This is a genomic window from Cycloclasticus pugetii PS-1 (assembly GCF_000384415.1).
GTDB lineage: Bacteria > Pseudomonadota > Gammaproteobacteria > Methylococcales > Cycloclasticaceae > Cycloclasticus > Cycloclasticus pugetii.
In genome coordinates, this window is record NZ_ARVU01000001.1 from 115344 (window position 1) to 574629 (window position 459286).

General features: G+C 42.4%; 458 protein-coding genes, 6 tRNA genes, 3 rRNA genes and 2 pseudogenes (2 of these 469 only partly in view). 255 read left to right on the plus strand and 214 right to left on the minus strand.

Going from position 1 to position 459286, the window contains the following annotated elements:
• Positions 1-1382, minus strand: the 5' portion of a protein-coding gene (hemN, locus tag CYCPU_RS0100530; protein WP_020161638.1) for an oxygen-independent coproporphyrinogen III oxidase. It extends 4 nt beyond the left edge of the window; 1382 of the gene's 1386 nt are visible here — the first part of the coding sequence; the start codon lies at positions 1380-1382; its stop codon lies off the left edge, out of view.
• A gap of 334 nt (positions 1383-1716) precedes the next feature.
• On the opposite strand from hemN, the gene CYCPU_RS0100535 reads away from it, so the two are divergent.
• The 7 genes from CYCPU_RS0100535 (at position 1717) to CYCPU_RS0100565 (ending at position 8819) form a co-directional block, all read left to right on the plus strand.
• Positions 1717-3108 carry an MBL fold metallo-hydrolase RNA specificity domain-containing protein gene (locus tag CYCPU_RS0100535; protein ID WP_020161639.1) on the plus strand — a complete coding sequence of 464 codons (1392 nt, stop codon included), beginning with the start codon at positions 1717-1719 and terminating at the stop codon, positions 3106-3108.
• Between the two features lie 177 nt (positions 3109-3285).
• Positions 3286-3903, plus strand: a complete 618-nt coding sequence (locus CYCPU_RS0100540; protein WP_020161640.1) for a 2-hydroxychromene-2-carboxylate isomerase — start codon at positions 3286-3288, stop codon at positions 3901-3903.
• On the plus strand, positions 3903-4541 hold the full coding sequence (locus CYCPU_RS0100545; RefSeq protein WP_020161641.1) for a glutathione S-transferase family protein: 639 nt from the start codon (positions 3903-3905) through the stop codon (positions 4539-4541). Before CYCPU_RS0100540 ends, CYCPU_RS0100545 begins: the two co-directional genes overlap by 1 nt.
• 67 nt (positions 4542-4608) lie before the next feature.
• Positions 4609-5751, plus strand: a complete 1143-nt coding sequence (locus tag CYCPU_RS0100550; RefSeq protein ID WP_020161642.1) for an efflux RND transporter periplasmic adaptor subunit — start codon at positions 4609-4611, stop codon at positions 5749-5751.
• Positions 5744-6403, plus strand: coding sequence for an ABC transporter ATP-binding protein (locus tag CYCPU_RS0100555; RefSeq protein WP_015004922.1), 660 nt, complete (start codon positions 5744-5746; stop codon positions 6401-6403). Before CYCPU_RS0100550 ends, CYCPU_RS0100555 begins: the two co-directional genes overlap by 8 nt.
• 2 nt (positions 6404-6405) lie before the next feature.
• Positions 6406-7629, plus strand: coding sequence for an ABC transporter permease (locus CYCPU_RS0100560; RefSeq protein WP_020161643.1), 1224 nt, complete (start codon positions 6406-6408; stop codon positions 7627-7629).
• Positions 7626-8819 (plus strand): ABC transporter permease, encoded by a 1194-nt coding sequence (locus CYCPU_RS0100565; protein ID WP_020161644.1) that lies wholly within the window; start codon positions 7626-7628, stop codon positions 8817-8819. Before CYCPU_RS0100560 ends, CYCPU_RS0100565 begins: the two co-directional genes overlap by 4 nt.
• Here CYCPU_RS0100565 and CYCPU_RS0100570 read toward each other — a convergent pair whose 3' ends face one another.
• From CYCPU_RS0100570 to CYCPU_RS0100690, 24 genes are all read right to left on the minus strand, one after another.
• The gene (locus tag CYCPU_RS0100570) at positions 8820-9995 is read right to left on the minus strand and encodes an MFS transporter (protein WP_020161645.1); all 1176 of its coding nucleotides are present in this window, start codon (positions 9993-9995) and stop codon (positions 8820-8822) included.
• Positions 9992-10918, minus strand: coding sequence for an AEC family transporter (locus CYCPU_RS0100575; RefSeq protein ID WP_016390320.1), 927 nt, complete (start codon positions 10916-10918; stop codon positions 9992-9994). Before CYCPU_RS0100575 ends, CYCPU_RS0100570 begins: the two co-directional genes overlap by 4 nt.
• A gap of 5 nt (positions 10919-10923) precedes the next feature.
• Positions 10924-12504: an MFS transporter gene (locus CYCPU_RS0100580; RefSeq protein ID WP_073024102.1), complete on the minus strand. Its 1581-nt coding sequence runs from the start codon at positions 12502-12504 to the stop codon at positions 10924-10926.
• 79 nt (positions 12505-12583) lie between these two features.
• A complete protein-coding gene (gene arsB / locus CYCPU_RS0100585; protein ID WP_016390322.1) occupies positions 12584-13663 on the minus strand; it encodes an ACR3 family arsenite efflux transporter in 1080 nt (359 codons plus the stop codon).
• Positions 13664-13755: 92 nt separating this feature from the next.
• Complete coding sequence (locus CYCPU_RS0100590) at positions 13756-14106, minus strand: DUF3147 family protein (protein WP_020161647.1); 351 nt, start codon at positions 14104-14106, stop codon at positions 13756-13758.
• A 64-nt stretch (positions 14107-14170) separates the two neighbouring features.
• Positions 14171-14611, minus strand: coding sequence for a YqaA family protein (locus CYCPU_RS0100595; RefSeq protein WP_020161648.1), 441 nt, complete (start codon positions 14609-14611; stop codon positions 14171-14173).
• A gap of 54 nt (positions 14612-14665) precedes the next feature.
• Positions 14666-15346, minus strand: coding sequence for a hypothetical protein (locus tag CYCPU_RS0100600; protein WP_026362534.1), 681 nt, complete (start codon positions 15344-15346; stop codon positions 14666-14668).
• Between the two features lie 76 nt (positions 15347-15422).
• Positions 15423-16082 (minus strand): YoaK family protein, encoded by a 660-nt coding sequence (locus CYCPU_RS0100605; RefSeq protein WP_020161650.1) that lies wholly within the window; start codon positions 16080-16082, stop codon positions 15423-15425.
• 61 nt (positions 16083-16143) lie between these two features.
• Positions 16144-16758 (minus strand): MarC family protein, encoded by a 615-nt coding sequence (locus CYCPU_RS0100610; RefSeq protein ID WP_016390327.1) that lies wholly within the window; start codon positions 16756-16758, stop codon positions 16144-16146.
• 169 nt (positions 16759-16927) lie between these two features.
• Positions 16928-17623 (minus strand): type 1 glutamine amidotransferase, encoded by a 696-nt coding sequence (locus CYCPU_RS0100615; protein ID WP_020161651.1) that lies wholly within the window; start codon positions 17621-17623, stop codon positions 16928-16930.
• A gap of 72 nt (positions 17624-17695) precedes the next feature.
• Positions 17696-18175: a hypothetical protein gene (locus CYCPU_RS0100620; RefSeq protein WP_015004935.1), complete on the minus strand. Its 480-nt coding sequence runs from the start codon at positions 18173-18175 to the stop codon at positions 17696-17698.
• Positions 18176-18411: 236 nt separating this feature from the next.
• On the minus strand, positions 18412-19125 hold the full coding sequence (locus CYCPU_RS0100625; protein WP_020161652.1) for a ZIP family metal transporter: 714 nt from the start codon (positions 19123-19125) through the stop codon (positions 18412-18414).
• 46 nt (positions 19126-19171) lie between these two features.
• A complete protein-coding gene (locus CYCPU_RS0100630; RefSeq protein ID WP_020161653.1) occupies positions 19172-20101 on the minus strand; it encodes a sensor domain-containing diguanylate cyclase in 930 nt (309 codons plus the stop codon).
• Between the two features lie 57 nt (positions 20102-20158).
• Positions 20159-20527 (minus strand): hypothetical protein, encoded by a 369-nt coding sequence (locus CYCPU_RS0100635; protein WP_020161654.1) that lies wholly within the window; start codon positions 20525-20527, stop codon positions 20159-20161.
• Positions 20528-20617: 90 nt separating this feature from the next.
• Positions 20618-20905, minus strand: coding sequence for an encapsulin-associated ferritin-like protein (locus tag CYCPU_RS0100640; RefSeq protein WP_015004937.1), 288 nt, complete (start codon positions 20903-20905; stop codon positions 20618-20620).
• 77 nt (positions 20906-20982) lie between these two features.
• Positions 20983-23139, minus strand: coding sequence for a catalase/peroxidase HPI (katG, locus tag CYCPU_RS0100645; RefSeq protein ID WP_020161655.1), 2157 nt, complete (start codon positions 23137-23139; stop codon positions 20983-20985).
• A 364-nt stretch (positions 23140-23503) separates the two neighbouring features.
• On the minus strand, positions 23504-24214 hold the full coding sequence (locus tag CYCPU_RS0100650; protein ID WP_015004939.1) for an NYN domain-containing protein: 711 nt from the start codon (positions 24212-24214) through the stop codon (positions 23504-23506).
• An 89-nt stretch (positions 24215-24303) separates the two neighbouring features.
• On the minus strand, positions 24304-24612 hold the full coding sequence (locus CYCPU_RS0100655) for a hypothetical protein (RefSeq protein WP_020161656.1): 309 nt from the start codon (positions 24610-24612) through the stop codon (positions 24304-24306).
• Positions 24613-24910: 298 nt separating this feature from the next.
• Positions 24911-25570, minus strand: coding sequence for an NADPH-dependent FMN reductase (locus tag CYCPU_RS0100665; protein ID WP_020161657.1), 660 nt, complete (start codon positions 25568-25570; stop codon positions 24911-24913).
• Positions 25571-25740: 170 nt separating this feature from the next.
• Complete coding sequence (locus CYCPU_RS0100670; RefSeq protein ID WP_020161658.1) at positions 25741-26241, minus strand: hypothetical protein; 501 nt, start codon at positions 26239-26241, stop codon at positions 25741-25743.
• Positions 26242-26577: 336 nt separating this feature from the next.
• Positions 26578-27159, minus strand: coding sequence for a YqaA family protein (locus tag CYCPU_RS0100675; RefSeq protein ID WP_020161659.1), 582 nt, complete (start codon positions 27157-27159; stop codon positions 26578-26580).
• 97 nt (positions 27160-27256) lie between these two features.
• Positions 27257-28120 (minus strand): REP-associated tyrosine transposase, encoded by an 864-nt coding sequence (locus tag CYCPU_RS0100680; RefSeq protein ID WP_020161660.1) that lies wholly within the window; start codon positions 28118-28120, stop codon positions 27257-27259.
• 70 nt (positions 28121-28190) lie between these two features.
• A complete protein-coding gene (locus CYCPU_RS0100685; RefSeq protein WP_020161661.1) occupies positions 28191-28532 on the minus strand; it encodes a hypothetical protein in 342 nt (113 codons plus the stop codon).
• A gap of 75 nt (positions 28533-28607) precedes the next feature.
• Positions 28608-29042 carry a hypothetical protein gene (locus tag CYCPU_RS0100690; RefSeq protein WP_020161662.1) on the minus strand — a complete coding sequence of 145 codons (435 nt, stop codon included), beginning with the start codon at positions 29040-29042 and terminating at the stop codon, positions 28608-28610.
• A 128-nt stretch (positions 29043-29170) separates the two neighbouring features.
• On the opposite strand from CYCPU_RS0100690, the gene CYCPU_RS0100695 reads away from it, so the two are divergent.
• The 5 genes from CYCPU_RS0100695 to CYCPU_RS0100715 are packed head-to-tail and all read left to right on the plus strand — an operon-like array spanning position 29171 to position 32957.
• The gene (locus CYCPU_RS0100695) at positions 29171-30193 is read left to right on the plus strand and encodes an integron integrase (protein WP_020161663.1); all 1023 of its coding nucleotides are present in this window, start codon (positions 29171-29173) and stop codon (positions 30191-30193) included.
• Positions 30186-30995 carry a cobalamin-binding protein gene (locus tag CYCPU_RS0100700; RefSeq protein WP_020161664.1) on the plus strand — a complete coding sequence of 270 codons (810 nt, stop codon included), beginning with the start codon at positions 30186-30188 and terminating at the stop codon, positions 30993-30995. Before CYCPU_RS0100695 ends, CYCPU_RS0100700 begins: the two co-directional genes overlap by 8 nt.
• Positions 30988-31596: a DsbA family protein gene (locus CYCPU_RS0100705; protein ID WP_020161665.1), complete on the plus strand. Its 609-nt coding sequence runs from the start codon at positions 30988-30990 to the stop codon at positions 31594-31596. The genes CYCPU_RS0100700 and CYCPU_RS0100705 overlap by 8 nt, the downstream gene beginning before the upstream one ends.
• Positions 31597-31629: 33 nt before the next feature.
• Positions 31630-32088, plus strand: coding sequence for an NfeD family protein (locus CYCPU_RS0100710; protein WP_232228498.1), 459 nt, complete (start codon positions 31630-31632; stop codon positions 32086-32088).
• A gap of 20 nt (positions 32089-32108) precedes the next feature.
• On the plus strand, positions 32109-32957 hold the full coding sequence (locus CYCPU_RS0100715) for an SPFH domain-containing protein (protein WP_015004956.1): 849 nt from the start codon (positions 32109-32111) through the stop codon (positions 32955-32957).
• A 3-nt stretch (positions 32958-32960) separates the two neighbouring features.
• Here CYCPU_RS0100715 and CYCPU_RS0100720 read toward each other — a convergent pair whose 3' ends face one another.
• The 4 genes from CYCPU_RS0100720 to CYCPU_RS0100735 are packed head-to-tail and all read right to left on the minus strand — an operon-like array spanning position 32961 to position 35204.
• Entirely contained in the window at positions 32961-33425 is a 465-nt protein-coding gene (locus tag CYCPU_RS0100720) for a glycine zipper 2TM domain-containing protein (RefSeq protein ID WP_016390353.1), read from the minus strand.
• 57 nt (positions 33426-33482) lie between these two features.
• Complete coding sequence (locus CYCPU_RS0100725; protein ID WP_020161667.1) at positions 33483-33974, minus strand: LEA/WHy family protein; 492 nt, start codon at positions 33972-33974, stop codon at positions 33483-33485.
• 55 nt (positions 33975-34029) lie between these two features.
• Positions 34030-34680, minus strand: a complete 651-nt coding sequence (locus CYCPU_RS0100730) for a glutathione S-transferase (protein ID WP_020161668.1) — start codon at positions 34678-34680, stop codon at positions 34030-34032.
• A gap of 2 nt (positions 34681-34682) precedes the next feature.
• Entirely contained in the window at positions 34683-35204 is a 522-nt protein-coding gene (locus CYCPU_RS0100735) for an FKBP-type peptidyl-prolyl cis-trans isomerase (RefSeq protein ID WP_016390355.1), read from the minus strand.
• A 32-nt stretch (positions 35205-35236) separates the two neighbouring features.
• Between CYCPU_RS0100735 and CYCPU_RS0100740 the strand changes: the two genes are divergently transcribed.
• Positions 35237-36058 carry a PHP domain-containing protein gene (locus tag CYCPU_RS0100740; RefSeq protein ID WP_020161669.1) on the plus strand — a complete coding sequence of 274 codons (822 nt, stop codon included), beginning with the start codon at positions 35237-35239 and terminating at the stop codon, positions 36056-36058.
• Between the two features lie 4 nt (positions 36059-36062).
• Here CYCPU_RS0100740 and CYCPU_RS0100745 read toward each other — a convergent pair whose 3' ends face one another.
• The 9 genes from CYCPU_RS0100745 to CYCPU_RS11870 form a co-directional block, all read right to left on the minus strand.
• Positions 36063-36719 (minus strand): energy transducer TonB, encoded by a 657-nt coding sequence (locus tag CYCPU_RS0100745; protein ID WP_232228499.1) that lies wholly within the window; start codon positions 36717-36719, stop codon positions 36063-36065.
• Positions 36720-36737: 18 nt separating this feature from the next.
• A complete protein-coding gene (locus tag CYCPU_RS0100750) occupies positions 36738-37421 on the minus strand; it encodes an electron transport complex subunit E (protein WP_015004963.1) in 684 nt (227 codons plus the stop codon).
• Complete coding sequence (rsxG, locus tag CYCPU_RS0100755; RefSeq protein WP_020161671.1) at positions 37414-38055, minus strand: electron transport complex subunit RsxG; 642 nt, start codon at positions 38053-38055, stop codon at positions 37414-37416. Before rsxG ends, CYCPU_RS0100750 begins: the two co-directional genes overlap by 8 nt.
• A gap of 1 nt (position 38056) precedes the next feature.
• On the minus strand, positions 38057-39082 hold the full coding sequence (gene rsxD, locus CYCPU_RS0100760) for an electron transport complex subunit RsxD (protein ID WP_020161672.1): 1026 nt from the start codon (positions 39080-39082) through the stop codon (positions 38057-38059).
• Between the two features lie 3 nt (positions 39083-39085).
• Positions 39086-40612: an electron transport complex subunit RsxC gene (rsxC, locus tag CYCPU_RS0100765; protein ID WP_015004966.1), complete on the minus strand. Its 1527-nt coding sequence runs from the start codon at positions 40610-40612 to the stop codon at positions 39086-39088.
• Positions 40609-41154 carry an electron transport complex subunit RsxB gene (gene rsxB / locus CYCPU_RS0100770; protein WP_015004967.1) on the minus strand — a complete coding sequence of 182 codons (546 nt, stop codon included), beginning with the start codon at positions 41152-41154 and terminating at the stop codon, positions 40609-40611. The genes rsxC and rsxB overlap by 4 nt, the downstream gene beginning before the upstream one ends.
• 3 nt (positions 41155-41157) lie before the next feature.
• The gene (gene rsxA / locus CYCPU_RS0100775) at positions 41158-41739 is read right to left on the minus strand and encodes an electron transport complex subunit RsxA (protein WP_016390360.1); all 582 of its coding nucleotides are present in this window, start codon (positions 41737-41739) and stop codon (positions 41158-41160) included.
• A gap of 166 nt (positions 41740-41905) precedes the next feature.
• A complete protein-coding gene (gene metG, locus CYCPU_RS0100780; RefSeq protein WP_016390361.1) occupies positions 41906-43939 on the minus strand; it encodes a methionine--tRNA ligase in 2034 nt (677 codons plus the stop codon).
• A gap of 182 nt (positions 43940-44121) precedes the next feature.
• Positions 44122-44298, minus strand: coding sequence for a DUF3012 domain-containing protein (locus tag CYCPU_RS11870; protein ID WP_016390362.1), 177 nt, complete (start codon positions 44296-44298; stop codon positions 44122-44124).
• Between the two features lie 230 nt (positions 44299-44528).
• Here CYCPU_RS11870 and apbC point away from each other — a divergent pair, with 230 nt between their 5' ends.
• Both apbC and dcd read left to right on the plus strand, forming a co-directional pair.
• Entirely contained in the window at positions 44529-45614 is a 1086-nt protein-coding gene (apbC, locus tag CYCPU_RS0100790) for an iron-sulfur cluster carrier protein ApbC (protein ID WP_016390363.1), read from the plus strand.
• Positions 45615-45625: 11 nt separating this feature from the next.
• Entirely contained in the window at positions 45626-46192 is a 567-nt protein-coding gene (dcd, locus tag CYCPU_RS0100795; RefSeq protein WP_015004971.1) for a dCTP deaminase, read from the plus strand.
• A gap of 15 nt (positions 46193-46207) precedes the next feature.
• Here dcd and CYCPU_RS0100800 read toward each other — a convergent pair whose 3' ends face one another.
• The 3 genes from CYCPU_RS0100800 to purM are packed head-to-tail and all read right to left on the minus strand — an operon-like array spanning position 46208 to position 48633.
• Positions 46208-46942: a DUF3108 domain-containing protein gene (locus CYCPU_RS0100800; protein ID WP_020161673.1), complete on the minus strand. Its 735-nt coding sequence runs from the start codon at positions 46940-46942 to the stop codon at positions 46208-46210.
• 9 nt (positions 46943-46951) lie between these two features.
• Positions 46952-47590 (minus strand): phosphoribosylglycinamide formyltransferase, encoded by a 639-nt coding sequence (gene purN / locus CYCPU_RS0100805; protein WP_015004973.1) that lies wholly within the window; start codon positions 47588-47590, stop codon positions 46952-46954.
• 5 nt (positions 47591-47595) lie between these two features.
• The gene (gene purM, locus CYCPU_RS0100810; protein WP_016390366.1) at positions 47596-48633 is read right to left on the minus strand and encodes a phosphoribosylformylglycinamidine cyclo-ligase; all 1038 of its coding nucleotides are present in this window, start codon (positions 48631-48633) and stop codon (positions 47596-47598) included.
• Positions 48634-48750: 117 nt separating this feature from the next.
• On the opposite strand from purM, the gene CYCPU_RS0100815 reads away from it, so the two are divergent.
• Genes CYCPU_RS0100815 through CYCPU_RS0100825 form a run of 3 tightly spaced genes read left to right on the plus strand, consistent with a single transcriptional unit; the run spans position 48751 to position 51433 of the window.
• Positions 48751-49827 (plus strand): DUF2066 domain-containing protein, encoded by a 1077-nt coding sequence (locus CYCPU_RS0100815; RefSeq protein WP_033422292.1) that lies wholly within the window; start codon positions 48751-48753, stop codon positions 49825-49827.
• Entirely contained in the window at positions 49828-50382 is a 555-nt protein-coding gene (locus CYCPU_RS0100820; RefSeq protein ID WP_020931848.1) for a CDP-alcohol phosphatidyltransferase family protein, read from the plus strand. It begins immediately after the preceding gene.
• 1 nt (position 50383) lies between these two features.
• On the plus strand, positions 50384-51433 hold the full coding sequence (locus CYCPU_RS0100825) for an AI-2E family transporter (protein WP_016390368.1): 1050 nt from the start codon (positions 50384-50386) through the stop codon (positions 51431-51433).
• 44 nt (positions 51434-51477) lie between these two features.
• Here the strand turns inward: CYCPU_RS0100825 and CYCPU_RS0100830 are convergent, their stop codons facing one another.
• The 7 genes from CYCPU_RS0100830 to arsC form a co-directional block, all read right to left on the minus strand.
• Positions 51478-52050, minus strand: coding sequence for a superoxide dismutase (locus CYCPU_RS0100830; protein ID WP_015004978.1), 573 nt, complete (start codon positions 52048-52050; stop codon positions 51478-51480).
• 169 nt (positions 52051-52219) lie between these two features.
• The gene (locus CYCPU_RS0100835; protein ID WP_016390369.1) at positions 52220-53053 is read right to left on the minus strand and encodes a mechanosensitive ion channel domain-containing protein; all 834 of its coding nucleotides are present in this window, start codon (positions 53051-53053) and stop codon (positions 52220-52222) included.
• A 23-nt stretch (positions 53054-53076) separates the two neighbouring features.
• Positions 53077-53823, minus strand: a complete 747-nt coding sequence (locus CYCPU_RS0100840) for a DUF4197 domain-containing protein (protein WP_015004980.1) — start codon at positions 53821-53823, stop codon at positions 53077-53079.
• 72 nt (positions 53824-53895) lie between these two features.
• Positions 53896-54582 carry a DnaA regulatory inactivator Hda gene (hda, locus tag CYCPU_RS0100845; RefSeq protein WP_020161675.1) on the minus strand — a complete coding sequence of 229 codons (687 nt, stop codon included), beginning with the start codon at positions 54580-54582 and terminating at the stop codon, positions 53896-53898.
• Complete coding sequence (locus tag CYCPU_RS0100850) at positions 54582-54935, minus strand: DUF2069 domain-containing protein (RefSeq protein WP_015004982.1); 354 nt, start codon at positions 54933-54935, stop codon at positions 54582-54584. The genes hda and CYCPU_RS0100850 overlap by 1 nt, the downstream gene beginning before the upstream one ends.
• Entirely contained in the window at positions 54935-55531 is a 597-nt protein-coding gene (wrbA, locus tag CYCPU_RS0100855; protein ID WP_020161676.1) for an NAD(P)H:quinone oxidoreductase, read from the minus strand. The genes CYCPU_RS0100850 and wrbA overlap by 1 nt, the downstream gene beginning before the upstream one ends.
• Complete coding sequence (gene arsC / locus CYCPU_RS0100860; protein WP_015004984.1) at positions 55532-55879, minus strand: arsenate reductase (glutaredoxin); 348 nt, start codon at positions 55877-55879, stop codon at positions 55532-55534.
• A 121-nt stretch (positions 55880-56000) separates the two neighbouring features.
• On the opposite strand from arsC, the gene hldE reads away from it, so the two are divergent.
• The 4 genes from hldE to CYCPU_RS0100880 are packed head-to-tail and all read left to right on the plus strand — an operon-like array spanning position 56001 to position 60853.
• The gene (hldE, locus tag CYCPU_RS0100865) at positions 56001-57434 is read left to right on the plus strand and encodes a bifunctional D-glycero-beta-D-manno-heptose-7-phosphate kinase/D-glycero-beta-D-manno-heptose 1-phosphate adenylyltransferase HldE (RefSeq protein ID WP_015004985.1); all 1434 of its coding nucleotides are present in this window, start codon (positions 56001-56003) and stop codon (positions 57432-57434) included.
• A 6-nt stretch (positions 57435-57440) separates the two neighbouring features.
• The gene (rfaD, locus tag CYCPU_RS0100870) at positions 57441-58400 is read left to right on the plus strand and encodes an ADP-glyceromanno-heptose 6-epimerase (protein ID WP_020161677.1); all 960 of its coding nucleotides are present in this window, start codon (positions 57441-57443) and stop codon (positions 58398-58400) included.
• Between the two features lie 4 nt (positions 58401-58404).
• The gene (waaA, locus tag CYCPU_RS0100875) at positions 58405-59676 is read left to right on the plus strand and encodes a lipid IV(A) 3-deoxy-D-manno-octulosonic acid transferase (protein ID WP_020161678.1); all 1272 of its coding nucleotides are present in this window, start codon (positions 58405-58407) and stop codon (positions 59674-59676) included.
• Positions 59648-60853 carry a YbfB/YjiJ family MFS transporter gene (locus tag CYCPU_RS0100880; protein ID WP_232228506.1) on the plus strand — a complete coding sequence of 402 codons (1206 nt, stop codon included), beginning with the start codon at positions 59648-59650 and terminating at the stop codon, positions 60851-60853. The genes waaA and CYCPU_RS0100880 overlap by 29 nt, the downstream gene beginning before the upstream one ends.
• 47 nt (positions 60854-60900) lie before the next feature.
• Here CYCPU_RS0100880 and CYCPU_RS0100885 read toward each other — a convergent pair whose 3' ends face one another.
• Genes CYCPU_RS0100885 through CYCPU_RS0100900 form a run of 4 tightly spaced genes read right to left on the minus strand, consistent with a single transcriptional unit; the run spans position 60901 to position 63602 of the window.
• Positions 60901-62235: a TolC family outer membrane protein gene (locus CYCPU_RS0100885; protein WP_026362536.1), complete on the minus strand. Its 1335-nt coding sequence runs from the start codon at positions 62233-62235 to the stop codon at positions 60901-60903.
• A gap of 54 nt (positions 62236-62289) precedes the next feature.
• Positions 62290-62742 carry a D-aminoacyl-tRNA deacylase gene (gene dtd / locus CYCPU_RS0100890; RefSeq protein ID WP_020931856.1) on the minus strand — a complete coding sequence of 151 codons (453 nt, stop codon included), beginning with the start codon at positions 62740-62742 and terminating at the stop codon, positions 62290-62292.
• A 7-nt stretch (positions 62743-62749) separates the two neighbouring features.
• Positions 62750-63277 (minus strand): mismatch-specific DNA-glycosylase, encoded by a 528-nt coding sequence (locus tag CYCPU_RS0100895; protein WP_020161680.1) that lies wholly within the window; start codon positions 63275-63277, stop codon positions 62750-62752.
• A 4-nt stretch (positions 63278-63281) separates the two neighbouring features.
• On the minus strand, positions 63282-63602 hold the full coding sequence (locus CYCPU_RS0100900; protein WP_020161681.1) for a rhodanese-like domain-containing protein: 321 nt from the start codon (positions 63600-63602) through the stop codon (positions 63282-63284).
• Positions 63603-63701: 99 nt separating this feature from the next.
• Between CYCPU_RS0100900 and thiC the strand changes: the two genes are divergently transcribed.
• Both thiC and CYCPU_RS0100910 read left to right on the plus strand, forming a co-directional pair.
• The gene (gene thiC, locus CYCPU_RS0100905; RefSeq protein ID WP_016390377.1) at positions 63702-65567 is read left to right on the plus strand and encodes a phosphomethylpyrimidine synthase ThiC; all 1866 of its coding nucleotides are present in this window, start codon (positions 63702-63704) and stop codon (positions 65565-65567) included.
• Between the two features lie 135 nt (positions 65568-65702).
• Positions 65703-66533 carry a sterol desaturase family protein gene (locus tag CYCPU_RS0100910; RefSeq protein ID WP_020161682.1) on the plus strand — a complete coding sequence of 277 codons (831 nt, stop codon included), beginning with the start codon at positions 65703-65705 and terminating at the stop codon, positions 66531-66533.
• Positions 66534-66555: 22 nt separating this feature from the next.
• Here CYCPU_RS0100910 and CYCPU_RS0100915 read toward each other — a convergent pair whose 3' ends face one another.
• Complete coding sequence (locus CYCPU_RS0100915) at positions 66556-67173, minus strand: class I SAM-dependent methyltransferase (protein ID WP_016390379.1); 618 nt, start codon at positions 67171-67173, stop codon at positions 66556-66558.
• Positions 67174-67309: 136 nt separating this feature from the next.
• On the opposite strand from CYCPU_RS0100915, the gene uvrD reads away from it, so the two are divergent.
• A complete protein-coding gene (gene uvrD / locus CYCPU_RS0100920; protein ID WP_020161683.1) occupies positions 67310-69475 on the plus strand; it encodes a DNA helicase II in 2166 nt (721 codons plus the stop codon).
• A gap of 51 nt (positions 69476-69526) precedes the next feature.
• Here the strand turns inward: uvrD and CYCPU_RS0100925 are convergent, their stop codons facing one another.
• Positions 69527-70984, minus strand: a complete 1458-nt coding sequence (locus tag CYCPU_RS0100925; protein WP_015004997.1) for an aldehyde dehydrogenase — start codon at positions 70982-70984, stop codon at positions 69527-69529.
• A gap of 382 nt (positions 70985-71366) precedes the next feature.
• Between CYCPU_RS0100925 and CYCPU_RS0100930 the strand changes: the two genes are divergently transcribed.
• A complete protein-coding gene (locus CYCPU_RS0100930; RefSeq protein ID WP_232228507.1) occupies positions 71367-71642 on the plus strand; it encodes a hypothetical protein in 276 nt (91 codons plus the stop codon).
• Positions 71643-71694: 52 nt separating this feature from the next.
• Here the strand turns inward: CYCPU_RS0100930 and CYCPU_RS0100935 are convergent, their stop codons facing one another.
• Both CYCPU_RS0100935 and CYCPU_RS0100940 read right to left on the minus strand, forming a co-directional pair.
• Positions 71695-72735, minus strand: coding sequence for an aldo/keto reductase (locus tag CYCPU_RS0100935; protein WP_020161684.1), 1041 nt, complete (start codon positions 72733-72735; stop codon positions 71695-71697).
• A gap of 17 nt (positions 72736-72752) precedes the next feature.
• The gene (locus CYCPU_RS0100940; RefSeq protein WP_015005000.1) at positions 72753-73250 is read right to left on the minus strand and encodes a TIGR00645 family protein; all 498 of its coding nucleotides are present in this window, start codon (positions 73248-73250) and stop codon (positions 72753-72755) included.
• A gap of 339 nt (positions 73251-73589) precedes the next feature.
• Here CYCPU_RS0100940 and CYCPU_RS0100945 point away from each other — a divergent pair, with 339 nt between their 5' ends.
• On the plus strand, positions 73590-74678 hold the full coding sequence (locus CYCPU_RS0100945; RefSeq protein WP_020161685.1) for a TRAP transporter substrate-binding protein: 1089 nt from the start codon (positions 73590-73592) through the stop codon (positions 74676-74678).
• A gap of 108 nt (positions 74679-74786) precedes the next feature.
• Positions 74787-75230: a group III truncated hemoglobin gene (locus CYCPU_RS0100950; RefSeq protein WP_015005002.1), complete on the plus strand. Its 444-nt coding sequence runs from the start codon at positions 74787-74789 to the stop codon at positions 75228-75230.
• Between the two features lie 24 nt (positions 75231-75254).
• On the opposite strand, the gene CYCPU_RS0100955 is transcribed toward CYCPU_RS0100950, so the two are convergent.
• The 7 genes from CYCPU_RS0100955 to CYCPU_RS0100990 all read right to left on the minus strand — a co-directional run bounded on the left by CYCPU_RS0100955 (position 75255) and on the right by CYCPU_RS0100990 (position 82255).
• Entirely contained in the window at positions 75255-75812 is a 558-nt protein-coding gene (locus CYCPU_RS0100955; RefSeq protein WP_016390386.1) for an antibiotic biosynthesis monooxygenase, read from the minus strand.
• A gap of 2 nt (positions 75813-75814) precedes the next feature.
• Positions 75815-77950 carry a 5-histidylcysteine sulfoxide synthase gene (gene ovoA, locus CYCPU_RS0100960; protein ID WP_016390387.1) on the minus strand — a complete coding sequence of 712 codons (2136 nt, stop codon included), beginning with the start codon at positions 77948-77950 and terminating at the stop codon, positions 75815-75817.
• Positions 77951-78044: 94 nt separating this feature from the next.
• Positions 78045-79421 carry a TRAP transporter large permease gene (locus CYCPU_RS0100965; RefSeq protein ID WP_020161686.1) on the minus strand — a complete coding sequence of 459 codons (1377 nt, stop codon included), beginning with the start codon at positions 79419-79421 and terminating at the stop codon, positions 78045-78047.
• Positions 79411-79833 carry a TRAP transporter small permease subunit gene (locus tag CYCPU_RS0100970; protein ID WP_015005006.1) on the minus strand — a complete coding sequence of 141 codons (423 nt, stop codon included), beginning with the start codon at positions 79831-79833 and terminating at the stop codon, positions 79411-79413. Before CYCPU_RS0100970 ends, CYCPU_RS0100965 begins: the two co-directional genes overlap by 11 nt.
• A 354-nt stretch (positions 79834-80187) precedes the next feature.
• Complete coding sequence (locus CYCPU_RS0100980) at positions 80188-81132, minus strand: homoserine kinase (RefSeq protein ID WP_015005008.1); 945 nt, start codon at positions 81130-81132, stop codon at positions 80188-80190.
• A 22-nt stretch (positions 81133-81154) separates the two neighbouring features.
• Entirely contained in the window at positions 81155-81496 is a 342-nt protein-coding gene (locus tag CYCPU_RS0100985) for a DUF2782 domain-containing protein (protein WP_015005009.1), read from the minus strand.
• 81 nt (positions 81497-81577) lie between these two features.
• Complete coding sequence (locus tag CYCPU_RS0100990; RefSeq protein WP_015005010.1) at positions 81578-82255, minus strand: LOG family protein; 678 nt, start codon at positions 82253-82255, stop codon at positions 81578-81580.
• Positions 82256-82400: 145 nt separating this feature from the next.
• Between CYCPU_RS0100990 and polA the strand changes: the two genes are divergently transcribed.
• A complete protein-coding gene (gene polA / locus CYCPU_RS11635; RefSeq protein ID WP_020161689.1) occupies positions 82401-85118 on the plus strand; it encodes a DNA polymerase I in 2718 nt (905 codons plus the stop codon).
• A gap of 228 nt (positions 85119-85346) precedes the next feature.
• On the opposite strand, the gene yihA is transcribed toward polA, so the two are convergent.
• Entirely contained in the window at positions 85347-85949 is a 603-nt protein-coding gene (gene yihA, locus CYCPU_RS0101005) for a ribosome biogenesis GTP-binding protein YihA/YsxC (protein ID WP_020161690.1), read from the minus strand.
• A gap of 157 nt (positions 85950-86106) precedes the next feature.
• Between yihA and CYCPU_RS0101010 the strand changes: the two genes are divergently transcribed.
• The 5 genes from CYCPU_RS0101010 to CYCPU_RS0101030 all read left to right on the plus strand — a co-directional run bounded on the left by CYCPU_RS0101010 (position 86107) and on the right by CYCPU_RS0101030 (position 90952).
• Entirely contained in the window at positions 86107-86409 is a 303-nt protein-coding gene (locus tag CYCPU_RS0101010) for a c-type cytochrome (RefSeq protein WP_015005013.1), read from the plus strand.
• Between the two features lie 15 nt (positions 86410-86424).
• On the plus strand, positions 86425-87036 hold the full coding sequence (locus CYCPU_RS0101015; protein WP_015005014.1) for a c-type cytochrome: 612 nt from the start codon (positions 86425-86427) through the stop codon (positions 87034-87036).
• An 88-nt stretch (positions 87037-87124) separates the two neighbouring features.
• The gene (locus CYCPU_RS0101020) at positions 87125-89113 is read left to right on the plus strand and encodes a cytochrome c biogenesis protein ResB (protein ID WP_026362539.1); all 1989 of its coding nucleotides are present in this window, start codon (positions 87125-87127) and stop codon (positions 89111-89113) included.
• A 9-nt stretch (positions 89114-89122) separates the two neighbouring features.
• The gene (gene ccsB / locus CYCPU_RS0101025; RefSeq protein WP_015005016.1) at positions 89123-90298 is read left to right on the plus strand and encodes a c-type cytochrome biogenesis protein CcsB; all 1176 of its coding nucleotides are present in this window, start codon (positions 89123-89125) and stop codon (positions 90296-90298) included.
• 24 nt (positions 90299-90322) lie between these two features.
• Positions 90323-90952, plus strand: a complete 630-nt coding sequence (locus CYCPU_RS0101030) for a thiol:disulfide interchange protein DsbA/DsbL (RefSeq protein ID WP_015005017.1) — start codon at positions 90323-90325, stop codon at positions 90950-90952.
• 17 nt (positions 90953-90969) lie between these two features.
• Here the strand turns inward: CYCPU_RS0101030 and CYCPU_RS0101035 are convergent, their stop codons facing one another.
• Positions 90970-91419: a DUF4124 domain-containing protein gene (locus CYCPU_RS0101035; RefSeq protein WP_015005018.1), complete on the minus strand. Its 450-nt coding sequence runs from the start codon at positions 91417-91419 to the stop codon at positions 90970-90972.
• 178 nt (positions 91420-91597) lie between these two features.
• On the opposite strand from CYCPU_RS0101035, the gene CYCPU_RS0101040 reads away from it, so the two are divergent.
• The 9 genes from CYCPU_RS0101040 (at position 91598) to CYCPU_RS0101080 (ending at position 99471) form a co-directional block, all read left to right on the plus strand.
• Positions 91598-93328, plus strand: a complete 1731-nt coding sequence (locus CYCPU_RS0101040; protein WP_015005019.1) for an acetolactate synthase 3 large subunit — start codon at positions 91598-91600, stop codon at positions 93326-93328.
• Positions 93325-93819: an acetolactate synthase small subunit gene (ilvN, locus tag CYCPU_RS0101045; RefSeq protein ID WP_015005020.1), complete on the plus strand. Its 495-nt coding sequence runs from the start codon at positions 93325-93327 to the stop codon at positions 93817-93819. Before CYCPU_RS0101040 ends, ilvN begins: the two co-directional genes overlap by 4 nt.
• 63 nt (positions 93820-93882) lie before the next feature.
• Entirely contained in the window at positions 93883-94899 is a 1017-nt protein-coding gene (gene ilvC, locus CYCPU_RS0101050; RefSeq protein WP_016390398.1) for a ketol-acid reductoisomerase, read from the plus strand.
• Between the two features lie 110 nt (positions 94900-95009).
• Complete coding sequence (pssA, locus tag CYCPU_RS0101055; RefSeq protein ID WP_015005022.1) at positions 95010-95744, plus strand: CDP-diacylglycerol--serine O-phosphatidyltransferase; 735 nt, start codon at positions 95010-95012, stop codon at positions 95742-95744.
• The gene (locus tag CYCPU_RS0101060) at positions 95741-96409 is read left to right on the plus strand and encodes a uracil-DNA glycosylase (protein ID WP_020933202.1); all 669 of its coding nucleotides are present in this window, start codon (positions 95741-95743) and stop codon (positions 96407-96409) included. The genes pssA and CYCPU_RS0101060 overlap by 4 nt, the downstream gene beginning before the upstream one ends.
• Positions 96409-96909 carry a ribosomal protein S18-alanine N-acetyltransferase gene (gene rimI, locus CYCPU_RS0101065; protein ID WP_020161693.1) on the plus strand — a complete coding sequence of 167 codons (501 nt, stop codon included), beginning with the start codon at positions 96409-96411 and terminating at the stop codon, positions 96907-96909. Before CYCPU_RS0101060 ends, rimI begins: the two co-directional genes overlap by 1 nt.
• A 76-nt stretch (positions 96910-96985) precedes the next feature.
• Positions 96986-98557: a peptide chain release factor 3 gene (locus CYCPU_RS0101070; protein WP_020161694.1), complete on the plus strand. Its 1572-nt coding sequence runs from the start codon at positions 96986-96988 to the stop codon at positions 98555-98557.
• A 23-nt stretch (positions 98558-98580) separates the two neighbouring features.
• Positions 98581-99285, plus strand: a complete 705-nt coding sequence (locus CYCPU_RS0101075; protein ID WP_015005033.1) for an MBL fold metallo-hydrolase — start codon at positions 98581-98583, stop codon at positions 99283-99285.
• The gene (locus tag CYCPU_RS0101080) at positions 99286-99471 is read left to right on the plus strand and encodes a (2Fe-2S)-binding protein (protein WP_020161695.1); all 186 of its coding nucleotides are present in this window, start codon (positions 99286-99288) and stop codon (positions 99469-99471) included.
• A gap of 4 nt (positions 99472-99475) precedes the next feature.
• Here the strand turns inward: CYCPU_RS0101080 and CYCPU_RS0101085 are convergent, their stop codons facing one another.
• The 3 genes from CYCPU_RS0101085 to CYCPU_RS0101095 form a co-directional block, all read right to left on the minus strand.
• Positions 99476-100132: a thiopurine S-methyltransferase gene (locus tag CYCPU_RS0101085; RefSeq protein ID WP_020161696.1), complete on the minus strand. Its 657-nt coding sequence runs from the start codon at positions 100130-100132 to the stop codon at positions 99476-99478.
• An 11-nt stretch (positions 100133-100143) separates the two neighbouring features.
• Positions 100144-101856 carry a proline--tRNA ligase gene (locus CYCPU_RS0101090; RefSeq protein WP_020161697.1) on the minus strand — a complete coding sequence of 571 codons (1713 nt, stop codon included), beginning with the start codon at positions 101854-101856 and terminating at the stop codon, positions 100144-100146.
• Between the two features lie 91 nt (positions 101857-101947).
• Positions 101948-102898 carry a sigma-54 interaction domain-containing protein gene (locus CYCPU_RS0101095; protein ID WP_015005037.1) on the minus strand — a complete coding sequence of 317 codons (951 nt, stop codon included), beginning with the start codon at positions 102896-102898 and terminating at the stop codon, positions 101948-101950.
• A gap of 207 nt (positions 102899-103105) precedes the next feature.
• Here CYCPU_RS0101095 and CYCPU_RS0101100 point away from each other — a divergent pair, with 207 nt between their 5' ends.
• Positions 103106-104464, plus strand: coding sequence for an OprO/OprP family phosphate-selective porin (locus CYCPU_RS0101100; RefSeq protein WP_015005038.1), 1359 nt, complete (start codon positions 103106-103108; stop codon positions 104462-104464).
• 71 nt (positions 104465-104535) lie between these two features.
• Positions 104536-105348, plus strand: a complete 813-nt coding sequence (locus tag CYCPU_RS0101105) for an ABC transporter substrate-binding protein (protein ID WP_015005039.1) — start codon at positions 104536-104538, stop codon at positions 105346-105348.
• A gap of 68 nt (positions 105349-105416) precedes the next feature.
• Here CYCPU_RS0101105 and CYCPU_RS0101110 read toward each other — a convergent pair whose 3' ends face one another.
• Complete coding sequence (locus CYCPU_RS0101110; RefSeq protein WP_015005040.1) at positions 105417-106322, minus strand: bile acid:sodium symporter family protein; 906 nt, start codon at positions 106320-106322, stop codon at positions 105417-105419.
• Between the two features lie 11 nt (positions 106323-106333).
• Positions 106334-109174 (minus strand): excinuclease ABC subunit UvrA, encoded by a 2841-nt coding sequence (uvrA, locus tag CYCPU_RS0101115; RefSeq protein WP_020161698.1) that lies wholly within the window; start codon positions 109172-109174, stop codon positions 106334-106336.
• A 68-nt stretch (positions 109175-109242) separates the two neighbouring features.
• On the opposite strand from uvrA, the gene CYCPU_RS0101120 reads away from it, so the two are divergent.
• Together CYCPU_RS0101120 and ssb are read left to right on the plus strand one after the other, a co-directional pair.
• The gene (locus CYCPU_RS0101120; RefSeq protein ID WP_015005042.1) at positions 109243-110640 is read left to right on the plus strand and encodes an MFS transporter; all 1398 of its coding nucleotides are present in this window, start codon (positions 109243-109245) and stop codon (positions 110638-110640) included.
• Between the two features lie 50 nt (positions 110641-110690).
• Positions 110691-111155, plus strand: a complete 465-nt coding sequence (gene ssb / locus CYCPU_RS0101125; RefSeq protein ID WP_016390434.1) for a single-stranded DNA-binding protein — start codon at positions 110691-110693, stop codon at positions 111153-111155.
• A gap of 191 nt (positions 111156-111346) precedes the next feature.
• Here the strand turns inward: ssb and CYCPU_RS0101130 are convergent, their stop codons facing one another.
• Positions 111347-112150: an SDR family oxidoreductase gene (locus CYCPU_RS0101130; protein ID WP_020161699.1), complete on the minus strand. Its 804-nt coding sequence runs from the start codon at positions 112148-112150 to the stop codon at positions 111347-111349.
• 376 nt (positions 112151-112526) lie between these two features.
• Positions 112527-112943, minus strand: a complete 417-nt coding sequence (locus CYCPU_RS0101135; RefSeq protein WP_016390436.1) for a hypothetical protein — start codon at positions 112941-112943, stop codon at positions 112527-112529.
• Between the two features lie 151 nt (positions 112944-113094).
• Between CYCPU_RS0101135 and CYCPU_RS0101140 the strand changes: the two genes are divergently transcribed.
• Genes CYCPU_RS0101140 through CYCPU_RS0101150 form a run of 3 tightly spaced genes read left to right on the plus strand, consistent with a single transcriptional unit; the run spans position 113095 to position 116211 of the window.
• Entirely contained in the window at positions 113095-113583 is a 489-nt protein-coding gene (locus CYCPU_RS0101140) for a hypothetical protein (RefSeq protein ID WP_015005046.1), read from the plus strand.
• A gap of 10 nt (positions 113584-113593) precedes the next feature.
• Positions 113594-114181, plus strand: coding sequence for a transglycosylase SLT domain-containing protein (locus CYCPU_RS0101145; protein ID WP_016390437.1), 588 nt, complete (start codon positions 113594-113596; stop codon positions 114179-114181).
• Between the two features lie 50 nt (positions 114182-114231).
• Entirely contained in the window at positions 114232-116211 is a 1980-nt protein-coding gene (locus CYCPU_RS0101150) for a LysM peptidoglycan-binding domain-containing protein (RefSeq protein WP_020161700.1), read from the plus strand.
• Between the two features lie 6 nt (positions 116212-116217).
• Here CYCPU_RS0101150 and rnd read toward each other — a convergent pair whose 3' ends face one another.
• Positions 116218-117369: a ribonuclease D gene (gene rnd / locus CYCPU_RS0101155; protein ID WP_020161701.1), complete on the minus strand. Its 1152-nt coding sequence runs from the start codon at positions 117367-117369 to the stop codon at positions 116218-116220.
• A gap of 38 nt (positions 117370-117407) precedes the next feature.
• Here rnd and CYCPU_RS0101160 point away from each other — a divergent pair, with 38 nt between their 5' ends.
• The 4 genes from CYCPU_RS0101160 to CYCPU_RS0101175 all read left to right on the plus strand — a co-directional run bounded on the left by CYCPU_RS0101160 (position 117408) and on the right by CYCPU_RS0101175 (position 119304).
• The gene (locus tag CYCPU_RS0101160; protein ID WP_015005050.1) at positions 117408-117728 is read left to right on the plus strand and encodes a putative signal transducing protein; all 321 of its coding nucleotides are present in this window, start codon (positions 117408-117410) and stop codon (positions 117726-117728) included.
• A 12-nt stretch (positions 117729-117740) separates the two neighbouring features.
• Positions 117741-117926 (plus strand): hypothetical protein, encoded by a 186-nt coding sequence (locus CYCPU_RS0101165; RefSeq protein ID WP_015005051.1) that lies wholly within the window; start codon positions 117741-117743, stop codon positions 117924-117926.
• 215 nt (positions 117927-118141) lie between these two features.
• Complete coding sequence (gene yjgA / locus CYCPU_RS0101170) at positions 118142-118648, plus strand: ribosome biogenesis factor YjgA (protein ID WP_015005052.1); 507 nt, start codon at positions 118142-118144, stop codon at positions 118646-118648.
• Between the two features lie 59 nt (positions 118649-118707).
• Entirely contained in the window at positions 118708-119304 is a 597-nt protein-coding gene (locus CYCPU_RS0101175) for a hypothetical protein (protein WP_015005053.1), read from the plus strand.
• Between the two features lie 26 nt (positions 119305-119330).
• On the opposite strand, the gene CYCPU_RS0101180 is transcribed toward CYCPU_RS0101175, so the two are convergent.
• Together CYCPU_RS0101180 and CYCPU_RS0101185 are read right to left on the minus strand one after the other, a co-directional pair.
• The gene (locus CYCPU_RS0101180) at positions 119331-121109 is read right to left on the minus strand and encodes an SLC13 family permease (protein WP_016390439.1); all 1779 of its coding nucleotides are present in this window, start codon (positions 121107-121109) and stop codon (positions 119331-119333) included.
• Positions 121099-121587: a J domain-containing protein gene (locus CYCPU_RS0101185; protein ID WP_015005055.1), complete on the minus strand. Its 489-nt coding sequence runs from the start codon at positions 121585-121587 to the stop codon at positions 121099-121101. Before CYCPU_RS0101185 ends, CYCPU_RS0101180 begins: the two co-directional genes overlap by 11 nt.
• Before the next feature lie 75 nt (positions 121588-121662).
• On the opposite strand from CYCPU_RS0101185, the gene CYCPU_RS0101190 reads away from it, so the two are divergent.
• Positions 121663-122166: a DUF5063 domain-containing protein gene (locus tag CYCPU_RS0101190; protein WP_015005056.1), complete on the plus strand. Its 504-nt coding sequence runs from the start codon at positions 121663-121665 to the stop codon at positions 122164-122166.
• A 41-nt stretch (positions 122167-122207) separates the two neighbouring features.
• Here CYCPU_RS0101190 and CYCPU_RS0101195 read toward each other — a convergent pair whose 3' ends face one another.
• From CYCPU_RS0101195 to CYCPU_RS0101205, 3 genes are read right to left on the minus strand one after another with little or no spacing between them, the layout of a single operon-like run.
• The gene (locus CYCPU_RS0101195; protein ID WP_016390440.1) at positions 122208-122975 is read right to left on the minus strand and encodes a PepSY-associated TM helix domain-containing protein; all 768 of its coding nucleotides are present in this window, start codon (positions 122973-122975) and stop codon (positions 122208-122210) included.
• A 3-nt stretch (positions 122976-122978) separates the two neighbouring features.
• On the minus strand, positions 122979-123482 hold the full coding sequence (locus CYCPU_RS0101200) for an FMN-binding protein (protein ID WP_015005058.1): 504 nt from the start codon (positions 123480-123482) through the stop codon (positions 122979-122981).
• A 19-nt stretch (positions 123483-123501) separates the two neighbouring features.
• Positions 123502-124746: a porin gene (locus tag CYCPU_RS0101205; RefSeq protein ID WP_015005059.1), complete on the minus strand. Its 1245-nt coding sequence runs from the start codon at positions 124744-124746 to the stop codon at positions 123502-123504.
• Between the two features lie 165 nt (positions 124747-124911).
• On the opposite strand from CYCPU_RS0101205, the gene CYCPU_RS0101210 reads away from it, so the two are divergent.
• The gene (locus tag CYCPU_RS0101210) at positions 124912-125301 is read left to right on the plus strand and encodes a HesB/IscA family protein (RefSeq protein ID WP_015005060.1); all 390 of its coding nucleotides are present in this window, start codon (positions 124912-124914) and stop codon (positions 125299-125301) included.
• A 274-nt stretch (positions 125302-125575) separates the two neighbouring features.
• Here the strand turns inward: CYCPU_RS0101210 and CYCPU_RS0101215 are convergent, their stop codons facing one another.
• Genes CYCPU_RS0101215 through CYCPU_RS0101230 form a run of 4 tightly spaced genes read right to left on the minus strand, consistent with a single transcriptional unit; the run spans position 125576 to position 128137 of the window.
• Positions 125576-125869 (minus strand): oxidative damage protection protein, encoded by a 294-nt coding sequence (locus CYCPU_RS0101215; protein WP_015005061.1) that lies wholly within the window; start codon positions 125867-125869, stop codon positions 125576-125578.
• Positions 125870-125929: 60 nt separating this feature from the next.
• Positions 125930-126352, minus strand: coding sequence for a protoporphyrinogen oxidase HemJ (hemJ, locus tag CYCPU_RS0101220; RefSeq protein ID WP_016390441.1), 423 nt, complete (start codon positions 126350-126352; stop codon positions 125930-125932).
• Complete coding sequence (locus CYCPU_RS0101225; protein WP_020161702.1) at positions 126352-126858, minus strand: TlpA family protein disulfide reductase; 507 nt, start codon at positions 126856-126858, stop codon at positions 126352-126354. Before CYCPU_RS0101225 ends, hemJ begins: the two co-directional genes overlap by 1 nt.
• On the minus strand, positions 126845-128137 hold the full coding sequence (locus CYCPU_RS0101230; protein WP_015005064.1) for a chloride channel protein: 1293 nt from the start codon (positions 128135-128137) through the stop codon (positions 126845-126847). The genes CYCPU_RS0101225 and CYCPU_RS0101230 overlap by 14 nt, the downstream gene beginning before the upstream one ends.
• Before the next feature lie 72 nt (positions 128138-128209).
• Between CYCPU_RS0101230 and argC the strand changes: the two genes are divergently transcribed.
• The 4 genes from argC to erpA all read left to right on the plus strand — a co-directional run bounded on the left by argC (position 128210) and on the right by erpA (position 130896).
• Positions 128210-129241 (plus strand): N-acetyl-gamma-glutamyl-phosphate reductase, encoded by a 1032-nt coding sequence (gene argC, locus CYCPU_RS0101235; protein WP_020161703.1) that lies wholly within the window; start codon positions 128210-128212, stop codon positions 129239-129241.
• Positions 129242-129259: 18 nt separating this feature from the next.
• On the plus strand, positions 129260-129979 hold the full coding sequence (locus CYCPU_RS0101240) for a DUF6776 family protein (RefSeq protein WP_016390444.1): 720 nt from the start codon (positions 129260-129262) through the stop codon (positions 129977-129979).
• 80 nt (positions 129980-130059) lie between these two features.
• On the plus strand, positions 130060-130494 hold the full coding sequence (locus tag CYCPU_RS0101245) for a bactofilin family protein (protein WP_016390445.1): 435 nt from the start codon (positions 130060-130062) through the stop codon (positions 130492-130494).
• A gap of 54 nt (positions 130495-130548) precedes the next feature.
• The gene (gene erpA, locus CYCPU_RS0101250) at positions 130549-130896 is read left to right on the plus strand and encodes an iron-sulfur cluster insertion protein ErpA (RefSeq protein ID WP_015005068.1); all 348 of its coding nucleotides are present in this window, start codon (positions 130549-130551) and stop codon (positions 130894-130896) included.
• A gap of 36 nt (positions 130897-130932) precedes the next feature.
• On the opposite strand, the gene CYCPU_RS0101255 is transcribed toward erpA, so the two are convergent.
• The gene (locus CYCPU_RS0101255; RefSeq protein WP_015005069.1) at positions 130933-132033 is read right to left on the minus strand and encodes an anhydro-N-acetylmuramic acid kinase; all 1101 of its coding nucleotides are present in this window, start codon (positions 132031-132033) and stop codon (positions 130933-130935) included.
• 6 nt (positions 132034-132039) lie between these two features.
• Positions 132040-133458 (minus strand): OapA family protein, encoded by a 1419-nt coding sequence (locus CYCPU_RS0101260; RefSeq protein ID WP_026362542.1) that lies wholly within the window; start codon positions 133456-133458, stop codon positions 132040-132042.
• A 246-nt stretch (positions 133459-133704) separates the two neighbouring features.
• On the opposite strand from CYCPU_RS0101260, the gene tyrS reads away from it, so the two are divergent.
• From tyrS to rrf, 6 genes are all read left to right on the plus strand, one after another.
• On the plus strand, positions 133705-134907 hold the full coding sequence (gene tyrS, locus CYCPU_RS0101265; protein WP_015005071.1) for a tyrosine--tRNA ligase: 1203 nt from the start codon (positions 133705-133707) through the stop codon (positions 134905-134907).
• Positions 134908-135287: 380 nt separating this feature from the next.
• Positions 135288-136825: ribosomal RNA gene (locus CYCPU_RS11640) — 16S ribosomal RNA — on the plus strand.
• Between the two features lie 58 nt (positions 136826-136883).
• A tRNA-Ile gene (locus tag CYCPU_RS0101275) sits at positions 136884-136960 on the plus strand.
• A gap of 17 nt (positions 136961-136977) precedes the next feature.
• Positions 136978-137053, plus strand: a tRNA-Ala gene (locus CYCPU_RS0101280).
• A gap of 208 nt (positions 137054-137261) precedes the next feature.
• A 23S ribosomal RNA gene (locus CYCPU_RS0101285) occupies positions 137262-140151 on the plus strand.
• A gap of 96 nt (positions 140152-140247) precedes the next feature.
• Positions 140248-140362, plus strand: a 5S ribosomal RNA gene (gene rrf / locus CYCPU_RS0101290).
• The 16S, 23S and 5S rRNA genes sit together here with 2 tRNA genes alongside, the layout of an rRNA operon.
• A gap of 464 nt (positions 140363-140826) precedes the next feature.
• On the opposite strand, the gene prpF is transcribed toward rrf, so the two are convergent.
• The 6 genes from prpF to CYCPU_RS0101320 all read right to left on the minus strand — a co-directional run bounded on the left by prpF (position 140827) and on the right by CYCPU_RS0101320 (position 149649).
• Positions 140827-142005 (minus strand): 2-methylaconitate cis-trans isomerase PrpF, encoded by a 1179-nt coding sequence (gene prpF, locus CYCPU_RS0101295; protein WP_020161706.1) that lies wholly within the window; start codon positions 142003-142005, stop codon positions 140827-140829.
• Positions 142006-142018: 13 nt separating this feature from the next.
• Positions 142019-144613: a Fe/S-dependent 2-methylisocitrate dehydratase AcnD gene (gene acnD, locus CYCPU_RS0101300; RefSeq protein ID WP_020933156.1), complete on the minus strand. Its 2595-nt coding sequence runs from the start codon at positions 144611-144613 to the stop codon at positions 142019-142021.
• Between the two features lie 75 nt (positions 144614-144688).
• Positions 144689-145816 (minus strand): bifunctional 2-methylcitrate synthase/citrate synthase, encoded by a 1128-nt coding sequence (gene prpC / locus CYCPU_RS0101305; protein WP_015005074.1) that lies wholly within the window; start codon positions 145814-145816, stop codon positions 144689-144691.
• On the minus strand, positions 145816-146700 hold the full coding sequence (gene prpB / locus CYCPU_RS0101310; protein ID WP_015005075.1) for a methylisocitrate lyase: 885 nt from the start codon (positions 146698-146700) through the stop codon (positions 145816-145818). Before prpB ends, prpC begins: the two co-directional genes overlap by 1 nt.
• 30 nt (positions 146701-146730) lie before the next feature.
• Complete coding sequence (locus tag CYCPU_RS0101315; RefSeq protein ID WP_020161708.1) at positions 146731-148629, minus strand: propionyl-CoA synthetase; 1899 nt, start codon at positions 148627-148629, stop codon at positions 146731-146733.
• A 78-nt stretch (positions 148630-148707) separates the two neighbouring features.
• Entirely contained in the window at positions 148708-149649 is a 942-nt protein-coding gene (locus CYCPU_RS0101320) for an MBL fold metallo-hydrolase (RefSeq protein WP_020161709.1), read from the minus strand.
• 295 nt (positions 149650-149944) lie between these two features.
• On the opposite strand from CYCPU_RS0101320, the gene CYCPU_RS0101325 reads away from it, so the two are divergent.
• The 5 genes from CYCPU_RS0101325 (at position 149945) to CYCPU_RS0101345 (ending at position 155516) form a co-directional block, all read left to right on the plus strand.
• Positions 149945-151714 carry an acyl-CoA dehydrogenase C-terminal domain-containing protein gene (locus CYCPU_RS0101325; protein WP_015005078.1) on the plus strand — a complete coding sequence of 590 codons (1770 nt, stop codon included), beginning with the start codon at positions 149945-149947 and terminating at the stop codon, positions 151712-151714.
• Between the two features lie 110 nt (positions 151715-151824).
• Positions 151825-153450: an acyl-CoA synthetase gene (locus CYCPU_RS0101330; RefSeq protein ID WP_020161711.1), complete on the plus strand. Its 1626-nt coding sequence runs from the start codon at positions 151825-151827 to the stop codon at positions 153448-153450.
• A 109-nt stretch (positions 153451-153559) separates the two neighbouring features.
• Positions 153560-153745: a hypothetical protein gene (locus CYCPU_RS0101335; RefSeq protein WP_020161712.1), complete on the plus strand. Its 186-nt coding sequence runs from the start codon at positions 153560-153562 to the stop codon at positions 153743-153745.
• Between the two features lie 84 nt (positions 153746-153829).
• Entirely contained in the window at positions 153830-154597 is a 768-nt protein-coding gene (locus tag CYCPU_RS0101340; RefSeq protein WP_016391018.1) for an OmpA family protein, read from the plus strand.
• A 163-nt stretch (positions 154598-154760) separates the two neighbouring features.
• A complete protein-coding gene (locus CYCPU_RS0101345) occupies positions 154761-155516 on the plus strand; it encodes an OmpA family protein (protein ID WP_015005082.1) in 756 nt (251 codons plus the stop codon).
• Positions 155517-155826: 310 nt separating this feature from the next.
• On the opposite strand, the gene CYCPU_RS0101350 is transcribed toward CYCPU_RS0101345, so the two are convergent.
• The 5 genes from CYCPU_RS0101350 to CYCPU_RS0101370 are packed head-to-tail and all read right to left on the minus strand — an operon-like array spanning position 155827 to position 160334.
• On the minus strand, positions 155827-156798 hold the full coding sequence (locus tag CYCPU_RS0101350) for a WD40 repeat domain-containing protein (RefSeq protein WP_016391017.1): 972 nt from the start codon (positions 156796-156798) through the stop codon (positions 155827-155829).
• Positions 156799-156817: 19 nt separating this feature from the next.
• Positions 156818-157723: an alpha/beta fold hydrolase gene (locus CYCPU_RS0101355; RefSeq protein ID WP_020161713.1), complete on the minus strand. Its 906-nt coding sequence runs from the start codon at positions 157721-157723 to the stop codon at positions 156818-156820.
• A gap of 4 nt (positions 157724-157727) precedes the next feature.
• Positions 157728-159107 carry a siroheme synthase CysG gene (gene cysG / locus CYCPU_RS0101360; RefSeq protein WP_015005085.1) on the minus strand — a complete coding sequence of 460 codons (1380 nt, stop codon included), beginning with the start codon at positions 159105-159107 and terminating at the stop codon, positions 157728-157730.
• Positions 159108-159110: 3 nt separating this feature from the next.
• A complete protein-coding gene (locus CYCPU_RS0101365) occupies positions 159111-159677 on the minus strand; it encodes a DNA-3-methyladenine glycosylase I (RefSeq protein WP_015005086.1) in 567 nt (188 codons plus the stop codon).
• A gap of 3 nt (positions 159678-159680) precedes the next feature.
• Complete coding sequence (locus tag CYCPU_RS0101370) at positions 159681-160334, minus strand: histidinol-phosphatase (RefSeq protein WP_020161714.1); 654 nt, start codon at positions 160332-160334, stop codon at positions 159681-159683.
• A gap of 194 nt (positions 160335-160528) precedes the next feature.
• Between CYCPU_RS0101370 and CYCPU_RS0101375 the strand changes: the two genes are divergently transcribed.
• On the plus strand, positions 160529-161029 hold the full coding sequence (locus tag CYCPU_RS0101375; protein WP_015005088.1) for an RNA pyrophosphohydrolase: 501 nt from the start codon (positions 160529-160531) through the stop codon (positions 161027-161029).
• Here the strand turns inward: CYCPU_RS0101375 and cpdA are convergent, their stop codons facing one another.
• From cpdA to CYCPU_RS0101410, 7 genes are all read right to left on the minus strand, one after another.
• Entirely contained in the window at positions 161030-161860 is an 831-nt protein-coding gene (gene cpdA, locus CYCPU_RS0101380) for a 3',5'-cyclic-AMP phosphodiesterase (protein WP_269493031.1), read from the minus strand.
• A 76-nt stretch (positions 161861-161936) separates the two neighbouring features.
• Positions 161937-163490: an amino-acid N-acetyltransferase gene (argA, locus tag CYCPU_RS0101385; protein ID WP_016391013.1), complete on the minus strand. Its 1554-nt coding sequence runs from the start codon at positions 163488-163490 to the stop codon at positions 161937-161939.
• Between the two features lie 63 nt (positions 163491-163553).
• Positions 163554-164699 (minus strand): acetylornithine deacetylase, encoded by a 1146-nt coding sequence (gene argE, locus CYCPU_RS0101390; RefSeq protein ID WP_020161716.1) that lies wholly within the window; start codon positions 164697-164699, stop codon positions 163554-163556.
• 59 nt (positions 164700-164758) lie between these two features.
• Positions 164759-166453 carry a dihydroxy-acid dehydratase gene (ilvD, locus tag CYCPU_RS0101395; RefSeq protein ID WP_015005092.1) on the minus strand — a complete coding sequence of 565 codons (1695 nt, stop codon included), beginning with the start codon at positions 166451-166453 and terminating at the stop codon, positions 164759-164761.
• Positions 166454-166478: 25 nt separating this feature from the next.
• Entirely contained in the window at positions 166479-167144 is a 666-nt protein-coding gene (locus CYCPU_RS0101400; protein ID WP_223253196.1) for a TIGR04211 family SH3 domain-containing protein, read from the minus strand.
• 32 nt (positions 167145-167176) lie between these two features.
• On the minus strand, positions 167177-168082 hold the full coding sequence (argF, locus tag CYCPU_RS0101405) for an ornithine carbamoyltransferase (RefSeq protein WP_015005094.1): 906 nt from the start codon (positions 168080-168082) through the stop codon (positions 167177-167179).
• A gap of 26 nt (positions 168083-168108) precedes the next feature.
• Positions 168109-169275: an aspartate aminotransferase family protein gene (locus tag CYCPU_RS0101410; RefSeq protein ID WP_015005095.1), complete on the minus strand. Its 1167-nt coding sequence runs from the start codon at positions 169273-169275 to the stop codon at positions 168109-168111.
• A gap of 115 nt (positions 169276-169390) precedes the next feature.
• Here CYCPU_RS0101410 and CYCPU_RS0101415 point away from each other — a divergent pair, with 115 nt between their 5' ends.
• Positions 169391-170920, plus strand: a complete 1530-nt coding sequence (locus CYCPU_RS0101415; protein ID WP_020161718.1) for a hydantoinase B/oxoprolinase family protein — start codon at positions 169391-169393, stop codon at positions 170918-170920.
• Between the two features lie 56 nt (positions 170921-170976).
• Complete coding sequence (gene grxD, locus CYCPU_RS0101420) at positions 170977-171294, plus strand: Grx4 family monothiol glutaredoxin (RefSeq protein WP_015005097.1); 318 nt, start codon at positions 170977-170979, stop codon at positions 171292-171294.
• Here the strand turns inward: grxD and rnt are convergent.
• Entirely contained in the window at positions 171281-171904 is a 624-nt protein-coding gene (gene rnt, locus CYCPU_RS0101425; RefSeq protein WP_015005098.1) for a ribonuclease T, read from the minus strand. The two genes, grxD and rnt, sit on opposite strands and share 14 nt — an antisense overlap.
• A gap of 140 nt (positions 171905-172044) precedes the next feature.
• Between rnt and CYCPU_RS0101430 the strand changes: the two genes are divergently transcribed.
• Complete coding sequence (locus CYCPU_RS0101430; RefSeq protein ID WP_015005099.1) at positions 172045-172740, plus strand: MlaA family lipoprotein; 696 nt, start codon at positions 172045-172047, stop codon at positions 172738-172740.
• 66 nt (positions 172741-172806) lie between these two features.
• Here the strand turns inward: CYCPU_RS0101430 and pyrC are convergent, their stop codons facing one another.
• Positions 172807-173838: a dihydroorotase gene (pyrC, locus tag CYCPU_RS0101435; protein WP_020161720.1), complete on the minus strand. Its 1032-nt coding sequence runs from the start codon at positions 173836-173838 to the stop codon at positions 172807-172809.
• 151 nt (positions 173839-173989) lie between these two features.
• Between pyrC and CYCPU_RS0101440 the strand changes: the two genes are divergently transcribed.
• From CYCPU_RS0101440 to nadA, 3 genes are all read left to right on the plus strand, one after another.
• Positions 173990-174226, plus strand: coding sequence for an FmdB family zinc ribbon protein (locus tag CYCPU_RS0101440; RefSeq protein WP_015005101.1), 237 nt, complete (start codon positions 173990-173992; stop codon positions 174224-174226).
• An 82-nt stretch (positions 174227-174308) separates the two neighbouring features.
• The gene (gene aspS / locus CYCPU_RS0101445) at positions 174309-176096 is read left to right on the plus strand and encodes an aspartate--tRNA ligase (RefSeq protein ID WP_020161721.1); all 1788 of its coding nucleotides are present in this window, start codon (positions 174309-174311) and stop codon (positions 176094-176096) included.
• Between the two features lie 9 nt (positions 176097-176105).
• The gene (gene nadA, locus CYCPU_RS0101450) at positions 176106-177194 is read left to right on the plus strand and encodes a quinolinate synthase NadA (RefSeq protein ID WP_015005103.1); all 1089 of its coding nucleotides are present in this window, start codon (positions 176106-176108) and stop codon (positions 177192-177194) included.
• A gap of 118 nt (positions 177195-177312) precedes the next feature.
• Here nadA and CYCPU_RS0101455 read toward each other — a convergent pair whose 3' ends face one another.
• From CYCPU_RS0101455 to CYCPU_RS0101470, 4 genes are all read right to left on the minus strand, one after another.
• Positions 177313-179226 (minus strand): tetratricopeptide repeat protein, encoded by a 1914-nt coding sequence (locus tag CYCPU_RS0101455; RefSeq protein WP_020161722.1) that lies wholly within the window; start codon positions 179224-179226, stop codon positions 177313-177315.
• 45 nt (positions 179227-179271) lie between these two features.
• The gene (locus CYCPU_RS0101460) at positions 179272-179775 is read right to left on the minus strand and encodes a pilin (protein WP_020161723.1); all 504 of its coding nucleotides are present in this window, start codon (positions 179773-179775) and stop codon (positions 179272-179274) included.
• A 195-nt stretch (positions 179776-179970) separates the two neighbouring features.
• Entirely contained in the window at positions 179971-181341 is a 1371-nt protein-coding gene (locus CYCPU_RS0101465) for a sigma-54-dependent transcriptional regulator (protein WP_020161724.1), read from the minus strand.
• Positions 181342-181347: 6 nt separating this feature from the next.
• A complete protein-coding gene (locus CYCPU_RS0101470) occupies positions 181348-182979 on the minus strand; it encodes a sensor histidine kinase (protein WP_020161725.1) in 1632 nt (543 codons plus the stop codon).
• 95 nt (positions 182980-183074) lie between these two features.
• On the opposite strand from CYCPU_RS0101470, the gene sucC reads away from it, so the two are divergent.
• From sucC to CYCPU_RS0101485, 3 genes are all read left to right on the plus strand, one after another.
• Positions 183075-184235 (plus strand): ADP-forming succinate--CoA ligase subunit beta, encoded by a 1161-nt coding sequence (sucC, locus tag CYCPU_RS0101475; protein WP_015005108.1) that lies wholly within the window; start codon positions 183075-183077, stop codon positions 184233-184235.
• 14 nt (positions 184236-184249) lie between these two features.
• Complete coding sequence (gene sucD, locus CYCPU_RS0101480; RefSeq protein WP_015005109.1) at positions 184250-185122, plus strand: succinate--CoA ligase subunit alpha; 873 nt, start codon at positions 184250-184252, stop codon at positions 185120-185122.
• Between the two features lie 88 nt (positions 185123-185210).
• The gene (locus CYCPU_RS0101485; protein ID WP_020161726.1) at positions 185211-186833 is read left to right on the plus strand and encodes an NAD+ synthase; all 1623 of its coding nucleotides are present in this window, start codon (positions 185211-185213) and stop codon (positions 186831-186833) included.
• A gap of 24 nt (positions 186834-186857) precedes the next feature.
• Here the strand turns inward: CYCPU_RS0101485 and CYCPU_RS0101490 are convergent, their stop codons facing one another.
• Positions 186858-187712, minus strand: a complete 855-nt coding sequence (locus CYCPU_RS0101490; RefSeq protein WP_332248280.1) for an outer membrane protein assembly factor BamD — start codon at positions 187710-187712, stop codon at positions 186858-186860.
• 38 nt (positions 187713-187750) lie between these two features.
• On the opposite strand from CYCPU_RS0101490, the gene rluD reads away from it, so the two are divergent.
• From rluD to clpB, 4 genes are all read left to right on the plus strand, one after another.
• Positions 187751-188743 (plus strand): 23S rRNA pseudouridine(1911/1915/1917) synthase RluD, encoded by a 993-nt coding sequence (gene rluD, locus CYCPU_RS0101495; RefSeq protein ID WP_015005112.1) that lies wholly within the window; start codon positions 187751-187753, stop codon positions 188741-188743.
• 9 nt (positions 188744-188752) lie between these two features.
• Positions 188753-189487 carry a peptidoglycan editing factor PgeF gene (pgeF, locus tag CYCPU_RS0101500; RefSeq protein ID WP_020161727.1) on the plus strand — a complete coding sequence of 245 codons (735 nt, stop codon included), beginning with the start codon at positions 188753-188755 and terminating at the stop codon, positions 189485-189487.
• A 10-nt stretch (positions 189488-189497) separates the two neighbouring features.
• Positions 189498-190277 carry a ZIP family metal transporter gene (locus CYCPU_RS0101505; RefSeq protein WP_015005114.1) on the plus strand — a complete coding sequence of 260 codons (780 nt, stop codon included), beginning with the start codon at positions 189498-189500 and terminating at the stop codon, positions 190275-190277.
• A 90-nt stretch (positions 190278-190367) separates the two neighbouring features.
• Positions 190368-192947: an ATP-dependent chaperone ClpB gene (gene clpB, locus CYCPU_RS0101510; RefSeq protein WP_020161728.1), complete on the plus strand. Its 2580-nt coding sequence runs from the start codon at positions 190368-190370 to the stop codon at positions 192945-192947.
• A gap of 165 nt (positions 192948-193112) precedes the next feature.
• On the opposite strand, the gene CYCPU_RS0101515 is transcribed toward clpB, so the two are convergent.
• The gene (locus CYCPU_RS0101515) at positions 193113-194900 is read right to left on the minus strand and encodes a GGDEF domain-containing protein (protein ID WP_020161729.1); all 1788 of its coding nucleotides are present in this window, start codon (positions 194898-194900) and stop codon (positions 193113-193115) included.
• 238 nt (positions 194901-195138) lie between these two features.
• On the opposite strand from CYCPU_RS0101515, the gene phoB reads away from it, so the two are divergent.
• The 17 genes from phoB to CYCPU_RS0101600 all read left to right on the plus strand — a co-directional run bounded on the left by phoB (position 195139) and on the right by CYCPU_RS0101600 (position 210160).
• Positions 195139-195834 (plus strand): phosphate regulon transcriptional regulator PhoB, encoded by a 696-nt coding sequence (gene phoB, locus CYCPU_RS0101520; RefSeq protein WP_020161730.1) that lies wholly within the window; start codon positions 195139-195141, stop codon positions 195832-195834.
• Positions 195831-197135, plus strand: a complete 1305-nt coding sequence (gene phoR, locus CYCPU_RS0101525) for a phosphate regulon sensor histidine kinase PhoR (RefSeq protein ID WP_020161731.1) — start codon at positions 195831-195833, stop codon at positions 197133-197135. Before phoB ends, phoR begins: the two co-directional genes overlap by 4 nt.
• Before the next feature lie 113 nt (positions 197136-197248).
• Positions 197249-198247, plus strand: coding sequence for a phosphate ABC transporter substrate-binding protein PstS (gene pstS, locus CYCPU_RS0101530; RefSeq protein ID WP_015005119.1), 999 nt, complete (start codon positions 197249-197251; stop codon positions 198245-198247).
• 80 nt (positions 198248-198327) lie between these two features.
• On the plus strand, positions 198328-199326 hold the full coding sequence (pstC, locus tag CYCPU_RS0101535) for a phosphate ABC transporter permease subunit PstC (protein ID WP_016390995.1): 999 nt from the start codon (positions 198328-198330) through the stop codon (positions 199324-199326).
• Positions 199326-200138, plus strand: coding sequence for a phosphate ABC transporter permease PstA (gene pstA / locus CYCPU_RS11645; RefSeq protein WP_015005121.1), 813 nt, complete (start codon positions 199326-199328; stop codon positions 200136-200138). The genes pstC and pstA overlap by 1 nt, the downstream gene beginning before the upstream one ends.
• Entirely contained in the window at positions 200138-200923 is a 786-nt protein-coding gene (gene pstB, locus CYCPU_RS0101545; protein ID WP_015005122.1) for a phosphate ABC transporter ATP-binding protein PstB, read from the plus strand. Before pstA ends, pstB begins: the two co-directional genes overlap by 1 nt.
• A gap of 9 nt (positions 200924-200932) precedes the next feature.
• Positions 200933-201631, plus strand: coding sequence for a phosphate signaling complex protein PhoU (gene phoU, locus CYCPU_RS0101550; RefSeq protein WP_016390994.1), 699 nt, complete (start codon positions 200933-200935; stop codon positions 201629-201631).
• Between the two features lie 162 nt (positions 201632-201793).
• Entirely contained in the window at positions 201794-202987 is a 1194-nt protein-coding gene (locus tag CYCPU_RS0101555) for a putative porin (RefSeq protein ID WP_020161732.1), read from the plus strand.
• A gap of 124 nt (positions 202988-203111) precedes the next feature.
• Complete coding sequence (locus CYCPU_RS0101560; RefSeq protein ID WP_015005125.1) at positions 203112-203837, plus strand: TIGR00153 family protein; 726 nt, start codon at positions 203112-203114, stop codon at positions 203835-203837.
• Between the two features lie 12 nt (positions 203838-203849).
• Positions 203850-205100, plus strand: coding sequence for an inorganic phosphate transporter (locus CYCPU_RS0101565; RefSeq protein ID WP_015005126.1), 1251 nt, complete (start codon positions 203850-203852; stop codon positions 205098-205100).
• 202 nt (positions 205101-205302) lie between these two features.
• A complete protein-coding gene (gene pomA, locus CYCPU_RS0101570) occupies positions 205303-206076 on the plus strand; it encodes a flagellar motor protein PomA (RefSeq protein ID WP_020161733.1) in 774 nt (257 codons plus the stop codon).
• Between the two features lie 21 nt (positions 206077-206097).
• The gene (locus CYCPU_RS0101575; protein ID WP_020161734.1) at positions 206098-207024 is read left to right on the plus strand and encodes a MotB family protein; all 927 of its coding nucleotides are present in this window, start codon (positions 206098-206100) and stop codon (positions 207022-207024) included.
• A complete protein-coding gene (locus CYCPU_RS0101580; protein WP_016390990.1) occupies positions 207024-207593 on the plus strand; it encodes a PilZ domain-containing protein in 570 nt (189 codons plus the stop codon). The genes CYCPU_RS0101575 and CYCPU_RS0101580 overlap by 1 nt, the downstream gene beginning before the upstream one ends.
• Before the next feature lie 60 nt (positions 207594-207653).
• Positions 207654-208646 carry a bifunctional biotin--[acetyl-CoA-carboxylase] ligase/biotin operon repressor BirA gene (gene birA / locus CYCPU_RS0101585; protein ID WP_020161735.1) on the plus strand — a complete coding sequence of 331 codons (993 nt, stop codon included), beginning with the start codon at positions 207654-207656 and terminating at the stop codon, positions 208644-208646.
• A gap of 3 nt (positions 208647-208649) precedes the next feature.
• Positions 208650-209387 carry a type III pantothenate kinase gene (locus CYCPU_RS0101590; protein WP_020161736.1) on the plus strand — a complete coding sequence of 246 codons (738 nt, stop codon included), beginning with the start codon at positions 208650-208652 and terminating at the stop codon, positions 209385-209387.
• Between the two features lie 62 nt (positions 209388-209449).
• Entirely contained in the window at positions 209450-210040 is a 591-nt protein-coding gene (locus CYCPU_RS0101595; protein WP_232228521.1) for a hypothetical protein, read from the plus strand.
• Positions 210041-210084: 44 nt separating this feature from the next.
• A tRNA-Thr gene (locus CYCPU_RS0101600) sits at positions 210085-210160 on the plus strand.
• Positions 210161-210518: 358 nt separating this feature from the next.
• Here the strand turns inward: CYCPU_RS0101600 and CYCPU_RS0101605 are convergent.
• Both CYCPU_RS0101605 and CYCPU_RS11985 read right to left on the minus strand, forming a co-directional pair.
• Complete coding sequence (locus tag CYCPU_RS0101605) at positions 210519-211508, minus strand: YeiH family protein (RefSeq protein WP_020161738.1); 990 nt, start codon at positions 211506-211508, stop codon at positions 210519-210521.
• Positions 211509-211656: 148 nt separating this feature from the next.
• Positions 211657-211809, minus strand: a complete 153-nt coding sequence (locus CYCPU_RS11985) for an alpha/beta hydrolase (RefSeq protein WP_015005135.1) — start codon at positions 211807-211809, stop codon at positions 211657-211659.
• A gap of 100 nt (positions 211810-211909) precedes the next feature.
• Between CYCPU_RS11985 and CYCPU_RS11650 the strand changes: the two genes are divergently transcribed.
• A complete protein-coding gene (locus CYCPU_RS11650) occupies positions 211910-212185 on the plus strand; it encodes a hypothetical protein (RefSeq protein ID WP_020161739.1) in 276 nt (91 codons plus the stop codon).
• A gap of 121 nt (positions 212186-212306) precedes the next feature.
• Here CYCPU_RS11650 and CYCPU_RS0101615 read toward each other — a convergent pair whose 3' ends face one another.
• On the minus strand, positions 212307-212603 hold the full coding sequence (locus CYCPU_RS0101615) for a putative quinol monooxygenase (RefSeq protein ID WP_232228526.1): 297 nt from the start codon (positions 212601-212603) through the stop codon (positions 212307-212309).
• Positions 212604-212812: 209 nt separating this feature from the next.
• Positions 212813-213700: a LysR family transcriptional regulator gene (locus CYCPU_RS0101620; RefSeq protein ID WP_020161740.1), complete on the minus strand. Its 888-nt coding sequence runs from the start codon at positions 213698-213700 to the stop codon at positions 212813-212815.
• Between the two features lie 117 nt (positions 213701-213817).
• On the opposite strand from CYCPU_RS0101620, the gene CYCPU_RS0101625 reads away from it, so the two are divergent.
• The 4 genes from CYCPU_RS0101625 (at position 213818) to CYCPU_RS0101640 (ending at position 217356) form a co-directional block, all read left to right on the plus strand.
• The gene (locus tag CYCPU_RS0101625) at positions 213818-214549 is read left to right on the plus strand and encodes an OmpP1/FadL family transporter (protein ID WP_020161741.1); all 732 of its coding nucleotides are present in this window, start codon (positions 213818-213820) and stop codon (positions 214547-214549) included.
• 9 nt (positions 214550-214558) lie between these two features.
• Entirely contained in the window at positions 214559-215119 is a 561-nt protein-coding gene (locus CYCPU_RS0101630) for an OmpP1/FadL family transporter (protein WP_198003961.1), read from the plus strand.
• Between the two features lie 63 nt (positions 215120-215182).
• A complete protein-coding gene (locus CYCPU_RS0101635; protein WP_020161743.1) occupies positions 215183-216562 on the plus strand; it encodes a porin in 1380 nt (459 codons plus the stop codon).
• Between the two features lie 20 nt (positions 216563-216582).
• Positions 216583-217356: an alpha/beta fold hydrolase gene (locus tag CYCPU_RS0101640; protein WP_020161744.1), complete on the plus strand. Its 774-nt coding sequence runs from the start codon at positions 216583-216585 to the stop codon at positions 217354-217356.
• Between the two features lie 333 nt (positions 217357-217689).
• On the opposite strand, the gene CYCPU_RS0101645 is transcribed toward CYCPU_RS0101640, so the two are convergent.
• Positions 217690-218538 (minus strand): alpha/beta fold hydrolase, encoded by an 849-nt coding sequence (locus tag CYCPU_RS0101645; protein WP_015005142.1) that lies wholly within the window; start codon positions 218536-218538, stop codon positions 217690-217692.
• Positions 218539-218876: 338 nt separating this feature from the next.
• On the opposite strand from CYCPU_RS0101645, the gene leuC reads away from it, so the two are divergent.
• Genes leuC through CYCPU_RS0101660 form a run of 3 tightly spaced genes read left to right on the plus strand, consistent with a single transcriptional unit; the run spans position 218877 to position 222484 of the window.
• Entirely contained in the window at positions 218877-220307 is a 1431-nt protein-coding gene (leuC, locus tag CYCPU_RS0101650; RefSeq protein WP_015005143.1) for a 3-isopropylmalate dehydratase large subunit, read from the plus strand.
• Positions 220308-220311: 4 nt separating this feature from the next.
• Positions 220312-220926 (plus strand): 3-isopropylmalate dehydratase small subunit, encoded by a 615-nt coding sequence (leuD, locus tag CYCPU_RS0101655; protein ID WP_015005144.1) that lies wholly within the window; start codon positions 220312-220314, stop codon positions 220924-220926.
• A 31-nt stretch (positions 220927-220957) separates the two neighbouring features.
• Positions 220958-222484, plus strand: coding sequence for a hydroxymethylglutaryl-CoA lyase-like TIM-barrel protein (locus CYCPU_RS0101660; protein ID WP_016390976.1), 1527 nt, complete (start codon positions 220958-220960; stop codon positions 222482-222484).
• 69 nt (positions 222485-222553) lie between these two features.
• Here CYCPU_RS0101660 and leuB read toward each other — a convergent pair whose 3' ends face one another.
• Positions 222554-223660: a 3-isopropylmalate dehydrogenase gene (gene leuB / locus CYCPU_RS0101665; protein ID WP_016390975.1), complete on the minus strand. Its 1107-nt coding sequence runs from the start codon at positions 223658-223660 to the stop codon at positions 222554-222556.
• Positions 223661-223805: 145 nt separating this feature from the next.
• Here leuB and ychF point away from each other — a divergent pair, with 145 nt between their 5' ends.
• The 3 genes from ychF to CYCPU_RS0101680 all read left to right on the plus strand — a co-directional run bounded on the left by ychF (position 223806) and on the right by CYCPU_RS0101680 (position 225558).
• Positions 223806-224897: a redox-regulated ATPase YchF gene (gene ychF / locus CYCPU_RS0101670; RefSeq protein WP_016390974.1), complete on the plus strand. Its 1092-nt coding sequence runs from the start codon at positions 223806-223808 to the stop codon at positions 224895-224897.
• A gap of 74 nt (positions 224898-224971) precedes the next feature.
• Positions 224972-225048, plus strand: a tRNA-Met gene (locus CYCPU_RS0101675).
• Positions 225049-225207: 159 nt separating this feature from the next.
• Positions 225208-225558: a hypothetical protein gene (locus CYCPU_RS0101680; RefSeq protein WP_015005148.1), complete on the plus strand. Its 351-nt coding sequence runs from the start codon at positions 225208-225210 to the stop codon at positions 225556-225558.
• Positions 225559-225738: 180 nt separating this feature from the next.
• Here the strand turns inward: CYCPU_RS0101680 and CYCPU_RS0101685 are convergent, their stop codons facing one another.
• The 4 genes from CYCPU_RS0101685 to CYCPU_RS0101700 all read right to left on the minus strand — a co-directional run bounded on the left by CYCPU_RS0101685 (position 225739) and on the right by CYCPU_RS0101700 (position 228354).
• A complete protein-coding gene (locus CYCPU_RS0101685; RefSeq protein ID WP_015005149.1) occupies positions 225739-226080 on the minus strand; it encodes a DUF4405 domain-containing protein in 342 nt (113 codons plus the stop codon).
• Positions 226081-226182: 102 nt separating this feature from the next.
• Positions 226183-227487 carry a DUF2130 domain-containing protein gene (locus CYCPU_RS0101690; RefSeq protein ID WP_020161745.1) on the minus strand — a complete coding sequence of 435 codons (1305 nt, stop codon included), beginning with the start codon at positions 227485-227487 and terminating at the stop codon, positions 226183-226185.
• A gap of 106 nt (positions 227488-227593) precedes the next feature.
• Entirely contained in the window at positions 227594-227989 is a 396-nt protein-coding gene (locus tag CYCPU_RS0101695; protein WP_020161746.1) for a VOC family protein, read from the minus strand.
• A 68-nt stretch (positions 227990-228057) separates the two neighbouring features.
• A complete protein-coding gene (locus CYCPU_RS0101700) occupies positions 228058-228354 on the minus strand; it encodes a 4a-hydroxytetrahydrobiopterin dehydratase (protein WP_015005152.1) in 297 nt (98 codons plus the stop codon).
• 135 nt (positions 228355-228489) lie between these two features.
• Between CYCPU_RS0101700 and CYCPU_RS12200 the strand changes: the two genes are divergently transcribed.
• Complete coding sequence (locus CYCPU_RS12200; RefSeq protein ID WP_020161747.1) at positions 228490-228768, plus strand: hypothetical protein; 279 nt, start codon at positions 228490-228492, stop codon at positions 228766-228768.
• Positions 228769-228868: 100 nt separating this feature from the next.
• Here the strand turns inward: CYCPU_RS12200 and CYCPU_RS0101710 are convergent, their stop codons facing one another.
• The 11 genes from CYCPU_RS0101710 to CYCPU_RS0101760 all read right to left on the minus strand — a co-directional run bounded on the left by CYCPU_RS0101710 (position 228869) and on the right by CYCPU_RS0101760 (position 238558).
• Positions 228869-229501, minus strand: coding sequence for a DUF1294 domain-containing protein (locus CYCPU_RS0101710; RefSeq protein WP_020161748.1), 633 nt, complete (start codon positions 229499-229501; stop codon positions 228869-228871).
• Positions 229502-229525: 24 nt separating this feature from the next.
• Positions 229526-230377 carry a nucleotidyltransferase domain-containing protein gene (locus tag CYCPU_RS0101715; protein WP_020161749.1) on the minus strand — a complete coding sequence of 284 codons (852 nt, stop codon included), beginning with the start codon at positions 230375-230377 and terminating at the stop codon, positions 229526-229528.
• The gene (locus CYCPU_RS11655; RefSeq protein WP_020161750.1) at positions 230378-231190 is read right to left on the minus strand and encodes a potassium channel family protein; all 813 of its coding nucleotides are present in this window, start codon (positions 231188-231190) and stop codon (positions 230378-230380) included. It lies immediately after the preceding gene.
• Between the two features lie 83 nt (positions 231191-231273).
• On the minus strand, positions 231274-231672 hold the full coding sequence (locus CYCPU_RS0101725) for a hypothetical protein (protein ID WP_020161751.1): 399 nt from the start codon (positions 231670-231672) through the stop codon (positions 231274-231276).
• A 309-nt stretch (positions 231673-231981) separates the two neighbouring features.
• Positions 231982-232662 (minus strand): Fe2+-dependent dioxygenase, encoded by a 681-nt coding sequence (locus tag CYCPU_RS0101730; RefSeq protein WP_020161752.1) that lies wholly within the window; start codon positions 232660-232662, stop codon positions 231982-231984.
• Between the two features lie 20 nt (positions 232663-232682).
• Positions 232683-233804: an alpha-hydroxy acid oxidase gene (locus tag CYCPU_RS0101735; RefSeq protein WP_020161753.1), complete on the minus strand. Its 1122-nt coding sequence runs from the start codon at positions 233802-233804 to the stop codon at positions 232683-232685.
• Positions 233805-233898: 94 nt separating this feature from the next.
• Positions 233899-236253: a TonB-dependent receptor gene (locus tag CYCPU_RS0101740; RefSeq protein ID WP_020161754.1), complete on the minus strand. Its 2355-nt coding sequence runs from the start codon at positions 236251-236253 to the stop codon at positions 233899-233901.
• Between the two features lie 10 nt (positions 236254-236263).
• Positions 236264-237088: an energy transducer TonB gene (locus CYCPU_RS0101745; RefSeq protein WP_020161755.1), complete on the minus strand. Its 825-nt coding sequence runs from the start codon at positions 237086-237088 to the stop codon at positions 236264-236266.
• Complete coding sequence (locus CYCPU_RS0101750; protein ID WP_020161756.1) at positions 237089-237502, minus strand: ExbD/TolR family protein; 414 nt, start codon at positions 237500-237502, stop codon at positions 237089-237091. It abuts the gene before it with no gap.
• Entirely contained in the window at positions 237495-237908 is a 414-nt protein-coding gene (locus tag CYCPU_RS0101755) for an ExbD/TolR family protein (protein WP_016390954.1), read from the minus strand. Before CYCPU_RS0101755 ends, CYCPU_RS0101750 begins: the two co-directional genes overlap by 8 nt.
• Positions 237908-238558, minus strand: coding sequence for a MotA/TolQ/ExbB proton channel family protein (locus CYCPU_RS0101760; protein WP_020161757.1), 651 nt, complete (start codon positions 238556-238558; stop codon positions 237908-237910). The genes CYCPU_RS0101755 and CYCPU_RS0101760 overlap by 1 nt, the downstream gene beginning before the upstream one ends.
• Positions 238559-238867: 309 nt before the next feature.
• Here CYCPU_RS0101760 and CYCPU_RS0101765 point away from each other — a divergent pair, with 309 nt between their 5' ends.
• The 3 genes from CYCPU_RS0101765 to CYCPU_RS0101775 are packed head-to-tail and all read left to right on the plus strand — an operon-like array spanning position 238868 to position 241863.
• Positions 238868-240280, plus strand: coding sequence for a cytochrome ubiquinol oxidase subunit I (locus tag CYCPU_RS0101765; protein WP_020161758.1), 1413 nt, complete (start codon positions 238868-238870; stop codon positions 240278-240280).
• On the plus strand, positions 240273-241292 hold the full coding sequence (cydB, locus tag CYCPU_RS0101770; RefSeq protein ID WP_020161759.1) for a cytochrome d ubiquinol oxidase subunit II: 1020 nt from the start codon (positions 240273-240275) through the stop codon (positions 241290-241292). The genes CYCPU_RS0101765 and cydB overlap by 8 nt, the downstream gene beginning before the upstream one ends.
• Positions 241273-241863, plus strand: a complete 591-nt coding sequence (locus CYCPU_RS0101775) for a Tll0287-like domain-containing protein (RefSeq protein WP_020161760.1) — start codon at positions 241273-241275, stop codon at positions 241861-241863. The genes cydB and CYCPU_RS0101775 overlap by 20 nt, the downstream gene beginning before the upstream one ends.
• Before the next feature lie 136 nt (positions 241864-241999).
• Here the strand turns inward: CYCPU_RS0101775 and CYCPU_RS0101785 are convergent, their stop codons facing one another.
• Positions 242000-243217 (minus strand): DUF711 family protein, encoded by a 1218-nt coding sequence (locus CYCPU_RS0101785; protein WP_016390948.1) that lies wholly within the window; start codon positions 243215-243217, stop codon positions 242000-242002.
• A gap of 493 nt (positions 243218-243710) precedes the next feature.
• Between CYCPU_RS0101785 and mraZ the strand changes: the two genes are divergently transcribed.
• From mraZ to lpxC, 17 genes are all read left to right on the plus strand, one after another.
• Positions 243711-244262 (plus strand): division/cell wall cluster transcriptional repressor MraZ, encoded by a 552-nt coding sequence (gene mraZ / locus CYCPU_RS0101790; protein WP_020161761.1) that lies wholly within the window; start codon positions 243711-243713, stop codon positions 244260-244262.
• A complete protein-coding gene (gene rsmH, locus CYCPU_RS0101795; RefSeq protein ID WP_015005169.1) occupies positions 244262-245197 on the plus strand; it encodes a 16S rRNA (cytosine(1402)-N(4))-methyltransferase RsmH in 936 nt (311 codons plus the stop codon). The genes mraZ and rsmH overlap by 1 nt, the downstream gene beginning before the upstream one ends.
• Entirely contained in the window at positions 245197-245475 is a 279-nt protein-coding gene (ftsL, locus tag CYCPU_RS0101800; RefSeq protein WP_015005170.1) for a cell division protein FtsL, read from the plus strand. Before rsmH ends, ftsL begins: the two co-directional genes overlap by 1 nt.
• Entirely contained in the window at positions 245472-247211 is a 1740-nt protein-coding gene (locus tag CYCPU_RS0101805; protein ID WP_015005171.1) for a peptidoglycan D,D-transpeptidase FtsI family protein, read from the plus strand. The genes ftsL and CYCPU_RS0101805 overlap by 4 nt, the downstream gene beginning before the upstream one ends.
• Entirely contained in the window at positions 247208-248761 is a 1554-nt protein-coding gene (locus tag CYCPU_RS0101810; RefSeq protein WP_020161762.1) for a UDP-N-acetylmuramoyl-L-alanyl-D-glutamate--2,6-diaminopimelate ligase, read from the plus strand. Before CYCPU_RS0101805 ends, CYCPU_RS0101810 begins: the two co-directional genes overlap by 4 nt.
• Positions 248749-250149, plus strand: a complete 1401-nt coding sequence (locus tag CYCPU_RS0101815) for a UDP-N-acetylmuramoyl-tripeptide--D-alanyl-D-alanine ligase (RefSeq protein ID WP_020161763.1) — start codon at positions 248749-248751, stop codon at positions 250147-250149. Before CYCPU_RS0101810 ends, CYCPU_RS0101815 begins: the two co-directional genes overlap by 13 nt.
• Entirely contained in the window at positions 250140-251222 is a 1083-nt protein-coding gene (mraY, locus tag CYCPU_RS0101820; protein ID WP_015005174.1) for a phospho-N-acetylmuramoyl-pentapeptide-transferase, read from the plus strand. Before CYCPU_RS0101815 ends, mraY begins: the two co-directional genes overlap by 10 nt.
• A gap of 11 nt (positions 251223-251233) precedes the next feature.
• Positions 251234-252619, plus strand: coding sequence for a UDP-N-acetylmuramoyl-L-alanine--D-glutamate ligase (gene murD, locus CYCPU_RS0101825; RefSeq protein WP_232228533.1), 1386 nt, complete (start codon positions 251234-251236; stop codon positions 252617-252619).
• Positions 252616-253812, plus strand: coding sequence for a putative lipid II flippase FtsW (gene ftsW / locus CYCPU_RS0101830; RefSeq protein WP_020161765.1), 1197 nt, complete (start codon positions 252616-252618; stop codon positions 253810-253812). Before murD ends, ftsW begins: the two co-directional genes overlap by 4 nt.
• On the plus strand, positions 253797-254858 hold the full coding sequence (gene murG / locus CYCPU_RS0101835; protein ID WP_020161766.1) for an undecaprenyldiphospho-muramoylpentapeptide beta-N-acetylglucosaminyltransferase: 1062 nt from the start codon (positions 253797-253799) through the stop codon (positions 254856-254858). Before ftsW ends, murG begins: the two co-directional genes overlap by 16 nt.
• Entirely contained in the window at positions 254855-256309 is a 1455-nt protein-coding gene (gene murC, locus CYCPU_RS0101840; protein ID WP_015005178.1) for a UDP-N-acetylmuramate--L-alanine ligase, read from the plus strand. The genes murG and murC overlap by 4 nt, the downstream gene beginning before the upstream one ends.
• 12 nt (positions 256310-256321) lie before the next feature.
• On the plus strand, positions 256322-257224 hold the full coding sequence (gene murB, locus CYCPU_RS0101845) for a UDP-N-acetylmuramate dehydrogenase (RefSeq protein ID WP_015005179.1): 903 nt from the start codon (positions 256322-256324) through the stop codon (positions 257222-257224).
• On the plus strand, positions 257221-258159 hold the full coding sequence (locus tag CYCPU_RS0101850; RefSeq protein ID WP_020161768.1) for a D-alanine--D-alanine ligase: 939 nt from the start codon (positions 257221-257223) through the stop codon (positions 258157-258159). The genes murB and CYCPU_RS0101850 overlap by 4 nt, the downstream gene beginning before the upstream one ends.
• Entirely contained in the window at positions 258156-258947 is a 792-nt protein-coding gene (locus tag CYCPU_RS0101855) for a cell division protein FtsQ/DivIB (RefSeq protein WP_016390940.1), read from the plus strand. The genes CYCPU_RS0101850 and CYCPU_RS0101855 overlap by 4 nt, the downstream gene beginning before the upstream one ends.
• Positions 258948-258952: 5 nt before the next feature.
• A complete protein-coding gene (gene ftsA / locus CYCPU_RS0101860) occupies positions 258953-260182 on the plus strand; it encodes a cell division protein FtsA (RefSeq protein WP_015005182.1) in 1230 nt (409 codons plus the stop codon).
• 49 nt (positions 260183-260231) lie between these two features.
• Positions 260232-261398 carry a cell division protein FtsZ gene (ftsZ, locus tag CYCPU_RS0101865; RefSeq protein WP_015005183.1) on the plus strand — a complete coding sequence of 389 codons (1167 nt, stop codon included), beginning with the start codon at positions 260232-260234 and terminating at the stop codon, positions 261396-261398.
• 160 nt (positions 261399-261558) lie between these two features.
• Positions 261559-262473, plus strand: coding sequence for a UDP-3-O-acyl-N-acetylglucosamine deacetylase (gene lpxC / locus CYCPU_RS0101870; protein WP_016390939.1), 915 nt, complete (start codon positions 261559-261561; stop codon positions 262471-262473).
• Between the two features lies 1 nt (position 262474).
• Here lpxC and CYCPU_RS0101875 read toward each other — a convergent pair whose 3' ends face one another.
• Positions 262475-262915 carry a DciA family protein gene (locus CYCPU_RS0101875; protein WP_016390938.1) on the minus strand — a complete coding sequence of 147 codons (441 nt, stop codon included), beginning with the start codon at positions 262913-262915 and terminating at the stop codon, positions 262475-262477.
• 27 nt (positions 262916-262942) lie between these two features.
• Here CYCPU_RS0101875 and CYCPU_RS0101880 point away from each other — a divergent pair, with 27 nt between their 5' ends.
• The 4 genes from CYCPU_RS0101880 (at position 262943) to CYCPU_RS0101895 (ending at position 268925) form a co-directional block, all read left to right on the plus strand.
• Complete coding sequence (locus CYCPU_RS0101880; RefSeq protein ID WP_020161769.1) at positions 262943-263854, plus strand: M23 family metallopeptidase; 912 nt, start codon at positions 262943-262945, stop codon at positions 263852-263854.
• Between the two features lie 139 nt (positions 263855-263993).
• Positions 263994-266648, plus strand: coding sequence for a preprotein translocase subunit SecA (secA, locus tag CYCPU_RS0101885; protein ID WP_020161770.1), 2655 nt, complete (start codon positions 263994-263996; stop codon positions 266646-266648).
• A 93-nt stretch (positions 266649-266741) separates the two neighbouring features.
• The gene (gene argJ, locus CYCPU_RS0101890; protein WP_020161771.1) at positions 266742-267962 is read left to right on the plus strand and encodes a bifunctional glutamate N-acetyltransferase/amino-acid acetyltransferase ArgJ; all 1221 of its coding nucleotides are present in this window, start codon (positions 266742-266744) and stop codon (positions 267960-267962) included.
• A gap of 27 nt (positions 267963-267989) precedes the next feature.
• Positions 267990-268925 (plus strand): Nudix family hydrolase, encoded by a 936-nt coding sequence (locus CYCPU_RS0101895; protein ID WP_020161772.1) that lies wholly within the window; start codon positions 267990-267992, stop codon positions 268923-268925.
• A gap of 23 nt (positions 268926-268948) precedes the next feature.
• Here CYCPU_RS0101895 and yacG read toward each other — a convergent pair whose 3' ends face one another.
• The 6 genes from yacG to pilB are packed head-to-tail and all read right to left on the minus strand — an operon-like array spanning position 268949 to position 274399.
• Positions 268949-269137 (minus strand): DNA gyrase inhibitor YacG, encoded by a 189-nt coding sequence (gene yacG, locus CYCPU_RS0101900; RefSeq protein WP_020161773.1) that lies wholly within the window; start codon positions 269135-269137, stop codon positions 268949-268951.
• A gap of 1 nt (position 269138) precedes the next feature.
• Entirely contained in the window at positions 269139-269906 is a 768-nt protein-coding gene (gene zapD / locus CYCPU_RS0101905) for a cell division protein ZapD (protein WP_026362552.1), read from the minus strand.
• A 40-nt stretch (positions 269907-269946) separates the two neighbouring features.
• Positions 269947-270552 (minus strand): dephospho-CoA kinase, encoded by a 606-nt coding sequence (coaE, locus tag CYCPU_RS0101910; RefSeq protein ID WP_020161775.1) that lies wholly within the window; start codon positions 270550-270552, stop codon positions 269947-269949.
• Positions 270553-270558: 6 nt separating this feature from the next.
• Positions 270559-271434 carry a prepilin peptidase gene (locus CYCPU_RS0101915; protein ID WP_020161776.1) on the minus strand — a complete coding sequence of 292 codons (876 nt, stop codon included), beginning with the start codon at positions 271432-271434 and terminating at the stop codon, positions 270559-270561.
• 29 nt (positions 271435-271463) lie between these two features.
• Positions 271464-272684 (minus strand): type II secretion system F family protein, encoded by a 1221-nt coding sequence (locus CYCPU_RS0101920; RefSeq protein WP_020161777.1) that lies wholly within the window; start codon positions 272682-272684, stop codon positions 271464-271466.
• Positions 272685-272689: 5 nt separating this feature from the next.
• Positions 272690-274399 carry a type IV-A pilus assembly ATPase PilB gene (gene pilB / locus CYCPU_RS0101925; protein WP_020161778.1) on the minus strand — a complete coding sequence of 570 codons (1710 nt, stop codon included), beginning with the start codon at positions 274397-274399 and terminating at the stop codon, positions 272690-272692.
• A gap of 295 nt (positions 274400-274694) precedes the next feature.
• On the opposite strand from pilB, the gene CYCPU_RS0101930 reads away from it, so the two are divergent.
• The 10 genes from CYCPU_RS0101930 to CYCPU_RS0101975 all read left to right on the plus strand — a co-directional run bounded on the left by CYCPU_RS0101930 (position 274695) and on the right by CYCPU_RS0101975 (position 285148).
• Positions 274695-275750 (plus strand): Gfo/Idh/MocA family protein, encoded by a 1056-nt coding sequence (locus tag CYCPU_RS0101930; RefSeq protein WP_020161779.1) that lies wholly within the window; start codon positions 274695-274697, stop codon positions 275748-275750.
• 7 nt (positions 275751-275757) lie between these two features.
• On the plus strand, positions 275758-276345 hold the full coding sequence (locus CYCPU_RS0101935) for an acyltransferase (RefSeq protein WP_156815267.1): 588 nt from the start codon (positions 275758-275760) through the stop codon (positions 276343-276345).
• Positions 276342-277448 (plus strand): DegT/DnrJ/EryC1/StrS family aminotransferase, encoded by a 1107-nt coding sequence (locus CYCPU_RS0101940; protein WP_020161781.1) that lies wholly within the window; start codon positions 276342-276344, stop codon positions 277446-277448. Before CYCPU_RS0101935 ends, CYCPU_RS0101940 begins: the two co-directional genes overlap by 4 nt.
• Positions 277449-277457: 9 nt before the next feature.
• The gene (locus CYCPU_RS0101945; protein ID WP_020161782.1) at positions 277458-278567 is read left to right on the plus strand and encodes a phosphoenolpyruvate carboxykinase (ATP); all 1110 of its coding nucleotides are present in this window, start codon (positions 277458-277460) and stop codon (positions 278565-278567) included.
• Positions 278554-279903, plus strand: a complete 1350-nt coding sequence (locus CYCPU_RS0101950; protein WP_020161783.1) for an oligosaccharide flippase family protein — start codon at positions 278554-278556, stop codon at positions 279901-279903. The genes CYCPU_RS0101945 and CYCPU_RS0101950 overlap by 14 nt, the downstream gene beginning before the upstream one ends.
• 9 nt (positions 279904-279912) lie before the next feature.
• Positions 279913-281121 carry a glycosyltransferase gene (locus CYCPU_RS0101955; protein WP_020161784.1) on the plus strand — a complete coding sequence of 403 codons (1209 nt, stop codon included), beginning with the start codon at positions 279913-279915 and terminating at the stop codon, positions 281119-281121.
• Between the two features lie 16 nt (positions 281122-281137).
• Positions 281138-282235 carry a non-hydrolyzing UDP-N-acetylglucosamine 2-epimerase gene (gene wecB / locus CYCPU_RS0101960; RefSeq protein WP_020161785.1) on the plus strand — a complete coding sequence of 366 codons (1098 nt, stop codon included), beginning with the start codon at positions 281138-281140 and terminating at the stop codon, positions 282233-282235.
• A gap of 82 nt (positions 282236-282317) precedes the next feature.
• A complete protein-coding gene (locus CYCPU_RS0101965; RefSeq protein WP_020161786.1) occupies positions 282318-283391 on the plus strand; it encodes a glycosyltransferase in 1074 nt (357 codons plus the stop codon).
• Positions 283392-283399: 8 nt separating this feature from the next.
• The gene (locus CYCPU_RS0101970; protein WP_020161787.1) at positions 283400-284407 is read left to right on the plus strand and encodes a glycosyltransferase family 4 protein; all 1008 of its coding nucleotides are present in this window, start codon (positions 283400-283402) and stop codon (positions 284405-284407) included.
• A 30-nt stretch (positions 284408-284437) separates the two neighbouring features.
• On the plus strand, positions 284438-285148 hold the full coding sequence (locus CYCPU_RS0101975; RefSeq protein ID WP_020161788.1) for a class I SAM-dependent methyltransferase: 711 nt from the start codon (positions 284438-284440) through the stop codon (positions 285146-285148).
• 16 nt (positions 285149-285164) lie between these two features.
• On the opposite strand, the gene CYCPU_RS0101980 is transcribed toward CYCPU_RS0101975, so the two are convergent.
• On the minus strand, positions 285165-286238 hold the full coding sequence (locus CYCPU_RS0101980; RefSeq protein ID WP_020161789.1) for a glycosyltransferase family 4 protein: 1074 nt from the start codon (positions 286236-286238) through the stop codon (positions 285165-285167).
• A 16-nt stretch (positions 286239-286254) separates the two neighbouring features.
• The gene (locus CYCPU_RS0101985) at positions 286255-287136 is read right to left on the minus strand and encodes a glycosyltransferase family 2 protein (protein WP_033422315.1); all 882 of its coding nucleotides are present in this window, start codon (positions 287134-287136) and stop codon (positions 286255-286257) included.
• Between the two features lie 220 nt (positions 287137-287356).
• On the opposite strand from CYCPU_RS0101985, the gene CYCPU_RS0101990 reads away from it, so the two are divergent.
• Entirely contained in the window at positions 287357-287563 is a 207-nt protein-coding gene (locus CYCPU_RS0101990) for a DUF2970 domain-containing protein (RefSeq protein WP_015005207.1), read from the plus strand.
• 40 nt (positions 287564-287603) lie between these two features.
• Here CYCPU_RS0101990 and CYCPU_RS0101995 read toward each other — a convergent pair whose 3' ends face one another.
• The 3 genes from CYCPU_RS0101995 to CYCPU_RS0102005 all read right to left on the minus strand — a co-directional run bounded on the left by CYCPU_RS0101995 (position 287604) and on the right by CYCPU_RS0102005 (position 292908).
• Positions 287604-290369, minus strand: coding sequence for a valine--tRNA ligase (locus CYCPU_RS0101995; protein ID WP_020161791.1), 2766 nt, complete (start codon positions 290367-290369; stop codon positions 287604-287606).
• A 613-nt stretch (positions 290370-290982) separates the two neighbouring features.
• On the minus strand, positions 290983-291405 hold the full coding sequence (locus CYCPU_RS0102000) for a DNA polymerase III subunit chi (protein ID WP_020161792.1): 423 nt from the start codon (positions 291403-291405) through the stop codon (positions 290983-290985).
• Between the two features lie 15 nt (positions 291406-291420).
• Positions 291421-292908, minus strand: coding sequence for a leucyl aminopeptidase (locus tag CYCPU_RS0102005; RefSeq protein ID WP_020161793.1), 1488 nt, complete (start codon positions 292906-292908; stop codon positions 291421-291423).
• Between the two features lie 79 nt (positions 292909-292987).
• On the opposite strand from CYCPU_RS0102005, the gene lptF reads away from it, so the two are divergent.
• Together lptF and lptG are read left to right on the plus strand one after the other, a co-directional pair.
• Positions 292988-294124: an LPS export ABC transporter permease LptF gene (lptF, locus tag CYCPU_RS0102010; protein ID WP_156815268.1), complete on the plus strand. Its 1137-nt coding sequence runs from the start codon at positions 292988-292990 to the stop codon at positions 294122-294124.
• Positions 294121-295185: an LPS export ABC transporter permease LptG gene (gene lptG / locus CYCPU_RS0102015; protein WP_020161795.1), complete on the plus strand. Its 1065-nt coding sequence runs from the start codon at positions 294121-294123 to the stop codon at positions 295183-295185. Before lptF ends, lptG begins: the two co-directional genes overlap by 4 nt.
• Here lptG and CYCPU_RS0102020 read toward each other — a convergent pair.
• The gene (locus CYCPU_RS0102020) at positions 295156-295611 is read right to left on the minus strand and encodes an RDD family protein (RefSeq protein ID WP_020161796.1); all 456 of its coding nucleotides are present in this window, start codon (positions 295609-295611) and stop codon (positions 295156-295158) included. The two genes, lptG and CYCPU_RS0102020, sit on opposite strands and share 30 nt — an antisense overlap.
• 19 nt (positions 295612-295630) lie before the next feature.
• Entirely contained in the window at positions 295631-297127 is a 1497-nt protein-coding gene (locus CYCPU_RS0102025; RefSeq protein ID WP_232228538.1) for a M48 family metalloprotease, read from the minus strand.
• Between the two features lie 38 nt (positions 297128-297165).
• On the opposite strand from CYCPU_RS0102025, the gene tusD reads away from it, so the two are divergent.
• From tusD to CYCPU_RS0102045, 4 genes are read left to right on the plus strand one after another with little or no spacing between them, the layout of a single operon-like run.
• Positions 297166-297558, plus strand: coding sequence for a sulfurtransferase complex subunit TusD (gene tusD / locus CYCPU_RS0102030; RefSeq protein ID WP_020161797.1), 393 nt, complete (start codon positions 297166-297168; stop codon positions 297556-297558).
• A gap of 1 nt (position 297559) precedes the next feature.
• Positions 297560-297916 carry a sulfurtransferase complex subunit TusC gene (gene tusC, locus CYCPU_RS0102035; RefSeq protein WP_232228545.1) on the plus strand — a complete coding sequence of 119 codons (357 nt, stop codon included), beginning with the start codon at positions 297560-297562 and terminating at the stop codon, positions 297914-297916.
• Positions 297916-298206, plus strand: a complete 291-nt coding sequence (gene tusB / locus CYCPU_RS0102040) for a sulfurtransferase complex subunit TusB (RefSeq protein ID WP_015005217.1) — start codon at positions 297916-297918, stop codon at positions 298204-298206. The genes tusC and tusB overlap by 1 nt, the downstream gene beginning before the upstream one ends.
• Positions 298206-298523, plus strand: a complete 318-nt coding sequence (locus CYCPU_RS0102045; RefSeq protein WP_015005218.1) for a TusE/DsrC/DsvC family sulfur relay protein — start codon at positions 298206-298208, stop codon at positions 298521-298523. The genes tusB and CYCPU_RS0102045 overlap by 1 nt, the downstream gene beginning before the upstream one ends.
• Positions 298524-298533: 10 nt before the next feature.
• Here CYCPU_RS0102045 and CYCPU_RS0102050 read toward each other — a convergent pair whose 3' ends face one another.
• Entirely contained in the window at positions 298534-298926 is a 393-nt protein-coding gene (locus tag CYCPU_RS0102050; protein ID WP_015005219.1) for an Hsp15 family ribosome-associated heat shock protein, read from the minus strand.
• Between the two features lie 7 nt (positions 298927-298933).
• Entirely contained in the window at positions 298934-299185 is a 252-nt protein-coding gene (gene grxC, locus CYCPU_RS0102055; RefSeq protein ID WP_020933044.1) for a glutaredoxin 3, read from the minus strand.
• A gap of 155 nt (positions 299186-299340) precedes the next feature.
• Here grxC and CYCPU_RS0102060 point away from each other — a divergent pair, with 155 nt between their 5' ends.
• The 7 genes from CYCPU_RS0102060 (at position 299341) to CYCPU_RS0102090 (ending at position 304815) form a co-directional block, all read left to right on the plus strand.
• Positions 299341-299658 (plus strand): c-type cytochrome, encoded by a 318-nt coding sequence (locus tag CYCPU_RS0102060; protein ID WP_015005221.1) that lies wholly within the window; start codon positions 299341-299343, stop codon positions 299656-299658.
• A 30-nt stretch (positions 299659-299688) separates the two neighbouring features.
• The gene (locus tag CYCPU_RS0102065; RefSeq protein ID WP_015005222.1) at positions 299689-300018 is read left to right on the plus strand and encodes a c-type cytochrome; all 330 of its coding nucleotides are present in this window, start codon (positions 299689-299691) and stop codon (positions 300016-300018) included.
• Between the two features lie 80 nt (positions 300019-300098).
• Positions 300099-300464 (plus strand): toxin-antitoxin system YwqK family antitoxin, encoded by a 366-nt coding sequence (locus CYCPU_RS0102070; protein WP_015005223.1) that lies wholly within the window; start codon positions 300099-300101, stop codon positions 300462-300464.
• 93 nt (positions 300465-300557) lie between these two features.
• Positions 300558-302282: a PHA/PHB synthase family protein gene (locus CYCPU_RS0102075; RefSeq protein ID WP_015005224.1), complete on the plus strand. Its 1725-nt coding sequence runs from the start codon at positions 300558-300560 to the stop codon at positions 302280-302282.
• Between the two features lie 113 nt (positions 302283-302395).
• Positions 302396-302590: a DUF1289 domain-containing protein gene (locus CYCPU_RS0102080; RefSeq protein ID WP_232228546.1), complete on the plus strand. Its 195-nt coding sequence runs from the start codon at positions 302396-302398 to the stop codon at positions 302588-302590.
• 97 nt (positions 302591-302687) lie between these two features.
• On the plus strand, positions 302688-303071 hold the full coding sequence (locus tag CYCPU_RS0102085) for a DUF6394 family protein (RefSeq protein ID WP_015005226.1): 384 nt from the start codon (positions 302688-302690) through the stop codon (positions 303069-303071).
• Between the two features lie 10 nt (positions 303072-303081).
• Complete coding sequence (locus tag CYCPU_RS0102090; RefSeq protein ID WP_033422294.1) at positions 303082-304815, plus strand: potassium channel family protein; 1734 nt, start codon at positions 303082-303084, stop codon at positions 304813-304815.
• Positions 304816-304847: 32 nt separating this feature from the next.
• Here the strand turns inward: CYCPU_RS0102090 and CYCPU_RS0102095 are convergent, their stop codons facing one another.
• Entirely contained in the window at positions 304848-305714 is an 867-nt protein-coding gene (locus tag CYCPU_RS0102095) for an alpha/beta fold hydrolase (RefSeq protein ID WP_232228548.1), read from the minus strand.
• 82 nt (positions 305715-305796) lie between these two features.
• Here CYCPU_RS0102095 and bktB point away from each other — a divergent pair, with 82 nt between their 5' ends.
• Positions 305797-306984 (plus strand): beta-ketothiolase BktB, encoded by a 1188-nt coding sequence (bktB, locus tag CYCPU_RS0102100; RefSeq protein ID WP_015005229.1) that lies wholly within the window; start codon positions 305797-305799, stop codon positions 306982-306984.
• Between the two features lie 64 nt (positions 306985-307048).
• Here bktB and ispH read toward each other — a convergent pair.
• From ispH to CYCPU_RS0102120, 4 genes and pseudogenes are all read right to left on the minus strand, one after another.
• Positions 307049-307986: pseudogene (gene ispH / locus CYCPU_RS11800) on the minus strand (4-hydroxy-3-methylbut-2-enyl diphosphate reductase).
• Positions 307987-308553: a cob(I)yrinic acid a,c-diamide adenosyltransferase gene (locus CYCPU_RS0102110; RefSeq protein WP_016389901.1), complete on the minus strand. Its 567-nt coding sequence runs from the start codon at positions 308551-308553 to the stop codon at positions 307987-307989.
• A 3-nt stretch (positions 308554-308556) separates the two neighbouring features.
• Complete coding sequence (rraA, locus tag CYCPU_RS0102115; RefSeq protein WP_015005232.1) at positions 308557-309036, minus strand: ribonuclease E activity regulator RraA; 480 nt, start codon at positions 309034-309036, stop codon at positions 308557-308559.
• Positions 309037-309303: 267 nt separating this feature from the next.
• A complete protein-coding gene (locus CYCPU_RS0102120) occupies positions 309304-309735 on the minus strand; it encodes a hypothetical protein (RefSeq protein WP_015005233.1) in 432 nt (143 codons plus the stop codon).
• Positions 309736-309819: 84 nt separating this feature from the next.
• Between CYCPU_RS0102120 and CYCPU_RS0102125 the strand changes: the two genes are divergently transcribed.
• A complete protein-coding gene (locus CYCPU_RS0102125; protein ID WP_020161803.1) occupies positions 309820-310581 on the plus strand; it encodes a hypothetical protein in 762 nt (253 codons plus the stop codon).
• 72 nt (positions 310582-310653) lie between these two features.
• A complete protein-coding gene (locus CYCPU_RS0102130; protein WP_020161804.1) occupies positions 310654-311697 on the plus strand; it encodes an MBL fold metallo-hydrolase in 1044 nt (347 codons plus the stop codon).
• A 116-nt stretch (positions 311698-311813) separates the two neighbouring features.
• Here CYCPU_RS0102130 and panD read toward each other — a convergent pair whose 3' ends face one another.
• The 8 genes from panD to CYCPU_RS0102170 form a co-directional block, all read right to left on the minus strand.
• Complete coding sequence (gene panD / locus CYCPU_RS0102135; RefSeq protein WP_015005236.1) at positions 311814-312194, minus strand: aspartate 1-decarboxylase; 381 nt, start codon at positions 312192-312194, stop codon at positions 311814-311816.
• Between the two features lie 123 nt (positions 312195-312317).
• A complete protein-coding gene (locus tag CYCPU_RS0102140) occupies positions 312318-314066 on the minus strand; it encodes a mechanosensitive ion channel family protein (RefSeq protein ID WP_020161805.1) in 1749 nt (582 codons plus the stop codon).
• 12 nt (positions 314067-314078) lie between these two features.
• Positions 314079-314930 (minus strand): pantoate--beta-alanine ligase, encoded by an 852-nt coding sequence (gene panC, locus CYCPU_RS0102145; protein WP_020161806.1) that lies wholly within the window; start codon positions 314928-314930, stop codon positions 314079-314081.
• Positions 314931-314932: 2 nt separating this feature from the next.
• Positions 314933-315745 (minus strand): 3-methyl-2-oxobutanoate hydroxymethyltransferase, encoded by an 813-nt coding sequence (gene panB / locus CYCPU_RS0102150; RefSeq protein WP_015005239.1) that lies wholly within the window; start codon positions 315743-315745, stop codon positions 314933-314935.
• An 18-nt stretch (positions 315746-315763) separates the two neighbouring features.
• A complete protein-coding gene (locus tag CYCPU_RS0102155; RefSeq protein WP_015005240.1) occupies positions 315764-316429 on the minus strand; it encodes a deoxynucleoside kinase in 666 nt (221 codons plus the stop codon).
• A gap of 70 nt (positions 316430-316499) precedes the next feature.
• Positions 316500-317003, minus strand: a complete 504-nt coding sequence (folK, locus tag CYCPU_RS0102160; RefSeq protein ID WP_020161807.1) for a 2-amino-4-hydroxy-6-hydroxymethyldihydropteridine diphosphokinase — start codon at positions 317001-317003, stop codon at positions 316500-316502.
• Position 317004: 1 nt separating this feature from the next.
• Complete coding sequence (gene pcnB / locus CYCPU_RS0102165) at positions 317005-318309, minus strand: polynucleotide adenylyltransferase PcnB (protein WP_020161808.1); 1305 nt, start codon at positions 318307-318309, stop codon at positions 317005-317007.
• 154 nt (positions 318310-318463) lie between these two features.
• Positions 318464-318895: an acyl-CoA thioesterase gene (locus tag CYCPU_RS0102170; RefSeq protein WP_016389892.1), complete on the minus strand. Its 432-nt coding sequence runs from the start codon at positions 318893-318895 to the stop codon at positions 318464-318466.
• 85 nt (positions 318896-318980) lie between these two features.
• On the opposite strand from CYCPU_RS0102170, the gene CYCPU_RS0102175 reads away from it, so the two are divergent.
• Positions 318981-319865 (plus strand): DMT family transporter, encoded by an 885-nt coding sequence (locus CYCPU_RS0102175; RefSeq protein WP_026362555.1) that lies wholly within the window; start codon positions 318981-318983, stop codon positions 319863-319865.
• Positions 319866-319867: 2 nt separating this feature from the next.
• On the opposite strand, the gene CYCPU_RS0102180 is transcribed toward CYCPU_RS0102175, so the two are convergent.
• Entirely contained in the window at positions 319868-320800 is a 933-nt protein-coding gene (locus CYCPU_RS0102180; protein ID WP_020161810.1) for a cation diffusion facilitator family transporter, read from the minus strand.
• A gap of 329 nt (positions 320801-321129) precedes the next feature.
• On the opposite strand from CYCPU_RS0102180, the gene CYCPU_RS0102185 reads away from it, so the two are divergent.
• Together CYCPU_RS0102185 and CYCPU_RS0102190 are read left to right on the plus strand one after the other, a co-directional pair.
• The gene (locus CYCPU_RS0102185) at positions 321130-322200 is read left to right on the plus strand and encodes an AI-2E family transporter (RefSeq protein WP_015005246.1); all 1071 of its coding nucleotides are present in this window, start codon (positions 321130-321132) and stop codon (positions 322198-322200) included.
• 22 nt (positions 322201-322222) lie between these two features.
• Positions 322223-322921 carry a BON domain-containing protein gene (locus tag CYCPU_RS0102190; RefSeq protein ID WP_020161811.1) on the plus strand — a complete coding sequence of 233 codons (699 nt, stop codon included), beginning with the start codon at positions 322223-322225 and terminating at the stop codon, positions 322919-322921.
• On the opposite strand, the gene CYCPU_RS0102195 is transcribed toward CYCPU_RS0102190, so the two are convergent.
• Complete coding sequence (locus tag CYCPU_RS0102195; RefSeq protein WP_016389886.1) at positions 322918-323391, minus strand: peroxiredoxin; 474 nt, start codon at positions 323389-323391, stop codon at positions 322918-322920. The genes CYCPU_RS0102190 and CYCPU_RS0102195 overlap by 4 nt on opposite strands.
• 160 nt (positions 323392-323551) lie before the next feature.
• On the opposite strand from CYCPU_RS0102195, the gene dapA reads away from it, so the two are divergent.
• From dapA to purL, 4 genes are read left to right on the plus strand one after another with little or no spacing between them, the layout of a single operon-like run.
• The gene (gene dapA / locus CYCPU_RS0102200) at positions 323552-324421 is read left to right on the plus strand and encodes a 4-hydroxy-tetrahydrodipicolinate synthase (RefSeq protein ID WP_015005249.1); all 870 of its coding nucleotides are present in this window, start codon (positions 323552-323554) and stop codon (positions 324419-324421) included.
• 35 nt (positions 324422-324456) lie between these two features.
• Entirely contained in the window at positions 324457-325065 is a 609-nt protein-coding gene (gene bamC / locus CYCPU_RS0102205) for an NlpB/DapX family lipoprotein (RefSeq protein WP_020161812.1), read from the plus strand.
• Complete coding sequence (locus CYCPU_RS0102210; protein WP_083923776.1) at positions 325062-325850, plus strand: MBL fold metallo-hydrolase; 789 nt, start codon at positions 325062-325064, stop codon at positions 325848-325850. Before bamC ends, CYCPU_RS0102210 begins: the two co-directional genes overlap by 4 nt.
• On the plus strand, positions 325843-329700 hold the full coding sequence (gene purL / locus CYCPU_RS0102215; protein WP_020161814.1) for a phosphoribosylformylglycinamidine synthase: 3858 nt from the start codon (positions 325843-325845) through the stop codon (positions 329698-329700). The genes CYCPU_RS0102210 and purL overlap by 8 nt, the downstream gene beginning before the upstream one ends.
• Positions 329701-329716: 16 nt before the next feature.
• On the opposite strand, the gene CYCPU_RS0102220 is transcribed toward purL, so the two are convergent.
• The 4 genes from CYCPU_RS0102220 to greB form a co-directional block, all read right to left on the minus strand.
• Positions 329717-329923, minus strand: coding sequence for a hypothetical protein (locus CYCPU_RS0102220; RefSeq protein ID WP_020161815.1), 207 nt, complete (start codon positions 329921-329923; stop codon positions 329717-329719).
• 215 nt (positions 329924-330138) lie between these two features.
• On the minus strand, positions 330139-331122 hold the full coding sequence (locus CYCPU_RS0102230) for a sensor domain-containing diguanylate cyclase (protein ID WP_015005255.1): 984 nt from the start codon (positions 331120-331122) through the stop codon (positions 330139-330141).
• Between the two features lie 69 nt (positions 331123-331191).
• Positions 331192-331674, minus strand: coding sequence for a YchJ family protein (locus CYCPU_RS0102235; protein ID WP_016389880.1), 483 nt, complete (start codon positions 331672-331674; stop codon positions 331192-331194).
• Positions 331667-332161 (minus strand): transcription elongation factor GreB, encoded by a 495-nt coding sequence (greB, locus tag CYCPU_RS0102240; protein WP_015005257.1) that lies wholly within the window; start codon positions 332159-332161, stop codon positions 331667-331669. The genes CYCPU_RS0102235 and greB overlap by 8 nt, the downstream gene beginning before the upstream one ends.
• Positions 332162-332209: 48 nt before the next feature.
• Between greB and CYCPU_RS0102245 the strand changes: the two genes are divergently transcribed.
• The 7 genes from CYCPU_RS0102245 to CYCPU_RS0102275 all read left to right on the plus strand — a co-directional run bounded on the left by CYCPU_RS0102245 (position 332210) and on the right by CYCPU_RS0102275 (position 340893).
• Positions 332210-332686, plus strand: coding sequence for a luciferase domain-containing protein (locus tag CYCPU_RS0102245; RefSeq protein ID WP_015005258.1), 477 nt, complete (start codon positions 332210-332212; stop codon positions 332684-332686).
• Positions 332683-334011, plus strand: coding sequence for an MFS transporter (locus CYCPU_RS0102250; protein WP_015005259.1), 1329 nt, complete (start codon positions 332683-332685; stop codon positions 334009-334011). Before CYCPU_RS0102245 ends, CYCPU_RS0102250 begins: the two co-directional genes overlap by 4 nt.
• A gap of 58 nt (positions 334012-334069) precedes the next feature.
• A complete protein-coding gene (locus CYCPU_RS0102255; protein ID WP_015005260.1) occupies positions 334070-334507 on the plus strand; it encodes an Hsp20/alpha crystallin family protein in 438 nt (145 codons plus the stop codon).
• A 107-nt stretch (positions 334508-334614) separates the two neighbouring features.
• A complete protein-coding gene (gene msrP / locus CYCPU_RS0102260; protein WP_020161817.1) occupies positions 334615-335583 on the plus strand; it encodes a protein-methionine-sulfoxide reductase catalytic subunit MsrP in 969 nt (322 codons plus the stop codon).
• A 16-nt stretch (positions 335584-335599) separates the two neighbouring features.
• A complete protein-coding gene (locus CYCPU_RS0102265; protein WP_015005262.1) occupies positions 335600-336208 on the plus strand; it encodes a protein-methionine-sulfoxide reductase heme-binding subunit MsrQ in 609 nt (202 codons plus the stop codon).
• 474 nt (positions 336209-336682) lie between these two features.
• Complete coding sequence (locus CYCPU_RS0102270; protein WP_020161818.1) at positions 336683-339442, plus strand: HAMP domain-containing histidine kinase; 2760 nt, start codon at positions 336683-336685, stop codon at positions 339440-339442.
• Positions 339443-339828: 386 nt separating this feature from the next.
• On the plus strand, positions 339829-340893 hold the full coding sequence (locus CYCPU_RS0102275) for an HD domain-containing phosphohydrolase (RefSeq protein WP_020161819.1): 1065 nt from the start codon (positions 339829-339831) through the stop codon (positions 340891-340893).
• Between the two features lie 91 nt (positions 340894-340984).
• Here CYCPU_RS0102275 and CYCPU_RS0102280 read toward each other — a convergent pair.
• From CYCPU_RS0102280 to CYCPU_RS0102290, 3 genes are all read right to left on the minus strand, one after another.
• Positions 340985-341060 (minus strand) — tRNA-Thr (locus CYCPU_RS0102280).
• A 48-nt stretch (positions 341061-341108) separates the two neighbouring features.
• Positions 341109-341522 carry a Fur family transcriptional regulator gene (locus CYCPU_RS0102285; protein ID WP_015005265.1) on the minus strand — a complete coding sequence of 138 codons (414 nt, stop codon included), beginning with the start codon at positions 341520-341522 and terminating at the stop codon, positions 341109-341111.
• A 54-nt stretch (positions 341523-341576) separates the two neighbouring features.
• Positions 341577-342659 (minus strand): NAD(P)/FAD-dependent oxidoreductase, encoded by a 1083-nt coding sequence (locus CYCPU_RS0102290; RefSeq protein WP_020161820.1) that lies wholly within the window; start codon positions 342657-342659, stop codon positions 341577-341579.
• Between the two features lie 91 nt (positions 342660-342750).
• Between CYCPU_RS0102290 and pip the strand changes: the two genes are divergently transcribed.
• Entirely contained in the window at positions 342751-343698 is a 948-nt protein-coding gene (gene pip, locus CYCPU_RS0102295; RefSeq protein WP_020161821.1) for a prolyl aminopeptidase, read from the plus strand.
• Positions 343699-343720: 22 nt separating this feature from the next.
• Here pip and CYCPU_RS0102300 read toward each other — a convergent pair whose 3' ends face one another.
• The 8 genes from CYCPU_RS0102300 to CYCPU_RS0102330 form a co-directional block, all read right to left on the minus strand.
• Positions 343721-344830 carry an S-(hydroxymethyl)glutathione dehydrogenase/class III alcohol dehydrogenase gene (locus CYCPU_RS0102300; protein ID WP_015005268.1) on the minus strand — a complete coding sequence of 370 codons (1110 nt, stop codon included), beginning with the start codon at positions 344828-344830 and terminating at the stop codon, positions 343721-343723.
• 20 nt (positions 344831-344850) lie between these two features.
• Complete coding sequence (pqqE, locus tag CYCPU_RS0102305) at positions 344851-345966, minus strand: pyrroloquinoline quinone biosynthesis protein PqqE (protein WP_026362558.1); 1116 nt, start codon at positions 345964-345966, stop codon at positions 344851-344853.
• Positions 345941-346216, minus strand: a complete 276-nt coding sequence (pqqD, locus tag CYCPU_RS0102310; RefSeq protein WP_015005270.1) for a pyrroloquinoline quinone biosynthesis peptide chaperone PqqD — start codon at positions 346214-346216, stop codon at positions 345941-345943. The genes pqqE and pqqD overlap by 26 nt, the downstream gene beginning before the upstream one ends.
• The gene (gene pqqC / locus CYCPU_RS0102315) at positions 346213-346938 is read right to left on the minus strand and encodes a pyrroloquinoline-quinone synthase PqqC (RefSeq protein WP_020161822.1); all 726 of its coding nucleotides are present in this window, start codon (positions 346936-346938) and stop codon (positions 346213-346215) included. The genes pqqD and pqqC overlap by 4 nt, the downstream gene beginning before the upstream one ends.
• A 1-nt stretch (position 346939) precedes the next feature.
• On the minus strand, positions 346940-347848 hold the full coding sequence (gene pqqB, locus CYCPU_RS0102320; RefSeq protein WP_020161823.1) for a pyrroloquinoline quinone biosynthesis protein PqqB: 909 nt from the start codon (positions 347846-347848) through the stop codon (positions 346940-346942).
• Positions 347849-347931: 83 nt separating this feature from the next.
• On the minus strand, positions 347932-348006 hold the full coding sequence (gene pqqA, locus CYCPU_RS11880) for a pyrroloquinoline quinone precursor peptide PqqA (RefSeq protein WP_016389867.1): 75 nt from the start codon (positions 348004-348006) through the stop codon (positions 347932-347934).
• A 311-nt stretch (positions 348007-348317) separates the two neighbouring features.
• Positions 348318-348479, minus strand: coding sequence for a YqaE/Pmp3 family membrane protein (locus CYCPU_RS11885; protein ID WP_015005273.1), 162 nt, complete (start codon positions 348477-348479; stop codon positions 348318-348320).
• 261 nt (positions 348480-348740) lie between these two features.
• Entirely contained in the window at positions 348741-349487 is a 747-nt protein-coding gene (locus CYCPU_RS0102330; RefSeq protein WP_026362559.1) for a HesA/MoeB/ThiF family protein, read from the minus strand.
• Between the two features lie 280 nt (positions 349488-349767).
• Between CYCPU_RS0102330 and groES the strand changes: the two genes are divergently transcribed.
• On the plus strand, positions 349768-350055 hold the full coding sequence (groES, locus tag CYCPU_RS0102335) for a co-chaperone GroES (protein WP_015005275.1): 288 nt from the start codon (positions 349768-349770) through the stop codon (positions 350053-350055).
• Positions 350056-350087: 32 nt separating this feature from the next.
• Positions 350088-351749 carry a chaperonin GroEL gene (gene groL / locus CYCPU_RS0102340; protein WP_015005276.1) on the plus strand — a complete coding sequence of 554 codons (1662 nt, stop codon included), beginning with the start codon at positions 350088-350090 and terminating at the stop codon, positions 351747-351749.
• A 217-nt stretch (positions 351750-351966) separates the two neighbouring features.
• On the opposite strand, the gene CYCPU_RS0102345 is transcribed toward groL, so the two are convergent.
• Positions 351967-353028, minus strand: coding sequence for an alkene reductase (locus CYCPU_RS0102345; protein ID WP_016389865.1), 1062 nt, complete (start codon positions 353026-353028; stop codon positions 351967-351969).
• 354 nt (positions 353029-353382) lie between these two features.
• Between CYCPU_RS0102345 and CYCPU_RS0102350 the strand changes: the two genes are divergently transcribed.
• The 17 genes and pseudogenes from CYCPU_RS0102350 to CYCPU_RS0102425 all read left to right on the plus strand — a co-directional run bounded on the left by CYCPU_RS0102350 (position 353383) and on the right by CYCPU_RS0102425 (position 367516).
• Positions 353383-354129 (plus strand): YebC/PmpR family DNA-binding transcriptional regulator, encoded by a 747-nt coding sequence (locus CYCPU_RS0102350; protein ID WP_020161825.1) that lies wholly within the window; start codon positions 353383-353385, stop codon positions 354127-354129.
• A 10-nt stretch (positions 354130-354139) separates the two neighbouring features.
• Entirely contained in the window at positions 354140-354634 is a 495-nt protein-coding gene (gene ruvC / locus CYCPU_RS0102355) for a crossover junction endodeoxyribonuclease RuvC (RefSeq protein ID WP_020161826.1), read from the plus strand.
• Positions 354631-355230: a Holliday junction branch migration protein RuvA gene (gene ruvA, locus CYCPU_RS0102360; RefSeq protein WP_020161827.1), complete on the plus strand. Its 600-nt coding sequence runs from the start codon at positions 354631-354633 to the stop codon at positions 355228-355230. Before ruvC ends, ruvA begins: the two co-directional genes overlap by 4 nt.
• Before the next feature lie 11 nt (positions 355231-355241).
• Positions 355242-356288, plus strand: coding sequence for a Holliday junction branch migration DNA helicase RuvB (ruvB, locus tag CYCPU_RS0102365; RefSeq protein WP_020161828.1), 1047 nt, complete (start codon positions 355242-355244; stop codon positions 356286-356288).
• 24 nt (positions 356289-356312) lie between these two features.
• On the plus strand, positions 356313-356723 hold the full coding sequence (ybgC, locus tag CYCPU_RS0102370; RefSeq protein WP_033422295.1) for a tol-pal system-associated acyl-CoA thioesterase: 411 nt from the start codon (positions 356313-356315) through the stop codon (positions 356721-356723).
• A complete protein-coding gene (tolQ, locus tag CYCPU_RS0102375; RefSeq protein ID WP_016389860.1) occupies positions 356720-357421 on the plus strand; it encodes a protein TolQ in 702 nt (233 codons plus the stop codon). The genes ybgC and tolQ overlap by 4 nt, the downstream gene beginning before the upstream one ends.
• Positions 357411-357830: a protein TolR gene (tolR, locus tag CYCPU_RS0102380; protein ID WP_232228549.1), complete on the plus strand. Its 420-nt coding sequence runs from the start codon at positions 357411-357413 to the stop codon at positions 357828-357830. The genes tolQ and tolR overlap by 11 nt, the downstream gene beginning before the upstream one ends.
• Positions 357831-357841: 11 nt before the next feature.
• Positions 357842-358708: a cell envelope integrity protein TolA gene (tolA, locus tag CYCPU_RS0102385; protein WP_232228554.1), complete on the plus strand. Its 867-nt coding sequence runs from the start codon at positions 357842-357844 to the stop codon at positions 358706-358708.
• 6 nt (positions 358709-358714) lie between these two features.
• Positions 358715-360013, plus strand: coding sequence for a Tol-Pal system beta propeller repeat protein TolB (tolB, locus tag CYCPU_RS0102390; protein ID WP_015005286.1), 1299 nt, complete (start codon positions 358715-358717; stop codon positions 360011-360013).
• 16 nt (positions 360014-360029) lie between these two features.
• Complete coding sequence (locus CYCPU_RS0102395; RefSeq protein ID WP_020161831.1) at positions 360030-360563, plus strand: peptidoglycan-associated lipoprotein; 534 nt, start codon at positions 360030-360032, stop codon at positions 360561-360563.
• Positions 360560-361354: a tol-pal system protein YbgF gene (ybgF, locus tag CYCPU_RS0102400; RefSeq protein ID WP_020161832.1), complete on the plus strand. Its 795-nt coding sequence runs from the start codon at positions 360560-360562 to the stop codon at positions 361352-361354. The genes CYCPU_RS0102395 and ybgF overlap by 4 nt, the downstream gene beginning before the upstream one ends.
• A 30-nt stretch (positions 361355-361384) precedes the next feature.
• Positions 361385-362032 carry a 7-carboxy-7-deazaguanine synthase QueE gene (gene queE / locus CYCPU_RS0102405; RefSeq protein WP_015005289.1) on the plus strand — a complete coding sequence of 216 codons (648 nt, stop codon included), beginning with the start codon at positions 361385-361387 and terminating at the stop codon, positions 362030-362032.
• Positions 362033-362052: 20 nt separating this feature from the next.
• On the plus strand, positions 362053-362727 hold the full coding sequence (queC, locus tag CYCPU_RS0102410) for a 7-cyano-7-deazaguanine synthase QueC (protein WP_015005290.1): 675 nt from the start codon (positions 362053-362055) through the stop codon (positions 362725-362727).
• 88 nt (positions 362728-362815) lie between these two features.
• A tRNA-Lys gene (locus tag CYCPU_RS0102415) sits at positions 362816-362891 on the plus strand.
• Positions 362892-363440: 549 nt separating this feature from the next.
• On the plus strand, positions 363441-365192 hold the full coding sequence (locus CYCPU_RS0102420) for a PHA/PHB synthase family protein (protein ID WP_015005291.1): 1752 nt from the start codon (positions 363441-363443) through the stop codon (positions 365190-365192).
• 389 nt (positions 365193-365581) lie between these two features.
• Positions 365582-365821: pseudogene (locus CYCPU_RS12185) on the plus strand (Na+/H+ antiporter NhaA); the annotation flags it as partial.
• 12 nt (positions 365822-365833) lie between these two features.
• A complete protein-coding gene (locus CYCPU_RS0102425) occupies positions 365834-367516 on the plus strand; it encodes a monovalent cation:proton antiporter-2 (CPA2) family protein (RefSeq protein ID WP_020161833.1) in 1683 nt (560 codons plus the stop codon).
• A 115-nt stretch (positions 367517-367631) separates the two neighbouring features.
• Here the strand turns inward: CYCPU_RS0102425 and CYCPU_RS0102430 are convergent, their stop codons facing one another.
• The 16 genes from CYCPU_RS0102430 to CYCPU_RS0102505 all read right to left on the minus strand — a co-directional run bounded on the left by CYCPU_RS0102430 (position 367632) and on the right by CYCPU_RS0102505 (position 386267).
• Positions 367632-368594: a sensor domain-containing diguanylate cyclase gene (locus CYCPU_RS0102430; RefSeq protein WP_020161834.1), complete on the minus strand. Its 963-nt coding sequence runs from the start codon at positions 368592-368594 to the stop codon at positions 367632-367634.
• A 49-nt stretch (positions 368595-368643) separates the two neighbouring features.
• Complete coding sequence (locus CYCPU_RS0102435) at positions 368644-371682, minus strand: EAL domain-containing protein (protein WP_020161835.1); 3039 nt, start codon at positions 371680-371682, stop codon at positions 368644-368646.
• A complete protein-coding gene (locus CYCPU_RS0102440) occupies positions 371676-372044 on the minus strand; it encodes a response regulator (protein WP_015005294.1) in 369 nt (122 codons plus the stop codon). The genes CYCPU_RS0102435 and CYCPU_RS0102440 overlap by 7 nt, the downstream gene beginning before the upstream one ends.
• The gene (locus CYCPU_RS0102445; RefSeq protein WP_020161836.1) at positions 372041-373390 is read right to left on the minus strand and encodes an ATP-binding response regulator; all 1350 of its coding nucleotides are present in this window, start codon (positions 373388-373390) and stop codon (positions 372041-372043) included. The genes CYCPU_RS0102440 and CYCPU_RS0102445 overlap by 4 nt, the downstream gene beginning before the upstream one ends.
• Positions 373391-373413: 23 nt before the next feature.
• A complete protein-coding gene (locus tag CYCPU_RS11670) occupies positions 373414-373821 on the minus strand; it encodes a response regulator (RefSeq protein ID WP_051088446.1) in 408 nt (135 codons plus the stop codon).
• Entirely contained in the window at positions 373811-376204 is a 2394-nt protein-coding gene (locus CYCPU_RS0102455) for a response regulator (protein ID WP_020161838.1), read from the minus strand. The genes CYCPU_RS11670 and CYCPU_RS0102455 overlap by 11 nt, the downstream gene beginning before the upstream one ends.
• Positions 376205-376351: 147 nt before the next feature.
• Positions 376352-376702, minus strand: coding sequence for a rhodanese-like domain-containing protein (locus CYCPU_RS0102460; protein ID WP_016389842.1), 351 nt, complete (start codon positions 376700-376702; stop codon positions 376352-376354).
• Between the two features lie 97 nt (positions 376703-376799).
• Positions 376800-378245, minus strand: coding sequence for an aldehyde dehydrogenase family protein (locus CYCPU_RS0102465; RefSeq protein ID WP_015005299.1), 1446 nt, complete (start codon positions 378243-378245; stop codon positions 376800-376802).
• 56 nt (positions 378246-378301) lie between these two features.
• A complete protein-coding gene (locus CYCPU_RS0102470) occupies positions 378302-379747 on the minus strand; it encodes an aldehyde dehydrogenase family protein (protein ID WP_020161839.1) in 1446 nt (481 codons plus the stop codon).
• A gap of 141 nt (positions 379748-379888) precedes the next feature.
• Positions 379889-381325: an FAD-binding oxidoreductase gene (locus CYCPU_RS0102475; protein WP_020161840.1), complete on the minus strand. Its 1437-nt coding sequence runs from the start codon at positions 381323-381325 to the stop codon at positions 379889-379891.
• A 10-nt stretch (positions 381326-381335) separates the two neighbouring features.
• A complete protein-coding gene (locus tag CYCPU_RS0102480; protein ID WP_020161841.1) occupies positions 381336-381569 on the minus strand; it encodes a non-oxidative hydroxyarylic acid decarboxylases subunit D in 234 nt (77 codons plus the stop codon).
• Positions 381566-383047 (minus strand): non-oxidative hydroxyarylic acid decarboxylases subunit C, encoded by a 1482-nt coding sequence (locus CYCPU_RS0102485; RefSeq protein WP_016389838.1) that lies wholly within the window; start codon positions 383045-383047, stop codon positions 381566-381568. Before CYCPU_RS0102485 ends, CYCPU_RS0102480 begins: the two co-directional genes overlap by 4 nt.
• Positions 383047-383490 carry a c-type cytochrome gene (locus CYCPU_RS0102490; RefSeq protein ID WP_020161842.1) on the minus strand — a complete coding sequence of 148 codons (444 nt, stop codon included), beginning with the start codon at positions 383488-383490 and terminating at the stop codon, positions 383047-383049. Before CYCPU_RS0102490 ends, CYCPU_RS0102485 begins: the two co-directional genes overlap by 1 nt.
• The gene (locus CYCPU_RS0102495) at positions 383487-385055 is read right to left on the minus strand and encodes an FAD-binding oxidoreductase (protein ID WP_015005305.1); all 1569 of its coding nucleotides are present in this window, start codon (positions 385053-385055) and stop codon (positions 383487-383489) included. The genes CYCPU_RS0102490 and CYCPU_RS0102495 overlap by 4 nt, the downstream gene beginning before the upstream one ends.
• Before the next feature lie 14 nt (positions 385056-385069).
• Positions 385070-385654 carry a hypothetical protein gene (locus CYCPU_RS0102500; protein ID WP_020161843.1) on the minus strand — a complete coding sequence of 195 codons (585 nt, stop codon included), beginning with the start codon at positions 385652-385654 and terminating at the stop codon, positions 385070-385072.
• 40 nt (positions 385655-385694) lie between these two features.
• Positions 385695-386267 carry a UbiX family flavin prenyltransferase gene (locus CYCPU_RS0102505; protein ID WP_020161844.1) on the minus strand — a complete coding sequence of 191 codons (573 nt, stop codon included), beginning with the start codon at positions 386265-386267 and terminating at the stop codon, positions 385695-385697.
• A gap of 73 nt (positions 386268-386340) precedes the next feature.
• Here CYCPU_RS0102505 and CYCPU_RS0102510 point away from each other — a divergent pair, with 73 nt between their 5' ends.
• On the plus strand, positions 386341-386574 hold the full coding sequence (locus CYCPU_RS0102510; protein ID WP_015005308.1) for a hypothetical protein: 234 nt from the start codon (positions 386341-386343) through the stop codon (positions 386572-386574).
• A 64-nt stretch (positions 386575-386638) separates the two neighbouring features.
• On the opposite strand, the gene CYCPU_RS0102515 is transcribed toward CYCPU_RS0102510, so the two are convergent.
• Positions 386639-387661 carry an AraC family transcriptional regulator gene (locus CYCPU_RS0102515; protein WP_020161845.1) on the minus strand — a complete coding sequence of 341 codons (1023 nt, stop codon included), beginning with the start codon at positions 387659-387661 and terminating at the stop codon, positions 386639-386641.
• A gap of 146 nt (positions 387662-387807) precedes the next feature.
• On the opposite strand from CYCPU_RS0102515, the gene CYCPU_RS0102520 reads away from it, so the two are divergent.
• The 20 genes from CYCPU_RS0102520 to fabB all read left to right on the plus strand — a co-directional run bounded on the left by CYCPU_RS0102520 (position 387808) and on the right by fabB (position 406858).
• Positions 387808-388722, plus strand: coding sequence for a fatty acid desaturase (locus tag CYCPU_RS0102520; protein ID WP_020161846.1), 915 nt, complete (start codon positions 387808-387810; stop codon positions 388720-388722).
• 553 nt (positions 388723-389275) lie between these two features.
• Positions 389276-390637 (plus strand): aromatic ring-hydroxylating oxygenase subunit alpha, encoded by a 1362-nt coding sequence (locus tag CYCPU_RS0102525; protein WP_015005311.1) that lies wholly within the window; start codon positions 389276-389278, stop codon positions 390635-390637.
• A gap of 1 nt (position 390638) precedes the next feature.
• Positions 390639-391130, plus strand: a complete 492-nt coding sequence (locus CYCPU_RS0102530; protein ID WP_015005312.1) for an aromatic-ring-hydroxylating dioxygenase subunit beta — start codon at positions 390639-390641, stop codon at positions 391128-391130.
• Between the two features lie 432 nt (positions 391131-391562).
• Positions 391563-392282, plus strand: coding sequence for an FAD-binding oxidoreductase (locus CYCPU_RS0102535; protein WP_020161847.1), 720 nt, complete (start codon positions 391563-391565; stop codon positions 392280-392282).
• A gap of 12 nt (positions 392283-392294) precedes the next feature.
• Positions 392295-392660, plus strand: coding sequence for a 2Fe-2S iron-sulfur cluster-binding protein (locus CYCPU_RS0102540; RefSeq protein WP_020161848.1), 366 nt, complete (start codon positions 392295-392297; stop codon positions 392658-392660).
• A 146-nt stretch (positions 392661-392806) separates the two neighbouring features.
• Positions 392807-393751, plus strand: a complete 945-nt coding sequence (locus CYCPU_RS0102545) for a catechol 2,3-dioxygenase (RefSeq protein WP_020161849.1) — start codon at positions 392807-392809, stop codon at positions 393749-393751.
• 340 nt (positions 393752-394091) lie between these two features.
• Positions 394092-395012 carry a catechol 2,3-dioxygenase gene (locus tag CYCPU_RS0102555; RefSeq protein WP_016389828.1) on the plus strand — a complete coding sequence of 307 codons (921 nt, stop codon included), beginning with the start codon at positions 394092-394094 and terminating at the stop codon, positions 395010-395012.
• Between the two features lie 4 nt (positions 395013-395016).
• Positions 395017-395448, plus strand: a complete 432-nt coding sequence (locus tag CYCPU_RS0102560; RefSeq protein WP_015005316.1) for a GlcG/HbpS family heme-binding protein — start codon at positions 395017-395019, stop codon at positions 395446-395448.
• A 34-nt stretch (positions 395449-395482) separates the two neighbouring features.
• Positions 395483-396934 carry a 2-hydroxymuconic semialdehyde dehydrogenase gene (locus tag CYCPU_RS0102565; RefSeq protein ID WP_016389827.1) on the plus strand — a complete coding sequence of 484 codons (1452 nt, stop codon included), beginning with the start codon at positions 395483-395485 and terminating at the stop codon, positions 396932-396934.
• A 9-nt stretch (positions 396935-396943) separates the two neighbouring features.
• Positions 396944-397729: a 2-oxopent-4-enoate hydratase gene (dmpE, locus tag CYCPU_RS0102570; protein ID WP_015005318.1), complete on the plus strand. Its 786-nt coding sequence runs from the start codon at positions 396944-396946 to the stop codon at positions 397727-397729.
• A gap of 25 nt (positions 397730-397754) precedes the next feature.
• On the plus strand, positions 397755-398660 hold the full coding sequence (locus tag CYCPU_RS0102575; RefSeq protein ID WP_016389826.1) for an acetaldehyde dehydrogenase (acetylating): 906 nt from the start codon (positions 397755-397757) through the stop codon (positions 398658-398660).
• Between the two features lie 10 nt (positions 398661-398670).
• On the plus strand, positions 398671-399693 hold the full coding sequence (gene dmpG, locus CYCPU_RS0102580; RefSeq protein ID WP_016389825.1) for a 4-hydroxy-2-oxovalerate aldolase: 1023 nt from the start codon (positions 398671-398673) through the stop codon (positions 399691-399693).
• 11 nt (positions 399694-399704) lie between these two features.
• Positions 399705-400496 carry a 2-oxo-3-hexenedioate decarboxylase gene (gene dmpH, locus CYCPU_RS0102585; RefSeq protein WP_015005321.1) on the plus strand — a complete coding sequence of 264 codons (792 nt, stop codon included), beginning with the start codon at positions 399705-399707 and terminating at the stop codon, positions 400494-400496.
• Between the two features lie 13 nt (positions 400497-400509).
• Complete coding sequence (locus CYCPU_RS0102590) at positions 400510-400701, plus strand: 2-hydroxymuconate tautomerase (RefSeq protein ID WP_015005322.1); 192 nt, start codon at positions 400510-400512, stop codon at positions 400699-400701.
• A 159-nt stretch (positions 400702-400860) separates the two neighbouring features.
• Positions 400861-401892, plus strand: coding sequence for an LLM class flavin-dependent oxidoreductase (locus tag CYCPU_RS0102600; RefSeq protein ID WP_016389824.1), 1032 nt, complete (start codon positions 400861-400863; stop codon positions 401890-401892).
• Between the two features lie 9 nt (positions 401893-401901).
• Positions 401902-402732: an alpha/beta fold hydrolase gene (locus CYCPU_RS0102605; RefSeq protein ID WP_020161852.1), complete on the plus strand. Its 831-nt coding sequence runs from the start codon at positions 401902-401904 to the stop codon at positions 402730-402732.
• Between the two features lie 19 nt (positions 402733-402751).
• Positions 402752-403711 (plus strand): ketopantoate reductase family protein, encoded by a 960-nt coding sequence (locus CYCPU_RS0102610; protein ID WP_020161853.1) that lies wholly within the window; start codon positions 402752-402754, stop codon positions 403709-403711.
• Positions 403712-403717: 6 nt separating this feature from the next.
• Positions 403718-405019: a hypothetical protein gene (locus CYCPU_RS0102615; RefSeq protein ID WP_020161854.1), complete on the plus strand. Its 1302-nt coding sequence runs from the start codon at positions 403718-403720 to the stop codon at positions 405017-405019.
• 93 nt (positions 405020-405112) lie between these two features.
• Positions 405113-405628: a 3-hydroxyacyl-[acyl-carrier-protein] dehydratase FabA gene (gene fabA / locus CYCPU_RS0102620; RefSeq protein ID WP_026362564.1), complete on the plus strand. Its 516-nt coding sequence runs from the start codon at positions 405113-405115 to the stop codon at positions 405626-405628.
• Between the two features lie 12 nt (positions 405629-405640).
• Positions 405641-406858: a beta-ketoacyl-ACP synthase I gene (fabB, locus tag CYCPU_RS0102625; RefSeq protein ID WP_020161855.1), complete on the plus strand. Its 1218-nt coding sequence runs from the start codon at positions 405641-405643 to the stop codon at positions 406856-406858.
• Between the two features lie 65 nt (positions 406859-406923).
• Here the strand turns inward: fabB and CYCPU_RS0102630 are convergent, their stop codons facing one another.
• The 3 genes from CYCPU_RS0102630 to CYCPU_RS0102640 form a co-directional block, all read right to left on the minus strand.
• A complete protein-coding gene (locus tag CYCPU_RS0102630; protein ID WP_015005330.1) occupies positions 406924-407526 on the minus strand; it encodes a BamJ family beta-barrel-assembly machinery protein in 603 nt (200 codons plus the stop codon).
• 118 nt (positions 407527-407644) lie between these two features.
• A complete protein-coding gene (locus tag CYCPU_RS0102635) occupies positions 407645-407884 on the minus strand; it encodes a hypothetical protein (RefSeq protein WP_015005331.1) in 240 nt (79 codons plus the stop codon).
• Between the two features lie 96 nt (positions 407885-407980).
• Positions 407981-410248, minus strand: coding sequence for an NADP-dependent malic enzyme (locus tag CYCPU_RS0102640; RefSeq protein ID WP_020161856.1), 2268 nt, complete (start codon positions 410246-410248; stop codon positions 407981-407983).
• 122 nt (positions 410249-410370) lie between these two features.
• Here CYCPU_RS0102640 and CYCPU_RS0102645 point away from each other — a divergent pair, with 122 nt between their 5' ends.
• The 13 genes from CYCPU_RS0102645 to CYCPU_RS0102705 all read left to right on the plus strand — a co-directional run bounded on the left by CYCPU_RS0102645 (position 410371) and on the right by CYCPU_RS0102705 (position 421695).
• On the plus strand, positions 410371-411297 hold the full coding sequence (locus tag CYCPU_RS0102645; RefSeq protein ID WP_016389823.1) for an ABC transporter ATP-binding protein: 927 nt from the start codon (positions 410371-410373) through the stop codon (positions 411295-411297).
• The gene (locus CYCPU_RS0102650; RefSeq protein ID WP_020161857.1) at positions 411290-412063 is read left to right on the plus strand and encodes an ABC transporter permease; all 774 of its coding nucleotides are present in this window, start codon (positions 411290-411292) and stop codon (positions 412061-412063) included. The genes CYCPU_RS0102645 and CYCPU_RS0102650 overlap by 8 nt, the downstream gene beginning before the upstream one ends.
• 166 nt (positions 412064-412229) lie before the next feature.
• Positions 412230-413573 carry a Na(+)-translocating NADH-quinone reductase subunit A gene (locus CYCPU_RS0102655; RefSeq protein WP_020161858.1) on the plus strand — a complete coding sequence of 448 codons (1344 nt, stop codon included), beginning with the start codon at positions 412230-412232 and terminating at the stop codon, positions 413571-413573.
• The gene (locus CYCPU_RS0102660; RefSeq protein ID WP_015005336.1) at positions 413573-414778 is read left to right on the plus strand and encodes an NADH:ubiquinone reductase (Na(+)-transporting) subunit B; all 1206 of its coding nucleotides are present in this window, start codon (positions 413573-413575) and stop codon (positions 414776-414778) included. Before CYCPU_RS0102655 ends, CYCPU_RS0102660 begins: the two co-directional genes overlap by 1 nt.
• Positions 414771-415592, plus strand: a complete 822-nt coding sequence (locus CYCPU_RS0102665; RefSeq protein ID WP_015005337.1) for a Na(+)-translocating NADH-quinone reductase subunit C — start codon at positions 414771-414773, stop codon at positions 415590-415592. Before CYCPU_RS0102660 ends, CYCPU_RS0102665 begins: the two co-directional genes overlap by 8 nt.
• Positions 415593-415594: 2 nt before the next feature.
• Positions 415595-416257, plus strand: coding sequence for an NADH:ubiquinone reductase (Na(+)-transporting) subunit D (locus CYCPU_RS0102670; RefSeq protein ID WP_015005338.1), 663 nt, complete (start codon positions 415595-415597; stop codon positions 416255-416257).
• A complete protein-coding gene (nqrE, locus tag CYCPU_RS0102675) occupies positions 416257-416865 on the plus strand; it encodes an NADH:ubiquinone reductase (Na(+)-transporting) subunit E (protein WP_015005339.1) in 609 nt (202 codons plus the stop codon). The genes CYCPU_RS0102670 and nqrE overlap by 1 nt, the downstream gene beginning before the upstream one ends.
• A gap of 13 nt (positions 416866-416878) precedes the next feature.
• The gene (nqrF, locus tag CYCPU_RS0102680) at positions 416879-418102 is read left to right on the plus strand and encodes an NADH:ubiquinone reductase (Na(+)-transporting) subunit F (protein ID WP_015005340.1); all 1224 of its coding nucleotides are present in this window, start codon (positions 416879-416881) and stop codon (positions 418100-418102) included.
• On the plus strand, positions 418103-419155 hold the full coding sequence (locus tag CYCPU_RS0102685; RefSeq protein ID WP_020161859.1) for an FAD:protein FMN transferase: 1053 nt from the start codon (positions 418103-418105) through the stop codon (positions 419153-419155). It begins immediately after the preceding gene.
• A complete protein-coding gene (gene nqrM, locus CYCPU_RS0102690; protein WP_016389819.1) occupies positions 419152-419349 on the plus strand; it encodes a (Na+)-NQR maturation NqrM in 198 nt (65 codons plus the stop codon). The genes CYCPU_RS0102685 and nqrM overlap by 4 nt, the downstream gene beginning before the upstream one ends.
• 39 nt (positions 419350-419388) lie before the next feature.
• Entirely contained in the window at positions 419389-419790 is a 402-nt protein-coding gene (locus CYCPU_RS0102695; RefSeq protein ID WP_020161860.1) for a CBS domain-containing protein, read from the plus strand.
• Positions 419791-419793: 3 nt separating this feature from the next.
• On the plus strand, positions 419794-421239 hold the full coding sequence (gene sbcB, locus CYCPU_RS0102700; RefSeq protein ID WP_020161861.1) for an exodeoxyribonuclease I: 1446 nt from the start codon (positions 419794-419796) through the stop codon (positions 421237-421239).
• A 171-nt stretch (positions 421240-421410) separates the two neighbouring features.
• Entirely contained in the window at positions 421411-421695 is a 285-nt protein-coding gene (locus CYCPU_RS0102705; RefSeq protein WP_020161862.1) for a hypothetical protein, read from the plus strand.
• 158 nt (positions 421696-421853) lie between these two features.
• On the opposite strand, the gene CYCPU_RS0102710 is transcribed toward CYCPU_RS0102705, so the two are convergent.
• Positions 421854-423599, minus strand: a complete 1746-nt coding sequence (locus CYCPU_RS0102710; protein WP_020161863.1) for an ABC transporter ATP-binding protein — start codon at positions 423597-423599, stop codon at positions 421854-421856.
• Between the two features lie 257 nt (positions 423600-423856).
• Between CYCPU_RS0102710 and CYCPU_RS0102715 the strand changes: the two genes are divergently transcribed.
• The 7 genes from CYCPU_RS0102715 (at position 423857) to trxC (ending at position 428821) form a co-directional block, all read left to right on the plus strand.
• Positions 423857-424375, plus strand: coding sequence for a Z-ring associated ZapG family protein (locus CYCPU_RS0102715; protein WP_020161864.1), 519 nt, complete (start codon positions 423857-423859; stop codon positions 424373-424375).
• Between the two features lie 78 nt (positions 424376-424453).
• Positions 424454-425389, plus strand: a complete 936-nt coding sequence (locus CYCPU_RS0102720; protein WP_016389813.1) for a DMT family transporter — start codon at positions 424454-424456, stop codon at positions 425387-425389.
• 153 nt (positions 425390-425542) lie between these two features.
• Complete coding sequence (fabV, locus tag CYCPU_RS0102725) at positions 425543-426742, plus strand: enoyl-ACP reductase FabV (RefSeq protein ID WP_020161865.1); 1200 nt, start codon at positions 425543-425545, stop codon at positions 426740-426742.
• Positions 426743-426781: 39 nt separating this feature from the next.
• Complete coding sequence (locus CYCPU_RS0102730; protein WP_016389810.1) at positions 426782-427576, plus strand: division plane positioning ATPase MipZ; 795 nt, start codon at positions 426782-426784, stop codon at positions 427574-427576.
• Complete coding sequence (locus CYCPU_RS0102735) at positions 427573-428085, plus strand: SprT family zinc-dependent metalloprotease (protein ID WP_015005351.1); 513 nt, start codon at positions 427573-427575, stop codon at positions 428083-428085. The genes CYCPU_RS0102730 and CYCPU_RS0102735 overlap by 4 nt, the downstream gene beginning before the upstream one ends.
• Positions 428082-428324, plus strand: coding sequence for a GIY-YIG nuclease family protein (locus tag CYCPU_RS0102740; RefSeq protein WP_015005352.1), 243 nt, complete (start codon positions 428082-428084; stop codon positions 428322-428324). Before CYCPU_RS0102735 ends, CYCPU_RS0102740 begins: the two co-directional genes overlap by 4 nt.
• A 59-nt stretch (positions 428325-428383) precedes the next feature.
• Entirely contained in the window at positions 428384-428821 is a 438-nt protein-coding gene (trxC, locus tag CYCPU_RS0102745) for a thioredoxin TrxC (RefSeq protein WP_015005353.1), read from the plus strand.
• A gap of 86 nt (positions 428822-428907) precedes the next feature.
• Here trxC and hslO read toward each other — a convergent pair whose 3' ends face one another.
• Positions 428908-429780 carry an Hsp33 family molecular chaperone HslO gene (gene hslO, locus CYCPU_RS0102750; protein ID WP_026362569.1) on the minus strand — a complete coding sequence of 291 codons (873 nt, stop codon included), beginning with the start codon at positions 429778-429780 and terminating at the stop codon, positions 428908-428910.
• A gap of 119 nt (positions 429781-429899) precedes the next feature.
• Here hslO and msrA point away from each other — a divergent pair, with 119 nt between their 5' ends.
• Positions 429900-430526, plus strand: a complete 627-nt coding sequence (msrA, locus tag CYCPU_RS0102755; protein WP_020161866.1) for a peptide-methionine (S)-S-oxide reductase MsrA — start codon at positions 429900-429902, stop codon at positions 430524-430526.
• Positions 430527-430536: 10 nt separating this feature from the next.
• Here msrA and CYCPU_RS0102760 read toward each other — a convergent pair whose 3' ends face one another.
• The 3 genes from CYCPU_RS0102760 to CYCPU_RS0102770 form a co-directional block, all read right to left on the minus strand.
• Complete coding sequence (locus CYCPU_RS0102760) at positions 430537-431874, minus strand: sensor domain-containing diguanylate cyclase (RefSeq protein ID WP_020161867.1); 1338 nt, start codon at positions 431872-431874, stop codon at positions 430537-430539.
• A 118-nt stretch (positions 431875-431992) separates the two neighbouring features.
• Positions 431993-432688 carry a uracil-DNA glycosylase gene (ung, locus tag CYCPU_RS0102765; RefSeq protein WP_015005357.1) on the minus strand — a complete coding sequence of 232 codons (696 nt, stop codon included), beginning with the start codon at positions 432686-432688 and terminating at the stop codon, positions 431993-431995.
• Between the two features lie 4 nt (positions 432689-432692).
• On the minus strand, positions 432693-433739 hold the full coding sequence (locus CYCPU_RS0102770) for an ADP-ribosylglycohydrolase family protein (protein WP_020161868.1): 1047 nt from the start codon (positions 433737-433739) through the stop codon (positions 432693-432695).
• Between the two features lie 96 nt (positions 433740-433835).
• Between CYCPU_RS0102770 and ttcA the strand changes: the two genes are divergently transcribed.
• Together ttcA and plsB are read left to right on the plus strand one after the other, a co-directional pair.
• Entirely contained in the window at positions 433836-434699 is an 864-nt protein-coding gene (gene ttcA, locus CYCPU_RS0102775; RefSeq protein ID WP_016389804.1) for a tRNA 2-thiocytidine(32) synthetase TtcA, read from the plus strand.
• Positions 434699-437098, plus strand: a complete 2400-nt coding sequence (gene plsB, locus CYCPU_RS0102780; protein ID WP_016389803.1) for a glycerol-3-phosphate 1-O-acyltransferase PlsB — start codon at positions 434699-434701, stop codon at positions 437096-437098. Before ttcA ends, plsB begins: the two co-directional genes overlap by 1 nt.
• A gap of 6 nt (positions 437099-437104) precedes the next feature.
• On the opposite strand, the gene CYCPU_RS0102785 is transcribed toward plsB, so the two are convergent.
• From CYCPU_RS0102785 to CYCPU_RS0102795, 3 genes are read right to left on the minus strand one after another with little or no spacing between them, the layout of a single operon-like run.
• A complete protein-coding gene (locus CYCPU_RS0102785) occupies positions 437105-438295 on the minus strand; it encodes a TraB/GumN family protein (RefSeq protein WP_016389802.1) in 1191 nt (396 codons plus the stop codon).
• 23 nt (positions 438296-438318) lie between these two features.
• A complete protein-coding gene (locus CYCPU_RS0102790; protein WP_020161869.1) occupies positions 438319-439260 on the minus strand; it encodes a DUF1853 family protein in 942 nt (313 codons plus the stop codon).
• Between the two features lie 7 nt (positions 439261-439267).
• Positions 439268-439777, minus strand: coding sequence for a YecA/YgfB family protein (locus CYCPU_RS0102795; protein WP_016389800.1), 510 nt, complete (start codon positions 439775-439777; stop codon positions 439268-439270).
• Positions 439778-440185: 408 nt separating this feature from the next.
• Between CYCPU_RS0102795 and CYCPU_RS0102800 the strand changes: the two genes are divergently transcribed.
• A complete protein-coding gene (locus tag CYCPU_RS0102800; RefSeq protein WP_020161870.1) occupies positions 440186-441517 on the plus strand; it encodes an alanine/glycine:cation symporter family protein in 1332 nt (443 codons plus the stop codon).
• A gap of 8 nt (positions 441518-441525) precedes the next feature.
• On the opposite strand, the gene CYCPU_RS0102805 is transcribed toward CYCPU_RS0102800, so the two are convergent.
• Genes CYCPU_RS0102805 through CYCPU_RS0102815 form a run of 3 tightly spaced genes read right to left on the minus strand, consistent with a single transcriptional unit; the run spans position 441526 to position 442669 of the window.
• On the minus strand, positions 441526-441942 hold the full coding sequence (locus CYCPU_RS0102805) for a DUF1249 domain-containing protein (protein ID WP_015005365.1): 417 nt from the start codon (positions 441940-441942) through the stop codon (positions 441526-441528).
• On the minus strand, positions 441942-442346 hold the full coding sequence (queD, locus tag CYCPU_RS0102810; protein ID WP_026362571.1) for a 6-carboxytetrahydropterin synthase QueD: 405 nt from the start codon (positions 442344-442346) through the stop codon (positions 441942-441944). The genes CYCPU_RS0102805 and queD overlap by 1 nt, the downstream gene beginning before the upstream one ends.
• Before the next feature lie 23 nt (positions 442347-442369).
• Entirely contained in the window at positions 442370-442669 is a 300-nt protein-coding gene (locus CYCPU_RS0102815; RefSeq protein ID WP_020161871.1) for a PilZ domain-containing protein, read from the minus strand.
• Positions 442670-442960: 291 nt separating this feature from the next.
• Here CYCPU_RS0102815 and phbB point away from each other — a divergent pair, with 291 nt between their 5' ends.
• Both phbB and acs read left to right on the plus strand, forming a co-directional pair.
• Entirely contained in the window at positions 442961-443698 is a 738-nt protein-coding gene (gene phbB, locus CYCPU_RS0102820) for an acetoacetyl-CoA reductase (protein ID WP_015005368.1), read from the plus strand.
• Positions 443699-443765: 67 nt separating this feature from the next.
• Positions 443766-445706: an acetate--CoA ligase gene (gene acs, locus CYCPU_RS0102825; protein ID WP_020161872.1), complete on the plus strand. Its 1941-nt coding sequence runs from the start codon at positions 443766-443768 to the stop codon at positions 445704-445706.
• Between the two features lie 73 nt (positions 445707-445779).
• Here acs and CYCPU_RS0102830 read toward each other — a convergent pair whose 3' ends face one another.
• Together CYCPU_RS0102830 and ispB are read right to left on the minus strand one after the other, a co-directional pair.
• Positions 445780-447225, minus strand: a complete 1446-nt coding sequence (locus CYCPU_RS0102830; protein WP_015005370.1) for a glyceraldehyde-3-phosphate dehydrogenase — start codon at positions 447223-447225, stop codon at positions 445780-445782.
• Between the two features lie 130 nt (positions 447226-447355).
• Complete coding sequence (gene ispB, locus CYCPU_RS0102835; protein ID WP_015005371.1) at positions 447356-448360, minus strand: octaprenyl diphosphate synthase; 1005 nt, start codon at positions 448358-448360, stop codon at positions 447356-447358.
• 176 nt (positions 448361-448536) lie between these two features.
• Between ispB and rplU the strand changes: the two genes are divergently transcribed.
• The 4 genes from rplU to proB all read left to right on the plus strand — a co-directional run bounded on the left by rplU (position 448537) and on the right by proB (position 451447).
• Complete coding sequence (rplU, locus tag CYCPU_RS0102840) at positions 448537-448848, plus strand: 50S ribosomal protein L21 (RefSeq protein WP_015005372.1); 312 nt, start codon at positions 448537-448539, stop codon at positions 448846-448848.
• Positions 448849-448867: 19 nt separating this feature from the next.
• Complete coding sequence (rpmA, locus tag CYCPU_RS0102845) at positions 448868-449125, plus strand: 50S ribosomal protein L27 (protein WP_015005373.1); 258 nt, start codon at positions 448868-448870, stop codon at positions 449123-449125.
• A gap of 132 nt (positions 449126-449257) precedes the next feature.
• A complete protein-coding gene (gene cgtA, locus CYCPU_RS0102850; RefSeq protein WP_020161873.1) occupies positions 449258-450313 on the plus strand; it encodes an Obg family GTPase CgtA in 1056 nt (351 codons plus the stop codon).
• Between the two features lie 9 nt (positions 450314-450322).
• Positions 450323-451447, plus strand: a complete 1125-nt coding sequence (gene proB / locus CYCPU_RS0102855; protein WP_016389793.1) for a glutamate 5-kinase — start codon at positions 450323-450325, stop codon at positions 451445-451447.
• A gap of 69 nt (positions 451448-451516) precedes the next feature.
• On the opposite strand, the gene rpsT is transcribed toward proB, so the two are convergent.
• Positions 451517-451786, minus strand: coding sequence for a 30S ribosomal protein S20 (gene rpsT, locus CYCPU_RS0102860; protein ID WP_015005376.1), 270 nt, complete (start codon positions 451784-451786; stop codon positions 451517-451519).
• 392 nt (positions 451787-452178) lie between these two features.
• On the opposite strand from rpsT, the gene murJ reads away from it, so the two are divergent.
• From murJ to lspA, 4 genes are read left to right on the plus strand one after another with little or no spacing between them, the layout of a single operon-like run.
• On the plus strand, positions 452179-453702 hold the full coding sequence (murJ, locus tag CYCPU_RS0102870) for a murein biosynthesis integral membrane protein MurJ (RefSeq protein ID WP_026362572.1): 1524 nt from the start codon (positions 452179-452181) through the stop codon (positions 453700-453702).
• A gap of 3 nt (positions 453703-453705) precedes the next feature.
• A complete protein-coding gene (gene ribF, locus CYCPU_RS0102875; protein ID WP_015005378.1) occupies positions 453706-454644 on the plus strand; it encodes a bifunctional riboflavin kinase/FAD synthetase in 939 nt (312 codons plus the stop codon).
• Between the two features lie 7 nt (positions 454645-454651).
• Entirely contained in the window at positions 454652-457465 is a 2814-nt protein-coding gene (gene ileS / locus CYCPU_RS0102880; RefSeq protein ID WP_020161875.1) for an isoleucine--tRNA ligase, read from the plus strand.
• Positions 457466-457475: 10 nt separating this feature from the next.
• Complete coding sequence (lspA, locus tag CYCPU_RS0102885; RefSeq protein WP_016389788.1) at positions 457476-457949, plus strand: signal peptidase II; 474 nt, start codon at positions 457476-457478, stop codon at positions 457947-457949.
• Here the strand turns inward: lspA and ampD are convergent.
• Positions 457932-458495 (minus strand): 1,6-anhydro-N-acetylmuramyl-L-alanine amidase AmpD, encoded by a 564-nt coding sequence (ampD, locus tag CYCPU_RS0102890; RefSeq protein ID WP_015005381.1) that lies wholly within the window; start codon positions 458493-458495, stop codon positions 457932-457934. The genes lspA and ampD overlap by 18 nt on opposite strands.
• A gap of 171 nt (positions 458496-458666) precedes the next feature.
• Here ampD and CYCPU_RS0102895 point away from each other — a divergent pair, with 171 nt between their 5' ends.
• Positions 458667-459286, plus strand: the beginning of a protein-coding gene (locus tag CYCPU_RS0102895) for a DUF1631 family protein (protein WP_020161876.1). It continues 1597 nt past the right edge of the window; the window shows 620 of its 2217 coding nt (coding positions 1-620); its start codon is at positions 458667-458669; the stop codon falls past the right edge of the window.

Sequence of the window (459286 nt, forward strand, 5' to 3'; positions counted from 1 at the left end):
ATCACGCTCGAAAAAAGGTGTTTAGCTTTTTGTTGGCTATAAAAATCAAATGCCATGCAAATATTTCTAATCAACAACTGCCCAGGGGCTAAGACCTTAATTTCATTAGTATCGTAGCGTATCAACCCATCACGCGAAAATTGATCGAGCTGTGGGTAGGCGTCATCAAAGTAAGTGGCAAAATTAATATTAAGTTCTTCTTCAATAGCCCTAATATCTAGCGTGAAATGGCAAATAAGCTGAGTGATCACAGCACGGCGAATTTTATCGTCGGCATTCAGAGTAATGCCCTGATAAATAGCTAGTTCATTATGCTTCAAGCTGTTTGCATAGTCGTCTATTGTGCGTTGGTTTTGGGAGTAGGAATCTGCAATACGCCCAATAGAAGTAACGCCAAGGCCAATCAGGTCACACTCAGAGCGTGTGGAGTAGCCTTGAAAATTTCGGTAGAGTTTGCCATTGTGTTGGGCAACAGCCAGCTCATCGTCAGGCTTTGCGAAATGATCCATGCCAATGTATACATACCCAGCGCTGGTCAATTGATCAATAGATTGGTGCAGTATTTCTAGTTTTACTTCGGGCGTGGGTAACTCGTCCTTGTTCATTTGGCGTTGAACTTTAAAGCGCTCAGGCATATGTGCATAATTAAAAATAGACAGTCGGTCAGGGTTCGCGCCATGGATGACTTTATCAAGCGTTTGTGAAAAGCTACGAGGCGTTTGATGGGGTAAACCATAAATCAGGTCGAGGCTAATAGAACGAAAATTATTTGCACGGGCGGCATCAACAACCGCCAATGTTTCGGTTTCACTTTGAATGCGATTAACGGCCTTTTGAACAAAGGGGTTGAAATCTTGAACCCCTAAACTGATTCGATTGAAGCCAATCTCTCGTAATAAAGCGATGGTTTTTTCATCGGCTTCACGAGGGTCTATTTCAATGGAAAACTCGCCGTTATTATCATCTGCTAATGTGAAATGTTGGCGTGTAACAGCCATCAGTTCGCGCATTTGTTGATGATTAATAAAAGTGGGCGTGCCACCGCCCCAATGTAGTTGTTCGACGGTGCGTTTAGAATCAAATAAGGCTGCTTGTAGGGCGATTTCTTTGTGTAAATTATTCAAGTAGGGAACAGCATGCTGACGATTTTTGGTAATGATTTTATTGCAGGCACAATAAAAGCAGACCGTGTCACAAAAAGGCAGGTGAAAATATAGAGATAGCGGCCCACCTCGTTGATTGGATAGGTCAACTTGCTGCTGATAACTTTCAGCTGTGAAATTTTCATTAAATTCAACAGCTGTTGGATACGAGGTGTAGCGTGGCCCAGCTTTGTTATAACGCTGAATAAGGTCGAGGTCGAAAGTTACGGTTTGTTCCAAGGCTATAGTGATGTGCAAATGTTCAAGGCACTATAGCACTTCAATATGGGTTGATATGATGAAATGAAGTCAGATCTGATGCGGATCAAGTTAACGTGATATCAATTAAAGTAGGTGCGATTTGCTGATATTTACGCACCCAAGTTTGTGATAAAACAAGGCAATGGGGTTGCTCGATGATGGCGCATGATATAAGCATTCAAGCCTGACTGAGCTCGCCAATCGTTTAGAAAGTTGGTACGTAACGCGGTGTATTTTTAGATGATATGATGAAGTGCATAGGACTTTATTTTTATCGGCGTGCTCAGAAAAATTTGAAGTTAAAGGAGACAAGTTGAATATTACATTCCACGGTGCTGCAAAGGGAGTAACCGGCTCCTGTCATCTTATTGAATGTGCCGGTCAGCGCATTCTCATTGATTGTGGGCTATATCAAGGTAGTCGAGAAATTATTGAAGAAAATGCTGAACCGTTTGGCTTTGACCCTGCTTCGATAGATTTTTTATTACTGACGCATGCTCATTTAGACCATTGCGGGCGAATCCCTCTGTTGGTGAAACGCGGTTTTAAAGGGGTTGTTATCACCACGGCAGCCTCATTGGAGTTGGCTCGGTTGGTTATGCTGGATTCTGCTGGCCTACAAGAAGAAGAGGCACGCTACCAACAACGTAAAGCAAAACGACAGCAAAATAGTGATAAGGACATTGAGCCGCTATATAGTATTTTGGATGCGCTCAATAGTTTAGAGTTTTTTGGCAGACAAGCCATTTACGGGCAATCTGAACAGCTAGCAGCGGGGATACAAGCAACCTTTTTTGAGGCAGGGCATATTCTGGGGTCAGCGTCTATTCTTCTGCAGCTTGAAGAGAAGGGTGCGGTTCGACGAGTGCTCTTTTCAGGTGATCTTGGTTACGGTGGACGGGCTATTTTGAACGCACCAGACAGGCCGCCAAAAGTAGACACGGTTATTATGGAAACAACCTATGGTGATAGGGTGCATAAGCAATTACAACCCTCTATTGAAGAGCTTTATGGGGTGATTAATGAAACGATAGGCCGTGGCGGAAATGTCATCATTCCGACGTTTGCGATGGAAAGAGCGCAAGAAGTGCTCTATTTTTTACGAGAAGGTATTCTTAGTAAAAAGATAAAACATTTTATTAATGTGTTTCTTGATTCACCCATGGCAATTTCTGCAACGCAAATTTTTGCGCGGCATCCTGAATGCTATAACACAGAAGCTCTAAACCTGTTTAATGAAGGCAAAGACCCTTTTGGGTTTCCAGGGCTACATTTTACGCGTGAAACGACCGAGTCAATGGCAATCAATCAGGTGAGTGGTGGTGCTGTTATCATGGCAGGATCGGGTATGTGTACGGGCGGACGTGTGCGGCATCATTTGAAACATAATTTATGGAATCGGCGCAGTAGTATTGTATTTGTTGGTTTTGCAGCTCAGGGAACGTTAGCAAGACGTATTATTGATGGTGCAAAAACAGTAAAAATATTTGGTGAAGAGATGCCTGTTCAAGCCAGTATTCATACGATTGGTGGTTTTTCTGCGCATGCTGACCAAACTGAATTAATCGCATGGCATGCAAAAACAGGGAACCCTAAAACGACGTACCTTGTTCATGGTGAAGAGAAAAGCATGAAAAGCTTTGCTGCAAAAATTCAAGCAACAGATGTGAGAATACCAACGCTGCATGAATCGTTTGAACTATAAAGACGAGCATTAGCGTTTAGGCTAGTGTATGTATGCGATAGCGATGCACTAATAAAACAAGTGGTTAATGTCGTTATATCTGCAATACTGCATGCCTGAGCAGTATTTCTAGGGATGTTAATAGCACATATAGCGGTCTATACTAATAAAAAAAATGTAAGTATGGAGGGGTGAGGGATGAGCGATAACACAGCAAGTAATGAGCAGGCAGCGACCAAGGTTAATGTCTATTTTAATTTTAGAAGTCCATATTGTTATTTAGCGTCTAAAAGTATGTTTTCTGTCGTTGATCAATACCGCGTAAAGTTTTTATGGAAACCTTTTGGCGGATGGGCCGGTCGATCATCGCCTGAGCGAGTAAAGAAGAAAATACATTTAGTACGCCAAGACGTAGCACGTAGTTGCAAGAAAATGGGTATACCATTTTCTCCACCACCGATTGAAACGGACCCAACATTGGCAGGCGCAGTCTCGTTTGCAGCGGAAAAAGAAGGCCTGTTGAAGCCTTATATCATTGAAGTGATGAGGCAAGAGTGGGCAGAAGGCCGTAATATCGGTGAAATAGATACTTTGTTTGAAGTAGCAGAAGTAATAGGCTTATCACATGAATGTGTTGAAGCAGCCAGTAGTGATGAGTCTTATCTCGTTAAAATGGATGAGAATTGGCAAGAAGCACAATCAAAAGGGGTTATTGGTGTGCCATCGTTTACGGTTGACGATCAAATCTTTTGGGGAAATGATCGGATTGATTCGTTGAAAGATCATTTGCATGACCTGAGATTGAGAAACATCTAATGGTAACAACAGAATCGTCAATAACACTTTATCAACGGCCAGATTGCCCCTTTTGTTGGAAGGTACGGTTAGTTGCTTTTGAAACCAAGCTGACCATTAGAGAAATTGTTGTTCAATTAGATAAAAAACACCCTGATGTCGTGTCTTTAAACCCAAATGCGACAGTGCCCGTTTTGGTAGACGGTGATTTGGTGATAACTGAGTCAGCACAGATTATTGAATACCTGCTTGACCAGTGTCCAGAAATACAGCTGATGCCTAGCTCGCCTAAAGCACGTGCGAAGGTCAGACAGCTACATCACTACAGTGATAGCAAATTAGGAAAAGTTCTATTTCCCTATATCAAGCAAAAACGAGATAGCCCAACACACGAAGCCAGTGCCGAGGTTAAGGAATCGACTCGGTTAGCCTGGTTTGATGAGCAGCTCATCTTATCGGAGCAATTGGGTCAGAGTGAGTTTTTTACTGGGCATTTCTCAGTGGCAGAATGCGCCTTAATACCGCGCTTTTGTTTGGCCATCACACATGGCTTAGCAATCGATGAGTCCTTCCAAAACTTACATGATTGGTATGCACGTTGTGCCGCCCGGCCCTCTTTTCTTAAAGCACTGCCTGAGCAATTTCCGGGGCTTGCTTAGGTGCTCTTGTGCGACTTACGTTTCGTCGCTGTTAACATAAGTTTAATGGTTTTCTACGAGGGGTTGTATGACAAACCTTAAGGTTATAACGGGTTTAATTTTATTGCTGTTGCTGATATCGGCATGGTTTTATTTCAGTGCTGAAGAGCCAGTGCCGGTACGCTTAGTGTCCGTTAGTAAAGGGCCAGTAGATTTAACGGTTTCTAATACTCGGGCAGGTACCATTAAAGCTTGTAACCGATCACATTTATCATTACCCACCGGTGGGCAAATTGCAGAGTTGTTTGTTAACGAGGGTGACCACGTTAAGAAAGATCAAGTGCTTATTCGACTATGGAATAAAGATCATCAAGCTCGTTTTGAAGAGGCGATTGCCAGAGTGGAAGCGGCCAAACTCACGGTAATTGAAAGCTGCCGTATGGCGAGCCTTAATAAACGTGAACATAAGCGATTAACAGGGTTAGCGGCTAAAAAACTGGTGTCTGTGGAACGTTTGGATGCTGCCGAGACGAAAGAGACTATCTCAGCGGCAAGTTGCAAGAAGGCCCAGGCTAGTAAGGACAGTGCTATTGCCGGTATGAAATTGCAACAGGCGATGATAGAGAAAACCGAATTAATAGCGCCCTTTTCGGGTGTGATTGCTGAAATTAACGGTGAAGTGGGCGAGTACATTACGCCATCTCCATCAGGTGTGGCAACGCCGCCGGCCATTGATTTAATTGGCGAAGGTTGTTTGTATGTCCAAGCCCCTGTCGATGAAGTGGATGCCTCTTCAATTCAACCGGGTATGCTTGTGCACCTGACATTAGATGCGTTTCGTGGGGAACGGTTTGAGGGAAAGGTTTCGCGAATTGCACCGTATGTAAAAGAGCTTGAAAAACAAGCGCGTACGGTAGATATAGATGTTAATTTAGTAGATAAAGAACATTATCAAAAAATGCTTATCGGCTATAGCGCCGATGTAGATGTGGTTATTGAGCAGCAGAAAAACACCCTTAGGTTACCGACAGAAACGATTATTGATGGCAATAAAGTATTGGTATATCAGGCATCTAATAAACAGTTGGCCTTAACGGAGTTTACCCCGGGCTTGAGTAACTGGCGTTATACAGAAATTAAGGCGGGCTTAACGGATACTGAGCAAGTGCTGATATCGCTTGATGTAGAAGGCGCTGTGGATGGAGCCTTAGTGACCATAGACGATGATTGAATTAGATCATTTAGAAAAAAAGTTTCAAATCGGTGATCAAGTTGTTCATGCTCTGGACGATGTTTCTTTAAAGATTGAACAAGGCGAGTATATAGCTGTGATGGGGCCGTCAGGCTCAGGTAAATCAACCTTAATGAATATTTTAGGCCTGCTTGATAGGGCTAATTCGGGTGATTATATGCTCGATGGTATTAATGTATCGACCTTAGAGGAAGCCGAGCGGACAACGTTAAGAAGTCAAAAAATTGGTTTTGTTTTTCAGTCTTATCATTTAGTACCCCGACTATCGGCACGAGAAAATATTGAGTTGCCGATGATGTTATCGGGCATCCCAGCGCAGCAACGTAAGCAGGCAGTGGATGATATTCTTGATAAATTGCACCTAATGGATCGAGCGCATCATAGCCCGAATCAATTATCAGGTGGGCAACGACAACGTGTTGCGATAGGCCGAGCAATAGTGATGAAGCCGAGCATTTTATTAGCAGATGAACCGACGGGTAATTTGGACTCAACATCTGGAGAGGGTGTGACGCAGTTGCTCGAATCACTAAACGCAGAAGGTATTACTTTAATGGTAGTAACTCATGACGCCACACTGGGTGCACGAGCGAAAAGGCAGTTGAATATGTTAGATGGGCGTATAGTTTAGCGATGTTTTGGTCAGACATTGTGGGGTTTATAACGCATGTCTTAAGTCGACACCGGTTTCGTACGATAACGTTATGGCTTGCCATTGCCATTGGTGTTGTTGCAGTTAACCTGTTAACAGCATTGGGCGAAGGAGCCAAATCATTTGTCCTTAAAGAGTTTAATGTACTCGGCCGTAATACGTTAATTGTTTTACCTGGGAAAAAAGAAACCACCGGTGGTATGCCGCCTCTGACAGGTGAATCACCAAGACCGTTGACATTAAAAGATGCTATATCAGTCTCTCGGCTATCAGGTGTAAAAGCAGTGGCGCCCATAGTGGTCGGTAATATTGAAGCCTCGTATGACGGTAAAATTCGTGAAGTATTAACGATTGGCACGAGCCGAGATTTTTTCCTTATTCGTCAATTAAAGGTATCTCAAGGTCAAATGCTACCGACTTTAGACCTCGATAAAGGCGAAGCAGTGTGCGTTATCGGCAATAAATTACGACAAGAGCTATTTCAAAATAAGCCTGCGCTTGGCGAACGGATACGGCTGGCAGACAGTCGATTTCGAGTAATAGGGGTATTAAACCAAGGCGGTACTAGTTTTGGTTTTGATATGGATGATGTGATTATTATTCCGGTCGCAAATGCACAGTCTGTGTTTAATGTAGAAGGGCTGTTTCGTTTATTTGCAGAGGTGCGGGTTTATCAACAGCTCGATAATATAAAGCAAGCCATTATAGAGCTGTTAAAAGAGCGACATGAAGGTGAAGAAGACGTTACGGTGATTTCTCAAGATGCTATGTTGACCTCGGTTCAAGAAATATTGGATATATTAACAATAGCGGTGGCAGGCATTGCCTCTATCAGCATGTTAGTCGCCGGTATTTTGATTATGAATATGATGATGATAACGGTTTCTCAGCGGGTTAAGGAAATTGGCTTACTCAAAGCATTGGGGGCAACCTCATCAACAGTACGGGTGTTGTTTTTATCTGAGGCTGGGCTGATAGCAGCAGTGGCCTCTATGTCGGGTTTAGCGTTGAGTCAGCTGATTGTTTTACTGGCGAATATATATTTTATAGAGGTCCAATTTCACTCACCTTGGTGGGCGCAAGTGGGTTCTATATTATTGGCGATATTACTGGCGCTTATATTTGCATGGTTGCCAGCCCAGCGAGCATCAATGCTTTCGCCCGTTGAAGCGCTGCAAGGTAAGCAGCAAAAGGAAGTGTCTTGAATTGGGTCGATAGTGGACGCTGGATCTTTAGCTCGGTATTGAGCTATCGGTCGAGAAGTTTATTAACGGCTTTAGGAATGGCCGTTGGCATTGTCTCGGTGACCTTGTTAACGGCTATCGGCGAAGGGGTTCAACAGTATGTGTTAGACAGTTTTTCACAGTTTGGCGCTCGAATTATTGCCATTAACCCTGGTTTAAAAGAAACGCATGGCGCTGGTGGCCTGCTGTCTTCAGTGCGACCGTTAACATTGCGAGATGCACAAGCGCTAAAGCAGTTAACGGGTGTTGAAAAGGTGGTGCCTGTGGTTCAAGGCTCGGGCGTTGTAGAGTTTAATAATCTGCAGCGCAGTGGGGTTATTTTGGGTGTCGGGCCGGATATGAGTGATGCCTGGGACTTTAAAGTGGCTCAAGGGAATTTTTTCTCCGGTAATTTGGAAGATGCGCGCTCGACAGCGGTATTGGGTTACACCATGAAAAAAGAATTGTTTGGGGATTCAAACCCACTCGGCCAGCATATTCGTGTCGGTGGTCAGCGGTTTCGGGTCATTGGCACTATTGAAAAAAAAGGCCAGATGCTTGGGGTCGATATGGACGATACGATCTATATTCCAGCGCAAAATGGTTTGCAGATGTTTAACAGAGAGTCGTTGATGGAAATTGATGTAGTGTTTTCAGCAAATGTAACATTAAAGCGCATTGAAACGCGTATTAAGGATCTTATGATTAAGCGTCACGGGCGAGAAGATGTCACGCTAACCACACAAAATGATATGTTGGAGTCAATGGGCAAAATACTCTCTATTTTAAAATTATCGGTGGGTGGGCTAGGCGCTATTTCATTGCTCGTTGGTGCAGTTGGTATTTTGGCGATTATGACAACAACGGTAAGAGAAAGAACAGCCGAAGTGGGGTTGCTCCGAGCGCTTGGTGCGGATAAAAAAACGATATTAATATTATTCTTGGGTGAGGCTGCCGTGTTAGCGTTAATGGGCGGCCTGTTAGGCTTAGTATTGCTGTTTATGCTAACCGGCTTGTTACAGCTTTTTTTACCGGGCTTACCGATAACGTTTAATTTACTTTTCTTAGGGCTGGCATTAGTGATGTCAGCAGTAATTGGCCTAATAGCCGGTGTTGTCCCAGCTGGGCAAGCGGCAAACTTAAACCCGATTAACGCACTTCATGAAGAGTAATTAATGCGCAGGCTGATGTGTCTTTAAGCGCTGAGTGAAGAGAATAATACTGATCGTTAACAGTATGTAAAAAGGATACAGGTTTTGCCAATGGTGATGATTGCCGATTAAAAACCCGGCCAGTGGAGGGCCAAATAATATCCCTGGGCCTTGGCCAGTAATAACAATGCCTATAACACGGCCTGTATCAATCGGCTTATCGGCTAAACGAGGGCTTTGGGCAAAAATAGCAGTGGGTATCATGCCTAAGAAAAACCCCAGTAAAGCCAATAGTATTAAACCCAATTGGTCTGGATAGCTTGTATGTAGCAGTAGAGTGATTACGATAGTAAGCGCGACGGCGGGGAACGTCAGCATTTTAAACCAAGGGATACCCCGATGAATGAGAAAGCCGCTGACTAAATTTCCAGGGATAATAAAAGCGGGCAAAATAGTCGTAATAAAAAGTGCGTTGCTCAAGCTAACTTGATAGGTTTCAATGAGGTATGTGGGAAGATAGGTGAGCATGCTAAAGAAGGTGCCAGTGAAACAGGTAAAAATGAGCCCCATAATAATAGCCTTATAGACAACGGACCGAGAGAGTTTCTTATGAACGGTGTCAGAGGCGGTACGTGTTGGGTCAACAAGTTTTATTGATAGTATAAGTAAGGGTAGGGCAAGAAAAAACGCCGCGCCCCACAGCCAACGCCAGTTAAAAAACTCTAAAATCACAGGGGCTAATAAAAAGGTTAGCACACTTCCCGCGGGCATCCAAAGTGCCCAAACACCCATTGTTAATCCCATATCGGAAGGTTTCGATAAATGTGAAATTAAAGTTGGTGCAGCAACAGACACAAAGATAACGGCGATGCCTTCAATGATACGGCTTAATATTAATTCGTTAGCAGAATTGATAATGATGCTAAAGCCGGCGGTAATAATAATCAGGCTTAATGCGATTTGTAACACTTTTTTGGGGCCGTACCGATGCGATAAGGCGCCAACAAATATGCCCAGTAGGACACTGGCTAAGGCAGCCGAAGACATAATCCAACCAATTTGGATAACACTCAACGGTAACTCTTTTTTTATCTCTAATAAAGCAGGGCTAGCTTTGGTAACAGTAATGGCCGACGCTATACCGGTTAGGAAGCTTAAGCAAACACCACTCCATTGGGTTTTCGTAACTGTGTTCATATTAATTGTGTTAAATAATCTGAAAGGCTAGGGGCTATTAAAAGGTAAGCCGCTGTGCCTAAGGTTAATGCGGTACAAAAAAGTGCAGAATCCAGTTTAAATCGATCAGCTAAAGCAATACCAACGATAACGGGGGGGGCAGCGGCTGTAATGCTGGTGATAATTAACACCTCACCGCTTAAGCCAACAGGAACCCCACTACTAAACGCGATGGCTGGGCTAACAATCAGCTTAATGAACATAGCTGGTATTGTCAAAAGAACATATTTAAAGCTGCTTATTTTAAAGTTTACGCCCACCATTAAAAGTAACATAGGCACAGTTGCCAGCCCCATCATTTTAAATGCCTGAATAATGCTTTCGTGCGGGATCCATTGAAAATACCGAAGGGTTAACGCTATAACGATTGCCCAAACGGGCGGCATCAGCAGTAATTCACGACCTAAATGACCACCGGCAATGCGCGTTCCAAAGTGCGCTGCAACCAGCACGGCAATTATCCAAACAAAAGGGACGGTAGCGAGCAGGTCATAAATTAATGGAATGCTGGCCATTTCAGCACCAAATAAGGCCTCAACGGCAGGCAAGGAAATCCCCATGCCATTGCCAAAACTAGCCGCTAAAACTAACGCACCGGCTTGAGGGCGGGAAATATACCCAGCACGAAGCAGCCCAGAAAATAGGATTAGGCTTAGACCCAAGCACAGGCTGATGGTGATAATGCCGGTCATGGGTACCTGATAAAGCTCTTCTTTTAGTGGCGTTGTAAGAATGATATATAAAATCAGGGTAGGTGCTAACAGGTTAACCACCAAGGCACTTAGGGTGCTTCTTAGTTGTTGTGTTGTAACACCGCCGGGTTCAAATTTATGCCAAGCCACGCCGGTGGCGAGGATTAAAACCATGGGTATTAAGCTACTCATTGAGGTTATGCTTTTCCTGCAATTTGAATGGAAGTGGCCGGTGCTTTTTCACCAACGTGCATGGCCATAACTTGATCACGAATAGACATTTCCGAATAGGTCATTCGGTCTCGTTGACGCAAGACCTCAAACCAGGACTCAGACATATACACTTCAGAAAAAAGCTGGTGGTCATTCGCATCATGAAATATTTGCCAGAAATACGCGCCATTCCTTTTGCGAATAACCCGTAATTTTTTCATTAGAGAGAGAAACTCATCTGTTTTGTCCTGAGGAATACAGTATTGAATAGACACCAAAACGGGGCCTCTATCACCGGGAACTGAGTCTTCATCAATAGCGATGGGCCATTGAGTTGTGGGAGAGGGGTCTAAGCTATCATTTGCGATGGCAAAACGGCGGCTTAACAATAAAGTGAGTAGTAGTCCAGTGGACGCGATGAATATTGAAATGCTAGAGCCATAATGGTCAGATAAGCTCCCCCATACCAAGCTGCCAAACCCCATGCTGCCGCCAAAGGTAAGCATGACAAGAGAAATGGTGCGTGCACGTACCCAGTTAGGTACGACCATTTGAGCAGATAAAATAAAAGATGAAAAACTAGAAATCCACGCGCAACCCAAAGCAACTAAGGTTAAGCCTAAGGTATACAAATTAGGTTTATAAGCGAGCAGTACCAAGGGTAAAGATAAAATGACGGTGGATAATGAAATAATTTGGTTACGTGTGAGTAAACGATGAAACCGCGGTAATAAGAACGCACCCAAAATTGTTCCCAAGCCCACGACAGCCATTGAAATACCGAAACTTTGAGCGCCCATGTTCATTTCACGAATAACAATAATGGGTAATAAAGCCCAAGAAACACTGGCGAAAAAGAAAAACATCGCACTACGGAATAATACGATACGTAATGAACGGACATTTCGTGTGTAGCGTAAACCAGCTTTAAAAGCACCCATAAATCGTTCAACGGGCAAGGCAGACTGATTATCTGGTTTTTTGGGTTTCCAAATAGCTAAGGCCACAATTAAGCCGGTAAACGAAACTGCGTTAAAGATGAAAACCCCAGTTGGGCCAGATTGAAAAATAATAAAGCCACCAATGGCCGGACCAATGGCGCGGGTAACATTGGTACTTAAGGTGTTTAAAGTAATCGCGTTTGGCAACTGTGCTCTGGGCGCAAAATCGGGCACGCTGGCTGCCCAAGCGGGCCTCATCATCGCATTGCCAGCACCTAAGGCAAAAGTAAATAGCAACAAACTTAAGGGCGTAACGGCATCAAAATAAGTACTGATCGCAAGGCCGCTTGCTGTTAGAAACAGTGCGATATGTAGGGCCAGCAACATTCGACGGTGGTCAATTAAGTCAGCCAACGTGCCGGATGGGTAGGCTAAAAATAAAAATGGTAGGGTGATGGCCGTTTGGATTAAAGCGATATAAAGGTCGGATGTTGGCATGGAAGCCATCAGCCAGGTGGTGCCAATTTCTGTCATCCAGGTGCCAACATTTGAGATGGTCATAGCGATCCACATCATCCTGAAAACAGGCGATTTAAAAGGAGTCGTTAACGAAGATGAGTTCAATGATTAGTTTGAGGCAAGTTTTATTAATAGGCGATTATAACAGGTGTTACTTATCAACTTGTTATTCGGTTATTACCGTTTAACGTTGAAATAAATAAGACGTTCTTTTGCATAAGGCAACTAACATTAACATTAAAGGCACTTCAATTAAAACACCCACAACAGTGGCTAAGGCTGCTCCAGATGAAAGACCAAACAGTATAACTGCGGTAGCAATCGCCACTTCAAAGTGGTTAGAGGCACCAATCAGTGATACCGGTGCCGCATCTTGATAAGAGAGTTTAAACAATCGAGACAAGACAAAATAACCTAACGTAAATATGAATACCGTCTGTACTAATAAGGGGATGGCTATCCATAAAATAGTTAAAGGGTTTGAAACAATAACCTCGCCTTTGAATGAAAACAGCAAAACAAGGGTCATTAACAACGCTAAGATGCTCACCGGTGTCAGCCAATGTAAAAACTTTTCATTAAACCAATCCATGCCCTTATGTTTGATGATTAATTGCCTTGAAAAATAACCACTGATCAATGGCAAGGCGACATAGATAGAAACAGAAAAAAGCATCGTTTCCCAAGGGACTGGCATTGCGTTTACATTCAGTAGTACCGTGCCTAATGGCCCATAAAGGAAAAGCATCATGAGTGAATTGATAGCGACCATCACTAATGTTAAGCCGCCGTTTCCTTTGGCTAAGTGGCTCCACATTAAAACCATGGCAGTACATGGTGCAATTCCCAGTAAAATCGTCCCAGCGATATAACTTCGCCATAACTCCACCTCCTCACCATTTACGAGGACTTCTGTACCCGGTAAAAAATCTCTAAATAAGTAGCCTAAAAAGAAATAGGAAATGGCAAACATCGTGAACGGTTTAATCGCCCAGTTTATAAATAGGGTTAATAAAACGGGTTTTGGTGTTTTTGCAGACTTAAGCACCTGAGCAAAATCTATTTTAACCATGATGGGGTACATCATAAAAAATAAGCACACAGCAATGGGGATGGAGACTTGGTAAATAGAAAAGTCATTAAGTACAGTTGCAACGCCTGGCGCAGCTTTACCTAAGAATATGCCACCGCCAATACAAAGAGCGACCCAGAGACTTAAATAACGTTCAAAAATGGATAGTTTTTTCTCTGTTACATCAGTCACAGTTATCTCCTGATTCATATCGTGAGTCTAATGGCGAGCTAAATGGTGAGGAGTTCGCACGCCGAGCCTAGCTAACAAACCCTTATGGTCATTTATAACTTAACGCCATAATGGTTTAGAGCCACCATCATAAGCCAATAACTGCCAATTGTAAGCGCAATAGAAAGGCTGAGGCTGGTGTAAAAATGTAAGCCATACCTTAACAAAAAGGGGAGGGATATAAATAAAACAAAAGATGGCAAAATAAGCCAAAAAACACTGCTTGACAGTGCGCTGACCTTATCCACATCTTTTGTGTCAATGTATAGCCAAATCATTGCTAGTACCGAAATGAGAGGCATAGATGCCAGTAAAGCGCCCATTAAAGAGCTTCGCTTTGCTAGCTCTGAGACAGCTACAATAAGAACTGTTGTGATAACAATTTTTGTTATGTAGTAGATCACTTAAGGTGCCTTTATTTTGCCTTTATAACACTTGATTGAATCGAGTCTTAAGCATTGTATCAGCTCAAGTTACTTGTAATAACATATAACTAACGGCGATATAACGCAGGAGTTTACCTGCCGTAACCAATATAAGAAACCAGAGTAAGTGAACCCTTAAAACACCGGCAATAACGGTTAACGGGTCGCCAATGATTGGAACCCATGCAAAACATAAGGAAAACAAACCGTATTTAGTAAAACGCTGTTCTGCTCGAATAAAATCAGCTTCCGACATTCGTAACCATTTTTTTATTACAAGCAAGCTAGCCCAGTAGCCTAGGGCATAGTTTGTCAGTGATCCGAGCACATTGCCTATTGTCGCAGTGATAACTAGCGTAGTGGGTGATAAACCGCTCAGTAATAAAGCATTTAAAACAATTTCTGAGCTTAACGGTAAAACTGTGGCGGCTAAAAATGCAGCAATGAAAAGGCCAAGATGTCCGAGTTCTGAAAAATAGTCCATGAGGCTTAACGGTCGAGTTAAGTGACCGCTTTAGTCATGGTAAAGGTTTCTTTGTTAGACATGTTTAACTACCAGCATTTCGCTAGCGCCTTTTTGAAACTCATACGGCACGGCACTAAGAGAAACCTCAAAACCAGATTCTTTTAAAGCAGTCATTACTGGTTTTAAATGTGGTGAAACTTGATTATCGCCTAATGAAAGTAATGGATAAACTCGAACCTCGGTGGCTATACGACAAAGCTCTTTCATCGATAGAAGGTGCTGCGCTCGATCGACATGCCCACTGTATAAAAATAAATAATGCGAACATAAGGCCAGCTCAAACGCATGATCTTTAAAAGGCAACATGGGTAGTGCAGAATTTACATAACGGCCGGATTTTTTACCGTGCTCATAGTCGTTTAAGAATATTTGCATGGCACCCATTCTAATTTTACCCATGGCCTCAACGTTTGCGATGTCTTTCCACACATAATCAATTGTATTGTTGGCAACTTGCTCCATAACCTGCGGGTAAACCGTATCAATTCTTGAGCGTATTTCCTCGGCAGTAAATTGATAGATAGGGTCTACAGACACAACCTGATCATTGGTGCGTGATAATTCGGCATTAAAGCTGGCTGGGCCATCTCCACAGCCAACAATGCTTTTTTTAAGATCAGATTCTGATAACGAAAACATGCCCCTGTATTCGCTTAACGACCTTCCCCATGGGATGACTTCAGAAAGCTGCATTATGATTCCTTTTTTGTATCGAACTTATTTTGGCAGGGTTTGCGTGTAGCAAGAAATAGACAGGTGGTTATTAATATTAATGGTGTTGTTTAGAATATAAACGATAAACCAAAGAAATTAACAGGCAGATACTCGCTGGAAACAATAATGCCATGAAATGGTATTTTAAGAATAGTAATGAGCCTAAGGTACCACCCAATATAAAGCCAATAATGATCGTTAAAAAAAGTTTTGTTTTACGTTTATCCAGTTCGTTACCTTTAACAAGCTCTCCAAGCATAATGCCTAAATCGGTGAAAATTCCTGTTAGGTGGGTGGTTCTAATGATCGCTCCACTATAGGTTGTTGCCAATGCATTTTGTAAACCGCAAGCCATCGAAGCAAAAAAATGGCCATAAAATGAGCCTTTAGTTAGCAGCAATAGGGTTACTAGTAACAAGGCAGATTCTAAAAATAATGCAGTATCGTAATGCTTTCCAAGCTTTAGCGTTGAACCATGTAATAAAAATCCAGCTATCGACGAGCCAAATAGAAATGACAATAAAATACCCAGTAAATGAAGGGTATGTTGAAAGGGCAATGTTAAAAAGCCGGTACCTAATAAGGTAGCGGTACCTGACAAGTGCGAGACTGATTGATGCTCAAAACTAAGTAATCCGACTGCATTAACAAAGCCTGCTACTAGTGCCAGAATGAAGGCACCAACTTCAACCCATTTTGGTAACGTTGAAATCAACCCTCAAAGTCCTGTGTAGTTAGTGGCTCAAACAATGGCATAAGGCAGGCGAGCGAAACTGTCATGACATTGTCTGTACCCAATTTGCGACTCCGATGGCCTCCATAATAAACTCAACCGATAAAGCGGCTAATATCATGCCCATGATTCGTGTTAAAAGAGAGGCGCCGCCGTGGCCAATTATTCTGATGATCCCGCCTGAAAAAAGAAGTAGAAGCAGCGTAATTACCAAAACAACAAGTACCGTTGCTGTAGTCATCATTTGTTCTTGAACGGTGTATATATTATTGTCCGTTATTAGGATAACCGCCAGAATTGCCCCGGGTGAGGCGGTGGCAGGAATCGCCAGCGGAAACACAGATATGTCGTGCATAGGTTCACCTGTTTTTTCGGGCGTGTTATTTGAAAAAACCATCTGTAAACCAAATAAAAATAGAATGACCCCGCCAGAAACCTGAAATGAAATAAGGCTAATTCCCATTGCGCTAAGTAAGACTTGGCCGACCAAAATGGCGCCGACTAAAATTAGCACGGTATAGACAATGGTTTTGTAGGCCGTTTTTATCCGTTCCTTGCTAGAAAGCTTTGCGGTTAGTGCAGCAAAAAGCGCCATTGTGCCTATAGGGTCGATTGTCGCCCAAATAATTAAAAAGTCGTGCAGTAATTTATCTATCATTTGTACTCGGTTTAATTGTCATCATATTTTAAATAGCCGTCGTATCTTTTTGTTTGAGTTGATGTGCTTGAAAGCAATGAATTTAACATGGAAGCACTAGGCGTACTAAATGCAATTTTAGTGGAAATCAAACGGCATAGTGGTGCGGTTAAGTTAAAGCATACAATGGTTAAGCATGGTTTGTGTGTAAATAGTTAAGCATACGGCCCATTAAGCGGTTGATTGAAAGAAACCGTTCTTCAGGTGCGGATAAAATTGTATCCTCCGTTTGAATGTATTTAGCTTCTACAAGCTCATCACCACAGTTATCGACAAGAGCTTGTGCAGATTGAAGCGTAGTTTCTAGGTGAAATTGCAAACCGATGGTCTTAGTGCCAATTTGAAAAGCTTGGTTTTCGCAAGCTTCACTTTTTGCAATGTGAATGGCACCTTTAGGTAGCGTAAAGGTTTCGCCATGCCAGTGGAATGCATTAATGTCATCGGGAAATTGGAAAACGGTGCTTAGCTTTGGTTGTATGGCCTTTACTGGAAACCACCCAATTTCTTTTTTTGGCTGTGGATAAACTTTGGCGCCCATGGCGCTGGCAATAAGTTGTGCGCCTAAACAGATACCAAGAACAGGAAGGTCTGATTTAACGGCTTTTTGTATAAATTGTTGTTCCGCTTCTAACCAAGGGTATTGTTGATGGTCGTTTACACTCATTGGCCCGCCCATCACAATAAGAAAGTCAATATCTGTTAAGTCGGGTAATGCCTCAGAATTATAAAGCTGTGTGCTGGATATGTTGTAACCCGCCTGTTGAAGCCAAGGCGCAATACTGCCCAAACCCTCAAATGGAACGTGCTGTAAGTAATGTGCTCGCATGGTGTTCCTTACCTTTTTATGCCAACGTCTTTAAATAAGGGCGAAAAAAAATACGGCGAAGGGGCGTTGAGCTTATCCATCTGCATGAACAGGTGATGTTCCATTATTTTTGCGAGTTAAGTGTAAGAAAACACCCAGCGAAGCGAGTAATAAAGCAGTGCTTGTAATAATCGCTACGGGGTAATATAAATTACCAGCCAGTTCTAACTGGCTATATTTAATCACCATAATTAACGCCTCTAAAGACAGCGCAATACAAACCGTTCCAATAAATCTTGGAATGGTTCTACGTAAACTTTCAACAGCATCTTCATGTTCTTCTTCGCCGGAATACTCTTTATTAATGACCAAGGCGAGTTCAAAAACAGCTAAAGCGATAATCCCTGTATTAACTCCGCTCAAAAATATTTGCATAATATCTTTGCCTGCAAGAATGCCTTGAATAATTGTTTGCGCGAGCGAAAAAATGATAGCTAAAGCCATCCCAAAAAATATAAAAGTAAAGAGTTTTGCAACAAGAAAACGCATGATATGGCTGATGTCTTTTTTCATTTAAAACTTCCTATGACATTTAACGACCGCGCTTAGTGACTGTGCTATGTTGCTTGGTCAGATTAATTTATTGGTGAGTTGGCCCCCATTTATACCGCAGTGTAGTCACTATTTAAATATTTGTTAGCATTTTAATAATGCTTATATTGCTTTAAACCTAATGGTCAGATTGTGCAAAAAAGGCCCCGTTTAGATAAACACAGCAAGGTGCGATTTTTACAGAGTAACTTCATGGTTTATGTCGTTATTATTAAGCCTAACATACCAAACATAAAGCCCAAAACGGCTCCCATGGGTGGTGCCCAATGTTTTTCTAAAGCCACTTGTGGCGCCAAGTCTTGAAATATTGAATAAAGAATGCCCCCAGAGGCGAAAAGCATAATACCAGCGATAATAACTATTTCGTCAGACAACCAAAGATAACCGCTCACTCCAGCAATCGGGCCAAGCAAGGCCATCACAGCAAAGGTAATGATAATTTTATAAGGCTTATAAATAGCTGTGGCGTTTAATTCGCGATAGGCATTAAAGCCTTCTGGCATATTTTGTAAAGCGATTAAGCCAGCCAGTAACAGGGCGTTGCTACTGCCCGTTGCAAAGGCTGCTCCTAACGCTATGGATTCAGGAATAAAATCAGACAGCATAGCGGCTAATTGACTTGCTGAAGTGTTGGTTTTTTTAAGATAAATATCAAGAAATAAAAAACTGAAGCCACCCATTAGCAAGCAAAGGCAAGCAGACAATGGGGGCAGTACCTCTATACTTTCGGGGACTAAAACAAAAGCAACTGCGGATAATAATGCGCCTGCTCCAAAAGCGATCACACTGTGCCTGAGCTCTTCTTCTAACCATTTGTTTGCAATTTTTTCAAAGCAGGCAATAGCAGCGCCCAAGGCCATCGCTAGCCCAGCGAATAAAGTTGAGGTAATAACAGTCAATAAAGAATCCATTCACCAAAAGAGCGAATCTTTATTGCACTGTTTTCTAAACAGCTGATTATGGACGTGCAATGTGCTTAAAAGAAACTTGGTTTCTACCATTGTTCTTTGCAGAGTAAAGAAGTTCATCCGCTTCTTTAATGAGATCGTTCTCGTTATTTTCCTTGTTTGGGTGCATTGTTGATAATCCTATGCTGGCAGTTAAGATAGGAAGCGTTGGTGCTTTTTTATTAGGAATATTTAAAGAAAGAATCTCATCAAGTAATTTACTAAGCAAAACCTGTGCTTTATCTAAACTAGTGTTTCCATACACTATCGCAAACTCTTCACCACCATACCGAGCACATAGATCACTTGGCCTTGTGGCAAAGCTTTTTAGGACTTGGCCGATTGATTTTAAACAGCTATCGCCGGCCTGATGTCCGTAAGTGTCATTTAGTAATTTAAAATGGTCAAGATCAACGATGGCCAGTGAGATGGGCATCCCAAGGCGGCGGCATCGCTTCCATTCACTATCTAGAAATTCATTAAAGTATCGGCGGTTTGGAATATCCGTTAAGCCATCAATACGCGATAAATTGAGAACCTCTTCTTCGGCCAGTTTTCGTTCGGTAATATTTTGGTGTGAAATGACAAAACAGTGATCACCCTCTACAGTGAAGGGGGTCACGCGCATCATAAACCAGCGTTCTTCATTAGGGCTATGGCATGGGTATTCAAAGTAAAACTCTTTTTTATCGGCTGCTATAACCGATCTAATTCCGCTGGCAGCTTTGACGCCAAAGTCATCGCCCATAGCCGCTGCTTTATCGCATTCGCTTAAATAATTAACGCCGCTCCATCTTTCATCTATCAAACAGGCATTGTTTTGCCCAAATGAGCTCCAACTCTTATTTACAAATAAGATGTCGCCTTGACTATCTATCACCACAATATGTTCTGTAATGGTATCGAGAACAGATTTTAGGAAATCATAGGATTCAATCATCTGTTACCCCTATTTTTTTATAAGATAAAAACCAAACGAGGCGTATCATTCACCTTTTTATACTCTTTGCTCACTACGTTTTCCAAAATAGTGCCCAGTTACTGCCCCAACGAGAGTCCCTGAAAAAGTAAGGATTTCAGAAAAGTGAGGGTTTTTAGTAAGGCCAAAGGAGAAAATAAGAATAAAACAGAAACAGATAATGCTGATTGCTAATAAGGGCGTGGCTCGGTTATTCATTCGATAAGTAAGGGTGTCAGTTTTACCTAGTCCACCACAGGTTCCGCAGGCTAGCCCCATGTAGTTACCACGTTTCAGTTCTTGCTTTTTTACACAGGCAGCGCATGCGTCGCCATTCTCTCCATGGTTGCAAGTTCCTGTTCCTGAGCAGTGTGCGCAGTCATGTAGGTGATACTCTTCATTATTCATGTTCGATCATTCCTTAATCAACACTCTGTTTAAATTAACAGACGGCGCATTTTTGCGCCGTCCAAGTTAAATCATCCAGTTAGGCGTTGCCTATTTATGTGCGATGGGTTTGTCGGTAAATAGGTAGTCTTTTAGTTCTTTGTCCATCCTTGGGTCTTTTCTTCTAATCCATTCAAGAACCATGGCAGCATGCTCTTTCTCTTCATCTCGGTTGTGAGCAAGAATGGCTTTTAATTCTTCATCTTTGCATGCATCAACTCGTTGGTTATACCAATCTACCGCCTCAAGTTCTTCCATAAGGGAGGTGATGGCTCTATGCATATCTCTTGTTTCATCTGTAATTTCACTAATAGGTTCGTGATAGCCTTCATTTGACATATTTTTAATCCTTTTTTATTTCCTTAGTTTATACGGCTCCCCGTTAAGGGGTTTAACGTGGAGCCGCAATATAAATATCACGCTAGATCGAAGCGATCTGCATTCATTACTTTAACCCATGCCTTGATGAAATCAGCAACAAACTTTTTCTGGTTATCATCTTGCGCATACACCTCAGCGTAGGCACGCAGGATTGAGTTAGAACCAAACACTAAATCGACACGTGTTGCTGTCCACTTTACCTCGCCAGACTTACGTTCCTGTATTTCATACAGGTTTTTACCCGCTGGTTTCCAGGTATAACGCATATCCGTTAAATTCACGAAAAAGTCGTTACTAAGGGCGCCGACGCGGTCTGTAAACACACCATGTTGGCTATTGCCGTAGTTGGTGCCCATCACGCGCATGCCGCCTAATAGCACGGTCATTTCTGGTGCGGTAAGCCCCATCAATTGAGTGCGATCGAGCATTAATTCCTCAGCGGAAACAGCATAATCTTGTTTCAACCAATTACGATAACCGTCATGAATAGGTTCAAGGTCGGCAAATGAATCCGCGTCAGTCATTTCCTCTGTGGCGTCACCTCTGCCTGGCGCAAAAGGAACAGAAGCCTCTACACCGGCGGCACTAGCAGCCTGTTCAACACCCACATTACCCGCCAATACGATTAGATCCGCAATGCTTGCACCGGTTTCGCTAGCAATTGGCTCAAGCACAGATAGTACTTTATTAAGTCGTTGAGGCTCGTTACCTTCCCAATTTTTTTGTGAAGCAAGGCGAATCCGCGCACCATTGGCACCGCCACGTTTGTCTGATTGGCGGAAAGTACGCGCACTGTCCCATGCTGTTGCCACCATTTCGCTGATACTTAGGCCGCTATCTGCAATTTTTGCTTTAACAGCCTCAACATCGTAGTTGCTGTTGCCAACAGGAACAGGGTCTTGCCAAATTAAGTCTTCTTGTGGCACTTCAGGGCCGATATAGCGTGCTTTTGGCCCCATGTCACGGTGTGTTAGCTTAAACCAAGCACGAGCAAAGACCTCGGAAAAGTAAGCAGGGTCGTTGTAGAAGCGCTCAGATATTTTGCGATACTCAGGGTCCATTTTCATGGCCATATCGGCATCGGTCATAATAGGGTTTAGTCGAATAGAGGGGTCTTCAACATCAACAGGTTTATCTGCTTCGTCAATGTCAATCGGTTCCCATTGCCATGCACCGGCTGGGCTTTTTTTCAATTCCCAGTCGTATTTTAGAAGCAATGAAAAGTAACCGTTGTCCCACTCAGTTGGCTTGGTTGTCCACGCACCTTCAATACCACTTGTTACCGTGTCACGTCCAATACCACGTGTTGTTTTGTTGTTCCAGCCTAAGCCCTGCTCGTCTACATCAGCCGCTTCAGGTTCCGCGCCCAACAAGGCTGCATCACCGTTACCGTGAGTTTTGCCAACCGTGTGACCACCGGCTGTTAGGGCAACTGTTTCCTCGTCATTCATTGCCATCCGCTCAAAAGTAACACGTACATCGTGTGCAGTTTTTAACGGGTCAGGTTTACCATCGACACCTTCTGGGTTTACATAGATTAAGCCCATCATAACTGCGGCTAATGGGTTTTCTAAATCTCGCTCACCTGAATATCGGCTATTTTCGTTGTCACTAGGAGCAAGCCACTCTTTTTCTGACCCCCAATAGGTATCTTTTTCTGGGTGCCAGATATCTTCACGGCCAAAGGCGAAACCAAAGGTTTTTAGGCCCATCGATTCATAAGCAATAGTGCCAGCGTAAGTGATTAAATCCGCCCAGCTTAATTTGTTACCGTATTTCTTTTTGATGGGCCAAAGCAGACGCCGCGCTTTATCTAAATTAACATTATCTGGCCACGAGTTGATCGGTGCAAAACGTTGATTACCGGTGCCAGCACCACCACGACCGTCAGCTATTCTATATGTACCAGCTGCGTGCCATGACATGCGGATCATCAATCCACCATAATGCCCCCAGTCGGCCGGCCACCACTCTTGGCTATCGGTCATTAACGCTAGCATGTCTTGTTTAAGTGCAGCGAAGTCAAGAGTTTTTACTTCGTGAGCATAATCGAAACTCTCATCTAACGGGTTTGTTTTGCTGTCATGTTGATGCAATATGTCCAGATTAAGGGCATTAGGCCACCATTTCATATTTGATGTGCTGACCTCTGTTGCACCACCGTGCATGACGGGACATTTATTTTCTGACATAAAGTATTCCTCAAGTTATTGGTTAGTCGTTACCACCTTAGGAGGTGGCGTGAACAAGCATCTAATAAATCCATCTATATGTATAGTCGATTGATTATATGATCACGATAGCTTTTATCTATTTGACGCATTAATTAAATAGATTCCTGCATAACCCAATGTCTTGCATAAGCTTTAATTTACAAGATACGGTTTTCTCCCCTTCGTTTTACAAGAATTTTCAGTCATATATTTACCAGCATAGACCTTTAATTATTTTTTCAACAGTAAAGATACTATTTTTTTTGTCATCCTGTGCGCGTTTAGTCATAATTTTGCAGGGCAATAACACAAGGGCGTTATTGTTTTTAGCCGATTGTTATATTTATTTTTTCTTTCGTAGGTCTTTTACTAAATATGAATTGCCCGGCCCTCGTTTGAGTTGAAACAAATCGATGGCTTTAAGAAGGCTGCTGAGGTTTTTATAACCGTAGTTTCTTGAATCGAATGATGTTTTATTAGAAATATGTGCGCCGACGGGGCCAAGGGCCGCCCATCCATTATCTTCTTCAGTGGCCTCAATGGCCTGCCGAAGTAAATTTATTAACTTGGTGTCAGACTTAATAGTCTTTGTTTTTGTTTGTGCGGTATCGTTGTTATCAGGTTTTTGATCTAAAAATAAAAACTTAGAGCACGCGTTAACGAAAGGAGAGGGTGTTTTTCGCTCACCAAATCCTAATACCACTTTGCCTTCTGCTAGGGCACGAGTAACCATTGGTGTAAAGTCGCAATCAGATGATACAAAGCACATAACATCTATATCTTTCGTATACATGACATCCATTGCATCAATAACCAAGGCTATATCAGACGCGTTTTTTCCTTTCGATAAATCATATTGTTGAACTGGCTGAATAGCATATTCATGTAAAAGGTCCTCCCATGCCTTTATAGAGGTTTTTTTCCAGTTACCATATGCTTTTCTTATGGTGACTACGCCGTATTTAGCAACCTCGCTAAGCACATCTTCAAACTTACTAGCGGGCGCATTATCAGCATCTATAAAAAGAGCAATCTTTTGTTTTGAATCATCCATTCTTTTTACCTTGTTAATAGTTTTTAATAGCTAGTACTGCCAATAAAGTTTGTTTGGCTTAGTTAGCGTCGTGTAGCAATCGCTTGTCATTAGCGTGTATGCTCGGGAAACAGTATTGGCCAAGAATCTTGAGAACCGGCAAACAAACTTAGGCTGTTTGCTGAGAGTTTTTCGCATGGTTCTGCAGCAAACTCTTTAGCTACGTGTGCAGACACTGGGGAGAAATAAATGTTCACGTCGCAATGCAGGCGACCTTCCGATTCATGTCGAATAAAGGCAGCCATTTCTTTTGGTTTGCCGGCCTGAGTATACGCTAACAATAGGTGTTGGTTGATTAACTCTAGTTGATCATAGGCCAACATGGCATCACCAAGGTTTTTTTTGAACCAGTTTTTCATAAGGGTCTTGAGGCTAATGTATTGTTGTGCGTTAGGGTTTTAGGGTATACCTTTTCTCTTAAGTTCAGGAGCTTTTGACGTATTGGTAAACTCAATTTTAACGTCGAAAAAATTGGGCCTTTTTAATGCCTGCTTGATAATGGATGAAGGCATTAGCTATGCCAACAAACCTCAAGCAGACGAGGTGGCTCAAATAAAAAAAACTGCATAGCCTTGAAGGTAGTATTTAGCAAACCATTTGTAGTGTTGCTTTAGGTTTTACGGAGAGCGAAGCCAAATACGAATCGAGCCTATCACGTCAAGGAGCGTTTCGCTGTGAAGGTTTTGTTTTGAAATCAGTGATTAAATGATGAGGGTCAATGTAGGCACGTTGTTCCCTTGCGGCTTCGGCCCACCAAACTAATTGTTTGATGGTTCGGTCAAAATAATCGAACCATGAGTCATTATCGACCTCTGCTTGCGCAGCCCCGGTTTTGGTGAAGACTTCTTGTGCTTTAGGTACATGTATCATTGCGGAAACAGGCAAACAGCCCAGTTCTGATAAATACGTACGCATTCCAATGGCTGCACGCATACCACCCCATTGTCCTGCGGAATAGGTAGCGATCGCACTTGGTTTGTAGGCAAACAAAGAGCTGCCAAAGTGATTCAACAGGTTAGCAAGTGCGGGGCTCATAGAATGGTTATATTCAGGGCTAACCATAATAAAGCCATCAGCACTCTCAATTTTTGTCGCTAAATCATTGAGTTCATCAGGGGCCTTGTTTTCTGGGTAAGCAAAATGAGGCTTAAAGATAGTATCAAGCGAATAATCTAAAACATCGATCAACTCTATTTCATGCTTTTCATATCGGCTTTGCAGGCAGGTTAGCACCGCCTTAGCTACTCGAACACCCAAACGCGCAGGCTTCGGAGGCGTGCTATCACGAACTGTGCCTAAAAAAACTAAGAATTTCATATCAACCTCTACTTGATGCTAGCTATGGAGCATAACGCTTGGTTAAACAGGGCGTGCGAAAATCATTTGTGAGATTATTTAACTCAAACATACAAAAGCATAAGCCGCCAGCGCAACGAGCTGACGGCTTATGTGGTTGCTGTTTTAATCGGGTAGGCTGGTTAACTAGCTTAGTATTTACCCATTTCCAACACGGTGGATGCAGTCACTTTGTCGTCTTTAACTGCTTTGATGGTTACGTAGTATTCATTATTCTTGCCTCCAGAACACGGTGGCATATAAGCGCCTGCTTTATCCCAACTTGGGCTGCGATGCGCTTCGATTAATGTAAACTCTTTAGGGATATCGAACGTATGGCCAAGAACAGAGGGGACTTCCACCTGACTTTTTTGTGGATCAATCATGAATTTAATTATTCCATGTCCACCGTTATCCATTACCTCGTAATTACGATCACTGTACTCCAGAACCAACGCGTTAGATTCCGCAGGGATTTCGCTAACAATTAGCTTAGGTGTTGCTGGGTTAATACCGCCAAATTTCTGACATTGTTGTCCTGTAGGCACTGTAACGCCATCCCATGATTTATCAGCAAACTTGGCATCCAGAGCGAATGCGCTAGTGCTGGCTAAAAAAGTGACTGCTAAAGCGTTGAAAAATTTAAATTTCATAATAATGTTTGCTCCTAGTGTTGAGTGTAAAGAGTGCAGAAATATTTTTTTTCTGTCTTCTGCCTTTGTGACGCTAACTGCCGAATTTGATGCACCCACTTAAGATAAATGAAATTGTTGTCGCCCCACTTGGTCATTCGCAGGCGGCGTGTATTGAGGAGCACCATCAGTTAGGTTTATCATAAAAAAAGATGCGTGTCTACCCATCGTAGTTTGCTGTATAGGCAGTGCTGAGTACTTACGATTAGCGACAGATGACGTGCACAACGGCGTCCATTAGTAGGCGTAAGCTGACTTAAAACTTCACTTGGCAAATTTTGGAACAGAACAATTATTTTAAACGTTCGATAACCACCACAGCAGTAAAATTATTAGCGTGATAGCAATAATGGCTTTCGTTCTATAATGCTTTATAAGCGCTTCAGCTTTATCCCCCGCATAATAAACAACGGCGGCTAAACCAACATACCGTAACGATCTGGCTATTACTGTGGCTAGTAAAAATAAAGCCAAGGAATATTGCATCGCTCCTGCAGCGAGCATGGCCACTTGAAACGGAATAGGGGCAACACCAAGGGACATAACAAACCAAAAACCCTGGGTTTGCATATGTTGTTTTACATTATCGAATTGCTGCTGGTTAAAAAAGGTATCAATAATCCATTGTCCGGCCATATCAAAAAGGTAATAGCCTAGTGCGTAGCCAAAACAGGCCCCAATAACACAGCCAATAGTAGCCATCAGTGCAATTTTCCACAGCGAATCTCGTCTGGCCTGCATCAATGGCGCCATAACAGCTTCAAGAGGGATAGGCACAATCGTCGATTCTAAAAACGAGGCAAAGGTAATGCTTTTAAGCATGTGTTGTGAATCGACTAACTTCTGAGTTTTCTGTTCAACTTCTTTACTAAAAGGCATGTAGTCCTTTATGCGATTGTATGGAGACCCTTGGGTTTTTATTAACAAAAAGGCCAAGTTCTATATAACAATAACACTCTAAACCAAGGAAACGGGGTCAGGTCTTGCAATCACGCATCTCCGCTTTTTTAATGGCTCGACTAACCGTTGAATAATGCACATTAAACACATCAGCAATGTCTTTCATTAAATAATCACCACTGACATATGCACTAACGATTCCCTCGTCACGTGAGGAATAATTTTTCATATACCAGTTTAAAGGTTTAGCTTGCGCCCTACGCTGTACTCTTGGAACTTCTCTAAGGTCACCTTCTCCAGCAATGTCTTCAATTCGTGTTAGCGCCTTATCAACAAATGCATCGTCACCTAAAAAAACTTGTCGCTTCAAAGCAGCCCATATTGGCGACAGGCCAACGCCCTCACGGACAAAGTTTTCATAATTAATGACGGCAGTTTTTCTAGAATGACCAAAATGGTTTAATATCCAGTCCGTTTCCAACCAATCTGAACTAGAAACAACACCGATCATCGCCTGATAACTACTCCATTTCCAGTCCGACAAATCTGTTACCATTCCCGCTCTAATTGGGTTTAGTACAACATAACGTGATAATTCAAGTAAGTAAGCATCTTTTTGAACAAGAATAGCCTTAAATCGCCCCTGAAAAACATGACCAACACGCCCATGCCTTCGATTAGACTTTTGGGTAAATACTCCATTCAGTTGGCGCATCCCTTGTGACAAATTCCCCTCAATTGTTTCAATAACAATATGGTAGTGGTTATCCATCAAACACCATGCATGGCATCGCCAATTAAACCGATGACAAACCTGAGAAAAAACCTCTAACCAAATCAACCTATCTTCATCGTCAACGAAAATATCTTCACGTCGATCACCACGAGAGGTCACATGATAAAGCGCACCCGCATATTCAATTCTTATTGGTCTAGCCATAAACAGACCCTATCAACACAAATGCATGATTGCAAGACCTGACCCCCTTATTTTTCTTTTGAGCGTTTTGTTAGCTTTTAATGTTAAGTGAGTCCCTAATTTCTTTTTCATGAAGAATGCCATCATATTTAGAGGCTATGTTTAAAAATTCGACATTTATTCTTTCTTTAAGAGGCCGCAAATTACTGTTTATCTTTACCGCATGGCCACCCCATTCTTTCTGGGTTTTACCTTGGGACTTCAAGTCATCTATAATTTTAGAGTGATAGTCAATTTTTTCTTGGATTAGTGATGCGGAGTGAATAAGAGAGTTTATTTTTCCATTCTTAATTATTTCCTTTTTCTGTAAATGTAAAGCCCAAACCGCTATAGCTAAGGCAATAGTTCCAATTACTACTTCTATATACTCCATATATCCTCTATTTGTGGAAGCTAACGCTTAGGGTAAAGCGCGCGGGCTTTTTCCGCGTCGCCTTTGACCCACTTGTTATACGTATTTCGTAAGGGCATTATTAACATAATTATAAGCCTGATTAACATCCTCTATATTAGCGGAATAATTAATATATTTATAAAGAAATTCTAATGCAAAGTATCTTTTTATTTCTGTATATTGATTAACCATAGGGTGATTTGAGTAACCATAAATGGGTTCTGAAAATTCTGGAAATTGATCTATTGTGATGTCGAAAATCAACCCATCAACTTCAACCCAAAAATGGCTTTCTGATTCTTTATCTTTTCCATGAATCACCTCAACGGATAAATCAGGAAATTTCTCTATTAAAATCCACGCTAACAAGCAAGAGGAGCCTTCACATGAATTATTAGGGAAGCCATAAAAGAAAGGAAGTCCGATTTTTTCCTTTTCTTTTGCAAATAGTGACCTGATAAATTTTGACAGCTTGATGAGATCATCCATGCTCACCGGCTCCTTTACGTATAACTAGTTATTAAGGGGAATAAAAACTCCCTGTAATTTCTTTACTTATAAGGAATATAATTCCCTGTAATGCGATAATCAAGAAAAAACAGGAGGTAATTTACGTTATGTCCAATTTCAATAGCCCTTCAGAGAATAAGTCAATTTTTCGACCACAATCCAAACGTTTAATGGATCAGGTTCGAGAAGTTCTTCGGTATCATCATTATGCCTTGCGTACTGAAGAGTCGTATATCAAATGGATCTTAGCTTTTATCCGTTTTAATAATAAAAGGCACCCTAACGAATTGGGTAAGGCTGACATTGAGGCATTTTTGTCAGATATGGCACTGAATAAGAACTATTCGGCCTCTTCTCAGAATCTTGCAATGAATGCGATTGTTTTTTTGTATAAAAAGGTTCTTGATATGCCTGTGGCGGAGAATATTTCGGCGGCACGATCCAAAAAACCAGTGCGAATTCCTGTTGTTTTGAGTAAAGGTGAGGTGGTTGAGCTTTTAAAACATATGCGGGGAGTGAGGGGTTTGATGGCTCGTTTAATGTATGGTGGCGGCTTAAGGGTATTGGAGGTGTCGCGCTTACGGGTACAAGATATTGATTTTGCTAATGGCTATCTTATGATTAGAGATAGCAAGGGTGGTAATGAGAGAAAAACACCTTTGGCGGCTACGGTTGTAACGGATTTAAAGTTACAGCTAGAAAAAGCCAGGTCATTATTTGAGAAAGATCTTGCAGCGGGTGAAGCGAATGTTTACTTACCGGGTGCGCTGGCTAAAAAATACCCTAAGGCAGCTTCAAGTTGGGAGTGGCAATATGTATTCCCATCTAAGAATTTATCAGTCGACCCGCGAGATGGTGAAATAAGGCGTCATCACCTTAATGAGTCGGGTATTCAAAAATCTATTCGTGAGGCAAAGCAAAAAGCCAATATCAATAAAAGAGTCACGAGTCATACCTTAAGGCATTCGTTTGCGACACATTTGTTGGAAGCCGGTACAAATATTCGCGTGGTGCAAAAATTATTGGGCCATAAAGATGTTAAAACCACTGAAATTTACACCCATGTATTACAAGAAAACATGGATGGGGTGATTAGCCCCTTAGAACGTTTAGAGGGATTGAATGAATAGAAAAAACACCGGCGCACAACGCATTGTGTGCCTAACTGAAGAAACCACCGAAGCCTTGTATTTAATGGGAGAGCAACAGCGCATTGTAGGTATTTCGGGCTTTACTGTGCGCCCCGCGATGGCCCGTAAGGAAAAGCCTAAAGTGTCGGCATTTACCTCGGCTAAAATTGATAAAATTTTGGCCTTAAAGCCGGATTTGGTGCTGGGTTTTTCCGATATGCAGGCGGATATTGCAGCTGAACTTGTTAGGGCTGGTTTGCAGGTGCATGTGTTTAATCAGCGTTCAGTGGGTGAAATTTTTACCATGCTGCATACCTTAGGCGCGTTGATTGGTGAGCCTGAAAAAGCGGCGGTGCTGGTGAACCAATACCAGCAAAATATTAAACAATGTGTTGAGCAAGCCAGTGGCTTTAAGAAAAAACCGAGCATTTATTTTGAAGAATGGGATGACCCATTAATTTCTGGAATTCGATGGGTGTCTGAGCTGGCTGAAATAGCAGGGGGTGTGGATTGTTTCCCCGAGTTATCAAAACAAGGGGGGGGTAAAGATAGAATTATTGCCGACCCTAAGACGGTGATTGACCGCGCGCCGGATATTATTATTGGTTCGTGGTGCGGTAAAAAGTTTCGACCAGAGCGAGTGGCTGAGCGTGAGGGCTGGGATGTTATTCCTGCGGTAAAAACGAATCAACTGTTTGAGATTAAATCGGTGGATATTTTACAACCGGGGCCAGCTGCGCTGACCGATGGCTTGCGTCAGCTACAAACTATTATTAACAACTGGGTGATGCTATATGGATAAGGTGCTGTATTACGTACACGACCCAATGTGTAGTTGGTGTTGGGCATTTAATAAAACATGGGCCGCAATACAGTCTAGTTTGCCCAGCTCTATTGAGGTACGTTATTTATTAGGAGGGCTTGCGCCAGACAGTGACCAGCCAATGGCTACCGACTTGCAAGAGAAAATTAGTGAGGGCTGGTATCGCATTCAGCAGCATGTTCCAGGTACCGAGTTTAATCACGACTTTTGGACTGTTTGTAAGCCACGGCGCTCAACGTATCCATCATGCCGTGCCTTAATTGCTGCAAGAATGCTGGATAGAGCAGCAGAAAAGCCGATGCTATTGGCGATTCAACAGGCGTATTATTTGCACGCTAAAAACCCAGCCGATGACGAGGTGTTAATAGAATGTGCTGGCGAGATAGGGCTTGATCAAAGCGAGTTTTCGGCCTTATTGAATCACTCAAGTACTCAGCAGCAATTATTGATGGAAATAAAATTGGCTAGAAGTATGGGTGCCAGTAGCTTTCCAAGTATCGTGTTACAGCAGGGCGAACAGACCCGGTTGTTACGCTATGACTATAACGACCCACAGGTACTATTAAATCAGTTAAGCTAACACGGTAAAGCCGAATAAATAAAAGGAACAGTGATGATGGAGCTTGAGTTGGTTTATTGGCACTGGTTAGTGCTGGGTATGTTGCTGGTGGGGTTTGAGATTTTTGTGCCCAGTTTTACAGTGCTATGGTTTGGTTTGGGTGCTGTTGTTGTGGCTGCTTTTTTGGTCTTAGTACCCTCGTTAACGCTCGGTTGGCAATTGTTTATTTGGACCATTTTTTCGGTTGTTTTTGCTGCGGGCTGGTTTAAATTTTTGCGCCCCAAAATGATCGATCGTACTAAGGCGGGTATTACGCAAGAAGCGATTGCAGGTGAAACGGGAATGGTGATTAAAGCGCCCAGTGAAGCATCGCGTGGGCATGTGCGTTTTACGACCCCTATTTTGGGTGATGATGAATGGGAGTTTATCTGTGAAGACCCTGTGATAGTCGGCGATAAAGTGATGATTAAAGAAGCCTCGGGTAATACGCTTGTGGTTAACAAAGTAACGTAATTTAAAAAAAGGAGTTAACAATGGAAGGACTTATTGTAGCGGCGGTATTTTTTGGGCTAGTGTTCTTAACGGTTGCGATGGGGGTTAAATTGGTGCCCCAAGGGTCTAAGTTTGTTGTGCAACGCCTTGGTAAGTTTCATAAAACATTAGGGCCGGGGTTAAATTTGGTGGTGCCATACATAGACCAAGTTGCCTATCGTGTTACCACGAAAGACATTGTGTTGGATATTCCCTCCCAAGAGGTGATTACGCAAGATAATGTAGTGATTATTGCTAATGCGGTTGCGTACATTAATATTGTGGCGCCAGAACGTGCTGTGTATGGCGTGGAAGACTATGAGCTAGCCATTAGAACCTTGGTACAAACGTCGCTTAGGTCTATTGTGGGTGAAATGAAGTTGGATGATGCATTAACCTCTAGAGAATTAATTAAAGCACGTTTAAAAGAAGCTATTTCAGATGATATTTCAGACTGGGGGATTACGCTTAAAACCGTTGAAATTCAAGATATTACCCCATCTGGCACAATGCAAAATGCAATGGAAGAGCAAGCGGCTGCAGAAAGGCAACGTCGCGCAACGGTGACTCGGGCAGAAGGTGAAAAAGCCGCTGCCGTTTTGGAAGCGGAAGGTCGTTTAGATGCATCAAGACGAGATGCAGAGGCGCAAGTAGTATTGGCAGAAGCGAGTAAGTTGGCTATTACTAAAGTAGCTGAAGCGATTCAAGATAAGGAATTGCCGGTGATGTATATTCTGGGTGAGAAATATGTCGATGCAATACAAGATATGTCAAATTCAGATAACGCAAAAACCATTTTGCTACCGGCAGATTTGCCGGCAGCAATTAAAGGCATGTTGGGTGGGCGTTAAGGCTTATTGAATAACGCGAACTTTGCCAGAGGCGCTGCGAATCAGTTTGACGTGGTCGCCTTTTCTAAACATAACGTTTTCGTTAACTTCTTGTACAACGGATTGTACTTGGCCGTTATCGAGCTGAATAGTAATTTGCACGCCATTGGCCTTGTTATACATAGCCTCGGCTTTGTTGCCGACAATACCACCGACAACTGCGCCCGCCACGGCTGCGGCAGCACTGCCTCGACCGCTACCAACACTGCTGCCACCAATGCCGCCAATTAAACCACCGGCAATTTTACCGACGGCGTTGCCTTCTGAATCGATGGTGACTGGCTGAAGATCAAGGATGATGCCATTTGTGACGTGTAAGGTTTGATTAGCTTCACTACGGGTGTAGCCTTCGCTGGATGGGCCATATGGGTTGGGGCCAGCACAAGCGATTAATAGTAAAGATAAGGTGATTGGAAGTAGCAGCTTCATGATGTCTCCTTTTTTTAAAGGCTGTTGTAAGTCAGAGTACAAAGATCTCTGGTTGGTTCATTTCTTTAAGAGCGTATTAAGGTTTAAGGTACCTTCTTTTACAAAGGGTAAGCTGTACATAGAGGCAGGAATGTTAACGGTGCCATGGCTGACTTTACCGGTTAAACGAAAGTGTAAATCAGTCTTGTTAGTGCCAGAGAGTGTTTCTAGTTGTCTGATTACGCCCAATGTATTGCTGATCAGAGAGACCGTTAGGTAGGCTTCTTGATAAGGCAATATATTGACCGATTGGCTGCTGACCCCGTGCGCAAATTCTGATCCATTAATTTCTAATTGATAACTAAGCCCTTTAATGAAAAACGGGAAGTCGTTTGTATTTTGAATGCGTAAGGTTAATGCGTATTCTTGCTCTAGCAGTTGTGCGTTAACCAGTTCAATATTATTAAGGCTGATTTGCGGTGGTTGTGCATGATAGGTAATACCGGCGCAACCTGCCAAGGTTAGTAGAGCTATAAATGGAACTAGAAGTTGGTGTGTAAGGAAACGCATGGTTATCTCCGTGGCGGGTTTTAATCTTATGCTAGGCAGAAGCTAAAAGAAAGGGTTAGAACAAAAGAGTATCTTGGCCTTCTTCCCAAGCTGGGTATTTGTTCATAATGCTAGTAAACAGTTCAGAAGAAAGATAGTGTTCAAACCAGCGCTGCAAATACGGGTAAGGGGTTTGCTTGAACCAATCAATGTCTACATGCGCAAACTGGCGAATAAAGGGAAAAATGCCAATGTCTGCAATCGAGGGTTCATCGTCCAGTAGAAAAGAATGCGCTGCTAATCGTTGATCTAAAAGGCTAAGAAAAGCCTCAGCTTGTGTACGATAGTGCTCCGCTGAGAAGTCGGGAAATCGATCAGCATATTTATAGTGATCGAGGTGTTGTTTAAATTCATTATCATTCAGTGATACTAGGCGGTTAGCGTCTAAAACCCGCGCCGAAGAACCCCTTAGGGACTGGCTATCGTTTATTGATGTTGCCCAGTGCACAATTTCCCAGCTTTCATCAATGACTTCACCAGTGGGTAACTGAAGCACAGGCACAGTTCCTTTAGGTGAGATCGCTAACATGGCAGGTGGCTTGTTGCGCAAGACAACTTCACGCAAGATCACCTTAATACCAGCGTGCTTTATTGCTAAGCGGGCTCGCATGGCATAGGGGCAGCGACGAAATGAATATAAAATGGGCGTGTTGGCTGTAGAGGTCACGTTTAGTGGTGGTGGCCGCCTGCGCCATGAGCATGCCCGTGTGAAATTTCTTCTTGTGTGGCGGCTCGAACATCAACAATGTCAATGTCAAAGTGAAGCGTTTGTCCTGCAAGGGGGTGATTGGTGTCTACCTTAGCCATAAATTTACCCACTTTTACGACGTTGACTTGGTGCTGACCTTTTTCAGTTTGCACGGTGGCAATCATGCCTGGACGCCATTTTTTAGCGCCCATTAAATGTTTGACTGGAACGCTTTGAATTGAATTATCTAGACGTTCGCCATAACCATCTTTTGGTTCAACACTGACGCTAAACTTATCGCCTGCTTGTTTGCCTTCAAGTGCTAATTGAACACCACGAATCATGCCGCCATGACCTTGTAAATACGCGATGGGTTCTTGAGCCGAAGAGCGCTCAATAATTTCTTGTTCGTCATTTTTTAAGATGTAGTTAAATCGTACAACGGTGTCTTTAGTAATCTGCATGGTTAAAAGTTTGTGGTCAATAAATAACAATTTTAACATTCAAGTTTGCCTCACGGTGTAAACTTCATGGCATGAAAAAAATTGATCTTCATTCGCATACCCTTATTTCTGATGGGACATTAACCCCCAATGACTTGGTTGAACGGGCGAAAGCAAAGGGTGTTGAGATGTTAGCCATTACTGACCATGATACGGTAGATGCTTATGAGCAATTGTCGCCAGCCAGTTATGACGGCTTGAAGATTATTCCTGGTGTTGAACTGTCAACGCAATGGCGAGGGGTGGGTGTTCATGTTGTCGGTTTGAACTTAAGCCTCGATAGTGCATCGATTAAAGAAGGGGTCGCTCAGCAGGGAAAAGCACGGGCTGATCGAGCACAGATTATTGCCAAACGGTTAACTAAACTGGTTGGCCCCATCGATTTTAATCGGGTTAGTGAAATTGCTAACCATAGCCAGATTGGGCGGCCCCATTTTGCACAGCATCTTGTTGAACTCGGTGTGGTTAAGAATATCTCCACGGCGTTCAAGAAATACTTGGGAGATGGAAAGCCGGGCGATGTAAAACAATGCTGGGCAGAGTTACCGAACATTATCGACTGGATAGTAAAGGCAGGCGGGGTGGCAGTATTAGCGCACCCACTGAAGTATAAAATGACATGGACTAAGCGGTCGGCGTTATTGGATGATTTTATTGCAGCAGGTGGTAGAGGGATGGAAGTTGTCTCTGGCCAGCAAACCAAGCAAGAAACGGACAGATTGGCTAGGCTGTGTGTTGAAAAAGGCTTACTGGCTTCGTGTGGCTCGGATTTTCATCAATCGAGTCAGTGGAGTGATATTGGTGCAATGTCAGCATTTCCAACGGTATGCAAACCGATTTGGCTAGACTGGTAAGCGCTTAGTAACTGTTCAGTCGAAACTCGATTTTTTGCTTATAGGTGGAAAGAGAGTTGAATTTGCTAGCAGGAAATCGCCACGTTTGAATTGTTTTTAAGGCAGATCGGTCAAGGGCAGATGAGCCAGAGCTTTGAATAATAATTGCTCGGGTAACACGCCCATCATTAGCCACTGAAAGATCAAAAATAACCGAACCTTCAACGCCTCTTCGCCTTGCAACGCTTGGGTATTTTGGCTTAGGTTGATAGGTTGGCTGTGGCGACATAAAAAGGGCTGGTTTTTTAACCGGCGATGGCAGGGGAGAAGCGACCTTTTTGGGTGTTACTTTAGGCGTTGCAGCGGGTGCCTTTTTTTTGACCACTTTCTTGGGCTTTGGGCTTACTTTTTTTGCTGTAGCTGCCTTTGTGACAATTTTTTTCGGTGTTACTTTCTTTGGCTTAGGTTCAGGCGGTTTAATGGGGGTTGGCGGAGTGATAGGCGTTGGCACAGCCAAAGAAATACTTATTTTCTTAGTGGCAATGCTGTCAATATCATCGCTTGAAAAAATACCGGTTTGATAGGCAAGAGCCACAACAATGGCATGAGCTACAAACGAAATAAAGACAAATAGCAGCACTGACTTTGGCTTGTAAATAACCGACCCCCATGACTGTGCCACGCTACTCACGAATTATAATCAGGCTTTTTCAGGGTCCATTGATAAAGTGACTGTTTGAGTACTTGGTTTTGCAAGTCGCTTATCAATAACATTTTTTAGCGCAATAAGTAGGCCTAAACCAATAAAGGCTCCCGGCGGTAAAATAGCGAGCAAGAAGCCTTCGTAATCGCGAATGACATAAATGACCATGTCTTTAGCCGCGTCTCCAAACATTAAATGAGCGTTTGCAAATAAAGTTCCAGAGCCAAGAATTTCACGTGCGGCGCCTAGAATAACTAAAGCGGCAGTAAAGCCAAGCCCCATAGCTAAACCATCTACCACGGATGTACCAAGAGGGTTTTTGGATGCAAAGGCCTCTGCGCGGCCAATAATGGAACAATTGGTCACAATCAGTGGAATAAAGATGCCAAGTATGAGGTATAGCTCGTAAAAGAAGGCATTCATGAGCAGCTCAATGGCGGTGACAATGGAGGCAATAATGAGTACAAAAACGGGCAACCTAATTTCGCTACCCACTTGTCGCCGAATAATAGACACAATAGCATTGGATAATACGAGGGTGAGGGTGGTTGCCAGCCCAAGACCTAAACCGTTAATAACGGTATTACTCACTGCCAGCAAGGGGCATAGCCCTAGTAGAGCAACGAAGGCTTGGTTGTTATCCCAAAGACCATTTTTTAAAATTTGTTTGTAACTATCCATTGTTAGTTGCTTGGGTAATGGTTGTTAATGTTTCTTGATTGGCTTGATAATATTGTAAGGTTCTTAACACTGCTTTAACGACGGCTCTAGGTGTAATAGTAGCGCCAGTAAATTGGTCAAAACGACCTCCGTCCTTCTTAACCTGCCATAAACGGCTTACAGGGTTGTTTAATGAACGTCCATTAAAGCCGTAGATCCAATCACTCTTGTTGGTATCAATGGCATCGCCTAGCCCCGGTGTTTCGTGATGTGAGACCACGCGAACACCAATTAGTTCGCCATTCGCTCGAATAGCCACCAATAGTTTGATAGAGCCATTGTAGCCATCCGCTGCAGTCGGTGAAGCAATGATGGCCATCAGTTGGTTGTTTTTGATGGCTTTATAAATAGTGACTTCGTGTTTATTTCCAAAGGCGCTTGGGTCTACGACTTGAAGTGTATCTGTTAGCAGGTCGTTATCATGAAGCGTTTCAGGGACTAGCTCACGTAGGTTTTGTAAAATAAATAAGCGCTCATTATCTGCAATTTTTTCATGTGTTATCGAATAAGTGAGCGAGACAAGCCCAATGCCAATTAGCGAAAACAAGCCGAGCACCCAGCCAGACTTTAGAATTGATGTTTTATTATTAGCCATATTAGTGGTGCCCATAAACGCGTGGAGGCGTGTAATGGTCGATCAGTGGAACGGCCATATTAATAAGGATAACTGCAAAAGCAATGCCTTCGGGGTAACCACCCCATGTGCGAATAATGTAAGTGAGTAAGCCAATTAAAACGCCATAAATAAAGCGGCCCTTTAAGGTCGCGGCTGCGGTAACCGGATCGGTAGCGATAAAGAAAGCACCGAGTATGGCGCCACCGCTAAGCAAGTGAAACAACGGTGATGGTGTCACGCTAGGTTCCAGTAGGTAGAAAGCAACGCTGATGGTGAACAAGCCACTTAACAAACCGACAGGAATATGCCAGCTAATGATTTTTTTAAATACTAATAGAAGGCCGCCCACAAGGTAAGCAATAGACACCCATTGCCAGCCTTCACCTGACAGACTACCAAATATAGATGATGAGCGTATTTCACCGATGGTTTGATTCAGGCTGAGCTGCGTCTTCATTTCATCGAGTGGTGTTGCGGCGGTTATTGCGTCAATTAGTGCTTGTTTAGGTTGTTGATCTAGAATAATGGGCAGTAGATCAGTAAAGCTGCTATCGGCAGGTAGCATTGAATAGGGCAGCATCCAAACGGTCATGCTTTTTGGAAAAGAAACCATCAAGACGGCAAAGGCAACCATCGCTGGATTGAACGGGTTATAACCGAGCCCGCCGTATAAGTGTTTGGCAATAACAATAGCAATAAAAGTACCTATGCACGGAATCCACCATGGTGCGATGGTGGGTAAGGCAAGTGCTAAAAGTACGGCAGTTACTACGGCGCTTAGGTCAGACAGAAAAGGGAGTACAGGCCTGTTACGAAGGTTCAACATGACCGCCTCAGTGATAACGGCGGTGGAAACACAGATAATAATATTGCTTAAAACGCCTAGGCCAAATTGCCAAATCATCGTAATGATGCCCGGCACTAATGCAATAAGAACCCAGAGCATCATTTTCTGAATACTATTTTGCGGTTCAATAAAGGGCGCGTTAGAGGTTAAAAAATGCACAGTTTAGCCCTCGTCTGGTGTTGGGTTTTTCTTGGCTTTTGAGCGACTAACAGCAGCATCAATTTCTTCCTTAGCAGGTTTGTTTTTTAACGCTGCTTTCTTTTTGCGAGAACGTTCTGCGCGTTCTGCTTTCTCACGAGCGATACGTTCTTCTCTTGCTTCAAAGCGTTCACGGGCCACATTTGATAAATGCTTTTCATGTTTTTGTACTTTTAAGGCACTTTTTGCATATCGAAAATGCTGTACCAATGGAATATGGCTGGGGCACGCGACATCGCAACAGCCGCACTCAATACAATCAAATAAATTTAGTTTTTCAGCCTTTTCTAGCTGCTCAGAACGGCTATACCAATACAGCTGTTGTGGGAGTAGCGAAACCGGGCATACGCTGGCGCATAAGCCGCAGCGAATACAGGGCATGGCTTGTTTTTCGGTGACTACTTCTTGTTTGCTGGCAACTAGAATACAGTTGGTTGCTTTGATAATGGGGATATCGTCGTTTAACAACGCAAAGCCCATCATTGGACCGCCCATAATTAAGCGTTCGGCAAATTTTGTGTAGCCATTGCAAATATCAATCAGTGCTTTAATAGGCGTGCCTAATCTAACCTCAAGGTTATGAGGTTTATTAACCCCTTCTCCGGTGACGGTGATAATTCTTGATGTTAGCGGTTTACCTTCAATAACCGCCTGTTGAACGGCGTAAACAGTACCAACATTAATAGATACAATGCCAATGTCCGCAGGAATTTTGCCGCTGGGAACTTCTTTACCCGTTAGGGTTTGAATCAGTTGTTTTTCGCCACCTGTTGGGTAGATAGTTGGAATTTGAACGGCGCTAATAATGCTGTTTTGGTGCTCGGCTATGGTGCGTTGAACGGTCTTAAACGTGTCGGGTACATTGTCTTCAATAGCAAGAATCGCACGCTTTGCGCCGGTCATATGTAGCAGAATTTCAATGCCTTCTACGATGCGATCGGAGCGCTCTTTTAATAGCCGATCATCGCAGGAGATATAAGGTTCACACTCGGCACCGTTTAAAATTAAAGTGTCGATTTGGATAGCTTTGCTTTGCGTGTTAAGTTTGATCGCGGTAGGAAATGCGGCGCCACCTAGGCCAACAATCCCAGCTTCACGAATCAGTTGAACCAGTTTCTCAGCCGATAACTGTTTGAAGTCAGCCTGAGGTGTTGGCGTTACTTCGGTATCGAGGCCATCAGTTTCTATTGTTATAGAGGGCGCAGAAAAACCAGAAGGGTGGGGGATTAGGTGGTCGGCAATGCTTATTACAGTGCCAGAGCTGCTGGCATGAATCGGTGCGCTGATCATGCCTTGCGCTTCAGCTATTTTTTGCCCACGTAGCACAGTGTCGCCAACGTTAACCAGCGGTTTTGCAGCATTACCAATGTGCTGGCCTAAAGGGTAAATTAAGTGCTTTGGTACAGGTGCTATTTCAATGGGTAAGTTGACCGACTCATTTTTATGGTCGGCAAGCGATGGTAGACCACCTTTAAATGACCATAGTTTCATGAGTTTTTCTCTTCAGAAGATTTAGGCTTTTCCCACTCCCAAAGGGACAAGGTTGTTGCCACAGGCTCCATTGTTATGCACTCAACAGGGCAAGGGGATACGCACAATTCACACCCCGTGCATTCTGCTTCGATAACGGTATGCATATGTTTGGGTGCACCTAGAATAGCGTCTACAGGGCAGGCTTGAATACAGAGTTTGCAACCAATACAGGTATTTTCATCAATAACCGCCACTAAGTTTGCTTTTTCAACGCCGTTTTCTTCGTTGAGTGGTTTGGGTTCAACCCCTAATAAGTCTGCAAGGGCGATAATGCCTGCTTCGCCACCGGGTGGGCATTGATTGATGTCAGCATCACCATTGGCAATAGCTTGTGCGTATGGTCGGCAGCCAGGGAAGTTACATTGACCGCATTGAGTCTGTGGTAAGACAGCATCAATTTTATCAACCAGTGGGTCACCTTCTACCTTAAAGCGAATAGCGGCATACCCAAGAAGGATACCAAGTGCGGCGAATAAAATAATGAGTATAAAAAAAGACATGAGTTAGAATTTAATCAAGCCTGAAAAGCCCATAAAGGCAACTGACATTAAGCCCGCAGTGATTAAAGCAATAGCATTACCTTTAAATGGCTCGGGCACGTCAGACACTGTAATGCGTTCTCGAATGGTGGAAAATAATACCAACACCAAAGAAAACCCTAAAGCGGCACCAAAGCCATATAAGCCAGACTCTATAAAATTATGCTCTTCTTGAACGCTTAATAAGGCGACACCTAAGACAGCGCAATTAGTGGTAATAAGCGGCAGATAAATACCTAAAACCTGATGCAGTAAGGGGCTTGTTTTATGGACGATAGCTTCGGTCATTTGCACAACGACAGCAATAACAACAATAAAAGTAATGGTCCGCAAATATTCTAAGCCTAAAGGAGCCAGTAAATAATGATTGGCTAAATAACTGCAAATGGACGCTAGGGTAAGTACAAATGTTGTCGCAAATCCCATACCCATAGCAGTTTCCAGCTTGTTTGAAACACCCATAAAGGGGCACAAGCCGAGAAATTTCACCAACACAAAGTTGTTGACTAGTATGGTGCTGACTAAAATGAGTAGGTATTCAGACATAGGGTAAATAAAGGGTTTTGACTAGTATATAGCCATTAGTTCAAATCGTATGGTTGATTGTTAGCGCCTCATATAACCAGATAGAATGAAAATTGTATTTAATATTCAATTTAAGAATTATAGGGGCTTTTTATTAAATGCTCAACTTTTTGCACCATACTGGTTTTTATTTAATGCGCATTCCGGGTTTTGCGCCATTGTCTGGCGATAAGATCCATAATTCATCACCACCTGGACCTGCGGCTAGAACCATGCCTTCGGATACGCCAAAGCGCATTTTACGTGGTTTAAGATTAGCGACCATAACAGTGAGTCGGCCTTCAAGTTGCTCAGGCGTATAGGCAGATTTTAACCCTGCTAATACTTGCCGGCTTTCATCACCCAAACTTAGTGTTAAACGAAGTAATTTGTCAGCCTCTTCAACGTGCTCGGCTTTTTCAATAAGGGCAACGCGCAAATCAATATTAGCAAAATCGTCAAACTCGATAGTATTGGCTATCTTTTCAATTTTTTTAGTCGCTGGGCTTTTTGCGGCAGTAGGGGTTGAGAGTAAGTTTTCTTTCGATGCTTCAATTAAAGCGCTGAGCTTATCTGCGTCAACACGGGCCATCAAGGGTTTGAATTTATTGATGGTGTGAGCGGTTAGAGGCGATAACCCATCTGGCCAAGCAAACTCGCCGGCGTTGATAAATGTTTCAGCTTTAGCAACCATCGTTGGTACAACGGGTTTTAAGTAACTGGCAATAACATAAAATAAATTAATGCCGACACTGCAAATGTCGTGTAATTCAGCATCGCAATTGTCTTGCTTAGCAATGACCCATGGCTGTTTTTCGTCAATATACTGGTTGGCTTTATCGGCCAAGGCAGAAATGGCGCGCATGGCTTTGCCGTATTCGCGTGACTCGTACAGTTCAGCAATAGTGTGGTTTTCCTCAACAAATGATTGGAATAGCTCAGGCTCGGAGCACGTAGCGGATAATTCATTATTAAACCGTTTTTTAATAAAGCCACTGCAACGGCTCGCAATGTTTACCACTTTATTTACAAGGTCAGTATTGACGCGCTGGCTAAAGTCTTCGAAGTTAAGGTCGATATCTTCAACCCGGTTGCTCAATTTTGCTGCAAAGTAATAGCGTAAATATTCAGGGTTTAAGTGCTCTAAATAAGTGCGAGCTTTGATAAAGGTGCCGCGAGACTTTGACATTTTTTCACCATTAACGGTTAAAAAGCCATGAGAAAATATCGCGGTTGGGGTTCTAAACCCAGCACCTGTTAACATGGCTGGCCAAAATAAGGCATGAAAGTAGACAATGTCTTTGCCGATAAAGTGATAAAGCTCGGTGTTACTGTCTTTACCCCAGTACTCGTCAAAATCAAGCCCATTTTGGTCGCATAAATTCTTAAAGCTGCCCATGTAGCCAACCGGCGCATCAAGCCAAACATAAAAGAATTTGCCTGGTGCGTTAGGGATTTCAAAACCGAAGTAAGGCGCATCCCGAGAGATATCCCAATCTTGCAAGCCCACTTCAAACCATTCGTTTAGTTTGTTAGATACTTGTTCTTGTAGATGACCAGATTGAGTCCAGTCTTTTAACATGGCTTCAAATTCGCCCAGTTTAAAGAAAAAATGCTCTGACTCTTTATCAATGGGCCTTTCACCTGAAACAGCTGAAACAGGGTTAATTAAATCGGTAGGGGAATACGTTGCACTGCAGACTTCACAGTTATCACCGTATTGATCGGCGGCACCACATTTTGGGCATTCGCCTTTGATAAAACGATCAGGAAGAAACATTTCCTTAACCGGGTCATAAGCTTGGGTGATGGTTTTGCTGTGAATATGCTGCTTTTCATGTAAGCGGTTGTAGATCAGTTCGGCAAAGTCGCGTGTTTCGTCTGAATGGGTTGTATAAAAATTATCGAAACCAATATTAAAGTCTTGGAAGTCGGCGTTGTGCTGAGTCCATGTGTCTGCAATTAATTGCTCAGGTGTTATGCCTTCTTGTTGTGCCCTTAACATAATGGGTGTGCCGTGTGCATCATCGGCGCAAACATAATGACAGGTGTGTCCTCGCTGTTTTTGAAAACGCACCCAGATATCAGTTTGGATATATTCAACTAAATGGCCAATATGAATAGGGCCGTTAGCGTAAGGTAAAGCACTGGTAACAAGAATTTTTCTTATTTCGTTTGACATAAATAAAGGTGATAGTGTTGAGCAAGTAAGCCTAACAATAAATGGTGTTGTATAGGCGTTGGTTTATTTGGCTGTATTGTCCCATAAAATAAGCACAATGCCTTCGGCATTGTGCTTATTCTTTACACGGTATGTTTTAAGTTTATGAAAAAAGTTGTCCGGTTTGTGAATTTAAAATGACGTTATTTAAAAACGCAGTTTTTTGCAAAATCAGATGTTTGGTTAGCGGTCCAATCAGCTTTAGATTTTTCTTTCATGTCTGTGCACCAAGCGTCACTTCCAACTTCTGGCGTGCATGCTGTAAGGGTTAATAATGTGATAACAAGGGCGCTAAGGGCGCTTTTTTTAATGATGCTCATGGATGTCCTTAAAAGTATTGATGTTAGACGTGTTGTGAAAACGAGATACGGAGATGCTACTAAAATTAGTCGCGTAGGTGTTAATAATTTTATTAACCCTTGTCGATGATGTGAGGCTGGCTTATAAATGGTTGCTTGGTTTGCGCTTTTAGTCGGTGCCTAAAATTCGCAAAAGTTGCGAATAAACGTATAGAATAGAGTGTTTTATTGCAGGGCTATTTGGAGCACAAATGAGTGAATTGTCAGTAACAGGTATAGAGCAGCACCTAAAAGAATTTATTGACCCGTTAACGGGTAACAGTATCGTGTCTAATAAGGCGTTGAAAAACTTAACACTGGTCAATGGTGAGCTTCGAGTTGAGCTCATATTGGGGTACCCAGCTGCGGGCGTTAAAGAGCAGTTAGAGGCTGAAGTTGCGGCGCATCTTCAGCAGCTCGATGGCATTAACAGTGTTGAGGTAACGATTAGCTGGATCATCAAACCACACGCTGTTCAAAAGGGCGTTAAATTAATGAATGGTGTAAAGAATATGGTGGCTGTGGCTTCTGGAAAAGGAGGGGTCGGCAAATCAACAACATCGGTTAATTTAGCGTTGGCGCTTGTTGCAGAAGGTGCACGTGTCGGCATTCTTGATGCGGATATTTATGGCCCAAGTCAACCGACCATGTTAGGTATTAGTGGTCGCCCTAGTTCGCCAGATGGCCGAACCATACAGCCAATGGAAAGCCACGGTCTGCAAGTGATGTCAGTTGGTTTTTTAGTTGACGAAGATACACCGATGATTTTGCGTGGGCCGATGGTTACGCAAGCCTTAGGTCAATTGTTAAATGATACAAATTGGGATGATCTTGACTATTTAATTATTGATATGCCACCGGGAACCGGCGATATCCATTTAACCTTGGCACAAACTGTTCCTGTAACCGGTTCTGTCGTGGTGACAACACCGCAAGATATCGCCTTGATTGATGCGAAGAAAGGCCTAAAAATGTTTGAAAAAGTGGATATCCCAGTGCTCGGAATCATTGAAAATATGAGTCTGCATATCTGTTCAAACTGCCAACACGAAGAAGCAATTTTCGGGCAAGGCGGTGGCGAGGCGATGGCGCAACAATATGGTGTTGAATTTTTGGGAGCGCTGCCGTTGGATATCTCTATTCGAACCAGCACAGATACTGGAACCCCCACCGTTGCGTTAGACCCGGACAGCCAAATTTCTGTGATTTATAGAAAAATGGCTAGGAAACTGGCCGCATCATTGTCAGTAAAAGCAAAAGACTTTAGTGGCAAAATTCCAAACATTGTTATTAATTAATTAGGTTCGCTATGGGTATTAAATCAGACAGCTGGATTCGCCGTATGGCGAATGAAAAAGGGATGATCGAGCCTTTTGAGTCGCATCAGGTGAGACACTCAGATGAGGGGCGAGTTATTTCTTATGGTACATCGAGTTATGGTTACGATATTCGATGTTCTGATGAGTTTAAAATTTTTACGAATATTAATTCGGCAGTGGTTGACCCTAAAAATTTCGATGAAAATAGTTTTGTTGATATTAAGTCGGATGTTTGCATTATTCCACCTAATTCATTTGCCTTGGCAAGAACGGTTGAATACCTAAGGATCCCACGGGATGTATTGACAATTTGCTTGGGTAAATCAACATATGCGCGTTGCGGCATTATCGTTAATGTCACCCCATTGGAGCCAGAATGGGAAGGGCATGTCACTTTGGAATTTTCGAATACCACACCTTTGCCAGCCAAAATTTATGCTAATGAAGGCGTCGCGCAAATATTGTTTTTAGGTGCCGACGAAATATGTGAAACATCATATGGCGATCGCGGTGGTAAGTATCAAGGACAAACTGGCGTTACATTACCTAAAGCTTAACGAGGCGTTGTGTTGCTAATTGTCAAAATGGGCACTTAGCAGGCGCATTTCAAAAGTCCCATAGGTTTTTTTACGTTGTAAAAGAATGGGGAGGTTATGTAATTCCTTTGCGCACCAATAATAGGTAATCAAGGGTTTATCGTCTTTTTTACGCGCAAGTTTAATGGTCTGGTATTGTTTTCCGGCTACTTTAATTTGCTCGTCGCCTAGTTGAGTAAAGGAATAGGTTTTTAATTTTCCACCATCGGCAATTTGGTAGCTCAACGACTTTTCGGCCGGGTTTTTTAAGTCCTGCATTAGGGCTAATTGTAAAAGCGCTTTATCTAAGACGCCGTTGCTTAGCGTTAGCCTCCAATCGTGCCCTTTTGACGAATTTGTAAGTGTTTTTGTCTGCCAATCAAAGTGCAATTTTATGTTTTTCTTGTCATCGCCAAGAGTTTGTTGGTATTCGTAGGATAAAGGCCTTACTTGCTGTTCAGTGAGCTCAAATCGACTGCTTTCAAGTACGATATCGTCACGTACGAAGGCAAGCAAGCCGCTTGTTTCAGTGGATGAGAGAAGCTGATATTGGCCATTGGCTAACATTTTAACGTTTAATGAAACGTGGCCAATTTCAATATTATTATGGCTTAGTTTGTATTCGGCTTTAAAGGTGGGAAGGGTTTGGTCAGCTGCAAAAGTATGAGTAGATAATAGACTAAAAAAAACGACGATAATAAATAGGCTGGTTTTTTTTAGTAATATATTCATCTGCTTACATTACATGTAATCCATGACGACTGGGCCGCTCATTTTTTTTCCATCCATATAGACTTCGTTGCCTTTTAGTTCAATTCGCCCCTCGGCAAGCCAGCTAATGGCGGTTGGGTAAATAAGGTGTTCCTTCGTTTTAATTCGAAGCTCAAGGCTCTCGGGGCTGTCGTTGGGAAGAACCGGTAAGCGTGCTTGCAAAACCACAGGGCCGCCATCGAGCTCAGTATTAACAAAATGCACGCTGCTACCGTGAAGTGGCTCGCCATCGTCCATAACCCGTTGGTGTGTGTGCATGCCTTTGTATTTTGGCAGCAAAGAGGGGTGAATATTGATGAGTCTGCCGTAATAATGGTTCACAAAGTCATCGCTAAGAATGCGCATGAACCCAGCTAAAACCACTAAATCAGGTTTGTATTCATCAATTTGTTGCTGCAAGTCTTGATCGAAGGCTTCACGTGATGAATAAGTGGTGTGATCTAAAACATGGGTTGGAATATTGGCTTCTTTGGCACGGTTAAGTCCCATAACCCCGGGCTTGTTACTGATAACCGCCGAAATAGTGGCGGGTAGGCCAGTATCTATAATCGATTGGAGCGTTGTGCCAGAGCCCGATAGTAAAACGACAATACGATAGTCGGAGTTCATTATGATTAAAGGTAGTTAACCTTGGGTTCGCCCTCGGCTTGGGCAATATCGCCGATGATGAATGCAGACTCTCCGCTTGACTCAAGTTGAGCGAGAACAGCGTCTACATTGTCTTTTGCGACGCAAAGGACCATGCCGATGCCGCAATTAAAAGTTTTAAGCATTTCCTCATCGCTAATATTGCCTTCTTCTTGAAGCCAATCGAACAACGCGAGCGTTGGCCAGCTACCTAGTTTTACATTGGCTACTGTATTGTCAGGTAAGACGCGGGGCAAGTTCTCGGTGATGCCGCCACCGGTAATATGAGCGATGGCATGAATGGGTTGTTTGCTAATTAAATCAAGTAGGGTCTTAACGTAAATACGCGTTGGTTCGAGTAAAACATCGGTAAGAGGTTTGTTGTCCAATGTTTGATTTAGGTCGTCTTGTAGTTCGATTACTTTGCGAATTAATGAGTAGCCATTTGAATGTGCGCCTGATGAGGCAAGGCCAATTAATATATCGCCAACGGCAACCTCAGTGCCATCAATGATGTTGTCTTTTTCAGCAATACCAACACTAAAGCCTGCTAAGTCGTAATCTTCGCCATGATACATTCCGGGCATTTCGGCGGTTTCACCGCCAACCAGTGCGGCACCGGCTAATTCACAGCCCTTTCCAATGCCTGCAATTACGTCACTGGCCACGTCTACATTTAGTTTGCCTGTTGCGTAATAGTCGAGAAAGAATAAAGGTTCAGCGCCGGTTACGATAATGTCATTGACGCACATGGCAACAAGGTCTATGCCGATCGTGTCATGCTTGTTCAGCATCATAGCCAATTTAAGTTTTGTTCCAACACCATCGGTGCCGGAGACAAGAACGGGTTTTTTATAACGATCGAGTGGTAGCTCAAATAAAGAGCCAAAGCCGCCCAGCCCTGACAGGACGCCTGCGCGCTGGGTTCGCTTAGCAATAGGCTTTATTCGTTCGACGAGTTGTGTGCCGGCATCAATATCAACACCTGCGTCTTTATAGCTTAGGCTATTCTTTGAATCGTTCAAAATAAACTGTATTCGGTTATAAAAAGTTAGATTATATCAGTTGAGTTAATTGTTGGCAGTAATAGGGCTAACTATATTATGCTATAGCTTATTATTAATTAAGGTTTTGTGGGCGTAATGATGCGTTTTTTAGTGAGTATTTTATTGTTACTATTATCTGTGCCGGCATATGCGGTGCAGTTAGAGGGCCTATACACGGCGCAAGTAGCAGTTGATGACCAGTCTCAGTCTGTGCGTAATCAGGCCATTAAACAGGCGCTTCATACAGTAGTACGTAAAGTCTCTGGCCGTCGTAGTACATTGAATAATTCGCCGTTACTGGAAGCCTTATCGAATGTTGGCTCCTATGTAGAGCAGTTCCAGTATAAAAAAAGAGATCAAGATAACGGATATTGGTTGATCGTTAGGTTTCAAAAAGCTGCACTAGATCGAACTTTGCAACAGTTTGATGTGCCTGTTTGGGGCGCTAATAGGCCGGATGTGTTGTTATGGTTAGCAGTGGATGATGGTAATGATCGTTATATACTCAATAGCAGCACAGGCAAAGAATTGGCTGATGCGCTGAAACAAGAGTCGTTAGATGCTGGCTTAGCAGTGACCCTACCTTTGTTAGATTTGGCAGATCAAAGAGCCGTTAGTTTTAACGATATACGGGCAGGTTTTTCAGAGCAGATAGCGCTCGCTTCTCAACGTTATAGTACAAATCAGGTAATCTTTGCTCGGTTGTTAAAAACCAACGGGATATGGCAGCTTAACTGGACCTGGCTAAGTGAAGGTCGGCAATACGATGGGGTGGAAAAATCCTCCGGTGTTAGTACTGTTTTTCAGCCGGTATTTATTGAAATGACAGAAAAGCTAGCAGATATTTATGCCCCGATGGGTATTGTCAGCTTGGAAAAAAAGCTGACAATTGAGCTGATTGGAGTTGATGACCTGCTGGCATTTACTCGCGCTACAGGCTATTTATCATCGCTTGATATGGTAAAAAAATTAAACTGGGAGCAATTACAGGGAAATAAGGTGGTGCTGAACCTAGTTATCACAGGTGATGAGTCGGTATTGATACAGACCATTGCATTGAACGATGTTTTGTCACCGGGTAGTTCTCAAAGACTAGTTGCCCCGGTTAGTGTCGATATCAATAGCTTGCCTGCTCAACCATTGGAAAAAGTTCTTTACTACCGAGTCAACTAAATGAATAGGCGCGATATTCCTAACCTGATCAGTGTCATTAGGATTGTATTAGTTTTACCAATCATCTATTTGTTATGGAACAAGCAGTATCAGATGACCTTGGCGCTTTTTATTATTGCTGGGTTGTCAGATGCATTAGATGGTTTTTTAGCCAAGCGATATGACTGGACGAGCCAGTTGGGGTCTTTTCTAGACCCATTAGCTGATAAGTTGCTATTGGTGTCCTGCTTTTTAGTATGCGTCTTAACAGGCTTAATGCCTGCTTGGCTATTTATTGTGATTTTGTTGCGTGACGTCATTGTGTCTTTTGGCGCTCTAGCGTATCACTTGATGATTGAGACGTTTCAAGGCACGCCACCATTTTCTAGTAAGTTAAATACGACATTTCAGATCGTTTATTTGGTGTTGTTAATAGCCAGCCAAGGCATCGTGCCTATACCGCACAGTTGGATTGAGTTTGCGCTTTATTCGGTTGCTGCAACTACTGTCATTAGTGGTTTGGAGTATGTTTGGAGCTGGGGGTTTAAAGCATGGGAAGCGAAGGTTCGGGAGTAGTATGAAAAACGATAACACTAAGTACTATTTAGTTGCCATTGCCTTTATTGGTCTGGCTTACGTGTTATTGCCCATTTTAATGCCATTTGTTTGTGCGGCATTATTAGCCTACTTAGGTGACCCACTGGCAACGTGGCTGGAAAAACATAAGTGGCAGCGATCATGGGCGGTCAGCTTGGTGTTTGTTGTAATCTTTACTCTTTTGGCAGGCGTGGCCATCGTGCTTGTGCCGCTGATAGAGCAACAGTTTGCTAGTTTGGTTGAAAAAGTACCGGCTATTATCAGTTGGGTAAAAGAAACGGTGCTGCCGTGGCTGCAAGTTCGTTTAAATCACTATGGCTCCGTGAATGTAGATGAAATTCAACAGACTCTGCAAGACAATATTGGCAGTGCTGGTAGTGTCGTGGCAAGCATCTTGAGCTCTGTCAGCTCGTCTGGAATGGCTTTCTTGTCGGCGCTGACTAATCTGCTGTTGATTCCACTCGTCACGTTTTACTTTTTACGCGATTGGAATGCGATATTAGAACGCATTCAACATTCGTTTCCACGTCGGCTAGAAGATAAGTTAACGGGTATTGCGCACGAAGTTGATGCTGTTCTTGGCGCTTTTTTCAAGGGACAACTTTTAGTAATGGCTAGCCAGTCAGTTATTTACTATATTGGATTAAGTCTAGTGGGGCTGGAGTTTTCCTTGTTAATCAGCTTAATTATCGGGCTGGTCAGTTTTGTGCCTTATCTAGGTTTGATTGTGGGGCTTGTATTGGCCTGCGCTACGTCTGTTTTTCAGTTGCATGATGTCAGTGGTGTTTTGCCAATCTTAGTAGTGTTTGCAGTAGCACAAGTTTTAGAAAGCTTCGTGTTAACCCCTGTGTTGGTCGGCGATAAGATCGGTTTGCATCCGGTAACGGTCATATTTTCGGTGATGGTTGGTGGTCAGTTTTTTGGAGTGACCGGGGTCTTATTGGCTTTGCCGGTGGCGGCGGTTTTATTTGTACTATTGAGACACGTCAATGATCAATATAAAAGCAGTGAGTTATACAAGCAAACATAAAAAAAGGCACCGATTCGGTGCCTTTTTATAATTATGTCTCGTGACTATAGGTTTTGTGCAACAAAATCCCAGTTCACTAATGCCCAAAATTTATCCATGTAGGCAGGGCGAGCGTTACGACAGTCGATGTAGTAAGCGTGCTCCCATACGTCACAAGTTAATAATGGTGTTTGGCCAGCGGTTAACGGTGTGCCCGCATTGCTGGTTTGAACGATTTCAAGTTTGCCATCAGCATTTTTAACCAACCAGCACCAGCCAGCGCCAAATAAATTAACAGACTTGTCTGTAAACTCTGCTTTAAATGCGTCAACAGAACCGTATGCTTCATTGATGGCAGCCAATAAATCACCTGTTGGCTCAGTGCTGTTTGGCGTTAAACAGTTCCAATAAAATGTGTGGTTCCAGATTTGTGCTGCATTATTAAAAATAGGGCCAGAAGAGTTTTTGACAATCTCTTCAAGACTTGCGTTCTCAAACTCTGTTCCAGGGATTAAACCATTTAATTTAGTAACATAGGTTGCGTGATGTTTACCGTGGTGAAACTCTAGTGTTTCTTGAGAGATATGAGGTTCCAATGCGTCAATTGCATAAGGAAGAGCGGGTAATTCATGTGCCATGATAATTGCCTTTGTAGTTAAGTGATGCGCTAAGCGCGTTAAAAAGTACGTATATCACAATAGTAAAGTTTATGATATAAATCAATATTAAATGAGACTTACCGTTATTTTTTTGCAAAAAGCAAAAGGGCTGGTAAACCAGCCCTTTTGGTAAGCGTTTTAAATGACGTTACTTGTCGTCGCTTGTATTGTGTACGTGGATGTCTTGTTGTGGGTAAGGAATGCTAATGCCTTCGCTATCAAAGCGTAATTTGATGCTTTCGAGTAAGTCGAAATGCACACCCCAATAATCAGCAGAGTTGACCCAAGGGCGTACGGCGAAGTTTACGCTGCTATCGCCTAATTCGAGTAGGCCAATGGTTGGAGCGGGGTCTTTTAAGATGCGTGTTTCATTTTGCATGAGTTCGTCTAATACGGATTTTGCTTTCTTAATATCATCATCATAACCAATGCCAATAACTAAATCTAAACGTCGTGTTGGCTTGGTTGAGTAGTTAACAATATTTCCGCCCATTAAACTGCCGTTAGGAATGATAATGGTTTTATTATCGCCAGTACGCATCACGGTATTGAAGATATGAACCTCTTCGATGATACCTGAAGCGCCAGCACCTTCAATAAAATCGCCTTTTTTGAAGGGACGAAAAATAATCATTAATACGCCAGCGGCAAAGTTTGCTAATGAGCCTTGAAGGGCTAAACCAATCGCTAGACCAGCAGCACCAATGATGGCAATAAATGAAGTGGTTTGTATGCCCAGTTGCCCCAGTGAGGCAATGATGACGAAAGCCAGTAGAGCGGTATAAATAATGTTAGTAGTGAATGAAATAAGGATCGGGTCTGAGCCGCCTTTTTTCATTGCTTTAATGACGCCGGACTTAATCGACTTAGCAATCATCTTACCAATAATAAATATTGCGAGTGCAGCGATGATTTTAAGCCCGTATACGGTGAGTAGCTCTTGAACTTGAAGAAGGGTTTCTTCGGATAATACGTTTTCCATTTTATACCTCGGTTAGTTTTTGGTTAGGGGGTGAAGACTTTTTTTAGTAAATCGGTTGTTCGGGCTGCAGGGTTTTCACGGATGAGCTTTTCTTGCTCGGCAATTCGTAAAAACATAGCGTCAACCGCTTTTTGTGCAACAAACGTGTCAAGATCCGGTGTTTGTGAGGAAACTAATTGGCCGATCGAGCCTGAGTTAGCGATAAGTTGCTTGTAACTGGCGGTCACACCAGCACTATCTGTTGACTGTTTAACAATGGGTAGGAACTTGTTAAGTAATTGCTCGGAGCTGTGTTGTTTGAAATAGTCAGTTGCAGCGGTATCTGATCCATTGAGAATCTGTGCCGCATCATCAATACTCATGTTTTGAATGGTGTTTGCAAAAATAGTAGCCGCTTCAGGGGCTGCTTGTTCGGCGGCCTTGTTGAGCGTGGCTTGGAAGCTGTCTACTAAACGACCTTGGCCAAGCATTTCCAGTGAAGAGGCAATGGGTTGTAAGCTGCTTGGAATGGGGACCTTTACATCCTCATGGTTCAAGAAACCACCTTCTTGGCTTAAATTGTTAACAGCAACGGTCGTGCCTTTTTTAAGGGCTTCTTTTAGTCCTGCAATAACATCAGTCTGACTTAAATTTGCGGGAAGTTGGCTGGATGTTGGAATGCTGAGCTTGCTGGTATCGATGTCTTTAATAAAATCAAAAAGCCCTGCGTTGACAAGAGGTGTTGTTAATAAAGCGATGATAAACGTCGTTTGTTTTAGCCAATTGTTCATGGAAACGTCTCCTTGTTTTTAAAAACGATATCATATTTCCCCGAACTGAACACAGCCTTAATCAATAATGGCTTATATCGATTTTGATAACGTGGACTTTAAAAAAGGAATGGTCAACTTTCGCTGGGCTGCTAGGCTTGCTTTGTCTAATGTGTTAAGCAAGTTCCAGAGCGTATGCAGATTTCTAGGAAAGTGCGTCATTAAATAGTTAGCGGTTTCACGGTTAAGTTCTAAGCCGAGTTTTTGAGCACGTGCTTGTAAGGCTTGTAGGGTGCTTTCGTCGCTAAGAGGGGCCAAGTTAAGTGGAAGGCCGCTATTTAATCGGCTTTGCAAATCGTTAAGGCTGATCTGAAGATGTTGTGGCGATACCGTGGCGCTTACAATTAAACGCCCAGTTTGCTGTTTAATTTGATTAAACAGGTTAAATAAGGCCTCTTCCCAATCAGTCTTTTCACATAGGATGTCGATATCATCTATACAAATTAGGTCGAGGTTCGCCAAGCCCTCCAGTATTTTTGCCGAGGTGCCCAGTAGCTCTTTTGCTGGCAAATAGCTGGCTGTGCCACCTAGTTGGCTTTGGCGTTGGCAAGCCGATTGTAATAAATGAGACTTACCGGTTCCTATGTCGCCCCAAAGAAAAATAAACGGTTCATCGGCGTCTTTTAGGGACTTAATGACCAGTTGATTCTCAGTGGCAATAAAGCTCTCAAAGTTAAACGCTTCTTTTAACTTGAAAGGCAGAGGCAGTTGGGGGTGCATTAATGTTTGCTAATGTGACGAATATATAGAGAGGCGCTAAAAAATACCGTTAAGCTGATGACAATTTCAAGAAGGCCAAGCAGTCGAGTAGTTGAGCTTGCAAACGCTTCGGTTGTGCCATGTATAAAGTACAGCAGGCTTAAGTAAGCCGCCCAGTTAACGGGCTTTTCTTTACCATGTAGAACACCCCTTAATGGTAATAATAATGGGATAACACAGGTGATAAGCACCAAGGCTACTGGGAAGGTTTGCGGTGGCGCGAGTAGGGTGATCCAAGCGGTTATGAAGCCAATTAAGCAAAGGTAGCTGAGTAGTTGCAACCAGTACGCTGCTTTTTTACCGGGTAAAGTCATTATGAATTAAGTTTTTTTGCGAGTAGGGCGATTCTTTTGCCAAGAGCAAGGCATAAGTCAGATTCGTGTTGATCTAGTTTTCGCGAGTTATCAGGGCCTGCTAGATGACTGGCGCCGTATGGTGTGCCACCAGATTGTGTTTCTAACAATGATGGTTCAGAGTACGGTAGCCCGGCCAGCAACATGCCGTGGTGAAGCAACGGTAGCATCATTGATGTGAGCGTTGTTTCCTGCCCCCCGTGAAGACTACTGGTTGAGGTAAAAACGGCAGCAGGCTTGCCAATCAGCGCGCCAGATAGCCAAAGGTTGCTTGTGCCATCAAGAAAGTATTTTAAGGGTGCAGCCATATTGCCAAATCGAGTCGAGCTACCCAAGATGAGCCCGTGGCAGTTTTTAAGGTCGTCTAAGCTGGCGTATAAAGCACCGTCAGCTGGAATATTGTCTTCAGTTGCTTCACAAACGCTAGAAATGGCTGGCACGGTACGAATTTTAGCTTGTACGCCTTCTATGCTTTCCACGCCCCGAGCAATCACACTGGCCATGTTAGCTGTTGCGCCATGGCGACTATAAAATAGAACCAGGACCTCGGTGTTCATTTATAAAATTTCCAGAACGGTTTCAGGTGGGCGGCCAATTGCTGCTTTGCCATTCGCTAAGACGATAGGCCGTTCAATTAAAATAGGGTTCTCCAGCATTGCTGTGATTAACTGTTCATCGCTAAGGCTGTTGTCCTTTAGGTTTTGTTCTTTATAAATGGCTTCGCCTTTGCGCATTAAGTCGCGTGGCTCCATATTGAGCATGCTTAATATGGATTCTAGTTCGGCTCGGCTAGGTGCTTTCTTCAGGTACTCGATAACGTCTGGTTGAACGCCTTTTTCTTCAAGTAGTTGGAGTGTTTGGCGAGATTTGCTGCAACGTGGGTTATGATAAATTTTAATGCTCAACAGAGTATCCTCATGCGTGTTTTCTTGAATTATAAATTATCTGTTAATTTAGGGCAGGCTTTTTCTGCTTTGTGTGCTGCGTGATATGATGGGCGGTAGATTATTAAATAAGAATTCGAAGATGAAATTACCTGATTTTAGCCAAGCGTCAGTACTGGTTGTTGGAGACTTGATGCTGGATAGAAACTGGCAAGGCGATACCTCGCGTATTTCTCCAGAAGCGCCAGTGCCTGTTGTGCACGTTAAAAATGTAGAAGATCGCCCAGGCGGTGCCGGAAACGTTGCGTTAAATATTGCGGGTTTGGATGCGGCAGTGTCAGTTCTTGGTTATACCGGTGATGATGACGCAGCAAGATCGTTAAAAAGTCAGCTAGAAGAAGCAAAAGTAGTGTGTCAGTTTATGACACTGGCTAATCAGCCAACGATTACCAAATTACGCATTTTAAGTCGTCATCAGCAATTGATTCGTTTGGACTTTGAAGACAGTTTTCATGATTTGCCGGCAGAGGCCTTACTAGAACACTATACAGCGGTACTTGCCTCGCATGATGTGGTGATTTTGTCAGATTATGGCAAAGGAACGCTGGCGTCTGTAACACAACTTATTGCTGCGGCAAAAGCAGCAGGTAAAAAAGTATTAATAGACCCGAAAGGAACAGACTTTAGCAAATACCGAGGGGCCACGTTAATTACCCCAAATTGGAGTGAGTTTCAAGCCGTGGTAGGTGAATGTGAGAGTGATGAGGATGTCGTCATTCGTGGCGCTGCCTTGCTTAATGAGCTAGAGCTGGAGGCGTTATTGGTTACCCGTGGTGACAAAGGCATGACCTTATTGCAGCCGCAACAGCCGCCGATTCATTTACCAACGCAGGCGCAAGAAGTGTTTGATGTGACGGGCGCAGGTGATACGGTTATTTCAACATTAGCAGCATGCTTGGCCGCGGGCTCAAGTTTTTCAGAAGCCACCGTATTGGCTAATCAAGCAGCCGGCTTAGTGGTGGCTAAATTAGGCACGGCATCGATTACTCAGCAAGAGTTGCAGGCGACTTTGCACACCTTAGAAGACATGCCTCGCGGCTATGTTAGTGCAGATGAGTTGTCAGAAGCGATTTCAACAGCGCGCTTGAATGGCGAAAAAATTGTACTAACAAACGGTTGCTTTGATATTTTACACCCAGGACATGTGCGGTATTTGCAGCAAGCAAAGGCGTTGGGTGATCGGTTAATTATTTTAGTGAATGATGATGCCTCGGTGTCTCGCTTAAAGGGCCCTGAGCGGCCGATTAATAATTTAGCAACACGTGCAGAAATGTTGTCCGCATTAGCGTGTGTAGATTGGGTTTGCGCTTTTTCAGAAGATTCACCACGCGAGCATATTTGTCGCATTTTGCCTGATGTGTTGGTGAAAGGTGGCGACTATCAACGAATTGAAGATATTGAAGGACATGATTGTGTTGCCAAGGCAGGTGGTTCTACCTATGTGCTGGATTATGTGGATGGTTGTTCAACGACCAATTTGATTAAAAATATACGCGATACAAGCGATAAAAGGTAAACGAAGATGATAATCGTAACAGGTGGTGCAGGGTTTATTGGCAGCAATATAGTGCAAGGTTTAAACGCTAGAGGTATTAGCGACATCTTAGTCGTTGATGACTTAAAAGACGGCACAAAATTTAAGAACATCGTGGATGGCCGGATTGCCGACTATATGGATAAAGATGATTTCTTAGATAGCGTATTAGGCGGGGACCTCGACGGGGTTAAGATTGAAGCGCTTTTCCATCAAGGCGCCTGCTCATCTACAACTGAGTGGGATGGTCAGTTTATGATGGAAAACAATTATGAATACTCGAAAACCCTTTACCATTTTTGCCAAGAAAATAAGGTGCCGTTTATTTATGCATCCAGTGCCTCGGTTTATGGCGGTGGGCGTGTTTTTAAGGAAGACTTATCCAACGAAGCGCCACTGAATGTGTATGGTTATTCTAAATTCTTGTTTGATCAATATGTCAGAGCACAAGAAGCATTAAGCCCGCAAGAGGCCAGAAGCCAAGTAGTTGGACTGCGTTATTTTAATGTATATGGCCCCCGTGAACAGCATAAAGGAAGCATGGCGAGTGTAGCGTTTCACTTAAATAATCAACTACTTGAAAAAGGTGAAATCAAACTTTTCGCTGGTTGTGATGGTTATGCAGATGGTGAGCAAGTACGTGACTTTGTTTATGTGACGGATGTGGTTGACGTGAATTTATGGTTTTTGGATAACCCAACGGTGTCTGGAATTTATAATTGTGGCACGGGTAAGAGCCAACCTTTTAATGATGTAGCGAAAGGCGTACTGGATTATCACCAAAAAGGCAGCCTAAGTTACATTCCTTTTCCCGACCATTTGATTGGACATTATCAAAGCTTTACAGAGGCAGACTTAACGGCGTTAAGGGCGGCCGGTTGTGATGTTAGATTCAAAACCGTGGCTGAAGGAGTAAAGTGTTACATGGAATGGTTAAACGCCGGTTAGTTTAATGCGACTGGCGTACTCAGTCTTATTGTACTTACTGACCCCGTTTTTTATTTTACGGCTGTTAATCCGTGGGCGCAAAGCACCGGCATACTTAAACCGTTGGGCAGAACGTTTTGGTTGGTATAAAAAAGGTCATCCGCAAGGGGTTATTTGGTTCCATACCGTGTCTGTCGGTGAGGCAGAGGCAGCTTTTGCACTGATTGATAAAATTGCAGCTGCTTATCCAGATAAGCCAATTTTGGTTACTACAACCACACCAACGGGCTCTACGCGAGTGAAGGCATTTTTAGGTTATCGTGTTCATCATGTGTATTTGCCTTACGATTTGCCGGATGCGATGTGGCGCTTTTATCGGTGTTTTAAACCAGCCATAGCGATTATTCTAGAAACAGAAATTTGGCCAAATATGCTTCACCAAGCGCAGAAAAATGCTGTGCCGTCTATTATTGTTAACGCACGACTTTCTGAAAAGTCTGCAAAGGGGTATGCAAAACTAGGTGCTTTTATGGTGCAAACATTGGCGAATATTACGCATGTCTGTGCGCAAACTGAGGCGACCTTAGAGCGATTCGTTGATCTCGGTTTAAATAAAAATAATATCAGTGTGCCAGGTAATATTAAGTTTGATCTAGAAATGTCAGCCCATCTGTTTGAAGAAGCAGAGGTCATCAGGCGAGATTGGTTTCAACAGCGCCCTAGTTGGATAGCTGCCAGTACGCATGAAGGCGAAGATGAAATAGTATTGGATGCTTTTTCTCAAATAAAAAAACAGTTACCGAATAGCTTGTTAGTTTTGGTGCCTCGGCACCCAGAGCGATTTAACACCGTTGCAAAAATGTGTGAAAAACGTGGTTATACCGTGACGCGACGAAGCGAGCAAAAATCATCGCCAGTAAAAACAGACGTGTTTTTACTGGATACCTTGGGTGAATTGAAACTGTACTATGCAACCGTTGATGTTGCATTTATTGGTGGTAGTTTCGTGCCAACTGGTGGGCACAATATGCTTGAGGCGGCGGCACATTCAGTGCCGGTTCTTTTTGGTCCATTTGTACATAACTTCACCGAAATTAGTGAGTGCTTATTAAAAAAAGGCGCTGCGATTCAAGTGATAGGTGCGGACGAACTTGCATTACAAGTGGTTGACTTACTCGAGCACCCTGAGCAACGAGATCAGATGGGAATGAAGGGCCTTCGTTTTGTTGAGCAAAACAAAGGCGCGGTGGATAAAGTGGCAGAGCGTATTGTCAGTATGGTTAATGCGTCTCGTTAGTAGCCGCTTTAAAGTACTTTCATCAGGTATTTTTTGCCTGATCTTAACAATGAGTATCGCGCGTTTTTCCTATACGCCAATGATCCCTATCATGTTTGAACAGGCTGGATTAACCAAGGTGCTAGCGGGTTGGTTGGCGACTATAAATTATCTGGGCTATATGTTGGGTGCGTTAACAGCGACATTAGTTGGAAACCTCGTTGTTAAAGACCGGATTTACCGGCTAGGCTTACTGCTTGCGATTATGACAACAATAATGATGGGGCTGTCTGATAACCCTTGGGTTTGGGGTGTTTCGCGCTTTGTTGCGGGTTTTAGTACGGCCGCCGGGTTGTTAATTGGCGCAGGCCTAATGTTAAATTGGTTGATTAGGCATCACCATCGAAGCGAGATGGGTATTCACTTTTCTGGGATAGGGTTAGGAATAGTACTTGTAGCTTTATTACTTGAATACTCGAAGTCAGTCAGCTGGTCAGCGCAATGGTTGTTGCTCGGTTTTGTTGGGATGGGGTTAGCTATTCCTGCATGGCGATGGTTACCGCCTCCAGCTACAAGCAAGCTAACAGAAAAAGGGCAGCTTCTTGATGATAAACCACCCAGTAAGCGGTTCTTGGGGCTTATGTTGTTGGTGTACTTTTGCGCAGGTTTTGGCTTTGTTATTAGCGCAACGTATATTGTGGCAATAGTCGAGAATCAGCCTGCTTTGAAGGGGCAAGGTGAAATTGCATTTCTTGTATTGGGTGCCTGTGCCGCGCCAGCGTGCATTATCTGGGATTTAATTTCAAGAAAAACGGGTATTTTGAATGCGCTGCTATTTGCATTTTTGATACATGCGGTAGGTATTGTGCTTCCCGCGTTGAGCGATACATTGCTGTTTGCTTTATTAAGTGCTGCTTTGTATGGTTTTACTTTCGTGGGTATCGTAAGCATTGTGTTGACAATGGCGGGCCGATTTTACCCGACAAAGCCGGCAAAGCTGATGGGTATGTTAACGATGAGTTATGGTGTTCCGCAGATTGTAGCGCCCACTATCGCAGGCTATTTAGCAGCCTCAACGGGTGATTATAATGCCTCATTATTTATGGCGAGTGGCTGCGTTTTGTTCGGTTCAGCTGTTATTTGGCTGATCAAAAAATGGGCTATTAAAGACATGGCGTTACTTAATGCAACGCCATGATGCTTATGTAGCTAGTGTTCTTTATTACGGCTAATAATGAGCGGTGTCTAGTGTGCTAGCCAGTTGTTGACTATGCCAAGGTCGGCCTCAGAAAGGGTTCCAGCATTGTTTTTAAGGTTTAAAATATTAAGAATATAGTCTTTTTTCGCAATGCTTAGTTCAAGTTTTGCTCGTGATAAGTTACTTTGCGCATCAAGCACATCAACGATGGTACGGGTCCCTACTTCTAAGCCAACTTCATTTGCGTCTAAAGAGCTTTTGTTTGAAACAATGGCCTGCTCTAAGGCATGGATGCGTTTTAGGTTGGTCGTAACGCCCCTAAATGCGTCACGCGTTTTTCTTAGAGTGGTGCGTTGTAATGATTGTAAGATATCTAACGATTGTTGATGGTTAAACGCTGCTTGCCTTGTTAGTGAGCTGGTTCTTCCGCCCGCAAATAAAGGCACATTTAGTTCTACGCCAATGCTATCGGATTCATTTCTTAAGCCAGTTCCAAAGCTGCCACCGCCGGTTTCAGCATATTGGTGAGAAGCGACTAGATCTACAGTAGGGTAGTGGCCTGCGCGCTGTAGCTCTATTTCTTTTTTAGCAATGTTGACATCGTATTTAGCTACTTCCAGCGATAGGTTTTGCAGGGCAGCAAACTCTTCCCAGCGATTGATATCATTCGGTTCAGGCGCAGATAAGGGGAAACTAGAGGCTAAATGAGCCAGTACTAATTCGTCGGTTTGGATAATCTCTCGAAGTGACTCTTGTGCAGAATACAGGTCATCTTGTGCAGCAATTTGAGTTGCAATAGACAAATCATATCGAGCTTGGGCGTTATGTACGTCAGTGATCGCGATAAGGCCAACTTCAAAGCGAGCTTGTGCTTGCTCAAGCTGACGGGTGAAAGCATTAACATCGTCGTTTGCTAAGTTCAAGGCTACTTCGGCTTGAAGGCTGTTAAGGTAACGTTCGGTTAAACGTAAAATTAGTGCTTGTTGCGCAATTTCATACTCTACTTCGGCTCTAGAAACCTGCTTATTAGCTTGCTTGTAGCGAGTGTAGTTGGCCCAATTAAAAAGAGGCTGTCTTAGGGAAACTGCAAAGCCCTCATCACGGAATTGGTCTGTGCTTTTCCCCGTTCCCGAAAAACTACTTTCACTTTCTTGGCGGACATCATTAGACAGCGCCGATGCGTTAATGCTAGGTAGTAACCCAGCTAAAGCCTGTGGGCTTGCTTCTTTTGAAGATAGCAACTGGTTATAAGCAGCATGAATGTCAGCATCATGTTGAAGAGCACGTTTGTAGGCCGTCATCAAATCGATAGGTTGGGCGATGCTTAAAACAGGGAAAATACAAAGAGCGAGACTTGGAAGAAGTTTTTTCAAAAAAATCATGTTGGTAAAGAGACTAGTAGTAACAGCCAACACTTTAGCATGTTGGGCAGGTTCTTAACCATCTTCATTCCGTGTTTTTAATGTAAATGTGACGGGTCCGTCATTGCATAAAGTAACTTGCATATCGGCAGCAAATTCACCGCATGAAACAGCGGCATATTGTTGTTTTGCATAACGCGTAGTAAATTCGAACAACGGCTTTGATAGTTGAGGTGCTGCAACGCAGCTAAAACTGGGGCGAGCGCCTTTTTTGGTATTGGCCGCTAAGGTGAACTGTGGGATCAGTAATAAACCACCGTTAATATCTTTTAAGCTTAAGTTCATTTTACCGTTTTTATCGGCAAAAATCCGATACGATAAAATACGATCAATCAATTGCTTTGCTTCGGTTTCGCTATCGTTTTCCTTAATGGCGACAAGGGCGACGATGCCTTGGCCAATTTCACCAATGAGGCAATCATTAACGGTAACCTTGGCATAAGTGACGCGTTGAATAACGGTTAGCATGAGCAGGTTATGATAAGTGTTTAAAAAAATCTGCATAGCTGTCGCTAATAACAGCTAGTGAGAAAGCGGCATTTGCAGGGCTAGGATTGGGTGATACGTAAACGGGTTTGGCGTTAATCGTCCAAGATTGCAGGCCCCAGCTGGTGGCAGATTGTTTGCCTTCGCTGTATTGCAGGTATTTTTGACAGGTTAATTTACCGTGGAACCAAATTATGTCGGGCTGTGCATCGTCGATGAGTTGCTGTAGTCGGGAGCTACCGTTACGGTAGTCAAAGGCTTTTAAGTCGCCGCAGCCAGCGGTTGGGCGCTTTACTAGGTCAGTAAATCCAATTCGGTATTTAGTGTGTAGGTATTGGCAGCCTTTAAAACTGGCCTCGATATGTTCATCAAAAAAACCGCACTGATTGAGTGCTTTCCAAAATCGGTTTCTGGGGTTGGCAAAGTAAAACCCTGCCTTAACAGACGGAATAGAAGGGTTTAACCCAACTGACAAAGCGGCTAATGGGGCGCTAAGTAGGTCTGGCAAGGTTTCCATTAGCTTAATAAGTTGGCATAGAATTATCGACCTGAGCGGCCCAAGCATTAACACCGCCGGTCAAGTTAATAACATCGGTAAAGCCGTTTTGGAGCAAAAACTGAGCTACTTGTTGGCTTCTCATTCCATGGTGGCAGATAGTAATAATAGGGCTGTCTTTTGGCAGTTCATCTAGACGATTAGGGATGCTCTGCATTGGTATTAAATGGCTGTTTGATAGATGACAATATTCAAACTCGTTAGGCTCTCTAACATCAAGCAAAAATAAGGAGTGATTAGGTTGCTCAAGCAGTGAGCTTAGTTCAGTAGCAGAAATTTTTTTCATATGGGTAATAAAGCCTTTTTTATTGGAAATTAATTATAGCAGTGTGTGATAAGATGAAGGCTACCCTAATATCAATACACGTGCATCAAAGAGGTCGTTATGAGCGCCATTCCAGAAGAATTCCAGAAGAAAACCGAAGCATTGCAGCAGGCAGCTATAACGCCTTTGCCAAATTCAGAAAAAGTTTATATTAAAGGCTCGCGTGATGATATCAACGTGCCGATGCGTAAAATATCATTAGCGGATACAGCGTCTAGTTTTGGCGCAGAAAAAAACCCAGATGTGTATGTTTATGATTGTTCGGGTGTCTATACAGATCCAGATGCAACGATTGATTTGCGTAAAGGGTTGCCGAATGTGCGTTTACCGTGGATTTTAGATAGGAATGATACTGAGCTGCTAGAAGGGCCCAGCTCAACTTTTGGCCAAGAACGGCAAAACGACCCAGCGTTAGCAAGCTTACGTTTTGAGCATATCCAAGCACCTCGACGAGCGAAAGCGGGCGCAAACGTTAGCCAAATGCATTATGCGAAAAAAGGCATTATCACGCCTGAAATGGAATACATAGCGATTCGTGAAAACATGAAGCGTTCTGAAATTAACGCAGAGCAACACCCCGGCGAATCCTTCGGCGCAAGTATCCCTGAGCAGATCACAGCAGAATTTGTGCGTGACGAAGTTGCACGTGGCAGAGCGATTATTCCAGCGAATATTAACCACCCTGAAGTAGAGCCAATGATTATAGGCCGTAACTTCTTGGTTAAAATTAACGGTAATTTAGGTAATTCAGCGGTGACTTCTTCGATTGAAGAAGAAGTTGATAAGATGGTATGGGGCATTCGATGGGGCGCGGATACCATCATGGACTTATCAACCGGTAAAAATATACATGAAACACGTGAGTGGATTTTGCGTAATTCCCCTGTGCCGATTGGTACGGTGCCGATTTATCAAGCCCTTGAAAAAGTAAACGGTAAAGCAGAAGATTTAACGTGGGAAATTTTCCGCGATACTTTGATTGAACAAGCAGAACAAGGTGTTGATTACTTTACAATCCACGCAGGCGTTTTACTACGTTATGTACCGATGACAGCTAAGCGGACGACCGGCATTGTGTCACGCGGTGGTTCTATTATGGCGAAATGGTGTTTAGCACACCATAAAGAAAACTTTTTATATACGCATTTTGAAGATATCTGCGAAATCATGAAAGCGTATGATGTGTCATTTTCATTGGGCGATGGGTTGCGCCCTGGCTCCTTGGCCGATGCAAACGACGAAGCTCAGTTTGGTGAATTAGAAACGTTAGGTGAACTGACGAAAATAGCTTGGAAGCACGATGTGCAAACAATGATCGAAGGTCCTGGTCACGTTCCTATGCATATGATCAAGGAAAACATGGATAAGCAGCTAGAGTGCTGTGATGAGGCGCCTTTTTATACCCTCGGCCCTTTAACAACCGATATTGCACCGGGCTATGACCATATTACATCGGGCATTGGTGCTGCGATGATTGGCTGGTTTGGTTGTGCGATGCTCTGTTATGTTACGCCTAAAGAGCATCTGGGTTTACCGAATAAAGAAGATGTTCGAGTGGGGATTATTACCTATAAAATTGCTGCACATGCGGCGGATTTAGCCAAAGGTCACCCCGGCGCACAAATACGAGATAATGCCTTATCAAAAGCGCGATTTGAATTTCGTTGGGAAGATCAGTTTAATCTTGGTTTAGACCCGGACAGAGCACGTGAATATCACGACGAAACCTTACCTAAAGACTCTGCCAAAGTTGCCCACTTCTGCTCCATGTGTGGGCCACATTTTTGTTCGATGAAAATTAGCCAAGATGTGCGCGATTATGCAGCGAATAAAGGCATAGATGCTCAAGATGCGTTGGCTGAAGGGATGGCTGAAAAAGCAGGCGAGTTTAAAAGCAAAGGTGCCGAGCTATATAAGAAGGTTTAACATCTTCTCATAATAGCGCAGAGATCCTGAGCAATCAAAATTCGGCTAGCTTTTTGAAGGAGCTAAATGTTTAGGCTGGCGTTGTTATTAGCTGGCCTAACCAGAGTAAGTTGATTAATCGCTTGAGGCTGAGTCATGGCTGAAATGGATCTTGCTGCTAAGCCGGTTCTTGTTGCTCTGGTATTAGCAACGCTGGTAATGCTAGAAATGCTAGCGCCGATGTTTCGATTTTATGATGCTGTCAAACCACGGTTGAGGCATGATGCGGCTAATATTTTATTAGGTGTTTTAAATGCGGCTATAGCGAGTATTTTGTTCACGGGATTGGTGTTGTCAGTCACAACATGGGCAGTGGGCTATTCGTTTGGCCTATTGAATTGGCTGACATTAAGCCCCTACCTTGAGTTATTAATTGGTCTATTGTTATTCGATTGCTGGCAATATTGCTGGCATAGACTCAATCATGCAATTCCCTTTTTATGGCGATTTCATGCTGTCCACCATTCGGATGCGGCAATGGACGCCAGTTCAGCGGTGCGGTTTCATAGCGTAGAGATAATATTTTCAAGCGCTCTGCGTTTATTGGTATTGCCAATCATTGGCTTAAGCGTAGAGCAGTTGCTAATTTATGAGTTGATAGCGTTACCGATTATTTTAATTCATCATAGTAATGTTGCTGTTCCAGCTACGTTGGATAGATTATTGCGTGTCATTATTGTTACGCCTCATGTTCATTGGGTTCACCACTCGCACTTGCAAAACGAAACAGATTCCAATTACGCCAGTGTGTTGTCCATTTGGGATAGGGTTTTTGCTAGCTTTTGTTTGCGAGATGATCCTCAAAAGATACGGTTTGGTTTAGGCGATAGATTTGATCAAACGCGGTGGGATCAATTTATTGGGCAGTTAAAACAACCCTTTAATTCAGCCTTATATGAACAAAGAGAAAGCAGTCTTAAAAAGTAATTTGAATAAGCGCTTGTTTGGCTTAGCGAGGGATTTGTCGGCTAACAATAGCCAGCCAAGGTTGTTGTTCTTGTGGTTTCCCTTCGGGGCGATAGTAGTGCGTTAATATCTCGAACCCGGCTTGCTCCAAAAAAGCTTTACTGTCCTCTAGCTCTTGGTAATGCCCGTAACGCTGACCTTGCCAGCCTTCAGCGTTACCGCGTGGATTAGACGTAAATAAAATGCCATTTGGGCGTAAGCACTGATGCAACTTATTCAATACATTTAAAAGTTGTGAGCTTGGCACATGAAACATTGATGCATTGGCGAAAACTCCATCAAAATGTTCAAAGGGCAACGTCATCGTGGCAAAGGTTTGATTAAGTGTTGGGCAGCCGCTGTACTGTGTGGCCATTTTGCAAAAGGTTGGCGAGCCATCTAGGCCTATTGGAACGTGCCCTAAGGATTTAAAGTGTTTTAAATCTCTGCCGGGACCACAGCCAAAATCAAGGATATTAAGGGTTTTGTCTTTTGGAAGGGCGGCTAAGAAGGCCTTAATGTTTTGCGAAACATCATGATCTTTTGTGCCACTCCAAAAAGCGTCTGCATTATGTTCGTAATGCTTTATGGTTGTGGTTTCTTTAGCGCTGATGTCGTCCATTTGTTTATTCCAAAGTTTTTGCTGTCATTTGTCAGTCGAGGCAACTTAAATAACGAACGGGGCATTGGTTTATGAAAGGTTGTTATTTTTTGTCTGTTTCAATGAAACTGGTGTCGGGTCAGTATAAAATATTCACATGGATATTACACATATATTAGATGGGCTTAACGATGCTCAGCGAGATGCAGTGAGTGGCCCAGAAAAGGCCGCACTTATTTTAGCAGGGGCAGGCAGTGGTAAAACGCGTGTGCTGGTGCATCGAGTTGCCTGGCTGATGCAGGTTGAAGGTGTTTCGCCGTATAGTATTTTGGCGGTAACGTTTACTAATAAAGCGGCAGGTGAAATGCGTGAGCGTGTGCAATCGATGCTAAAAACACCGGTTGGTGGCATGTGGATTGGCACCTTTCATGGGATCGCCCATCGTTTATTAAGAATGCATGCTCAAGAACTGGGCTTACCCGATGCGTTTCAGGTGCTAGATTCAGATGATCAATTTCGGATGATTAAGCGTTTGCTTAAATCAATGAATGTGGATGATTCACGCTGGCCACCTCGCCAAGTCCAATGGTTTATCAATGCACAAAAAGACGAAGGTAAACGAGCGAAACATATTGCGCCGTCGAGTGATCATTTTGAGCAAAAAATGTTAGAGATTTATGCAGAATATGAACAAGTTTGTCAGCGCTCTGGGCTGGTCGATTTTGCTGAATTATTACTTAGAGCACATGAGCTATTACGTGATAACGATGCGGTAAGAGCGCATTATCAGCAGCGTTTTAAACATGTGTTAGTCGATGAGTTTCAAGATACCAATACCATTCAATATGCTTGGTTACGGCTACTCACAGAAGAATCTGAAAACTTATATGTAGTGGGTGATGACGATCAATCTATTTATGGTTGGCGTGGTGCAAAGATTGAGAATATTCATCGTTTTCAAAAAGATTATGCTGAACATAAGGTGGTGCGTTTAGAGCAAAATTACCGTTCCACCAGTACCATCCTAAAAGCAGCCAATGCCATTATTGTTAATAACGATGGGCGGATGGGTAAAGAGTTATGGACCGATGGTGAGGAAGGCGAGTTAATCTCTTTGTATTCGGGCTATAACGATCAGGATGAAGCGCGCTTTGTTGTTGATAGAATTAAAGACTGGGTGACGAATGGGCACAGTCGTGAAGAAGCCGCTATTTTATATCGCTCCAATGCTCAGTCGCGCTTATTTGAAGAGTATCTAATGGCTGCCGGTATTCCTTACCGTGTGTATGGTGGTTATCGTTTCTTCGAACGGTTAGAAATTAAAAATGCATTAGCCTATATGCAACTGGCGACCCATCACGATAATGATGCGGCATTTGAGCGCATTGTTAATACGCCAACACGTGGGCTAGGTACGCGTACGCTAGATATTATTCGTGAGCAAGCTCGTGGGAAAAGCATAAGCCTTTGGCAGGCAGCAAATGAGTTATGTGAGGAAGCGGCGTTAACTGGTCGAGCATTAAATGCATTGACGGGCTTTTTAGCCTTGATTCGTCAACTGGTTGTTGATATGGCATCGATGAGCTTACATGAAAAAGTTGAACAGGTAATTAGCCGTTCTGGTTTGATTGAACATCATAAAAAAGAAAAAGGCGAGAAGGGCGAAGCACGAGTAGAAAACTTAGAAGAGCTTAGCAATGCAGCGCGTCAATTTGCCTATGAGGCTGATGAAGCTGAAGAGTTGAGTGAGTTAGACTCATTCTTAGCCCATGCTGCTTTAGAGGCTGGTGAAGCTCAAGGTGATAAATTTGAAGACTGCGTTCAATTGATGACCCTGCATTCGGCAAAAGGCTTGGAGTTTCCACTGGTCTTTATGGTTGGTATGGAAGAAGGCTTGTTTCCTAGTCAGCGCTCGGTTGATGATGCAGCGAAACTAGAAGAAGAGCGACGGCTAGCCTATGTTGGTATTACACGAGCAAAGGAGAAGTTGTATTTGACCTCTGCAGAATCGCGTCGTTTACATGGGCAAGAAAGCTATCCGATGCCGTCTCGTTTCATTAGGGAAATTCCTGCAGAGTTAATGCAGGAGGTTCGTTTAGGCACTCGTGTAACACGCCCCGTAGTAAGCAATCAACAAGCTAGTTTTAGTGATGAATCAGCCGTTGGTTTTAAAATGGGCGAGCATGTCGTGCATGCAAAATTCGGCGAAGGTGTGGTGCTGAATATTGAAGGCAGTGGTGCGCAGGCGCGAGTGCAGGTTAATTTTTCTCCAGCGGGTAGTAAATGGCTAATGCTTGCCTATGCGAAATTAGATAAAGTTTAGCCTTAAAACGCCCCAGCTTATGTTCAATAAGCTGGGGGAATAGCTATTAATTTAAAATGGGTAGTGCACGTGGTTTGGTGCAACTGTGACCCAGCGTAATTCGGTAAACTCATCAATCACTGCGCGGCCATCGAAGCGTCCATAACCGGTTGCTTTAGTACCGCCGTACGGCGCTTGAGCTTCGCCATTAACAGTTGCGCTGTTAATGTGACAAATGCCCGATTCAATATGTTTTGCCATTTTCATCGCTCTTGGGAAGTCGCGGCTGAAGACAGAGGCCGATAAACCGTATTCCGTATCATTTGCAACAAACAGTGCTTGTTCATCGTCTTTAACGCGAATAATAGAAATAACCGGACCAAAAGACTCCTCGTGATAGGCACGCATGTCAGCAGTAACATTATCTAAAATAGTGGCAGGCATCGATGCGCCCTCTGCTGTTCCGCCAGACACAACGTTGGCGCCTTTGTCTACTGCATCTTTAACAATACTGTTTAAGCGCTCACCGGAGGACGAGTCAATCAGTGGGCCAACAATACACATTTCGTTGCCGGGTTCCGCTGGATTGCCCATGGTCAGTTGTGCGGTAGCGGCAGCAAATTTTTCTATAAATTCATCAGCCACTTTTTCATCTACGATGATACGGCCTGTTGTCATGCAAATTTGACCTTGATATAAGAAGCAACCAAACACAGCCGCTCTAACCGCTTCGTCAATATTGGCATCGTCTAGAATCACTAGCGGAGACTTTCCACCTAACTCAAGCAAACAGCGTTTTAAATGCTTTGCTGCTTGCTGGGCAATAATGCTGCCGACACGAGTAGAGCCTGTGAAGTTAATGCGGCGGATGGCTGGGTGTGCAATCAATGCTTCAGTGATTTGAGGTGCGTCTTCAGAAGCATGTGTGATAACGTTTAAAACACCTGCTGGTAAACCTGCCTCAAACAGCGCTTCGCAAACCAATAGATGCGTTTTTGGGCTGACTTCAGAAGCGCGAAAGACAACCGTATTACCAAATGCAATAGGGTAGGCAATGGCTCTAGCTGCTAACGCTACAGGGCCATTCCAAGGTGCCATACTTAACACAACACCAACGGGTTGGCGGAATGTCATAGACAGAGTGTCAGGCTTATCCGTTGGGATTGTTTCACCCTGTACTTGGGTTGTTAAGCCTGCGGCTTCACGGAATAAACCCGCTGCCATCATTACGTTAAAGCCAGACCATAAGGCGGATGCGCCCACTTCGGCAGCCATGGCTTGAATAATATCATTCGTTTTGCTTTCTAGGATGTCGGCTGCTTTGAGTAATAAAGCGCGACGCTCGGTTGGGCCAGTTTCTGACCAAGTTTTAAAAGCAATAGCAGCGGTTTCAGCTGCTTTGTTTGCATCGTCAATGGTTGCAGCAGCACCTTGAGAAACAACGTTGCCAGTGAGTGAATTTAGGCGTTCAAATGTTGCGCCATTTGAGGCGTCTACGGCCTCATTATTGATGATAAGTTGGGTTTTCATAGTGTTCCGTTGTTATTATATAAGCATTTAATTATGAATGTTTTTTTCAATGACTACAAATGAATTTCGAGAAAAAGATAATTAATCGATATTCATGTGGTTGTATGCTCGCAAAGGCATAGTGCTTATGCAAGAGCAATCTTAAGATTACGCTGACGAATACATGACATAACTAGGGTTTGCCCGTAAACCTAGAGCTAGACCGTTATTTTTGTGTGTTGAACGACGCGCCCAATGCTCAATAGATGGGATTTATGTGGAATATATGATTGAGATCAAGAAATACATGATTGTTAGCACTTTAAGGGTGTTTTTATTGAGAGAAAATTAGAGTTATTTGTCTACATTAGTGGGTATGGAATGAATATAGAAAAAGGAGTTAATGATGCTTACATATGAAGATTGTGTCGAATTGAGTGGTCTCACCAACGAAGAAATAGAGGCTATCGCAGAGCATGAACATGTGCCAAACATTGTAGCGTTAGAGCTAGGGCATTACTTGCTTGAAACTGAAGCTGGCGTTCCAGCAATTAAAGAGATTATCTTAGACGATATCCATGAGGCAGAAGCGTGCGGTAACCTTGTGCAAAGTGCTAAGCTCAAGTTAGTGCTTCAACACTTTGTTAGCCAGCACCCTTATCATGAAGTTGGGCAATAACCCGTTGGTTGGGCACTGGCATAAAAGGTCGTTTTGATACGTCAGATATGGCCTAAAAAGGCATAGGGTATTGTCTTCTAATGGTTTTAATTCCCTCGTTAACTTCATCAGATAGCGTTAGGTCAATAGACGCAATATTGCTTTTTAATTGCTGCATACTGGTAGCGCCAATTAAATTAGAGCTAACAAAAGGTTGCTGATTAACAAAGGCTAACGCCATTTGGCAAACATCAAGCTGATGTTTTTTAGCTAGCGCGATATAGGCTTCAATGGTGGCATCAGTTTGTGCGTTAGCACGATGTTCAACACGCGAATCAATAGCCAAACGGGTGCCTTCAGGCATAGCGCCGTTAAGGTATTTCCCGCTGATTAAACCACGAGTTAAAGGCGACCAAGCGAGTAAGCTGCAATCTTCATGTAGACTAATTTCACTAAGGTCTGGCTCAAAGTGCCTAGCCATTAATGAGTATTCATTTTGAATCGATACCATACGTGGCAACTGATGTTTTTCAGACAACTCTAGCCATTTAGAGGTGCCCCAAGCAGTTTCATTTGATAGACCCACATGGCGAATTTTGCCTGCCTTAATAAGCTCATCCATGGTTTCAAGAACTTCAATGAAGTTGTCTTCAACCGCTTGTTTGTCAAAGTTAGGAGCGTAGTCCCAAATTTGACCAAAGTGGTAAGAACCGCGGTTTGGCCAATGCAGTTGATAAAGGTCGATGTAGTCGGTTTGTAAACGTTTTAAACTGTCTTCAACGGCTAATAGAATATTTTTACGGTCAATAAAGTTGTTGCCCTCACGTACCCACTCCATACCGGGCCCGGCAATTTTTGACGCAAGGATCACCTTGTCGCGATTTTTACGTGAGGCAAACCAGTTACCAATAATAGTTTCAGTTTTGCCGTAGGTGTCAGGTGTTGGTGGAACAGCATACATTTCAGCGGTATCAAAAAAATTGATGCCCTGAGTGAGAGCATAATCCATTTGCTCAAACCCTTCTTCTTGCGTGTTTTGACGGCCCCACGTCATGGTGCCAAGGCCAATTAAACTAACGTTAAGATCGGTTCTACCCAGTTGTCTGTATTGCATAGTGAGGTCCTGTTTTTTTAATGTCTATTCATCTTATCGACCCAAGCCATGCCAATGGCTGATAGGACGAAAGTAATATGCAGAATAACGTACCACATCAGTTTATCGTTGGCGATATGCTCGGCATTCATAAACTTTTGAAGTAAATGGATTGAAGAAATTGCGACGATTGAGGCGGCTACCTTTTGTTTCAACGAGCCAGAATCTAATTTGCCAAGCCAAGACAGCTTTTCGGCACCTTCTTCAATATCAATTCGCGAAACAAAGTTTTCGTAACCACTGAGCATCACCATAATAATTAGCCCACCCACCAAAGACATATCAACTAGCGAAAGAATCACCAGCACCATGTCCGATTCTGTAGTGGATAAAATAATGGGGAAAAAGTGAAAAGCTTCTTGAAAAAATTTGATAGATAATAAAATCAGAGCAAGGCTTAAACCAAGGTAGATAGGGGCGAGTAGCCACCTTGAGGCATAAAGTATTTTTTCTAGGCGTTGTTCAATACGCTGCATAAGATTGAATTGGGATCAGTGATAAAAAAGTTAGTATACATGGATTAAGTCTAGTTTTTAACACTTCTCTCTATGGTGTATTGTCGGTAATATAGATAGCTAGTGGGTTCAATTTTAGGGGGTTAAAAGCGCCATTATTTTGTGTGTTTTTTAGCGAGCAAGGCCTCATTACACTAAAATATCGTACACTGGGCAGATTTGGTGTTTATATTCAAGAAAACGCTTGTTAAATGATAGATGGCAAAACAGGGTGCTATTGTTATTAAGATGAATATCTTGGCAGTTAATCAATAAAAAGCAGTCGCAAGCTGCATTAAAGAGTCAATGGAGAACATATAAATGAAACGTCGTGATGTACTGAAATCATTTGGCAGCGGTATGGTTGCAGCCACGTCACTCGCTGTGGGTGGAAAGGCCTTAGCTGCCAAGCCAGAATTTAAATGGAAAATGGTAACAACATGGCCCAAAAACTTTCCCGTATTAGGCACAAATGCTAATTATTTAGCAAAAACCATAGAGGAAATGTCTGGGGGGCGTATTCGTATCAAAGTATATGGTGCCAACGAACTGGTCCCTGCTTTTGAAGCCTTTGACGCAGTGTCTCGTGGCACTGTAGAAATGGGTCACGGTGCGCCGTATTATTGGAAAGGCAAGAGTGAAACGGCGCAATTCTTTTCCGCCATCCCTTTTGGAATGACAGCACAGGAAGTTAACGGTTGGTTGTATTACGGTGGCGGCCTTGCGTTATGGGAGGAACTGTACGACCGATTTAACCTAGTGCCTATGGCAACGGGTAATACAGGTGTTCAAATGGCCGGCTGGTTTCGTAAAGATATTAACTCTGTGGATGACTTGCAAGGTTTAAAAATGCGTATTCCTGGTCTAGGTGGCGAAGTGTTAAGCCGTGCAGGTGGAACGCCCGTCAGTATGCCAGGCGGTGAAATCTTTACCTCACTGCAATCAGGTGCTATTGATGCAACCGAATGGATTGGGCCTTATAACGACTTGGCCTTTGGTTTGTATAAAGCAGCAAAAAACTATTATTACCCTGGTTGGCATGAGCCTGGCTCAACGCTAGAAACATTTGTTAATAAACAGACCTTTGAGTCGTTACCGAAAGATTTGCAAGCCATTGTAAAACACGCATGTAAAGACGCTAGTATGGACATGATTTCAGAATTTAGCGCAAAAAATAATGCAGCATTAGACACCTTAGTAAATAAGCATCAAGTCAGTGTTAAAGCCCTACCGGATGATGTGCTGAAAAAACTTCACTGGCTATCCAATGAAGTGGTACAGGACATTGTAGATAGAGATGCGTTCTCACAAAAAGTTTATGCCTCGTATAGTAGCTTTCAGCAGCAAGCGATTAAATGGTCGGATGTGTCAGAGTATGCATACATGCGGGCTAGGGGGTTAGGAGCTTAACGTTTCATACATCAACTGAGCTGAAAGAATGAAACTAATTTTAAAAACTTGCGCCGCATTTTTTAATGCACTGTTTGAGTAATGTTTTAACGAAAAAGGCTAATGATTATGAATGATTCGTCTGAAAATAAAGAGTCTGATAAACGAGCAGGGGAGATAAATGCTGATAGGGCTTATCGAGAGTTGCATTTGACGCTTGGTAAAGAAACCATTCAGCAGGTGGTTAGCAGTTTTTATGACCTTATCAAAGTGCATCCAACGCTTGGTGGTTACTTTTCTGAGGTGAAAGATTGGGACGAGCTTAAACAACGAATAGGTCATTTTTGGTGGATTGATTTAGGCGGTAAGCGTTATCGTGAAGATATTTATAACCCCCATGCCGTACACCGCTATTTAAAAATTCCACCAAGCCTGGTTGATGATTGGGTGGCGTTATTCTCGCGTAATTTATATGAGCACTTGCCAAAGAAGTACGCAGACATTTGGCTTGTCCGTGCTACTAAAATGGCAGAGTGGATTCGTACTGATTTGCAGCAACATCAAGAGTCTTAGTGCTCGTTTAGGGCGTTAACCTCCTTAGCGATATAACCAGTTTTTAAGCAAGCGTGTGACTGCTGGCATAACAAGGTAAGTCATCAGTAAGACTTGTCCCACCACCATAATGGCAAGTTTTAGTATAGGCGTTAAGGTTGACAACCAAGGCGCAAATACTTGGTTAATGGTTACTAATAAAGAAAATACCACGACCATTAGCACTAGGGCCATTTTGTGCCGGTTAGGTGCGGCGCTACTGGGCACTTCTGGCAAGGTAAACCAAAATTCTAACCCAGAAACTTTCTTTATTTTTGTACTGCCTTCAATAAGCCCTTTTTCATCAAGTTCATCTAAAAAGCGCTGCCTTTGTTCAGACTCTTCCCATTTTTTTTGGTGTGCATAGGAATTAAAACCAACAATAAGCACATAATCACCGCCTGTTTGTGCAGATGGCTTTAGGATGTGCACACCTTGGTGCCCGGGAAATTTAGTGGCCACCTCAGAAAGCCGGTGTAGCCAGTCTTCATACTGTTGTTCTGCGCCTTTTTTTACCTTGCGTGCAATTGAAACGGTAACGGCGGTATTGTCTGTGTCAGCCATTATTAACTAGTACGTTGCCAAATACTCAGCTGACTAAAGCTGTGCTGAAATTTTCGACTGGTATCGCGAATAACAAAGGGCACATCGGTGGGGTCGTTAACTAATTTAAAATGCTCACCTAAGTGATCTTTTAAGCCTTCTAAGGTGGAATATGGCTCGCCATCCTTACGAATGCCGCCTAACCAGTTTTCTTTAGGCGTGAACTCTTCCAGCCATGTGTATGGTGAAGCAATGGCCAATAGGCCGCCGACGTTAATTCTGTGGCGAATATCATTTAGGAAAACGGCGGGTGTGCGTAAACGGTCAATAAGGTTAATGGCCAGTACTAAGTCATAATTGGTAAATTGTGGTTTTAGGTTGGTAGCATCACCTTGAAAAAACTCAATATTGTCGCGATTGTTGCTAAGGCCAATGTGCTCTAAAGTTTGTTCATGATAGGAGACTATTTCACCTTCTTCGATTAGCTCATAATGAATTTTGCCTTTTTGCTGCATTTGATGAGCAATGCGGATAAAGCGCGCAGAAAAGTCGATGCCAGTGACCGCATCAAAATGTTGTGCCAGTTCAAAAGAAGCCCTGCCAACGGCGCAACCTAAATCAAGTGCGCGAGTGGTGGGTTTATCTTGCAGTTGTTCCAAACATAATTGAACACAATGAGCAGAAAGGTCTTTTACATCAAAGTAAGTCGGGCCGTAATGAAAGTGGCAATACTGAGAGACAGCGGTATCGGTTTCGTACATAGCAGATGGTTTTTCCATAGGTTGTGTTGATTCTACATAGCGGAATCCCGCATGTTGATAAAAGTGGCGCCTAAAGGCATAGCGTGCGTGTTTGGTGGCCTCGTTGCCGGTTGAAATCCAACAGCCGCCTTTAATTAAATTATGTTGTGTGTCAAAGGTGGGGGTGGAAAAATCGTCATATAACGGGTGAACTTCAAAGCCATCAAAGCCACTGATGGGTGTTTCTGTCCATTGCCATGCGTTGCCGATTAAGTCGTGAAATTCGCCAAAGGCAAAGTGATCAACTGGGCAGGCAGATGCCCAATGTTCCAGATTAATGTTGCCGGGTGCTTGTTCCCACTCTGGTTGGTCAGGAATATTGTGAAGCTGGTGTAAGTGTTGCCATTGCTCCTCGGTGGGTAGGCGAATAGGTTTTCCTTTCTTTTCGCTAAGCCAGTTACAAAACGCTTTTGCTTCTAAGTAATTGACCTCTGCTGGCCAGTTCCAAGGCATTTCTTGCTCTTCTAATAAGGTGCGAAGAAGGTAGCGATCATCTTTTTGTATCCAAAAAAGCGGGTGTTCGGGTTTTTTATATTGCACCCAGTTCCAGCCTTCTTCGGTCCAAAATCTTTTTTGGTGATAGCCGTTGTCTTTTATGAAGCTGAGAAACTCAGCATTAGAAACAAGGTACTTACTGGCGGAAAACTCCTCAATATCGACAACTTTTTCACCGTATTCGTTATCCCAGCCATAGGTTTTGTGGTTTTTATCTTTACCAAGTTTAATGCGCCCACTTTCAACATTAAGCAGTTCATTACTAGGGGCTTCTCCTACATGAGGGCAAACATTCCAAGTGCTATGTTGCTGCAAATGTTCAAGCGGCATTTGGCGAATAATAGCGGAAGAGGTTTCAATATGGATACGTTGGTGCTCAATGCCCATAAGAATAGGCCAAAACGGGCTTTCCCAAGTAATCGGAAGCTCGAGCGGTAGGGTGCTTATAAGTGAATCAATCAGTGTTAAGACGGTTTGTCGGTACGTCTGTACCTCGCTAATGATAGGCCAATCGTAATTGGCCTCATTCAAGTCATCCCACGACATTTCATCCACACCGACGGCGAAGATTGATTCAAAGCGCGGGTTAACACGCCGTTGGATCAGCGAGGCAAGGCTGAGTTTATTGATGAAAAAAGTAGCAGTATGGCCGTAATAAAAAACAAGGGGGTGACGGAGAGATTCAGGCCTTAAATAAAAAGCCTCATCATGTTTTAGTGTGCTGTATAACTGTTCTTCTAGCTGAAATGTTTTGTGTAGGTAGTCGCGAATTTCTTCTCTTTTTTGTTCAACGGACCCTGTGTTCAGCAAAACTGTTTTAGTTATTTTTACGTCATGATTAATTTCTTCTGCTACGGATGACATGTTTCCCCTCGTTGGTTACATTCCTTTTAGTCTATTACTGGCTTTGAAAAAAGCAAAGGTATTACACATAAGATTTGTTAATAGGTGATTAAAGTCAATTATTGTAAATGATGCTGGGGAGCCAGGTCGTTAGCGCTGGCCAAACAGCCAATAAGGCTAATAGGACTAGTTGTATTAATATAAATGGTAGAACGCCTCGGTATATTTGACTGGTTTTAATAGCCGCCGGTGCAACACCGCGTAAGTAAAATAATGCAAATCCAAAAGGTGGTGTAAGGAACGAAGTTTGTAGGTTTAACGCAATCATAATGCCCAGCCAAACTGGGTTGATATCCATTGCTAATAAAATAGGCGCAACAATGGGTACGACAACAAAGGTTATTTCAATAAAATCTAACACGAAGCCTAAAAAAAACATAACCAGCATGACCACCAGCATAGCGCCGAATACCCCACCTGGTAAGTCAGACAGTAATTCTTCTATCAGTTCATCTCCGCCAAAACCTCTAAAAACTAACGAAAATAGCGAAGCGCCAATCAATATAAAAAACACCATACTGGTAACCTGAGTGGTGTCCTGTGTTACAGCTTTTAATTGGGCAAGGCTAAGTTGTTTTTTTAAATAAGCGAGAAAAGTTGCGCCTACCGCGCCAACAGAAGCGGCCTCGGTTGGTGTTGCGATGCCGGCAATAATAGAACCCAAGACGGCGATAATTAAAACCAAGGGCGGCATTAGGCCGGTTATTAAGCCTAAATAAAGTGATTTATCGACCTGTTGGCGGGGTAAAGCCGGGCAGCTGGATGGTTTAAAAAAAGCCAGGCCAGCTAAGTATATTAAATACAAAGCCACTAATAAAATACCTGGAATTAGGGCGCCAGCAAACAGGTCACCAACGGAAACAGTGTCTGGCGAAAAAATGCCCATATCGAGTTGAGCTTGCTGATAGGCAGATGAAATAACATCGCCAAGTAGCACTAATACAATGGAAGGGGGGATAATTTGACCCAGTGTGCCAGAGGCACAAATGGTGCCGCAAGCCAGCGCCGGGTCATATTGACGTTTTAGCATGGTCGGTAAAGACAATAACCCCATGGTTACAACGGTGGCCCCGACAATACCGGTGCTTGCAGCCATTAACATACCAACTAATACAACCGAGAAACCTAAACCGCCCGGTAGGGTGCCAAATAGCTTAGACATGTTTTCAAGCAGGCTTTCGGCAATTTTAGCCTTTTCTAGCATCACGCCCATAAATACAAATAAGGGAACGGCAATTAATGTGTCGTTTTCTATAATGCCAAATAATCGATTCGGTAAGGCGGCTAAAAAAGCAGTGTCAAAGGTGCCAAAGTAATCACCGGCAAAGGCAAAAATTAAAGCGGTTCCTGCCAAACTAATGGCAACGGGGTAGCCCATTAGTAAAACAAGAAAGACAACGGCAAACATCCATAAGGCAATACTACCGTCCATGATTAGCCTCGCGTAAGGTGCAAATTGATTTCATGATTTCCGATAAGCCTTGCAAGAACAATAAAAAAGCCATCAGTGGAATTAACGATTTAAGTAAGAAGACACCGTCTAGTCCACCTGCTTCTCTAGAGCCTTCAAAGTAAGCCCACGAAGTAGATACGTAGTCCCAGCTGGCATGTGCGATAAAGATACTTACGGGGAGCAATAAAAACACTGAGCCTAGCAAATTGACGATAGCGCGACCTTTCGGCCCTAGGCGTTGATAGAAAATATCTACACGTACATGACCATTTATTTTAAGTGTATGTGCAATGGCCAACATAAATACTAAGCCATGTAGGTAGGTTATGGACTCTTGTGCGGCGATCGAGCCGATGTTGAAGCCGTAACGTAAGGTTACAATGCCAAACATAACGACAACCATCAAAGCAACGAACCAAGAAACGGTATTAAAAATAACCCTGTTAATAGAGTCTATAAGACAGATCAGCGTATTGAACATGTGGTTTGAGTTTCATAACGAAGAGGCTATATTACAATGTGTTGTCAACTGAATACAGGCTTATGCGTTAAATTAGGTTGGACAATAAAGGATGAGGGTTTAGCGAGGCTTTTGCAGAAGACGGCCAAGCTGGATAAGTTTCTAGCGGGCTTAAAAAAGAAAAAATATGGTCATGTAGAGTTTGCAAAGAAACAAATGAGGGGTGTTAGGCCTTGTTCAAAAAATAAGGCTGCTTGTTTACTTAGCGCAAGGTCGGATTAATAATTATTCTAAACAGTAGTTGTTAGGAAGCTCCCGGCGGGCTAATAAAATTTGTTTCATGGCATCAGGGTCCTTTAGGTGAGTCATTTCGCCTTCTTTTGGAAAGTGCACGTCTCTTAAGCGCGATAACCAAAATCTAAAAGCAGCTGCACGTATTACAATAGGCCAGTGTCTAACTTCGTCTTCTGTCAGCGGTCTAATAGCTTGGTAAGCAGACATAAAGGCTTTAAAGCGAGTGTTGTCTAAGGAGCCATTAGTGTTGATGCACCAGTCATTTACAGCAACGGCTATATCGTAAGTAAAATAGTCATTACAGGCATAATAAAAGTCAATAATGCCGGATAGCTGGTCGCCAGAAAATAAGGCGTTGTCTCTAAACAAATCGGCATGGATAACGCTTTTAGGTAGACCTAATGTGTCATAGGGGGCCTGAAAAGCCAATTCGCTGTTGATAAGTTCAGCGGAATCTTGGTCAACTAATGGTAACAGTAATTCTGCCGCTTGTTGTCGCCAGTGAGCGCCTCGACTATTGTCGCGATAAATGTCTAGTTCTAAGCTGGCTAAGTGTAAATTTGCCATTGCCTGACCAATAACGGCGCATTGGGTCGAATTGGGGCTGTCAACATCAGTGCCGGCTAACTTTTCTACCATGGCTGCCGGTTTACCATTTAAGGTAGATAGGTAATTGCCTGCTTTATTGAGGATCGGTTGTGCACTAGGGACATCCTTGGCTGAGACAAAAGCCATGATCGTTAAAAAGTAGGGTAACTCTTCTGCTTTTAATTCCTCAAACAGCGTTAATACATATTGGCCGCGGGTGGTTGTTACAAAATAGTTGGTGTTTTCAATACCGGAACTAATACCTTGAAAGCTAACAAGGTGGCCCAAATCGTAATGCGTTAAATGAGCGACCAGCTGGGCGCGCTCAACGACCGTATAGACAGACATAACTTAGAAAACCGCTTTGGAACTACCAGCTAAACAGTAACCATTGGGGAATGTTCATGCCTTTTTCTAAGTCTGAACGGCGCGTTTCCAAATTGCCATCACCGTCGGTATCCACCATATAATAAGCCGGTGCGTTTTTAGGTGAAATTTTCACCATGTAAACATTGCCGTTAACACTGTACTCAGTAATCGTTTCTTTCTCTTTACGGGTGATTGTAATGTCAGGTGACATATTCTCACCGCTGACAATTTGTGAAGGCAGTTCGGGCGGCTCAGGGACAACAGTCGGTCTTGCATCTTCTGCCGTAGCGTTTGATAAATACATCAGTAGTAGGGCTAGAATAATGGGTAAGCAGCGGCGCATGATTTTCCTTTGGAATAAAGTGTTTCTCCAATTATGACACTAACTGGTGAGTTTTTACAATTTGGCTTTGTTTTAGCGGTTTTAAAGCTCTAGCAGTATTTCTTCTTCTTCGGCAGAAGGCGCAAATCCACGCTGCTCGTAGAAGTCAAAAATAGCTGTTAGCACCTCATCGGGTGTTTCACAAAGCTGAAATAGATCGAGGTCTTCTTTTTTAAGGGTTCCTGTTGCCACTAAGGTGTTTGAAAACCAATCAATTAGGCCGTTCCAGAATTCTTTATTAACGAGAATAATGGGTATCTTTCGAGTCTTGCCTGTTTGAACCAAGGTTAAAATTTCAGCCAGTTCGTCTAAGGTGCCGTAGCCACCCGGTAAGACAACGTAAGCGGTGGCGTATTTGACAAACATGACTTTACGGGCAAAAAAATGTCTGAAATTTAAGCTGACGTCTTGGTAAGGGTTGGACTGTTGTTCATGTGGTAACAGAATATTAAGCCCTATGCTTGAAGACGGCCCTTTAAAGGCGCCTTTATTGGCAGCTTCCATAATGCCAGGGCCGCCACCGCTAATAACAGAAAAGCCGGCGTTGGATAAGGCAAGGGAAATGGCTTCGGCGCGTTGGTAATCAGGGTGATCTTCATTGAGCCGTGCAGAACCGTAGACACTGACGGCAGGCTTAATGTGTGAGAGCTGTTCAAAACCATCGACGAATTCGGCAATAATTTGAAAAATTTTCCATGCTTCGCGTTTTTGATCGCTCATCTGCTGCTCCTGTTTTTTATAACATGGTAATCGGTTTGCGCAGTATAAGGCTAAATTAAAGGATCGATGTTGCTTGAGTGAAACTTATGTTCTTTGCTTGATACCCTTGGGTATAATCTTGCGTATATAAATATTGGATAGGTTCATGGCTGAAAAAACATTGGTATTGGTAGATGGCTCTTCTTACTTATTTCGTGCCTATCATGCACTGCCATTATTAACAAACTCAAAAGGTGAATACACCAACGCCATTTTAGGCGTAACAAACATGCTTAAAAAACTGGTTGAGACGTACCCAGAGGCATATTTTGGAGTCATATTTGATGCCCCAGGAAAAACGTTTCGTAATGATATGTATCCTGAGTATAAAGCCAACAGGGCGTCAATGCCTGACGAGTTGCGAGAGCAAATTAAGCCATTACATCAGTTAATAAAAGCAATGGGGCTACCTTTAGTTATGGAGCCAGGTGTTGAGGCGGATGATGTGATCGGTACATTGGCTAAGCAGGCCGAAGAGGAAGATCTTAATGTTGTTATTTCAACAGGCGATAAAGACATTGCGCAGCTGGTCACCAATAAAACGTCATTAATTAACACAATGAATAACCAATGGCTGGACGAAGAAGGCGTGAAGGAAAAGTTTGGTGTGCCGCCTGACATGATTATTGATTATTTAGCCTTGATGGGCGATACCTCCGACAATATTCCGGGTGTGCCTAAAGTGGGACCAAAAACGGCTACAAAGTGGCTCAATGCATACGGTTCACTGGATGAAATTATCGCAAGGGCTGATGAAGTAAAAGGCAAAGTAGGTGAGAGTTTGCGTGATCACCTTGATGCGATTCCGTTATCAAAAGAGCTCGTAACGATTAAATGTGATGTACCGTTAGATAAGGCTCCGGCGGATTTAATAAGAACGCAGCCGGATACAGAAACCTTAAAGGAGATGGTAAGCCATTATGAGTTTAATTCATGGTTAAAACAGTTGGGTGGAACAAAGGCGTCGACGGTTGCCAGCGAACAGGTGGATGAGAAACCGTTACCGGCAAAAACTGAATTAACCGTAGAAACGATTCTAGATGAAGCAACATTTAACCAATGGTTGGCAAAGCTGACAGAGGCAGAGTTGTTTGCCTTTGATACCGAAACAACACATTTAGACTATACGAAAGCGTTGGTCGTGGGTGTTTCATTTGCTATTGAAGCAGGTCATGCGGCCTATGTTCCGTTGGCTCATAGCTATCCCGGTGCGCCACAACAACTATCTAGGCAATGGGTGCTGGATCAATTAAAACCCTTGTTGGAGTCAGAAAGTGCTCGTAAGGTCGGTCAAAATCTTAAATATGATGCGAACGTGCTTGCTAATCACGGTATTAGCTTGGCGGGAATTTGTCACGATACTATGCTTCAGTCTTACGTTTTAAATAGCACTGCGTCGCGGCACAATATGGATGCCTTGGCTGAAAAATACTTGGGGCAAGAAACTATTCATTACGAAGATGTGGCGGGTAAAGGCGCAAAACAAATATGTTTTGATCAAGTGTCTATTGAGCTGGCAGCACCTTACGCAGCGGAAGATGCTGATATTACGTTACGTTTGCATCAGCATATTTTTCCTCAGTTAAAGCAAATAGACAGTTTGGCAACGGTCTATGAAACGATAGAAATGCCACTGGTGCCTGTGTTAGCCAGAATGGAGCAAACAGGGGTGTTGGTTGATGAGCAAATGTTAAGCCAGCAAAGTGGCGAATTAACAGCCAGCATTAAAGCCTTGGAAACGCAGGCCCATGAGGCTGCGGGCCAACCATTTAATCTGGGGTCGCCAAAGCAAATTCAAGAGATTCTGTACGATAAATTAGGCTTGCCAGTCTTAAAGAAAACACCCAAGGGTCAACCTTCGACGGCGGAGAGCGTTTTGCAAGATTTAGCCGTTGACTTTCCCTTGCCGCGCTTGATTCTTGAGCACCGTAGTTTGAGTAAGTTACGCTCAACCTATACCGATAAATTACCAAAACAAATTAACCCAGTAACTGGGCGTGTGCATACTTCCTATCACCAAGCGGTTGCGGCAACGGGACGATTATCTTCATCTGATCCGAATTTACAGAATATTCCGGTACGCAGTGAAGAAGGTCGAAGGATTCGCCAAGCATTTATTGCAGAGGAAGGCTTTACTGTCATGGCAGCTGATTATTCACAAATTGAGTTGCGGATTATGGCGCATTTATCGCAAGACACGGGGCTTTTGCAAGCCTTTAAAGAGGGTTTAGATGTGCATAAGGCAACAGCAGCAGAAGTGTTTGGTGTGCCCGTTGATCAAGTTGAGACTCATCAGCGCCGTTCGGCTAAGGCGATTAATTTCGGCTTAATTTATGGCATGTCTGCGTTTGGTTTAGCGAAACAGTTAGATATTGATCGCGGCGCTGCTCAAGGCTATATCAATTTGTATTTTGAAAGGTATCCAGGCGTAAAACAATATATGGACGAAACACGTGAGCTGGCGCGTGAGCAAGGGTATATTGAAACGTTATTCGGTCGACGTTTATACCTGCCTGATATTCTGGCTAAGAATGGACAACGTAGGCAGTATGCTGAAAGAACAGCTATTAATGCGCCCATGCAAGGAACAGCGGCAGATATTATTAAGTTAGCCATGTTATCGGTGGATAATTGGTTGCAAGTTGATAAACCTGCTGTGCGAATGGTGATGCAGGTGCATGATGAATTAGTGTTTGAAGTCGAAAACAGTTATTTAGATCAGGCCGCGAGCATTATTCAACAAAAAATGAGTGGGGCAGCATCTTTGGATGTGCCATTAGTCGTGGATGTTGGTATGGGTAAGAACTGGGATGAAGCGCATTGATCGGTGATATGTTTGCTGTAACTGAACAGAGCTTTGAAGGATAGGCGCGTGTTGAAAAAATACTTAATGTTGAACTTTTTTTAAAACGCGCAGTCTATTCAGTTGTATCTGTAAAGATATACTTGCTCATAAACTTCCCCTCCCCTTGAGCAAGTTTCCGGTTAGCAATAACCGGGTTTTTATAAGGCTCTAGGCTATTTGTATGGTTCTAGAGCTTTTTTTTGCCTGTTATTTTTGTACATTAAGGTGTTCATCCAACCAGTTATGTAGTTGTTCGATGCCTTCTTTTTTTAGCGAAGAAAATAGCTCAACTTGTACATTTCCAGGTGAATCTTTAAGTTGTTTTTGAACGGCAAACAAAGTGTTTTTAGCGTTATTTCGATTAAGTTTGTCGGCCTTGGTTAGGGCTACAAATACGTCCAAATTTAGATGAGTAGCATAGTCAATCATTTGCCTATCGTACTCACCTAAAGAGCGTCGGATATCGACGAGTAAAACCAGACCGTGCAGTGCCTGCCTTTTTTCTAGGTAGCGCTCAAGCTCAGTTTGCCACTGTTGCTGAATTTTAGGCGGGACTTTAGCGAAGCCATAGCCGGGTAAATCAACAAGACAGCGCTGATCATCAAGCTTAAAATAGACAAGTTGTTGAGTTCTGCCGGGCGTTTTGCTGGTTCTGGCGAGGCTTTTTTGGTTGGTCAATGTGTTGATGGCGCTGGATTTTCCAGCATTAGATCTACCAGCAAAGGCCACCTCATATTCAACCCCTTTAGGAGTTGTTTTGAGGTTGGGAGCGTTTAGTAAGTATTCTGCGCGGTGATAAAGAGGGTTCATGTTACAAGCCAAGCGATAAATTTGTTTATTGTACCGGAGCAAGCAATTTGCAGTGGGGATAACAACAAATCACTTAGAAAAATACTAAATTCAATTAAATTTATTGTAAAATTACGCGCTAGTCTAGCGTTAAGCTAAATATATTGGAGAAATAAAGATGAATAAGGTGTTACTGGCGATAGCCGTTTTACTGCTATCAATTACTGGTCAATCATGGGCGGGTGATGCGGCAGCAGGTAAAGCAAAATCAGCGCAATGTGCGGCTTGCCATGGTGTGGCTGGCATTAGTCCTATGGGTATTTACCCTAATTTAGCGGGTCAAAAAGAACAGTACTTGGTAAAGCAAATAAACAACTTTCGTTCAGGTGTGCGCAAAGACCCTTCAATGCAGGCGATGGTTAGCGCTTTAACTGACGATGACGTGGCGAATCTTGCGGCATATTATGCTGGAATTAAATAAATAAGTAGGCTTGGAATGATGATGAAATTGAACATATTATTGGTTTGTTTTTTTACTGCCTTAGTATCAACGAATGCTTTTGCCGTTGGTGATATTGAAGCCGGCAAGGCGAGTGCGGCAGTTTGCGCGGCTTGCCACGGTCAAAATGGCATCAGCTCCAATCCGATGTGGCCAAAGTTAGCGGGGCAGCATGCTTATTATATTGAAAAAGAACTGCACGACTTTCGAAGTAAAAAACGAAATGACCCAACAATGGCGCCAATGGTTGCCGGTTTGACAGATGTTGATATTGAAAATTTAGCGGCTTACTTTGCCAGCGTGCCGTCAACGGTTGAGGCGGCTAGCGCAGATAAAATTAAGCTGGGCGAAAAGATATACCGTGCTGGAAAGGTTGATAATGGTTTACCGGCTTGTATTGCATGTCATGGCCCTAATGGGGCAGGTAGTGCGCCAGCGCGTTTCCCACGTATTGGCGGTCAGCACGCAGCTTATTTATCTAAAGCGCTGAAGGATTTCAAAGCAGAAACACGAAATAACGATCATCAAGCAATGATGCGTGACATTGCTGGTCGGATGAACAATAAAGAAATTGAAGCAGTTTCATCATATATTTCTGGTTTGCACTAAACGAACGTTTTTTCTGCAAAAAGGGGCAGTTTGCTGCCCCTTTTTGCTATTAGCTTAGTGCTTGCGCAAGCGCGACCTAAAATTTCTTATGAAAAATCCACAACCAGCGACAAGTACTTCGTCAGTTAGAACCTCAGCCTTGTTGTTGAAGTTTATGGGGTCGATGAACTTGGCGATAACCCTTTTAGTGGCGCTATCTATAGCGGCCATTATTGGGACGGTTTTACAGCAAAACCAGTCATACACAGACTATATAATAAAATTTGGACCCTTTTGGTTTGATGTGTTTAATCAACTTGGGCTCTATGATGTTTATTCGTCCAGTTGGTTTTTATTTATTTTGCTTTTTCTGGTGCTCTCTACCAGTACTTGTATTTATAAAAACGCGCCAAATATGTTGCGCGAAATGCGTGAATATAGGCAAAATGTCCAACTTAAAACCTTGGAGAATTATTCAAACACCTATAGTTGGACGTTACCTCAACCGATGGCTGATGTGCAGCATGTTACGCAAAAGATATTCTCACATAATGGCTATAGTGCTCGGCTGAAAGAGGGTGAGTCTTATACCTTGATTGCTGGTATGAAAGGAGGGGCTAGCAGACTGGGCTATATTTTAACGCACGTAGCTATTGTGCTTATCTGTATTGGTGGCTTGATAGATGGTAATGCAGTCTTGAAAGCACGAGAAATGTTGGGTCAAATCATACCTGAAACTCAAAACATTGTAGCCAATGAGGTGCCTGAGGTCAGTCGCTTAGGTATTAATAATCAGTCTTTTAGAGGCAGTGTTTCGATACCAGAAGGTCGTCAAACAGATGTCTTGTTTCTTAACTATAAAGACGGTTACTTGGTGCAAGAGCTGCCTTTCACGGTGGAAGTTAAAGATTTTAGAATAGAGCATTATGAAAGCGGTCAGCCGAAATCATTTGAAAGTGATTTGGTGATTTATGACGAGCGCTTGGATCAACCCTTAGAGCAAACTATTTCCGTTAATCATCCGTTAATCTACGATGGGTATTCTATTTATCAGGCCAGTTTTTCTGATGGTGGCTCTAAACTAGAAATGCTTGCTTGGCCACTAAACGGCGAAAGTAATGTAGGTAAAAAGGTGGACACTAAGGTTGGTGCGGAAGTACCAATAAATTTATCTGGTGAGAGGTGGATTCTAGAACCATCTGATTTTCGATTATTTAATATCAATCCATCGGCAGAGGCGGATAAAAAGTTTGAAAATGCAGGCCCTAGCGTACAGTTTAAAATGCGTGACAAAACGGGCGAAGCGAAAGAGTATTTAAACTATATGGTGCCAGTAGAAAAAGAAGGTGCATATTATTATTTAAGTGGGGTGCGTAGTTCACCGGCTGAGGAGTTTAGGTATTTGTATATTCCCGCAGACGATAAAGGCAGTATAAAACGGTTTATGAATTATCTGCATGCGCTTGGTAATGAAGAGTTGTTGCGTAGAATAGTAACAGAGCAAAATTTTGCCGGTTCGACCTTACCGTCTACTGATGCTGCGCAATTAAACGAAGCGATGATTAAATTGGTAGGGCTATTTATTGAAAATGGAATGGATGGCGTGATCGATAATGTTGAGAAAAATGTACCAGCTGATAAACGTGAAGAAGTCACCAAACTTTACGTTAGGGTGCTTCAACAAATGTTGGGCGCAGTATATGTTGATGTATTGTTGAATGAAGGCGTAGATGTCAGCTTAGGTATAGATGAAAAAAAGGCTGAGTTTTTTGATGCTGCCTCGGCTGCAATGAGTGCAATTGGCCGTTATGGCTCACCAGTCTATTTTCAACTTGCTAGCTTTGTCCATTTGCAAGCGAGTGGCTTGCAAATTGCGAAGGCACCAGGGAAGAACTTAGTTTACCCGGGCTGTGCGATGCTGATATTAGGGGTGTTCTTAATGTTTTATGCCCCTCAGCAGCGGTTATGGGCACGACTGGAAGAAAAAGATGGCGGGCTAAGGTTTGTTTTGGCCGGTCATGCGATTAGAAATAAATTAGACTTTTCGAAACAATATAAACAGATCCAAGCACAGTTTGATCGTGTTTTAACAGGTTAAGGTAACGATATGAACAGTACACATGCAGCGTTGCAACAAGAATTAGATCAGCAATCTTTTTGGAAAGGGCTCGGTATAGTTGATTGGGTGTGGGCGATTATGGTGTTGCTTGGCAGCGGATATGCCTATGCGAGCTATGCCTCGTTAATGGATGTATATGAGCAGGTTATTTTATTTTCAACCGGTATCAGTTTAGTTGCCTTAGGTTGGCATTGGAAAGAAATTAGGGGGCTGTCACTGGCAGTTTTTTTACTCAGTATTTTTGGCATTAGTCGCTACACAAACGGGCTGACTGATGTGGAGACGGATTTCTTTTTGCGGTTTTTGGTATCAAGTCAATCAGCTATTATGTGGATGAGCGCACTGTATGTGCTTGCAACGGTTACTTACTTTATTGCGTTTTTTGCACGTTCAGACTTTATAGGGAAAGTTGCCAGCGCGATGACCTGGTCGGCAACAACAATGGGTTTGGTTGGGTTAATGGTTCGTTGGAGAGAGTCATACCTTATCGGCTTAGATGTTGGGCATATCCCAGTGAGCAATTTGTATGAAGTGTTTATTTTATTTTCAATTATTACGGCCTTGTTGTATTTGTTTTACGAGCGTCGTTATCAGACACGCATGTTAGGCGGGTTTGTACTGCTAATTATTAGTGCAGCGGTTGCCTTTTTGCTTTGGTATGCGTTTGATAGAGATGCCGCCGATATTCAACCATTAGTGCCGGCCTTACAGAGCTATTGGATGAAAATTCATGTGCCAGCCAACTTCGTTGGTTACGGTGCGTTTGCCTTAGCTGCTATGGTAGCAACTGCCTATTTAATTCGTGTCAGAGCGGAACGACTTAACTCGAATAGTATTGCAATGGCCTTGCCTGCGTTAGATATTCTTGATGACCTTATGTATAAATCCATCGCTCTAGGGTTTGCATTTTTTACCTTGGCGACCATTTTAGGCGCGTTATGGGCGGCTGAAGCATGGGGTGGTTATTGGTCTTGGGACCCTAAAGAAACTTGGGCCTTAATTGTTTGGTTGAATTATGCAGCTTGGTTACATATGAGGTTAACAAAAGGTTGGCGTGGAAAACCGATGGCTGCATGGGCCATTGTTGGTTTGTTTGTTACCTTGTTTGCCTTTTTGGGTGTCAATATGTTCTTGTCTGGTTTGCATTCATACGGCGAACTTTAGCGTTATCAATTTTAGGAGAGAATAATGAATAAACTATTGGTCTTATTGAGTATTTTTTTTATATCAGCAGGTTCTTCTTTTGCCGCAGACGTTGAGTTTAAAGAAGGTGTTGATTATCAGCTGATTAAACCTGCTCAACCCACAGATGATTCAAGCCGCCTCGAAGTATTGGAAATCTTTTGGTATGGCTGTCCGCATTGTTACCACTTTGAGCCTACATTAGATCCTTGGGTAGCAAGCCTTCCTGCCGACGTAAATTTTGCTCGCTTGCCTGCGGTTTTCAATGAACAGTGGGAGCGACATGCACGAGCCTACTTCGCAGCCGATATCTTAGGCGTATTAGATGAGTCACATGGTGCGTTATTTCATGCTATGCATGCAGAAAAGGCAGTCATTAATACAGTCAATCAACTGGCTAACTTTTATACGAAGTATGGAATAGATGAGGCGTTATTTAAAAAGACCTACCATTCCTTTATTGTAAATACAAAAGTAGCAAGAGCGAAGGATATGGTTGACCGTTATGGCGTAACAGGCGTACCGGCTATAGTGGTTGAAGGTAAATACCTTATCACAGGGTCAATGGCGAAGAGTTACCAGAACATGTTGAAGATTATGGATTACCTGTTGGCTAAGGAAAGAAAAACAAAATAAATTCACAGTGCGGTGATTTAGCGACAGTTCTTGTTGATAAAGTCGTTAAGTTGTTCGCGCTGTTTGTTTTTATCTTCGTCAGTGAAGCGAGAATAGTTCCCTTCAGTGTCTTTGTACAAACGGTTACCGCCGTAATCTAATTCAATAAGGCTCTTTTTGCTGGCCTCGCAGCTTTCCTGGAGGCGCTTGTTTTCCTCAGCCTGTTGTTGCAGTTTGTCACGAGCAGCTTGACGTTCAGCATTAGATTTGGCTATTTCATTGGCACTATCTTGAATTGATTGTTGGTTTTTTTTAGCATCGGCGACAGGTTTTTTCGTGACAGTAATGTTTTGAGTCGAAATGGATTTGTCAGCTGGCGGATGCTGGCTATAGTGAGTGTTACCTTGGTGGTCAACCCACTGGTAAATGGCCGAATAAGCAAATTGAGCAAAAAGTAAGCAAGAACAAAACATCAAAGCGCGATACATAGGGAAGTCCTTATGATTATGTAGGATTAGTGTCTTTTGGTTAAGTATATAGCACTGTGTGACTAATGAAAGAGCTTGACCAAATGCACAAAAGTTAGTATTTTGTCCAGTTCGATTTCATGTTGTAATCGAATTTATTTTAGATCGAATCAAATCAGTTGAATTTTGGAGAATCATTGTGGAGCTAAGTGGCGGTGAAATCGTCATCCAATCCTTAAAAGATGAGGGTGTGGAATACGTGTTTGGGTACCCTGGTGGGTGCGTATTACATATATATGATGCTATTTTTAAGCAAGAAGATGTGAAACACGTGTTGGTCCGCCATGAGCAAGGTGCTACTCATGCGGCCGATGGTTATGCGCGCTCGTCAGGTAAGCCTGGTGTGGTACTTGTAACCTCTGGCCCCGGTGCAACAAATGCAGTAACCGGCATTGCTACAGCCTATATGGACTCAATTCCTCTGGTGGTGATCACTGGGCAAGTGCCTCGAGCAGTTATTGGTACCGATGCTTTTCAAGAAGTTGATACGGTCGGTATTACTCGCCCGTGTGTAAAACATAATTTCTTGGTAAAGGATGTTGCCGATATTGCTGAAACGATGAAAAAGGCGTTTTATTTAGCTATGTCAGGTCGCCCAGGCCCTGTTGTGGTTGATATCCCTAAAGATATAACAGACCCTGATATTAAGGTGCCTTACCAGTATCCTGAAGAAGTAGTCATGCGTTCTTATAAACCAATAATTAGTGGCAATATTGGTCAAACAAGAAAAGCAATTGAACTGATTAAAGCAGCTAAACGCCCTGTAATATACAGTGGTGGTGGCGTTATTTTAGGTGAAGCTAGCGAAGAATTTAGACGGCTTTGTAAAACGTTGAATTTCCCTGTTACTCAGACCTTAATGGGCTTAGGGGCTTTTCCAGGCACAGACCCGCAGTCTATAGGAATGCTGGGTATGCATGGTACTTACGAAGCGAATATGGCAATGCATGATAGTGATTTAATTATTGCTATCGGCGCTCGGTTTGACGATCGGGTAACAGGTAAAATTGCCGAGTTTTGCCCAAATGCCAAAATTATTCATATTGATGTGGATCCGGCCTCTATTTCTAAAACCATTACGGTTGATGTGCCTATTGTTGGACAGGTAAAACCTGTTGTATTAGACATGCTTGCACAAATAGAGAGTTTAGGTGAAACCTTTGATCGTGAGCGTATTGCTGATTGGTGGCGACAAATAGACGAATGGCGTGCAGTAGATTGCATGGCATACGATAAGAACAGCGGCACTATCAAACCACAATATGTTATCGAGCAACTGTATAAGGTAACGAACGGTGAAGCCTTTGTAACATCGGACGTGGGCCAGCACCAAATGTTTGCCGCACAATTTTACCCGTTTGATAAACCTCGTCGTTGGATCAATTCTGGTGGCTTAGGAACAATGGGTTTTGGTTTGCCGGCGGCGATGGGTGTAAAGTTTGCTAACCCAGAGGCTGATGTTGCTTGTGTAACCGGCGAAGGAAGCATACAAATGTGCCTGCAAGAGTTATCGACCATGTTGCAATACGATACTCCCGTGAAAGTGATTAACTTAAACAATGGTTATCTAGGCATGGTGCGTCAGTGGCAAGAGTTCACTTATAAAAGTCGTTATTCACATTCTTACCTTGAAGCATTACCAGACTTTAAAAAGTTAGCAGAAGCGTATGGTCATGTGGGTATTCAAGTGACTAAAAAAGAAGATGTAGAGCCGGCGCTAAGGGAAGCCTTTGCGATGAAAGATCGTACGGTTTTTCTAGACTTTTTAACAGATACAGAAGAAAACGTATATCCAATGATTGAGGCAGGTAAAGCTCATAACGATATGGTAATGGCGCCAAACTCAAAGTATAAAAGGATATTGGCATGAGTCGTCAGCATATTATTTCAGTCTTATTGGAAAATGAAGCCGGTGCTTTGTCGCGTGTTTCAGGCTTGTTTTCTGCTAGAGCTTACAACATTGAGTCCTTAACGGTTGCACCGACTCAAGACCCTACCTTGTCTCGACTAACATTGGTAACCGTTGGCAATGATGAGACAATTGAGCAAATTAAAAAGCAACTGAATAAATTAATTGATGTGGTGAAGTTAATTGATTTATCAGAGTCCTTTTCATTAGAACGCGAGCTAGTTTTGCTGAAGGTGAAAAAGAATGATGCCATGTTGCAAAAAATTGACAGTTTAGGCGCCGATTCATCAGCCCGTATTACCGATGAAACGGATGGCTATTTGATTGTTGAATTATCAGGCGAAAAAGCTTGGTTGGATGATTTCTTGTCTTCATTGGAAAATGAAGTTATTGATGTTGTTCGGACCGGTGTCATCGGTTTGTCTCGTGGTGAGAGATCGTTAACGCTGTAACAAGTTAAGTGCGGCGTCTTGCGCAGGCAGGACGGTTAAATTTTAATAAAATTAAGGAAAAAGATGAATATTTACTACGATAAAGACGCGGACCTTTCAATCATTAAAGGAATGACAGTAGCTGTTATTGGTTATGGTTCACAAGGCCATGCGCATGCAAATAACCTAAAAGATTCTGGCGTTAATGTTGTTGTTGGTTTAAGAGCTAGCTCAAGTTCAGTGGCTAAAGCACAAGAAGCTGGCCTAGCGGTTAAAGAAGTGGCTGAAGCGGTAGCATCTGCTGACTTAGTAATGATTTTGACTCCGGACGAATTTCAATCTCAGTTATATAAAGAAGAAATTGAGCCAAATATTAAGCAAGGTGCTGCATTAGCATTTGCACACGGTTTTGCTATTCATTATAACCAAGTGGTACCACGTGCTGACTTAGATGTGATTATGATTGCACCTAAAGCGCCTGGACATACCGTACGTAACGAATTTAAAAACGGTGGTGGTATTCCCGATTTGATTGCTGTTTTCCAAGATGCATCTGGCAAAGCTAAAAATATCGCCTTGTCATACGCATCAGCAATTGGCGGCGGTCGTACAGGTATTATCGAAACAACCTTTAAAGATGAAACAGAAACTGACCTATTCGGTGAGCAAGCTGTTTTATGTGGTGGTACGGTTGAACTTGTTAAAATGGGTTTTGAAACATTGGTTGAAGCCGGCTATGCACCAGAAATGGCGTACTTTGAATGTTTGCATGAGTTAAAACTGATTGTGGATTTAATGTACGAAGGTGGCATTGCTAACATGAACTACTCGATCTCAAACAATGCTGAGTATGGTGAGTATGTAACCGGTAAGAAAGTGATCAATGACGAATCTCGTGAAGCAATGCGTGAAACGTTAAGAAACATTCAAAATGGTGAGTATGCTAAACAGTTTATTGTTGAAGGGGCGACTAACTACCCATCAATGACAGCAAACCGCAGAAATAATGCGGCACACCAAATTGAGCAAGTTGGCGGAAAATTACGTGAAATGATGCCATGGATTACTGCCAATGCTTTAGTTGATAAAACTAAAAACTAGGTCGTTTTTTAAAGACTACAAAAGCGGCCGTTTTAACGGCCGCTTTTTTTTGTCATCATATAGATGATGCTAGGCTATACTAAAAATACAACCAACGGAGTTAGTACTTGATGAAACAAACACCCCCTCCATCCAAAGGGCTGTATTTACTGCCAAACTTATTTACAACCAGCGCCTTGTTTGCTGGCTTTTATGCGATTACAGGCGCAGTTAATGGCCATTTTGAAATAGCTGTTATTGCTATTTTTATTGCCATGGTGCTGGATGGCCTTGATGGCCGTGTTGCACGCATGACCAATACTCAAAGCGAGTTTGGTGCACAATACGATAGCTTGGCTGACTTGGTTTCATTTGGTGTGGCACCTGCAGCAGTTGCTTATTCGTGGGGGCTGTCGTCCTTAGGCAAGTTTGGTTGGATGGTAGCCTTTGTATATGCAACGTGTGGTGCATTACGTTTAGCACGCTTTAATGTTCAGCATAACATTGCTGATAAACGCTACTTTCAAGGGTTAGCCAGCCCAGCTGCCGCTGCCCTAGTGGCCGGCTATGTGTGGTTAATGGAAGACTACCAATTAACAGGCACCGCGGCGACGGCAGGCTTACTAACAGTCACCTTATGTGCGGGTTTATTAATGGTTAGTAACATTCGTTACCATAGTTTCAAAGAGCTTAATTTTACGGGCAAGGTGCCTTTTGTCGTTGCCGTGATTGTTATGCTGGTTTTAGCCTTAATCTATGCTGCGCCTCCGTTAATATTATTTATTATGTGTTTAGTGTATGCCTTATCTGGACTAGTACTAACGATGCGCTTATTGCGCCGAACACAACGCGATAAAACTGAATGACAACATCCAATAGGCAGCTAGCCTACTTGGATCTGATGGGCGTTCAAGTTTGGCAAGAGAGGAGCAGGCAAGAACAGGTAATCGCCGAAGAAGTCAGTGACGACGTTACAGCAAACACCCTTCAAGAGCTTTACGAAATAGCGTCAAACTGCCAACGTTGTGAGGCTTCAGCTGTTAGGAACCAGCTAGTGTTTAGCGATGGCCCAATGCACGCCGACTGGCTCATCGTTGGTGACTTTCCAACACAACAAGATGATAGAGAAGGGCGGCCATTAACTGGTGACGTGGCTCACTTATTATCAGAAATGTTATTGGCGGTCGGGGTTAAAAAATCGACAGTTCATTTAACAAACAGTGTTAAGTGTCGTTCAGCTAATGTTGAAGCGGAAAAGGTCGAGTTATTATCGTGCCGAGCTTACTTGATTCGTCAAATAGAATTGGTAAAACCACAGCTTGTCTTTGTATTGGGTGAAAAGGCAGCACAAAGCTTACTAAAATCAAACGAATCGTTAAGCCACCTAACAGGAACAGTGCATAAGGTTGATGATGTGCCCACACCAATAGTGGTCAGTTGTCACCCACGCGATTTATTAAAAACACCTTCAGCCAAAAGGCAAGCTTGGGACGATATACAACTGGCAAGAACGCTGGTTAGCAAGGCTTGATGTTAACTAAATTAAAATCGTTGCTGAGTTTAACTGGCCCTCAAGTGGATTATTTACGCCCATTAAAAACAAACGATATTCCCAAAGTTCTGACAATTGAGCGGCAAATGTATAGCTACCCTTGGAGTGAAGGTATCTTCAAAGACTGTTTAAAAATTGGCTATTCAAATTGGGCCTTTATTAAAGACGGTCAGTTCGTAGGCTATGTTATTTTATCAGTCGCAGTTGGCGAAGCGCATATCTTAAATATATGCTTGGACCCTGCCTACCAAGGCAAAGGATTAGGTCGACAATTTCTAAAAGAAGTGCTGATTATCGCGAAGAAAAAAAATGCAAACAGTGTTTTCTTGGAAGTAAGACCCTCCAATACAGCAGCCGTTCAACTCTATAAAACCGCCGGTTTTAAAAAAATTGGCAAACGTAAAAATTATTACCCAGCAGCCGATGGTAAAGAAGATGCTTTGGTCTTATCGTTGGATTTAACATCAGATTCTGCGTAAAAAGCTCCTTTGGCATTATTAGCTAACAATCGCTTGCCGTATAATGCCAAATCATTATTTTAAGTAGTTAATCAGCATGTCTAGCGAATTTAAAAAACGGCGAACGTTTGCCATTATCTCCCACCCCGATGCGGGTAAAACAACGCTGACCGAAAAACTGTTGTTGTTCGGGGGCGCGATTCAGGTTGCGGGGTCAGTTAAAGGGCGAAAAGCTTCACGACACGCAACATCTGACTGGATGGAAATGGAGCAAGAGCGGGGTATTTCGATTACTACCTCGGTGATGCAATTCGAACATAATGAAAAATTATTGAACCTGCTCGATACCCCTGGGCATGAGGATTTTTCTGAAGATACCTATCGAACATTAACAGCGGTTGATTCTGCGTTGATGGTCATCGATTGTGCGAAAGGGGTGGAAGCCAGAACCATTAAATTAATGGAAGTGTGTCGTTTGCGTGATACGCCGATTATTAGTTTTATTAATAAGTTGGACAGGGAAGGCAGGGATCCTTTAGAGCTTATTGATGAAGTTGAGTCGGTGTTGAAAATTCAATGTGCGCCAATGACATGGCCAATAGGCATGGGTAAGCGCTTTAAAGGCGTTTACCATATCTATAAGGATGAGGTACATGTGTTTAGCCCAACGCATGGCGGTAAAATTGCCACTGGCGAAATATTTAAAGGGCTAGATAATCCTGGGCTCAAGGAGTTGATGGGCCATGAGTTTGAAGATTTTTTTGAGGAGTTAGAGCTTGTTCGAGAAGCCAGTACGCCTTTCGATATAGACGCTTATTTAGCGGGTAAACAAACACCGGTGTTTTTTGGCTCGGCGGTGAATAATTTTGGTGTGGGTGAATTGCTTGACGCGTTTGCAGAATATGCGCCAGCTCCTCAACCACGACAAGCCGTTGAACGTGAAGTGCTGCCAGAAGAAGATAAGTTTTCGGGTTTTGTATTTAAGGTTCAAGCCAATATGGATCCAGCGCATCGTGATCGAATAGCCTTTATGCGTATTTGTTCCGGTGAGTATTCACAGGGTATGAAAATAAACCATGTGCGTATTAAGAAGAATATTCAGGTTGGTAATGCCATTACGTTTCAGGCGGATAGCCGGAAAAACGTAGAACAGGCTTTTGCAGGTGACATCATTGGGCTGCATAATCATGGCACCATTCAAGTGGGTGATACGTTTACACAAGGTGAGGCTTTAAAATTTGGTGGTATTCCTTATTTTGCCCCAGAGCTTTTTCGTAAAGCTGTCTTAAAAGACCCGCTACGTATGAAGGCTTTACAAAAAGGCCTGACGCAATTAACCGAAGAAGGTGCGACGCAGTTATTTAAACCGCTACGGAATAATGACTTAATTTTAGGTGCAGTGGGTGTGCTTCAGTTTGAAGTAACGGCGCAACGGCTTAAAAGTGAGTATAACGTAGAGTGTGTGTATGATAATGCACCTATTACAACGGCTCGTTGGGTGAGCTGTGATGACCCGAAAAAATTTGAAGAGTTTAAGAAGAAAGCGCACGATAGTTTGGCAGAAGATGGCGGTGGCTATTTGGTATATTTAGCGAAAAGCCGAGTTAACCTATCGTTAACACAAGAGCGCTGGCCAGAGATAACCTTTAGTGCGACACGCGAGCTGTAAAACATAAATGATAGGAGTGAGTGATGACTGAAAAAAACTATTCAATAGAAGCATTAGAACTAGGCCCTGCAGAAAACTTTATTTATCTGATTCACGATCACAAAACTAACCGAGCAGCGGTGGTAGATCCTGCTTGGGATGTGCCTAAGGTAATAGAGTTGGCTAAGCAAAAAGGAGTCGAGATTACCGATATCCTGCTAACGCATAGTCACCATGACCATATTAACGGTATTGGTGATGTGCTGGATAAGTACGATGCACAGGTACATTTGTTAAAGCAAGAAGCTGACTTTTGGGGTGATCACCCAGCCTCGCCAAGCATTCATTATGGTGGTGATGAAATTATGTTGGGTGATAGTAGTATTAAAGTGTTGCATACGCCGGGGCATACGCCCGGTTCAGCGTGTTATCAAATAGGCGATGATTTGTTAACGGGCGATACGATGTTTGTTTTTGGTTGTGGACGGTGTGATTTCACAGGCGGCGACCCAGAAGTAATGTATAAAACCTTGAATAAAATTCGTACGGAATTACCAAGTTCTACGACGATTCTGCCGGGGCACAATTATGCGGTTAAAAAGACATCAACCATCGCAGAGCAAATAAAAGGTAACCCGTTTTTGCATCAGCATAGCCTGCAAGATTTTGTGCAATACCGAATGAATACGCCAAAACGCAAGAGCCCTTATGAGGCAGAGCCAGAATCGGGCTGTGGGCACGATCACTAAGTGGCGTATGAATTTAAAGATGATGATGTGATTTGCAGTTGCACGGGCGTCACCAAAAAGCACTTTTTAACAAGGATAAAGGCCGACAATATCGAGACACTTGAGCAGGCAAGGGAAAAAACACACGTTAATGTTGCCTGCGGCATGTGTGTTTATATTGTGGAAAAACTGCTCGATGTAGACTAAAAGGTTATTTTTCTGTGAGCAAAAAAACGTGTTCAAGCATGCGCGATACGCCTTTGGCCTTGAAGCGTTTTGATTGCTCTAAAATATCCTCAGACACTAAGCACTGAATCTCATAACGCGCAGAGAAATGTTGCTGTACTTCGTCAGGTGTTACCGAAAAGGGAGGGCCGCTCATTTCATGTTGGGGGTAGTCAACAGTAACGAGTAGGCGCTGCGTTTTATTAGGTAAAAGTTCATTTAGTTTTTCGACATAGCGGGCGCGCATATCCGCTGGAAAAGCAATCAAGGACGCACGATCGTAAACAAGCTGGTAAGCAGCTACGTCGTCGGCTGTTAGTTCGAATAAATCGCCGCAAATAATGGTGAGATTTTCATAACGATACGTTAAAAAGCGATCACCCTGGGTAATACTAGGCGTGAGATTGTTTTCCTTGAAAAAGTCCTCCACGGCTTTTTTGCTTAACTCAATGCCCAATACTTTTTCGGCGTGTTCTGCTAACCAGATAAGGTCTTTGCTTTTGCCGCACAAAGGCACAAAAACAGCGGCGTTTGCTTTTGGTTTGAGTGCAGCAAAGTGCTCGATAAGATACGGGTTAACGTCATTTAAGTGAAAACCAATTTCACTTTTTGCCCAACGTTCATGCCAAAAGTTAGTGTCCATAATGTTTAAGTTTATTGTTTTGTGACTGTTTTTAGGTGCGCGATTATTTGATCTAAGGGTATATCTTGGTTGTCGCTGTCTGTTCTAGCACGATATTCAACCATGCCATTGTCTAAGCCTTTATCGCCCAGCACGATGCGATGAGGAATGCCAATAAGCTCCATATCTGAGAACATAAAGCCGGGGCGTACTTTTCTATCATCAAATAAAACATCAAAACCGGCTTCTTTTAGCTCTAGGTATAGTTTTTCAGTCGCTGCTTTTAAGCGTTCAGACTTATGCATATTCATCGGTAATAAAGCGACTTGAAAAGGGGCTAATGCAGCGGGCCAAATAATACCTTTATCATCATGATTTTGTTCAATAGCGGCAGCAATGACGCGGGTAATGCCAATACCATAACAACCCATGGTCATCACTTGGTTTTTGCCGTTTTCGTTTAGCACAGAAGCATTCATCGCTTCGCTGTATTTAGTGCCTAATTGAAAAATATGGCCAACCTCAATGCCGCGAGCAATAGTCAGGGTGCCTTGTCCATCAGGGCTAGCATCCCCTTCCACGACTTGACGAATATCTTCAATACGAGCGGGTTCTGCTAAATCGCGGCCCCAGTTTACCCCTGTGTAGTGCATGTCATTTTCGTTAGCGCCACAAATGAAATTTGCCATAGTCGCTGCGCTACGATCAACAATCATAGGGACGTCTAAATCAATGGGGCCGATATAGCCTGCATCACAGCCAGCAGCTTGTAAAATCTCAGCATCGCTAGCCATCGTTAGGGGTGATGCTACGCCGTCTAACTTTTCGGCTTTAATATCGTTCAGTGAGTGGTGGCCGCATAATAAAAGCGCCACTACAGTATCGTCATCTCCTTTTACCAGTAAGGTTTTTAAGCACTGCGCGCTGCTCACGTTTAAGAAGCTGCTGATTTCTTCAATGCTGCGTTGGCCTGGGGTAGGTACTTTTTCTAACTGTTCAGTGGCCTCGGCGCGCGGCTCTGTGGGTGCTAATGCCTCGGCTTTTTCTACATTAGCGGCGTATTGGCTTTCAGTAGAAAAGGCAATCGCGTCTTCACCAGAATCAGCCAGTACATGAAACTCATGCGAGGCGTTGCCACCAATAGAGCCGGTGTCTGCCAATACAGGGCGGAAATTTAGGCCAAGGCGTGTAAAAATATTATGGTAGGCCTGAAACATGCGGTCATAGGTTTCTTGCAAAGACTCGTCATCCATATGAAACGAATAGGCATCTTTCATAATAAATTCGCGTGAACGCATAATGCCAAAACGAGGCCGAATCTCATCACGAAATTTAGTTTGTATTTGGTAGTAATTAATCGGTAATTGCTTGTAACTCTTTATTTCGTTACGGGCCAGTTCGGTAATAATTTCTTCATGTGTTGGGCCTAAGCAAAACTCACGGCCATGTCGGTCATTTAAGCGAGCTAGTTCAGGGCCGTATTGTTCCCAACGCCCCGATTCTTGCCACAGTTCAGATGGCTGTACAACTGGCATTAAGACTTCTAACGCACCAGCATTGTTCATTTCTTCGCGAACAATATGCTGTGCTTTTTGCAGAATGCGAACACCAAGGGGGAGCCAATTGTATAAACCAGCTGCTAGCTTGCGAACAAGCCCCGCGCGAATCATTAATTGATGACTGACGATTTCGGCATCTGAAGGGGTTTCTTTAACGGTATTGAGTGGGAATTGGCTAGTACGCATAGTTATTTTCTTCGGTTAATGAGGTTCACATGAAGCGAGACATTTTACGCTGAAAAAGGACCACTACCTAGTGGCGATAGAAAAGATATTGTTAGGCAGCTTTTTGATCCCAGCGTTTAAGTTTTCTATCAAGCGTGCGGCGAGAGATGCCCAGGCTTTTTGCGGCTTGAGATTTGTTGCCTTTACTCTCATTAATGACTTTAAGAATATGCTCTTTTTCAAGTGATTTTAAGCAGTACTTGTTTGTAGTCGCTGAGTCAGTGTCAGCCACCGGTAATGTTTCATGTAATGGGATGCTTAGCAGTAACGAGCGTTCAATATGGTTGCGTAGTTCACGAATATTACCGGGCCAGTCATAAGCTTGTAAGGCATTGATTGACTCAGTTGAAATGTGAGGGCTGGTTAATTCGTGTTCCTCACACAATTGGCAAACAAAGGTGCTAGTGAGCGCTTCAATATCATCTGGGCGGTCACGCAGTGGCGGTGCAGTAAAAGGAACGACACTTAAACGGTAATATAAGTCAGCCCTAAATAAGCCTTGCTTAACCAGGTCTTTAAGGCGTTTATTTGTGGCGGCAACGATACGGACAGAGGTGTCATATTCTTTGTCGGAGCCAACGGGGCGAATGGTTTTTTCTTCTAAAAGGTGTAAAAGCTTGGGTTGCGAATCTAGCGGCAGCTCGCCAATTTCATCTAAAAATAATGTGCCATTTTGTGCAGTGGCGACTAGCCCTTTTCGTGCGTCTTTGGCACCTGTAAAGGCGCCTTTTGCGTGACCAAATAGTTCGGTTTCTAATAAGTGTTGACTAAAGGTTGCGCAGTTAATAGATACAAAGGGACCTTTGCGTTGGCTAAGGTCATGAATTTTTCTAGCTAATAGGCTTTTACCAGTACCCGTTTCGCCGTCCAATAAAATAGGTGTGTTTTTAGTGGCGACACGATCAATGTCGTCCAACAGTTTAACGACAAGTGGGTTATTACCAAAAAATGAGTGGCGGTCACGAATGGCTTTACGAAGTGCCGATGATTTGTGGGTAGTCATAGAAAATAGCGTCGTGAGACATTCTGTCAAAAGTCTCTTTATATTGAGACAAAGTGTCGCATAAGTCTAGTGCGTTGTTATGCTTGTTTCAGTGATAATTTTTAAAGTTAGTTATTAATCAATGAGTTGATGGTATGCCAAACCCGCTGGCATTAGTTTTGCTGTATGCCAGCGGGTATTTTGATAATCAATAATAAGGAAAAATCAATGAAAATAAATAAATTAGCGTTAGCTGCCGCTGTTTTTATGGGGGGCTCGGTATCGGCTCATGCAGGCTCTGAACTGACAACGCTACTTATGTTGCTGCATGAAAATGGCACGATATCAGATGCGCAATACCAACGCGTATTAGCTGAGGCAAAAGCAACAGAGCAAAAAACGATCGCGCAAACTGAAGACATTCAAGAAAGGCTCGATAAGGCAACCAATGTTGAAGTAAATGTTAATAAAGGTGGCTTGGCTGTTAAATCTCGTGATGGTAACTTCACCACGCAAATTGGTGGCCGCATGCAGTTAGATTCTGCCTGGTATGGAGAAGATGATTCGGCAGCGGGTAGCACGCTGGGCGATGGTACAAAAGTACGTCGAGCAAGGTTATATATTAAAGGCACGGTAAATAAAGATTGGTTCTATAAGTTTGAGTATGACTTTGCGGGTACAGGTGATACACGAAAAGGGATTACGGATATTTGGGTTGGTTACAATGGGTTTGACTTTGAAGGGCTAAGCGTTAAGGCCGGCCATTTTAGAGACCCATTTATGTTGCAAGATCAAATCAGCGACAATAATACGCAGTTTACCGAAAGAGCTTCAATTGATGCCTTTACGGCGAGTAGACATATTGGCGTTATGGGTAGCATTGATCGTAAACATTGGACAACAGCGCTCGGTGTGTTTGGTGATAAAGCCAATACAAATGGTGGCTCAGACGATGAGGGATGGGGGTTAGGCGGGCGCTCTACGTGGATGCCAGTTAATGAAAAAGGCTCGTTGGTTCATTTAGGTTTGGCCGCAAATTACCGCAGCACACGAGGAGGCGAGGTTCAGTTCAAACAACAGCCTGAAACTAACATCTCAGGAGTGGACTTTGTGGATACAGGTAAGTTGCTAGATGTAGATAGCTATCTAACATTAGGTGCCGAAGTAGCTCTTGTTAAAAATAGGTTTTCTGGCCAAGCCGAATATATTCGTACTCAGCTTGAACGCGATACAACTAGTGACCTAACATTTGATGGCTGGTATGCACAAACAGGCTGGTTCCTTACACAAGATACACGCCCATATACGCATAAAGGTGCAAAATTCAAAGCAGTTAAGCCTAATAGCCCGTTTGGTAATGGTGGTATAGGTGCATGGGAGTTAGCGTTACGATATAGCACCATTGATTTAATGGATGGCGCTATAAACGGTGGTGAAATGGACAACGTGACTTTGGGCCTTAATTGGTTCCCAGTAGCGGGCTTACGTTTTTCTGCTAACTATATTAAAGTGCTAGAGGTAGAAGGTGGGGCGCACGATAATGAAGAAGCAGATATTATGCAGCTTCGTGGCCAATGGGCGTTTTAACGCGGTAGGCCATCAAAGGGGCGCATTTGTCGCCCCTTGTTTTTTATAACGGGATAAGTAACGGGTAAATAATGAAAAAAATTGTAAAAATACTTTGGCTGATGGGTGTTGGCGCGCTGATGATGTTTGCGTCAAACAGTTCGGCATTGGATGTTCTTAGAATGTCGACCACAACCAGCACAGAAAACTCGGGGCTTTTAGCGGTGCTAAACCCTGTCTTTGAAACCCAGCACAATGTTAAGCTTGAAGTGATTGCTGTAGGCACTGGTAAAGCATTGGCAATGGGGGCGCAAGGTGATGTTGATGTTGTGTTTGCTCATGCACCAGCGGCAGAATTGAACTACGTCAAGTCGGGTGATTTCATTGATCGCTCGGCGGTCATGCATAATGACTTTGTTATAGTAGGCCCGACCAGTGACCCTGCAAATATAGCAGCCTCTAAAACAATTGAAGAGGCCTTGCGTAGTATTGCTGAAATAGAAGCTAGCTTTATTTCCAGAGGTGATGACTCGGGCACACATAAGAAAGAAAAACTGTTGTGGAAGAAAGCCGGTGTTGCGCCCAGTGGGGACTGGTATGTCGATGTCGGCCAAGGCATGGGCGCGGTGCTTAATATAGCGAATGAAAAACTAGCTTACGCTTTAACAGACCGGGGTACGCAAATTGCTTTTGCCGATAAGATCTCCCTCAAGGTGTTGTTTGAAGGTGATGTTAATTTATTCAACCCATACCATGTGATGGCGGTTAATCCAAAAAAACACCCGGGCTCAAGGTATGACTTAGCGATTAAATATATTCAGTTTGTTACGAGTAAAAGAGGCCAAGAGATTATTGCAGATTTTCGTAAAGGTGGGCAGCAGCTATTTTATCCAGATGCTGAGTAAGTAACGACGACCATTAAAATCTCGATAAACGCCCTTTATAAAAATAGAGGGCGTTTTTTTATGCCTGATTACTTAGCGCGAGACCAATAAGAGGCAAGTAGGGATCCAGTTAAATTATGCCATAAGGAAAACAGCGCGCCGGGCAGTGCCGCAAGCGGAGCAAAGTATTTAACTGCCAGCGCCGCTGCAAGACCGGAGTTTTGCATACCAACTTCAATGGCTAGGGTTTTGCAGGTTTGTCGATCCATACCAAGTGCTCGGGGTAGCCAGTAGCCGGTGAAGAGGCCCAGTACGTTATGCAGAGCAACAGCGCCCACTAATAACAGCCCAATAGAGCCTAAACGAGGTTGGTTGAGTGCAACGATAATGGCGATAATAAGCACGATAGCAAAAACAGATATCAATGGGAAAACCTGCTTGGTTGAGCTTAAAAAACGACCAAAAAGTTGGTTGACTATGATGCCAGCTGTGACCGGTAAAATAATAATCTTTACAATATCCATAAGCATTTTCATGGCCGGTACATCAACCTGTTTACCAAGGTAGAGCAGGCTTAAGGCAGGCATTGCAATCACCGCCAGTAGGGTTGAAAAAGTGGTGATCGTGATCGATAGGGCAACATTTCCTTTTGCTAAGTAACAAATAACATTGGAGGCGGTGCCGCCTGGGCTTGCGCCGACCAGTATCATGCCGCTGGCAAGCGCTAAGGGTAATTGCAACCAAGTGGATATACCCCAAGCAAAAAAAGGCATGCAGAGAAACTGCAATAATAAGCCGAAGATAATAGGCTTAGGCGATTTAAGAATACGTAAAAAATCATGTGCTCTTAAGCTAATACCCATGCCAAACATTACCAAACCTAATAAGAAAAAGAGACTAGGTTTAAGGGGTATAAATAAGCTAGGGATTGCGTAGGCGACAATTGATAAAAGTATTGCCCAAACGGGGAAAAGCTTAGTGGCTTTGTTAATCAAGGTAATTCCTTCTAAGCCGATAGGCTATCGTTAGTCTTGTTTAGGAAATCTTTTAGGTAGTACCCTGTATGAGACTCATTACATTGAGTGACCGCTTCAGGTGTGCCTTGTGCAATCACTTGTCCGCCACCATCTCCCCCTTCAGGGCCGATATCAATGATCCAATCGGCTGTTTTTATAACATCTAGATTGTGTTCGATAACCACAAGGGTATTGCCGTGATCACGAAGCGTATGCAAAACGCTAAGTAACTGCTGTATATCAGCAAAGTGCAAACCGGTAGTCGGTTCGTCAAGAATGTAGAGAGTTTTTCCGGTATCACGTTTTGATAGTTCACGTGATAGTTTGACGCGTTGAGCCTCACCACCCGATAAAGTGACAGCGTTTTGCCCCAAGGTAATATAGCCAAGCCCGACATCCATCAACGTGCGGAGTTTTTTTGATACAACTGGAATCGCATCAAAAAAGCCACAAGCATCTTCAACTGTCATTGAGAGCACTTCGTGGATTGTTTTACCTTTGTAGCGAATTTCCAAGGTTTCTCGACCGTATCGCTGGCCTTTACAGCTCTCGCAATTGACGTAAACATCCGCAAGAAAGTGCATTTCTACTTTAATAACGCCATCGCCTTTGCAGGTCTCGCAGCGCCCACCTTTTACGTTAAAGCTAAATCGTCCAGGCGTATAGCCGCGTGACCGCGCCTCTGGGGTTGCTGCAAACAGTTCACGAATGGGGGTGAAGAGCCCAGTGTAGGTAGCCGGGTTTGAACGTGGTGTTCGCCCTATAGGGCTTTGATCGATATCAACGACCTTATCAATATGTTCTAGGCCATCAACACCGTCATTAGCGGCGATAGGTAAGGATGATTTATTCAGTACTTTTGCAACCGTTGGGTACAAGGTTTCGTTAATAAGCGTTGACTTACCCGAACCAGATACGCCAGTAACACAGGTAAATAAACCGATGGGAATATCAACACTGATGTTTTTTAGGTTATTAGCGCGTGCATTATTAATGCGCAGTGTTTTACTGGCATCCACGGGGTGACGTTGTTGGGGCACAGCGATATATTGCGCGCCTGATAAATATTGCCCGGTGATGGAAAGAGGGTCGTTGATGATTTCCTCAGGCGTGCCTTGAGCGATAACGTTACCACCATGAATACCTGCTTTAGGACCAATATCAACCACATGATCAGCTGCCAAAACGGCGTCTTCATCATGTTCAACTACAATCACGGTATTGCCTATATCACGCAAGTGAAATAGGGTGTTAATGAGACGTTGATTATCACGCTGGTGCAAACCAATGGATGGTTCGTCTAATACATACATAACGCCAACAAGCCCAGCACCAATTTGACTGGCTAGGCGTATTCGTTGGGCTTCACCACCCGATAAGGTGTCTGCGCTTCGGTCTAATGATAAGTAATCTAAACCGACATTAATTAAGAAATCGAGACGCGCCTTAATTTCTTTGACGATTTTTTTAGCAATTTCGCCACGGTGTCCAGCCAATTCTAAAGAGGAAAATAAGGCGCTAGATTGGCGAATAGACAGGTTTGTGATTGAAGGTAAAGTGTGGGTGTCTACAAAAACATGGCGAGCGGCTTTATTTAAACGTTGGCCTTGGCAGTCTGGGCAAGCCTTGCTTGATAAGTATTTGGCCAGTTCATCGCGTACGGTGTTTGAATCGGTTTCACGATAGCGTCGCTCCATACTATGAATGACCCCTTCGAAAGGGTGTGTGCGTTTAATGGATTCGCCTCGGCTGTTCAACGTTGTAAAGTTGATAGGCTCATCGCCACTGCCAAATAAAATGGCATGTTGGGTTTCTTCTGGGTATGAATTAAAGGGCTCTTCTGGATCAAATTGGTAATGCTTGGCTAGCGACATAACCATTTGATAGTAATACATATTGCGCTTGTCCCAGCCACGGATGGCGCCACCGGCAAGGCTAATATCAGGGCTATGTAACACTTGTTGAGCATCAATATATTGCGTAATACCTAAACCATCACAGCTTGAACAAGCCCCCTTTGGACTGTTAAAGGAAAAAGAGCGAGGCTCTAATTCACTAATGCTGTAGCCACAAGTTGGGCAGGCAAAACGCGATGAAAATAAAATTTCTTCATCGTCATCCATGCTGCTGATGACGGCGATACCTTCGGTGAGCTTTAACGCCGTTTCAAAAGACTCTGCCAATCTAACGGACAAATCATCGCGAATTTTAAAGCGGTCAATGATGACCTCAATGGTGTGCTTTTTCTTAAGCTCTAAAGGTGGGGCATCGTCTAATTCAACAATTTCACCATCAATTCTTGCGCGAATAAAACCTTGGTTACGTAGATCATTTAAGGTATTAAAGTGCTCACCCTTACGTTCCTGTACCACCGGTGCTAGTAGCATCCAGCGCTTTTCTGGGTCTAAGGCGAGTACAGCATCGACCATTTGCGTGGTGGTTTGCGCTTCTAGTGATGTACCGTGATCGGGACATTGTGGAATACCTGTTCTAGCGAACAATAAGCGCAGGTAATCGTAAATTTCTGTAATGGTGCCGACTGTTGAACGTGGGTTGTGGGAGGTAGATTTTTGTTCAATAGAAATAGCTGGCGATAAGCCTTCAATATGGTCGACATCAGGTTTTTCCATTACCGATAAAAATTGTCGAGCATAAGCGGATAGCGATTCGACGTAACGACGCTGTCCCTCTGCATAAATCGTGTCAAAGGCTAAAGAAGACTTGCCAGAACCAGATAAACCTGTGATAACAATCAGCTTGTCTCGGGGCAGGTCGAGATCAATATCTTTTAAGTTGTGGGTTCTTGCGCCACGAATTTGAATGGTGTCCATTTACGTATCTAATTAAATTACCAAACCTGTTAATATACCCGTCTTTTTAAAGGCTAGGCAAAGTAATTATGGCTGATTCTTCAAGCCAACCATCAGTAATGAGTGAACAAGAGAAAAGAGCAAGCTTAGGATTGGCGGGCATTTTTTCAATGCGCATGCTCGGCTTGTTTATGATTTTACCTGTAATGTCCTTGTATACCGAGCACCTTAATGGAATAACACCGGTGCTACTGGGCTTGTCGATTAGTATTTATGGTTTAACGCAGGCGTTATTGCAAATTCCTTTTGGCTTGATGTCTGACCGCTTTGGGCGTAAAAAAATTATTACGATTGGCTTATTATTGTTTGTAGCTGGTAGCGTTGTCGCTGCCTTATCAACAACGATATACGGCATTATTCTTGGCCGGGCTTTGCAGGGGAGTGGCGCTGTTGCTGCGGCAATTATGGCGTTGGCGGCCGATTTAACGTTGGAGCAAAATCGGACAAAAATAATGGCAACGATAGGCATCAGCATTGGTATCTCATTTGGTATTGCGATGGTACTGGGTCCATTGTTAGCATCGGTTGTTGGCTTGCAGGGTATTTTCTGGTTTACAGCGATTTTGGCCACGGTGGGTATATTTATCCTGCATAACGTTGTGCCAGACGCGAAAAAATTATCGGTGCATAAAGATGCAGAGCCTATTCCTGCTTTGATGGGTAAGGTGTTAAAAGATACGCAGCTATTACGTCTTGATTTTGGTATTTTTTGCTTACATTTAGTGATGACCGCTATGTTTGTTGTGCTTCCACTGGTTTTACGAGGGAAGCTGGGCATCGCTGCGGATCACCACTGGATGGTTTACTTGCCTGTGTTGGGGTTATCGGTAGTGGCAATGCTACCCTTTATTATCCTCGCAGAAAAAAAGCGTAAGATGAAAGTCGTTTTCGTTAGCGCTGTAGCGGCCTTGTCATTGGCTAGCCTCGGGTTGTATTTGTTCAGTGGTCATCTTTGGGGCATGCTGGGTTCTTTATTTGTATTTTTCACAGCATTTAATTTGTTAGAGGCGAGTTTGCCGTCATTGATTTCTAAAATAGCGTTTGCTGGCGGAAAAGGAACCGCGATGGGCGTTTATTCCAGCTCGCAATTTTTTGGCGCTTTTTGTGGTGGTTTAATGGGCGGGCTAGTCTGGAATAATTATGGTTTAGCCTCCGTGTTTTTAGCCTGTGGCGGTATTTTATTTATTTGGTTTATAGTGGCGCTAAGCATGAAGGCCCCACGTCATATGAGTAGTTTGTTGAAACATGTGGAGATCGAAACGAGCGAGCAGGCACGGCAAATAACTGATAAGCTATTAGCGGTAAAAGGGGTGCTAGATGTTGGTATTTCAGTTGATGATTCAACGGCTTATTTAAAGGTCGATAATGAATTATTAGATGAGCTGGCACTAGAAGCAATCATCCCAACTAATCAAGCAACAGGCTGAGATTAAACTTTAAACCCGCCCCATTGAGGGCAAGAATAACGGAGCACAACATGGCAAGCAGAGGCGTAAATAAAGTAATTTTGGTGGGTAACTTGGGTAAAGACCCTGAGATTCGTTATATGCCGAGTGGTGGTGCGGTAGCCAATGTTACCGTGGCAACATCAGAATCATGGAAAGATAAAAATACAGGTGAACAAAAAGAACAAACAGAGTGGCATAGAGTAGTGTTTTTTAATCGTTTAGCTGAGGTGGTTGGTGAGTACCTTAAGAAGGGCTCAAAAATTTATGTAGAAGGTGCTTTGCAAACACGTAAATGGCAAGATCAAAGCGGACAAGACCGTTACACTACAGAAATTAAAGCCAGCACAATGCAAATGTTGGACAGCCGAGGCGGTGGTTCGGCTGAATTTTCGCCAGCAGGTTCAGCGCCGGCCTCGAAACCGAGTAATTTTGCATCAGCACCGGCACAACCTACAGCACCGATGGATGATTTTGATGATGACATTCCATTTTAGAGACCATCGAAGACTGCTTTGTACATAATAAATAAAAAAGCCCATAGTTAATGGGCTTTTTTATTGGCTGTTGTAAACAGCGGATTCGTTACTACAACATATACAATGGTTTTATGTTGTAGGTTTAAGGCTTATCTGTTGTTACCGTGCTTTAGGTGAAAAATACCTAAAGCTAAGGGGAGCTGGAAAACTTAGCCTTTGTCTTTATCCGCTTGGGGTAAACAATCCATAATGGCTTGATGTTGCCCAGCAAGTGCCTTATCAATTAATCCAGGGAATAACCCATTCAAGCGGCCAAATAAGCGTTCTTGCCAACCCACAAAATGCCTAGCCTTACTGCTTTGTAGAAAGTCGGCAAACTCTGTTGCTACTTTTTCAGGTGTATCTATATTTGCCTTGATAGCCACATTAAGCGCTTGGGTGTTCTCGTCGTTGAACGGTGTATCAGTTCCGCGTGGTGCGAAATAGCGCACATCAACCGTGCCACCGTGAAGTTCTCGTCGGAGGGCTTCGGTAAAACCTTTTAGGCCGTATTTGCTGGCGCTGTATACAGTAAAGCCTGCAAAGGCCAAACTAGCAAAAGCAGAGCCGATATTAACAATTTGCGCAGACGGTTTAGCTTTTAATAACGGCAATAGCTGCTGTGTTAATAAAATAGTGCTGGTTAAGTTAATATGAATAACAGAAGAAATTTTTTCTTCGCTCATGGTTTCAAAGCCTGTAAATGCACTGATACCAGCATTATTAATCAGTATGTCAATACCACCTGCTCGTTGCTCACAATGTTCTTTAATGACCTGCCGGCCTTCAGAAGATGAAATATCAGCCGCCAAGACATCGTGTTGGCCTGATAGATTTTGTTTGACGGTTTCAAGCTTATCTTGATTTCGGCCTACTAAAATAAGTTGTGCGCCTAATTCTGATAATTCTTTGGCGACTGCTGCACCAATACCACTGCCAGCACCGGTTAATAAAATGACTTTATTGTTGTACACTTAGTTCTCCTTTTGTTCGGTTTTTAACGCAACGAAAAGATAATAAAAATTATTACGCCGTGAATAAGTATACCTTGATTTTTAAGGTGTGGTTGAACTGAGCAAGTCAAAATAGATAGACTTTGGAAGTAAGATGTTTGAGTGTTTTAAGTTGCTTTGTGCTATTTCGGAAATTAGCAATTATCGTGTGATAGAGGTTTGCCGCTGATGCCAAAAACTCAGTAAGCGTAGACAGGGGGAAGTGTTAATTAAAAAGTGGAGTATTTGCTTGTTGTCTTTTATTTTCATAACAATAAAAAAGCCCCTATTAAGGGGCTTTTTTAATTAGCTAGGCCGATATTAAGCCAGCTAATTTAGCTTTTCCAAGAAGGTTTGCTTATTCTTCAGCTGCGGCATCCGTCTTAGTTGCTTCATTTGCTTGAGACATTGCATCATTTGCCATTTCTTTAGCAGCGTCTACAGCATCAGTTGTTGTTTCTTTAACAGCATCAAGCATATCAGCGCCTGCTTCTTTCGTTGCATCCATTGCGTTTTCGGCGCCTTCAGTTACATCAGTAGCTACTTCTTTTGCACTTTCCATTGCGCTAGATGTGGTCTCTTTAGTTGCATCAATGGCTGAGTCAGCGGCCTCTGATGTAGCATCTGCCGCATCTTTTGCCATATCACCTGCAGACTCAACGGCACTACTAGCGGCATCTTTTGCGCTGGAGGCGGCTTTTTCGGCTTCTTCACAACCGGTTAAGAATAAAAGGCTTGAAATCAGTGCGGCGATCAGTAAAGTTGAGTGTTTCATTGTTGTTCCTTCAGTTTGTTGAGGTAGTTAATGTCGTTCGACTAGATTATATAGTAACCAGTCAGTCATAATAAAGCTAGCAAGTGAGACAAACAGAGCGAAAAGCTTGTGTTTAAGAGCAGCAATAATTTAAAGGCGTTGAGTAAAGTATATGAATAAGAAACAGCCAGAGTGGCTAAGTCCAGAAGAGTATCAAATGATTGTCGGCCCCTCATTGAAGGTGGCGGCAGAGTTGGCAGCTAGTAGAGGAGATCCAACGCTTTTTAAAGACTTACCTTGTATGCTGGGTTTAATGCATTTGGTCAACCAGTTAAAAAATTACTATATAGATGAATGGGCTGTGTTGAGCGGGGTGTCGAGTGAAACGTCCTTGCAAAAGGCCCCAGAAGCTGCTTGTATGATGGTGTTAACAGAAGGCAATGTTGCAAAGGCTGAATTGAATATGATGATCAGCTCGCTTAATAGGGCGTACCAACAAGTGCTAGATGCGCAAATAATGGAGCAGGCAGATATGGATATAAAGCGGGCTTGGGAAGCGATAAAAACCAGTCAGCATGAGCAGTTTTTGGCCTTATTGGAACAAGCAGCAAAGAAATTTGTTATCGCACTAGATAGCTGGGAAAAAGTGAGGCGTGGTTAAACCGTTCCTAATGCTACTGCTGCCACTGGTACTGTTTGGTTGTGCCTCTACACCACCTAAGAACCAAGCAAACCTGTGTGCTATTTTCTATGAAAAAGATGATTGGTACCCGGCAACCTTAGCGGCACAAAAAAAATGGGGCACACCAATAGCTGTGCAAATGGCGATTATTCATCAAGAGTCTCGCTTTCAATCGAATGTTAAGCCTCCAAGAGATTGGTTTTTGGGTGTTGTTCCTTTACCTCGTTCATCCAGTGCGTATGGTTATGGTCAGGCGCAGGATTCAACTTGGGAGTGGTATATGAAGTCGACAGATAGTTACGGTGCAGACCGTGACGACTTTGCCGATGTCGCCGATTTTATTGGCTGGTACACCAATGTGTCGCAACGAAAGTTGGGGATATCAAAATGGGATGCCGAAAAACAATACCTTGCTTACCATGAAGGTCACGGCGGATACAGTCGTGGCACATATTTAGCAAAGGGGTGGTTGCGACGTGTTGCGAAAAAAGTGGGTGCTCAGGCGAAACGTTATTCAGCACAGTTAAAAGGCTGTGAGTCGACATTAGATTCTGGTTGGTCAATATGGCCGTTTTAAACATATCGAAAAGCCAAAGGGTGCGTCGCCTACTCATAGTCGTATGTCTTATGGCGGCGATACTATCTAATACATCATTGGCAAGAGACCAAGAGGCATTTCCATTGCCGCATGTGCTAAAGCCAGATGTTAATTTTTGGTTAAAAGTTTACACAGAAGTGACGACTGATGAAGGCTTTATACATGATAATCAGCGGTTGAATATCATTTATGAACGCTTATCTTTTACACCGGGCACAAGCTATAAAGAACGTCAACAATCCATTAAACAAAAGAAAAAGTACTACCAAGACATTTTACTCTACCTTGCGGCTAACCCAAGTAAACGACTAGATCAGGCGCGATATAGGCATATTAAAGCCTTGTGGCCAACAGGTACTACCGGCGAAGAGTTTAAAGAAGCGGCAAACCGGTTACGCTTTCAACTCGGGCAAGCAGATCGGTTTAAGCAGGGGTTGGTGAGGGCAGGGCGTTGGCAGCCGTATATTAAGGAAGAATTTCAAAAGCTTGATTTGCCGGATGAGTTGGCCGCTTTGCCGCATGTTGAGTCATCATTTCGTTCTGATGCTAGATCGCATGCTGGAGCTGCTGGTTTGTGGCAATTTACGCGTTCGACGGGGCGTCGGTTTATGCGTATTGATCACGTCGTTGATGAACGATTAGACCCCTTTCTGGCAACAAGGGCAGCGGGCTTGTTGTTAAAAGATAACCATAAAATTACGGGAACCTGGCCGCTAGCATTAACCGCTTATAACCACGGCGCTGCGGGTATGAGGCGCGCAGTGTCAGCGACGGGGGGAACTGATATTGCCAAAATAGTGCGTGAATATAAGGGCCGTACGTTTGGGTTTGCCTCACGAAATTTTTATAATGCGTTTGTCGCTGCACACGATATTGACCAGCAACCGTCAAAATATTTTGGGCAAGTGCAACGAGACCCCCCGATGGTGATTCAAGAGGTTAAGTTGCCATCCTATTACTCGGCGCAAGGCTTAATGACGGCATTTGGGATTAACAATAATATTTTTAAATCGTTGAACCCAGCGTTACAACCGACCGTTTGGTCAAACAATAAATATATTCCAAAGGGCTACAAGCTTCGGGTGCCGGTAGAGACGGGTGCTGCGTCGATTAAAGGGTTAATGGCCAGAATTCCTCCTGACGAGCAATCAATGAAACAAAAACCTGATGTTTCATATCGGGTGAAACGAGGTGATTCGCTCTCTAAAATTGCTGAACGCTTTAAGGTAAAAACCAGTCAGTTAGTGGCGATAAATGGGCTAAAGAGTCAACATAAGATTCGTGTTGGTCAGCTACTAAAGTTACCTAATATAGCGAAAAACCAATTAAAGGGCGCACACCCAGTAGCGCAGGATGCTATTTTTTATACCGTCAGAAAGGGTGATCGTTTATCAGCTATTGCAAGTAGGGTAGGCGTGTCTGAGGCGAATATTGTGTCTTTAAATAAATTAAAAAATAAGCATTATTTATATGTAGGACAAAAACTGCGGATACGAGCAAACCCAGATGTATTGTCAGTCGCTGCGAGTGCAAAGGCCCTTAACCCTAAAAACCATGTAGAAGAAAACAGTTTAAAAGCGGACCCGAGTAATTATCGAGTGGCCGATGATGGGTCTGTCGAAGTTCAAAGTAATGAGACGCTTGGGCATTTTTCCGAATGGTTGTCGTTAAAAACGACGGTCTTGAGAAAGCTTAATAAGATGAGTGCTCAATCTCGGCTAAGGATGGGCGATCGACTTAAGCTTGATTTCTCGCATGTAGACAGGCGTCAATTAGAAAGCAAGCGCTTGGCTTTTCATAAAAAAATACAGGATGACTTTTTTAAGCGGTTTAGCGTTGTTGAAACAGAAACATTACGGCTCAAAAACGGCAGTTCTGTTTGGTTATTAGCGCAACAACAAAATGTGCCGTTATGGTTGTTAAGGCAATACAATACGAAAGTCGACCTTAATCGTGTTAGTACTGGGACACGGTTAACCATTCCTAAGGTTAAGAAAAAGCCAAAATAGTAGACCTTATGTTGAAGGTGAAATAACGAGTTCACCTGAAGTGACACTAAAGTTGTTATCGCCTTCCAGCGTAGCAAGGAGATCTTGGCCAACCATCTCATTGCGCCAATCACTCAATAACTCAAGATCGCGTTGACCATGGATCAACTGTAATAATTCTTTACGATTGGTGAGAGACGTGGCGTTGACGTTCGCGGCGGCGGCTTTCAATCTTACTTGAGCCATTAATAGATCGGCTAAGGCTTCTTGTTTTTCAGTGACTTTCTTAGGTTTTTGTTGAGCCGCAGTAGAGGCTGGTTTTTTGTCAATGGCATTGGCAATAATGTCGATAATTGCGCGCCCAAATTTATCGGTGAATTTGTCTGAAATGCCGCGAATAGACGATAGAGTGTGGAGATTGGTTGGCTTGAGTTTGGCCACCTCTATTAAAATATCATCTTTAATTATCCAGCCACGAGGGATGTCTTTTTGTTGTGCAAGGTCTTCACGCCATTCGGCTAATTTTTGTAACGCAGATAAGGCGCCACCTTTTAAACGTTTGGCTGCTCGGATCCTTTTCCATGCAAGTTCTGGTGGGTTGGAATACAGTGAAGGTTTGCATAAATCGGCAAAGGCTGGCGCCAACCAATTAAGTCGGTCTTTTTCCTTTAGTTGGTTTTCTAATAATGGGTAAAGCTTGGCTAGATAAATCACATCGTCAGCTGCATAGGTGATTTGTTCTTCGCTTAACGGTCTACGTAGCCAGTCTGTACGTGAATGAGCTTTGCTTAATTGCACACCCAAAATATCATCCACTAATCGTGCATAGCCGGCTTGTTCTGGGTGGCCTAAAATGGGCGCGGCAATTTGAGTATCAAAAACAGGCGCTAATGGCTTGCCGCGTAAATCGTAGAAAATTTCTTGATCTTGACGTGCGGCATGGAAGACTTTGAGTATATTTTGGCTGTATAAAATATCCAATAAGGGCTTGATGTCACAGGCTATTGGGTCGATGATAGCGACTATATCGGCAGTGGCAATTTGAATTAACGCCAGTATTGAACGGTAGGTTTTTTCCCGTTGAAACTCAGTATCTATCGCCAACCAAGGTTCGTTTTTTATCGTGTTACAAAACTCAGAAAGCTGTTCATTGGTGTCGATATAGTGAGGTTTCGTCATAACAGTAAAGCGTGTAAAAAGAAGAGGCAGTGTAAACGATGATTAAAGTTTTTACAGCGCAAAATTTTATCGAGGTTGCTTTTTGGAGAAACTACCTCGAACAACACGGGATTGCCTGCCAAATCAAAAATGAGTTTTTAGGGGCCGCTGCCGGAGAGTTACCACCGACAGAGTGTTGGCCAGAGCTTTGGATAAATGATGAACGTGACGAACAATTAGCGCAAAAGTATTTGGCCAGTGATCCACTGGGTGAGCAAGATTTACCTGCATGGAGATGTTCGTTTTGTGGAGAAGAAAGTGACGGACAGTTTTCACATTGTTGGAATTGTGAGAAAGAAAAACCTATCGAGACAAATTAAGGCGGTTAAAAGATGAATATGGCATTGTGGGAGCAATTAGCGTTGGGCGCGGTAGCGTTATTGGTTATTTTTTGGTTTAGACCGGGTATTAAAGCGGCGCTTAAACAAAGTGAAGAGGCGGAAAAGGACTGGGCTGGTATTTTGTTACCCATAGCGGCTGTTATTTTATTTGTTATTTTTTTAGTGCTGACCAGCTAAGGGTGAAAATGTTCGATGTTTGATCGAGTAGTTAGCCGTTATTAGGTCTGTTAAGGGACATGCAGATGGCTTTGTATATAACAAGGCATAAGTAGATGCCTCAAATAAGAATAGGTTTTTATGCTTGGCTTGAACACAATAAAACCGAGTGTATTAAACCAATACACGGTTAATTTGTTAGCATGTCGTTATTATTAGATCAGGTTATATAGTTAATGAATCAAGAAGAAGCAAGAGCAGCAGAACTCATCAGTAAAACTCAAATTAAACGAGAAGCGGATGATTTGGTGGCGCTAGGGAAAAGGATTGCGGATTTGTCGCAAGATCAATTCGATGGCATGCCATTAACGGATGACTTAAGACAAGCCATTGTTGTGGCCAGAAAATTATCTAAAGGCGGGGCGATAAAACGGCAATTTAAGTATATTGGAAAATTGTTACGCAGTACCGATGTTGAAGGGATTAACCAAGCCATTGAACGACAGCTCGATAAAGACAGAGCGGCGACAGCTCGCTTACATATGATGGAGCAATGGCGAGATAAGTTAGTCGAGCAAGGAGATGCAGCGTTGAGCGAATTCTTAGTGAATTACCCACAGGCGGATCGCCAACACATTAGGCAGCTTCAACGAAAAGCGAATCAAGAATTGGAAAAACAAAAGCCGCCAGCTGCTGCACGGAAAATATTTCAGTATATAAAGGAACTGTCGGTTAATGATTAAGAAGCTGTTCAGTTAAGTTCGCTTATAGTGTCCAGATGTTTATAAATAAGGAGAGGGTTATGTTAACTAAAAGATCAACAATGGGTGTTTTGGTGTTGCTTTTTTTATTCTCGATTACAGCCGTGCATGCGGCTAAACCAGAGGGCGAGTTTGTAGGCAAGGCCGAACACAGTGAATCCTTTTGGGAGCGCTGGTTTGGTCGCTCTGAGAAGCTGGATAAAAAGGAGCTCGACGACACGCTAGGCAGTAAAAAAGAAAAACAGAAGCAAAATAAAGATAAAGAAAAAACGAAACATTATTTTACTGAGTCAGAACGTTCTTATATAAAAGATTATTATCGCCGTGATGGTGATGATAAAGCCGATAAAAAGTATAAAAAAAATAAGGACAAACAGGTACCTTATGGTTTGCAAAAGAAATTAGATCGTGGTGGTCAGTTGCCTCCAGGTTGGGAGGCAAAAGTAGCCCGCGGAGAAGTGTTGGATAGCGATATTTTACGATACTCAGAACGTATCCCGCATGAGTTGGCCAGACGACTGCCTACGATACGTGATGGTGAAGAAGTCCGTCGAGTAGGTAATAAAGTGGTACGGGTTTTAGAAGGAAACGGTACAGTTATTGACGTGATTGATCTAGCAGACGTTCTGCTTCGTTAATAAATATTTCTAGTGTCTGGTCGTTATTACAACGGCCAGACGATTAGAATAAGGGGGACAGAGATCAGCGTGATAATAATTTCCAAGGGTAGTCCCATTCGCCAATAATCCCCAAATTGATAACCGCCGGGCCCCATTACAAGTGTATTGGATTGATGCCCAATAGGTGTTAAAAAAGCGCAAGAGGCACCAATGGCAACGGCCATTAGAAAGGGGTCTATATTCACGCCAAGTTGATTTGCAATGCCAACAGAAATAGGGGCCATTACTAGCGCAGTGGCAGCATTGTTGATAATATCGGATAAAAACATTGTGGTTACTAGAATCAGCGTTAAAACCATGTAGATGGGTAACCCTTCAGTGATACTAACGATGCTACTGGCAACCAGCTCGGTAGCGCCTGTGCTTTCTAAGGCGCGACCAACCGGAATCATGCCACCAAGTAAAATAATAATTGGCCAATCGACATCGCGATAAACGTCTTTGCCAGGCAAAAACCCCATGATGGAATATACAAGAATGGCTAAGATAAAGGCTCCTGCCATTGGCAAAATATTGATTGCACCGAGAATAATCGCGCCAATAAAAATTGCCAAAGCTATCAAAACCCGGCGGTGTTGCCCAATTTGAATGCCACGTTCGGCGAGCGGTAATAGATTGAGCCCTGTGAGCATGTCGTTAATTAAACCTTTTTGGTATTGTAGCAATAGGACGTCACCGGCCTGAAAGGTATTGTTGCGTAGGCGTTTGCGAACCACAGATCCTTCTTGAGCAAGGCCGATAACAGCAACTGAATTAGCGGTTCGGCGACGTAAATAAGAAACATCTCGGCCAACCAGCGGAGAAGTGGCGGTAATAACACACTCGGTTAATGCGAGGTCGCCCTCGGTTAAATTATTAAATGTTTTTCCAGTGGCTGTTTGAAATTCTAAGTGTGAATCAGCAAATTTGCTCTGCAAGGTTAACGGGTCGCCTCGAAGGATTAAGATATCGTTTTCTTTAAGCTTATAATTTGGGTTTGTATTAAGTGCAAAATAGTGACCACGAGCAACGCCAACAATGCCAATATCGTTAATTTGAAGGTCTTCAACTTCATTAACAGCAAGGCCAATTAAGGGGCTTTCTGGCATCACCTTCGCTTCGGTTAAGTAACTACTGACTTCAAATAGCTTTTCGGGCTGATTTTCTTCAAATCGTTTTTTTGGTATTAACCGCCAGCCAATTAAGGTAATAAAGGTGACGCCAATGACAGCGATAACGGAGCCAATCGGTGAGAAGTCAAACATACTAAAAGCGGTTCCAGTAATGTCAGCACGATAATTTGCAATGATAATATTGGGTGGCGTACCAATCATCGTGCTCATGCCGCCTAAAATACTACCAAACGCCAAGGGCATTAAAACCATCGCGGGTGATCGGCCGTGCTCTTTAGCGGTGGCAATGGCAACTGGTAGTAATAAAGCAAGCGCGCCAACATTATTCATAAAGGCAGAAAAAAAGGTGACAAGAGCCGTTAATAAGGCAATATGAATGATGGCGTTACCAGTGTGGGGTAATAAGTAGGAGGCCACAACATCAACAACGCCGGCATTCTTGAGTGCTTGGCTGATAATCAACACAGCGGCAACGGTAATAACAGCTGTGTGCCCAAAGCCTGCAAACGCCTCATTAGGGGTAACAAGGCCAAATAATAGAACAGCAGTCATGGCTGTTAACGCAACAATGTCATATCGCCATCGTCCCCAAGCGAATAAAGCAAGGGTTACCGTTAAGATGGCGAATATTATGCTTTGATCATGGTTCATATTCTTTTAAAAGTAAGTTTTTGGCTTGGTTGATTTGACTCGCTAAGGTTTCGGAACCGCCTTTGTCGGGGTGTACTTTCTGCATGAGTCGTTTATGTGCTGCAATAATGTCTTTTCTTGAAGCGCCGGGCTTTAAGCCCAGCATAGTGAGGGCTTGTTGTTGATTCATTGCTTGCGCTGAAGGCGGTGGGGTGTTGCCCTGAGCTTTGCTTTTGGTGGATTTTATTATTTTAGCCATACCAAGCAGGCGTAAAATATTGGGCAGCTGCTTTGCAATAAGTGGAATGGCGGAGCCAATAAAGGCAAAGATAATATTTAGTTTGCCGGTGACAGCAAGAAAGATAAGCCCGAGACCTAACAACAACCAAAGTGATTTTCGAATAGTGGCAGCAACGGTTTCAGCGGGGGTGTTGAGGAACCATCGGACGAGATAGATGGCACCTAAAGCAACGGCAATAACTAAGAGCAGGCGAATCATACGAGCGGTAAATTTATTTGTAGCATTATTTTATTAATTCACGGTATTTCTTCTAATTTTGTCTAAGCTTACTGTGTGCGAAACGAAAATAGAAATAAAATCTCAAAACAAATCCAAGAACTGCCGGAGGATGCAAGACGGTTTTGTTTTCTAATTGAAAATATAGATGAGTTTGAGGCGCAAAACTGGCTGACTCAAATTAGTTTGGTTTTGCCAAGAATTCACGCCGTTATGGAAGTAATCGATCATGCAAATAATAGGGCGGAATGCTTTTTTGCATTATCTGATATTGATGAGCGCTTCGAGCTTTTCTGCCACCTTAAAAAATCATTAGGCGAGAAAGACGGTTATGAAGTAGGTGAGGAGTTAATCCATAACGAACTGTATGGAAGCCTGTCTGAAGACTTGGCCGACCTTTACTTCGAAATTAAACGGGGCTTAGATATTATTAATTGCGGCCAAGAGAACTTATCTGTTGCTTTGAACCTATGGCGTGATGGGTTCTTTCTTCATTGGGGGCAGCATTTGATCGATGCTGAGCGACATTTGTATCATTTACGCGTCCACCATCAAATATAAAGCTGTTGGATGGGTTAGTTGTAGTAAGTGCTTGCTTACTTTTAGTCACGTTGGCGGTGTTTTAGAGATTGTCGTATCCAAATAATAACCCCGGTAAAAGCTAAAAATATAAGAATAACTGCGATTAAATCAAACAATAAAACCCCGTAGGCTCCAAAAAAACGGCCACTATGTATGTCTAGCATAAAGGTTTCCAGTGAAATAATGTTTGATTTATAGCGTTGGTTGATGGCCTTAAGTGCAGTCTTTGATAAAGGTTCTTGGCTGGCCCAGTGTAGCTGTTCGTCAACGGTAGTTTTTTGAAAACTCAATGCCTCAGTGAGTCGATAAATTTGATCGTTTGCAAGCAAGTGTATTTGCTGATCACTAGTAGACCCTATGCGATTAATATTAGCGGGGACTCCGTTGAGAGTGCCCAATGTTTCAACGAGCTGGTTGTCTGCGTCAATCAGCAGTACCGTATTGGTTAATGCAATAAGTAAAAAATCATTAAATTCAATGGCACCAGCTAACATGCTGTCTATTGCCATAGCCTCATTCGAATTGATGAATAATAAATCATCGGCCTGTGTGACGGTATATTGCTTTGTTTTGAATTGTCGGGTCCAAGTAGGCGCTTGGATGTTGTAATTGTCTAATAGAAAATTAGAGCTAAGGTGTTTTTTTTTTAGCGCCAAATCATCGGTGTGGTTTAACGCAATACCGCTGAGGCTAATAAAGATGACAAACACAGCAGCTAAGAGCCCCGTGTAGCGATGCCAAAGGTATAAGGAACTAAATTTTTTTCGGCGATACCTTTTGTTGCCCATGATTTAAAGTTGTTGTTCGAGGTAAAGGGCTATTCTAGCGACTTTTTTTAGGGCTCGTACGGATAAAGTGGCACCAGAGATGCCATCGATATGTTTATCAAGTTGTTGATCTTGGTTGATGCCAACATTATCGAATTGGCGAGTAAAGAACGTGTGTTTAACTTCCCAGCCTCGTGATTCTCTAAAGGTTAATACTTTGAGTTGTTGTATTTTTCCACTCTCAATGACGACGCCGATAGTAATGGGTTTTTCTTTGCCAACTTCGTCAAGTATCCACGCTGTTTTTTCGCCATCTTGCCAATATTTTACGCGGATAAACGAAGGCTTATGTTGCAAAAACTGAGTGATGACTTCTTTCTTATCTTTCGTTAGCCAAACCGATGATAAAGGGGGGGTGTTGCCTTCAAACACTTGATTGAGGAAAGCCTCAGGGGTCTGATAGACCCCTTTGGCGATGGCTGCTTGAAAGAAAAAAGCAGCGGCAAATAATAAGGCAATCCTTTTCATGGGTTTTTAAGTAGACCGATTAAAACTGATAGCCGATGCCGAGGTTAAGTCCATTTTGCTCTTTACCATCATCATTATTTTGGTATTGATAGTCGGCTTTAATGACAACATCTTCATGTGGCCAGTAGTTTATACCAACGTCCCATTGTTCCTTTTCAGTATCTTTAGCGGTGCCAGAGTTGCTACCTGCATAATTATCCCATTGGTTGAATCGAGCAAATATACCAAATTTTTCAGATAAACGGAGAGATGGCTCAACGTAGAAACCTTCTTGTTTGTCAGCGCCGACTGCTTCAACAGCGTAACCATCAATATCCCAAGCAGCATATAGAGCCTTGACAGTGAAGGGGCCAGTAGACCAAATAGCATGGGTTTCAATTAAGTTACCGCTTTCTAGGCCTGCTACTAAGCCTTGACCCATGTTTTGTTGGTGTTGAGCTGATACTGCAAGTTCAAGACCTGGGATGCCAGTGTACTTAATACGTGCGGTAGCAGCCGGATCATTCGCTTTTGCTTTGCTAACTTTTTGACGACCGCTGCGGATACTGAAACCATTATCAACATTAAGGCCAGAATGGATATAAGCGTCATAGCTAAAGCCTGCGCCTAGTTCACCATGAGCACCTGCACCTGCTGCCCACCAAGTTGCTGGGATAATGTTTTTTTCGATGGGGTTACGTTCTGTGCCGTAAAAAGTAGGTGGCTCATGAGTTTCGTTGATAATACCGACAGGTAGTAAAAATAAACCGGCACGTGCGGTGTGGTTATCATTGAGGTCGAAGTCTATATACGCTTGTTCTAGTTCAACTTCACCGTCTTTGCCGTCTCCTGAAAGGCTATGTTCAAGCTCTAATTCTGAGAAAAAACGAATATCATCGGTAAACTCATGGCCAAAAAATAGAACAAAACGGTGGAAGTCAATTTCATCTTTATCACTAGCACCACCTTTGCCTGAAAGGTTGTTGTAATGTAATTCACCATAACCGCCAATGCTGGTTTTGTCTGCCCAATCAGCTAGTTTTTGGATACCACTGGCACTGTCAGCAATAGATTCTGTCGCGATAACAGCAGCTTCTACCTTGTCGTTGGTTGTGGCAACAGCATCTCGCAATTGGGAGTTTTCTTGTTCTAATTGTTTATTTTTTGCTTCCAGTGCATCGAGCCTCTTAGCAAGGTCTTCAAGCGTTAATGCCGATGCCTGTGGGGCAGCAAGAACCCCCAACAAAAGCGCTAAGCTACCTGACTTTTTAATACTGTTTTTCATGATAATCTTTTCTCTTAGAAAGTTAAAAATTAGGGTGAGAGGGAATCTTAATACGAATCATTCTCATTAGCAACCAAATAATTGTCTGCTTTAATAATTAACAGGCGGTTTGATGTCATTTCTCGTATAATGATGGGGTATAAATATATTTATAAGGAGTTAACGATGGGTGCAGCAGGTTCATTTAATTCAGTTTTATCGGCAGCGGATATCAATATTAGCGAGGCAGCTGGTGAAAAGCTTTCCGAGTTATTCGCAGAGGTGGGTGATGAAATGGATGCCATTCGTATTTTCGTATCAGGTGGTGGTTGTAGTGGCATGTCATATGGCATGACATTTTCTGATGAAAAAACACCTTATGATAGCGTATTAGATTCGGGTGATTATAAGGTGTATGTGGATTCAGTGGCCTTGAATTATATGCGTGGCGTTGAGATTGATTTTATTGATAAAGGCATGGGCGAAGCGAGTTTTGTTTTCAACAATGTGTTTGCGGCAACAGGCGGTTCAGGCGGCTGTGGTTCATGCGGCTCTTCTAGTGGCGGTTGCAGCTAAAAAACAGTCGGTCGTTTAAAGCTTAGAGGTGCCGCTTAGTTTTTAACGTTGTATCTGTTTTTTTATAAAGCGGCGCTGATTCTTAATTAAAAAACCTAAAGCTAGGCTTTAGGTTTTTTTTTATGTTGGCTTCGAACTCGCTGCAACTTGTACGTTGGGCGGCTGGTTTTTACTGAGGGGTATCAAGGCTATAGGTTGTTTAATGCAGCCTATAGAAAGTTAGATAACGATTTAAAAAATAGCCATTTCTCAGTCTCGGGGTTAAGAGTGAATCTTATGAGTTTTTAGGCGGTGTCGTAGCCTCATGAAAACCAGCTGGAACATGCCCCATTTCACCTTCATTGAAGAAAAAGCCTTTCATGTGTTTCTCAATCACTTGAATGCTTTCCACATCCGCGGTACTTAAACCATTTTCATTGATAATCATTGATAAGCGCTCGAGCCATAATGCCCAGCCTTCTTTGGATACGTTTGCCAGAATGCGTTCACCTAGCTCACCTGGATGGGGAGCACTGTCTAAGGCTTCGGATTCGGTTTTAAGGACGACACATTGAACGGTGTTAGTCATAAATAGGCTCTGGAGTTAATTTGAAAAAGATTATACAAGGCTTAATACGGAAGTGCAGGTCTAAAAAGGTTTAACTGTCGCCAAAATTACAATGCCAACCAAAAATAACACGGGTAATTCATTCATCCAACGAAAGTACACGTGGCCATGTTTATTACGATCGTGCTTAAAATCAAGTAGCCACTTGCCACAATAAACATGGTAAATACACAGTAATGCAATTAATGTTAATTTTACATGCAGCCAACCTGATTGGCCAAACGCAGCCCAGGCATAGTCTGTCAGCATTAAGATGCCAAAAAGCAGGGTAAGGACCAGCCCCGGTGTCATGATGCCAAAGTATAATTTTCGTTCCATCAGTTTGAAACGCTTGTTGCTGGTCTCATCATCGCTCATGGCGTGATAGACAAATAAGCGAGGCAGGTAGAATAGGCCAGCAAACCAGGTGACCATGAATATCATATGTAGCGCTTTGTACCACATTAGCTTTTAGCCAATAATTTATCGAGCTGTTTTCGCATCTTTTCCTCATCGAACAGCCCAAGCTTGTGTAAGGCGATAGTTGAATCGGGTGCGACTAAAAAGGTAGTCGGTGTTAAACGAACATTACCAAAAGCTTTCGCGACATCGCCTTTCGGGTCTAAAGCAATAGTGTATGGAAGAGACTTCGCCTGTGTCATCGCGATAACATGCTCTGGGCGATCATGCTTCATAGCAATAGCGATAATAGACACACCTTTATCAGCATAATCTGCATGGATCGCTTTTAAATGAGGTATTTCTTTAATACAGCTAGGGCAATCGGTGGCCCAAAACGTGATTAAAGCAGGTTTGCCATTGAGTGAGGTGGTGGCAATTTCTTCTCCGTTTATGGTGCTTATTGAAATGTCAGGAACCTGATTGATGGCGCCGCTATTGAAATACACCAAACCGGCAAAACCAATCAGTAAGATGGCTAATATAAATTGGAAGGATTTATTTTTGTTCATTGGGTTTTGCACTAAGGTAGTTTTGAGTTAACCCTTGATATAAAGCTATAGGGCAAATTAGTTTAGATGTTCCGTTGGCAATAAAGGCTGTAGCCATCATTGGCAATAATAAATCATGTGAGTTAGTCATCTCCATAATAATGACAAAGGATGTTAACGGTGCTTGTAACATGCCTGAAAAATAACCTGTCATGCCTAAAAGAATGACAACTGAGACAGGGGCAATTGGCAGCCACTCAGCTAGGTTGGCTCCAATGCCTGCGCCAACCGAAAGGGATGGTACAAAAATACCAGCAGGAATGCCAATAAAAAAGGTGGCTATACTGGCGAGCATTCGCATCAAAGGGTATTCAGATGACATGCTTTGAGCATTGAATAGATAGTTTTTAGTTTCTTGGTAGCCCGTCCCTGCAGTTGCACCCTCAGACAGGTAGTTAAGAATAGAAATAATGATGCCGCAAATAAAGGCAATTTTAAGGGGTGATAAGTAGTTTATAGATTTTAAAAAAGGCCCGCCTTTAAGAAGGATTAAACTAAAAAGGCCGCCCATAAACCCAGTAGCAATACCGCAGACAGGAATGATGAGCCAAGCTTTTCCCCAAGGAAAGGATGTTGGATAGTTGTCCAAAAACACATATTGCCCATGGAGAATTAAGGCCGTAGCACCGGCAAAAATAACGGCAGTGATAATGAGCCCACTGGTTTTCTCCTCAAGTGAGCGCCCCATTTCTTCGATGGCAAATACAATGCCAGCCAATGGGACACTAAAAAGTGCTGCAAAACCGGCGGAGCTGCCAGCTAAAATGAGTCCGCGTTCTAAATAATGAGGTCCAAAGTTAGCAAACCGCCCAAAGTAAGTCATCAAGGCGGCGCCAATGTGTATAGCTGGCCCACCTAAACCAACAGAAGCGCCGGCAAAAATACCGCCAATACTAAGGAATAGTTTACCAACAAGGATTCGAAAGCTAAGTAGTGGTTTGTTAAGGCCGGCTTCTGAAGGTTCAAGCGCTGCTTTAACTTGCGGGACACCGCTACGTTCTGAGCCAGGAAAAAAAGTAAAGGTGACCCAAGCAAGAAAAGTAAGGAGGATAGGTGTAAATAAAAAGCTGTAGATCAAGTATTTTTGATGCAGCTCTCTAAATAATGTGCTGACCAATTCACTTCCGAAAGTTAAAGCGACCGATGACAAGCCTACAAAAATAGCGCCTAACCAGAAAACAAGGTGAGTTTTCCAAGCAGAGAAAAGCGTAAAAATTTGCTGAACGTTGGGGTTTGCCATTCGACTAAGTATATCAGACGATGCTAGTGTAAAATGTGCTGATAATAAGGATTAATATAAAGAGGCAGAAGTGTGATAAAAGCAGGTATTGTAGGTGGAACGGGTTATACCGGTGTGGAGTTGCTCCGGTTGCTAGCGATACATCCACAGGTGGATGTTCAGGTAGTAACATCGCGGGCCGAAAAGGGTTTGCGTGTTGATGCTGTGTACCCAAATTTACGCGGGTTTAATGATTTATGCTTTGTTGCCCCGGTTGTTGAAAATTTAACAGCATGCGATGTTGTGTTTTTTGCAACACCTAATGCGACAGCTATGACGATGGCGAAAGAGTTATTGGCTGCTGATGTCAAACTAATAGATTTATCAGCTGATTTTAGGTTGAAAGATGTTGCGGTTTGGGAAAAGTGGTATGGCGCTAAACATGCTTGCCCAAAACTACTTGAGCAGGCAGTGTATGGCTTGCCTGAAACAAATCGAGAGTTGATTAAACGTGCAGATTTGGTAGCTAACCCTGGCTGCTATCCAACGGCTACGCAGTTAGGTTTTTTACCGCTTCTTAAGGCAAATGTTATTGAAAGCTCAATGTTGATTGCCGATGCGAAATCAGGCGTGAGTGGAGCTGGTCGTTCTGCCAGTGTTGTCGGTTTAATGAGTGAAAGTGGTGAAAGTTTTAAAGCATACGGTGTTCCGGGGCACCGACATTTACCTGAAATTTCTCAAGAATTGAGTCATCTGTCTGCATCACCGGTTTCGCTAACATTTACACCTCATTTAGTGCCAATGATTCGAGGGATACATGCCACGTTGTATGCGCCGCTAAAAGAAACGGGGATTAACTTGCAAGATTTGTTTGAGACGTTTTATGCTGATGAGCCCTTTGTCGATGTATTACCTAGTGGTGCGCATCCGGATACAGGTGATGTCCGTGGCACAAACCGTTGTCAAATCGCTGTACATCAGCCTCAAGGTGGGCAGGTTGTTACCGTATTGTCGGTGATTGATAATTTAGTGAAAGGGGCTTCAGGGCAAGCTGTTCATAATATGAACATTATGTTTGGCTTGGATGAAAAAACGGGCCTAGATCAAGTAGGTTTATACCCCTAAATAGTATAGGTGCTTTTAATGGTTCGTCACCAATGTCCACACCCTTATCATCAAACGCAGCGCAGGCGGTTAATCGAAAAAACGGCGTTGTTTATTGTTATTGTGCTGCTGGCATTGTTTTTTGTTTTAGGGCGACTATCGGTTAAAGATGTTAAACAATATCAAGCCGATAATGCTCGATTAAAAGAATCTGTTGTTAAGTTAACGAAGGCAAACAAAGCTCTTGTGAAACGGCTCGACTTTATTGAAAGCTCGAAGGTAATCGATGCGCAGTCTCAAAAAGATGCAAGAAAATCATTGGTTAAGCTGCACGAAGAATTAAGCGATACAAAGGAGCAGTTGGCTTTTTATCAGCGGGTTGTGGCACCAGAAACGTTAATTAAGGGGCTATATATTGATAGTTTTGATATCAGGCCGCTCGATGAAAAAGGTGGTTATGACTATGAACTAGTGTTGGCCCAAGGCACGAGCCAGAAACAAGTGATTAAAGGCCAATATACGTTTTCAATAGTAGGTGACTGGCAGGGGGAAGAAAAGGAGTTCCTGCTAGAGGATTTGTCTATAGAAGGATTGAAGTCTGGTAATTTTTCTTTTAGGTATTATGAGTTGCTAACAGGTGAAATTAAGTTACCGATTGGATTTATACCTAAGACAGTAAGCATGATTATTAACCGCTCGAAAAAAGGCTCCAAGCCAATGCAAGAGCAGTGGCTTTGGCAAGAGGTCGTTAGTGGCTAAAGGTTGAGAATTAGGAGCTAACGCCTATCTGGGATAGACTAGTATGCTAAATTAAAGAAATAAAGTTAGAGGTTGAAAGAATGTTTTCTTCAAATACAAAAAAATTGAAAGAGATTAATACCACTAATGTATCCACTATTATTGGGGAGGGTACGGTTGTTCAAGGAGATATTGTTTACACTGGTGGGCTGCATATTGATGGTCGCGTTGTCGGAAATGTATCGGCGGAAAACGGTTCAACTGCAACGCTTACGTTGAGTAAGCTGGGTGCTATACATGGGAATGTTAATGTTCCTATAGTCGTTCTTGATGGAGAGGTTCAAGGTGATGTGATAGCGTCCGAAAGGGTGCAAATGATTGCTAATTCTCGAGTGACAGGCAATGTTCAATATAACTTAATTGAAATGGAAGTAGGGGCAGAGGTGAATGGTCAACTCGTGCGCCAGCAAGATGCGGCTTCCAATATAACAGCTATCGGTTTGCAAGAAGAACCTGTGCAAGACGAACTTTCTTAATTGAAAGTGTACTAACCGTATAGTGAATAAATTTTAAATAAAGAGGCTCTAAATATGACAACATTTGTTGCAGAAGCGGATATTAATTTCACAGACAGTGCGGCACAAAAAGTGGCTGAGCTGATTAAAGAAGAAGGTAACCCCGAGTTGAAACTTCGGGTATATATTTCTGGTGGTGGTTGCTCGGGTTTTCAATACGGTTTCACCTTTGATGAAACCATGGCTGAAGATGACTTTGGCATAGAAAAAGATGGTGTCGTTGTAGTGATAGACCCAATGAGTTACCAGTACCTTGAAAAAGCAGAAGTTGATTATAAAGAAGACCTACAAGGTTCGCAGTTTGTTATTCGTAACCCAAATGCAACAACAACTTGTGGTTGTGGCTCATCATTTGCAGCATAGAAACCTGTTGCTTTATTAGTTACTAAGTTATTCAGTTTAAGCGGGGTAAATAGAGCCCAAAATAACGGCTTTATCGGCCCCGGTAACCGATGGCAGGTTACCAGTTTTTCCCTCAAGCGCCCGTTTAGCAAGCCATGCAAAGGCACTGGCCTCTACCCAATCAGGGTGAAGGCCGTGAGCCTCCGTTGAATCAATAGGTAGCTCAATTAAATGGCGAAGCCTTGTCATTAAATAGTCATTATGTACGCCGCCGCCGCAAACTAAGACGTTATCAACGCCTGGGAGTTGCGTTAGGCTTTTTGCAATGCACTGGGCCGTTAATTCGCATAAGGACGTCAGCGTGTCGATCGTACTGCCGGGGTGTCGCTCTAAGTGTGAAGCCAGCCAGTTAAGGTTGAAATATTCAGGCCCTGTGCTTTTAGGGTAAGGTCTTGCGAAGTATGGGTCGTCCATCATGCTGTTGAGGAGGGGGGTATTAATACGTCCAGCTTTGGATAACTGTCCGCAATGGTCATAGGGTCTTTCAAAGTGCTGCTGACACCATTGGTTCATTAGTGTGTTTCCAGGGCCGCAATCAAATCCAATAATAATGTTAGTTTGGTCTTTATTAAGATAGCTGACGTTCGAAATACCACCAATATTGATAATCGCTTGATTATCGTGCGCTGATTGAAAAATAGCTTGGTGAAAAGTAGGCACTAACGGAGCGCCCTGACCACCTGCTGCAATATCGCGTCGTCTAAAGTCTGCCACAACAGTAATTCCAGTTTCTTCAGCAATACGGTTGGCATCACCAATTTGCAGAGTAAAAGGCGGGGTGCTATTAGGGCTATGGTGTATCGTCTGCCCGTGTGAGCCAATAGCAACGATGTCGTGAGGGCTTAGGCTTGTATTGTGTAGCGTGTCTTGCACGCATTGAGCGTAGAATTTGCCAAGCTGGGCATCTAATGTCCCGAGTGCCTCATAAGAGATGTGAGTTTGCCCGCAGGCGGCTGTTATATCGGCTAATAATACAGCTGGGTATGGCTTATAGTAACTTGAGAAAAGACTTGGCTTGTCATTGCTAAAATCAACAATAGCAATGTCGACACCATCTAAACTGGTGCCTGACATGATGCCGATATACAGTTGTTTCACGCTGTTTTATTTAAGTGCTAACTGAGTCTTTTTTGCGAGCGCTAATTGCGCTAAAAGAGGAGATGTCTGATTTTTGAATTCAGCCAGCAAGTTTTTATTGATTGGTTCAGCCGCGGGGAATTTAGTAGTTAAAGGATTCCGGTGAACGCCATTAACTCTAAGCTCATAATGCAGGTGTGGTCCGGTTACTAACCCTGACATTCCAACATAACCGACGATTTGCCCTTGTTTGATGTGTGAGCCTTTTTTGTAACGACCATATTTAGACATATGTGCATAAAGTGAGCTGTATTTTTGTCCATGTTGAACGATTACGACGCGGCCATAACCGCCCTTTATACCACGGAAGATGATTTTGCCGTCCCCAGTAGAACGGATAGGTGTGCCTGTGGAGGCCGCGTAGTCAACACCCTTATGTGCGCGAATCCTATTTAAAACGGGGTGTTTTCTACGCAAATTGAAATGTGAGCTAACTCTTGCAAAATCGATAGGGTTGCGCAAAAAGGTTTTACGCATGCTCTTTCCGTCAGGAGAAAAATATTCAGTATTGCCGTCTTTATCAGTAAAGCGAACAGCTTGATATTTGTTACCGCGGTTTATAAATTCAGCAGCTAAGATAGGGCCATTCTCAATACGCTTCCCATTGATGGATTTGGATTCATATAGCAGGCTGAATGAATCTCCTTGTCTTAAGCCTTGAGTGAAATCAATGTCCCAGCCGAAAATATTAGCAAGCTCCATGATTGTTTTATCAGACACCCCAACTTGTTTGGCATCATAAAAAAGTGAGTTATTGATATCTGCGGATGCTACAGCGTGAGAAACTTCCACTGGTTTTTCAATAACCGTTGCAGCAAAGTCATTATCAATGGTTTCAATGCGAAGGGTTTTTATTTGGTCGAGGTCGTATTCCAAAGAAACGCACTCGCCATCTGCATTTTGTGCGAAACGTAGTGTTTGCCCCGGTCGAATCTTTTTTAAAGCCTGTGTTTGTTCGCCAAGCTGAATAATATTATGTAGCGTGGTGGCTGAGTAATTCAGGTGGTTAAATATTTTAGCCAAACTGTCGCCGGGCTTAATGGTGTACTCTTTCCATGAGATTTTTTCTGAAGAGCCTGTAATTTTGGCAGTGTTTGTTGGAGCAGTTAACGGCGCGGTTTTATGCTTAACAATTGATAAAGTAGGCGCAGAAAAATCGTCTGATGATCTCTCTGGTAAATCAATAGAGACTACATGTTGATTGTTAGTTGGCTTGGTAGATAAGCTGGCCTGATTGGAATCAGTAGCATTTTTGAAATAAAGCGCAATGCCCAGCATAACTATTGTAGTCAGCAGCATGGTGATAAGACGTGCTTTTTTGCTGTTATAGCGACGAGGGCTTATCGGTGTTTTAAAATCACGATTTATTAAGCTAGATTTCATCATAAAAAGGTTAGTGTTAAGGGTTATGTAAAAACAAAAAAAAGCTATAAAAAGCGTAAGCTTAGACATTGTATAGCAAGTAAAGTGAAAAGTATAAAGCCCAATTGTGACACGAGTAACCCTTTCATTGAAAGTAATGAAATTGTGACCGGAAAGAACGTCCTACAGAGTCAGTCTGGGTGAGAAAAAGTTGATTTATATTTGATATGCAGTATCTTGCGCCTTTTATACTATATATAGGGAAGATGTGTGAGTGAAGCTATAAAATTGCAATTAGCGCAGCTAAAGCGCGGATCTGATGAAATATTGGTAGAGTCAGATTTTGATAAAAAAGTAGCCTCGGGCAAAAAGTTAAGAATAAAAGCTGGTTTTGACCCTACGGCCCCAGACCTGCATTTGGGCCACACGGTACTTATTAATAAGCTAAAACAGTTTCAAGATGCTGGGCATCATATATTGTTTCTTATTGGCGATTTTACTGGCATGATTGGCGACCCAACGGGGAAGTCAGCAACGCGGCCGCCGTTGACCAAAGAAGAAGTCATACAAAATGCGGCTTCCTATACCGAGCAAGTTTTCAAGATTCTAGATCCTGACAAAACCGAGGTAGTGTTTAACTCAACATGGATGTCAGAATTTAATGCAGTAGATTTAATTCAATTAGCAGCCAAGCATACTGTCGCGAGAATGCTAGAGCGAGATGATTTTAATAAACGCTATACCGGTGGTAAGCCTATTGCTATACACGAATTTATATACCCATTAATACAAGGGTATGACTCAGTAGCATTAAAATCGGATGTTGAACTCGGTGGAACAGACCAAAAATTTAACTTATTAGTGGGTCGCCAGCTGCAAGAAACATATGGTCAATCGCCACAAGTGGTGATGACAATGCCAATCTTAGAAGGATTGGACGGCGTACAAAAGATGTCAAAATCACTGGGTAACTATATAGGCATCAATGAGGCGCCGAACGATATGTTCGGCAAGATCATGTCCATTTCTGACAGTTTGATGTGGCGTTATTTCGAATTGCTTAGTTTTAGGGAGATGGATGAAATTAATGAATGGAAAGCCCAGTGCGAAGCGGGTAAAGAAAATCCAAAAAACATAAAAGTTAAATTGGCGTTAGAAATAGTTGAGCGTTTTAACGATGAATCATTAGCAAAAAGCGCACAACAAGAGTTTGAATCTCGATTTAAACATGGCCAGCTTCCAGAAGACATAGAAAGGATAACTATAACAAGTGCAGGAGAGCTATTATTGGCTAATGTTATGAAGGATGCAGGGCTAACAAAAAGCACATCGGAGTCCTACCGCATGATAAAGCAGGGGGCAGTAAGAGTTAACGAGCAGAAGATTAATGATAAAGGTACGATGCTTGGGTTGGGAGAGGAGCACTTAGTGCAGGTAGGGAAAAGGAAATTCGCAAAGATAACAATAGCTTAGTAAATAAAGTTGAAATAAGCGTTGACCAATGAAATTAGGTCCCTATAATACGCAGCTCTTCTAGCAAAGCAGCCGAATCATTAAGCTGAAAAGCAAAGAAGAACAGTAAAAAGATCCAGATATTTATTAACGAAAAAAGTTAACAAATAATTTGCAAAACGAAAGCAAATGGATATAATAGCTGGCCCGGTTCAGACCAAGTTTGAATCAGCTCTTTAAAAATTTATCAAGTAATTTGTGTGGACACTTGTGTTGATTGTTTAAGTTATTTAAAAAATAATCAATATAGGTTGAACACACTTAAGTTTTAAAATTTAAGTAATACGTTTAATTCTATATTGAGCAAGATCTAGACCTCCTTTTAAGAGGTCGAAAAATATAAACTGAAGAGTTTGATCATGGCTCAGATTGAACGCTGGCGGCATGCCTAACACATGCAAGTCGAACGGAAACGATGCTAGCTTGCTAGCAGGCGTCGAGTGGCGGACGGGTGAGTAATGCATAGGAATCTACCTAATAGTGGGGGACAACCTGGTGAAAACCAGGCTAATACCGCATAATCCCTACGGGGCAAAGCAGGGGACCTTCGGGCCTTGCGCTAATAGATGAGCCTATGTCGGATTAGCTAGTTGGTGAGGTAATGGCTCACCAAGGCAACGATCCGTAGCTGGTTTGAGAGGATGATCAGCCACACTGGGACTGAGACACGGCCCAGACTCCTACGGGAGGCAGCAGTGGGGAATATTGCACAATGGAGGAAACTCTGATGCAGCAATGCCGCGTGTGTGAAGAAGGCCTTAGGGTTGTAAAGCACTTTCAGTAGGGAGGAAAAGTTTAAGGTTAATAACCTTAGGCCCTGACGTTACCTACAGAAGAAGCACCGGCTAACTCCGTGCCAGCAGCCGCGGTAATACGGAGGGTGCAAGCGTTAATCGGAATTACTGGGCGTAAAGCGCGCGTAGGCGGTTAAACAAGTCAGATGTGAAAGCCCCGGGCTCAACCTGGGAACTGCATTTGAAACTGTTTAGCTAGAGTGTGGTAGAGGAGAGTGGAATTTCAGGTGTAGCGGTGAAATGCGTAGATATCTGAAGGAACACCAGTGGCGAAGGCGGCTCTCTGGACCAACACTGACGCTGAGGTGCGAAAGCGTGGGTAGCAAACGGGATTAGATACCCCGGTAGTCCACGCCGTAAACGATGTCAACTAACTGTTGGGCGGGTTTCCGCTTAGTGGTGCAGCTAACGCAATAAGTTGACCGCCTGGGGAGTACGGCCGCAAGGCTAAAACTCAAATGAATTGACGGGGGCCCGCACAAGCGGTGGAGCATGTGGTTTAATTCGATGCAACGCGAAGAACCTTACCTACCCTTGACATACAGAGAACTTTCTAGAGATAGATTGGTGCCTTCGGGAACTCTGATACAGGTGCTGCATGGCTGTCGTCAGCTCGTGTCGTGAGATGTTGGGTTAAGTCCCGTAACGAGCGCAACCCTTATCCTTAGTTGCTACCATTTAGTTGGGCACTCTAAGGAGACTGCCGGTGATAAACCGGAGGAAGGTGGGGACGACGTCAAGTCATCATGGCCCTTATGGGTAGGGCTACACACGTGCTACAATGGCCGGTACAGAGGGCCGCAAACTCGCGAGAGTAAGCTAATCCCTTAAAGCCGGTCCTAGTCCGGATTGCAGTCTGCAACTCGACTGCATGAAGCTGGAATCGCTAGTAATCGCGGATCAGAATGCCGCGGTGAATTCGTTCCCGGGCCTTGTACACACCGCCCGTCACACCATGGGAGTGGGTTGCAAAAGAAGTGGGTAGGCTAACCTTCGGGAGGCCGCTCACCACTTTGTGATTCATGACTGGGGTGAAGTCGTAACAAGGTAGCCCTAGGGGAACCTGGGGCTGGATCACCTCCTTTCTATAACATGAACGTTGCATAAGTGTTCACACAAATTACTTGATATACACCCGAGCTAGGGTCTGTAGCTCAGTTGGTTAGAGCGCACCCCTGATAAGGGTGAGGTCGGTGGTTCAAATCCACCCAGACCCACCACGCTCATAATACTATTTGGGGCCATAGCTCAGCTGGGAGAGCACCTGCTTTGCAAGCAGGGGGTCGACGGTTCGATCCCGTCTGGCTCCACCAATTCAATAAGCCTTCAAAGAGGGTTTATTGAATTGGCATTAGTGTTGATAGCTCTTTAACAATTTAGAAAGTTGTACATGTATTTTTTAGCCCCTAGTTGGCTAGAAAATATATAAGAAGTATAAAACGTGATATCGCATGTTTTATACTGCTTAAGTAATTCATAATGAACGTTATTTACAGATATATAGCCTTTTTGGGGTTATATGGTCAAGTGAATAAGTGCATACGGTGGATGCCTAGGCGACAAGAGGCGATGAAGGACGTTGTAGCTTGCGATAAGCTTCGGGGAGGTAGCAAACAACCTTTGATCCGAAGATTTCCGAATGGGGAAACCCGGCCATTTTTAATGGTCACCTTATACTGAATACATAGGTATAAGGAGCGAACCTGGGGAACTGAAACATCTAAGTACCCAGAGGAAAAGAAATCAACCGAGATTCCCTTAGTAGCGGCGAGCGAACGGGGACCAGCCCTTAAGCTCTATTTGTGTTAGTGGAACATACTGGAAAGTTTGGCCATAGTGGGTGATAGCCCCGTACACGAAAATGCATTTAGAGTGAAATCGAGTAGATCGGGACACGTGATATCCTGATTGAACATGGGGGGACCATCCTCCAAGGCTAAATACTACTTGTCGACCGATAGTGAACCAGTACCGTGAGGGAAAGGCGAAAAGAACCCCTGTTAGGGGAGTGAAATAGATCCTGAAACCGTATGCATACAAGCAGTGGGAGCACCTTCGTGGTGTGACTGCGTACCTTTTGTATAATGGGTCAGCGACTTACTTTCAGTGGCAAGCTTAACCGTTAGGGGAGGCGTAGGGAAACCGAGTCTTAATAGGGCGTCATAGTCGCTGGGAGTAGACCCGAAACCGGGCGATCTATCCATGGCCAGGGTGAAGGTGAGGTAAAACTTACTGGAGGCCCGAACCCACTTATGTTGAAAAATGAGGGGATGAGCTGTGGATCGGAGTGAAAGGCTAAACAAGCCCGGAGATAGCTGGTTCTCCTCGAAATCTATTTAGGTAGAGCCTCGCATATCACTGTTGGGGGTAGAGCACTGTTACGGCTAGGGGGTCATCCCGACTTACCAACCCGTTGCAAACTCCGAATACCAACAAGTGCAATTGCGGGAGACACACGGCGGGTGATAAGGTCCGTTGTGGAAAGGGAAACAGCCCAGACCGTCAGCTAAGGTCCCAAAATGATACTCAGTGGAAAACGATGTGAAAAGGCACAGACAGCCAGGAGGTTGGCTTAGAAGCAGCCATCCTTTAAAGAAAGCGTAATAGCTCACTGGTCAAGTCGGTTTGCGCGGAAGATTTATCGGGGCTTAAGTATCATACCGAAGCTACGGATGCGTGTTTACACGCATGGTAGAGGAGCGTTCTGTACGCCTGTGAAGGTGAATCGAGAGGTTTGCTGGAGGTATCAGAAGTGCGAATGCTGACATGAGTAACGATAATGGGGGTGAAAAACCCCCACGCCGAAAACCCAAGGTTTCCTGCGCAATGCTAATCAGCGCAGGGTTAGTCGGAACCTAAGGCGAGGCCGAAAGGCGTAGTCGATGGACAACAGGTTAATATTCCTGTACCGCGTATAACTGCGATGGGGAGACGGAGAAGGCTAGATCAGCATACTGTTGGATATGTATGTTTAAGCATGTAGGGCGAGTTCTTAGGTAAATCCGGGAACTCATTAAACCTGAGATGTGATGTCGAGGACTCTACGGAGTCCGGAGTGATTGATGCCATGCTTCCAAGAAAATCCTCTAAGCTTCAGGTTATAGGCGTCCGTACCCCAAACCGACACAGGTGGGTGGGATGAGAATTCTAAGGCGCTTGAGAGAACTCTGGTGAAGGAACTAGGCAAAATGGTACCGTAACTTCGGGAGAAGGTACGCCCTCTAGGTGACGCGACTTGCTCGTTGAGCTCAAGAGGGTTGCAATAAAATGGTGGCTGCGACTGTTTACTAAAAACATAGCACTCTGCAAACTCGTAAGAGGAAGTATAGGGTGTGACGCCTGCCCGGTGCCGGAAGGTTAATTGATGGGGTTATCTTCGGAGAAGCTCTTGATCGAAGCCCCGGTAAACGGCGGCCGTAACTATAACGGTCCTAAGGTAGCGAAATTCCTTGTCGGGTAAGTTCCGACCTGCACGAATGGCGTAACGACGGCCACACTGTCTCCACCAGAGACTCAGTGAAATTGAAATAGCTGTTAAGATGCAGTTTACCCGCGGCTAGACGGAAAGACCCCGTGAACCTTTACTATAGCTTTGCACTGAACTTTGAACCTATTTGTGTAGGATAGGTGGGAGACTTTGAAGCAGGAACGCCAGTTCTTGTGGAGTCATCCTTGAAATACCACCCTGGTATGTTTGGAGTTCTAACCCAGGTCCGTTATCCGGATCGGGGACAGTGTATGGTGGGTAGTTTGACTGGGGCGGTCTCCTCCCAAAGAGTAACGGAGGAGCACGAAGGTACCCTAAGGACGGTCGGAAATCGTCCGCTTAGTGCAATGGCATAAGGGTGCTTGACTGCGAGATAGACACATCGAGCAGGTACGAAAGTAGGTCATAGTGATCCGGTGGTTCTGTATGGAAGGGCCATCGCTCAACGGATAAAAGGTACTCCGGGGATAACAGGCTGATACCGCCCAAGAGTTCATATCGACGGCGGTGTTTGGCACCTCGATGTCGGCTCATCACATCCTGGGGCTGTAGCCGGTCCCAAGGGTATGGCTGTTCGCCATTTAAAGTGGTACGCGAGCTGGGTTTAGAACGTCGTGAGACAGTTCGGTCCCTATCTGCCGTGGGCGTTTGAGAATTGAGGAAAGCTGCTTCTAGTACGAGAGGACCGAAGTGGACGAACCTCTGGTGTTCCGGTTGTCACGCCAGTGGCATTGCCGGGTAGCTACGTTCGGACGGGATAAGCGCTGAAAGCATCTAAGCGCGAAGCCTCTTCCAAGATTAATTCTCACTGATTCTTTAAGAATCCTGAAGGGCCCTTGAAGACTACAAGGTTGATAGGCATGGTGTGGAAGCGCAGTAATGTGTGAAGCTAACATGTACTAATTGCCCGTGAGGCTTGACCATATAACACCCAAAAGGGTTGTTATTTAAATAACTAACATTATGAATTGATGTACAACTTTCTAAATTATTGCAGAGAATATCTCTGATGCCGATTTGCCTGGTGGCAATAGCGAGCGTGTACCACCCGATCCCATTCCGACCTCGGAAGTGAAACCGCTTAGCGCCGATGATAGTGTGGCAGTAGCCATGTGAAAGTAGGGAACTGCCAGGCTTTTACACAAAAACCCGCCTCTTGGCGGGTTTTTTTTGCTCTATGGTTTTTGCTTTTTTTAGGGTGTAAATCTATACGTTGGCTCTAAAGATGTAGCTACTTATCAGTTTTGTACGTCAATATGCGGCACCCTAGTTAGCTAATGATGGATGAGTTAGCATTTGTGGTTTGGTGCCTTGTTTATTTGTTTGTTGGGCTTCTGTCGGACGCTATAGCTCTAACGAATACTGTTACAACGATACCTATTTTTAGCATTAGTACCGATAAGATTTGTATGTTTCAATTTTGTTTTGTTTGATTTCTGATCGTTAGTTTATAGAGTTGCTATTGACAGAAATACAGGCATAAAAAAAGCGGATAATTTATATCCGCTTTTTTTATAAACCGTATGTTATTAGTTACTTTGATTTAAACAATTGAGTGTTCAAAGCACTCCCTTTTTAGAGGTTACTATTTTGTTGTGGTTAAAAACAATCGCCAGGTATGCTAACGGTGCCTTCCATTAATACTCGTGCACTTCGGCTCATGGTTACTTTATTGACGCTCCACTGTCCATTGATATTACTTACTTCTGCACCAACCTTCAATGTACCTGATGGGTGCCCAAAGGTAACAATGTTTTTTTCACCACCTCCTGCTGCAAGGTTGACTAATGTTCCGGGTATGGCAGATGCAGTGCCAATGGCAACCGCTGCTGTCCCCATCATCGCATGATGAAGTTTACCCATTGATAATGCACGTACATTTAGGTCTATACTTTGAGCATCAATATTTTTCCCACTTGAAGATACATAGGATTCTGGTTCGGAGACAAAGGCTACCTTTGGTGTGTGTTGGCGGGCAGCCGCTTCTGAAATATCGTTAATCAGGCCCATTTTAATAGCGCCGTACGCTCGTATCGTTTCAAAGCGCTCTAAGGCGTCAGCATTACTATTAATAGCTTCTTGTAACTCAGTGCCTGTATAACCTATATCTTTAGCATTTAAGAATACCGTTGGTATTCCCGCATTAATCATGCTGGCTTTGAAAGTGCCTATGCCAGGTACACTAAGGTCATCAACTACATTGCCTGTTGGAAACATTGCTTCTGAAGGATCGACAGGGCTGACAAAATCAACTTTAACTTCAGCAGCTGGGAAAGTGACCCCATCGAGTTCAAAGTTACCTGTTTCTTGTACTTGACCGTTTGTTATGGGGATATGTGCGATGATCGTCTTGTTGATATTTTTTTGCCAAATTCGTACTACAGCTATGCCATTATCTGGCACACGTTTTTTATCAACGAGGCCACATGTGATTGCAAATGAACCTACTGCTGCAGTTAAATTACCGCAGTTACCGCTCCAATCGACAAAAGGTTTATCAATAGCGACCTGTCCAAATAAATAATCGACGTCATGATCGGCTTGATCACTTTTGGCCAAAATAACTGTTTTGCTGGTGCTGGATGTTGCACCTCCCATTCCATCCGTTTGTTTGCCGTATGGGTCTGGGCTACCTATGACGCGTAATAATATGTTATCACGTGCCTCGCCGGCTACTTGGGCCTCTTTGGGCAGGTCAGTTAAGTTAAAGAACACACCTTTGCTTGTGCCGCCACGCATGTAGGTGGCGGGAATTTTTATTTGTGGCACGTATGTCATTCTAAATCCTGTATTAAGCAGCTGATGATGACTCTAAGAAGTCTTGGGCAAAGCGTTGTAATACACCGCCGGCTTCATAGACGAGAACTTCATCTGCGGTGTCTAGGCGACATGTTACGGGGACATCAATGGTCTCGCCGTTTTTACGTGTAATTGTCAATGTAAGGGTGGCACGTGGTGTTATATCGCCTGTTACCGTATATGTTTCTGTACCGTCTATGTTGTAAGTATGACGATTTTCACCGGCTTTAAATTCAACTGGTAATACACCCATGCCAACTAAGTTAGTACGGTGAATACGTTCAAAGCCTTCGGCTACGATTACTTCAACACCAGCAAGCCTTACGCCTTTTGCCGCCCAGTCACGTGATGATCCTTGGCCGTAATCGGCGCCCGCTATAATAATAAGTGGTTGTTTACGGTCCATGTATGTTTCGATTGCTTCCCACATGCGGCTGATGGTTCCTTCTGGCTCAATTCTAGCTAGCGAACCTTGTTTGACTTCGCCGTTTTCTTTAACCATTTCATTTAATAGTTTTGGGTTTGCAAATGTCGCACGCTGGGCCGTTAAATGGTCACCACGGTGTGTTGCATATGAATTGAAATCAACTTCAGGTAGGCCCATTTTATGCAGGTATGCGCCAGCAGCGCTATCTAACATAATCGCATTAGAGGGTGACAAGTGATCGGTTGTGATGTTATCACCTAGTACAGCTAGTGGACGTAAATTTTTAAGCGTACGTTCACCGGCTAAAGCACCTTCCCAATAAGGAGGGCGACGAATATACGTTGTTTGTGGACGCCAATCATATAGGGGGCTGACTTGTTCTTGTTGAATATCTGATTCAGGGAACATCGGGATGTAAATTTCGCGGAATTGTTCGGGCTTAACATACTGCTTAACAATTTCGTCAATCTCTTCATCGCTGGGCCAGATATCTTTTAAGGTGACTGGATTGCCTTCTTGATCATTACCTAGGATGTCTTTTTCAATATCAAAACGAATAGTACCTGCAATCGCATAAGCAACAACTAATGGTGGTGACGCCAAGAAAGCTTGTTTTGCATATGGGTGAATTCGTCCATCGAAGTTGCGGTTGCCAGATAATACAGCAGTGGTATATAGGTCTCGCTCAACCACTTCTTTCTGAATAACGGGATCCAGTGCGCCGCTCATCCCATTACAGGTTGTGCAAGCAAAGCCGACGATACCAAAACCCATTTCTTCGAGTTCAGGTAATAGGTTTGCTTCTTCTAAGTAAAGCTGTGCTACTTTTGAACCTGGTGCGAAGGATGATTTTACCCACGGTTTGCGGGTTAGGCCTAGTTCGTTAGCTTTCTTAGCGACAAGGCCAGCAGCAATAACATTACGTGGATTACTAGTGTTAGTACAGCTAGTGATGGCGGCAATGATAACTGCACCGTCGGGCATTAAGCCTTCTTCGTTTTCTACGGTGCCTGAAATACCACGTTCAGCTAATTCTGATGTTGGTACACGGCGGTGAGGGTTTGATGGGCCAGCAATATTACGTACGACGGTTGATAAGTCGAATGTTAATACGCGTTCGTATTCAGCTGTTTTAAGATCATCGGCCCATAGGCCTGTTTCTTTTGCGTAGTTTTCTACCAATTTAACTTGTTCGGCATCTCTGCCGGTTAGTTTTAGATATTCGATGGTTTGCTCATCAATAAAAAATAAGCCTGCGGACGCACCAAATTCAGGTGTCATATTTGAAATGGTGGCACGGTCACCGAGTGTTAACTCGGCAGCGCCTTCGCCAAAGAACTCAAGGTAGGAAGAGACAACTTTAGCATTACGCAGGAATTCGGTAATAGCCAGTACGATATCAGTGGCTGTAATACCAGGTTGTCGTTTGCCAGTGAGTTCAACACCAATGATATTAGGTAAGCGCATGTATGACGGGCGACCCAACATGACTGTTTCTGCTTCTAGGCCACCAACGCCAATTGCAATAACTCCTAAGGCATCAACATGTGGTGTATGGCTATCTGTTCCGACGAGTGTATCAGGGAATGCAACGCCGTCACGAGCATGTATAACCGGAGACATTTTTTCTAAGTTGATTTGATGCATGATGCCATTACCAGGCTGAATCACATCTACGTTTTTAAAGGCTTTTTTAGTCCAATTAATGAAGTGAAAGCGATCATCATTACGACGGTCTTCAATTTCACGGTTCTTTTCAAAAGCGTCTTTTTCAAAACCAGCATGTTCTACGGCCAGCGAGTGATCCACGATCAATTGTGTAGGGACAACTGGGTTTACTTTAGACGGGTCGCCACCTTTTTCTGCAATAGCATCACGTAAGCCAGCTAGGTCGACAAGTGCTGTTTGACCAAGAATGTCATGACATACAACACGTGCTGGGTACCATGGAAAGTCTAGGTCTTGTTTGCGTTCTATTAATTGTTTGAGAGAGTCAGTTAATGAAGCTGGATCACAGCGTCGAACTAAGTTTTCTGCGTGTACGCGAGAGGTGTACGGTAGCTTTGCATAAGCGCCTGGTTCTATTGCGTCAACAGCGGCACGTGTGTCGTAATAGTCTAAGTCAGTGCCTGGTAGTTTTTTGCGGTAATCTGTATTCATTTTTTTACTCATATATATTTAGATAAAAAAGCCAGCCGTGAAATGCAGGCTGGCTTATATGTTATCACGCTGTGTTTAGTCGCGATCTTCTATCGGTGGTACTGGACGTGGGTCTGGGCCTACGTAGTCCGCATTCGGTCTAATAATGCGGTTGTTTGAGCGTTGTTCCATAATATGCGCCGTCCAACCAGTGACCCGAGACATAACAAAGATCGGGGTAAATAACTTGGTTGGGATACCCATGAAATGATAAGCAGAAGCATGGAAGAAATCAGCATTACAGAATAATTTCTTTTCACGCCACATGACTTCTTCACAGCGTACAGACACTGGGTAAAGTGTTGTGTCGCCAACATCAGCTGCTAACTTTTCAGACCATTTTTTAATGACAGCGTTACGCGGATCACTGACCGTATAGACAGCGTGTCCAAAGCCCATGATCTTTTCTTTGCGTTTTAGCATTTCCATCATTTTTTCTTCAGCTTCATCAGGTGATTTCCAATCTTGAATCATCTCCATTGCAGCTTCATTAGCGCCGCCGTGTAAGGGGCCACGTAATGTGCCAATTGCGCCGGTCACACATGAGTGGATGTCTGATAATGTAGAAGCACAAACACGTGCAGCAAATGTAGAGGCGTTGAACTCATGCTCTGCGTAAAGAATAAGAGAGGCGCTCATAACAGCAGTATGTACGTCGTTTGGTTTTTCGCCACGTAACATGTGTAAAAAGTGTCCGCCAACAGAATCATCATCGGTTGCTGTTTCAATGCGAACACCTTCATGACTGAATTTGTACCAGTAGCAAATGATGGATGGGAAGACAGCAACCATACGATCGATTTTATCTGTTTGTTCAGAGAAATCTTTCTCTTCTTCAAGGTTTCCCAGCATAGAGCAACCTGTGCGAATTACATCCATTGGATGAGCATCTGCAGGAATATTTTCCAGAACCGTTTTTAATGCGTCTGGTAAGCCTCGTAGAGACTTAATTTTAGCAATGTACTGATCTAGCTCTGCTTGGTTTGGTAGTTTGTTGTAAGCTAATAAATAGGCTACCTCTTCAAATTTTGCGTTTTCCGCAAGTTCGGTCATGTCATAACCGCGATAAGTTAAACCTGTGCCGGATTTACCAACGGTACATAAGGCGGTTTCGCCTGCTGATTGTCCGCGAAGCCCAGCTCCGCCTACTTTCTTTTCAGCCATTATTTTTTCTCCTTTGAAAATAGAGCATCTAATTTTTGTTCATATTCGTGGTAGCCCAATACATCGTATAGTTCCATACGTGTTTGCATGGTATCGATAACATTAACTTGAGTACCTTCTTTGCGAATGGTTTCGTAGACGTTCAATGCTGCATTGCTCATTGCACGAAATGCTGACAATGGGTAGAGCACCATGCTCGCACCAGCTTCGCCAAGTTCTGTGGTAGTGAAGTAGGGTGTTTTGCCGAACTCTGTAATATTTGCTAAAACAGGTACGTCTACTGCGGCAGTAAAGGCGCGGTAATCGTCTAGTTCGTAAACAGCTTCTGCAAAAATCATGTCCGCGCCAGCTTCAACGTAGGCACATGCACGGTCGATAGCAGCTTGTTGGCCTTCGCTGTTATAGGCATCTGTACGTGCCATTAAGACAAAGTCAGGGTCTGTTTTTGCGTCAGCAGCGGCTTTAACGCGATCGACCATTTCTTCTTTGGTGACAAGTTCTTTGTTTGGGCGATGTCCGCAACGTTTTGCAGCCACCTGGTCTTCAATATGAACCGCAGCAACACCGGCACGTTCAAATTCTTTGATAGTACGTGCAATGCTAAACGCGCTGCCCCAGCCTGTGTCGATATCAACCAATAAAGGGACGTCAGTTGCTGCCGTAATTCGGCTGGCATCTGTTAGAACGTCATTTAAGGTGGTAACACCAAGGTCTGGAAGTCCAAATGATGTGTTGGCAACACCGCCACCTGAAAGATAAATAGCTTTATAGCCTGTCTTTTCGGCCAATAAAGCGGCATAAGCATTGATGGTGCCCATTATTTGTAATGGTTTTTCCTGTGCCATGGCTTCACGGAAGCGTCGGCCTGCTGATTGAATGGTCATCTAAAATAAATCTCCTTAACTAAGTGTTATTTAAACGCTTTTTGGATAACCAAGCGTTTTAAGGTTGTCGGCAATTTCGCCTAAAGATGCGGGGTCGTCAATGGTGGCTGGTACCTTATGTTCTTGGCCATCGGCCATGCTTCGCATAGTGCCGCGTAATATTTTACCAGAGCGTGTTTTTGGTAATCGTTTAACGATTGTAGCCATTTTAAATGCTGCGACAGGACCAATTTTTTCACGAATTAAGGCAATTAGTTCTTCTTTAACCTCTTCTTCGTTACGGTTGGCACCTGATTGTAAAACAGCAAAACCCATTGGCGATTGTCCTTTGATGTTATCAGCGACACCAATGACGGCGCATTCAGCCACGTCTGGGTGCGATGCAAGGACTTCTTCCATTGCGCCGGTTGATAAACGATGCCCTGCTACGTTTATGACATCATCGGTACGGCCCATGATGTAGACATAACCATCTTCATCTTGATAGCCAGCATCGCCTGTTTCGTAATAGCCCGGGAAGGTTTCCAAATATGAGCTAAAGAATCGCTCTTCATTTTGCCATAGTGTTGGAAAGGTGCCTGGCGGTAGTGGTAGTTTAATGGCAATGGCGCCCATTTCAGCGTTTGCAACAGCTTGCCCCGATTCATCTAAGAACTGGACATCATAGCCGGGGACGGGTTTGGTTGGTGATCCTGCTTTAACGGGAAATGCTTCAAGGCCTAAACAATTTGCAGCAATAGCCCAGCCTGTTTCTGTTTGCCACCAGTGGTCAATAACAGGGACGTGAATTTTATTTTCTGCCCACGTTAGTGTATCTGGGTCGCAACGTTCGCCAGCAAGAAATAAAGCCCGCATACATGAGATATCGTACTTTTTAAGGTAATCGCACTGAGGGTCTTCTTTTCTAATAGCCCGTAATGCAGTAGGGGCGGTAAATAATGACGCTACTTTGTATTCAGAAATAACACGCCAAAAAGCCCCCGGGTCAGGCGTGCCGATGGGTTTGCCTTCAAACATAACCGTGGTAGAGCCATTTAATAAAGGCCCATAACAAATATAAGAATGACCAACTACCCAACCAATATCTGAGGCTGCCCAGAAGACTTCGCCGGGTTTGATGTTATAAAGGTGCTCCATGGTCCACATCATGGCGACTGCGTGGCCTCCATTGTCGCGAACGACACCTTTCGGCTGGCCAGTGGTGCCAGAGGTGTAAAGAATATAAAGTGGGTCAGTTGCTTCTACCGAAACACAATCGACAGGTGATGCACTATTAATAGCGCTGGCCCAATCAATATCTCGGCCTTCTTTCATAGAGGCAGTTGCTTGCGGGCGTTGTAAAATAACCGTGTTAGCAGGCTTGTGCTCGGATACGTTAATCGCTTCATCGAGCAACGGCTTATATTCAATAATGCGACTGCCTTCAATGCCACAAGATGTTGATAAAATAACGCTGGGTTTTGCGTCGTTAATACGCGTGGCGAGCTCGTTTGCGGCAAAGCCGCCAAACACAACGGAGTGAACTGCGCCGATCCTAGCGCAGGCTAGCATTGACATCACACCTTCTGGAATCATCGGCATGTAGATCAGCACTCGGTCTCCTTTTGTGACACCAAGGTTGGTTAAAACGCCGGCTAACCTTGATACTTCATCAAGAAGCTCTTGGTAACTGTAAGTTTTTTTAGTGTTTGTAACGGGGCTGTCGTAAATTAGAGCGGCTTGTTTTGCAAGACCATTTGAGACATGGCGATCGAGAGCGTTGTAGCAGGTGTTTAACTTGGCGCCGGCAAACCATCGATAATAAGGGGCTTTTGAGTCATCCAGTACGCGATCCCATTTTTGGTCCCAATCAATCGTCTTCGCAGCGGTTGCCCAAAAAGCTTCGGGCTGTTCAAGGGATTGCCTATATTGATCTAAATACTGCCCCATCTTTTTCTCCAAGAAGTGAATGCTAGTGACTATTTTTTTATTTGTTACGTTTTATAGTTTGAACAGCCGGTCATAATACTATTTTGAGGTGTTTTTTTCAACCCAAACCCTTAAGCCTTGGATGATTAGACTTATATCTAACATTAGAATTTTAAACAGGTTTTCTTGGCTGATTTGGCAGCCTGTCGCACGAATTTCTTCCACAAAATAGTTTTTTATTTTATCACCCAAGTCCTTGTCAGATGTTGTCTGCAAGGCAAGGTCGGCAAATATTTTTATGCGTTGACGAAGTGATTCTGCGAGTGGGTTTAAATTATCTACCATGCAAAAGTGCGTAAGGTAGGCACGATCACACTGGGTGTTCATAAGTTTATCAATAGATTCTAGCCAGTCAGCAGGGTCAAAATCTACCGGTGAAGATGGCGGGAATATAAACGGTTGACCGCTAACAGTCAGTTCTGGATAGGCGACACCAAAGGTATCTCCAGTAAACATGCCGTTGCTGGTTTTGTCGATAATACACACGTGGTGCTTTGCGTGGCCTGGTGTATCAATAAATTCAAGTAGCCTATTTTGAAAGTTTAACCTAAGCCCATCATTAGCTTCTGTGACGCGTTGTTGATCGATTGGGACCAAATTGCCGTATTGTTTTTTGAATTCTGCCTCACCATATACAGACGAAGCGCTTGCTTGGAGCCTGCTTGGGTCGATCATGTGTCGAGCGCCTCGTGGGTGAATAATAAGTTGAGCATTAGGGCATTGTTGCATGAGGCTGCCGGCACCACCTGCATGATCTAGGTGAACATGTGTGGGGATAATGAAATCAACATTATCAACAGGAATGTTTTTGATTTTAAGAAGTTCTAGTAATAGAGGGGTTGTGAAATTGGTGCCAGTATCAATAAACGCAGCATGATTTTTTTGCTCAATGAGGTAGCAACTGGCTAAACCAGGCCGAATATATTGCGTGTCGATGCAGCTAATGCCATGCCCTAACGATTTATAGGTTGGTTTTTCCATGTGTTTGCCTGTTGGGTTTGTTTTTAGTTAAGTAAGGGCTGATATTTCAAACTAAAGACTACTGTATTGGAGCGTGTAAGCAAACTTTTTATATGAGGCTAGTGCCGAGAAAATACTAATGTTAAACGGTAGTTTGAACTGTTGGATTAAGACGTTACGGCAGGGGGGGTATGTTTTGTAACAGTAAATATAGTGAGTTTATGTAAAAAGGCGAGGCCTTATTTCCCATGCTTAGAGGGAGTATAAAGTTTGATATACTGAATCTATAATTTTAATGAAAAATAAAGGAGCGAGCGTGGCAACGTATAAATCCCCAGTGCAAGATATGGAGTTTGTTTTAAATGAAATTATCAATGTTGGTTCTTTAACCGAGATTGAAAAGTTTGAAGATGCAACGGAAGACATCATTACGGGTGTACTTGATGAGGCCGCTAAGCAAATTGATAATACTATTGGCGTTCTAAACGAGTCTGGTGATGCCGAGGGTGCTTCGTTAAACAACGGTGAGGTAACCACCCCTGAGGGATTTAAAGAAGCCTATGCATCTTATGCAGAAAGTGGCTGGATTGGGCTAGATAAAGACATTGAGTTCGATGGCCAAGGGCTACCTTATGTTCTAGCGACAGCGGTTACCGATATGCTATCAGGAGCGAACGCTGCATTTTCTTTGTACCCAGGCCTAAGCAATGGGGCGTATGAGGCATTAAAAGCGCACGGAACACAAGCGCAAAAAGAAACCTATATGAGCCATTTAAGCCTCGGTGATTGGAGTGGCACAATGTGTCTGACAGAGCCCGGTGCTGGTAGTGACCTTGGACAAGTGCGAACAAAAGCTGTGCCACAAGAAGATGGCAGTTATTTGATTGAAGGTAATAAAATTTTTATTACAGCAGGCGAGCATGATCTAACCGACAATATTATTCACTTGGTATTAGCAAGAACACCCGGTGCACCGGAAGGTATTCGTGGTATCAGTATGTTTGTTGTGCCTAAATTTTTGATTAATGAGGATGGCTCATTAGGTGAGCGGAACGCAGCAGAGTGCGCCAATATTGAAGAGAAAATGGGTATTCATGGCTCCAGCACTTGTGTGATGAATTTTACTGATGCAAAAGGTTATTTAGTGGGTGAGCTCAATAAAGGCATTCAAAATATGTTTGTGATGATGAATGCAGCTCGCTTAATGGTCGGTTTGCAGGGACTTGGCGTTGCTGAGCGTGCAACACAAAATGCGATAACGTATGCAAAAGAACGTAAACAAGGGCGTCCACTGACCCGTAAGGCCGAGTCTTCATTTGATAGTGATACTATTATTGTTCACCCGGATGTGCGCCGTATGTTGTTCACTATGAAAGCATTAACAGAAGGCTGCAGAATGATGGCGTACGACACCGCTAAACATGTTGATTTATCCGAAAACCACCCTGATGAGGCAGTACGAAATGCTTCAAAGGCTCGGGTAGATTTGATGACGCCGGTGTGTAAGGCGTTTATTACTGACGTGGGTGTGGAAGTGTCAGGCCTAGGTGTGCAAGTGTATGGTGGTCATGGTTATATCAAAGAACATGGTATGGAGCAGAATATGCGTGACAGTAAGATATTCTGTATTTATGAAGGGACGAATGGAATTCAAGCGATGGACTTGGTTGGCCGCAAGCTTTCAATGAATGATGGGCAGTTACCGATTGATTTTTTTGCTGAGGTAAAAAGCGAGCTCGCCTCGGCGAGTGCTGAGATGGCATTTGTTACGCAGCCATTAACATCTGCCCTAAGTGCCTTAGAAGAAGTGACGGCTTGGTTGATTAAATCGAAAGAAGAGGATCTAAATGATTCCGCGGCAGCGGCGGTAGATTATCTACAGATGTTTGGCTTAGTTTCATTAGGGTATTATTGGCTACGAGCCGCTAAGGTTGCCAGTGGAAAAGAAGGCGTGTTCTATCAAGGCAAGTTAGCGACAGCTAATTTCTTTGCAACAAAGCTTTTGCCGCGTGTTCATGGTTTGGCTCCTGTGGTTATGTCGGGAAGCCGCTGTGTTATGGAGCCAAGTGAAGAGTTGATCGTTTAGCTTTAAACGATTTAAATTAAAAAGATAAGGCCCAGCTGTCTTCACGGGCTTTGTTTTTTCGGAGACAGTTCATAGGTTATTATTTATAAATAAAAAAACAGGTTTCTTGTATGAATCTTTTTGATATGTCATTGGATAAAAATCCAGCCAATTATGTCTCACTTTCGCCACTTACTTTTTTAAAGAGGGCGGCAGATGTTTATCCAAATAAAATAGCATGTATCCATGGTGAGCAGAAAATAACTTGGGCTGAGACGTATCTTCGTTGCGTTAAGTTAGCCTCGGCGCTTGCGAGCAGAGGGGTGAAAAAAGGAGATACCGTTTCAGCGATGTTGCCAAATATTCCAGCGATGTTTGAATTACACTTTGCTGTGCCAATGTTGGGCGCAGTATTACACTCAATTAATACACGTTTAGATGTTAAATCAGTTGCTTTTCAGTTGGACCATGCTGAAAGCAAAGCGGTCTTTATTGATGCTGAGTTTGCTGATGTTATGGCGACGGCAGTAAAGGAAGCCGAGGTATCCCCGCTAGTAATTGATGTGGAGGATGCAACATTTGGCTCAAGGCAGGCCATTGGCGAGGTTGAATATGAAATGCTCGTTGCTGAAGGTAATGAGACATTTCAATGGAGTTTGCCAGAAGATGAGTGGCAGTCGATTACATTGAACTATACCTCTGGAACCACGGGTAATCCAAAGGGAGTTGTTTATCATCATCGCGGGGCTTACCTAAACGCACTTAATAATATAGTGACCTGGGATATGGGCAATCACCCTATTTATCTTTGGACGCTTCCAATGTTTCATTGTAATGGCTGGTGTTTCCCTTGGAGTCTTGCTGCTTCTGCGGGCACAAATGTTTGTTTGCGTAGTGTGTTACCGAAGACGATTTTTAAGCTTATTAAGTCTGAAAAAATAGATCATTTTTGTGGTGCACCGACGGTTCTCACCATGCTGATCAATACGCCAGAGAAGCATCAACAAGGCATTGAGCACGAAGTGAAAGTTATGACGGCTGGCGCAGCGCCGCCGGCAGCGGTTATTCAGAAAATGGAAGAAATGAGTTTTAGTGTGACACATGTTTATGGATTAACTGAAACTTATGGCCCTTGTACAGTATGTGCTTGGCATGATGAATGGGATGAGTTGCCGTCTGATGAACAAGCAGCGCTTCGAGCTCGACAAGGGGTTAGGAGCGCAATGCTGGAAGATTTAATGGTGGCGGATCCAGAAACACTCGAACCGATGCCTAAAGATGGCGTGAGTATGGGCGAGGTATTTATGCGTGGGAATAATGTGATGAAGGGATATTTAAAAAACCCGTCAGCATCTGACGAAGCATTTAAAGGCGGTTGGTTTCACTCGGGGGATTTAGCTGTGTGGCATGAAGATGGCTATATAGACATCAAAGACCGATCAAAAGACATCATCATTTCAGGTGGTGAAAACATATCCACATTAGAAGTTGAATCTGTTTTGTACCGTCATCCAGCTATTTTAGAGGCAGCTGTTGTTGCTAAATATGATGATGTATGGGGTGAGAAGCCATGTGCTTTTGTGACCTTGAAAGAAGGTGAAAACGCCACAGAAAAAGAAATCATATCGTTTTGTAGGAAAAACTTGGCGCATTATAAAGCGCCGAAATATGTTGTATTTGGTGGCTTGCCAAAAACATCGACTGGGAAAATTCAGAAATTCACATTAAGAGAACAGGCAAACGAGATAAAGCACTAATTCGCTGCCATGTTTGGAGTAATGATCAATACCAGAGAGCCCTTTAGTCTTTGGGTGCTCAAGTAAGGTTGGTATGAAAATAACCTCGAGCGGCCAATAAATTACAACCATGGCGACAATAATACCATTTAAGAAGAAAACGCTGTCTGAAAAGCATAAAGGGGGGACGCTATGTCGAAATGGCCATCATGCATGGGCGATCGATAAAGACCAGCAATTTGATGTTAAACAAGGTAAATTGGTGACTTTATACCGTTGTCGGCGGTGTAAGGTAAGTAAACAAAAGCTGATTTAACGCAGTTCTATGCTCGTTTTTTTGTGCGGTATCTGGAAAATGGGCTACAATGACTGTGAAGTATTTACTAATATGGAGTAAGAAATGAAGATATTCAAAAACTTAGCGGCTGTTTTGGTCGTCGCATTATTTGTATCGGGCTGTGCCTCAGTTAAGACTGACAAGTGGCAAAATTGTGCTATGGCAGGTGCTGCAATTGGTGGCGCAGCAGGCGGTTTTGGCGATGATCATGATAGGTCTGATTTAATCGTTAGTGCGATTGGTGGTGCTGTCATTGGTGGGACTATTTGTGCATTAATGGCAGAAGAAGAAGTCGCGGCTCCGGCTCCAGAAAAAGACACTGATGGTGATGGTGTTGTGGATAGCTTGGACCAATGCCCTAATACGCCAGCGGGTGCAAAAGTAGACAGCAAAGGTTGTGCATTAGATAGTGATGGTGATGGTGTTCCTGATTATAAAGATGAATGTCCAGATTCAGCTCCAGGTGCTGTAGTTAATGAGCTTGGTTGCGCTATACCTCTAGTGCTTAAAGGTGTTAACTTCCATTTTGATTCAGCTGTGTTGACGGACGAAGCAAAGCAGGTTTTAGTGCAAGTTGCTGATAACTATAAAGCATATCATTCACATGTGGCTTTGCTAATTGGTGGTCATACTGATTCTAAAGGACCAGCAGAATATAACTTAAGCTTGTCTCAACGTCGTGCTGAAGCAGTTCGTGCGTTTTTGATTGCTGAAGGTTGCGATGAAAGTAAATTAACAGCAGCAGGTTATGGGGAAGAAAAACCATTTGCTGATAATGCAACAAAAGAAGGGCGTGCACTTAACCGCCGAGTTGAGTTAACAGTAAAGTAAAACAACTTTAAGGTTGTGATAAAAACGGGGCTTTTGCCCCGTTTTTTGTGCATAAGAATAAGTCATAGAGTAGAGTGCAGAGTTGGGATGTTGATCTTTGCTTCGTTTAGGTTAGAATCAACGTCTAGGGATAAATTAATTGTAAAATTAAATGGAGAGAATAATGAGAATTTACAAAAAACTGACAGCATTATTTGCATCAGTAGTGTTAGTCAGTGGCTGTGCAACTGTTGAAACAGAAAGTTGGCAGAATTGTGCCATAGGCGGAGCATTATTAGGCGGTGCGGCTGGCGCATTTGTTGAAGGTGCGACAGAGGTAGGCATTGGGGCCGTAGTGGGTGGTTCCTTAGGTAGTTTAATTTGTGGGGACGAGGCTGAAGCCGTACCAGATGCCGAGCCTGACACAGACGCTGATGGCGTCGTTGACAGTCGTGATGAATGCGTGGGTACGCCAGCAGGGGCAGCTGTTGATAGTAAAGGTTGTAGCACAGATAGTGATAATGATGGGGTTGCTGACTATAAAGATAAGTGCCCCAACTCTGCACCTGGTGCGAAAGTAAATGCATTAGGTTGTGTGGATGCTTTAGTTTTGGAAGGCGTTAACTTTCATACGGCCTCGGCTGAGTTGACTGATTCTGCGAAAGCTATTTTACTACCCATAGCAATGGCTCATCGTAAGCATTATGCGGATGTAAACTTGTTGATAGCTGGTCATACTGACTCACAAGGTACAGATGCGTATAACCAGGGTTTATCTGAAAGGCGTGCAGCATCAGTTCGTGCTTTTATGATTACACATGGTTGTGATGAAAACATGCTCTCAACAATCGGATATGGTGAAAGCAAGCCTGTTGCAGATAATGCTACCTCTGAAGGGCGTGCTAAGAATCGTCGTGTGGAGATGAGCGAAAAGAAATAGTTACTTAATAAATGAAAAAACGGGGCTTTTGCCCCGTTTTTTTTTGTAAAAAATAAACCAATTAGTAAGGCTAGGCGTAATCTTAAAACTCAAAAGTGGCGTTACTGCCAATGAGCTTTATGCCAACGAAGTTAGGTTTATGTGCTTTTCTATGAGCTTGTCTTTGACAGACTGGGCAAGATTAGTACTAGCAGATACACCAAATGAGTTTATTCTGGCGGGAGTCGCTGATATTTTTATTATTTTTTCCGCTTAGGGTTGGGATTGCTTGGCTAATAAAGAACAGCGAGCTGTATGGTCGACAGAAAAATTATTTATTCGTTATTTTCCATTTTTGTGCGATGCCGCTGGACGTTTCGCTATATATATATTGTCCATCAGATGAGAAAGCCAAGGCAATAATAGCGGCGGCCTCATTGCCCCATATAACGTCTTTTTTTGGCATCCATGTGTTAAGCAGGCTGCCTGTTTTAACATCCCATAAGTCAATTCGTTGATTGGGCCTACCTGTAAGTAGGTGCTGGGAGTCGGTTGAGAACTGGCTAGCGGAAACAGTCATATACCTCATAGGAAGCTGGCTTAGTTTATCGCCAGTTTCAGTATCCCATAGTTTGGTTTTTCCTAGGGATGCATTACTCATCGCATAACGACCATCATCAGATAAAGCGACATTAAATATTTTAAAGTTTTGGCGCCATTGTTGGGTCAACTCTCCAGTTTTAAGGTCCCAGAGCTTTGCGTATTGATCATTAGCTCCTGTAATAGCGTAACGTCCGTTGTGTGATAGAGCGACAGTATTAACAAAACCATTGTGCTTGAAGCTGTAAATGATTTTTCCATAATAAAGATCGAAGTAATAGGCTTTGTTCGATTCCATGCCGATAAGAGCATGTTGACCATTGCTTGAAATAGCGATATCTGTAATATTAGGAAAGTCCCAATAGCCAATAATTTTGCCACTTTTGACTTCCCATAAAGCAAGGGAGTTACTCTCAGCGGTAATGGCAAACTTATTATTAGCAGATATTGCAGTGGCGATAATGCCTTTATTGTTATCGGTGTGTTGCCAGCGGTGTAGTACGGTGTTGGTAGCTACTTCAATGAGTTGTGCTACACCATTTGTTATAGAGACAAGGGCTAGTGAACCGTCTTTAGATAGGCTTGCATTGAGTAAGCCCGCTTTATCATGCACCCATTGTTGCTCGACATCGGTCTGATATTGACACGCTTGGAGTAAAAAAATAAGGCTAATAAGATAAATGTTTTTTAAAAAAGGACTCATCTTAATAAGGGGCGTCGGGTTATTTGAAAATACGTTTTAGTTTTAGTTTTAATTTTAATTGAGCGAACAAGCTGAGTGGTTTTTTGAAGGACTCCTCCGTTATCGGCTCAATCTTGTGACCTTCCATAAAGGCTGTTAGTACCTTATTAAAAGCCTTTGGTTGTTCTAATTGTGGGCTATGACCAACGCCATGAAAGGTATGAAATCGGCAATTATCAATATGCTGTTGCATATTTTTTAGTGGTTGTAGGGGGATAACGCTATCTAAGTCACCATGCATAATTAAAACAGGGAATTTAAAGTGCTTTAGTAAATGTGTGCCATTCCATTTTTTTAACGTGGACAAAAAACCATTAAATGCTTTTATATCCATTTTAAGAGCATCTTCAACGATCAGGTTGAGATAGAATTTATTGTAGTTGAGCCTCGGCATGGCTTTTTTAAAGCTGGTCATTAACAGCTTTCGTTTTAAACCAATAGTGCCTAGGAAGTGAAAGATATGTTCGGGTGAAAAAAAAGAGCCCTGGTTGGAAATATTTTTTAATGATGCCATGCCTTCAGCAGGGGCAGGAGCAACCAAGGTTAAGGTAATAATTCGATCAGCATTAGTGCCTGCTAACTGTTGGGCGACAGCACCGCCTAATGAATGACCAACAAGGTGAAATTTATCTAGCTTTAGTTGGTCGGCAAACTGCAGAATGTCTTCGCTGAGCGTTTCTATATCGTAGCCACTGCTAGTGACTTCACTGTCACCACAACCCCTGAAATCGGGTGCGTACCCTTGGAAGCCATTAGGCAACTGTTGTAAAAAAGGTTGCCAATAATGCCAACTGCCAAAATTGCCATGTAGCAGGATAATGGGTATATCGCCGTTTGATTGGTGCTCGTAATGGACGTTAAGGTGTTCAAGTTGAATAAAAGGCATAGTGTTAGTGAACCCAGTTCAATTTATTGTGTAAGGAAACAACGGAGCCAATAATAATTAAAGTAGGTGGTTTTGGTTTAAGCTGGTCCACTTTATCGGCGATATGTAATAAATCAGAAATGATGACGCGGTGATCTGCTGTTGTGCCTTTTTGAATGAGGGCGACAGGGGTGCTGCCTGATAATTGTCGTTCAATAAGTTTTTCACTAATTTGCCGAAGTCCAATTAGCCCCATATAAATCACAATAGTTTGGTTGGGTTTGGCCAGTTGGTCCCAGTCTAAATTGACCGTATTGTCTTTTAAATGCCCCGTGACGAACATGCATGATTGCGCGTGATCTCGATGAGTGAGTGGGATGCCTGAGTAACTGGCGCACCCAGATGCAGCTGTGATACCGGGAACCACTTCAAAAGCGATGCCTTCATCGATAAGCGTTTCAATTTCTTCACCACCGCGACCGAACATAAACGGGTCGCCACCCTTTAGTCGTACAACACGGTTGCCTTCTTTGGCCATTTTTATTAATAAGGCGTTTATGCCTTCTTGCGGCACACTATGTTTGCTGCGTTGTTTACCGACGTATATACGCTCAGCATCGCGACGGGATAAGTTTAGGACTTCGTTAGATACAAGACGGTCGTAGATAATGATATCTGCCAATTGAAGTAACCTTAACGCCTTTAATGTCAATAATTCAGGGTCGCCTGGGCCTCCGCCTACAAGATAAACCTTGCCGTTGGTAGCGACATCAGGTGCTTTATGTAGAGCCTGCAGCAAGCCTTTTTTAGCCTCTTCATGCTGCCCTTGGTAACTGAGTTCGGCGACAGGGCCATTGAAAATAGTTTCCCAGAAAATGCGTCGTTGCTTGATGTTGGAGAAATGATCTTTCACAGCCTGACGGCATTCGGCAGCAAGGCTTGCTAATTTCCCTAAAGATTGTGGGAGCAGCGTTTCAAGCTTTGCACGCATTAAGCGAGACAAGACAGGTGCAACACCGCCACTTGAGATGGCGATGGTCATCGGAGAGCGGTCAACAATGGCAGGAAAAATGAAGCTACATAATTGAGGTTGATCTACAACGTTAACGGGAATGTTGTTTGCCCATGCTTCAGAGGAGACTTGAGCATTAGTTTGTTCGTCATTGACGGCGCAGATAACTAGATGAAAGTCGAGGGTGTCAGTTGGTTTAAAAGCTCGGTTAATATGGTGTATTTGCTGATCAGTAGCCAACTGAGATAATTCGTCTGATAGCGTTGGAGCAATAACAGTGACATTAGCGCGAGCCTCTAATAACAGGCGAGCTTTTCGAGTAGCCACTGAGCCCCCGCCAACTAGTAGACAGTTTTGTTTATCAAGTTTATGAAAAAGCGGAAGGTAATCCATGGTCTATTTTAACTCTGAATGTCGAAAACAGGTAGTTAGGTGATCATTAACAAGGCCAGTAGCCTGCATGAGCGAGTAACAAATGGTTGGGCCAACAAAACTAAAGCCCCTTTTTTTTAAATCACGACTTAGTCGACTGGACATGTCTGTTTCGTTCGGCACTTGTTCGGGTCGCTCCCATTGGTTGATAAGTGGCTGATGGTTTACATACTGCCATAAGTAATTAGAAAAGCTACCAAACTCTTTTTGTGTCTTTATAAAAGCAATAGCATTTTTGACGCTGGCTTTTATTTTAAGTTTATTACGTATGAGTCGTTCGTCTTGTAATAGGTGATTTACTTTTTTGTCGCTATACTTCGCGACGATAGCTGGGTCAAAATGATCATACAGCTCACGGTAAGCTTCACGTCGTTGTAGCACTGTTGACCAACTAAGGCCTGCTTGAGCGCCTTCAAGAATCAGGTATTCAAATAATTTGTGTTCGTCTGTTAAGGGTACGCCCCATTCTTGGTCGTGATACAGAATATCGAGTGGTTTTTGGGCCCAAGGGCAACGTGTCTTATCACCCATGGGTTATCGCAAGGTAATAATTGGCCAATCGTTTTTAATGGCGTGATGCTTCAGTTGTTCATCTGGGTCAACAGCCACGGGGTGGGTGACTTTTTCCAATAGGGGAATGTCATTATGTGAATCACTGTAAAAAGTGCTATTACTGAGGTCGGCCTGATTATCAGCAAGCCATTGTGTTAACCGGGATACTTTCCCATCTTGATAGCAAGGAGTGTCAACATATTCTCCAGTATATCGACCATCAACGAACTCGGGCTCTGTTGCCAATACTGTTGGGATGCCGAAAAGCTTCACAATAGGTTCGGTAACAAAACGATTGGTGGCGGTAATTACCATTAAGGTATCGCCTTTATTACGATGTTCTTCAACTAGGTCCTGTGCTGAGGTTAGTATCAAAGGGCGAATTTTTTCATCAATAAACTGCTCGCGCCACTGATGCAGCTTTTCAACGGGGTGATCGGCAAGAAATGATAATGCAAAACTCAGATACTCACCGATATCCAGCTTACCTTGACAGTAATCGTTGTAGAACTGGGTGTTTGCTTTTGCGTAATCATCGCCATCGACGAGTTTTTTCTCAACAAGAAACTCGCCCCAAAGGTGGTCACTGTCGTCACTAATTAAGGTATTGTCGAGGTCAAAGATGGCAAGGCTCATGGGCGTATTATGTTTACAAGTAGGTTATGAGGGCTACATCAATGTTGCTAGAGGCGCTAGCCCCCATTAATGTGATTTAACTGTAAGTCTGACATAAATATTGGTGATTCCCAATCATTTTGTTATGGATGGTCGCACTGTGTCTAAACGTGGCTATAATAATCAATATTAAATTTTAGTTTAACAAATGAATCATGATTGATGACGATGGCTACCGACATAATGTTGGCATCATTTTATGTAGCCAACACAATAAATTGTTTTGGGCACGGCGTGCGAATCAAAGTGGTTGGCAATTTCCTCAAGGCGGCATGAATGAGGGTGAAACTCATGAAGAGGCGATGTATCGTGAGTTGTATGAAGAGATTGGTTTAAAACCCGAGCATGTTGAAGTTGTTGGAAAAACAAGAGAGTGGGTCTATTACGACTTACCTAAACGTTATGTTCGTAGGGATCGTTCACCAGTGTGTAGAGGTCAAAAGCAGATTTGGTTTATGTTACGGTTGGTGGGTGAAGAAAAACATATTACATTTGATAAAACGGAGACACCAGAATTTGATAGCTGGCGCTGGGCTGATTATTGGGAGCCGGCTTTCGATGTTGTGTATTTCAAGCGTAATGTGTATTTAAGTGCATTAACCGAAATGTGGTCTTTTTTATTCCCGGGGATTACGCCTAATATTTTTAAAAAATAACTAATACCCAGCAGAGTTTTGATCGAGGTTATTGGGGGTAGTTGCTAGTCTGATAACATCCGTGTGTATCCCGCCACTGGTTGTTAAGCTCAGCCAACGATAACCAGGTGCTATATTGTCTATAGCAAACTCTTGGCTAAAAGGCTTAAATTGGAAGCAGGTCGATGGTGTGGAGTAGACGGGACTACCCGCAATGGTACTGCTGAACGATTGGTGGACGTGCCCATGAATAATGCCTTGCACGCTTGGGTTGTTCTCGATTAAATAAAGAAGAGGCGCTGGGTTTGCAACGCACATACTATCTAGCCATTGGCTGCCGACAGGCTTTAATTGATGATGCAAACAGATGAGCACATGCTTAGCGGGATGAGCATCGATTTCTTGCTGGAGGTTGGCTACCTCCTGCTCGTCTAGAGTCCCGCCTTCTTCACCAGGTGTTTCAGAGTTGAGAAATGCAAAGAGCCATTGTTTATGATGTAAAAAAGGCTGGTACATCACGGGTGGTGTTGAAAACAGGCTGGTTAAGGTGCTGGAGGTGTCATGATTGCCAGGAAGCACGTAACACGGGATGCCGAGCTTTTTTAAATGCTCAATCAGGCGTTGGTAAGACTGAATGGAGCCGTCTTGGCTTAGGTCGCCAGTGAGAAAGATAAGGTCGGGTGGCCAGCTTTGTTGTTGTGCTAGGCTTAAAATGGACAGAAAGCTCTCTTCAGTGTTAACTCCTACCAATTGATCATCAACAGACGCCATCAGGTGCATATCAGTCAGTTGGAGAACTTTTATGCTCGAAGGTTCGCAATGAGCAGATGAGAAAACGTTAGCTTTTTTCAAGAATCTTTTGGAACAATTTAAAGTTTCTCTAAGTATAGCCGCTGATTTTAAAATTGCGCTGAGAAAGAATAGATCCTTAAGCGATTTTTTTAATCATCACCATTGAGCGGCGAGTTTGGTTGTAACGGAGGCGTTTCTCGGCCGGTAAATCATTCAGGGTGGCGGGAGAAAACCCTTTTTCTGCGAACCAATGGCTGCTTTGTGTTGTGAGAACAAACAAGTGGGTTAACCCATGGCTGCGAGCTTTATTCTCTATCATGCTCAATAAATATTCGCCCCGTTCCCCAGTGCGGTAATCGGGGTGAACAGCTACGCAAGCTAACTCGCCCATCAGCTCATCGGGGTATTCGTAAAGGGCTGCGCAAGTTGTTATTAAGCCATCTTGTTCAATCACATGAAATTTATTAATATCCATTTCAATGGCTTCACTAGGGCGGTAGGCAAGAAGGCCTTTTTCTTCTAAGGGCCGAATAAGTTCGATAATACCATGGAGGTCATTAATGGTAGCGGGGCGTGCGTCTTCAAAGGGCTGAATGCTGATCAGTGTGCCTGAGCCTTGCCGAGTAAACAGTTCTAATTGCAGCCCACCATTAATATTTCGGTCAATTAGGTGAATTCGCTTTACACCTAACTGGCTGGCGCGAATGGCTTCTTGCAAGTGCAAGTAAGCATCGTCTTGTTGATTGTCAGAGGACGTTAATAGGGCTTGTGCTTGCTCGGTAGTTAATTGGCGAATGAGTTTGTTTTTCTTGGTGAGAATCTCCGCTCGCTCGGTCATTATGATGAGTTTATCAGCTTTTATTTCGGTCGCTATTTCGGTTGCTATTTCTTCACTACGTAAATTAAAGACCTCACCGGCGGGTGAATACGCCAAGGGTGAAATAAGAACAATTTGGCCTGCATCCAGCGTTTTAGAAATGGTTTCGTTATTAACGCGGCGCACAGCCCCTGTAAACTGGTAGTCAACCCCATTAATAATACCGAGTGGTTTTGCAACGATAAAATTCCCAGAAGCAATATTAATGGTCGAGCCAGAAGAGGCGAGATTGGCTAGACGAGTTGATAGCTTAGCTTCAATATTAGTATGTGTTGTTCCTGCGGCCTCTTTTGCTAATTCAAGGGTTAGCTTATCTGTGACTCTAAGGTGTTGAAAAACACGGCTAGGGTGCTGGTGTTCATGTAGTTTCTTCTCTAGCTGGGTGCGGATACCGTGAACTAGGATAAGACGAATACCTAAGCTATGAAGTAACGCAATATCCTCCATTAATGTTGAGAATAATGTGTCATCGATAGCATCACCGCTAAAGTTTATGACAAATGTTTTCCCCCGATGGGCATGAATATAAGGGGCCGTATTCCTAAACCAATTAATAAATTGATGAGGGGCTATCGGCTCACCTTTGCCAAACCGAGGGAGGGGATTATGTTTACCTTGCTCGAGGGATATATTCAGTTCGTTGGCTGCGTCGATAATGCTCTTCATGGCAGAAGAGGGCACTCGCCCATCGGTACCATGCTTGCTTTTTGGGTAAGTCCAACGGTAAATAGTGGCGGGGTCTTTATTAATGGCCTTAGCTAGCTGCTTTACGCCTCCAAACTGCCGAATAATAAAATTTGCATCATCTTCCATGCGGGAATATTATATTTTTATTGCATTAATTGCAAAAAATATTAATTTTTTGCAATTAAAAGCCTATTTTATGCAAATATTAGAGATTATTTTTTGCATAAAGTTGCAATAAGGCGTTATTTGATCCGCAGGAATGTATTCATTAGCTTGGTGAGCCTGGTCAATGTTCCCTGGTCCGACGACGAGGGTCTCAAGGCCAAGTCTATTAAGAAAAGGTGCTTCTGTGCCAAAGGCAACTGCTTCGGCTTTTTTGCCAGTCAGAGACTCGACCATTTGAGTCAGTTTTGCATTAGCGGCTGTTTCAAAGGCCGGTACGCCAGCAAAAATAGGGCGATGAGCTAGCGTCAGTTTACTGTCGATAGAAAGTATGTTGTTGAGACGTTTTTGCAGGTCGGCCCTTAACGTGTCGATATCCATGCCAGGTAGTGGTCTGATATCTATTTGAGTTTCGCAGTGCGAGCAAATTCTGTTGGGGTTGTCGCCACCATGTATAGATCCGATATTCATCGTTGGTGAGGTTATAGCAAAACTTGGGTTTTGGTGTTTGCGTTGTAAGTCATCACGCCATTTTAATAACTCGTTGATGACTTTATGCATCCCTTCGGTGGCGCTAGCGCCTAAATTAGGGTTGCTAGAGTGGCCAGCTTGCCCGGTAACAACAAGAGACTCCATCATCACACCTTTATGCATGCGAATGGGTGTTAATCCAGTGGGTTCGCCAATAATGGCATACTTAGCATGATGGAACTGTTTTTTGGTGAGTGCTTGAGCCCCAGTCATTGCACTTTCTTCGTCTGCAGTGGCCAGTATTGTCAGTGGTCGTTTGAAATCCTTAGGATTAAAGCGTGAAGCAACATCGATGGCCAGCGCGAAAAAAGACTTCATGTCAGTACTGCCTAAGCCATAGAAATGGTTGTTTTTTTCGGTAAGTTTAAAGGGGTCTTGTTGCCAATGATGTTCATCATAAGGCACTGTATCGGTATGCCCGGAAAGGACCAAGCCATCTGCGCCTTTGTGGCTAGGGCCGATGGTGGCGATGAGATTGGCTTTTCCGGGGTGGTTTGAAAGCGGTTCAACTGAGACAGTGAAGCCAAGGTTTTCTAACCAATCGGCCAGTAAGTGAATAACTGGAAGGTTGCTCTGGTCGAGCGACTGATTAGTGCTGCTGACTGATGGCGTGCCAATTAAGGCACGCATCATGTCAAGCATATTAAGTGGTGTGATCAAGGCTTATGAGTACAAGCCAAAAAGGAGTGGGATCATCCTAATTAGCTGGTTTTATCAGTCACAGCGCCTTCTGAAGCTGAACTGACCAATTTTGCATATTTGGAAAGAACGCCACGTGTGTAACGCGGTTTAGGTTGTTTCCAATTTGCAAGACGTTGTTGAATGACTTCATCGTCTAGGTGCAGACGTAACTCATTTTTTACGCTATCAATCGTAATCGTGTCGCCATCTTCAACAATAGCGATAGCCCCACCTTGAAACGCCTCGGGAGTGATATGGCCCACAACAAAACCATGTGTTCCACCAGAAAAACGGCCATCAGTGATAAAGGCAACTTTATCGCCCAGTCCTCTGCCCATAATGGCTGATGTTGGCGCTAACATTTCTCTCATGCCAGGGCCGCCTTTAGGCCCTTCGTAGCGAATAACCAAAACATCACCTTCCTTGATGGATCCACTAAGGATGCTGGCCATCGAATCTTCTTCAGAGTCGAAGACGCGAGCGGTTCCTGTAAAACCAAGACCTTCTTTGCCGGTAATTTTAGCGACAGCGCCTTCGGAGGCAAGGTTACCGTGAAGGACAACGAGGTGACTGTCTTTCTTGATGGCATTGTCTAGCGAATGAATAACATCTTGATCATCTGGGTAAGGCGCAACATCAGCTAAGTTTTCAGCTAGCGTTTTACCGGTAACGGTTAAACAATCACCATGCAATAAACCAGCATCTAAGAGTATTTTCATTAATGGTTGAATGCCACCAATTTCAATTAGTTCACCCATGGAATATTTTCCACTGGGTTTTAAGTCGGCGACCATTGGCACGCGTTTACCGATTTCGGTAAAGTCGTTTAATTTAAGGTCAACGTTGGCGCTATGTGCCATTGCTAATAGGTGAAGAACAGCATTGGTTGATCCGCCTAGGGCAATCACAACGGTAATAGCGTTTTCAAAGGCTTTACGGGTCATGATATCGCGAGGCTTGATGTCGAGCTCTAGTAATTTTAAAACAGCTTTACCGGCATCTTCACAATCTTTTTTCTTGTCCGTTGAAATAGCTGCTTGAGCAGAACTGTTCGGCAAGCTCATGCCCATCGCTTCAATAGCAGAGGCCATGGTGTTTGCGGTGTACATGCCTCCGCATGAGCCAGCACCAGGAATCGCTTTTGATTCGATGGCGTGCAATTCGTCGTCATCAATCAGGTTATTTGCACGAGCGCCTACGGCCTCAAAAACTGAGATGACATCTAATTTACGTTGTTTATGGCAGCCCGATAAAATAGTACCGCCGTAAACAAAAATAGCTGGGCGATTTAGACGCGCTAATGCAATCATGCAACCGGGCATGTTTTTATCACAACCACCAATAGCAACAACACCATCAAAACCTTGACAGCCAACTACAGTTTCAATCGAATCGGCGATCACTTCACGAGACGTCAGCGAGTACTTCATGCCTTCGGTGCCCATTGAAATGCCATCAGAAATGGTGATGGTGTTAAAAATAACCCCTTTGCCACCGGCTGCATTAACGCCTTTGGCTGCGTCATCGGCTAGGCCATTAATGTGCATATTACACGGGGTCACCATTGCCCATGTGGAGGCGACGCCGACTTGTGGTTTTTTGAAATCTTCATCATTAAAGCCAACCGCATGAAGCATTGCACGACTCGGTGCGCGTTCCATACCATCCACTACTTGGGAGGAAAATTTTCTGCTATCGTTCTTTTTGTCTGACATATTGTGCTCGTATAAGTTGGGTTAATTAGAATGAAGATTGCCAAGATGATTTTTTACGCCAACTAACTTTTGGAAGTATAAAACCAAGGATAATACCAAGTAGTAAGACGCCGGAGCCGACTAGGAACCAATCTAACGCGTCACTATTTATCAGCATATCATTTTCTCTTTTCAGGCTTTCTAGTTCGCGTTCAATCGTTACGACGCGTTGTTGAAGCTGGTTCCGTTCTTCAAGAATTTGCACGGCATTACTGGAGGTTTCCTTTAATTGTGCTAATTCACGTGATAATGCAGTGTTGATTTCTTTTAACTCAGAGGTTTCGGTATCTAGGCTGCCTTTTTCTGAGCTCAGCTGAGTCAATTGTTGGCTGGTATCGCTGAACTTGGTTTTAAGCGCTGCCAGCTCGGCTTCAGCCTTGGCTAAACGAGATTTGGCTGAAGGGGTTTTGTTTAATAACCGTGATAAAACCCAGCCTTCGCGCGAGTTACCTAGTTTGATTTTTGAATAACCGGATGGTCGGTCAGTCTCGATCACGTTGACCATTTTGCCGCTTTTTAGTGTGGCGATAATACGGTGCTTAGAGCTTTTGCCAGAGCGAACCATGATTTCGAGCTCATCTGAGACATAAGCGGGTTGCGCCATGATGGCAGTACTTGTTAAAAGAGTGAGTATCAATAGTATTTTTTTCACAAAACGACCTTTATATGTAAGGATTGGATTCATTATTCCATTAAAAATTCTAGTAGTGCTTTTTGAGCATGCAAGCGATTTTCAGCTTCGTCCCAAACAACACTTTGTTTTCCGTCAAGCACTTCTGGGCTAACCTCTTCGCCACGGTGAGCAGGTAAACAATGCATAAATAAAGCATCAGGCTTGGCAACAGACATCAGTGCTGAATTAACTTGATACTCTTTGAAGGCTTGCTCGCGTACTTTTTGCTCTTCTTCTTGCCCCATGCTGGCCCAAACATCGGTGACAACAAGGTCAGCGTCACGGGCGGCTAGTTTAGCATCTTGAAAAAGTTCTACATGACTAGCCGTGGCGGAAAGTAAGGCTTGCTCTGGTTCGTAACCGACCGGGCAGGCAATAGTGAGTTGGAAGTCGAGTAATTTTGCCGCATTCATATATGATTGGCACATATTGTTTCCATCACCAACCCAGCACACACGTTTCCCTTTGATATCGCCACGTAATTCAAACCAGGTTTGTAAATCGGCCAATAACTGACAAGGGTGGAAACGATCGGTTAAGCCATTGATCACAGGCACTTTGGAGTTGCTTGCAAATGTAGTCACGGTTTCGTGGTTGTTGGTACGTAACATGATACCGTCTACCATGCGGGAAATTACACGCGCAGAATCTGCAATGGGTTCGCCTCGTCCTAGTTGCGTGTCGCGAGGGGACAAAAATAATGCGCTACCACCGAACTGCGTCATGCCGGTTTCAAATGAGATGCGAGTGCGGGTTGATGATTTTTCAAAAATCATCGCGAGAACTTTATTCTTTAAGGGCTCATGAATAATGCCATCAACACGCATTTTTTTTAATTCGATAGCGCGCTGGATGATTGAGCGTAACTCGTCGGCGCTTAAATCGTTCAGGGTAATAAAATGACGTGGTTTCACCATAATAGATACTTTACAGAAAGAATGGGTTAGTGGGCAATAATCAAGTCGCTAACCAATGTGGTTATTTGTGCGGCTTCATCATCGCTAATAGTGAGCGGCGGCAGTAATCGCACCGTATTGCCGGCGGCTACATTAATGAGTAACTTCTTTTCAAGCGCTTTATTGACCAAGTCCAAACAGGGGGTTGATAGCTCAATGCCAATCATTAGCCCTTTTTGCCTAATCTCTACAACGTGCTCGCAGTGTTTTAGGTTTAACTTAAATGCTTCAGCCATTTGAGTGCCTAGCTGGGTGGCGCGGCTGGCGAGTTGATCACGTTCTACAATTTCAATAACTTTTAAAGCAGCAGCGCAGGCGAGTGGGTTGCCACCAAATGTTGAGCCATGGCTGCCAGCAGTGAGCAAGCCGGTGGCTTTTTTAGACGTCAGGCACGCACCAATAGGTACGCCATTTCCTAAGGCCTTGGCCATTGTAACAACGTCGGCTTGGATGCCATTTTGTTGGCTGGCTAAGAAGCTGCCGGTGCGGCCAACACCAGTTTGCACTTCATCCAGCATAAGTAGCCAGTCATTCTTTTCGCACAAGTCACTTAATTTATTAAGGTAGTCTGCGCTAGGAATGTTAACCCCACTTTCACCTTGGATGGGTTCAACAAGCACAGCGACGATATTGGGCAACTGTTTTGAAAGCGTGTCGAGAGCGTTGATGTCGTTGTATGGGGCATGATAAAAGCCCTCTGGAAGCGGCGAGAAGCCCTCTTTTATTGCCAAATTACCAGTTGCTGTTAGGGTCGCTAATGTACGGCCGTGAAAGCTTTTATCCATAGTAACGATAATAGGGTTTTGGATATTTTTGCTGTGAGCAAAGCGACGGGCTATTTTAATAGCGGCTTCATTAGCTTCTGCACCTGAATTAGCAAAAAAAACATCATTCATGCCAGTGAGCTCGCAAAGCTTGTCAGCCAGTTTTTCTTGTTTATCAATATAATAAAGGTTCGAGGTGTGCATTAGCGTATGGGCTTGATCACTGATGGCACTAGCGACTTCTGGGTGAGCATGACCTAAACCACAAACAGCAATGCCTGATAGAGCATCAAGGTATTTATTGCCGTTTTCGTCCCACAGCCAAGCTCCTTCGCCTTTGAGAAAGCGAACCGGCATTGAAGCGTAAGTTGGCATAATATGGTGGTGCATAACGAACCTTATCAAGTTGTATTATGGTACAAAAACAAAGGCAGCCAAATCTGGCTGCCTATTTTGTTGATCTATCATTATAATTCTCTATATGAAAATCAGCAACTAATCAACTATGGATGCCATTGAGTTAAGTATCTTTTCAAGTCGAATTGAGTCTATTTGCGATGAAATGGGGGCCGTTTTACAGAGGGCAGCCTTTTCGCCAAACATAAAAGATCGTTTGGATTTTTCATGCGCTATTTTTGATGCGCAAGGTCAATTGTGTGCGCAAGCTGCCCATATTCCCGTTCATTTAGGCAGTATGGCGTACGCAATGCAAGATATTGTTGAGCAGGTAGATTGGCAACCTGGCGATATGCTGGCGCTTAATGACCCTTACTTAGGTGGAACGCATTTGCCTGACGTGACGCTGGTATGCCCTGTATATATGAATGGGAAGCGAGTTGGTTTTGTTGCTAATCGTGCACATCATGCCGATATAGGTGCCGAGACGCCAGGTTCTATGCCATTGGCAACGCATTTAGATGAAGAGGGGCTGGTTATTTCACCGACAAAGATCATGCGAGGTAACCAAGTATCTGCGGAGTTTGAACAAATAAAGCAGGCATTACGTCATACGATTGAATCCACTGGAGACTTTAATGCGCAAATCAGTGCAAACCAGCGAGGGGCGCAAAGATTATTGTCTGTTGTGGAGGACATGGGTGCTGAGAAATATGAGCGGGCATTAACACACCTTAATGAGTATGGTGATCGTTTGATGTTGCAATTATTACGGCGTATTCCAGTCGGAGTTTATCATTTTGAGGATGTCATGGATGATGATGGTCTAGGTGCTAAAGATATCAAGATCAAACTCAGTTTAACAATCAATAACAGCGAGGTTATTGCTAACTTTGCGGGTACAGCCAGCCAGGTGACAGGTAATATCAATTGTCCTTTATCAGTAGTGGCGGCGGCTGTTTACTACGTCTTCAGATGCTTAATGCCAGTTAATACTCCGGCGTGCTTTGGTGTTTATCGTCGAATTAAAATAATAGCGGAACACGGTTCGTTGATTAATGCGATAAAGCCTGCTGCCGTGGCAGCTGGGAATGTGGAAACCAGCACGCGATTGGTGGATGTGGTGATCGGCGCGTTAGCGCAGGCTGTTCCAGAAGAGCTTCCGGCCGCTAGCCACGGCAGCATGAATAATGTGGCAATGGGCGCTAAAACTGAGGGTGTTAGTTGGAATTACTATGAAACGATTGGTGGTGGAATGGGCGGGGGCGCCCTGTTTGATGGTTTGTCAGCGGTGCAAACACACATGACCAATACCCTAAACACGCCTATTGAGTCTTTAGAGATGCATTACCCTCTTAGGGTTAAGCGTTATCAGGTCCGCAGTGGGTCGGGTGGAGAAGGAAAAACTAAAGGTGGCGATGGGTTGATTAGAGAAATAGAGTTCTTGAAACCGGCGCATATTACTTTGTTAACAGAACGAAGGAGGCATAAACCATGGGGGGTATTAGGTGGGCAGGCAGGAAAGTGTGGTGAAAACTGGCTAAATGAAACGCGTTTAGCCGCAAAAGTTAGCGTGGATGTTAGTGTGGGTGACTGCTTGGCAATTAAAACACCGGGCGGTGGAGGCTATGGAGTTTAGACTTATTCTAAATATTCAGGGTATAATTCAAGAAATTGTTTTTAAAAGGTGTCGATATGTCTGTAAATGAACGAATAGAAGATCAACTAAAAAATCACGCCGTTTTATTGTATATGAAAGGCACGCCGTATTTTCCGCAGTGTGGCTTTTCGAGTAAGGCGGTGCAAATTTTACAAGCATGTGAAGTCGAATTTGCTTACGTTAATATTTTTGATGATGACGAAATACGCGAAGGCCTGAAAGAATATTCAAGCTGGCCAACATTCCCTCAGCTTTATGTGAACGGCGAATTAGTCGGAGGTGCTGATATTATGATTGAAATGTTTGAAAGCGGAGAGCTGAAAACTATGCTGGATAAAATTAAGGCTGCTTAGCAAAGGCATCCCATTGATTAACGATCTTACAAAATAAAATAGCGGTTTGCTCGGCGTCATATAGCGCCGAGTGGGCTTGCTCACTATCCCAGTCCATGCCAGCGGCTTTGGCGGCCTTAGCTAATACCGTTTGGCCGTATGCGAGCCCACCTAAAGTAGCCGTATCAAATGTGCTAAAAGGGTGAAAAGGATTTCGTTTGATTTGTGTGCGTTCTACCGCGGCATTCATAAAACCAATATCAAAAGCAGGGTTGTGCCCAACCAAAATAGCACGGGTGCATTGTTGTGCTTTTACAGCTGCCCTTACGGGGGCAAATAACTTCCTAAGAGCTTCTTTTTCATCAATTGCTAGGCGGAAAGGGTGATACGGGTCAATACCGTTGAACTTTAATGCAGCAGGGTCAAGGTTAGCGCCTTCAAAGGGGATGATGTGCTCACGATGAGATGATTCAATAATAAGCTGCCCCGATTCGTCCATAGCGGGAATGACAACTGCCATTTCAAGCAAAGCATCTGTTGTGGCATTAAACCCGGCGGTTTCAAGGTCAACGATGACTGGTAGATAACTACGAAAACGATTGGCCATCGTGTTTACATCAGAATTTAGCATTTTCTCTAGACTAACAATTTAGGAATATTTCGCTATAATAAGTCAAGCAGCCTTTGGCGGCTTTATAAAGTTGCATTAAAAATTACTAAGAGAGAGTTCTCATGAGATTATCGGTGTGTTTTAGAAAAGGAATTGTGTGTATGTTTGTTGCCATGGCGGCTTTATTGTCCGGCTGTGCATCGCTAACCTCACAAGAAGAAAATGACCCTTTAGAGTTTGTGAATAGGGGGGTGTACAAGTTTAATCAAAAAGCAGATGAATATGTTCTTGAGCCTGTTGCAAAAGGTTACCAGTATGTAACACCTGATATTGTCGACCAAAGCATTACGAACTTCTTTAGTAATTTAGATGACGTGGTGGTATTTGTTAATGACATTCTACAGCTTAAGTTTAATCAAGCCTTGTCGGATGGTGGTCGTGTGCTCGTTAACACAACGGTGGGTGTGCTTGGTTTTGTTGATATGGCTACTGACATGGGGATGCCAAAAAACAATGAAGATTTTGGGCAAACATTAGGGGCTTACGGCGTAGGCACAGGGCCATATGTTGTGCTGCCTATTTTAGGGTCAAGTACGTTGCGTGACACGCTAGGTATTTATGCAGATACGTTTGTTGACCCTATTCAGCAAATTGATGACTCTGATGCAAGGTGGGCGACGATGGTGCTCAAAGGTGTAGATACCCGCGCTGATTTGATTAGAGCAAAGAAAATTGCAGACCAAGCTGCGTTAGACCCATATGAGTTTGAAAGGAGTGCGCACTTCCAGCGTCGTAATTATTTAATTTACGATGGAAATCCTCCGTTGGATGATGAAGATATTTTCGATGACGAATAATTAGAGTACACAAAAAAGCCCCGTTTAAACGGGGCTTTTTTTATTGCTTTAGCTGCAGCCTAAAGGTTATTTCATTTTCCACTGTAAAGGGGTTTCCTGACGAAAAGGCGTTAACGATTGTGTGCCAAAAGAATAGCTAGGCGGTGCTTGCCAGCTTTCTTTGCTGAGTGTCAACGTCTGTTTGTTTCTTGGTAAGCGATAAAAATCGGGCCCATAAAAACTACTGAACCCCTCCAGCTTATTTAGAGCGCCTTCTTTCTCAAAGGCCTCTGCATAAAGCTCAATAGCGGCATAAGCAGTAAAGCAACCTGCGCAGCCGCACTGGTTTTCTTTAGCCGTTGTTGCGTGGGGGGCGCTGTCGGTGCCTAAAAAGAATTTCGGGTTGCCACTGGTGGCCGCTTTAATCAATGCTTGCCTATGTGTTTCACGTTTTAAGATGGGTAGGCAGTAATTGTGTGGACGGATGCCGCCCGCTAATAAGTCGTTACGGTTGAAAAGGAGGTGTTGTGGTGTCAACGTGGCGGCGGTGTAGTTGTTTTCAAGTACAAAATCAACGGACTGCTGCGTTGTGGCATGTTCTAAAACAATGCGTAGCTCAGGAAATGTCTTTCTGATAGAGGTAAGGTATTTATCGATAAAGGCTTTTTCCCGGTCAAAAATATCAATATCTGTATCGGTGACCTCTGCATGGACCAATAACGGGAGATCATGTTTTTGCATTTCTTCTAACACAGGAAAGAGTGCGGATACATCTGCGACACCGTTAGATGAGTTAGTGGTGGCGCCTGCGGGGTATAGTTTTGCTGCAAAAATATAGTCACTTTGGCTGGCCTGTTTGATGTCTTCGATCGAGGTGTCGTTGGTGAGGTAGATCGTCATCAATGGTTGAAAGCTGCTTTTTTCTGGTAAAGCGTCTAAAATTCGTTGTCGATAAGCACTGGCTCGTTCAGCATTAACAATAGGTTGTGCCAAATTAGGCATCACAATGGCACGTTGAAACTGCCGGGCACTAAAAGCAACCGTTGTGTTGAGGGCGGGGCCGTCGCGTAAATGTAAATGCCAATCGTCTGGTTTAGTAATGGTCAGTTGAGTCGTCATATTTGTATCAATCGCATGATGAAGCTATAAAAGTGCGTTTATTTTACATACATTGCTTGCTATAGACCTCGTAAATCATTGAAAATACCCAGTTGTGTTTAGTGCAAGCGTATAACAAGAACAACCGATCAGTATTTGGAGTGAAAGAAATATGCCTATATATGAATACCAATGCGATGCATGTAAGCATCGTTGTGAAGCATTGCGTAAAATAAGTGATGCGCCATTAACAAAGTGCCCTGAATGTGGGGAAGATGCATTGAGCAAGCTTATGTCAGCCTCAGGCTTTCGTTTAAAAGGCGACGGCTGGTATGAAACAGACTTTAAAAGTGGAAAAAAGAAGAATTTAGCAGAAGGCTCATCAAAAAAGTCGAGCGAGACTAAATAATTACAGGCCTTTTCTGAAAAAGGTATATCTAGCGTGATAACTGTCAGGCTACTCAAAAAAACATAACGGTAAGGAAATAAAGATGATGCGTAGTCATTATTGTGGTGACATTAACGAAAACCACTTAGGGCAGGAAGTTGAGATTTGTGGTTGGGTACATAGACGGCGCGACCATGGTGGCGTCATTTTTATCGATTTACGTGACCGTGAAGGTATTGTACAAGTGGTGTTTGATCCAGATCGCGCTGATTCTTTCGCCACTGCCGAAACCGTGCGTGGTGAGTATGTATTAAAACTAAAAGGCCGTGTTCGCCCGCGACCAGAAGGTACTATTAACCCTAAAATGAAAACCGGTAAGGTTGAGTTATTAGGGTTAGAGCTAGAAATTCTTAATCGTTCAGAAACCACGCCAATTCAAGTTGATGGCGATATTGAAGTGAACGAAGAAACGCGTTTACGTTACCGTTATATAGATTTGCGTCGCCCAGAAATGCTAGAAAAAATTCGCTTGCGACGCGATGTAACGCTTAATTTACGTCGCTTTTTAGAAGACGAGGGTTTCTACGAAATTGAAACGCCTTTCTTAACAAAGGCAACGCCGGAAGGTGCGCGTGATTACTTGGTGCCGAGCCGTACGCATGAGAATAGTTTTTTTGCCCTGCCTCAATCGCCACAGTTGTTTAAACAGCTGCTTATGATTGCTGGTATGGATCGCTACTATCAAGTTGTACGTTGCTTTCGTGATGAAGACCTTAGAGCGGATCGTCAGCCAGAATTTACCCAGCTAGATATCGAAACTTCTTTTATGGATGAAGGAGAGATAATGGGTTTAATGGAAGGCATGGTTAGGCGTTTATTTAACGAGGTTATCAATGTGAAATTGCCAGAGCAATTTCCGCAGATGACGTACGAAAAAGCTATGGATGTGTATGGCACTGACCGTCCTGACTTGCGTAACCCATTGGTGTTAACTGATGTAGCTGATTTGATGGCAGCGGTTGAATTTAAAGTATTTTCTGGCCCGGCAAATAGTGATGATGGCCGTGTTGCGGCACTTCGTGTGCCAGGTGCGAGTAGCCTGAGTCGTAAGGATATCGATGGTTACACTAAATTTGTTAGCATTTATGGCGCAAAGGGTTTGGCGTATATCAAAGTTAATGATCGTGCGGCTGGTATTGAAGGGCTGCAATCGCCTATTTTAAAATTCCTGCCTGATGATGTAGTTGAAAACATCATGGACAGAACTGGCGCACAAACAGGGGACATTGTTTTCTTTGGAGCCGATAAAACTAAGATTGTTAATGAAGCATTGGGCGCTTTACGTGACAAAATTGGTCAAGATCAGGGTCTATTGGAAGGTGATTGGAAACCTGTTTGGGTGGTTGATTTCCCAATGTTCGACTGGGATGAAAAATCAAGTCGTTGGAATGCTATTCATCACCCATTTACTGCACCTTCTTGTGATGCTGATGAACTTAAAGCGAATACAGGTAAGGCCTTATCTAGAGCGTACGATTTAGTGCTTAACGGTACTGAAGTAGGTGGTGGCTCCATCCGTATTCATAAAACCGATATGCAGCAAGTGGTATTTGATTTGCTAGGAATGGACGCAGTGGAATCACAAGAAAAGTTTGGCTTCCTGTTGGATGCCTTAAAGTATGGGTGCCCTCCACATGGCGGTATGGCGTTTGGTTTAGATCGCTTGGTGATGCTGATGTCAGGTGCATCGACTATTCGTGACGTAATGGCGTTCCCTAAAACACAAACAGCTGCATGCCCGTTGACATCTGCACCGGCGACGGTTAGTGATGCTCAGTTAAAGGAGCTTGGTATTCGTTTAAGAAAACCCCCTGTGGTTGAAGAAAAATAAGGATCTGTGATGGCACTTGCTATACAAAATTATTCATTATTGAGCGACGAAGAATGTGATCAACGCATTCAAGCAGCTAAAGAAAAACTGGGTGAGCGATGTGTCATTTTAGGCCACCATTATCAGCGTAATGAGGTGTTTAAACACGCCGATGTAAGTGGTGACTCACTTAAGCTGTCTAAGTATGCAGCAGAGTCTAAAGCAGAATATATTGTGTTTTGTGGCGTACATTTTATGGCGGAGGTGTCAGATATACTGTCACGCCCAGAACAAATAACAGTGTTACCAGATCTAGCAGCTGGCTGCTCTATGGCAGATATGGCAAACCGTGCCAATGTAGAGCGTAGTTGGAAAGAATTAAATACTCTGATCAATGCAGATGAGCAAGTAACGCCCGTTACTTACATTAATTCAGCCGCGGACTTAAAGGCCTTTTGTGGGCAGCATGAGGGCATTGTTTGTACATCATCCAACGCGCAGCAAGTATTAGAGTGGTGTTTTGAAAAGCGTGAAAAAATATTATTTTTCCCCGATGAGCACTTGGGTAGAAATACCGGTTATCGCATGGGGATCCCACTTGAAGAAATGGTTGTCTGGGATTTTAATCAACCGATGGGTGGCTTAACAAAAGAACAAATTGAAAATGCAAAGATGATTCTTTGGAAAGGGTTTTGTTCTGTGCATCAAATGTTTCAAGACAACCAGATTGATGACTTTAAAAAGAAAAACCCGAATGCAATTGTTGTGGCGCACCCAGAAGCTAATTTTGAAGTGTGTGAGAAAGCCGATTATGTCGGCTCAACCGAAGCTATTTTAAAAACGGTTCGTGAAGGTAAAGCGAATACGCAATGGTTGATTGCAACAGAGCTGAACCTAGTCAATCGTCTTAAGGAAGAAGTGAAAGACCAAGGCAAGCAAGTTCATTTTATGTCTCCAACCGTTGCGATGTGTTCAACCATGTTTAGAACAGACCCTCAGCACTTAGCATGGGTGTTGGAAAATTTAGCTGAAGGGACTGTAGTTAATCAAATACAAGTCAATGATGATGACAAGCAAATGGCTAAAAAAGCACTAGAGAATATGTTATCGCTTTTTTAGAGGGTCACTATCTTTAGTATGTATGGCCTGCGAGAGAGGGCTGCCTACTAAAACATAAACCTAGTATAGTTTTCTAGCTATTAAAAAGAAGCGTCAGTCTTGTGAGGTGGACGAAAAATCAAGTTGGCTGCTCTCTTGATTTTGCTTTCTTTATCTTATTGAGTATATCCTTAATTTGTTTTAACTCAGTATCTCTGCGAAGGTGAGTTTTTTCGTTAGCAATGTCAATCCAGCCAATAACTTGCTCCGCATGTTCGAGTTGGTTTAGGCGAATTAAAATATCTGCCATTTCAAATAAAGGGTGTAGAAAGTTAGGGCTAATATCGTAGGCTTGCTGAAAGGTGTTGAGAGCGCCTAATATGTCCCCGCTAGCGCGTTGGGCCTTACCTTTCATGTAATAGTAAACAGCGTGCGTGGGTGCTTTTTTTATCACGACGTTTATCCATTCGAGATAATTTTTACGCAAAGGTGCACAAACCTCCTTTTTTAAACACCCGGCTATTTGGTCTAAGGCTAATTGTGTGGACGGGGTGAGCCTGTTGTGTTCAAGCCGTCTTAATGTTTCAACTTGTAAGGCGTTTGGTATTTTCTGATCGTGAATGGCTAAAATATTTTGATAATGCAGTGCGTAAGCGGATTCATTTGGCTCGAGAGTCATTGCTTTTTTTATGGCTTCAGTGGCAATTTCTATGTCGCCAGCCTGGTGCGCCGCATTACTGAGCAAAGCCTGTATAGCTGGTGAGTTTGGATGATGTTCTGCTTCATAATACGCCAATGACTGATAATTTCCCCATTGTTTTGAACGAAGCCAGGTGGTGCTGCCTAAGATAAGGGCAACAAAAACAATGCTTATAATAACTTTCTTGGTTTCTAGTTTGGCCAAAGGAATGAGGGAAAAAACAGCAATGATGATGCCTATAGACGGTAAATTGTTGCGGTGTTCATGAGCGATTTCTAAAGGAAAAAATGTGGACTCTAATAAATGCCCAATGAAAAACCATCCAATGCCTAAGGCAAATAATGGGTTCTTTTTTCGATAATAAAAAGCAGTTAGCAGTAGGCTCAATATGAAAATGATCGATGTGAGTGTCGTCCATGGTGATAATAATGACGTTGAAAGTGTAATGTCATCATGAAATAAACCAAAGCCATTAATGCGAGGAATGAGTATCAGTGAAAGATAAAAACACAGAACACGTGACTCAGTTAAAACGCGCTCTAACATAGTAAAAGGGCGGTTGTTAAAGCCACCAGAAGCATAATCAATAGCCCACCAAATAGTGGCGATAAATAAGCTGCCAATAACGACTAAACCCAAGTTTTGTTGTTGTTTCGTTAGTCGATTAATCACCGACCAAGGTTTCTCTTTTAAATAGAGAAGCAGTTCAATTAATATAATTATCAAGGGGATTAAAACAGCATTCTCTTTGCTAAATAGTGCGAGAAGCAAGCTCGTCAAGCTAGCAAAAAATAAGCACCCTATGCGCCAAGTATAGCCTTGAGATAACCAACGGTTACGAGCACAAAGGTAGAGAGTAATACAGCCTAGACTAAATAAGGTGCTCAGTGATGTCATGCGTTGTACGACATAGAGCACGCTGGTTAAGTTTATGGGGTGCAGCGCCCATAAGAGGCTAAGGCCACTGGCAAACAAAAAGGCTGTGTTTGTGTTAGGTGTGGTGTTGATTCGCTTAAATAGCTGAAAGCACAGAAGATAAACCAATAGCGCATTAAGGCAGTGGATGATGATATTAGTTAGCTTAAATGCGGATGCAACGTATCCGCCGGCAAAATAATAATTAAGAGCAAAACTTAGAACGGCAACCGGTCGTTTTAGTGGGCCAGCAGAGCCTGATAAGCTACTGTTATATAGACTATAAAAGGATAGATTGTCTATCCTAAGTAAAGAGTTGGAAATGATGTTTGATGTGTCGTCAAATAAGAAGGGGCTATTTAAGCCGGATAAATAAACTATATTGACAGTAAAAATTACAAGGCAAGCAAATAAAATGAAATATAGGGTTGTTTTCATAATAAAAAAGGCGGCTAGCTAGCCGCCTTTTTTTATTTGGGTGTCTTAAGTTTTTGGTCTATATTTTGCTGGGACAGCGTCACAGCTTCCATCGTCAGCTTCAACTTCCCACCGCAAGTTTCCTCCAGTGTTGTTGGGTCTAGTAGGGCTATAGACAAAACATCCTCCATCAGCCCCTTCGCTAGCGCTTGCTAAACCGCCTAGTTTATTGGTGCCAGTTCTTAGTTGCACGACTAAAATAGGGCCGGTTCCAAAGCTAATGTCTGACACGTATTCGCCAGCGACTGACGTAAGCCCTAATGATGCGCCACCAAGGTTTGCTTCTTCAATTCCGCTTAGCGTTCCGTTTTCGCTCCAATAAATTTCAACGGCTGTTTTAAATGCGCCTGTCAAAGAAGCGCCTTCACCTACGCGTGATTTAATAGTGTAGTCTTGGTAAGCAGGAATAGCCAATGCGGCCAAAATACCGATAATGGCAACCACGATCATGAGCTCGATCAGGGTGAAGCCCTTTTGAGCGCTATGTTTTATTGTTTGTAGATTTTTCATGTTGATATCCTTATTAATATGTCATAAATTTATATTGCAAAAAGTATAAAGCATTTTGTGTGCCGCTTATCTGTATTTATTAAATTATGCTAATAACCTATTGATTTTGTTTGTTTAAAATAGTTTTTTAATTTTTCGTCTACATCTTTCTAAAGTGTTTTATGTCATAAAGTGACGCTGAGGGTCAATTAGTGCTTAAGTGTCTAAACCTAGTTTTTTTAGTCGGTATCGTAAGGCACGAAAGGTAATACCTAGGTCTTTTGCAGCGGCTGTTTTGTTCCAGCGTGTTTTTTCTAATGCATTGACGATGGCTTCTTTTTCCAATGTGCCAAGGTAATCTTCCAGTGGCGCGTCTGATGATTCGCCACTTGCATTGGGCGATGACGCTGGGGTAGTGATTGAGTTAGGTATGTTATGCGGGGTTTCGGGCAGCTGTAAATCTGCCTGGTGAATAAGCCCATTTTCACATAGGGTAAATGCACGTTCGAGTATATTTTCTAGTTCGCGTACATTGCCAGGGAAGGGGTACTTTGTTAGGGCTTTTAGCGCATTTTCACTAAGGCTTATAGTAGTATTTCCATGTTCGGTATTTAATTTTTGTAAAATATGGGTGGCGAGCTGCTGGATGTCTTCCTTGCGTTCGCGTAGGGCTGGCAAAGGGAGTTCGATGACATTAATCCGGTAATATAAATCTTGTCGAAAGCTCCCTTTTTCAACAAGTTCGCTTAAGTTTTTATGAGTGGCACACAAAACCCTAGTGTCGATCACGGTTTCAGTGTCACTGCCGATGGGACGGATGGACTTTTCTTGTATGGCCCGTAATAGTTTAACTTGCATGTGTAGAGGGAGGTCGGCGATCTCATCTAAAAATAAAGTGCCACCATGAGCAAGTTGGAATAGCCCCTTTTTATCAGCGATAGCGCCGGTAAAACTGCCTTTTTTATGGCCAAAAAACTCACTTTCCATCAGTTCATGGGGGATGGCGCCGCAGTTAATGGGGACAAAAGCTTGATTGGCCCGAGGGCCTTTTTCATGAATTAGCTTGGCAACTAATTCTTTACCGGTGCCTGATTCACCACTGATATAAATGGGTGCTTGGCTGCGAGCAAGCTTTGCAATTTTGGCGCGTACGTTAGCCATCATCACAGAGTCTCCCAATAATTGATCGCGACTTCGTCGATCAACAGGTTCGTCAGTATCGTTTATCTTTATGGCGGAACTGACAAGGTTTTTTAAGCTTTTTAAGTCAACCGGTTTGGAAACAAAATCAAAGGCACCTAGCTTGAGGGCTTTGATAGCAACTTCCATACTGCCAAAAGCGGTAATAACAGCGGTGGGTGTGCTGGGGTAGTGTGTTTGTACATGCTTAACCAGCTCTAAGCCGTTACCATCTGGTAATTGCAGGTCGGTTAGGCAAATATCAAAAGAGTGGGTCTTTAACAGCAGCTTAGCTTCGCTAAGGTCGTGTGCTGGTTTGCTGGCGATGCCCATGCGTGACAGGGTGATTTCCAGTAACTCTAAAATGTCTGGTTCATCGTCGACAATAAGGGCGAGTGTTTGCGGCATTATCTGTTAAGAATGTTTAAATAAAAGGGTGAAGCAACTACCACCATTGGGGTTGGCTTGGTAACTTAATTTAGCATGGTTAAGTTCGGCTAGTTGACTGGAGATGTAAAGCCCAAGCCCTGTTCCTGAAGGGGATGTTGTGAAAAAGGGCTCAAAAATTTGTTCTGCTGTGGTTTCGTCCATGCCTTTACCTGCATCAGTGATTGAGATGTAAACCTGTTGATTGATAGGACTTATGCCTATCTGCATATAAATTATTTGTTGTTTGTCGACAAGTTGGCCATATTTTAGAGCGTTGCTACAAAGGTTGTCGATAATTTGTTTTAAATGGTTATTGTCAAATTGAATGGTTTTAACGTTCTGAGCAATGTTGATTTGTATGGGAGAGGTTTGCAAACCAAACTGTTCCATAAACTCTTTATCAAAATCGGCAATCCACTTGTCGAGTTTGATAGTTTCAATGTGGCTATCTTCTTGTCGTGAAAGTTGGAGTATGCTTTTTACAATACTGTTCACCCTATTGGTATGGTTATGGATAATATCGAGTAGTCGTAGGTCTTCTTTTTTAATAGAGGTGGATTCGGATAATAACTCGCCGGCATGGCTAATAGCACCGAGAGGGTTTCTAATTTCGTGCGCAATGCTCGCGGTAAGTCGACCCAGCGAAGCGAGTTTTTCTTGTTGCACCTGTAGCTCAATGGTTGAAAGATCATCCAAAAAAATGATGTAGGCGTTGTCAGCAAGGTTGTGTAATTGGCTGAAGCGCAGCTTAGTTCGAGGTGAGTGGGCGCTTGCGGCAATATCGGCACTGCTTTGGTTAGGGTCTCTTAACCAGCGAGTAAATAATTGCCAACACTCAGGCGATATGTCTGACAAGGCTGCGCCAATACTAATGGGGTGCTCAATGAGAGTCTTGGCAGCATCATTAGCAAGGCGTACTTTATTGTGGTGGTCAACAACGATGATGCCAGATTGAAGGTGTTTAATAATGTAATCATTTAAATGAATAAGTTCATCAATTTCTCGGCTTTGTAACTGGGCTATTTGCTCTGATTTTTCAACGCGCTTTGCAAGTACTAACGCAAGGATTGAAATAGTGAAAAAAGAGGCGCTTAGCACGCCGCCATAGGTATAAGCGGTTTTTGCAAAAATACCGGTGAGGTCAGCATACAATTGCTCGCCAAGCACAGCGAAAGTGGCCATCGCAGCAAAAACTAAGGTGCATTGCCCGCCAGCCAATAAACCGCCAGCGGCAACGCTGACGGCGAGCAGAACCCCTAAGCCACTAGTAATGCCGCCACTAGCATGCATCAGAGAGGTTAAGAAGATAATGTCGGCAATAATTTTAAACTGTACCTGTCGCGTGTATGCAATATACGGTTTGCGAATAAAGACAGTGCTAAATAGGGTGAGTGCAAAATAAGTCAGGCTAACTGCTTGAAAGAGCCCCGGGTTGCTTTGGCCAAAAATCGAAGGCCCAGTGTGACTGGCAAATAAAGTAAAAAATGCACTAGACAATACTAATTGGTAGGCATGGAACACTTTAAGCGTTCGCCAGGCTTGTTCAGCAGGCAGGTAAAAACCGCTCCCAAATGGACATGTTTTGACGAATTCGCTTTGTTTCGGTGCAGAATGCATGGCGTAAATTTAAGTGTCTGGCTGAATTAAATTGTGAAATCTATTAGAATGGACTGGTTAAGTGACTAACAAAAATTAATCATAGAGGAATTTGAATGAATTTACATGAATACCAAGCAAAACAGGTGTTTGCTGAGTTTGGTGTACCCGTACCAGTTGGTAAGCCAGCACGTTCAGTTAAAGAAGCTGTCAATGTTGCAAAAGAGTTAGGCGGTGAGTGTTGGGTAGTAAAAGCCCAAGTTCACGCAGGTGGTCGTGGTAAAGCGGGTGGCGTTAAATTGTGTAAAGGGATAGACGAGGTAGAAGCGTTTAGCAAAAAACTATTGGGCTCTCGCTTGGTGACGCCGCAAACCGATGAAGAAGGTTTGCCTATCGAAATGCTTATTGTCGAGGAAGTTAAGCCTATCGATCGCGAGCTTTATATTAGCGCTGTGGTTGATCGTGGCACTAAACGAATTATGTTTATGGCGTCTGAAGCAGGCGGTATGGATATTGAAGAAGTGGCGGAAGAAACACCAGAGAAAATTTTATTAGCAGCCGTTGATCCTGTTGCTGGCTTACAGCCGTATCAAGCGCGCGATATAGCTTTTAAAATGGGGCTTAAAGGCAAACAAGTTGGGCAGCTGTTTAAAGTCATGTCTGGCATTTTAGCCGTTTTTTGGGCAAAAGATGCGAGCCAAGTTGAAATCAATCCACTGATTGTTAATGGTGATGGTGACTTAGTCGCACTAGATGCAAAAGTTAATTTAGATGATAACGCCGCTTATCGTAACGCCGATATGGTTGCCATGCGTGATCCGTCGCAAGAAGATGAAAAAGAGCATGCAGCACAACAACATGAGTTGAACTATATTACGTTGAACGGCAGCATTGGTTGCATGGTGAATGGTGCAGGTTTAGCGATGGCGACTATGGACTTAGTTAAATTGGAAGGTGGTTTCCCCGCTAACTTCTTAGATGTAGGTGGTGGCGCAACAGCTGAACGTGTGGCTGAAGCGTTTAAACTTATTTTGTCTGATGACAAAGTAAAAGTAGTGTTAGTGAATATTTTTGGCGGCATCGTTCGTTGTAACTTAATTGCTGAAGGTATTATTGAAGCGGTTAAAGAGGTAGGTGTTAGCGTACCGGTAGTGGTTCGTTTAGAAGGCACTAATGCCGATCAAGGGCGTCAGCTATTGAAAGATTCTGGTTTAGATATTATTGCCGCTGATGATTTAACCTTGGCTGCTAAAGCCGCTGTTAAAGCAGCATCTTAATTTAGGGGTATACGATGAGTATTTTAATTAATAAAGACACAAAAGTAATTTGCCAAGGTTTTACAGGTAAACAGGGGACATTCCACTCCGAGCAAGCAATTGCCTATGGAACAAAAGTTGTCGGTGGGGTTACGCCGGGTCGTGGTGGCGAAAAACATTTAGATTTACCTGTTTTTAACACCGTTGCTGATGCGGTTAAGGAAACCGGTGCAACTGCAACCATGATTTACGTGCCACCTCCGTTCGCTGCGGATGCTATTTTAGAAGCTGCAGCTGCAGGTATTGAAGTGATCGTGTGTATCACGGAAGGTATTCCTGTATTGGATATGTTGAAAGTGAAGGCATCGCTTGAGCAATATGAAAACGTAGTGCTAATTGGCCCTAACTGCCCAGGTGTTATTACTCCAGGTGAGTGTAAGATTGGCATTATGCCTGGCTTTATTCATCAAGCCGGTAGTATCGGTGTGGTGTCACGTTCAGGTACGCTTACTTATGAAGCCGTTCATCAAACAACCTCTGCTGGCTTAGGTCAAAGTACTTGTGTAGGTATTGGTGGTGACCCGATTCATGGGATGAACTTTATTGACGTTATTTCACGTTTCGAAGCCGATGAGAATACCAAGGGTATTATCATGGTGGGTGAAATTGGCGGAACGGCGGAAGAAGAAGCTGCAGAATACATCAAAAACAATGTAACGAAGCCAGTTGTTGGTTATATTGCTGGTGTTACAGCGCCTCCGGGTAAACGCATGGGCCATGCTGGTGCGATTGTTTCTGGTGGTCAAGGTACCGCTGAAGCGAAGTTTGCGGCTTTAGAAGAAGCGGGTGTTCACATTGTGAAATCACCCACTGAGATGGGCGCAAAAATGAAGGAAATTTTAGGCTAACTGAGCGTTAAAATTTAAAGTAGTGCAAAAAGGGCTGTAAACTATACAGCCCTTTTTTATGCTAGTAAGAAACTAGGAATAAGCTGTTATGAAATTAGCCTTAGTACAATTTAACCCTATTGTTGGCGATTTAGTGGGCAATGCCAATCGTATCCTTGAATTTTGCCAGCAAGCGGTGAGCGAGCAGGCCCGTGCAATCGTTTTTCCTGAGTTAGCGATAACCGGTTATCCACCAGAAGACTTGCTGCTTCGAAATGACTTTCTTAACGGTGTTGAAAAACAGCTTGAACGGATATCGTCAGAGTGTCCTTTATTAACCATTGTTATTGGCTACCCAGAAAAAGGCGAAGGCGTATTATTTAACAGTGTTGCTGTTTTGCAAGCCGGTGAGTTAGTGGCCAATTACCGAAAGCAGCAATTGCCGAATTATGGTGTGTTTGACGAAAAACGTTATTTTCAGGCAGGGGCACAAGCATGTACATTTAAGTTAGGCTCAGAGGTAATTGGGCTTAGTGTGTGCGAGGACATCTGGTCATCAAGCGTCTGTGATCAGTTACGCCAGTCTGATGCAACGCTTATTCTTAATTTGAATGCGTCGCCTTTTGAGATTAATAAAGCTGAAAAACGTGAACGTACAGTATGTTCACGAGTGAAGGAAACCGGTTTGCCTATTATTTATCTGAACCAAGTGGGTGGGCAGGATGAGTTGGTGTTTGACGGTTCGTCTTTTGTAATGAATGCAGCAGGCAAGGTTGTGCAGCGCTCAGCAGCTTTTGTTGAGTCAATAAACTATATTGATTTGGACTCATTACGCAACTCAACTTTGGAGGCGAAGCAAGATGCGCAATTGCCTGAACTGGAATCCATTTATCAAGCGCTGGTTTTGGGTGTGCGTGATTACGTAACAAAAAATGGCTTTAAAGGAGCGGTATTGGGTCTGTCTGGCGGTATAGATTCTGCTTTAGTATTGGCTGTTGCGGCTGATGCATTAGGTGGTGATAGTGTCGAAGTGGTCCTCATGCCATCAAAATATACGGCCGATATGAGCAATGAAGATGCGATTAAACAAGCAGAAGCCTTGGGCGTTAAGCATCAAACTATTTCTATTGAACCTGCGGTCAACGCTTTTTCAGCAATGTTAGAACCTGCGTTTGAAGGCCTAAATGCTGACGTGACTGAAGAAAATATTCAGGCACGTAGCCGTGGTGTCGTGTTAATGGCGATTTCAAACAAGAAGCGAAAAATTCTGCTTACAACAGGCAATAAAAGCGAGATGAGTGTTGGTTATGCAACGCTTTACGGTGATATGGCCGGTGGTTTTGCGCCGATAAAGGATGTGCCCAAAATGATGGTATATGCCTTGGCTAAATATCGAAATGAACAATCGCCAGTAATTCCTGACAGAGTGATTGAGCGGCCACCCTCAGCTGAGTTGGCGCCGGATCAAAAAGATGAAGATAGCCTGCCACCTTACCCCGTGTTGGATGATATTCTTGAACGTTATGTTGAACGTGACCAGTCGAGGCGAGAGATATTGGATGCAGGTTATGAACCAGCAATTGTTGATAGAGTACTTCGGCTGGTAGAGCAAAACGAATATAAGCGGCGCCAAGCGCCGCCGGGCGTTAAAATCACCTCACGTGCATTTGGTCGCGAGCGCCGATTCCCAATGACCTCGGGCTTTAATAAGGTGCTTTTTTCTGACGATTAACGCACCTTCGGTTCAGTAGCCAGCTTATTTGTCTAACTCTAAAAACTCCCAGATTTTTTCAGAGGTTGTTTTTTCGTGCGCGTACTTAGGGTTTTCTAAAGGTGGAGTGCCGTTTGGATAGTTCAGGTCGTAAACACGTTGGGCATCAGCGGCTAGGTCGTTCATATTAATGTGCTGGTAGGCGTCGACCATTAATAATAAAGCACGAGGTACGGCTGTGGTGTTTTGGTATTGTTCAATGATATTTTTAGCGCGATTAATGGCGGCAACATAGGCTTTGCGCTTCATATAATAATTGGCGACATTTAATTCATGTAACGCTAGGTTTGATTTAAGTGCAATGATACGTTGCTTTGAATCTGCAACATATTGGCTATTGGGGAAGCGCCTAATCAATGTTGCAAAATCATCTAGCGACTCAATGGCTGCGCCAGGGTCACGTTGAGATTTATCAGTGGGTAAGTAGCGCTCTAGAAAACCGATACCTCGATTAAAATTAATTAGGCCTTTAAGGTAGTACAGGTAATCCACGTTTTTATGGCGAGGGTGAATGCGAATGAAACGGTTAGCTGTTGCAATCGCCGACTCTGGTTCGTCATTTTTGTAATAAGCGAAGGCTAAGTCAATTTGTGCTTGTTGGGCATATTGGCCAAAGGGGTAGCGAGACTCAAGCCCTTCATATAGCTCAATGGCGTTAATGTAGTTTTCATCATCCAAAGATTTTTTGGCTTCGTCATAAAAGTCCGCTGCGGACCAATTGGCCGTCTTATCGGGAGTATCTATAGGGGTAACAAGATCCATAGTGGAGCATGCGGACAAGGAGGCCAGCATAAGAATAAGGAAAGCTTTTTTAATCGATGGACGATTCATTAGAGTCATGAGTGAAATAACAAGTTATAAGGAGCTAAACGGTTATAATGCCGGAGCACATCAATTATTACAATCCTATTGGCTTGAAAACTGAACAACAAATAGAATTAATCGTCCCACCTGAAATGGCAGGGCTTCGGCTCGATCAGGCATTAGCTGAGTTATGCCCAGAGTATTCTCGCAGTCGCTTGAAAAGCTGGGTGAACAGCGGCAATATACTGATCGATAATAAAACACTGCGCCCTCGAGACAAGGTTAATGGTGGGGAGGCGGTTATTATTACGCCCATTGCCGATACGTCATTAAATATCAAAGCGGAACCGATCGCGCTTAATATTGTTTATGAGGATGAATCGATGCTGGTGGTAAATAAACCGGCCGGTTTAGTCGTGCATCCTGCAGCGGGTAACTGGGATGGCACATTACAAAATGCTCTATTACATCATGACCCTGCGCTAGAGGGCTTGCCACGAGCGGGCTTGGTGCATCGAATTGATAAAGAAACCAGCGGGTTGCTAATGGTAGCGCGCACCTTAACGGCACATAAGCTATTGGTCGACCAGTTGCAGGCACGTGCTTTTGAGCGTGAATACTTAACTGTGGTGAGGGGGTATATGACGGCCGGTGGCACAGTGGACGCACCTTTAGCGCGACACCCGACTGATCGTAAAAAGTATGCGGTTAGAGAGGGGGGCAAAGAGGCCATCACTCACTATCGAGTTGCGCAACGTTTTGCAAAACATACCTTATTAAAAGTGAATCTTGAAACAGGACGTACTCACCAAATTCGAGTTCATATGAGTCATATAAACCACGCTATCGTTGGTGACCAAGTATATGGTGGACGTTTTAAACCCTTGGCTAATGCAAGTGAACTATTGAGTGATACTTTACGTGGGTTTAAGCGCCAAGCATTACATGCTGCCAGGTTAGGGGTGGTTCATCCGGTCACTGGTGAGCCGATTTCTTGGGAATGCGAGATGCCTGCGGATATGGCCCATTTGGTTGAAGTATTGGCGAAAGAAACCCCGGTTAAATAGACAGTACACATGCGCTTTATTGAACCGAGTTGGCCAGCGCCAAAAAATGTCAGAGCGTTAACAACGTGTCGTTCTGGCGGCGTTAGCCAAACACCTTATTCAACATTTAATCTAGCCACTCATGTGGGTGATGATGCGCAAGCGGTGATTGATAATCGAGCCTTGTTAAGTGACGAGCTTAACTTGCAAGCTAAGCCTGTCTGGTTATCACAAGTGCATGGCACAACTATCGTCGAGTTGGATCAACTCCAAAAGGGACCTTGTATAGAAGCAGATGGTTCAATTTGTAGGAGTGATGCGTTTGTTTGCACGGTGATGACAGCGGATTGCCTGCCAGTCTTATTGTGTACGGAAGATGGCTTAGCCGTTGCAGCAGTACATGCTGGGTGGCGAGGCTTATTGGCCGGCATCATAGAGCAGGCAGTTGCGCAACTTGCACCAACAGAAAAAATAATGGCTTGGTTAGGTCCAGCCATTGGGCCGGCTTGTTTTGAAGTGGGTAGCGAGGTTAAAAACGCTTTCGTTAACAAAAGCTTGGTGATGCAGCAGGGGTTTAGGCAGCTGAATGCTGATCATCATCTTGCTGACTTATATGCTTTGGCAAGAATGAGCTTATTGCAATGTGGTGTAAAAAGAATTTATGGTGGTGAATATTGTACGTATAATCAGCCCGATAAATTTTTTTCATACCGGCGTGAGCCGACAACGGGCCGAATGGCTTCGTTAATTTGGCTTCAATATTAACTTATTACCCATGACTGTATTTACTTGGATTATTTTGTTTACCATTCTTGGCGGAATGCTAAGTGTGTTAGGTGCGTCGCTGGTTCTTTTTTTACCTAAAAAGATAATCACTAGAATGTTGCCATTTAGTGTGAGTTTTGCAACGGGTGCATTGTTGAGTGTTTCTTTTGTCGGCTTAATTCCACACGCCTTAGAAGAAGTGGGGCATGAAAATTTTCACACCCTATCGATTACCATTTTGGGCGGCCTGATGTTTTTTTTCGCGTTGGAAAAAATGGTGTTGTGGCGGCATTGTCACCATGATGATTGTGAAACGCACGTGGATGTTCATGCGCACGGTCATCAGTCAGCCGGCAGTTTGATTCTTGTAGGTGATAGTGTTCACAATTTTGTTGATGGGGTGTTGATTGCAGCGGCCTTTTTGACAGATATTCATTTAGGTGTTGTGACGGCATTAGCGGTAACGACTCATGAGATTCCACAAGAAATAGGTGATTTTGCTATTTTGCTACAAAGTGGCTTTACCCGTAAAAAAGCTATTTTGTACAATGTTATTTCTAGCTTCGCAACGCTAATAGGTGGCTTGCTAGCCTATTTCTGGCTAGCAGATTTTGAACACCTTTTACCATATGTTTTAGCGTTTGCTGCGGCTAGCTTTATCTATATCGCAGTGGCAGATTTGATTCCAACGCTGCATAAACGAATTAACCTAGCAGCAGGCGTAGAGCAAATTTTACTGATGCTGTTTGGTATTGGTTTAATTGGTTGGTTACACAGCTTTATTCACTAAAGCTAAAGCTGGCACTATTGGGCTGGCTTGAAAACACTCATTTCATCCCCCATTAATTAGTTATCAAATTAAATTAATGAGGGTTGAAATATGCGAATGGATAAACTCACCAGTCAGTTTCAAGTTGCGCTTTCTGACGCACAAAGTTTAGCACTGGGTAAGGATCATCAGTTTATAGAACCGGCACACGTCTTGGTCGCTATGCTTGACCAGCAAGGTGCTAGCGTGCGTCATTTACTACAACTGGCAGGCGTCAATGTAAATCAACTACGCTCATCTTTAGGCGAAACAATTGATCGGATAGCAACGGTTGAAGGTGCAGCTGGTGACGTGCAAATGTCTAATGATTTAGGGCGTTTGCTTAATATTACCGATCAGTTGGCACAAAAACGTCAGGATGCCTACATTTCAAGTGAGTTATTTGTTTTAGCGGCACTTGAAGACAAAGGGCCAGCAGGCAAAGCGCTACAACAAGCGGGAGCGACTAAAAGTGTTTTAGAAAAAGCGATAGATGATATACGCGGTGGTGAAGCGGTGAATGATCAAAATGCAGAAGAGAACCGCCAGGCGCTGGAAAAATACAGTATTGACCTGACAGAACGTGCAGAGCAAGGAAAATTGGATCCTGTGATTGGCCGTGACGAAGAAATTCGACGCACTATTCAAGTGTTGCAACGTCGGACAAAAAATAACCCTGTGCTGATAGGTGAGCCAGGAGTAGGTAAAACCGCTATTGTAGAAGGGCTTGCGCAACGTATTGTTAATGGCGAGGTGCCTGAAAATTTGAAATCTAAGCGTTTGTTGTCGCTAGATATGGCCGCCCTTATCGCGGGTGCAAAATTCCGTGGTGAATTTGAAGAGCGCCTAAAAGCAGTGCTTAACGATGTGTCAAAACAAGAAGGGCAAGTGATCTTGTTTATCGATGAGTTGCATACGATGGTTGGTGCCGGGAAAGGTGACGGTGCGATGGATGCCGGAAATATGCTTAAACCAGCGTTAGCACGCGGTGATTTACATTGTGTAGGAGCGACAACCTTAGATGAATACCGTCAATATATTGAAAAAGATGCCGCATTAGAGCGACGGTTTCAAAAAGTATTGGTTGATGAGCCCAGTGTAGAAGATACCATCGCTATTTTGCGAGGTTTAAAAGAACGATACGAAGTACACCATAGCGTAGATATAACCGACCCAGCTATTGTTTCAGCGGCGGTATTGTCTCACCGTTATATAACTGATCGACAATTACCTGATAAGGCGATTGACCTAATTGATGAGTCAGCGAGTCGTATTCGTATGGAAATGGACTCCAAGCCTGAATCAATGGACCGGTTAGAGCGGCGTTTAATTCAGTTGAAAATTGAACGCGAAGCGTTAAAAAAAGAAACCGATGATGCATCTATAAAACGATTACAGTTACTTGAAACTGAAATTGACCAGTTGGATAAAGAGTATGCTGATTTGGAAGAAGTCTGGAAGTCTGAGAAGGCTGCTATGCAAGGCAGTGCCCAGCATAAAGAAGAGCTCGAAAAGGTAAAACTTGAAATGGAAACGGCTCGGCGTGCCGGTGATTTAACACGTATGTCAGAGTTGCAATATGGCGAAATTCCACGATTAGAAAAAGCAATTCAAGAGGCTGAGGAAGGCAGTGGTGAACAGGACTTTACCTTACTGAGAAATAAAGTCACCGAAGAAGAAATTGCTGAGGTTGTGTCTAAGTGGACGGGTATTCCCGTTTCCAAAATGCTTGAAGGCGAGCGTGAAAAACTATTGCAAATGGAAGCTGGTTTAAGTGATCGCGTTATTGGTCAAGAAGAAGCAGTTAAAGCAGTCAGCGATGCAATTCGTCGTTCACGAGCAGGCCTGTCAGACCCTAATCGCCCTAATGGTTCGTTTTTATTTTTAGGCCCAACAGGGGTTGGTAAAACAGAGTTATGCAAGGCATTAGCTGAGTTTTTATTTGATACTGAAGAAGCAATCGTACGAATTGATATGTCTGAATTTATGGAAAAACATTCGGTTGCAAGATTAATTGGTGCGCCTCCAGGGTATGTAGGCTATGAAGAAGGGGGCTATTTAACCGAAGCGGTTCGACGTAAACCCTACAGTGTTATCTTGATGGACGAAGTTGAAAAAGCACATGCGGATGTCTTTAATATTTTGTTACAAGTCTTGGATGATGGCCGTTTAACAGACGGGCAAGGCCGCACGGTTGATTTTCGAAATACAGTCATCGTGATGACTTCGAACTTAGGCTCAGATCGTATCCAAGAGCTAGCGGGTGAGGCTAATTATAATGAGATGAAAAGTGCGGTGATGGAAGTGGTCGGGCAGCACTTTAGACCGGAATTTATTAACCGTATTGATGAGTCTGTGGTGTTTCACCCCTTGGGTCGCACACAAATTCGTGCTATTACCACTCTTCAAGTAGATATTTTACGTCAGCGTTTACAAGATAGGGACATAGAGTTGGTTGTTTCAGAAGCTGCGTTGGATAAATTAGGTGAAGCCGGTTTTGACCCTGTTTATGGTGCTAGACCCTTAAAACGTGCGATACAACAACGCTTAGAAAATGAACTGGCACAAGATTTATTGGCGGGTAAGTTTGTGCCTGGTGATGTGGTTGATATAGATGTGCAAGACGATGCTTTGGTGTTTAAGAAACGCTAAGAGGTTTTGAGATGTCGTTTAGTGGTGGTTTAAAAGGCCACTAAATCATAGTCTAACTGGCGGCACCTGTTTGATCGGTGTTCGTCAGTTGGTCAACAGTTTCAAGATTGGGTGTTTTTGTCGGCAAGCATAATGTGGCTACCTGCCATAGAACATTTTCATGATTTAGGCGGACATGTTGCTTAATTGTTTTGAAGGCTTGATTTGATAAAGGCTATTGCCGAGTATCTTTTTAGCTGCAGATTTTGCGTTGCTAGCAATAGAGACGAGATCATTTTCTGACCTAAAAAAGCCGAAATCATGCGGCCTTAATGCTCCAATAGAGATTGATAAAAGTGGATAAAATACCGGCTCAGAATTTCTATCTAACGCAGAGATTCCTCCGTTAAGAAGGTGTTCTTGAGAGTAGAACTCTGACGTTAGGGCGCTAAAGTTATTTAAAGTGGTGTTGCATCGATGGTGCCAGTCGCTGCTTTGAAAAATGATGATGAAGTCATCGCCGCCAACATGCCCTACAAAATCAATGTCTGTATCTGCAGATTCTGCTAGCAACTTTGCGGTTTTTCGGAGTACTTTATCGCCCTCGCCAAACCCATAGGTATCGTTATACGGCTTAAAATTATCTAGGTCAAAATAACAAATAACGATATCTTGTTGAGTTTCAATGGAGTGATTAATTCGTTGGCTGATAGGAACATTGCCAGGTAGGTTGCTAAGAGGGTTCATGTGGCGAGCAAAGGTGATTTGCATCTCGGTTATTTCTTTCAATAAATGAAGCAGTTTACCCATGCCTTTGTAGCGGTTAGATGAGGTAATAAGAAAATCATCATGTTGTGCGAGGTTGTTTTGACTGGTGATCAATTGGCTAATTTTATTGAGTGATAAAGTAATATCTACCTTTAGCGCCTTAACGTCTAAAAAAGATAAAGCATTTTTTTTACTGTTTAATTCTTTTCCATAGCGGCTAGCATAAATAGTTAAAAACTCAGTACGCCAGATAACGCCTGCAACAGTAGCGTCGTCATTTAGGACTGGAAGCGCTGTTAGCTCAGGAGATGATTGAAAGCGTTCACCAATGTCGTAAAACTTAGTATGGGTATAAATAGGTTTGACATAAAAAAGTAGCTTTGCAGCGGTATTATCTGAACGCTCTATATTAAATTTAGGTTTGAAGTTATTTTTTCTGCTTGAAAATAGCGAGCAATCCAATAACTCAGTTGGTTTGGAATTGGGGCGGGCAAAGTAAAAACCTTGTGCATAATCGATAGCCATCGCATTAGCCTGTAGGTACTCACCGCGTAGTTCGATACCTTCACCTATTACTTTACAGTCAACACCTTTTGCAATATCTACAATAGACTGTACAAATTTTTGCTTGTTGATATCGTTATGAATGTCATTTAAAAAGTGACGGTCAATTTTTACGAAGTCGGGTTTAATTTCAGACCAGGTTCTTAAGCCTGAATAGCCTGCACCTAAATCGTCGATGGCGATGGAAAATCCCATGTCTTGATAGTATTTGGTTGCACTTGCCATTAGGTCATAATCTTCAATAGGGTATTGCTCAGTCAGTTCAATAACCACTTGGCTAGCATCTAAATTAGAGTCTTTTATATACTTTAATGTGTGGCCATGCTGATAATCTTTTTGTAAGAGAATTTCAGGAATGGTGTTAATAAATAATCGGGCATTTAAATTAAGTTCGCCAAACCGTTGAATGCTTACTTTTCGACAAAGTAAATCTAATTCGGCAAGCCGATCATATTTAGCCGCAGCGTTAAAAAGGTTGATGGGAGAGTGTAACGGACCATCAGAGGGGCCACGAATTAAGCCTTCGTAACCATAAATTTTATTGTCTTTCATCGAAATGATTGGCTGAAAGAGCGGAGTCAGTGAGTCTGTTGCTAATATATCTAAAAGCGATTGATAGTGTAGTTTTTCATCATGTGTCATAGGTGGGGAGTATCAATCAATAATATGACAGTTGTATGACGTTCATATAACGGGGCATTAAAAAAAGTTTACTGGTTGAGAGACCGCAGGCGCCTTAAGGTGGTTCAGTGCGTTACTGTTATTTTTAATAATTAGAGACAGGGTTTTCTCCGAAGCAAGTTAGAAGTAGTTTGTAAATTGTCACCGTGTTGTCATAAATATTAGGTATTCTGTAAACACTTACTTAAATGGCTTTTTTATGGAAACAATGAATGTATTGATGGTTGAAGACGATGAGGATATTGGCGAAATGCTACAACTTTCTCTTCAAACGAATAATATTGAAGTAACGTGGTGTAAAGATGTAATGAGAGCGCAAGAGTCTTTGCGAGATACGACGCCCGATATTATCTTGTTAGATTGGATGTTACCCGGAATTAGTGGGCCAGATTGGATCAAGTTTTTAAAGAATCAAGAAGAAAATAAACGTATCCCGATTATCCTGTTGACGGCACGCAGCGCGGAAGAAGATAAAGTATCGGGCTTGGAAACAGGCGCAGACGATTATGTAACCAAGCCTTTTTCTGTGCAAGAGCTCATTGCCAGAATGAAAGCGGTCTTACGACGAACCAGTACAGAAAATGAAACAGGGGTGATATCAATTGGCCCATTGTTTATTGACCCATCGAGTCATCGAGTCACTATCAATGAGGTGGACCTGATGATGAGCCCGACAGAGTATAAATTGCTGTCTTTCTTTGCTACAAACCCCAATAAAGTTTTCTCTCGCAATCAGCTGCTTGATAATGTATGGGGCGATAATGTCTACGTAGAAGATCGTACCGTTGATGTGCACATTAGGCGTTTAAGACGGATATTAGATGCTCAGGGTTGTGCAGACCTAGTTCAAACGGTAAGAGGGTTTGGTTATAAATTGGTGAACTTAAGCGCGTGAATATAAATCATAACTATGAGCGAAACACCTTTCTGTTGTGGTTTTTAACAGTCGGTGTTTTGGGTGTGTTAGTCGGTTACCCCGTCGAGGTGTCGGCACTTTTTTTATTGGCTTACATTGTCTTTCAATATCGTCGGTTACAACGTTTATATAGGTGGTCTAAGAAGTCTGGTGATCATGACCTGCCGTTTGAAGATGGCTTGTTTGGTCAAATTTCGGAAGACATCTATCAATCTAAGATGCAGGGGCTGGCACAAAAAGACAGTGTTAAATACCAACTAGAACGGTTTAAAAAGTTAATTTCTGTTTTTCCGGATGGTGTGGTTATTCTTTCATTGTCTAATGAGATTAAGTGGTTCAATAAGCAAGCCTCCCGGCTACTTATTTTAAAAAAAGAAGATACCGGGCAACTGATTAATCATTTAGTAAGGCATCCTCGGTTTACGCACTTTCTTAAAAATCTCAAGAGCGATGACGCCATTGTGATCGAGGCGCCTGTAATAGACACCAGCTGGTCGGCAGAAAAGATTGAAATAAGGGTATTGCCATATGGTGACGATGAACGTTTGTTGTTGATACGAGATGTCACTAAGGTTGAGCGCACGAATCAAGTGCGAAAAGACTTTGTGTCGAATGCATCGCATGAGTTAAGAACGCCGCTAACGGTCATGAAGGGCTATGTGGAAATGTTGTTGGCTTCAACCGCTGAGGATAATGTGCAAGTGGGTGCTTCGCTACGTAAAGTTGATCAGCAAGTGATTAAAATGCAAACCATGATCGAAGAGCTATTAGCGCTAAGTCGGCTAGAAGAGGGTAAAGTCGAGGCAGCCAATAGCTTGGTTAATGTGCGCAGTGTATGTGAACAAATTAAGTCCGAATTTCAGTCAGCGGCAAATGAGCATCAGCAATCATTGGTGTTTGATGTTCCATCGAGTCTTAATTTAAAGGGCAGTAAAGGTTCCTTATTAACCGTGTTGAGAAACTTGGTTGGTAATGCCATTAATTACTCTGATGAAAATGGTGAGATTCGTGTCGGCTGGGCAATCAATGAGCAAGGTCAGGGGCAACTTTTTGTTAAAGATACAGGTCAAGGAATAGGCGCCAGACACTTATCTCGATTAACAGAGCGTTTCTACCGGGTAGCTGAAAATAATATAAAAAATAAAACTGGGACAGGCCTAGGGTTAGCCATTGTAAAACATGAGTTAGAAAGGCATGAGGCGCATCTGGTTATCGATAGTCAAGAAGGGGAAGGCAGTTGTTTTCAGTGTGTATTTCCCGCTGAAAGAATAGACCCATAAGGCTGTCATCAAACTGTCACATTGCGTTCATTATAATGCCACATACCAAACCTAAAATGATGCACAGAGTAGAGCAAACGCTTTGCCAAATATTCAACTAAATTGGAAAAAATATGAAAATGAAAAAGATAGTGGCACTAGGACTGCTTAGCCTAACGATTGGGACAGCGGCTCACGCAGCTAAAATTGAAGGCACGGGCTCAAGTTTTGCCTACCCTGCGTATACAACGTGGAGTAAAGTTTATTACGGTGAAACAAAAAACCAAGTCAATTACACACCAACAGGCAGTGGTTCGGGTATTAAAGAAGTTAGTGCTCGTCACGTTGATTTTGGTGGCTCAGACAAGCCTTTAAAATCAAGTTCTTTAGCAAAAGCAAGTTTGATTCAATTCCCAACAGCTATTGGTGCGGTGACTTTTGCATATAATGTTGAGGGCGTCAGCGGTATGAAACTAAGCGAAGCCGCTATTTCTGGCATTATGTTAGGCAAAATTACAAAGTGGAATGATCCTATCATAGCGGCTGATAATTCAGGTATTGCTTTACCAAATGAAGATATTTTGTTTGTTCACCGTAGTGATAAATCAGGTACAACCTTTGCCTTTACCTACTACTTGAGCAAAATGAACCAAGAATGGCGCGAAACAATGGGTGCTAAGAAAGTAGTGTCATGGCCGACTAAAAACCGGATTGCTGGCAAAGGTAACTTTGGAGTTGCAACGGCGATTAAAAATAACGGGTTTTCTATCGGTTATGTGGATTACGCGGATGCTAAAAAGAATGGTTTAGATATGGCTATTATTGAAAATCGCGAAGGTATATTTGTTAAGCCAGAGCCAGCAACATTCGAAGCTGCGGCAGTGTATGCAGACTTAGATCCTAAAAAGGACTTTTATGCCAATATTGCATACCCACCAAAAGGCTATCCAGTCGTGACAGCAACGTTTGCATTAGTTCCTCAAAATGGTGAAAATGCAAAAGAAGTGATCAAGTTCTTTGATTATGCATTAACCAAAAAGAACAAGCTCATTGAGTCGGTCGGTTACGTTTCCCTTCCAGATGCAGTGATTAAAAAAATCCAAGGCTACTGGGTGGAAAAAGGCTTAAAATAAGCGCAATCTTTAACACAAGTTAACTTAAAAGCCTTCTCAAGAGGTTGTTGAGAAGGTTTTTGTTTGTCCCAGAGGGCGTAATGGAATTATTTTTTAGAAAAATTGCTCAATTAAGCGCTAGCTTAGTTTTTGTTATCTTAGCGGCTACAACGCTGGTTCTTTATTTATCAGCGAAACCGGCGATAGAAGAGTTTGGGGTTAAGTTTTTGTTTGAATCTCGTTGGGGCGAAGAAGAAAAGCTTGAGTTGTCGCCTGCCCAATTAGCCGAGTTAGAGTCATTAAAGGCGGACAAAGAGCAACCTTTAGAAGATGACTTTATTGAAGATGAAGAGGATTTTATCTTCGACGATGAAGATTTTATTACCGATGACGATATGGACTCTGAAGACAAGACCTCGAGAGAGGTTTATGGTGCATTAGTCCCTATTGTTGGTACGGTTTTCTCAACGCTTATCGCAATGTTGTTTTCAGTGCCTATAGCAATGGGCATTGCTGTTTTTCTATCTGAAATCGCGCCTGCTGCAATCGCCAAGCCTGTTGGCATAGCGATTGAGTTGTTGGCTTCTATCCCCAGTATCATTTATGGCATGTGGGGGCTGTTCTACTTTGGCCCATTCATCGCGGCTCTGTTTGGTGGAAATACAGTGTCATTGTTGGTTGCGGGGCTGGTACTTGGAATTATGGTTATACCTTTTATGGCGGCTTTAAGTCGAGATGCGATAACGACCGTGCCTGATATGCTGAAAGAATCAGCGTATGCGATGGGGGCGACTAAATTAGAGGTCATAAAAGATGTTGTTTTTCCTTATGCGCGGTCGGGCATTATAGGCTCCATAATATTGTCATTTGGCCGAGCGTTGGGCGAAACGATGGCAGTAGCCTTTGTTATTGGGGGCGTGTATCAATTTGCCAAAAAAGTAACCGACCCGACTAACTCAATCCCAGTGGTGTTGGCAAATAGCTTTGCAGAATCAAGTGGGTTGAGCTTATCTGTCTTATTTTATTTGGCGCTTATATTATTTGTCCTAAGCTTTATTGTGATAGCGAGCGCTAAATTTTACTTCTTGAGGAAAAAATAATGCGTTTAATGATGAATCGCGTGTTTATTGTCTTCTCCAGCTTGGCCGCAGTAGTAGGGTTACTTTTTTTAGGCTGGATTTTGTTCACCTTGTGCTCAAAAGGTTTGCAAGGACTCAGCTGGGATGTGTTTACAAAAGACCTGATTGAGGGAGGGTTACGTAATGTAATCGTCGGCCAAATAATGATGTCTGGTATAGCGACACTGATCGGTATTCCAGTGGGTATTCTCGCGGGTATTTACTTGCAAGAGTATGGCGGTAATTCAAAAAGTACAGAGTTTTTACGTGACCTCAGCGATGTCATGATGTCGGCACCTTCGATTGTTGTGGGTACATTTGTTTATGCAATTGTTGTTGTGCCTACGGGGCATACCAGTGGTTGGGCCGGTGTTTTAGCGCTGTTTATCTTAATGGTACCTATTATTGTTAGGACAACAGACGATATGTTAAACCTTGTGCCGACAGAACTTCGCGAAGCAGGTATCGCCATTGGCGCATCTAAGTACCATGTGACGATGAACATTGTCGTGCGTTATGCCAAGGCCGGTATTTTAACGGGTATTTTGTTAGCCTTTGCTCGGGTAGTGGGGGAAACGGCGCCTTTGATTTATACCAGTGGTTCGAGTGAATTTTGGTCAACAGACTTAACGAGCACATTCCCGTCGTTAACAGTGTCTATCTATAACCTTGCAACAATGCCAGACGATAAAATGATTCAGTTAGGCTGGACAGGGGCCTTTTTGTTAACGGCAATGGTATTAATAATTAATTTGCTTGGCCGTTATGCTAGCAATAAAAAGAGAGCAAACTAATGAAGAATATGATGGAAGTTAAAGACTTAACGTTTACTTATAGTGGTGCAAGTGAACCATCGCTAAAAGCTATTTCGTTGCCCATTGAAAAGAATAAAGTAACCGCGTTAATCGGCCCTAGCGGCTGTGGCAAATCGACTTTGCTACGTGGTATGAACCGTATTCATGATTTATACCCTGGTCATCGCTATGACGGTGTTATTAACCTTTTGAATGGAGATAGCAAAACGTACACAAATATTTTAGACCTGAAAAAAGAAGCAGAATTAATTCGGTTACGCCAACGAGTCGGTATGATTTTTCAAAAACCAACACCGTTTCCAATGACGATTTTTGAGAATATTGCTTATGGTTTAAGACTTTCTGGCGTTAAAAAACGCGCCGAGCTTCAAGAGGTGGTGGAGCAGTCTTTACGTGATGCGGCCTTATGGGATGAGGCGAAAAACCGATTGGGCCATGATGCACGTGGTCTGAGTGGTGGGCAGCAGCAACGCTTATGTATTGCACGGGCGATTGCATTAAAACCAGAGGTTATTTTGTTTGATGAGCCCACCAGTGCGTTAGACCCTATTTCAACCTTAGCGATTGAGGAAATGATTTCTGTTCTTCGTGAGCAATATAGTATCTGCATCGTGACACATAATATGCAGCAGGCGGCGCGCATTTCAGATTACACAGGGTTTATGTATTTGGGTGAAATGATTGAGTACGATGAAACAAAAACCATTTTTATGAAACCATCACAAAAGCAAACTGAAGACTACATTAGTGGTCGATTTGGCTAAGGGGGCAATATGACTACAGGGGAACATATTTCACATAAGTTCGATGAAGACGTTGAAGAGGTGACGACCAGTGTGCTGAACATGGGTGGTTTAGTGGTTCAGCAAATTGAAAAGTCGGTTAAGGCGCTATTGGCGGGCGATAAAGAAATGGCGGAAGAGGTCATCGAGGATGACTTGAAGGTGAACACGTTTGATGTTGACATTGATGAAATGTGCAACAGTATTATCGTAATGAGGCAGCCTACGGCAACGGACTTGCGTTTGATAATGGCTATTATCAAAACAACCAGTGATCTAGAAAGAATGGGCGATGAGGCAAAGCGTATTGCTAGGCAAGCGATTGATATTTCTAAACGGGGCGCCTTCCCTGAACAGTTTGATAGCATCGAGCAGATGTCGACCCGTGTGATAGGCATGCTGAACAAGGCATTAGACGCGTTCGCACGTCGAGATGTTGATGAGTCGTTTAATGTCATTCAAGTCGATAAAAAAGTGGATAAGGATTATGAAAATTTGGTCCGCCAACAAATCACTTATATGATGGAAGATCCGAGAAAAATTCCGGTAGCAATTGATCTATTATGGTCATCACGAGCTCTAGAGCGCATTGGTGATCGTGCTTGTAATATTTGTGAATACGTTATTTACCTTGTTAAAGGCAAAGATGTTAGGCACGTTGAAGTAAAAGAGTTAGAAAAACACTTGTAAACTAAATGATTGTCTACGTTTTAAAAGCCCGCCTTATGGCGGGCTTTTTGTTGTGAAAAGGCAAAAAACAACAATTGTCATCTGGCTGTCACACCATTGTCATTTAGCCCCTTTAATATGCGCCCGAGTTAAAGATATTTATTAAAAAACAAGGGATTAAAAATGAAACAAACTAAATTATCTGTGGCGATTAAAGCGACATTATTGGGCGCTTCAATTGTATTGGCACCGGCTTCATTTGCGGTGGATAAGGAATTATTAGACATCTTAAAAGCTAATGGTGCTATTACAGAAGATCAGTATACAGAGCTGTCTATGTCAAACATGATGAATAAGCAAAACAAACCTTCAGACGAAATGCTTAAGAAAATGGCATGGGCAGGTAAGCTTAAAGTGAAGGGTGATTTACGATTACGCCAAGAGTTTCGTAATGATACAAATGGTTCTTCAAAGCGTGAAGACCGTCAGCGCTATCGCGCGCGTATAGCCGTAGAAGGTCAAGTGACTGATACAGTAACCGCAGGTGTCAGAATGGCCTCTAATGGTGGCGCAACCTCCACGAATGAGACATTAGGTGATGGCTTTGAAAATGATACGGTTTACTTTGATAGGGCGTATATTAATTGGACGCCTTTTAGTGGCTTAGATTTGATGGGTGGTAAGATCAAACAACCATGGGAACAGGTATCTGGTGGCCTTGTATGGGATGGTGATGTGAACCCAGAAGGTGGTGCAGCTCGTTACACAGCTAAATTGGCGGGTGCAGAAATTATAGGGTCAGTTGGTCACTTTGTCTTAGATGATATTGATGGCTATAGCTTTGACGAAGATCAAACGATGCGCTATGGACAATTGACTGCTAAATTTAATGTGGCAGGTGCTAAAGCGATGTTAGGTGGAAGTATTTATGATTACGATGCAAACAAAGCAGGTGCCTTTACAAGTGGCGGCGGTAATGATTCAACAAAATATAGTCTGCAAGAAATATTTGGTTCACTTAATATTAATGCTGGTTTGCCTCTAACAGTTTATGGCCAGTATGTTGTAAATGGTGATGCAGATGGCTTAAACGATGGTGAAGACACCGCATGGTTGTTAGGTGTTGAAACTAAAATGGGTCGCTGGAAAGCCAGTTATGATTATCGTGAAACAGAGTTAAACGCTGTAAACGGCGCTTTTAATGATTCTGACTTCGCGGGTGGACGTACCGACTCTGAAGGTAATCGCTGGAAGTTATCGTACAAGATTGATAAAAATTTCAGTGTTGGAACAACCTATATAGACTCTGAAGTTGGCCAATTAAACGGTGATTTAGATTCAGATATATGGCAAATTGACCTAAAAGCTAAATTCTAGCGTTATGCTTTGATCAGCAGTGCCTTAATGGCATTTGCGCAATAGTTTTATAAGCCCAGGCATTCATGTCTGGGCTTTTTTTTGTGATGTGGAAACAATAGTTTTGGCAATACTGGTCAGATTAATGCAAAATGCCGACATTCTTTCTAAATTAAATATTAATAAAAATATGGCTTCTAAAAACTATATTACCGGCCTGTTTGGTACTTCTCCAGTGGCGCCAATACAGGAACATATGGCACTTGTTGACGAATGTGTTTCTAAATTAGTCGATTTGTTTGAATTCATGAGCAAAGGGGATACAGAATCGGTAGAAAAAGTGTATCACCAAATTGCTGAGTTAGAGCAAGACGCCGATGATAAGAAGCACTTTCTTCGTGAGCATTTGCCGACTGGCTTATTTATGCCTATTGCACGTCAAGACTTGTTGGATGCATTGCGTGTGCAAGACTTATTAGCAAACCGTGCCAGAGATATAGCCGGTATTGTTGTTGGTCGCCAACTTAAGTTTCCAGAGCAAGCAAGTAAACGCGCTATTGAGCTGGTGAGAGCGACAGTCGAAACGTGTCATCAAGCATTGAAAGTGGTCAATGAGCTAGATGAGTTGGTAGAAACGGGTTTTAGAGGCCACGCGGTGCATGTGGTTGAGGATATGTTGACCGAGTTAGATAATTTGGAGTCGGCTACGGATCGGATTCAGGTTGATTTGCGTGCTGATTTGTTTGCGGTCGAAAAAGAGTTATATGCGGTAGATGTGATGTTTATGTATCGGATTATAGAATCTATTGCCGATATTGCCGATGATGCTGAGCGTGTCGGTCGTCGCTTTCAATTGATGTTGGCTAAATAAGGGGAAGGGACAATGGATTACGGAACTACTTATTTGGTATTAGCGATTGTTTTCGGCCTATTTATGGCGTGGGGCATTGGTGCGAATGATGTGGCGAATGCGATGGCAACATCGGTTGGCTCTAAAGCGATTACTATTAAACAGGCTGTTATTATTGCAGCCATTTTTGAATTTTCAGGGGCTATTTTAGCGGGTGGGCAGGTTACCTCTACGATTCGAAAAGGAATTGTCGATGTTAGCGATTTGGGTGCAACCCCCGAGATTTTGATTTTTGGTATGCTCGCAGCGCTACTGGCAGCGGGAACTTGGTTACTGGTTGCTTCATTTAAAGGCTGGCCAGTTTCAACAACGCATTCGATTGTTGGCTCTATTGTCGGCTTTGCGATTGTAGGTATGAGTATGGATGCGGTGTACTGGGGCAAGCTCGGTACAATCGTGATGAGCTGGGTCACCTCTCCATTATTGGCGGGCGCTATTTCATATATGTTATTTAGGTCTGTTCAAACGATTATTCTAGATACAGAAAAACCGTTCGAAAACGCTAAGCGTTATGTTCCTTATTATGTCTTTTTGGTTGGCTTTATGCTCACATTGGTCACCATTATGAAAGGCTTAAAACATGTGGGACTAGATTTATCCATGACAGACTCGATTGCGGTAGCACTGGGTTTTGGTGTGCTAACAACGATATTAGGTAAGTATTTAGTGAGTCGTGTAAAGTTTGATGCGAGCGCGGACCGTGATTTCCATTATGCAAACGTCGAAAAAATATTCGGCTCCTTGATGGTTATTACCGCTTGTGCAATGGCCTTTGCACATGGCTCAAATGATGTGGCAAATGCTATCGGCCCATTAGCGGCAATTAATAGTATTATTGATACCGGTGAGTTATCACAGAAATCGGCCTTACCAATGTGGATACTCTTAGTCGGAGGTGTTGGTATTGTATTGGGTCTGGCAATGTATGGCCGTAAGGTTATTGAAACAGTTGGCTCGAAGATTACCGAATTAACACCAAGCCGTGGGTTTTGTTGTACTATCTCAGCGGCTTCAACAGTTGTGTTAGCCTCAGGTATGGGTTTGCCTATCTCAACAACACACACAATGGTGGGGGCGGTTTTAGGTGTTGGTATGGCGCGCGGTATTTCGTCACTTAATATGAGTGTCGTTCGTGGTATTTTTATGTCTTGGATTATTACCTTGCCGGTTGGCGGCGTGCTGGCAATTGTTTTCTTCTTCATACTCAAAGGGATTTTTGCTTAGGAGCTTGCTTTCTTTATGAAGGAGAAAAGTTTTAGCAGATAGGGCAAACAGGCACGGATGAATAGATAATAAGCGTGTTTTTGCGTAGAGCACGCTTGTTTTATGGGAGAGCTTCGCCATAAACGTATTTTATCTGCTAAAGTTTCATTGTTACCTTGCCGATTATTGACGGTATAAATGAGAATTAAATAAGGGAAGAGTTTTGGATTTAGCGACGTTAATAGGTTTTGTGGGTGGTTTGGGCATTATTATTGCCGCCATTGCAACAGGCGGAGATATCATGATGTTTGTTGATGTGCCGTCTGTTTTGATCGTAGTAGTTGGCACCTTCATGGTGACTTTGATGCAGTTGTCGATCTCGGAATTTTTGAGTTCGTTTAAAGTGGCTATTAAAGCCTTCATGAATAAAAATGATAACCCTGTTGATCTCATCAAGCAGGCAGTGGAGCTGTCTGATGTGGCCCGTAAAAATGGACTGTTGGCGTTAGAAGATCAAGAGGTGGATAACGAATTCCTCAAACGAGGCTTGAGTCTTTGTGTAGATGGTCATGACGCAGCGATGGTGCAAAAGTTATTAAGTCGAGATATGGACTTAGCGATTGGTCGCCATGAAGTTGGTCAGAATATGTGGAAGGCGGTCGGTGATATGGCGCCAGCGATGGGGATGATTGGAACCTTGGTTGGCTTGGTGCAAATGCTCGCAAACATGTCTGATCCAGCGGCAATTGGTCCGGCAATGGCCGTGGCCTTACTAACCACTTTGTATGGTGCGGTTATCGCTAATGCGTTTGCATTGCCGATGTCGGCTAAATTGGCGGGTATTAGCCATAATGAGCGACTCAATAAAGTATTAATTTTAGAAACCATTCAAAGTATTCAAGAAGGTATGAACCCACGTGTTTTAGAAACGTTGCTCAAAACGTATTTACCTGAAAGTCAACGATCGTCAGTGGGTGAGCCTGAAGAGGTCGAATAATAATGCAGACAGTGATTCAACATGAGTGATGATAATTGTCCAAAATGTGAAGAAGGGCTTCCAGCATGGATGGGGACCTTTGCCGACTTAATGTCATTATTGATGTGCTTTTTCGTATTGTTATTATCAATGGCAACTATGGATGCAAACCGTTTTAAGAAAATGGCAGACTCTTTAAATGATGCGTTTGGGGTGCAAAGACAGGTGGTTGCTTATGAAATAGTTAAAGGGACCAGTGTGGTTGCACAGCACTTTAGCCCGGCGGCGGGTGACCCAACCATTTTAGATGAGGTGCGGCAGCAAACAACCGACTCGGAAAGAGAGTTTTTAGGCAAAGACTCAGAGTCTGACTCAGACACAACGAAAAAAGAGGATGCTAAAAAACAAGAAGAGGTTGAGGCAAAAGCGAAAATCGTGACGGAGTATGTTGAAGCCACTGAGCAAAAAATTAAGGATGCTAAAAATTTAGCCGAAGAAATTAGAGAGTTTATGGTCGAAGAAATTGACCAAAATATGGTGAGTGTGGAAACCGACCTTGACCGGGTAGTTATTAGAATTCATGAAAATGGTTCGTTCTCCTCAGGTAGTGCGGAATTTAATCCAGAGTTTTTACCCATAATGGATAAAATTACAGCGGTTGTTAATGGTAGTGTTGGTACAGTGACTGTTGCAGGGCATACGGATAATATTCCCATTAAGGCGGGCTTGTATCGGTCTAATTGGGAACTGTCTGCGGCACGTGCCGTAACTGTCGCGCAAACACTGCTAACCGATGGAACGGTGGATGAAAAAAGACTGATCATTGAAGGTCATGCAGATACAGTGCCGCTATCTGATAACGAGACCCCTGAGGGTAGAGCGCTAAATAGGCGTGTCGAAATTATTTTAATTCAAGGTGAAATGCCCCAAGATTTAAGTAACCCCATACTAGACGTGGTGAAACAATAATGAGCCAAGATGCCGGACAAGAGCGTAGACGTTTTTTTAGAATAGACGATGAAGTGGCGATAAGTTATCGCGTTATTTCTAACGACGAAATGACTAAAGCCGATGGTCTTAAAAGGAATGAGGTTGAGCCAGCCTCTCTAGCCAATGAGTTGGAGAAAATGAATGAAGTGTCTCGGATACATTTTCGCCATGTAGAAAAAGAGTCGCCTGAAGTGGCGCGTTACTTTTCTTTTATAGAAGCTAAAATTAATTTATTAGCGCATCATATAATAATGGGTACCGATGAGCTGTTTGTAAAAACGATTCAGCCGGTTAATATCAGTGCCTCGGGTGTTTCATTTGCGGTAAGTAATGCGCTGAATATAGGGGATATTGTTGAGATAAAGTTTATTTTAACGCCCTCTCTAGCCAGCATAAAAACTTTCTCAAAGGTCGTTTCTTGTGAGCAAGATAGCGATCAGTTCAAGGTTGCTGTTGAGTATAGCCAGCTGGGCGATGAAGATAGGGATTTGTTAATTCGTCATATCGTTAAAAAGCAGATGAATGATATACGTGAGCAAAGCGACTAACGTAGACTATATTTTTTAAATCTATCTTCAGTAAATTGCACGAAGCTGTAACCCTTTTTAATGGAACTACTTGAAATTCATAAAGCGATAATAAAACGCATGGCAGATGGTCAGTTTTTTTCTGGGCAGCAGCTAGCCGATGAGTTAAATGTTAGTCGTGCTTCCATTTGGAATTACCTCAAAACACTCGAAACAGCAGGCTTTGACTTCCATGCTGTAAAAGGAAAAGGCACGCGCTTAAAATTAGCAATAGAGTTGTTGGATAAACAACGTATTCTTACCTGCTTATCTAGTGAACACAGAGCCTTGTTGAAGCAGCTCGATGTATTAGATGTGTGCGCATCGACTAACCAAGCCATCGTTGAGAAACACCAACTAACGCCTTTACCCAATGGGTCAGTTTGTATGGCTGAAATGCAGACAATGGGCCGAGGACGATTAGGCAGATCATGGGTGTCTCCATATGGGCAAAACCTATACATTTCTTTTTTGTGGAACTTTAAGGGCGGGATATCGGCCTTATCGGGGCTGAGTTTGGCGTGCGGGGTTGCTGTTTGTCGTGCGCTCAAAAGCCTCGGTTTAAATGGTCATGGCCTGAAATGGCCAAATGATATTCTATGGGAAGGTAAAAAACTGGGTGGAATTTTAGTAGAAATTCAAGGGGAAAGCCAAGGTGGTTATACTGCCATTGTCGGCATCGGGCTCAATTATCAAATGAATGAATTGTCGTCTGGCGAAATTGGCCAGCCTTGGGTTGATGTGTGTCATGCGTATGGCGAGAAAATGGGGCGAAATAAATTGGCTGCCCATGTGCTGGCTGAGGTTTTAAGTATACTGCATGGCTACGAAGAGACTGGTTTATTGCCACATGTTGAGCAATGGAATAACTACGATTGTTATCGAGATAAAAAGGTTCGAATTTTATCTGGTGAGCAATACGAGGAAGGCGTTGCGAGTGGTATCTCAAAGACAGGAGAGCTCTTATTGTTAACCCCCGATGGCCGAACGAAAAAAATCATGTCAGGTGAGGTTAGCCTGAGGTTAAGCGAGTAATTAATGTCTGAACTTTATATAGACCGTGGTAATACAGCGCTTAAATGGCAGTTGGTTGAAAGAGGGCGTTTGTTAAATCAAGGCGTGTTTAGTAACGAAATTACGTTGAGGGAAGGTTTTTCAACGTTAAAAGAGAGTCGCCTCGCAAATATTTATGTGTCTAGTGTGGCTGCTGAAGCATTTTGTCGTGACTTGCAGGTTTGGGCTAAAGAACGTCTCTACCCTGCGCCTACGTTTGTAGAAAGTACCCGTAAAGCTTGTGGGGTTGTTAATGCCTATCAAGATGCCGCGCAATTAGGTGTGGACCGTTGGTTAGCAATGATTGCGGCACACCATAAATATACCGGTATGCTATGTGTTGTAGATACAGGGACCGCACTGACCATGGACTTTCTATTAGAGAGCGGCCAACATTTGGGTGGTTTTATAGTTCCAGGCGCTGAATTAATGAGAAAAAGCCTGTTAAGCAACACACATAAAATCAACATAGGTGATACGCTGAATTCTAGTCAGCTTGGAACAAATACAAGTGAAGCGGTTACGTATGGTGTTGAACAGATGTTGGTGCTGTTTGTACGAGAAAAAGTTGTTGATGTAGGGGAAAAGCATCAGCAACCGATAACAACTATTTTAACGGGTGGCCATGCAACTGTTTTAGCGGAAGGCTTATGGCAGGACGTTCGATTGGAAAAAGACCTTGTGTTACAGGGTTTACAGCTAGTGACTAAATCATACCAGTGAAACGTTTATTATTATTGTTGGTTTTTTTAAATGTAGTTTACTTTTTCTGGGGAACCACCGTGGTGGAAACCAAACGGCTGGAGCAACACCAAGCACCCTTGTATAAAGAAAGTGAGCTTGAAACGCTGGTGTTGGTTGGAGACGAAGAAGTGGCTGCGATGCTTGAAAAACAAGTTTTGTTGGAGAGCAAAGCGAAACAGCCTATCAGTGAATGTTATGTGGCCGGTGATTTTGCTGATGAGGGCGAAGCGAAGAAATTATCACAAACATTAAGTAATCACTTAAGTACTGTGTCGGTTATGCCCTCAAAAGTGCTCGAGGAGTTTTGGGTTGTCTACCCTTCTCGTAGTGATGGGGAGCGTCCATTGCATAATGTTGAGACATTAAAAGCTATCGGAGTCGATGATTTGTGGTTAGTGCCCAGCGGTCCAAATAAAGGCATTATTTCATTAGGCTTGTTTGCAACGGCAGACAGTGCTGAAAAGAGACTGAAGGCCTTGTCGGAAAAATCGATTGAAGCCGAACTTATTAGGCGCAAAAAGTATCGTTATGGCGTAAAGTTTATAACAAGTGATGGTCTATCACCGATACTGGACAATTTAGATGGCTTTAAAGTAGGCGAAAACATTAGTATTCGTAAAATTGCATGTTAATCATTGCCCGACGTTTTTATTTGGATTAGAATACCGCCCCTAACGCTGGTGTAGCTCAGTCGGTAGAGCAGCTGATTTGTAATCAGCCGGTCGGTGGTTCGAATCCTCTCACCAGCTCCATTTTAGGTATTAAAGCCCCTTATATTTAAGGGGCTTTTTTATTGCTCGACGATTCTACCGACTTTATGCCGCTGCCAAGACCAGGCGGGCGGCCAATACTATCAAGCGATTGCAGTGGGGTATCAGCATGCCTTGTTTGAATAATCAGGTGATATTCGTAAATACTTAAGTTGCTGATTAGAATTTTGAGAAATGCCGTCAGAAAAGCCTAAGCTATCTACTCGGTAGAGTCTTTAAAAAAATACTTTCTTAGCGGTCAAGAGGCACCTAAGATCTGAACGATAGTAATTAGCAGGCCATCTTTTTCGACCTTAAAGGACTGAATTAATTGAATTTTAAAGGCTAATATAGGGCTTCATTATTTAAAGAAAATAAGGATTAAACTAGAGCTCATTATTATCTGAAACACAAAAATAACACTTGCTATAAGCAATGCTTTTTTGCCATTTTTAATAATTCCATCAAAGGCAATTTTTAACCCAATGCCTGACATGGCGACAATAAGGGCGTAGTGGCTCATTGTGCTGACTAGCTCAACTTGTTCTTGTTTCAGTAAGCCAAAGGTTTGGATAACTGAGAAACCAAAAAAACCAACGACAAAGAGCGGGATTCTATAGGCGACTTTGAGGTCTTCATTCGTTTTCATGTTTACTCGAGAAAACATGAAGATCAGAATCAGGATTACTGGGGCAAGTAACAAAATTCTGACCATTTTAACGATGGTTGCCGCTTCCCCCGTTGCTTGACTTACTGAAAACCCGGCAGCTAAAACTTGCCCTACAGCTTGTAATGTGTTGCCGATCAATACACCTGCATTAAGCTCAGATAAATTTAATAGGTAGTGACTAATAAAGGGTAGGAGAAAAATGCCAAGGGTGCCTAAAAAATTCACAATGGCAATGGAGAGGCCAACTTGCTCTTCATTCGCACCGACTATATCCTTGGTCGCTGCAACTGCAGAACTGCCACAAATGCCATTCCCTAAACCAAGCAATAACGCACAGCGTTTATCAAACCCAAACCATTTTGCAAATATCAGCGATGAAAAAATAGTAACGCCCATCGTAAACACGATCATTAAAATGGTCGCATAGCCTAATTCACTTAGAATTGAAAAATTTAGCTGAACACCTAAAAGGGCAATAGCAATGGAGAGTAAATATTTCTCGCTATAGTTAATACCAGATTTGAATTGATCATTAATACGTAAACTGTTGCCGACAATAAGGCCAAGTATAATGGCTAAGGTAACAGCACCTACCGGAACATAGGCGGCTAACAATATTGCTAAGAAACCCATTCCGCAGCAAAGAGCAACGCCCGGTATAACATAAATAATTTTTTTCATGAGTCTTAATATCGTTGATTAGATTAAGTCATATTGACTAGGTGTTTTGTTGCAGTTAACCCATGCAAATAATCGTAACATGACGGTGCATTAAGCCTGTCTAATAGTTAAAACTTGGTCGAGGTAATCCGACAGGTCAGTGGTTTATTTATACAGCTAAACGTTTAAGGAAGTCTGTGCTTCGCTTGGGAACTAGATCAGGCTGTTCAACATGTGGAACATGCCCGCAGTTTTCTATCATAACGGCTTCAAATTCACCAAAAGCCGTACTTCTAACCGCATGCGCTTGAAGTGTTGGCATTCCAGCTCAGCTTGGTTTCTCCGATGTAAGAAACCATTTAAGCACACAAAAATTATTGGATTTATTGGAAACCGATGTTTTTATGTGGCACGGATAGAGTGTGCTTTACCTTGAGGGGAAGTGGGTTAAAGCAACGCCTGCTTTTAATATCGAAATGTGTACACGGTTTGGTGTTAAGCCATTGGAGTTCAATGGCGTAGATGATTCATTTATGCACGAATTTAATGAACAAGATAAAAAGCATATGGAATATCTTACCGATTATGGTTTTTTTGCTGACTTACCACATGAGCGCATCATCACGTCATTAAAATCAAGCTACCCTAAGTTCTTTGCGCTTGTTGAAAATAATAAGTCTATAAAAGATAGCTTCTAGGGTGTCGGAAAATTAAATAGCGTATTTTTCGACTAAGGAAAGATTGCTACTACTTCGATGCGTCTTTCTTGCAAAAAGTATGGGGCTACTAAGCAGCCCCATACGGTGTATTAATAAGGACTTATATTGTTGTCGGTGTAAGGTATTTAGTCGTTGGTGGTGCGGTTAATAACGTACCTAGTTTTTCTAAATCTCCGCGCTCTGAGCGCCAAGCCATATAACTTTTGTGGTCTTCGCGCGAGTCCCATTTTTCTAACACCACAATATTTAAAGGGTCATCATCATTGCTTGTAACGACAATCTCTTGGCAACCTTTAAAAGCGCGTGTATCCGGTAATATAGCTTCGAATGTATTTAATAGTGTTTCACGGTTTTCTGTACTAACTTGTAAATTCAATATTACATTTATAGACATCATTATTTCCTCTTTTAGTTTTCATTATTTTTTGGTTTTAATAACCAAAAATTAAAATCGCCTAGTATCACCTATCATGGGAAAAGTGATTCTAGACTTGTAAAGTGGCCTAAATATCCGGTCGCTCAGGCGTGTTTATACCACTTTATAAATCAATTCAATATCGTATCCTTGGTGTGAGATATTGCTAACCATGCATTTCATTTTTATTGTCAGTCCAATTTTAAATTTTTCTTAATAAAGTCATTAAATAACTGTATTTTTAACTGCTTATATTGCTTCTCTTGATACACTAAATAAATACCTGCAGACCCTAAGTCATAATTAGGCAGCAACTCAACCAAGCGTCCTTCTCGTAAATCTTCAGCCACTATAAAGTGAGACAAGACAGATGCGCCCGCACCTTGTAACAGTAAAGCTTTAACAGCGCCTGCATTGTTAGTTTTTATAATGGCACCGACCGACACGGTTTCTTGTTGCTTTTTTTGGGTAAATGTCCATTTAGTCGGGTTAGGCAATAAGGAAAAAATGACGCAGGCATGTTTTTCAAGGTCTTTGGGTGTAACTATTGGCCCGTATTGCTTCAAATAGCTAGGACTTGCGGCTAATACCAGGCGTGAATCAGCCACTTTTGTTGCGACAAGGTCAGAGTTTTGTAACCAGCCCACGCGAACACACACGTCTATATTTTCTTCAACCATGTCGATCACTTGGTCTTGTAGCATTAGTTCAATGTTTAATTTGGGGTATAAACGCATAAACTCGACAATTAACGGCGTAATATATTGAATCCCTAAGCTATTAGTTGTGGCAATTTTTAATGAGCCAACGGGCTGGTTTTGCAGCACACTGATTTCATTTTGCATGTACTGCGTCTCTTCTACGATTTTCTTGCAGCTTTGAAAGTAGATTCGCCCAACCTCAGTTAGGTTTAGTTGACGAGTTGTTCGATTTAACAACCTTGCACCAACTTGTTTTTCCAAGAGGGTGACGTGTCGACTAACCGCCGATTTTGCCATTTTCAACACTTTAGCGGCCTCAGTAAAGCTGCCCAAGTCAACGACATGGTAGAAAATCATCATTCGATTGAGGTTTTCCATAAGATAATTGTTCTTAAAAAGAGAATAGTCTAGTATATTATCTCCTGCATTATTTCATTATATGAAATTAATGGTGTGGTAACAATTCAATTAACCCAGCACTCCTAGGGGAATGTTATGACATACAAAGCTAAGATTTCAGTAGGGGTTCTTTTGCTCTCCTTTAGCCATTTTGCATCTGCAATCAATGGCTATTTCGCGATTGCTTACGGTGCCAAAATGACGGGCATGGCCGGAGCCGCGATTGCCTTTCCTGAAGACACTTTAACAGGTGCTGTTAACCCTGCCGGCATGTCTCAAGTAGAAGGTTTAGATATTGGCGCTCGTTTTCTCTATTTACCCCGTGACGCCGAATTTGATTGCCGGGGTATCGGGGCTTGTGATGAGCTAGTACGGGATGATAGTCAGCGCGATTATTGGATTGTTCCGAACTTTGGCTGGAATAAACGATTAAATGATAAAAGCACACTGGGTGTTACTGTTTACGGTAATGGTGGGATTAATACGGCATATAGAAAACGCTTGTTTACAGAAACAGCCGAACGTGTTTTAGGGGCTCCAAGCATAACGACAGACGGGCATCTAGGGGTGGATTTTGCGCAACTTATTATCGCCACCACCTACACGTATGAAATGTCTCCAAATAACTATATTGGGGTATCTCCTTTATTTGGTATTCAGAAATTTAGTGCGCAAGGTTTAGACTTCTTTCAAGGCGTATCGTCAGACGCAGGCAGTCTAACGAACAGAGGGGACGAGGTGTCCTACGGACTGGGTATTAAATTAGGGTGGTTTTATAAATCTAACGATACTTACCAGTTTGGCGCCTACTATGCACCAAAAATGTAAATGACTAAGATGAAAAAATATTCTGGTCTGCTTGCTAACAATGGTGAGTTTGATATTCCTTCAAATTACGGTGTGGGCTTGGCCATTAATTTTTCAAAACAACTGTCTATTGCTTTTGATGTGACACGCATTAACTACAAAGACATTGAGGCGTTGTCAAACCCTGTGCCCACGGCTTCGGAGCTGAACCCTATGATCGGTTTCTCCGCAGATAGGCTACTCGGTGCAAAAAACAGCGTTGGGTTTGGTTGGAAAAGTATTACGGCGTATTCATTAGGTGTTCGTTACATTTTTGATGACAAAATAACGCTTCGGGCTGGTGCAAACGTGGGTGAAGAACAGATTCCTAGACGATCTGGGTTACTAAACCCCATTACCCCCGCCATGCCAGCTAAACATTTAACGGCTGGGTTTAGCTATAAAAACAGTGAGCATTCAGAATGGTCATTGGCTGTTATGCACGCCTTTCGTAATGAATTAACCGCTGAGAACACAGCATTTTTAGGGACGGATGTTAAGTTTGGCATTGCTGAGACGACCTTAGATATTAGCTACAGTTACAGTTACTAAAAGTCGTGTAACATACTACCTCGGTTTGGATAAACCGATCACTCATAATAAGAAAAACTATAAATGATTATGTTAAAAAAATTATCAATCCCTTTGCTGGCGCTTGTTAGCCTTCCTGCTTTAGCTGATTCTTCTCATGCCTATGCAAATGCGGTTCTTGAAGCCCTTCAAAAAAAAGGCTTACTAAGCGAACATGATGTGGCGGACATTAAGCAACATGCTCAACAAGCCGAATTGCAAGCGAGTAAACCCTCCGTGGCTAAAAAAACCAGTGTTAAGTCGGCTGTTAATAATTTAGTCGTAGCGACTAAAAAAAATGTTAACAAGGCGAGTCCTAATATTAAATTTTGGGGGTTAGCGCAGCCACGCTACACCTTTGTCCCCTCTAAAAATGGCCGTCAAGGAACAAATAGTTTTACATTAAGACGAGCGCGTCTAGGTTTTACGGGTTTTGCAAGTGACAATGTGGCTTTTCGCTTCCAGTATGATGCATCTAACGAAGTGGTAGGCTTATCAAACGCGCAAAAACTACTGGATGCTTGGGTGAGTTTGAAGCACTTTGATGACAGTCTTGGTAGTATCACAGTGGGGCAGCAATTTGCACTCGGTTATACAAGGCGACCACATAAATCGGCTAGCGTGGAACGCAAATTTACCGAGGTGTTATCACCCGGGGCTGTCGGTCGAGCGCGTGGGTTAACAATTAGAAAAGGCAATATGGGGCTGCCTGAAACTAACTCAAAGGGGTATTTTGGTAACCGTGTACATTATGCGCTTGGCTTATTTAATAGCCCTGACTTATCGCTAAATAATGATAATAACGATTTGTTGTTTTCAGCCGCCTTTGCGCTCCGCCCAAATGGTATTTCCCCCAGTGATGATGAATATCAATTTAAAGACAGGCCGTTAGCGTACAGCGTTGGTGCTGCCTACAGTACATCATTAGATTCTGTCACGTTGGATACAAAATTTCAGCCTAACGGGGTTGAGTTAGATAATGAGTGGCTTAGCGTATTTGCAGACGTTCAAGCGCACCATTGGTGGCTATGGGCGTCATGGGCAGAATTTAAATCTGATGCCACAGGTGGTTTAGCAGTTAATACACAAGGTGATAATACAAATGCGCTGAGTTCTAGTGCTTTAACTTTAGGCCTTAGCCGTGCCTATTTGCTGAACTCTGAAGACATGGGCTGGGCATGGGCATTACAGTATCAGCATGTCGATAATGAGCACCCCTCTAGAACAGCTTTCTTTAGACCGTTAACAGGGAAATCGACTGATGAAATAGCTCGCGGTATGAACCAAGGTAGTGTTTACCAAGCTATATTCACTTGGCAGTTTGATGAAAACTTAAGGCTTATTAATGAGCTGGCGTACTATGACCCCACAGACGGTAAATTTAATTATCCATCGTTTATTAGTCAATTACAGCTTTCCTTCTAATTCAATAAAACGTGTAGCCTATGAAACAAGAACACTATATTCAAGCAGCTAACCGACGCCTTCGTGTGCAACAAATAGGTCATATACAGGCTAACGCACCTACATTAGTTTTTTTGCATGGTGGTATAGACTCTATTGAAATGTGGCGTGATTTCCCCGAACAAGTGCATCAAGCTACTGGTTTATGCGTTATTGTTTATGAACGCTGGGGGCACGGGCAGTCTGAGCCGCTAACTGAGTTTCGAGAGTATGACACGCGTGCAGAGGAGGCGGGTGAGCCGTTGCTTGATCTTTTTAAGCACTTTGGCTTAACTGACGTCATTCTAGTGGGGCATAGTTATGGCGGTGTTATATCTCTTGTTGCGGCAAGCCTGCATACAGAGGTTGTATGTGCTGTCGTATCGATTGTTCCGCAAATGCTTATTCATGATCAATGTTTAGCCGGTGCACAAGAAGCTAAGGAAGCGTTTGAAAATGGCGACCTTCGAAAAAAGCTCTTTAAATTCCATGGCGAAGGGCTCGATATTTTGTTCTATGATTGGATAAATAGAGTGAATAGTGAGGCTTACCAAGCTGAGGATTGCACGCAGTATTTGCAACAAATAAGCTGTCCGGTCTTGCAGGTTTTTGGCAAAGAGGATGGTTTTGGGTATTTGCCAAACCTTGATCTGTCAAAAAAACATATACCCAGCCAGCTATCAGTCAAGGTTGTGCCCGATGCAGGGCATTATGTTCACTTAGATGCTAAAGAAACCGTCGTTAATGAGGTAAAAGAGTTTTGTCTAACACTGTAATGCCAAAGTGAGTGTGGTGCGCCTTAGCGCTTTATATTAAAAAGCCAGGGACGTTTTTTATCTATAAGAGTAACAAGGTTTATCCCTAGTTCTGCGGGGCAATTATCAGCGTCTGTCTATTGCCCAACTGTACTTGAGTTGCGAAAACGCTCATCGCTACTAGCAAAAGGCAGATCGGTTTGTTGTGTTGTCTGACCTGTCGAGTGGGGAATAGTCCTGCTTTATCCGATCGGTTTTCTTCTAGCGTATAGCATTGAACAGCACTAGCCTAATGCAGGTTTCAAGCTGGCGGTTGATCGCCTGCATTATGACTAGCGGTTCAATATTTCTGCTTTAGCGAGCTAAAAAATCTAATGTTAATGAGTTGAATTTTTCTGCATGTTCCCACTGCGCCCAATGGCCGCACTTGCTAAGGATGTGCAAGTCTGCATTAGGAATACCCCATAAAAATTTAAGTCCATGATCAAGAGGGCAGAATCGGTCATCACGACCCCAAATGATAAATGTTTCAGCTGCTATTTTGCCGAGGTTGGGTGTAAAGTCGCTGACAATAATATTAGAACTGGCAAAGCTTTTCATAAAGTTTTCAAGGTGCTCAGGCTTTCTCATCATATTCTCAAAGCGGCCTTCAATTAGTTCGTCGCTCATTAATGAAGGATCGTAAACAAAAACTTCAATCATTCGTTTTAACGCTTCAAGGGATGGGTTTTGGTATAAAGCGACCAATAATTTAATACCCTCTAATGGCATTGGTGAGAACATGCTTTGGCCACCACCACCAGCACCCATCAATACCATTTTGTCTAGGCGCTCTGGAAACTCAAGAGAAAAGCTAAGTGCGCTGGCACCGCCCATTGAGTTGCCAATTAAGTGTGCTTTTTCAATACCTAACTCATCCATCAGGCCTTTAATAGCACGTGCGTTTAGTACATCGCGTGCTAGGTCTGTAATAACAGCGTCAGATTTATTAAAACCAGGGCAATCTAATAAAATAGTGCGATACTTTTCTGCAAAAGCATCAATATTTCGAGAAAAGTTACTCCAGCCTGCTGCACCAGGTCCACCACCGTGAAGCATGATGACGGTTTCGTCTCCACTGCCTGCTTCGTTATAGTGTAGGTTCATGTCGAGATTTTTAATGTGGATGTTTTTGCTGGTGTTTTGTTCTGTAAGAGTCGTCATGTATTTGCCTATAGTTTTTATTATGTTTGATTAAAGAAGGTCTTAACGTGTAAAGAATTAACTCAATGGAATTCTTGTTGTTACATTCAATTAGATTTTACTGATGTAAGTAAGTGGTGACTAGAAAAAGTTGATAGGTTTGGTTGCCTATATGGTTTTATGGTAATAAAAAAGTGGCCCGAAGAGTATCTAAGTGCATTAAGTGGGGCTTGAAAACAAGGTATTTAGGTAAAAGTTTGTGCTATCTGCTTAATCCAATTGCAAAAAACCACTAAATTAGCGAAAATACACGGTTCATTTGGCGTGCTGCCTCTCATTTTCTTCTCGTTGTCGAATAGATGCTTGAAGAACTAGCCTTGGAAAGAATTATGAAAAAAACGATGTATGAAAAAATTTGGGAAAGCCACTTTGTTCACCAAGAACCAGGTCAGGCTCCTTTGTTATATGTAGACAGGCACTTAATGCACGAGGTTACTAGCCCTCAAGCATTTGAAGGCCTTCGCATGGCAAATAGGCCAGTGCGTAACCCACATAGCATTTTGGCGACAATGGATCATTGTGTGCCGACTAAAGATCGTGATCTTCCTATTGCTGACCCAATTGCTAAAAAGCAAATTGAAACGATGGCAGAGAACTGTGAAGAAAATGGCCTAAATTTGTACGATATGGAAAGCCCAGATAATGGTGTGATTCATGTTGTTGTGCCAGAGCATGGTTTTGTTCATCCTGGAATGGTCGTAGTGTGTGGTGATAGCCATACAGCAACGCATGGTGCGTTTGGCGCATTGGCGTTTGGTATTGGCACATCAGAAGTAGAACATGTGATGGCGACGCAAACCTTGCCACAGCAAAAATCTAAAACCATGTTGGTTCAAGTGGACGGTAAGTTGTCTAAACACTGTACTGCAAAAGATATTGCCTTAGCGATTATTGGCGTAACAGGCACAGCGGGTGGTACCGGTTACGTCATAGAATATGCCGGTGAAGCGATTGAAGCGCTAACGATGGAAGGCCGTATGACTGTTTGTAATATGGCTATTGAAGCAGGCGCCCGTGCAGGCATGGTGGCGCCGGATCAAAAAACATTTGATTTCTTAGAAGGTAAAGAGTTTGCACCTAAGGGAGAGCAGTGGGAGCAAGCATTAACGTATTGGAAATCACTGGTAACTGATGAAGGTGCAGAATATGACAAAGTTATCACCCTTAATGCATCAGATATCTCTCCTCAAGTTACTTGGGGTACATCGCCTGAACAAGTTATTGGCGTAAACGGTGCAGTACCGACGCCTGAAAGCTTTGATGATAAGGGCAAGCGTTTAGCCTGCGAAAGTGCACTTAAATATATGGGATTGGCAGCAGAAACCAAAATGACCGATATCAACATTGATTACGTGTTTATTGGTTCATGTACTAATGGCCGTATCGAAGATTTTCGTGATGCCGCTGAAATGGCAAAAGGCACAACCGTGGCAGAGGGCGTAACAGCGATAGCCGTGCCAGGGTCTTTCCACGTGAAAGTACAAGCTGAAAAAGAAGGCATTGATAAAATATTTAAAGAGGCAGGTTGGGAATGGCGCGAGCCAGGCTGTTCAATGTGTTTGGCTATGAATGGCGATGAGCTTAAAGACGGCCAACGTTGTGCGTCAACATCAAATCGTAACTTTGAAGGGCGTCAAGGCAAAGGTGGACGTACTCACCTTGTGTCACCCGCAATGGCAGCGGCCGCAGCGGCCGCCGGTCACTTTGTCGATATCAGTAAATTAGGTTAAGGCTATGGAAAAATATACAAAACACGAAAGCGTTGCGGCATTAATGAACCGTAATAATGTTGATACCGATCAAATTATTCCAAAGCAGTTTCTAAAAAAAGTAGAGCGTAGCGGATTTGGCGTACATCTATTTCATGATTGGCGTTATTTGAATGATGGTGTAACACCTAACCCAGAATTTGAGCTCAATAAGCCTGAGTTTGAAGGGGCAAAGATACTAGTAACAGGCGATAACTTTGGTTGTGGTTCGTCACGTGAACATGCGCCATGGGCGATTGCAGATTATGGTTTTAATACCATTATCTCAACAAGCTATGCTGATATTTTTTACAATAACTGTTTTAAAAACGGCATCTTAGCGATTGTTGTGCAGCCTGATCAATTGGATGCGTTAATGGCAGAAATTAGCGCAAACGAAGGGGTTAGTTTTACTGTAGATTTAGAAAATCAAACCGTTACAACACCGGGTGGCAATGGGTTCTCGTTTGAGATTGATCCGTTTCGTAAAGAAAACATGTTAAGTGGCTTGGATGATATTGGGCTAACACTTAAGCATGTAGATAAAATCAGCGCCTTTGAAGAACAGCATAAGCAGCGTCTTCCTTGGCTTTGGGCGTAAAAGCTAATAAGCGGTTAAGTTAAGCGGAAAAATGAGCTCTCGGTATATTCAAATTATGGACACCACCTTGCGTGATGGTGAGCAAACGCAGGGGGTGTCCTTTTCGCCTGCTGAAAAAGTAAGCATTGCGAAGGCGTTATTAGAGTCGCTGCGGGTAGACCGCATCGAAGTTGCGTCTGCTGGTGTGTCCGAGGGCGAGCAAGAAGCAGTTCGTAATATTAATGAGTGGGCGCAAGCTGAAGGCTTTGATGGAAAAGTAGAAGTCTTGGGTTTTGCCGACCATAAGCGTAGTGTCGATTGGATTGTTAATGCCAATGGTAAGGTGATCAACCTTCTTACGAAGGGTAGCGAAAAGCATTGCCGAGAACAGTTAGGTAAAACCTTAGACGAGCACGTTGAACAAGTGCTTAATACGGTTAATTATGCCTTGCAGCAAGGCTTAAAAGTTAATGTGTACCTAGAAGACTGGTCAAACGGCTATGCAGACAGTCCGGAGTATGTGTTTGCATTTATGGAGGCCATAAAAGATGCAGGTATTGATCACTTTATGTTGCCTGACACGCTAGGTGTTATGTCACCTGATGAGGTGCGAACAGCGTTAACAGATATGTGTACACGATTTCCTGACGTGCAATTCGATTTTCACCCGCACAATGATTACGGCCTAGGCACAGCTAATATTATGGCCGCCGTAGAAGCAGGTGTAAGCGCCATACATTGCACAGTAAATTGCTTGGGTGAACGTGCAGGCAATGCATCTGTGTCAGAAGTTTCCGTTGTTTTGCGCGATAAAATGGGCATGGAGCTGTCCATTGATGAAAGTAACATCGTGCGTTTAAGCAATATGGTTGAAAACTTTTCAGGCAAGTGGGTAGCGGCTAATGCGCCTATTATTGGTGATGATGTGTTTACACAAACCGCCGGTATTCATGCTGATGGCGATAAGAAAGGCGGTTTGTATGAAAGTAAGCTAAGCCCTGAGCGCTTTTCTAGAATACGCAGCTATGCCTTAGGTAAAATGAGCGGTAAAGCATCACTCAGTAAGAACCTTGAGCGTTTGGGTATTGAGCTGTCGGAAGAAAACCAAAAGAAAGTGCTTGAACGTATTGTTCGTTTGGGGGATTCAAAACAGACGATTACCACTGAAGACCTTCCTTTTATTATTGCCGATGTATTAGAGAGTGAAAGCTACAAGCATATCCGTTTGCTCGACTGTTCTATTACCAGTCGTTTAGATCAATCGTCTATTGCCGATATCGCTGTGAATATAAAAGGTGCTGAATATCAATCAAGTGGCACAGGCAATGGTGGTTTTGATGCTTTTATTGATGCCATTAATAAGCTATTGGTTGAATACGATGCGGTATTGCCAGAGCTAGAAGATTACGAAGTAAGAATACCTAAGGGCGGGCATACTAACGCACTAACAGAGTGTGTTATTACGTGGGCGAATGAACGAAAAATGCGTAAAACAAGGGGTGTACATTCTAACCAAGTGTTTGCCTCGATTCTTGCGGCGCTTCGAATGATTAATATTCAGTTGCACGAAAAATCGTAAACGATTAATAATCGAGCAATAAAAAAGGCTTACATCTGTAAGCCTTTTTTATTGGGTGTTAAATAAGATTTAAACCGTTGGCATAGCCTTAAGTTTTTCAACCACCTTGTCACCGAATGCATCTGTGCTAATCATCTTAACGCCACTACCTGGCTTAGATAAGTCTGCCGTTGAGAAACCATCAGCAAAAACGCCTTGCATGGCAGCCCAAACATTTTTCGCTTCTTCAACCATGCCAAAGCTATATTCAAGCATCATAGCAACAGAGCCAATCATGGAATACGGGTTGGCAATGTTTTTACCAGCAATATCCGGCGCAGAACCATGAGAAGGTTCGTAGTAAGCTTTCTCGTCTCCTAGGCAAGCAGAAGGCATTAGGCCTAATGAACCAAGAATACCGCCGCCTTGATCACTTAAAATGTCGCCAAACATGTTTTCCATTACCATCACATCAAACTGCGTTGGGTTTAAGCAAAGCAAAGTTGCGGCAGCATCAACTAAAATATTGATGACCTTAACATCTGGGTACTCTGTAGCAACTTCTTCCATCACCTCATTCCATAAAACGGATGATTTAAGAACATTACTTTTATGTATATTGTGAAGTACTTTTTTACGACCACTGGCTAATTTGAATGCGTGGTGCATAATTTGGCGAATTTGGTTTTCGTCGTACTCCAACGTTTCTTTAACATAACGTAAACCGTCATCATTAACGCCAACTTCCTTGTTACCAAAATATAAGCCGCCGACCAGTTCGCGAACCATGATGAGGTCAATGCCATCACCAATAATTTCAGGTTTTAGCGGAGAAAAGTGAGCCAAACTTTGTGGAAGAGAAACGGGGCGGTAATTGGCGTAAGTTTTGTAGCGACGACGCATAGGTAACAATGCACCACGTTCAGGCTGTTTGTCGATAGGAATTTTTTTTGATTCTTCGTGGCTTAAACCGATAGGGCCTTTAATAATGGCATCGGCTTGATCGCAAATGTCTTTGGTTTCTTGTGGGAAAGCATCACCTTTTTCAAAATATCCACAAGCACCAAATAAAGCGGGCATTAATTCAAATGTTACATCATTGCGTTCTTCAACGAGTTTTAAAACCTTAACGGCTTCTTGCATAATTTCTGGGCCAATACCGTCACCCGCCATAATGGCAATTTTGTAATTTTTCATGAGTTTACCTGTCGATTTAATAAATATAAGAGAGGGATTTTACGCGACTAGAGGCGTGTGTGCCATTATCACTTAGATTGTTTTTCAGTCTGTAGGCGCTTAACGTATAATAGCGGCCTGTATAGAACTTCAAAGAGATGACCTTATGGCTTTAAATTGTGGAATTGTTGGCTTACCAAATGTTGGTAAATCAACACTTTTTAATGCGTTGACGAAAGCAACCATTGCAGCAGAAAACTATCCATTTTGTACGATTGAGCCAAACACGGGTATCGTACCTGTGCCTGATTTGCGCTTGGATAAACTGGCACAAATCGTCAAGCCAGAGCGCGTAATACCGACAACATTCGAGTTTGTGGATATTGCTGGGCTAGTGGCTGGTGCCTCTAAAGGGGAAGGTTTGGGGAATCAGTTTTTAGCTAATATTCGTGAATCAGATGCTATAGCACATGTAGTGCGTTGTTTTGAAGACGATGACGTGATTCATGTGGCAGGAAAAATTGATCCTTTAGCCGATATTGAAGTGATTCAAACTGAATTAGCCTTAGCAGATATGGCATCGTTAGACAAAGCGTTGACCAAAGCAACCAAGGCATCGAAGTCTGGCAACAAAGATGAATTAAAACGTAAGGCCTTAATTGAGCAAGCGCTGGCGCATTTGGATTCAGATATTACTTTAAGAACATTAGGCTTAAGTGAAGACGAGTTAAAGTCATTTTCAGACCTGCAATTGCTGACATTAAAACCCATGCTATATATTGCCAACGTACAAGAAGATGGGTTTGTGAATAATCCACATTTGGATGCTGTGACAGCATTAGCGCAAAAACAAGGCGCCGAAATTGTTGCCGTTTGTGCAGCCATGGAAGCTGAAATTATTCAGTTAGATGAAGATGAGCGTGCAGAATTTTTAGAAGAGATGGGTCTAGAAGAGCCTGGGCTTAACCGAGTGATCAGAGCGGGTTATCACTTGCTGGGCTTGCAAACATACTTCACTGCCGGAGTAAAAGAAGTAAGAGCTTGGACCATTAAACAAGGTGCAACTGCGCCACAAGCTGCGGGTGTTATTCATACCGATTTTGAAAAAGGCTTTATCCGTGCAGAAATTACCGCCTACGAAGATTTTGTTCAATACAATGGCGAGCAGGGCGCAAAAGAGGCGGGTAAATTGGGTGTTCAAGGTAAAGATTACATTATGCAAGACGGAGATGTAACGCACTTTAGGTTTAATGTGTAAAACTTCGCAGGTATCTGCCTGTTTGGCTTGACAAAATAAGCCGAAACTACGAAAATTCACAGCCTTCAAAGTATGGTCATGTAGCTCAGCTGGTTAGAGCACGGCATTCATAATGCCGGGGTCGGTGGTTCAAGTCCACCCATGACCACCATTTCAAGTTTTGCCTTCAAAAATTACGCAACTTTTACTACGCGACTCTTAAAAAGAGCTGTTGGTTTTGTTTGCTTATCATTAACAGCATTATTTGGTTTTCAATGTTATTTGCGTACTATAGTTACTAAACGACGGCACGCAAAAAAAGGAATCAGTGATGAAAGAAGGGATCAACTACACCGCGTTATGTTTCACGATAGCGATAGCTATTTTCTTAGGCAATGGTCTGCTTTTTTTAGCAGAAAAAGCGTGGAAGACTTATGAGTTAAGAGTGGCTGCTCAACTGATGGAAGAGTCAACTGCAAGAATGAAGGTTGAATCTGCTAAGCGAATGGAAGAATTGCAAACCCAAAATCGCGAAAGAAAAAGAATCGCAGTTATTGAATCAGCTAATCAAAAGAACGTTCAAAGAATTAAGCGGGAAACCTGTGATTTTTGGGCGGCAGAATATAGCAAATCCAGAACATCGTACAATAAAGCCATGATGGACTCGGCTTGTGGTCGCTAAATACAGCGTCAGCAACCTACCATAAGACTTTGTCACCTATTTTGGTAACCTAAACTTCCGCTGCTAGCATTGCCGTGTGCGAAAAAAGCGCGAGCTGTGAGTTATTCAGCTCACGCTTTTAGATTTTTGCAGGGTCTTTTTCATTACTGTGTTAGCGCAGCGACCTGTGTGGCTACTTAATCACTCGTGTGACTCAGCTTCGGCGGCCAACTCGTCCATAGGTATTGCGATTTCTGGTGGTACTTCGTTATAAATAACTACGCCATATAACCCGATTAATAAAATAATCATTAGGCCGCCAAACACGGCTACTGATTTATTTTTGATGTAATGGAGGATCGATTTAAAATTGAAACTTAGGTGCGCTAGAACCGCTAGTATCATGATTAGGCCAAACAGTTTATGCACTGGATGCATTTGAATCGTGAAAGATGGCTTCTCTATAACAAACATCAAAAGCCCCGAGGTGGACATGGCGATAAACGAGACAAAAAGGGCTACGGCGACAATTTTCCTGAACATATTAACTCTCCAATTTTTAGTGTGTGACTGAGCACGTTTGAACTGAGTTGACCATACTACAGCGTGCATCTAAACGAAACGATATAATGCGGGCCATGTTGGTTAATCCTTCCTAAGCGCTTCAAACTTAGCGGCCATTGTGGGGTTCTTTTTCGTTAACTTTTTAACGGTTAGGTCATCTGCTTTGTTATTCGCTAAGCGCAGGTTATTTTCTGAGCCAAGAAGGGCATCCTTAGTTTTCTGCAGGTGGTCGATTGTTTTATCAATTTCGGTAATGGCGGTTTTAAACTTTTTAGATGCTAAATCGTAATTTCGCGCAAAGCCTGTTTTAAATGCATCAAGTTCTTCTTCAAAATGAGTAATATCAATATTTTGGGCTTTTACAATGGCCAGTTCTTGTTTGTATTTCAGTGAATTTTGAGCCGCATTGCGTAGCAACGTTATTATTGGAATAAAGAACTGTGGCCGAATCACGTACATTTTTTTGTAGCGATGTGAGACATCAACAATGCCCGAGTTATACAGTTCACTATCGGGTTCTAAAAGCGACACAAGAACAGCGTACTCACAGTTTTTTTCATGTCTGTCTTTATCGAGTTCTTTGAGAAAATCTTCGTTCTTTTTCTTAGTTGCCGTTTCGTCACTTTCATTCTTCATCTCAAACATGATGGAGACAGTCTCAATGTCATTTTCATCTTTATCGCGGAAAATGTAGTCACCTTTGCTGCCAGTGCGAGCATCATTGTCTTTTTCAAAATAAGATTTTGGGAAAGCAGTCGGTCGGATACGGTTAAACTCTGTTTCACAATGTTGTTCAAGCGTTTCGCCAACCATTTTGGTAGACAGGCGTGCTTTCATGTCTTTAAGGCGTTCAATCGTGTCCTCAAGGTCATTAATACGTGTTTCGTATTTATCCTTTAAGGATATTTCTGACATGGTTTTTTCACTTTCTTTCGCGTTAAGTACGGCTTTAAGGTGTTGAATCTCTTTGTCTTTCTCCGCAGATGTTTTTTGTAGCTGATTGGAGTGATTTGCCGCTGCCAGCTCAGACGCGGCTTTTTTTTCTAGCTCGGCTTGCCTTAATTTATTGGCTAAATCATCGCGTTCTTTTTCTACTGCTTTAACCGCCTCAGAAACAGCCAGCTGCTTTGACGTATCACCCGCCTCTAACCTTGCTTTCAGGTCTTGTATTTCTGCATCTTTGGCAGCTGAATTTTTTTGCGCATCGTTCGTTGCTTGTTGTTTAGCCAGCTCGACGGCATTAATTTTTTCTTTTTCAGCAATGTCTAAGCGCTCATTTAGCTGCTGTGTAAATTCGCTATCACGAACCTGCTTCACGATATCCGCGTACCCAGCTTCATCAATCTTGAATGCTTTTTTACATTCAGGGCAATGTATATCTTGCATGGTATTTCTTCCTTTGTTGGTGTGTTTTGTTGGTCGCTACTGTATTGTTCTGTCGCATTTGAAGCTGGTTTTAGCCCAGCTGATAATTGTTCAAAATAGCGATTTACTAACGGTTTGGCGGTTGATGAAACTCAATAACATTTTTATCAGGGTCTCTAATAAAAAAGAACTGTGCGCCTTCAAACTCAACCTCTTCAGTAATGGTAATACCCAGTGCTTTTATAGTCTTTCGTGCAGATTCGATATTCGTTACCTGTAAGGCTACATGAGTGTAACCCGTATTTTTTGCGGCAATATCCATCAGTACATTTTCTGTGCAATCAGAATCTGCGTTGAGAATAAAGTTTATATTAATACCAGATGGGTGCTCCATAATGGCAACAGGTTCCGGCCCGATAGGGCCAGCGATAAATTCAAACCCCAGTTGCTGGTAGAACTGTCTAGAGGCATTCAGGTTTTTAACTCGTAACCCAATATGATTAATTCGGGTAATTTCTTTCACCGTGTATTTTCCCTATTTATTTAGGTTTTTGTTTACCGCCTGCTTCAAGAACAATTTGGAGTGTTTTTTTATAGATTAGTGAGTAGTTTATTCATCTTTCCCGCTAGCTCAAAATCCAGTTCGCTTAAACCGCCCACATCATGGGTCGTTAGGCTGATATTAACTTTGTTATAAACGTTAAACCATTCAGGGTGGTGGTTCATCGCTTCAGCTGTTATTGCGGCAGAGGCCATAAAACCAAAAGCCAGTGCGAAATTAGGAAACGTACACTCTCGGTAAAGTTTGCCTTCTTTTAAACCCCAGCCTTTTATTTCGCCATTTTTCAAACGAGATTCGGCTTCCGTTAATGAGATTAGTTTTTTCATGGTAATCACTACGCCTCTTAAGTTATCAATCGGTTTTGGTTAGTGGGGAATGGATGCCTATTTTTCGGTGTTAAAAAATAAGCAGCACATCAATGCTTCCAACATATTGAAACCTAAGCTTTTTATCCCGCGATTATGTTGTGCCTTGTTGTGCTGTTTGGTGTAACAAAAATTAAAATGATTTATGCGTTTTTACCGCAACACTTCTTATATTTACGGCCATTACCGCAAATGCAAGGGTCATTACGGCCAATTTTTGGTGTTGCTCTGGTTATTGGTGTTTGTGGTGGCGGGCAGCAACTGGTGTCATTGCAGCTAGACTCTTTTGGCGCTACAGATGGGGTTGATAAATTATGGCTACTTTCATTCATATGGGTTATTCACTCTTTGTTGAAATTAAACTACGGACTGTAATTATAAACCTATAGCCAGCCTATACGGCGTGCGCCTATTTTGAAATGCTTGAGCGCTTTATTTTCTATATTTCTCTAGAATATTTTGCTTTGCTTGCACATTAGCCATTAAATAGTGGGTAAATTACATTGTTGATGACGTTTATTCCTTTCTCCGTGTGGATCCAAAACAAACCACTTAAATTCAAAATAATAGTGACCCAATAAACACGTTTAAACTCTTTTTTGCTCGACTTGTGGCGCAATTTCTTTTGAGCAAAAAAAGCACCCGGCCAGCCTCCAATTAGTGAAAGCAGATGCAGCGTGTTTTCTTTTATTCTCCAACGATTGTTTTGAGCTGCAGATTTATCAATTGCATATGTGGCAAAAGTAATAAGGCTCATGACAATATATATGCCGGTGATAATTAGGGGTAGCTTGCCAAAATAAGTTGAGGTTAATAGCACAGCGCAAAAAAGCGCTATAAAGATCTCACCCAAGTGACTGCCTTTTTTTGCTTGGCTTCTTTTTTTTAAGTGTCTAGCATCACGAGCAAATTGAATATTTTCAGCTTTATAACGGTTATTATTGTCCTGAACTAATTCATACACAATAATTTCGCCATTAACAGGCCGACGTGAGCGAGGTTTAAAGGCTTTAATATGCACGAAAGCGCGCTTTCCTCCACCATTTGGCTCGACAAAACCAAAACCCTTCTCATCATTCCAGTTTAAAACTTTACCTTGAAATTTCATGTTCTTGCTTTAATTTGGCTAACGTTACGCCTCAGTGTCGTGCGTCTTTGTCGCGCCCGCTGGAGGTGCTTGTTGGGCCGTTTTTATTCGGTCTTTCAGCTCATCAACCAATACTCTTCTATTGTAATTATGATCTTTAAGCATTTTTCTAAACCCATCATCGGGTATTTCGTCGTTGATTATTGCTCGTTCTACAATCCGCTCATCCCAGTAATTGTAGCTCCATTTACCATGCCAATCGGTCAGACCTCCAATCTGGAAACTCAAGTTTTGTCCAATGATATTATTAACTAACTCGAACACGCTATCTATACTCCCTGATAAACTAACTTCGTCAGAGTATTCTTCTCTCCGATACATATATTTTCCACTTCTGATTTGTAGCATAATATCCACTTCTCGATTACTCATGCCGAAAGCCAAGGCGGCATCGGTATAGCCGAAGCAATATGAGGACCGCATGGCGTTTTCACAGTACAAAATGTTTCGTAAAGCCACATATATTACGTCATAGAACCAAAATTTTCCTTCGCTTGAGCAAGGCAGCCACTCAATAGACTTTGCAAACATTTTGGTTTCTTTAAGAGTCTTTTTCAAGGATATTACGCTTGGCCTATAGCCTCGTATTAAGTCGATTAGCTTTTCTTCGCCTTCGACAATCACTCCATCAGTATCTAGATGCGTTATAAAAAGCGCCCCCTTGTCTTTCATTCGGCCAATTGCATCAATAGATAAAAAGGTAATCTGTTGATAGCGTTCCTTTATCAGCTTAATCGGCGTTTGGTTTTCATCGTGCAAACAAACAAAATCGTGATCACTATTGGGATTCGCATCACCTCTTGCTTGGGACCCACACCTTAGCACTAAATATGACATCTATTTAACCAAGCGCTTAACAATGACTGCTGTCACGATTGACCCCCAAATGACTGATAAAAACAGAAAGGCCGTTGTAATAATCAAGGCAGGGGTATTTTTTGCGGGTGTGATTTCTCCATATCCGACTGTTGTGAAAGAAACGACAGAAAAATATATTGACTCAAGTAATCCGGCATTAGCATTCATGCTGGTTTGAGAAACCATCAGGAATGCAAAAAGGGAAATCAAGGCACTTGTAACCACGATTACGTTCCAAATACCGTAGCCATACCCCAAAGCAATGTCGTAAATTAATCCCGATAAATACTTGAATGGGTGCTTCTTTTTGCCGAATAGATAATCGTACCTTCGGTAAAATTGAAAACGCTTATCGGCTATCATCGCAAAGCCTTCTTGATGCATCTTTTTAGAATTCTGAAATAAGGCTTGAAACCACCAGGCATTAACATTCGCCCATTTTTTATGCCATTCGGATTTATACGCAAAGGAGGATGGGTCTATATATGTACCTTCAATCTCTGCCTTATAGAAGACACACTCTTTAAACTTGCATTGATGAAACTCACAGTTAATTATTCTTGCGCCATTGAACTGACATTCACTAAAGGTGCAGTCTAAAAAAATAATATCTTTTATCTCTTTTGCAGAAAATAGGCATCGATCAAAACAGACCTTATATATGCGTTGCTTCGGTCCTTCGACCTCTTTTTTAAATACGATATAGTGCAACTCAATTTTCGAATCTTTTGCGATGTCTAGAATATCGACTTTCTTAGTTATCTTTTTGTTAATTTTCGGCAACCCAGTCACGGTGATTAGATCCTTGTAATTTATTCAGCTTAACGTTTATATAAGACTCGTGCGCCTTTTGCGCGTCGTGCTTGATATTTTTGTTAAGTATTAAAATATGCAGCAATTGAAAAACTTAACGCAATAATTGACAAAAAAAGGGGAATGGTAAAGCGTAAATAAGACTGTTCATGTTCTGCCAATACTGCTGATAGTAGAGGGAATTGTACGACATGGCGATCAGAACCTATTTGTTTCGCAAATAAAGCAATCAGAGTCCCATCCTCTTGTTTGTACCCATGTTTTTGGTTTAGGTGATAGTAAAGACGGCCAAAGACAATTTCTGGGTCTAAATTTAAATTTCTCGCAATCAACTCGCAGTCAATCGGCACATATATTTTTGTATCACGAGATGGTTTCTCTTTGTCAAAGTTACAAAAATCTGAATAGTATATTTTGTACACCTCTTTGAGAATAACTCTGTCTGTTACATTCTTAGTCATACCTCTTCCTTGTTACTTAACACTGTTAATAAGCGGAAGCAAAGTTCTACGTATCAAGTAGACATAAGTGGCTAATACTTCCATGTATTTTTATATTAGCAGCTAAACGTAAATAGGTTGTTAGCTAGTAATATAGCGAGTTGTTTTAGCTGAATATAACACAACTATTTTTATCGCCTAAGGCTACGTAGTTTTTAGGCCGTTGAATGAAGATCAGTTGGGGTTTATTTAGCTTGCGTACTAAGCATTTAATTTTAAATGATGAAGTATTTATACAAGTACAGGTGACCGTTTTGTCGCTAATGAAGGCTAGCTGCTTGCCCATAGGCGGATAAGGTTGTGATAGATGCCGGTTAAGTGGCGTACTTCGTTGTCGTCGGCTCCTCTTTCTATGGTTAGTGTTTGAATGCTTTGGTCGAGGGTGTACAGCATTTCTCGCTGCTGATTGTCGCGTACCATGCTTTCTAACCAAAAAAAGGAACAGACTCTCGCTCCTTTAGTAACCTTTAGAACCTGATGTAAGCTAGTTGATGGGTATAAAATTAAATCTCCAGCGGCTAGTTTTACTTGTTGAGCGCCATAAGTTGTTTCAATAACCAGTTCACCCCCGTCGTACTCTTTGGGATCAGATAGGAATAAGGTGCAAGAAAGGTCTGTGCGCATTATTTGGTGGTCGGGCAGGTGCATAATGGCGTTATCAACATGGGGCCCATAATGGTCGGCATTGTTATAACGATTAAATTTGGGTGGGAAGATTTTTTTGGGTAACGCGGCGGATAAAAACTGCGGGTGTCGCCCTAAGACTTTTAAAATATGGTTGCCTAATTCAATAGCAAGGTCTGACTGATCTTGAATTTGCTGGTTAACCTTAACTTGTTTTGCTTGACCTCCGGCGGTTATTTTGCCATCTTCCCAGGTTGTTTTATCTAGGGCTGTGCGAAACTGTTCAACGGTTTTTTTATCTAGTACATTATTGATTGGAAGTAGCATAAAACTGTATGTTGTAAACGTTATTGAGGCTGGGTAAAGGTGCACTCTGTATTAATTTCTTGCAGGGTTGAGCAGCCAGTTAAGGCCATTGTTACTTCTAGTTCTTCTCTTAACAAGCGCAACATATGGGCAACCCCTAAGGCCCCAGCAACCGCTAAGGCATACATTTGTGGGCGACCAATCAGTACGGCATTTGCGCCGTATGCAATGGCTTTAAAAATATCTGCTCCACGGCGCACACCACTGTCTAGCAAAATAGGAAACTCTGCGCCAACACGGTGGCGAATAGAGGGTAGGGCGGTGATGCTGGCGGGGACACCATCAAGCGCTCTGCCGCCATGATTAGAAACAACAAGCCCTGCAAATCCCATTTCTTTTACACGGGCTGCATCAGCCGGGTGCAAAATACCTTTGATAATAATGGGTAGGTCGGTTTGTTGTTGTAACCACTGTAAGTCTTGCCAAGTAGGTGCATCTTTCATTATGCCTTGGAAAATAATACTTTGTGTGCGGTTTAATTGTCGTTGCGTAGGGGAGGGTTTGCCCTCAAGGTTTGCTTCACGGACCTCTTGCGGCAACGTGAAATTTGCCCGTTGTGCGCGGTTTCTTAAGCCATTGATCGGCACATCAAGGGTAACAACAAGGGCGCTATAGCCGGCTTTTTCTGCTCGCTTAATTAGCGAGAGGGTGAACGCTTTAGTGTCTTGAAAATACAGTTGAAACCACTTTCTATAATGCGTTGTGTTGGCAATTTGCTCTAGTGTGGTAGATGAAAGCGTGCTGGCTATAAAACCGGCTTCCATTGCCTCGGCAGCAGCTGCGCTGGCAAGTTCTCCATCTGGGTGAGCTAATTGTTGATGAGCAACCGGCGCTAAGAAAATAGGGTGGCGATACTGCTCGCCAAATAGCGTTAATTCGGTTGAACCTTTAGATACATCTTGTAACACTCGACTGTAAAGGCCGATATCGTCAAACGCTTTTTGATTGTTTTTTAAGGTAATTTCGTTAGCCGACCCACCGGCAATATATTCAAAATGTGGGTGAGATATAAAGTGCTTTGCTAGCTTTTCATAATCATTAACGGCTGCAATATCAGGCGGTATTTGTGTCAGTTTTTCTTGTCGGGTTGGTTTTTCTTTCATGGGGCGCCTAGCCGTTGGTAGTCAAAATATAATACTTGGGGCCTAAGTTGCCTTAGGCCCCAGTAACCAAATTATTACGCTTTAATTGTTATGTCTAAAACTCATACGCTAAGGTGAGTTGGGCATTACGAGCATCGCCAATATAGGTAAAGCCACCATTTCGATAACCGGCTAAATAGTAGTCTTCGTCTGTAATATTGCTTACGTTCAAGCTCGCTTTAAGTTTTTTGTTAATGTCATAACTGGCAAAAATGTCATACACAGTATAGCTCGGTATTTCATAATCATCAGCTGGGCTATCGGGTTGCCCAACAAACATATTGCTGGAATACGTTGCAATACTACCAAAGGCAAACTTAGGTGTTGCTTGGTAACGCAACTGCAAGTAAACGCTATCATCTGCAAAGTTACTCAAGGGCTTGTTCTTATAATCGACAAGGTCGCCGCCTCGGCCTATGGCCGAAGATTTTAAAATTTCAGACTCCATCATTGTTGCGCCAAACTGCACACTTAATGCTTTGGTAATATTACCTACGGCTGAAACTTCAATGCCTTCCACTTGGTTTTTACCCGTGTTTAAGGTGCCTATAGATGAGTATGCGTCGCCAACACTTTCCATTACATCATCTTTTACAGTTCGGAAAATAGCGGCAGTTAACAAGAGCTTGTTATTTAAAACGTTCCATTTTGTGCCCAGTTCAACACTTTTTGTTTTTTCTGGTTTGCTGTTTTCAACTTGCAGGTTGTCACTTCCGCAAAGCCCGCCATAACCACAATTACCGCCTAGATCAGATTCGCCACCGTTAATATTGCTAGAGGTACTATAGGTTAGGTAAACATTGCCTTGCTTATTGATATTGTAAACAGTGCCAATATGTCCATTCCACAGGGTATCGGAATAAGAGAATTTAGTTGGAACAGTCGCGCCATAGCTCAGTACCGAGTTATCGTAATCAAAGCGGTCGGCTCGTATACCTAAAAACAGCGACCAATGATCATTAAAAGTAATGGTATCCATTGCCGATAATGATATGGTTTTTATGGAGTAATCGGAGTCTTTAGCTGCTTTGTTGATGTCACGCTCCAGTAAGCCATTAAGGTTATTGATCTCTTTGCCATTACCGTCCAAGATGCAATAATTTGGAGAACCGCCTCCTTGGCTTGCGACGATACAATTGGTTGCGCCATTATTAGTAACGTTATAAGTTCCATTAATGACGCCAATATCAGAGTATTCCGCACCAAAAACAAATTGATGCTTATTGCCCGCCAGTTCCCTATCCACAAACAGGTTAAATTGGTTTGCAAAATAGGTGACATCTTGCCAACCTTGGTGCGCTCTGCTTTCAATAGTAATGGTGGCTGCGCCCGGGGCAACGGGGTCACTAATATCCCTGGTTGCGCCAAAAGCGCCTGTTGTTACATAACCATTTTCGGTCGTGCCGTAACGGGTTGAGTTTTCTATTCTTAAGGCATCGTTAATTTCATAATTAAGACGGAAGGTTCCCACGTTAACGGTTGATTCTAGAAAGTCTTCGTCTTGTACGTACGATGGAATGTTATTGGCCACTTTAGAGTCGGTAATGTGGTAACTACCTAGGTCGGGTGAGTCTTCTGCATTTAAGTAGTAATAATCAGCCGTCAGTTTTAATTTATCAGTGGCCTGGTGGCTACCGGATAAGGCAAGACCTGTGCGCTCTTGGTCTGCAGGGTCGCGATCTGGAACATCTTTTTCGCTATATAATAGGTTAAGCCTTACTGCCGTATCATCATTAATTTTATGGTTGCTATCTAAGGTCAGCTCTCCAAAATTGTCTGTCCCTAAACCAGCTGATATTTTATTGAAGTCGTACTCTGTGCTGGCCTGTTTGGTTACCCCATTAATGGCGCCGCCTGTTGAGCCTCGGCCTGCAAAGGTGGAGCTGGGTCCTTTGGTAATTTCAACTTGTTCTAAGGCAAAGCTTTCACGAGTTGTCATTCCTGGGTCACGTAAACCATCCACAAAAACATCACTACGCGCTTCATGTCCTCGAATAATATAACGGTCACCAAAGGCATTGCCATTTTCACCAGTTCCTAAGGTAATACCGGGCTGGGCAGCTAAAATATCCCGTAAACCTGTTTTCCCCGAGTCTTGAATGGCTGTTTGTGTAATCACGCTGATTGTTTGAGGCGTATCGGCCAACTCTTTTACATGCCGACTATCGGCTGAAATTTTTGCTTTATACGGTGCAGATTTTTCTGTGTAAGGGTTGGTATCAATTGTTCGCTCTTCAATTTGTAATGCATCTAAAACAATAGCATCGCTTTCTTGTGCAATGGCGTTGTTTGCTGTGGCACCTAGCAGTACCGTTTGTACACAAATTGCTAGCGCTGTTTTGCGAGATGGAAATGCCGTTTTATTTCGCACTTTGAGTTTGGCCGATCTACTGCTTGCGGGGGCTGTCATTATTTGCTCCTTAATAAGTTGAGTTGGTAATAAGTGAATATTCAAGGGGAATGATCAGGGTTAATTGATCACGTGGTATTGAATTTGGGATGGCGGGCATTGGGCTTGCCTTGTCTAGGATGTCTAGGGCTGCTTTATCCAGTAAGGGGTAACCAGAGCTTTTGTGAACACTAGCGGATAACAGCTGACCTTTTTTATTTATAGTGAATTTCAGCGTGACGACGCCTTCTTGTTTTTTCTTTTTTAAGGCGGCAGGGTAATTTTTATATTGGTTTAGCCAAGCGATTAAGCTTGAGAAATAATCCTTTTTACCTAAGCGGTTCCCTGAGTTTGCTTCTGCCCCTTTTCCGCTTGCACGAACCAGTGCTTCAGACTTTGATTGCTCCTTGCTATTGCTGGTTTGTTCTTCTGGTACTTCTGGTTTTTCTGTTACTTCAGGGTCTTCTGGTTCTGCTGTCTGTTTCAGCTGGGCTGGCTTTTTTTGTTCAGAGTGCTGTACTAATACGGCATCCTTTGTTGGTTTTTTTGTGGTTACGGCAGCCACAGTAGGCGCCGGTTTTTTAACCGGCTTATTGGTTTTTTTTGGTGCTTTAGTGACCGGTTTGCTTATAACTTTTTTTTCTGGCTTAGTTTTTTTCTCGAGTTTTTGCTTTTTTTCCTTTTCAACTTGATCTATATAAGAGCCTTGCATGCCCAAGCCAATTTGAATGCCGTTTTCGCCTAAATCGCTAGCTCCACTTGGTTTTGGGGCAGGGCTTAACATATAGCCAGTTGCCGCCGCTAGATGCAGGGCAATGGAAACAAAAAAGGCTAAAGACCATTCTGAAATACGCATTTATTTGGCCGAAGAAGCTTGCGCATAAAGGGTTATTTTAAAAATACCTTTTTTGCGCAAAATGCTAAGTGTTTTATCAAGGTCAACGGCTTGAACACGTCTATCAGCTTCAAGCGCTAACAGCGTATTGGCCTCTATGAGAGAGTCTAAATCTAGGTCTAGCTTTTCAAGAGAGGTTTTAACGCCATTAAGGTAAAGCTCATTTTTATCAGTGAGCTGTAGAGTCACCGTTTTCTCGACAGCTTGAGCACCGTTTTCTGAAACAGGCAATTCAATACCTTGGTCTTGGATATCCCGCATATGCCCTGCAATCATAAAAAACACGAGCAGTAGAAAAACAATATTGATCATAGGGATCATATTGCTATCACCCTGTTGGCTACTTTTAGCTGATATTAGGCGCTGGTTAACCATTTTTATTTGCCGTTTGCTTAAGTGACTGACCGAGGGATAATGTCTGGAAGCCCAGTCTATTGAGTCGCTCCATTGCCGAAACTATTGATTGAACCTGTGTTTTGGCGTTAGGTAAGATGACCGTTGGTTTGTGAATATTGAGTGATTCTAAGAGGGTAGAATCTGTTAGCTTGAACGTTGATTCTTTACCAAGTAATGTCAGTGAACCATCTTCATGCAGCTCAATTAATTGAGGCTTTTCCAACGTAGTCTCGTGACTTGCTACGGGCGACTGCAAATCAAAACCATTATTTTTGCTAAAGGATGAAGTCAACATAAAGAAAAACAATAAAATGAAAACCACATCAACTAGCGCTGTCAAACTGACCTGTTTCTTTGGCCGCGGGTTAATTAATAAGGGGTTCATTAAGCTTGGGCCACTTCACGTAAAGGTTTAACCGATTTTCTTTCGGCTTGGATTGTAAAAACCCTATCCAAATCATCCTGAATGAGTATCGCCTGAACTTCAATTTTGCGCTCAAACCAGCTATGAATAATTGAAGTTGGAATAGCAACGGCAACACCCATTGCGGTGGTCATTAGAGCCATCCAGATGCCGCCAGAAAGGATGGCTGGGTTAACTTGGCTTCCCGCCGCTTCCATTGCTTTAAATGCTTCAACCATGCCTAAAACAGTGCCTAGCAGCCCTAATAAGGGAGCCAGTGAGGCAATGACCTCTAGAATTCGTAGGTACTTAGCAAGGTCGGCTAGTGCAAAGCGAGCCTTTCTTAAAATTTCGTTTTTTGCTTCTTCTGTAGACAGGACGCCGCTATCTAATAATTGAAGTGCTTGGGCGATCAGTGTTGACCTTAAATGACGCTGGCCATTAACCAGCACAATCGCTTGGGCAACTTTATTTTGCTTAAAGTTTGAAAACGCTTCTCCAATAGAAGATTTTGAAGTATCCCTCAATTGCCAAAACTGCCAAATTTTTAACAGGGTGACCGTTAGCGAGACAACAGAAAAGACAATAAGTAACCAAACAACGGGACCGCTAGTTATTAATAAATGAGACATGAAAACACCTTAACCATAATGAATTTAAGTAATGAGAATGTTAATGATAATCATTCTCATTACTTATTGTCAATAAGTCTGACAACTAAATGCTTAAATTTGAACGAGCTGATCTATAGCAGCCTTGTTGCTATATGAAAGGTGATACGATAAGGCCGCAAACGTAAACGCTCATAACAATGAGGTAGCCGCATAAAGTTTTTAATGGCAGTAGAATGGGAACGACGTTGAAAAGCTTGGGGGTATTCTATAAATGTTGTTCAGCGTTTATTGCAACTGGTGACCGTGGAAAAATAGAGGATAAATATTATGTTAGCACTTGAGCTTGACCCTGTATTACTGGCGCGTATTCAATTCGCCTTCACGATTAGTTTTCACATTGTTTTTCCGGCATTCACGATTGGCTTAGCAAGTTGGCTTGCTGTTGTTGAGGGGCTGTATCTGAAAACAGGCAAAAATGTTTATAGAGAAATCTACAAAATGTGGATTAAGATTTTTGCGGTGTGCTTTGGGATGGGTGTTGTCTCGGGTGTTGTGATGTCCTATCAGTTTGGTACTAACTGGTCTGTTTTTTCCGATAAAGTTGGCAATGTTATTGGGCCGCTTCTAGGCTACGAAGTGCTAACAGCGTTCTTTTTGGAAGCATCTTTTCTTGGCATTATGCTTTTTGGTTGGGGCCGTGTGAGCAAGAAAATGCATTTTGTTTCCACCTTAATTGTAGCTTTTGGCACGCTTGTTTCCGCGTTTTGGATTTTGTCAGCTAATAGTTGGATGCAAACCCCTCAGGGTTTTGAAGTAAGGGCCGATGGTTTGCTGTATGCCACAAATTGGATGGAAGTTATTTTTAACCCATCTTTCCCTGTGCGTTTTCTTCATATGGTAACAGCAGCCTATCTGACAACCGCTTTTGTTGTAGGCGGGGTTGGAGCCTATTATTTATGGCGAAAAATCCATGTTGAACACGCTAAAGTGATGTTTTCTATGGCGATGCTGATGGCGGTTTTTGTTGCGCCAACCCAGTTGTTTATAGGCCATGCACATGGTGAAAACACAATGGAATATCAACCTATCAAGGTGGCTGCGATGGAGGGAAACTGGGAGCGTGGCAGCAATAAACCGCTGTACCTTTTTGGCATACCGAATGAAGAAACCGAAAGTACAGATTATGGTATTACTATTCCTAACGGCGCTAGTTTGATCCTAACAGGTTCTGCAGAGGGGGTTGTGCCTGGGTTGAAAGAGGTCGCAAAAGAAGATCGCCCTCCGGTGGCTATTGTGTTTTGGTCTTTCCGCGTTATGGTTGGCTTGGGTGTGGCAATGATACTAACGGGTATTTTGGCTGCCATTTTATATTTCAGAAAACGCTTGTTTGATGTTAAGTCCTTTCAATTATGGTGCATGGCAATGATGCCAAGCGGGTTTATAGCATTGTTAGCTGGTTGGTTTGTAACGGAGGTTGGGCGCCAACCCTTTACCGTATATGGTGTTGTGAGAACGGCGGAGAGTATTTCTCCAGTTATCGCAGAACAACTGGCCTTGAGCTTAGGTATTTTTGTTGTGGCTTATACGCTGATTTTTGGCACGGGTAGTTATTATATTTTGAAATTAATTGGCAAGGGGCCCAACCAAGATAAGTCGGGTAATGGCTATTATGAACACGGGCAAGAGGCGGTTGCACCTAATCTAGCCAGCAACATTGGAAAGGAGGGTAAAAATGTTTGATTTATCACCATGGCTAGACCTACCTTTAATATGGGGCGCTTTAATCGCAACAGCTGTTTTTATATATGTCTTGTTGGATGGCTTTGATTTGGGCTGTGGCATATTATTTCCATTTGCGCCTAGCGATAAATGCCGTAGCAAAATAATGAATTCGATCGCGCCGTTTTGGGATGGTAACGAAACGTGGCTTGTTCTTGGTGGCGGCGGTCTTTTTGCGGCTTTTCCAGTTGCGTATGCGATAGTGATGCCGGCACTTTATTTACCCGTTATTTTAATGCTGATAGGGCTCATTTTTCGTGGTGTCGCCTTTGAATTTCGTTTTAAAACGGAGGGAAGAGACCGCAAACTATGGGATGTGTCTTTCCACGTTGGCTCGTTATTGGCTGCGTTTATGCAGGGCGTAATTTTGGGTAATTTTGTACAAGGCTTTGAGGTTGTTGAGCGAAGTTTTGCCGGTGGTCCGCTTGACTGGGCTAATGGGTTTGCAGTAGTAACAGGTATTTCGCTAGTGTTTGGCTATGCGCTGATTGGCGCAACATGGCTCATATGGAAATGTGAGGATGATACCCAGCGCTGGGCACGTGCTGTGGCGCGGTATGTTATCGGCTTTGTAGCATTGGCAATGGGCTTAGTGAGTTTGTGTATGCCATTTATTGACGAACGCATTCTGACGTTGTGGTTTTCTATGCCCAATATGTTTTTTCTGGCACCGGTTCCTATTATTACGTTTTGCGCTTTTGTTTTACTTTGGAAAGACTTACATAGCGAGCGCGAGATTCGTCCGTTTTTGCTCACCATCTTCATATTTTTACTCGGTTATGTGGGGCTAGGTATCAGCTTGTTTCCATGGATTGTTCCGTTTAGTTTTACCCTTTGGGATGCGGCCGCTGCCTCAACATCGCAATCATTCTTATTAGTTGGAACCGCGGTGTTTTTGCCCATTATTTTAGTGTATACAGGATATAGTTATTACATATTTAGGGGTAAAGCTGATGATAAAGCCATGTATTAAAAGCGGGCTAATTGTTGCGTGTTTATTGTGTTATGCAGTCAGTTTTGCACAAGAGCCTGTCTTTTCTTATGTTGAGGAAGCAAGAGGCATTACCCAGCAATTTCAACAAACATTAAAGCAGGAATTACAGGCGGCGATTAAAACAGGTGGTTTAAAAAAAGCCGTCGATGTGTGTAGTCTTCGCGCACCTGAAATTGCAGAAAAAATGGCAGACGAAACAGGCTGGGCAATAGGGCGTACCTCGTTAAAAACACGTCATCAAAACAACAAGCCCACAGCGCAAGAAAAGGCGGTTTTAGACGAGTTTGTAAGCAGGAAAAGTGCGGGTGAAGACCTTGCCGAAATGGAATGGTGGCAACAGCAGGGCACAAGCATAATGTATATGAAGGCAATTCCAATGCAGGGCTTGTGTTTAAGTTGCCATGGCATAACGGTAGAGACCTCACTTAAAAATCATATCAAGGAGCTCTACCCTCGCGATACCGCGATGGGCTTTAAAATAGGTGAGATTCGCGGAGCATTTAGCTTGCAAAAATATATAGAGTTAGCTAATGGACAAATTATTAAGTAAATATTTATCGCCTAAACAAAAACAATGGGCATGGTTTGTGATTCTTTGGTGCTTTGGTTTGTTCTGTGTCATGAGTATGGGCGCGGTGATCAAATTTATTATGAACATTTAGTGTTATTTCATAACTTCAACATGTTTATAGGTCAAAAATACGTGTTGAAGAAAAGTAATCAAAGTTGAACTGAGTCAATTCACCTGCTTGTTGCCCAGGCACGGGTAATAAACGGACGGTTAAAGGTTTATTTAAGGACAGAGACAACATCGCTGTGTCTCGCATTAACCCCTCAATTTTTTTCTGAGGTGTATTGCCACTAACAGGGATGACATCCAAGCCGGTACCGCCAACAGCTGCGCAAGCCAATAGCGTTGCGATATTAAAATTCTCACTGATAGCGTTTTGTGCGAGCACTGCATCTTCTAGTGGCAAAAGCATGACCGCACAGTAGCCGGCGCGATTAAAGTTAGCGGCATCCAAGCTTTGTTTGATTAAACCAATGGCTGCCATTGTGCCGGGGCCACCAAAAGGTTCGTTTGTGAGCAGTTCCACAATACGACCAAAAGAACGAGGAATGCTTGGATAGGGTGATGGCGTCATATCAATGCCGCGGTAGGTTATATTAGTGAGCGCGGCAGCTTCGGTTCCCAGCTGATCAAGCGTTGCTCCGAGGTGGTTAAACGTGGCTGTTAAGGACGGCTCTGCTAACCAGCGCTGTTCAGTATTATCAAAGGTTTCTAATAAGTCGACAAGGATATCTGCGGATTCGATAGCCATTGAAAAGGCGGTTGAGCTGTTTCCATCGTGCCAAGCGGCAGGAAAAAACGGGCTAAATGCTGGCATATTGGCGACCATGCAATAGCGTAAATTACCAAAACCGTCTTCTTTGATGGTTGAGTTATCCACCACGACTTGCGCTGCAGGTGGCAGGCAGTCTGTTTTGAGTCCATTTGCCTGATCGGCCAATTGTACGGAGGTAAATACCCAATCAGTTGCCTCAATGATGGCAGGGATTCCAGCCATAAGTTGTTTGATTAAGCTGTTTTCAGTGCTTGCCTCGTCAGTGCTTAAGCTTGCTCCAAGTGTCCCTAGGGCTACATGTTTAAAGCCTGCTTGATTGGCAACTTGTTCGTACTGGCTGGCAAACAAGGCTAAATGCTCAGCGCTGGCGCCTTCGGGGAAAATTTTTTCGAGTGGTTGGCTGGCTAGGCGTAAACTTTGCACGGCAAAACCTGCGTCAGTAAATAACTTTTTAACCTGCAAGGCTTGTTTGCCGAGAGGTGCAATTTGTTGCTCCATCTGTTGTTTGTCGGTATTGATTGGCAGTTCAGTGAAAAAGGTAAGGGCGCGAATTTCCATCTGGTCTCCTGAGTAAAGCGTTGTGCAGCGATTAAATGTGTATTGGGAATCTTAATAGGTTGATAGTTAATATATCAGAACCGGTGAGTGCCAGTGCATAGCTAAAAAGAAACCCCTTCAGATGGTTTAGCAAATTTGTGTGTTTGCTGGCTGTTTTTAAGAGCGATGTGCTTGCAACGTGATGGTATCAATGGGTTTTAAAATGAAGGGGCTTTTTTTGTGAATGAGAACATGCGTTTTTGAAATTAAAACCAAACAATAATGTCATTATTATTCAATAGGTTACGTTTTTATGGCACTGCTTGCCGATCATCTGCTTGTTCCGCAATATTTCTTTATCAGAAGGGTTTAACAAAAGAATTTCTAGTATTTTCTTTAATAAAGCGATGCAAGCCAATGATTTTTATTGCCTTTATTGTTTATTTAAATGTGTTTTCCAATGGCCTCTATAAACCCTAGCTAAGTGTTTGTTCGTAAAGAAAGTATTTATGGAATGGGAAACTTGACAGAGTGGTATTTTCATCCTTATAGTGCAAAAAAGTGGGGTAAAGTGGTAGAAAAGGGAATAAATCAAATAAGGGGGCCGGTTTTGTTTAGAGGGGTTAATAACGTGACGTTGGATGCAAAGGGGCGATTGTCTATCCCTACGCGTTATCGTGCGCAGTTGAAAACCTCTTGTGATGGGCAAATGATGATGACGGTTGATCGTGAACATAGTCTCTTATTATATCCCTTGCCGGTTTGGGAGGATATAGAACGAAAATTGATTAAATTGCCTACCCTAAATAAGCAAGCCAGACGTTTGCAGCGTTTATTAATTGGGCACGCAACCGAATGCGAATTGGATGGGCAGGGCCGAGTGCTTGTGTCGCCACCCCTACGAGAATTTGCTGGACTGGATAAGAAAACAGTCATGATAGGACAGGGAAACAAGTTCGAAATTTGGAATGAGCAGACATGGGTCACTAAGCGTGACATATGGTTTGAAGAGGAGAGTGCAGAAGACGGTGAGCTTTCACCTGAACTGGGAACCTTGTCGCTTTGATGTCTACTGGTGAATTACATAAGCCGGTTTTATTGGACGAAGCGATAGAGGGGCTGATACGACAAACTGATGGGGTTTATATCGATGGAACCTTTGGTCGTGGTGGTCATAGCGGGTCAATATTGCAGGTCTTGTCGCCTCAGGGGCGCTTATTGGCCATTGATAAGGATATGGATGCTGTGAACTCCCCCCAAGCACAAGCCTTATTAAAAGACGAACGATTTGAATTAGCGCACAGTAGTTTTGCACAGATGGAGCAATTGGCACAAGAACGGCATTGGGATGGCGCGGTTGATGGTATTTTGCTAGACCTTGGTGTGTCGTCCCCTCAGTTAGATGTTGCAGAACGTGGCTTTAGTTTCATGAAAGATGGACCTTTAGATATGAGAATGGATTCAACGCAGGGCGAGTCAGCAGCGCAATGGCTTTCTCATGTTGAAGAAGGCGAGCTGGTCAAAGTGCTAAGGGTGTATGGTGAGGAAAAGTTTGCTCGTAAAATTGCAGCAGAAATTGTTCTTCAGCGCAAGGAAACGGCGATTGAAACAACGGCTCAATTAGCGGCATTAATTGCAAATGTTGTGAAAAGGCGAGAACCCGGCAAACATCCTGCAACAAGAAGCTTTCAAGCCATTCGAATTAAAATTAACAAAGAACTCGATGACCTTGAGCAGGCCTTGGCAAGCTCATTGAGTATGTTGAAACAAGGCGGCCGCTTAGCCGTTATTAGCTTTCATTCGTTAGAAGACAGAATTGTGAAACGGTTTATACGTGAGCAGTCGCGTGGAGAGATCGTTCCTCGCCATCTTCCAATGCCGTTAGATGCTAAAAAGCCGGTGTTAAAAGTGGTGGGTAAGGCAATTAAAGCGTCTGCGAATGAAGTAGCGGGTAATGTCCGAAGTCGCAGCGCTGTATTACGTATTGCAGAGAAATTGTAATGGCAGATCAAAGTCTAGCAGGTATTACAGTGATTTTATTGGTGTTGGTGATGGTGTCGGCATTGGCCGTTGTGTACGTGAAATATGATGCGCGTTTAATGTTTAATCAGCTACAAAAAGAATTACGAGAACAGGATAGGTTGGGCGTTGAATGGAATCGTTTGCAGTTAGAGCAAAACACTTGGTCATCAAATAACCGAATAGAAAAACTAGCTCGTACAAAGTTAAATTTACAGGCGCCTACGTCGGCACAAATTGTTTACGTAAAAGTTAAATGAAGTATTCACATCAACAATCTAATAACACTGTGCAGAAGGTTATTGTGCCTGAGTTGGCGGGGCGTCGCCGATTTATTCTGGCGTGTTTTATGTTGATGATGTGCGTGCTGATTTATCGGGCAATTGATTTACAAGTATTAAATAATAGTTATTTGCAAAAGCGCGGAGAAGCGGTTCATTTGCGTGACATCAAATTACCTGCTTATCGTGGAAAAATTACAGATGTAGGTGGGCACGCGTTGGCCATTAGTGCACCAGTGAGTTCTGTTTGGGTGAACCCGCAAGAGTTGGAGCTGGGCACTAAAAAGAAAGAGTTTGCAAAGCTGCTTGGTTTGAAGGTTAGCGCACTTGATAAGAAGCTTAAAAAAGTAGCCTCGAGGCGGTTTGTGTATTTGCGTCGCCATATGGATCCACAGGTGACGGCAATGATTGATCAGTTGCAATTACCAGGGGTGTATTTACAAAAGGAATATAGGCGCTATTACCCTGATGGCGAGGTGGCAGCACATCTTGTTGGCTTTACAAATATTGATGATGAAGGGCAAGAGGGCCTTGAATTAGCCTGGGATGAATCATTAAAAGGGTCAGCAGGTGCCGAGCGTGTGCTTCGTGATGGCAAACGCAGAATGGTAAAGCATGTTGATAACATACGTGCGCCTATTCCCGGTCAAGATATTCGGCTAACGATAGACCGGCGTTTGCAATATTTAGCATACCGAGAGTTAAAGGCGGCCGTCGCGCAGCAAAAGGCCACGTCTGGTTCATTAGTGTTGCTGAATGCTGAAACTGGCCAGTTGTTAGCAGTGGCAAACCAGCCTGCCTTTAATCCAAACGATCGTTCTAAGATTAAAGCGAGTCATGTTCGTAACAGAGCCTTTGTTGATTTGTTCGAACCCGGTTCAACAATGAAGCCCTTTACCGTTGCGGCAGGCATGGAATCGGGTGTCTTTGATGCTTCTACCGTGATTGATACCAACCCCGGTTATATGCGAGTGGGACGTAGTCAAGTGCGGGATCACCGTAATTACGGTGAAATAGATTTAGCAACGCTACTACTTAAGTCAAGTAATGTGGCGTCAGCAAAAATTGCTTTGGGCATTCCTGGCGAAAAGTTATGGGGTATGTTGAATAGTTTAGGGTTTGGTCAGTCAGCAGGCCTTGGGTTTCCGGGAGAAGCTCGTGGCAAACTAGTTGGCTATGAGCAGTGGCGGCCGATTGAAACGGCGACCTTGTCATTTGGTTATGGTTTGTCTACCTCGGCATTGCAATTAGCACGTGCTTATTCGGTTATTGCGAATGAAGGTGTTTTAGAGCCGATTTCGTTAGTGGTTGATGAAGCGGCTGCTGAAAGTGTACGGGTGATGAGTCCAACAGTTGCTAACAGTGTGCGCAATATGATGCGCGGTGTGGTTACCAAAGCGGGTACAGCGCCCAGAGCAAAGGTGTACGGTTACTCGGTTGCCGGTAAAACAGGCACTGTAAAAAAAGCGATCGCCGGTGGCTACGCAGAAGATAAATACTTAGGTGTATTTGCAGGCATGGCGCCAGCTAGCGACCCAAAATTAGTAATGGTTGTGGTGATAGATGAGCCAAAAGCAGGCGATTACTATGGTGGTTTAGTGGCCGCACCAGTATTTTCCAGAGTGATGTCTGGGGCGTTACGCTTAATGAATATTGCACCGGACAACCTCGATAAGGCAACCGTGTTTGCATCACTTGAAAGAGGTATTCAATGATGCCAGCTAAGCAAAATTCTTCGTTGCTGCCTTTGCAAACCGTGTTGGACGGCTTGTTGGAGGTTGACTCAGACATACGTATTGCAAATTTGAGTGTAGATGCGCGCAATATTCAAAAAGATGACGTATTTATAGCAGTCGCTGGTTCACAACAGCATGGCCTTATGTACGCAGAACAAGCGATACAAGCTGGCGCAGTTGCGATTATTTATGACCCTGAAGCAGGGGGTGAATTTTTAGCCGAGAAAGTAAAAAAAGCACATAGCATTTCCCTCTTTAAGCTTGCCAACCTTGGTGAGCATATCAGCATCATGGCTGCGCGTTTATATCAATTTCCATCGAAGGAGTTATCTGTGGTCGGGATTACTGGCACCAATGGTAAAACCTCGGTGAGCCACTTTATTGCTCAGGCATTAAATGTACAGACAAATTCATCCGCTATCATCGGTACCTTAGGCTGGGGACAGGTTGATGATTTAAAGAAAACGATCAATACCACTCCAGATGCAGTGAGTGTTCAGCGGCAACTGGCGACTTTACGCGACGAAGGCATTGCAACCGTTGCGATGGAAGTTTCTTCGCATGGTTTAGATCAAGGGCGGGTTAAGGCGGTTGCGTTTAAGGGCGCTGTGTTCACAAATTTAACACATGACCATTTGGATTATCATCAAACCCTTGAGGCTTATGGTGATGCTAAATTAACCTTATTCAAATGTCCTTCATTAAGCTTTGTTGTTCTAAATCGGGATGATGCCTTTAGTGAGCGGATTAAAAACGCACTGTCATCAAGCGTTAAAGTGTATTCATTCTCAAGGTCGAGCTGCTATTCAACAGTTGAAAATTGTTTGTTTATCTCTAATGAACGATTGCTAGCAACGGGCTTATCATTCGAGTTGTCTTTTAATGGGTGTACTGTTCAAGTTCACTCTGAACTGTTTGGTGCTTTCAATATTGATAACCTTGTTGCAAGCACTGCTGTGTTAATAGCAATGGGTGATGAATTGAGTGTCGCCGTTGCTAAGGTTGAAAAGGTGAAGGCCGTTGAAGGGCGTATGCAACGGGTTTTAGTTGAAGGGGCTGAGCCCGAAGTGGTGGTTGATTATGCGCACACACCAGATGCCTTAAGGCTTGCTTTGCAAAGCTTGCGTCAGCACTGCAAAGGAACCTTAAGATTGGTTTTTGGCTGTGGCGGTAATCGGGATGAAGCAAAGCGTCCACTAATGGGGGCCATAGCGGATGAGTTAGCCGATAGTATTGTTATTACAAATGACAACCCACGTTTTGAATCAGCTGAAGCGATCGCTGAGCAGATTAAAGCAGGCATTAGTCATGTGGCTAAGCTGACCGTTACGCTTGATCGTGGGCAGGCAATACAGCAAACCATTGCAAGTGCCGCTAAAAACGACATTATTTTAGTGGCCGGTAAAGGGCACGAAGAATACCAACAGATACAGAATGAAAAAATAGCTTTTAGCGATGTTGCACAGGTAAAAGATGCATTAAATGCAAGCGTGTTGAGCGAAGAGGGAGGTCACGGATGCAAACCATGAGCCTTCAGCAAGCAGCGGTTATCACTAAAGGGCACCTTGTGGGTGAAAACGTGAGCTTTAATGCCATTAGTACAGACACAAGAAAGATCCAACAGGGTGATCTTTTTGTTGCCTTACAAGGTGAAAATTTTGACGCAAATGATTTTGTAGAACAGGCCAATAAGAACGGTGCAGTGGCGGCGATTGTTAGTGCTGAGATAAGTGTTGATATGCCATATGTGAGAGTAGATGACACTTTATTAGCTTTAACGCAGATCGCAAAAGAACAACGTAAGGCGCTGGATATCCCCTTGGTCGCTATTACGGGCAGTAATGGCAAAACCAGTGTAAAAGAAATGTTAGCAAGCATTTTAAGCGGTTCGAATAAAGTGCTAGCAACAGAAGGTAATCTGAATAATCAAATAGGCGTGCCGCTTACTTTATTAAGGCTAACCGACGAATATGATGTTGCAGTGATTGAAATGGGCGCAAGTCATTCAGGTGATATTGCGCATCTATGTGATATTGCAGCACCAACCGTGGCGATTTTAAATAATGTTGGCTCAGCGCACTTAGAGGGGTTTGGCAGTATTCAGGGTGTTGCCAACGCGAAAGGTGAAATTGTTTCAGGAGTTAGTGAAACAGGGACGGCGATTCTTAATCAAGAAGAGCCTTGGTTAGACCAATGGCTGGCGTTACTTGGAAATAGACGTGTTATTCGTTTCGGCTGGTCTGATAATGCTGATGTGTGGGCAGATATTGAATCGGTACAAACGGGTATTTTTAACGGTCAATTTAAAACGACTTTTATTCTGCATTATCAGCAAGAACAGGTCGAAATTCAGCTAAACCTTATCGGTACGCATAATGTTCTAAATGCACTTGCGGCGGCCAGTGCAGCCATCAGTTTAGGCGAGTCGCTCACTGATATTAAAGAAGGGTTAGAGCGACTGATGGTGGTAAAAGGTCGGATGCAATCATTAAAAGGCGTTAATAACAGTGTTGTTATTAATGATTGCTACAACGCAAACCCTAAATCATTTGAAGCAGCCATGGCCTGTTTAAAAAATATACAGCAACCTGTGTGGTTAGTGCTGGGTGATTTTGCAGAGCTTGGGACTGAGAGTATGCAGATTCATCGGCAGTTAGGTGCAGACATTGAAACCAGTCATGTAGAGCGTTTTTATGCTGTCGGCGAGCAGATGAAAGTGGCGGTGAATGAGTTTAATAAGCACAGTAAGTCGCCAAATCGGCAGGCGGTTCACTTTTCTACTAAAGACGCGTTGGCAGTGCACTTAGAGCATGAGCTGAGTGCGGATACAGTGATTTTGCTAAAAGGCTCTCGTTCACAGGGTTTAGAAACTATTGTTGAAAAAATAACACTTAAAGAGGACAGCGTATGTTGTTAATGATTGCAGACTGGCTGTCTGAATACCACAGTGGTTTTAGAGTGTTTCACTATCTGACGATGCGTTCGATTTTAGGCACGTTAACGGCGTTGTTTATCGCCTTTCTTGTTGGGCCAACCATGATTCGTAGGTTGACGTTTCATAAGATAGGTCAGGCGGTACGTGATGATGGTCCGGAAACACATTTTAAAAAAGCGGGCACGCCAACAATGGGCGGGACGTTAATTTTAGTGGCCGTTGGTTTGAGTACCTTGTTGTGGGCTGATCTTTCCAATCGATATGTTTGGGTCGTGTTGCTGGTTACCCTGTTAACAGGGGTAATAGGCTTTATTGATGATTATAAAAAAGTAGCCTTGCAAGACCCCAAAGGCTTGTCGGCGGGTAAAAAATATTTAGGTCAGTCAGTGATTGCCTTATCGGCGGCGTTATTTTTGTATTACACAGCGGTATCGCCCATTGAAACGACACTGTTCGTACCATTTTTTAAAGATGTAAGCCTTCAACTAGGCTGGTTCTTTGTTCCGTTGACTTATTTTGTGATCGTTGGCACCAGTAATGCGGTTAATTTAACCGATGGTTTGGATGGCCTAGCGATCATGCCGACAGTCTTAGTCGCAGGTGCGTTGGGTATTTTTGCGTATTTATCTGGGAATGCACAATTTGCTCAATATTTGGCGATTCCTAGCTTACAAGGAACGGGTGAGCTGGTTGTGTTTTGTGGGGCGATAGTGGGTGCAGGTATGGGTTTCCTATGGTTTAACGCTTACCCCGCAATGGTTTTTATGGGAGATGTGGGTGCGCTGGCGTTAGGGGCTGCCTTGGGGGTTTTAGCAGTCTTAGTACGCCAAGAATTGGTGTTAATCATCATGGGCGGTGTGTTTGTGATGGAAACGGTTTCGGTCATCTTGCAAGTGGCCTCGTTTAAATTAACCGGTAAGCGCATTTTTAGAATGGCGCCTATTCATCATCATTTCGAGTTAAAAGGCTGGCCAGAGCCAAGAATTATTGTTCGTTTTTGGATTATCACCGTTATTTTGGTGTTAATCGGGTTGTCTACGTTAAAACTAAGATAATGGAAGCACTGATGCAAAATGATTTTCACTATCAACGTTTAGGTTTAGCCCGTTTGGGCTTGGATCAAGATGGCGTGCGTGTACTTGTTGTGGGTCTGGGCGTGACCGGTTTATCGGTGATTAGATTCCTGCAACAAAATCATATTGAAGTGGCTGTGGTTGATAGCCGTGAAACTCCGCCTGGTTTAGATGTGGTTGAAGAATCATTTCGAGATATTGCTGTGTTTACTGGCGGTTTTGATCATGATTTTTTTGAAGCAGCGACGCATATTATTGTGAGTCCTGGGGTGACGTTGGAGGAGCAAGAAATTCAAGCAGCATCAGAACGTGGTGTGCCTGTGTTTGGTGATATAGACCTTTTCGCGGTGTGTGTAGATGCGCCTGTTGTAGGTATTACTGGTTCAAATGGAAAAAGTACCGTGACAACCTTATTGGGCCAGATGGCTGAAAAAGCTCAATGGGATGTTCGAGTCGGTGGAAACCTAGGGACACCGGCTTTAGATTTGTTAACCGAGAAAACGGCCGACTTGTATGTTTTAGAACTATCTAGTTTTCAGCTTGAAAGAACCTCTCAGCTTAAAGCTGATGTGGCGGCGCTGCTGAACATTAGTGATGACCATATGGATCGTTATCGCAGCGTGGTGGCTTATTGTGATGCGAAACAACGAATCTTTTTTGGTGAGGGCGTGGCGGTTTTTAACCGTCAAGACGAGATGGTTAACGCATTGGTATTACCATCGGAACGTCAAGGTGTTTCATTTGGCTTGGATCAGCCTAATGGTGATCATTATGGTCTGCTATCGGTGGACGGCGCAGAATGGTTGTCAAAAGGTAGTGAGCCTATTTTGCAAGTTGCTGAGTTAAAAATTAAAGGCACACATAATATTCAAAATGCTCTAGCTGCGATGGCGATGGCCGATGCGCTAAAGATTCCAGTAGCGGCTCAACAAATAGCATTAAGAGAGTTTTCAGGCCTTAGTCATCGAACGCAATGGGTGACTGAGTTAAAGGGTGTTACATGGATAAATGATTCTAAAGCCACCAACCCAGGAGCCTGTTTAGCGGCGCTAAATGGTTTGCCTGCTCCGATTATTCTAATTGCTGGCGGTGATGGAAAAGGCGCTGACTTTAGTTTGTTAAAGCAGAGTATTCAGTCAAATGTTTCATTGGTCATATTGCTTGGGCGTGATGCTAAAAGGTTTCAGCAAGAAGCGGTTGGGTCAATACCTTGTGAATTGGTTGCTAATATCGAAAAAGCGGTTCAACTAGCCGCTGAGCATGCAGTATCTGGAGACACAGTATTATTGTCGCCTGCTTGTGCATCGCTGGACCAATTTGCAAGTTATCAGCAACGTGGTGAGCATTTTATGGCGGCTGTGGAGGCGTTAGAACGATGAGTGCTGCGATGTTAAGCGTAGGAGAGTCTTCACGAGTGGCAAGACGCGGCCGTTACTATTTAGATGGCTGGATGTTATTTGCGGCGATGAGTTTGCTTTGCATTGGTTATGTGATGGTGGTGTCGGCTTCATTACACATTGGCGAAAGAGTGTTCGACAATATTTGGCATTACCCTGCACGTCAGGCGGCACATATTGTTGTGGGTTTGATCTTGGCGTTTGTCATGGCCAATGTTCCATTATCGGCATGGGAGCAAAGTGGGCCTAACCTAATTTTGGTAGCGATCGCCCTACTGGTCTTGGTGTTTATTCCGGGTATCGGCGTGAAGGTAAATGGTAGTTACCGCTGGATTAATTTGGGCGTAGCTCGGCTTCAAGTCTCAGAAATTGTAAAGCTTGTTTGTATTGTTTATATGGCAGGTTTTTTAACGCGTCATGTTCATGTTGTCCGCGAGTCTATCAAAGGGGTAATACGCCCTATGCTACCGCTAGGTGTGGTGTTCGGTTTGTTGTTGGCTGAGCCTGATTTTGGTGCAACGTTTGTTATTGGCTTTAGTGTGATGTGCATGATGTTTTTAGGGGGTGCACGCCTTATAGAGTTTTTGACCCTTGTGTTGATGGGGGTTGTATTAGGTGTACTGGCGATTGCTTCTTCAACTTACAGAATGGAACGAGTGACAGCTTTCATGGATCCTTGGGCAGATCACTTAGGTTCGGGGTTTCAGCTGGTTCAATCGCTTATTGCAATGGGACGTGGTGAATGGTTTGGGGTAGGGCTAGGTAGTAGTATCCAAAAGTTGTTTTATTTACCAGAAGCGCATACCGATTTTATTTTTGCGGTTCTCAGTGAAGAATTGGGTTTTATAGGGTCTAGTGTGGTGATTTTGTTATTTGGTTTATTGCTATGGCGTGCTTTTCAAATAGGTAAGGCCGCAGAGCGATTAAACCTAAGATTTTATTCATTATTAGCTTACGGTTTAGGTGTCTGGATTGGCCTGCAATCGTTTGTAAATATTGCTGTAAATATGGGTGTGTTACCGACGAAAGGGTTAACCTTGCCTTTAATGAGCTATGGTGGCAGTAGCATGATTGTAATGTGCATGGTCGTGGGTTTGTTGTGCCGTATTTACCATGAAACACAACAACAGTACATGTCTCAATTGAAAGGGGGCGCGGCATGGCATTACGCATAATGATTATGGCGGGTGGCACAGGTGGGCACGTCTTTCCAGCCTTGGCTGTGGCAGATTACTTACAGAATGCTGGACACATGGTTAGCTGGTTAGGCACCAAAAAGGGCATTGAAGCAACAGTAGTGCCGGAAGCCGGTATTGAAATTGACTGGTTAAGCGTATCCGGTTTGCGAGGCAAAGGTCTGCTGAGCTTATTGCTAGCGCCAATAATGTTGTTAAAAGCCTGCTATCAGGCCGCTAACATCATTCGTCGTCGTCAACCCGATGTGATATTAGGGCTGGGTGGTTTTGCCTCAGGCCCTGGTGGTTTGATGGCTTGGTTACACAAAACGCCGCTGGTTATACATGAACAAAACCGGGTGCCAGGTACAACAAATCGTTTGTTAAAAAAGTTGGCTAAGCGGGTATTAGAAGCCTTTCCAAATAGTTTTGATGAACAGACAGGCGCTATCTTTACAGGTAACCCAGTTAGAAAAGAGTTGTTAGGCAGCTCGGTGGGTGAGCTAAAGAAAAACACAAATATTTTAGTCGTTGGTGGTAGCTTGGGTGCATCGGTATTGAATGAGGTGGTGCCTGAGGCATTACAAAGCCTACAGGCTAGTTTAAGCGTTAACGTTATTCATCAGGCAGGCAAAGCGACCATACAGATTGCCAGAGAAAAATATGGTGAGGCGGGTGTTGCAGCAGATATTCGAGAGTTTATTGCGGATATGAAGCAAGTATATCAATGGGCTGATATTGTGATTTGTAGGGCAGGAGCAATGACCATTTCTGAGTTAGCAATAATGGGCTTACCTTCCATTCTTGTACCACTGCCGCATGCCATAGATGATCATCAAACTAAAAATGCAGCCTACTTAGCAGATGCAGAGGCGGCTGTGTTGATGCCGCAGTCGACACTGACATCACAGAACCTGTCAGAAACATTAAAGGCCTTGCTTACTAATGAAAATCAATTATCAGATATGCGTAAAAAAGCACGGTCGTTAGCAAAACCAGAGGCAACAGAATTAGTTGCTAATGCTTGTTTGGAGGTGGCTTTATGATGCCCAATACGCATAAACATTATTCAGCGCACTTAGGTTTTGGCAAACTTAAGCGTATTCATTTTATCGGCATTGGTGGTGCGGGAATGAGTGGCATAGCCGAAGTGTTGATCAACCTTGGCTATGAGGTATCAGGGTCAGATATTCGTAATAGTAAAGTAACTGAGCGATTAGCGAACCAAGGTGCGACCATTTACATCGGGCACATGGCCGAGAATGTAGACGATTGCGATGTAGTGGTAACCTCAACAGCGGTTCAAAAAGACAATGCAGAAGTTGTTGCTGCGAAAGAGCAACGTGTGCCGGTTATTCCGCGCGCTGAAATGCTTGCGGAATTGATGCGGTTTAGGTTTGGTATTGCAATTGCCGGTACGCATGGAAAAACCACAACAACTAGTCTATTGGCAGTGCTGATGACAGAGGGGCAACTGGACCCTACCTTTGTGATTGGTGGTTTGTTAAACAGTGCAGGGTCAAATGCAAAACTGGGTGAAAGCCATTACTTGGTTGCAGAAGCAGATGAAAGTGATGCGTCATTTTTACACCTTCAACCCATGATTGCAGTGGTCACCAATATTGATGAAGACCATATGAGTACATACGGTGGCGATTTTCAGCAAGTGAAAGATGCCTTTCAGTCGTTTTTACATCAATTGCCATTTTATGGTTTAGCGGTGATGTGTGTTGATGATGAGAATATACGCGAATTGGCGCCATCGATTGGCAAACCTATTTTGAGTTATGGCATTGATCAAGCGGCAGATTTTCAGGCGTTGAATGTAAAACAAGAAGGCTTTCGAACACATTTTAATTTAAAGCGTTTGGGTAATAAGGGGCAGTTACCGTTAACCTTGAATATGCCGGGTAAACATAATGTTTTAAATGCTCTGGCGGCAATTGCAGTGGCCAGTGAGTTGGGCGTATCTGATGAGGCGATTGCATCTGGCCTGAATCACTTTAAGGGTGTTGGACGACGCTTCCAAGTGAATGGCGAAATAAAGCGAGAAGGTGGTTCAGCTTTATTGGTTGATGACTATGGGCATCACCCTCGTGAAGTTATCGCCACCATTAAAGCTGTGCGTGAAGGCTGGTCAGACAAGCGCTTGGTTTTGGTTTTTCAACCACACCGTTACTCTAGAACACACGATATGTTTGAAGATTTTGTCGATGTGTTAAATGAGGTGGATGTATTGGTATTACTTGACGTGTTTGCTGCTGGTGAAAAACCAATTGCTGGTTCTGATGGGGCAGCCTTGAGTAAGGCCATTCGGCAACGAGGAAAAATTATTCCTGTATTCGTCAAGGATATTCAGCAACTCCCCGATGTTTTAGATGGCGTTTTATTAGCCAATGACATTGTGGTGACTTCTGGGGCCGGAGATATTGGTGCCGCATCTGCAAAGTTAGAAAAACAGTTAAATACTCTAAGCGACCTTGGGCAAACGACCTAGGGGCTTATGCATATGATGATGAAAAATACTCACCAATTAACAGGATGCTTGATGGAGAAGGAGCCCTTGGCTCGTTATACATCATGGCGTGTGGGTGGTATTGCAGATCGGTTATATAAACCAGCAGGTATAGAGGACGCACAACAATATTTGAAGTCGCTACCAGCTGGCGAGCCAGTACTTTGGTTGGGTTTGGGTAGTAATGTATTAATTCGTGATGGTGGCGTGCGCGGCTCAGTCATTTATACACGAGGTTGTTTAAAACAGATGGAACAATTGGCTGACGGAATGCTTAAAGTTGAAGCAGGTGTGCCGTGTGCTTTGGTGGCTAAACTAGCTGCAGAAAAAGGCTTGTCTGGGGCGGAGTTTTTAGCCGGTATTCCCGGCACAATGGGTGGTGCGTTAGCTATGAATGCTGGTGCATTTGGTGGTGAAACATGGGCGTTAGTTAGTAAGGTTGTTTTGTTGAATCGGCACGGGGATTTAATAGTACGCGATGCGGATGATTTTGACGTGGGCTATCGCTCAGTATCACTGGCTGATGATGAGTGGTTTGTAGCGTGTTATTTAGATATTCCTCAAGGTGGCAATAAAGAAAGTCGTGAAAAAATACGTCAGTTATTGGCTAAACGTTCACAAACACAACCTACAAATGTTCCTAGCGGTGGATCTGTTTTCAAAAACCCTGAAGGAGACCATGCGGCGCATTTAGTTGAAATAACAGGCTTGAAAGGTTATCGAATTGGCGGTGCGCAAGTATCAGAGAAACATTCGAACTTTATATTAAATACAGGTCATGCCACGGCTAAGGACATTGAACGTCTCATTGAATATGTCAAAGGTCAGGTGCATAAAAATCAGGGTGTTTTGCTTGAAACAGAAGTTCGTATTATCGGTGAGGAAAAGGCGCAATGAGCACTATTCAATCCGCTAAATCTTTTGGCAAGGTTGCTGTGGCAATGGGTGGGCATGCTGCTGAGCGTGACATTTCATTATTAAGTGGTGAGGCCGTTTTGTCGGCCCTTAAATCACAGGGGGTTGATGCGATTAAGTTTGATACGGCAGCCTCTGACATCATGGAGTTAAAAGAAAAAGGTATAGACCGTGTTTTTAATATTATGCACGGGCGTGGTGGAGAAGATGGCCAATTGCAAGGTGCTTTAGAACTAATTGGCATTCCCTACACAGGGAGTGGTGTATTGGGGTCTGCATTGGGCATGGATAAGTTAAGAACAAAAAACTGTTGGCTGGGTGCTGGGCTTCCAACACCAAAATGGATGGTGCTAGAAAAAGAATCCGATATAGATGCATGCGTAGTTGCGCTAGGTTTTCCAGTCATGGTTAAACCAGCGCTAGAAGGCTCTAGTTTGGGGATGGCAAAAGCAAATACCATAGAGCAGCTTCGTGAAGCGTATAAAAAAGCAATGAAATTTACCTGTGATGTTATGGCAGAGCAGTGGGTTGAAGGAGCAGAGTACACCGTGGCTGTACTAGCAGATAAAGCGTTGCCAGTGATTAGATTGGAAACCCCTAATGAGTTTTATGATTACGAAGCGAAATATCAGGCAGAAACAACTCAATACCATTGCCCCTGTGGGCTAACTGCTGAACAAGAACAAGCCTTACAACACTTATCGATTAAAGCCTTTAAGTTGTTGGCTGCTGAAGGTTGGGGGCGCGTTGATTTAATGTTAGATGCACAAGGTAAGCCGCAGTTATTAGAAATAAATACGGTACCTGGAATGACCGACCACAGCTTAGTCCCAATGGCCGCAAAACAGGCAGGTATTGATTTTAATACATTAGTTTGGCAGATATTGGAAACCAGCTTTGCGAAGGAGGGGGCATGAAGAGTGTGATGATTGATTTGCTTCAGCAAAATGAAGTGTTGGTTAAAAAGAGCGTTCTTTCTCTAATAGTAGCGATTGTTGTATGGCAGTTCGTTAGCTGGTTAATGCAACCAAGCACGATGCCCATTAAACAGGTGCGTATCGGTGGTGAATTAAATTATGTGACAGCTGAGGATATTTCAACATCGTTATCAGCATTAGTTGATACCGGGTATTTCGCGATGAATAGCAGTGAAATTGTTAAACACGCGACGGCCTTACCCTGGGTGAATAAAGCAACAATTAGGCGTGTGTGGCCAGATACTATTGTGTTGACCTTGGTGGAACAAAAGCCTGCTGCGATTTGGAATAAAACGGCCTTGCTGAATACACAGGGCGAGGTATTTAAACCGGTATTTGATAAAAGCTTAGAAACATTGCCAAGTTTATCAGGCGTGGAGACGAGTAGTCAGGCGATACTTGAAGAATATAGAAAAGTTAATAACGCAATAAAAAGCACGGGTATTCAAGTCAGCAAATTGAGTTTAGCAGAGCACGGTAGTTGGTCGGCAGTAATGAGCAATGGCATAAAAGTAAGTGTGGGTCATCAGTCGCCTGAACAGGCAATTGGTAAATCATTAAGGTTATTGGCATCGCTGGAAGGCAGTTTGATAGATCAGCTTGCGAAGGTGGATTTGCGTTACCCAAATGGGGTGTCCGTACAGTGGAAAGACGGTTATAAATTTGCTGACCGGGTTGAGCAAATAGCCGCATTAAAATTGAAAAAGGATCAGCCAGTTAAAGGCTAAGAACAATGAAGAAAAACAGTGATAAGAATTTAATTGTTGGTTTAGATATAGGTACATCTAAAGTGGCGGCCATTGTGGGGGAAATAACCCCAGATGGAACGATTGATGTCATCGGTATCGGAACCAATAGTTCGCGAGGTTTGAAAAAAGGCGTGGTGGTTAACCTCGAGTCTACAGTGCATTCAATTCAACGCGCTGTAGAAGAGGCTGAGTTGATGGCGGGGTGTCAAATTCACTCAGTATTTGTGGGGATAGCAGGCAGTCACATCAGTAGCTTGAACTCCAGTGGCGTGGTGGGTATTAAAGAAAGCGAAGTGATTCCATCAGACATAGAGAGAGTGATTGATGCGGCAAGGGCAGTGGTTATTCCTGCGGATCAAAAGATTCTTCACATCATGCCACAAGAATTCATTATCGATGGACAAGAGGGCATTAAAGAGCCTGTTGGAATGGCGGGCATCAGGCTGGAAGCAAAAGTACATATTGTGACCGGCGCAGTGAGTGCAGCGCAGAATATTATTAAATGTGTAAGGCGTTGTGGTTTAGAAGTAGGCGATATCATTTTAGAGCAGCTGGCATCGAGCAGTTCGGTGCTCACGGATGATGAAAAAGAACTGGGCGTTTGTTTGGTTGATATTGGTGGTGGCACGACGGATATTGCAGTTTTTTGTGATGGCTTTATTCGCCACACCGCGGTTATTCCAATTGCCGGAGACCAAGTTACTAATGATATCGCTGTTGCATTACGGACGCCTACCCAGCATGCCGATGAAATTAAGTTGAAATATGCATGTGCGCTGACTCAATTAGTTCAAGAGGACGAAATGATTGATGTGCCAAGCATAGGCGATCGGCCGGCACGAAAAATTTCACGTGGAAATTTGGCTGAAATTATTGAGCCTCGCTATGAGGAATTAATGATGCTTGTACAGGCTGAGCTGAGGCGCTCGGGCTACGAGGACATTGTTGCCGCAGGGATTGTGCTAACGGGCGGCAGTGCAAAGGTAGAGGGATTGGTTGAATTGGCAGAAGAGGTATTCCACATGCCCGTTCGCCTGGGTTATCCGCAGTATGTGTCTGGTTTAAGCGAGGTGGTTCGTAATCCGATATATGCAACCAGTGTTGGGTTGTTGTTGTTTGGGCAGCAAAATAGTGTGGCAAGTGGTGGAGAGGTGAAAAATGGTTTTGAAGCTATGTGGGAAAAGATGAAGAGCTGGTTTCAAGGTAATTTTTAACGATAAATAGAGACTTTAGTATTTAGATTAACAAGATAGGGGAATTGATATGTTTGAATTAATGGATGCACATACACAAAATGCAGTAATTAAAGTCATTGGTGTTGGCGGTGGCGGTGGCAATGCCGTGAATCACATGGTTAATAGTGCAATAGATGGTGTGGAATTTATTTGCGCCAACACAGATGCGCAAGCTCTAAAAGACACACCAGCTAAAACGGTATTGCAGTTAGGTAATAATAGTACAAAAGGCTTGGGTGCAGGCGCGAACCCTGAAGTGGGCCGTCAAGCAGCGATTGAAGATAGAGAGCGAATTCAAGAAGTAATCGTCGGTTCTGATATGGTCTTTATCACAGCAGGAATGGGTGGTGGAACAGGGACAGGTGCTGCGCCAATAGTGGCCGAAATAGCAAAAGAAATGGGTATCTTAACAGTAGCTGTAGTGACTAAGCCTTTCCCATTTGAAGGCAAAAAAAGAATGTTATTGGCAGAACAAGGGATAGAGGAATTAGCACTTCACGTTGATTCATTAATTACTATTCCGAATGAAAAGTTATTGCACGTACTGGGCAAAGAAATGAGTCTGCTAAATGCCTTTAAAGCGGCGAATGATGTTTTGCTAGGCGCTGTACAAGGGATTGCAGAATTAATAACCTGCCCTGGCTTGATTAATGTCGACTTTGCTGACGTTAGAACTGTTATGTCAGAAATGGGTGATGCGATGATGGGAACAGGTAATGCAAAAGGAGAATCTAGAGCACGCGAAGCTGCAGAAGCGGCCATTCACAGCCCCTTGTTAGAAGATATCAATGTACAAGGCGCTCGCGGTATTTTAGTGAATATCACGGCTGGATTAGATATGTCTATAGGTGAATTTGAAGAGGTCGGTCAAGCGATTAGAGATTTTGCATCGGATGATGCGAATGTCGTTGTCGGTACGGTTATTGATCCTGATTTGTCAGACGAAATGCGAGTAACTGTTGTTGCAACTGGTTTAGGTGGCAAGGCAAAAGTGGCTGAAGAACCAACGCCGATTGTTCAAGTGAAAAGAGAAGCCATTAAAACGGCTGACCTGAAGGAAGAGGATTTTGATATTCCAACAATCATGCGTGATGGAAAAGCGGAAATGGCGGATCAAAAAACCAGTGGTATAGATAATACCTTAGACCCTGCTTATTTGGATATACCTGCGTTTTTAAGAAGGCAAGCCGATTAGTTGAGACCGTGAACCGCCCTTGGATATTGAAATGTGTTGAGGGCGGTAAAATAACTGAGTACGTGGCAATGCATGGCTTATTGTTAAATTGCAAAATGTGTTAATATCCCGCAATAATGACAATAAAAATAAATTGAATTTATCTGCTTGGGAGTTTTAAATGATTAAACAACGAACGCTGAAAAACGTGATTCGTGCTACGGGTGTTGGTTTACACAGTGGCGAAAAGGTTTATTTAACGTTGCGCCCTGCAGGCGTCAATGCCGGTATTGTTTTTCGCAGAATAGATTTTGACGAAGCAGTCGTTATTCCAGCAAAAGCAGAAAATGTAGGTGACACACAATTATCAACCACCTTGATACAAGGTGACGTACGAGTCTCTACTGTTGAACACTTGTTGTCGGCCATCGCTGGATTGGGTATTGATAATATTTACATTGATTTAAGTGCTGCTGAGGTGCCGATCATGGATGGCAGTGCAGGCCCGTTTGTCTTTTTACTACAATCGGCTGGTATAGAAGAACAAAACGCAGCGAAACGCTATATTCGTATCAAAAAAGAAGTCCGAGTAGAGGATGGCGATAAGTGGGCGAGCTTTGTCCCTTTTGAAGGCTTTAAGGTCGGGTTTAGTATTGAGTTTGATCACCCAGTATTTAAATCGCGTACACAAGAGGCGATTATTGATTTTTCTTCAACTTCATTCGTTAAAGAGATAAGCCGTGCACGTACCTTTGGTTTTATGAAGGATATTGAAATGTTACGTCAACGCAACTTAGCGTTGGGTGGAAGCATGGATAATGCCATTGTCGTCGATGATTTTAGAGTCTTAAACGAAGATGGCCTGCGTTATGAAGATGAATTTGTGAAACACAAAATTTTGGACGCTATTGGTGACCTATACTTACTAGGGCATAGCTTGATTGGTGAGTTTCATGGCCATAAATCGGGGCACGAGCTTAATAATAAGTTATTAAGAGAGTTGTTGGTTCAAGAGGATGCTTGGGAAGAAGTAACGTTTGAAGAAGATGACCAATTCCCTATTTCATATATAGAGCCATTACCTGCGGGTGTTTAAACTAAGATAGCTTGTTTTTTTGTAGTGTCTTGATGAGTTTATTCATGGAATGGGTTAACGAGTCTGCCTGTTCTGAATCGTTGGCTTCTGTAAGACACTTCAATGTATGACTGGATGGCGATTTAGGCAAAAGCGGTGTTTTTGCTGTGTGCTTAGATAGCACTTTAACCTTTAAAGTACGAACCCGTTCACCAAAGTAATTTGATAAGGCGTTTAGAATAGGTTGGCGTAGATACAGTAGTTTTGAAGCCCAGACAGAAGAGTCGGTGAATAAGATTACCGTGTTTTTACTGGCGGTGACATGCAAACAATGAGCTGCCAAATCTTCAGTTATTGATCGTTGAACAAGACGCAGAAGTGTTTTTTGTTGATGTAAGCTTTGCTGAATATGCTGTAAACCATTCAAGGATGACTTGTTGTTTTTGAAAGGTTGTTTAAACATATGTTGTTAAGATAAAAAATAAATAATATGCAAATTATACTGTTAACAAAAGGTAAAAAGAAAACCATCAACTTTTCTGCGATCCAGCAAAAAGTTATCTATGGGTTACTTGGTAGCTTTATTCTATTACTAGCAGTTTATTGGTATATGCCATCGGTGACCGAAGTTAGGTTAACCGAACAATCAGGGAAGGTATCTCAAGAGTTATTAACCCAGCGAATAGAGCTGGAAAGAGTGCGCGAGAAAACTCAAAATACGCTGGATAACCTTGCCTTACGAGTTGGGCAAATGCAAGCACAATTGACGAGGCTGAATGCGGTTGGTGAACACCTTGTTAAGAAGGCTAATTTAACGGCGTCAGAATTTAATTTTGACGAATTACCAGCTATCGGCAGTGCAGATTTGCCGGACTCAGCAGAAAGTTTTACAGAAAACCAATTGCTGCATGATATTCAAGTACTCGATAAACAGTTATCTTTACGCGAAAAACAATTAACGTTATTGGGTGTTTTTTCGGCAAATAAAGAGTTGTCTAAAGAGGTTCGCCCAGCAGGGTTACCAGTCGCAAAAGGATGGTTGTCATCGTATTACGGTTACCGAGCAGATCCATTTACTGGCAAGAAAAAATTCCACCATGGTGTCGATATTGCAGGCAAGACAGGGACCAGTGTTTTAGCCGCTGCATCTGGCTTGGTGACCTACGCGGGGAAAAAAGGCGGTTATGGTTATTTAATTGAAATTGACCATGGCTCAGGGTACGTCACCCGCTATGGGCATAATAAGGAAATAGTGGTCAAATTAGGCGATGTCGTTAAACAAAATGATGTTATCGCTAAAATGGGGTCAACGGGTCATTCTACCGGGCCACATGTTCACTTTGAAGTAATGCGCAACGGTAAGAAGGTGAATCCTCGTAAATACCTGTATTCTTCAAGCTAAGGCAGTACTTACTCCTACGTCCTTTTACATTCTGATTTAAAGCGTTATGAATAGGGCTTGAATGGGCCTAAAAAGCAGGTTTCAGTGAACCATATGCGGTATCATTTGGTTTTTCGTTTCACACTAAAGTTTATTTGTAATGATTTCAAATATCGTAAAGAAAGTTTTTGGTAGTCGTAATGATCGGTTGGTAAAAGCAAAACAAAAAACCGTTAAAAAAATTAATGAGATTGAAGCATCAATCAGTGCCTTAAGTGACACTGAGTTGAAAGCGAAAACGGATGAATTTCGTGCTCGACTTGAACAAGGTGAAACACTCGACGCATTAATCGTTGAAGCGTTTGCAGTGGTTAGAGAAGCTGGTGTTCGCGCCTTAGGCATGCGTCATTTTGATGTGCAGCTAATTGGCGGGATGGTGCTTCATGATGGACGCATCGCCGAAATGAAAACCGGTGAAGGTAAAACACTGGTTGCCACGTTATCAGCCTATTTGAATGCATTGCCCGGTAAGGGCGTTCATATGGTGACAGTGAATGATTACTTGGCTGAACGTGATTCACAATGGATGGGGCAGTTGTTCGCCTTCTTAGGCATGACAACGGGTGTGATCGTCAATTCGATGAGCCCTGAACAGCGACGCGAAGCCTATGCAGCAGATATTACATACGGCACTAATAATGAGTTTGGCTTTGATTACCTTCGAGACAATATGGCATTTGGTGTCGAAGACAAGGTTCAACGTGAGCTGCATTACGCGATCGTTGATGAGGTTGATTCAATCTTAATTGATGAAGCAAGAACACCACTGATTATTTCAGGCCCAACAGATGATAAAAGTGATTTATATATCAAGCTTAACGAGTTGGTAAAAGACCTTACAGAAGAGGTTGAGTCGCAAGAGGGTGGTGAGTACACCGTTGATGAGAAGTCGAAACAAGTCTTTTTGACAGAGTTAGGCCATGAAAAAATTGAAGAACTACTGACCAGTAGCGGCCTATTAAGTGAAAATGAAAGCCTATACGATGCCACTAATATTGGGTTGATGCATCATGTATATGCTGCATTACGAGCCAGTGCGCTGTATCACAAAGATGTCGATTACATTATTCAAAATGGTCAAGTGGTTATTGTTGATGAGTTTACTGGAAGAACAATGCCGGGCCGGCGCTGGGGCGAGGGGCTTCATCAAGCAGTAGAGGCAAAAGAAGGCGTTAAAATTCAAAGTGAAAACCAAACGATGGCGTCTATTACATTCCAAAATTATTTTAGGATGTATGACAAATTATCGGGAATGACCGGTACTGCAGACACCGAAGCATTTGAGTTTCAACAAATTTATGGTTTGGAAGTTATTGTTATTCCAACACACCGTGGGATGGCGCGTGAAGACGCCGGGGATCTTATTTATTTAACAGCGAAAGAAAAATACGAAGCGGTTATTGAGGATATCGAAGATTGCTACCAACGAAAGCAGCCAGTATTAGTGGGTACAACCTCTATTGAAGTTTCTGAATATATATCGTCCAGCCTAACCAAGAAGAAGGTGCCTCATGAGGTGCTTAATGCTAAACAGCATGAACGTGAAGCACAAATTATTGCCAATGCCGGTGCTTTAGGGGCGGTCACTATTGCGACTAATATGGCCGGACGAGGGACCGATATTGTTTTGGGTGGCAAGAGCGAAGACGAGTCATCTGAAGTATGGCAAAAAAAGCATCAGGCAGTACTAGATGCCGGTGGTCTCCGTGTAATTGGTACAGAAAGGCATGAGTCGCGCCGGATAGATAATCAGCTAAGGGGCCGGTCAGGGCGTCAAGGTGACCCTGGTGCAAGTCGTTTTTACTTATCGTTAGAAGACAGCTTAATGCGAATTTTTGCCTCAGAACGTGTATCTGGTTTGATGCAAAAACTGGGTTTAGAAAAAGGTGAGTCGATTGAGCACCCTTGGGTGAGTAAAGCGATTGAAAATGCTCAACGTAAAGTAGAAGGGCATAACTTCGATATTCGTAAGCAACTTCTTCAATACGATGATGTGGCGAATGATCAACGTCGAGTGATTTATGATCAACGTAATGAAATTATGGAGGCATCAGATATTGCCGATACTATTGTTTCTATACGTGAAGATGTCGTTAACCAATTAATTGATGTGTATATTCCAGCACAATCAATCGAAGAGCAATGGGATATTGCAGGCTTACAGGCTGCTCTTGAGGATGAGTTCTCCTGCAAGCTTAATATTCAAGAGCTATTAGATACAGATGATAGCTTGCATGAAGACAGTCTGCGCGAGCTAATCCTAAAAACAATCAGCGATGACTATGCAAAAAAAGAAATATTAGCAGGTGCAGAGGTGCTTCGGCACTTTGAAAAATCGGTGATGCTGCAAACATTAGATTCGTTGTGGAGGGATCACTTAGGTGCGATGGAACATTTAAGACAGGGTATTCATCTACGTGGTTATGCACAAAAAGATCCGAAACAGGAATATAGACGCGAGGCCTTTGAGCTCTTCACATCGCTATTAGATACATTAAAAAGAGATGTTGTTCAGTTGGTAACAAAGGTCCAAGTTCGTGCAGAAGAAGATGTTCAAGCCGTTGATGAGCAACGTCGTATTCATCAAACCATGGAATACAAGCATGATGATGCAAATGCCTTAGGTGAAGAAAAGAACGATGAGCAAGCCGACAAGGCACAGCCTTTTAAACGTTCGGATAAAAAAATTGGCCGGAATGACCCTTGCCCATGCGGTTCTGGCAAGAAATTTAAACAGTGCCACGGCAAGCTGTGAGGCTACGTTAAGCGCTCGTTTGAGTAAGGTGGCTTTTTATAGTCTAAGGGCTACTTAACTTTATATCTATAACTGTTTATTAGGAGCTTAATCATGCCTGTAGGCGGAACTGTCCCTTTAGAATTAAAAGCAATATCAGGTGTTCGCATTGGCACCGCATCAGCGGGTATTTCACAAACTGTACGTGACGACCTAACGCTATTTGAACTGACTGCGCAAACACAGGTTGCGGCTGTTTTTACAAAAAATAAATTTTGTGCAGCGCCCGTTACAGTGGCTAAAAAACATTTAGCCGAAGACTCTCCACGTTATCTACTGATTAATTCAGGCAATGCAAATGCTGGTTTGGGCGGCGCAGGTTTGTTGACAGCGCAAACATGCTGTGCAGAACTTGCAAGCAAGGTGAATGCTAAAGAAACACAGGTATTACCGTTTTCAACAGGAGTGATTGGTGAACCGTTACCAGTAGACAAGCTTGTAGGTGGTTTGCAAACGGCAGTAGATACCTTAAGCGAACAGCATTGGCAAAAAGCGGCTGTAGCCATTATGACAACCGATACCTGTGAAAAAGGCTGCTCTCGTACATTGCAGTTGGATGGCACAGAGGTCACCATAACGGGCATTGCAAAAGGCTCAGGCATGATAAGGCCAGATATGGCGACGATGCTATCTTATGTTGCGACTGACATGCCGATTGGCAGAAAAATCCTCGAGGTTATGCTGAAGGAGGCTGTGGATGTCTCTTTTAACAGTATTTCGGTAGATGGTGATACGTCAACAAACGATGCTGTCGTATTAATGGCAACCGCAGCGGCTGATATAGAGCCGATTGAGACGCAAAGTGATAAACGGTACCCAGTGTTTTTAGCAGCATTAAAACAGCTGTGTAGTTATTTGGCCGAAGCAATTGTAAGAGATGGAGAGGGCGCTACAAAACTAATAAACGTTCAGGTTGAACAAGCTTATACAGCAAGTGATGCAAAGGAAGTGGCTTATACGGTTGCGCATTCACCATTAGTGAAAACCGCCTTTTTTGCCTCAGACCCTAATTGGGGGAGGATTCTAGCCGCCGTAGGTAGAGCGAACATAGCAACAATAAATGTTGATGCGGTTTCAATTTACTTAAATGATATTTGTATTGTTAAGGCCGGTAAGCGTTCAGCTGACTATACTGAAGAGCAGGGCCAAAAGGTTATGAATCAAGAAGAAATTTGTGTTCGTATTTGTCTGGCTCAAGGAGACTGTTCATCCCGTGTATTAACTTGCGATTTATCTTACGATTACGTCAAAATAAATGCTGAGTACCGCTCATAAAGTATTAGACATAGTATTGATATACAGATGTTAAAGGTAGCGGTCGGGGTTATAAAAAATCAATACAATGAGGTGCTGATTAGTAAGCGCTCTAAGAAGGCGCATCAAGGTGGCTTGTGGGAATTTCCGGGTGGTAAAGTCGAAGAAGGCGAAAAGACTGAAGACGCGTTAAAAAGGGAGCTACTAGAAGAGTTAAATATAGAGGTGTTAACGGCAGTTCCCTTTATACAGGTGAAGCACGATTATAACGATATAGGTGTGTTGCTTGAGGTGTACCTGGTTGAAAGCTTTCAAGGCAAGGCATGTGGAATGGAAGGTCAACCGATTAAATGGCTTGCGATCGATTCGTTAGACAAAAGCTCATTTCCTGCAGCAAACAAGGCGATCATCGATGCGTTGAATTTACCTCGGTATTATCCAATTGTTGATGAGTCTATAGGCGCAGAAGAAGAGATGTTAAGCCATTTAAAGACCTTAATATCAGGCGGGTATACGATGATTCAATGGCGAGCAAAGTCGCTTAATAAGAGTGGCTTTAAACACTTAGCTGAGCAAGCGATGGCTCTTTGTAAACGTAACAATGTTCGTTTATTTATTAATAGCAGTATGACTGATGCATTAGAGATGAATGCTGAGGCGATACACTTAAGTGTTAACGAGGTGCTAGCTATGAAAAATAAAGCCAGTTCACTGGAAGGTGTTTTGCTGGCCGCCTCTTGCCATAATGAACAAGAACTAAAAGCAGCAAAGGAACTGGGAGTATTATTTGCCGTGTTATCACCTGTATGTGCAACACAAACGCATATAGGCATGAAGCCTTTAGGCTGGCCGCAGTTTAAGTCGTTAAGTGAGGCTGTGCCGCTACCTGTTTTTGCTCTAGGGGGTGTAGGGCCAGAAACGTTAGATAAAGCGCTGTCAAATGGTGCTTATGGTGTGGCTGGTATAAGAGCATTTGGCAGGTAACAGTCAATGCCCGTGGGCAAAGCTTAATGTTCGAACAGTTGGTCGTCCTCAGCTGGGTGTGCTTTTTCTCCAGCAATTGCATGTTTTTCTGAAGCCCATTCCCCTAAATCAATTAATTTACAGCGCTCACTGCAAAAAGGTTTAAAGGTTGAGGCTTCATTCCAAGGCACGGCTTTGCGGCAAGTAGGGCAGTTAACGGTTTGTGTTTTCATTTTAGAGTTGGCAGATACTTAATGTAAAACGAATGTCTTCATCTATTTGACTGGGTCTTTCTGTTTCAAGGGGCAACATAAAGCGGACTGTAAAGCGGTGCTTACCACCACTGATTTCAGCAAAATACTCAGAGGAAAGGTTTAAAGAAACCCGAAGTAAATGAACCGGATGGTTAGTATCCAAGCTTTGTTGGTAATAGCCAGCACGTGCAATTTTTTCGGTCGGCATGGCGCTATAGCGAATAAATTGCAGTAATAGCGAGATAGATTGCCGAATTGGTGTGAGATGAGCGGTCCAGTGTTGTATCTGCTCGCGACGAACGCTTAATGGCTTATTAAGCCAAAAATGGTAAGCTGGCAGGTCAAAATCGCAGGTACCACCAGGGATACTGTTGCGCTGTGATAAGCACTTTAATAAGTCAACTTGCCCTAAGACCTGATCAATTCTTCCGCTAGATGTTAAAAGCTGGCGGTTTAATGAATTGAGTTGGTCAATGCTTTGCTCTAGTTTTTCGCGGTCTACTTTTGGGTTTTTAGCAAAAATGACAAGGCACTTTGTGTGTCGTTCAATTTCTTTTGTAATTTCATTTCTTAGATCTGTTCTGCTTGAGATGGTAAGAATATCAAGTAAACAACTCAGCTCTGCTCTGTTTTGCCATTCTCCGTCATGTTGAGAAAAATGTAACATTTGCTCGAATAAATCCTCTAGCCGCAAAAAGGTGCGGATACGTTCACTAAGAGGTAGTTCGTAAGTGATCTGTTCAGACACAAGTAATAGATAAATCCTAAAACGTTTATTTTGCAGGATATTATTTGGTTTTTCCAGCGCTCATTTCTAAGTAGACGTTATGTAGCTGCTCTACTTTTTTTTCTAGACTATTTAATGACCCAACATTGGTGATAATATCATCAGCCTGACTGAGGCGGAATGCGCGGGTACATTGAGCGTTCATAATTGAGTTAATCATAGAATCACTCAGTTGATCGCGTGCTTTAACGCGTTTAATTTGAGTGGCTTCTGGGCAATCAATGACCAAGATGCGGTCAATGTTTGCTTGGTGCTTGGTTTCTAGTAGAAGAGGAATACTTAAAATACCATAAGGATAGTCAAAGCTAGCCAAGGTTTGGTACATGGTTTTGTAAATAATGGGATGGAGTATGGATTCTAAGGTTTCTTTTTTGCTGGGGTTGTTAAAAATTAAATCACGTAAGTAGTCCCTATTTAGTGCACCACTCGGTAAAAGAATGGAATTCCCAAAGGCTTGTTGCAGCTGGAGGAGGGCGGGTTGTCCTGATTGTACAATGGTGTGGGAGATAATATCTGCATCCACCACGGGGACGTTTCTTTTTTCGAACAATTGGGTGACAGTCGATTTGCCACAGCCAATACCCCCCGTTAAACCAATGGTTAACATACGATGTTATAAGCCGACAAACTGGAGGTAAGTTAGGTTAATTTTTTCGCCCCAGATCAACGCAATAAACGCGGCAATAGATAAATAGGGGCCAAATGGTATGGGTATGTTCTTATCTCGTCCGTGAATAATGATGAGTGTTATTCCAATGATTGCACCAGCTAAAGCAGATAACATAATGACCAGAGGTAACATTTTCCAGCCCAATAAAGCGCCAATAGCGGCAAGTAGCTTAAAGTCACCGTAGCCCATCCCTTCTTTACCGGTGATTAATTTAAATAACCAAAAAACTGACCAAAGACTAAGGTAACCGGCAAGTGCGCCGATGAGTGCGGTTTTAGGTGTGATGAAAATTTCAAATAGGCTGATGGATAACGCAAACCATAAAAGTGGAAGGGTGATAGAGTCGGGCAATAGTTGAGTGTCAAGGTCTATCAATGTTAGGCAGATTAACGCCCAGGTAAATAATAAAGCGACGCACATTTGTAACGACACGCCAAACTGTACGGCAATGAGAAGCGACAAAAGAGCAGTGATTAACTCGACGGCGGGGTATCTCATTGAGATAGCTTGTTGGCAGTTTTTACATCGCCCTTGTAGAAATAAGTAACTCAAAACGGGAATGTTTTCGAGTGCGCTAATAGGGTGTTGGCAAGAAGGGCAGCGTGAACGCGGTTGCGATAAATTAAAGGCCGCTGGTGAAGGATTATTTGTATCTTCTTGCTCAAGAAAGGCGAGGCATTCTTGGCGCCAAGCATTTTGTAACATGATGGGTAGCCGATAGGCGACAACATTAAGAAAGCTACCAACCAGAAGCCCTAGTAAGCAAACGGTTAAATAGAATAAAAAGGGGTTTTGTTCAAGCGCTTGGATAATGCTCATGTAAGACGGTTAAGCCGTTAGGTGTATTATTAAAAAACAGACCCTAACATAAAGATAGGCAGGTACATGGCAACAATTAAACCACCCACTAAGATACCGAGAATAGCCATAATTAAGGGTTCAATAAGGCTAGATAAGGAATCCACAGCGTTGTCGACCTCTTCTTCATAAAAATCAGCCACTTTACCAAGCATGCTTTCGACCGAGCCTGCTTCTTCGCCAATAGCGACCATTTGCACAACCATATGAGGGAAAAGGCCTACATTTTTCATGGCTTGTTGTAATTGGATGCCGGTCGCCACTTGTTCTCTCATTTGTAAAACGGCTTCGGAGTAAACAATGTTTCCGGTTGCCCCTGAAACAGACTCTAGTGCTTCTACTAAGGGTACGCCAGCAGCAGACATGGTGGACAACGTTCTAGCATAACGAGCAATGGCTGCTTTGTTCATGATGTCGCCAATAATTGGCATTTTCAGTATCATTCTATCGAGCAGGTGGTTAAATTTACGTGAACGTTTTTTAACTTGCATTAGAACAAATACAACACCGCCCATTATGCCAAAGACAGCCCACCACCACTCTTGCATAAAACGAGACAGTTCGACGACCATTTGTGTAAACGCCGGTAAATCTGCACCAAAGCCGCTAAATAAGCTTTCAAACTGAGGCACCACAAAAATCAATAAGATTGCGGTAACAATAACGGCCACTACTAATACTGAAATAGGATAGGTAAGGGCTTTTTTGATTTTAGCTTTTAAGCTTTCTGTTTTTTCTTTATATTCAGCAATTTTGACAAGTAAATCTTCGAGAATACCGGCATGTTCGCCAGCTTCTACTAAATTACAAAATAGCTCATCGAATTGAAACGGGTATTTTCCTAAACTTTCAGCGAGTGTTGACCCGCCCTCAATGTCTGATTTAATGTTGGCAAGCATATCTTGCATGGCAGGCTTTTCGTGCCCTTTGCCAATAATATCAAAAGATTGTACTAATGGAATGCCGGACGCCATCATGGTTGCTAATTGACGGCTGAAAACCGCGATATCTTTAGGAACAATTGGTTTTTGACCCATGCTACCAAAAAGTGCTTGAGGCTTTTTCTTAACCTTAATAGGGCGAATCCCTTGACGCCTCAGTTCTGCTTTAACAAGGGCATCACTTCGGGCATTTATTTCCCCTTTGCTGCGGTTGCCTTTATTGTCGGTTCCTTCCCAAATATAGGTAATTTTTGATGCACTAGATGCCATAATGTTTAATCTTTAGTGATTCGGTTTATTTCTTCTATGCTGGTAATACCAGCGATGACCTTTTTAAAGCCAGACTCCCTGAGTGTTAAAACGCCCTCTTGTGCAGCTTGTTCTTCAAGTTCAGTTGTTAAACCACCTTTAATGATAAGGTTTTCCATGGCTTCAGAAACAGGCATCACCTGGAAAATGCCAATACGGCCCTTATAGCCGTTAGTGCAATGATCACAGCCTACAGCCTTGTAAGTTGTTAATCCTTCAGCTTCTTCAGGGCTAAAGCCTTCTTTGATTAATAACTCTGTTGGTAATGTCTCTTCTTTTTTACATTTATCGCATAGTTTTCTTGCTAAACGTTGCGCCATAATTAATAACACAGATGCTGCAATATTGTAGGGTGGAACGCCCATTTGGTTTAAACGGTTTAAGGTTTGTGGGGCATCGTTTGTGTGTAATGTAGATAGAACAAGGTGACCGGTTTGTGCGGCTTTAACAGAAATTTCAGCGGTTTCAAGGTCTCGAATCTCACCGACCATGATTATATCTGGATCTTGGCGTAAAAAAGCTCGAAGCGCTTCAGCAAAGGTTAAGCCAGTTTTTGGGTTTACGTTGACTTGGTTAATACCCGATACAGTAATTTCAACCGGGTCTTCAGCTGTTGAAATGTTGATGTTTGGGTCGTTTAATAAGTTAAGCGCGGTATAAAGGCTAACGGTCTTACCACTACCGGTAGGTCCTGTCACCAAAATCATACCGTATGGCTTTTTGATAGCGGTTAGAAAAGCTTCCTTTTGAGTTTCGTCAAACCCAAGTTGCTCAATACCGACTTGTGCGCTGGTTGGGTCTAAAATACGCAGCACGATTTTTTCACCATATAGAGTAGGGCAAGTATTAACACGGAAGTCGATGGCCCTTTTTTTCGATAAAGCCATTTTAATACGACCGTCCTGTGGAATACGGCGTTCTGAAATATTCATCCGCGACATCACCTTAATTCGTGATATCAGTTTGTTTGAGATATTAACTGGTGGTGAAGCAATTTCTTTTAAAATACCATCTTGCCGAGTTCGGATTCTAAAACTTTTCTCATACGGTTCAAAATGAATGTCTGATGCACCTTTTTTAATGGCATCCAATAAGATTTTATTAACAAATCGCACAACGGGTGCGTCATCAATTTCACTGTCAAGATCGTCAACCGGTTCTGCATCGGGGTCATCGAAATTGATATTTTCAAGGTCGTCATCCAATAAGTCACTCATGGATGTATCTTCATCATCCATGGCGGTGTCAATAACACGTGCTAACTTATCCTCTTCAACAAGAATGGCTTCGGTGCTCATCCTTGTTTGGAACTTTATTTCATCAAGCGCTTGAAGGTTAGTCGGGTCAGATACGGCAACAAACAGCTTATTGCCACGTTTAAATATCGGTAATGCATGGTGTTTACGAACTAATTTTTCGTCAACAATACCTTTGGGAATAACGTCCTTGCTCAGTGCTGTAATATCAAATAATGGAACGCCAAACTCTTCAGAAGCAGAAAGAGCAATAATTTGACTATCTAAAACTTTTTTCTCTACAAGAAAGCTAACAAAAGGTCTTTTCTTTTTATAAGCCTCCTCAGAATATTTGAGTGCAACGTCTTCAGTAATTAGACCGTCTAAGACCAATCGTCTTGCTAAGCCACCTAAATAAAATTTTTCGCCGGATACAGCCATGTTAAATCGATTAATTTCCTATAGTTAGTACATAATAAACGATACTTTAACTAATATTAGTAGAAAATAAGGTTTAATGCAGTAAATTACAGTGTAATTATAAAAAAACTGGTCACTCTCGGTTTGAGAGTGGCTAATGATTGAATTTCTGAAGGTGTAATATAGTTTCATAAACCGATAGGGCTATGGTCTATATTTGGAAACATTGTGGTTAGGGTTTTAACGTTGAGTGTTTATAGTAGTTCTTTCACACCTACTCATATATTTTTAAAATAAATTATGGAAACACAAGTAAATGCATAGTTATACAAAGGTTAACGGGAGGAAAATTCGAATAGCTATTATTGGTTGTGGTCGAATTTCAAAAAATCACTTAACTGCTATTGAAAAGCATTCTTCTGAGATGGAGTTGGTAGCGTTATGTGATACTAATAGTGAAATACTTGAGCAATACATTTCAATATATAAGGTGTGTGGGTATAGCAAAATGGCTGAGTTATTAGAGGTTGAGCAAGTAGATGTTGTTGCTCTTTGTACACCAAGTGGCCTACATGCAGAACAAGCAAAAATAGCAGCTAAATACGGAGTAAATGTAATAACCGAAAAGCCGATGGCAACGCGTTGGCAAGACGGTGTGAGCATGGTAAAGGCTTGTGATCAGGCAGGCGTATATTTATTTGTTGTAAAACAGAACCGTCGGAACTCTACTTTACAGTTGTTGAAGCGAGCCATTGAAGAAAAACGTTTTGGTAAAATCCATATGGTTCATATCAATGTATTTTGGACAAGGCCACAGTCATATTATGACCAAGCAAAATGGCGTGGTACTTGGGAATTTGATGGAGGCGCCTTTATGAACCAGGCCAGTCATTACGTTGACCTTTTTGATTGGTTAATTGGCCCTATCGATAAGGTTCAAGCCATGATGAGCACAACGCGTGATATTGAAGTAGAAGATACCGGTGTGATGAATGTTCGTTGGCGAAGCGGTGCGTTAGGTTCAATGAGTGTCACTATGCTGACATACCCTAAAAACATGGAAGGTTCCATCACTATATTGGGTGAGAAAGGTAGCGTTCGTATTGGTGGAGTGGCTGTGAATGAGATACAACATTGGGAGTTTGATGAGCCTAAAGAGTATGATCAACAAGTAAAAGAGGCTAATTATGACACATCCTCTGTGTATGGTTTTGGCCACCCGCTGTATTACAAAAATGTGGTTGATGTATTACGGGGCATAGAAGAACCAGAGACAGATGGTAGAGAAGGGCTAAAATCGCTTGAGGTGTTGATAGCTGCTTATCTGTCAGCACGGGATGGAAAAACAATCTCGCTACCCTTGGAGTATTAATACATATATGGATATTACAATACACGAAACAGCTATTATCGATACAGGTGCGCAAATAGGTAAAGGCTCACGCATTTGGCACTGGGTACATGTGTGTGGCGGTGCGAAAATTGGAGAAAATGTATCACTTGGGCAAAATGTTTTCGTAGGCAATAAAGTGATTATTGGTAACCATTGTAAGGTTCAAAATAATGTTTCTATTTACGATAATGTCACCTTGGAAGCAGGTGTTTTTTGTGGGCCGAGTATGGTATTTACCAACGTATATAACCCCCGTTCGTTGGTTGAAAGAAAAAATGAGTATTTGGACACACTTGTAAAAAAAGGCGCAACCTTAGGTGCTAATTGCACCATAGTATGTGGTGTAACGATTGGGCAATTCGCCTTTATAGGGGCAGGTTCAGTCATTACCAAAGATATAAAATCTTACGCACTGATGGTAGGCAACCCCGCAAAGCAAATTGGTTGGATGAGCGAATACGGCGAAAGGCTTGATTTACCTCTACATGGTGAAGCTAAAACAACGTGCCCTCATACACAAACGGAGTATCAATTAAATGCCAATAGGGTTAGCGTGGTTAAGGTTGTCGAATGAAAATTGACTTTGCAAACCTTCAGCACCAATACCAGCTGTATAAAAAAGAAATTGATGCGAATATCCAAAAAGTACTTGATAATTCAAATTATATTATGGGTGAAGAGGTGCAACGGCTTGAACGGGAATTAGAGCAATTCACCCAAGCGCAGCATGCTATCACCTGTTCAAGTGGTACAGATGCTTTATTGTTAGCGCTAATGGCAATAGACATACAACCTGATGATGAAGTCATAACAACATCATTCAGTTTTATTGCAACAGCAGAAACAATAGCCTTGATGAAAGCCAAACCTATTTTTGTAGATATAGAGGAAAGCACCTTTAATATTGATGCCAGTAAAATCGAAGAGGCTATTACATCTAAAACAAAAGCGGTTATGCCGGTAAGTCTTTATGGGCAACCAGCCGATATGGACGAAATTAATGCCATCGCAAAAAAACATAATTTAAAGGTTATTATTGATGGAGCGCAGTCATTTGGTGCAACATATAAAGAGCAAGCAGAAGCTCATCATTGCGATATATATACCACTAGTTTTTTCCCCTCTAAACCGCTCGGTTGTTATGGTGATGGGGGCGCGGTTTTCACCAATAATGATGAATACGCCGAAAAAATAAAAATGCTGCGAGTACATGGCCAAAGTGAACGCTATCATCATAAATACATTGGTTTAGGTGCGCGGTTAGATACAATTCAGGCAGCGGTTTTATTGGCCAAGTTGCCCCATTATGCGGATGAAATAAAAGCTCGGCAGGCAGTGGCGCAGAAATATAGTAATAACTTAGAAAGTATCGTGGCGACGCCAAGTGTAAAAGAAGATCGTACTAGTGTTTGGGCGCAATATACCGTACGTGTAAAAAATCGTGAGGAACTACAAAATAAACTAAAAAATGAAGGTGTTCCAACGGCCGTTCACTATCCCCTGCCGCTTCACTTGCAAGCGTGTTTTCAATATCTTAATTTGGAGCGAAATAAGTACCCAGTTGCTGATGAAGTATCAGAAGAAGTTGTTAGCATGCCGATGAATTCATTTATTCAAAATGATGAGGTCATGTACGCTATAAGTAGCGCAATATTGCATGTTAATTTAAGTAGCTGAGGGGGCTAGTTGAAAAAATTCATTTTTGGAAGGTGTTATAAATTTTCTTGTCATGAAGACGTTGAAGACATGTTGGTAGAGACTGTAGGCCTTTATCAAGACATAGATGACGAGCCAGAGGTTTATGTAACGATAAAGATTAATCAAGACTTCGAAGAGAGCTTACTTACTAGAAACCCTGCTATACATGCTAGAACAAATCACGGGATGGTTACTTCATTTGGCAAGCATGTAGTGAATTGGCTTTTTGACGATGATGGATTTTTACACATAGACTTATATTATAACGAACCTAAAGGTTATATAAGCCTAATCAATAAGCTAATATCGATAGAGTACTCTTCAAGAATGGAAAGTTTTTTACAAGTACTATATGAGTTAGTGTTAGTACCTTCGGTGTATTTTTTTAGTGAGAAATCTATGCCGGTTCACGCCGCATCACTTAAAGTTGGGAGCAGGTGTGTTTTGCTTGCAGGCACTGGTGGTGTAGGAAAGTCATCAGCAATGTTAGCGTTAAAAGAAATAGAGGGCGCTGCTTTCATTAGTGATGATATCGTTACGGTTTCAAAAAACAGGAAGGCTTTTGGTAATATGGCTTGGCCAAAAATTTATGGTTATAACTGTGTTGGTAATGATGTCAAAAAAGAACTCCTATCAGGCCGCTCATGGCTGGACAGAATTCAATTTAACTGTCTTAATTACATGAATCCAAGCCGGGTAAGAAGAAAAATATCACCACTTAGGCTTTTCAATGAAGTTTCCACTAGTGGAGCTGAAATTACTGATGTTTTGTATTTATTTCGTGAGAATGTCCATGAGGTGAAAGTTTCAAAAATGCAGTTAGATGAGACAATACTATTAACAATTGAGGTTTTGTTGGCGGAGTATGGAATTTTTCATAATCATCTTTATTGGGAGAAGTATAACTCGATTGCAAGGGGGCTAAGTCCAGTTTTAGATTTAGAAGTGGTTAAAAAAAACTGGGTAGAGGTTCTTTCTCGAGCGTTTAGTGAGGCGCGTATTTTTAAAATATCAATACCATTGGATTATGACCATAAACAGTATATGAAGGAAATAGAAAAGTTATTTTCCAGTGCTTCTTTTTATGAAGAAAAATGAAAAAATGCGTGCTACTCAACAATCTGGGGTATTTTTTAATATAAAAAAAACTTTAAAACGACATGTGTTAAGTATATTGGTTCAGGCCGTAACAATAATAGTTGTCGCTAAGTTTTATGGGCCTGAAGGCAATGGTATATATGCTTTGGTTTTATTGCTTCCTCTTACTTTAGCGGGTTTTTTGAGTCTAGGCTTTGAGTCATCGAATGTTTACTTCCTTAGTCGTAAGCAATTTAATATCAATACCGCCTTTTATTCCAATGTTTTGTTTGGGTTTATTGTTTCAGTTTCTGGGTTAGGTTTGGGAAGTATGGCTCTTGCGGGCAACACTGAACTTTTTTTCCCAAAAATAAATTCCAGTCTACTCTGGGTGTCGTTGATTTCATTTCCAGCAATTTTAATGCAAAAGTTATTAGCTAGTATTTTGCAAGGACTACAAAAATTTGATCAGTTCAATATAGCTCTTTTAGCTTATCCATGTTGTTTGTTTTTGTTTATTATAGTCATAGTTCTTTTTAAGCTTGATAATATTGCTTATTTGATTGCAGCAAGTTCATTTAGTGCTTACATGTCATTGGCTGTAACTTTTTTTTTAGTAAGAGCTAAATTGATTAGTGAAAAACCAGTGAATGTTCGGAAATATATTTTAAGAGCTATCAATTATGGTTATAAGGTACATGCTTCAAATATACTTAGTCATATAAATTATAAAGCTGATTTGTTTCTACTTAATATCTTGATGAACCCCTTATCTGCAGGTGTTTATGTGGTTGCAGTTCAAATTAGCGAAAGGTTATGGTTGGTTTCACAGGCAATCTCAACAGTTCTTTTTCCTAAATTGTCATCGATGTCTGGTGATGAATTTGGTAGAAAAGAAGTAACTGCAGTTTTATTTAGGATTGTGTTTTATATTACGATGATAGGCAGTGTTGTTTTATCGATATCATCCTGGGTGATAGTAGAACTACTTTTTGGAGTTGAATACATTGGCGCAGTTATTCCACTTTTGGTTTTACAGCCAGGGGTGGTTGCGTTAGCAGTTTCAAGATTAATTGCTAACGATACTGCGGCAAGAGGAAGACCGGAGTTGAATGCATACTCTTCAGTTATCGTTGTTGTAGTGAATGTCATAGCGAATATTTTACTAATACCGGTATTTGGTCTAACTGGTGCGGCTCTAGCAACTTCATTAGCATATGTGGCGAACTTGATTTTTCGATTGGCCGTATACAAAATGTTAACTAACTGTGAACTTCGGGTTTTTTGGGTGCCCCAGATGCAAGACTTAATACATCTGAGGTATTTGTTTGGCCCTCAGCCACGAAGTAGCTCTTAAATTTGCTAGATGTCTAAATTATTCTTTCTTACAAGCACCTTTCCTTTTTTACCAGGAGAGCAGTTTATTGAAACTGAAATAAATTACTTAGCTGGTATTGGTTATGAAGTGATTTTGATGCCCTTAAAAAAAGGGCACAAAATAAGAAACTTTCCTAGCAACATTAAGCTAGATTTAAGGTTAGTATGCAGTAGTGAGTTTTCTCTTGTTAAGTTCATTAAGTTATTAGCCTCAAAGTATTTATACTCTGAAGTTTTTTTAAAGCCTAGTACTCTATTTTCAAGAAATAAATTATTAAAGACGCTGCGCTATATTTATGTTGGTGAGAATATTGCTCGGGAATTGGCAAGTTGTTTCGATAACTTGAATAACTCAAAGGTTCTTATTTATAGTTATTGGGCCAATGAAAGTGCTTTTTCTGGGGCTATTCTTAAAAAAAGATTTCCGAGTATTAGAGCTGTAACTAGGTGTCATAGATTCGATTTGTATAGGGAGCGAAACAAAGGTGGTTTTATGCCGTTGGGCATGAGCTTTTTAAAGGAGCTTGATGCCATTTTTCCTTGCTCTTCAGATGGAGCCAAGTACGTTGTTAAAGAATATAATGTGCCGCCTAATAAAGTTATTACTGCACGGCTAGGAACTTTAGATTACGGTCATGGAAAAGGCTTTAATGAAGCTGGGAAGTTTCATATAGTGTCTTGTTCGTATTTGGTACCAGTTAAAAGAGTTCATTTAATTATAGAGGCTTTAATGTTTTTACAAGGTAGTATGAATCTCACATGGACTCATATTGGTGGGGGGAGGCTTGAAAATGATTTGCAAAAGATGGCGCGAAGTAAGCTTGATAAAGTCGAAGTGAAATGGATGGGTGAAATATCTAATCATGAAGTAGTAAATTTTTTTAAGGATGAGAAGGTTGACTGCTTTATCAATGTGAGTTCAAGTGAAGGCATCCCTGTGTCGATCATGGAGGCAACTTCTTTTGGTATTCCTACCGTAGCTTTAAATGTCGGGGGGGTAGGGGAAATAGTTAACGAGAGAAATGGGATGCTATTAGGACAAGTTGCTACACCACGTGAGATTGCAGTAGCAATAACGAGTATTGACAATAAAAACTCTGTTCAATTTCGAAGGCAAGTGAAGGAGGTTTGGGATGAACGATATAATGCAGATAAAAACTATGTTCAATTTCAAGCTATGTTAGCGACGTTTCTTTAAATAGTGGTGTCAAGCGTTGAATGTAATCAAAGTTATAACAATCATAGGGGCAAGGCCCCAATTTATAAAAGCATCTGTAGTATCTCGTGCGTTTAAGCACTGCTGCGAAGATATTGTGGAAGTTCTTGTTCATACCGGCCAACACTACGATGACAATATGTCGAAGGTATTCTTTGATGAGCTAGGTATCTCCAAGCCCGATTACAATTTAGGTGTGGGTGGTGATTCACATGGCCAAAATACAGGCCGTATGATAGAGAAAATCGAAGACTTATTACTGGTTGAAAAGCCGGATTGGGTGTTGGTGTACGGTGATACTGACAGTACATTAGCAGGCGCATTGGCAGCGGTTAAGTTGCATATACCTGTAGTACATATAGAAGCTGGGCTACGATCATTTAATCGGAGTATGCCCGAAGAGGTTAACCGAGTTTTAACAGATCATATCGCAACCTTATTGTTTGCTCCAACTGAGCTTGCGGTGAGTAATCTAGTAAATGAGGGCAATGAGGGCATTGAACGCTCCAAAATTCACCTAGTAGGTGATGTTATGTATGACGCTGCCTTATATTTTTATAAAAAGGCTGAGCAGAAAAGTAAAATTTTAGAGACATTGAAGCTAAGTTCAAAAGAATATGTTTTGGCTACAATACACCGCCAAGAAAACACGGATGATAAGCACCGACTGTCATCTATTATTAATGGTTTGTCGCAATCTTCAGTGCCTGTTATTTTGCCCTTACACCCCAGAACAAAAAAACAATTAAACTTATTTGGTATTAATATTGGAACGCCTATTCAGGTGGTTGAGTCAGTGGGTTATTTGGATATGATAATGCTGGAAAAGAACGCTAGAGCAATAGCAACTGATAGTGGAGGAGTCCAGAAGGAAGCTTATTTTTATCAAGTGTCTTGTGTAACCTTAAGAGAAGAAACCGAATGGGTTGAGTTGGTTGAACAGGGGGTTAACCATTTAGCAGGTTATGATGAGAATATTATTACAAAATCAATGACAGCTAAGTTTCCTCATACATGTAAGAAAGATCTATATGGTGATGGGAGCGCAGCGCACAGAATTGTAAATGAAATCTTATTTACTTATTTAGTGGGTTGAGTTTGCATTGTACTCATCGAAATAGTTAGCGGCTTATTTATGTGTAACTTGGTTTACAGAGTCCATTAAAAGGAGTGGTTCCTTGCATATAATTTATGTTGTGGACGCAGACTTAAGTTCATCGCTTGGGGTGGCTAAGAAAATAGCTTCTCAAATTGAATTATGGAGAAACTATGGGAATACGGTTGAATGCTTCTGTATTAGTGAGAATTGTTATTCAGCCAATATAAAACGAGTAGAGTTTTCAAGGCTAAAAGCAAGGTTTATACCAATGGTGCTAAAGCGATATCTTAACCGAGTTCTCGCGTACAAAAAGATACAGGACTATATTGAAAATACAAAACCAGATTTACTTTATGTTAGGCAAAGCATTTGGGTTCCTCAGTTTGGTAGAATGTTATTGAAGGTACCGAGCGTTATAGAGCTTAATACGAATGACCTTCTAGAAAAGCGTACCTTGGGTTTTCTTTCATGGCTTTATTGCAAGCTAACCCGAGAGTTGCTAATAAGGGCATCGTCAGCTTTTGTTGCTGTTTCGAATGAGATTGCTGAGCCCTATGTTAAATATGGGAAGCCCATTATTACTGTTTCTAATGGGTTTAAAGTATTAGCGACTGAGAATAATCCAATAGACAAAAGAAAACGGGTTCAATTTATTTTTGTGGGCTCACCTAGTCAGTCATGGCAAGGGACTGATAAAGTATTGCGGCTTGCATTGATGTTTCCAGAATTTGATTTTCATGTAGTTGGTGAGGTATTGGATGGGGTATTGGAAAATGTCTTTTATCATGGGTTTAAAACAGGAGATGCACTTTCTGACTTATATTCCAAGATGAACATTGGGATTGGTACTTTAGCGTTACATAGAAAAGGTATGAAAGAGGCTTCACCACTAAAAGTGCGTGAATACTTAGCATATGGGTTACCTGTGATACTAGGTTATAAGGATACTGATGTTGATGGAAAAGATTTCGTGTTAAATATTGGGAATTACGAATTAAATGTTAATGAGAATAAACAGCAAATAACTGACTTTGTTAATGAGTGGTCTGATAGGCGAGTAGATCAAGAACAAGTTATACAGCTCATTGATTGGGAAATGAAAGAGCAGCGAAGATTGAAGTTCTTCGAAAGTATAATCAAAAGTGCACTCTAGGTATTTAAATGATTAAAATACTAAGCCCAATTGCTAGAGGTAATGGTGCGTATATAGTTCATAAAAACATAGAAGACCACGTAAGTGGTTATAAAGTCTTATCATATAGCCCTTGGATTACTTTGTTTCCACCAAGTGTATTTCCAATAGGGCGAAACTTAAAAAACAACATTATTCATACAAGCCCTGACTATGCCTGTTTTAATAAAAAAAAAGGTGTTCCTCTAATTTTGACATTCCATAACTATGTGTTGGATAAGTATATGCGCCCTTATAGTAGTTTTTCTCAGAATATTCACTATCAAGCAAATTTAAAATGGTTTACAAAAAGGTCGGTCAGATATGCGGATGAAATAACAGCAGTAAGTAAATTTACGGCGTTATTGGTCCAGCAAGAATTAGGGATAGAAAAGAATATTAGAGTTATCTACAACGGGGTTGATGAGCGTAAATTTAGACCGGTTAAAGGGGCTCAACATAGGAGCGAAAGCATTAAAGTGCTTTTTAGCGGGAATTTAACGACTAGGAAAGGCGCCCAGTGGTTGTTGCCGATTCTTGAAAGGCTTAATCCAAATGTTGAAATAATGTATACATCTGGTTTACGTGGCTTGGGTGCATTATCGAATCACCCCCGTTTTGTAAATGTAGGAAAGGTTCCTTATGAAGGTATGCCGCATTTATATCAATCAGCAGATCTATTGTTATTTCCGACTGTAAGGGAGGGGCTTCCCCTGGCAGTACTAGAGGCAATGTCATGCGGGCTTCCAGTTGTTGCGACAAATTGTTCATCATTACCCGAACTAATAGACGAAGGGAAAGGTGGGTTTTTATGTAGTTTAGGTGATACCGATGAATTTGCCGAAAAAATTAATTTATTGGCTGAAACTGAGGATTTACGTAAGGAAATGGGTGGGTACAACCGAGTTAAAATTGAAAGGAGTTTTACTCAAGGTCAGATGGTTTTAAAGTATCAGCAATTATTTGATGAAGTAGCTCAAAGAAGCCACTCTTTATAGTTAATGATTGGGAATATTTAGGAATTTGTTTTGGATAGAAATAAAGAAGAGCAAAATATCAAAGAATTCTATGATAGCGTTTATTATAAGGAGATAACTCACAGTGTTAAAGTATCCTCTTACCAGTTACGTCTTGCAAAAAAGCTAGGCGTTGTTGCAAATGATAATGTGCTTGATGTCGCTTGTGGCACAGGTGAATTTTTACGTGCTTGTGGTGTCCTTGGAGCCAAAGTTAGTGGAGTAGACTTATCTGATAAGGCCATTAATTCTTGTAAGGCTGTTTTACCTTATGGTGAATTTCACTCTTGTTCGGCGGAAAGGTTGCCGTTTGAAAATGATAGTTTTGATGTGGTTACTTGCCTAGGTTCACTTGAGCACTTTATTAACCCAGTTGAATCTTTAAAAGAGATGGTTCGTGTTGCGAAACCAACGGCAAAGTTTGTCATTTTAGTTCCGAATAAAGACTTTCTAACCCGTAAATTGAGGTTGTATAGTGGTACGTATCAAGTAGATGCTAAAGAGGAGGTTAGGACGCTTGATGAATGGAATGATTTGTTTATTTCAGCGGGAATTGTTGTTAATCATCGTTGGAAAGATTTACATGTGGTTTCGTTTTCTTGGATTTTGTTAAATGGTTGGAGGTCCATGTTGCCTCGCCTTTTTCAAGCATTAGCCTTATGTGTATGGCCTTTAAAATGGCAGTACCAAGTTTTTCACTTAGCATCTATTAAAAAGTTTTAGAGTAGAATTAAGCTGCTTAACGAGAAGGGTTTGTATTAATAAGGTTTTCTTTGTAACGCATAGCAATTCGTGACCACTCAAAATTCTCAAGGCAGTGTTTGGCGACACGATTACTAATTATTTGTTGGTCTTTTTTTAGTAACGCTTTTTTTTCTAAAATAAGGCTTCTAAATGCATCTGCGTTTAAGGGCTCAACTAACCAGCCATTTTTGTTTTCTTGTATTGCGTCTTGAATACCTTCCAAATTGGATGATATGGACGGTAAGCCGCAAAGGCCGGCCTCTAATTGAGTGATGCCAAAGCCTTCAACATCGTTTTTTATTGGGATGTTTGCTTGTATAAATAAATCGCTGTGGGTGAATAGGGTTTCTTTTAATTGATTATCGACTTCTCCCAATAAATAGACATTGTTGTCTAAGTGTAATTTTTTTATTAAGGAGCTGATCTTATCTTTATTAGGCCCATCACCAGCAATGAGGTAAATGATGTCTTTTGGCAAGTGAACCATGACGTTCTTTATAAACCAGTGAGCGCCTTTTCTTTCTACTAAGCGGCCTAATGAAAGTAATGTAAATTTATTGTCTAAATTTATTTGTAGGCGCTGTTGTAGTTTTCTTTTTGATAGCGGAATGATGGCAGACTTTTCTACACCATTAGGGATGACTGAAATTTTTTCGGCTGGAATACCCGCACTTATAGCGATATCTTTTGTGGAATGGCTGACAGCGATAAAGAAATCAATTTTCCTGAAAAAAAAGCAGATCCAAATTTTTTGATAAACAGGGTTATCCCAAGTAATATCTAGCCCATGTAAAATGCAACTGACGGGCTTATTAGAAAACAACTTAATGAACCAGCCCACAATAGCTGCAACACCATCTCCGAGTAAAACTTGATCTGCTTTTCTTATTTTAATTAAACCGGTAATGATGGCCCACGGTATAAAGAAAGGGAGTGCCTTTTTGCCAAACCGATTAATAATCGTTCGGCATGTTATCAAGTTAGAGAGGTGGCGAGCTAAGGCTTCGTTTTGATTCTCAATGCCACCTATGGTTGGTGGGTGAGCCCTAGATATAAATAGAAGGTTCATTGTGTTCAGAGAAAAGTTACCGATGGCCTTCTTTTTCAGAGTTTCTATAATGTAACGATGATATTTGCTCAGACAATATTCCCATTAAAAAAATAAATACGGAAGCGACGTACAAAAATAAACTGCCATTGCTGAATGTGCCTGAAGATAGATAGCTGTCAATATGATTGATGACCCCGCATAGGAAACAAAAAGCACTAGTGGGTAAAAATAAACGCATGGGTGAGAAAAGTGCGCCAATTTTTAAGATAATAATAAAGAAGCGTAAGCCATCTTTTAGTAGCTTTATTTTGCTTTTGCCTTCACGCTTTCCTGCTTTAATAGGAATATAGGCGACCGGTAAGGCTGAACGGAAGAATGCCATGGTCGAGGTGGTGGGGTATGAGAAGCCATTAGGTAAAAGGTATAAAAACTTTCTGAAATGGTTTGCTCGAACCGCTCTAAAGCCCGACGTGAGGTCTTCTATTTTATGGCCGGTCATAAAAGAAGCCAGTTTATTAAAGACGGCGTTACCTAACAGCCTTTTGGTTGATGCATGAGAGCCTGATTGCCGAGCACCAATAACCATGTCATAACCTTCGGCCAATTTAGATAATAACCGTTGGATATCGTCTGGGTTATGTTGTCCATCAGCATCCATAAAAACAATAATGTCTCCGGAGGCATTTCGTGCGCCCGTTTTAATGGCTGCCCCGTTACCTAACGGGTGGGGGTGGGAGATAACTTTTACGCCATGTTGTTCGCAGATGGCTTTAGAGGCATCTGTTGAGCCATCATCAATAACTAAAATTTCAGCCGTTGGTTGTGCTGATTTTAATTGGGGTAGCAAGGCTTCAAGGTTTTCTGCCTCATTTAAACAGGGCATTACAATGCTGAGAGTAGGTGTGTTTTTTACCATGTTTAAACCGTTAAAATTAATTATAAGTTTAATTGTCTCATATTTTTTATTAGGACGTGCTTTGTCTAAATAGGCAGAAGATTTATGCTTGCTTAGCAAGAGTTCTATTTGACGCTAATTTAATGCCCCTATTCTGGTTTCTTTAATCGTAAGGACTTTAGCAATAAGGTATTAGGGGGTGTTAAAATGTGTTTAATTTATTTGACCTTAGGAGTATTAAATGAAGCAAGATGATGGATTAGCACCTTCTTTTTGGCAAATGGTAGGCAGTACAATGTTGTCATTTTTGGGGGTTTCTAAAGAGTCACGAAGAAGGCGAGATTTTCAATATGGAAACCCTAAGGTGTTTATTGTGACTGGGTTTATCTTGGCCTTGTTGTTTATTTTTGCTGTGTTAGGCGTTGTTAAAATGGTATTGCCTAGCTAAACCGATGAAGAATGACCGGCCTAGCTAGTTAATAAGACAGTTATAGGGTGGCGATCTTCTCTTTTTGATCGTTTAAATTGCTAAGTTTTGAGGTAATATCGAGCTGTTTTGCTCTTTCTTTTTCTATAACGGCAGCGGGTGCTTTGTCGATAAAAGAAGCGTTTGATAATTTACCGCTGATGCGTGATGCCTCTTTTTCAAGCTTTTCAATTTCTTTATTTAAGCGTTCTAGCTCGGCATTTTTATCAATTAGCCCAGCCATTGGTATTAGCACTTGCATATCACCGACTAGAGCAATAGCAGATTGTGGTGCTTCATCTGCTGCGTTTAATGTGGTGATGGATTCTATACGTGCTAGTTTTTCCAATAATAAACGATTATCTGTAAGACGCTGTTGGTCTTGTTCTGAACAGTGGTTTAACAGTACCGGTAATGGCTTACTAGGGGGGATATTCATTTCGCCGCGAATTTGACGAATGCCCATAACGAAATCCATTACCCATTGCATATCACTTTCAGCAGCGGCAGATATTTTACTGTCATCGGGCTTTGGGTAGGCCTGTAGCATAATGGTATCGCCCGTTTTGCCTGCCAGTGGTGCTATTTGCTGCCAAATTTCTTCGGTAATAAATGGCATCAGCGGGTGTAGTAAGCGCAGCACAGTTTCTAGCACACGAATTAAGGTTTGGCGAGTTCCCCGTTTTTGTTCGGCTGAACTATTGTCATCAAGCAAAATTGGTTTTGATAACTCTAAGTACCAATCACAGTATTCATTCCAAAGGAACTCATACAGCGATTGCGCGGCTAAGTCGAAGCGGTATTTTTCGATAGAGGCAATAACGTTGGCTTCGGTTTTTTGTAAACGAGATTTGATCCATTGATCTGGCAAGCTGTAAATACAAGGTTCGTTGGTTAAACCCGTGTCTTCGCCTTCGGTATTCATTAGCACGTAGCGAGTAGCATTCCACAATTTGTTGCAGAAATTACGGTTGCCTTCAATTCGGTTTAAATCGAATCGAATGTCGCGCCCAGTCGAGGCCAGTGAGGCAAAGGTAAAACGTAGTGCATCGGTGCCAAAAGAAGGGATGCCATCGGGGAAGTGCTTACGGGTATCTTTCTCGATTTTAGCAGCCATTTTTGGTTGCATAAGGCCTTTTGTACGCTTTTCAAGTAAGTCATCTAGCGTAATGCCGTCGATTAAATCAATCGGGTCCAGTACGTTACCTTTGGATTTGGACATTTTTTGCCCTTCCGCATCGCGCACTAAGCCGTGAATGTATATTTCTTTAAATGGCACATCGTCCATAAACTTCAAGCCCATCATAATCATTCTGGCGACCCAGAAGAAGATGATGTCGAAACCGGTAACGAGTACACTGGTGGGGTAAAAAGTATCAAGCTCAGGTGTTTTATCGGGCCAGCCAAGGGTAGAGAATGGCCATAATGCGGATGAGAACCAAGTGTCTAATACATCTTCATCTTGTGATAATACAAGGCTATCGGCTAGGTTGTTTTTTTCACGGACTTCGGCTTCATTGCGGCCAACATATATGTTGCCACTCTCATCGTACCAAGCGGGAATTCTATGGCCCCACCAAATTTGACGAGAAATGCACCAGTCCTGAATATCGTTCATCCAGTTGTAATAGGTTTTATCCCAGTTTTCAGGTACAAATTTAATTTTGCCGCTTTTAACCGCTTCAATAGCAGGTTTTGCCAGCGGTTTGGCCTTAACAAACCATTGGTCTGTTAACAAAGGTTCAATGATCACCCCTGACCGATCGCCACGAGGCACCATGAGTTTATGGTCATCAATTTTAGCTAATAAGCCTAAATCATCCAAATCTTGTACGATTTGTTTACGTGCTGCCACGCGATCCAAGCCACGGTATTTTTCTGGCATCTCATCATTGATGCTGGCGTCAACGGTGAAGATGTTGATTAACGGCATATTGTGGCGTTGACCCACCTCATAATCGTTAAAATCGTGAGCAGGGGTTATTTTTACACAGCCAGTGCCAAATTCTGGGTCTACATAATCATCGGCAATAACTGGGATTTCACGTTTACATAAAGGCAACGCGATCATTTTGCCAATAAGGTGTTGGTAGCGTTCGTCAGATGGGTGAACGGCGACACAAACATCGCCTAGCATGGTTTCTGGGCGGGTCGTTGCAACCACAAGTTCACCGCTACCATCGGCTAATGGATAGCGCATATGCCACATATGGCCTTGTTCTTCTTGCGAAATAACTTCAAGGTCGGATACCGCAGTGTGTAATTTAGGGTCCCAGTTAACCAGGCGTTTACCGCGATAAATGAGCCCTTCTTCATGTAGTTTTACAAACACTTCGTTAACCGCTTTAGACAGCCCTTCGTCCATGGTGAAACGCTCGCGCGACCAATCTAGGGAGGTGCCCATGCGGCGTAATTGCTTAGTGATGGTGTTGCCAGATAATTCTTTCCAATCCCAAATGCGCTCAACAAATTCTTCGCGGCCTAAGTCGTGGCGAGTTTTACCTTCTGCGTTTAATTGGCGTTCAACCACCATTTGGGTCGCAATACCGGCATGATCACTACCGGCTTGCCATAGGGTGTTGTGTCCTTGCATACGATGGTAACGCGTTAGTGAATCCATGATCGTGTCTTGGAAAGCATGCCCCATGTGTAAGCTACCGGTAACATTGGGCGGCGGTATCATAATGCAATAGGCGCTATCGCCTCCTTTGGGTTCGAAGTAACCTTGTTCTTCCCATTGGCGATACCAGCGAGATTCTATGTCATGCGGGGCGTATGTCTTATCCATCGTGTGTGTTCGGTGTTGATTTTTAAAGGCGGTATTATAACTTTGTTGGAGAGGGTGGGGTTGTTGGTAAGCAAGTTTTTAGCTTAATGATATTTTACAAGAAGAAGGTTTGTTAGTTTTCCTTAATACGTAATGTTTATAGTTTTTCGCTGTCGCGAGGACGTTCATTTCTTTTGTTCACCCAAAAGTAACGAACCAAAGAAAAGGGTGCCCTAATATCAGTAAATTAACAGTTTTCGGGCTCGCAGGTAAACTCGCTACGCTCAGAGAACCTGCTTACTTATCCGAAAACAGCTAATTTACTTGCGAGATAAAGGGACGGTAAATCTAGAGCCATATCTGAACCGGTCTTGATTTTAATATCCCCTTTTGCTCTCACTGAAAAACTAAGCATTAAAATAGAGCGTTCTAATGTGGCTGTTTGAGCCTGTTTTGTAGGCGAGTTCCACAGTAGCTATTTTAGTGATTGGTTTTGAAGGAACCCTTCAGGGTGAAAGCATTTGGGTGGCATTTTTCTGGTTATTCTTTTGTTGTTACTGACAAAAGAGTAACTCGGCCTTTAGGGCGAAACTTTAACTAGAAATGAACACTCTAGCGACAGCGATAATAAGAATCAAATTTTATGCGTCTGCAGTCGATACCCTCTGCTCTTATAAAACTTAAACCGCTCCCGTCCTGCTTGTTTAATTGATTCATTTTGATTAACAAGCTCAGCAAATCGTTCAAACCGAGCAAAACAATCGGGTGTTTTCTCAGTAAGGTTAATTAGCACGTCGTGAATATCTAACGGGTCACCAGTGTGGTTAATGTACACTGGGTGGTTGGCGCACTTTGTTGGGTCCATAGTATGTGGTACAAAACTGGTGGGCGAGAAGGACCAAAGCAAGTCATCCACTGTCTTGGATTGTTGTTCTGAATCGGTATGAATATACACGCGATGACCCTGTTTGCTAGCTTTTTGAGCTAGCCGACAGGCAAAAAGGTGCTGTGCATCAGGGGTGTCATCTGGCAGTACATAAAAGTCGATTCTGGTCATTTTGTAATGGCTTGTTTAACAGCGATCCAATATAAATTGGCTTAGCATGTGAACAGGGCGACCAGTTGCGCCTTTATCCGTACCCGATTTCCAGGCAGTGCCGGCAATGTCTAAATGAGCCCATTTATAATCTTCGGTAAAGTGTGACAAGAAGCAGGCTGCGGTAATAGTGCCACCAGCAGGGCCACCAATATTAGCGAGATCGGCGAAGTTACTTTTTAGCTGGGGTTTGTATTCATCCCACAGTGGTAATTGCCATGCTTTGTCATTGGCTTTAATGCCAGCGTCTAGCAATTCGTTAGCCAATTTATCGTTATTGCCTAGTAAGCCGGTGGCATGTTTTCCTAACGCGACTACACAAGCGCCAGTTAAGGTAGCAATATCAATGACTACTTCAGGTTTAAATTTAGCAGAGTAGGTGAGTGCGTCACATAAAATTAAACGTCCTTCTGCATCAGTGTTTAAAATTTCAATGGTTAGACCGGCCATGCTGGTAACGATATCACCAGGTTTGTTGGCATCACCATCGGGCAGGTTTTCTGATGATGGAACAACGCCAACTACATTGATGGGTAAATTTAATTCGGCGCACATTTGAATCACGCCGAAGACACTTGCACCACCGCACATATCGTATTTCATTTCATCCATACCGGATGAGGGTTTTATGGAAATTCCACCGGCATCAAAAGTGAGGCCCTTACCAACCAGAACGATGGGTTTTTGAGAACTTGGGCCACCTTTATGTTCCATAGTAATGAGCTTCGCCGGTTGGCGAGAACCCCTAGAAACAGATAATAATGAGCCCATTCCTAGTGCTTCCATTTTGGCTTCATCTAAAATGGTTATTTTAAGCGATGCGTGTTGTTTGCCAAGTTCTTTTGCTGTCTCAGCTAAGTAGCTTGGGGTGCAAATATTACCGGGTAAATTGGCTAATTTTTTTGCGCTGTCAATGCCATTAGCGATACTCGAGGCGGTGTCTGCAGCACTGTTGATCATTTTTGCAGTGTAATCATCGGTATGCCATAGTTGGCATTTTTCTAATATGTTGGCATCGGGCGCGGAGGTTGTGAGCGTATCGGTGTATTGGTAAAGTGCTTCACGAGACTTCAATACTAACTGACGAACTTTCCAGTTGATATCTTTACCGCTAACTTCAACAGCTAATAATGTAGAGCAAACAGCCTTAATCGGTAAGTTTTTAAGCGAGTTGATGCTTTCGCTGATGGCCTTTGTGTAATCTTCCGCTGAGGTGTTGCCTTGCTCGCCAAAACCGACAAGAAGCACACGCTTTATTTTGCTGCTGGCAGGCATTTGAAGTAACAGTGTATTGCCCGCTTTGCCAGAAGCGTCACCTTGTTTTAAAACGGCAGCTATTTGTCCATCATGGGCTTGGTCGAAGTGGGTGGTTATTTCAAGCTGTTTACCTTTACTGAAAACGGGCAAAAGAAGGCAAGGAGTTGAAAGTTTATCGATTGACCCTGTTTTTGAAACGAATTGCATGCGGATACCTCTGAATGATAAGTAATGTTTTTGTTTGGCTTTTCCGTTAGGATACGACACCATAACTCTATGGATTTATGTGCCTAACTATAAGCCAAATACACTGTTGATGTCTGCGTTTAAATTAAAAATTATTGATCGATTGCTAGTGACTCAAATTAGCAAAATGATGTTAGGGGTCATGACGGTGTTGACGGTTATCTTATTGAGTCAGCGATTGGTTCGTTTGTTTTCTAAGGTTACAGCCGGTGAGTTGTCCGCTGATGTTGTGTTGTCATTAGTTGGCTTTAACCTGTTGCTATTGATGATTAAAATTCTACCGGTGGCTTTGTTGTTGTCGATATTACTGGTGTTAGGCCGGATGTATCGAGACCATGAAATGACGGCACTGTTCTCGTCAGGTATAGGCTTAACTCAGATCTATCGTGGAATATTTATTTTTGTTGTCCCTTTATTCGCTTTAACGATATACCTCTCATTAGTAACAGCCCCAACATTAATGCAAGCGATTGAGCGAGTGAAGACAAGCGATCAAGCTAACTTAGATATTCGCGGCATTACGGATGGGCGCTTTAATGAATACAGTCGTGGCGACTTGGTTTTTTATGTTGAAAAAATAACCAGCGACGACAAGATGTTGAACGTATTTATACAAAATCGTCAGCATGGCAAGTTGGGGATTACCTCATCGAAAAGTGGCGAAATAAAGGTGGACCCTGTCACAGGCGATCGTTTTATTATTCTAAAAGACGGTAACCGTTATGAAGGCGTGCCGGGCCAAGCAGATTATAAAATTACCAAATTTAAGGAATACGGTGTTGTAGTGGCGGAAAAGTCGTCAGCACAGGTGTCATTTGGTACCAAAGAAACCTCTACTATTCAGTTGATGGCGATGAAGTCGCCTAGAGCAATCAGTGAACTGCAAAAGCGTTGGTCTGTGCCGTTGGCCTTAATAACATTTGCCTTATTAGCAGTACCCATTAGCCGTGTATCGCCACGTGCAGGAATGTATGGGAATTTATTAACGGCTTTGCTGATCTATATTGTGTTTGAAAACTTCATGAGTTTATCGCACTCGTGGTTAGTAAAAGGGGTAACGGCACCTTGGTTTGGCATATGGTGGGTGCATCTACTGCTAATAGGTGTTACAGCAATTATGGTGGTTAATATGCACGGTGTTAGCTATGTTAAAAAGAAAGTGATGTTTAAAAGATGAAGGTCGTTAATAAATACATAGCCGTAGAAATGTTAAAAAGCACGGCGGTGGCGGTGCTTTTTTTGTTATCACTGGTATTGGTCATTACGTTTGCCGATGAGCTAGACGATATGGGCAAAGGTCAATATGGTTTAGTTGAGATTTTTAAGTACTTGGCATTAATTGCACCGCGTAATTTTTATGAATTACTGCCTTCGGCGGCTCTGTTGGGCGCTTTGATTACCTTAGGTGGAATGGCCAATAATTATGAATTAACCGCTATGCGAGCGGCAGGGATTAGTCGTTGGCAAATTATTTTTTCTGCATTGCGTGTCGGCATGATATTGATGGTAGTTTCTTTACTGGTTAGCGAAGGGGTGGCACCGGTATCTGAACAAGCGGCTCAAATGCTAAAGTTTACGGCTAAAAATGAACAAGTAGCGTTGAGAACGAAATATGGCTTTTGGACGCGAGATGGTGATACGTATTTAAATATCCGTGAAATTTTAAACTCAGCTGAACTCAAAGACGTCAGTATTTATGAAATGACGGATATGAACGAGCTAAAGTATGCAACGCATGCAAAGACCGCTAGTTTTATTGATAATAAGTGGGAGTTAAGCGGCGTTGAGCAAACCACCATTAATGATGCCGGTGTAAAAGTTGCCTTGTCTGATTCGGCAAAATTAGACTCGTTATTAGACCCTGGTTTGCTTGATGTTATTGTTGTTAAACCAGAGCGTTTATCTATCATGGGCTTAGCCAGTTATATCAACTTTTTAGACAATAACGGGCAAGATGCTACGCATTTTATTGTTGCGATGACCAGTAAATTAATTCGGCCTTTTGTAATTCTGGTTATGCTCTTGATTGCCATCCCGATGGTGTTAGGGGTAAAGCGAGCAGGTAGTACTGGCACGCGAATTTTAATCGGTGCGTTAATTGGAATAGGGTTTAATTTGGTTGATAGACTGTTTGGAAATATTGGGGTGTTGTACGGTTTAAACCCAGTTATCGCTGCATCGCTGCCGTTTTTCTTGGCATTATGTATATCAGCCTTCACCATCCGGCGAATGGGCTGAAGGCTCCTTTTCTACCCAAATTAAACGACTATTTGAGGCGATGTCATGCCAGCTCAGCCGATCTTTATTGACGAGTATCCACAAAACACCAAGGCCAAGAACCCCCCAAGACAGAATGGCCATTGTGAAACGTATCAAGGCTTGTCGCCAGCTAATATTTTGGCCTTTGTTATTAGCTATTTTTAACTTCCAGGCGAGCAACCCCAGCGTTTGACCACTTTTAGTCCAAAACCAGCCATAAAATAAGAAGCTGACCGACAAGAGGTACAGCGAATATAGCCATGAGTTTGGTTGAAATAAATGACTATCTTGAAAGGGAAGCAATACTAATGTCGCTAAAAATAAGATGGCAATCAGTAATAGCGCATCATAAATGATGATCGCTAACCGTCTTAGCAGACCAGGTGGCTTTGTTAAATCAGGCATGGGGTGTTATATAGATTGGTTACAGTAGTTTGGGTGCCCTAAGTTCGGCTTGAAGTTGATTAATACGGTTTTCAATTTGGCTGCTTAAGTAAAAATTATTATTAGCGGCTCGTAAGGCTTGTTCAAGCTGGATAATAGCGTCTTTGGTTAACCCAAGCGAGTAAAAGTACTCAGCCTTATATTGGAAACCTCGTACTGGGTTGTTAACCTGGCCGTAAGCGATGGAAAGGAGGTCGTACACATTGGGTGTCGGTTCGTAATTTTGTAGGTCCTCATTGAGGTTCGTTAAGGCCTGTTGCGGTTTACCATTGTGTAATAGAACCATGGCATATAATAAATTAACCGCGCGGCTTTGAGGGAATCGTTGTTTGCCCTGATCAAGTAACGCCAAGGATTGCTGCGGCTTATTGTCACGGTATTCATTCAGAGCGAGGGCCGTTAAATAATGGAGTTGGGTGGGGTTTTGCTCTGTCAGCGTAGAGAGAATGTCGCGTGCTTTTTCAAATTGCCTATCCTTCATTAAGGCGAGTGCAAGGCCATAACGAGCCGCCTCTTTAATTTTTGTAATGCCTTGTGATGATTCATCCTTTAAGGCGTTTATTAACTCGCCGGTTAAGTTTTGTGGGTGTTTGTTAACGCGAATTTTCATTCGAATTAAACGAAAATCTTGGGAGTCCTCAACTTGTTTATAAGGGAATTTTTCCGCACGTGCAGCGGTGTCCGAGATACGCGAAGCGGGCGCTGGGTGAGTGAGCAGAATTTCAGGAATTTTTTGACCGTATTGGGTGGTCGCCGTTTGAAGTCGACCAAAGAAAATCGGCATGCTTCTAGGGTCAAAGCCAGCAGCGGCAAGGTTTTGTACACCTACTCGGTCGGCTTCAGCTTCATGACTTCGCGTAAAATTAATTTGTTGTTGCACTTGCCCAGCTTGTACCGCCAAAACAGCGGCTGGGCCAACACCTGGAACAGTTACGCCTAAAACGACGGCGGCAAGCATAGCCGCTGCGCTGGGCATCGACATTTGACTGGCTGATTCAATAGCGCGCTGTAAATGCTGTTGGGTAACGTGGCCAATTTCATGAGCAACGACTGACGCTAATTCGCTTTCAGATTCAGCCGCTAAAATAAGTCCAGTGTTTAGTCCGATATTAGCATCGGGGCCTGCAAACGCATTGATTCGATCATCTTGCACGACAAAGAAATTAAATTGTCGGTCAGGTTGTTCGCTGAATTTTGCGACCCTGTCACCAAGTTGTTGTGCGTAGTCATTGATTTCTTGGTCGTTACTGAGTGGAACCCTTAGTCGAATGCTCCTAAGGAATGCTTTACCAAGTTTCTTTTCAAGTTCACCTGAAATGATGATATTTGATGTATTACCAATGTCGGGTAATTTAATTCGGTCATTAGCTTGGCTATTTTTAGACCAAACAAAGGCGCTACTCGCAATAATGCATGTAAAACTTGAGGCGATTAGTACGGTAAGAAAACGACGCATGATATTATGATATTTGTTCATAAGCCGTTTTAGTGTAATTGAGTTTAAATGCAAGTTAAATGAAAATCTCTATTCAGATCAATGCAAGTCCCTACCAATATCAAGCAGCGGATACGGCGTGGCACTTTATTGAAGCGGCGATTGCCAGTGGGCATGACATATACCGGGTGTTTTTTTACCATGATGGCATTTTTAATGCCTGCCGTGATTCACGCCCACCGGGTGATGAAAGGGATATTGTAAAAAGGTGGACGGCCTTACAAGCAGAAAAAGGTGTGGATTTAGTAGTGTGCGTTTCATCAGCGCAGCGAAGAGGGTTGCTTGAAAAAACTGTCGCTCACAAAGTATCGGGTTACGAAAATGCCTTGGCGGATGGGTTTCGAATTGCAGGGTTAGGTTTGTTAATGGAGTCGGTTATTGAGTCGGACCGTCATGTTACTTTTGGGGCTTGAAGTGAAAACGCTATTTTTTATTTTTAATAAAGGGTTTCATGGAAATGTGCGAGGTCATGAGTTTTTAGATATGGCATTAATGGCGGCGGCTTTTGACCAAAAGGTTGTTATCTTGTTTGAAGGTGAAGCTGTGAATGCCTTAGTTAAAAACCAGCAGCCTGAAAATATTGCCTTAAAAAACATGACACCTATATTAAAGGCCTTGCCGTTATATGATATTAATGACGTGTTTGTTGAAAAAGAGTCAATGGATCAATGGGGCTTAGTGAAGGAACAGCTGACCATTGAAACTACGTTGGTTTCTCGCCATGAGGTGGTTGAACAACTTAATGCAGCACACCATGTATTCAGTATCTGATGTTATATATTGTTAATAAAAGAACCGAGGCCCTAGACAGTTGCATTGAAAGAGTGATGTCAAATGATGTTGTCTTATTAATTGAAGAAGCTGTTTTAGCTACGGTCATTACAAAGCCACCGTCCATTTTATCTAAACCTATCGATCAGGTTCAGATCTATGCGTTAAGCCCTGATATGAAAGCGAGAGGCATTGATGTTAACCGCTGCTATGAGCATATTCGGTATGTTGATTATGCAGGCTTTGTTGAGTTAGTAGAAAATAATAATCCTGTTAGGTCTTGCTGTTGATGTTAGTGCAGTTAAAACGCGATGAATATGGCTTTTTGCAGAATAGAAGCGACTGGAGCGAGGCCGTGGCTGAGGCAATGGCGAAAGAAGATGAGCTATTACTGACGCCATTGCATTGGGAAATTATTCATTTTGCGCAAGCATACTACGATGAATTTAATCACCAACCTAATGCGCGATTATTTGGCCAAGCGATCAAGAAGAGATTGGGCGCTGAAAAAGGGTCGTCTATTTATTTATATAAATTATTTCCAAACGGACCATTAAAATACGCCAATAAATATGCGGGGTTACCTATTCCACCTTCATGCATATAAAGACGCTGTATTAATCCGTTTGTTTAAATCGGTGAATTTGCCGTCGCTGTTTTTTATTAGGCCTTTCAGAGCGGGGCATAGAGGCGTTCATGTCTTTATTGAGTGCTTTCAGCGCTTGACGTTGTTGAAGGCTTTCATCGCTTTCTTTGTACAAAAGGACGGCTTCTTTGGCGGGGCGACGTTGAGGGTTTAAGCCGACAATCTTAACCGTCCATTGATAACCAGCCTTATGGATTTGCAGGCTATCATCAATGCGAACTTCTTTACTGGGTTTGCTTCGTTGACCATTGAGGTGGATTTTTCCACCTGAAATCGCTTCGGTGGCGAGCCGTCGTGTCTTAAAAAAACGAGCAGCCCATAACCAAGTATCTAAACGCTGTTTTGTTAGAACGTTTTCAGTCACTAGATAATTAAGCGAGTAACTCGTCTAGTTTTCCGCGACTTTCTAAATCGTAAATTTCTGTGCAATCACCAACGTGTTTGTCACCATTAAAAATTTGCGGAACGGTAGAGCGCTGACTTTTTTGTATCATCTCAGCTCTTTTGTTTGGGTCATTCGCAATGGAAATTTCAGTAAATGGAATGTTTTTATTATTTAACAAACGTTTAGCCTGAGTGCAATAAGGACATAAAGAAGAAGTGTATATAGTGATCTTGGACATAGGAGGTCGATAGCGTTAAATTAATTTCAGTTAATTTTAACAGATTTGGAAGGGAAATCTGTTGGATTAACGGGTTTATGCTAGCGCTATGGGCCTGTTTTCAGTAGAATCACGGGATGTTGAAGAATTAATAAAATCATAGAGAGAAAGAGTCAATGAAGCGATTATTAGTAAGTTTATTGGTGTTGGGAATGGCGTTTTCTGTAACGGCAAACGCAGCGGGTGATGTTGCCGCTGGAACAATTAAAGGGCAAACCTGCCTTGGTTGTCACGGTGTGGAAAATTACAACAATGCGTATCCAACCTATCATGTGCCAAGATTGGGTGGTCAGCATGCTGGCTATCTGGTAACTGCCATGAAAGCCTATAAAAACGGTACACGCACTCATGCCACCATGCATGGTAATGTGGCTGATTTATCAGAGCAAGATATGCAAGATATTGCGGCATATTTTGAGCAAGACGGAAAATAAACGTTAATATTAAAGATCACGAGGAAGAAAATGAAACAATTAAATAAGATGATTTTTACCGTATTGCTTACTGTGGTATCTGTCAGTGCTATAGCAGCGGGTGATATTCAAGCAGGCAAAGAAAAGTCAACAGCCTGTGCAGCATGCCACGGTGTAAGTGGGGTGAGTGCTAGCCCGATGTTTCCTACTATTGCTGGGCAACATGCAGATTATATGGTCCATACGTTAAAAGGATATCAATCGGGGCTACGTAATGACCCTATTATGCGAGCTTCAGTTGCAGCGCTGACTGAAGAGGATATCGTTGATTTAGCAGCTTATTTTGCCAGTCAAGAAGGCTTGAAAACACTGAAAAAATAAAACTTAAATTAAAAATTAGTAGATACAAAAAACGCGCATTCTTGCGCGTTTTTTGTATCTATAAAATATAAGGATGGATAATGAGTCAAGACGTTAGCGTGAAACTTAAGCACAATAATGATGGGAAGCTCATAGAGGAATGTGAATACCTCGGTGAGGTTATGCATGGAAAGCGAACAATTTGGCACCCCTCTGGCGTGAAAATTTCTGAAACAGATTTTATTCAAGGTGTTATGCAAGGCCATCATACATCATGGTATTTAACAGGGCATATTGCACTAACAGCAACTGTTGCACAGGGTAATTATCATGGCCTCTTTACTGCGTATTGGCCAAACGGCGAAATGCGTGAACAAGGTCATTTTGATAAGGGGGAGCGAACGGGTGTGTTTAAATCTTGGTCTGATAATGGTGAACTATTAGCTGAAAAAAACTATGATCAATAAAATTCCGTTGTAGCCATTTTCTGGTAAAGGGCGAAAAAAAAGCATACAATGATGCAACGCAATAAAATGATTAATTAAATTGGAGGCGGGCAAATGGATGATAAATCCCCACAAGAAATATTTGAGAAAATGGCGGAAAAAGGCCATAACATGTTTAAAGATTTTTCAGCGGCGGAATCAAAAGAAATGTTGTCTCAGTTTGGTAATGCATGGAATACAATTGTTACACGTGCCATGGAGAGTCCTGAAGAGTGGGTGAAAACGATGTCTGGTTTTTACCAAGATCAATTTAACCTCTGGATTAATATGTTTAATCCAGCAAGTCAATCTACAGTTCATCCAGAGCGCGGCGACCGTCGTTTCTCAGGTGATGAATGGGAAGAAAGCCCCGTTCATAATTACTTGAAGCAGTCCTATTTATTATCGAGCCGTTGGCTAACAGGCTTGGTTGAAAACTCAACGCTGGATGAGAAAACTAAGCAAAAGTGCGATTTTTACACGCGCCAATTTATTGATGCGATGTCGCCATCTAATTTTGCCTTAACGAACCCAGAAGTGTTGAAAGAAACCATAGAGTCTAATGGTCAGAATTTGGTTGCAGGGCTTGAAAACCTAATGTCTGATATAGATAAAGGGCGTATCAGCATGACCGATGAGTCAAAGTTTACATTAGGTGAAAACTTGGCGACTACACCCGGCTCGGTGGTGTTTGAAAACAAGCTGATTCAATTGGTTCACTTTAAGCCGATGACTGAGAAAGTGAATGAGCGTCCTATTTTAATTATTCCGCCATGCATTAATAAATATTATATTCTTGATTTGTCTGAACATAATTCATATGTTCGTTACTGTTTAGAACAAGGCAATGATGTTTATATTATCTCTTGGAGAAACCCAGATGAGTCCTTGGGTGATGTTACTTGGGATGAATATATTTCTGTTGGGACAATACCTGCTATTGATGCAGTGAAAGAAATTTCTGGTGCGAAGAAAATCAATGCGGTTTCTTGGTGTATAGGTGGCACGATGTTAGCGACAACAATGTCTGTGTTGGCTTCAAAACGCAAAAAGCCAATAGCAACAGCAACATTTTTTACAACCTTATTAGATTTTTCTGACCCGGGCGAATTGGGTGTATTTATCGATGAGTCACAGGTTCAACAACATGAACACAAATTAAAAGAAGGCGGTGTCATGCCGGGTAAGCAACTAGCATCAACCTTTGCAATGCTACGTGCGAATGACCTTGTATGGAGTTATGTTGTTAATAACTACCTAAAAGGTAAAACGCCACCTCCATTCGATATTTTATTTTGGAATGGTGATTCAACTAATATGACATCTGCGATGTACACATGGTATTTGCGCAATATGTATTTAGAAAATAATTTGGCAAAACCGGGTGGTGTTGAACTTTGTGGTGTTAAGGTTGATTTAGGGAAGATTGATTGTCCTGTGTATTTCTTGTCGGCTATTGAAGATCATATTGCTCCGTGGAAAACTACGTTTATTGGTACAGAGTTGGTTAAATCTGAGTCGATAGAATTTGTTTTGGCGGCAAGTGGTCATGTGGCGGGTGTTATTAACCCTGCGAGTAAAAACAAACGTCATTTCTGGAAAGACGGTGAGCTGGGTAAAGGGCCTGAGCATTGGTTAGAGTCAGCGGAGGAAGTGCCAGGAAGCTGGTGGCCACATTGGGATGCGTGGTTGAAAGCTAATGGTAATAAAACAGTAGATGCCCCCTCTCAATTAGGGACAGATAAATACCCAGAGTTAGAACCTGCACCGGGGTCATTTGTTATGGCGAAAGCCAGTTAGCGTTAAGTTTTATTGAAGCTTCACCTGACAACTTAGCTTAGCTATGTGATTATAGAAGCCACCGTTTATACGGTGGCTTTTTCATGTGTAAAAAAGAAACGATTGGAGTGGTTATGAAATCCCCTTGTGTCAGGCAGTGTACGTTAAATGAAAACGACATGTGTCTTGGCTGTGGGCGAATGCTTGGTGAAATCACATCATGGGTATCTTTTTCGGAGCAAAAACGTACTGAGGTTATGACGCAGTGTCAGAATCGTTTGCAGGCATTAAAAACATGGAAGCCGAGTTTAGTCGACCAAAAGAAGTGAGGTGGCTAGTAAATGAATTAACCCTCAATAGGCCCTTGATTACCTAAACCTTAGGGGTAAACTAATTGACTTATATAATATAGATTGGAGGGTTTGCATGAATGCCGAAAAAGTTGTTTTCAGTTTCTTTATTGTTTTAGCACTGACACTGAATTTTGGTTTTTTTCTGGGTAAGTTGGGCAACCCAACAGACCATAATATCTATGTGCTATTCGCTACAATTTTCGTTAACCTTGTTGCGATGGGCTTGAAACTGGGAGATCGTTCGCAAGTGGGTGCTGTTTTATTGTCGACAAGTATAGTCGCTAATTTACAATTACTTGCAGGGGCCTTCGTGTGGGGTTATGTAACACAAATTTCAGAGACTGGATTGACGGCAGACAATACCTCAGTGATTGTTTCATTATCAGGTGGTGCATTGGTTGCTAACATTGTTTCTGTGGTGATGTTAGTGTCAGAAACACTTATGTCACGACGTTAAAAGTACGACTATGTCAGGCTCATCACTGGGTAGAGTATCGTTCATCGTGCTGCGCCATATGCGCACACCGATTATTATTTTTATATCTGTGTATGCTTTGTGCATTTTAGGGATGGTGTTAGTGCCCGGTCTGCCGGACGCAAATGGCCAAACGACGTATATGTCATTTTTCCATGCGTATTATTTCCTTGCGTATACCGCTACAACAACAGGGTTTGGGGAATTACCTAGGCCCTTTAGTGATGCACAAAGAATATGGGCAATTTGCTGCTTATATATTAGTGTTATTACTTGGCTGTATACGGTTGGGAAAATAATTTCTTTATTAAAGAATCCCTATCTATATTCGGCTTTTGCTGAAGAGAAGTTTATACGAGCGGTTAGAAAAAAAAGCAGAGATTATTATTTGGTGTGTGGCTTTGGAGATACAGGCAGTCTCTTATTGCGTGGTTTGACCAATGCAGGCTTTTCCGCGGTTGTTTTAGAGTTGGACAATGAACGTATTAAAGCGCTCGATTTGCGTAACTATAAATCCAAGGTATTGGGGCTTTGCGCAGACGCAACGGTACCGCGCTATTTGCTAGATGCTGGTATTGAAAGGGATAAGTGTATCGGTGTCTTAATTTTGTCCAATGATGAAGAAGCTAATTTAAAAGTAGCTGTGTCGGCGAGAATATTAAGGCCTGATATTAAAATTATTTGTCGTTCAACCTCCGCAGAAAATGAGAGTGAAATTTTAGCCATTGGTGGGGACACGCATGTTGTTGATCCATTTCGTGTTTTTGCAAGTTACCTCAGCTTAATCATTTATAACCCCACCGTACATACATTGAATGAATGGATGTCAGGAGAGCCAGGGGCAACATTGGATCGCAATATTTGCCCACTGAAAGCAGGTCGGTGGATTTTGTGTGGGCATGGTCGGATGGGGCAAATTGTTTATAAGAAACTCTGTGAAAAAGGGATTGATCTGACGGTAGTCGAACCACTGGTTGAAAATGTTGAGGAGATTGCCGATCACGCTGTCTTAGGAAGAGCAAACTTAGAAAACTTAAATAAAGCAGGGTTGAAGGGCTGTGTGGGTTTAGTCGCCGGTACAGACAACGATACGTTCAACTTAAGCATGGTACATCAAGCGAATAGGGAAAACCCATCGCTGTTTTCTATCGTCAGGCAAAACAGACATGTTAACGAAGTGCTGTTTAAAAAAGCAGATGTAGACTATATTTTGCAACCCAGTTTAGTCATCGCTCGAATGGTTTTATTTATGCTGATGGCGCCATTATTGAAATCCTTTTTTGCACACCTTAGGTTATTGTATGAGAATGACCCCTCAAAACTTGCAGATATAACCAATAGACTCGCAATAGAGGTAGGCGGCAATTTTCCAGCCATCAGGACGTATATTCTTGATAAGAAAACAGCCCCTGCGGTGTGTGCCAAGCTATCAAATAATGGCGAGGTTAGTTTAGGTGATATTTACAAAAAACCATCGAACAGAGAAAATGCGTTAAAAATGGTTCCGTTGGTTCTTCGTCGGGGGAAGGTGATTAAAGTATTACCTGCCAATGATTTGCAGTTAAGAGTGAATGATGAAATATTATTTTGTATGCAGCCAAAAGAAAAAATATTTCTAGAGTCTAACTTGTCCAATAGATATACCCTAGAGTACTTGTTAACAGGGAAAGATCCAGCGCGAGGTTATTTGTTTAAATGGCTGGAAAGAAAAAACATAGTGAGTTAAACGTGTTTATAGTATAAAGATAGTAGCCCTGCTCAAACGATAAAGCTGTTTGGTTCGGCTTTATCAAGCCATTGTTCAATTGAATGAATATCAGCATCATTCATGAGTGCTGGAGAGTGGGCTGTATTCGGTATTTCTAAAAACTCAGCGTTAGGGTGTTGTTCAAGCATTTGTTCAGTTGTTGAGCGTGCTAACAGGTCAGAGTTTTCGCCGCGAATAATCAAGGCTCGCTGCTGAATATTATTCCATATAGGCCATAAATCGATATCCTCAATGGGCTGATGGTTAAAGGCGAGAGAAATATCGGGGTCATAATTAAGCGTTATTTGCCCATTATCTAATTTCTTTTGCCCATAACGTAACAAATGCTTCCATTGTTCATCGCTTAGGTCTCCAAAGCCAGCGTAGGTGGTTCGCATATAGTTCTCAAGCTCTTGGGCTGTATCATAATAAGGTAGTTTGCCAACATAGTTAGCGATACGAATTAAGGCGGCCTTAGGGATAAACGGGCCAACATCATTGAGGATTAACGATTTAATGGGTGAGTTTTCCAACGAGGCGAGCATCATGCCTAATAGGCCACCCATTGAGGTGCCTAGCCAATCAATTTTGTTGGCACCTGTTCGAGCAATAATCATTAAAGCATCTACGATATATTGTTTGTAATCATAGGCTGATTTATCGTTTAACCAATCACTTTCACCACGGCCGGGTAAATCAAAACAGATGACTCTACGTTCAGTAGATAGTTTATTAGCCAGTGCATCAAAATCATGCTTGTTACGTGTTAAACCATGCGAACAAACAAGAATATTAGGGTTATCTTTGTTACCCCAATCGGTGTAAGCAAGGTGGTGTAAGCCTTCAGTGGAACAGCTAGTAAGGTATTGAGTTTTCATGTTATTTGATGATTTATTGTTGCGATGCATCTATAATCGAACTGTTGTTTTATAAAGCATAACCTAAAATTTGGAGAGAAGCATGAGTGAAGTAAGAGAGGTTGTCGTACTAAGCGCTGTCAGAACTGCGATTGGTGATTTTGGTGGAAGTTTAAAAACCGTAGAGCCGAGCACCTTAGCGGCCATTACGCTCAAGGAAAGTGTTGCCAGATCAGGTATTGAACCTGCAGAGGTTGGTATGGTGGTGATGGGTACGGTTGTTCCTGAAGAAGAGAGGGCGCCTTATACTGCTCGTATTGCACAAATTGAAGCGGGTATTCCTTGTGAAACATCTTGTGTTGCGGTCAACAGGCTCTGTGGCAGTGGTATGCAAGCTATTGTGGATGCTGCGCAAGGGATTATGCTAGGTGATTATGACGTTGCCATTGGTGCCGGTGTTGAATCAATGAGTAACTCCTTGTACGCCTTACCTGGCGCTCGTTGGGGGCAAAAAATGGGTGCTGGTCAAATGATTGATTTAATGATCTCCGCATTAACTGATCCATTTGGAACAGGTCATATGGGGATGACGGCTGAAAACTTAGCAGATAAATACAATATTTCTCGAGAAGACCAAGACGCATTAGCCGTAACGAGTCATCAAAATGCAGCGCGTGCACAAGCAGAAGGTCGTTTTGATAGTCAAATTGTTCCAGTAGAAATTAAAACGCGTAAGGGTGTGACGGTCTTTGATAAAGACGAGCATGTTCGTCCTGATATCAGCGTTGAGAAGTTATCTGGTATGCGCCCAGCCTTTAAGAAAGACGGTAGCATCACAGCGGGTAATGCATCGGGCATTAACGATGCGTCGTCTGCAATGGTATTGATGGCTAAAGAGGCAGCAGAAGCGCGTGGTTTAAAACCGATGGCAAAATTAGTGGCTTACTCCCATGCTGGTGTTGAACCAGAAATTATGGGGATTGGCCCTGTACCTGCTGTTGAGAAAATTTTAGCGGCAACAGGTTTGACGATTGGCGATATTGATGTGTTTGAGGTGAATGAAGCGTTTGCTGCCCAGGCGTTAAGCGTTTGTCGAGAACTTGACCTTCCAATGGATAAGGTGAATGTTAACGGAAGTGGGATTTCATTAGGTCACCCAATCGGGGCATCTGCAAATATTATTGTTGTAAAAGCACTGCATGAATTAGAGCGTGTTCAAGGCAAATACGCATTGGCTACTTTGTGTATTGGTGGTGGGCAAGGTATTGCGACTCTTTGGGAACGCATGTAGTTTAATAGCGTTAGACATAAAAAAACGGGCTCTAAGCCCGTTTTTTTATGCTCTAAAAAGAACATTATTTTTGTAGAGCTTTAGGTAAGGAAAATGTTACTTTTTCTTGAATACCAGGGGTTTCAAGAGCTGTTTCACCACCCCAGCATTTAAGTTGATCGATGACTCGTTGAACGAGTTCTTCAGGTGCGGAGGCTCCCGCTGTTACGCCGATACTGTGTACGCCTTCTAGCCAACGCTTATCAATATCCCTGAGCCATCAATCAGGTAAGCAGGCTTGCCAAGTTTTTCAGCAATTTCGCGAAGCCTGTTTGAGTTTGAACTATTCGGTGAGCCAACGACTAATACTAAATCTGATTTTTCGGCGAGTTCTTTGACCGCATCTTGGCGGTTTTGTGTGGCATAACAAATATCGCTTTTTTTAGGACCAGTAATATGTGGGAATTTATCACGTAAAGCATCAATAATTGAACTGGTATCATCCATTGAAAGGGTTGTCTGTGTCACATAGGAAAGCCCTTTATTTGCTGGTATTTCTAATGACTCTACATCCTCAGGGGATTCTACGAGGATAATTCGAACATCTGGGTTTTGTTGTTCATAGCGTCCCATTGTGCCTTCTACTTCTGGATGGCCTTTGTGTCCAATGAGGATAACGCAACGGCCTTTTTTTGCATTACTAACAACTTCCATATGGACTTTAGTTACCAAGGGGCAGGTCGCATCAAAAACATTTAATTGACGGCGTTTTGCTTCGTCTTCTACTGCTTTAGAGACGCCGTGAGCGCTAAAGATAACAGTTGAGTCATCGGGGACTTCGTTAAGCTCTTCAACAAAAATGGCGCCTCTTTTCTTTAAATTCTCTACCACAAAACGGTTATGTACGACTTCGTGTCGAACGTATATGGGTGAACCGAGTAATTCAAGTGAGCGCTCGACGATCTCAATGGCACGGTCAACACCGGCGCAGAAACCACGAGGATTAGCTAAAAATATTTGCATTTACTGCTTACCTTTTTCTGGTTGGCGATTTTTATCCCAGAGGATTTCTGATTGGCCGTCTTGGCGGGCCAGTACTCGGCATAAAACGAATAATAAATCGGATAGTCTGTTGAGGTATTTTATAACGGGTGGATTGATTTTTTCTTCTCGCATTAGGCGCACAACAATTCGCTCAGATCGCCTGCATACGGTTCTTGCAATATGGCAGCTTGCTGCTGCGAGATTACCACCGGGTAAAATAAACTCTTTTAAGGCGGGTAGTGTTGCATTATGTTCGTCTAGAACTTTTTCGAGCAAATCCGTGTGGCTGTCGTTGATAGCGCTATAGCCTGGCACGCATAATTCGCTGCCTAGGTCAAAAAGATCGTGTTGTATGTCCAGCAGTTGATCGGCTATCTTTTTTTCTATGCCGAAGGCAATCACTAGGCCAATTTGACTGTTCAATTCGTCAACAGTGCCATATGCCTCAACACGTAGTGAGTCTTTATCTACCCGAGTACCATCGCCTAAGCCAGTGGTGCCAGCATCACCAGTTCGGGTGTAAATTTTAGAAAGCCGATGTCCCATAAATTAAAGTAGAGCCTTTTTTGAAAGAATAATGCCATCCTCGTCTGCATAAAGGTAGTGGCCAGGGTTAAAAGTGACGCCAGCAAAGGTGACAGGAATGTTTTTATCTCCCCAGCCCTTTTTAATACTTTTTAGAGGGTTGGTTTGTAATGCACGTACTCCAATAGGCATTTTATTTATATCAACGGAATCTCGAATGCAGCCATAGATAATGACACCACTCCAGCCATTTTGGTGCCCCATTTCAGCAAGCATGTCGCCAAGCAAAGCGCAACGTAAAGAACCCCCACCATCTACGACTAAAACATCGCCGTTTACTTTTTGGGATAGCATTTCACGAACGAATACATTGTCTTCGAAGATTTTTACCGTTTGAATAGTGCCATTAAAGGTTTTATGACCACCAAAAGACTGAAACATGGGGGTCGCAATCTGCAGGTTATCTGAATAGTCATCACATAGGTCTGCTGTTTTAAAAGTCATGATTTTTAACTCGTAGAGTATACTTTTAAGCATTATAAACCAGTTCTTTTTATCAGCAGAGATACTTTGTATCGAGTGTGATAAATATGAGGGGCTCTTTTTGGAGAAAGCACATGAAAGCTAAATGATTAGGTTATGATATTTGACTAAGAGTGTTTTTTATACGAATGGGTATAGCAATGCAGTTAACAATAGATTCGTTAAGCGTAAAAGAAAGGAAAACACAGAAATTGAAAGGGGGGTATTTTGTCGCGTTGAACAGACAGGCTAATGCCTATGTTGTACCCAATTACTAGACCGACGGTCTGAATGTGAACGTCGATCTGATACTTCTTCAAACCTAATACTGCCACGGCGGTCATTAGTTCTGCGGCGCTGATAAACGGGCCTTCTTTTTTCGACTAAACCCACATGTTTACAATGGCATATTTTTTTTGAGCAGTCGTCTAACGGCAAGGCGGGAACGCTATTGATAGGGAAGTGCTTTTTACGAAGGGCTAGAACAGAGGTGCAGCAATTTTTTTCATCGCGGGGTTCAATATAAAAACCCCAGTATTTTTTTGAATCAATCATTGATTGAATTCGCTGTTGTTGACGTTCTGTCGAGGTGTTTGCTTTTGAAGAGGTGTGTGGTGTTTTCTTTTTGTAGTAAACGAGTGCTAACACCACTAATGTAAGAAGAATGAAAGCTAATAACATAGGCGAAGCCCCGTTAACTAAAGAGGTACAATTATATGATCTTTAATGGAGAGTGCAAATTTTTAAAATACTTTGCATAGTAATATGAAATTAATCAGGATTATATTGTTATTACTGATCCTTTTTTTTGTCGCTTTTTATAGCAAATTGCAACGTCTTGATACCATGGCTTGGATTAAACCATTAGAGGTATCTATTTACCCTATTAATGCTGGCGGGGACGTATTAACAGGTCAATATATTAATGCCTTAACGGCTCAAGACTTTCTCAGTCTAAATCAGTTTTTCAAGGTGCAATGGGCGACATATAGGGAATTTGATGCGGACCCTATCGTTATCACACTAAAGCCAGAAATCATGCAGCAACCACCCTTTCCACCAACAGATGGTAATATATTAAAGGTGATTTTCTGGAGTCTACGCTTACGGTTTTGGTCATACCAACAGGCTGTCGATAGTCATAGAAACACAGTGAATATTTTTGTGCGTTATCATCCAGTCAATGCTAATCAGCCGTTAGCACATTCGTTGGGTTTGCAAAAAGGTTTGATTGGCGTGGTCAATGCGTATGCTTCAGCTGAGTATGATGAGCAGAATAATTTGGTTATTGCACATGAGTTATTGCATACAGTGGGCGCGTCGGATAAATATAGTTTAACAACGGGGCAGCCGAGTTACCCAAGTGGTTTTGCATCACCTAATCTGCGCTATCGTCAGTCAAAGGCCGAGATAATGGCGGGTAAGATTCCAATCAATGAAGACGAGTCAATTATGCCAGAGTCGTTAAAACAATCTGTGATAGGTGTAGAAACAGCGAGAGAGATAGGGTGGATTAACGCTAATTGATGAGATAAATCATGGATTGATATAAGCCATTAATATAAGGTAATAGACAATTAGAATAAAAGGGGTTGTATTATGTTTTTTCAAGAATTAAATAATATCAACTGTAAGACATATTTAATAGCGGACTTAGATGCTGGGCAGGCCGCTATCATTGACCCGGTTGATAGCTATATAGATCGCTACCTTGCGATATTAGCCTATCACCGCCTTACATTAAAATTTGTCGCAGATACGCATACGCATGCCGACCATCGTTCAGCCTGTACAGCCCTTAGGCGATTAACGAACTGCCTTGTGATGATGCATGAGCTATCACCACAACCAACAGTAGATAAGCGCTATATTGATGGTGATGAGTTAACGGTTGGTAATATACATATTAAAGTGCTGCATACCCCCGGGCATACTCCAGATAGCGTTAGTTTCTATGTTAATGATGACAGGGTTTTAACGGGCGATGTTATTTTGATCCAAGGCACAGGGCGGTCAGATTTTGCTGGTGGAAATGCTGGTGATCAATATGACTCTATTACGGATAAAATTTTTACTCTGCCTGATAAAACCTTGTTATTCCCTGCGCATGATTACCGTGGCAATACAGAAACAACGGTTGGTTTAGAGAAGGCATCAAATCCGCGAATAGCGGGGAAAACGCGCGAGGAATATATCGAGATTATGGATAATTTGAACCTGCCACTTCCTGAAAAAATTCAAGAAGTTTTACAGATCAACCAAAGCGAGGTCGATGATGACCTTATTAAATTTCCAATGATTGCAGAGTTAAATCAAGTATTACAAATGGAACCCGCCGCGGTAAAAAATCGACTCGAAGAAACAGCCGATAACTGCGTAATTATTGATGTAAGAGAGGACTCTGAGTTCACTGGTGAGCTTGGGCATATAGCCGGTAGTCGTTTAATTCCAATGCGCTCATTACCTAAAGTAATAGAAGACTTGGAGCCACTTAAAAAGAAAGAAGTTATCCTAGTGTGTCGGTCAGGCGCTAGAAGTACGACTGCAGCCGCCATTTTAAAAGGGCTGGGGTTTCATAATGTTAAGAATATGAAAGGTGGCATGCTGGCGTGGAATAAGCTTGCGTTTCCAGTTGAGCGATAACCGTTAAAGAACCTATTAAAAAGCAAATTGGTCGCTTATAGGCTTAAGTACAAGTTGTTTATTAGGCATAAAAAAACCCGGTGAACTCTCACCGGGTTTTGATTAATATGTTTGAACTATGCTGCCTGCACAGGAATGGCGTTTTTTGTTTCTTTAACGCCATTATTATCGTCAAGGTATACCAGGCAAGGTTTAAAGGTAGCCAGTTCTGCTTCGCTGTATTCTGAATAAGCGCAAATAATTAAAATATCGCCTTCTGTTGCGCGACGTGCAGCCGCACCATTAACAGAAATAATACCGCTGTTATCTTCTGCTCTAATAGCATATGTAGTGAAGCGTTCGCCATTATTAACATTATAAATGTCAATTTGTTGGTACTCACGAATACCTGAAAGATCGAGTAGGCTTCCATCAATAGCACAGGATCCTTCATAATGAAGTTCGCTGTGAGTTACAGTAGCTCTATGTAACTTTGTTTGTAACATCGTAGAACGCATAAAAATAAGCTAGATTGACTAAATAGGAGGGGAATTATGCCTCATATGTCGTTTTTCATCAACAATAATGTGCATATGCAATAATTCTTTATAAATCATAGGGCTATAAAATTCAAATATTCGTTAGAACTTTACTGGCGGGGGTTTATTGTCTGGGTCTATCGATTGAGAAACAATGTCTTTTGCAGAGCGTTTGAATTGTTCTGACAGTGTATTTATAGAAGAGTCAGAAGGGACTGTCGTGCTTTCTTTGCTATTGTCAGCTACATCGTTTGGCGTTAATAAATGTAAGGTTTGTGTTGGGAATGCAATGTCAACATGCTGTGCTTTTGCCAGACGTAATATATCTAATAGAAAACGTTGACGCTCTCGTAATTCGGTACTCCAATCAGGCGTTTCCCAAAAGACATAAACAAGAACATCTAGCGAAGAGGCGCCCAGTGAATTGAGGTAAACATGAAAATAATCTTTTCTCATGTATGGGTGCAGTCTAATAATTTCTCTTACACCCTCGCAGAAGGCTTCAATTTTATCGGGAGGTGTATCGTACGTTAAGGCTACGTTACAGCTAAGTCGGCGATAGCGGCGCTGCCCCATATTGTCGACCTTTGCATTGATAAAAATAGCATTAGGCAACGTAATAAGGGAATCATAAAAGGTGCGTATTTTGGTGCTTCGTAACCCCACTTCTTCGACACTGCCCTCGATATCGTTAACGATGATCCAATCGCCATTATGGAAGGTTTGATCGAGAATAACCGTGATCGAGCCGAATAAGTTTTGTACGACGTCTTTTGCAGCCAGAGCAAATGCTAAACCGCCAAGGCCTAAACTAGCCAGTAGGCTTGAAACGTTCAAATTTAAATTAGAAGCAATAAAGGTAATGCCTATGACAGTGACGAAAACTTTTAATGTTTTTCTAATAAGAGGAACAAGAACATCATCTACTTTATTGTCAGTTTTGCTGGCTTGGTAATGTAAATAGAGAGTGACGAAATCAACCAGTCTATAAGCACCCCAAACACCCGCAATGCCTGCGAGAACTTTAACGGCAACCAATAAAATAACCATTGCCTGTTCTGGCAGTGCAAGGAGGTTTAAACCAGCCCACCAAATAGCAGCCATGGCGAGCATCGCCAACGGCCTAAGCATATCTTCAGGTGCTTCTTTGAAGGCCGGCGTCTTAGTTTTTCTGCGGAAATTTAACACCATTAATTGCAGTGAGAAAGCGGCAACTTTGTCAGCGATAACGCCGAGCGCGATAGACAATAAAACCCCTAACCATTTCCAATTTTCAAGCAAGAAAGAGCGCGTTTTAAGGGTGTCGGGTAATTGCCGACGAAATTGAATATGCCAAGGAATAAACTGTGCGTTTTGATCCTCAACTTTTAGGGTTTTTTTAGACGCTAGTTGGTCAATAATGTTGGGGAGCGATGAAAGCGTTTCTTGGCTAAACAACCAACGATCATTGTATGACTTAACAATACTGATAGTGTCATTTTTGTATTGAGCAAAGACGTAGGGAGCGCCTGATTTATTATCTGGAATGTTCTCAAGCTTTACGATGCGGGTTTTATCAATGGCTTCAAGTAACATCCATGCTAGGTCACGGCCTTTTTCATCTCGAACCAGTGGGTTGATAGCTGATAAATCTAGTGTGCTGATGGCCTTATTAATTTTTTCTGGCTGACCACGTTTAATATCATTCATGCTGTGCAAGAATGTTGAAAAAGTATCCCTTGGCGAACTAAGGCCTAAGGCTTCTGCGCTGACCACCTGATGGTCATTGTCATTCTCTGTAGAGTCAGCGTTTTCTGCAAAGCAAAGGCTGGTGTTGAGAAGAAGTATAAGGGTCAGTAACGTATATTTCATGGTTAATAATGCTTATGAGCGGTTAACGTATATGTTGTCGATTAGCCTTGTTGAACCCAGAAAAGCCGCTGCAAGAATAATAATTTCTTTATCGTTTTCAGTGGCGGGCCTAAGTTCGCTGCGCTGATAAATTTGTAGGTAGTCGGGTTTAAAACCAGCTTCGATTAAGTCTGTTATGGCATGACTTTCTAGGCTATTTAAATCATGGTTTCCTTCAATAATTTCTTGTTTAATGGTCTGTAAAAGTTGATGAAGACGAGGGGCTATTCGTCGCTCTTTTTCAGATAAGTAACCATTACGAGAACTCATGGCTAATCCATCAGGTTCTCTAACGATTGGTTTTCCGATAATCTTGATGGGGATATTTAAGTCATTTACCATACGACGAATAACGGCCAATTGCTGATAATCTTTCTCACCAAATATAGCAATGTCAGCACGGGTAATGTTAAACAATTTGGACACAATGGTGGTCACCCCATCAAAATGCCCGGGTCGTGAAGCGCCACATAAAACTTGGGTCATATTGGGAACGTGTACGTGGGTTGTTTGATCGCCTCCTAACGGGTACATTTCATCAATGTTGGGTGCAAAAAGAATGCTTGTATTGAGCGCATCAAGCTTGTCGCAGTCATCTTGAAAGGTACGCGGGTAGCTATCTAAGTCTTCGTTGGCACCAAATTGTGTAGGGTTAACGAATAAGGTTACCACAACGATATCAGCGTGTTGTTGAGCAGTTTTAACCAACGCAAGGTGCCCTTCGTGTAAGTTCCCCATGGTGGGTACGACAGCAATTTTTTTATTTGCTTGCCGGTGTTTATGGAGGGCGTTTTGTAATTCTTTAATGGTTGCTACAACAAGCATAGTTAAAACGAGTGTTCTTCTGCAGGGAATGTTTTATTTTTTACAGCTTCAACATAGGCGTTAACGGCGGCTGAAACATTACCTGCCTCAAGCATAAAATCCTTACTAAAGTTGGGGCGTTTACCAGCAGTAATATCCAACATATCATAGCTGACCAAGACTTGCCCGTCGCACTCAACACCTGCGCCAATACCGATAATAGGGATACTAACAGAGGCGGTAATTCTTTTAGCTAAGGATGAAGGAATGCACTCAACAACAATTGCACTGGCACCGGCTTGTTCAAGACACTTAGCGTCTTCAATCATTATGTTTGCCTGTGTGTCATCCTTACCTTGGACGCGATACCCGCCTAATTGGTTGACCGACTGTGGTAATAACCCAAGGTGTCCGCAGACGGGAATGCCCTGATCGACAATATGTTGCACACTGTCGAGAATTTTTTGGCCACCTTCAAGCTTAACCATATTGGCGTAGCCTTGCTGCATTAAAATAGCTGCATTATCAACCGCTGTATGAGGATCGGGGTAACTCATAAACGGTAGGTCAGTGACCAACAGAGCGCGTTCTAAGCCGCGTGAAACGATTTTTGAGTGATAAGCCATTTCTTCTACTGTAACAGGAACGGTGCTTGACTGGCCCTGGACAACCATGCCGAGTGAGTCGCCAACCAGTACCATTTCAACGCCCGCTTTATCAAGAATATGCGCAAAACTGGCATCATAAGCGGTAAGGCTGACAATTTTTTCGCCACGTTTTTTCATGGTGAGTAAGTCGGTATTGGTGATTTTTTTATGGCTTGAATGTTGGCTCATGTCGATCTCAAAAAGGGGTTATAAAATGGGTAAGGGGTTTAAATAGTGGCGACCTGCGCGTGTAGAGCAGATGTGTTTTAGCAGTTGCTCGTAGTCCTCATCGTTATCAACAGGGTTGATGTCGCTTGCGTTGACGATAAGTAAGGGCCCTGAATCATAATGATGGAAAAATTCAGTGTAAGCATTGGAGAGTTTTTGTAGGTACTCTCCGCTGATATTCTTTTCGTGCTTAATGCCGCGTTTTCTTATTCTAGATTGTAAAGTATTAACGGGGGCTTGTAAGTAGACGACCAAGTCGGCTTTTGTTGTTTGTATGGCAAGTGATTGATACATTTGATCATATAATTTGTACTCTTCATCCGTTAGGGTGAGCTTCGCAAATAAACGATCTTTTTCGAGCATAAAATCAGCCACAACACCTGTTGAGAAAAGCTCATTTTGGCTTAATTCGTTCCATTGTTTTGCTCGTTCCGTTAAAAAATGCAGTTGAACGGGTAATGCGGATTGGTTGGTGTGCGTATAGAAATGTTCTAAAAAGGGGTTTTCATCGGCTTTTTCCAGCGCGAGGTCGCACGAAAAACTTGCTGCAAGTTTTTTCGCTAAGCTGCTTTTGCCGACGCCAATAGGGCCTTCAACAGCAATGAACTTGGGTGGGTGAGCGGTTTCTAAAGTGTGATTATCCAAGGTTTAATGCTTTCTATGAGTGAGGAGAGAACTTTGCACGATACGACGATATGTTTCAAGCCATCATCGGTTAAATTTTGGCTGAATCGAGACGTGTGGGTGCGCTGTCATTCAACTTGTCTATTAAGGTTTGAACAGGGCCTAAGGTAGGGATGTTGAGATCTTTGTTGAGTTCAATTAATGGGTATAAAACAAAAGCTCTAGAAGCGATCCCAGGGTGAGGGAGTGTCAGTTCTGGGTCTTGAGAAACCAGTGCATCATAAAGCAATATATCTAAATCTAATGTTCTTGCGCCCCAACGCCCCGAGTCCCGTGTTCTACCGTGTTGATTTTCGATGGCTTGTAATGAAGTTAATAGCTCATAGGGCGTAAGCGAGGTACTGATTTTAGCCACAGCATTAGTGTAGTCAGGCTGATCTTGAGGCCCCATCGGAGGCGTTTGGTACAAGCTGGAGACCAACTCAAGCGAGCAGTTTTTTAGTTGCTTAAGGCGCTCAATAGCAGTTAGTACTTGTTGCGTAGGGTTTGATAAATTGCTACCCAATCCAATATAGGCGGAAACAGAGTGTTGCACGTTAAAGCTCAGTGTTGTTTGGTTTAGGGGGCTTCTTGCGTGATTTTCTTTTATGTTTGAACTGATTGGGCCGTGTCATTAGCTTTTGTTCAGTAGGGTCTAGTGTTTGGATATGAGTCCACCAATCGGCAATTTTTTCATCCACCTCTCCGTACTGCGCCCTTAATAGCATAAAATCATAAGCCGCACGAAAGCGCGGATGTTCTAAAAAGCGCAAACATCGCACGCCAATTTGCTTATGAAAGCGTGGTTGCAAAGCCCAAACCTCACGCATGGGTGTGGTCATCCGCTTTGGGATAGCTAGTCGGCTAACCTGGTGTGCAATGACTTCATTGGCTGCTGCATGAATGGCCTGCGTATCACTACTGAATGATGACCTGTTTTGTTCAATAAGCCGGCGGACAGGTTCCCAGAGCAAGGTGGCCAATAAAAAATAAGGGGTGACGTGTTGCTGATTCTTTAAGCGGGTTTCTGTGTTGCTCATGGCTTGTTTAAGAAGTCCAAGTGGTTTATCAGAAGTAGCTTTTTTAAGACATAAGTCGGTCTGCGGGAAAAGCGCTTCAAACAGACCATATTGACGGAGTGCGTCGAAAATTTGATTTGCGTCTGTATTGAGGAAAAGTTTGAGTGTTTCATCATACAAACGAGCAGAAGGAATATCTTTTAGCAACGGTGCCATTTCTAGCATAGGTGCGGCGGTGTCGTTTTCTATTTGAAAGTTTAACTTTGCTTGAAACCGAACAGCGCGAAGGAGCCTTACCGGGTCTTCTTTAAAGCGGGTGATAGGGTCGCCCATTAGCCGTAAGACTCTATTTTGATGGTCTTTAATGCCGCCAACGTAATCAATAACGGTCTTTTTCTTAGGGTCTAAATACAGCGCGTTAACGGTAAAATCACGGCGCCAAGCATCTTCTTCTAAGGTTCCATAAACATTATCACGCAATAGGCGGCCATCTCGATGAGCATGGCTGTCATTTTTATCGTGTTTAACGTGAGGCCCGCGAAAAGTCGCTACTTCAATAATATGGCGACCAAAATGAATATGTGCGAGCCGAAAACGGCGGCCAATTAATCGGCAGTTTTTGAATAGCGCTTGGACTTCTTCAGGTTCGGCATTGGTGGAAACATCGAAGTCTTTAGGGTGTAGTCCTAATAATAAGTCGCGAACACAACCGCCAACTAAATAAGCTTCAAAGCCTGCTTTAACCAAGCGGTCAGTAATTGAAACAGCGTGGCGGTCAAGTTTATCGGCAGATAAACCGAGTTCGTGTAATGTGTAAGTGGTTGGTTTATGTTGAGTTAACAAATTAGTTTTTAATGTAGTCAGTAGTCAATGATTAGGTTCTTGATGAACAATTGTATTGTAACGTATATTAGCAATAGGGTTGTTTTGCGTTATTTTTGCCATTTCTAAGCGTTTTGGACGTGCTAAAGAATGCCTGTATAACGGGTATGTGTTTTTATAAGTCCGGGTCGATGAGCTGTTTAAACTCCTTAGGCATGGCGCTTATTTTTTTCTTATGGTAATCCATAAACAGTAAGCCTGTCTTCGCAGTGGCAATAATGGTTTCCCCGTTATTCTTACTGACTTGATAGAGCATATTGAAGCCGCAACGGCTTGGGTCTTCTATGGCAATGTCGATGTTTAGCTGGTCAGGGTGAAAAGCTTCAGCTTGGTAGCAGATAGATAAGTCGGCCATGATGATGCCCAAGCCAGCAATGTTTGACTCTTGCATACCAACGTGAATAAAAAATTGGGCGCGAGCTTCATGCAACATTGAAATGAGTTTGTCATGTGCTAGATGCTGGCCATAATTAATATCGCCGATGCGCACAGGTAACGTACAACTGAATAAGGTGTGTTCTGGGTACGTGATAGATAATCTGGTCATGTCGCCCTCAATATTGATTGGTGATTCACATTATAGAGGAGCATTATGTAATGCTATATTGTATTTTTATAAATGGGCCAAGAATGTGAATAAATTATTATCTTCTGCATGGGTTTTATTGATCTTAATAGTGATTATTTGGGGGGTAAATTGGCCGATTATAAAAATTGGTTTAAGGTCGATAGATCCCCTTTGGTTCGCGGCTGCACGATTGGGTATAGCGCTGGTTACTATTTCGGTTTTACTTTTATTCTTGGGACGTTTAAAGCGGCCGCATCGGCAGGATATTCCTATTGTTTTAGGTGTCGGGGTGATGCAGTTTGCTGTCTTTGTAACCTTAATAAATATGGGCTTAACTGAGGTGAATGCTGGAAGGGCCGCGTTACTGGCTTATACCACGCCATTGTGGGTGACGCCTGGCGCCTATTTTGTTTTAAAAGAACCGGTCTCGCGAATAAAGTTGGTCGGGGCAGCTGTTGGAATTTGCGGTCTATTAATTCTGTTTAACCCCTTAGGTTTTGATTGGAATGATGCCTCGGTGGTTAAGGGCAATATATTATTGCTAGTGGCGGCGATGGTTTGGGCAATATCTATTTTGCATATTAGACAACATAAATGGAAAGGCAGTGTGCTGGAGTTAACGCCCTGGCAAATTATGGTGGCTTTACTGATCGTGGTGCCCTACGCTTGGTTTTCTAATACACAAGCTGTTGTTTGGAGTGCTGAGCTGGTGCTTATTTTGTTATATAACGGCATGCTGGCGACGGCGCTGGCTCAATGGGCATCCATAAGGGCAACGCAAATTTTACCGGCGATGACTGTTTCGCTAGGTTTGCTAATGGTGCCATTAATGGGGATATTATCGTCAACCATATGGCTTGGTGAGCCGTTTACCATGACTTTAGGGCTAGGAGCGGCGCTTATTGTCGGGGGGTTGCTGTTGCAAATTAATTTTAGGAAGCAGCGATAAACTTAACGCTGCGGGGTTTTGGTTACTGATGAGCTGATGGTGTGTGCTTCAATAAACACGCGTTTAACAGGCGGATATTTTTGTTTGATTTGCAAATCCATGTTGGCAATGGTTTGTTCTAGTTGTCCAGTTGATAGGTCGTCTTTAAAGTTGACGTTTAGCGTCGCTATAATGAAGTCTGGCCCCATATGCATGGTGAGTAATTCATGAATCGACTCAACAGTGTCATAATGACTAACAATACGTCGAATATCACTGACTAACTCTGGATTAGCACTTTCACCGATCAATAAACTTTTAGTTTCGTAAGCAAGCCAAATGGCAGTTCCTGCTAGAATTAAGCCAATAATGACAGAGGCGATACCATCGAATAATGGGTTGCCAGTGTAATAAGAGGCGGCTATGCCTAGAAAGGCAATCAACAGGCCGAGCATGGCAGCAGAGTCTTCAAATAATACAACAAACATAGACGGGTCTTTGCCACGCTGTACGGCTTCAAGGTATCCCCATTTGCCCTTGCTGCGAGTGAATTCATTTAAGGCAAAAAACCATGCGACACCTTCAAAAACGAAGGCTAGGCCTAAGACCCAAAAGCTTAGCGTTGGGTCGCCCATTGGTGTGGGGGCAATAATATGGTGAATACCTTCATATATAGAAACACCCGCGCCAACCGCAAAAATAAGGATGGCGACGACAAAGCTCCAAAAATATATTTCTTTGCCGTAACCGAAAGGGAATTGTTTGTCAGCAGGTTGTTTGGCCTTTTTTAAACCGTGTAACAGTAGCACTTGGTTGCCCGTGTCGACCAGCGAATGAATACCTTCAGAGAGCATAGCAGAGCTGCCCGAGTAGAAAGCAGCAATAAATTTAGTAATGGAGATGAGGCTGTTGCCAATGAGCGCCGCGTAGATAACTTTCTTAGAAGATGAGGACATGGGCCAAATAAGGTGATAATAATGCAGCAAGTGTCACCATATTTTGTTTGCTTGTAAAGCCTTATGCAATTTGCAAGGACAGCAATAAAAGCGCTATTGGGTATAAGGAGAATAAAACAGAAAGAAAACTGCGTAAATAATCGTAACGGCGCTATCTTCTAGCATTTATGTGCTGCTGGCGATGAGATGGCTAAAAACAGGTTATGATATAAGGGGTCGGCATCAGTCGGTAGTCAACGAATAAATCCATTTGGGTATGTTGATCAATTGTGTGGGGTGATCAGTAGGATGTCTGGGGTTGTTGGGTGTAACTAAATTTTTGATGCGATATGGAAAATATAAAACAGTGGTTTAATCGAGTGCTGACAAATCCCGAAGCTTTGGCTTTGTTAGGAACTTTATTATTTGGGTTGTTAGCCATCCTCTGGGTGGGTGAATTGTTATCACCAGTGTTGGCCAGTATAGTGATAGCTTACCTACTGGAAGGGGTTGTTGCTAAATTCCAATTTTTGGGCTTGTCCAGAAAGTTAGCGGTTATCAGTTCGTTTAGCTTATTTATGGCGCTGTTGTCTTATATGATATTTGGGCTGATTCCTTTGTTATCCATACAAACAGTTCAATTGGCTCAACAGTTACCCAATATGTTAAATCAGGGGGTTCACTTATTTACGGCCTTGCCTGAAAAGTACCCAAACTTTATTACCGAAGCTCAGGTTAAATTAATTTTTGATCAAGTCAGTACAGAAGCGGTTAAATATGGGCAAAATTTATTGTCGTTTTCAGCCGCCTCGGTCCTAAATGTTGTGGCGTTAATTGTTTATCTGCTTTTAGTGCCGATGATGGTGTTCTTTTTCTTAATGGACAAGGCAGAAATTTCACAATGGTTTGCCAGCTTTTTGCCCACCAATCGACGTTTAACAATAGAAGTTTGGTCAACAGTGAATGAGCAAATTGCTAATTATGTTAGAGGCAAGGTTTGGGAAATTTTAATTGTTTGGGCGGTCTGTTTTATCGCGTTTAATTTAGTGGGCTTGCACTATGCAATGCTTCTAAGCTTTTTAGTCGGGTTATCTGTATTGGTGCCGTATGTCGGTGCTACCGTTGTGACGATCCCTGTGGTGCTAGTTGCGTATGTTCAATGGAAATGGGGAAATGAATTTATTTACCTGACAAGTATTTTTCTAATTATTCAAGCGCTAGACGGCTATGTTCTTGTGCCGCTGTTATTCTCCGAGGTTGTTAACCTTCACCCTGTTGCCATTATTGTGGCCATTTTATTTTTTGGTGGAATATGGGGCTTTTGGGGCGTTTTCTTTGCAATTCCGTTGGCTACATTAGTTCAAGCAGTTTTAGTGGCGTGGCCCACTCGTTATAATGTGCTTGATAGCCCAATCAAATAATTTAATTTTAAAAAGGATCCTCATGAAATTGCTCCAACTTGCTTTTTGCACATCATTATTTGCTGCCACAACGGTGCATGCATTTGAATTATCAGATATTTCTGACCGTCTTTTTGAAGATAATGCGACAGGAATAGAGGGTCAATTAAAGGATGCTGCGTTTGAATTTAAAGTAGATTCGGCATTATTACGTAATAAAACTTTGCGTCAAGGAGCGCATATTGTTGTGTCACGTAATCGAAATTCGGTATTAATTGCCGGTCAAGCAGCGACAGAAGAAATAAAAAATAAGGTGTTGAGCGTGGTGTTGTCCGAGGCACATTTACAATGGACACAAGGCGATGTTAACCATGTGGAACCTTCGAATGCCCAAGTATGTGGCGAGAAAGCATCTAAAATGGCCGCGAACGATCGTCGTCGTTTTAATTTAAAAACGGCACAAGAGTGTAGTACGGTGAATCGTTTCTATAATGAGGTGAGGGTGTCCACGCCAATTAGCGAAGTGGCTCGAAGTGACGATGATCTACTTCGCGCCAGCATTGTTAATAAGCTTTTGCATGCATCGATTATTGATAAAGCAGAAACAATTAAAGTGGTGGTGTCCGACGGCTATGTATACCTATTGGGTGACCAGTTAAGCCAATCAACCGCGCAGCAAGCAACGCGGTTTGTGAATGACATGGCTGGAGTAGAAAAAGTCGTTCCGTTGTTTCGGTTTTAAGTATTTAAAGCCTTTACAGCGTCTAAGACCTCGGTGACATGTTCTTTGACTTTAACTTTACGCCACTCGTGAGTGAGTACGCCGTCGGCATTAATGATGAACGTGCTGCGTTCGATACCCATGTGCTCTTTGCCGTATAATTTTTTTAGCTTAATTACGTCAAATAATTTGCATAAAGACTCATCAGGGTCGCTGATCAACTCGAATGGAAAGTTGTGTTTTGTTTTAAAGCCGGTATGAACGCGGACGGAATCGCGTGAAACACCAAAAATTTCGGTGTTGGCCGCTTGAAATTCTTCGTAGTGATCACGAAAATCTTGCCCTTCTTGTGTGCAGCCAGGTGTGTTGTCTTTAGGGTAAAAATAAATGACGATGTTTTTACCTGCCAAGCTGCTCAGCGTTAATGATTCGTCAGCTGTTGTGGTGCAAGAAAATTCAGGAACGGTTTGATTAAGTGTTACGGTGTCCATGATTAATAACCTTATAAAAATTTATTGAAATTGGAAGTATTTTAGCAGACTGTTTTTTAGTTGTAGCATTGATGTATGTATAATATCCTGCTGATCGAGACTATCTTAAAGAAAGGTCTTTAAGATAGTCGTTAAATTTCCGTTTAAATTGGATTCAACTATGTTTCAAGGCAGTATTGTTGCACTCGTCACCCCCATGCATGCAGATGGGTCGCTTGACGAAGAGAGTTTAAATAAATTGGTTGAATTTCACATCGAACAGGGTAGCGATGCCCTTGTGGCGATGGGTACAACCGGTGAATCAGCGACCTTGAATGAAAAAGAGCATTGTCACTTTATTCGTCAGGTAGTCCGTATTGCAGCCGGTCGTATTCCTGTTATTGCTGGCACCGGTGCAAATTCAACAACCGAAGCGATCGACTTGACACGTTGCGCCGCGCAGGCAGGGGCGGACGCCTGTTTATTAGTAACGCCTTATTATAATAAGCCAACACAAGAGGGCTTGGTGTTGCATTTTAAAGCGATTGCAGAAGCGGTAGATATTCCACAAATTTTATATAATGTACCGGGCAGAACTGCCTGTGATATGTTGCCTGAAACGGTGGCTAAATTAAAAAATATCCCCAATATAATAGGGGTTAAGGACGCTACGGGTGACATGGCCATTGGGCAAGCATTAATTGATTTAAGTGATGAAAATTTTGCAGTTTATTCTGGCGACGATGCGACCTCATGTGAGTTAATTTTAATGGGCGCAAAGGGCTCTATTACAGTTACAGGTAATGTCGCACCAGCAAAAAACCACCAAATGTGTATGAAAGCATTAGCTGGTGATGCCGAGGCTGCAAAAGCAATAGATGCCACGCTTCAACCCTTACATCGTGATTTATTTGTTCAGTCGAGCCCGATCCCAGTGAAGTGGGCTGTGAGTGAAATGGGCCTTATCAAAAAAGGTATCCGTTTGCCGATGACTTGGTTAAGTCCAGAATGTGAAGAGGTTGTTAAAAAAGCGATGCTGGCTGCTCAATAAACGTATTAAAAATTAAAATAATGAAGATAAACGTAATGGTTAAATTGATTTTAATAGCAATGTTAATGGCTGTTTTAAGTGCATGCGGCATGATGCCTTCAGTCGATGAAGTGTTTGTTGATCAACGAGAAGCGTATAAGCGAGCGCACGAACTGCCTTCGCTTGAAGTGCCGCCTGACTTATCGGGCAGCGTGATTAAGGATGAATATGATGGTGGTGTAAACAATAATGATGTTAGTCCCTCAGCGTATAGCAATGTTGTTCAAACAACGCCGCTAAACGAGAGTCAACCCAGCGCTGAATTAATACAAGATGGGGTGGATAGTCATTTACTTGTGCGCGATAGTTTACGAAATGCTTGGCGTAAAACGATCTCTGCGTTAGAAGAGAAAAACTACGACATAGAAGACAAGAATCGCCAAACGAGTTTGGTTTATTTGAATATTGCAAAAAATAGTGGTTCGAGCAGTATGTTGTCTAGTCTTTCTTTTTGGAAGAAAGCAGAGACTGATGTGTATGTGGTTGAGTTACAACGAGCCGAAAATGGCATCACAGTGCGTGTTTTAGATGAAGAAAGAAATCGTATTGATAACGCTACCTCTCAAACACTATTGACTGATTTATTAGCCCAGTTAGCACCGTGAGGTTTGCCTCCCTAGGCAGCGGCAGCCGAGGGAATTCAACGCTCGTCCAGTTTGACGAGACCTTGTTGATGATTGATAACGGGTTTTCTATCAAGGAAACTGATAAACGGATGCAACGCTTAGGCGTTGCTGGTAGTGATGTTAGCGCTATTCTTGTAACGCATGAACACGGCGATCACGTGGGCGGTGTTGCTCGATACGCTCGTCGTTACAATATCCCTGTTTGGGCCAGTTATGGCACCGCGGCGATGATGAAAAATATTGACTCAGTACAGTGCTTTAATAGTCATAAACCCTTTGAATTAGGGAATGTTTCAGTCGAACCTATTTTAGTGCCGCACGATGCACGCGAGCCGACACAATTTGTTTTTAAATCGAATCATTTGAAACTCGGTGTTATGACCGATACGGGGTCGATAACCCAGCATATGGTTGATGTGTTGAATGACTGCGACGCCTTGATACTTGAATGTAATTATGACCGGGAGATGCTGTTGAATGGTGTCTACCCAGAGTCGCTTAAACAGCGGGTGATGGGTGATTGGGGGCATTTGGATAATCAACAAGCGGTTGAATTATTACAGCACCTGAATACAGCGACATTACAACATTTAGTACTGGCTCACGTCAGTGAAAAGAACAATAGCCATGATCTCGTTTTAGATAGCGTGAGCAAGGCGATACAATGCGACCGAGCTTGGTTAGAAGTGATTGATCAAGAGATGGGTATGGCTTGGCGCAACCTAACAACAAACATTAAAAGTAACGAGACTCTACATGCTTGAACTTATTGGCAGCACAGCACTATCTGCTTTTCGTAAACAACGACTCTTAACAAAAATCAGACAATCTGTTCCACACATCACTGATATTAGTGCGGAATTTATTCATTTTGTTGATATTGAACAGACACTATCGAATAGTGAGCTAGAAACGTTAACGCGTGTTTTAACATACGGACCCAAGAGTGACGGGGTTGAACACGTGGGTGAACGTTTATTGGTTGTGCCACGCGCGAATACGTTATCACCATGGTCTAGTAAGGCCACCGATATTGCACAACATTGTGGATTGGATCAAGTCAAGAGACTTGAGCGAGGTGTTGCGTATTATGTGCAAGGTGACCTTAACGAGCAGCAACTCGCTCAAGTCGCTGAGCAACTTCATGACAGGATGACAGAGCGGGTTTTAAAACAAGGGGAGCGGGCAGATGATATGTTTGCTCATGCAGAACCCGGCACCTTGGCATCGGTTGATATCTTGTCAGAAGGTAAGCAGGCCTTAGTAGCGGCTAACAAAACAATGGGGTTGGCTTTATCAAGCGATGAAATTGATTATTTGGTTGACAATTTCACGGCCCTAGGTCGAAACCCTAATGACATTGAATTGATGATGTTTGCTCAGGCAAACTCGGAGCACTGTCGACATAAAATTTTCAATGCAGATTGGACGATAGATGGTGATGAACAAGAAGAAACCTTGTTCGGTATGATAAAAAATACGGCCAAGCACAGCCCAAAAGGCATTATTTCTAAATACAGCGACAATGCTGCGGTAGCAGAGGGTAGTGACGCAGATGTGATGATTCGTGACCCTGAAAGTCGTTCATATCAGTTTGTTGAAGAGCATGTGCCGTATCTCATGAAAGTAGAAACGCATAATCACCCAACAGCCATTTCGCCTTACCCTGGTGCGGCAACAGGTTCTGGCGGTGAAATTCGTGACGAAGGGGCGACTGGGCGAGGCTCACGCACTAAAGCGGGTCTAACGGGTTTTACCGTATCACACCTAAATATTCCTGAGTTTTCACAACCATGGGAGCAAAGCATTGGCAAGTCAGAGAGGATTGCTTCAGCGCTTGAAATTATGTTGGAAGGCCCACTCGGCGGGGCGGCGTTTAATAATGAATTTGGGCGTCCAAATTTAACCGGTTATTTCCGTACCTTTGAACAAAATGTACCAAATGAAAACAGCCTAAAAGCGCGTGGTTATCACAAACCAATTATGCTTGCAGGTGGTGTTGGTTCAGTCCGTCCGATGCATGCTTTAAAGCAAAAAATAGAACCGGGCTCACCGATTATAGTATTGGGTGGTCCATCGATGTTGATTGGTTTGGGAGGCGGTGCGGCGTCATCACAAACCTCCAGCGAAGGTTCTGAGGCCTTAGACTTTGCATCCGTGCAACGAGAAAACCCAGAAATGCAGCGCCGTTGCCAAGAGGTGATAGAAGCGTGTAATGCGATGGGCGAAAAAACCCCCATTATTTCTATTCATGATGTAGGTGCAGGTGGTTTATCTAACGCGGTACCAGAAATCATTCATGATTGTGATTTGGGTGGTCGCTTTGAATTGCGTGATATCTTATGTGCAGATAGCAGTTTATCGCCGATGCAAATTTGGTGTAATGAATCGCAAGAACGTTATGTTATTGCGCTAAAGGCAGATCGGTTAGAAGAATTTAAAGCATTATGTGCACGAGAACGTTGTTTGTACGCGCACATTGGTGAAGCAACTCAAGAAGAGCAATTAGTTCTTAATGATCGCTTGTTTAATAACCGACCAATTGATTTGCCGATGTCATTATTATTTGGCAAACCGCCCAAAATGGAACGCTCGGTTGAGCATATTCAATGTAATGTGCCGGCTTATGATGCAAGCACAATTGACCTAAAAACGGCGGCATATCAAGTTTTACGCTTTCCGGCGGTTGCTGATAAATCATTCCTTATTCATATTGGAGACCGTTCAGTAACGGGGCTGGTTGCACGTGATCAAATGGTCGGGCCGTGGCAAATTCCAGTGGCTGATGTGGCGGTCACAACGAGTGGATTTAATCATTACACGGGCGAAGCTATGGCGTTAGGCGAACGAACTCCGTTGGCCGTTATCGATGGGCCTGCATCGGGGCGCATGGCCATTGGTGAAGCCTTAACTAACCTTGCAGCCTCAAATATTCGTGGTTTAGATGAAGTTTGTTTGTCAGCCAATTGGATGGCTGCTTGTGGTGAAGCAGGTGAAGATGCAGCATTATTTGATACGGTAAAAAGCGTTGGTATGGAACTGTGCCCAGCCTTGGGTTTAGCCATTCCAGTGGGTAAAGATTCAATGTCGATGAAAATGGCATGGAAAGAAGATGCGGCAGAAAAAGTCGTCAGCTCACCACTATCGTTAATTATTACGGCTTTTTCACCAGTAAACGATGTACGTAAAACACTGACCCCTGAGTTAAAAACAGATATTGATAACAGTTTAATTTTGATTGATTTGGGTGCAGGTAAAAACCGTATGGGTGGCTCGGTGTTAGCGCAAACCCAGCAGATGATGGGTGAATCGGTGCCCGATTTAGATGATGCTAAAGCATTTAAAGCCTTCTTCAATACGGTTCAGCAACTTAATGAAAAGGGTCAGCTGATGGCCTACCATGATCGTTCGGATGGTGGTGTATGGGCAACCTTATGTGAAATGACATTTGCTGGTCGCTGTGGGGCTATTATTGATATTGAAGGCGATCTACTTAGCAGCCTGTTTAATGAAGAGCTTGGCGCTGTTATTCAAGTATCCAAAACAGATGAAGCTTCAGTAATAGACGCCTTTAATAAACAAGGATTGGCAGATTGCGTCAGTGTTATTGGTACGGCGTATACATTTCAACGTATCATTGTTACGCAAAACGGGGAGACCGTTTTTGAAGAGTCGCGGGCGAAGTTGCAACAGGCATGGTCAGAAACATCCTATAAACTTCAGGCATTAAGGGATAACCCAAGCTGTGCTCAACAAGAGTTTGAGCGAATTGCCAATAATGCGGATAAGGGCTTATTTAGTGAATTAAGTTTTGATCCAAGAGAAAACATCGTTGCCGAGTTAACAGCAACTAAGGCTCGACCAAAAGTGGCTATACTACGAGAACAAGGCGTGAATGGTCATGTTGAAATGGCGGCTGCCTTTGATAAAGCTGGTTTTGAATCTGTTGATGTTCACATGAGTGAATTGATTTTGGGTCAACGTGACCTTGCAGAGTTTGTAGGGTTGGCAGCGTGTGGTGGGTTTTCTTATGGTGATGTTTTAGGTGCTGGGGAAGGCTGGGCTAAATCTATTTTATTTAACGAGCATGCACGTCAAACCTTCAGTGACTTCTTTAACCGTAGCGATACGTTTGGCTTAGGTGTGTGTAATGGCTGTCAAATGTTGTCGAATTTGCGTGAATTGATTCCCGGTGCGCAAGCATGGCCACATTTTGTTAGAAATGAGTCTGAGCAATTTGAAGCGCGAGTAGCGATGGTAGAAATTCAACCATCACCTTCTGTTTTATTATCGGGTATGGAAGGTTCACAAATGCCTGTAGCCGTGGCGCATGGTGAAGGTCGGGTAGAATATACTAAGGCTGATGAGCAAGGCCATGTGGCGTTGCGTTATATTGATCATGATGGTGACGTGACAGAGCAGTTCCCCTTTAACCCAAATGGGTCAGTGCAAGGCATTACCGGGCTAACAACAGATGATGGCCGTTTTACAATTATGATGCCGCATCCAGAACGTTGCTTTAGAACCGTACAAAATAGCTGGTCACCAGAAGAGTGGGGTGAGGATGGCGCGTGGTTAAGAATGTTTAGAAATGCGAGAAAGTGGGTAGGGTAAAAACCGCTTTAAACGCTCATAATTCATTGATTCGCCGTTGATGTTCTTCTGTAGTTATTTCACCTTCAGCTAGCCGCTTGTCGAGTGATTTAATCATCACATCACGTGGGGCGGGGCTTTTTTTGCCTTTCTTGCTGGCCCATTGAATAGCTAAAAATATACCGCCAATGGCGCTACCCCAAAAGGCCAGCATAGCCCATAAGCCAAAGTCGTCAGTATTCATTGTTAGTCAGTTTCATTATTAATGGCTTTAGGGGCGAGTGATAGTTAGCTGATAAAAGGGCTAAGCGTTTGATGCTCAGAGAATGCTGTATAACATAACGTTTAATTGCGGTTTCAGTTTTAAAGTTTTCTTTTGTTTGCGCTGTTTCAACATAGCGTAAGGAGTATAAAACGATGTGTTTAATCATAGCGACGTAGAGTAATGAAGTGAGTTGCTTATTTGGCAATAACAACTTGATTTTTACCATTTTCTTTAGCTTGATACATAGCCTTGTCTGCTCGTTTAATAAAACTGTTAGCGCCCTCTTTTGTTAGGTAGGTAGCAACGCCTGCACTTACCGTGATGTTAACGGTTTTGCCTTCGTCAGTTACAAAGTTTTTCTGTGCTAGCTGGGTGCGAATTTTTTTAACGGCAATCGCTGCTTTATTTGCAATAACAAAGGGGAATAAAATAACAAACTCCTCACCACCATAACGAAAGGCTACATCGACGTGACGAATGTTTTCTTTGATGATGTCTGCAAAGCCTGTTAGCACAGTATTGCCAAACTGGTGACCATAGGTATCATTAACCTGTTTGAAGTCGTCTAAATCTAACATGCAGATGGATAAAACCTGTCGATACCTATCGCAACGACTGACCTCGCTGTTAAATTCTGAAAAGAAATGTCGTGCGTTATACAGTTGAGTTAAATCGTCCAGCGTGCTGAGTTCTCGGTATTTTTGTTGGTTATCGAAAAGTCTTTTTTCACTGTGTTTTTGCTCACTAATATTAATCAGTGTTTCAACGGCTCCAATAATATCGTGGTTGGCATTTAATATGGGCGCCGCAGAAAAAAGTAACCATTCACCGGAGCCTATGGTTGGAAAAAAATCTTCAGCTTCAAAAGCATTGTCTAACACGTTAGACCGATGATATTTATTGGTATAGAAACGCTCAACGGACTCATCCTTTGCGCCTTCAATAATAAGGTCTGACAATGTTGGCCGAGGGTTTGGGTAAAACGGTTTCCATTGTTTTTTAGTGCCAATCATATCGACAGCTAGAAAGCCGGTGGCTTTCTCAAGTGCTTTATTCCAGTGTGTTATTTCGTGCTGGGTGTTAATGGCAAAAGTGGGAATAGTAATACTATCGAGCAGATGGAACGTAAATAAGTTCTCATGGCTCGTTGTTAAGCCTTTGTCAGGATGAGTACTCATTATTCATGGTAGTAAACATATATGCTGATTATGCGCTGATTGACTGAAGAATCAAGAGAAATGAATTTTTTATAATGCGTGACAGTGTTTAAATTTTTTGCCACTTTGACACCAACATAGATCATTTCTTTTTAGCTTAAGGTTGGTGCGGTAAATGTTGGGCTCTCCATCAAGGTAATACCACTGGTCTTGTTCTCTAATAAATCGTGACTTTTCGCGTAACTCAAAAAATTCATTGTTTTCGTTAAAAAAAGCAGAAAATTCAACTTGGCCCGTTTGGTGTTGCTTATCACCGTGTTTTACTTGATGGATGATTAACTTAATCCAATGGCTTGTTTCTTGGCTGTTTTGTAAGCTTGTTAATTCATTGGCTTCGCGTTGGCTTGGATGATGCGTATTGACTAAATATGGGTGTTCGTTGAAATAGAAAGCAGTAAACCTTGAACGCATCAATTGTTCAGCTGTTTCAGGCATTAATGATGCGGTTATAAAAAGAGCGCAGCACTGTGAGTACAATCGACCCGAACCGCAAGGGCATAAAGAATTATTCATAATCGATGCTAGTAATCATGTAGGTTATTTTGCCAGCAGGTGTGGTAACGGTCACTTCATCATCGAGTTGTTTCTTGAATAAAGCCTTGGCAACTGGGGAGTCCATACTGATGTAGTGGGGTTGGTGATCCAGTTCGTCTGGGCCTACAATGCGATAAGTTTTTTCTTCGCCATCAAGGTCTTCTAGGGTAACAATACTGGAAAAAAATACGCTGTCTAAGTTGCTTGGTTTTTCATGAATAACGTTAAGAATGGGCAGGCGTTTTTGTAAATATCGGATACGTCGGTCGATTTCACGCAGTTCTTTTTTGCGGTAAATATATTCAGCATTTTCAGAGCGATCACCCTCGGCGGCTGCGGCTGATAAAGCTGCGACAACGCTGCGACGCTTTAGCCACAAATCCTTTTCTTCGGCTTGTAAGCGTTCAAAGCCTTTTTTGGTAATATAGGCAGATTTCGGTGGTGAAGGAGGTCGATAACGACTCATATATTAGTGTAAGCTAGTTAGTTTTTGAATTAGATTATAAGGCAAAATATGTTGCAGATATCAACCCGTGAGGGCGAACGCCCTGAAACGACTAATACTAATCCGCATGAGCAATTAACGCAAAACCCAAGTGTTGAATGCCATCAATTATTTAAAGAGAAATTATTTCATTTTGATAAGGTGAGTCGTCGTCCGAGTATTATTTCTGTGCCCGGTGCTGAAGCGCTATGGCTAGAAGAAGGTGAGCCATGTAATTGTACGAATGGGTTTATGATCGAGCGAGAATTTGCACATATTCATCCGGCGTATGATGGTAGTCTACATATGGCGCTATCCGAAGAAGATTTTAAAACAGTGATTGATAAACAATGGGGTGAACGACACCCATTAGCAGGTAAGGGGCCTATTCCAGAAACCATAGCGCTCGTTTATGCGCCAAGAGATATAGAAGAAATAGATACCGTCATGAAGATCGTAAATGCGTCATTGAAGAACGCTAAAACAACAAAGGGGACAGCATTATGAATCAAAAACCATTAGATATGAGCGCTATTATCGAAGAAAACCCGCTAGGTAAATTTCAGCAATTAGTGATGCTTTTTTGTGCCTTGATCATTATTTTTGATGGTTTTGACGTGTTAGCCATCGCGTTTGCTGCGCCAGACCTTAGTAAGGCGTTAGAGATAGCTAACAGCGACTTGGGTTATGTCTTTGCGGCAGGGTTGTTCGGTATGATGTTGGGGGCATTAATATTAGGCCCGGTTGGCGATAAGTTTGGCCGTCGTAATGCGGTTATTTCCAGCGTTTGTATGTTTGGTTTGTGTACCTTGTTGACGGGTTTTATAGAAACCTATAACGAACTTGTATTGTTGCGTTTCCTCACCGGTCTTGGACTTGGTGGTGCTTTGCCAAATGCTATGGCATTGATGACTGAATATGTATCAACACGGTATAGAAACATTGCCATAGCAGTGATATTTCTGGGCATGCCGATTGGTGGTATAAGCGGCGGAATAATTGCTTCAGAAATTATTCCGGCTTATGGTTGGGCGTCATTGTTCTACGTAGGTGGAGTTTTGCCCCTGCTATTGGTTCCCGTGTTAATTCTATATTTACCTGAGTCACCTCGGTTTTTAGTGGAGCATGATAACGATAATGATAAGTTGCTTTGTAAGATTGCCCAAAAAATAGAGAGTAGGCGAGAGGTTCCATCTAACAGCGTGTTTTATCATCACCCAGTGGAAAAGCACTTTCCTGTTAAGGCGTTATTTATGGAAAGAAGGCAGGCAGACACCTTGTTAATATGGGTGGTCTTTTTCTTTAATTTACTGGTGGCTTATTTCCTATATAGCTGGATTCCAACGCTACTGGTTGAGGCGGGCTATCAGCTAAGTGAAGCTACAAAAACAGTCATTGTTTTAAATATTGGCGGTGCCATCTCGCCTTTTATTTTAGCTAAATTTATATCTTACTGGGGCTCTAAGAGGGTCTTGGTGGTTTGTTTTGTATTGGCTGGGTTCAGTATGATGGCTGTAGGCCAATTTGGTTCATCGATTAATATGGTGATGATTTTGTCCTTCTTTGCTGGCTTTTTTGTTGTGGGTGGGCAGGTCAGTTTGAATGCACTGAGCAGCTATATGTACCCAACACATATTCGTTCTACTGGGGTAGGTTGGGCCTTAGGCATTGGACGGATCGGGTCTATTGTCGGTCCGTTATTAGCGGGTGCTTTAGTCGCCGCATCGTTTGGTTTAGATGTGAACTTTATTGTGTTTGGTTCGTTCTGTTTTGTCACGGCAACAGCACTTTTCTTTATTAAAAACCACGAAAAAGTGCAAGATAAGTCTTGAAAAAATGTTCATGCCTCCCTATTTAAATACTGTAAACAACTTAAATAGGAGAATTGATATGGCAATTGCAAGATATGAACCATGGAACCTTTTAGGGCGTTATGGAAACGATTTAAGTCGCAGGTTTTCAGATGATGAAGACAGTGTTTCTTCAACATCAACTTGGACACCAGCAGTGGATATTAAAGAAGAAGATGATCGCTTTGTTCTTCACGCTGATGTGCCGGGTGTAGACCCACACGAGATTGATGTGACAATGGAGGATGGCATTTTAACCGTACGAGGTGAACGTTCTAGTGAATCAAAAGAAGAGAAAGATGGCTATAAACGTGTAGAGCGTTTCAATGGTACTTTTTATCGACGTTTTGTATTACCCGATACAACCGATGAAAATAAAGTGAGCGCAAATTATGAAAAAGGTGTTCTTGAATTAATAATTCCAAAGAAGCCGGCGGTATTGCCAAAACGTATAAAGGTTAATGATAAAGATAATTAAATGACATAGTCTTATGTTAACAACGGGGCCTTGGCCCCGTTTTTTTGTCTGAAAGGTTTTACGGTACGATAGGGTCTATAGTGTTGAGGTATAAGAAAAGGACTCTCATGGGTATTAAAAAATTGACATCTCTTACCGATAATGATGTTACTCCGAAGGCTGATTTTGATAAAAGTCGTGCACTCATATCCGCTTCTCGACGACAATTTCTAACGCGTAGTTCAGGATTTATGGTAGCGGGTGCTTTAGCGCCTGATGCCTTATGGGCTGGTAATAAAATTGAAAATTATGTGACTAGCCAGTTTTCATTGAAAGAAAAACTAACACCTTATGAATATGTGACCGGCTACAATAATTTTTATGAATTTGGGACAGCAAAGAGCGACCCAGCATTAAGAGCACATCTATTGAAAACAAAACCTTGGAGCTTAACAATTGAAGGCGAGGTGGCTAAACCAGGAGTTTACAATTTAGAAGATATTCTTAAGCAGCAACAACTCGAAGAGCGTATTTATCGCCTACGATGTGTAGAGGCATGGTCAATGGTGGTGCCATGGATTGGCTTTTCATTAGCTGAATTGATTAGGCAGATGGAACCCACGTCAAAAGCGAAATATGTTGAATTTACAACGCTGTATGATCCTAAGCAAATGCCAGGGCAAAAAAGCCGTATTCTAAAATGGCCATATGTAGAAGGGTTACGAATGGACGAAGCAATGAACCCGCTTTCACTGATGGCCACCGGTTTGTATGGTGAAGAAATGCCCAATCAAAACGGTGCACCGTTGCGCTTAATAGTGCCTTGGAAATATGGTTTTAAGAGTATTAAATCGATCGTCAAAATTAAATTTACAGAACAGATGCCCAAAACATCATGGAATGAATCAGCAAAAAATGAATATGGCTTTTACGCTAATGTTAACCCGGATGTTCCTCATCCAAGATGGAGTCAACGTAGAGAAAGGGTGATTGGCGCGTCATTGTTTACGCCCAAGCGTGATACCGAACTATTCAATGGTTATGGTGAGCACGTGGCTTATTTGTATAAAGGGATGAACCTTCGCCAGTTTTTTTAAAAAAACTATAATTAAAATGCTAAGAAAGAAAGCTTCAAAACAGCAGATAAGGCTATTAAAAACGATAGTTTTTAATACCTGCTTAATTCCATTTTTATTGATTATATGGGATGGGTTTAATGATTTATTAGGCGCTGATCCAATCAAGACCTTGCATGTTAGAACAGGAGATTGGGCGTTAAGGTTTTTATTAATTACCTTGCTAATGTCACCACTACAACGGGCATTTAACGTTTCTTTGCCAATACGTTTTCGACGAATGTTTGGTTTATTTGCGTTCTTTTATGCCAGTTTGCACCTGGCTGTTTGGCTGGTTTTAGATCAATCATTAAGGGTTGAGCATATGCTAGAGGATATACCAGAAAGCCCGTACATTATGCTGGGCTTGTTGGCCTACTTAATGCTAATACCACTTGCGATAACCTCCACCAAAGGCATGATGCGTCGGTTGGGTAAGCGCTGGGTTGAGTTACATAGAAGCCTTTATTTGATAGCGGTAATGGGTGTTGTACATTTCTTTTGGTTAACAAAACTAGATGATACAGAACCATTTATTTACGCTGTCTTGTTAGCAGTCTTATTATTATTTCGTTACTTAACGAATAAAAAAATTAATAAGCTTTAAGCGGCAATAGCTTCGTAGAGATTACTGACTTTAGCATTAAGGTGCTTGGGTACTTTGTGGTATTAAAAACGTCGTTTATTTATTTTAGGCACTTTAATTTGTATAGAAGGTTGCAATATTTGTGGGCATAACGCTTTATGCTTGGGTAATAAAAAGACATGTATTGATACGGTTTTCTGTCTATGATTTATCTGGAGGCGCCTCGATAATCAGTTTACGTAGAGCTAGATTAGCGTTATCTTGAAAATGGCCAATTCATCTAATCAAGTCGCTGGCGAGTATTCAAATTCATGGTTAAACAATAAATTTAAACGGTGTAATAAAACTAAAATATTTTTTTGATTAATTAGTATTCAAAATTCAGCATCGTTCAAGAAGGGGTCTCAAATTAAAAAAAAGAACTTGAAAAAACCAATCATCAAGTCGCTGAGCTTTAGTCTTAATGCGAAAGTCATGTTTAGTGTGGCGGCTTTGATGAGCCTTTCCTTGTTATTAATGGGGGGGAGTATTTATTTTAGTAGTATGCATTTAGCGGAAAAACAAGCCCTTGGTTTATTGTTGGAGCAACAAGAGGACTATTCAGATGAAATTACAAGCGTATTAAAAAATTCGAAATCAAATTTATTAACGTTTGCCGAAATACCTGCCGTTGAAGCTACTTTAAGAACAAATCAAGACGGTGGTATTGAACCTGTATCAACGGAAGGAGCAAAGGTTTGCGCGAGTGGGTTAAATCAAGTGGTTCGGGCTTTTCTTGCGAATTATCCTAATTACCTTAGTCTTGCGTTGTTAAATGCTGAAGGGAAGGTGTTGGCGGGTGCGCTGCACTTAGCGGCTGATCAAGAAGTTATGAGGTTAGCTGATAAGGCTGTTTATTATTCAGATATTAAGCATCAACAGGCCGATGGCTTGCCTATATTAACGGTATCAACACCTATTTATATCAATGGGCAAGTGGAGGGTGTCGCCGTGGCAGAAATTTCAGCTTTGCCGTTGCTTAATTCTGCGATTGAAAAAAGAAAGGGAATTGATACTTATATTATTGATAATAAAGGTAAGTTTTGGGTTGGGCCTAATGAAATTACTGATTTTAGTGCTTACTTTTTAGCCAATGAACGACAACAAAACGAGTATGTTCTCATCAACGATAAAAGGAACAGTGTCTTAGCTGTCCACAAAATTTTATTTGATGAACAAAATCCTCAACGCTATTGGGGGGTCATTCATGAATTGCCTAAAAGTGTTGTTTTTAAGCATCTAGATCAAGCACGCGACTCGATGATTATTACCGGCTTAATGATTGTATTGCTGGCCGTTTTTTTTGCATCAATGCTTGTATCAAGAATTATTATTAATCCTATTGTTCGATTGGTAGAGGGCTGTCGTGCCGTAGGCGATAGGAACTTTTCAGTTCGGCTTGATGAAACAAGTGTTGATGATGAGTTTAAGGAATTATTTCAGGCATTTAATGAATATACCGAGCAGTCTGAGGTAATACTAAAAGAAATGAAGAAACAGGCCGATTCCAGCGCCAAGTCGTTAGAAAATGTTGTTGTTCATATGGAAGACGCGTTAATAATGATGGATGAGTTTGGAACGATTAAGTCTTGTAACCCAGCGGTGATTGATTTGTTTGGCTATGACGAAAAGGAGATGGTCGGTAACAATATCAATCTGTTGATACCAGAGCTGTTTAAGGAAGAGCATGAGAAATCTGATGCTGATTATAAGGGCACAGGCGCGTCAAAAGGAATAGAACATAATGGGGAAGTGGTTGGCCGACGAAAAAGTGGTTCAGTTTTCCCGATGGGCTTATCTATAAACGAGTATAGGGTTAATGAAGAACAGCATTTTATAGGTATCTTTCGTGACATAACGGTTAGGAAAGCGATGGAGCTGGAAATTCAGCAGACCGATGAACGTTTAAAGAAGCAATATAATAGCTATTTATCACTCAGTGATTTTGTTAGAAGGGCTTCGACCAATTTTGAGGAAGCATGTAATAAAATTTTACAAGAGTGTGCTGAAGTACTTCAGGCAGATTGGGTGGGGCTTTGGTTATTTAATAATAAGAGGGATGCGCTGTTATGTCAGAATTATTACAGCGGCAGAGAAAAATCGTATTTTACATTACCCTCATTGTTGGTGTCAGAGCATGAATATTATTTTTCTGAACTCTTAATGGAAGGCGGGTTGCTGTCTAATGAGACAACACCCTTATTATCTCATTTTCCTGAGCAAGCTCATTCTCCAGTATCTACCCTCCAGCTCCCTGTTACAAAATATAAAAGCATCGCAGGGGTGTTTAATGTTGTGAACCAAGATGAAGCACGAGTATTAAGGTCTGATGAAGCGCAATATGTTAAGTCACTATCAATGTTAGTGGAGGTCTTGCTTGAAGAAGAGAGTAGAAGGCGTGTTCAAGAGCAATTAAAAGAGACAAATAAAGAACTAGCATTGGCGAGTCAGATGAAATCGCAATTTTTGTCAAATATGAGCCATGAGCTAAGAACACCTTTGAATGCTATTATCGGTTTTTCAGAGCTCTTAAAAGGTGGTGTGCTTGGCCCATTAACGGAGGAACAGAGCCAATATTCAAAAGAAATATTTGATAGTGGTTCGCACCTATTGGACTTAATAAACGGTATTTTAGATTTATCAAAAATAGAAGCTGGGAAAGAGCAATTGGCATTAGATGAAGTCTCTATTCAGTCATTATTGCAGAGCACTGTTTATATGCTCAGGGATAAAGCGAATGCGCGTGGTATTAGTATTACAGAGGAAGTAGAGGAAAAAGTGACGGTTTGTTTGTTGGACGAGCGGAAAACAAAGCAAATTGTAATTAATCTTTTGTCCAATGCCGTTAAGTTTACTCCAAAAGGTGGCTCCATTGTTATATCGGCAACAATAGATAAGGTGCTTCATCCTGATTTTAGATTAGACGATAGCGAGTTGGCTCAGTGCGAAACTCCTTATTTAAAGTTATCTGTTAGTGATACAGGAATTGGTATATCTGAAGAGAATATTGGTAAGTTATTTCGCCGGTTCGAACAGATTGATGGCTCCTTAGCAAGGGAGTTTGAGGGAACGGGGCTAGGACTAAGTTTGGTCAAAGCAATGACTGAGCTTCATGGTGGTTTTGTCACGGTTGTATCAACACTTGGCGAAGGTTCTACCTTTAGCGTTTATTTACCATACAAAAAAGTAGACTTAGAGACTGATTATTTAGTTTAGATTGTCGGTTATTTGTTGATGTTACTGAACTTAGTTAACGCGTTTTTGAGTGATGGACGTATTGATAAAAATTGATTTGCAAGAGCTATTTAGCAATTGAGAGCTACTTCACACATATGACCACCCGCATTAAAAAAGCTTAGTTGTAACAGATAATATGGTTAGCATGCCTTTAGTAATAGTTTTTAATTACTAAAGGTGGGTGGTTGAAGAGAGGTAACCACGCTGAGGTTTAAATCGCTTAACAATCATCATCTTTATTTTAACTACAAACACTATGGGGCGGAGCTAGCGGCTGCTTGTAATGGTTCCATGATAAAACTAATAAGCCCTAAAGTGTTTATAGAAAAGATTGATGAGCTGTTAAAAATGATTCGTGAGACGTGATGATTGATACAAAAGGTTCCAAAATACTCATCGTAGATGATGAAAAAAGAAACAGGGTGTTACTCAGGAAACTGATGGAAGAAGAAGGGTATCAGATTGAAGAAGCCTCTAGTGGCAGCTTGGCGTTAGCGCAAACCAGTATGTTTTCGCCAGATTTGGTTTTATTAGATGCCATGATGCCAGAAATGGATGGTTTCGAAGTTGCGACGCAACTTAAAAGTAATGATAAAACAGAGGGTATTCCGGTGATTATGGTCACCGCTCTTGATGATCAGGCCTCTCGTGAGAAAGGGCTTTCAAGAGGGATTGAAGAGTTTATTACCAAGCCAATTAAAGCCAATGAAATTCAAATTAGAGTTCGCAATCTGCTAAGGCTGAAAATTGCGAATGATATTTTGAAGAACCATAATCATCTTCTGGACGAGAAAGTAAAAGCACGCACTCAACGGCTAAAGGCGTCATTTGAAGAGAGCATATTTTTATTAATGCGTGCCTCAGAATATAGAGATGATGAAACCGGTGCGCATGTTAAACGCATTAGTCACTATTGTAGGCGTTTAGCGGAAATGCTTGGAATGAATAAAATTTTTTGTGACACCTTGTTTTTAGCCAGTTCGATGCATGATATTGGAAAAATAGGTATACCCGATAGTGTTCTTTTAAAACCGGGCGGGTTTGAGCCTGGTGAATGGGAAATAATGAAAAGTCATACCACCATTGGCGCTGAGATTTTGAAAACAAGTGAGCATAGTTCGAGCTATATCAAAATGGGTAAAAAAGTGGCCTTATGTCATCATGAGAAGTGGGATGGAAGTGGTTACCCAAATGGTTTAAAAGGTAAGGAGATTCCACTGTCTGCTCGTATTATGGGCCTGTGTGATGTATATGATGCGTTACGAAGTGAACGGCCTTATAAAAAGGCGTTTGATCATAAAAAAGCGGTAGGTATTATAGAACATGGCGATGAGAAAATTAAGTCAGGCCATTTCGATCCGACAGTTAAAGAAAAATTTGTGGCTAATCACGAAGTATTTAATGAAATATTCGAAACCTATAAAAGCTAAGACGAAAGCGGTTTACTTTATATTGCTGGGCCAAGGCCTAGTATTTTTGAATATTCCCTAATGGGCAGATTACTTTAAAAAGTCATTAAAATGGAGCCAATGAGCGGATTCGAACCGCTGACCTACTCATTACGAATGAGCCGCTCTACCACCTGAGCTACATCGGCTTTATGGGCGAGAAAGTATAGGGAATTGTTGAAGGTGAGACAAGACGTTTACTGGTTGTTAACTTTAATAATAACTTCAACAGAGTGAAAATCAGTACCTTTGGGTAATGCGGGAAGGTTTTGAATGGTGATCTCGCCATCGTTAACATCAGTGAGTGTGTTGGTGTCTGTATTGTAGAAATGGTGATGGTGTTTGGTATTAGTATCGTAGAAGACTTTGTTAGGGTCAATAATCACCTCACGTAATAAGCCTTTATTAGCAAACAAGCCGAGGGTGTTGTAAACGGTTGCTTTTGAAACGGGTTGTTGCCCTTGATTAATGGTTGATAAAATTTGGTCGGCGCTCACGTGCTGTTGTTTCTTAAACAGAAAATTAGCGATTTTAATGCGTTGTTGAGTGGGCGTAATGCCATGCGCATTAAGTAAGTATTTAACGTGTTGTTCGCCTGTTTTTTCAGCCATTATCATCACCTTGATCTCTTGGTCTCAGTATAGCACAAGGTTTTTAGTGGGTAGTTAACGCTGTAATTGGTAGGGTGTTGGGTCTATTTTACAGCGTCTATTTAACAAAATATCGCTCATTAATTCGGCACTTGCCGGTGCTGTAACAATACCATTTCGATAATGCCCAGCATTGAGACTTAGGTTGCTGAGAGGGGCGACTCTACAAATATAAGGGATGCTGTTGGGTGAAGCAGGTCGAAGCCCAGCCCAGTGTGCATCAGGTTCAATGCTTGCTAAGGCGGGGTATAACTGTTGGGAAAAATGCTTAAGTTCGTCGAAAGCGGCCTGTGTGGTACTGGCATCGAATTGAGTGTATTCGCGTGTGCTGCCAACGACAATTCGCTTATCTTTCCTAGGAATAATATAACGGTTGCCATCCATGACCATGCATAGGTTGGTGATATCTGTTGGTGGGAAACAGATCATTTGACCTTTAACAGGCTTGATATCTGGTTGCGGGCAAAGCTTGGGTACTAATTGTGTACTCCAAGCGCCTCCACAAAGGATGTATTCATTAGCGCTAAGAGTAGTTTTTCCAATCTCGGCACCTGTAACGGCATAATCAGTATGCTGTAATTTTGTTACTTCTTGGTCGTTATAAAATGAGACACCGTTAAGCGTTAAATACTGGGTTAACGCAGCTGACAGTTTGTGGGGCCGGATGGTGGCAACGTCTGGCCGGTAAATGGCAGATTCTGTAAAGGGCGCTAAGTGCTCGAATTGGCTGTTGAGCTCTTCGACAGATAACACTTCAACGGGTGAATTATTTTGTTCGCACCATTGGATAGCCTGAGGCAGTTCATTATCCTCAAGTACTAACATGCCAGATAATAACCATTCTGGATCTATTCCTGTTTGATCACGAAGCTCGATGGAAAGTTGCTGATAGACCGACTGGCTAAGTGAGCTGATTGCATTAACAGGTTCGGAATATAACCAAGGCCGCATCGGGGATAAAATGCCACCGGCTGCCCAAGTAGCTTGTTGGCCGCGACTGTTTTTATCAACCACCGCAACCTTTGCCCCCGCTTGCTGTAGTTCCTTAGCTGTTAATAAACCAAGTAGGCCGCCGCCAATAATAAGAAAATCGAACATAATGAAGTGGGGTTTTAAAAAGCCGTAGTATAGCGTAGTCTAACTTGATATTTGCTGAGCCTGATCAGCTTTTAAGTGATGAAAACGAAGGATGTTAATATTGAAAACGTTGTACCCTGAGATTGAACCCTTTGCCCATGAATGGCTTGATATGGGGGATGGGCATGAAGTGTATCTTGAGCAAGTAGGTAACCCTAAAGGGGTGCCGGTTATTTTTTTGCACGGTGGGCCAGGTTCAAGTTGTAAGGCGCATCATCGCTGCTTTTTTAACCCTAATAAATACCATATTATTTTGATGGATCAGCGCGGTGCTGGCCGTTCGAGACCCTTGGGGCGGTTGAAAAACAATACAACGAATCATTTATTACAAGATATGGAGTTGATTCGTAAAAAACTGGCCATTGAAAAATGGTTGCTGTTTGGTGGCTCTTGGGGCGCAACATTAAGCTTGTTGTATGCCCAACAATATGCAAATAATGTATTGGGGTTGGTTTTACGAGGTACATTTTTAGCACGTTCTAAAGATGCAGATTGGTTTCTTAAAGAGGGTGTGAACAGGTTATACCCTGAAGCGTGGCAGCGTTTTACGGGCCATATTTCAAGCAATGAACGTAAAGATGTGTTGAAGGCATATTATCATCGTTTAAGTATTGATGATGAGCAGGTCCTTCAAGAAACAACCCGTGAGTGGGATGCATGGGGTGGTGCTGTGGTGTTAGGTGATGATTTTAAGGCAGAAGCGTTGGATGGAGCGGTGCCTGAAAAAGCCATCGCGCAAGCACGTATCGAAACGCACTACGCGATGAATAACTACTATATTCGAGAAAATCAAATTTTGGATAATGCTATTCGCATACAAGAGATACCCTGCACTATTATCCACGGCCAAAAAGATTTTATGTGTCCGATTGAGTCGTCATTTTCGTTGGCGCAAGCACTTCCTCTTGCACAGTTTATCCGTCTGCCAAATTCAACGCATTTAGCGCATGGTGATGAAATGATTGATGCGTTGGTGTCGGCGACTGATCAATTTGTATGATCCTGTCAGACAAAACTGCGTATTAATAGATAATCACCGAGCGAATACTTTTTCCTTGGTGCATTAAATCAAAGGCACGGTTAATGTCGTTTAAGGGCATGGTATAGGTGACCATTTCATCTATTTTAATTTCCCCGCGAAGGTATTTTTCAACATAATCGGGTAGTTCGCTGCGACCTTTAACGCCTCCAAAAGCCGTACCGCGCCAAACCCTGCCTGTGACCAGCTGGAATGGGCGAGTGGATATTTCTTGTCCTGCACCCGCTACGCCAACAATAACAGACTCACCCCAGCCTTTATGGCAACACTCTAGCGCAGAGCGCATGGTGTTAACATTGCCGATACATTCAAATGAGTAATCAACACCGCCATCGGTCATGTCGACAAGAACATCTTGAATAGGCTGATCAAAATGCTTCGGGTTAATACAATCTGTTGCACCGAGTTGTTTGGCAAATTCGAACTTATCTTCATTGATATCAATAGCGATAATCCGTTCAGCATTCGCAATAACAGCACCTTGAATAGCACTTAGACCAATACCACCTAAGCCAAAAATAGCGACAGTACTACCCGGTTCTACTTTGGCGGTGTTGAGCACAGCGCCGATACCCGTAGTGACACCGCAACCTAATAAACAAACCTTGTCTAACGGCGCTGCTTTGTTTATTTTAGCGAGTGATATTTCTGGTAAAACCGTGTATTCGGCAAAAGAGGAGGTGCCCATGTAATGGTATATTGCTTGTCCATTTTTGGAAAAGCGAGAGGTGCCATCAGGCATTAATCCTTTGCCCTGAGTGACTCGAATGGCTTGGCACAAATTGGTTTTGCCCGATAAGCAAAATTTGCATTGCCCACATTCTGGTGTGTACAACGGAATAACGTGGTCACCTACTTGTACTGAGGTGACGCCTGGGCCAATTTCTTCAACGATGGCACCAGCCTCATGGCCTAATACGGCAGGGAAAATGCCCTCAGGGTCATCGCCGGATAAGGTAAACGCATCGGTATGACAAACACCCGCGGCGACGTTTCGAATTAACACTTCTCCATGTTTTGGTCCGTCTAAGTTAATGTCTTCTATGGATAATGGTTGACCTGCTTTCCAGGCAACAGCAGCGGTTACTTTCATGGGTGTTCCTTGGGTTGGGGTTAGTGATTAAATTGTTTAGAGTTTTTGCTGTTTCTAAATAATAGTGGCTGCTCAGTTAGTTGAGTAGCTTGTTTAATAGCATCGGTTACTAGGTAGTGTTGTGTTGATAAGTCACAAACAGGGTCTGCGTTTGTTGCATCACCGGTTAATAAAAAGGCTTGGCAATGACAGCCGCCAAAGTCTTTATCTTTTTCAGAACAACTTCTACACGGTTCTTTCATCCAGTCATCGCCACGAAAGTAGTTGAAGGCTACAGAGTGATTCCAAATGTCACTTATTGAGAAGTCTTTAACATTTGGGCAATCAAAGTTAGGCAGTTGACGAGCAGAATGACAAGGTAATGCCGCACCATCTGGCGCAATGGTTAAAAAGGTGGTTCCCCAGCCGTTCATGCAAGCTTTTGGGCGGTTTTCGTAGTAATCAGGTATGACGTAATAAATTTTCATCTTGCCTTGTTGAGAGCGTTGGTATTCGTTAGCAATTTTTTCAGCGTCTTGAAGTTGTTCTTGCGTTGGCATTAGTTGATCGCGGTTGTGATGCGCCCAACCATAATACTGTGTGTTTGCTAGTTCTACAAAGTCGGCGCCTAAGTCAATCGCCATCTCTAGAATATCCCTCATTTGATGAATGTTTTCGCGGTGTAATACAACGCATAACACCATTGGGTAACCATGTTTCTTAACTAATTTAGCCACGGATTTTTTATCGTCGAAGCTTTCTGTGCCAGCAATAAAGTCATTTAATTCTTTTGAGCTGGCTTGAATGCTGATTTGAATGTGGTCTAAACCAGCGTCTTTTAACTCGATAATTTTAGCCTCATCCATCTTGTAGCCGGAGGTGATGAGGTTGGTGTAATAACCGAGTTGGTGTGAATAGTTAACCAGTTCTGCTAGGTCTTTCCTAACCAGCGGCTCGCCGCCTGAAAAGCCCAGCTGTACGGCACCCATTTCGCGAGACTGCTTCAGCACACGTTTCCATTCATTGGTCGATAATTCAGCTGAGAAATTTTTGTAGTCCAAGGGGTTAGAACAGTATGGACACTGTAATGGGCAAGCGTAAGTTAGCTCTGCAAGCAACCAGCGAGGTGGGCTAGGTGTTTTGGGTAATCCAGCCATTATTGAGCGCGGTAGTTAAGAAATGGGTAATATCGTTTTTAATACCCGTTGTTGAAAATTTTACTTCAAGTACTGAAACAATATCGTCAAGTGTGTGCTGGCCATCGCAGAGGCTTAAAATTTCAGCAGAGCTTTGGTTTAACTCAATAAGCCCTTCAGGGTAGAGCAACACAAACATATTTTGTGCTTCTTCCCATTGCAAGCGGTAGCTTGTTAACAACTGAAAGGGCTCAGTGAGTTGCAGGCTCATGATTCAACAGTAAAGTAAGGTGGCATTTCATGAACATAAGCCAAGTGCATTGCATCAGCCATGGTCCATAGAATATCCAGTTTGAATTTTAAAATACGAATCATTTTTTCTTGTTGTTCACGGGTTTTATACCAGCTTAGGGTGATGCGTAGGCCATGCTCAACATCACGGCGGGCTTCGCTTAAACGTTTTTGAAAGTAGCTCAGCCCTTTTGGGTCAATCCAAGGGTAATGCGCTGGCCAATTATCTAACCGTTGTTGGTGAATTTTTGGTGCAAATAATTCTGTTAATGAAGAGCTAGCAGCCTCGTGCCAATCGGCTCTACGTGCAAAATTAACATAGGCATCAACAGCAAAGCGAACGCCCGGTAAAACATGTTCTTCAGACAAGACTTCTTCACGTGTTAAACCTACTGCTTCCGCCAATTGCAACCAGGCTTCAATGCCACCAGCTTCACCAGGCGCGCCATCGTGATCAATAATTCGTTGAACCCACTGCGCGCGGGTATCACGGTCTGGGCAGTTTGCCATAATTGCCGCGTCCTTTAATGGAATGTTAACTTGGTAATAGAATCGGTTAGCTACCCAGCCACGAATTTGCTCTTTAGATAACGCACCTTCGTGCATCATCACATGGTAAGGGTGGTTGATATGGTAAAAACGCTCCATATCGCGAATGCGTGTTTCAAATTCTTGCAGTGACCAAGGTGCTTTTTCTGTCATATTATAGTTCGATATTCATAGTGTCATACGACACCTCAATGCCGTGTTGGGTCAGTATATCGCGTTCCTCAGACTCTTCATTCAAAATAGGGTTAGTGTTGTTGATATGAATTAAAATTTTGCGCGGCTTTTCAAGGGTATCTAGAAACTCAATCATGCCACCTTTGCCAAATTGCGGTAAGTGCCCAATTTTTCTAGCCAATAAGGGTCTACCAACGGAAGCAAGTTCATCATCTGACCAGAAAGTACCATCAACCAATACACAATCAGCGTCCTTCATTGCTTGTTCAACGTGTGCTTCTATTTTACCTAATCCAGGTGCATAGAAGGTTGTTTTGCCGGTGGAGATTTGCCGAATAATCATACCGATATTATCTCCCTCGTGTGGGTCATTACGATGGGGTGAATAAGGCGGCGCTTTGCTTTTTAACGGCAAGGCGGTGAACTCTAAATCTTGAATATTGGGAATTATAAACGCATCACCATTTAATGGAATGATGTGCTCTTCAACACCACAAAAGTGTTCCAAAATGTTAAAAATTGGAAAACCGGTTGTTAGGTCTTGCCTTACCATCTCGGTACAATAAATGGTTAATGGGTCGCCTTCGCGTAAAATCAATAACCCTGTAGCGTGATCAATTTGAGAATCAAACATCACAATGGCTTCAATACCGGTGCCACGTACTTTATTTTTTGGGTGTATTTCAGGAAAGCTCTCTAATTGAGCGCGAACGTCAGGCGACGCGTTAAATAAAGCCCAGTGTTCACCGTCAGATGAAACGGCAATGGAGGATTGGTTTCGTGCAGTGGCTTTAATCGTGCCTGCTCGAAGTGCCTTACAATTGGGGCAGCTACAATTCCATTGTGGAAAACCACCACCGGCACCTGAGCCTAAAATACGAATTTGCATATTAAATAATGGACCTTAATGAGTGCTGATAAATAAAAAAGGGGCTCCTATTGGAACCCCTTGTGTATCTGTAAATTTGTTATTTATCGGTTGTAAATGTACATCGTTACTTCAAAACCGAAACGTAAGTCTTTGTATGTTGGCGTTTCCCACTTCATGTTGGATCTCCTGCGGTTATATTTTTTTAATATTTATTATAATTAATGGTGCGCTGAATGAATCTAAGTATAAGTTTTCTGCGGCTGAATGCAAGTGCTTGTATTTCCTTGCTGTAAAGCATTACCGCGATTGTGTTTATCACTTAAAACGCTTGCCAGCTGCTCAAGCGTTATGAGGTAGCTGGGCACTACGCTGATTGCTCACTAGAATCGGCGAGTAAAGATGCTTTTATCGCGCTAGCTCATGATTTAGGGCAGGGGCATAGAGCTGCGCCTTACTTTTTTGCTAGTTGTTAGACGCGGGTATTAGCCTATTTTGTTACAAGCCATAAAGCATGAGCAACACCAGGAATATAAAATACTAAACACAGCAGGATATTGATAATAAGGTCTTTGCCGGCCCCCTTTTTAAGAAATACAGCGATGGGGGGAAGGAATATAGCCAAAATTATTTGTACGATTTTGTTATCCATTTTATAACCTCAATTTAAAAATTTAGTTAACTTAACGGCCCAACCTTATCTATTTTAAGTGTCTAACAACCATTGTCGCTCAGTGGACAATCGTTAGTCGTATTAAGCCGCTTTATCCATATAGTATGTGTACGGTTTAAATAATAAAGCAATTTGAGTCGATGTGATAGGCGTGCCGTTGTTTTATGCGTCTTAGGCTATAAAAGGGCTAATGAAATGTCATTGGTTATGTTAATGTTTTTAATAAGCAATAGATTAGCTTTAAGAATTTGAGCAGGTAGGGCAATTTGGATTGCGAGGTAGTTGCATGCTCTGCCACTGCATTGATAGCGCATCAAGCAATAAAACGCGGCCTTGTAAGGATTGGCCGGCACCTGTGAGTACTTTAAGGGTTTCAAGCGCTTGTGTACTACCGATGATGCCAGTAATGGGTGCGATGACGCCATTTTCTGAACAGTTTTGAGCAACCGATCCGTCACGTGGGTAGAGGCAGTTATAGCATGGGCAGGTTGCATCGCGGGCATCAAAGACGGAAATTTGCCCCTCAAACCGAATTGCCGCGCCAGAGACTAAGGGCGTTTTAGCGGCAACACAGGCATCGTTAATGGCAAAGCGGGTTTCAAAATTGTCACAGCAATCGACAACAATATCAGCGAATTCAACTTGTGCTAATAACTCATCGCCTTCTAACTTTTTATTGATGGCGGTGATTTCAATCATGGGGTTGATTTGCTGAAAGGACTGTTTTGCTGATTCAACCTTTGGTTGACCAATGTGCTTAGTAGTGTGGGCGATTTGGCGTTGTAAATTAGATAGGTCTACTTCGTCAAAGTCACTAATGACCATGTGACCGATGCCAGCGGCAGCAAGGTAAAGTCCAACTGGGCTACCGAGACCGCCCATGCCGATGATAAGGACCCGTGCATCCAATAAAGCTTGTTGTCCTTCAATATCAATTGAAGGCAGCATGATTTGTCGGCTGTATCTAAGAAGTTGTTCGTCATTCATGGTCAGCTGTATAGGTTATTGTTGCCAATAATTATGGTAACTGAGTTTTATGATTATTAACCATAAGTTTCGTAGAAGATAAGCAAAAGACGCTTATTTGTTGGTTCAGCAGGTAGGCTGAGGCGACAGTAGTTAAGCATTTTTATGCTGCAGTCTTCAAACTTTTAAAAAAGCCATAAAATTTTTCATATTATGGGGTTGATTTAGTTGAACATCACCCCATATCTATGGGGCTAGCCATAATGGCTATATCAATATTAAACAATAGGAGATTCAATAAATGAACTTACGTCCATTAGGTGATCGCGTCATTATTAAACGCGTTGAAGAAGAAGCGGTTAGTGCAGGCGGTATCGTGCTTCCAGATTCGGCAAAAGAAAAACCAAGTCAAGGCAACATTGTTGCTGTGGGTAATGGTGCTATCAATAGTAAAGGTGATGTTCAGCCGATGTCTGTAAAGGTTGGCGATAACGTGATGTTTGGCAAATATTCCGGTACTGAAGTTGAAGTAGGCGGTGAAGAATTATTGGTGATGAGCGAAGGCGACATCATTGCAGTTGTTGAATAATTTAAAGTTTATTTAGAGAAAGGAAAAGAAACATGGCAAAGCAAGTTAAATTTGGTGATGATGCACGCAGCCTAATGGTTGAAGGTGTAAACACACTAGCAAAAGCAGTTAAAGTAACATTAGGACCTAAAGGCCGTAATGTTGTGTTAGACAAAGGCTTCGGCGGCCCAACTATCACTAAAGATGGTGTGTCGGTTGCAAAAGAAATCGAATTAAAAGACAAGTTCCAAAACATGGGCGCGCAAATGGTAAAAGATGTTGCCGCTAAAACATCTGATGTTGCCGGTGATGGAACAACAACTGCAACAGTGTTGGCTCAAGCTATTCTTACTGAAGGCTTGAAATCTGTCGCAGCGGGTATGAACCCAATGGATTTAAAGCGTGGTATTGATAAGGCGGTTGTTGCTGCAGTTAATGCAATTAAAGACTTATCAGTGCCTTGTGCTGATACCAAAGCAATTGCTCAAGTAGGTACAATTTCTGCTAACTCTGATGAATCCGTCGGTAAAATCATTGCTGAAGCAATGGACAAAGTGGGTAAAGAAGGCGTTATTACTGTCGAAGAAGGGTCTGGTTTAGAAAACGAATTAGACGTCGTTGAAGGTATGGAATTTGATCGTGGTTACTTGTCACCTTACTTCATCAACAATCAAGAAAGCATGAGTGTTGATATGGAAGACCCTTTCATTTTATTACACGATAAAAAAATCTCAAATATCCGTGATTTGCTTCCAACTCTAGAGGCCGTTGCAAAAGCAGGTCGTCCATTATTAATTATCGCAGAAGACATTGAAGGCGAAGCATTAGCAACCTTAGTTGTTAATAATATGCGCGGTATCGTAAAAGTAGCGGCTGTTAAAGCACCTGGCTTTGGCGATCGTCGTAAAGCAATGTTAGAAGACATTGCGATTTTAACAGGCGGTACTGTTATTGCTGAAGAAGTTGGTTTAACACTTGAAAAAGCAACGTTAGAAGACTTGGGTTCTGCAAAACGTGTAACGATTACTAAAGACAGTACAGTTGTTGTTGACGGTGCAGGTCAAGCGGCAGACATTGAAGCACGTGTAGCACAAATTCGCTCACAAGCTGAAGAAGCAAGTTCTGATTATGACAAAGAAAAACTTCAAGAGCGTATGGCTAAACTAGCTGGTGGTGTTGCTGTTATTAAAGTAGGCGCAACAACAGAAGTTGAAATGAAAGAGAAAAAAGCGCGTGTAGAAGACGCATTACATTCAACACGTGCTGCGGTTGAAGAAGGTGTTGTACCGGGTGGTGGTACTGCATTAATTCGTGTTTTAGAGGCTGCAAGCAAAGCTGAAGGTCTGAACCATGATCAAGATATCGGTATTAAAATTGCGTTACGCGCAATGGAAGCACCATTACGTCAAATTGTAACCAATGCTGGTGAAGAAGCATCCGTTGTACTTCAAGCGGTTAAGCAAGGCACTGGAAACGAAGGATACAATGCGGCCACTGGTGAATATGGCGACATGATTGAAATGGGAATTCTTGACCCTGCAAAAGTAACGAGAACAGCGCTTCAAAATGCTGCGTCTATTGCGGGCTTGATGATTACGACAGAAGCTATGATTACCGATGAGCCTGAAGAAGCCGGTGCTGGCGCAGGTGCAATGCCAGATATGGGCGGCATGGGCGGTATGGGTGGAATGGGTGGAATGGGCGGCATGATGTAAATCATCCGCATATTTCGCTAATACTGGTTCGTAGCGTTTTAAAAAGCCTGAAAGTGGTTCACTTTCAGGCTTTTTTTATGCTTAAGCGGTTAAAAAAGTGCTGTGAGTAGACGTAGAAGCCTTTAGAGCCTAGGTCTAAAGCTTTTTAAAATTGTCTGGCTCTTCCCTGCTTTAAATTTTTCTTGATTCTTCCCTTTACCGAAAACAAGCCTGTGTTTTAGCTTACCTGTGAAACCAACGGATAATCGGTATAACCTTTGCTGCTTGAGGCATAAAAGGTTGTTGGGTCAGGTGTGTTGAGAGGGGCGTTGTTTCGAAACCTTTCTACCAGATCCGGGTTCGCAATATAGAGTTGGCCAAAGGCGACTGCATCTGCTTGATTTGAGTTTAATACAGCACTGGCGCTTTCTTTTGTGAACCCTTGGTTGGCAATGTAAACGCCGCCAAAAGCTTTTTTTAATGTAGGGCCGAACCAATCATCACTGTAGGCCTCGCGCGAGCAGATAAAGGCAATTTTTCGTTTACCCAGCTCTTTTGCAACATAGCTAAAGGTGCCTAGTAAGTTGGAATCGCCCATGTCGTGTGCATCCCCTTTTGGAGCCAAGTGCATCCCCACTTTGTCTGCACCCCAGACGGAAATAACAGCATCGGTCACGTCCAACATAAATCGAGCACGATTTTCTATACTGCCACCGTATATATCTGTTCTATGGTTGGTGCTGTCCTGAAGAAACTGGTCCAGTAAGTAACCATTCGCACCATGAATTTCTACGCCATCAAAGCCTGCCTTTTTAGCGTTTTCAGCCCCAGTGCGAAACTGCTCTACGATGTCTTGGATCTCATTTAGTTCCAACGCATGTGGTGTGACAAAAGGTTTTTCTGGGCGAATTAAACTAACGTGGCCTTTGGGTTGAATGGCGCTAGGGGCCAGTGGTAATTGACCATCGAGGAACATCGGGTCAGAGATTCGCCCAACATGCCATAATTGCATAATGATTCTTCCGCCTGCTGAATGTACCGAGTCGGTAACCTTTTTCCAAGCTTCAACCTGTTCATCGGACCAAATGCCGGGTGTGTCTGCGTAGCCAACGCCCATGGGTGAGACGGCTGTCGCTTCGCTGATAATTAAACCAGCTGAGCTGCGTTGTACATAATACTCAATCATCAATTCGTTAGGAATACGGCTGCTTCCTGAACGTGAGCGGGTAAGGGGGGACATGATAATACGGTTTGGTAGCTCAAGCGCACCAACCTTTATGGGGTCAAATAAATCAGCCATCTGTTTCTCCTGATAAGGTGAGTAATCGGTTTTAAAAGATTTTAGCATTGTTCAAAGCGATTAAATAAAACTTACAGCACGCTTTGCTAGCTTGTTTGTTAGCATTAATGCTGTTTTTGAGGGCTACCAAGGTTGATTTAACAGTCGGTTATTTAAATCGACAAGGCGTTATTTTCAATGAAAAAATGAGGAGCGGCAATTTCTTGTAGAAAGCAGTTCTCAAAGATATCAGGCTTTCGTTGATTCAGGCCATACTGCTTTATAGGTCAAGCTAATAGAGAGTGGTTTCGCTTAAGCAAAACCCAAGGGAGTGATACACTTCGCTTGTTGAATATTACTTGGAGAGGTAGATGTATGGCGGGTCATAGTAAGTGGGCGAATATTCGTTTTCGTAAAGGCGCACAAGATGCGAAACGAGGCAAATTATTTACTAAGCTTATTCGTGAAATCACCGTTGCAACCAAAGCAGCAGGCCCTGACCCAGATAATAACCCTCGATTAAGAGCCGCTGTAGACAAAGGCCTATCTAATAATATGAAGCGGGACACCATCGAGACGGCGATTAAAAAAGGCAGTGGTACAACTGATTCAGAGAATTTCGATGAGATCCGTTATGAAGGGTATGGTCCTGCAGGAATAGCGATTATCGTCGATTGTTTAACCGATAATAAGAATAGAACGGTTGCTGAAGTGCGTCACGCCTTTAGTAAAGCAGGTGGTAACTTAGGGACCAGTGGATCGGTTGATTACATGTTTCAAAAACTTGGCGTGATTAGCTTGTCGAGTCAGTTAGATGAAGATCGTTTGATGGATGCCGCTATAGAGGCGGGTGCGGATGACGTTATTACACATGATGACGGATCGTTTGAGGTGTTGACGCCAGCAGAAGATTTTATGATGGTGCGTGATGCCTTGGTTGAATCGGGTTTTCCGTATGAGCATGCCGAGGTAACGTTGCGGGCAGATAATTTATCGCCGGTGAATGAAAAAGATGCCGAAAAGGTATTGCGATTGTTAGATGTGTTGGAGGATTTGGACGATGTGCAAAACGTTTATTCAAATGCAGATTATCCAGATGAAATAATGAACAGCGCTGAGTAAGTATAGTTAGATGCGAATACTAGGTATTGATCCGGGCTCTAGAACCACAGGTTATGGTGTTATAGAGGTGTCTGGGCGAGAAGTTAAATACGTCGATAGTGGGTGTATACGAACCGGTGGTGGTGCACTACCTGACAGGTTAAAAAAAATATACCTTGGTGTTCGTGAAATAATGCAGCATTATCAACCCCAAGAAATGGCGGTAGAGCAAGTTTTTATGGGGCGTAATGCCGATTCGGCGTTGAAGTTAGGGCAAGCTAGAGCCTCAGCAATTTGTGCGGTATTTGATCATGATATTAAAGTGTTTGAATACGCAGCACGTCAGATCAAACAAGCACTGGTTGGTAGAGGCAGTGCCGATAAAACACAGGTTCAACACATGGTTAAAATTTTATTAAAGCTACAAGGCGACCCGCAAATGGATGCCAGTGATGCGTTAGCAGTGGCGTTGTGTCATTTCCATACGGATCAAACAAATCAAGCAACTTCGAAGGTGTTTGCATGATTGGTTTTTTACGTGGCACGGTAGACGAAAAGCAAGCGCCACATGTTGTGATAGATGTAAATGGGGTGGGTTACGATGTTGAAACACCTATGTCGAGCTTCTTTAACCTACCAGCATTAGGCGAGACAGTATCTCTCCGGACTCATCTTGTCGTTCGAGAGGATGCCCATGTATTGTATGGTTTTTTAACGGAGCAAGAACGGGCGTTATTTAGAAGCCTGATTAAAGTAAATGGAGTGGGCCCTAAAGTTGCCTTGGGTATTTTATCAGGCGTGAGCGTTAGTGATTTTTGTTTGTGGGTGAGTGATAGCAATGTAGCCGCTCTAGTGCGTTTACCCGGTATAGGCAAAAAAACGGCGGAACGATTAGTGATTGATATGCGTGATCGTTTGCCAGAGGAAACAGTTACGACCACGCCACCACCGTTGGGCGTGTTGATGCAAAAAACATCAGCTGTTGAAGAAGCGATTAGCGCTTTAGTGGCGTTAGGCTATAAACCGCAAGATGCTGAAAAGCGTGCACGAGCCGTAGCCAGTGATGATGCTAGCAGTGAACAAATTATTCGTTCTGCCTTACAATCAGCCGCAAAGAAATAAAAGTAACCGACATGATAGAAAGCGATCGACTCATTAGTTCTGACAACTTGCTGGATGATGAAGCAATAGACCGAGCTATTAGACCTAAAACCTTAACGGATTATATTGGTCAGCCGGCAATCCGTGAGCAGATGGAAATTTTCATGTCAGCTGCTAGGTCACGTTCAGAAGCGCTAGACCATGTACTGATTTTTGGCCCACCGGGCTTAGGTAAAACCACCTTGTCACACATCATCGCCAATGAAATGGGGGTGAACTTACGTCAAACATCTGGCCCTGTGTTGGAAAAGGCCGGTGATTTGGCTGCGCTACTAACTAATCTTGAAGAAGGCGATGTATTATTTATTGATGAAATTCATCGCCTAAGCCCTGTGGTAGAAGAAATCTTGTACCCAGCGATGGAAGATTATCAGCTAGATATTATGATAGGTGAAGGTCCAGCAGCGCGTTCAATTAAGCTGGATTTGCCTCAGTTTACTCTAGTGGGAGCGACTACTAGAGCTGGATTGTTAACCTCACCATTACGTGATCGGTTTGGTATTACGCAGCGTTTAGAGTTTTATAATGATGCCGATTTATCACACATTGTTCAGCGTTCAATGGATATATTGGCCTTGCGGTCAGACGCTGAGGGGGCTAGAGAAATTGCCGTAAGATCACGAGGAACACCGCGCATTGCAAACCGCCTGTTAAGACGTGTTAGGGACTATGCGGATGTCAAAGGTGATGGTGTGATTACGGCGGATATAGCAAATAAAGCGTTGTCGATGTTAGAGGTGGATAAAAGCGGATTTGATAAATTAGATCGCCGCTTATTAAATACCTTAGTGGATACGTTTGATGGTGGTCCAGTGGGTGTAGATAGTTTGGCCGCTGCATTAAGTGAAGAACGAGGCACGGTTGAAGATGTGTTAGAGCCCTACCTTATTCAAAAAGGTTATATTATGCGAACGCCTCGTGGTCGAATGGCAACACGTCATGCCTATGAACACTTGGGCTTAAAGGCACCGAATAAATTGAACATAGATGCAGACGATACAGTGTCTGAGGCAGAGTAGGGTCAGCTGATCCAATAGCAATATATGATGCACGATAATCATCAATGGCCAATACGTATTTATTACGAAGATACGGATATGCAAGGGATTGTGTATTACGCTAATTACTTGAAATACTTGGAACGAGCACGGACGGAGTTTTTGCGTAGCAATGGCTTTGAACAAGATGTATTGATAAGCGAACAAAATGTCGCATTTGCAGTAAGGGCGGTTCAAATGGATTACTTGAAGCCAGCAAAGTTTAATGATAATTTGCTGGTGCTTACACAAATAGCAACATTAAAACGTGCCTCATTAGTTTTTCAGCAAGCAATTGTGCGGGCAGACAATAACCGTGAAATAATAAACAAAGCCGTTATAAAGGTGGCTTGCCTTGATGCGCAAAGTATGAAAGTCAAAGCCATTCCACAACAAATGATTGAGCAATTAACATGACAAATGATTTATCCATCGTTCACCTGATAACACAAGCGGGGCCCATCGTAAAACTGGTGATGTTGATGTTAGTTGTGGCCTCCGTTATTTCGTGGACCTTTATTTTTGCAAAATACAAAGAATTTCAATCTGCATTTAAGGTAACTAATACATTTGAAAAGCGGTTTTGGTCTGGGATTGATCTTAATGAATTATCGCGCCAAATAGGTTCGGCTCACCATAGCCGATGTGGTATGGAGAGCATTTTTCATATGGGCTTTCAAGAGTATAAGCGTCTGAAAGAACAATCTGGCATGGAGCCGATGCATGTTGTTGAAGGTGCACGCCGTGCAATGCAGGCTCAGTACACACGAGAAATGGATGTGCTAGATAACCATCTACCTTTTTTAGCGACAGTCGGCTCAACAAGTCCATACGTTGGTTTGTTTGGTACGGTATGGGGCATTATGAGCTCATTTCAAGCATTAGGTAATATGAAGCAAGCAACATTGGCCTTAGTGGCACCAGGTATTTCAGAAGCGCTGGTGGCGACGGCAATGGGTTTGTTTGCGGCCATTCCAGCGGTTGTTGCATATAATCGGTTTTCAAACAATGCTGACCGCTTGGCCACACGTTACGAAACATTTATGGACGATTTTACAACCGTGTTGCAACGCCAGGCACATGTCAGCATGAATGAGAAAAGCAGTGGCTCGTAGCACAAAACGTCGGCCGATGGCTGAAATTAATGTGGTGCCTTATATCGACGTTATGTTGGTATTACTGATTATTTTTATGATTACCGCGCCACTTATTCAACAAGGTGTAGAAATTGATTTGCCGCAAGCCGATGCTGAGCAGGTTGACGATGATAATATTCAACCATTAGTCGTAACAGTAGATCAGCAAGGGCAATATTATTTAGACGTAGGTGAAAAGACGGATGAGCCAATTTCAACAGACACCTTACAAATTAAAGTAGCAGCTGTCTTACGTAATAAACCTAAAACGCCGGTGATGATACGGGGTGATAAAGGCGTGCTATATGGTGAAGTGGTACGAGCAATGACTAGCTTGCAAGCTGCAGGAGTACCAAGCATTGGTCTGCTAACGGACCCAAATCAATAACAACAATAACGATGATGGATTTATTTAAAAAATATCCAGTTGCGGTCATATTGTCTGTTGTTTTTCATTTGCTGCTAGTGGCATTCTTTATGTTTAGTGCTGACATTTTTAGTGAGAAAAAAATTAATCCAAAACCAACAGTTAATGTTGTAAAAGCAACCGTTATTGATGAGTCTAAGATTAAAGCCGAGGCGGAAAAGCTTAAAAATATAGAAAACAAAAAGCGTCTACAAGAGCAGGCACGTTTAAATGAGATTAAAAAGAAAAGGTTAGCGGAAGAAAAAAGAATAGCTGATTTGAAAAAACAGCAAGAACTACAAAAACAGAAGCTCGCTAAACAAAAAGCCGACGAAGCCGCCAGACAAGCGAAGTTGAAAGAGAAAAATCTATTAGCAAAGAAAAAAGCTGAAGCCGCAGAAAAAAAGAAACGGGCGGATGAAAAAAAGAAGAGAGAGCGTCTGGCTCGTGAAAAAGCCGAAAAATTAAAAGCAGCAAAAGAGAAAGCAGCAAAAGAGAAAGCAGCAAAAGAGCAGGCTCAAAGAGAGCAAGCATTGCGCGAGTTGGCAGCTCAAGAAGAGCAGGAGATTAGAGCGCAAGAAGCCGTTGCGAGCTATACTGATTTGATTAGGCAGAAAGTAGAACGAAACTGGATTCAACCGCCTGGAGATATTACCGGCTTAGATTGCGTGGTTCGTGTTCGCTTAATTCCAGGTGGGGATGTGATTGATGCGCAGGTGATAAAATCCAGTGGTAACGCACTTTTTGATCGTTCGGTTGAGCGAGCAACAAGAAAAGCCGCGCCTTTACCATTGCCCAATGACCCTAAGATGTTCAATTTTTTTAGAACGCTTGAGTTTTACTTTAGGCCAGGAGATTAATAAAGAATGCAAAAAATGATTAAAACGGTTTTATTTTTAAGTGCTTTTGTAACTTTTTCGGCGATGAGCGAAGCCTTAAGAATTGAAATAACGCAAGGTGTTTCATCTGCCCAGCCGATTGTGATTGTGCCTTTTTCAAGTGAACAAGTCATCGGAGGTTTGCCGGTTGATATTGCTCAGATAGTTAGTGATGATTTAGCGCGCAGCGGTCGATTTAAACCCCTGCCCCGGACAGATATGTTGAATAAACCATCATCAGCAGAGCAGGTTAATTTTCGTAATTGGCAATCGCTGGGGCAAGACAATTTAGTAATTGGTAGGGTGACACCCACCGCAAATGGCATGTTGACGGTGCAGTTTCAGCTATTTGACGTATATAAAGGCGAGCAATTAACGGGGTTTAGTATTCCTGCTAACACAGCTAATTTACGTGGTGTCGCGCACCGTATCAGTGATTTGATTTACGAAAATTTAACTGGTCAACAAGGTGCCTTTAGTACACGCATGGCATATGTCACATCAATGATGGGGGCTAATGGAAAGCAGGAGTATAAAATTCAAGTCGCGGATGCAGACGGATACGGTGCAAAGACCATTGTTACTTCAACTGAACCGTTAATGTCGCCTTCTTGGTCACCAAGAGGAGATAAAATTTCTTATGTGTCGTATGAAGGACGGCGGTCCTCTATTTATACGCAAACATTACGAACCGGTCAGCGTGAAAAACTGCGCTCGTTCAAAGGGATTAATGGCGCCCCTTCTTGGTCGCCAGACGGCAGCCAATTAGCGTTAACTCTTTCGAAAGATGGCAGCGCTGATATTTATATTTATAATGTGATTACTCGCTCATTTCGTCGTTTAACCAGAAGTTATGCAATTGATACTGAGCCTGATTGGTCACCTGATGGGCGGCACATTATTTTTACCTCTGACCGAGGTGGGAAGCCGCAAATTTATCGCATATCGGCTAGTGGTGGCCAAGCCGCTCGCGTAACATTCGAGGGGTCGTATAATGCCAGAGCCAGTTATTCGCCAGATGGAAAATATATCGTCATGGTACATCGGGTTAATGGCCAGTACCGCATAGCAACGCTGGATTTAAAATCAGGTTTTACCAATATTCTTACTAATGGAAGCTTAGATGAATCACCCAGTTATGCGCCTAATGGTAGTATGATTCTATATTCAACGAATGATGGCTTGAAATCGATATTGGCTGCGGTATCATCTGACGGTAAAGTACGACAAAAACTTCGCCTGCAAGAGGGTGAAGTTAGAGAGCCAGCCTGGTCACCTTTTAAATAGTAAATTGAGGAATAAAATGAAAATGTATAAAAATGTAGTAATGGGTCTTTTGCTTTCAACAGCGTTGGCAGGATGTAGCATGTTTGGTGGCGATGATGTTGCTACGGGAACTAGCGATGGAGTTAATGGTGTATCAACTGGCGGTGCAAGTACTTCGGGCGTAAGTGATGGAAGTAGCTTTTCAGGCCATCCGCTTGATAACCCAGCAAGTCCTTTGTCAACAAAGGTTATTTATTTCGCATTCGATAGCAGTGCAGTAGAACCACAATATGAAGCTGTTTTGGCCGCTCATGGTGCTTATTTAGCAGCTAATGTAGGCGTGTCAGTGATTGTTGAAGGGCATGCTGATGAGCGTGGTACACGCGAATACAATGTTGCGCTTAGTGAAAAACGTGCAAAAACAGTACAAAACTTATTGTCACTCCAAGGTGCTGGCGAAAGCCAAACAGAAGCAGTAGCACTTGGAGAAGAAAAACCAGTTGCTATCGGGCATGATGAATCGGCTTGGCGTTTAAATCGTCGCGTTGAACTTATTTACCCAGCGCATTGATCAGTAAAAAAATATTAGGGCAGTTTGCTGCTCTTCTAGTTGTCAGTGGGGCTGCTTCGGCAGCCCTACCGCCAGTTGTTGATGGAAGTGGTCGCGTAATAGCATCTCCTGCACAGCAAGCATCAGCTTCAAGTATGCTGGGAATGTATAACCGATTGGAACAATTGCAACGTGAAGTTCAGCAAATGCGTGGTCAGATTGAAGAACAAAATTACCTGATCGAAACATTAAAGAAGCGTCAGCGTGATTTATATTTGGATATAGATGGTCGAATCGCACAATTAGAATCGGGTAATTCATCAGCCTCAATCACTGCATCATCGGGTTCGCTAGCACAGGCAGTAAATAGTGGTATATCGGCTCAAAGCAGCCCTTCAGCACCTTCGCAAACGAAAGTAAGCAGTGGGCAAGATAAGGTTGCATACGACGAAGCGTTTTCAAGTTTGAAATCAGGCGATTATCAGCAATCAATTGCTGATTTTTCTCAGTTTGTTACCACGTTTCCAACCAGTGTTTATATACCCAATGCTTTGTATTGGTTGGGTGAAGCTAGCTACGTTAGCCGAAACTTTAAGCGCGCACTAGACGAGTTTACTAAAGTTGTTTCGCAATACCCAGCTCACTCAAAAGCTAAAGACGCGATGTTAAAAATAGGCTTTATTCAATATGAGAATAAACAGTGGCAGCAAGCCCGTGAAACACTAGGAAAGGTCATCGCTTCTTATCCTGATACAACGGTTTCAAGCCTTGCACAGAAAAGACTTGAACGTATGCGTCAAGAAAAGCATTAAACAACTTCTTAATTTCTAGTTTTAATCGCTATGCCCAAAGATACTCTTCGGATTACTGAAATTTTCTACTCACTTCAAGGCGAAGGGAAAACAGTAGGCCTGCCGACAACCTTTATTCGTTTAACAGGTTGTCCCTTACGGTGTGGCTATTGTGATACAGAGTATGCTTTTTATGGTGGGGAAACGCGGAGTATTGATGAGATTGTGCAACAAGTGAATGAATTGGGTGCGCACTATATTAATGTTACTGGTGGCGAACCGTTGGCTCAGAAAAGGGTACATGAGCTGATGAAAACGCTGTGCGATGCTGGTTATCATGTTTCGCTGGAAACTAGCGGTGCCTTAGATGTGTCCGGCGTTGATCCGCGGGTTATTAAAGTGTTAGATGTGAAAACACCGGCATCTGGTGAAATGGCTAAAAATCGCCATGAAAATTACGATTGTTTAACAAAACAAGATCAAGTGAAATATGTCATTTGTGATAGAGACGATTTTCAATGGTCGAAACAACACCTGCAAGAATATGCCTTAAGTGATAAATGTGAGGTACTGTTTTCACCGGTGCAGGGTGAGCTGAAAGCAAGCGACCTTGCTAACTGGGTATTAACTGATAAATTACCAGTCAGATTTCAAATTCAATTACATAAATACCTATGGGGCGATGAGCCCGGTAAGTAGACAGTTATATACGGTTCAGAATGTTAAAAAAAGCAGTTATATTAGTGTCAGGAGGTCTTGATTCGGCTACTGTATTGGCTATTGCCAAGTCGCAAGGCTATGAGTGTTATGCGCTTAGTTTTGACTATGGGCAACGCCATGACTCAGAATTAGAAGCGGCTAGTCGACTCGCCAAAATTTATGATGTGCAAGAGCATAAAATCATTGAATTAGGGATGGGAGAGTTTGGTGGTTCTGCGTTAACAGACGACGAAATAAACGTTCCAACCGAAAAAGCAACGGGAATTCCCGTCACTTACGTGCCAGCTAGAAACACTGTATTTTTGTCAATCGCACTAGGGTGGGCCGAAGTTCTTTCGGCATGGGATATTTTTATAGGTGTTAATGCGGTGGATTATTCAGGTTACCCCGATTGTCGACAGGAGTTTATTAACGCATTTGAAAACTTAGCCAATTTAGCGACTAAGGCAGGTGTGGAAGAAGGTGGCTTTAAAATACATACACCGCTCATTAACCTTAGCAAAGCACAAATAATCCAAAAGGGTGAAGCCTTAAACGTTGATTACAGTGAAACAGTCTCATGTTATCAGGCTAATACTAAAGGTGAAGCATGCGGAGAATGTGAGTCTTGCCGCTTACGTCAACAAGGCTTTGAAAAAGCAAAAGTACAAGACCCGACACGATATCAGCACTAAATATTAATATTAGTCTTAAAAGTAACATTTAAACACTACATTCGACTTGCCTTTTTGCGTCAATCCGGTATCATTCTCGCCTCTTGGAGGGTCGTTAGCTCAGCTGGTAGAGCACCGCACTTTTAATGCGATGGTCGCGCGTTCGAATCGCGCACGACCCACCATCCTAATCAAAAAAAGCCGACATAATCGTCGGTTTTTTTGTGCCCGTAGGTTGGGTATGCTGCTTAAACTCAACACGCCAACCAGACACATTGTGATCCAGTACTCTTTGACTGGATCTCCAGCATTTTAGATTTGATGCGCGGCTTTGTACGAGACCAAAATATTACTGTTTACCGATTACCGATAGTACAACGAGGTAGTTCGATAGCACTTTATCTTGGGCTGTTTCTTTTTTTGCTACCGCTGTTATTTTATCTGGGTTTGTAACACTTATATCGAATAGGCCAGATGCTGTGCAGTATTTAACTTAGCTTGATCCTTTGCGTTATTTTTAATTATGATCAGATCTGTTTTTATGAAAGGAGTAGAACTTGCATTGTTATGGACAAAGTATTGGCCAATGCTGGTTATCGCCTTACTTTCACTGATTACAGCACGGTGGTTAGTTAAATATCAAATGTATTAAGTAGACCTTATTAAATCGTTATATTCTCTTTACATTAGTGTGGAAATGGATATTTAATTGATTATAAAGGCAAGGAGTCATTATGGAACATAGAGACCCTAGTAAAAGTGTTAACACGTTAGACCGTATTATTCACGCTGCTGAAGGAAAAATAACGGCGGGGATTTCACCAACATCAATGATGTTAGCTTATATCGATTGGGCTATACATTTGGCTAATTCGCCTGGGAAACAAGGCGAGCTGATTAAAAAAGCGATGAAAAAAAATAGCCGCTTTTTGAGTTATGTTGTTAAGTGTTTGACTCACCTTGGAAATGATGTGGACAACCAGCGTTGTATAGAACCGTTGCCACAAGATAAGCGCTTTGAATCAGATGCATGGAAGAGATTACCGTTTTCACTTTATGCTCAGTCATTTTTATTGACTCAGCAGTGGTGGCACAACGCGATAACGGGTGTTAATGGTGTTTCTAAGCATCATGAGAATGTTGTTTCGTTTACGACACGCCAGTTGCTGGATGTGATCTCTCCCTCAAATTTTTTGCTGACAAACCCGGATTTATTAAAGGTCACCGAACAAGAAGGGGGGCAAAACTTAGTAAGGGGAATGCAAAACCTCTTGGAAGATTGGGGACGAAGTAGCAGGGGTGAAGGCCCTGTCGGTATTGAAGCATTCAAAATAGGGGAAAACCTAGCCACAACGCCAGGGAAGGTTGTGTATAGCAATCACTTGATTGAATTGATTCAATATAGCCCGACGACTGACAAGGTTTATGCGGAGCCGATTCTTTTTGTGCCAGCTTGGATTATGAAGTACTACATCATGGATTTATCTGAACATAATTCAATGGTTAAGTTCTTGGTCGATAATGGGTATACGGTTTTTATGATTTCTTGGAAGAACCCAACAGAGGAAGATCGTGATTTAACACTAGAAAATTATATAGACTTGGGTGTAGGGCATGCATTAGAGCAAGTTTCATCAGTGATACCGAATAAAAAAATTCATACAGTTGGTTATTGTTTAGGAGGGACCTTATTAACATTGGTTGCCGCAGCATTGGCTAAAGAAGATAACAGTATCATTGGTTCAATTACGTTATTTGCTGCACAGACTGATTTCTCTGAGGCTGGAGAGTTAATGCTTTTTATTGACCACAGTCAGGTTGCTTACTTAGAGGATATGATGTGGGAACAAGGTTACCTAGATACAAAACAGATGAAGGGAGCATTCCAGTTATTGCGCTCCAATGATTTAATCTGGTCAAGGGTATTACATGATTATTTGTTGGGGCAACGCGCACCAATGAATGACTTAATGGCTTGGAATAGCGATGCAACAAGAATGCCTTACAAAATGCACTCTGAGTATCTTGAACAGCTTTTCATGAATAATGATTTTTCAGAACATCGTTACAAGGTCCATGGTAAACCTGTTTCTTTAGGGGATATTGATTGTCCGCTCTTTGTTGTAGGAGCGGAGAAGGACCATGTGGCACCATGGAAATCAGTATACAAAATCAAACACTTAACGCGTACAGAAGTGACCTTTTTACTGACTAGTGGTGGACATAATGCAGGGATCATTAGTCAGCCTGGTCACCCAAACCGTCATTACCGTGTTTCATTAAAGAAAAAAAGTGATAAGTACCTTTCACCTGATAAATGGTTGGAGTCAACAGGTGTTAAAGAAGGTTCATGGTGGTTGGAATGGGAGCGCTGGTTGGTCAGTAAAAATGAGGCGGAAAAGGTCGCACCACCAAAAATGGGTATAAAGGGTAGCGTGGCTAAAAGCTTGATAGATGCTCCAGGACATTATGTTTTAGAACATTAAGTGTTTGATCAGATCAAATAAAAATACTCACTAGGCTTGAAGAGAACTTAAGGTCAAACAAAGATTGTTATGTAGATGGGCTGGCTATTAACACGGAGGTGTTGGAAGCAGAACTTGCGGATACTAAGTGTATATCATCATTTAAGTGAAGCTAAAACAATATTAAAAGCCGATGTTAGTAAAGTTAATGTAGCTTTATATACGATAACTGCCAAAGAGGTGGTTTCGAGGTTATTGGCGCGGTTGGTGGGGTGGTTTTTCTCATCTTACATTTATTTGCATTTTTTAATGCGGGTGATATATCTCTAAACCAAAGGCTGGCTCAGTAACTGTTGGCATCATGCTGGGTTTGTTTTTAGGTAAGCAATTAGTTTTTTTTTGGTTTTAGTTGGTTAGCCATTAAGTTAAAATTAAAGGCACTATCTAGTGGAAGTAATTGGATGCAATTATATGGAGTCTCTATTCTGACTGGTATAGGTTTCATGATGAGCTTGTTTATTGTCTCTCTAACCTCCACCGATGCCAGCTTGTTTCAATATACTGATAAACTAGCTATCTTGTTGGGTTCCTTTGCATCGGGAGTTTTTGGTTACTGGATCCTTAATTGTTGCAGAAAACAGTCTACTTAGAAGGGTAGAGATATGTCATCGGGTTATCTTGAAGATTTAATTATTCTACTGGTGGCTGCCGTAGCGGTGGTGCCGATATGCCAAACGTTAAAACTGGGTGCTGTTCCTGGCTTTTTGATTGCAGGTTTAGCTGTTGGTCCATCCGGCCTAGGGCTCATTCATAATCTATCTGAAATCCGTCACTTTGCTGAAATAGGCATAGCCTTTCTTTTATTTGTGATTGGGATTGAGCTTAAGCCGTCGCGACTCTGGCAGATGAAACGAATGGTTTTTGGTTTAGGTACGCTCCAAGTGCTGATAACAGGCTTGGTCCTTGTTGCAGTGAGTTACTATGTTTTTGAAGTTCCATTACAAGCAGCAGCTATTATTGGTCCGGCATTAGCGCTGTCATCAACAGCTTTTGTTTTGCAACTTTTAAGTGAACAACGTTTGTTGAAATCAACATACGGTAGAACATCATTTTCGATTCTCCTTCTTCAGGATTTGGCCGTTGTGCCGTTACTGGCATTGGTCAGTCTTTTAGGCGTGTCAGAAATAAGTATGGGGGATGATATTGGTTTAGCGCTGGCAGAGTCTGTATTTACTCTGTTGATGGTGATTTTATTTGGGCGCTATTTTTTACACCCTGTTCTTCATCGGATTGCGTTAACAAAAATTCCAGAAGTGTTTACGGCGTCAGCTATATTGGTTGTTCTTGGTGTGTCGTTGATTGCCGAGAAGGTTGGCTTATCAATGGCGATGGGCGCGTTTATAGTTGGTATGCTGATGTCTGATTCCTCCTATAAACATCAGGTTATTTCTGAAATTAAACCGTTTAGAGGGCTGCTATTGGGGTTGTTTTTTATGACAATGGGGATGTCATTAAACCTTGGTTTGCTGATTGATCAGCCGTTGCTTTCAATGGGGCTAGTTGCGTTATTGATTGGTATTAAAATACTGATTTTATTCCCATTAACTTATATGTTTGGTTTAAGTAAGGGGAAAAGCTTAGCGGTTTCATTGGTTTTGGCTCAAAGTGGTGAATTTGCATTGGTGCTGTTTTCCTTATCACTAGACTCAGGCATTTTAGCGCCGGCCCTTCATCAACAACTGTTATTAGTGATCTTAATTAGTTTATTAGTCACGCCAATATTGGCCGAATGTGCAAGAAAGGTGGTGACGAAGAAGAAATTGATAGGAATAAACCCTTCCGAAGTGCCTAAATCATCGCCAATAATACTAGCGGGTTTTGGTCGTGTTGGGCATCGGATAGGAGATATTCTAAAGTTAGCGGGAAAGCCCTTTGTTGCTATTGATATCGACCCTAATATTGTTCGAAAATCTCAAGCGAATAACCTTCCGGTCTATTATGGAGATGTTTGTAATAAAGGATTGCTTGATTCAGTTGGTGTCGGAGATTCGCGCATAGTCATTGTGACGGTTAATGATATGGAAACATCAAAATTAATTGTTGGGTCTTTACGGCAAACTTACCCAGATTTAGCGATTTACGTTAGGGGCGGCAATTCATTAGAGTGTACCCAGTTATTAGAAGTAGGGGCCTCAGCAGCTGTATCAGACACCATAGAAGCGAGCATTGAATTGGCTGGGATGGGGTTAACTTCATTAAAGGTAGCGGAAAAAGAAAAGAAAAGTATTCTGACCAACTACGCTAAACATTATTATGAGCAAATAAAACTAGCGAAGAAATACTAGCTAGGTTTGTTTAGATTGAACAGCGCTATCAATCACCTAAAATAAAACTTTTGTGAGAATAAAAAAGTTTTATTTTCAGTAGCGGTACTTCTATGGTTTATTTTTTTTAGTTTAGTTATTTACGGGACGTATTTTTTTGTTGGTACATTAATGAGTCGGCTTGGTTTAATAAAGACTCTATTGATGGGGTTTGTTCTAGATTAATGGGGATTATACCTTCACTGAATTCAATGTTATAACCACGATTGGCTGTTTTATTGTATAGCCTTAGAGCACGACGAAAACGGGCCATTGTTTTTTCGGCAGGTTGAGCGAAGGTGTCAGTTAATAAAATAGCGAATTCATCACCTCCTATCCGTGCAAACACGTCAGACTTCCTGAATGATTTTTTCATTAATTCAGCAAAGGCAATTAGCGCAGTGTCTCCTTCAGCATGTCCAAATGTATCATTAATGGGTTTAAAACTATTGAGGTCTAGAAAAGCAATCGAAACAGGAATATTTTGGCGGGTGCATATTGTTAGACTATGTTCAGCTAATTTAATAAAGCCTCTTCGGTTAGATATTTTTGTGAGTTCATCAAGCGTTGCTAGTTCGATAGCCATCAGTTCGCGTGATGCAAGGTCAGCAAGATCATTCAAGATATCTAAGTCTTCTTGACTAATATCTCTGGGCTCTTGATCAATAATACATAACGTGCCCAACATACTGCCGTCTAAGTGCCTTAGTGGGCAACCAGCATAGAAACGAATGAACGGGTCATTTAGCACGAGTGGGTTATCTGCAAAACGTGGGTCAACCAGTGTGTCAGGGACGATGAAAATGTCATTACCCAAAATAGTATGCCCACAAAACGAAATATCTCGGGGTGTTTCACAGACACTAAGGCCAACACAAGATTTGAACCATTGACGGTTTTCATCTACAAGGCTGACCAGAGCAATGGGAACATTAAACATGCGTTTAGCTAGGCGTGTTAAACGGTCAAACCGCTCTTCTGGCGGGGTGTCTAAGACATTGAGTGAATGAAGTGCTTTGAGACGGCTTTGCTCATTATCCGGAATGATTGGTTTTTCCATTAAACCCTCTTTAGTTTAAGGTATCTTTATAGAGTATAGGTGTTAGTGTCTACTTTACTAGACCATTTTGTAGGATTTGTTCAAACTTTTTAACGGGCACAGGTTTAGAGTAAAGGTAGCCTTGACCATAGTCACAGCCCATTTCACTTAATAAGTCTTGTTGTGCTAATGTTTCAATACCTTCTGCGACAACTTCTATACCGAGGGCGTGAGCCATAACAATAATGGCATTACATAACTCACGTTTGTCACTGTTTTCAACAATTTCTTGGGTAAAGGATTTGTCTATTTTTAAGAAGTCAAAGCCAAATTTATTTAAATAGGACAGTGATGAGTAACCGGTTCCAAAGTCATCTAGGGACAGTTTTACGCCGTTATGCTGCATTTGTTTAAATTGCAACATTATGTTTGGGTCTTCTTGGAGTAATAGACTTTCGGTGATTTCAACGACTAAGCCAGGTTCTGGGTAGTTTGATGCTCGACTTAAGGTGTCCATCCAATCGGCGTGTTGACTGAGTGATTTAAACTGCACAGGCGATTTGTTAATACTCACTTGGAAGTCAGCTTGAAAATGTTGACGCCAATGCTTTAGTTGGGCTAACGCCTGTTGAAACACCCAATCGCCAATATCTATGATTAGGCCAGACTCTTCTGCAATAGGGATAAACTGTAGCGGACTAATAATGTCTCTTTGTGGGTGATTCCAGCGTAATAAGGCTTCTGCTTTTATAACAGTGTTAGTTTTTAGCGAGATAATGGGCTGATAATAGAGCTCTAACTGATTTGACGGTAATGCAGTACGTAGGTCATTTAAAATAGAGGCCCGATAATTTGCATTTTCTTGCATGGTTTTGGTGAAGTAACAAAAACGACCTTTCCCCTGAGCTTTTGCGTAATACATTGCTTGGTCTGCATGCCTTAATAAATCAACGATGCTGTCTCCATCATCAGGGTAAAAGGCAATGCCTATGCTAGCGGACACATAAGCAATTTCTGTATCGAGCTTAAACGGCCGGCTTAATGATTCAATAATAGCATTAGCGACGCGCTCTACACTGTGCGGGTTGTTTAAGTCCGTCATAACGATGGTAAACTCATCGCCGCCTAGTCTAGCGAGCAAGTCGGTTTCGCGGACACACTCAGAAATACGTTTTGCCGCGTCAATCAATAATAAATCACCGAGATCATGTCCTAATGAGTCATTAACTTCTTTAAAATGATCTAAATCTGCAAAAAGCACGGCAAACGGAATTTTAGTTCGATGATATTTGGTTATTTCTTCACTAATGCGTGTTTTTAACAGGTTGCGGTTTGGCAATTTTGTTAGGCTGTCATGATTGGCCTGTTTAATAAGCAGCTCATCCATTTTTTTCTTTTCGGTAATGTCTGAAAATAATGCCGCACGCTGAAGTACCTCGCCGTTATCATCGTAAATAGTTGTTATCGTTAGCCATTCTGTGTAATGTTCGCCATTTTTCCGTTTATGCCAGACTTCCCCTTGCCATTGGCCAGTATCAGCCAATGATTTCCACATCTTGTCGTAAAATTTTTCATCGTGCCGACCTGATCTTAAAATATGAGGGGTTTTACCAATTACTTCTTCAACAGAGTATCCCGTCACGGTAGTAAAAGAGGGGTTAGCGGTAATAATTTTATAGTCTTTATCAATTAACAACATGGCCTCAACAGAATGTTGGAAAATGGCATTGGCTAGGTTTAGTTGCTTATTAGCTTCGTATCGTTGAATAGCGATTTCAATTAATTTGACATAAAAAGAAAATAACTCAATATTTTGAGTCGTCATAGGCATTGCTTTGTCGCGAAAATGTATAGCAATAACGCAAGTGTCGTCTGATGATGAGAGGTCGATGGGTTCTAACCAGCAGGCATTAAACCCTGTTTCGGACATTATTTTATAGTCAGTTGGCTGCTCGCTACTGGTGGGAATATGCTCTATGACTTTCCGGCCTTGCTGTATTGCTTGCTTATATAAGCAGTTGCTGGACTCTGTAAAGCTTTGGCTAATAGCTTGTTGGTAACTATCGGGCATTGAAGGGGCCGCTATTAGAGATAATTGGTTCTTAGGGTCGGCTAATAATATGCTACAGCGAGTGTTTGGGATTTCATGTTCTAACCCAGTGGCAATTTGCTCCATGACGGTAGACAGATTGTGAGAGTCCAATAATTGTCTAAGTACTTCTTTGTGTAGCTTTTCTTGCTGCTCATTTCGTTTACGTAGGCTTATGTCATGAACGGTAGCCTGGATTAGTAACTGGTTATCAATAACCATTGAGCTGAGCTCGACGGATGCAGGAAATAGCTCGCCATTGAGCTTTTTTAAACGCCATTCGAAAGACTGCTTTTGTTGTTGAAGAGCTAAGTTAATATAACGTTCAGCGGTTAAGATTGTATCTGAACCGTCTAGTTGAGTGCTGGCAGACCATTCGGTTATCTTGGTGCCAATAAACTGGTCTCGGTGACGACAGCCAAAGAGCTTTAAAGAAGTTGTGTTGCAATCTATGAGCGTTTTATCATCACAAATGATGATGGCGGATTGAGACGTATCAAACAAGGTTTTGTATTTAATTTCAGACGCTTTAAGGTCTATGGCCTGAATTGCAAGCTTGGTTGAGAGGCTTTGGTTGTATTGCTTCGTTAAATTGGTTTCATTTGTGCGCGAGACAGCGGGTTCTATTTGAATTTTTTTATCAACGGGTGAGACTATATTTTTAATTTGAATGATAAATTGCTCAGGGTCTGTTGGTTTGGCGATGAATAAATCGGCGCCAACTTCTTTTGCTAAAGCTTCATCAACATCTTCAGTAAAGGTTGCTGAATAAAAAACAAAAGGAATCTTTTGATAGCGTTCATCAGACTTAGTAGACAGGCAAAAGCGGTACCCGTCCATTTCTGGCATTAAGATATCGCTGATAATCAGGTCAAAATTTTGTTTAGCCAATTTATCCATCGCATCTTGACCATTTTCTGCGCCAACGGTTTGGTAGCCATGCCCTTTTAAAAGGGTCATCAGCATCAACCGATCATCTTCGATATCTTCTGCAATTAAAATGGTGTTTATAGCTAACATGACGCTAATGCTTGGTGGATTTGATCGATGATAGTGTCTGGGTTAATGGGTTTTTCGATATAACCAGAACACCCTGCTTTGAGGGCTTTATCCTTATCGCCATCTAGAGCATAAGACGTTAATGCAACGACGGGAATGTGGCGATGGGGTGTGGATTGTTTAATTTGTTGTGTCGCTTCTAAGCCACTCATATCAGGTAGCTGTATATCCATTAAGATTAAGTCAGGTTGCTCATCCAGCGCTTTGTTAACCGCCTGTGTACCATTAACAGCTTCAATGGTTAGAAAGGCATTGTTTTTTAGGATGTAGGTAATAAGGTAACGGTTATCAGGGTTATCATCGACAATTAAAATAGTTTTCATTTGCTGGCTCCTCCAATGGGTAATGTTAAAGAGAAGTTGCTACCTTTATTAGGTTCGCTGGTCATGGTTATTTGTCCACCAAGTTTGTTAGCTAATCGTTGTGAAAGATAAAGCCCTAAGCCAGTGCCTTTACCTCGTGGATTGTTGGCTTGAGTTGGGTTGAGTTTGCTAAACGGTAAAAAAAGTTTGTTGGCATCATCGTCGCTGATTCCGATGCCAGTGTCAGAGAAAGTCACGGTAAAAAACGATTCTCTTTGAGTGAGTGAGATGGCGATTTCTCCCTCATTGGAGAATTTAATGGCGTTATCCAGTAGGTTAATTAGGATTTGTTTAATACGGCGCTTATCACTAAAACAAGAAAAGCTTTCAGGTAGGTTTGATCGAATAGTTAACTGCTTGTCTAAACAGGCTTTTGAGAGTATTTGGATAACGTCTTTTATTAACTCGATTAGATCAAAATTATGGTTAGTAATTGACACAACACCTGACTCTATTTTACTGACATCTATCACATCATTAATCAGGGTTAATAAGTGAGACGCGCTCTTTTTGACAATGCCGAGTTGTTTAGCTTGTTCATCGGTGATCTCGCCGCTCATGCCTTGCAACATAATGCCGGTGAAACCAATGATTGAGTTTAAGGGGGTTCTTAGCTCATGACTCATAGAGGCAATGAACATGCTTTTTATTTGGTCCATTTCCAGTAGTTTTTGATTGGCGCTGAGCAGGTCTTTGGTTCGTGATGCAACACGGCGTTCTAAATCAGCGTTCAGTAATTCAATATGCTGTTTAAGTTGTAATTGCTTGGCCATTTCTTCTTCTAAATCGGTGTTTTTTTGTTCGAGTTCAAGCAGTTTATCTTCTAGTTTATGGACTAATCGGCTGCTGTATTGCCGTAAATACTGCTGTTCAGATTCTATCAGCGGGCTTTTAGCATCGGGTGTGATGTTGTTCTTTTCAACTTTAAACGGTTTGGCTAACTCTTCTTTGATGATGTTTAATAAGTCTTGTGTTTTTTGAGGTTTGATGAGAAAGCGATTTGCGCCAAGTTTTAATCCAAACTCTTTATCTTTTTCATCGGTATACGTGGCCGTATAGAAAATGAAGGGGATGGAGCAAAAACGATCATTTTGCTGAACTTGTCTGCAAAACTCGTAACCGTCCATAATGGGCATTAAAATATCGCTGATAATTAAATCAATATGGTTAGACGTAGTGAGTTGTGCTAAGGCATCTTCACCATTCACAGCGCTGAGGACCTTATACCCCTCTCGTTGTAAAATGCGTGACAATAACTCCAAGTTTTCTGAAAGATCATCGACGACTAGAATAGTTTGCATGGTCATACTCTTAAGCCTTATGGCTGAGTTTAATCACAACTTTTTTCAGCGTTTTTTGATTGATACATGGCATGTAAAAGCTCTATTTTTTCAATCAGTTGGTCTAGGTTAATGGGTTTGGGTTCATAGTGGTCGCAACCCGCATTAATGGCTTTTTCTTGATCTGATGTCATAGCATGAGAGGTGACGGCGATAATAGGCGTATGCTTGCCTAGCGGCTTTTCATGTTTACGAATGGTTTTAGTTGCCTGCCAACCATCAATGATCGGTAAATTCATATCCATTAAAATGACATCAGGCGATACTGACAGGGCTAACTCAACTCCTTGTTGACCATCTTCAGCAAGGATCATGTGGTAGCCTTTTCTATATAAGCGTCTACTCAACATATCACGGTTCATTTCATTATCCTCCACCAGTAGAATTTTAAGTGTCATAGGCTTTTAGAGCACTAGTTTGGATGCGGTTAATAATTTGTAGAATGACATCATCGGTATTCATGAGCAGTGATGTTTTGGTAATGATTTGTTGAGTCGAGGTCTTTAAGAGGTCTTTTTCAACGGGGGATAGGTCTTTGGCTGTCATAACGATGATGGGAATTTCTTTGGTATTGGGTAGTTGGTGTAGTTTTTCTAAGAATGTAAAGCCATCCATTTCAGGCATCATCAGGTCTAGCAGAATCAAGTCGGGGAAGTGGTTTCTTATTTTATTAACGCCTTCTTTACCGTTGAGTGCTTTTGTTATGGTGCAACCAAAATTTTCGAGGGCTTGTTCCAGTTTAGCTATGGTGCTTACTTCATCTTCGATAATTAATATCTCAGGCATTTTGTTGTTGCTAATAGCTTTACTGACGACACGTAATAAATTGTTTTTATTAACAGGTTTGTTAAGGTAGTCAATTGCGCCCAATTCAAAAGCTTTTTTCTTTTCATCTAAAAAGGTGCTCATGACAACAGGGATATGTGCGGTACGCTGATCAGATTTTAAAATTTGTAAAACTGTCCAGCCGTTCATTTCGGGCATCATGATGTCTAATATGATGACTGAGGGGGCGTGCTCACGGGCTTTTTTAACACCAGCTTTGCCATCTTGAGCGGTAATGATCTTAAATGGCATTTTATTAAGGTGTCGGCTCAATAATGTGTGTACTTGGGGGTCATCATCAATGATTAAGATGGAGCCTTTAGGGCTACTTTCAGGCGAAGTGTTTTCTTTTGGTTGTTCTGCTAAATAGGTTTTTATTTTAACGAGGGTTGATATATCAATGGGTAACGTTACCGTAAATGTTGATCCGCTCCCTTTGGCGCTATTGACCTTAATTTCACCACCCATTAGTTGGCAGATTTCCTCGCTTATCGGTAGACCTAGCCCAGTACCACCATATTGTCGAGTCGTACCACTATCTGCTTGAACAAAGGGGATGAAAACTTTATCTAATTGGCCGGGTGTCATACCAATACCGGTATCTTCTACGCTAAAAATGAGTTGTGAGTTTTCCTTTTGTACAGACAATGTTACTTGCCCCTGTTCTGTGAATTTGCTTGCGTTTGACAATAAATTAAGGAGAACTTGGCATACCTTTACAGTGTCAGTAATGCAATCACCAAGATCGTCTGGGCATATAACATTGAAGGTGTTTCCATTTTCTTCAATTTGCTTTTGTGCGACTGTCACGACCTGATTAATAAGTCTTGAAATAGCAATTTTTTCTGGCATCAATTCAACGCGGCCAGCTTCAATTTTAGCTAAATCGAGCACATCGTTGATTAGGCTCAATAGGTGATTGCCTGCCGTGTGAATTTTTTCTAAGTCTGCTACTTGTTGTGTAAGACCAACGTCTTGAGCATCTTCAGTTAATAATTCGCTATAACCAATAATAGCGTTTAACGGTGTTCGTAGTTCATGTGACATATTGGCAAGAAATTCAGACTTCATTTGGTTAGCTACCTCTGCGGACTGTTTCGCTAATAAGAGTTCTTTCTCGATCGCTTGACGCTCGGTAATGTCACGCATAATACCGGTATAAAAATGCCGGTCAGCAACAACAGTTTCGCTGACAGAGAGGTCCATTGGGAAGGTGCTGCCATCTTTACGAAGGCCTGTTACTTCACGGCCGGTGCCGATATGCTCATTGTGATATAGCTCAGGTATTAATATAGTGATGTTTTTGCCAATGACTTCTTCTGGCTGGTATTGGAAAATACGTGTGGCGGCGGCATTGAAGCTTTCAAGTGTGCCTTTGGAGTCTAAGGTGATAATGCCATCTACCACGGTGTTTAAAATGGCATTTAAACGTGCTTCACTTTCTCGAATAATAGTGCTGGCCGCCATGGCTTCGTTATGAGCCAGTTCATCTTGCACCCAGTTTGCTAAATCGTTTAGCACTTTTTTTTCAGTGGATGAGAGTTTTTTGGGTTGTGAATCAATCAAGCATAATGTGCCGATAGCATAACCACTATTTGTTTGGAGGGGAGTGCCTGCATAAAACCGAATATTAGGTGCTGCAGTGACTAAAGGGTTGTCTTTAAATCGTGGATCTAAGAGGGTGTCTTGAACTTCAAATACATCGGATTGTAAAATAGTGTGGCCGCAGAAAGAAATTTCTCGGGATGTTTCACACACAGAAAGGCCTTGTTTGGATTTAAACCACTGGCGATCTTCATCCACTAAGCTAATTAACGCAATGGGCACGTTAAAAAACTGCTGAGCAATGTTTGTTATGCGGTCAAAGCGCTCTTCATCAGGCGTGTCAAGAATGTTGAGCTTTTTTAGAGCCTCAAGACGTTGAGTTTCATTGCTGGGTTGTTTGGGAGCATCCATCCATGAGTCCTATTCAGCATACCTATGAATTAACTGTAACTCGATAGTATTATTTTGTACATATATTTCCCCCTCACTTTTAAGATGTTTGAAATAAAATAAAGTCTTCAAATTAGGTTGATTAGTGTTTTATTTGTGTTGCCCTAGTTAGTCAAAAACTTTTTTGATATCGGTAAATTTTTCGGTAATGGCATGGACATTACGATAGCCCATTTCATGTAGTCTGGCTGCGGCTAAAGATGCACGGCCACCACCTGCGCAATGGATAAGAATCAGAGTATCAGGGTCGGTGCAATGGTTTTGTACTTTCATTTCTAATAGGCCGCGAGGAATGTTGATGGCCTGTTCAAGCTTTGATTCGGTGGTCTCATGTGGTTCTCGAACATCCAAAATAATCAGGTTATTTGACTGCCCGGCAAGTTCTTTAGCTGCAACGGCATCAAGGCAATTGCATATTTTTTGGGCTTCTTTAATAAAATCACTGGCGGGTTTGATCATGAGATTATCCTTTTGAGTAGAAGTTTAATAATAAATTTTTGACACAAAAAAAGCAGCCGGGAAGGGCTGCTTTTTAATGTTACTTAAACATAAATTCTTAGTGTCCAGCGCTTGCGTCAGGGAGTTGAATGGTAATCCATTTCCACTCCGTTAGTGCATCAACGTCGACCTCGATTCCTTCTCTGCCAAAGCCACTGTCGCCTGTACCGCCAAAAGGTACGTGAGGTTCGTCATACAAAGTAGGGGCGTTGATATGAACCATGCCAGAGTCAATGTTCTCGGCAAAATCTAAGGCTTTATTTAAGTCGTTAGTAATAATAGCCGAGCTGAGTCCATAGGGCGTATCATTTGCCATCTCGAGAGCGGCCTCATAATCTTTAACCGAATAGACCGAGGTTACAGGACCAAAAGTTTCTTCGTAGCAAACATCCATCTCTTCTGTGATCCCGGTTAGGATCGTTGGCTCACATTTATTACCCTGCCAGTTACCGCCGGTTTCGATGGTAGCACCTTTTTCTACTGCATTGTCTATATGACGGCGTACTCGGTCACGCTGGCGTTGAGAGATAATAGGGCCAAGGATGGTGGACATTTCACGTAAGTCGCCCATAGACAGTTGGCTTGCCGCTTGTTTATAGGCTGCGATGAATTGATCATAAATACCTTCTTCAACAATGATTCTGCTGGAGGCCATACAGGCTTGGCCTTGGTATAAAAACATACCAAAAATAGCCGTTTTGACTGCTAATCCAAGGTCAGCATCTGCCAAGATAACGAGTGGGCTTTTTCCGCCAAGCTCAAGCACGGCGTGTTTCATTTGTTTACCGCAAATTTCACCAATATGTTTACCTACTCGGCTAGAACCAGTAAACATCACTGTTTTAACCAGTGGGTGGCTGTTTAAGGTATCACCTACGTCAACACCAAAGCCAGAGACAACATTAACAGAACCCGCAGGGAAGCCGGCTTCATGCAGTAGTTGAGCAAAACGGAAAGACAGTGTTGGTGCTTCTTCTGAGGACAGTAGTACAACGGTGTTGCCCGTTGCCAAAGGTGAGGCGACTAACTTTGCTGCTTTAATCAACGGTACGTTAAACGGTGTGATGGCAGCAACAACGCCTAAAGGTTTACGTACGCTCATGCTGAGCCGGCCCGGTGTGTCAGATGGCATGGTTTGCCCAGTAACACGGCGAGCAACGCCTGCAGCAGCACGTAAATGAGTAATAGCATAGGCAATTTCAAAATTGGCTTTGTTTATTGGTGAGCCGATTTCGTCAATTAGAATGTCCGTAAACTCAGCACGATCTCTTTCCATTAAATCAGCTGCTTTACATAGCATTGCTTCGATATCTTTTGCTAATGTTTTGCTATAAGTTTGAAAGCAACGATGTGCTGCTTCTACTGCTTTGTTAATATCTGCATCATTTGACTCAGCAGCTTGGCAGTAGAGAGAATCGTCTAACGGGTTGAGAACGTCAAAATATTTTCCACTGTCGGGTTGGGTGTGTTCACCGTTTATCCATAGATCATGTTTGGTAGTCATGTTTGTCCTTTAATATTAAAGTCTTTAAGTTAATGTTTTAATTGAAAAGCTTGCTATTAGTGGGCTTGATCGTAGCCAGGCATTTGAATCGTAATCCATTTCCATTGTGTTAACGCATCAATATCAACATCAACACCTTCACGACCGAAGCCACTGTCGCCAATACCGCCAAAAGGTACATGTGGTTCATCGTAAACACTTGGCGCATTGATATGTATCATGCCTGTTTCTACTTCATGTGCTAACGATAGCGCTTTGTTAAGGTCGTTGGTGTGAATAGCACCGCTGAGTCCATAATGTGTATCATTTGCGAGTGCTAACGCCTCTTCAGCGTTTTCAACAGAGTAAATGGAAGTCACCGGGCCAAACGTTTCTTGGCGACAGACAATCATGTCCTCGGTGACATTGGTAAGAATAGTCGGCTGACAACGGTTGCCTTCCCACTCACCACCGGTAACGAGAGTCGCCCCTTTTGATACGGCATCTTCAATATGTGTGCGTACTCGGTTGCGTTGGCGTGGTGAAATAATGGGCCCTAAGATGGTCGACATCTCATGTAAGTCTCCCATTGATAACTGCTTGGCCGCAGCGCTATACATTTCAACAAATTGCTCGTACACAGCTGCTTCTACAATAATACGGCTGGATGCAATACATGCTTGGCCTTGATAAAAGAACATACCGATAATGGCATTTTGTACCGCTAATCCAAGGTCGGCATCAGCTAAAACGATATAGGGGCTTTTACCACCGAGTTCTAGAACACAGGGTTTCATGTTACGGCCACAAATTTCGCTGATGTGTTTACCGACTACACTGGAACCGGTGAACATAACGGCTTTTACTAGAGGGTGGTCGGTCAAAAAGTCACCAACATCCACACCGAAACCAGACACGACATTTAAGCTGCCTGCAGGAAAGCCTGCTTCTTCTATCAGTTTGGCAAAACGGAAAGAGACCGCAGGTGCTTCTTCGGAGGTTAATAATACGACAGTATTACCAGTCGCTAACGGTGAGGCAACTAATTTTGCAGCTTTTAATAAGGGAACATTAAACGGAGTAATGGCAGCAACAACGCCCAATGGCTTACGCACACTCATGCTTAAACGACCCGGTGTGTCGGATGGCATGGTTTGACCTGTAATACGACGTGCGCTACCAGCAGCAGCGCGGAGCTGGCCAATTGTTTGAGTGACCTCAAATTGTGCTTTGTTGATTGGAGAGCCGACTTCATCAATTAGGATTTCAAGGAATTCTTCACGGTCTCTTTCGAGCAGGTCAGCGGCTTTTGTAAGCATTGCTTCACGGTCTTTAGCTAAGCATTTTCGATAGCTGGAAAAGCAAGCATGAGCAGCATCTACTGCTTTGTTGATATCTGTTTGATTAGACTCGGCGGCTTTGCAATAAAGGCTGTCATCTAGCGGGTTAAGGACATCAAAATATTTTCCAGAAGCTGGTTTTGTGTGCTCTCCATTAATCCAAAGGTCATAGGTTTTAATCATAATAAGTATCTACTGTTAGTAAGGTTTGAAGAATAAGTTAATTAAAATAACTCGGCGTATTGTTACAACTCAATTATGCTGAGTCGTGCATTAAACAAAATGCTTAGTGACACGACTCAGCAATAATAATATGGAGCAGTTTTAACCAAAAACAGACTGCGGATCGAGTGCTTTTTTAACACGGTTTTTAAGTGTTTTGAGTCCATCTAGACTGACGGCATCAACGGCTTCTTGCATGTCCGCATCCACTAGGCAAGTAGGGTATCCTTGAGCTGAAAAGTCGTCAATAAGCTGCTTAGTGAGTTGACGTGCTTGTGCTAGTTTTTCAGCATCACCTGTAGGGTAGAGCACTTGAAGCTGCGTCATCATGGTACGCCATGTCAGCGCAAACTGACCGATGATGTTAAGCTCCGCTGGGTTGTTAACGCTTTGTAGCAGCGTTTGCATCTTAACTGCATCGTCACCATCAATTGGGCTAGCAAAATGTACATTGATGGATGAGTAGCCTGATAAGTTTGGATTAATTGTATTGAATTTTCCATCCATCTTCATTTCACGCTGAGCCCAGATAGGGTTATTGGCAGTTTCCTCAGGCATTAAAAATTTAGCCCCTTCAATTTGGCTGAAGGCGCCATTAATAGCTTGCCATAAGAAATCAACGTTGGCTGGCATGTTATACAAAGCACCGTACATATTCCAAGCACCCAATTGGTGTTTTGTCGCCGCTTCATCGTTGTTACCAATGTCTTCCAGCGCTTCAGTAGAGAATTGCGAGGCGTCAGACTTTGCGGAAGCGACAGTTACCGTATTTGGAACCAGCATATTAATTTTCATGTCGCGCATAATCTCAACGGCTTGATTCATGGCTGCTTCGTTTGGCAGTTGAATGGCAAACGGTCTATAAGCTGGTGCCTTGGGCATTAGCCAGATACCTACTTTGGTAATAATGCCTAAGCTTGATTGGGTAAAGGTGCCGTCAATATAGGGACCAAAACCATATTTAAATAATTGCCACGAGTCGCTGTTTGGCATCGCCCCCATACCTGTACGTATTAAACGACCATTCGCAAGCATCACTTCCATACCACATTGCATCATGAGGTGGTCACCATACGGCGTGTAGCCATAACTTCTATTGCTGATCCCACCTGAAACCGATTGAGTTGAGTTTTTATCAAAATCAACGATAAAAGGAATGTTATTGGTTTCTAAGTATTCATTGAGTTGAGCATAGCTAACGCCAGGCTCGATCAGTGCATAAGCAGCTTGAGTGTTAACTTCGATAATACTATTAAGCTTTTTAAGATCAATAACTACGATGGCACCTTTTGCGGGAATAGGCGCGGTGTTTATTTCTCCAGGGCTTAATAGATTGAACAAGGAATAGCTTTCATCTGTGGAAGAGACCAGTAGATTTTTTAATTCATCTAGATTGCTAGGCGTTACCACGGCGATGAATTCACGCTCACCATTATTGATGCGGTCTGTTAGAAATTGATATTCTGTAGGTTGATCTGAAGCGCTAATGACGTTGTCAGCACCTAATAAGCCGTTAAGGTTTTCTATAATATTTTTCATGCTGATAAACCTATTTATATTGAGCCGGAGGCATAATTATTGGATATGGTTTTTCAGGATCAACCCTGAAAAATGCTTCCCGTTCCTCGTAATCTATGGAAGTAGCAGGCTCACTATCTCGCCATGTAAACTCACAGGCGCTACAATGAAAGATTGTCCAAACGAGTTCACCTTGAGCATTGTGACCTTTATGTTCAACTCGGATTTTTTCTTCGGCGGCTTGGCAGCGTGGGCATAAACTCATGATTGACCTCCATTTTGTAATGATTGAATAACCTTAGCTAATTCATCAATATTTGCCCCCGATGGTGGGGTAACAATTTTTGAGTCGGAACCCAATTTATCGGGTGGCATAAAGCTTGTTGCATCAATAATTAAGCGATGACCTTTGCCCGCAACTTCTGCTGCCGGATCAATCGGAATCAATGGCATATTGGGGATAACAATCGTGTCATCAGCCCGGGTACGTGTTGATAAGGCCCACATCACTTCGTTTAGGTCGAAAGGATCAACATCATCATCAACCATGATTAAGTTTTTAAGGTACATGGTGCCATGTGGCGTGCCAAGTGCTCGCATGGCCACTGATTTTGCGAAGCCAGCAAACCGATTCTTAACCGATATTACGCCGGTAAGGCCATGCTGATACAAGGCGTTAACAGCAACAACTTCAGGAAAGTCTTTTTTAAGTTGTGCGTAGATTGGTGCTGATGTGTTTAGGCCAATTAAGGTGTCGTGCTCTGTCCAGCCGCGACCAATGTAAATATTTTCAAAAATAGGGTCGTTGCGGTGTGAAATAGCCGTTACTTTAAAGCGAGGTATTTTTCTAACGCCACTATAACTGCCAGGGAACTCACCAAAAGGCCCTTCAAAGCTACGCACACCATTCATTAGTTCTGCTTCGATAACCATTTCTGAATCAGCCAAAATATCCATGCCGTTGCCTGATTTTGTTAGTCGTAGCGGACTACCCATCATTTGAGATGCATAGGCAAACTCAGACTCTTCATAACCAACAGGTGTTGCTGCAAACATACACATAGCTGGGTGGTTGCCGAGCATGACGGATATTTTTAATGGTACATTTTCTTGTTCAGCAGCGACAATGTGACGACCCATATCATGTGCAGGAACTGACAGCAGGGTAAACTCGCCCGGTGCTTGCACTTGAATACGGTAAATCCCGACGTTTTGCTTACCAAAGTTTTCGGGGTCTCGTGGGTCACGGCTGACAACATTAGCCTTGCCGATATAAAAGCCACCGTCATATTCATTAATACGATAAAGCGGTAATAAATCATAAAGGTTGAAGTTGTCAGTCAGGCGATTTTCGTTGACTGGAGCAGCTTCTGGTTCAATAAAATCGAGTAGTGGTTTATCGTCACCCCAACGAGAAATAATGTCGTAAAACAATTCTTTTATAGTGGTGCCTTTAGGGTGCCCCAACAATAGTGCTAGATTGGTGAAACTACCATGTACGCCTAGGACGAGTTTTTTGCCTGGGTAGCCAGCGATATTATTAAATATAACAGCTGGGCCATTCATTGAATCACGACCAGCAGCAACAGCTATATTGCGAATATCTGGTTCAGGCATGACTTCATCAGTCCAAGTAATACATTGGCCATTTTCTTCTAAAAATTCTAGAAAATCACGTAAGCTGCCAATACGTTCGCCAACAGCTTTGGCTTCAGCGGATAACGGTTTTTTGTCGGTACTCATTATTTGCTTTCCTTATTTGCGTGTGCTTTAGCACTGTCAACGATATATGCTGCTAAGTTATCTAGTTCCTTATCATTAATGTCTGTTGGGCGGAAAGGAGGCATCTCTAGCAGCCCGTCTCTAACAATATATTTAATATAGTCAGGAACTAAGTCTGTACGTTCTCTAATAACGGCTAGATCCTTGCCACGAACTAGAGCAAGTTGTTTGGTGGCCGCATACGCATTACCAGAATCGTGACAACCAGCGCAGTGTAGGTCAAAAATTACCTTTCCTGAGCGGTTGCTAGGCTCATAGTTTGAAGTAGGCTCTGCCACAGTTTCAGGAATTACGGCAGTTTCTTTTTGAGTGCTTGGTTCTGGGTTTGTTGCAGAATCTGTTGTTTGTTGATCGCAAGCAGTCAAAAACAGAAGACTTGTAATAATTAAAAAATATTTACTCATGACTCACCCCTTAAATTTTTTGGCCAAATCCCCTGTTTTCCTGGAGAAAGGATTCCATTTGGGTCTAATTCATCTTTTAGGGCGTGATGGGTGTCCCAAAGTGCGTTATCGTTCCATGAAAATGTGCCAGCGATTTGGTCCATAAAGGATAAGTGAGTACGGTATTCGCCGTATCCTAAGGCGGCTGCCTCATCAACTAAAATGGCGAATAGATCGTGAGCGCGCTTTTTCTCTTCTGGGCTCATGCGGTTAAACATCAGCATAAAGATATGGTGTTGATCTCGCCAGCCAATTAAGAATTCGCCAATGTAGTCAAAGCCGTATTCGTGTGCACGTTTTTCAATCATCTTGTATTGATTCATAGATGATTTGCCATCAGCGGCTGAAATAGGCGAGAAGTTAATATGACCACCGCCACCAACCCAATTCAGTAGGCTGAACTCAGTCATATTAGGAACACCTTTCATTAGTTTGACGCGGTAATCCCAACCGGGGTCACCTTTTCTGGTGTCGTCATAATGAAATTTTGCGCCTGGAATACTACCAAATGTATCTCTGATAACATCCATATTGTTTTTCATCATAGGGCCTGGGCCGTATACAGCACCGTAGTAATTCCAGATACCCAAATCGAGGTCCTTAGCCATTTTTTTACGATGACTGTCTGGCATTGGGCCTTTGCCCGTATAGTATTGACTACGGCTAACAGACATGGCTGCTTCCCATAGTAAATCAACAGTCATTGGTGCATTATGAATGACTTGATTAACCCGAAGTGGTAACGAGAGGTCGGTTACTGTTTCAAGGTCATGCTCATTTTCCAGAGTAATCATAAAAGGTGTATAGCCCGGAGGTTCTGGCATTAACCAGATGCCCATACGAGTAATGACACCAAAGTTTGATTGGGTGAATAATCCATCAATCGCAGCGCCTTGACCGTACTTGTAGAGGCCGCCTGTTTTACTGTTTGCAGTAGTATCCATGCCGGTTTCAACGACAGTACCATCAGCAAGCACGACTTGCATACCACATTGCATTAATAGATGATCGCCATAAGGTGTGTAGCCAGCGCCGTGCTCAGAGGTGTTACCGACAATTCCGCCCCAGGCGGGTGCGGCACAATCAATCCAAAGCTTTGAGCCTTTTTCTTGAAGGTAGTTATATAAGTCATAATAGCTCACACCAGGCTCAACGATTGCGTAACCATGTTTCTCGTTAACCTCAAGAATTCTATTCATGAGCTTTAAATCCAGAACAATATAGCCGGGCTTACGAGGAGCGGGGCCACCGTAGGCAAAGTTTTTACCGGTGGAAATTGTCCAAACAGGTATTTTGTAATTATTAACGATGGCAAGAATTTTTTGGATTTGCTCAACATTATGAGGTGCAACAGCAGCGGATGGAGCAAAGTCAGCATCATTGGTGGTGTTATAAGGGTCTCGATAGCTGCGAAGTTCTTTTATGTCATCCAAGTAAACATATTCTTTGCCGACGACTTTTTCGATCTCGGCAATCGCCGCATTAAGCTGGCCTAAAGTGATGCCTTGTGGGAGTGGTTTAGTCATGGTTGTTCCAATTGTTATTTGTTTTTATTTGGGCTTAAAGACCAAGAGACTAAGAAGTCATGTTGATCGGTATTGGCTAGGCTGATCTGTGTTTTTTGCGTCACGAGCTGGGCATTCCCTCTCGGTAAAACTCGCATATGATTTGCAAGCCATTGCGGCCATTGTTCTTTTGCGTTTTTTAGTGATGAGGTAATCAGTTCAGCAGAGTCTTTCGAACTAGAGACTTCATGCGTCAACATGTTTCCGGAATAATGATGTGTGGCTGAATATTGGGTGTAAAAACCAAAGTCCTTTGCGATTTGTTCAAGGGCAAAAAAATCGGAATCTCTGGTTAAGCCTGAAATTTGGCCCATAGGGGACTCTTTGCAAAACTCTCTAAGCAGGTCAAAGTGTTGGCCAATATCTAAATCGATATTAGACTTGCGCTCGGCAACATTGGAGATAAAATGTTTTGAGTGAGCTGAGTGCTCATCTGCAAAGACCAGTAATGGGATTTCTTCAGAGCCGGTTAAAACCTGTTGAAGCGCTTGAGATGGCGTGGCTAATAAGGCGACATTAGTGGCCAGTGCGGATTTAATAAAAGTGCGTCTGCTTAACATAAGCTCCTCTTCGATTGTAATTATTAAAGGTGGATGATTATTATTTTGAAAGACCTTGCCACCGGGCTACATAATCTACATTAGAAATGTCTAATGTGTCTAGTATTCTTCCAACTGAATGATTAACTATGTCGTCGATAGACTTTGGCTGAATATAAAAGGCCGGTACGGGCGGTGCAATGATGGCGCCCATCTCGGAGAGGGTCGTCATATTTCTTAAGTGAACAAGGTTTAAGGGTGTTTCACGAACTATTAAAATAAGTTTTCGGCGTTCTTTTAGTATCACGTCTGCAGCTCTAGAGACTAGATTATCAGCTATACCATTGGCAATGGAGCCGAGTGTTTTCATAGAGCATGGCGCAATAACCATACCGTCGGTGATAAATGAGCCGCTTGAAATTGATGCGCCAATATCTTTTGGGTGATGCGTTACGTCGGCCAGCGACATAAGTTCTTGTTTATCCATATTTAATTCATATTGAGCAGTTAGTGCACCCGCATTGGAAAGAATCAAATGTGTTTCAACGTCATCGACAGTTTGCAGAATTTCAAGTAAACGGGTACCGTAAATAGACCCGGTAGCCCCAGTTATAGCGATAATTATTTTTCTCATGGAATCTTATTGTTGTTAGATTAAATGACTCTATCGCCTAACAAAAGCAGCGTCAATATTAAGTGAGAATAAAATGAGCCAAAAACCTCTTCCGTTAGATATTCAAAAAAAAATTGTTATTGATTTTCTTAAACAGTGTAATGATTACAGTGAATTGATGCTTAACAAGTATCAACAGCAATTGTCAGATCAAGATTTAAAGGATTCTGCCAGTCAAAAAATCCATGATTGGAACACCTATAAAGATTTTAATGAGTACGCTATTAATGAGCTTGATGGTGATGAATTAGACGATTGGTTTAAATAAACCCAAATGAAATGATTCGCTGGAGTCTATGCTAAGTTGATCGCTCAATTTATTTAATGCGCGTTTAATGTTTTTTCAAAATCTCGGTTTGTTGTTCGCGATATTCTTGGGGGCTGATGCCAAACCATCTTTTAAAGCTACGCCTAAAATTAGCTGGATCGCTGTAGCCAAAAATAACAGATAACGTGTCTATGGTTATTGTGCTTCTGCGTAAATAACTGCTGGCCTGAAATGCATATACATCGTCTTTTATTTTTTGGAAAGACGTGTGTTGATTTTTAAGTCGCCTGATGAGTGTTCGAGGTGTTATGCCGAAGTGCATAGCAGTGTGTTTAAGTGTAGGTGAGTGACTTAAGTTTGCGGATAAATAATCGTATATTTCAGTGCTGATATTTACATTACGCTGCAATTGATGGTGTGCCTCTTGGCATTGCTCTAACGCAATTTGGTACATGTGTTTGTCAGCATTGGGGTTGGGGGTGTCTTTCCAAGATAGTGGAAGACGAATTTCGAGGTGACCAGAATTAAAGTGAATAGGGCAATGAAAGTATTTCCGGTAACTGTCTACATAACTGGGTGTGAAGCTATTCATGTATAGACTAGCCTCTGTCATCGGCCTTCCGAGTATGAACTCAATGATATGTTGCAGTAACATTAGCATGGCCTCGATGAAAATTGTGTGGGCGGCTTTAAGGTTGTCAGTCAGCGTTAAGCGGATGATATATTGATCACCTTGGGTAAGGGTTGTATATAAGATGAAGGGCGTTCGTACTTGGCTATATCGCTGAAAAATATTGATGGCGTCTGATAATGTCGGGCTATTGATAGCTGCCCAACCAACAGACCCGTGAGTTGAGGGGTGCAGTATTGAGCCCAGTAATAAGCCAATGGCTGGGTTGTTACTTAGTTTCCGTGTGTTAAGGATAACGCTAATGAATTGATCTAATGAGATATAATCATCTTCTTGTAATGAGTGAACGCTTAGTTCGGTGCCTTCTAAAATCTGCTCAGCTGTAATGCCTTTGTTAGACAATTCTCGGATAGCTATTTGTATGTAGCTAACAGGGAGTATAATTGATTGGGACATAAGTTCCTTTGAGCGATGGTTGAAAGGTATTGTCATAAAATGACATGGTTATGTCAAATAATGACACTTATCTATTAGATTAAGTCTTGTTCTAATTGGTGATTATAAAAACATAAATAGTCAGTTAATTTAATTCAGGAGAGATTATGAGTACAAAAAACCCAGCAACGAGTGAAGAATATTTCGAATCTCTTAGGGTTGCACCCAGTTTAGCCATTCCGACGACCCTTATTTTTATACTGTCTCTGTCTGGCATTATTGCTGTTTGGTATTATGCCTTAAACGGAATTTTGCCCTTATGGTCAGGGGCTATCATCAATGGGCTTTTAAGTTATTGGATGTTTAGCATTATTCATGATGCGTCGCACCATTCTTTATCGAGCAATAAATTCCTTAATGAAGCTATCGGTTCAGTTGGTTTGTTTTTCTTATTCCCTTATGCGCCAATGGTTGCACTTAGATGGGTACATAATAAGCACCACATCCACGCCAATGGGCCAATGGACCCCGATGTTTACGAGCATGAGGCCAAATGGTGGCAAGTGCCTTTTAAATGGTCTTGTTTTGACGGGTACTACATCTATTATTTCTTTAAGTATGGAATGAGAGTTGTAAAAAGACATGCTAAAGCACTTATTGTTTTTTATACGCTACTAATAACAGGTTTCGTCATTGCTTTATACTTTGGTTTGGGACTTGAGTTGCTTATGTTGTGGTTCATTCCTAGCCGGATTGCTTTATTTATGATTGCAGTAGTTTTTGTTATTTTGCCGCATGCGCCTAATAAAGTGGGTCAGGAAGAAGATAAATATATGGCAACGACGATGCGAATGGGTTGGGAGTGGTTATTGACACCGCTGTTGGTTTATCAGAACTACCATTTAATTCATCACTTATATCCAGAAATACCTTTTTATAAGATGCATAAGGCTTGGTATTTAAAATATGATGAAATTAATGCGCATAATGTTAGTTTTCAAACAGCATTTGGCGTAGCTCCTGCTAACCTTGAATCACATCTTAATTTCGATCATTCAAAGCATACTGTTGAGCCTGCTTGATTGCATAGATTGATTGTTCAATAAAAAAGCACTCCTAGGAGTGCTTTTTTATTGTCTGTTATAAAGGGGCGAAAATGTTATTGGGGTTTATAAGGCGTTTTAGTAACTGTTATTAAGAGTCAGTTTGAGAATGTCGAAATGATATTTATTGGTTTGTTAAGTGCTTTTTGAATAATTTAGGGGTATAAAACAAACGAGGTTTGGAGAGATGATGAGTGTTGATAATAATATGACTCGTTAAGAGTGTTTTTCATTTCTCGGAAAACACCGGTATTGGTTGGTTTAACAACAGTTACGTTATTGGCAATTATGGTCGATGATAGTAGTGGTTTGGTAACTGGTTGCTAGCTAATAGCGTGTTAATGATCATAAATAAGCAGCTTTATTAAATTAGCTTTTTATGGAAGTTTTTGAATTTTTATCAAGTAAATGATGTAAGTCATGGCTGGAAAAGTTTATATTGATATAGTTCAATTACTCAAACGACAGAGTTAGTTGAGAATAAGATTAATGATGCAGCCGAGTTAACAGGCTGATAAAAGGAGAATAAAGAATGGGTAAACAAAATAAAATCGATTTTGGGAGCTATTTGATCGAGGATAAAGAGCAGGGTATTTACCGTGCTGATAGAAGGGTCTTCACTGACGAAGAAATTTTTGACATGGAAATGAAAACCATTTTTGAAAAAAACTGGGTTTATCTTTGCCATGAAAGCCAAATTAAAAACCCCAATGATTTCTTTACAACATATATGGGGCGTCAACCCGTTATTATTACGCGTGATAAAGACGGTGAAATCCATGGCTTTATTAATGCCTGTTCACACAGGGGTGCGCAACTGGTAAACACTGCATGTGGTAATAAGCGTAAAATGGTTTGCCCATTTCATATGTGGACGTACGACATGAAAGGGAAATTACTGGATTGTGGTGAGCATAAAAACAGTGTCGGCTATAGTGAGAGCTTCGATAAAGATAATTTAGGCCTTCAAACAATAGGTGATATTGAAAGCTACAGAGGTTTTGTTTTTGGTGTGCTGGATGACAATGCATGTAGTTTAAAAGAGTTCTTAGGCGAGGCGACGCACTCGATAGATCTACTTGTAGATCAGGCTGAGGGAGGCCTAGAGGTGTTACCGGGTATAACAACCTATACCTATAATGGAAATTGGAAATTACAGGCGGAAAATGGTGTGGATGGTTATCATTTAGAAGCTATTCATGGCAATTATGTAATGACATTAGCCAATCGTAAAAAAATCCAAGCAGAGAATGACGCAGTGAAAGCAGCAGATGTGGGCGCGATGTCGACAGGATCTACTGGGGAGCTACCGGGTGGTTATTATCACTTTGGGAATGGTCATGTGATGTTATGGGGAAAATTCCCTAGTGCCCAAGATCGTCCACTTTATGTTGGTGGGCAGATGCCAGCGCTACGAGAAAAATTTGGAGAGGCGCGAGCAGAATTTATGGCGGGTTTTTTACGTAATACCTGCATCTATCCAAACGTATTCTTAATGGATCAAATGAGTACGCAGATTCGCCATTTCCGCCCTATTTCTGTTGATAAAACAGAAGTAACAACCTATTGTGTTGCACCGGTTGGGGAGTCAGATGAAGCCCGTGAGCGCCGTATTCGGCAGTATGAGGATTTCTTTAATGCAACAGGCATGGCAACACCGGATGATTTAACAGCATTCAATAACAGCCAGATAGGCTTTATGGGTGAAAAACAACGTTGGAGTGATATGTGTCGTGGGGCAATGAATACGGTTGAAGGGCCAGAAAAAGTTGCTAAAACTGTTGGAATTAACCCTGTTGAGTCAGGTACTAACCTTGAAGATGAAGGTATTATGGTTGCGCAGCATAAGCGGTGGGCCGAGATGATGGCTGAAGGCCAAGCGGAGGAAAGTTAAGATGGATTCAGTATTAAAAGAACAAGCCATAGATGTAATTATTAATGAGGCTGCCGCTCTAGACCATAAGCAGTGGGATGATTGGATTAATTTATATACAAAAGATGCTACCTATTGGATGCCATCATGGATTGATGAATATACTCAAACGAGTAACCCTAAGCGTGAAATTTCATTGATTTATTATGGTAATCGCTCAGGTCTTGAGGATAGGGTGTATAGAATCAGAACAGAATTGGCTTATTCTGCAAGTCCATTACCTAGAACGTGTCATATGAACAGCAACTTTAGAGTGTCTGAAAATGATGAAGGTGAGATTGTTGTTCATTCGTCTTGGGTGACACACAGTTATCATTCTAAAGTGAGTCGTAATGCTTTTGGTGTTCAAGAGCACCGTTTACGTAAAGTGGATGGTGAGTTGAAAATCTGCTATAGAAAAATCACGTTACACAATGATGTTGTTGATACTGTATTAGATGTTTATAGTGTTTAGTATATAAAGTAAAAGTACTATATAAAGCAAAAAGCCCTAGCAGCCTTGTCGCTAGGGCTTTTTTATTTGCCCTACAGTCGACTTTGTAAAGGTAATGTATATAAGCTTTTTTAATATAGGGTCTTGAATGTTCTTTTATAGGGTTAGGATTTGCTTCAATAAATAAAGTTGTATTTTACTAATTTTGTATAATATAAAAGAGATTGGATTTTCTATTGTGCAAGGAATTCGTTTCGCAAGATAAACTGACTAAGGTTGCGGTGACGAGTATGAAGTGCATTGTTTAACTAAGGGAGACTAGTTATGGCTATATGTTTAGTGAGTTCAATAGAAAAATTAAAAAAGTGAGCAGTGCGCTCATGATATAAAAAGTATCGGGCTTGGTTGTTGTTACCATGTTATGTGCTTTAATTATTAAAAAGAGAGTTTTGGATGGAAGTAACGCATAAGGGGCAAGTCGTTTATTCTGGCTTTGTCAGCAAGGGTATTATTTTACTTAGAATTGAACTGCTTGAGCCTAAGTCGCTCGAATTTAAAGCCGGTCAATATTTGGCGGTCTTATTACCAAATTTGGATAAGGCGTCATATTATTCAATTGCCTCTTCACCGAATAAAAAAGGTGAGGTGGAGCTGTTAGTGAAAGAAGATAAGTTGGGAACAGGTGCGGCTTATTTATATTCACTAAAAGCCGGTGATGTTGTTCAATTACACATGCCAATGGGTGACGCTTATTTACGGGAAGACAGTAAGCGGAATTTGATCTTTGTGGCGGGGGCATCTGGTGCAAGTTATATTCGTTCGATGATTCATTATTTGGATGAGACCGGTCAATTAGCTAATCGTGAAGTGCGTTATTTTTTAGGTTGTCGTGAAGAGAGTGAGTTACTAGAGTCTGATTTTATGCAGGCTTTAGCAGAGAAATATAGCGGCTTCCATTATCACCCGGCTTTATCGCACCAAGAAGATTGGGAGGGGCATACGGGCTTAATTACAGAAGTTGTTGATCGACTAACGCCTAATGATCTGTCTGAGTGGCAAGTCTATAGTGCTGGTTCACCTGCAATGGTGAAAGCAGTGGCAGACGAACTGATTGCAAATAAGAATTTGAAGCCATCAGCATTCTTTTCAGACTTATATACTCCAGAAGTTTAACGACTTGTATTAATGCTAATGACTGATGCAGTGCGTGATGAAGCTCAAAATTTTGTTATCACAATAGAAAACACAGGGGAAAGCTTTAAGTGCCAATCAGATCGACATCTTTTATCTGCAATGTCGAGAATGGGTAAAAAAGGTATCCCGTCGGGTTGTCAGGGAGGGGGTTGTGGTGTTTGTAAAATACAAATAAATTCTGGATTGTATGACACTAAAAAAATGAGCAGGGCGCATGTATCTGCCGATGAGGAAGCATCTGGCTGTGTCTTGGCGTGTAGAGTGTTCCCCCGCAGCGACCTGAGTTTGAGCGTTATTGGTAAGTTACAAAAAAACATTGTAAAGAAAAGTACTAAAACACCCTGGTCCACATCTTAATGACCTAAAACCGCAATAAATAACCTTGTATTGAAAAGCCCTTATAGATAAGGGCTTTTCTGATTTAAATCAATGCAATATGAGGTATATCTTGCCACCATCAGGTCGGTAATTATTTGCGATTTAAATCAAGAAGAGGAGATATTATGGGTGTCATGAGAATAAGCCATATCAATATCCGTGTTTTGGATATGGAGGCGTCTGTAAAACATTACGTAAATGTAATTGGTATGAAAGTAGTACATACAGATACGGCAGGCAATGTTTATTTGAAATGTTGGGATGAGTGGGATAAATATTCCGTGATTTTGACTGAGGCTGATATAGCAGGAGTGATAAACCTGGGCTATAAAGTAGAAAGCAATGCGGATTTGGATGAGTTTAAAAGGCGCATTACTCAGTACGGTGTTGTGGTAGAGGATATTGCGGAAGGGGGGCTGCCATTTGTTGGCCGCGTATTAAAATTTAATATACCTAGTGGGCATGAAATGTATCTATATGCCGAGAAAGAATATGTTGGTACTGAGGTAGGTGCGGTTAACCCAGAACCCTGGCCGGATGGTTTGCAAGGAGCCGGCGTACATTGGCTAGATCACGCCTTGCTAATGAGTGAGTTCGACCTTGGTAACGGGGTTAATAAGGTTGAAGAAAATACGAGATTCATGATCGATGTTTTAGATTTTTATCTGGTAGAGCAAATCTTGGTTGGGCCTGAAGGCAATGAGCAATTGGCAACATGGTTATCGGTTAGTAATACACCGCATGATATTGCCTTTGTTGGTGGGCCTATTAATGGTTTACATCATCTCGCCTTCTATATGGATAGTTGGGATGATGTGTTAAAGGCCGCCGATGTTATGGGTAAGAATAAAGTGAAAATTGATGTGACACCACAACGGCATGGGGTAACAAGAGGCTACACAATTTATTTCTTTGACCCATCAGGAAATAGAAACGAAACCTTCGGAGGCTTAGGCTACTTGGCGCAACGCGATAGACCAGTGACGACTTGGACCGAAGACCAGATCGGCAGTGGTATTTTCTACCATACGGGTGTTTTGAATGAAACCTTCACAACAGTATATACATAAGCAAAAACGATATGTGAATTGTTGATTTGTTATACATCTAAAAAAGCCACGTAAGGTACTTGCGTGGCTTTTTTAGCCAATTGAATCAACGAAATGGCCTTAAACTGAGGGGCTAAAAAGTCATCATTTAAATAAAGCATAATTAATAATGATCAACTTTGAATGACAGGGGGTAAAGGATGTTGTGAGGCAATATGGTATTAGAAGCTTTCCAACAATATGGTATTATGTGTGATTGGGCTTTTACAAAAAATTGTATCGCGGTAAAGTGTGTTGATCGCATTAAATAGTTATAGTGCAACGTAATTTCAAAAAATTAATAGAGATAGGAGAGCTAACCATGGCAATGACAGGTATTTTACGTCCAGGACATACCCAACTAAGAGTGTTGGATATGGAAGAATCACTAAACCATTATTGTGAAAATATTGGTCTGATAGAAACTGACCGAGATGATCAGGGTCGTGTCTATCTTAAATGTTGGGATGAGCAAGATAAGTTTTCGCTAGTATTGGAGCCTTCAGATCGCTCAGGTATGGACCACATGGCGTTTAAAGTCGCAACAGAGCAAGATTTGTGGCGTTATGAGTCTAATGTTAAAAACTTTGGTATTGAAACAAAAAGAATTCCTGCTGGCGAATTAAAGGGCTGTGGTGAACGGGTTCGCTTTGTCGCGCCTGCTGGTCATACCTTTGATTTATATGCTGAAAAAGAACAAGTGGGTAACGGTCTTCCAACCACTAACCCTGCTCCTTGGCCAAGAGGTTTGAAAGGAATGGAGCCCATTCGTTTTGATCATTGTTTATTGTATGGTAATAATTTTGAAGAAAACTTTAAATTTTTTACCGAAGCATTAGATTTCCAATTAACTGAGCAAATAGTTGATGGTGAAACTCAACTGGCAGCATTTTTAACGTGTAGCACTAAGGCGCATGATGTTGCCTTTATCCGTTCTGAAAAATCAGGTCAATTACACCATGCTTCATTTTTACTAAGTTCTTGGGAAGGCGTATTAAAAGCAGGTGATATTATTTCGATGGAAGATATTCCATTGGAAACTGGCCCAACACGACATGGTTTAACTCGAGGACAAACGATCTATTTCTTTGATCCATCGGGTAACCGTAACGAAGTATTCGCTGAAGATAGCTACGTGTATCCCGATAGCCCTGTCTTAACATGGACAGCAGATAATATTGGTCAGGCTATTTTCTATCACTCTCGTCAATTGGTTGAGAGTTTTATGGGCGTTACGTCTTAGTGTTATGTCTAGCAGTATTGTAACTAAAAATATTTCCACCGAAGCAGCTTTTACTGCGGTGCAAGCTGCAGTCGAAAAAGCAAAAGAAATTGGCATTAACATTTGTGTGTCGGTTGTGGATCGCGGGGCGTCAGAAATGGCATTTTTGCGTATGAATAAGTCGTTTCTACCCTCCATGACAATTGCTAAGGATAAAGCGTACACAGCTGCAGGCTTTGGGTTTCCTACAATGCAGTGGGGTGAAGTGCTTCAAGGTAAGACCCAGTTGCAAGCGGGCATAGCTGGGCGACCGAATGTAGTGACTTTTGGTGGCGGTTTGCCAATTTTTGAAGGTGAAGACGTTATAGGTGCGATTGGTGTCTCAGGTGGTTCAGAAGAAGAAGATATTCTTTGCGCGCAAGCTGGCGTAGATGCGATTGATTATGTCTTGGTTTAATTACATTATTATTTAGTAAAGGTTCTAAAAAAATATGAGAGAAATAAAAGGGTTTATTAATGGTGAGTTTGTTGGTTCTGGTGGTTTTGGTGAAATATATTCACCAGCAACAGGAGAACTGGTCTGCCAATATCACAAAACTAGCATAGAGCAAGTTGGCGAAGCAGTAGATGCTGCCCGCATAGCACTAAAAGGGCCTTGGGCTGGTTACTCTATCCAAGATCGTGTGGATATTTTATATAAAATTGCCGACGGTATTAATGCGCGTTTTGATGAATTTTTAGAGGCTGAGTGTTTAGATACGGGTAAGCCTTATTCCTTAGCGAGTCATATTGATATTCCCCGAGGCGCTGCTAATTTTAAAATTTTTGCAGATACGATTAAAAATGTTGGGGATGAAGCTTTTCACATGCCGACACCAGACGGTACAGGCGCGCTAAACTATACAGTTCATAAGCCTAAAGGTGTGATTGGTGTTATTGGTCCTTGGAACTTACCTTTGTTATTGATGACATGGAAAATTGCTCCCGCGTTAGCATGTGGTAATACAGTCATTGTAAAGCCTTCTGAAGAAACACAATTAACATCCACTTTATTGGGTGAGGTAATGAACGAGGCAGGGGTGCCAAAAGGCGTTTATAACGTTATTCTGGGCAAAGGTCGTGAAGTGGGTGAAGCCTTGATTACGAACCCAGGCCTAGATGCGATTACTTTCACAGGCTCAACAGCAACGGGTGAGCGTATTGCGGCTGCGGCTTCGGTAGGTGTTCGCGATTCATCGCTAGAACTCGGTGGAAAAAATGCGGGCATTGTTTTTGCTGACTGTGACATGGATAAAGCGATTGAAGGAACATTACGCTCGGCATTTGCTAACTGTGGGCAGGTTTGCCTCGGAACAGAGCGAGTATATGTTGAACGACCAATTTTTGACGAGTTTGTACAACGTTTAAAAGAAGGCGCTGAAGCGCTTAAATTAGGTCGACCTGAAGACCCCGAAACCAATATGGGGCCATTAATTAGTAAATCACACCGTGAAAAAGTATTGAGCTACTATCAAGCGGCAGTGGATGAAGGCGCAACAGTCGTAACAGGTGGTGGTATTCCTGACATGCCTGAAGACTTAGCTGGTGGTTATTGGATAGAACCAACTATCTGGACAGGGTTGCCAGAAACAGCTAAGGTTGTGCAAGAAGAAATCTTCGGCCCGTGTACACACATCACACCATTTGATACAGAAGCAGAAGCCATCGAGTTAGCAAACGATACTCCTTATGGTCTAGCTTCATCTGTTTGGACAGAAAATGTTACTCGCGCACACCGAGTTGCCGCTCAAATGGAAACGGGTATTTGCTGGGTTAATAGCTGGTTCCTAAGAGATTTACGTACACCTTTCGGTGGTGCAAAGCAATCTGGAACAGGCCGTGAAGGTGGCCATTATTCATTGGAGTTCTATTCAGAGCTGACCAATATTTGTGTAAAACTATAAGGAATAAAAATGGATCAAGATAAAATAATTCAATACGGCGATGAGCTGTATGAGGCGCTTATTACGCAACAAACAATTGCGCCGATTACCGAGCGTTCACCAGAGGTGACGATTGAAGATGCCTATAAAATTCAACATCAAATGATTCAACGTCGTCTTGACGCGGGTGAAAAAGTTGTCGGTAAAAAAGTAGGTTGTACCAGCAAAGTTGTGATGGATATGCTTGGTGTAAACCAGCCTGATTTTGGTTACCTATTAAGTGACATGGTGATGTCAGAAGGACAGGATATTCCTATCTCTGAAAAAATGATTCAGCCGAAAGCAGAAGGCGAGATAGCGTTCGTTCTAAAAAAAGACTTGTGTGGGCCAGGCTTAACCAATGCGGATATTTTGGCGGCGACAGAAGCAGTAATGCCTTGTTTCGAAATTGTTGACTCACGAATCACGGATTGGAAAATTAAAATTCAAGATACAGTAGCTGATAATGCATCATGTGGTTATCTTGTATTAGGTGGAACGGCCGTTGACCCACGCAAAGTAGATTTAAGCGTATGTGGTTTAACACTCGAAAAAAATGGCGAATTAATGCACACAGGTGCAGGAGCAGCAGCACTTGGTTCACCTGTTAATGCAATGACTTGGTTAGCTAATACGATGGGTGCCTTAGGCGTAACATTAAAAGCCGGTGAAGTTATTTTATCAGGCGCATTATGCATGATGGTTGATGCTAAAGCAGGCGATTCTATGCGAGTTAGTGTAGGCGGCATTGGTTCAGCATCTGTTCGCTTTGTTTAAGCGTAAAATTTTAGGAGATTAGTAAATGGCAATAAATTGCGCAATGATTGGTTCCGGTAATATCGGCACCGACCTAATGGCTAAGCTACAACGTAGTCCAAATTTAAACCCGCTGTGGATGGTAGGTATTGATCCTGACTCAGAGGGTTTATTAAAAGCTCGAGAAGCAGGCCTAAAAACCACGCATGAAGGTGTAGATGGCTTAATTCCACATATTGAAGAAGATAATATACAAATTGCATTTGATGCAACGTCTGCATATGTACACGGGGAAAATAACCGTAAATTGCAAGAAAAAGGCGTGTTAGTGATTGATTTAACGCCGGCAGCTATTGGCCCATTTTGTGTTCCACCTGTTAACTTGAAAGAGCATGTGGGTGAGCAAGAAATGAACGTTAATATGGTGACCTGTGGTGGCCAAGCAACGATACCGATGGTGGCTGCTGTGAGCCAAGTTCAGGCAGTAGAGTACGGTGAAATTGTTGCAACAGTTGCATCAAAATCAGCAGGCCCGGGCACACGGAAAAATATTGATGAATTCACAAGGACGACAGCCCGAGCCGTTGAAGAAATTGGTGGTGCTAAGAAAGGCAAAGCGATTATTATTTTAAACCCTGCAGAGCCACCTTTAATTATGAGGGATACTGTTCATTGCTTAACTGAAGAAGAACCAGATCAAAAAGCAATTACAGAATCAGTTCACGCAATGATTAAAGAAGTGCAAAAATATGTACCAGGCTATAAGTTAAAAAATGGACCAATTTTTGATGGACATAGAGTTAGTATATTTCTAGAGGTTGAAGGGCTAGGAGATTACCTTCCAAAGTATGCCGGTAATTTGGATATTATGACGGCTGCTGGGACAAGAACAGCAGAAATGTTTGCCGAAGAGATTGAAAACGGCACACTGACATTAACCAAATTAGCTTAGGGGGTTGGTGATGAATTTAAAAGGTAAAAAAATTAAGTTACACGATAATGCGTTACGTGATGGTATGCACTCAGTCAGCCATCAGTTCTCATTAGACGATATGGTTAGGATGGCTGTTGCGTTGGATGAAGCTGGAATGCCATTAATCGAAGTAACACATGGAGATGGCTTAGGCGGCTCTTCAGTAAACTACGGGTTTGGAAAACATTCGAACCGTGAATATCTTGAAGCAGTTGTACCAAAAATGAAGAATGCCAAAATATCAGCATTGTTACTGCCTGGTTTAGGTACGGTCGATGATCTTGCGATGGCAGCTGACTGTGGTATTTCAACAATCCGTGTGGCCACACACTGTACAGAAGCTGATGTTTCTGAGCAGCACATCCAAAAAGGACGTGAATATGGCTTAGATACGGTTGGTTTTTTGATGATGGCGCATATGACATCACCTGAGGCATTGTTAGAGCAAGCTAAAAAAATGGTTGATTACGGTGCAAATTGCATTTATGCAACCGACTCAGCGGGTTACCTGTTGCCAGATGATGTAACCGATCGAATTGCCGCATTAAGAGCGGAATTTAGCGATGATATCGAAATCGGTTTTCATGGTCATCACAACATGGCAATGGGTATTTCAAACTCACTAGCGGCAATTGAAGCAGGGGCTACTCGTATTGATGGTTCTGTTGCAGGCTTTGGAGCAGGTGCAGGTAATACACCACTTGAAGTGATGGTCGCGGTTTGTAATCGAATGGGCATTGAAACTGGTGTTGATGTCGATAAGCTTATGGACGTCGCTGAAGATATTGCACTTCCGTTAATGCCAACACCAACACGTATTGACAGAGACTCTTTAACGTTAGGCTATGCAGGCGTCTATTCATCATTTTTGCTTCATGCAAAAAGAGCAGAGAAAAACCATGGCGTGCCAGCACGAGAAATCTTAATGGCATTAGGTGAAATGGGTGCAGTAGGCGGTCAAGAAGACATGATCGAAGATGTTGCCTTAGAGATTAAAAAGAAATCAGCGTAAGAGGAACTATTATGGCTTTAGATAAAGCAACAATTGAACAGTTAGCAGAGCACCTAGAAAATGCTGAGCTTAACTGCACAGAAGTAACAAAAATAACAAATGATTATCCAGAAATCACCTGGGATGAAGCACTCGATGTACAGTGGGAGATTCGTCGTCGAAAAGAAGCACGAGGTAACAAGATTGTTGGTCTAAAAATGGGCTTAACATCGATGGCAAAAATGCGCCAGATGGGAGTAGAAACACCCTGTTATGGTTTTTTGGCTGATTATTTTAGTATTCCTGATGGCGGTGAAGTTAAGATCTCTGAGTTAATTCACCCAAAAGTAGAAGCAGAAGTTGCGTTTGTAACAAAAAAAGAATTAAGTGGACCAGGCTGCCACATTGGTGATGTTTTGTCAGCAACAGATTTTATTGTTCCAGCTGTGGAAATTATTGACTCACGTTATAAAGACTTTAAATTTGACCTTAAGAGTGTGATTGCTGATAACTCTTCTTCATCACGCTTTGTAACAGGGGGTCGTATGCTACCGGTTGAAGATTTGGATCTTAAAACAATCGGTGTGGTCATGGAGATCAATGGTGAAGTAGTAGAGTTAGGCGCTGGTGCAGCTATTCTAGGTCACCCTGCAGCAAGTGTTGCAATGCTGGCTAATTTGTTGGCGGAACGTGGAGAGGTTATTCCTGCTGGTACGTTTATTATGGCTGGGGCTATTACTCCTGCTATTGCAGTTAAAGCAGGTGATAATGTTTCAGTGCGCTATCAAGATCTAGGCACTGTGACAATGCGATTTGTTGATTAACGGGAGAAAGTAAATGCCAATAGCACATATTCATATGATGGAAGGTCGAACTGATGAGCAAAAAGCTGCAGTTATTGAAAAGGTAACCGATGCGCTTTGTGAAGCAGTCGATGCGCCACGTCAAAACGTTCGCGTATTAATTCAAGAAGTACCTAATACACAGTTTGGAATTGGTGGTAAAACTGCAAAATCGTTAGGTCGTTAAGCGACGACACGTTTTAAGTTATCGGTTTTATTGAAAACACTTAAAAGCCCTAGCAATGAAAGTTGTTTAGGGCTTTTTTGTATTTTTTGATAACTGTCATCGACGAGAGAATACAAATCCATTTAATATAAATGCCTTTTTTAAATTTCCCCTTAAATAATGAAAAACATAAAACTAAGCGTTCTTGATCAATCTCCTGTCCATGATAATCAGCCAGAATCTAGCGGATTATTTTCTACCATTGAATTAGCAAAAGCATGCGATGAGGTAGGTTATCACCGGTATTGGGTCGCAGAGCACCATGCAACCCCGGGTTATGCAAGCCCTTGTCCTGAAATGATGGTGAATAATGTCGCTCATGCTACAAAACGCATTAGAGTGGGCAGTGGTGGAGTCATGTTGCCGCATTACAGTGCGTTTAAGGTGGCTGAAACATTTAAAATGTTGGAGGCATTTCATCCGGGCCGTATTGATTTAGGAGTAGGGCGTGCGCCAGGTGGACACCCAATTTCATCGGCTGCTATTTCAGCGCCAAGGCAAACGGTTCCCTCCGAATACTACCCTAGTCAAACGCAAGATTTGATAGGGTATTTAAGTAACAATCTGCCTGAGGATCATCCTTATAGTCAAGCCGTTGTGGTACCAACCGATGTGGGCGCACCACCAGTTTGGATGTTAGGTTCGAGTGATGGCAGTGCTGAGATGGCGGGTGTGTTAGGCGCAGGTTTTGTGTTGGCGCTATTTATTGGAACACATGATAGACCCCCAGAGATTATACAACGCTATCGCAAGGCATTTAAACAAGGTGGTAGTCTAGACAAAGCAGAAGCAATTATTGCAGTCGCGTCTATTTGTGCAGACTCTAAAGAAGAGGCGGAGCTCATCGCAAGTAGCCATACATATTGGAAAGTTCAGGCCTTTCGTCATGGCAAGATTGACAGCTTTTTCTCGCCTGAAGAGGTGATGGATAAAAAGAAACAGTTATCCCTCTCTGATCAAGCGTACTACGATGAAACATTAGCAACAATGGTTACCGGCACACCTGAGCAATGTCAGTCACGTTTAGAGCAAATTGCAGAGTTATACGATGTTGAAGAATTAATGATTGTTAATGTGACTCATTCCTTTAAACCTCGTATAGCCTCCTATAAAATGTTGGCTCAACAATTCGGTTTATTAAATAACATCTAGGAGATAATCATGAGTTCCAATCCAGAAATTGCCAACAGCATTCAAACGGGTGCCTTTAAAACTAATTACCACGATGAAGGTGAAGGGTATCCAGTATTTATGATTCATGGATCTGGACCTGGTGTAACGGCTTGGGCTAATTGGCGTTTAGTTATTCCTGTATTGGCTGAGCACTATCGTGTGATTGCCCCTGATATGGCGGGTTTTGGTTTTACCGAACGTTTAGAAAACTATGAATATACAATGGATAATTGGGTTCAACATGCTGTTGATCTAATGGATGCATTGGGTATTGAGAAAGCACATCTAGTTGGTAATTCATTTGGCGGCGGCTTAGCGATAGCGCTTGCAATTAAGCACCCTGAACGAGTTAATCGTCTTGTTTTAATGGGCGCGGCCGGCGTTGAATTTGAATTAACAGCAGGCTTGGATGAGGTTTGGGGTTATGAGCCATCAGTGGCAAATATGCGTAAAATGATGGATTTATTTGCTTATGATCGAAGCTTAGTGACCGATGAGTTAGCTGAACTTCGTTATAAGGCAAGTATCCAGCCAGGGTTCCAAGAGTCATTTAGTAAAATGTTCCCTGCACCTCGTCAACGTTGGGTTGAGGCGCTTGCTAGTGACCCTGAAGATATTAAGAAGATTCAACACGAAACATTGATGGTTCATGGTCGTGAAGATGTTGTGGTTCCACCTATTACATCAAAGACCTTTTTTGAATTATTGCCAAACTCGCAACTGCATATGTTTGGAAAATGTGGACATTGGACTCAAATAGAACAAAATGCACGGTTTAACAAGTTGGTATTAGATTTCTTTGCAGAAGCGGATCAATAAACTTAGGTAAGAAAATTAAGTGAACTTTGCAATTATAGGTGCTGGCGGTATAGGTTGTTACTATGCCGCCAGGCTAATTCAGGCTGGTGAGAGTGTTACGTTGGTCGCTCGAGGCGCTCACCTACAGGCTATGCAAGGGCAGGGTCTAGAAGTTAAACACGCCGAGTTAGTGTTTAACCAACAGGTTAGTGCCGTTAGTCTTGATAAATGGTTTGAAACAACACGACCAGAACAGCTTGATGTTATTGTTGTGTGCTTGAAAAGTATGCAAACAGCGGGCTTTGCGCGTCAACTTGATGCTTGGTTAAAGAAGCATCCAAAAAGTGAATTGCCCTATGTTTTATCTTTGCAAAATGGTGTCGATAATGAACAGCAGCTTAGTTCAGTATTGCCAGCTGGTTTGGTTTTGGGTGGTATTGCTCGCCGGATAGGTGCGCATATTGTTAAACCAGGTGTGGTTGAGTCAATTGGCCCTGCGCAGGTCATTTTAGGTTTGTGGCCCAATCATCAAAAAATCAGTGCTAAAACCGAGCAAAGAATAAACGAGATAGCTCGTTGCTTTAACTCTGCAGAAATTCCAACAGAGGTCTCTAAAGATATTAATAAAGAACTATGGCGTAAGTTAATTATTAATAATGGTCTTAACCCAATATGTACCTTGTTAGAAAAAGAGACCGGGCAGGTAACACCTGATGTACGTCTATTACCACTCATACGTGGTGCAATGGAAGAATCAGTACTGGCAGCAAAAGCTAACGGGGTTGAGTTATCTCAAGAAGATCTCGAAGATATGCTTGAATTGATTTCAACGTTTGATTCTATAAAGCCTTCCATGCTGGTTGACCGTGAAAAGGGTCGCCCGTTAGAAATTGAAGAGATTTGTGGCGTTGTCATTAAAGGCTGTGAAAGGATGGGAAAAGATGCGCCATATAACCGAACTATCGCCACGTTATTACGCCTTGCTGTAGAAACTTCTTAGACTGTAATGTCTTATCTTATAAAGGCTGCAGGGCCGTTATTAATACTTAGTTTTGTGTTAACAGTTTTTAATGCTTGGGTTCCAAATAATATTGAAGGACTTCAGGGCGTGTTTACATGGCTTGCCGGCATTATTTTATTTTTTGATTTGGCGGGTAAGCAAAAAAAGATCATCCTGACCATTGCGACTTTTGCCATCATGAGCTGGTTGGTGGCATGGAAAACTGGTGAAATAGCTCATATTGATAAAGCATTTTCAGCAAATCAGTTAATGATTGTAATGCTGATTGGGGTGCAGTTTTTACAATTAGTGGCCTTGCCCGTTGATAAGAAAGCAAAGGCTTTACCGACAGGCGTCAAAGCCTTTGTTAGAACTTACCTAGGTGTTCACTTCTTTGGCTCGGTCATCAATCTATCAGCTGTATTATTGGTGGCAGATAGAATGGTAAAAGAGGCGCAGCTATCAATGAATCAACTGAAGTTGTTGACGAGAGCGTTTACATCGGGCGCCCATTGGTCGCCATTTTTTGCTGCTTTTGCAGCAGCGTTAGTTTTTACGCCCGAAGCTTCGCTGCCCATTGTGATGGGCGTTGGTTTTGGATTGGCCGTGCTTGCATTTTTGATTACATTTTTCGAAGCTAAGGCAAATAAACAGGAGAGTATCAAAGAGTTTATTGGTTACCCAGTACGGTTTGAAGCATTGTGGCTGCCACTTGGCTTGGTTATATTAGTAGCATTGGCTCATTATGCTTTTCCTGCGGTTAGTGTGCTTATATTAATAGCAATGTGCTCCTTACTATTAAGCTTGGTGGTTTTGCTGTTAAGGCAGGGGTTAAGCAAAGGGGGTATGGGTTTCATTCATTATGGGGTGTACAGGCTTCCGCAAATGAAAAATGAGCTGCTTCTATTTCTTATTGCAGGTGTGTTTGGCTCAGGATTGGCGGCAGCCCTTGATGGCTTGTCGATAGCTATTCCGTTTCAGCACTTCGATGGTTTTGTGGCATCCGTTATTTTGCTATGGATGTTTGTATTAGCTATTTTGGGCGTTCATCCGGTTATCAGTATCGCTGTTATTGGGCATTGGATTATAAGTATTGAGCCAAATCAAACGTTACTGGCGATTACGTTTTTAATGGCTTGGGCGATTGGGGTGTCGGCAAGCCCAATATCTGGAATTAATCTTGCGCTACATGGGCGCTACGGTGCGTCAGGGCAGCAAATTTTCAAATGGAATATAGCGTATGCGTCAAAGTTATATTTATTTGATTGCGTAATTTTAATGGCGGCTGGTTACTTACTTGGTGTTTAAGATGCTCGCTCAATTGCTTGATAACAAGTATCATATAACATTGTAAATCCATCATGGGCCATAACACTTTAAGGAAGCAGTATTTTGACAGAGATTAAGAAACAGAATTCATTTAATAAAGAAGAATTATTGAGCTGTGGAAGAGGGGAGCTATTTGGCCCTGGGAATGCACAGCTTCCTATGCCAAATATGTTAATGGTCGATAGAGTTATATCCATTACAGAAGATGGCGGTTCAAATGGTAAAGGGCAAATTATTGCGGAGTTAGATATTACTCCCGACCTGTGGTTTTTTGAATGCCACTTTCCGGGTGACCCCGTCATGCCTGGTTGCCTTGGTTTAGATGCAATGTGGCAATTAGTTGGCTTTTATTTAGGCTGGAAAGGTGGCTTAGGACGAGGCCGAGCGTTAGGAGTGGGTGAGTTAAAATTCACGGGGCAAGTACTACCAACGGCCAAGAAAGTGACTTATAAAATTGATTTAAAACGAGTTATTATGCGTAAATTAGTGATGGGTATTGCTGATGCGGTGATGGAAGTGGACGGAAAAGTAATTTATGAAGCAAAGGATTTGCGTGTAGGGTTATTTACTTCAACTGAAAATTTCTAAAAAGGGTTAAATATGAGACGGGTTGTTATTACAGGCATGGGTATTGTTTCATCACTAGGTAGTGATGTAGATACTGTTGCAGATTCGCTTAAAACTGGGAAATCAGGTATTAGCTATAGGGAAGCGTACAAAGAAAAAGGTTTTCGAAGCCATGTAGCTGGTGTGCCAGATATAAATCTAGACGAATTAATAGACCGTAAGGCTCGACGCTTTATGGGAGACGCTGCTGCTTACGCCTATGTGTCAATGCAGCAAGCGATTGATGATGCAGGTTTGACAGAAGAGGAAGTATCAAACCCTAAAACTGGGCTTATCATGGGCTCTGGTGGAGCGTCTACAAAGAATGTTGATGAAGCTATTAACTTATTGAATACGAAAGGTATTCGTCGGGTTGGGCCTTATATGGTACCAAGAACGATGAGCAGCACAGTATCAGCAGGACTGTCTACACCCTACAAGATTAAAGGCGTTAACTATTCGATAACTTCTGCTTGCGCGACCAGTTCACATTGTATTGGTAATGCTATGGAGCTTATTCAATTAGGTAAACAAGATCGTGTTTTTGCTGGTGGTGGTGAAGAGGAGCATTGGTCATTAACAATGATGTTTGATGCGATGGGCGCATTATCAACAAAAAGAAATGATACTCCCGACACTGCTTCACGAGCCTATGATGCAGACCGTGATGGTTTTGTAATAGCTGGTGGTGGTGGTGTAGTAGTGGTAGAAGCCCTGGATGTTGCATTGGCTAGAGGTGCGAAAATATATGCTGAATTAGTTGGTTACGGCGCTACTTCAGATGGTTACGATATGGTGGCTCCGTCGGGTGAGGGTGCAACGCGTTGTATGCAAATGGCCTTAGAGAATGTCGATACACCTGTCGATTATATTAATGCGCATGGCACCAGTACACCGGTAGGTGACATGGCTGAGCTTAAAGCAGTAAAAGCCGCTTTTGGTGATAAGGTACCACCGATCAGTTCTACGAAGTCATTATCGGGTCATTCTTTAGGGGCAGCGGGTGTGCAAGAGGCCATCTACTGCTTATTGATGATGAAGGATAACTTTATAACAGCCTCAGCAAATATTGACCAATTAGATGAGGCAGCTGAAACGGCTAATATTGTTATGGAAACTCAGACAGGTGTTGAGTTGAATACAGTAATGTCAAATAGCTTTGGTTTTGGTGGAACAAATGCGACCCTAGTGCTAAAGCGTTACGAAGACTAACATTAAGGTTATAGAAGCAAAAAAAACCGGTCAATGACCGGTTTTTTTTGCTTTGAAACTTAGTGTTATTTAATCGCTAACAATTCCATTTCAAAAATCAGTGTTTCATTTGGTCCAATCGCACCACCTGCACCTTGTTCACCGTAAGCCAACTCAGAAGGAATAAAAACTTTCCATTTTGTGCCAACTTCCATCAGTTGTAGTGCTTCTTGCCAACCCGGGATAACGCCATTTACTGGAAATGTAGCTGGCTCGCCACGCTTAATAGAGCTGTCAAACACAGTGCCATTGATAAGGGTGCCTTCATAATGCACTTCAACAGTATCTGTTGCTTGAGGTTTTTCGCCTGTGCCTTGATTGATAACAATGTATTGCAGGCCGCTTTCTAGAACTTGTACCCCTTCAGTTGCAAGGTTGTCTTTTAAGAACTGAATGCTTTTATCAGCGTTGTTGTTTTTTGCTTCGTTAGCTTTTTCCTGCATTTCTTTTTGGAATGCTTCAATAACTGCTTGCATTTCTGCAGGGTTTAAAAGGCTAGGGTCGCCATTTAAGCTGTGTGTAAGACCTAAAACGAGGGATTCGGTTTCAACATCTAGTTTATCTTGACGGATACCGCCACCAATTTGTTGGCCCATTGTGTAGCTAAGCTTTTGCTTTTCTGTTTCCAAAATACAGTCCTATTAAGTAAAGTTAAACGACCATTCTACAATAAATAGACGCAAAACTATAGCTGATGGGAATTCACCTTAATTAATGCTGAGCTTTAGTTGTGTTTTGAAGGGGGGGTTAGGCTCTAATATCTATTATGCTGCCAATAACATCGCCAGCTGTTTGTGCGACTCGGGTTGATACTTGAACTTGCTGTTGTGCTTGTTGTAACGCGAGGAGCTCTTTGGCTGTCTCTTGACTAGATTGCTCGCCGCTTAACTGCTCATTACTGGCCAGTTTCTGGCTTGCATTGCTTGCCTGATTAAGACCGTTGTTAATGCCTAAGAGAGCGTTTTGGTTGATAGAGCTAACGTTCATATCAGTATTTTAGAGTAATTTACGCAATAATTATAGTTAACAAACCAACACCCGTAATGTGAAAGAAATCACATTACGGGTGTTTTATCGCTTAAATTAGCTAACCTCACCTTGTTCTGCAGAGCATAAAGCGGTCATGTTCAGGATTCGCCTGACAGAGGCAAAAGGCTTTAGAACGTGTACGGGTTTTTCTAAGCCCAATAAAATAGGACCAATGGTTACCCCGTCACTTAAGATGCGAACCATGTTAAATGAAATGTTGGCGGCGTCTAAATTAGGGAAGATAAATAAATTAGCTTCACCGTTAAGTTTGGAGTCGTTTATCACGCCTTTTCTTAAATTTTCAAGCAACGCAGCATCGGCTTGAATTTCGCCTTCAACTTCAAGTTGAGGATGTTTTTCATGAAGAATGCTAACAGCGCTGGACATTTTTTTTGCATCATCATCATTAGCGCTGCCAAAATTAGAATGTGATAGTAAGGCGGCTTTAGGGGTGATGCCAAATCGTTTAACATGGTTAGCAGACTGCAATGTCATGGCAACTAGCTCATCAGTAGTTGGGTTGTTGTTTACCATTGTGTCGCAAAAGAAGAAAACGCCTTTTTGTAATGAAATGGCGCTCAGTGCCGCTACATTTTTTACCCCGTCTGCTTTATCTAAAATATCGGTAATATGACCAAGGTGTCGGTGATAATTGCCAACCATGCCACAAATCATAGCGTCAGCTTTGCCAAGCTTGACAAGTAAGGAGGCTAAGACGGTTGTTTTTGTCCGCACATAATTTTGCGCTAAGGTTAATGAAACACCTTTTCGCCCTTTTGCTTTATGGTATTCGGCAACACATTCGCGAAAGTAAGGGTTGTTGTCTGGTTCAATAATTTCAACTTGATCTAGTATTGATGTTTCAAGGCCTAATCGATCAATTTGTTCAAGAATGACCTTTTTACGACCTACAAGAATGGGCGAGGCTAACTGCGAGTTAACGATCTCTTGTACGGCGCGAAGTACTCTTCCATTTTCCCCTTCGGCATAAACGACACGCTTTGGTGTGAGTTTGGCTTGCTCGAAAATAGGCTTCATGACCATACCTGAACGATAAACATAGCGTTCAAGCGAGGCTCTGTAATGATTAAAGTCTTTAATTGGTTTGGTAGCAACACCACTTTCCATAGCGGCTTTGGCAACAGCTAATGGTATTTCAATAATAAGATTAGGATCGAAAGGACGAGGAATTAAGTATTCGGGTCCAAAAACAGGGGTCTTTCCAACATAACTATCACTGTCGTCATTTACTGCTTTTTGTGCCAACTTGGATAGTGCGCGGATACACGCGAGTTTCATTTCTTCGTTAATGGTAGTTGCGCCAACATCAAGTGCGCCCCTAAAGATATAAGGGAAACACAGCACATTATTCACTTGATTTGGATAGTCAGAGCGACCAGTTGCAATAATAGCGTCATCCCTTACTTCTTTAATCTCTTCGGGTAGTATTTCGGGTGTGGGGTTAGCAAGTGCGAAGATGATAGGTGATTTGGCCATTTGTTTGACCATGTCTTTAGTCATCATGCCGGCACGTGATACGCCTAGGAAAATATCTGCTCCGACAGTGGCTTCGGCTAAGGTTCTGATGTCAGTTTTAGTCGCGTAGCGTTGTTTGCGATCATCCATTCCTTCAGTTCTGCCGTCATGGATAATCCCTTTACTGTCGCTGACGAGAATGTTTTCTCGTTTGAGGCCCATTTCAACAAGCATATCTAGGCATGCAATACCGGCCGCACCTGCTCCAGATGCAACTAGTCGAACCGTTGAAATGTCTTTATTGGCTACTTTTAAGCCGTTAAGGATAGCAGCGGCTGTGATAATGGCGGTGCCATGTTGGTCATCGTGGAAAACAGGGATGTCAATTTTTTCACGAAGCTTTTTTTCGATGAAGAAACATTCGGGTGCTTTAATATCTTCAAGGTTAATGCCGCCAAAGGTGGGTGCTAGGCTGGCCACAATATCAACAAATTTATCGGGGTCTTTTTCATTGATTTCAATGTCAAAGACATCTACGCCGCCAAACTTCTTAAACAGGACGCCTTTGCCTTCCATAACTGGTTTTGAGGCCAGTGGGCCTATATCCCCTAAGCCAAGGACGGCAGTACCATTGGTAATTACCGCCACTAGGTTGCTTCGTGCCGTATAAAGTGCGGCAGAAGAGGGGTCTTTGGCTATTTCTAAACAGGGTTCTGCCACGCCGGGGCTGTAAGCCAAAGCAAGGTCGGTTTGGTTACTCAGTGCTTTAGTCGGTGTAACTTCAATCTTTCCAGGCTTCGGATGTTGGTGATAATACAGCGCGTTCTTTATAGGCTTGTCAGACATAATTTAAGTAATAGTTTGGTTGATGTCGAAATGATAGTGTCATTATACGTTAAACTAGGCGGTTAATTGCTAACTTGGCTTACGAGTTAGATGTTTTATTTTTACAAATACAAGTTTTAAATATGAATGCACTTGAAATAAATCAGCTATACAAGCGTTACGATAACGACTTTCTTGCGGTTAAAGGTATAAATTTAGAGGTCAAGCAGGGAGATTTTTTTGCACTATTAGGTGCAAATGGCGCAGGCAAGTCCACCACAATAGGCATTGTGGCCTCGTTGGTTAATAAGACATCAGGTACTGTTAAAGTCTACGGGCATGATTTGGATACTGACCCGGAAGGGGTGAAGCGCTGTCTTGGTTTAGTGCCACAAGAGTTTAATTTTAATCAGTTTGAAAATGTCTTTGATATCGTTGTGTCTCAGGCCGGCTATTACGGTATTCCTCGAAAAAAAGCGCTGGAAAGAGCTGAGATTTGTCTAAAACAGCTAGAGCTTTGGGATAAGCGTAATGAAGCAGCAAGAGAGCTGTCAGGCGGTATGAAACGGCGGTTGATGATTGCGCGAGCATTGGTGCATGAGCCGAAATTACTAATACTCGACGAACCTACAGCTGGTGTTGATATTGAAATACGTCGGTCAATGTGGCGCTTTTTTAAGGAAATAAATGCTGCTGGAACGACGATAATTCTAACCACCCATTATCTAGAGGAAGCAGAAAGCCTGTGTAAGCATATTGCCATTATCAATAAAGGTAATGTGATTGAGAATATGGATATGAAGGGTTTGCTGGAAAAAGCAGATGAAGAGGTTTTTGTATTGAGCCTTGAGCGACCGGAAAAAGAGCTGCCAGTAATAACGGGTTGTAGAATAGAGCGTTTGGATGAAACGACATGGCAGGTTAGCGTGCGCAAGGAGTCGGGAATACACGCCTTATTTGATGAGTTAACTCAATTGGGTATAAAAGTATCGGGTATTCGTAATGAATCAAACAGGCTAGAACAGCTGTTTCTTAAGTTATTAGTAAAGAAGGGTAAGGATAATGTTTAATAAAGAATACTGTGTTGCGCTAGAAACAATAACGTATAAGGAAGTTAGACGTTTTCTACGTATTTGGGTGCAAACTTTATTGCCATCGGTGATTACTACAACGCTTTATTTTCTTATTTTTGGTACTTTAATTGGCTCAAGAATTGGGACAATGAATGGCTATGATTATATGGACTTTATTGTCCCTGGGCTTATTTTAATGGCGGTTATTAGTAATGCCTATTCAAATGTAGTTTCCTCTTTCTACAGTTCAAAATTCCAGCATAATATTGAAGAAATGTTGGTTGCACCTATTCCCGGTTGGATTATTTTGACAGGGTATATTTCTGGTGGGGTGCTGAGAGGGCTGATCGTGGGGGTTTTGGTGACGATTGTGTCCTTGTTTTTTACAGACTTAAATATTGCACACCCGGTGATGATGGTGGTTGTGTTCTTGTTAACAGGGGTGTTGTTTTCAGCGGCGGGCTTTATTAATGCAGCCTATGCAAAAAGCTTTGATGATATTTCAATTGTGCCAACGTTTGTTTTGACGCCTTTGATATATTTGGGAGGGGTGTTTTATTCGATTGACTTATTGCCAGCGTTTTGGCAAAACGTATCATTACTCAATCCAGTACTTTACATGATCGATGTATTTCGGTTTAGTATATTAGGCGAGTCTGATATACCGCTGTTATACGGCTTTATCGTTATTGCGACATTTATTGTTTTTATGTTGGGGGTCAGTTTAAGGCTACTTTCTAAGGGAATTGGTATAAGGAATTAGTTAACGAGATTGAATGATGCGGTGCGATAGGATAGAATTCGAAAAGTTTTATAAGTAATTTTTCTAGAAGTATTGACGGCAGGTCAGCGGGTTATAGTCGCTACTCGACATTAAACGTGCAGTCTGCTTAAACAAACAAACTTAAATCAATTAAGAAGCCTAATCAATGAACTACTTTAAGATCAAAGAAGGCTTGGACCTGCCAATTAAAGGCGCGCCAAGTCAAGTTATTTCAGAGGGTAATCAGGTTTCCAGTGTTGCCGTTTTTGGCGAAGACTACATAGATATGAAGCCTACCATGCTGGTTAAAGAAGGTGATCGTGTCAAGCTGGGGCAGATTTTATTTACCGATAAAAAAACCGAAGGTGTTAGTTTTACTTCGCCTGGTTGCGGGGTTGTCAAAAGCATTAACCGAGGTGCGAAACGTGTGTTACGCACGGTTGTTATTGAATTAGACGGTGACGATCAGGTTGAGTTTACCAAATACTCGTCTGAAAAATTAGCGAGCCTTGATGCGGTAGATGTTGTTAAGAACCTAACAGAATCAGGTTTATGGACAGCTTTTAGAACGCGTCCATTCAGTAAAGTACCTGCGCCAGCTACTCGACCTGTAGCGATTCATGTATCCGTTATGGATACTAATCCATTAGCGGCAGATCCAAGTGTTGTTATTGCCGAAGATGCAGATGCATTTAAAGATGGTTTAACAGTGGTCTCTCGCCTGACAGAAGGAAAGGTGTATGTGAGTAAGGCTGTCGACGCAGACATAGCAGTTCCCGACGTGGTCGAAGTCGCTGAGTTTTCTGGACCACATCCAGCAGGTCTTTCTGGTACACATATACATTTTATTGACCCTGTTCATTCGAAAAAAATTGCGTGGACCATTGGCTATCAAGATGTGATTGCCATTGGTAAATTATTTACATCGGGTCTTTTAAACGTTGAACGGGTCATTTCGTTAGCCGGCCCCAAAGTTCTTAAGCCGCGTCTTATTAAAACTAGACTGGGTGCAAATACAGAAGAGTTGGTTAGAAAAGAAATTGAGACGGGTAATGTGCGAATTATTTCGGGCTCTGTTTTGTCAGGTAGAAAAGCGAATAACTGGGCATCTTATTTAGGTCGTTACCATGTTCAGTTGTCAGTACTTCAAGAAGGAAGAGAGCGTCAGCTGCTAGGGTGGCTAAACCCGGCAGGCGAGAAATTCTCTTTTACAAATGCTCTGCTATCTAGTTTTAACCGTAAGAAAAAAATGGCAATGGATACATCAGCACACGGTAGCCCACGTGCCATGGTTCCTATTGGGGTATATGAAGGCGTGATGCCGTTGGATATTTTGCCAACACAATTACTTCGAGCCTTAGTTGTTATGGATGTTGATGCAGCTGAATCACTCGGCGCATTAGAACTAGACGAAGAAGATTTAGCGTTATGCTCATTTGTAGATTCAGGAAAGCATGATTTTGGTAAGGCGCTACGCGCTAATTTGGCACACATTGAGAAGGAGGGTTAATGTCTCGTTTAAGGAATTATTTAGATTCAATACACCCTAAGTTCGCTAAAGGCGGATCACTAGAGAAGTATTATGCGATTTATGAAATGGTGGATACCTTTTTATATACGCCTAAAGATGTAACCGCAGGCACAACGCATGTAAGAGATGCTATTGATTTAAAGCGTATCATGACGTATGTATTCATCGCGGCGTTACCTTGTGTGTTGATGGCAATGTGGAATACCGGCCATATGGCGAACATGGCGATGGCTGAGTTAAACATGACATCGTTAGATTCATGGCGTGGGTTTGTAACAAATGCGGTCGGCTATAACCCAGACAGTCTTGTGGCAAACATGGTACATGGTGCCATGTACTATATACCCATTTATGTTGTTACCGTATTAGTAGGCGGTATTTGGGAAGTCTTATTTGCAATTGTGCGTGGGCATGAGGTTAACGAAGGGTTTTTCGTTACATCAATGCTGTTTTCGCTGATTTTGCCGGCCACAATTCCTCTTTGGCAGGTAGCTATTGGTATTTCATTTGGTGTTGTTGTTGGTAAGGAAGTGTTTGGTGGTACAGGTAAAAACTTCTTGAACCCCGCGTTAACAGCACGTGCGTTTTTGTTTTTTGCTTATCCAGCTCAAATGTCAGGTGATGCTATTTGGACGGCTGTTGATGGGTTTAGCGGTGCGACGGCTTTAGGCATGGCTGCTGCGGGTGGTATTACAGCAGTAACGACCTCAGGAATTACTTGGATGGATGCGTTCTTAGGAACGGTGCAAGGCTCAATGGGTGAAACCTCAACACTTGCGTGTTTAATTGGGGCGAGCTTTTTGTTATATACCCGAATTGCTTCGTATCGCATTATGTTAGGCGTCTTAGCTGGCATGATAGTCACCAGTACTATGCTTAATTTAATTGGTAGTGACACAAACCCTATGTTTGCAACACCTTGGTACTGGCATGCTGTATTAGGTGGTTTTGCATTTGGTGCCATCTATATGGCAACGGACCCTGTGAGTGCGGCGATGACAAACACGGGTCGATGGGTGTATGGTCTATTAATTGGTCTGATGGTGGTTTTAATTCGTGTGGTAAACCCTGCTTTCCCAGAGGGAATGATGTTGGCCATATTGTTTGCCAATATGTTTGCACCATTGATTGATTATTTTGTTGTTCAGTCAAACATCAAAAGAAGGGAGAAAAGAAATGCCTAATGAAAATGAAGCGAAGCCAGTGGGCAAAATGAACTTCCTCGCGTTATCAAACGATAGTACGCTTAAAACGTTCATCATGGCGACTTTAGTGTGCCTAGTATGTGCAGTTTTTGTGTCGATTTCAGCTGTTGCACTTAAACCACTACAAGAACTTAATAAAGAGCTAGATAAGAAGAAAAATATTCTTCAAGTAGCGGGTTTGTATGAGCAAGGCGATGATATCGAAGCGGCTTTTTCAAAAATTGATATTAAGCTTGTTGATTTATCAACGGGTGAGTATGTCACCGATATGGATCCGGCAACATACGATGTAAGACGAGCAGCTAAAGACCCAAACTTGAATGTAACAATACCTAAGTCAGATGACCTTGCTAATATCAGGATGCGTCCGAAATATATGCCGGTTTATCAAGTGAAAGAAGGTGATGCTGTGAAGCAGCTAATTCTTCCAATCAATGGTTATGGTTTATGGTCAACCTTGTACGGTTTCCTTGCGGTAGAAAATGATGGCCAGACCATTGTTGGTTTAAGCTACTACGAACACGCAGAAACCCCTGGTTTAGGTGGGGAAGTAGATAACCCAAAATGGAAAAAAATATGGGATGGAAAGAAAATCTACGGACCAGAGGGTGATGTTGCAATTAAAGTCATTAAGGGAACGGTTGTTCCGAGTGCACCTAAAGCGGAATATCAAGTTGATGGTTTAGCGGGAGCAACATTAACAAGTCGTGGTGTGAGTAATATGCTGAAATATTGGATGGGCGCTGAAGGGTATCAACAATACCTGAATAAAGTTCAAGAGAATGGAGCGTAACGATGAATAAAGAAACTCAAAAAATTATATTAGACCCATTAGTTGATAATAACCCTATCGGCTTACAGGTTTTAGGGGTTTGTTCAGCGCTAGCTGTAACAACAAACCTGGGGACGGCACTCGTTATGTCATTAGCCCTGACATCAGTGACAGCGTTTTCGAATCTATCAATTAGTATGATTCGTAATCATGTTCCTAGTGCAATCCGTATTATTGTTCAAATGACGATTATTGCATCGCTGGTTATTGTTGTTGACCAAGTGTTGAAAGCCTATGTTTATGATTTAAGTAAGCAGCTGTCTGTATTTGTTGGGTTGATTATTACTAACTGTATTGTGATGGGACGTGCAGAAGCATTTGCAATGAAAAACCCACCAGGACTTAGTTTTTTAGATGGTATAGGAAATGGTCTGGGGTATTCGCTTGTTCTAATGTTTGTAGGTACATTTCGTGAGCTCTTGGGCTCAGGAAAATTGTTTGGTATAGAAATCCTATCAACTGTAAATGATGGGGGTTGGTACGTACCTAATGGTTTAATGTTATTACCACCGAGTGCATTTTTTATCATAGGTTTAATGATCTGGGGTGTTCGTTCATTACGTCCTGCACAAGTTGAAAAGGCGGAATTTAAAATCAAAGAAGTTAACGGAACGGAGGTTGCGTAATGGAAGCTTATATAAGTTTATTTGTTAAAGCGGTTTTCGTAGAAAACTTAGCGTTATCTTTCTTCCTTGGGATGTGTACGTTCTTAGCTGTTTCTAAGAAGGTTTCTACCGCCATGGGTTTAGGTGTTGCCGTGATTTTGGTGCAAACGTTAACAATGCCACTGAATAACATTTTATACCAAGGTTTACTTAAAGAAGGTGCGCTTGAGTGGTTAGGGCTACCAGAAGTTGATTTAAACTTTTTAGGATTAATTGTTTATATTGGCGTTATTGCGGCGGTCGTTCAAATTCTTGAAATGGCGATGGATAAGTTTGCACCAGCACTCTATAACGCACTGGGTGTGTTTTTGCCGTTAATTACCGTGAACTGTGCGATTCTAGGTGGTTCATTGTTTATGGTAGAGCGAGATTATAATTTAGGCGAAAGTTTAGTCTTTGGCTTTGGCAGTGGCTTAGGCTGGGCACTAGCGATTACAGCCATTGCAGGAATAAGAGAAAAGCTAAAATATTCAGATGTACCTGATGGCTTACGTGGATTAGGGATTACCTTTATCACAGCAGGCTTAATGGCGATGGGCTTTATGGCATTCTCTGGTATTCAACTGTAATTAGGAACTCAGTATGTTAGAAATTGGTTTAGGTATAACGTTTTTTACCGGTATTGTCTTAATCCTGGTGATGATTATTTTGGCGGCAAAGTCAAAATTAGTAGCGCATGGTAATGTCAAAATATTAATTAACGGTGAAAAAGAAGTAGAGGCACCTGTGGGTGGCAAATTGCTAGGCGCATTAGCAGATGCTCAATTATTCGTTCCTTCAGCGTGTGGAGGCGGGGGCACTTGTGGCCAATGTAAGGTGCGTGTTCAAGAAGGTGGTGGCTCAATGTTACCAACCGAAGGTGCTCACATTAATAAAGGTCAGCAACGTGATGGTGAACGCTTATCGTGTCAGTTAACGGTTAAACATGACATGAAAATTACAGTGCCAGAAGAAGTGTTTGGTGTTAAGAAGTGGAAATGTAAAGTTAAATCAAACCATAACGTAGCGACATTCATTAAAGAACTGGTTCTTGAATTGCCTGAAGGTGAAGATGTTGGCTTCCGTGCGGGTGGTTATATTCAAATTGAATGTCCACCGCATGTTGTAGATTATAAAGACTTTGACGTTGAAGAAGAATATAGAGCTGATTGGGATCACTTTAATATTTGGCGTTATAAATCTGAAGTTGATGAAGAAGTATTAAGAGCATATTCAATGGCTAATTATCCTGAAGAAGAAGGGATAATAATGTTAAATGTTCGTATCGCTTCACCAGCACCTAATGCGCCAGAAGGCACCCCACCTGGGAAAATGTCTTCTTATATCTTTAACCTTAAACCGGGCGATGAAGTTACGATATCTGGCCCTTATGGTGAGTTTTTCGCCAAAGAGACAAAGTCTGAAATGGTCTTCATAGGTGGTGGTGCAGGTATGGCGCCGATGAGGTCACATATTTTTGATCAACTACGTCGGATTAAAACAGATCGAAAAATATCATTCTGGTATGGTTCTCGAAGCCTAAAAGAAATGTTCTATGTGGAAGATTTCGATATGCTCGCGAAAGAAAACGATAATTTTGAGTGGCACGTTGCTTTATCAGATCCACAGCCTGAAGATAATTGGGATGGTTTGACAGGTTTTATTCATGAAGTTTTATTTGAAGAATACTTAAAAAATCATCCAGCACCTGAAGATTGTGAGTTTTACATGTGTGGGCCACCAATGATGAACGCAGCGGTGATTAAAATGCTTCAAGACCTTGGTGTTGAAGATGAAAATATCATGCTCGATGACTTTGGTGGATAATTGAGTTTACTTAAGCACCCCGCTAAAAATGTAATATTTTTAGCGGGTTTTTTAATATTTCTCAGCTTACTTAATGGTTGCGATTCGCAGCATAAATCAGCGTTTACATTAAGTGGCGAAACGATGGGTACGACCTATCACATAACTATTGCAGCAGATCAATTAAATGAAACACAAGAGTCATTAAAAAAAGCAATAGACTCACGCTTAGTTGAAATTAATCAGTCATTCTCAACGTATATTGGTTCCTCGGAAGTGTCTGTCTTTAACGACTCTAAGGGCCAGCAGTGGCACAAAAAATCTAAAGAGTTTATAAATGTTTTAGCACACGCTCAACAGATAAGTGATATTACTGAGGGTGCATATGATATTACTGTCGGACCTTTAGTGAACCTATGGGGTTTTGGCCCGACATTTAATGTCGATGAGATACCAACTGAAGTTCAGATCAAGGAAGTCCTAGCTAGTGTGGGCTATCAAAATATTGCTTATAACCTAGACACGCTTGAGATTAAAAAGTTAAACGATAAGGTGTATATCGACTTTTCGTCTATTGCTAAAGGCTATGCTGTCGATGAAATTGCAGAACTTATTGAGTCAAGAGGCTATAGCAACTATATGGTCGAGATTGGCGGAGAAATGCGATTACGCGGTAAAAACGCACAAAATACCTTATGGCGTATAGCAATTGAAAAGCCAGACTCAAAAAATCGTTCAATCCATCGCGTACTTAAGGTAAGCGATACGGCTATTGCTACCTCAGGTGATTATAGGAATTTTTTCGAGAAAGATGGTGTTCGTTTTTCTCACACTATTAATCCCACAAATGGCCAACCCGTTCAGCATAAATTGGCCTCAGTTACTGTGCTGGCAGAAAATAGTATGAAAGCAGATGCTTGGGCAACAGCTTTTATGGTATTGGGTCATAAAAAGGGGTACGATTTGGCTGTGTACAATAGATTAGCTGTATTATTTCTGGTGAAGGATGGTGATAGCATTAGAGAAATAGCAACACCAGAATTTACCTTAATGACCCAGGGGTTATCATCATGAATATATTTTTAGTAACGTTTTTAGTTTTCATGCTAGTAGTGATATTCATGTCTGTTGGTGTGATCTTTAGCAATCGCAAAATCAAAGGCAGTTGTGGTGGTCTTAATAACATTGATGGGCTAGAAGGTGATTGCGCTCTTTGTAGTAAAAAAACCTGTGATAAAAAGAAAAAGATGGAAAAGTTAAACGCTTAGTCATTCTTACAATAAGTTTATAGGATATAAGGGGAGTAGATGTTTAAGTCAGTATTAATAAAAGACTACATGGCCACTAATTTAACGACCTTCACGCCAGGACTGGAAATTTCCCAGGCGATTAAGTATTTAAATACGCATAAAATATCTGGCGCACCGGTGGTGGATGAGCGTGGCACACTGGTAGGAATGTTGTCCGAAAAGGACTGTCTTCAAGTGGCATTACAGTCAACCTACTATGAAGACTGGGTGGGTGGTGTCGTGTCAGAGTATATGACTGAAGAATTAGAGACAGTGCCAGATACGGCCAGTATTGTAGACGTTGCTGAGAAATTTTTAAAATCATCATTTAAACGTTATCCAGTACTCGATGAAGACGGCGAATTGGTTGGTCAAATTAGCCGGAGTGATGTACTTAGAGCACTGGATAAACTTTGGTAAGCTTTGTCTGAAACATACTACTGGTACGATTACGAAACAACGGGCATTGATCCTGCTAGAGATCGTGTGGTCCAGTTTGCGGGTATACGTACGGATTTAAACTTTAATCCAGTTGCAAACCCCGATGTTTTTTATTGCAAATTGCATGATGATATCTTGCCTCACCCAGAAGCGTGCCTAATTACTGGAATTACACCACAACATGCAATCAGAGAAGGTCTATTAGAAAGCGAATTTATTAAGCGAGTGCACCGCGAGTTTAGTACGCCTCAAACATGTGTCGTTGGATACAACAGTATTCGATTTGATGATGAATTTACAAGGCACCTTTTATATAGAAATTTTTTCGATCCTTATGCCCGTGAATGGAAGTCTGGCAACTCACGTTGGGATTTAATAGACCTAGTTCGATTGACACATGCTCTTAGACCAGATGGAATTAATTGGCCACAACGTGAAGATGGCGCGGCTAGTTTTAAATTAGAAGAGCTGACTAAAGCGAATGGTATCTTGCATGAGGCCGCACATGATGCCTTATCAGATGTATATGCCACTATTGAATTAGCAAAGCTTATTAAGCAACAACAACCTAGAATTTATAGTTGGGGCTTATCACTGCGAAATAAAAAAAAAGCCGCGGAAAACCTGGACCTGATACACAATACCGCTGTTATACATGTGTCGAGTAAATACCCTGCCGCACAAGATTGTTTAGCAGTTGTTGTCCCCATTGCTGCTCACCCAGTGAATAAAAATGGAGTGCTGGTTTTTGATCTATCTGCTGACCCAACAGAGCTTATTGACTTAACAGCTGAAGAAATCCACCAGCGATTATACACACCTACGGCTGAATTAAATGAAGGACAGAAGCGCCTGCCTCTTAAGACCGTTCATATTAATAAATCACCAATGTTGGCACCTTTAAGTACCCTGACTACAGAGGTCAAAAATAAATTAAATATTGATTTACTGCGGTGCGAAGAAAATAGGCAAAAAATACTCGGTGCGGGTATTGAAAAAAAACTGGCAGAAGTTTTCTCTATTAATACATTCGAAAGCGCTACAGACCCTGATTTAATGCTATATAGTGGCGGTTTTTTTAGCCCTATAGATGTGCAAAATATGACGCAAATACGTGCTTGTCCAATAGATAAATTGGCAGAGTTATCGTTGCCATTTGAGGATGAGCGTTTAGAAGAAATGTTGTTTCGTTATAGAGCAAGAAATTACCCGGAAACTCTTAACGAGGTGGAAAAAACGCAATGGCAAGCATATCGCCACAATTGTTTTATTAAAGAACATAATGATGGACGTTTAACCTTAAAAGCATATTTTGAAAGGCTTGATGAGTTAGTGGTTGACGGTGATTGGAGTGAAGAACAGCAAGTGCTACTAGAAGAATTAATTGATTACGGTGAGGCAGTTGCCGACAGTTTGGTATCAGACTAAATTTTTATTCATTGGCTTTAATCGCTAACAAACGTGGCCGGACTGCAAACAACTTGAAGGTATCATGAAAAAAGATTAAAGGTGTTGGTAGAATGTCTCCGATAAACCTTATTCCAAGCGTTAAATCATAATTGGTTTAGCGTTAACGATTAACAAAGCGCAGGAAATAGCATGGCAGAAACAGTAGAAGAGCTAACCGTTAGTTATACAGATGGCGGTATTGAAACAGTAAAAGAACTTGATAAAGTCGTTCTTTCAAAGGGTGCATGGGCGACCGTTATATACAAGCATCAAGACTGGAATCGTACAAAAGAAGAGTATGGCCCTGATAAATATACCATTCGTCGTTATCAAAAGCGTAATGGTGAGTACCAGCAGAAATCAAAGTTCAATATATCGAGCGCTGCCCAAGCGGAAGGTATTATCGCGGCATTACAAGGTTGGATAAAAAAATAAGCAAGTCCTGTTAGTAGCAAGGGGACTTGAAAGCTTGTTAATAATCAAAGCCAGATAAACACCATTGAGTGCTTATCTGGCTTTTTTGTTATATCACACTGTATTGTTTTTCATGTTTAAAGAAAAATAGGACGAGCAAATACTTAGTGAGAGTTAGTTTAATGCTGCTTTTCACCGTAAAGCTTAGCGTATAAGCCCTGTTGTTCAATAAGTTTGTTGTGATGGCCTTGTTCGCTAATAATGCCGTCTTCAAAAACATACACATGTTGGGCCTGTTTTATGGCACTTAAGCGATGGGCAATAATGATTGTGGTGCGGTCCTTTAAGAAAGACCGCATTGATTTATGTAATTGAAACTCAGTTTCGCTATCCAGCGCTGAGGTTGCTTCATCCAGAATAACGACCTTAGGTTGGCTAAGGATCATTCGAGCAATGGCTAGCCGCTGACGCTGTCCACCGGATAAACGTACGCCTTGTTGACCGATCAATGTGTCCAGTTGCTGAGGTAATTGTTGTATGGTTTGTTGGAGTTGTGCAATAGACAGTGCGTGCCACAGCTCATTATCATTTAAAGAACGCCCCATTGTTAAGTTGTCACGTATAGAAGCATTAAATAATACGGGGTGCTGAAGTACGGTTGATACATTGTCACGAATGGTATCAAAACCTATCTGAGTGACCGGAATATTATCAAAATAAATCATCCCGTCACTGATAGGGTATAAACCAAGTAGAGCCTGCACTAATGTAGATTTGCCGCCACCGCTAGCGCCAACCAAAGCAATTTGATCGCCTGACTTAATATCCAGTGTGATGCCATTGAGAATGTTTTTGTGACGACCATACGAAAAATGAATGTTTTTCATTTGAATAGACACAGAGTGTTTATTTTTAAAGGGGTTAACTGTATGTGGATAACGAGGCTCATCTTTTAAAGTAATGAGGGAGTTTATCCGCTCGAGGGCGGCGTTTGCGGAGAAGAAACTTAATTGAACGTGCAGTATTTCTTGGACTGGACCCATCATAAACCACAGGTAGCCAAAAACGGCGAGCATCTGGCCAATACTTAGGTCGGCGTAGACGACCATGAACATTGCAAGAGCTCGAAAGATATCAAAACCGAATAAAAACACCATAAAACCCAGTCGGTTTGCAGTGTCACTCTTCCAAGAATAACTACTGGCGCGAGTTCTAATAGTGTTGGCTTTACCAATCAATAGGGTTGTGTAATGTTTGCTTCGGTTATGAGCGCGAATTTCTCTTATCGCATTTAAGGTTTCAATAAGGGATTGTTGGAAGTCTTCAAAAGCCAAGTTTTCGTTAGCTTTTAAATGTTTAACCCGTTTGGCAAAAATGGTGGTGAAATAGATGACCGCAGGGTTGAGAAAAAGAATAAAGAGGGCAAGCTGCCAGTGCATCCAAAGCAGAACAATCGAGGTTCCAAGAACAGTAAGAATGGCCACTAACAGCTTACTTGTTGTACTGCCAATAAACTGGTCAACGGTTTCAATGTCAGTAATAAAATGACTGCTAATGGTTCCACTACCAACGGTTTCAAACTCGGTCATTGAGATAAAAGGTAAACGTTGTAATAAATGCCGACGAATTTGAAAAGTGATTTCTTTAGCGGTCAGAGTAAATAGACGGCTTTGTAAAACGTTAAAAAAAAGTGAGATAGCCCTTAATAAAAGTGTTAATACCAATAAGGCGAGAATATATAAGATAGGCCCGTGCCAAACAGTAGGTGTTATTTGTTGGATTGTTTGTACGGCAACACCGGGCTGTTTAAGTAAAACCTCATCGACTAATAATGGCATTAGAAGGGGCACAGGAACACTCGCTAAAACAGCGATCATGGCCATAATATTTGCTTTTATTAAAGAGGCTCGATGCTTTTTTGCCATGCTCAGCAAAGTTTGCCATCGGTAAGTATTATGGAAATGAAAATCTTCGTTTAGGTTAGTCAAAGTGAGCCTTATATCAAAGTATTTAACGGTTAAATGAATATTCTAATGGATAGGCCAATTGATGTTGAGCCAATTGCTTAGTCGTTAAATAAGCGCTTAAGTTATTAGCCCACCTATAGGCGTTGTGAGATAGAATAAAAATTGTAATGAAGGTCTTTTAAGTGAAGTGGAATATTTGCCAGGAGTTAAGTTAAATGAGTATTGAGTTATTGTTGGGCGTTGTAATAGGTGCAGTTTTTGGTTTTTTCTTATCCTTGCTATTTAAAAAAGGAAAAGATGGCAGTTCAAAAATTAAAGCGCTAGAAGCTGAACACGAAGCATATCGCAAACAAGTCGATAATCATTTTGTTAATACAGCTGTCTTGTTTAAAGGCTTAACAGACCAATATCGAGATGTTTATCGACATATAGCGAACGGAGCAGGTGAGTTATGTTCTGATGAAGCAAAAGCACTTCAGGTCGATCTAGAAGAAACAGCTTTGCTTGCTATCCCAAATGAAGAGCTTGAAGTAGCACAGGAAGAAGGGCCGGTTATATCAAAAACAACGACAAAAAAAGAAGAGCCTCTTGAAAAAGACAGCGAGAAAGTAACTGAGATGGATGCACCTGAAAGTAACCCAACAGATGAGGATGATATTCCGCTGGCTAGCGAGGTGGAAATGTCTGCTGACATTGTTGAAGAAATTAAAAATCAGGCCAATAAAAAAAGCTAATGATGCCTGTCTTGTTGGTGCTGTAGCTCACCTAGATGTTAATCGGTTGTTAAGGGTGAAAGAAAAAGGTTATTTGCTTTGTCCAATGCTATAAAAGCCGACATTTTGTTGGTGCTGGTAACAATATTAGCGGCTATCAGTTGGATTTTTTCAAAAGAGGCCGTTTTGTTAATGCCTCCTCTTTTATTTATATGTTCGCGCTTTTTATTAGCTGGTTTGTTATTGCTGATAGTGGGTTTTAACCAATTGAGTGTCTTAAGTTGGAATCAGTACCGACAAGCTATTATCGTCGGGTTTATCTTTGCTTTAGGAATGTGTTTTTGGGTAATGGGGCTTCATTCAGGTGTTAGTTTGAGCGTAGCGAGCTTTATCACAAGTTCGGCGGTTATTTTTTCACCTATTATTTCAAAAATATTTTTTGCTGAGAAGGTGCCTTCTACTACATGGTATGCAATCCCCTTTGCCTTAGTGGGCCTAGCTTTCTTGTCCCTATCTGGAGAATTTGAGATACAAAAAGGGCAATTACTCTTTATTGTATCGGCGCTTTTTGTGGCCCTGTTTTTTGTATTGAATTCTCGAGCAGCTAATCATCGTGAAATAGTTGTATTAGGTGAGGTCACCCGGGTTAGTAAAAGAGTCCCAGCATTGCCATTAACAGCGATAGCCTTGGTAACTGTTGGTGTGTTAGTGGGTATGCTGTCCTTTATCACGGAGGGTTGGCTAGAGGCGGCAGAAGGGTTTTCAAGCACTTTGCTGGCTTGGGTATTGGCAAGCGCATTTATTGGCACGGCGCTACGTTTTTTTATGCAGACCCATGCGCAAAGCCTGTCAAGCAACAGTCATGGCGTGGTTATCATGATTGTGGAACCAATTTGGACAGCGCTTATGGCGGCCGCTTGGTTTGGAGAAAGCCTATCAGAAAAAGAGTTGATCGGTTGTGTATTAGTTTTTATCTCCATCATTATTATTCGTTGGACATTGATACAGAGATTGTTGAAACGTGCGTCAGCGTGAATAAGCTAGGTTCTGTTTCTGCTAAGCCGTTCTTTAGTCGTAGAAGGAATATAAAGTAGCTGATAGCAATATGAAGATGATTCATTGAGAGCTATAAAATATTACGTTATCCCTTTAAAATAACGGCTTTATTTTAATTAAATGGACAAGGGTATGATCATTAAACCAAAAACTCGTGGCTTTATCTGTACAACAGCACACCCTGTTGGTTGCGCTGAGAATGTCAACGCGCAAATTAAGCTGACACAACAACAAGGTCCGGTCAAAGATGGGCCTAAAAAAGTGCTGGTTATCGGGTCTTCAAGTGGTTATGGTCTGGCTTCTAGAATTACGGCAGCTTTTGGCTCGGGTGCTGCAACTATCGGTGTTTTTTTTGAAAAACCCGGTAGTGAGAAAAAGCCCGGCTCTGCAGGCTGGTATAACACGGCTGCATTTGATGCTGAAGCAAAAAAAGCAGGTTTGTATGCGAAGCATATTAATGGCGATGCTTTTTCAAATGAAGCGAAGCAAAAAACCATTGAGCTGATTAAAGAAGATTTAGGTGAGATAGACTTAGTTGTTTATTCACTGGCTTCTCCTGTCCGTAAAGTTCCGGGTGCCGACCAGCTGACGCGGTCATGCTTAAAACCCATTGGTGAAACATATCGGTCAACCGCGATTGATACAAATAAAGATACTATCATTGAGGCAGAAGTTGAGCCTGCAACTGAGCAAGAAATCAAAGACACTGTGACTGTCATGGGTGGGGAAGACTGGGAGCTGTGGATGGATGCGCTGAGTCAAGCTGGCGTGCTAGCAAAAGGCTGTCAGTCGGTTGCTTATAGCTATATTGGAACTGCCATTACGTGGCCCATTTATTGGGACGGAGCATTAGGTAAAGCCAAAATGGATTTGGACCGTGCAGCAAAAGCAATTGATGCGAAACTTAAACAGCTTAATGGTAGTGCGCATGTCGCCGTATTGAAATCGGTGGTAACGCAAGCCAGTTCTGCTATTCCAGTGATGCCGTTGTATATTTCAATGGTGTTTAAGGTGATGAAGGAAGCAGGTATTCATGAAGGTTGTATCGAACAAATAAACCGCCTTTTTAGAACGCAACTGTTTAATGCCGGATCAGAAAAGAATTTAGATGATGCTAATCGCTTACGTTTAGATGATTGGGAGCTACGTGACGACATTCAACAACAATGTGTTGATATTTGGCCAACGGTAACAACAGAAAATTTATTTGAATTAACAGATTATGCGAGTTACAAAAAAGAATTTCTTAATCTATTTGGTTTTGAATTAGCAGCAGTTAATTACGATGAAGATGTAAATCCGCTAGTAGAGTTTGAATTAGAAACACTCTAGTTATTGTCTTACAGGATGCTTTGATTAGGCAAAAATTTTATGGATAAAAAAGACGCGCACATCATTGTAGTCGGTAATGAAAAAGGGGGGACAGGTAAGTCCACCCTTGCCATGCACATCATTGTTGGTTTACTCGATAAGACTAAAAAAGTAGCGGTTATCGATTTAGATGCACGGCAAAAAAGTGTAGCGAGATATTTGCAAAACAGGCAAACGTTTATGGCAAATGGTGGAACCAAAGTTGCTATGCCAGCGTTTAAAGTAGTTGGTCAATCGACGGCTAGTTTAGTTAAAGACAGGGAAGTCGAAGATCAACAGAGTTTGCAAGAGGGGCTGGATGAATTCAAACGTGATGTCGATTTTATTGTTATTGATTGCCCAGGAAATGACACCTACTTGTCACGTTTGGCGCATGCCTTGGCAGACACCTTAGTTACGCCTTTGAATGATAGCTTTATAGACTTGGATTTATTGGGTGAGGTATCGGCGGATTCTTTTCAAGTTAAAAAACTTAGTTTTTATACGGAAATGGTTTGGGATAGCCGAAAGTTTCGCTCAGCGAGTGGTAAACCGCCGATGGATTGGGTGGTGGTTCGAACGAGACTGGCATCGCTAGATTCAAGAAATAACAAACGTGTACACAGTGCCTTGGAATCATTACAAAAGCGAATTATGTTTCGTTATGTGCCCGGCTTATATGAACGCGTTATTTATAAGGAACTGTTTCCAAATGGTCTGACGGTATTGGATCTCGAAAAGGTTAATAGTTTATCTCATGTCGCGGCAAGGCAAGAGGTTCGTTCGTTAGTTGATAGTCTTAACGTGGTGGAATGATCGCTCAGCTGACTGCAGAACAGGAGCAGCTGGTTATTGATGAAACCGCTCGATATATACAATTGGCGAACAGCTTATTGAGTACGGATTATCAAGTTATTCCAGTTAAATTTGATCTGACCGGTCACACGATTGGCATGTATAAAAGATCTCGTGAGCAAATATTAATCCGTTATAACGCGCTTATATTTTCAAAATATTTCAAACAAAATCTTCAGCAAACTGTGCCACATGAGGTTGCGCACTATATTATTGATAAACAGTTTAGTAAGAAAAAAGTGTTACCACATGGGCCAGAGTGGCGAGCTATGATGCAACAGTTTGGCGCTAAAGCGAGCCGAACAGCGCAATATGATTTGAGTGATATCCCTAAGCGACGATATTCAACAGTCCCTTATCGCTGCGATTGCCAAACGCATCAATTAGGTGTTCGTCGGCATAATAAAGTTGTTCAGCGCAAAACTAACTATTTTTGTCGCCAGTGTGGCGAGCTTCTTAAGGCTGTATGAGCTGGTTTGTCTACATTATTGAAGCCAGCGATAGTAGCTTGTATACAGGAATAACAACGGATTTAGACCGTCGTTTTCAGCAGCATGCGACGGGGCAAGGTGCGAAATATTTTAAAGGTCGCCGACCTGTTAAATTTGTCTATAGCGAGAAGGTGGATAATAGAAGCAGGGCTAGTATTCGAGAGGCAAGCATTAAAAAATTAACGAGGCTGCAAAAGCTGCAGTTAATCAAGCCTTGAATGATGCTGAGTTTGGCCCCATATTTTATTCTATTAAAAACTTTATTAACGCTTAGCCTATGACTGATTCAATAAAAGTAGTTTGCACATCCTGTGATGTGGTCAATAAGCTGCCGAGTGATAAATTAACTGCTGGTGGGCGTTGTGGTCAGTGTAAGAAAAAGTTATTTGCTGGCAAATATGTCACCCTAAAAGCTTCCAATGCGCAACGCCATTTTGAACAAAATGATCTTCCAGTTGTAATAGATTGCTGGGCAGGGTGGTGTGGTCCATGTCGGTCTTTTGCGCCGACATTTGATCAGGCAATAAAAAAGCTAGAACCCAAAGCGAGATTTGCTAAGTTGGATACAGAGCATGAGCAACGGTTAGCCGCTCGTTTTAATATTCGAAGTATTCCGACCTTATTAGTGATGAAAAATGGAAAAGAGCTTGCTAGGCAAGCAGGCGTCATGAATTTATCACAATTTGAGCAGTGGCTGAAACCTTATATTTCTTAGCGCGAGACTGGTAATTTATAGGGCGATTGAGCTCTTTTAGGGGGTCTTTGTTTGCTGTATTAGTTTAGCTCAGGTGAGTGCCAATGTTAATGGAGCACCGTTGGGCCACTGGTTTTGCCGGTGGAAAATAGCTGTTCGATATCAATGGCGTCAAAATGATAATGCTGATTGCAAAAATCACAGTGTGTGTCGACAGCACCTTTTTCTTCAAGTAATGAGACTAATTCTGCATGCCCGACTGTTAATAAGCCCGCTTCAATCTTTTCTCTAGAGCAACTGCATTTAAACTGTATCGCTTGTGGCTCGTAAAGTGTGACGCTTTCTTCGTGGAAAAGGCGGTGAATAATGTCCTCAGCTGTTAACTCAAGCAACTCATTGCTTGTGATGGTGTCTGCTAACATTTCTACGCGCTCCCAATCAGCTTGTTCGCCGTTATGTGCGGGTAACTCTTGTAGCAAAAAGCCAACGGCTTTGTCGCCATTTACGGCAAACCATAGGCGTGTTTTAAGCTGCTCAGATTGCTTAAAGTAAGACTCTAGTGCATCGGATAGGGCGTTGCCTTCCAAATTAACAATTCCCTGATAAGGTTTGCCCATAGTTGGTTTAAGCGTAAGAACTAGTCGAGCATCAGCAAATAAGTCTGTCAGGTTTCCGGGCTTCACATCGCCATCCCAATGGGCTAAGCCGCGCACGTTTTGACGGTCACTTGCTTGAGCCACCAGCATGCTAATCGGTCCGTTCCCTTGAATCTGCAGAATTAATGAACCATCAAATTTCAATGTAGCAGATAAGAGCAGCGAGGCGGCAAGCGCTTGCCCTAATTGTTCAGCGACACTGGTAGGGTAGTTGTGTAAGGCTAATGCAGCTTGAAAACTGGCATCTAACGAGACAATTTCACCCCGTACGCCTAGTTCTTTAAAAAGAAATCGAAAGAGTTGGTCTTTATTTTCGTTTGACATAGTAGAGCTGCTCGCCTGTGCTGTTTTATCTAAAAATAGAGCCAACATTATATGACGGAATGCCCAATAACGGCGGCCAAGGCGTTATTTTCTTTATTGTATGAGGTAAGATATAAAACATGTTTGATAAAAAACTTATATTGCCTACAAAAGATCAAGCCTTGCCGGGTCGTACCGAATCGATGCCTGTGCCAAGGGAGCATTTTGTTTATTCTGGTCATGTTTTGGTCCCGCCTTTCCCTGATGGCCATAAAACAGCCTTGTTTGGTTTAGGCTGCTTTTGGGGCGCAGAACGTAAATTCTGGCAATTGGAGGGGGTATATTCAACAGCAGTCGGTTATGCAGGGGGCTACACCGCTAACCCAACATATGAAGAAGTATGTTCTGGGCAAACCGGCCATAATGAAGTTGTGTTAGTTGTGTATGACCCAACAGTTATTTCCTATGACAGTTTGCTAAAGGTATTTTGGCAGTCGCATGATCCGACGCAGGGGATGCGTCAAGGAAACGATAGAGGGACGCAATACCGCTCAGGTATTTATTATGCGACAAACGCAGAAGCGACATTGGCCAAGCAATCTAAAGAGTTATTTGAGCAGAAACTTAAAGCTGCTGGGTTAGGTGATATTACAACGGAAATTTTGCCAGAGCCTAGCTTTTATTATGCTGAGCATTATCATCAACAATATTTAGCGAAGAACCCGAGTGGTTACTGTGGCTTAGGTGGAACAGGCGTTACATTTTAAAATACACGCCTTAATAAATTCGATTTCTGCCTTGTTCCTTTGCTTTGTATAAAGATTCGTCCGCCATTTTAATAAGGGTGTCGACTGTTTGCCCTGTGCTGGGAATGCAAGTGCCTATGCCGATGCTAATGGTGACATAATCAGCGGCAGTGTTACCAGAATGCTCCCAATGTAAATCAAAAACGGCTTTGCGAACACGTTCGGCTATGACTTGAGCACCATTTTTGTCAGTGTTGGGCAAAATGATGGTGAATTCTTCACCGCCATAACGAGCAGATAGGTCAGAAGGGCGAAAACATTGGCCAGAAATAACCGAAGCGACGGCTTTTAAACAATCGTCTCCTGTTTGGTGACCATAGATATCATTAAATTGCTTGAAGCAGTCAATGTCTATAAACAATAGTGATATAGGTGTTTGATTTCGTTCTGCTAAATTCCAATCACCTTGAAGCCTTTGATCAAATGATCGTCTATTGGCGAGCCCTGTTAGTCCATCATATTGAGCAAGGCGTTCGAGCTTTTCTTGTGCTAATTTTGCTTCTGTCATATTTCGAAGTGATTCAACGACAGCGACTAAATCACCAGCCTCGTTGTATATTGGCGCTGCATCAATTGCTAGATAAAAATGCCCAGGGACTTTGGGTATCTGACACCAATTTTCAACTCTAAGCCGGTGTTCGTTAACCGCATCGTCGATTTGTAGAGAATAAAGCTCCGCGATTTTATCTGTATCATTCTTTAATAATAAGTCGGCTAAGCAATCTCGTTTTTCATCATAAAAAGCCTGCCAATGATTCTTTGTGCCGATCATGTTTTCAGCCTTACAATTAGTGAGTTGTTCGCAGGCTCTATTCCAAATTAAAACCTCTCCATCTGCATCTAAGGCAAAAGTAGGGGTGACATGATCTTGCATGAGTCGATTAAGGTTTTCTTGCGCAAGCTTTTGTTCGGTGATGTCTCTGATGGTCTCAACAACAGCAATCAGTTTGCCTTTTTCATTATAGATAGCGCCAGCATCAACGGCTAAATAGAAGTGGCCAGGAACATTAGGTATTTGACACCAATTTTGAGCATGGACGCCGAAGTGGTTGTTGTCTGAGTGATAAGAGTATAGGGCTTTGAGTTTATCGACGTTACCGTTGACCAGCAAGTCAGCTAAACAGTCTCTTTTATGATCATAAAAAGCTTGCCAATGGCGGTTAGTGCCGAGCACTTGGTCGGCTTTAACATTGGTTAAGCGTTCACAGGCTTTATTCCATATCAGCACTTTGCCATTAGCGTCGAGTACAAACGCGGGGGTTACCAATTGACTCATCAGTGGTTCAAGTAGCTGATCTTTGTTTAACATTTTTAATGCCTTATTGTTTTTATTGAAAGTTAGAGAAGCATTAGCATTTTAAAAAATAAATACGCTTTTATAAATGCTAGCAGATAATGTTTTTTTGTTGATGGTTTGTGGGTTGGTATTAACTAACAGGTGCCGCTAGTTTTGGCAATTCCCAATGAATAGGGGGGATATTATGTTGTTGCAGGTAATGGTTGGTTTGACTAAAGTGCCGACAACCTAAAAAACCACGGTGGGCTGATAATGGTGACGGGTGTGGGGCTTTTAAAACAAGGTGCTGCTGCTCATCGATGAAAGCCCCTTTTTTTTGTGCGTAATTGCCCCAAAGTAGAAACACAACGTGTTCGTTTTGTTCAGCAACCGTATGAATGATTTTGTCTGTAAATGTTTCCCAGCCTTTTCCTTGGTGAGCGTTAGGCTTGTCGTACTCAACGGTGAGGACACTATTTAGTAATAAAACACCTTGTTTTGCCCAGCTCTCTAAACAGCCATGTAAGGCATAAGGAATACCTAAGTCGGCGTGTAATTCCTTATAAATATTTAACAGTGATGGTGGTATTTTGACATCTGGCTGAACCGAAAAGCACAGACCGTGTGCTTGGTGCGGCTGATGATAGGGGTCTTGGCCCAAGATAACAACTTTTACGTCGTTTAAAGGGCAGGCCTCCAATGCGTGAAACCAGTTGGCAGAATGAGGGTAGATAGTTTTGCCATCGTTTTTTTCTATGCGCAGAAACTCCTTAAGGACTAGCATATACGGTTGGTTTAGCTCGTCATCTAAAAAAGGTTTCCAGCTGGGTGCATTAGTAAGTGCCATCGGTTTAGTGTATTAGGGCCGCTAATTTTTCTGCTCTATTAAGCAATTTGTCTGAGTCTTCCAGCCCATCAATAAAGCGTTTTGGAATATTTTGAATGCCTACCTGTGCCCCAACAAGTGCACCGGTTAACATGGCTCGCGCCATATTTTGCCCACCACCGTTTATGGCGTGTAAGACGGCACTTTCAAAATCATCTGAATAACGCGCAGCTAAGTAATAACAGGCTGGGAATTGATGGTAAACAGCACATGGCATACCATAGACAATAGAGACTTTCCATGCAGGTTGAATTAGGTTTTCGTGCGCAGCGCGAGCAATACTCGATGGGGTTAGTAAAGCATCTGGCGATGCAAACGTGCCAGCCCCCGACGGTTTGCTCCCCGGTATGCTCATTGCGTGAAAGGGAAGCTGGTGATCGGCAACTAATTGCATTAATTTACTAGATAAATCTTCATCTAGTGGGTGCCCTTGGACTAACATACCAAGGACAGCAGAATAAGCAACGGTCATGGCATTAATGGTTTCGTCACACTGGGTGAGCAGTGTATTGCTTGATACGTTACGAGCTAATTCTTGTGGTTTTGTTGCATAACGTACCGCTAAGGCCAAGACCCTTTCAGCGGCTTCAGTGTTATCGGTGAAGCCAGCTACTTCACCCCAAGGCTTATTATGTTGCGTGCGCAATACCCAAGCTTCACGGATGGATTGGCTAGTAAAACCACCGGGGCCGACATTGGCGGTTCCATCAAGTTGCGGAAACAATTCAGTATCTAGGCGTCGACAAAAATCTTCTTCGTTGTACTCTCCATCAGTGAGTATAGAGTCAATCTGCATATTTAAGATCAGCCCCGACTGTGATTGCTGGCCAGCTTTCATGCCGGCGTGATAACGGTCTGGTTGAGGATCTGTGTAGTCGTTTATCCAGTCGCCATAGAGTCGATATTGCTCATTAAGATCATAAAACCAATGCGGACCTAGACCTAAGGCATCGCCGATATATGCGCCCATAATGGCACCCATCGCACGATCTTGAAGATTAATAGTAGACATATATAAGACCTGTTGTTGTTTTTTATTGTTATAGCACTTTGCAAGCAGACATGCATCTACTTAAAGCGTGTGGATATTCTCTGTTAAAATGCGCAAATGAGCACACTAGATAAAACTAAAACACGCTATAACAAACTTCAAAAACGTTTGAGACGCGAAATGGGGCAAGCGATTGCCGATTATAATATGGTGGAAGACGGTGACCGGATTATGGTCTGTTTGTCCGGCGGTAAAGACTCTTATACGATGCTGGATATTCTGCTTAATTTGCGTAATAGTGCACCCATTAATTTTGAAATATTGGCAGTTAATCTTGATCAAAAACAACCCGGTTTCCCCGAGCATGTTTTGCCTGAGTATTTACAATCGATAGGCGTGCCATACCATGTGATTGAACAAGATACGTATAGCGTTGTAACCCGTGTTATTCCCGAAGGTAAAACGACTTGTGGCTTATGTTCAAGAATGCGTAGAGGGGCCTTGTATGCGTACGCGGAAGATAATGGTTTTAATAAAATTGCCTTGGGACATCACCGTGATGACATTATTGAAACGTTTTTTCTGAATATGTTTTATGGTGGTCAATTAAAGGCAATGCCCGCAAAACTTAAAAGTGATAATGCTAAGCATATTGTTATTCGCCCCTTAGCTTACTCAAGAGAGAAGGATATCGCTGAGTTTGCCGAGCTTAAGGGCTACCCGATTATTCCGTGTAACTTATGTGGTTCACAAGAAAATTTACAGCGCGTACAAATGAAGAATATGTTGACTCAATGGGATAAAGATTTTCCTGGTAGAGTGGAAACTATTTTCAATAGTATGAAAAATATAAAGCCTTCACAACTGTTGGATAGGCAGTTGTTTGACTTTGAAACCTTGTCGCAAACCACAGAAGCTAAAGTAACAAATGAGTTTCAACCGGTTATTTTTCCAGCCATGTCAGCAAGTAAACAATCGTGATGGGTCCTTTTTTGCTGCGTTGGTTGTTATCTTTTTGGGTTAAAGCAACAGTATTGCCGAAAGGTGAAAAATGGCTGGCATCACTTAAAAATCAAAAGGTTTGTTATGTCACCTTCAGTGATGCTTGTTCAAAACAAATTGTGCTGGAACAAACTTGTAAGAATCTGGGCCTGCCGCTGCCTTCCAATGGCATAGAAGTAGAGTCAGCGGTCGAGTCTGAGGCGCTATTTTCATTAGAAAGCCTAAAAGAACGTAAAGCAGATCCTGCACCAGCACGCTTGGCTAGATTAATCGATGCAGCACAATCCTCCAATGACGATATTTTAATCGTTCCGGTTTCCATTTTTTGGGGCCGTGGTCCTCGAAAATCAGATGGTTTTTGGAGCAGTTTATTTACCGATGAGGGGGTTAAATCTAATCTTCTTTCACGAGCGCTTTCAATATTATTCAATGGGCGTACTACGCTATTACGGTTTGGCGACCCGGTTTCGTTAAAGCAGCTTAATGCGGGGAAACCAAGTGTACCCTATACCACTAGAAAACTAACACGTGTGTTGCGGGTGCACTTTGCTAGAACGCGTCTAATCACGATTGGCCCTGACCAACTATCACCCAAGAAAATAGCGGAAGATTTACTGAAAACCCAAATTGTTCAGCAAGCTATACAGCGGGAAATAAAGCGCAAGAAGTTATCGAAAAATGAGGCAGAAAAACAAGCGAAAGCCTATGCCATTGAAATTGCTGCGGTGATTAATATTCGGGCGGCTATGGTGCTTGAAAAGGTACTAGGTTGGCTGTGGAATAAACTGTACGATGGTATTGTTTTGCACCATTTTGCCCGTGTTGAGCGATTGTCACGTAAACATCAGATCATTTACGTACCAAGCCATCAAAGTCATATGGATTATTTGGTCTTATCTTATACCTTGTATACCCGTGGTTTGGCCGTACCACATGTCGCGGCAGGTATTAACTTGAATATACCAATTGCTGGGCCATGGATTAGGCGTTGTGGTGCTTTTTTCTTGCGTAGAACGTTCAAAGGAAATGTTTTATATGGCTCGGTATTTGAGGCGTATATGGGGTATTTAGCTAATCGTGGTACGGCGGTTGAGTATTTTGTCGAAGGGGGACGCAGCCGAACGGGGCGTAAACTCAAAGCAAAACCAGGCTTGTTAGCGATGAGTGTTCGAAGTTACCTTAGAGATCATAAACGGTCGGTTGTCTTTATTCCGGTTAATTTTGCGTATGAAAAACTGGTTGAAGGTGAAACATATGTTAATGAATTAAGCGGCAAGCCGAAAAAGTCTGAATCAGTTATGGGGGTATTACGTTCATTTAAAGCCTTAAAAGATCACTTTGGCCAAGTACATGTAAATTTTGGTTCGCCTATTTATTTAGATAAATTAATTGAAGCGGAACGGCCGCAGTGGCGTCGAGAGGATTGTGCTGATAATAAAGAACTGGTTAATGCAGTTGTCAGTAAATTAGGTACACAGATTATGTCTGGTATTAATGAAGCAACGCATGTTAATTGCGTAGGCTTATTGGCGATGGCCTTGTTAAACACGCCAGAGCAGTCGATGAGTGAAGCAGACTTAATGACACAATTGGACTTATACTTGGCTTTACTTGACGCAGCGCCCTATTCAAAAGACGTCACACGTATTGAATTAAACGCCAAAGAAATTATTGCCTATGGTGAAGAGTTTGGCATTGTTAAAAGAGGTGTTGGCGAGTCAGGTGAACGCTTGTATGTAGAAGGTAGCGATGCTGTTTTGATGACATATTTTAGAAACAATATCGTGCACTTATTTGTTCTACCTTCCTTTGTTGCTTGTTGCTTCTTAAGCCATCAGTCGTTAAAAAAGAAACAAGTTGTTCATTGGTTTAGGTTGGTGTATCCCTTCTTGAAAGATGAGCTTTCTATGCATTGGACTAATAGACAAATTACGTACACAGCAAATAAGGTGATTGCTTGTTTGGTTGACCAAGGCTTAATCAACCAATCGGCGGACACATTTTCGGTGAATAAAAGTCATCACCAAACAATCGGCTTTTTATCACGTGGGGTGCTATTGAGTTTGGAGCGTTTCTATTTAACGGTGTTATTGTTGAAGAAGAATGGGGTAGGCCACTTTACGCGTTTTGAGCTTGAAAAAAACTGTGGCGAAACAGCACAAAGGCTTTCTGAACTTAATGGCCTAAATTCCCCAGAGTTTTTCGATAAAGTGTTATTTAAAGGCTTTATTGAAATGCTTTATAACCAAGGTATTATTTGGCTGAACGATAACGGAAAGTTAATGTACGGTGAGGTGCTTGATTCAATTGTTGACGATGCCGGTTTGGTAATGAGTCAGCAAGTGCGTAAAAATGTTCACGGTTTAGTCGAAGCATAATTTAACTTAACTGAGTTGCTCGAAAATTCTGAACCCCGCAATATAGGTGCCCGCTGCAGAGCCAATGGTGCTGAATAAAAACACTAGCAGGGTACGAGAAACACGGTTTTTCCACCAACCACGAATAGTCACTGTATCTGACTTTAGCGTAGAGAAATCTCCAACACGAGGTTTTCTTAGCCAGGCTTCGGTGGCAGCCGTTACCATGCCAGCCCCAACGGTCGGATTAAGTGATGTGAGTGGCGCCGCCAAAAAAGCGGTGATAATAGTGATAGGGTGTGCACCCGCTAATATGACTCCAAGGGCAGACAAGCCACCATTAATAACAACCCATTCGATAACTAGTTGCCAACCAAGCTCGGGTGCTCGATTAAAGCCGATACTAAAACCAATAAAAATTAAAGCAACAATCAGCCAAGGAATCAACTTAGGCCAGCGGCTAGCAGCAGGAATACTTTCAAGCTCTTCAATGCTTTTGGTGTTTTGGAGTTGAGACTCAAGGTAGCCTTTGATGCCCTTTAAATGCCCAGCACCAATAACGGCGAGAATAGTTTTATATTGACCAGAATGGGCATCATTGAATAAACGATGGGCCATGTACTGGTCACGTTCATTAACCAGTGGCATATAAATTTCGTTTGATGATTCGGCAAATTGTGAAAAGGTTGCCTCTAAAACATCCCCTTCTTTCAATTTTTCTATGTCTTCCTCGCTGACTTTTTCTGAAAACATAAGGCTTGCAAAGAGACCAGAAAATAGCTCCATGCGTTTCCACCAAGGGACATTTCGATAGACGCGTTTTAAGGTGATGCCAACGTCACGATCAATTAGTAAAACAGGTTTGTGTGATTGTTGTGCCAGTTCAGCGGCCATTTTCATTTCAGCACCTGGTTCAATACCCATTTCATCAGCCATTTTTTGCTGAAAAGCACCTAATGCCAAGCTGGCAGCGACCATTGCAGCTTTACCACTTTTGATCACATTAAATAAATCCATCTGAGCCAGGTTGTCAGGGTCAATCAACGCATTGTAGCGACTAGGGCAAAGCTCTATCGCAACAGCCTCATAATGGTCTGATGAAAGTAGGCTGTGTACTGCGTCAGCACTGGCTTTAGATACATGAGCGGTGCCGAGCAACGTGACTTCACAGCCGTTAATATTAATTGTTTCTATCGGTTGGTCTGAGAGGTTATTCAAAGAAAGTCTCTGTTGATTTAAAGTTAATAAGAATTTGTATTATCGTTGAAATTGGATTCTTTCGCCCAGTCTTTTGCGACTAAAAAAATACGTTTAATTTCATGCCCTTTTGATGTCTCGGGTAAAAAACCAGCCAAGCATAATGGTGATGCTTGTGAGCGATCTAAAAAATACTGAGCAATGCTGTCCGTGTCGAGGTAGCTATTATCAGGGCAGTACAATTGAGAGGCCATCCATTGGTCTTTCTTTAAGACTTGCCATTGATATCTAGATGATTGGAAGTGCTTTACAAAGTGCTCTAAACGTGCCCATTGTGCGTGTTGATGGTCGCTTGCAACAAGTGAAGGGGGTGCGGGCTCAGTAGATTGTATGGGGTGAAACAATCGGCCCTTCATTAGGCCAATATGTTCGTCTATGGTAAGGCCTAGTTGCTGAAGTTGTTGCTTTGCTGCGGGATGTTCAGATAATTTGCTTTGTCGTGATTGCATGGAGTCGTACTTGAGGTCTAAACGGTCTTTTAACATAGGCCCCACCCATGATTGAGTAAAAGCGGTATCGTTTATACCCAGGTAAAATTTACACGCGACTTCCCAGTGTTGGACTTTATCTCTTGCATGATCCTTGATAATGAAATCAAACTCGCCAATGGTTTTGTTGGTATCTTGTATTTGAAGGTTCTGGGCTAATATTTCGTAGCGATGGCTATGATTAAACCAGTATGTCAACAATGTTTCAAAACGGTGGCCTAATCGATAGTCCTTTTGCTTGGCTAATAACTCAACCAGTTCGGCGGGGTTTGCATCCAATTTTTTAAGCGGGGCTTTAAAAGCCTGATAGGCTTGCTGCCAATCGCTTGACTCGGTCCAATACTGGTGCTGCTTGAGTCCTTGAATAATAGGCGGATTGACGATGACCCAAGCGAGGTCTCTTACCAGTGCATGTTGTAAAAAAGTATCAGTGTGCAAAGTCGCGTTATGTACCTTCTGGGCTATTAAATAAAAGGTATAAATCAATCACACAATCAGGGATTTTTTCAGCCATATCGTCGAGTAGATCGTCATTTTGGGTGATCTCATCTATTTCATCATCGAGTAACTCAGAGCACGCTAGAATCGGTAGCGTGAGTTCGGCAATGTCTTCTGGCTGAGAGTTAAACCACAGATCCTCATGCATAAAGACACCCTGCATAAAACCAGACGACCATAGGGTGAGAAAGTCTTCATCAGGTTCTTCAGACTCGCCAATCATCGTTGGAAACTCACCATTTAATAAGGCTTGTTCAATATTTTTTTGTAAATCAAAAATGGCTTTTTCAATAGAGGCGTTGGCGTCATTATCTGCCAATATTTCGGATAGAATTTGTTGCTGTGACAAGCTGCCAGGTTGTACAACTAGGCTGGTTAAAAAACCATGCATTTCAAAGAAGTACATGGCTTCGTCACTCAGTTTTTCAGAGTTAAAGAATGTGTTTAAAAGGTCCATAGCGACTAATAATGATAATTTGAGAAAATTCTATTTTTTATAATGTGCCAGCACAGAGGTGTATCTCGTAGAGCTGTCAACAGCCGCAAATAACGAGAGGCTAGTTTTTCTGTTTTGCAAATTTAAGACGTATACTAGCGGTTTTCTGTGTTAACGATCACATTATGCTACATATTGAGTGCTAGCGCATGGGCAGATATGAGTATCTTCATTCTGTAGAGCGTTGACTAAGTGAAGGGCGTCTGAAAGGGTACAAGGCCATTAAGATAAGTTGAGCTGAGTAAATGAGGCTGACCGAGCTTTAATACGCACTGGCTACTTTAAATGCAGTTAAACTTAAGCTAGTCGAGTGTTTATACTTAATTGGCTGTTAGTTCAAATAACACAACTAATTCTAAAATAAAACGTATGGAAACATTAACGCAGTTACTGAGCTCAATGAGTAGTTTTGTCTGGGGACCGGTGATTTTAGCTTTATTGCTAGGAACGGGGCTTTATTTAATGCTGGGCTTGCTCTTTTTGCCGATTCGCCAATTGCCGGCTGCTTTTTCATTACTGTGGCGAGGCCGTGTTAGTAATCAGTCTGAAGCAGGAGAGATCAGCCCGTTTAATGCCTTGATGACCTCATTAGCGGCCACTATTGGAACTGGAAATATTGCTGGGGTGGCAACAGCGATTTTTTTAGGTGGTCCAGGCGCAGTTTTTTGGATGTGGTTAACAGCTTTGGTAGGAATGGCGACTAAATACGCTGAAGCTGTACTTGCGGTTAAATACCGGGAAGTGGATGAGCGCGGTGCCTATGTTGGTGGTCCGATGTATTACATCAAGAATGGTTTGGCTGAACAATGGCACTGGTTAGGCTTTCTGTTCTCTTTATTGGGTGCCGTGGCTGCGTTTGGCATTGGTAATACTATTCAAGCAAACTCAGTAGCCGATGCATTAAGTAGTACATTAGGGGTGCCGGCTTGGCAAACTGGTTTGGTGATGGGGGTTGTTGTTTATATTGTTTTGGTTGGCGGCATTAAACGTATTGGTCATGTGGCCTCTAAACTGGTGCCGATGATGGGCATCGCTTATCTAACGGCTGCGGGTATTATTATTATTCAACACCTTGACGCAGTGCCAAAAGCACTTCAGTTGATCGTTAATGATGCTTTTACAGGCACGGCAGCCGTGGGTGGCTTTGCAGGTGCGGGGCTAATGGCAGCTATTAGGTTTGGTGTTGCAAGGGGTGTTTTTTCCAATGAAGCTGGCCTTGGAACAGCACCTATTGCTCATGCGGCAGCACAAACTAATAACCCGGTACGGCAAGGCAAAATTGCTATGCTGGGTACCTTTATTGATACCATTATTATTTGCACAATGACCGCCCTAGTGATTATTTTAACGGGTAGTTGGAGTAGTGGTGAAACCGGCGCATCGTTGTCTGCCTATGCATTTAAAATGGGGCTTCCCGGCTATGGAGAGTATGTTGTGAGTTTTGGTTTAGCCGTTTTTGCTCTGACAACCCTGTTAGGGTGGAGCTATTACGGTGAACGATGTGCGGAATATATTTTAGGTGTGGCTGTTATTCCTTGGTATAGAATTGCATGGGTGTTGGCGATACCACTTGGTGCAGTAATGGAGTTAGATTTTCTTTGGTTGCTGGCCGATGTGTTAAACGGCTTGATGGCTATTCCAAACTTAATAGCTTTATTGCTGTTGAGCCCGATTGTATTTAAGCTTAGCAGGAAACCCTAGCGGTTTGTTTACGCGTTAATGGTTTGTTGGCGGGAGTGTTCGTCAGCAAAGGATAATAAAAACGTTAGCCATTTTTCAAAGAAATAATTTATAGCCCATTTGTTATTTAATATCTCTTTTGGTGACAGATTTTGTTGTTGACCAGAGCTTACGTGTTCATCGATATGAATGACTTCGACTGATTTTGTGTCTAAATAAACACGGCATTTAAACCGTGATTTCGTTGCTTCCTTACTTGTGTGGGCATGCTGAAAATACACAGTATAAGTAAAGGGGCCGGTTGCGATCACCTGTGAATCAACGGCGATACTGTTGAAATCACCTTCGGTTATTTTGGGTATTAAGCGTGATAATCGGGTGTAATTTTCTTCACAAAGAACTTGTAAACAAAAAGACTTATTAATCGGCCGAACAAGGTTTAGCATTAAGCTGGTGAGTAGCTGGCACTGGAACTATCGGTTTCCCAAACAGATACCTTGGTGACTGGAAATCCGCCTTTAGAAACGTAGTCATAGATAAGTTTTGCAAGAAACTCTGCTGTAGGGTGCTCATCTACTACCATTAATCTTTCTCCTGCTTCTTGAAGAAGAGGCAGAACAGGATCATTTTTATGCAAAAGCATATTGTGATCCAGCGTTTCATTAATCCATTGGCCGGCGAATTGTTTGATGTCGGCGAAATCACAAACCATGCCTTGCTCATTGAGCTGTTCTGACTCGAGTGTAATCTCTACACGCGCAGAGTGACCATGTAAGTGGCGACACTTGCCTGGGTGGTTCATCAATCGATGGCCATAACAGAAACTTAAATTTTTGGTAATACGGTACACATTTAATCCTGTGGAGTTGACTATTAAACGCCTTTAATGCCTTCGATGGTGGCCGCTATCTCATAGAGGTTATCCTCAATCGGCGTAACACGATTGATTTCAACGATAGCATTTAATGGGGGGGTGTTTGGGTTAACAGATTGGACCGAAATCTCAAGGGAGCAACCTTGGGTTAACTTTTCATGGGTTTTAAACAGAATGCCGGCAGCACTTAAGTTGAGACTGGTAGCAGTGCCCTTAGCTCCGGTGCTGGGGTGAGTAAATACCATATTGCACTCGGTGGTTGAGCGGCTGAATTTTCGATGATCAGTTGATTCGGGCATATATAAAATGTCTGTCGAATGAGCAAAAGCTATTTGATCAATTCTAGCTTAAAAATTAAAGAATTATTAGTGAATTGATGAAAACAAGGTTCATTTTACATGGCTTTGAAAATGCATGGGAACTAGCGCTTCCTCAGGGGCTATTTCTCTTGTAAATAAACGATTATTTTGGCAGTATCAAGTAAGCTATATTTAAATGGCTAGGGCATCAAGGCTCAATAAAGGGCTTCATGGAGTAGGGTTACGTTATTTTATTTAAAATTCAACATACAATCTCAAAGAGGAAATCAAATGAGTCAACGAGTTGCATTGGTTACAGGCGGTACAGGAGGTATTGGTGAAGCAGTATGTCAACGGTTTGTAAAAGATGGTTATAAGGTGGTGGCAGCGTACAATAACAGGGAAAAAGCACAAGCTTGGCAGTTGGCTCAAAAAGAAGCCGGTTTTGATATTGAAATTGTTCATTGTCCCGTGACTGATTTTGAAGCATGTGGTGACGCCATTCAATGGGTTGAAAATAATGTCGGCCCTATTGATATTTTAGTTAATAATGCCGGCATTACTAAGGATGGCATGTTTAAAAAAATGCCTAGAGAAAACTGGGATGCAGTGATTGATACTGATTTGAATAGTGTATTCAATATGACACGTCAAGTTTTTGAAGGGATGGTCGAACGTGGTTTTGGTCGTATAATTAATGTGTCCTCGGTAAATGGTCAGTTGGGTCAAATAGGCCAAGTGAATTACTCAGCGGCTAAGGCTGGGGTGCATGGCTTCACTAAAGCGTTAGCACGTGAAACAGCGCGTAAAGGCGTTACTGTTAATACTATTTCACCAGGGTATGTGGCAACGCCAATGGTGATGGCCATTGATGAGGAAGTACGTAAGATGATTGAGAGTAATATCCCGACTGGCCGTTTATGTCAGCCGGAAGAGGTCGCACATGGAGTATCCTTTTTGGCCAGTGACTTAGCGGCTTATACAACAGGTTCAGACTTGAGCATGAATGGTGGTTTATTTATGCATTAAACGATTAGATAAAGTCACTTTTAGATGGCTTTTATTTATTTAGATTAGACAAATTAGAGGAGAAGGAATGTCGGACGTTCATATACACAAAGTACCCAAAGCGGTAGCTGATCATGCGCATATTAATAAGGAAGTATATGAAGCAGAGTATCAACGCTCAATTGAAGATACTAAGGGTTTTTGGGATGAAAAAGCGAGAGAGTTTTTAACTTGGTCAAAGCCATGGGATGTAACAGTAGAGCATGATTTTCCAAAAGGTGAGGTTAAATGGTTTACTGGAGGCAAGCTCAATGTAAGTGTGAATTGCTTGGATCGGCATCTTGAAACGCGTGGCGATCAGCCAGCTATTATTTGGGAAAGTGATGATCCGGCATTCGATAAAACATATACTTATAAAGAGCTTCATGCGGAGGTGTGTCGCTTTGCTAATGGTTTAAAAGCCGAGGGTGTAAAAAAAGGTGACCGTGTTTGTATTTATATGCCAATGGTTGCTGAAGCTGCCATTGCAATGCTTGCGTGCGCAAGAATTGGTGCGGTTCATCTAGTTGTTTTTGGTGGTTTTTCCCCTGATGCGTTAAAAGATAGGCTTCTTGATTCAGAAGCGGCGGTAATTATTGTCGCCGATGAAAGTGTTCGTGGAGGCAAAGCAGTACCGTTAAAGGCTAATGCGGATCAAGCCTTAAAAAGTTGCCCTTCAGTAAAATCAGTGGTGGTGGTTCAACGTACAGGTGGCAGTATAGATTGGACAGATGGTCGAGATGTTTGGTATCACGATTTACTTGAGAATGCGTCAGATGATTGCCCAGCTGAAGAAATGGACTCTGAAGATCCCTTGTTTATCCTTTATACATCGGGCTCAACAGGCAAACCAAAAGGTGTTTTACATACGACGGGTGGCTATTTGCTACATGCTGCGGTGTCGCACAAATATGTTTTTGACTATCACGATGGGGATGTTTACTGGTGTACAGCGGATGTAGGCTGGGTAACGGGGCATACATACATTGTTTATGGGCCATTAGCGAATGGTGCGCAAACGTTGATGTTTGAAGGTGTGCCAACTTATCCTGATGCTTCGCGCTTTTGGAAAGTGGTGGAAAAGCATAAAGTTAATATTTTTTACACGGCACCTACGGCTATTCGTGCCTTGATGGCTAAAGGTGATGATTATGTAAAGACTTGCGACTTAAGTAGTCTAAGAGTTCTGGGTAGTGTGGGTGAGCCGATTAACCCAGAAGCTTGGGAGTGGTATCACAAGGTGATTGGCGGTGGTCGTTGCCCGATTGTGGATACTTGGTGGCAAACAGAAACGGGCGGGATTTTAATGACACCCCTTCCGGGAGCGACTGACCTGAAAGCCGGTTCGGCGATGCAGCCTTTCTTTGGTATAGAGTTTGGTTTGGTAGATAATGAAGGTAATGAAGTAACGGGAAATCCTGCCGAAGGGATTTTAGTGATTAAAAAACCATGGCCTGGGATGTTTAGAACATTGTTTGGTGATCATCAGCGTTATATTGATGCTTATTTTGCGAATTATCCTGGGATGTATTTTCCTGGTGATGGTGCACGACGAGATAAAGATGGAGATTATTGGATTACCGGTAGGGTTGATGATGTGATTAATGTGTCTGGTCACAGGATGGGTACCGCAGAAGTTGAGAGCGCCTTAGTGCTTCATCCAGCAGTGGCTGAGGCGGCGGTTATTGGTTATCCTCATGATATAAAGGGGCAAGGTATTTATACTTTTGTGACCTTGATGGATGGGGTCGAAGCAACGGATGAATTACGTCAAGAGTTAGTGAACCATGTGCGTAAAGAGATAGGGCCAATAGCCTCGCCTGATGTTATTCAATGGGCGCCAGGCTTACCTAAAACACGCTCAGGTAAAATTATGCGTAGAATTTTACGTAAAATTTCTGAAAACTTGATTGATGAATTAGGCGATACATCGACCTTGGCTGATCCATCAGTCGTCGATGACCTTATCGCGAATCGCCCTAGTCAATAATCGGTATTTCTAGGTATAAAAAAGCCCGCTAAAATGCGGGCTTTTTTATACGATATGGTTAAAAGCGACTTACTTAGTGTGGCAATGATGGAAAGTCTAAGCCAACCATTTTTTGCATCACGCGAACCACTTGGCAGCTATAACCAAACTCATTGTCATACCAAAGGTAAAGAACGCAGGAATCACCTGTGGCAATGGTTGCTTTTGAGTCAATGGTGCAGGCTTTTCGAGCGCCCACTAAATCAGTTGAAACGACTTCAGTAGACGTAGTGAAATCAATTTGCTCGCGCATAGGCGAGTGAAGAGCCGTTTCACGTAGGAAGTTATTTAGTGTCCGTTTATCGGTTTCCTTTTCTAAATTAAGATTCAAAATAGCCATAGAAACGTTGGGTGTTGGGACACGAATCGCATTACCGGTTAATTTGCCTTCAAGTTCAGGCAATGCTTTTGAAACAGCCTTGGCGGCACCTGTTTCAGTTAGCACCATATTTAAGGCGGCAGCACGCCCACGTCTTTCACCTTTATGATAATTGTCGATTAAATTTTGATCGTTGGTGTACGAATGAACCGTTTCAACATGGCCTTTAATAATGCCAAACTCATCATTTATTGCCTTCAAGGTAGGTGTGATAGCATTAGTGGTACAGCTGGCCGCAGAAATAATTTTGTCTTCTGGCTTGATGTCAGTTGTATTGACACCAAAAACAATGTTCTTAACGTCTTTACCGGGAGCGGTTAATAGCACTTTACTAGCGCCTTTTGATAAGAAGTGTTCACTCAGTTCTGCTTCATCGCGACGAATGCCCGTGTTGTCGACAATCAGCGCATCATTGATGCCATATTGAGTGTAATCGATTTCTTTTGGATGGCTCGCATAGATGACTTGAATTAAATTACCATTGGCCATGATGGTGTTTTTTTCTTCATCGACCTTAATGGTGCCTTTGAACGAGCCATGTACAGAATCACGGCGCAACAAGCTGGCGCGTTTTTGTAAATCATTGTCGCCGCCTTTGCGAACAACAATGGCACGTAGGCGCATTTTATTTCCAGAGCCGGTGCGTTCTATAAGTAGGCGTGCTAACAAGCGACCGATGCGACCGAAGCCGTACAAAACCACGTCTCTTGGTTCAGAGGTGGATTGTTCGTGGACCTGACGGATGCCTTCGCCTAGTTTTTCAGCAAGGAAGTCCTCAATGCCTAATCCACTAGTGTCGTTATTAAATTGAACCGCTAACAGTCCTAGGTCAATACGGACAGGTCCTAATTTCATTTTTTCTAATGCGGTTAGTACTTTGAAGCTATCGTGGATGGAGAGCTCCACTTTTTCAAATTGGCGAACATAACGGTGCAATTTAAGTAGGGTGACCGGTGAAGCGTTAATGAGCGTTCTTCCGTAAATCTTAAGAACGACGCCATTGGCACGGTACATCTTACCGATGATAGGGATCATGCTTTCAGCAATTTCTTGGCGGCTTTCCCACTCAGCTAAATATTGATCGTGTTGCTCTACACTCATATAAAAGATACCTGTATTTTTTTTAGGGTTGAAAGGAAATTATATCAAATATTAATGGCTAATAGTGCGGTGCAACTGGCGTTGCGATATTTTAAATTGTCGTTTTAAATTAACCTCAGCGCGTCTACTGCTAGTAGGAGCGTTGAATAGAAAATAGGGCCAGTTGCTCCATCGCGAGTTTGTAGTCGTTATCAGCAATATCGCGTAATGCATCAATAGCTTTTTGTGCCTCTTTGTCTGCGAACTCGGCAGTGTAGGCTAACGATCCTGTAGATTTTATAATCGAGAGGATATCCATATGAGCGGTGCGATTACCTTCTTTAATTGTTTTCTTAATAAAGTCGGCTTGTTCTTTTGTTCCTGTCGCCATGGCATGGATTAACGGTAAGGTTGGTTTGCCTTCGGCTAAATCATCACCCAGGTTTTTACCCAGTTTCTCTGCGTCGGCAGTGTAATCGAGCATGTCATCCATAATTTGAAAAGCGTTGCCCAAATGAAGGCCATATGCCGATAACGCTTTTTCAGTGTCCTCGCCTTTGTTTGCAAGTACAGCACCTAGTTGAGTACTGGCTTGAAAAAGTTTGGCGGTTTTTCTTCTAATAACTTCAAGGTATTGAAGCTCATTTGTATCGGGGTTGTTAATATTAAGTAATTGTAAAACTTCACCTTCGGCAATGGCATTGGTGGCGTGAGATAAAATATCCATAACGCGCATGTTACTGACACTGACCATCATTTCGAATGAGCGTGAATGTAAAAAATCACCAACTAGAACACTGGCTGCATTACCCCAAATAGCATTGGCGGTATCGTCACCACGGCGTTTATCCGATTCATCAACGACATCGTCATGCAAGAGGGTGGCGGTGTGAATAAACTCAATAACGGCGGCCAGTATAATATGATCTTTCCCTTCGTAACCTAACGCACAAGCTGATAGTGCAACGAGCATGGGTCTTAAACGTTTGCCGCCACTATTAACAATATGAAAACCAATTTGATTGATCAGAACAACATCCGAGTTTAGTTCTTGCAAAATTTGCTTGTCGACTTGATTCATGGCTGGGGCCATGAGCTGTTGAATTGCTTTAAAGTCTATTTTAGGCGTTGCTGAGGATGCGTTTGTGCTGCTCATTTTTGAGAATTAAGGTAAGGTAATTTAAATCAATAGCGTATAATACCAAGTATTGACGCTTAAAAGCAGATAAGAAAATGCTTTTCCTTGTTTATTTGGGATTGACCAACCGCCCACTAAAGGATAAAATTCGCCTCTTTTTAAAACCACCCACAACACTAGGGAGTCTCTAGACAATGTACGCGGTAATTCAAACAGGCGGTAAACAATATAAAGTCGCCGAGGGTGATTTCCTTAAGATCGAAAAGTTAGACGTTGAAGAAGGTAACGAAGTTACGTTCGATTCAGTTTTATTAGTAAATGGTGAAGCAGGCCTGAAAATTGGCACACCAAATATTGATGGCGCAACGGTGACGGCAACAGTCAAATCTCAAGGTCGTCACAAAAAAGTGAATATTATTAAATTCAAACGTAGAAAACACCATATGAAAAAGATGGGTCATCGTCAGTATTACACTGAAGTACTCATTACTGGTATTTCGGCTTAATTAAACAAAGGACAGATTCATGGCACATAAGAAAGCAGGCGGTAGTACTAGAAACGGTCGCGATTCGGAGTCGAAACGACTTGGCGTTAAGCGGTATGGTGGTCAAAGTGTTCTGGCGGGAAATATTTTAGTTCGTCAAAGAGGAACACGTTTTCATGCAGGTGAAAATGTAGGCATGGGCAAAGATCACACATTATTTGCGACAGAAGAAGGTAAAGTTGTATTTGAAGTTAAAGGCCCAAAGCGTAAAAAATATATTCGTATCGAAACTGTTTAGTATAAACAGTGCGCTGCGGTTATAGCGGCAGGTACGTATTAAAAAAACCCTGTCTAAGACAGGGTTTTTTATTGCGTTAAAAGATTAAGTCAAAGTAAGCGGCAAATAAGATAAAACATTGAGACATAAACCATGAAATTCGTAGACGAAGCGACCGTTAGAGTTGAAGCAGGTAATGGCGGTAAAGGCCATGTCAGTTTTCGACGTGAAAAATATATCCCATTTGGCGGTCCAGATGGTGGTGATGGCGGTGATGGTGGAAGTGTTTACTTGCAAGGTACCGAGGCACTCAATACGCTAATCGATATGCGCTTTAATCGCTTAATTAGGGCGGAACATGGTGAGCGAGGTCAAAGTCGTAACTGTACTGGAAAGGGTGGCGAAGACTTAATAGTGCCGGTTCCACTGGGGACTATTGTTTACGACGATGGCACAGACGAGCTAATTGGGGATGTCACCGAAGAAGGTCAAAAATTGCTTGTTGCATCGGGTGGTTTTCATGGGCTTGGGAATACGCGTTATAAAAGTAGTACAAACAGAGCTCCTCGACAGTTTTCAAATGGGACAGAAGGTGAGCAACGTGTTTTACGGCTTGAGTTAAAAGTATTGGCAGATGTTGGAACACTCGGTTTGCCAAATGCAGGTAAGTCGAGCCTAATTCGGGCAATTTCATCGGCGCAGCCTAAGGTAGCCAATTACCCTTTTACTACATTGCACCCAAGCTTAGGTGTAGTGCGAGCAGATGAGCTACGAAGTTTTGTGATTGCAGATATTCCAGGCATTATCGAAGGGGCGGCTGAAGGAGCGGGGTTAGGTAATTTATTTTTACGCCATTTAGCGCGAAATAATTTATTGTTGCACGTGGTAGATGTTGAGCCATACGAATCAGATATTGACCCAGTAAAGGCAGCAAAAGCGGCGATAGAGGAAATTGAAAAGTGGGGTGGTGGTTTAGCAAAGAAACCACGTTGGCTTGTCTTGAATAAAATTGATTTGTTACCAGAAGATGAAGTGGATAACTATTGCCAAATGATTGTTAATGAATTGAAGTGGGAGGGACCTGTCTTCAATGTTTCTGCCATTAGAAAGCAAGGTACAAACCAGTTGGTTCATGCCATTATGGATTACCTAGAAGAGCAAAAAAGGCTTGAAGTTGAGCAAGCAGACAAGCCAAAGGACGATAGTTAATTTATTCAAATGAAATCAAGAGTCGATTTAAAACGGGCTAAATGCTGCGTTATAAAAATTGGTAGTGCCGTTTTAACAAATAATGGTCAAGGTTTAAATCGTTCGGCTATTAATCATTGGGTCGCGCAAATTAGCCAATTAAAAGCGCGCGGAATTGATGTAATTATTGTTTCATCAGGTTCAGTGGCAGAAGGAATGGTGAGATTAGGTTGGTCCGCTCGCCCGCATGCGCTTCAGGAGCTTCAAGCGGCTGCTTCAGTTGGTCAAATGGGGCTTATTCAGGCATATGAACAAAGCTTTCAAGCAGAAGGCTATAAAACGGCGCAGGTTTTGCTAACACATGATGATCTGGCAAATAGAACGCGGTATTTAAATGCCAGAGCAACCATTAAGACCTTGTTAGATTTCTCGGTCGTACCGATTATTAATGAAAATGATGTGGTTGCAAATGAGGAATTACGTGTTGGTGATAACGATACGCTGGCGGCTATTATTGCTAATTTAATGAGCGCAGATTTGTTGATGATTCTCACAGACCAAGATGGTTTTTTCGATAGCGATCCAAGAGTCAATTCGGCTGCAGCCTTATTAAATGAAGTAGGTGTTGATGAAGAGTTTCTAGATCAAGCGGCTAGCGGTGGTTCTGGAACTTTGGGGCGTGGCGGTATGCAAACAAAGTTAACAGCAGCGCGAATCGCATCTCGTTCTGGAACGGCAACTATTATTGCTCCAGGGTTAAGGCAAAATGTTATTTTAAGTATTATTGATGGTCGGGCGATAGGGACCTTGCTAATACCTAATGAAGCCCCTGTTTCGGCGCGTAAACGGTGGTTAACAGCACATTTAGATGTCAAAGGTCGGGTTGTGCTAGATGTTGGAGCTGCGCAAGCAATAAAAAGGTCTGGGGTGAGTTTGCTGCCAATTGGAGTTGTTGCCGTTAATGGTGAGTTTGCTAGGGGCGAATTAGTTGTTTGTGTTAATGAAAGTGGTGAAGAATTGGCCCGTGGCTTAGTGAATTACAGCTCAACTGATATAGATAAAATTAAGCAAAACAATAGTTCTGAAATTGAACGGCTACTTGGTTATGTTGGTGAGTCAGAAGTTATTCATCGCGATAATTTGGTCTTGCTATAGGCCGGCAATTTACGGGCAATAAAAAAGCCGACCATATGGTCGGCTTTTTTTATAAAACTTAATAACTACTTATGCTTGCTTAAGTTTAACAATGCGAGCATTAAGGCGGCTCTTTAGGCGAGCAGCTTTGTTTTTATGGATAATGCCTTTAGTGACAGCGCCATCAATGTAAGGAACAGCTTCATGATAGGCGGCTTCTGTTACCTCAGCATTACCTTCTTCCGCACTATACACAACACGCTTAATTTTTGTGCGTAATCGTGTACGCGCAGCCATGTTAGTTTGACGGTTTCTTTCTGATTGTTTGGCGCGTTTTAACGCTTGTGCACTGTTAGCCAAGGTAAATCCTCTGGTGATGTAAAAAAGATTTCGCATTTTGCTTAAATATTCAAGCTTTGTCAAGCCTGAGGTCAAGATACATGATTAAACCTTGAATGAATTTGCTCGTTTGGCGCTTGAGTTCACGCTTTCAATGGATATTGCAAGGATTTGGAGTCTACTTTGTCGAGAGTGTTCTGCTTAATGTCCATATTAAATTAGTTTTTTGTTAATTGACGTATGCTTTATTGATAATAAAGTGCTGTTAAGTTCACTCTGGGGTGTGCCAGCTCCATGCATCCCTTATAATTAAGCGCTAGATAGGGGCTGGCAAATTTCATAAACGAAGGTTTTTTTGTCTGTGGGCAAAGCTTTTTAATAAAATAAGGGTAAAGACGCTGAGTAAAACATTAATAAAATCGACAGCGATTGTTGGTAGCATGACATTGATTTCGCGTGTTTTAGGCTTTGTACGAGATATTGTTATTGCACGTTTTTTTGGCGCAAGCGAAGGGACAGATGCTTTTTTTGTAGCCTTTAAAATCCCCAATTTTATGCGCCGCTTGTTTGCTGAAGGCGCTTTTTCGCAAGCTTTTGTGCCGGTGCTGTCGGAATATAAAGAAACCCAATCAACCGAGGCATTAAAAGAGTTACTTGGGAAAACGGCAGGTACGCTGGCAACAGTGTTGTTTTTTATAACGTTACTGGGTGTTATTGGAGCGCCAGTTTTAATTTATATGTTTGCCCCGGGTTTTGACTCAACAGGCTCACGCTACGAGTTGGCCGTTGATATGTTGAGGATAACATTTCCTTATCTATTTTTTATTTCACTGACAGCCATGGCCGGTGGTGTCTTAAACACCTACGGTAAGTTTGCAATTCCTGCGGTAACGCCAGTGTTATTGAATTTATCATTTTTAGCGGCAATATGCTGGTTGTCTCCCTTGCTTGAAAGGCCAATTATGGCGTTAGCGTGGGCTGTTTTGTTGGCAGGAATCGCTCAACTTGCCTTTCAATTTCCTTACTTAAAACAGTTGGGTTTATTGCCTAGAATGTCATTTGATCGTGGACATGCAGGCGTTAAGAAAATTATGAAGTTAATGTTACCAGCCTTATTTGGTGTGTCGGTAACGCAAATTAACTTGTTGGTAGATACTTTGCTGGCATCATTTTTAGTGGCTGGCAGTGTTTCATGGCTTTATTTTTCTGATCGCTTAGTGGAATTTCCGCTCGGTATATTTGGTATTGCCTTGGCAACTGTCATTTTACCTAATTTATCTAAAAGCCACGCGGCAGGTAAGACTAAAGACTTTTCTGCAAGCCTGGACACAGGCTTACGTTGGGTGGTGTTTCTTGGTTTGCCAGCAGCAGCAGGTTTGTTTTTTCTAGCTCAGCCAATGTTAGCAACACTGTTTCAGTACGATGCGTTTACAAGTACTGATGTCGATAATGCATCGTTAAGTCTTATGGCTTACTCAATAGGCCTGCCTGCCTTTATCCTTGTTAAGGTATTGGTGCCGGGTTTTACCGCGAGGCAAGATATGAAAACGCCCGTTAAAATTGGTATTATTGCCGTGGTTTCAAATATGTTAATGAGTGTTGTCTTAGTATTCTTTTTTCAACATGCAGGCCTGGCTTTGGCAACATCGTTAGCGGCTTTTGTTAATGCCGGTTTGTTATTTACTATTTTGATAAAATCTGAAGCGTTCAAACCTCAACAAGGGTGGGTGAGTTTTGTTATAAAAGTGTTGATTGCCAACCTGGTTGTCGGTGTCATCTATGCCTATGATTATTCGCCAGTTCAGTGGTATGAATGGGGTGCGTTTGACCGAGTTTTGCATTTAACGTTGGAAATACTCATGGTGGTTTTGTTGTATGTTACGACCGCGTTCTTAGTGGGTGTGCGTCCTCGGCATTTGTTACTTAAGGGCAAATAATTTATGAGATTAATTAGGTACTTGCCAGATGGGCAGGCTTTTCCAAATGGTAGCGTGTTAACTATCGGCAATTTTGATGGTGTTCATGTTGGACACCGGATGGTGTTGAGCGCCTTAATTGAACAGGCGAAAAGCTTAGGCTTGCAAGCAGTTGTTATGTGTTTTGAGCCACAACCTATTGAATATTTTCGGGCTGAGGCAGCCCCTGCACGTGTGTCGACTGCGAGAGATAAAATAGAGCAGTTGTCGGAAACCGGCGTTGATGCGCTTTATCTTGTGCGTTTTAATGACTTGTTGGCGAATATGTCTGCAGAGCAGTTTGTAGAAATGTTGGTTCAACGGCTTAATGTTCAATTATTGATCGTGGGTGATGATTTTTGTTTTGGCAAAAATCGCCAAGGTAATTTTGAGTATTTAAAAGTCGCGGGAGAAAAATATGGTTTTTCCGTACAGCGCTCCCATTCTTTTAAAATTGAAAATGAGCGTGTTAGTAGTACATTAGTTCGACGTGCGTTGGAAAATGGGCGCCTAGATAAAGTGGCGGTTTATTTAAATAGGCGCTTTAGTATGTCCGGTCGTGTTATGCATGGGCACAAACGAGGGCGAGAGTTGGGTTTTCCTACGGCTAACATCCGGGTGAAAAATAGAAAAACTCCGCTTAAAGGTGTTTTTGCCGTTACAATAACACTCGAATCGGGCGTGGTATATAAAGGGGTTGCGAACGTTGGAACGCGGCCTTCCATTGAAGAAGCAACAGCGGTTTTATTAGAAGCACACCTATTTGAATTTTCTGGTGACTTATATGGTCAACGCGTTGTCGTTGCGTTTGCAAAAAAATTACGCGAAGAGAAAAAATTTGAAAATTTAGAACAGTTAACGCAGCAAATTTTAATTGATTCTGAACAAGCTAAAACATACTTTAATCAGACATTAACATCCTAAGAGCATCATGGATTACAAAACAACACTGAACTTGCCAAAAACCAGCTTTCCGATGAAGGCTAACCTTGCTAACCGCGAACCCAATGCGTTGAAACGTTGGCAGGAAATGGGGTTGTACCAGAAAATACGTGAAAAATTTGCTGGTCGTCCTCAATTTGTCCTACATGATGGACCGCCTTATGCAAATGGCCCTATTCATATTGGTCATGCGGTGAATAAAGTACTTAAGGATATGATTATAAAGAGTAAAACCCTGCAAGGTTTTGACTCGCCTTATGTGCCAGGTTGGGATTGTCATGGCCTGCCTATTGAATTGATGGTGGAAAAGAAAATCGGCAAAGCAGGCGTGAAGGTGTCGGCAGCTGAGTTTCGTAAAGCCTGTAGAGCCTATGCGACCAAACAAGTAGCTATGCAGAAAGAAGAGTTTGTGCGTCTGGGTGTTTTTGGTGATTGGGAGCGTCCTTACCTGAGTATGGATTTTCAATTTGAGGCGGATATTGTTCGCTCACTAGGCCGTATTATTGAAAAAGGTCATTTGCATAAGGGATCAAAGCCTGTGCATTGGTGTACCGATTGTGGCTCTGCGTTAGCAGAAGCAGAAGTGGAATACGAAGATAAACGTTCACCAGCCATTGATGTGCGTTTTACGGTCAATGATGAGTCAAGGTTTTTACAACAACTCCACAGCAGTGATAATGCACCTGGGCACGGCCCTATCTCCGTCGTTATTTGGACGACTACACCGTGGACTTTACCGGCGAACCAAGCGGTTTCATTAAATCCTGAGTTTGATTATGTGTTGGTTCAAAGCGGTGATGAGCGCCTTGTTTTGGCGGAAAAGTTATTAAAAGATGCAATGTTACGTTATGGCATTGAAGATTACCGTGTGCTTGGGTATTGCAAAGGTAAAGATTTGGAACATATGACGCTGAGTCACCCGTTTTATGATCGTGTTGTTCCTATTATTGTCGGTCATCATGTAACGGCTGAGGCAGGCACAGGTGCAGTGCACACTGCGCCGGGCCATGGGCAGGACGATTATATTATTGGTCAGCAATATAAGTTACCAGTGGACAACCCTGTTGGCGATAATGGCGTGTTTTTAGCCAGTACTCCTTTGTTTGCTGGTAAACATGTTTTCAATGCGAATGATGAGGTGATTGACGTTTTAAAAGAACGTGGTGCGCTCGTGCATTCAGAAGTGTTAAATCACAGCTATCCACATTGCTGGCGACATAAAACGCCAATCATTTTTAGAGCAACACCGCAGTGGTTTATCTCGATGGATAAAAATAATCTGCGAGAAAAGGCACTGGCAGAGATTAAGCAAGCCTCGTGGGTGCCAGAATGGGGTGAAGCGCGTATTAATAGCATGGTTGAGGGGCGGCCAGATTGGTGTATTTCTCGTCAGCGCAACTGGGGCGTGCCGATTGCTTTGTTTGTGCATAAAGAAACGGGTGAATTACACCCCAATACGGCTGGCTTGATTGAGCAAGTGGCGGTTCTTATAGAAGAGTCGGGTATTGAAGCCTGGTTTGATTTAGATGCTTCGACATTGCTAGGTGATGAAGCGGATGAGTACAGTAAAATTAATGATATTTTAGATGTATGGTTTGATTCTGGTGTAACGCATGCCTGTGTTTTAGAGCGGCGTGAAGCATTAACGTTTCCAGCGGATATGTATCTTGAAGGGTCAGACCAACATCGAGGTTGGTTTCAGTCATCTTTGCTGACATCGGTTGCCATGAATGACCAAGCGCCTTATAAGGCTGTTTTGACACATGGTTTTACCGTCGATGCGAAAGGTATGAAAATGTCTAAGTCAAAAGGCAATGTTATTGCGCCTCAAAAGGTGATTAACTCCCTTGGAGCGGATGTTTTACGCCTTTGGGTTTCAGCTAATGATTACAGTGGCGAAATGACTGTCTCGGATGAGATTTTAAAACGAGCATCTGATGTTTATCGTCGATTGAGAAATACCGCACGTTATTTGTTATCAAATTTAAATGACTTTGATCCAGCAAAAGATATGGTAGCGTTTGCTGATATGTTGCCATTAGATCGTTGGGCGGTTGAAAAAACCCGTGATGTTCAAAAAGACGTATTGAAACACTACGATCAATACCAGTTTTTACAAGTTCACCAAGGTATCCACCACTTTTGTTCTGTTGAAATGGGCAGCTTTTACTTAGATGTCATTAAAGACCGCCAATACACATTACAACAAAATAGCTTAGCAAGGCGTTCATCGCAAACGGCAATGTTCCATATTGCCGAAGCATTAGTGCGTTGGGTGGCACCAATACTCAGTTATACAGCCGAGGAAATTTGGTCAGCAATGCCAGGTGAACGTGAAGAGTCAGTGTTTTTGGCCACTGCTTATGACGGTTTCCCGATTGAGGATACTGAAGTAAGTAATGAGTTGGCGTTTTGGAAGCCGGTGATAGAGACGCGTGAATTGGTTAGTAAAGAGCTGGAACGCGTCAGAGAAGAAGGTCTAATTGGTTCTGGCTTAGATGCAAGCGTCATCTTGTATTGTGAGGGTGAATTATATGAAACACTGGCTAAGATGAACGATGAACTACGTTTTATCTTTATTACCTCATATGCCGAAGTAAAACCTCTTGCAGACAAACCCGAGCAGGCAAAGGCAACGGATAATGCTCAGTTATTCATCACCGTTACTGCCAGTGAGCATGAAAAATGTATTCGTTGTTGGCATCACCGTCACGATGTGGGTGAATCTGAAACGCACCCTGAACTATGTGGGCGTTGCGTAGAAAATATAGAAGGCAGCGGTGAGCAAAGACTGTTCGCTTAGAGTAAGCCGTATGTTTAAGTGGTTAGGATTGTCACTGCTGGTTATAGTTCTGGATCAGGTCAGTAAACTTTGGGTGGTTGCATCTTTTAGCTTATACGAGTCTATTGATGTTATGCCGTTCGTGAATTTAACGTATGTGCATAATAAAGGCGCGGCGTTTAGTTTTTTAAGTACCGCCGGTGGTTGGCAACGTTGGTTCTTTGTCGCAATCGCATCGATTGCAACACTGATTTTGGTGATTTGGTTAAGCCGTTTGAAGCCGAAAGAAAAATGGATGGCCGTGAGCCTGTCATTGATTTTGGGTGGTGCAATAGGTAATCTATATGATCGGGTTGCCTATGGTTATGTTATTGATTTTATAGACGTTTATTATAATTCTTACCACTGGCCCGTATTTAATATTGCTGATTCAGCCATTTCAATTGGCGTTGTAATGATGTTGATAGATATGTTCCGAGGCGAAGACTCAACGGCCAGTCAGTAGCGTCCTAAATTTTTGCCAATCGAAGCTTTCGCCAGGGTCAGTTTTTCGGCCCGGAGAAACGTCACAATGACCAACGATGGTTTCTGTAGAAAGCTCAGGATAATGTTGTATCAAAGTTTGGCAGCAGCAACTAAGTGCTTGGTATTGTTTCTCTGTATAAGGGATATGGTCCGCACCTTCTAATTCTATGCCGATAGAAAAATCATTACAGTTGTCCTCGCCGGCATACTGTGAAACACCAGCATGCCATGCACGTTCTTGAAACGGAACATATTGCGTCACGCTACCATCACGACGGATTAATAAATGTGAAGACACTTTAAGAGTGCAAATCTCTTGAAAATACGGGTGTTGTTTAGGGTCTAATTGATTAAGAAAAAAATCATCAATCCAACCCGCTCCAAATTGATCAGGGGGCAGGCTGATTCCATGCACAATAATTAACCGAATATCAAAAGGGTTTGGACGCTCGTTTTTATTCGGCGAGGCTTTAAATTCAGCAGTTTCTAGTAGACCTAGGCGAATATTTGTTGGTGTGTCAGGCATATAAAATGAGGGTATCTAAATATGTGCTCTAGCGCACAACTTTATACATGAGCTGACTATACTCTATGTATCCAGAATACAAAAAAATTTCAGTTTATGGAAAAAGCACAATCACAGGCAAGGGTAGTTCCTATTCGCCAAAATAACAACCGTTCAACATCGAGGAACACTATGTCGGTAGAGAAGCAAAGGGTGATTAATGCATCAGTTAATTTATTGAAAAGTTATTTGCAAAAAATGCTGGTTATCCACTTGGAAAAGAGTGAACAGCAGTTGTTTGATGCGATAGATAGCAAAAAAATGGACGCTGCAACCGGCGATATTAAGGTGTTTCAAAAGGCCTCTTTGTACATTCCTTCGCTATACATTGATAGTGTGATTAAAAACCTTTCTAGTTTTTCAGCGTCGCCTAATCCGACGGTTGGCGAAGCGTTTGCCTCATCAGTTGAAACCGAAGATTGGTCTGGTTTACAGTTATTGGGAACAGACGAAATTGAAGGCCAGTTACTAATCGATGGCTATATTGCTAACTGTGAAAGTGAGTTGGTTGATGTCTTGTATGCGCTAGCTCGTCGCATTGAATTTGTGTCGGGCACAGACGAACTTAAAGCGAGTAAAAACCCATTTGGCCCAGCCATTTTATTGAAGACTTATGTTGAGTTATTGAAAGGCGAGTCGTTTTCAAAACAGGCTCATAACATTTTGTGTGAATCATTTTCACAAGAGGTTCTTACGAATTTAGGTGATGTTTTAGGGGAGATTAATGAGGTGTTTGTTCAAGCAGGCATCCT

Excerpts from the sequence above, each read along its gene's own strand:
- CYCPU_RS0102235 (WP_016389880.1), bottom strand. The coding sequence starts at position 331,674 with ATGAATAATTCTTTATGCCCTTGCGGTTCGGGTCGATTGTACTCACAG.
- leuC (WP_015005143.1), top strand. The coding sequence starts at position 218,877 with ATGCTTGAAGAACTAGCCTTGGAAAGAATTATGAAAAAAACGATGTAT.
- CYCPU_RS0100665 (WP_020161657.1), bottom strand. The coding sequence starts at position 25,570 with ATGAAATTCTTAGTTTTTTTAGGCACAGTTCGTGATAGCACGCCTCCG.
- CYCPU_RS0100850 (WP_015004982.1), bottom strand. The coding sequence starts at position 54,935 with ATGACTTTACCCGGTAAAAAAGCAGCGTACTGGTTGCAACTACTCAGC.
- CYCPU_RS0101505 (WP_015005114.1), top strand. The coding sequence starts at position 189,498 with ATGACTGTATTTACTTGGATTATTTTGTTTACCATTCTTGGCGGAATG.
- CYCPU_RS0101150 (WP_020161700.1), top strand. The coding sequence starts at position 114,232 with ATGGCGGCGATACTATCTAATACATCATTGGCAAGAGACCAAGAGGCA.
- CYCPU_RS0101165 (WP_015005051.1), top strand. The coding sequence starts at position 117,741 with ATGAATATGGCATTGTGGGAGCAATTAGCGTTGGGCGCGGTAGCGTTA.
- CYCPU_RS0102270 (WP_020161818.1), top strand. The coding sequence starts at position 336,683 with ATGAGCCTTTCCTTGTTATTAATGGGGGGGAGTATTTATTTTAGTAGT.
- CYCPU_RS0101410 (WP_015005095.1), bottom strand. The coding sequence starts at position 169,275 with ATGCACCACCATATTATGCCAACTTACGCTTCAATGCCGGTTCGCTTT.
- CYCPU_RS0100720 (WP_016390353.1), bottom strand. The coding sequence starts at position 33,425 with ATGAAGCTGCTACTTCCAATCACCTTATCTTTACTATTAATCGCTTGT.
- CYCPU_RS0100830 (WP_015004978.1), bottom strand. The coding sequence starts at position 52,050 with ATGGCACATGAATTACCCGCTCTTCCTTATGCAATTGACGCATTGGAA.
- CYCPU_RS0100545 (WP_020161641.1), top strand. The coding sequence starts at position 3,903 with ATGGTAACAACAGAATCGTCAATAACACTTTATCAACGGCCAGATTGC.
- CYCPU_RS0100595 (WP_020161648.1), bottom strand. The coding sequence starts at position 14,611 with ATGGACTATTTTTCAGAACTCGGACATCTTGGCCTTTTCATTGCTGCA.
- CYCPU_RS0100655 (WP_020161656.1), bottom strand. The coding sequence starts at position 24,612 with ATGAAAAACTGGTTCAAAAAAAACCTTGGTGATGCCATGTTGGCCTAT.
- CYCPU_RS0101315 (WP_020161708.1), bottom strand. The coding sequence starts at position 148,629 with ATGGGGCAGTATTTAGATCAATATAGGCAATCCCTTGAACAGCCCGAA.
- tusD (WP_020161797.1), top strand. The coding sequence starts at position 297,166 with ATGAAAATCTCTATTCAGATCAATGCAAGTCCCTACCAATATCAAGCA.
- CYCPU_RS0102640 (WP_020161856.1), bottom strand. The coding sequence starts at position 410,248 with ATGTCTGACAAGCCTATAAAGAACGCGCTGTATTATCACCAACATCCG.
- CYCPU_RS0102190 (WP_020161811.1), top strand. The coding sequence starts at position 322,223 with ATGAAATTGCTCCAACTTGCTTTTTGCACATCATTATTTGCTGCCACA.
- CYCPU_RS0100835 (WP_016390369.1), bottom strand. The coding sequence starts at position 53,053 with ATGGAAAACGTATTATCCGAAGAAACCCTTCTTCAAGTTCAAGAGCTA.
- CYCPU_RS0102505 (WP_020161844.1), bottom strand. The coding sequence starts at position 386,267 with ATGAGAAAAATAATTATCGCTATAACTGGGGCTACCGGGTCTATTTAC.
- CYCPU_RS0100815 (WP_033422292.1), top strand. The coding sequence starts at position 48,751 with ATGATGCGTTTTTTAGTGAGTATTTTATTGTTACTATTATCTGTGCCG.
- CYCPU_RS0101175 (WP_015005053.1), top strand. The coding sequence starts at position 118,708 with ATGTTAACTAAAAGATCAACAATGGGTGTTTTGGTGTTGCTTTTTTTA.
- CYCPU_RS0101850 (WP_020161768.1), top strand. The coding sequence starts at position 257,221 with ATGAGCACTATTCAATCCGCTAAATCTTTTGGCAAGGTTGCTGTGGCA.
- CYCPU_RS0102085 (WP_015005226.1), top strand. The coding sequence starts at position 302,688 with ATGAATGCCGAAAAAGTTGTTTTCAGTTTCTTTATTGTTTTAGCACTG.
- CYCPU_RS0100620 (WP_015004935.1), bottom strand. The coding sequence starts at position 18,175 with ATGAAAAAAGACATCAGCCATATCATGCGTTTTCTTGTTGCAAAACTC.
- CYCPU_RS0101355 (WP_020161713.1), bottom strand. The coding sequence starts at position 157,723 with ATGCCTTTTATTCAACTTGAACACCTTAACGTCCATTACGAGCACCAA.
- CYCPU_RS0102255 (WP_015005260.1), top strand. The coding sequence starts at position 334,070 with ATGGCAATTGCAAGATATGAACCATGGAACCTTTTAGGGCGTTATGGA.
- CYCPU_RS0102740 (WP_015005352.1), top strand. The coding sequence starts at position 428,082 with ATGAGCTGGTTTGTCTACATTATTGAAGCCAGCGATAGTAGCTTGTAT.
- prpB (WP_015005075.1), bottom strand. The coding sequence starts at position 146,700 with ATGACCATTCAATCAGCAGGCCGACGCTTCCGTGAAGCCATGGCACAG.
- lptG (WP_020161795.1), top strand. The coding sequence starts at position 294,121 with ATGAAGGTCGTTAATAAATACATAGCCGTAGAAATGTTAAAAAGCACG.
- CYCPU_RS0101120 (WP_015005042.1), top strand. The coding sequence starts at position 109,243 with ATGGCTGATTCTTCAAGCCAACCATCAGTAATGAGTGAACAAGAGAAA.
- sucD (WP_015005109.1), top strand. The coding sequence starts at position 184,250 with ATGAGTATTTTAATTAATAAAGACACAAAAGTAATTTGCCAAGGTTTT.
- CYCPU_RS0101640 (WP_020161744.1), top strand. The coding sequence starts at position 216,583 with ATGAAACAAGAACACTATATTCAAGCAGCTAACCGACGCCTTCGTGTG.
- murG (WP_020161766.1), top strand. The coding sequence starts at position 253,797 with ATGGCATTACGCATAATGATTATGGCGGGTGGCACAGGTGGGCACGTC.
- dmpG (WP_016389825.1), top strand. The coding sequence starts at position 398,671 with ATGAATTTAAAAGGTAAAAAAATTAAGTTACACGATAATGCGTTACGT.
- CYCPU_RS0101205 (WP_015005059.1), bottom strand. The coding sequence starts at position 124,746 with ATGAAAAACAGTATTAAAAAGTCAGGTAGCTTAGCGCTTTTGTTGGGG.
- CYCPU_RS0101730 (WP_020161752.1), bottom strand. The coding sequence starts at position 232,662 with ATGCTACTTCCAATCAATAATGTACTAGATAAAAAAACCGTTGAACAG.
- CYCPU_RS0101875 (WP_016390938.1), bottom strand. The coding sequence starts at position 262,915 with ATGTTTAAACAACCTTTCAAAAACAACAAGTCATCCTTGAATGGTTTA.
- queC (WP_015005290.1), top strand. The coding sequence starts at position 362,053 with ATGTTAAAAAAAGCAGTTATATTAGTGTCAGGAGGTCTTGATTCGGCT.
- ilvD (WP_015005092.1), bottom strand. The coding sequence starts at position 166,453 with ATGTCAGACAAAAAGAACGATAGCAGAAAATTTTCCTCCCAAGTAGTG.
- CYCPU_RS0102715 (WP_020161864.1), top strand. The coding sequence starts at position 423,857 with ATGAGTATTGAGTTATTGTTGGGCGTTGTAATAGGTGCAGTTTTTGGT.
- murB (WP_015005179.1), top strand. The coding sequence starts at position 256,322 with ATGATGATGAAAAATACTCACCAATTAACAGGATGCTTGATGGAGAAG.
- CYCPU_RS0101070 (WP_020161694.1), top strand. The coding sequence starts at position 96,986 with ATGTCTAGCGAATTTAAAAAACGGCGAACGTTTGCCATTATCTCCCAC.
- pqqD (WP_015005270.1), bottom strand. The coding sequence starts at position 346,216 with ATGAGCCTGCAACTCACTGAGCCCTTTCAGTTGTTAACAAGCTACCGC.
- CYCPU_RS0100560 (WP_020161643.1), top strand. The coding sequence starts at position 6,406 with ATGTTTTGGTCAGACATTGTGGGGTTTATAACGCATGTCTTAAGTCGA.
- leuD (WP_015005144.1), top strand. The coding sequence starts at position 220,312 with ATGGAAAAATATACAAAACACGAAAGCGTTGCGGCATTAATGAACCGT.
- CYCPU_RS0101030 (WP_015005017.1), top strand. The coding sequence starts at position 90,323 with ATGAATAAACTATTGGTCTTATTGAGTATTTTTTTTATATCAGCAGGT.
- plsB (WP_016389803.1), top strand. The coding sequence starts at position 434,699 with ATGGGTCCTTTTTTGCTGCGTTGGTTGTTATCTTTTTGGGTTAAAGCA.
- birA (WP_020161735.1), top strand. The coding sequence starts at position 207,654 with ATGGAACTACTTGAAATTCATAAAGCGATAATAAAACGCATGGCAGAT.
- CYCPU_RS0102530 (WP_015005312.1), top strand. The coding sequence starts at position 390,639 with ATGGATTCAGTATTAAAAGAACAAGCCATAGATGTAATTATTAATGAG.
- CYCPU_RS0100900 (WP_020161681.1), bottom strand. The coding sequence starts at position 63,602 with ATGAAAAAAATTTCTGCTACTGAACTAAGCTCACTGCTTGAGCAACCT.
- rnt (WP_015005098.1), bottom strand. The coding sequence starts at position 171,904 with ATGCTAAATTCTGATGTAAACACGATGGCCAATCGTTTTCGTAGTTAT.
- CYCPU_RS0102350 (WP_020161825.1), top strand. The coding sequence starts at position 353,383 with ATGGCGGGTCATAGTAAGTGGGCGAATATTCGTTTTCGTAAAGGCGCA.
- CYCPU_RS0101035 (WP_015005018.1), bottom strand. The coding sequence starts at position 91,419 with ATGTATCGCGCTTTGATGTTTTGTTCTTGCTTACTTTTTGCTCAATTT.
- CYCPU_RS0101625 (WP_020161741.1), top strand. The coding sequence starts at position 213,818 with ATGACATACAAAGCTAAGATTTCAGTAGGGGTTCTTTTGCTCTCCTTT.
- CYCPU_RS0101430 (WP_015005099.1), top strand. The coding sequence starts at position 172,045 with ATGTTTGTTGCCATGGCGGCTTTATTGTCCGGCTGTGCATCGCTAACC.
- CYCPU_RS0101350 (WP_016391017.1), bottom strand. The coding sequence starts at position 156,798 with ATGAGTCCTTTTTTAAAAAACATTTATCTTATTAGCCTTATTTTTTTA.
- cysG (WP_015005085.1), bottom strand. The coding sequence starts at position 159,107 with ATGGATTACCTTCCGCTTTTTCATAAACTTGATAAACAAAACTGTCTA.
- clpB (WP_020161728.1), top strand. The coding sequence starts at position 190,368 with ATGCGAATGGATAAACTCACCAGTCAGTTTCAAGTTGCGCTTTCTGAC.
- CYCPU_RS0101715 (WP_020161749.1), bottom strand. The coding sequence starts at position 230,377 with ATGTCATATTTAGTGCTAAGGTGTGGGTCCCAAGCAAGAGGTGATGCG.
- CYCPU_RS0102095 (WP_232228548.1), bottom strand. The coding sequence starts at position 305,714 with ATGAAAACTCAATACCTTACTAGCTGTTCCACTGAAGGCTTACACCAC.
- grxD (WP_015005097.1), top strand. The coding sequence starts at position 170,977 with ATGTCTGTAAATGAACGAATAGAAGATCAACTAAAAAATCACGCCGTT.
- CYCPU_RS0100990 (WP_015005010.1), bottom strand. The coding sequence starts at position 82,255 with ATGAGCGATCAAAAACGCGAAGCATGGAAAATTTTTCAAATTATTGCC.
- CYCPU_RS0102760 (WP_020161867.1), bottom strand. The coding sequence starts at position 431,874 with ATGTTAAACAAAGATCAGCTACTTGAACCACTGATGAGTCAATTGGTA.
- CYCPU_RS0100825 (WP_016390368.1), top strand. The coding sequence starts at position 50,384 with ATGAAAAACGATAACACTAAGTACTATTTAGTTGCCATTGCCTTTATT.
- CYCPU_RS0100980 (WP_015005008.1), bottom strand. The coding sequence starts at position 81,132 with ATGTCTGTCTATACGGTCGTTGAGCGCGCCCAGCTGGTCGCTCATTTA.
- queE (WP_015005289.1), top strand. The coding sequence starts at position 361,385 with ATGCCCAAAGATACTCTTCGGATTACTGAAATTTTCTACTCACTTCAA.
- CYCPU_RS0102560 (WP_015005316.1), top strand. The coding sequence starts at position 395,017 with ATGTCTAGCAGTATTGTAACTAAAAATATTTCCACCGAAGCAGCTTTT.
- CYCPU_RS0102515 (WP_020161845.1), bottom strand. The coding sequence starts at position 387,661 with ATGTCCCAATCAATTATACTCCCTGTTAGCTACATACAAATAGCTATC.
- CYCPU_RS0100915 (WP_016390379.1), bottom strand. The coding sequence starts at position 67,173 with ATGGACGACATCAGCGCTAAAGAAACCACAACCATAAAGCATTACGAA.
- CYCPU_RS0100940 (WP_015005000.1), bottom strand. The coding sequence starts at position 73,250 with ATGCAGCGTATTGAACAACGCCTAGAAAAAATACTTTATGCCTCAAGG.
- CYCPU_RS0101755 (WP_016390954.1), bottom strand. The coding sequence starts at position 237,908 with ATGAACCCCTTATTAATTAACCCGCGGCCAAAGAAACAGGTCAGTTTG.
- CYCPU_RS0101700 (WP_015005152.1), bottom strand. The coding sequence starts at position 228,354 with ATGAAAAAACTAATCTCATTAACGGAAGCCGAATCTCGTTTGAAAAAT.
- CYCPU_RS0102285 (WP_015005265.1), bottom strand. The coding sequence starts at position 341,522 with ATGGCTGAAAAAACAGGCGAACAACACGTTAAATACTTACTTAATGCG.
- CYCPU_RS0101710 (WP_020161748.1), bottom strand. The coding sequence starts at position 229,501 with ATGAAATTTCAAGGTAAAGTTTTAAACTGGAATGATGAGAAGGGTTTT.
- CYCPU_RS0102005 (WP_020161793.1), bottom strand. The coding sequence starts at position 292,908 with ATGCAATTCGTTTCAAAAACAGGGTCAATCGATAAACTTTCAACTCCT.
- CYCPU_RS0102420 (WP_015005291.1), top strand. The coding sequence starts at position 363,441 with ATGGAACATAGAGACCCTAGTAAAAGTGTTAACACGTTAGACCGTATT.
- pstA (WP_015005121.1), top strand. The coding sequence starts at position 199,326 with ATGCGTTTAATGATGAATCGCGTGTTTATTGTCTTCTCCAGCTTGGCC.
- CYCPU_RS0100690 (WP_020161662.1), bottom strand. The coding sequence starts at position 29,042 with ATGGATGATCTCATCAAGCTGTCAAAATTTATCAGGTCACTATTTGCA.
- CYCPU_RS0101735 (WP_020161753.1), bottom strand. The coding sequence starts at position 233,804 with ATGAAAGAAAAACCAACCCGACAAGAAAAACTGACACAAATACCGCCT.
- CYCPU_RS0101230 (WP_015005064.1), bottom strand. The coding sequence starts at position 128,137 with ATGGCAAACCCCAACGTTCAGCAAATTTTTACGCTTTTCTCTGCTTGG.
- argF (WP_015005094.1), bottom strand. The coding sequence starts at position 168,082 with ATGGTGAAACCACGTCATTTTATTACCCTGAACGATTTAAGCGCCGAC.
- CYCPU_RS0100885 (WP_026362536.1), bottom strand. The coding sequence starts at position 62,235 with ATGATTTTTTTGAAAAAACTTCTTCCAAGTCTCGCTCTTTGTATTTTC.
- CYCPU_RS0102565 (WP_016389827.1), top strand. The coding sequence starts at position 395,483 with ATGAGAGAAATAAAAGGGTTTATTAATGGTGAGTTTGTTGGTTCTGGT.
- CYCPU_RS0101950 (WP_020161783.1), top strand. The coding sequence starts at position 278,554 with ATGAAGAAAAATGAAAAAATGCGTGCTACTCAACAATCTGGGGTATTT.
- CYCPU_RS0101815 (WP_020161763.1), top strand. The coding sequence starts at position 248,749 with ATGCAAACCATGAGCCTTCAGCAAGCAGCGGTTATCACTAAAGGGCAC.
- CYCPU_RS0101015 (WP_015005014.1), top strand. The coding sequence starts at position 86,425 with ATGATGATGAAATTGAACATATTATTGGTTTGTTTTTTTACTGCCTTA.
- CYCPU_RS0102475 (WP_020161840.1), bottom strand. The coding sequence starts at position 381,325 with ATGAAAAATATTATAGAAAACCTTAACGGCTTATTAGGTGCTGACAAC.
- CYCPU_RS0102485 (WP_016389838.1), bottom strand. The coding sequence starts at position 383,047 with ATGAGTACCGACAAAAAACCGTTATCCGCTGAAGCCAAAGCTGTTGGC.
- CYCPU_RS0102590 (WP_015005322.1), top strand. The coding sequence starts at position 400,510 with ATGCCAATAGCACATATTCATATGATGGAAGGTCGAACTGATGAGCAA.
- rsmH (WP_015005169.1), top strand. The coding sequence starts at position 244,262 with ATGTCTACTGGTGAATTACATAAGCCGGTTTTATTGGACGAAGCGATA.
- CYCPU_RS0101215 (WP_015005061.1), bottom strand. The coding sequence starts at position 125,869 with ATGACTAACACCGTTCAATGTGTCGTCCTTAAAACCGAATCCGAAGCC.
- CYCPU_RS0102815 (WP_020161871.1), bottom strand. The coding sequence starts at position 442,669 with ATGCCCGAATCAACTGATCATCGAAAATTCAGCCGCTCAACCACCGAG.
- CYCPU_RS0100970 (WP_015005006.1), bottom strand. The coding sequence starts at position 79,833 with ATGTTTGGCATTGTAACCTTACGTTACGGCTTCAACATCGGCTCGATC.
- sucC (WP_015005108.1), top strand. The coding sequence starts at position 183,075 with ATGAATTTACATGAATACCAAGCAAAACAGGTGTTTGCTGAGTTTGGT.
- CYCPU_RS0100625 (WP_020161652.1), bottom strand. The coding sequence starts at position 19,125 with ATGGATTCTTTATTGACTGTTATTACCTCAACTTTATTCGCTGGGCTA.
- CYCPU_RS0100750 (WP_015004963.1), bottom strand. The coding sequence starts at position 37,421 with ATGGATAGTTACAAACAAATTTTAAAAAATGGTCTTTGGGATAACAAC.
- CYCPU_RS0102805 (WP_015005365.1), bottom strand. The coding sequence starts at position 441,942 with ATGCTAAACCTTGTTCGGCCGATTAATAAGTCTTTTTGTTTACAAGTT.
- CYCPU_RS0101805 (WP_015005171.1), top strand. The coding sequence starts at position 245,472 with ATGAAGTATTCACATCAACAATCTAATAACACTGTGCAGAAGGTTATT.
- tolB (WP_015005286.1), top strand. The coding sequence starts at position 358,715 with ATGCAAAAAATGATTAAAACGGTTTTATTTTTAAGTGCTTTTGTAACT.
- CYCPU_RS0102535 (WP_020161847.1), top strand. The coding sequence starts at position 391,563 with ATGGAAGTAACGCATAAGGGGCAAGTCGTTTATTCTGGCTTTGTCAGC.
- CYCPU_RS0102090 (WP_033422294.1), top strand. The coding sequence starts at position 303,082 with ATGTCAGGCTCATCACTGGGTAGAGTATCGTTCATCGTGCTGCGCCAT.
- CYCPU_RS0101090 (WP_020161697.1), bottom strand. The coding sequence starts at position 101,856 with ATGCGTACTAGCCAATTCCCACTCAATACCGTTAAAGAAACCCCTTCA.
- CYCPU_RS0101915 (WP_020161776.1), bottom strand. The coding sequence starts at position 271,434 with ATGAGCATTATCCAAGCGCTTGAACAAAACCCCTTTTTATTCTATTTA.
- CYCPU_RS0102655 (WP_020161858.1), top strand. The coding sequence starts at position 412,230 with ATGAACTACTTTAAGATCAAAGAAGGCTTGGACCTGCCAATTAAAGGC.
- CYCPU_RS0101370 (WP_020161714.1), bottom strand. The coding sequence starts at position 160,334 with ATGAGCCTTGCCATCTTTGACCTCGACAATACCTTAATTAGTGACGAC.
- ilvC (WP_016390398.1), top strand. The coding sequence starts at position 93,883 with ATGAATATTTACTACGATAAAGACGCGGACCTTTCAATCATTAAAGGA.
- CYCPU_RS0101935 (WP_156815267.1), top strand. The coding sequence starts at position 275,758 with ATGGATATTACAATACACGAAACAGCTATTATCGATACAGGTGCGCAA.
- CYCPU_RS0101575 (WP_020161734.1), top strand. The coding sequence starts at position 206,098 with ATGAGTGATGATAATTGTCCAAAATGTGAAGAAGGGCTTCCAGCATGG.
- CYCPU_RS0100965 (WP_020161686.1), bottom strand. The coding sequence starts at position 79,421 with ATGGACGGTAGTATTGCCTTATGGATGTTTGCCGTTGTCTTTCTTGTT.
- pstB (WP_015005122.1), top strand. The coding sequence starts at position 200,138 with ATGAAGAATATGATGGAAGTTAAAGACTTAACGTTTACTTATAGTGGT.
- CYCPU_RS0102635 (WP_015005331.1), bottom strand. The coding sequence starts at position 407,884 with ATGAACGTTAGCTCTATCAACCAAAACGCTCTCTTAGGCATTAACAAC.
- CYCPU_RS0100945 (WP_020161685.1), top strand. The coding sequence starts at position 73,590 with ATGAAACGTCGTGATGTACTGAAATCATTTGGCAGCGGTATGGTTGCA.
- CYCPU_RS0101760 (WP_020161757.1), bottom strand. The coding sequence starts at position 238,558 with ATGTCTCATTTATTAATAACTAGCGGTCCCGTTGTTTGGTTACTTATT.
- pstS (WP_015005119.1), top strand. The coding sequence starts at position 197,249 with ATGAAAATGAAAAAGATAGTGGCACTAGGACTGCTTAGCCTAACGATT.
- CYCPU_RS0102770 (WP_020161868.1), bottom strand. The coding sequence starts at position 433,739 with ATGTCTACTATTAATCTTCAAGATCGTGCGATGGGTGCCATTATGGGC.
- CYCPU_RS0102395 (WP_020161831.1), top strand. The coding sequence starts at position 360,030 with ATGAAAATGTATAAAAATGTAGTAATGGGTCTTTTGCTTTCAACAGCG.
- CYCPU_RS0101075 (WP_015005033.1), top strand. The coding sequence starts at position 98,581 with ATGACTGAAAAAAACTATTCAATAGAAGCATTAGAACTAGGCCCTGCA.
- CYCPU_RS0102650 (WP_020161857.1), top strand. The coding sequence starts at position 411,290 with ATGTTTAATAAAGAATACTGTGTTGCGCTAGAAACAATAACGTATAAG.
- CYCPU_RS0102425 (WP_020161833.1), top strand. The coding sequence starts at position 365,834 with ATGTCATCGGGTTATCTTGAAGATTTAATTATTCTACTGGTGGCTGCC.
- uvrD (WP_020161683.1), top strand. The coding sequence starts at position 67,310 with ATGGATATTACACATATATTAGATGGGCTTAACGATGCTCAGCGAGAT.
- CYCPU_RS0101185 (WP_015005055.1), bottom strand. The coding sequence starts at position 121,587 with ATGATTCGCCTGCTCTTAGTTATTGCCGTTGCTTTAGGTGCCATCTAT.
- CYCPU_RS0102795 (WP_016389800.1), bottom strand. The coding sequence starts at position 439,777 with ATGGACCTTTTAAACACATTCTTTAACTCTGAAAAACTGAGTGACGAA.
- CYCPU_RS0101335 (WP_020161712.1), top strand. The coding sequence starts at position 153,560 with ATGGCGACAATAATACCATTTAAGAAGAAAACGCTGTCTGAAAAGCAT.
- CYCPU_RS0102710 (WP_020161863.1), bottom strand. The coding sequence starts at position 423,599 with ATGGCAAAAAAGCATCGAGCCTCTTTAATAAAAGCAAATATTATGGCC.
- CYCPU_RS11885 (WP_015005273.1), bottom strand. The coding sequence starts at position 348,479 with ATGGATAACAAAATCGTACAAATAATTTTGGCTATATTCCTTCCCCCC.
- CYCPU_RS0101200 (WP_015005058.1), bottom strand. The coding sequence starts at position 123,482 with ATGAAAAGGATTGCCTTATTATTTGCCGCTGCTTTTTTCTTTCAAGCA.
- metG (WP_016390361.1), bottom strand. The coding sequence starts at position 43,939 with ATGTCAAACGAAATAAGAAAAATTCTTGTTACCAGTGCTTTACCTTAC.
- proB (WP_016389793.1), top strand. The coding sequence starts at position 450,323 with ATGAAATCAAGAGTCGATTTAAAACGGGCTAAATGCTGCGTTATAAAA.
- CYCPU_RS0101260 (WP_026362542.1), bottom strand. The coding sequence starts at position 133,458 with ATGATGAAATCTAGCTTAATAAATCGTGATTTTAAAACACCGATAAGC.
- cgtA (WP_020161873.1), top strand. The coding sequence starts at position 449,258 with ATGAAATTCGTAGACGAAGCGACCGTTAGAGTTGAAGCAGGTAATGGC.
- CYCPU_RS0100650 (WP_015004939.1), bottom strand. The coding sequence starts at position 24,214 with ATGGATGATTCAAAACAAAAGATTGCTCTTTTTATAGATGCTGATAAT.
- CYCPU_RS0102830 (WP_015005370.1), bottom strand. The coding sequence starts at position 447,225 with ATGAGTGTAGAGCAACACGATCAATATTTAGCTGAGTGGGAAAGCCGC.
- CYCPU_RS0101160 (WP_015005050.1), top strand. The coding sequence starts at position 117,408 with ATGATTAAAGTTTTTACAGCGCAAAATTTTATCGAGGTTGCTTTTTGG.
- pssA (WP_015005022.1), top strand. The coding sequence starts at position 95,010 with ATGAAACAAACACCCCCTCCATCCAAAGGGCTGTATTTACTGCCAAAC.
- CYCPU_RS0101330 (WP_020161711.1), top strand. The coding sequence starts at position 151,825 with ATGAATCTTTTTGATATGTCATTGGATAAAAATCCAGCCAATTATGTC.
- nqrE (WP_015005339.1), top strand. The coding sequence starts at position 416,257 with ATGGAAGCTTATATAAGTTTATTTGTTAAAGCGGTTTTCGTAGAAAAC.
- CYCPU_RS0102330 (WP_026362559.1), bottom strand. The coding sequence starts at position 349,487 with ATGAATGACGAACAACTTCTTAGATACAGCCGACAAATCATGCTGCCT.
- CYCPU_RS0100640 (WP_015004937.1), bottom strand. The coding sequence starts at position 20,905 with ATGTCAAATGAAGGCTATCACGAACCTATTAGTGAAATTACAGATGAA.
- CYCPU_RS0101490 (WP_332248280.1), bottom strand. The coding sequence starts at position 187,712 with ATGACTCTAATGAATCGTCCATCGATTAAAAAAGCTTTCCTTATTCTT.
- CYCPU_RS0101440 (WP_015005101.1), top strand. The coding sequence starts at position 173,990 with ATGCCTATATATGAATACCAATGCGATGCATGTAAGCATCGTTGTGAA.
- ruvB (WP_020161828.1), top strand. The coding sequence starts at position 355,242 with ATGATAGAAAGCGATCGACTCATTAGTTCTGACAACTTGCTGGATGAT.
- CYCPU_RS0100695 (WP_020161663.1), top strand. The coding sequence starts at position 29,171 with ATGTCCAATTTCAATAGCCCTTCAGAGAATAAGTCAATTTTTCGACCA.
- CYCPU_RS0102510 (WP_015005308.1), top strand. The coding sequence starts at position 386,341 with ATGAGCCAAAAACCTCTTCCGTTAGATATTCAAAAAAAAATTGTTATT.
- CYCPU_RS0102245 (WP_015005258.1), top strand. The coding sequence starts at position 332,210 with ATGTTGCAGATATCAACCCGTGAGGGCGAACGCCCTGAAACGACTAAT.
- CYCPU_RS0100950 (WP_015005002.1), top strand. The coding sequence starts at position 74,787 with ATGAATGATTCGTCTGAAAATAAAGAGTCTGATAAACGAGCAGGGGAG.
- ruvC (WP_020161826.1), top strand. The coding sequence starts at position 354,140 with ATGCGAATACTAGGTATTGATCCGGGCTCTAGAACCACAGGTTATGGT.
- CYCPU_RS0101920 (WP_020161777.1), bottom strand. The coding sequence starts at position 272,684 with ATGGCATCTAGTGCATCAAAAATTACCTATATTTGGGAAGGAACCGAC.
- panC (WP_020161806.1), bottom strand. The coding sequence starts at position 314,930 with ATGCTTGTTGTAGCAACCATTAAAGAATTACAAAACGCCCTCCATAAA.
- CYCPU_RS0101765 (WP_020161758.1), top strand. The coding sequence starts at position 238,868 with ATGTTAGCACTTGAGCTTGACCCTGTATTACTGGCGCGTATTCAATTC.
- purL (WP_020161814.1), top strand. The coding sequence starts at position 325,843 with ATGCTTGAACTTATTGGCAGCACAGCACTATCTGCTTTTCGTAAACAA.
- prpC (WP_015005074.1), bottom strand. The coding sequence starts at position 145,816 with ATGGCTGAAAAGAAAGTAGGCGGAGCTGGGCTTCGCGGACAATCAGCA.
- CYCPU_RS12200 (WP_020161747.1), top strand. The coding sequence starts at position 228,490 with ATGTTGTGCCTTGTTGTGCTGTTTGGTGTAACAAAAATTAAAATGATT.
- CYCPU_RS0102575 (WP_016389826.1), top strand. The coding sequence starts at position 397,755 with ATGGCAATAAATTGCGCAATGATTGGTTCCGGTAATATCGGCACCGAC.
- CYCPU_RS0102605 (WP_020161852.1), top strand. The coding sequence starts at position 401,902 with ATGAGTTCCAATCCAGAAATTGCCAACAGCATTCAAACGGGTGCCTTT.
- CYCPU_RS0102480 (WP_020161841.1), bottom strand. The coding sequence starts at position 381,569 with ATGAGTTTATGCCCACGCTGCCAAGCCGCCGAAGAAAAAATCCGAGTT.
- CYCPU_RS0101135 (WP_016390436.1), bottom strand. The coding sequence starts at position 112,943 with ATGAAACACTCAACTTTACTGATCGCCGCACTGATTTCAAGCCTTTTA.
- CYCPU_RS0102730 (WP_016389810.1), top strand. The coding sequence starts at position 426,782 with ATGGATAAAAAAGACGCGCACATCATTGTAGTCGGTAATGAAAAAGGG.
- CYCPU_RS0101645 (WP_015005142.1), bottom strand. The coding sequence starts at position 218,538 with ATGACGACTCTTACAGAACAAAACACCAGCAAAAACATCCACATTAAA.
- CYCPU_RS0101375 (WP_015005088.1), top strand. The coding sequence starts at position 160,529 with ATGATTGATGACGATGGCTACCGACATAATGTTGGCATCATTTTATGT.
- CYCPU_RS0102455 (WP_020161838.1), bottom strand. The coding sequence starts at position 376,204 with ATGGATGCTCCCAAACAACCCAGCAATGAAACTCAACGTCTTGAGGCT.
- CYCPU_RS0100575 (WP_016390320.1), bottom strand. The coding sequence starts at position 10,918 with ATGAGTAGCTTAATACCCATGGTTTTAATCCTCGCCACCGGCGTGGCT.
- CYCPU_RS0101995 (WP_020161791.1), bottom strand. The coding sequence starts at position 290,369 with ATGGATAAGACATACGCCCCGCATGACATAGAATCTCGCTGGTATCGC.
- pqqB (WP_020161823.1), bottom strand. The coding sequence starts at position 347,848 with ATGCAAATTCGTATTTTAGGCTCAGGTGCCGGTGGTGGTTTTCCACAA.
- CYCPU_RS0102170 (WP_016389892.1), bottom strand. The coding sequence starts at position 318,895 with ATGACCAGATTATCTATCACGTACCCAGAACACACCTTATTCAGTTGT.
- CYCPU_RS0101340 (WP_016391018.1), top strand. The coding sequence starts at position 153,830 with ATGAAGATATTCAAAAACTTAGCGGCTGTTTTGGTCGTCGCATTATTT.
- nqrM (WP_016389819.1), top strand. The coding sequence starts at position 419,152 with ATGAATATATTTTTAGTAACGTTTTTAGTTTTCATGCTAGTAGTGATA.
- hda (WP_020161675.1), bottom strand. The coding sequence starts at position 54,582 with ATGCACCCCCAACTGCCTCTGCCTTTCAAGTTAAAAGAAGCGTTTAAC.
- CYCPU_RS0102520 (WP_020161846.1), top strand. The coding sequence starts at position 387,808 with ATGAGTACAAAAAACCCAGCAACGAGTGAAGAATATTTCGAATCTCTT.
- CYCPU_RS0102435 (WP_020161835.1), bottom strand. The coding sequence starts at position 371,682 with ATGTTAGCTATAAACACCATTTTAATTGCAGAAGATATCGAAGATGAT.
- CYCPU_RS0100680 (WP_020161660.1), bottom strand. The coding sequence starts at position 28,120 with ATGGCTAGACCAATAAGAATTGAATATGCGGGTGCGCTTTATCATGTG.
- CYCPU_RS0101685 (WP_015005149.1), bottom strand. The coding sequence starts at position 226,080 with ATGTTCAGGAAAATTGTCGCCGTAGCCCTTTTTGTCTCGTTTATCGCC.
- CYCPU_RS0102430 (WP_020161834.1), bottom strand. The coding sequence starts at position 368,594 with ATGGAAAAACCAATCATTCCGGATAATGAGCAAAGCCGTCTCAAAGCA.
- aspS (WP_020161721.1), top strand. The coding sequence starts at position 174,309 with ATGATGCGTAGTCATTATTGTGGTGACATTAACGAAAACCACTTAGGG.
- CYCPU_RS0101345 (WP_015005082.1), top strand. The coding sequence starts at position 154,761 with ATGAGAATTTACAAAAAACTGACAGCATTATTTGCATCAGTAGTGTTA.
- CYCPU_RS0102075 (WP_015005224.1), top strand. The coding sequence starts at position 300,558 with ATGGATGATAAATCCCCACAAGAAATATTTGAGAAAATGGCGGAAAAA.
- CYCPU_RS0101460 (WP_020161723.1), bottom strand. The coding sequence starts at position 179,775 with ATGAAAAATCTACAAACAATAAAACATAGCGCTCAAAAGGGCTTCACC.
- wrbA (WP_020161676.1), bottom strand. The coding sequence starts at position 55,531 with ATGAACACCGAGGTCCTGGTTCTATTTTATAGTCGCCATGGCGCAACA.
- CYCPU_RS0101785 (WP_016390948.1), bottom strand. The coding sequence starts at position 243,217 with ATGGAAATTCGCGCCCTTACCTTTTTCACTGAACTGCCAATCAATACC.
- yjgA (WP_015005052.1), top strand. The coding sequence starts at position 118,142 with ATGAATCAAGAAGAAGCAAGAGCAGCAGAACTCATCAGTAAAACTCAA.
- CYCPU_RS0102525 (WP_015005311.1), top strand. The coding sequence starts at position 389,276 with ATGGGTAAACAAAATAAAATCGATTTTGGGAGCTATTTGATCGAGGAT.
- groL (WP_015005276.1), top strand. The coding sequence starts at position 350,088 with ATGGCAAAGCAAGTTAAATTTGGTGATGATGCACGCAGCCTAATGGTT.
- pstC (WP_016390995.1), top strand. The coding sequence starts at position 198,328 with ATGGAATTATTTTTTAGAAAAATTGCTCAATTAAGCGCTAGCTTAGTT.
- CYCPU_RS0101145 (WP_016390437.1), top strand. The coding sequence starts at position 113,594 with ATGCTACTGCTGCCACTGGTACTGTTTGGTTGTGCCTCTACACCACCT.
- CYCPU_RS0100710 (WP_232228498.1), top strand. The coding sequence starts at position 31,630 with ATGATGGAGCTTGAGTTGGTTTATTGGCACTGGTTAGTGCTGGGTATG.
- CYCPU_RS0100555 (WP_015004922.1), top strand. The coding sequence starts at position 5,744 with ATGATTGAATTAGATCATTTAGAAAAAAAGTTTCAAATCGGTGATCAA.
- tolQ (WP_016389860.1), top strand. The coding sequence starts at position 356,720 with ATGACAAATGATTTATCCATCGTTCACCTGATAACACAAGCGGGGCCC.
- acs (WP_020161872.1), top strand. The coding sequence starts at position 443,766 with ATGTCGGACGTTCATATACACAAAGTACCCAAAGCGGTAGCTGATCAT.
- waaA (WP_020161678.1), top strand. The coding sequence starts at position 58,405 with ATGCGACTGGCGTACTCAGTCTTATTGTACTTACTGACCCCGTTTTTT.
- CYCPU_RS0101565 (WP_015005126.1), top strand. The coding sequence starts at position 203,850 with ATGGATTACGGAACTACTTATTTGGTATTAGCGATTGTTTTCGGCCTA.
- CYCPU_RS0102195 (WP_016389886.1), bottom strand. The coding sequence starts at position 323,391 with ATGGACACCGTAACACTTAATCAAACCGTTCCTGAATTTTCTTGCACC.
- trxC (WP_015005353.1), top strand. The coding sequence starts at position 428,384 with ATGACTGATTCAATAAAAGTAGTTTGCACATCCTGTGATGTGGTCAAT.
- CYCPU_RS0102665 (WP_015005337.1), top strand. The coding sequence starts at position 414,771 with ATGCCTAATGAAAATGAAGCGAAGCCAGTGGGCAAAATGAACTTCCTC.
- CYCPU_RS0102445 (WP_020161836.1), bottom strand. The coding sequence starts at position 373,390 with ATGACCATGCAAACTATTCTAGTCGTCGATGATCTTTCAGAAAACTTG.
- ampD (WP_015005381.1), bottom strand. The coding sequence starts at position 458,495 with ATGCCTGACACACCAACAAATATTCGCCTAGGTCTACTAGAAACTGCT.
- CYCPU_RS0102440 (WP_015005294.1), bottom strand. The coding sequence starts at position 372,044 with ATGAAAACTATTTTAATTGTCGATGATAACCCTGATAACCGTTACCTT.
- CYCPU_RS0101465 (WP_020161724.1), bottom strand. The coding sequence starts at position 181,341 with ATGCCGCAAACACTCGCCCTTATTGTCGACGATGAACCAGACATTTTA.
- ileS (WP_020161875.1), top strand. The coding sequence starts at position 454,652 with ATGGATTACAAAACAACACTGAACTTGCCAAAAACCAGCTTTCCGATG.
- yacG (WP_020161773.1), bottom strand. The coding sequence starts at position 269,137 with ATGAAAACACAAACCGTTAACTGCCCTACTTGCCGCAAAGCCGTGCCT.
- pqqE (WP_026362558.1), bottom strand. The coding sequence starts at position 345,966 with ATGGCTGGATTACCCAAAACACCTAGCCCACCTCGCTGGTTGCTTGCA.
- CYCPU_RS0101095 (WP_015005037.1), bottom strand. The coding sequence starts at position 102,898 with ATGACTACCCACAAATCATCGGCACTTCGTAAAGCCATTCGTGACCGC.
- argJ (WP_020161771.1), top strand. The coding sequence starts at position 266,742 with ATGCCTGTAGGCGGAACTGTCCCTTTAGAATTAAAAGCAATATCAGGT.
- pgeF (WP_020161727.1), top strand. The coding sequence starts at position 188,753 with ATGCGCTTTATTGAACCGAGTTGGCCAGCGCCAAAAAATGTCAGAGCG.
- acnD (WP_020933156.1), bottom strand. The coding sequence starts at position 144,613 with ATGAATACAGATTACCGCAAAAAACTACCAGGCACTGACTTAGACTAT.
- nadA (WP_015005103.1), top strand. The coding sequence starts at position 176,106 with ATGGCACTTGCTATACAAAATTATTCATTATTGAGCGACGAAGAATGT.
- CYCPU_RS0101810 (WP_020161762.1), top strand. The coding sequence starts at position 247,208 with ATGATGCCAGCTAAGCAAAATTCTTCGTTGCTGCCTTTGCAAACCGTG.
- ssb (WP_016390434.1), top strand. The coding sequence starts at position 110,691 with ATGGCAAGCAGAGGCGTAAATAAAGTAATTTTGGTGGGTAACTTGGGT.
- groES (WP_015005275.1), top strand. The coding sequence starts at position 349,768 with ATGAACTTACGTCCATTAGGTGATCGCGTCATTATTAAACGCGTTGAA.
- nqrF (WP_015005340.1), top strand. The coding sequence starts at position 416,879 with ATGTTAGAAATTGGTTTAGGTATAACGTTTTTTACCGGTATTGTCTTA.
- CYCPU_RS0100570 (WP_020161645.1), bottom strand. The coding sequence starts at position 9,995 with ATGAACACAGTTACGAAAACCCAATGGAGTGGTGTTTGCTTAAGCTTC.
- pip (WP_020161821.1), top strand. The coding sequence starts at position 342,751 with ATGTTAATATTGAAAACGTTGTACCCTGAGATTGAACCCTTTGCCCAT.
- dcd (WP_015004971.1), top strand. The coding sequence starts at position 45,626 with ATGGGTATTAAATCAGACAGCTGGATTCGCCGTATGGCGAATGAAAAA.
- CYCPU_RS0101680 (WP_015005148.1), top strand. The coding sequence starts at position 225,208 with ATGAAAGAAGGGATCAACTACACCGCGTTATGTTTCACGATAGCGATA.
- rsxB (WP_015004967.1), bottom strand. The coding sequence starts at position 41,154 with ATGTCTTTTTTTATACTCATTATTTTATTCGCCGCACTTGGTATCCTT.
- CYCPU_RS0101010 (WP_015005013.1), top strand. The coding sequence starts at position 86,107 with ATGAATAAGGTGTTACTGGCGATAGCCGTTTTACTGCTATCAATTACT.
- CYCPU_RS0101660 (WP_016390976.1), top strand. The coding sequence starts at position 220,958 with ATGAGCTCTCGGTATATTCAAATTATGGACACCACCTTGCGTGATGGT.
- CYCPU_RS0100725 (WP_020161667.1), bottom strand. The coding sequence starts at position 33,974 with ATGCGTTTCCTTACACACCAACTTCTAGTTCCATTTATAGCTCTACTA.
- CYCPU_RS0102080 (WP_232228546.1), top strand. The coding sequence starts at position 302,396 with ATGAAATCCCCTTGTGTCAGGCAGTGTACGTTAAATGAAAACGACATG.
- katG (WP_020161655.1), bottom strand. The coding sequence starts at position 23,139 with ATGTCAGAAAATAAATGTCCCGTCATGCACGGTGGTGCAACAGAGGTC.
- CYCPU_RS0101195 (WP_016390440.1), bottom strand. The coding sequence starts at position 122,975 with ATGGGCAACAAAAGGTATCGCCGAAAAAAATTTAGTTCCTTATACCTT.
- rpmA (WP_015005373.1), top strand. The coding sequence starts at position 448,868 with ATGGCACATAAGAAAGCAGGCGGTAGTACTAGAAACGGTCGCGATTCG.
- CYCPU_RS0102540 (WP_020161848.1), top strand. The coding sequence starts at position 392,295 with ATGCTAATGACTGATGCAGTGCGTGATGAAGCTCAAAATTTTGTTATC.
- CYCPU_RS0102045 (WP_015005218.1), top strand. The coding sequence starts at position 298,206 with ATGTTAGTGCAGTTAAAACGCGATGAATATGGCTTTTTGCAGAATAGA.
- CYCPU_RS0100670 (WP_020161658.1), bottom strand. The coding sequence starts at position 26,241 with ATGAAATTTAAATTTTTCAACGCTTTAGCAGTCACTTTTTTAGCCAGC.
- CYCPU_RS0101745 (WP_020161755.1), bottom strand. The coding sequence starts at position 237,088 with ATGCGTATTTCAGAATGGTCTTTAGCCTTTTTTGTTTCCATTGCCCTG.
- secA (WP_020161770.1), top strand. The coding sequence starts at position 263,994 with ATGATTTCAAATATCGTAAAGAAAGTTTTTGGTAGTCGTAATGATCGG.
- CYCPU_RS0101140 (WP_015005046.1), top strand. The coding sequence starts at position 113,095 with ATGAATAAGAAACAGCCAGAGTGGCTAAGTCCAGAAGAGTATCAAATG.
- CYCPU_RS0100985 (WP_015005009.1), bottom strand. The coding sequence starts at position 81,496 with ATGCGCCGCTGCTTACCCATTATTCTAGCCCTACTACTGATGTATTTA.
- lpxC (WP_016390939.1), top strand. The coding sequence starts at position 261,559 with ATGATTAAACAACGAACGCTGAAAAACGTGATTCGTGCTACGGGTGTT.
- CYCPU_RS0102120 (WP_015005233.1), bottom strand. The coding sequence starts at position 309,735 with ATGTTATTAGCTTTCATTCTTCTTACATTAGTGGTGTTAGCACTCGTT.
- murC (WP_015005178.1), top strand. The coding sequence starts at position 254,855 with ATGATGCCCAATACGCATAAACATTATTCAGCGCACTTAGGTTTTGGC.
- CYCPU_RS0102180 (WP_020161810.1), bottom strand. The coding sequence starts at position 320,800 with ATGTCCTCATCTTCTAAGAAAGTTATCTACGCGGCGCTCATTGGCAAC.
- dmpH (WP_015005321.1), top strand. The coding sequence starts at position 399,705 with ATGGCTTTAGATAAAGCAACAATTGAACAGTTAGCAGAGCACCTAGAA.
- mraY (WP_015005174.1), top strand. The coding sequence starts at position 250,140 with ATGTTGTTAATGATTGCAGACTGGCTGTCTGAATACCACAGTGGTTTT.
- CYCPU_RS0102495 (WP_015005305.1), bottom strand. The coding sequence starts at position 385,055 with ATGACTAAACCACTCCCACAAGGCATCACTTTAGGCCAGCTTAATGCG.
- CYCPU_RS0102070 (WP_015005223.1), top strand. The coding sequence starts at position 300,099 with ATGAGTCAAGACGTTAGCGTGAAACTTAAGCACAATAATGATGGGAAG.
- CYCPU_RS0102140 (WP_020161805.1), bottom strand. The coding sequence starts at position 314,066 with ATGAAATATACGTTACTGACCCTTATACTTCTTCTCAACACCAGCCTT.
- CYCPU_RS0102300 (WP_015005268.1), bottom strand. The coding sequence starts at position 344,830 with ATGAAAGTAACCGCTGCTGTTGCCTGGAAAGCAGGTCAACCATTATCC.
- ruvA (WP_020161827.1), top strand. The coding sequence starts at position 354,631 with ATGATTGGTTTTTTACGTGGCACGGTAGACGAAAAGCAAGCGCCACAT.
- ilvN (WP_015005020.1), top strand. The coding sequence starts at position 93,325 with ATGAGTCGTCAGCATATTATTTCAGTCTTATTGGAAAATGAAGCCGGT.
- CYCPU_RS0102735 (WP_015005351.1), top strand. The coding sequence starts at position 427,573 with ATGATCGCTCAGCTGACTGCAGAACAGGAGCAGCTGGTTATTGATGAA.
- CYCPU_RS0100675 (WP_020161659.1), bottom strand. The coding sequence starts at position 27,159 with ATGCCTTTTAGTAAAGAAGTTGAACAGAAAACTCAGAAGTTAGTCGAT.
- CYCPU_RS0101455 (WP_020161722.1), bottom strand. The coding sequence starts at position 179,226 with ATGAAAACAACCCTATATTTCATTTTATTTGCTTGCCTTGTAATTTTT.
- CYCPU_RS0102275 (WP_020161819.1), top strand. The coding sequence starts at position 339,829 with ATGATTGATACAAAAGGTTCCAAAATACTCATCGTAGATGATGAAAAA.
- erpA (WP_015005068.1), top strand. The coding sequence starts at position 130,549 with ATGACAACATTTGTTGCAGAAGCGGATATTAATTTCACAGACAGTGCG.
- CYCPU_RS0102025 (WP_232228538.1), bottom strand. The coding sequence starts at position 297,127 with ATGAACAAATATCATAATATCATGCGTCGTTTTCTTACCGTACTAATC.
- CYCPU_RS0102460 (WP_016389842.1), bottom strand. The coding sequence starts at position 376,702 with ATGATCAAACCCGCCAGTGATTTTATTAAAGAAGCCCAAAAAATATGC.
- CYCPU_RS0101855 (WP_016390940.1), top strand. The coding sequence starts at position 258,156 with ATGAAGAGTGTGATGATTGATTTGCTTCAGCAAAATGAAGTGTTGGTT.
- CYCPU_RS0102000 (WP_020161792.1), bottom strand. The coding sequence starts at position 291,405 with ATGACCAGAATCGACTTTTATGTACTGCCAGATGACACCCCTGATGCA.
- CYCPU_RS0101085 (WP_020161696.1), bottom strand. The coding sequence starts at position 100,132 with ATGGACACTAACTTTTGGCATGAACGTTGGGCAAAAAGTGAAATTGGT.
- rimI (WP_020161693.1), top strand. The coding sequence starts at position 96,409 with ATGTTAACTAAATTAAAATCGTTGCTGAGTTTAACTGGCCCTCAAGTG.
- fabB (WP_020161855.1), top strand. The coding sequence starts at position 405,641 with ATGAGACGGGTTGTTATTACAGGCATGGGTATTGTTTCATCACTAGGT.
- CYCPU_RS0101880 (WP_020161769.1), top strand. The coding sequence starts at position 262,943 with ATGCAAATTATACTGTTAACAAAAGGTAAAAAGAAAACCATCAACTTT.
- CYCPU_RS0101740 (WP_020161754.1), bottom strand. The coding sequence starts at position 236,253 with ATGACAGCCCCCGCAAGCAGTAGATCGGCCAAACTCAAAGTGCGAAAT.
- CYCPU_RS0101605 (WP_020161738.1), bottom strand. The coding sequence starts at position 211,508 with ATGAAAAAAATTATTTATGTTATACCGGGCGTTGCTCTTTGCTGCGGA.
- CYCPU_RS0100955 (WP_016390386.1), bottom strand. The coding sequence starts at position 75,812 with ATGGCTGACACAGACAATACCGCCGTTACCGTTTCAATTGCACGCAAG.
- argA (WP_016391013.1), bottom strand. The coding sequence starts at position 163,490 with ATGGAAGATGATGCAAATTTTATTATTCGGCAGTTTGGAGGCGTAAAG.
- CYCPU_RS0101940 (WP_020161781.1), top strand. The coding sequence starts at position 276,342 with ATGAAAATTGACTTTGCAAACCTTCAGCACCAATACCAGCTGTATAAA.
- rfaD (WP_020161677.1), top strand. The coding sequence starts at position 57,441 with ATGATAATCGTAACAGGTGGTGCAGGGTTTATTGGCAGCAATATAGTG.
- CYCPU_RS0100715 (WP_015004956.1), top strand. The coding sequence starts at position 32,109 with ATGGAAGGACTTATTGTAGCGGCGGTATTTTTTGGGCTAGTGTTCTTA.
- CYCPU_RS0102220 (WP_020161815.1), bottom strand. The coding sequence starts at position 329,923 with ATGAATACTGACGACTTTGGCTTATGGGCTATGCTGGCCTTTTGGGGT.
- CYCPU_RS0101580 (WP_016390990.1), top strand. The coding sequence starts at position 207,024 with ATGAGCCAAGATGCCGGACAAGAGCGTAGACGTTTTTTTAGAATAGAC.
- CYCPU_RS0101470 (WP_020161725.1), bottom strand. The coding sequence starts at position 182,979 with ATGCATTCTGCACCGAAACAAAGCGAATTCGTCAAAACATGTCCATTT.
- ovoA (WP_016390387.1), bottom strand. The coding sequence starts at position 77,950 with ATGTCATCCGTAGCAGAAGAAATTAATCATGACGTAAAAATAACTAAA.
- CYCPU_RS0100925 (WP_015004997.1), bottom strand. The coding sequence starts at position 70,984 with ATGAAAACCCAACTTATCATCAATAATGAGGCCGTAGACGCCTCAAAT.
- ung (WP_015005357.1), bottom strand. The coding sequence starts at position 432,688 with ATGGCACTTACTAATGCACCCAGCTGGAAACCTTTTTTAGATGACGAG.
- CYCPU_RS0100800 (WP_020161673.1), bottom strand. The coding sequence starts at position 46,942 with ATGAATATATTACTAAAAAAAACCAGCCTATTTATTATCGTCGTTTTT.
- tusB (WP_015005217.1), top strand. The coding sequence starts at position 297,916 with ATGTTATATATTGTTAATAAAAGAACCGAGGCCCTAGACAGTTGCATT.
- rluD (WP_015005112.1), top strand. The coding sequence starts at position 187,751 with ATGCCGGAGCACATCAATTATTACAATCCTATTGGCTTGAAAACTGAA.
- lspA (WP_016389788.1), top strand. The coding sequence starts at position 457,476 with ATGTTTAAGTGGTTAGGATTGTCACTGCTGGTTATAGTTCTGGATCAG.
- ftsW (WP_020161765.1), top strand. The coding sequence starts at position 252,616 with ATGAGTGCTGCGATGTTAAGCGTAGGAGAGTCTTCACGAGTGGCAAGA.
- CYCPU_RS0100740 (WP_020161669.1), top strand. The coding sequence starts at position 35,237 with ATGAAAAAAATTGATCTTCATTCGCATACCCTTATTTCTGATGGGACA.
- CYCPU_RS0100610 (WP_016390327.1), bottom strand. The coding sequence starts at position 16,758 with ATGATAGATAAATTACTGCACGACTTTTTAATTATTTGGGCGACAATC.
- CYCPU_RS0101980 (WP_020161789.1), bottom strand. The coding sequence starts at position 286,238 with ATGAACCTTCTATTTATATCTAGGGCTCACCCACCAACCATAGGTGGC.
- CYCPU_RS0102230 (WP_015005255.1), bottom strand. The coding sequence starts at position 331,122 with ATGAGTACTCATCCTGACAAAGGCTTAACAACGAGCCATGAGAACTTA.
- CYCPU_RS0100630 (WP_020161653.1), bottom strand. The coding sequence starts at position 20,101 with ATGATTGAATCCTATGATTTCCTAAAATCTGTTCTCGATACCATTACA.
- CYCPU_RS0100895 (WP_020161680.1), bottom strand. The coding sequence starts at position 63,277 with ATGGAAACCTTGCCAGACCTACTTAGCGCCCCATTAGCCGCTTTGTCA.
- argE (WP_020161716.1), bottom strand. The coding sequence starts at position 164,699 with ATGCTTGACATGATGCGTGCCTTAATTGGCACGCCATCAGTCAGCAGC.
- coaE (WP_020161775.1), bottom strand. The coding sequence starts at position 270,552 with ATGTTAACCATTGGTTTAACGGGGGGTATTGGCTGTGGCAAATCGACT.
- CYCPU_RS0101320 (WP_020161709.1), bottom strand. The coding sequence starts at position 149,649 with ATGGAAAAACCAACCTATAAATCGTTAGGGCATGGCATTAGCTGCATC.
- CYCPU_RS0100705 (WP_020161665.1), top strand. The coding sequence starts at position 30,988 with ATGGATAAGGTGCTGTATTACGTACACGACCCAATGTGTAGTTGGTGT.
- ccsB (WP_015005016.1), top strand. The coding sequence starts at position 89,123 with ATGAACAGTACACATGCAGCGTTGCAACAAGAATTAGATCAGCAATCT.
- uvrA (WP_020161698.1), bottom strand. The coding sequence starts at position 109,174 with ATGGACACCATTCAAATTCGTGGCGCAAGAACCCACAACTTAAAAGAT.
- phoB (WP_020161730.1), top strand. The coding sequence starts at position 195,139 with ATGGAAACAATGAATGTATTGATGGTTGAAGACGATGAGGATATTGGC.
- murD (WP_232228533.1), top strand. The coding sequence starts at position 251,234 with ATGCAAAATGATTTTCACTATCAACGTTTAGGTTTAGCCCGTTTGGGC.
- CYCPU_RS11670 (WP_051088446.1), bottom strand. The coding sequence starts at position 373,821 with ATGACACTTAAAATTCTACTGGTGGAGGATAATGAAATGAACCGTGAT.
- CYCPU_RS0102645 (WP_016389823.1), top strand. The coding sequence starts at position 410,371 with ATGAATGCACTTGAAATAAATCAGCTATACAAGCGTTACGATAACGAC.
- polA (WP_020161689.1), top strand. The coding sequence starts at position 82,401 with ATGGCTGAAAAAACATTGGTATTGGTAGATGGCTCTTCTTACTTATTT.
- hemJ (WP_016390441.1), bottom strand. The coding sequence starts at position 126,352 with ATGTGGTACAAAGCGCTACATATGATATTCATGGTCACCTGGTTTGCT.
- CYCPU_RS0102290 (WP_020161820.1), bottom strand. The coding sequence starts at position 342,659 with ATGTTCGATTTTCTTATTATTGGCGGCGGCCTACTTGGTTTATTAACA.
- rsxC (WP_015004966.1), bottom strand. The coding sequence starts at position 40,612 with ATGAAACTATGGTCATTTAAAGGTGGTCTACCATCGCTTGCCGACCAT.
- CYCPU_RS0101990 (WP_015005207.1), top strand. The coding sequence starts at position 287,357 with ATGAAGCAAGATGATGGATTAGCACCTTCTTTTTGGCAAATGGTAGGC.
- CYCPU_RS0102065 (WP_015005222.1), top strand. The coding sequence starts at position 299,689 with ATGAAACAATTAAATAAGATGATTTTTACCGTATTGCTTACTGTGGTA.
- CYCPU_RS0102705 (WP_020161862.1), top strand. The coding sequence starts at position 421,411 with ATGGCAGAAACAGTAGAAGAGCTAACCGTTAGTTATACAGATGGCGGT.
- CYCPU_RS0100935 (WP_020161684.1), bottom strand. The coding sequence starts at position 72,735 with ATGCAATACAGACAACTGGGTAGAACCGATCTTAACGTTAGTTTAATT.
- CYCPU_RS0102490 (WP_020161842.1), bottom strand. The coding sequence starts at position 383,490 with ATGAGTAAATATTTTTTAATTATTACAAGTCTTCTGTTTTTGACTGCT.
- CYCPU_RS0101060 (WP_020933202.1), top strand. The coding sequence starts at position 95,741 with ATGACAACATCCAATAGGCAGCTAGCCTACTTGGATCTGATGGGCGTT.
- CYCPU_RS0102250 (WP_015005259.1), top strand. The coding sequence starts at position 332,683 with ATGAATCAAAAACCATTAGATATGAGCGCTATTATCGAAGAAAACCCG.
- msrP (WP_020161817.1), top strand. The coding sequence starts at position 334,615 with ATGGGTATTAAAAAATTGACATCTCTTACCGATAATGATGTTACTCCG.
- mraZ (WP_020161761.1), top strand. The coding sequence starts at position 243,711 with ATGGGAAACTTGACAGAGTGGTATTTTCATCCTTATAGTGCAAAAAAG.
- CYCPU_RS0101725 (WP_020161751.1), bottom strand. The coding sequence starts at position 231,672 with ATGACTAAGAATGTAACAGACAGAGTTATTCTCAAAGAGGTGTACAAA.
- CYCPU_RS0100635 (WP_020161654.1), bottom strand. The coding sequence starts at position 20,527 with ATGAATAATGAAGAGTATCACCTACATGACTGCGCACACTGCTCAGGA.
- pyrC (WP_020161720.1), bottom strand. The coding sequence starts at position 173,838 with ATGACGACTCAACTGACCATTACTAAACCAGACGATTGGCATTTACAT.
- CYCPU_RS0101690 (WP_020161745.1), bottom strand. The coding sequence starts at position 227,487 with ATGCAAGATATACATTGCCCTGAATGTAAAAAAGCATTCAAGATTGAT.
- CYCPU_RS0101225 (WP_020161702.1), bottom strand. The coding sequence starts at position 126,858 with ATGAACAAAAATAAATCCTTCCAATTTATATTAGCCATCTTACTGATT.
- dtd (WP_020931856.1), bottom strand. The coding sequence starts at position 62,742 with ATGCTAACCGTTATTCAACGCGTCACTTATGCCAAGGTTACCGTTAAT.
- CYCPU_RS0101240 (WP_016390444.1), top strand. The coding sequence starts at position 129,260 with ATGGTTCGTCACCAATGTCCACACCCTTATCATCAAACGCAGCGCAGG.
- CYCPU_RS0101775 (WP_020161760.1), top strand. The coding sequence starts at position 241,273 with ATGATAAAGCCATGTATTAAAAGCGGGCTAATTGTTGCGTGTTTATTG.
- rplU (WP_015005372.1), top strand. The coding sequence starts at position 448,537 with ATGTACGCGGTAATTCAAACAGGCGGTAAACAATATAAAGTCGCCGAG.
- CYCPU_RS0102020 (WP_020161796.1), bottom strand. The coding sequence starts at position 295,611 with ATGCCTGATTTAACAAAGCCACCTGGTCTGCTAAGACGGTTAGCGATC.
- CYCPU_RS0102670 (WP_015005338.1), top strand. The coding sequence starts at position 415,595 with ATGAATAAAGAAACTCAAAAAATTATATTAGACCCATTAGTTGATAAT.
- CYCPU_RS0101560 (WP_015005125.1), top strand. The coding sequence starts at position 203,112 with ATGCAAAATGCCGACATTCTTTCTAAATTAAATATTAATAAAAATATG.
- pilB (WP_020161778.1), bottom strand. The coding sequence starts at position 274,399 with ATGGCTGTATCCGGCGAAAAATTTTATTTAGGTGGCTTAGCAAGACGA.
- CYCPU_RS0100735 (WP_016390355.1), bottom strand. The coding sequence starts at position 35,204 with ATGTTAAAATTGTTATTTATTGACCACAAACTTTTAACCATGCAGATT.
- bamC (WP_020161812.1), top strand. The coding sequence starts at position 324,457 with ATGGTTAAATTGATTTTAATAGCAATGTTAATGGCTGTTTTAAGTGCA.
- CYCPU_RS0100700 (WP_020161664.1), top strand. The coding sequence starts at position 30,186 with ATGAATAGAAAAAACACCGGCGCACAACGCATTGTGTGCCTAACTGAA.
- CYCPU_RS0102185 (WP_015005246.1), top strand. The coding sequence starts at position 321,130 with ATGGAAAATATAAAACAGTGGTTTAATCGAGTGCTGACAAATCCCGAA.
- ispB (WP_015005371.1), bottom strand. The coding sequence starts at position 448,360 with ATGAGCAGCACAAACGCATCCTCAGCAACGCCTAAAATAGACTTTAAA.
- CYCPU_RS0101930 (WP_020161779.1), top strand. The coding sequence starts at position 274,695 with ATGCATAGTTATACAAAGGTTAACGGGAGGAAAATTCGAATAGCTATT.
- CYCPU_RS0102060 (WP_015005221.1), top strand. The coding sequence starts at position 299,341 with ATGAAGCGATTATTAGTAAGTTTATTGGTGTTGGGAATGGCGTTTTCT.
- CYCPU_RS0102555 (WP_016389828.1), top strand. The coding sequence starts at position 394,092 with ATGGCAATGACAGGTATTTTACGTCCAGGACATACCCAACTAAGAGTG.
- CYCPU_RS0101970 (WP_020161787.1), top strand. The coding sequence starts at position 283,400 with ATGATTAAAATACTAAGCCCAATTGCTAGAGGTAATGGTGCGTATATA.
- CYCPU_RS0101615 (WP_232228526.1), bottom strand. The coding sequence starts at position 212,603 with ATGATGTCTATAAATGTAATATTGAATTTACAAGTTAGTACAGAAAAC.
- CYCPU_RS0101415 (WP_020161718.1), top strand. The coding sequence starts at position 169,391 with ATGGATGCCATTGAGTTAAGTATCTTTTCAAGTCGAATTGAGTCTATT.
- CYCPU_RS0100820 (WP_020931848.1), top strand. The coding sequence starts at position 49,828 with ATGAATAGGCGCGATATTCCTAACCTGATCAGTGTCATTAGGATTGTA.
- CYCPU_RS0100685 (WP_020161661.1), bottom strand. The coding sequence starts at position 28,532 with ATGGAGTATATAGAAGTAGTAATTGGAACTATTGCCTTAGCTATAGCG.
- CYCPU_RS0101515 (WP_020161729.1), bottom strand. The coding sequence starts at position 194,900 with ATGACACATGATGAAAAACTACACTATCAATCGCTTTTAGATATATTA.
- CYCPU_RS0101020 (WP_026362539.1), top strand. The coding sequence starts at position 87,125 with ATGAAAAATCCACAACCAGCGACAAGTACTTCGTCAGTTAGAACCTCA.
- CYCPU_RS0102600 (WP_016389824.1), top strand. The coding sequence starts at position 400,861 with ATGAAAAACATAAAACTAAGCGTTCTTGATCAATCTCCTGTCCATGAT.
- CYCPU_RS0102265 (WP_015005262.1), top strand. The coding sequence starts at position 335,600 with ATGCTAAGAAAGAAAGCTTCAAAACAGCAGATAAGGCTATTAAAAACG.
- CYCPU_RS0100840 (WP_015004980.1), bottom strand. The coding sequence starts at position 53,823 with ATGAACAATTGGCTAAAACAAACGACGTTTATCATCGCTTTATTAACA.
- CYCPU_RS0102110 (WP_016389901.1), bottom strand. The coding sequence starts at position 308,553 with ATGGGACATCGGCTTTCTAAAATTTACACCCGAACTGGTGATGCTGGC.
- hldE (WP_015004985.1), top strand. The coding sequence starts at position 56,001 with ATGAAATTACCTGATTTTAGCCAAGCGTCAGTACTGGTTGTTGGAGAC.
- CYCPU_RS0101620 (WP_020161740.1), bottom strand. The coding sequence starts at position 213,700 with ATGGAAAACCTCAATCGAATGATGATTTTCTACCATGTCGTTGACTTG.
- CYCPU_RS0101100 (WP_015005038.1), top strand. The coding sequence starts at position 103,106 with ATGAAAATAAATAAATTAGCGTTAGCTGCCGCTGTTTTTATGGGGGGC.
- CYCPU_RS0102470 (WP_020161839.1), bottom strand. The coding sequence starts at position 379,747 with ATGATTAAAACCTATGACCTTTGGATTAATGGAGAGCACACAAAACCA.
- CYCPU_RS0100910 (WP_020161682.1), top strand. The coding sequence starts at position 65,703 with ATGGCTGAAATGGATCTTGCTGCTAAGCCGGTTCTTGTTGCTCTGGTA.
- CYCPU_RS0102660 (WP_015005336.1), top strand. The coding sequence starts at position 413,573 with ATGTCTCGTTTAAGGAATTATTTAGATTCAATACACCCTAAGTTCGCT.
- leuB (WP_016390975.1), bottom strand. The coding sequence starts at position 223,660 with ATGAAAAATTACAAAATTGCCATTATGGCGGGTGACGGTATTGGCCCA.
- CYCPU_RS0101895 (WP_020161772.1), top strand. The coding sequence starts at position 267,990 with ATGTTAAAGGTAGCGGTCGGGGTTATAAAAAATCAATACAATGAGGTG.
- CYCPU_RS0101555 (WP_020161732.1), top strand. The coding sequence starts at position 201,794 with ATGAAACAAACTAAATTATCTGTGGCGATTAAAGCGACATTATTGGGC.
- ftsZ (WP_015005183.1), top strand. The coding sequence starts at position 260,232 with ATGTTTGAATTAATGGATGCACATACACAAAATGCAGTAATTAAAGTC.
- CYCPU_RS0100600 (WP_026362534.1), bottom strand. The coding sequence starts at position 15,346 with ATGCAGCTTTCTGAAGTCATCCCATGGGGAAGGTCGTTAAGCGAATAC.
- rsxG (WP_020161671.1), bottom strand. The coding sequence starts at position 38,055 with ATGGCTAATAATAAAACATCAATTCTAAAGTCTGGCTGGGTGCTCGGC.
- CYCPU_RS0101630 (WP_198003961.1), top strand. The coding sequence starts at position 214,559 with ATGAAAAAATATTCTGGTCTGCTTGCTAACAATGGTGAGTTTGATATT.
- CYCPU_RS11985 (WP_015005135.1), bottom strand. The coding sequence starts at position 211,809 with ATGCCAACACTTCAAGCGCATGCGGTTAGAAGTACGGCTTTTGGTGAA.
- dapA (WP_015005249.1), top strand. The coding sequence starts at position 323,552 with ATGTTTCAAGGCAGTATTGTTGCACTCGTCACCCCCATGCATGCAGAT.
- msrA (WP_020161866.1), top strand. The coding sequence starts at position 429,900 with ATGTTTGATAAAAAACTTATATTGCCTACAAAAGATCAAGCCTTGCCG.
- ftsL (WP_015005170.1), top strand. The coding sequence starts at position 245,197 with ATGGCAGATCAAAGTCTAGCAGGTATTACAGTGATTTTATTGGTGTTG.
- prpF (WP_020161706.1), bottom strand. The coding sequence starts at position 142,005 with ATGACATACGTGCCACAAATAAAAATTCCCGCCACCTACATGCGTGGC.
- CYCPU_RS0101210 (WP_015005060.1), top strand. The coding sequence starts at position 124,912 with ATGGGTGCAGCAGGTTCATTTAATTCAGTTTTATCGGCAGCGGATATC.
- CYCPU_RS0102800 (WP_020161870.1), top strand. The coding sequence starts at position 440,186 with ATGGAAACATTAACGCAGTTACTGAGCTCAATGAGTAGTTTTGTCTGG.
- ybgC (WP_033422295.1), top strand. The coding sequence starts at position 356,313 with ATGATGCACGATAATCATCAATGGCCAATACGTATTTATTACGAAGAT.
- fabV (WP_020161865.1), top strand. The coding sequence starts at position 425,543 with ATGATCATTAAACCAAAAACTCGTGGCTTTATCTGTACAACAGCACAC.
- pqqC (WP_020161822.1), bottom strand. The coding sequence starts at position 346,938 with ATGACAGAAAAAGCACCTTGGTCACTGCAAGAATTTGAAACACGCATT.
- hslO (WP_026362569.1), bottom strand. The coding sequence starts at position 429,780 with ATGTCAAACGAAAATAAAGACCAACTCTTTCGATTTCTTTTTAAAGAA.
- ftsA (WP_015005182.1), top strand. The coding sequence starts at position 258,953 with ATGAAGAAAAACAGTGATAAGAATTTAATTGTTGGTTTAGATATAGGT.
- rraA (WP_015005232.1), bottom strand. The coding sequence starts at position 309,036 with ATGACTTTTAAAACAGCAGACCTATGTGATGACTATTCAGATAACCTG.
- ychF (WP_016390974.1), top strand. The coding sequence starts at position 223,806 with ATGGCTTTAAATTGTGGAATTGTTGGCTTACCAAATGTTGGTAAATCA.
- thiC (WP_016390377.1), top strand. The coding sequence starts at position 63,702 with ATGAGCGCCATTCCAGAAGAATTCCAGAAGAAAACCGAAGCATTGCAG.
- CYCPU_RS0102130 (WP_020161804.1), top strand. The coding sequence starts at position 310,654 with ATGTTTTTTCAAGAATTAAATAATATCAACTGTAAGACATATTTAATA.
- ttcA (WP_016389804.1), top strand. The coding sequence starts at position 433,836 with ATGAGCACACTAGATAAAACTAAAACACGCTATAACAAACTTCAAAAA.
- CYCPU_RS0102545 (WP_020161849.1), top strand. The coding sequence starts at position 392,807 with ATGGGTGTCATGAGAATAAGCCATATCAATATCCGTGTTTTGGATATG.
- panD (WP_015005236.1), bottom strand. The coding sequence starts at position 312,194 with ATGCGTTCTACGATGTTACAAACAAAGTTACATAGAGCTACTGTAACT.
- rnd (WP_020161701.1), bottom strand. The coding sequence starts at position 117,369 with ATGACGAAACCTCACTATATCGACACCAATGAACAGCTTTCTGAGTTT.
- CYCPU_RS0101955 (WP_020161784.1), top strand. The coding sequence starts at position 279,913 with ATGTCTAAATTATTCTTTCTTACAAGCACCTTTCCTTTTTTACCAGGA.
- phbB (WP_015005368.1), top strand. The coding sequence starts at position 442,961 with ATGAGTCAACGAGTTGCATTGGTTACAGGCGGTACAGGAGGTATTGGT.
- CYCPU_RS0101245 (WP_016390445.1), top strand. The coding sequence starts at position 130,060 with ATGTTTTCTTCAAATACAAAAAAATTGAAAGAGATTAATACCACTAAT.
- CYCPU_RS0101485 (WP_020161726.1), top strand. The coding sequence starts at position 185,211 with ATGAAATTAGCCTTAGTACAATTTAACCCTATTGTTGGCGATTTAGTG.
- CYCPU_RS0102695 (WP_020161860.1), top strand. The coding sequence starts at position 419,389 with ATGTTTAAGTCAGTATTAATAAAAGACTACATGGCCACTAATTTAACG.
- cydB (WP_020161759.1), top strand. The coding sequence starts at position 240,273 with ATGTTTGATTTATCACCATGGCTAGACCTACCTTTAATATGGGGCGCT.
- CYCPU_RS11870 (WP_016390362.1), bottom strand. The coding sequence starts at position 44,298 with ATGAGCATCATTAAAAAAAGCGCCCTTAGCGCCCTTGTTATCACATTA.
- rsxA (WP_016390360.1), bottom strand. The coding sequence starts at position 41,739 with ATGTCTGAATACCTACTCATTTTAGTCAGCACCATACTAGTCAACAAC.
- CYCPU_RS0101180 (WP_016390439.1), bottom strand. The coding sequence starts at position 121,109 with ATGAACCATGATCAAAGCATAATATTCGCCATCTTAACGGTAACCCTT.
- grxC (WP_020933044.1), bottom strand. The coding sequence starts at position 299,185 with ATGTCCAAGATCACTATATACACTTCTTCTTTATGTCCTTATTGCACT.
- CYCPU_RS0102125 (WP_020161803.1), top strand. The coding sequence starts at position 309,820 with ATGAAATTAATCAGGATTATATTGTTATTACTGATCCTTTTTTTTGTC.
- purN (WP_015004973.1), bottom strand. The coding sequence starts at position 47,590 with ATGAACTCCGACTATCGTATTGTCGTTTTACTATCGGGCTCTGGCACA.
- dmpE (WP_015005318.1), top strand. The coding sequence starts at position 396,944 with ATGGATCAAGATAAAATAATTCAATACGGCGATGAGCTGTATGAGGCG.
- phoU (WP_016390994.1), top strand. The coding sequence starts at position 200,933 with ATGACTACAGGGGAACATATTTCACATAAGTTCGATGAAGACGTTGAA.
- CYCPU_RS0102500 (WP_020161843.1), bottom strand. The coding sequence starts at position 385,654 with ATGTTAAGCAGACGCACTTTTATTAAATCCGCACTGGCCACTAATGTC.
- CYCPU_RS0102615 (WP_020161854.1), top strand. The coding sequence starts at position 403,718 with ATGTCTTATCTTATAAAGGCTGCAGGGCCGTTATTAATACTTAGTTTT.
- CYCPU_RS0100615 (WP_020161651.1), bottom strand. The coding sequence starts at position 17,623 with ATGCGAGCACATTACTTACAGCACGTTCCATTTGAGGGTTTGGGCAGT.
- panB (WP_015005239.1), bottom strand. The coding sequence starts at position 315,745 with ATGAGCCAACATTCAAGCCATAAAAAAATCACCAATACCGACTTACTC.
- CYCPU_RS0100930 (WP_232228507.1), top strand. The coding sequence starts at position 71,367 with ATGATGCTTACATATGAAGATTGTGTCGAATTGAGTGGTCTCACCAAC.
- CYCPU_RS0100540 (WP_020161640.1), top strand. The coding sequence starts at position 3,286 with ATGAGCGATAACACAGCAAGTAATGAGCAGGCAGCGACCAAGGTTAAT.
- ribF (WP_015005378.1), top strand. The coding sequence starts at position 453,706 with ATGAGATTAATTAGGTACTTGCCAGATGGGCAGGCTTTTCCAAATGGT.
- CYCPU_RS0101635 (WP_020161743.1), top strand. The coding sequence starts at position 215,183 with ATGATTATGTTAAAAAAATTATCAATCCCTTTGCTGGCGCTTGTTAGC.
- apbC (WP_016390363.1), top strand. The coding sequence starts at position 44,529 with ATGAGTGAATTGTCAGTAACAGGTATAGAGCAGCACCTAAAAGAATTT.
- CYCPU_RS0101750 (WP_020161756.1), bottom strand. The coding sequence starts at position 237,502 with ATGGTTAACCAGCGCCTAATATCAGCTAAAAGTAGCCAACAGGGTGAT.
- CYCPU_RS0101365 (WP_015005086.1), bottom strand. The coding sequence starts at position 159,677 with ATGGGTGATAAGACACGTTGCCCTTGGGCCCAAAAACCACTCGATATT.
- yihA (WP_020161690.1), bottom strand. The coding sequence starts at position 85,949 with ATGAACCCTCTTTATCACCGCGCAGAATACTTACTAAACGCTCCCAAC.
- CYCPU_RS0101105 (WP_015005039.1), top strand. The coding sequence starts at position 104,536 with ATGAAAAAAATTGTAAAAATACTTTGGCTGATGGGTGTTGGCGCGCTG.
- CYCPU_RS0102345 (WP_016389865.1), bottom strand. The coding sequence starts at position 353,028 with ATGGCTGATTTATTTGACCCCATAAAGGTTGGTGCGCTTGAGCTACCA.
- CYCPU_RS0100550 (WP_020161642.1), top strand. The coding sequence starts at position 4,609 with ATGACAAACCTTAAGGTTATAACGGGTTTAATTTTATTGCTGTTGCTG.
- greB (WP_015005257.1), bottom strand. The coding sequence starts at position 332,161 with ATGAGTCGTTATCGACCTCCTTCACCACCGAAATCTGCCTATATTACC.
- CYCPU_RS0101590 (WP_020161736.1), top strand. The coding sequence starts at position 208,650 with ATGTCTGAACTTTATATAGACCGTGGTAATACAGCGCTTAAATGGCAG.
- tolA (WP_232228554.1), top strand. The coding sequence starts at position 357,842 with ATGATGGATTTATTTAAAAAATATCCAGTTGCGGTCATATTGTCTGTT.
- bktB (WP_015005229.1), top strand. The coding sequence starts at position 305,797 with ATGAGTGAAGTAAGAGAGGTTGTCGTACTAAGCGCTGTCAGAACTGCG.
- CYCPU_RS0101985 (WP_033422315.1), bottom strand. The coding sequence starts at position 287,136 with ATGGTAAAAAACACACCTACTCTCAGCATTGTAATGCCCTGTTTAAAT.
- CYCPU_RS0102465 (WP_015005299.1), bottom strand. The coding sequence starts at position 378,245 with ATGACTACCAAACATGATCTATGGATAAACGGTGAACACACCCAACCC.